The 461,373-nt window shown below is 41.3% G+C and carries 397 protein-coding genes, 15 tRNA genes, 3 rRNA genes, 1 other RNA gene and 4 pseudogenes (2 of these 420 cut by a window edge); 264 read left to right on the top strand and 156 right to left on the bottom strand.

What is annotated here, in order from left to right; genetic code table 11:
- The 8 genes from ACH784_RS14900 to ACH784_RS14865 form a co-directional block, all read left to right on the top strand.
- On the top strand, positions 1-328 hold the end of the coding sequence (locus ACH784_RS14900) for a DUF294 nucleotidyltransferase-like domain-containing protein (protein ID WP_404391501.1). 1,511 nt of this gene lie to the left of the window's left edge; 328 of the gene's 1,839 nt are visible here — the last part of the coding sequence; the start codon falls outside the window, past its left edge; the stop codon is at positions 326-328.
- Positions 329-949 (top strand): exonuclease domain-containing protein, encoded by a 621-nt coding sequence (locus tag ACH784_RS14895; RefSeq protein WP_404391499.1) that lies wholly within the window; start codon positions 329-331, stop codon positions 947-949.
- A gap of 109 nt (positions 950-1,058) precedes the next feature.
- Positions 1,059-2,072 (top strand): erythrose-4-phosphate dehydrogenase, encoded by a 1,014-nt coding sequence (gene epd / locus ACH784_RS14890; RefSeq protein ID WP_404391497.1) that lies wholly within the window; start codon positions 1,059-1,061, stop codon positions 2,070-2,072.
- 43 nt (positions 2,073-2,115) lie between these two features.
- The gene (locus ACH784_RS14885) at positions 2,116-3,294 is read left to right on the top strand and encodes a phosphoglycerate kinase (RefSeq protein WP_404391495.1); all 1,179 of its coding nucleotides are present in this window, start codon (positions 2,116-2,118) and stop codon (positions 3,292-3,294) included.
- Positions 3,295-3,449: 155 nt separating this feature from the next.
- Positions 3,450-4,514, top strand: a complete 1,065-nt coding sequence (gene fba, locus ACH784_RS14880) for a class II fructose-bisphosphate aldolase (protein ID WP_058028826.1) — start codon at positions 3,450-3,452, stop codon at positions 4,512-4,514.
- Positions 4,515-5,067: 553 nt separating this feature from the next.
- Positions 5,068-5,757 (top strand): phosphate regulon transcriptional regulator PhoB, encoded by a 690-nt coding sequence (gene phoB, locus ACH784_RS14875; protein WP_058028827.1) that lies wholly within the window; start codon positions 5,068-5,070, stop codon positions 5,755-5,757.
- Between the two features lie 27 nt (positions 5,758-5,784).
- Positions 5,785-7,092 carry a phosphate regulon sensor histidine kinase PhoR gene (gene phoR, locus ACH784_RS14870; protein ID WP_404391492.1) on the top strand — a complete coding sequence of 436 codons (1,308 nt, stop codon included), beginning with the start codon at positions 5,785-5,787 and terminating at the stop codon, positions 7,090-7,092.
- Between the two features lie 104 nt (positions 7,093-7,196).
- Complete coding sequence (locus ACH784_RS14865) at positions 7,197-8,165, top strand: PstS family phosphate ABC transporter substrate-binding protein (protein ID WP_404391490.1); 969 nt, start codon at positions 7,197-7,199, stop codon at positions 8,163-8,165.
- Positions 8,166-8,258: 93 nt separating this feature from the next.
- Here the strand turns inward: ACH784_RS14865 and ACH784_RS14860 are convergent, their stop codons facing one another.
- The 8 genes from ACH784_RS14860 to sfsA all read right to left on the bottom strand — a co-directional run bounded on the left by ACH784_RS14860 (position 8,259) and on the right by sfsA (position 14,628).
- Positions 8,259-8,483, bottom strand: coding sequence for a hypothetical protein (locus ACH784_RS14860; RefSeq protein ID WP_138479815.1), 225 nt, complete (start codon positions 8,481-8,483; stop codon positions 8,259-8,261).
- 14 nt (positions 8,484-8,497) lie between these two features.
- Positions 8,498-9,346 carry a pantoate--beta-alanine ligase gene (gene panC / locus ACH784_RS14855; RefSeq protein WP_404391488.1) on the bottom strand — a complete coding sequence of 283 codons (849 nt, stop codon included), beginning with the start codon at positions 9,344-9,346 and terminating at the stop codon, positions 8,498-8,500.
- Positions 9,346-10,140: a 3-methyl-2-oxobutanoate hydroxymethyltransferase gene (gene panB / locus ACH784_RS14850; RefSeq protein ID WP_404391486.1), complete on the bottom strand. Its 795-nt coding sequence runs from the start codon at positions 10,138-10,140 to the stop codon at positions 9,346-9,348. Before panB ends, panC begins: the two co-directional genes overlap by 1 nt.
- A gap of 21 nt (positions 10,141-10,161) precedes the next feature.
- The gene (gene folK / locus ACH784_RS14845; RefSeq protein ID WP_404391484.1) at positions 10,162-10,650 is read right to left on the bottom strand and encodes a 2-amino-4-hydroxy-6-hydroxymethyldihydropteridine diphosphokinase; all 489 of its coding nucleotides are present in this window, start codon (positions 10,648-10,650) and stop codon (positions 10,162-10,164) included.
- Entirely contained in the window at positions 10,647-12,014 is a 1,368-nt protein-coding gene (gene pcnB / locus ACH784_RS14840; protein WP_404391482.1) for a polynucleotide adenylyltransferase PcnB, read from the bottom strand. The genes folK (ACH784_RS14845) and pcnB overlap by 4 nt, the downstream gene beginning before the upstream one ends.
- Positions 12,015-12,405: 391 nt before the next feature.
- Complete coding sequence (gene gluQRS, locus ACH784_RS14835; RefSeq protein ID WP_404391480.1) at positions 12,406-13,299, bottom strand: tRNA glutamyl-Q(34) synthetase GluQRS; 894 nt, start codon at positions 13,297-13,299, stop codon at positions 12,406-12,408.
- Positions 13,300-13,307: 8 nt separating this feature from the next.
- Positions 13,308-13,751, bottom strand: a complete 444-nt coding sequence (dksA, locus tag ACH784_RS14830; protein WP_058028836.1) for an RNA polymerase-binding protein DksA — start codon at positions 13,749-13,751, stop codon at positions 13,308-13,310.
- Positions 13,752-13,923: 172 nt separating this feature from the next.
- Positions 13,924-14,628: a DNA/RNA nuclease SfsA gene (gene sfsA, locus ACH784_RS14825; RefSeq protein ID WP_404391478.1), complete on the bottom strand. Its 705-nt coding sequence runs from the start codon at positions 14,626-14,628 to the stop codon at positions 13,924-13,926.
- A gap of 82 nt (positions 14,629-14,710) precedes the next feature.
- Between sfsA and pepB the strand changes: the two genes are divergently transcribed.
- Positions 14,711-16,006, top strand: a complete 1,296-nt coding sequence (pepB, locus tag ACH784_RS14820; RefSeq protein WP_404391476.1) for an aminopeptidase PepB — start codon at positions 14,711-14,713, stop codon at positions 16,004-16,006.
- Positions 16,007-16,089: 83 nt separating this feature from the next.
- Here pepB and ACH784_RS14815 read toward each other — a convergent pair whose 3' ends face one another.
- From ACH784_RS14815 to gpmM, 5 genes are all read right to left on the bottom strand, one after another.
- Positions 16,090-16,509, bottom strand: coding sequence for an HPP family protein (locus tag ACH784_RS14815; protein WP_404391474.1), 420 nt, complete (start codon positions 16,507-16,509; stop codon positions 16,090-16,092).
- Positions 16,510-16,588: 79 nt separating this feature from the next.
- A complete protein-coding gene (locus tag ACH784_RS14810) occupies positions 16,589-17,359 on the bottom strand; it encodes a divergent polysaccharide deacetylase family protein (protein WP_404391472.1) in 771 nt (256 codons plus the stop codon).
- 52 nt (positions 17,360-17,411) lie between these two features.
- The gene (locus ACH784_RS14805) at positions 17,412-18,641 is read right to left on the bottom strand and encodes a S41 family peptidase (RefSeq protein ID WP_404391470.1); all 1,230 of its coding nucleotides are present in this window, start codon (positions 18,639-18,641) and stop codon (positions 17,412-17,414) included.
- Positions 18,642-18,682: 41 nt separating this feature from the next.
- The gene (locus ACH784_RS14800) at positions 18,683-19,816 is read right to left on the bottom strand and encodes a murein hydrolase activator EnvC family protein (RefSeq protein ID WP_404395285.1); all 1,134 of its coding nucleotides are present in this window, start codon (positions 19,814-19,816) and stop codon (positions 18,683-18,685) included.
- Positions 19,816-21,360, bottom strand: coding sequence for a 2,3-bisphosphoglycerate-independent phosphoglycerate mutase (gene gpmM / locus ACH784_RS14795; protein WP_404391468.1), 1,545 nt, complete (start codon positions 21,358-21,360; stop codon positions 19,816-19,818). The genes ACH784_RS14800 and gpmM overlap by 1 nt, the downstream gene beginning before the upstream one ends.
- Before the next feature lie 216 nt (positions 21,361-21,576).
- On the opposite strand from gpmM, the gene ACH784_RS14790 reads away from it, so the two are divergent.
- Genes ACH784_RS14790 through gpsA form a run of 4 tightly spaced genes read left to right on the top strand, consistent with a single transcriptional unit; the run spans position 21,577 to position 23,810 of the window.
- Complete coding sequence (locus ACH784_RS14790; RefSeq protein WP_404391466.1) at positions 21,577-22,008, top strand: rhodanese-like domain-containing protein; 432 nt, start codon at positions 21,577-21,579, stop codon at positions 22,006-22,008.
- Between the two features lie 13 nt (positions 22,009-22,021).
- Positions 22,022-22,279 (top strand): glutaredoxin 3, encoded by a 258-nt coding sequence (grxC, locus tag ACH784_RS14785; RefSeq protein ID WP_404391464.1) that lies wholly within the window; start codon positions 22,022-22,024, stop codon positions 22,277-22,279.
- 36 nt (positions 22,280-22,315) lie between these two features.
- Entirely contained in the window at positions 22,316-22,798 is a 483-nt protein-coding gene (gene secB, locus ACH784_RS14780) for a protein-export chaperone SecB (protein ID WP_138479843.1), read from the top strand.
- Between the two features lie 4 nt (positions 22,799-22,802).
- On the top strand, positions 22,803-23,810 hold the full coding sequence (gpsA, locus tag ACH784_RS14775) for an NAD(P)H-dependent glycerol-3-phosphate dehydrogenase (protein WP_404391462.1): 1,008 nt from the start codon (positions 22,803-22,805) through the stop codon (positions 23,808-23,810).
- 73 nt (positions 23,811-23,883) lie between these two features.
- On the opposite strand, the gene ACH784_RS14770 is transcribed toward gpsA, so the two are convergent.
- Both ACH784_RS14770 and trmL read right to left on the bottom strand, forming a co-directional pair.
- Positions 23,884-27,537 (bottom strand): EAL domain-containing protein, encoded by a 3,654-nt coding sequence (locus ACH784_RS14770; RefSeq protein WP_404391460.1) that lies wholly within the window; start codon positions 27,535-27,537, stop codon positions 23,884-23,886.
- A gap of 89 nt (positions 27,538-27,626) precedes the next feature.
- The gene (gene trmL, locus ACH784_RS14765; protein ID WP_404391458.1) at positions 27,627-28,091 is read right to left on the bottom strand and encodes a tRNA (uridine(34)/cytosine(34)/5-carboxymethylaminomethyluridine(34)-2'-O)-methyltransferase TrmL; all 465 of its coding nucleotides are present in this window, start codon (positions 28,089-28,091) and stop codon (positions 27,627-27,629) included.
- 102 nt (positions 28,092-28,193) lie between these two features.
- On the opposite strand from trmL, the gene ACH784_RS14760 reads away from it, so the two are divergent.
- Complete coding sequence (locus ACH784_RS14760; RefSeq protein ID WP_404391456.1) at positions 28,194-29,093, top strand: cation diffusion facilitator family transporter; 900 nt, start codon at positions 28,194-28,196, stop codon at positions 29,091-29,093.
- Here ACH784_RS14760 and ACH784_RS14755 read toward each other — a convergent pair.
- Genes ACH784_RS14755 through ACH784_RS14745 form a run of 3 tightly spaced genes read right to left on the bottom strand, consistent with a single transcriptional unit; the run spans position 29,045 to position 32,068 of the window.
- A complete protein-coding gene (locus ACH784_RS14755; protein ID WP_404391454.1) occupies positions 29,045-30,010 on the bottom strand; it encodes an alpha/beta fold hydrolase in 966 nt (321 codons plus the stop codon). The two genes, ACH784_RS14760 and ACH784_RS14755, sit on opposite strands and share 49 nt — an antisense overlap.
- A complete protein-coding gene (locus tag ACH784_RS14750) occupies positions 30,007-31,404 on the bottom strand; it encodes an ATP-binding protein (protein WP_404391452.1) in 1,398 nt (465 codons plus the stop codon). The genes ACH784_RS14755 and ACH784_RS14750 overlap by 4 nt, the downstream gene beginning before the upstream one ends.
- Positions 31,385-32,068: a response regulator gene (locus ACH784_RS14745; protein ID WP_404391450.1), complete on the bottom strand. Its 684-nt coding sequence runs from the start codon at positions 32,066-32,068 to the stop codon at positions 31,385-31,387. Before ACH784_RS14745 ends, ACH784_RS14750 begins: the two co-directional genes overlap by 20 nt.
- A gap of 149 nt (positions 32,069-32,217) precedes the next feature.
- On the opposite strand from ACH784_RS14745, the gene ACH784_RS14740 reads away from it, so the two are divergent.
- Complete coding sequence (locus ACH784_RS14740; RefSeq protein WP_404391448.1) at positions 32,218-32,658, top strand: Spy/CpxP family protein refolding chaperone; 441 nt, start codon at positions 32,218-32,220, stop codon at positions 32,656-32,658.
- A 104-nt stretch (positions 32,659-32,762) separates the two neighbouring features.
- Here ACH784_RS14740 and yacG read toward each other — a convergent pair whose 3' ends face one another.
- The 7 genes from yacG to nadC form a co-directional block, all read right to left on the bottom strand.
- Positions 32,763-33,002: a DNA gyrase inhibitor YacG gene (gene yacG / locus ACH784_RS14735; protein ID WP_404395284.1), complete on the bottom strand. Its 240-nt coding sequence runs from the start codon at positions 33,000-33,002 to the stop codon at positions 32,763-32,765.
- 101 nt (positions 33,003-33,103) lie between these two features.
- Positions 33,104-34,786, bottom strand: coding sequence for a type IV-A pilus assembly ATPase PilB (gene pilB / locus ACH784_RS14730; RefSeq protein WP_404391446.1), 1,683 nt, complete (start codon positions 34,784-34,786; stop codon positions 33,104-33,106).
- A gap of 136 nt (positions 34,787-34,922) precedes the next feature.
- Positions 34,923-35,531: a dephospho-CoA kinase gene (gene coaE / locus ACH784_RS14725; protein ID WP_404391444.1), complete on the bottom strand. Its 609-nt coding sequence runs from the start codon at positions 35,529-35,531 to the stop codon at positions 34,923-34,925.
- A gap of 28 nt (positions 35,532-35,559) precedes the next feature.
- The gene (locus tag ACH784_RS14720) at positions 35,560-36,450 is read right to left on the bottom strand and encodes a prepilin peptidase (protein ID WP_404391442.1); all 891 of its coding nucleotides are present in this window, start codon (positions 36,448-36,450) and stop codon (positions 35,560-35,562) included.
- A 36-nt stretch (positions 36,451-36,486) separates the two neighbouring features.
- Complete coding sequence (locus ACH784_RS14715; protein WP_404391440.1) at positions 36,487-37,722, bottom strand: type II secretion system F family protein; 1,236 nt, start codon at positions 37,720-37,722, stop codon at positions 36,487-36,489.
- A 51-nt stretch (positions 37,723-37,773) separates the two neighbouring features.
- On the bottom strand, positions 37,774-38,274 hold the full coding sequence (locus tag ACH784_RS14710; RefSeq protein ID WP_404391438.1) for a pilin: 501 nt from the start codon (positions 38,272-38,274) through the stop codon (positions 37,774-37,776).
- A 570-nt stretch (positions 38,275-38,844) separates the two neighbouring features.
- Entirely contained in the window at positions 38,845-39,711 is an 867-nt protein-coding gene (gene nadC, locus ACH784_RS14705) for a carboxylating nicotinate-nucleotide diphosphorylase (RefSeq protein WP_404391436.1), read from the bottom strand.
- Between the two features lie 140 nt (positions 39,712-39,851).
- Between nadC and ampD the strand changes: the two genes are divergently transcribed.
- Together ampD and ampE are read left to right on the top strand one after the other, a co-directional pair.
- The gene (gene ampD, locus ACH784_RS14700; protein WP_404391434.1) at positions 39,852-40,409 is read left to right on the top strand and encodes a 1,6-anhydro-N-acetylmuramyl-L-alanine amidase AmpD; all 558 of its coding nucleotides are present in this window, start codon (positions 39,852-39,854) and stop codon (positions 40,407-40,409) included.
- Between the two features lie 7 nt (positions 40,410-40,416).
- Positions 40,417-41,268, top strand: a complete 852-nt coding sequence (ampE, locus tag ACH784_RS14695; protein WP_404391432.1) for a beta-lactamase regulator AmpE — start codon at positions 40,417-40,419, stop codon at positions 41,266-41,268.
- 14 nt (positions 41,269-41,282) lie between these two features.
- On the opposite strand, the gene ACH784_RS14690 is transcribed toward ampE, so the two are convergent.
- Positions 41,283-43,793 (bottom strand): PilZ domain-containing protein, encoded by a 2,511-nt coding sequence (locus tag ACH784_RS14690; protein ID WP_404391430.1) that lies wholly within the window; start codon positions 43,791-43,793, stop codon positions 41,283-41,285.
- A gap of 206 nt (positions 43,794-43,999) precedes the next feature.
- On the opposite strand from ACH784_RS14690, the gene radA reads away from it, so the two are divergent.
- A complete protein-coding gene (radA, locus tag ACH784_RS14685) occupies positions 44,000-45,370 on the top strand; it encodes a DNA repair protein RadA (protein WP_404391428.1) in 1,371 nt (456 codons plus the stop codon).
- Positions 45,371-45,385: 15 nt separating this feature from the next.
- Positions 45,386-46,309: a hypothetical protein gene (locus ACH784_RS14680; RefSeq protein ID WP_404391426.1), complete on the top strand. Its 924-nt coding sequence runs from the start codon at positions 45,386-45,388 to the stop codon at positions 46,307-46,309.
- 86 nt (positions 46,310-46,395) lie between these two features.
- Here the strand turns inward: ACH784_RS14680 and ACH784_RS14675 are convergent, their stop codons facing one another.
- Positions 46,396-46,893 (bottom strand): RDD family protein, encoded by a 498-nt coding sequence (locus tag ACH784_RS14675; RefSeq protein ID WP_404391424.1) that lies wholly within the window; start codon positions 46,891-46,893, stop codon positions 46,396-46,398.
- A 251-nt stretch (positions 46,894-47,144) separates the two neighbouring features.
- Here ACH784_RS14675 and ACH784_RS14670 point away from each other — a divergent pair.
- Positions 47,145-47,229: transfer RNA gene (locus tag ACH784_RS14670), tRNA-Leu, on the top strand.
- Between the two features lie 621 nt (positions 47,230-47,850).
- On the opposite strand, the gene fldB is transcribed toward ACH784_RS14670, so the two are convergent.
- Positions 47,851-48,372, bottom strand: a complete 522-nt coding sequence (gene fldB, locus ACH784_RS14665) for a flavodoxin FldB (protein WP_404391422.1) — start codon at positions 48,370-48,372, stop codon at positions 47,851-47,853.
- Positions 48,373-48,481: 109 nt separating this feature from the next.
- Here fldB and xerD point away from each other — a divergent pair, with 109 nt between their 5' ends.
- The 5 genes from xerD to lysS all read left to right on the top strand — a co-directional run bounded on the left by xerD (position 48,482) and on the right by lysS (position 54,866).
- On the top strand, positions 48,482-49,393 hold the full coding sequence (gene xerD / locus ACH784_RS14660) for a site-specific tyrosine recombinase XerD (protein ID WP_404395282.1): 912 nt from the start codon (positions 48,482-48,484) through the stop codon (positions 49,391-49,393).
- 59 nt (positions 49,394-49,452) lie between these two features.
- Positions 49,453-50,190 carry a bifunctional protein-disulfide isomerase/oxidoreductase DsbC gene (gene dsbC / locus ACH784_RS14655; RefSeq protein WP_404391420.1) on the top strand — a complete coding sequence of 246 codons (738 nt, stop codon included), beginning with the start codon at positions 49,453-49,455 and terminating at the stop codon, positions 50,188-50,190.
- Positions 50,191-50,334: 144 nt separating this feature from the next.
- On the top strand, positions 50,335-52,065 hold the full coding sequence (gene recJ, locus ACH784_RS14650) for a single-stranded-DNA-specific exonuclease RecJ (protein ID WP_404391418.1): 1,731 nt from the start codon (positions 50,335-50,337) through the stop codon (positions 52,063-52,065).
- A gap of 133 nt (positions 52,066-52,198) precedes the next feature.
- Positions 52,199-53,297 (top strand): peptide chain release factor 2 gene (gene prfB / locus ACH784_RS14645; protein ID WP_404391416.1). Its coding sequence is split into 2 segments (ribosomal slippage): positions 52,199-52,273 and positions 52,275-53,297, totalling 1,098 coding nucleotides; the frame shifts between segments, so codons are not numbered across the junction.
- A 27-nt stretch (positions 53,298-53,324) separates the two neighbouring features.
- Positions 53,325-54,866 (top strand): lysine--tRNA ligase, encoded by a 1,542-nt coding sequence (lysS, locus tag ACH784_RS14640; RefSeq protein WP_404391414.1) that lies wholly within the window; start codon positions 53,325-53,327, stop codon positions 54,864-54,866.
- 143 nt (positions 54,867-55,009) lie between these two features.
- On the opposite strand, the gene ssrS is transcribed toward lysS, so the two are convergent.
- Positions 55,010-55,192, bottom strand: a non-coding RNA gene (ssrS, locus tag ACH784_RS14635) — 6S RNA.
- A gap of 234 nt (positions 55,193-55,426) precedes the next feature.
- On the opposite strand from ssrS, the gene ACH784_RS14630 reads away from it, so the two are divergent.
- The 4 genes from ACH784_RS14630 to ACH784_RS14615 are packed head-to-tail and all read left to right on the top strand — an operon-like array spanning position 55,427 to position 59,651.
- Positions 55,427-55,984, top strand: coding sequence for a UPF0149 family protein (locus ACH784_RS14630; RefSeq protein ID WP_404391412.1), 558 nt, complete (start codon positions 55,427-55,429; stop codon positions 55,982-55,984).
- On the top strand, positions 55,984-57,294 hold the full coding sequence (gene pepP / locus ACH784_RS14625; RefSeq protein ID WP_404391410.1) for a Xaa-Pro aminopeptidase: 1,311 nt from the start codon (positions 55,984-55,986) through the stop codon (positions 57,292-57,294). The genes ACH784_RS14630 and pepP overlap by 1 nt, the downstream gene beginning before the upstream one ends.
- A gap of 45 nt (positions 57,295-57,339) precedes the next feature.
- Complete coding sequence (gene ubiH, locus ACH784_RS14620; protein ID WP_404395280.1) at positions 57,340-58,485, top strand: 2-octaprenyl-6-methoxyphenyl hydroxylase; 1,146 nt, start codon at positions 57,340-57,342, stop codon at positions 58,483-58,485.
- Positions 58,485-59,651, top strand: a complete 1,167-nt coding sequence (locus tag ACH784_RS14615; protein WP_404391408.1) for an FAD-dependent oxidoreductase — start codon at positions 58,485-58,487, stop codon at positions 59,649-59,651. Before ubiH ends, ACH784_RS14615 begins: the two co-directional genes overlap by 1 nt.
- A gap of 125 nt (positions 59,652-59,776) precedes the next feature.
- Here ACH784_RS14615 and ACH784_RS14610 read toward each other — a convergent pair whose 3' ends face one another.
- Positions 59,777-60,622, bottom strand: a complete 846-nt coding sequence (locus tag ACH784_RS14610) for a LysR family transcriptional regulator (protein ID WP_404391406.1) — start codon at positions 60,620-60,622, stop codon at positions 59,777-59,779.
- 128 nt (positions 60,623-60,750) lie between these two features.
- Here ACH784_RS14610 and ACH784_RS14605 point away from each other — a divergent pair, with 128 nt between their 5' ends.
- The 19 genes and pseudogenes from ACH784_RS14605 (at position 60,751) to ACH784_RS14515 (ending at position 89,134) form a co-directional block, all read left to right on the top strand.
- Entirely contained in the window at positions 60,751-61,323 is a 573-nt protein-coding gene (locus ACH784_RS14605; protein ID WP_404391404.1) for a hypothetical protein, read from the top strand.
- A 154-nt stretch (positions 61,324-61,477) separates the two neighbouring features.
- Complete coding sequence (gene gcvT, locus ACH784_RS14600) at positions 61,478-62,560, top strand: glycine cleavage system aminomethyltransferase GcvT (RefSeq protein ID WP_404391402.1); 1,083 nt, start codon at positions 61,478-61,480, stop codon at positions 62,558-62,560.
- 94 nt (positions 62,561-62,654) lie between these two features.
- The gene (gcvH, locus tag ACH784_RS14595) at positions 62,655-63,044 is read left to right on the top strand and encodes a glycine cleavage system protein GcvH (protein WP_404391400.1); all 390 of its coding nucleotides are present in this window, start codon (positions 62,655-62,657) and stop codon (positions 63,042-63,044) included.
- A 207-nt stretch (positions 63,045-63,251) separates the two neighbouring features.
- Positions 63,252-66,143: an aminomethyl-transferring glycine dehydrogenase gene (gcvP, locus tag ACH784_RS14590; RefSeq protein ID WP_404391398.1), complete on the top strand. Its 2,892-nt coding sequence runs from the start codon at positions 63,252-63,254 to the stop codon at positions 66,141-66,143.
- Positions 66,144-66,339: 196 nt separating this feature from the next.
- Positions 66,340-67,854 carry a sigma-54 interaction domain-containing protein gene (locus tag ACH784_RS14585; RefSeq protein WP_404391396.1) on the top strand — a complete coding sequence of 505 codons (1,515 nt, stop codon included), beginning with the start codon at positions 66,340-66,342 and terminating at the stop codon, positions 67,852-67,854.
- A gap of 46 nt (positions 67,855-67,900) precedes the next feature.
- A complete protein-coding gene (locus tag ACH784_RS14580) occupies positions 67,901-71,317 on the top strand; it encodes a DEAD/DEAH box helicase family protein (RefSeq protein WP_404391394.1) in 3,417 nt (1,138 codons plus the stop codon).
- A gap of 22 nt (positions 71,318-71,339) precedes the next feature.
- Complete coding sequence (locus ACH784_RS14575) at positions 71,340-72,881, top strand: N-6 DNA methylase (protein WP_404391392.1); 1,542 nt, start codon at positions 71,340-71,342, stop codon at positions 72,879-72,881.
- Positions 72,878-74,044, top strand: a complete 1,167-nt coding sequence (locus tag ACH784_RS14570; protein ID WP_404391390.1) for a restriction endonuclease subunit S — start codon at positions 72,878-72,880, stop codon at positions 74,042-74,044. Before ACH784_RS14575 ends, ACH784_RS14570 begins: the two co-directional genes overlap by 4 nt.
- 45 nt (positions 74,045-74,089) lie before the next feature.
- The gene (locus tag ACH784_RS14565) at positions 74,090-75,748 is read left to right on the top strand and encodes an AAA family ATPase (RefSeq protein WP_404391388.1); all 1,659 of its coding nucleotides are present in this window, start codon (positions 74,090-74,092) and stop codon (positions 75,746-75,748) included.
- A 2-nt stretch (positions 75,749-75,750) separates the two neighbouring features.
- Entirely contained in the window at positions 75,751-76,635 is an 885-nt protein-coding gene (locus ACH784_RS14560; RefSeq protein ID WP_404391386.1) for a hypothetical protein, read from the top strand.
- Positions 76,636-76,665: 30 nt separating this feature from the next.
- Positions 76,666-78,489, top strand: a complete 1,824-nt coding sequence (locus ACH784_RS14555) for an McrB family protein (protein WP_404391384.1) — start codon at positions 76,666-76,668, stop codon at positions 78,487-78,489.
- 3 nt (positions 78,490-78,492) lie between these two features.
- Positions 78,493-79,827 carry an McrC family protein gene (locus tag ACH784_RS14550; RefSeq protein WP_404391382.1) on the top strand — a complete coding sequence of 445 codons (1,335 nt, stop codon included), beginning with the start codon at positions 78,493-78,495 and terminating at the stop codon, positions 79,825-79,827.
- A gap of 132 nt (positions 79,828-79,959) precedes the next feature.
- Positions 79,960-81,225, top strand: a pseudogene (locus tag ACH784_RS14545) (DUF2130 domain-containing protein).
- A gap of 358 nt (positions 81,226-81,583) precedes the next feature.
- The gene (locus ACH784_RS14540) at positions 81,584-82,453 is read left to right on the top strand and encodes a TnsA endonuclease N-terminal domain-containing protein (RefSeq protein WP_404391380.1); all 870 of its coding nucleotides are present in this window, start codon (positions 81,584-81,586) and stop codon (positions 82,451-82,453) included.
- On the top strand, positions 82,443-84,632 hold the full coding sequence (locus tag ACH784_RS14535; protein ID WP_404391378.1) for a Mu transposase C-terminal domain-containing protein: 2,190 nt from the start codon (positions 82,443-82,445) through the stop codon (positions 84,630-84,632). Before ACH784_RS14540 ends, ACH784_RS14535 begins: the two co-directional genes overlap by 11 nt.
- 10 nt (positions 84,633-84,642) lie before the next feature.
- Positions 84,643-86,205 (top strand): ATP-binding protein, encoded by a 1,563-nt coding sequence (locus ACH784_RS14530; protein ID WP_404391376.1) that lies wholly within the window; start codon positions 84,643-84,645, stop codon positions 86,203-86,205.
- A complete protein-coding gene (locus ACH784_RS14525; RefSeq protein WP_404391374.1) occupies positions 86,205-87,134 on the top strand; it encodes a TniQ family protein in 930 nt (309 codons plus the stop codon). The genes ACH784_RS14530 and ACH784_RS14525 overlap by 1 nt, the downstream gene beginning before the upstream one ends.
- A gap of 3 nt (positions 87,135-87,137) precedes the next feature.
- Positions 87,138-88,724: a TnsD family Tn7-like transposition protein gene (locus ACH784_RS14520; protein ID WP_404391372.1), complete on the top strand. Its 1,587-nt coding sequence runs from the start codon at positions 87,138-87,140 to the stop codon at positions 88,722-88,724.
- A gap of 179 nt (positions 88,725-88,903) precedes the next feature.
- Positions 88,904-89,134 carry a hypothetical protein gene (locus ACH784_RS14515; protein ID WP_404391370.1) on the top strand — a complete coding sequence of 77 codons (231 nt, stop codon included), beginning with the start codon at positions 88,904-88,906 and terminating at the stop codon, positions 89,132-89,134.
- 92 nt (positions 89,135-89,226) lie between these two features.
- Here ACH784_RS14515 and ACH784_RS14510 read toward each other — a convergent pair whose 3' ends face one another.
- Positions 89,227-89,544, bottom strand: a complete 318-nt coding sequence (locus ACH784_RS14510) for a hypothetical protein (RefSeq protein WP_404391368.1) — start codon at positions 89,542-89,544, stop codon at positions 89,227-89,229.
- A gap of 244 nt (positions 89,545-89,788) precedes the next feature.
- Between ACH784_RS14510 and ACH784_RS14505 the strand changes: the two genes are divergently transcribed.
- The 3 genes from ACH784_RS14505 (at position 89,789) to ACH784_RS14495 (ending at position 93,070) form a co-directional block, all read left to right on the top strand.
- Positions 89,789-89,944: a hypothetical protein gene (locus ACH784_RS14505; RefSeq protein ID WP_404391366.1), complete on the top strand. Its 156-nt coding sequence runs from the start codon at positions 89,789-89,791 to the stop codon at positions 89,942-89,944.
- A 247-nt stretch (positions 89,945-90,191) separates the two neighbouring features.
- The gene (locus tag ACH784_RS14500; RefSeq protein WP_404391364.1) at positions 90,192-92,444 is read left to right on the top strand and encodes an ankyrin repeat domain-containing protein; all 2,253 of its coding nucleotides are present in this window, start codon (positions 90,192-90,194) and stop codon (positions 92,442-92,444) included.
- A 248-nt stretch (positions 92,445-92,692) separates the two neighbouring features.
- Positions 92,693-93,070 (top strand): hypothetical protein, encoded by a 378-nt coding sequence (locus tag ACH784_RS14495; RefSeq protein ID WP_404391362.1) that lies wholly within the window; start codon positions 92,693-92,695, stop codon positions 93,068-93,070.
- Positions 93,071-93,290: 220 nt separating this feature from the next.
- Here the strand turns inward: ACH784_RS14495 and ACH784_RS14490 are convergent, their stop codons facing one another.
- Together ACH784_RS14490 and ACH784_RS14485 are read right to left on the bottom strand one after the other, a co-directional pair.
- A complete protein-coding gene (locus tag ACH784_RS14490) occupies positions 93,291-94,100 on the bottom strand; it encodes an ImmA/IrrE family metallo-endopeptidase (RefSeq protein WP_404391360.1) in 810 nt (269 codons plus the stop codon).
- Positions 94,101-94,110: 10 nt separating this feature from the next.
- A complete protein-coding gene (locus ACH784_RS14485; RefSeq protein ID WP_404391358.1) occupies positions 94,111-94,434 on the bottom strand; it encodes a helix-turn-helix domain-containing protein in 324 nt (107 codons plus the stop codon).
- A gap of 125 nt (positions 94,435-94,559) precedes the next feature.
- Here ACH784_RS14485 and ACH784_RS14480 point away from each other — a divergent pair, with 125 nt between their 5' ends.
- The 5 genes from ACH784_RS14480 to ACH784_RS14460 all read left to right on the top strand — a co-directional run bounded on the left by ACH784_RS14480 (position 94,560) and on the right by ACH784_RS14460 (position 98,176).
- The gene (locus ACH784_RS14480; protein WP_404391356.1) at positions 94,560-94,784 is read left to right on the top strand and encodes a DUF2188 domain-containing protein; all 225 of its coding nucleotides are present in this window, start codon (positions 94,560-94,562) and stop codon (positions 94,782-94,784) included.
- 40 nt (positions 94,785-94,824) lie between these two features.
- Positions 94,825-95,190, top strand: coding sequence for a metal-dependent hydrolase (locus ACH784_RS14475; RefSeq protein ID WP_404391354.1), 366 nt, complete (start codon positions 94,825-94,827; stop codon positions 95,188-95,190).
- 160 nt (positions 95,191-95,350) lie between these two features.
- On the top strand, positions 95,351-96,595 hold the full coding sequence (locus ACH784_RS14470) for a nucleotidyltransferase (protein WP_404391352.1): 1,245 nt from the start codon (positions 95,351-95,353) through the stop codon (positions 96,593-96,595).
- Positions 96,585-97,076, top strand: a complete 492-nt coding sequence (locus tag ACH784_RS14465) for a hypothetical protein (RefSeq protein WP_404391350.1) — start codon at positions 96,585-96,587, stop codon at positions 97,074-97,076. Before ACH784_RS14470 ends, ACH784_RS14465 begins: the two co-directional genes overlap by 11 nt.
- The gene (locus ACH784_RS14460; RefSeq protein WP_404391348.1) at positions 97,073-98,176 is read left to right on the top strand and encodes an SAVED domain-containing protein; all 1,104 of its coding nucleotides are present in this window, start codon (positions 97,073-97,075) and stop codon (positions 98,174-98,176) included. Before ACH784_RS14465 ends, ACH784_RS14460 begins: the two co-directional genes overlap by 4 nt.
- 27 nt (positions 98,177-98,203) lie before the next feature.
- On the opposite strand, the gene ACH784_RS14455 is transcribed toward ACH784_RS14460, so the two are convergent.
- Positions 98,204-98,683: a hypothetical protein gene (locus ACH784_RS14455; RefSeq protein WP_404391346.1), complete on the bottom strand. Its 480-nt coding sequence runs from the start codon at positions 98,681-98,683 to the stop codon at positions 98,204-98,206.
- Positions 98,684-100,040: 1,357 nt separating this feature from the next.
- On the opposite strand from ACH784_RS14455, the gene ACH784_RS14450 reads away from it, so the two are divergent.
- Together ACH784_RS14450 and ACH784_RS14445 are read left to right on the top strand one after the other, a co-directional pair.
- On the top strand, positions 100,041-100,958 hold the full coding sequence (locus tag ACH784_RS14450) for a hypothetical protein (protein ID WP_404391344.1): 918 nt from the start codon (positions 100,041-100,043) through the stop codon (positions 100,956-100,958).
- Positions 100,959-101,656: 698 nt separating this feature from the next.
- The gene (locus tag ACH784_RS14445; RefSeq protein WP_404391342.1) at positions 101,657-102,022 is read left to right on the top strand and encodes a hypothetical protein; all 366 of its coding nucleotides are present in this window, start codon (positions 101,657-101,659) and stop codon (positions 102,020-102,022) included.
- 317 nt (positions 102,023-102,339) lie between these two features.
- Here the strand turns inward: ACH784_RS14445 and upp are convergent, their stop codons facing one another.
- Complete coding sequence (gene upp / locus ACH784_RS14440) at positions 102,340-102,969, bottom strand: uracil phosphoribosyltransferase (RefSeq protein ID WP_404391340.1); 630 nt, start codon at positions 102,967-102,969, stop codon at positions 102,340-102,342.
- Between the two features lie 565 nt (positions 102,970-103,534).
- Between upp and ACH784_RS14435 the strand changes: the two genes are divergently transcribed.
- The 4 genes from ACH784_RS14435 (at position 103,535) to ACH784_RS14420 (ending at position 109,339) form a co-directional block, all read left to right on the top strand.
- On the top strand, positions 103,535-104,806 hold the full coding sequence (locus ACH784_RS14435; RefSeq protein WP_404391338.1) for a S41 family peptidase: 1,272 nt from the start codon (positions 103,535-103,537) through the stop codon (positions 104,804-104,806).
- 364 nt (positions 104,807-105,170) lie between these two features.
- The gene (locus ACH784_RS14430; RefSeq protein WP_404391336.1) at positions 105,171-107,513 is read left to right on the top strand and encodes a ferritin-like domain-containing protein; all 2,343 of its coding nucleotides are present in this window, start codon (positions 105,171-105,173) and stop codon (positions 107,511-107,513) included.
- A gap of 12 nt (positions 107,514-107,525) precedes the next feature.
- Positions 107,526-108,476, top strand: coding sequence for a DUF692 domain-containing protein (locus ACH784_RS14425; protein ID WP_404391334.1), 951 nt, complete (start codon positions 107,526-107,528; stop codon positions 108,474-108,476).
- Complete coding sequence (locus tag ACH784_RS14420) at positions 108,476-109,339, top strand: putative DNA-binding domain-containing protein (protein WP_404391332.1); 864 nt, start codon at positions 108,476-108,478, stop codon at positions 109,337-109,339. The genes ACH784_RS14425 and ACH784_RS14420 overlap by 1 nt, the downstream gene beginning before the upstream one ends.
- A gap of 194 nt (positions 109,340-109,533) precedes the next feature.
- Here the strand turns inward: ACH784_RS14420 and ACH784_RS14415 are convergent, their stop codons facing one another.
- Positions 109,534-110,379, bottom strand: a complete 846-nt coding sequence (locus ACH784_RS14415; RefSeq protein ID WP_404391330.1) for a S1 family peptidase — start codon at positions 110,377-110,379, stop codon at positions 109,534-109,536.
- Positions 110,380-111,275: 896 nt separating this feature from the next.
- On the opposite strand from ACH784_RS14415, the gene ACH784_RS14410 reads away from it, so the two are divergent.
- The gene (locus tag ACH784_RS14410; protein ID WP_404391328.1) at positions 111,276-111,710 is read left to right on the top strand and encodes an acyl-CoA thioesterase; all 435 of its coding nucleotides are present in this window, start codon (positions 111,276-111,278) and stop codon (positions 111,708-111,710) included.
- A 138-nt stretch (positions 111,711-111,848) separates the two neighbouring features.
- Here the strand turns inward: ACH784_RS14410 and ACH784_RS14405 are convergent, their stop codons facing one another.
- Positions 111,849-112,751, bottom strand: coding sequence for a DUF808 domain-containing protein (locus tag ACH784_RS14405; protein ID WP_404391326.1), 903 nt, complete (start codon positions 112,749-112,751; stop codon positions 111,849-111,851).
- 283 nt (positions 112,752-113,034) lie between these two features.
- Here ACH784_RS14405 and ACH784_RS14400 point away from each other — a divergent pair, with 283 nt between their 5' ends.
- Positions 113,035-114,027: a fatty acid desaturase gene (locus ACH784_RS14400; RefSeq protein WP_404391324.1), complete on the top strand. Its 993-nt coding sequence runs from the start codon at positions 113,035-113,037 to the stop codon at positions 114,025-114,027.
- Positions 114,028-114,309: 282 nt separating this feature from the next.
- On the opposite strand, the gene ACH784_RS14395 is transcribed toward ACH784_RS14400, so the two are convergent.
- Positions 114,310-114,624 carry a hypothetical protein gene (locus ACH784_RS14395; protein ID WP_404391322.1) on the bottom strand — a complete coding sequence of 105 codons (315 nt, stop codon included), beginning with the start codon at positions 114,622-114,624 and terminating at the stop codon, positions 114,310-114,312.
- A gap of 659 nt (positions 114,625-115,283) precedes the next feature.
- Here ACH784_RS14395 and ACH784_RS14390 point away from each other — a divergent pair.
- The 3 genes from ACH784_RS14390 to ACH784_RS14380 all read left to right on the top strand — a co-directional run bounded on the left by ACH784_RS14390 (position 115,284) and on the right by ACH784_RS14380 (position 117,254).
- A complete protein-coding gene (locus ACH784_RS14390; protein WP_404391320.1) occupies positions 115,284-115,838 on the top strand; it encodes a hypothetical protein in 555 nt (184 codons plus the stop codon).
- A 90-nt stretch (positions 115,839-115,928) separates the two neighbouring features.
- Positions 115,929-116,207, top strand: coding sequence for a peptidylprolyl isomerase PpiC (ppiC, locus tag ACH784_RS14385; protein WP_404391318.1), 279 nt, complete (start codon positions 115,929-115,931; stop codon positions 116,205-116,207).
- A gap of 276 nt (positions 116,208-116,483) precedes the next feature.
- Entirely contained in the window at positions 116,484-117,254 is a 771-nt protein-coding gene (locus tag ACH784_RS14380; protein WP_404391316.1) for a DUF4097 family beta strand repeat-containing protein, read from the top strand.
- A 442-nt stretch (positions 117,255-117,696) separates the two neighbouring features.
- Here the strand turns inward: ACH784_RS14380 and ACH784_RS14375 are convergent, their stop codons facing one another.
- Both ACH784_RS14375 and ACH784_RS14370 read right to left on the bottom strand, forming a co-directional pair.
- A complete protein-coding gene (locus ACH784_RS14375; protein ID WP_404391314.1) occupies positions 117,697-118,347 on the bottom strand; it encodes a response regulator in 651 nt (216 codons plus the stop codon).
- Positions 118,337-119,476 carry a sensor histidine kinase gene (locus ACH784_RS14370; protein WP_404391312.1) on the bottom strand — a complete coding sequence of 380 codons (1,140 nt, stop codon included), beginning with the start codon at positions 119,474-119,476 and terminating at the stop codon, positions 118,337-118,339. Before ACH784_RS14370 ends, ACH784_RS14375 begins: the two co-directional genes overlap by 11 nt.
- Positions 119,477-119,642: 166 nt before the next feature.
- Between ACH784_RS14370 and ACH784_RS14365 the strand changes: the two genes are divergently transcribed.
- Both ACH784_RS14365 and ACH784_RS14360 read left to right on the top strand, forming a co-directional pair.
- Positions 119,643-120,383, top strand: a complete 741-nt coding sequence (locus tag ACH784_RS14365; protein WP_404391310.1) for a hypothetical protein — start codon at positions 119,643-119,645, stop codon at positions 120,381-120,383.
- Between the two features lie 9 nt (positions 120,384-120,392).
- On the top strand, positions 120,393-121,397 hold the full coding sequence (locus ACH784_RS14360) for a tetratricopeptide repeat protein (RefSeq protein WP_404391308.1): 1,005 nt from the start codon (positions 120,393-120,395) through the stop codon (positions 121,395-121,397).
- Between the two features lie 181 nt (positions 121,398-121,578).
- Here ACH784_RS14360 and ACH784_RS14355 read toward each other — a convergent pair whose 3' ends face one another.
- The 5 genes from ACH784_RS14355 to ACH784_RS14335 all read right to left on the bottom strand — a co-directional run bounded on the left by ACH784_RS14355 (position 121,579) and on the right by ACH784_RS14335 (position 125,833).
- Positions 121,579-122,445 carry a GyrI-like domain-containing protein gene (locus ACH784_RS14355; RefSeq protein ID WP_404391306.1) on the bottom strand — a complete coding sequence of 289 codons (867 nt, stop codon included), beginning with the start codon at positions 122,443-122,445 and terminating at the stop codon, positions 121,579-121,581.
- A 282-nt stretch (positions 122,446-122,727) separates the two neighbouring features.
- Positions 122,728-123,027 carry a DUF6172 family protein gene (locus tag ACH784_RS14350; protein ID WP_404391304.1) on the bottom strand — a complete coding sequence of 100 codons (300 nt, stop codon included), beginning with the start codon at positions 123,025-123,027 and terminating at the stop codon, positions 122,728-122,730.
- A 222-nt stretch (positions 123,028-123,249) separates the two neighbouring features.
- A complete protein-coding gene (locus ACH784_RS14345) occupies positions 123,250-124,038 on the bottom strand; it encodes a hypothetical protein (RefSeq protein WP_404391302.1) in 789 nt (262 codons plus the stop codon).
- Positions 124,039-124,124: 86 nt separating this feature from the next.
- Positions 124,125-124,433: a hypothetical protein gene (locus ACH784_RS14340; RefSeq protein ID WP_058028923.1), complete on the bottom strand. Its 309-nt coding sequence runs from the start codon at positions 124,431-124,433 to the stop codon at positions 124,125-124,127.
- An 89-nt stretch (positions 124,434-124,522) separates the two neighbouring features.
- On the bottom strand, positions 124,523-125,833 hold the full coding sequence (locus ACH784_RS14335) for a pyridoxal phosphate-dependent aminotransferase (RefSeq protein WP_404391299.1): 1,311 nt from the start codon (positions 125,831-125,833) through the stop codon (positions 124,523-124,525).
- A gap of 353 nt (positions 125,834-126,186) precedes the next feature.
- On the opposite strand from ACH784_RS14335, the gene ACH784_RS14330 reads away from it, so the two are divergent.
- Both ACH784_RS14330 and ACH784_RS14325 read left to right on the top strand, forming a co-directional pair.
- The gene (locus tag ACH784_RS14330; protein ID WP_404391297.1) at positions 126,187-127,593 is read left to right on the top strand and encodes an L-cystine transporter; all 1,407 of its coding nucleotides are present in this window, start codon (positions 126,187-126,189) and stop codon (positions 127,591-127,593) included.
- Positions 127,594-127,732: 139 nt separating this feature from the next.
- Positions 127,733-128,455, top strand: a complete 723-nt coding sequence (locus ACH784_RS14325; protein WP_404391295.1) for a hypothetical protein — start codon at positions 127,733-127,735, stop codon at positions 128,453-128,455.
- A gap of 469 nt (positions 128,456-128,924) precedes the next feature.
- On the opposite strand, the gene ACH784_RS14320 is transcribed toward ACH784_RS14325, so the two are convergent.
- A complete protein-coding gene (locus ACH784_RS14320; RefSeq protein ID WP_404391293.1) occupies positions 128,925-130,616 on the bottom strand; it encodes an immunoglobulin-like domain-containing protein in 1,692 nt (563 codons plus the stop codon).
- A gap of 738 nt (positions 130,617-131,354) precedes the next feature.
- Between ACH784_RS14320 and ACH784_RS14315 the strand changes: the two genes are divergently transcribed.
- The 6 genes from ACH784_RS14315 (at position 131,355) to ACH784_RS14290 (ending at position 140,080) form a co-directional block, all read left to right on the top strand.
- Positions 131,355-132,362 carry a Kelch repeat-containing protein gene (locus ACH784_RS14315; RefSeq protein WP_404391291.1) on the top strand — a complete coding sequence of 336 codons (1,008 nt, stop codon included), beginning with the start codon at positions 131,355-131,357 and terminating at the stop codon, positions 132,360-132,362.
- Positions 132,363-132,792: 430 nt separating this feature from the next.
- Positions 132,793-133,977, top strand: a complete 1,185-nt coding sequence (locus ACH784_RS14310; protein WP_404391289.1) for an efflux RND transporter periplasmic adaptor subunit — start codon at positions 132,793-132,795, stop codon at positions 133,975-133,977.
- The gene (locus tag ACH784_RS14305; RefSeq protein ID WP_404391287.1) at positions 133,974-137,030 is read left to right on the top strand and encodes an efflux RND transporter permease subunit; all 3,057 of its coding nucleotides are present in this window, start codon (positions 133,974-133,976) and stop codon (positions 137,028-137,030) included. The genes ACH784_RS14310 and ACH784_RS14305 overlap by 4 nt, the downstream gene beginning before the upstream one ends.
- Positions 137,031-137,064: 34 nt before the next feature.
- Positions 137,065-138,024: an acyltransferase family protein gene (locus ACH784_RS14300; RefSeq protein ID WP_404391285.1), complete on the top strand. Its 960-nt coding sequence runs from the start codon at positions 137,065-137,067 to the stop codon at positions 138,022-138,024.
- Complete coding sequence (locus ACH784_RS14295) at positions 138,021-138,467, top strand: hypothetical protein (protein ID WP_404391283.1); 447 nt, start codon at positions 138,021-138,023, stop codon at positions 138,465-138,467. The genes ACH784_RS14300 and ACH784_RS14295 overlap by 4 nt, the downstream gene beginning before the upstream one ends.
- Positions 138,468-138,478: 11 nt before the next feature.
- A complete protein-coding gene (locus ACH784_RS14290; protein ID WP_404391281.1) occupies positions 138,479-140,080 on the top strand; it encodes a GMC family oxidoreductase in 1,602 nt (533 codons plus the stop codon).
- Positions 140,081-140,148: 68 nt separating this feature from the next.
- On the opposite strand, the gene ACH784_RS14285 is transcribed toward ACH784_RS14290, so the two are convergent.
- On the bottom strand, positions 140,149-140,841 hold the full coding sequence (locus tag ACH784_RS14285; protein ID WP_404391279.1) for a VC0807 family protein: 693 nt from the start codon (positions 140,839-140,841) through the stop codon (positions 140,149-140,151).
- A gap of 206 nt (positions 140,842-141,047) precedes the next feature.
- Between ACH784_RS14285 and ACH784_RS14280 the strand changes: the two genes are divergently transcribed.
- Both ACH784_RS14280 and lanKC read left to right on the top strand, forming a co-directional pair.
- A complete protein-coding gene (locus ACH784_RS14280) occupies positions 141,048-141,224 on the top strand; it encodes a hypothetical protein (RefSeq protein ID WP_404391277.1) in 177 nt (58 codons plus the stop codon).
- A gap of 13 nt (positions 141,225-141,237) precedes the next feature.
- Entirely contained in the window at positions 141,238-143,916 is a 2,679-nt protein-coding gene (gene lanKC / locus ACH784_RS14275) for a class III lanthionine synthetase LanKC (protein ID WP_404395279.1), read from the top strand.
- Between the two features lie 61 nt (positions 143,917-143,977).
- On the opposite strand, the gene ACH784_RS14270 is transcribed toward lanKC, so the two are convergent.
- Positions 143,978-144,226: a hypothetical protein gene (locus ACH784_RS14270; protein WP_404391275.1), complete on the bottom strand. Its 249-nt coding sequence runs from the start codon at positions 144,224-144,226 to the stop codon at positions 143,978-143,980.
- A 248-nt stretch (positions 144,227-144,474) separates the two neighbouring features.
- Between ACH784_RS14270 and ACH784_RS14265 the strand changes: the two genes are divergently transcribed.
- The 4 genes from ACH784_RS14265 to ACH784_RS14250 all read left to right on the top strand — a co-directional run bounded on the left by ACH784_RS14265 (position 144,475) and on the right by ACH784_RS14250 (position 146,542).
- A complete protein-coding gene (locus tag ACH784_RS14265; RefSeq protein WP_404391273.1) occupies positions 144,475-144,657 on the top strand; it encodes a hypothetical protein in 183 nt (60 codons plus the stop codon).
- Between the two features lie 125 nt (positions 144,658-144,782).
- Entirely contained in the window at positions 144,783-145,031 is a 249-nt protein-coding gene (locus tag ACH784_RS14260; protein WP_404395277.1) for a hypothetical protein, read from the top strand.
- Positions 145,032-145,295: 264 nt separating this feature from the next.
- A complete protein-coding gene (locus tag ACH784_RS14255) occupies positions 145,296-146,018 on the top strand; it encodes a cytochrome b/b6 domain-containing protein (protein WP_404391271.1) in 723 nt (240 codons plus the stop codon).
- An 8-nt stretch (positions 146,019-146,026) separates the two neighbouring features.
- Complete coding sequence (locus ACH784_RS14250; RefSeq protein ID WP_404391269.1) at positions 146,027-146,542, top strand: helix-turn-helix transcriptional regulator; 516 nt, start codon at positions 146,027-146,029, stop codon at positions 146,540-146,542.
- On the opposite strand, the gene ACH784_RS14245 is transcribed toward ACH784_RS14250, so the two are convergent.
- The 3 genes from ACH784_RS14245 to ACH784_RS14235 form a co-directional block, all read right to left on the bottom strand.
- A complete protein-coding gene (locus ACH784_RS14245; protein ID WP_404391267.1) occupies positions 146,539-147,723 on the bottom strand; it encodes a VWA domain-containing protein in 1,185 nt (394 codons plus the stop codon). The genes ACH784_RS14250 and ACH784_RS14245 overlap by 4 nt on opposite strands.
- 4 nt (positions 147,724-147,727) lie before the next feature.
- Positions 147,728-148,567, bottom strand: a complete 840-nt coding sequence (locus ACH784_RS14240) for an AAA family ATPase (protein WP_390448986.1) — start codon at positions 148,565-148,567, stop codon at positions 147,728-147,730.
- A gap of 142 nt (positions 148,568-148,709) precedes the next feature.
- On the bottom strand, positions 148,710-150,125 hold the full coding sequence (locus ACH784_RS14235; RefSeq protein ID WP_404391265.1) for a S41 family peptidase: 1,416 nt from the start codon (positions 150,123-150,125) through the stop codon (positions 148,710-148,712).
- Between the two features lie 214 nt (positions 150,126-150,339).
- Here ACH784_RS14235 and nth point away from each other — a divergent pair, with 214 nt between their 5' ends.
- Positions 150,340-151,011, top strand: a complete 672-nt coding sequence (gene nth, locus ACH784_RS14230) for an endonuclease III (RefSeq protein ID WP_404391263.1) — start codon at positions 150,340-150,342, stop codon at positions 151,009-151,011.
- 68 nt (positions 151,012-151,079) lie between these two features.
- Here nth and ACH784_RS14225 read toward each other — a convergent pair whose 3' ends face one another.
- The gene (locus ACH784_RS14225) at positions 151,080-152,408 is read right to left on the bottom strand and encodes a hemolysin family protein (RefSeq protein ID WP_404391261.1); all 1,329 of its coding nucleotides are present in this window, start codon (positions 152,406-152,408) and stop codon (positions 151,080-151,082) included.
- A 279-nt stretch (positions 152,409-152,687) separates the two neighbouring features.
- On the opposite strand from ACH784_RS14225, the gene ACH784_RS14220 reads away from it, so the two are divergent.
- The 3 genes from ACH784_RS14220 (at position 152,688) to ACH784_RS14210 (ending at position 154,977) form a co-directional block, all read left to right on the top strand.
- The gene (locus ACH784_RS14220) at positions 152,688-153,170 is read left to right on the top strand and encodes an MgtC/SapB family protein (protein WP_404395276.1); all 483 of its coding nucleotides are present in this window, start codon (positions 152,688-152,690) and stop codon (positions 153,168-153,170) included.
- Positions 153,171-153,335: 165 nt separating this feature from the next.
- Positions 153,336-154,649 (top strand): MDR family MFS transporter, encoded by a 1,314-nt coding sequence (locus tag ACH784_RS14215; RefSeq protein WP_404391259.1) that lies wholly within the window; start codon positions 153,336-153,338, stop codon positions 154,647-154,649.
- A gap of 79 nt (positions 154,650-154,728) precedes the next feature.
- A complete protein-coding gene (locus ACH784_RS14210; protein WP_058028947.1) occupies positions 154,729-154,977 on the top strand; it encodes a DUF3297 family protein in 249 nt (82 codons plus the stop codon).
- 255 nt (positions 154,978-155,232) lie between these two features.
- Here the strand turns inward: ACH784_RS14210 and ACH784_RS14205 are convergent, their stop codons facing one another.
- Positions 155,233-156,402, bottom strand: a complete 1,170-nt coding sequence (locus ACH784_RS14205) for an acyltransferase family protein (protein WP_404391256.1) — start codon at positions 156,400-156,402, stop codon at positions 155,233-155,235.
- A gap of 259 nt (positions 156,403-156,661) precedes the next feature.
- On the bottom strand, positions 156,662-157,246 hold the full coding sequence (locus ACH784_RS14200; RefSeq protein ID WP_404391254.1) for a CIA30 family protein: 585 nt from the start codon (positions 157,244-157,246) through the stop codon (positions 156,662-156,664).
- 189 nt (positions 157,247-157,435) lie between these two features.
- Between ACH784_RS14200 and ACH784_RS14195 the strand changes: the two genes are divergently transcribed.
- The gene (locus ACH784_RS14195; RefSeq protein ID WP_404391252.1) at positions 157,436-159,052 is read left to right on the top strand and encodes an RNA polymerase sigma factor; all 1,617 of its coding nucleotides are present in this window, start codon (positions 157,436-157,438) and stop codon (positions 159,050-159,052) included.
- Between the two features lie 45 nt (positions 159,053-159,097).
- Here the strand turns inward: ACH784_RS14195 and chrA are convergent, their stop codons facing one another.
- Positions 159,098-160,252, bottom strand: a complete 1,155-nt coding sequence (chrA, locus tag ACH784_RS14190) for a chromate efflux transporter (protein WP_404391250.1) — start codon at positions 160,250-160,252, stop codon at positions 159,098-159,100.
- 138 nt (positions 160,253-160,390) lie between these two features.
- On the opposite strand from chrA, the gene ACH784_RS14185 reads away from it, so the two are divergent.
- Positions 160,391-161,320 (top strand): LysR family transcriptional regulator, encoded by a 930-nt coding sequence (locus tag ACH784_RS14185; protein WP_404391248.1) that lies wholly within the window; start codon positions 160,391-160,393, stop codon positions 161,318-161,320.
- Between the two features lie 40 nt (positions 161,321-161,360).
- Here the strand turns inward: ACH784_RS14185 and ACH784_RS14180 are convergent, their stop codons facing one another.
- Both ACH784_RS14180 and ACH784_RS14175 read right to left on the bottom strand, forming a co-directional pair.
- Positions 161,361-162,080, bottom strand: a complete 720-nt coding sequence (locus ACH784_RS14180) for a tellurite resistance TerB family protein (protein WP_404391246.1) — start codon at positions 162,078-162,080, stop codon at positions 161,361-161,363.
- A 78-nt stretch (positions 162,081-162,158) separates the two neighbouring features.
- Entirely contained in the window at positions 162,159-163,034 is an 876-nt protein-coding gene (locus ACH784_RS14175) for a LysR family transcriptional regulator (RefSeq protein WP_404391244.1), read from the bottom strand.
- 93 nt (positions 163,035-163,127) lie between these two features.
- Between ACH784_RS14175 and ACH784_RS14170 the strand changes: the two genes are divergently transcribed.
- Positions 163,128-163,628, top strand: a complete 501-nt coding sequence (locus tag ACH784_RS14170; protein WP_404391242.1) for a lactoylglutathione lyase family protein — start codon at positions 163,128-163,130, stop codon at positions 163,626-163,628.
- A gap of 81 nt (positions 163,629-163,709) precedes the next feature.
- Here ACH784_RS14170 and dbpA read toward each other — a convergent pair whose 3' ends face one another.
- On the bottom strand, positions 163,710-165,098 hold the full coding sequence (gene dbpA / locus ACH784_RS14165; protein WP_404391240.1) for an ATP-dependent RNA helicase DbpA: 1,389 nt from the start codon (positions 165,096-165,098) through the stop codon (positions 163,710-163,712).
- A gap of 128 nt (positions 165,099-165,226) precedes the next feature.
- Between dbpA and ACH784_RS14160 the strand changes: the two genes are divergently transcribed.
- On the top strand, positions 165,227-166,435 hold the full coding sequence (locus tag ACH784_RS14160) for an iron-containing alcohol dehydrogenase (RefSeq protein WP_404391238.1): 1,209 nt from the start codon (positions 165,227-165,229) through the stop codon (positions 166,433-166,435).
- Positions 166,436-166,492: 57 nt separating this feature from the next.
- Here the strand turns inward: ACH784_RS14160 and ACH784_RS14155 are convergent, their stop codons facing one another.
- From ACH784_RS14155 to ACH784_RS14145, 3 genes are all read right to left on the bottom strand, one after another.
- On the bottom strand, positions 166,493-166,900 hold the full coding sequence (locus ACH784_RS14155) for an ExbD/TolR family protein (RefSeq protein WP_404391236.1): 408 nt from the start codon (positions 166,898-166,900) through the stop codon (positions 166,493-166,495).
- Positions 166,901-167,142: 242 nt separating this feature from the next.
- Positions 167,143-170,028 (bottom strand): insulinase family protein, encoded by a 2,886-nt coding sequence (locus ACH784_RS14150; protein WP_404391234.1) that lies wholly within the window; start codon positions 170,026-170,028, stop codon positions 167,143-167,145.
- A 130-nt stretch (positions 170,029-170,158) separates the two neighbouring features.
- Positions 170,159-171,259, bottom strand: a complete 1,101-nt coding sequence (locus ACH784_RS14145; protein ID WP_404391232.1) for a c-type cytochrome — start codon at positions 171,257-171,259, stop codon at positions 170,159-170,161.
- A gap of 220 nt (positions 171,260-171,479) precedes the next feature.
- Between ACH784_RS14145 and ACH784_RS14140 the strand changes: the two genes are divergently transcribed.
- On the top strand, positions 171,480-171,725 hold the full coding sequence (locus ACH784_RS14140; protein WP_404391230.1) for a hypothetical protein: 246 nt from the start codon (positions 171,480-171,482) through the stop codon (positions 171,723-171,725).
- A 111-nt stretch (positions 171,726-171,836) separates the two neighbouring features.
- Here the strand turns inward: ACH784_RS14140 and ACH784_RS14135 are convergent, their stop codons facing one another.
- Positions 171,837-172,223, bottom strand: a complete 387-nt coding sequence (locus ACH784_RS14135; protein ID WP_404395275.1) for a VOC family protein — start codon at positions 172,221-172,223, stop codon at positions 171,837-171,839.
- A gap of 515 nt (positions 172,224-172,738) precedes the next feature.
- Between ACH784_RS14135 and ACH784_RS14130 the strand changes: the two genes are divergently transcribed.
- The 3 genes from ACH784_RS14130 to ACH784_RS14120 all read left to right on the top strand — a co-directional run bounded on the left by ACH784_RS14130 (position 172,739) and on the right by ACH784_RS14120 (position 177,033).
- Positions 172,739-174,742: a DUF1800 family protein gene (locus tag ACH784_RS14130; protein WP_404391228.1), complete on the top strand. Its 2,004-nt coding sequence runs from the start codon at positions 172,739-172,741 to the stop codon at positions 174,740-174,742.
- Positions 174,743-174,752: 10 nt separating this feature from the next.
- A complete protein-coding gene (locus tag ACH784_RS14125; protein ID WP_404391226.1) occupies positions 174,753-176,081 on the top strand; it encodes a DUF1501 domain-containing protein in 1,329 nt (442 codons plus the stop codon).
- Positions 176,082-176,184: 103 nt separating this feature from the next.
- Positions 176,185-177,033: a carboxylate/amino acid/amine transporter gene (locus tag ACH784_RS14120; protein WP_404391224.1), complete on the top strand. Its 849-nt coding sequence runs from the start codon at positions 176,185-176,187 to the stop codon at positions 177,031-177,033.
- On the opposite strand, the gene ACH784_RS14115 is transcribed toward ACH784_RS14120, so the two are convergent.
- Positions 177,030-178,157, bottom strand: a complete 1,128-nt coding sequence (locus ACH784_RS14115) for a helix-turn-helix domain-containing protein (RefSeq protein ID WP_404391222.1) — start codon at positions 178,155-178,157, stop codon at positions 177,030-177,032. The two genes, ACH784_RS14120 and ACH784_RS14115, sit on opposite strands and share 4 nt — an antisense overlap.
- Positions 178,158-178,431: 274 nt before the next feature.
- Here ACH784_RS14115 and ACH784_RS14110 point away from each other — a divergent pair, with 274 nt between their 5' ends.
- Together ACH784_RS14110 and ACH784_RS14105 are read left to right on the top strand one after the other, a co-directional pair.
- Positions 178,432-179,280, top strand: a complete 849-nt coding sequence (locus ACH784_RS14110; RefSeq protein ID WP_404391220.1) for a DUF2306 domain-containing protein — start codon at positions 178,432-178,434, stop codon at positions 179,278-179,280.
- 315 nt (positions 179,281-179,595) lie between these two features.
- On the top strand, positions 179,596-182,151 hold the full coding sequence (locus ACH784_RS14105) for a DUF5666 domain-containing protein (RefSeq protein ID WP_404391218.1): 2,556 nt from the start codon (positions 179,596-179,598) through the stop codon (positions 182,149-182,151).
- Between the two features lie 158 nt (positions 182,152-182,309).
- On the opposite strand, the gene ACH784_RS14100 is transcribed toward ACH784_RS14105, so the two are convergent.
- Entirely contained in the window at positions 182,310-183,152 is an 843-nt protein-coding gene (locus ACH784_RS14100; RefSeq protein ID WP_404391216.1) for a LysR family transcriptional regulator, read from the bottom strand.
- Positions 183,153-183,284: 132 nt separating this feature from the next.
- Between ACH784_RS14100 and rimK the strand changes: the two genes are divergently transcribed.
- Genes rimK through ACH784_RS14085 form a run of 3 tightly spaced genes read left to right on the top strand, consistent with a single transcriptional unit; the run spans position 183,285 to position 186,397 of the window.
- Entirely contained in the window at positions 183,285-184,190 is a 906-nt protein-coding gene (gene rimK / locus ACH784_RS14095; RefSeq protein ID WP_058028976.1) for a 30S ribosomal protein S6--L-glutamate ligase, read from the top strand.
- A gap of 13 nt (positions 184,191-184,203) precedes the next feature.
- Entirely contained in the window at positions 184,204-185,238 is a 1,035-nt protein-coding gene (locus ACH784_RS14090) for a succinylglutamate desuccinylase/aspartoacylase family protein (RefSeq protein WP_404391214.1), read from the top strand.
- 19 nt (positions 185,239-185,257) lie between these two features.
- On the top strand, positions 185,258-186,397 hold the full coding sequence (locus tag ACH784_RS14085; protein ID WP_404391212.1) for a flavohemoglobin expression-modulating QEGLA motif protein: 1,140 nt from the start codon (positions 185,258-185,260) through the stop codon (positions 186,395-186,397).
- 63 nt (positions 186,398-186,460) lie between these two features.
- On the opposite strand, the gene ygjK is transcribed toward ACH784_RS14085, so the two are convergent.
- The 3 genes from ygjK to ACH784_RS14070 form a co-directional block, all read right to left on the bottom strand.
- Positions 186,461-188,791 (bottom strand): alpha-glucosidase, encoded by a 2,331-nt coding sequence (gene ygjK, locus ACH784_RS14080; RefSeq protein WP_404391210.1) that lies wholly within the window; start codon positions 188,789-188,791, stop codon positions 186,461-186,463.
- 3 nt (positions 188,792-188,794) lie between these two features.
- On the bottom strand, positions 188,795-191,989 hold the full coding sequence (locus tag ACH784_RS14075; protein WP_404391208.1) for a glycoside hydrolase family 2 TIM barrel-domain containing protein: 3,195 nt from the start codon (positions 191,987-191,989) through the stop codon (positions 188,795-188,797).
- 129 nt (positions 191,990-192,118) lie between these two features.
- Positions 192,119-193,171 carry a LacI family DNA-binding transcriptional regulator gene (locus ACH784_RS14070; RefSeq protein ID WP_404391206.1) on the bottom strand — a complete coding sequence of 351 codons (1,053 nt, stop codon included), beginning with the start codon at positions 193,169-193,171 and terminating at the stop codon, positions 192,119-192,121.
- 133 nt (positions 193,172-193,304) lie between these two features.
- On the opposite strand from ACH784_RS14070, the gene ACH784_RS14065 reads away from it, so the two are divergent.
- The 4 genes from ACH784_RS14065 (at position 193,305) to ACH784_RS14050 (ending at position 198,155) form a co-directional block, all read left to right on the top strand.
- On the top strand, positions 193,305-194,345 hold the full coding sequence (locus ACH784_RS14065) for a UDP-glucose--hexose-1-phosphate uridylyltransferase (RefSeq protein WP_404391204.1): 1,041 nt from the start codon (positions 193,305-193,307) through the stop codon (positions 194,343-194,345).
- 2 nt (positions 194,346-194,347) lie between these two features.
- Positions 194,348-195,493 carry a galactokinase gene (galK, locus tag ACH784_RS14060; RefSeq protein ID WP_404391202.1) on the top strand — a complete coding sequence of 382 codons (1,146 nt, stop codon included), beginning with the start codon at positions 194,348-194,350 and terminating at the stop codon, positions 195,491-195,493.
- 44 nt (positions 195,494-195,537) lie between these two features.
- Positions 195,538-197,121: a sodium/sugar symporter gene (locus ACH784_RS14055; protein ID WP_404391200.1), complete on the top strand. Its 1,584-nt coding sequence runs from the start codon at positions 195,538-195,540 to the stop codon at positions 197,119-197,121.
- A 77-nt stretch (positions 197,122-197,198) separates the two neighbouring features.
- Entirely contained in the window at positions 197,199-198,155 is a 957-nt protein-coding gene (locus ACH784_RS14050) for an aldose epimerase family protein (protein ID WP_404391198.1), read from the top strand.
- 57 nt (positions 198,156-198,212) lie between these two features.
- Here ACH784_RS14050 and ACH784_RS14045 read toward each other — a convergent pair whose 3' ends face one another.
- The gene (locus ACH784_RS14045) at positions 198,213-198,764 is read right to left on the bottom strand and encodes a DUF1415 domain-containing protein (RefSeq protein WP_404391196.1); all 552 of its coding nucleotides are present in this window, start codon (positions 198,762-198,764) and stop codon (positions 198,213-198,215) included.
- Positions 198,765-198,782: 18 nt separating this feature from the next.
- Complete coding sequence (gene waaA, locus ACH784_RS14040) at positions 198,783-200,039, bottom strand: lipid IV(A) 3-deoxy-D-manno-octulosonic acid transferase (protein WP_404391194.1); 1,257 nt, start codon at positions 200,037-200,039, stop codon at positions 198,783-198,785.
- 153 nt (positions 200,040-200,192) lie between these two features.
- On the opposite strand from waaA, the gene ACH784_RS14035 reads away from it, so the two are divergent.
- Genes ACH784_RS14035 through hldE form a run of 3 tightly spaced genes read left to right on the top strand, consistent with a single transcriptional unit; the run spans position 200,193 to position 203,742 of the window.
- Positions 200,193-201,644 (top strand): capsule assembly Wzi family protein, encoded by a 1,452-nt coding sequence (locus tag ACH784_RS14035; RefSeq protein ID WP_404391192.1) that lies wholly within the window; start codon positions 200,193-200,195, stop codon positions 201,642-201,644.
- A gap of 53 nt (positions 201,645-201,697) precedes the next feature.
- The gene (locus ACH784_RS14030) at positions 201,698-202,300 is read left to right on the top strand and encodes an SIS domain-containing protein (protein WP_404391190.1); all 603 of its coding nucleotides are present in this window, start codon (positions 201,698-201,700) and stop codon (positions 202,298-202,300) included.
- Positions 202,300-203,742: a bifunctional D-glycero-beta-D-manno-heptose-7-phosphate kinase/D-glycero-beta-D-manno-heptose 1-phosphate adenylyltransferase HldE gene (hldE, locus tag ACH784_RS14025; RefSeq protein WP_404391188.1), complete on the top strand. Its 1,443-nt coding sequence runs from the start codon at positions 202,300-202,302 to the stop codon at positions 203,740-203,742. Before ACH784_RS14030 ends, hldE begins: the two co-directional genes overlap by 1 nt.
- 65 nt (positions 203,743-203,807) lie before the next feature.
- Here hldE and ACH784_RS14020 read toward each other — a convergent pair whose 3' ends face one another.
- Complete coding sequence (locus ACH784_RS14020; protein ID WP_404391186.1) at positions 203,808-204,530, bottom strand: 3-deoxy-D-manno-octulosonic acid kinase; 723 nt, start codon at positions 204,528-204,530, stop codon at positions 203,808-203,810.
- Between the two features lie 145 nt (positions 204,531-204,675).
- On the opposite strand from ACH784_RS14020, the gene ACH784_RS14015 reads away from it, so the two are divergent.
- From ACH784_RS14015 to glpG, 6 genes are all read left to right on the top strand, one after another.
- Positions 204,676-205,728: a glycosyltransferase family 9 protein gene (locus tag ACH784_RS14015; protein WP_404391184.1), complete on the top strand. Its 1,053-nt coding sequence runs from the start codon at positions 204,676-204,678 to the stop codon at positions 205,726-205,728.
- Positions 205,729-205,775: 47 nt separating this feature from the next.
- The gene (gmhB, locus tag ACH784_RS14010; protein WP_404395274.1) at positions 205,776-206,324 is read left to right on the top strand and encodes a D-glycero-beta-D-manno-heptose 1,7-bisphosphate 7-phosphatase; all 549 of its coding nucleotides are present in this window, start codon (positions 205,776-205,778) and stop codon (positions 206,322-206,324) included.
- A 163-nt stretch (positions 206,325-206,487) separates the two neighbouring features.
- Positions 206,488-207,684 (top strand): glycine C-acetyltransferase, encoded by a 1,197-nt coding sequence (locus ACH784_RS14005; RefSeq protein WP_404391182.1) that lies wholly within the window; start codon positions 206,488-206,490, stop codon positions 207,682-207,684.
- 90 nt (positions 207,685-207,774) lie between these two features.
- Positions 207,775-208,800, top strand: a complete 1,026-nt coding sequence (gene tdh, locus ACH784_RS14000) for an L-threonine 3-dehydrogenase (RefSeq protein ID WP_404391180.1) — start codon at positions 207,775-207,777, stop codon at positions 208,798-208,800.
- Positions 208,801-208,861: 61 nt separating this feature from the next.
- Positions 208,862-209,179, top strand: coding sequence for a thiosulfate sulfurtransferase GlpE (gene glpE / locus ACH784_RS13995; protein WP_404391178.1), 318 nt, complete (start codon positions 208,862-208,864; stop codon positions 209,177-209,179).
- On the top strand, positions 209,176-209,997 hold the full coding sequence (gene glpG / locus ACH784_RS13990) for a rhomboid family intramembrane serine protease GlpG (protein ID WP_404391176.1): 822 nt from the start codon (positions 209,176-209,178) through the stop codon (positions 209,995-209,997). The genes glpE and glpG overlap by 4 nt, the downstream gene beginning before the upstream one ends.
- Here glpG and ACH784_RS13985 read toward each other — a convergent pair.
- Positions 209,994-210,389, bottom strand: coding sequence for a flagellar basal body-associated protein FliL (locus ACH784_RS13985; RefSeq protein ID WP_404391174.1), 396 nt, complete (start codon positions 210,387-210,389; stop codon positions 209,994-209,996). The two genes, glpG and ACH784_RS13985, sit on opposite strands and share 4 nt — an antisense overlap.
- Before the next feature lie 248 nt (positions 210,390-210,637).
- On the opposite strand from ACH784_RS13985, the gene ACH784_RS13980 reads away from it, so the two are divergent.
- Together ACH784_RS13980 and ubiA are read left to right on the top strand one after the other, a co-directional pair.
- Entirely contained in the window at positions 210,638-211,162 is a 525-nt protein-coding gene (locus ACH784_RS13980; protein ID WP_404391172.1) for a chorismate--pyruvate lyase family protein, read from the top strand.
- On the top strand, positions 211,152-212,021 hold the full coding sequence (ubiA, locus tag ACH784_RS13975; RefSeq protein WP_404391170.1) for a 4-hydroxybenzoate octaprenyltransferase: 870 nt from the start codon (positions 211,152-211,154) through the stop codon (positions 212,019-212,021). Before ACH784_RS13980 ends, ubiA begins: the two co-directional genes overlap by 11 nt.
- A gap of 80 nt (positions 212,022-212,101) precedes the next feature.
- Here the strand turns inward: ubiA and ACH784_RS13970 are convergent, their stop codons facing one another.
- From ACH784_RS13970 to ACH784_RS13960, 3 genes are all read right to left on the bottom strand, one after another.
- Positions 212,102-212,995, bottom strand: a complete 894-nt coding sequence (locus ACH784_RS13970) for a LysR family transcriptional regulator (RefSeq protein ID WP_404391168.1) — start codon at positions 212,993-212,995, stop codon at positions 212,102-212,104.
- A 109-nt stretch (positions 212,996-213,104) separates the two neighbouring features.
- Positions 213,105-214,634: a DUF3369 domain-containing protein gene (locus tag ACH784_RS13965; protein WP_404391166.1), complete on the bottom strand. Its 1,530-nt coding sequence runs from the start codon at positions 214,632-214,634 to the stop codon at positions 213,105-213,107.
- Positions 214,635-214,695: 61 nt separating this feature from the next.
- On the bottom strand, positions 214,696-215,091 hold the full coding sequence (locus ACH784_RS13960) for a DUF2721 domain-containing protein (protein WP_404391164.1): 396 nt from the start codon (positions 215,089-215,091) through the stop codon (positions 214,696-214,698).
- A 36-nt stretch (positions 215,092-215,127) separates the two neighbouring features.
- On the opposite strand from ACH784_RS13960, the gene ACH784_RS13955 reads away from it, so the two are divergent.
- The 3 genes from ACH784_RS13955 to tsaD are packed head-to-tail and all read left to right on the top strand — an operon-like array spanning position 215,128 to position 217,078.
- Complete coding sequence (locus tag ACH784_RS13955; protein ID WP_404391162.1) at positions 215,128-215,451, top strand: DUF2007 domain-containing protein; 324 nt, start codon at positions 215,128-215,130, stop codon at positions 215,449-215,451.
- A complete protein-coding gene (locus ACH784_RS13950) occupies positions 215,444-216,034 on the top strand; it encodes a YjaG family protein (RefSeq protein WP_404391160.1) in 591 nt (196 codons plus the stop codon). The genes ACH784_RS13955 and ACH784_RS13950 overlap by 8 nt, the downstream gene beginning before the upstream one ends.
- 30 nt (positions 216,035-216,064) lie before the next feature.
- A complete protein-coding gene (tsaD, locus tag ACH784_RS13945; RefSeq protein ID WP_404391158.1) occupies positions 216,065-217,078 on the top strand; it encodes a tRNA (adenosine(37)-N6)-threonylcarbamoyltransferase complex transferase subunit TsaD in 1,014 nt (337 codons plus the stop codon).
- 9 nt (positions 217,079-217,087) lie between these two features.
- Here tsaD and plsY read toward each other — a convergent pair whose 3' ends face one another.
- Positions 217,088-217,675 carry a glycerol-3-phosphate 1-O-acyltransferase PlsY gene (gene plsY / locus ACH784_RS13940; protein WP_404391156.1) on the bottom strand — a complete coding sequence of 196 codons (588 nt, stop codon included), beginning with the start codon at positions 217,673-217,675 and terminating at the stop codon, positions 217,088-217,090.
- Between the two features lie 112 nt (positions 217,676-217,787).
- Here plsY and folB point away from each other — a divergent pair, with 112 nt between their 5' ends.
- Genes folB through ACH784_RS13925 form a run of 3 tightly spaced genes read left to right on the top strand, consistent with a single transcriptional unit; the run spans position 217,788 to position 219,432 of the window.
- Complete coding sequence (gene folB / locus ACH784_RS13935) at positions 217,788-218,144, top strand: dihydroneopterin aldolase (RefSeq protein WP_404391154.1); 357 nt, start codon at positions 217,788-217,790, stop codon at positions 218,142-218,144.
- A gap of 1 nt (position 218,145) precedes the next feature.
- Positions 218,146-218,625 carry a 2-amino-4-hydroxy-6-hydroxymethyldihydropteridine diphosphokinase gene (gene folK, locus ACH784_RS13930; RefSeq protein ID WP_404391152.1) on the top strand — a complete coding sequence of 160 codons (480 nt, stop codon included), beginning with the start codon at positions 218,146-218,148 and terminating at the stop codon, positions 218,623-218,625.
- Between the two features lie 3 nt (positions 218,626-218,628).
- Complete coding sequence (locus tag ACH784_RS13925) at positions 218,629-219,432, top strand: undecaprenyl-diphosphate phosphatase (protein ID WP_404391150.1); 804 nt, start codon at positions 218,629-218,631, stop codon at positions 219,430-219,432.
- 242 nt (positions 219,433-219,674) lie between these two features.
- On the opposite strand, the gene ACH784_RS13920 is transcribed toward ACH784_RS13925, so the two are convergent.
- Complete coding sequence (locus ACH784_RS13920) at positions 219,675-222,587, bottom strand: TonB-dependent receptor domain-containing protein (RefSeq protein ID WP_404391148.1); 2,913 nt, start codon at positions 222,585-222,587, stop codon at positions 219,675-219,677.
- Between the two features lie 449 nt (positions 222,588-223,036).
- Complete coding sequence (locus tag ACH784_RS13915; RefSeq protein ID WP_404391146.1) at positions 223,037-224,155, bottom strand: tRNA nucleotidyltransferase; 1,119 nt, start codon at positions 224,153-224,155, stop codon at positions 223,037-223,039.
- Positions 224,156-224,255: 100 nt separating this feature from the next.
- Between ACH784_RS13915 and ACH784_RS13910 the strand changes: the two genes are divergently transcribed.
- Both ACH784_RS13910 and ACH784_RS13905 read left to right on the top strand, forming a co-directional pair.
- Positions 224,256-225,176 (top strand): ExeA family protein, encoded by a 921-nt coding sequence (locus tag ACH784_RS13910; RefSeq protein WP_404391144.1) that lies wholly within the window; start codon positions 224,256-224,258, stop codon positions 225,174-225,176.
- Positions 225,177-225,187: 11 nt separating this feature from the next.
- A complete protein-coding gene (locus ACH784_RS13905; RefSeq protein WP_404391142.1) occupies positions 225,188-226,396 on the top strand; it encodes a general secretion pathway protein GspB in 1,209 nt (402 codons plus the stop codon).
- A gap of 103 nt (positions 226,397-226,499) precedes the next feature.
- On the opposite strand, the gene ACH784_RS13900 is transcribed toward ACH784_RS13905, so the two are convergent.
- On the bottom strand, positions 226,500-227,708 hold the full coding sequence (locus tag ACH784_RS13900) for an HD-GYP domain-containing protein (RefSeq protein ID WP_404391140.1): 1,209 nt from the start codon (positions 227,706-227,708) through the stop codon (positions 226,500-226,502).
- Between the two features lie 137 nt (positions 227,709-227,845).
- Positions 227,846-231,649, bottom strand: coding sequence for a bifunctional proline dehydrogenase/L-glutamate gamma-semialdehyde dehydrogenase PutA (gene putA, locus ACH784_RS13895; protein WP_404391138.1), 3,804 nt, complete (start codon positions 231,647-231,649; stop codon positions 227,846-227,848).
- 138 nt (positions 231,650-231,787) lie between these two features.
- Here putA and ACH784_RS13890 point away from each other — a divergent pair, with 138 nt between their 5' ends.
- Positions 231,788-232,267 carry a winged helix-turn-helix transcriptional regulator gene (locus tag ACH784_RS13890; protein ID WP_058029014.1) on the top strand — a complete coding sequence of 160 codons (480 nt, stop codon included), beginning with the start codon at positions 231,788-231,790 and terminating at the stop codon, positions 232,265-232,267.
- 124 nt (positions 232,268-232,391) lie between these two features.
- Here the strand turns inward: ACH784_RS13890 and ACH784_RS13885 are convergent, their stop codons facing one another.
- Both ACH784_RS13885 and ACH784_RS13880 read right to left on the bottom strand, forming a co-directional pair.
- Positions 232,392-233,999 carry a hypothetical protein gene (locus tag ACH784_RS13885; RefSeq protein WP_404391136.1) on the bottom strand — a complete coding sequence of 536 codons (1,608 nt, stop codon included), beginning with the start codon at positions 233,997-233,999 and terminating at the stop codon, positions 232,392-232,394.
- Between the two features lie 264 nt (positions 234,000-234,263).
- A complete protein-coding gene (locus ACH784_RS13880; protein WP_404391134.1) occupies positions 234,264-234,917 on the bottom strand; it encodes a Crp/Fnr family transcriptional regulator in 654 nt (217 codons plus the stop codon).
- A gap of 174 nt (positions 234,918-235,091) precedes the next feature.
- On the opposite strand from ACH784_RS13880, the gene ACH784_RS13875 reads away from it, so the two are divergent.
- Positions 235,092-235,313, top strand: a complete 222-nt coding sequence (locus tag ACH784_RS13875; protein ID WP_404391132.1) for a YgjV family protein — start codon at positions 235,092-235,094, stop codon at positions 235,311-235,313.
- An 82-nt stretch (positions 235,314-235,395) separates the two neighbouring features.
- Here ACH784_RS13875 and ACH784_RS13870 read toward each other — a convergent pair whose 3' ends face one another.
- Entirely contained in the window at positions 235,396-237,039 is a 1,644-nt protein-coding gene (locus ACH784_RS13870) for an amidohydrolase (protein WP_404391130.1), read from the bottom strand.
- Between the two features lie 163 nt (positions 237,040-237,202).
- On the opposite strand from ACH784_RS13870, the gene ACH784_RS13865 reads away from it, so the two are divergent.
- Positions 237,203-237,703 carry a DUF1543 domain-containing protein gene (locus ACH784_RS13865; protein ID WP_404391128.1) on the top strand — a complete coding sequence of 167 codons (501 nt, stop codon included), beginning with the start codon at positions 237,203-237,205 and terminating at the stop codon, positions 237,701-237,703.
- A gap of 33 nt (positions 237,704-237,736) precedes the next feature.
- Here the strand turns inward: ACH784_RS13865 and ACH784_RS13860 are convergent, their stop codons facing one another.
- On the bottom strand, positions 237,737-237,955 hold the full coding sequence (locus ACH784_RS13860; protein WP_058029020.1) for a hypothetical protein: 219 nt from the start codon (positions 237,953-237,955) through the stop codon (positions 237,737-237,739).
- Positions 237,956-238,426: 471 nt separating this feature from the next.
- On the opposite strand from ACH784_RS13860, the gene proB reads away from it, so the two are divergent.
- The 7 genes from proB (at position 238,427) to ACH784_RS13825 (ending at position 245,109) form a co-directional block, all read left to right on the top strand.
- Positions 238,427-239,533: a glutamate 5-kinase gene (gene proB, locus ACH784_RS13855; RefSeq protein WP_404391125.1), complete on the top strand. Its 1,107-nt coding sequence runs from the start codon at positions 238,427-238,429 to the stop codon at positions 239,531-239,533.
- Positions 239,534-239,739: 206 nt separating this feature from the next.
- Entirely contained in the window at positions 239,740-240,744 is a 1,005-nt protein-coding gene (locus tag ACH784_RS13850; RefSeq protein WP_404391123.1) for a GGDEF domain-containing protein, read from the top strand.
- A gap of 42 nt (positions 240,745-240,786) precedes the next feature.
- Positions 240,787-241,152: a glutaredoxin family protein gene (locus ACH784_RS13845; RefSeq protein WP_404391121.1), complete on the top strand. Its 366-nt coding sequence runs from the start codon at positions 240,787-240,789 to the stop codon at positions 241,150-241,152.
- A 96-nt stretch (positions 241,153-241,248) separates the two neighbouring features.
- Positions 241,249-242,733, top strand: a complete 1,485-nt coding sequence (gltX, locus tag ACH784_RS13840; RefSeq protein ID WP_404391119.1) for a glutamate--tRNA ligase — start codon at positions 241,249-241,251, stop codon at positions 242,731-242,733.
- Between the two features lie 152 nt (positions 242,734-242,885).
- Entirely contained in the window at positions 242,886-243,578 is a 693-nt protein-coding gene (locus tag ACH784_RS13835; RefSeq protein WP_404391117.1) for a DUF3581 family protein, read from the top strand.
- Positions 243,579-243,670: 92 nt separating this feature from the next.
- Entirely contained in the window at positions 243,671-244,900 is a 1,230-nt protein-coding gene (locus ACH784_RS13830; RefSeq protein ID WP_404391115.1) for a DEAD/DEAH box helicase, read from the top strand.
- Between the two features lie 26 nt (positions 244,901-244,926).
- Entirely contained in the window at positions 244,927-245,109 is a 183-nt protein-coding gene (locus tag ACH784_RS13825; protein WP_404391113.1) for a hypothetical protein, read from the top strand.
- An 80-nt stretch (positions 245,110-245,189) separates the two neighbouring features.
- Here ACH784_RS13825 and ACH784_RS13820 read toward each other — a convergent pair.
- Together ACH784_RS13820 and ACH784_RS13815 are read right to left on the bottom strand one after the other, a co-directional pair.
- A pseudogene (locus tag ACH784_RS13820) lies at positions 245,190-245,417 on the bottom strand (Hpt domain-containing protein); the annotation flags it as partial.
- 1,182 nt (positions 245,418-246,599) lie between these two features.
- Positions 246,600-248,948: pseudogene (locus ACH784_RS13815) on the bottom strand (ATP-binding protein); the annotation flags it as partial.
- 351 nt (positions 248,949-249,299) lie between these two features.
- On the opposite strand from ACH784_RS13815, the gene ACH784_RS13810 reads away from it, so the two are divergent.
- The 9 genes from ACH784_RS13810 to glsB all read left to right on the top strand — a co-directional run bounded on the left by ACH784_RS13810 (position 249,300) and on the right by glsB (position 251,838).
- Positions 249,300-249,375 (top strand) — tRNA-Phe (locus ACH784_RS13810).
- 12 nt (positions 249,376-249,387) lie between these two features.
- Positions 249,388-249,463: transfer RNA gene (locus tag ACH784_RS13805), tRNA-Thr, on the top strand.
- A 39-nt stretch (positions 249,464-249,502) separates the two neighbouring features.
- Positions 249,503-249,578, top strand: a tRNA-Phe gene (locus tag ACH784_RS13800).
- 15 nt (positions 249,579-249,593) lie between these two features.
- Positions 249,594-249,669: transfer RNA gene (locus ACH784_RS13795), tRNA-Thr, on the top strand.
- Positions 249,670-249,780: 111 nt separating this feature from the next.
- A tRNA-Phe gene (locus tag ACH784_RS13790) sits at positions 249,781-249,856 on the top strand.
- Between the two features lie 15 nt (positions 249,857-249,871).
- Positions 249,872-249,947, top strand: a tRNA-Thr gene (locus tag ACH784_RS13785).
- A 113-nt stretch (positions 249,948-250,060) separates the two neighbouring features.
- A tRNA-Phe gene (locus ACH784_RS13780) sits at positions 250,061-250,136 on the top strand.
- Between the two features lie 222 nt (positions 250,137-250,358).
- A complete protein-coding gene (hpf, locus tag ACH784_RS13775) occupies positions 250,359-250,718 on the top strand; it encodes a ribosome hibernation-promoting factor, HPF/YfiA family (protein ID WP_058029027.1) in 360 nt (119 codons plus the stop codon).
- A gap of 211 nt (positions 250,719-250,929) precedes the next feature.
- Positions 250,930-251,838, top strand: a complete 909-nt coding sequence (gene glsB, locus ACH784_RS13770; protein WP_404391111.1) for a glutaminase B — start codon at positions 250,930-250,932, stop codon at positions 251,836-251,838.
- 93 nt (positions 251,839-251,931) lie between these two features.
- On the opposite strand, the gene ACH784_RS13765 is transcribed toward glsB, so the two are convergent.
- Positions 251,932-253,236, bottom strand: a complete 1,305-nt coding sequence (locus ACH784_RS13765) for an inosine/guanosine kinase (RefSeq protein ID WP_138483571.1) — start codon at positions 253,234-253,236, stop codon at positions 251,932-251,934.
- A 315-nt stretch (positions 253,237-253,551) separates the two neighbouring features.
- Between ACH784_RS13765 and tadA the strand changes: the two genes are divergently transcribed.
- Positions 253,552-254,061, top strand: coding sequence for a tRNA adenosine(34) deaminase TadA (tadA, locus tag ACH784_RS13760; RefSeq protein ID WP_404391109.1), 510 nt, complete (start codon positions 253,552-253,554; stop codon positions 254,059-254,061).
- Here tadA and ACH784_RS13755 read toward each other — a convergent pair.
- Positions 254,049-254,228 carry a hypothetical protein gene (locus tag ACH784_RS13755; RefSeq protein ID WP_390447269.1) on the bottom strand — a complete coding sequence of 60 codons (180 nt, stop codon included), beginning with the start codon at positions 254,226-254,228 and terminating at the stop codon, positions 254,049-254,051. The genes tadA and ACH784_RS13755 overlap by 13 nt on opposite strands.
- 153 nt (positions 254,229-254,381) lie before the next feature.
- Positions 254,382-255,758 carry a membrane-bound lytic murein transglycosylase MltF gene (gene mltF / locus ACH784_RS13750; protein ID WP_404391107.1) on the bottom strand — a complete coding sequence of 459 codons (1,377 nt, stop codon included), beginning with the start codon at positions 255,756-255,758 and terminating at the stop codon, positions 254,382-254,384.
- 225 nt (positions 255,759-255,983) lie between these two features.
- On the opposite strand from mltF, the gene purL reads away from it, so the two are divergent.
- The 3 genes from purL to ACH784_RS13735 all read left to right on the top strand — a co-directional run bounded on the left by purL (position 255,984) and on the right by ACH784_RS13735 (position 262,383).
- Positions 255,984-259,868 carry a phosphoribosylformylglycinamidine synthase gene (purL, locus tag ACH784_RS13745; protein ID WP_404391105.1) on the top strand — a complete coding sequence of 1,295 codons (3,885 nt, stop codon included), beginning with the start codon at positions 255,984-255,986 and terminating at the stop codon, positions 259,866-259,868.
- 470 nt (positions 259,869-260,338) lie between these two features.
- Positions 260,339-260,563, top strand: a complete 225-nt coding sequence (locus tag ACH784_RS13740; protein ID WP_404391103.1) for a ferrous iron transport protein A — start codon at positions 260,339-260,341, stop codon at positions 260,561-260,563.
- 14 nt (positions 260,564-260,577) lie between these two features.
- Positions 260,578-262,383: a ferrous iron transporter B gene (locus ACH784_RS13735; RefSeq protein ID WP_404391101.1), complete on the top strand. Its 1,806-nt coding sequence runs from the start codon at positions 260,578-260,580 to the stop codon at positions 262,381-262,383.
- A gap of 79 nt (positions 262,384-262,462) precedes the next feature.
- Here ACH784_RS13735 and ACH784_RS13730 read toward each other — a convergent pair whose 3' ends face one another.
- Entirely contained in the window at positions 262,463-262,891 is a 429-nt protein-coding gene (locus tag ACH784_RS13730) for a hypothetical protein (protein ID WP_404391099.1), read from the bottom strand.
- A gap of 216 nt (positions 262,892-263,107) precedes the next feature.
- Here ACH784_RS13730 and ACH784_RS13725 point away from each other — a divergent pair, with 216 nt between their 5' ends.
- From ACH784_RS13725 to ACH784_RS13710, 4 genes are all read left to right on the top strand, one after another.
- On the top strand, positions 263,108-265,684 hold the full coding sequence (locus tag ACH784_RS13725; RefSeq protein WP_404391097.1) for a YdbH domain-containing protein: 2,577 nt from the start codon (positions 263,108-263,110) through the stop codon (positions 265,682-265,684).
- A gap of 9 nt (positions 265,685-265,693) precedes the next feature.
- Positions 265,694-265,873 (top strand): YnbE family lipoprotein, encoded by a 180-nt coding sequence (locus ACH784_RS13720; protein ID WP_404391095.1) that lies wholly within the window; start codon positions 265,694-265,696, stop codon positions 265,871-265,873.
- A 10-nt stretch (positions 265,874-265,883) separates the two neighbouring features.
- Entirely contained in the window at positions 265,884-266,204 is a 321-nt protein-coding gene (locus ACH784_RS13715; RefSeq protein ID WP_404391093.1) for a YdbL family protein, read from the top strand.
- Positions 266,205-266,367: 163 nt separating this feature from the next.
- Complete coding sequence (locus ACH784_RS13710; protein WP_404391091.1) at positions 266,368-266,913, top strand: hypothetical protein; 546 nt, start codon at positions 266,368-266,370, stop codon at positions 266,911-266,913.
- Between the two features lie 94 nt (positions 266,914-267,007).
- Here the strand turns inward: ACH784_RS13710 and ACH784_RS13705 are convergent, their stop codons facing one another.
- Positions 267,008-268,204 (bottom strand): DUF3103 family protein, encoded by a 1,197-nt coding sequence (locus tag ACH784_RS13705; RefSeq protein ID WP_404391089.1) that lies wholly within the window; start codon positions 268,202-268,204, stop codon positions 267,008-267,010.
- Positions 268,205-268,475: 271 nt separating this feature from the next.
- Between ACH784_RS13705 and ACH784_RS13700 the strand changes: the two genes are divergently transcribed.
- The 3 genes from ACH784_RS13700 (at position 268,476) to ACH784_RS13690 (ending at position 272,711) form a co-directional block, all read left to right on the top strand.
- The gene (locus ACH784_RS13700) at positions 268,476-269,282 is read left to right on the top strand and encodes an NPP1 family protein (protein WP_404391087.1); all 807 of its coding nucleotides are present in this window, start codon (positions 268,476-268,478) and stop codon (positions 269,280-269,282) included.
- Between the two features lie 122 nt (positions 269,283-269,404).
- Positions 269,405-270,361: an ABC transporter substrate-binding protein gene (locus tag ACH784_RS13695; protein WP_404391085.1), complete on the top strand. Its 957-nt coding sequence runs from the start codon at positions 269,405-269,407 to the stop codon at positions 270,359-270,361.
- The gene (locus ACH784_RS13690; RefSeq protein ID WP_404391083.1) at positions 270,351-272,711 is read left to right on the top strand and encodes an EAL domain-containing protein; all 2,361 of its coding nucleotides are present in this window, start codon (positions 270,351-270,353) and stop codon (positions 272,709-272,711) included. The genes ACH784_RS13695 and ACH784_RS13690 overlap by 11 nt, the downstream gene beginning before the upstream one ends.
- Before the next feature lie 80 nt (positions 272,712-272,791).
- On the opposite strand, the gene ACH784_RS13685 is transcribed toward ACH784_RS13690, so the two are convergent.
- The 7 genes from ACH784_RS13685 to ACH784_RS13655 all read right to left on the bottom strand — a co-directional run bounded on the left by ACH784_RS13685 (position 272,792) and on the right by ACH784_RS13655 (position 280,128).
- Positions 272,792-273,001: a hypothetical protein gene (locus ACH784_RS13685; protein ID WP_404391081.1), complete on the bottom strand. Its 210-nt coding sequence runs from the start codon at positions 272,999-273,001 to the stop codon at positions 272,792-272,794.
- 81 nt (positions 273,002-273,082) lie between these two features.
- Positions 273,083-273,607: a hypothetical protein gene (locus tag ACH784_RS13680; RefSeq protein WP_404391079.1), complete on the bottom strand. Its 525-nt coding sequence runs from the start codon at positions 273,605-273,607 to the stop codon at positions 273,083-273,085.
- Positions 273,608-273,619: 12 nt separating this feature from the next.
- Positions 273,620-274,684: a YHYH protein gene (locus ACH784_RS13675; protein ID WP_404391077.1), complete on the bottom strand. Its 1,065-nt coding sequence runs from the start codon at positions 274,682-274,684 to the stop codon at positions 273,620-273,622.
- 123 nt (positions 274,685-274,807) lie between these two features.
- A complete protein-coding gene (locus ACH784_RS13670; RefSeq protein WP_404391075.1) occupies positions 274,808-276,145 on the bottom strand; it encodes an NAD(P)/FAD-dependent oxidoreductase in 1,338 nt (445 codons plus the stop codon).
- A gap of 92 nt (positions 276,146-276,237) precedes the next feature.
- Positions 276,238-277,545 carry a hypothetical protein gene (locus ACH784_RS13665; protein WP_404391073.1) on the bottom strand — a complete coding sequence of 436 codons (1,308 nt, stop codon included), beginning with the start codon at positions 277,543-277,545 and terminating at the stop codon, positions 276,238-276,240.
- Positions 277,546-277,801: 256 nt separating this feature from the next.
- On the bottom strand, positions 277,802-278,764 hold the full coding sequence (locus tag ACH784_RS13660; RefSeq protein ID WP_404391071.1) for a collagenase: 963 nt from the start codon (positions 278,762-278,764) through the stop codon (positions 277,802-277,804).
- A 218-nt stretch (positions 278,765-278,982) separates the two neighbouring features.
- Positions 278,983-280,128 (bottom strand): alpha-hydroxy acid oxidase, encoded by a 1,146-nt coding sequence (locus ACH784_RS13655; protein ID WP_404391069.1) that lies wholly within the window; start codon positions 280,126-280,128, stop codon positions 278,983-278,985.
- A gap of 357 nt (positions 280,129-280,485) precedes the next feature.
- Between ACH784_RS13655 and ACH784_RS13650 the strand changes: the two genes are divergently transcribed.
- A complete protein-coding gene (locus ACH784_RS13650; RefSeq protein WP_404391067.1) occupies positions 280,486-281,613 on the top strand; it encodes a DcaP family trimeric outer membrane transporter in 1,128 nt (375 codons plus the stop codon).
- Positions 281,614-281,670: 57 nt separating this feature from the next.
- On the opposite strand, the gene ACH784_RS13645 is transcribed toward ACH784_RS13650, so the two are convergent.
- A complete protein-coding gene (locus ACH784_RS13645) occupies positions 281,671-282,576 on the bottom strand; it encodes a LysR family transcriptional regulator (protein WP_404391065.1) in 906 nt (301 codons plus the stop codon).
- A 213-nt stretch (positions 282,577-282,789) separates the two neighbouring features.
- On the opposite strand from ACH784_RS13645, the gene ACH784_RS13640 reads away from it, so the two are divergent.
- Both ACH784_RS13640 and dld read left to right on the top strand, forming a co-directional pair.
- Positions 282,790-284,493, top strand: coding sequence for an L-lactate permease (locus tag ACH784_RS13640; RefSeq protein WP_404391063.1), 1,704 nt, complete (start codon positions 282,790-282,792; stop codon positions 284,491-284,493).
- Between the two features lie 13 nt (positions 284,494-284,506).
- Complete coding sequence (gene dld / locus ACH784_RS13635; RefSeq protein WP_404391061.1) at positions 284,507-286,207, top strand: D-lactate dehydrogenase; 1,701 nt, start codon at positions 284,507-284,509, stop codon at positions 286,205-286,207.
- A 107-nt stretch (positions 286,208-286,314) separates the two neighbouring features.
- Here the strand turns inward: dld and ACH784_RS13630 are convergent, their stop codons facing one another.
- A complete protein-coding gene (locus ACH784_RS13630; protein WP_404391059.1) occupies positions 286,315-287,016 on the bottom strand; it encodes a hypothetical protein in 702 nt (233 codons plus the stop codon).
- 128 nt (positions 287,017-287,144) lie between these two features.
- On the opposite strand from ACH784_RS13630, the gene ACH784_RS13625 reads away from it, so the two are divergent.
- Both ACH784_RS13625 and ACH784_RS13620 read left to right on the top strand, forming a co-directional pair.
- A complete protein-coding gene (locus ACH784_RS13625) occupies positions 287,145-287,405 on the top strand; it encodes a DUF3081 domain-containing protein (RefSeq protein WP_404391057.1) in 261 nt (86 codons plus the stop codon).
- Positions 287,406-287,424: 19 nt separating this feature from the next.
- A pseudogene (locus tag ACH784_RS13620) lies at positions 287,425-287,951 on the top strand (hypothetical protein).
- An 84-nt stretch (positions 287,952-288,035) separates the two neighbouring features.
- Here ACH784_RS13620 and ACH784_RS13615 read toward each other — a convergent pair.
- The 3 genes from ACH784_RS13615 to ACH784_RS13605 all read right to left on the bottom strand — a co-directional run bounded on the left by ACH784_RS13615 (position 288,036) and on the right by ACH784_RS13605 (position 293,431).
- The gene (locus ACH784_RS13615) at positions 288,036-289,349 is read right to left on the bottom strand and encodes an NAD(P)/FAD-dependent oxidoreductase (protein ID WP_404391055.1); all 1,314 of its coding nucleotides are present in this window, start codon (positions 289,347-289,349) and stop codon (positions 288,036-288,038) included.
- A gap of 212 nt (positions 289,350-289,561) precedes the next feature.
- A complete protein-coding gene (locus tag ACH784_RS13610; RefSeq protein WP_404391053.1) occupies positions 289,562-292,975 on the bottom strand; it encodes a methyl-accepting chemotaxis protein in 3,414 nt (1,137 codons plus the stop codon).
- A 273-nt stretch (positions 292,976-293,248) separates the two neighbouring features.
- The gene (locus ACH784_RS13605) at positions 293,249-293,431 is read right to left on the bottom strand and encodes a hypothetical protein (RefSeq protein WP_404391051.1); all 183 of its coding nucleotides are present in this window, start codon (positions 293,429-293,431) and stop codon (positions 293,249-293,251) included.
- Between the two features lie 156 nt (positions 293,432-293,587).
- Between ACH784_RS13605 and ACH784_RS13600 the strand changes: the two genes are divergently transcribed.
- The gene (locus ACH784_RS13600) at positions 293,588-294,283 is read left to right on the top strand and encodes a biotin/lipoate A/B protein ligase family protein (protein WP_404391049.1); all 696 of its coding nucleotides are present in this window, start codon (positions 293,588-293,590) and stop codon (positions 294,281-294,283) included.
- A 60-nt stretch (positions 294,284-294,343) separates the two neighbouring features.
- On the opposite strand, the gene ACH784_RS13595 is transcribed toward ACH784_RS13600, so the two are convergent.
- Positions 294,344-296,152, bottom strand: coding sequence for an ATP-binding protein (locus tag ACH784_RS13595; RefSeq protein ID WP_404391047.1), 1,809 nt, complete (start codon positions 296,150-296,152; stop codon positions 294,344-294,346).
- 287 nt (positions 296,153-296,439) lie between these two features.
- Between ACH784_RS13595 and ACH784_RS13590 the strand changes: the two genes are divergently transcribed.
- Both ACH784_RS13590 and ACH784_RS13585 read left to right on the top strand, forming a co-directional pair.
- Positions 296,440-298,083 carry an SUMF1/EgtB/PvdO family nonheme iron enzyme gene (locus tag ACH784_RS13590; protein ID WP_404391045.1) on the top strand — a complete coding sequence of 548 codons (1,644 nt, stop codon included), beginning with the start codon at positions 296,440-296,442 and terminating at the stop codon, positions 298,081-298,083.
- 153 nt (positions 298,084-298,236) lie between these two features.
- On the top strand, positions 298,237-300,228 hold the full coding sequence (locus ACH784_RS13585) for a transcriptional regulator (protein ID WP_404391043.1): 1,992 nt from the start codon (positions 298,237-298,239) through the stop codon (positions 300,226-300,228).
- A 40-nt stretch (positions 300,229-300,268) separates the two neighbouring features.
- On the opposite strand, the gene ACH784_RS13580 is transcribed toward ACH784_RS13585, so the two are convergent.
- The 4 genes from ACH784_RS13580 to ACH784_RS13565 are packed head-to-tail and all read right to left on the bottom strand — an operon-like array spanning position 300,269 to position 303,496.
- Entirely contained in the window at positions 300,269-301,555 is a 1,287-nt protein-coding gene (locus tag ACH784_RS13580; protein ID WP_404391041.1) for an ATP-binding protein, read from the bottom strand.
- Positions 301,555-302,253, bottom strand: coding sequence for a response regulator (locus ACH784_RS13575; RefSeq protein WP_404391039.1), 699 nt, complete (start codon positions 302,251-302,253; stop codon positions 301,555-301,557). Before ACH784_RS13575 ends, ACH784_RS13580 begins: the two co-directional genes overlap by 1 nt.
- A 4-nt stretch (positions 302,254-302,257) precedes the next feature.
- Positions 302,258-302,656, bottom strand: a complete 399-nt coding sequence (locus ACH784_RS13570; protein WP_404391037.1) for a DUF3019 domain-containing protein — start codon at positions 302,654-302,656, stop codon at positions 302,258-302,260.
- Between the two features lie 6 nt (positions 302,657-302,662).
- Positions 302,663-303,496, bottom strand: coding sequence for a MipA/OmpV family protein (locus ACH784_RS13565; RefSeq protein WP_404391035.1), 834 nt, complete (start codon positions 303,494-303,496; stop codon positions 302,663-302,665).
- 235 nt (positions 303,497-303,731) lie between these two features.
- Between ACH784_RS13565 and ACH784_RS13560 the strand changes: the two genes are divergently transcribed.
- Both ACH784_RS13560 and ACH784_RS13555 read left to right on the top strand, forming a co-directional pair.
- Entirely contained in the window at positions 303,732-304,892 is a 1,161-nt protein-coding gene (locus ACH784_RS13560; RefSeq protein WP_404391033.1) for a serine hydrolase domain-containing protein, read from the top strand.
- A gap of 270 nt (positions 304,893-305,162) precedes the next feature.
- Positions 305,163-305,330, top strand: a complete 168-nt coding sequence (locus tag ACH784_RS13555; RefSeq protein ID WP_404391031.1) for a DUF6435 family protein — start codon at positions 305,163-305,165, stop codon at positions 305,328-305,330.
- A gap of 51 nt (positions 305,331-305,381) precedes the next feature.
- Here the strand turns inward: ACH784_RS13555 and ACH784_RS13550 are convergent, their stop codons facing one another.
- On the bottom strand, positions 305,382-307,751 hold the full coding sequence (locus ACH784_RS13550) for a TonB-dependent receptor (protein ID WP_404391029.1): 2,370 nt from the start codon (positions 307,749-307,751) through the stop codon (positions 305,382-305,384).
- 593 nt (positions 307,752-308,344) lie between these two features.
- Here ACH784_RS13550 and ACH784_RS13545 point away from each other — a divergent pair.
- The 6 genes from ACH784_RS13545 to ACH784_RS13520 all read left to right on the top strand — a co-directional run bounded on the left by ACH784_RS13545 (position 308,345) and on the right by ACH784_RS13520 (position 313,658).
- Positions 308,345-309,382: a GGDEF domain-containing protein gene (locus ACH784_RS13545; protein ID WP_404391027.1), complete on the top strand. Its 1,038-nt coding sequence runs from the start codon at positions 308,345-308,347 to the stop codon at positions 309,380-309,382.
- A gap of 109 nt (positions 309,383-309,491) precedes the next feature.
- On the top strand, positions 309,492-310,157 hold the full coding sequence (locus ACH784_RS13540) for a CsgG/HfaB family protein (protein WP_404391025.1): 666 nt from the start codon (positions 309,492-309,494) through the stop codon (positions 310,155-310,157).
- A gap of 16 nt (positions 310,158-310,173) precedes the next feature.
- Positions 310,174-310,533, top strand: a complete 360-nt coding sequence (locus tag ACH784_RS13535) for a DUF4810 domain-containing protein (RefSeq protein WP_404391023.1) — start codon at positions 310,174-310,176, stop codon at positions 310,531-310,533.
- On the top strand, positions 310,526-311,194 hold the full coding sequence (locus tag ACH784_RS13530) for a DUF799 domain-containing protein (RefSeq protein ID WP_404391021.1): 669 nt from the start codon (positions 310,526-310,528) through the stop codon (positions 311,192-311,194). Before ACH784_RS13535 ends, ACH784_RS13530 begins: the two co-directional genes overlap by 8 nt.
- Positions 311,195-311,340: 146 nt before the next feature.
- Positions 311,341-311,802 carry a DUF3015 family protein gene (locus tag ACH784_RS13525; RefSeq protein WP_404391019.1) on the top strand — a complete coding sequence of 154 codons (462 nt, stop codon included), beginning with the start codon at positions 311,341-311,343 and terminating at the stop codon, positions 311,800-311,802.
- 35 nt (positions 311,803-311,837) lie between these two features.
- Positions 311,838-313,658 (top strand): DUF4105 domain-containing protein, encoded by a 1,821-nt coding sequence (locus ACH784_RS13520; protein WP_404391017.1) that lies wholly within the window; start codon positions 311,838-311,840, stop codon positions 313,656-313,658.
- Positions 313,659-313,718: 60 nt separating this feature from the next.
- Here the strand turns inward: ACH784_RS13520 and ACH784_RS13515 are convergent, their stop codons facing one another.
- From ACH784_RS13515 to ACH784_RS13505, 3 genes are all read right to left on the bottom strand, one after another.
- Entirely contained in the window at positions 313,719-313,892 is a 174-nt protein-coding gene (locus ACH784_RS13515; protein WP_404391015.1) for a hypothetical protein, read from the bottom strand.
- An 80-nt stretch (positions 313,893-313,972) separates the two neighbouring features.
- Positions 313,973-315,301, bottom strand: coding sequence for a DUF5690 family protein (locus ACH784_RS13510; RefSeq protein WP_404391013.1), 1,329 nt, complete (start codon positions 315,299-315,301; stop codon positions 313,973-313,975).
- Positions 315,302-315,442: 141 nt separating this feature from the next.
- Entirely contained in the window at positions 315,443-316,156 is a 714-nt protein-coding gene (locus ACH784_RS13505) for a UTRA domain-containing protein (protein WP_404391011.1), read from the bottom strand.
- Positions 316,157-316,363: 207 nt separating this feature from the next.
- On the opposite strand from ACH784_RS13505, the gene ACH784_RS13500 reads away from it, so the two are divergent.
- The 5 genes from ACH784_RS13500 (at position 316,364) to ACH784_RS13480 (ending at position 323,673) form a co-directional block, all read left to right on the top strand.
- On the top strand, positions 316,364-318,718 hold the full coding sequence (locus ACH784_RS13500; protein WP_404391009.1) for a TonB-dependent receptor: 2,355 nt from the start codon (positions 316,364-316,366) through the stop codon (positions 318,716-318,718).
- Between the two features lie 180 nt (positions 318,719-318,898).
- Positions 318,899-320,020, top strand: a complete 1,122-nt coding sequence (locus ACH784_RS13495) for a phosphoglyceromutase (RefSeq protein WP_404391007.1) — start codon at positions 318,899-318,901, stop codon at positions 320,018-320,020.
- Positions 320,017-321,072, top strand: a complete 1,056-nt coding sequence (locus ACH784_RS13490) for an alkaline phosphatase D family protein (RefSeq protein ID WP_404391005.1) — start codon at positions 320,017-320,019, stop codon at positions 321,070-321,072. The genes ACH784_RS13495 and ACH784_RS13490 overlap by 4 nt, the downstream gene beginning before the upstream one ends.
- A 19-nt stretch (positions 321,073-321,091) precedes the next feature.
- Positions 321,092-322,714, top strand: a complete 1,623-nt coding sequence (locus ACH784_RS13485) for an alkaline phosphatase (RefSeq protein ID WP_404391003.1) — start codon at positions 321,092-321,094, stop codon at positions 322,712-322,714.
- Between the two features lie 266 nt (positions 322,715-322,980).
- Positions 322,981-323,673, top strand: a complete 693-nt coding sequence (locus ACH784_RS13480; protein ID WP_390447116.1) for a diguanylate cyclase domain-containing protein — start codon at positions 322,981-322,983, stop codon at positions 323,671-323,673.
- Positions 323,674-323,751: 78 nt separating this feature from the next.
- Here the strand turns inward: ACH784_RS13480 and ACH784_RS13475 are convergent, their stop codons facing one another.
- Entirely contained in the window at positions 323,752-324,837 is a 1,086-nt protein-coding gene (locus ACH784_RS13475; RefSeq protein ID WP_404391001.1) for an MBL fold metallo-hydrolase, read from the bottom strand.
- Positions 324,838-325,050: 213 nt separating this feature from the next.
- On the opposite strand from ACH784_RS13475, the gene ACH784_RS13470 reads away from it, so the two are divergent.
- Positions 325,051-325,551, top strand: coding sequence for a CIA30 family protein (locus ACH784_RS13470; protein WP_404390999.1), 501 nt, complete (start codon positions 325,051-325,053; stop codon positions 325,549-325,551).
- 5 nt (positions 325,552-325,556) lie between these two features.
- On the opposite strand, the gene ACH784_RS13465 is transcribed toward ACH784_RS13470, so the two are convergent.
- The 5 genes from ACH784_RS13465 to ACH784_RS13445 all read right to left on the bottom strand — a co-directional run bounded on the left by ACH784_RS13465 (position 325,557) and on the right by ACH784_RS13445 (position 331,888).
- Positions 325,557-326,093: a GrpB family protein gene (locus ACH784_RS13465; RefSeq protein WP_404390997.1), complete on the bottom strand. Its 537-nt coding sequence runs from the start codon at positions 326,091-326,093 to the stop codon at positions 325,557-325,559.
- Between the two features lie 18 nt (positions 326,094-326,111).
- On the bottom strand, positions 326,112-327,107 hold the full coding sequence (locus tag ACH784_RS13460; RefSeq protein ID WP_404390995.1) for a hypothetical protein: 996 nt from the start codon (positions 327,105-327,107) through the stop codon (positions 326,112-326,114).
- A gap of 78 nt (positions 327,108-327,185) precedes the next feature.
- The gene (locus ACH784_RS13455; protein WP_404390993.1) at positions 327,186-329,918 is read right to left on the bottom strand and encodes an ATP-binding protein; all 2,733 of its coding nucleotides are present in this window, start codon (positions 329,916-329,918) and stop codon (positions 327,186-327,188) included.
- A 3-nt stretch (positions 329,919-329,921) separates the two neighbouring features.
- On the bottom strand, positions 329,922-330,758 hold the full coding sequence (locus ACH784_RS13450) for an ABC transporter substrate-binding protein (protein ID WP_404390991.1): 837 nt from the start codon (positions 330,756-330,758) through the stop codon (positions 329,922-329,924).
- Positions 330,759-331,000: 242 nt separating this feature from the next.
- Positions 331,001-331,888, bottom strand: a complete 888-nt coding sequence (locus tag ACH784_RS13445; protein ID WP_404390989.1) for a LysR family transcriptional regulator — start codon at positions 331,886-331,888, stop codon at positions 331,001-331,003.
- A 114-nt stretch (positions 331,889-332,002) separates the two neighbouring features.
- On the opposite strand from ACH784_RS13445, the gene ACH784_RS13440 reads away from it, so the two are divergent.
- Both ACH784_RS13440 and ACH784_RS13435 read left to right on the top strand, forming a co-directional pair.
- Positions 332,003-332,611 carry a glutathione S-transferase family protein gene (locus tag ACH784_RS13440; RefSeq protein ID WP_404390987.1) on the top strand — a complete coding sequence of 203 codons (609 nt, stop codon included), beginning with the start codon at positions 332,003-332,005 and terminating at the stop codon, positions 332,609-332,611.
- A gap of 151 nt (positions 332,612-332,762) precedes the next feature.
- Positions 332,763-333,890, top strand: a complete 1,128-nt coding sequence (locus tag ACH784_RS13435) for an RNA polymerase sigma factor (RefSeq protein WP_404390985.1) — start codon at positions 332,763-332,765, stop codon at positions 333,888-333,890.
- Positions 333,891-333,990: 100 nt separating this feature from the next.
- Here ACH784_RS13435 and ACH784_RS13430 read toward each other — a convergent pair whose 3' ends face one another.
- Both ACH784_RS13430 and ACH784_RS13425 read right to left on the bottom strand, forming a co-directional pair.
- Positions 333,991-335,112: a DUF4405 domain-containing protein gene (locus ACH784_RS13430; RefSeq protein WP_404390983.1), complete on the bottom strand. Its 1,122-nt coding sequence runs from the start codon at positions 335,110-335,112 to the stop codon at positions 333,991-333,993.
- A 94-nt stretch (positions 335,113-335,206) separates the two neighbouring features.
- Entirely contained in the window at positions 335,207-336,682 is a 1,476-nt protein-coding gene (locus ACH784_RS13425; protein WP_404390981.1) for a winged helix-turn-helix domain-containing protein, read from the bottom strand.
- 139 nt (positions 336,683-336,821) lie between these two features.
- Between ACH784_RS13425 and ACH784_RS13420 the strand changes: the two genes are divergently transcribed.
- Positions 336,822-338,741 carry a prolyl oligopeptidase family serine peptidase gene (locus ACH784_RS13420; protein ID WP_404390979.1) on the top strand — a complete coding sequence of 640 codons (1,920 nt, stop codon included), beginning with the start codon at positions 336,822-336,824 and terminating at the stop codon, positions 338,739-338,741.
- A 68-nt stretch (positions 338,742-338,809) separates the two neighbouring features.
- Here ACH784_RS13420 and ACH784_RS13415 read toward each other — a convergent pair whose 3' ends face one another.
- On the bottom strand, positions 338,810-339,193 hold the full coding sequence (locus ACH784_RS13415) for an MmcQ/YjbR family DNA-binding protein (protein WP_404390977.1): 384 nt from the start codon (positions 339,191-339,193) through the stop codon (positions 338,810-338,812).
- A gap of 174 nt (positions 339,194-339,367) precedes the next feature.
- On the opposite strand from ACH784_RS13415, the gene ACH784_RS13410 reads away from it, so the two are divergent.
- The 3 genes from ACH784_RS13410 to ACH784_RS13400 all read left to right on the top strand — a co-directional run bounded on the left by ACH784_RS13410 (position 339,368) and on the right by ACH784_RS13400 (position 344,896).
- Positions 339,368-340,447 carry an efflux RND transporter periplasmic adaptor subunit gene (locus ACH784_RS13410; RefSeq protein ID WP_404390975.1) on the top strand — a complete coding sequence of 360 codons (1,080 nt, stop codon included), beginning with the start codon at positions 339,368-339,370 and terminating at the stop codon, positions 340,445-340,447.
- Complete coding sequence (locus ACH784_RS13405) at positions 340,444-343,590, top strand: efflux RND transporter permease subunit (protein ID WP_404390973.1); 3,147 nt, start codon at positions 340,444-340,446, stop codon at positions 343,588-343,590. The genes ACH784_RS13410 and ACH784_RS13405 overlap by 4 nt, the downstream gene beginning before the upstream one ends.
- 151 nt (positions 343,591-343,741) lie before the next feature.
- Positions 343,742-344,896 (top strand): DUF418 domain-containing protein, encoded by a 1,155-nt coding sequence (locus ACH784_RS13400; protein WP_404390971.1) that lies wholly within the window; start codon positions 343,742-343,744, stop codon positions 344,894-344,896.
- Between the two features lie 90 nt (positions 344,897-344,986).
- Here the strand turns inward: ACH784_RS13400 and ACH784_RS13395 are convergent, their stop codons facing one another.
- Positions 344,987-345,412: a GNAT family N-acetyltransferase gene (locus tag ACH784_RS13395; RefSeq protein WP_404390969.1), complete on the bottom strand. Its 426-nt coding sequence runs from the start codon at positions 345,410-345,412 to the stop codon at positions 344,987-344,989.
- 12 nt (positions 345,413-345,424) lie between these two features.
- Positions 345,425-346,036, bottom strand: coding sequence for a LysE family translocator (locus tag ACH784_RS13390; RefSeq protein ID WP_404390967.1), 612 nt, complete (start codon positions 346,034-346,036; stop codon positions 345,425-345,427).
- A gap of 99 nt (positions 346,037-346,135) precedes the next feature.
- Here ACH784_RS13390 and ACH784_RS13385 point away from each other — a divergent pair, with 99 nt between their 5' ends.
- Positions 346,136-347,527 (top strand): PLP-dependent aminotransferase family protein, encoded by a 1,392-nt coding sequence (locus tag ACH784_RS13385; RefSeq protein ID WP_404390965.1) that lies wholly within the window; start codon positions 346,136-346,138, stop codon positions 347,525-347,527.
- A 255-nt stretch (positions 347,528-347,782) separates the two neighbouring features.
- On the opposite strand, the gene ACH784_RS13380 is transcribed toward ACH784_RS13385, so the two are convergent.
- Together ACH784_RS13380 and ACH784_RS13375 are read right to left on the bottom strand one after the other, a co-directional pair.
- Positions 347,783-348,139, bottom strand: a complete 357-nt coding sequence (locus tag ACH784_RS13380; protein WP_058029098.1) for a RidA family protein — start codon at positions 348,137-348,139, stop codon at positions 347,783-347,785.
- A gap of 83 nt (positions 348,140-348,222) precedes the next feature.
- Positions 348,223-349,296 (bottom strand): type 1 glutamine amidotransferase domain-containing protein, encoded by a 1,074-nt coding sequence (locus tag ACH784_RS13375; protein WP_404390962.1) that lies wholly within the window; start codon positions 349,294-349,296, stop codon positions 348,223-348,225.
- A gap of 146 nt (positions 349,297-349,442) precedes the next feature.
- On the opposite strand from ACH784_RS13375, the gene ACH784_RS13370 reads away from it, so the two are divergent.
- The 6 genes from ACH784_RS13370 (at position 349,443) to ACH784_RS13345 (ending at position 355,903) form a co-directional block, all read left to right on the top strand.
- Positions 349,443-350,129 (top strand): response regulator transcription factor, encoded by a 687-nt coding sequence (locus ACH784_RS13370; protein ID WP_404390960.1) that lies wholly within the window; start codon positions 349,443-349,445, stop codon positions 350,127-350,129.
- Complete coding sequence (locus tag ACH784_RS13365; RefSeq protein WP_404390958.1) at positions 350,129-351,373, top strand: sensor histidine kinase; 1,245 nt, start codon at positions 350,129-350,131, stop codon at positions 351,371-351,373. The genes ACH784_RS13370 and ACH784_RS13365 overlap by 1 nt, the downstream gene beginning before the upstream one ends.
- Positions 351,374-351,512: 139 nt before the next feature.
- Complete coding sequence (locus ACH784_RS13360; protein ID WP_404390956.1) at positions 351,513-352,436, top strand: tetratricopeptide repeat protein; 924 nt, start codon at positions 351,513-351,515, stop codon at positions 352,434-352,436.
- A 96-nt stretch (positions 352,437-352,532) separates the two neighbouring features.
- Positions 352,533-353,567: an NAD(P)-binding domain-containing protein gene (locus ACH784_RS13355; RefSeq protein ID WP_404390954.1), complete on the top strand. Its 1,035-nt coding sequence runs from the start codon at positions 352,533-352,535 to the stop codon at positions 353,565-353,567.
- An 88-nt stretch (positions 353,568-353,655) separates the two neighbouring features.
- The gene (locus ACH784_RS13350; protein ID WP_404390952.1) at positions 353,656-354,396 is read left to right on the top strand and encodes a hypothetical protein; all 741 of its coding nucleotides are present in this window, start codon (positions 353,656-353,658) and stop codon (positions 354,394-354,396) included.
- 175 nt (positions 354,397-354,571) lie between these two features.
- Complete coding sequence (locus ACH784_RS13345; RefSeq protein ID WP_404389461.1) at positions 354,572-355,903, top strand: IS4 family transposase; 1,332 nt, start codon at positions 354,572-354,574, stop codon at positions 355,901-355,903.
- A gap of 43 nt (positions 355,904-355,946) precedes the next feature.
- Here the strand turns inward: ACH784_RS13345 and ACH784_RS13340 are convergent, their stop codons facing one another.
- From ACH784_RS13340 to ACH784_RS13315, 6 genes are all read right to left on the bottom strand, one after another.
- The gene (locus ACH784_RS13340; RefSeq protein WP_404390950.1) at positions 355,947-357,794 is read right to left on the bottom strand and encodes a DEAD/DEAH box helicase; all 1,848 of its coding nucleotides are present in this window, start codon (positions 357,792-357,794) and stop codon (positions 355,947-355,949) included.
- Between the two features lie 192 nt (positions 357,795-357,986).
- A complete protein-coding gene (locus tag ACH784_RS13335; RefSeq protein WP_404390948.1) occupies positions 357,987-358,253 on the bottom strand; it encodes a GrxA family glutaredoxin in 267 nt (88 codons plus the stop codon).
- Between the two features lie 153 nt (positions 358,254-358,406).
- Positions 358,407-358,685 (bottom strand): peptidylprolyl isomerase, encoded by a 279-nt coding sequence (locus tag ACH784_RS13330; protein ID WP_404390946.1) that lies wholly within the window; start codon positions 358,683-358,685, stop codon positions 358,407-358,409.
- Between the two features lie 100 nt (positions 358,686-358,785).
- On the bottom strand, positions 358,786-360,876 hold the full coding sequence (locus tag ACH784_RS13325) for a TonB-dependent receptor plug domain-containing protein (RefSeq protein ID WP_404390944.1): 2,091 nt from the start codon (positions 360,874-360,876) through the stop codon (positions 358,786-358,788).
- Positions 360,877-361,029: 153 nt separating this feature from the next.
- On the bottom strand, positions 361,030-361,515 hold the full coding sequence (locus tag ACH784_RS13320; protein WP_404390942.1) for a TlpA family protein disulfide reductase: 486 nt from the start codon (positions 361,513-361,515) through the stop codon (positions 361,030-361,032).
- A 132-nt stretch (positions 361,516-361,647) separates the two neighbouring features.
- The gene (locus ACH784_RS13315; RefSeq protein WP_404390940.1) at positions 361,648-363,357 is read right to left on the bottom strand and encodes a lysophospholipid acyltransferase family protein; all 1,710 of its coding nucleotides are present in this window, start codon (positions 363,355-363,357) and stop codon (positions 361,648-361,650) included.
- 180 nt (positions 363,358-363,537) lie between these two features.
- On the opposite strand from ACH784_RS13315, the gene ACH784_RS13310 reads away from it, so the two are divergent.
- Positions 363,538-364,458 carry a 2-hydroxyacid dehydrogenase gene (locus ACH784_RS13310; RefSeq protein WP_404390938.1) on the top strand — a complete coding sequence of 307 codons (921 nt, stop codon included), beginning with the start codon at positions 363,538-363,540 and terminating at the stop codon, positions 364,456-364,458.
- A 139-nt stretch (positions 364,459-364,597) separates the two neighbouring features.
- Positions 364,598-364,744 (top strand): hypothetical protein, encoded by a 147-nt coding sequence (locus tag ACH784_RS13305; RefSeq protein WP_171041687.1) that lies wholly within the window; start codon positions 364,598-364,600, stop codon positions 364,742-364,744.
- Here ACH784_RS13305 and smrA read toward each other — a convergent pair.
- The 3 genes from smrA to ACH784_RS13290 all read right to left on the bottom strand — a co-directional run bounded on the left by smrA (position 364,734) and on the right by ACH784_RS13290 (position 366,219).
- Entirely contained in the window at positions 364,734-365,315 is a 582-nt protein-coding gene (gene smrA / locus ACH784_RS13300) for a DNA endonuclease SmrA (RefSeq protein ID WP_404390936.1), read from the bottom strand. The genes ACH784_RS13305 and smrA overlap by 11 nt on opposite strands.
- Before the next feature lie 99 nt (positions 365,316-365,414).
- On the bottom strand, positions 365,415-365,663 hold the full coding sequence (locus ACH784_RS13295) for a hypothetical protein (RefSeq protein ID WP_058029111.1): 249 nt from the start codon (positions 365,661-365,663) through the stop codon (positions 365,415-365,417).
- 100 nt (positions 365,664-365,763) lie between these two features.
- Entirely contained in the window at positions 365,764-366,219 is a 456-nt protein-coding gene (locus ACH784_RS13290; protein ID WP_404390934.1) for a hypothetical protein, read from the bottom strand.
- Positions 366,220-366,312: 93 nt separating this feature from the next.
- On the opposite strand from ACH784_RS13290, the gene ACH784_RS13285 reads away from it, so the two are divergent.
- Complete coding sequence (locus ACH784_RS13285) at positions 366,313-366,696, top strand: response regulator (protein WP_058029113.1); 384 nt, start codon at positions 366,313-366,315, stop codon at positions 366,694-366,696.
- 76 nt (positions 366,697-366,772) lie between these two features.
- On the opposite strand, the gene rpsT is transcribed toward ACH784_RS13285, so the two are convergent.
- Entirely contained in the window at positions 366,773-367,033 is a 261-nt protein-coding gene (gene rpsT, locus ACH784_RS13280; protein WP_058029114.1) for a 30S ribosomal protein S20, read from the bottom strand.
- Positions 367,034-367,387: 354 nt separating this feature from the next.
- Here rpsT and murJ point away from each other — a divergent pair, with 354 nt between their 5' ends.
- From murJ to ACH784_RS13215, 13 genes are all read left to right on the top strand, one after another.
- On the top strand, positions 367,388-368,956 hold the full coding sequence (murJ, locus tag ACH784_RS13275; RefSeq protein WP_404390931.1) for a murein biosynthesis integral membrane protein MurJ: 1,569 nt from the start codon (positions 367,388-367,390) through the stop codon (positions 368,954-368,956).
- A 118-nt stretch (positions 368,957-369,074) separates the two neighbouring features.
- Entirely contained in the window at positions 369,075-370,001 is a 927-nt protein-coding gene (ribF, locus tag ACH784_RS13270; protein ID WP_404390929.1) for a bifunctional riboflavin kinase/FAD synthetase, read from the top strand.
- Between the two features lie 21 nt (positions 370,002-370,022).
- Positions 370,023-372,848, top strand: a complete 2,826-nt coding sequence (gene ileS / locus ACH784_RS13265) for an isoleucine--tRNA ligase (RefSeq protein ID WP_404390927.1) — start codon at positions 370,023-370,025, stop codon at positions 372,846-372,848.
- Positions 372,849-372,857: 9 nt separating this feature from the next.
- Positions 372,858-373,367 (top strand): signal peptidase II, encoded by a 510-nt coding sequence (lspA, locus tag ACH784_RS13260; protein ID WP_404390925.1) that lies wholly within the window; start codon positions 372,858-372,860, stop codon positions 373,365-373,367.
- Positions 373,364-373,804 carry an FKBP-type peptidyl-prolyl cis-trans isomerase gene (fkpB, locus tag ACH784_RS13255; protein ID WP_138483742.1) on the top strand — a complete coding sequence of 147 codons (441 nt, stop codon included), beginning with the start codon at positions 373,364-373,366 and terminating at the stop codon, positions 373,802-373,804. Before lspA ends, fkpB begins: the two co-directional genes overlap by 4 nt.
- The gene (gene ispH / locus ACH784_RS13250; protein ID WP_349287522.1) at positions 373,804-374,733 is read left to right on the top strand and encodes a 4-hydroxy-3-methylbut-2-enyl diphosphate reductase; all 930 of its coding nucleotides are present in this window, start codon (positions 373,804-373,806) and stop codon (positions 374,731-374,733) included. The genes fkpB and ispH overlap by 1 nt, the downstream gene beginning before the upstream one ends.
- A gap of 4 nt (positions 374,734-374,737) precedes the next feature.
- Positions 374,738-375,763: a sensor histidine kinase gene (locus tag ACH784_RS13245; protein ID WP_404390922.1), complete on the top strand. Its 1,026-nt coding sequence runs from the start codon at positions 374,738-374,740 to the stop codon at positions 375,761-375,763.
- Complete coding sequence (locus tag ACH784_RS13240; RefSeq protein ID WP_404390920.1) at positions 375,760-376,425, top strand: LytR/AlgR family response regulator transcription factor; 666 nt, start codon at positions 375,760-375,762, stop codon at positions 376,423-376,425. The genes ACH784_RS13245 and ACH784_RS13240 overlap by 4 nt, the downstream gene beginning before the upstream one ends.
- A 99-nt stretch (positions 376,426-376,524) precedes the next feature.
- Entirely contained in the window at positions 376,525-377,082 is a 558-nt protein-coding gene (gene pilV, locus ACH784_RS13235) for a type IV pilus modification protein PilV (RefSeq protein WP_404390918.1), read from the top strand.
- Between the two features lies 1 nt (position 377,083).
- Positions 377,084-378,079: a PilW family protein gene (locus tag ACH784_RS13230; RefSeq protein ID WP_404390916.1), complete on the top strand. Its 996-nt coding sequence runs from the start codon at positions 377,084-377,086 to the stop codon at positions 378,077-378,079.
- Complete coding sequence (locus tag ACH784_RS13225; protein WP_404390914.1) at positions 378,067-378,546, top strand: pilus assembly protein PilX; 480 nt, start codon at positions 378,067-378,069, stop codon at positions 378,544-378,546. The genes ACH784_RS13230 and ACH784_RS13225 overlap by 13 nt, the downstream gene beginning before the upstream one ends.
- Before the next feature lies 1 nt (position 378,547).
- On the top strand, positions 378,548-381,640 hold the full coding sequence (locus ACH784_RS13220) for a PilC/PilY family type IV pilus protein (protein WP_404390912.1): 3,093 nt from the start codon (positions 378,548-378,550) through the stop codon (positions 381,638-381,640).
- Positions 381,630-382,046: a type IV pilin protein gene (locus ACH784_RS13215; RefSeq protein ID WP_404395272.1), complete on the top strand. Its 417-nt coding sequence runs from the start codon at positions 381,630-381,632 to the stop codon at positions 382,044-382,046. The genes ACH784_RS13220 and ACH784_RS13215 overlap by 11 nt, the downstream gene beginning before the upstream one ends.
- Here the strand turns inward: ACH784_RS13215 and ACH784_RS13210 are convergent.
- Both ACH784_RS13210 and ACH784_RS13205 read right to left on the bottom strand, forming a co-directional pair.
- Positions 382,043-382,582, bottom strand: a complete 540-nt coding sequence (locus tag ACH784_RS13210) for a GspH/FimT family pseudopilin (RefSeq protein WP_404390910.1) — start codon at positions 382,580-382,582, stop codon at positions 382,043-382,045. The genes ACH784_RS13215 and ACH784_RS13210 overlap by 4 nt on opposite strands.
- Before the next feature lie 69 nt (positions 382,583-382,651).
- Positions 382,652-383,194 (bottom strand): GspH/FimT family pseudopilin, encoded by a 543-nt coding sequence (locus tag ACH784_RS13205; RefSeq protein WP_404390908.1) that lies wholly within the window; start codon positions 383,192-383,194, stop codon positions 382,652-382,654.
- 140 nt (positions 383,195-383,334) lie between these two features.
- Here ACH784_RS13205 and glnB point away from each other — a divergent pair, with 140 nt between their 5' ends.
- Positions 383,335-383,673 (top strand): nitrogen regulatory protein P-II, encoded by a 339-nt coding sequence (gene glnB, locus ACH784_RS13200; protein ID WP_404390906.1) that lies wholly within the window; start codon positions 383,335-383,337, stop codon positions 383,671-383,673.
- A 55-nt stretch (positions 383,674-383,728) separates the two neighbouring features.
- Here the strand turns inward: glnB and ACH784_RS13195 are convergent, their stop codons facing one another.
- On the bottom strand, positions 383,729-384,502 hold the full coding sequence (locus ACH784_RS13195; protein ID WP_404390904.1) for an outer membrane protein assembly factor BamD: 774 nt from the start codon (positions 384,500-384,502) through the stop codon (positions 383,729-383,731).
- Between the two features lie 123 nt (positions 384,503-384,625).
- On the opposite strand from ACH784_RS13195, the gene rluD reads away from it, so the two are divergent.
- From rluD to rrf, 6 genes are all read left to right on the top strand, one after another.
- The gene (rluD, locus tag ACH784_RS13190; RefSeq protein ID WP_404390902.1) at positions 384,626-385,603 is read left to right on the top strand and encodes a 23S rRNA pseudouridine(1911/1915/1917) synthase RluD; all 978 of its coding nucleotides are present in this window, start codon (positions 384,626-384,628) and stop codon (positions 385,601-385,603) included.
- A 1-nt stretch (position 385,604) separates the two neighbouring features.
- Entirely contained in the window at positions 385,605-386,339 is a 735-nt protein-coding gene (gene pgeF, locus ACH784_RS13185) for a peptidoglycan editing factor PgeF (protein ID WP_404390900.1), read from the top strand.
- Between the two features lie 89 nt (positions 386,340-386,428).
- On the top strand, positions 386,429-389,002 hold the full coding sequence (gene clpB / locus ACH784_RS13180) for an ATP-dependent chaperone ClpB (RefSeq protein WP_404390898.1): 2,574 nt from the start codon (positions 386,429-386,431) through the stop codon (positions 389,000-389,002).
- A 644-nt stretch (positions 389,003-389,646) separates the two neighbouring features.
- A 16S ribosomal RNA gene (locus ACH784_RS13175) occupies positions 389,647-391,179 on the top strand.
- Between the two features lie 256 nt (positions 391,180-391,435).
- Positions 391,436-394,319: ribosomal RNA gene (locus tag ACH784_RS13170) — 23S ribosomal RNA — on the top strand.
- Positions 394,320-394,411: 92 nt separating this feature from the next.
- A 5S ribosomal RNA gene (gene rrf / locus ACH784_RS13165) occupies positions 394,412-394,525 on the top strand.
- The 16S, 23S and 5S rRNA genes sit together here, the layout of an rRNA operon.
- Positions 394,526-394,754: 229 nt before the next feature.
- On the opposite strand, the gene ACH784_RS13160 is transcribed toward rrf, so the two are convergent.
- Positions 394,755-395,775, bottom strand: a protein-coding gene (locus ACH784_RS13160) for an IS630 family transposase (protein WP_404395270.1) whose coding sequence is annotated in 2 segments (ribosomal slippage) — positions 394,755-395,321 and positions 395,323-395,775 — 1,020 coding nt in all. Because the reading frame shifts where the segments join, the coding sequence is not laid out codon by codon here.
- A gap of 526 nt (positions 395,776-396,301) precedes the next feature.
- On the opposite strand from ACH784_RS13160, the gene ACH784_RS13155 reads away from it, so the two are divergent.
- Positions 396,302-397,198, top strand: a complete 897-nt coding sequence (locus ACH784_RS13155) for a DMT family transporter (protein ID WP_404390896.1) — start codon at positions 396,302-396,304, stop codon at positions 397,196-397,198.
- Positions 397,199-397,204: 6 nt separating this feature from the next.
- Here ACH784_RS13155 and ACH784_RS13150 read toward each other — a convergent pair whose 3' ends face one another.
- Positions 397,205-397,906 carry a hypothetical protein gene (locus tag ACH784_RS13150; RefSeq protein WP_404390894.1) on the bottom strand — a complete coding sequence of 234 codons (702 nt, stop codon included), beginning with the start codon at positions 397,904-397,906 and terminating at the stop codon, positions 397,205-397,207.
- A gap of 141 nt (positions 397,907-398,047) precedes the next feature.
- On the opposite strand from ACH784_RS13150, the gene ACH784_RS13145 reads away from it, so the two are divergent.
- On the top strand, positions 398,048-399,505 hold the full coding sequence (locus ACH784_RS13145; protein ID WP_404390892.1) for an ATP-binding protein: 1,458 nt from the start codon (positions 398,048-398,050) through the stop codon (positions 399,503-399,505).
- On the top strand, positions 399,506-400,192 hold the full coding sequence (locus ACH784_RS13140) for a response regulator (RefSeq protein WP_404390890.1): 687 nt from the start codon (positions 399,506-399,508) through the stop codon (positions 400,190-400,192).
- Positions 400,193-400,221: 29 nt separating this feature from the next.
- Here ACH784_RS13140 and ACH784_RS13135 read toward each other — a convergent pair whose 3' ends face one another.
- Together ACH784_RS13135 and gloB are read right to left on the bottom strand one after the other, a co-directional pair.
- On the bottom strand, positions 400,222-401,805 hold the full coding sequence (locus ACH784_RS13135) for a LysM peptidoglycan-binding domain-containing protein (RefSeq protein WP_404390888.1): 1,584 nt from the start codon (positions 401,803-401,805) through the stop codon (positions 400,222-400,224).
- A gap of 79 nt (positions 401,806-401,884) precedes the next feature.
- Positions 401,885-402,646 (bottom strand): hydroxyacylglutathione hydrolase, encoded by a 762-nt coding sequence (gene gloB, locus ACH784_RS13130; protein WP_404390886.1) that lies wholly within the window; start codon positions 402,644-402,646, stop codon positions 401,885-401,887.
- 51 nt (positions 402,647-402,697) lie between these two features.
- Here gloB and ACH784_RS13125 point away from each other — a divergent pair, with 51 nt between their 5' ends.
- Positions 402,698-403,450: a class I SAM-dependent methyltransferase gene (locus tag ACH784_RS13125; protein WP_404390884.1), complete on the top strand. Its 753-nt coding sequence runs from the start codon at positions 402,698-402,700 to the stop codon at positions 403,448-403,450.
- A gap of 9 nt (positions 403,451-403,459) precedes the next feature.
- Here the strand turns inward: ACH784_RS13125 and rnhA are convergent, their stop codons facing one another.
- Positions 403,460-403,927 (bottom strand): ribonuclease HI, encoded by a 468-nt coding sequence (gene rnhA / locus ACH784_RS13120; protein WP_404390882.1) that lies wholly within the window; start codon positions 403,925-403,927, stop codon positions 403,460-403,462.
- A gap of 70 nt (positions 403,928-403,997) precedes the next feature.
- On the opposite strand from rnhA, the gene dnaQ reads away from it, so the two are divergent.
- The 9 genes from dnaQ to ACH784_RS13075 all read left to right on the top strand — a co-directional run bounded on the left by dnaQ (position 403,998) and on the right by ACH784_RS13075 (position 406,916).
- Entirely contained in the window at positions 403,998-404,708 is a 711-nt protein-coding gene (gene dnaQ, locus ACH784_RS13115) for a DNA polymerase III subunit epsilon (protein ID WP_404390880.1), read from the top strand.
- A gap of 11 nt (positions 404,709-404,719) precedes the next feature.
- On the top strand, positions 404,720-406,084 hold the full coding sequence (locus ACH784_RS13110) for a TIGR03503 family protein (protein ID WP_404390878.1): 1,365 nt from the start codon (positions 404,720-404,722) through the stop codon (positions 406,082-406,084).
- A gap of 98 nt (positions 406,085-406,182) precedes the next feature.
- Positions 406,183-406,259, top strand: a tRNA-Asp gene (locus ACH784_RS13105).
- 27 nt (positions 406,260-406,286) lie between these two features.
- Positions 406,287-406,363: transfer RNA gene (locus ACH784_RS13100), tRNA-Asp, on the top strand.
- Between the two features lie 38 nt (positions 406,364-406,401).
- Positions 406,402-406,478 (top strand) — tRNA-Asp (locus ACH784_RS13095).
- A 24-nt stretch (positions 406,479-406,502) separates the two neighbouring features.
- A tRNA-Asp gene (locus ACH784_RS13090) sits at positions 406,503-406,579 on the top strand.
- A gap of 27 nt (positions 406,580-406,606) precedes the next feature.
- A tRNA-Asp gene (locus ACH784_RS13085) sits at positions 406,607-406,683 on the top strand.
- Positions 406,684-406,712: 29 nt separating this feature from the next.
- Positions 406,713-406,789 (top strand) — tRNA-Asp (locus tag ACH784_RS13080).
- Positions 406,790-406,839: 50 nt separating this feature from the next.
- A tRNA-Asp gene (locus ACH784_RS13075) sits at positions 406,840-406,916 on the top strand.
- 93 nt (positions 406,917-407,009) lie between these two features.
- Here ACH784_RS13075 and ACH784_RS13070 read toward each other — a convergent pair.
- On the bottom strand, positions 407,010-407,735 hold the full coding sequence (locus tag ACH784_RS13070; RefSeq protein WP_404390876.1) for a glutathione peroxidase: 726 nt from the start codon (positions 407,733-407,735) through the stop codon (positions 407,010-407,012).
- A gap of 130 nt (positions 407,736-407,865) precedes the next feature.
- Positions 407,866-409,053 carry a flagellar assembly protein T N-terminal domain-containing protein gene (locus ACH784_RS13065; RefSeq protein ID WP_404390874.1) on the bottom strand — a complete coding sequence of 396 codons (1,188 nt, stop codon included), beginning with the start codon at positions 409,051-409,053 and terminating at the stop codon, positions 407,866-407,868.
- 107 nt (positions 409,054-409,160) lie between these two features.
- Between ACH784_RS13065 and ACH784_RS13060 the strand changes: the two genes are divergently transcribed.
- Positions 409,161-409,628: an LPP20 family lipoprotein gene (locus tag ACH784_RS13060; RefSeq protein WP_404390872.1), complete on the top strand. Its 468-nt coding sequence runs from the start codon at positions 409,161-409,163 to the stop codon at positions 409,626-409,628.
- Positions 409,629-409,660: 32 nt separating this feature from the next.
- Here ACH784_RS13060 and flgN read toward each other — a convergent pair whose 3' ends face one another.
- The 3 genes from flgN to flgA all read right to left on the bottom strand — a co-directional run bounded on the left by flgN (position 409,661) and on the right by flgA (position 411,132).
- The gene (gene flgN, locus ACH784_RS13055; RefSeq protein ID WP_404390870.1) at positions 409,661-410,089 is read right to left on the bottom strand and encodes a flagellar export chaperone FlgN; all 429 of its coding nucleotides are present in this window, start codon (positions 410,087-410,089) and stop codon (positions 409,661-409,663) included.
- Positions 410,082-410,402, bottom strand: coding sequence for a flagellar biosynthesis anti-sigma factor FlgM (flgM, locus tag ACH784_RS13050; protein ID WP_404390868.1), 321 nt, complete (start codon positions 410,400-410,402; stop codon positions 410,082-410,084). Before flgM ends, flgN begins: the two co-directional genes overlap by 8 nt.
- 67 nt (positions 410,403-410,469) lie before the next feature.
- Positions 410,470-411,132: a flagellar basal body P-ring formation chaperone FlgA gene (gene flgA, locus ACH784_RS13045; protein WP_404390866.1), complete on the bottom strand. Its 663-nt coding sequence runs from the start codon at positions 411,130-411,132 to the stop codon at positions 410,470-410,472.
- Positions 411,133-411,317: 185 nt separating this feature from the next.
- Between flgA and ACH784_RS13040 the strand changes: the two genes are divergently transcribed.
- From ACH784_RS13040 to ACH784_RS12890, 31 genes are all read left to right on the top strand, one after another.
- A complete protein-coding gene (locus ACH784_RS13040) occupies positions 411,318-412,250 on the top strand; it encodes a chemotaxis protein CheV (RefSeq protein ID WP_404390864.1) in 933 nt (310 codons plus the stop codon).
- A 17-nt stretch (positions 412,251-412,267) separates the two neighbouring features.
- Positions 412,268-413,101 carry a CheR family methyltransferase gene (locus ACH784_RS13035; RefSeq protein ID WP_404390862.1) on the top strand — a complete coding sequence of 278 codons (834 nt, stop codon included), beginning with the start codon at positions 412,268-412,270 and terminating at the stop codon, positions 413,099-413,101.
- A gap of 164 nt (positions 413,102-413,265) precedes the next feature.
- A complete protein-coding gene (gene flgB, locus ACH784_RS13030) occupies positions 413,266-413,676 on the top strand; it encodes a flagellar basal body rod protein FlgB (RefSeq protein WP_404390860.1) in 411 nt (136 codons plus the stop codon).
- Positions 413,677-413,678: 2 nt separating this feature from the next.
- A complete protein-coding gene (flgC, locus tag ACH784_RS13025) occupies positions 413,679-414,113 on the top strand; it encodes a flagellar basal body rod protein FlgC (protein ID WP_404390858.1) in 435 nt (144 codons plus the stop codon).
- A 14-nt stretch (positions 414,114-414,127) separates the two neighbouring features.
- Positions 414,128-414,811: a flagellar hook assembly protein FlgD gene (locus ACH784_RS13020; RefSeq protein ID WP_404390856.1), complete on the top strand. Its 684-nt coding sequence runs from the start codon at positions 414,128-414,130 to the stop codon at positions 414,809-414,811.
- A 42-nt stretch (positions 414,812-414,853) separates the two neighbouring features.
- Positions 414,854-416,197, top strand: a complete 1,344-nt coding sequence (flgE, locus tag ACH784_RS13015; protein WP_404390854.1) for a flagellar hook protein FlgE — start codon at positions 414,854-414,856, stop codon at positions 416,195-416,197.
- 122 nt (positions 416,198-416,319) lie between these two features.
- On the top strand, positions 416,320-417,084 hold the full coding sequence (locus ACH784_RS13010; protein WP_404390852.1) for a flagellar basal body rod protein FlgF: 765 nt from the start codon (positions 416,320-416,322) through the stop codon (positions 417,082-417,084).
- Between the two features lie 17 nt (positions 417,085-417,101).
- Positions 417,102-417,890 carry a flagellar basal-body rod protein FlgG gene (gene flgG, locus ACH784_RS13005; RefSeq protein ID WP_138483442.1) on the top strand — a complete coding sequence of 263 codons (789 nt, stop codon included), beginning with the start codon at positions 417,102-417,104 and terminating at the stop codon, positions 417,888-417,890.
- Positions 417,891-417,904: 14 nt separating this feature from the next.
- Entirely contained in the window at positions 417,905-418,588 is a 684-nt protein-coding gene (flgH, locus tag ACH784_RS13000) for a flagellar basal body L-ring protein FlgH (protein WP_404390850.1), read from the top strand.
- A 9-nt stretch (positions 418,589-418,597) separates the two neighbouring features.
- Positions 418,598-419,692, top strand: coding sequence for a flagellar basal body P-ring protein FlgI (locus ACH784_RS12995; RefSeq protein ID WP_404390848.1), 1,095 nt, complete (start codon positions 418,598-418,600; stop codon positions 419,690-419,692).
- A gap of 103 nt (positions 419,693-419,795) precedes the next feature.
- Complete coding sequence (gene flgJ / locus ACH784_RS12990) at positions 419,796-420,767, top strand: flagellar assembly peptidoglycan hydrolase FlgJ (protein WP_404390846.1); 972 nt, start codon at positions 419,796-419,798, stop codon at positions 420,765-420,767.
- Position 420,768: 1 nt separating this feature from the next.
- Positions 420,769-422,775, top strand: coding sequence for a flagellar hook-associated protein FlgK (flgK, locus tag ACH784_RS12985; RefSeq protein ID WP_404390844.1), 2,007 nt, complete (start codon positions 420,769-420,771; stop codon positions 422,773-422,775).
- Between the two features lie 6 nt (positions 422,776-422,781).
- The gene (flgL, locus tag ACH784_RS12980) at positions 422,782-423,999 is read left to right on the top strand and encodes a flagellar hook-associated protein FlgL (protein ID WP_404390842.1); all 1,218 of its coding nucleotides are present in this window, start codon (positions 422,782-422,784) and stop codon (positions 423,997-423,999) included.
- Positions 424,000-424,323: 324 nt separating this feature from the next.
- The gene (locus tag ACH784_RS12975) at positions 424,324-425,238 is read left to right on the top strand and encodes a flagellin (RefSeq protein WP_404390836.1); all 915 of its coding nucleotides are present in this window, start codon (positions 424,324-424,326) and stop codon (positions 425,236-425,238) included.
- A 277-nt stretch (positions 425,239-425,515) separates the two neighbouring features.
- A complete protein-coding gene (locus ACH784_RS12970; protein ID WP_404390840.1) occupies positions 425,516-426,427 on the top strand; it encodes a flagellin in 912 nt (303 codons plus the stop codon).
- Positions 426,428-426,847: 420 nt separating this feature from the next.
- Positions 426,848-427,762 (top strand): flagellin, encoded by a 915-nt coding sequence (locus ACH784_RS12965; RefSeq protein ID WP_404390836.1) that lies wholly within the window; start codon positions 426,848-426,850, stop codon positions 427,760-427,762.
- Between the two features lie 277 nt (positions 427,763-428,039).
- Positions 428,040-428,951 carry a flagellin gene (locus tag ACH784_RS12960; RefSeq protein ID WP_404390838.1) on the top strand — a complete coding sequence of 304 codons (912 nt, stop codon included), beginning with the start codon at positions 428,040-428,042 and terminating at the stop codon, positions 428,949-428,951.
- 420 nt (positions 428,952-429,371) lie between these two features.
- Complete coding sequence (locus ACH784_RS12955) at positions 429,372-430,286, top strand: flagellin (RefSeq protein WP_404390836.1); 915 nt, start codon at positions 429,372-429,374, stop codon at positions 430,284-430,286.
- Between the two features lie 277 nt (positions 430,287-430,563).
- The gene (locus ACH784_RS12950; protein WP_404390834.1) at positions 430,564-431,475 is read left to right on the top strand and encodes a flagellin; all 912 of its coding nucleotides are present in this window, start codon (positions 430,564-430,566) and stop codon (positions 431,473-431,475) included.
- Between the two features lie 484 nt (positions 431,476-431,959).
- Positions 431,960-432,871 carry a flagellin gene (locus ACH784_RS12945; RefSeq protein ID WP_404390832.1) on the top strand — a complete coding sequence of 304 codons (912 nt, stop codon included), beginning with the start codon at positions 431,960-431,962 and terminating at the stop codon, positions 432,869-432,871.
- A gap of 92 nt (positions 432,872-432,963) precedes the next feature.
- A complete protein-coding gene (locus ACH784_RS12940) occupies positions 432,964-433,413 on the top strand; it encodes a flagellar protein FlaG (protein WP_404390830.1) in 450 nt (149 codons plus the stop codon).
- A gap of 29 nt (positions 433,414-433,442) precedes the next feature.
- The gene (fliD, locus tag ACH784_RS12935) at positions 433,443-434,855 is read left to right on the top strand and encodes a flagellar filament capping protein FliD (RefSeq protein WP_404390828.1); all 1,413 of its coding nucleotides are present in this window, start codon (positions 433,443-433,445) and stop codon (positions 434,853-434,855) included.
- Positions 434,856-434,868: 13 nt separating this feature from the next.
- The gene (gene fliS, locus ACH784_RS12930) at positions 434,869-435,288 is read left to right on the top strand and encodes a flagellar export chaperone FliS (RefSeq protein ID WP_404390826.1); all 420 of its coding nucleotides are present in this window, start codon (positions 434,869-434,871) and stop codon (positions 435,286-435,288) included.
- A gap of 3 nt (positions 435,289-435,291) precedes the next feature.
- Entirely contained in the window at positions 435,292-435,645 is a 354-nt protein-coding gene (locus ACH784_RS12925) for a hypothetical protein (protein ID WP_404390824.1), read from the top strand.
- Between the two features lie 20 nt (positions 435,646-435,665).
- Entirely contained in the window at positions 435,666-437,771 is a 2,106-nt protein-coding gene (locus ACH784_RS12920) for a 6-hydroxymethylpterin diphosphokinase MptE-like protein (RefSeq protein ID WP_404390822.1), read from the top strand.
- A gap of 35 nt (positions 437,772-437,806) precedes the next feature.
- The gene (locus ACH784_RS12915) at positions 437,807-438,544 is read left to right on the top strand and encodes a class I SAM-dependent methyltransferase (protein ID WP_404390820.1); all 738 of its coding nucleotides are present in this window, start codon (positions 437,807-437,809) and stop codon (positions 438,542-438,544) included.
- A complete protein-coding gene (locus ACH784_RS12910) occupies positions 438,541-439,581 on the top strand; it encodes a hypothetical protein (protein ID WP_404390818.1) in 1,041 nt (346 codons plus the stop codon). The genes ACH784_RS12915 and ACH784_RS12910 overlap by 4 nt, the downstream gene beginning before the upstream one ends.
- A 9-nt stretch (positions 439,582-439,590) precedes the next feature.
- Positions 439,591-440,943 (top strand): FAD-dependent oxidoreductase, encoded by a 1,353-nt coding sequence (locus tag ACH784_RS12905; RefSeq protein ID WP_404390816.1) that lies wholly within the window; start codon positions 439,591-439,593, stop codon positions 440,941-440,943.
- 23 nt (positions 440,944-440,966) lie between these two features.
- The gene (locus ACH784_RS12900) at positions 440,967-441,641 is read left to right on the top strand and encodes a class I SAM-dependent methyltransferase (protein WP_404390814.1); all 675 of its coding nucleotides are present in this window, start codon (positions 440,967-440,969) and stop codon (positions 441,639-441,641) included.
- A 17-nt stretch (positions 441,642-441,658) separates the two neighbouring features.
- A complete protein-coding gene (locus ACH784_RS12895; protein ID WP_404390812.1) occupies positions 441,659-442,612 on the top strand; it encodes a GNAT family N-acetyltransferase in 954 nt (317 codons plus the stop codon).
- A gap of 45 nt (positions 442,613-442,657) precedes the next feature.
- Positions 442,658-444,364 carry a class I SAM-dependent methyltransferase gene (locus ACH784_RS12890; RefSeq protein ID WP_404390810.1) on the top strand — a complete coding sequence of 569 codons (1,707 nt, stop codon included), beginning with the start codon at positions 442,658-442,660 and terminating at the stop codon, positions 444,362-444,364.
- 49 nt (positions 444,365-444,413) lie between these two features.
- Here the strand turns inward: ACH784_RS12890 and ACH784_RS12885 are convergent, their stop codons facing one another.
- Together ACH784_RS12885 and pseI are read right to left on the bottom strand one after the other, a co-directional pair.
- Positions 444,414-445,706, bottom strand: a complete 1,293-nt coding sequence (locus tag ACH784_RS12885; protein ID WP_404390808.1) for a DUF4910 domain-containing protein — start codon at positions 445,704-445,706, stop codon at positions 444,414-444,416.
- Between the two features lie 7 nt (positions 445,707-445,713).
- Positions 445,714-446,784, bottom strand: a complete 1,071-nt coding sequence (pseI, locus tag ACH784_RS12880) for a pseudaminic acid synthase (protein WP_404390806.1) — start codon at positions 446,782-446,784, stop codon at positions 445,714-445,716.
- Between the two features lie 281 nt (positions 446,785-447,065).
- On the opposite strand from pseI, the gene ACH784_RS12875 reads away from it, so the two are divergent.
- A complete protein-coding gene (locus tag ACH784_RS12875; RefSeq protein WP_404390804.1) occupies positions 447,066-447,476 on the top strand; it encodes a hypothetical protein in 411 nt (136 codons plus the stop codon).
- Here ACH784_RS12875 and pseG read toward each other — a convergent pair.
- The 6 genes from pseG to pseB are packed head-to-tail and all read right to left on the bottom strand — an operon-like array spanning position 447,473 to position 454,070.
- Positions 447,473-448,993: a UDP-2,4-diacetamido-2,4,6-trideoxy-beta-L-altropyranose hydrolase gene (gene pseG, locus ACH784_RS12870; protein WP_404390802.1), complete on the bottom strand. Its 1,521-nt coding sequence runs from the start codon at positions 448,991-448,993 to the stop codon at positions 447,473-447,475. The genes ACH784_RS12875 and pseG overlap by 4 nt on opposite strands.
- Positions 448,993-450,276, bottom strand: a complete 1,284-nt coding sequence (locus ACH784_RS12865; protein ID WP_404390799.1) for an aminotransferase class III-fold pyridoxal phosphate-dependent enzyme — start codon at positions 450,274-450,276, stop codon at positions 448,993-448,995. Before ACH784_RS12865 ends, pseG begins: the two co-directional genes overlap by 1 nt.
- Before the next feature lie 17 nt (positions 450,277-450,293).
- On the bottom strand, positions 450,294-451,028 hold the full coding sequence (locus tag ACH784_RS12860) for a cytidylyltransferase domain-containing protein (protein ID WP_404390797.1): 735 nt from the start codon (positions 451,026-451,028) through the stop codon (positions 450,294-450,296).
- Positions 451,029-451,051: 23 nt separating this feature from the next.
- On the bottom strand, positions 451,052-451,930 hold the full coding sequence (locus ACH784_RS12855; RefSeq protein ID WP_404390795.1) for an aldo/keto reductase: 879 nt from the start codon (positions 451,928-451,930) through the stop codon (positions 451,052-451,054).
- Positions 451,927-453,072, bottom strand: coding sequence for a UDP-4-amino-4,6-dideoxy-N-acetyl-beta-L-altrosamine transaminase (gene pseC / locus ACH784_RS12850; protein ID WP_404390793.1), 1,146 nt, complete (start codon positions 453,070-453,072; stop codon positions 451,927-451,929). Before pseC ends, ACH784_RS12855 begins: the two co-directional genes overlap by 4 nt.
- Entirely contained in the window at positions 453,069-454,070 is a 1,002-nt protein-coding gene (gene pseB, locus ACH784_RS12845; RefSeq protein ID WP_404390791.1) for a UDP-N-acetylglucosamine 4,6-dehydratase (inverting), read from the bottom strand. Before pseB ends, pseC begins: the two co-directional genes overlap by 4 nt.
- 250 nt (positions 454,071-454,320) lie before the next feature.
- Here pseB and ACH784_RS12840 point away from each other — a divergent pair, with 250 nt between their 5' ends.
- From ACH784_RS12840 to ACH784_RS12820, 5 genes are all read left to right on the top strand, one after another.
- Positions 454,321-455,106: a flagellin gene (locus ACH784_RS12840; protein WP_404390789.1), complete on the top strand. Its 786-nt coding sequence runs from the start codon at positions 454,321-454,323 to the stop codon at positions 455,104-455,106.
- 163 nt (positions 455,107-455,269) lie between these two features.
- On the top strand, positions 455,270-456,712 hold the full coding sequence (locus tag ACH784_RS12835; protein ID WP_404390787.1) for a sigma-54 dependent transcriptional regulator: 1,443 nt from the start codon (positions 455,270-455,272) through the stop codon (positions 456,710-456,712).
- A gap of 3 nt (positions 456,713-456,715) precedes the next feature.
- Complete coding sequence (locus tag ACH784_RS12830; protein ID WP_404390785.1) at positions 456,716-457,549, top strand: alpha/beta hydrolase; 834 nt, start codon at positions 456,716-456,718, stop codon at positions 457,547-457,549.
- A gap of 65 nt (positions 457,550-457,614) precedes the next feature.
- Positions 457,615-458,139: an RNA polymerase sigma factor gene (locus ACH784_RS12825; RefSeq protein ID WP_404390783.1), complete on the top strand. Its 525-nt coding sequence runs from the start codon at positions 457,615-457,617 to the stop codon at positions 458,137-458,139.
- A gap of 2 nt (positions 458,140-458,141) precedes the next feature.
- Positions 458,142-458,513 carry a DUF6768 family protein gene (locus ACH784_RS12820; protein ID WP_404390781.1) on the top strand — a complete coding sequence of 124 codons (372 nt, stop codon included), beginning with the start codon at positions 458,142-458,144 and terminating at the stop codon, positions 458,511-458,513.
- Between the two features lie 92 nt (positions 458,514-458,605).
- Here the strand turns inward: ACH784_RS12820 and ACH784_RS12815 are convergent, their stop codons facing one another.
- Positions 458,606-459,199 carry a DNA-3-methyladenine glycosylase I gene (locus ACH784_RS12815; protein WP_404390779.1) on the bottom strand — a complete coding sequence of 198 codons (594 nt, stop codon included), beginning with the start codon at positions 459,197-459,199 and terminating at the stop codon, positions 458,606-458,608.
- A gap of 231 nt (positions 459,200-459,430) precedes the next feature.
- Between ACH784_RS12815 and ACH784_RS12810 the strand changes: the two genes are divergently transcribed.
- Positions 459,431-460,567: a sensor histidine kinase gene (locus tag ACH784_RS12810; RefSeq protein ID WP_404390777.1), complete on the top strand. Its 1,137-nt coding sequence runs from the start codon at positions 459,431-459,433 to the stop codon at positions 460,565-460,567.
- Positions 460,564-461,373, top strand: the 5' portion of a protein-coding gene (locus tag ACH784_RS12805) for a sigma-54-dependent transcriptional regulator (RefSeq protein ID WP_404390775.1). It continues 600 nt past the right edge of the window; 810 of the gene's 1,410 nt are visible here — the first part of the coding sequence; the start codon lies at positions 460,564-460,566; its stop codon lies beyond the right edge, outside the window. The genes ACH784_RS12810 and ACH784_RS12805 overlap by 4 nt, the downstream gene beginning before the upstream one ends.

The following is a 461,373-nucleotide window of genomic DNA, read 5'->3' as shown; positions in this document are numbered from 1 at the left end:
AAAGCGCGGTGTTGTGATCATCAATGATATTGCCAGGCTCTACGCATTAAAGGCAGGCGTTAGGCGCGCTAATACCCTTGAGCGTCTCGATGCACTGACTAAGTTTAATTTGATCAGCAAAAAAGATGTTTACAATCTAAAAGATTGTTGGCGTTATCTGACGCAATTGCGACTCAAAACACAGTTAAACAAAGAGGGGTTACCGGGCAATTGTATCGACCCGGAAATGTTAACTTCTCTTGAGAAGCACCAATTAAAAGAAGCGTTTTATTTAATCAAGCAAGCGCAACAAGCCTGTGCGTTTAAGTTTGCCAGAGGCAGTTTGTAAATGCAGAAGTTAGTACAAAAAGCACTTCGATATTTAAAAGCCAAAGGCAAATCACTCGATGAAGTGGAGTTTGTGGTTTTAGATCTGGAGCTCACAGGGCTTGATCCTAAACTGCATGAAATTGTATCGGTGGCTTGGGTCACAATGCGCAGTGACAGAATTCAATTAAAAAATGCAACACATATTATCAATAGTGACGTGAAGCAGTTAGAGCAGAGCCCAGTTTTTCACGGTATTGATGAGCAAACGCTTAATCAAGGGGTATCATTTGAGACCTTGATGACTCAGCTGTGTGAAGCAGTACGAGGGAAAGTATTAGTGTGTCATAACGCCTACTTAGACTGGGGGTTTATTCGATTAAATAGTAAATCGTTAGGGCTCGATGCTCAGCCGTTGGCAATTATAGATACGATGCAAATCGAAAAAAAACGTCAGTTAAAACAAAATACCGAGCTACAACAAGATTGTCTTACATTGGCTAATTGCCGAAATCGTTATCAACTTCCTGAGTATGAAGTGCACAACGCACTGACTGATGCATTGGCAACAGCTGAGCTCCTACTGGTGCAGATCCATAAAATTGGTGCTGGAAAAACACTGAAATTGGCTGAATTGATGTAGGATTTTTTTTCGCTCAAGTGTATACATAATTTGCCTATGTCGATTACAATAGCGCCATCTTTTAGGAAGTTATTTTCCTGTCTCTGCATTTAGCTAGGTCCACAACTTAATGGCAATAAAACTGGCAATAAATGGGTTTGGTCGTATTGGACGCAATGTTGTGCGTGCATTATACGAGTCAGGCCGCCGTCAAGATATTGAAATCGTGGCTATTAACGAATTAGCCGATCCCAAAGCCGTTGCGCATTTACTTAAATATGATACCTCTCACGGTCGTTTTGCTTACTCGGTTTCGCATGATGCGCCTTTCTTAGAAGTGAATGGCGATAAGATCCAATTGTTTAGTGAGTCAGATCCGGCTCATTTACCTTGGCAGGCTCTAGAAGTTGATGTGGTACTTGAGTGTACGGGTGTGTTTCACAGCCGTTTAGATGCTCAAAAACACCTAAATGCAGGTGCTAAAAAAGTTTTATTCTCTCAACCTGCTGATGCAGATGTTGATGCAACCATTGTCTATGGCATTAACGAAGAAGAGCTTAAAGCCGAGCACACAATTGTTTCTAATGGTTCTTGTACAACCAATTGTATTGTGCCTGTGATCAAAGTCCTTGATGATGCCTTTGGTATCGAATCGGGTGCAATTACCACGATCCATGCGTCGATGCACGACCAACAAGTGATCGATGCGTATCACAGTGATTTACGCCGTACCCGCGCAGCGAGTCAGTCAATTATTCCAGTCGACACTAAATTAGCTCGTGGTATTGAGCGTATCTTGCCTAAATTTGAAGGCCGCTTTGAAGCCATCGCTGTGCGTGTTCCAACGATAAATGTGACGGCTATGGATTTAAGTGTTACGCTAAACCAAGACGTTGATTTAGATAAAATAAATCAGGCAATAAAGGCTAATGCACAAGGCCGATTAGAAAATATTTTAAGTTATACCGAAGAGCCTTTGGTGTCGGTAGATTTTAACCATGATGCACATTCTTGTATCATTGACGGCACGCAAACCCGTGTGAGTCATAAAAGGTTAGTAAAACTTTTAGTATGGTGTGATAACGAGTGGGGGTTTGCGAACCGTATGCTCGACACCGCAGAGGCCATGATGGTCGCTAAATAACAGCAACAGCTATTACCCAGTATCGTTCTTAAAGGAGACATCAATGTCAGTCATCAAAATGGCGGATCTAGATTTATCAGGCAAGCGTGTTTTAATTCGTGAAGATTTAAACGTGCCAGTAAAAGACGGCAAAGTAACGTCTGATGCGCGTATTCGCGCTTCACTTCCGACTATTAAACTTGCACTTGAAAAAGGTGCAAAAGTGATGGTGATGTCTCACCTTGGTCGCCCTACAGAAGGCGAATATAATGAAGAATTCTCACTTCAACCTGTAGTTGATTATCTAAACGAAGCGTTAGAGCAAAACGTACGTTTAGAAAAAGATTACCTAAACGGTGTTGAAGTTGCCGACAATGAAGTGGTTGTATTTGAAAACGTACGCTTCAATGTAGGTGAAAAGAAAGACGACGAAGCACTTGCTAAACAGCTTGCTGCATTATGTGACGTATACGTGATGGATGCATTCGGTACTGCTCACCGTGCTCAAGCGTCTACGCATGGCGTTGGCTTATTTGCAGAAGTTGCTTGTGCGGGCCCGCTTTTAGCGGCTGAGCTAGATGCACTAGGTAAAGCGCTTGATAACCCAGCACGTCCACTTGTGGCGATTGTAGGTGGTTCTAAAGTATCGACTAAACTGACCGTACTAGATTCTCTATCAACTGTGGTTGATCAGCTAGTCGCTGGTGGCGGTATCGCCAACACCTTCGTTGCAGCAGCGGGTCACCCTGTTGGTAAGTCACTTTACGAGGCAGACTTAATTGACGAAGCAAACAAATTAACTGCAGCAGCGCGTGCAAACGATGGTGACATTCCAGTACCAACAGATGTGGTTGTAGGCACTGAGTTCTCTGAGTCAGCAGTCGCGACAATTAAAGATGTGACTGAAGTATCTGATGAAGACATGATCTTCGATATCGGTCCAGATACAGCACAAACTCTAGCTAAAATCATTGAAAATGCAGGCACGGTTGTGTGGAATGGCCCAGTTGGTGTTTTCGAATTTGACCAGTTTGGTAATGGCACAGAAGCGATTGCTAATGCAATTGCAAAGTCTAATGCCTTCTCAATTGCTGGTGGCGGCGACACGCTAGCAGCAATCGACAAATATGGCGTTGCAGATGAAATTTCTTACATTTCAACGGGCGGTGGTGCTTTCTTAGAATTCCTAGAAGGGAAAAAACTACCAGCTGTTGCTATGCTTGAGAAAAGAGCAAACGCGTAACAGTTTTTCAGGCCAGCTTTTGCTGGCCTTTTTATCTTAATCACTCTCACTCAGATTAAGGTAAATAAAAAATCAGTAGCAACAAGCGAAAGGCTACTTTCGATATATCCGTTCAAACTAGATAGCAAAGGCTATCGACTATTGGAGAAAGCAAAATGGCTTTAATCAGTATGCGTCAACTTCTTGATCATGCAGCAGAGCATGGTTACGGCGTTCCAGCGTTCAACGTTAACAACCAAGAGCAGATGCGTGCCATCATGGAAGCGGCTGATAAAACAAACAGCCCAGTGATCGTTCAAGGCTCTGCAGGCGCACGTGCTTATGCAGGTGCACCTTTCATTCGTCATATGATTTTAGCGGCTGTTGAAGAATGGCCACATATCCCAGTTGTTATGCACCAAGACCATGGTACATCTCCAGGTGTATGTCAGCGTTCTATCCAATTAGGTTTCTCATCAGTGATGATGGATGGTTCATTAATGGAAGATGGTAAAACACCTTCTTCATATGAATACAACGTAGACGTAACACGTCGTACAGTTGAAATGGCGCATGCATGTGGTGTGTCTGTTGAGGGTGAGCTAGGTGTACTTGGTTCACTAGAAACCGGTGAAGCTGGCGAAGAAGATGGCATTGGTGCTGAAGGTAAGCTAACAGAAGATCAACTACTAACTGATCCTGAAGAAGCTGCTGACTTCGTTAAGAAAACAGGCGTAGATGCACTAGCAATCGCGTGTGGTACATCACACGGTGCTTATAAGTTCACACGTCCACCAACAGGTGACATCTTAGCAATCAACCGCATCAAAGAGATCCACGCACGTATCCCAGATACACACTTAGTTATGCACGGTTCTTCTTCTGTACCACAAGAGTGGTTAGCGGTTATCAATGAGTTTGGTGGTGAGATCCCAGAAACTTACGGTGTACCAGTTGATCAAATCGTAGAAGGCATCAAGTACGGTGTGCGTAAAGTAAACATCGATACAGACTTACGTTTAGCATCAACAGGTGCTATTCGTCGTCACCTTGCGCATAACCCGTCTAACTTTGACCCGCGTAAATTCTTAGCTGAAGCGACTAAAGCGATGACTGAGATCTGTGTGGCGCGTTATGAAGCGTTTGGCACTGCGGGTAATGCAGCGAAGATCAAACCAATTTCACTAGACGACATGCACCTGAAATATTTATCAGGTGAGCTTGATCCACAGATCAAGTAATAACCAAGTCTAGCTGATTTTATATTAAGCCCCAGTATTGGGGCTTTTTTGGATCAGTATTTTACTAATTCTTACCTAGTCAGATCTGAATTCCCGATATTGAGGATCAAGATCTTACCAACCTAAGCGATCTGGGATCGATTTCTTACTAACTTTCCGAATAACTTTTACTCAAAAAAGGCTCAAAACAGCGTATTGAGATCGAAATTTAGATCCTCAATCAAGACTTACTTGGTATAAAACTGATCTCTCAGTGCACTACTTAGTCAAAAGTTGATCTCTATTTAATCAGTGCGTATTTGCGTGATCCGATCAATTAAACTTGGATTTAGTAAACAGATGTAAAAATAGATCTGATTTAAGTACTTTTTAAATAGCAGCTTAAATAACAGGGGAATTTCTATAAATTATTGTTCTTTATGGAATAATGTATTTTGTCATTTATATGACCAGATAAATATTTCTTTTTAAGATCTGATTATTTTTTCATAAAACTGTCATACTAAGTCATAATAATGAAACCAACTTGGGTAAATCGAAGAGAACTGTGGGAATGTCACGTAAAGTACTTGTAGTTGATGATGAAGCACCAATCAGAGAAATGTTGGTTTTCGTATTGGAGCAAAATGGATTTCAGGCAATAGAGGCTGAAGATTATGATTCAGCCATGGCTGCAATGGTAGAGCCATACCCTGATATGGTTTTATTAGACTGGATGCTTCCGGGCGGCAGCGGTATTCAAATTGCTAAAAAGTTTAAGCAGAGCGAATTCACGCGTCAGATCCCAATCATCATGTTAACTGCACGCGGTGAAGAAGAAGATAAAGTAAAAGGACTTGAGGTAGGTGCAGACGACTATGTGACTAAACCTTTCTCTCCTAAAGAATTAATGGCACGTATCAAGGCGGTTATTCGTCGTGTTTCTCCAACCTCGCTTGAAGAAGCCATTGAAGTGCACGGCCTGCGTTTAGATCCTATTTCACACCGAGTTACATCGGCGGGTAATGAGTTAGACATGGGTCCAACAGAGTTCCGTTTATTACACTTCTTTATGACGCACCCTGAACGTGTTTACAGCCGTGAGCAATTATTGGATCATGTTTGGGGCACTAACGTGTATGTTGAAGATCGCACTGTTGATGTGCATATTCGACGTTTGCGTAAGGCAATTGCACCATTAGGTCACGATAGACTAGTGCAAACTGTTCGCGGTGCTGGTTACCGTTTTTCAAGTAAAATGTAAGCACTCAGCTTTGGATACACTGTATTTATGTATCGAGTAATAAATAAACAGGCGTTAGTTAAACGCCTGTTTTTGTATTTTATACCACTGGCTTTAGTGGGCGTTTTAATTGGCGCACCTTTCATCTTGCTGTTTTTAGGCGCGCTCGCGCTGTTACTTTGGCATTATCATCAACTCTACCGACTCAGTGATTGGTTGCTCAATCAGCGCAGTTTTAATCCGCCGGAAGGTGAGGGTGCGTGGGAGCAGATCTTCGAAGGGATCTATCACCTCCAACATCGTAATCGTAAAAAGCGTAATGAATTGGCTGAGTTGATCCGTCGTTTTCGTGAAGGTGCAGAAGCGGTGCCTGATGCGGTTGTGGTATTACAAACAGACTTAAGCATTATTTGGTGTAATCAGCTTGCATTGAAAGTATTAGGACTACAATGGCCAACCGATCATGGCCAACGTCTTGATAATTTGGTGCGCGATCCAAAATTTGCAAAATACATGCACAAACAAAAGTTCGATGAGCCATTAGAACTAGAGGTATCGCATAATCAAGAGCAAACCCTTGAGTTTAGGGTAATGCCTTATGCGGGCCAGCTTATGATGGTGGTACGCGACATCTCTCGGCTGAAGCAGCTAGAGCAGATGCGTAAAGACTTTGTCGCCAATGTATCCCATGAGCTTCGTACGCCGCTAACGGTGGTGACTGGCTACTTAGAAATGATGGACGAGGATAACCTGCCACCGCCATCCATGTGGGCAAAAGCACATCAGACTATGATTGAGCAATGTCATCGTATGGATAGCTTGGTCAACCAATTACTATCTCTTTCACGTATAGAAGGGGCACGCAAATACGACAATGACAAGCCAGTCAGAGTACCAGACATGTTGTCGCTCATTGCGACCGAAGCGAATTCTCTTAATAAAGATAAAGGCCATGAGATCTGTTTCGATGTTGATCCTGATCTTGATATTGTCGGTGCGCCGGATGAGTTGCGCAGTGCGTTTTCTAATTTGGTGTTTAATGCAGTGCACTACACCAAAGCAAACGGCAGCATTCATGTGCAATGGCAAATGAAAGACGACCAAGCGCACTTTTCTGTGACTGATAATGGTGATGGTATAGCCCCTGAGCATATCAATCGACTGACTGAGCGCTTTTATCGAGTTGATAAGGCAAGAAGCCGTAAAACTGGTGGATCAGGTTTAGGTTTAGCGATCACTAAACATGTTTTAACGCGTCACGATTCACATTTAGATATCAGCAGTGAAGTAGGTAAAGGTTCTTGTTTTTCTTTTGCTTTTCCAAAAACACGTATTGCTGATTATGACAGTAAATAAAACAGTGGTCATAAAATTGTCATTTTTAAGTAATTTAACTGTCATTTAATCGCTGCAAAATGAACCTCGTTAACTAATTGGGACGAACAACTGGAGAAACCCAAATGAAATTTAAAAGTTTAGTAGCTGCAATGGGTGTAGCGGTAACAACTCTTTTATCAACACCAGCATCAGCTGTAGATGAAAAATTACCTATGTATAACAAAACAAGTGGTATCTCAGGTAACTTCTCATCTGTAGGTTCTGATACGCTTGCAAACATGATGACTTTTTGGGCTGAAGAATATAAGCGTATTTACCCTAACGTAAATATCCAAATTCAAGCAGCGGGTTCTTCAACTGCGCCACCGGCATTAACTGAAGCAACTGCAAACTTCGGTCCTATGAGCCGTAAGATGAAATCTAAAGAAATCGAAGCGTTCGAAAAGCGCTACGGTTATAAGCCTACAGAAGTGCGTGTAGCAATTGATGCATTAGCAGTATTTGTACACAAAGATAACCCAATCAAAGGTCTACGTATTGACCAAGTTGATGCAATCTTCTCTTCAACACGTAAGTGTGGTGCTGACGGTGAAATCAACCGTTGGGGTGATGTGGGTCTAAACGGTGACTGGGCAGGTAAAGACGTGCAACTTTACGGTCGTAACTCAGTATCAGGTACTTATGGTTACTTCAAGAAGAAAGCACTGTGTAAAGGTGACTTCCGCAATAACGTAAACGAGCAACCAGGTTCTGCGTCAGTAGTACAGTCAATCTCTTCTTCAATCAATGCAATTGGTTACTCTGGTATTGGTTATAAGACTTCAGGTGTTCGTACTGTACCACTAGCGAAAAAAGGTGATAAGTTCGTAGATGCAACTTTAGATAATGTTTCTAAGGGCAAATACCCACTATCACGTTTCCTATACGTTTACGTGAACAAGCACCCTAACAAGCCGCTTTCACCAATCGAAGCTGAATTTATCAAGATGGTACTTTCTAAAGAAGGTCAGCAAATCGTAGAGAAAGACGGTTATGTACCACTTCCTAGCAAAGTTGCTGCTGCTGAAATGAAGAAGTTAGGTCTTCTGTAATCGAATAGATTAAAAAATAAAAAACCGCTGAAGTTCAGCGGTTTTTTTGTGTCTGATTAATACCAATTATCTTAATTAAGAATTGGTATAATATTAATTTAACGGCTTATTAAGTAAAGCTTCGGTCTCGGCCTTACAGCTGTTGTAGTCGTCAATGCACTCATTGCTACAGATCTGATGCCCTAAGGTGTTTTCTGTATGACGCTGAGCACAGTTACTTTCACACTGATAGTTTTGCTGTGCACATTGATTGAGTTCACTGCTGGTTGCCCCACAGCCTACTAACAATACAGAGACGACAATAAGCAAAGCTTTCATTTTTAATTATCCTTCTACGCAGAAACTTGTAAGTTATCGATCAGTCTCACTTTGCCTAAGAAAGCGGCCGCAAGAATAACAAACTCTTTTGTTTCAAGTGTAGCAGGTTTTAAATTGTCTTTTTCAGCAATAGCAAAGTAATCAGGTTTCAAACCTGCCTGTTCAAGTGCTTGTTTTGCTTCTAGTTCAATGGCTTCGAACGCTTTATTACCTTGCTCAAGCGATTGACCCGCATTTAACAGGGTTTGATAAAGCACTTTGGCCGTGTCTTTCTCTTGCTCAGATAAGTAACCATTTCGAGAGCTCATCGCAAGCCCTGAAATTTCACGCTGTGTTGGTACACCAATGATTTCAATTGGCATAGATAGATCTCGAACCATAGCGCGAATAACTTGCAACTGTTGAAAGTCTTTCTCACCAAAGCAAGCAAAGTCTGGCTGTACCATGTTGAACAGTTTTGTGACGACGGTTGCTACGCCTTTGAAATGACCAGGGCGCGCACCGCCGCAATAACCCATAGAAATATCAGGTACGTCTACATAGCTTTGTGCAGCCAGGCCATTTGGATACATAACATCAACGGTCGGCGTAAACACGAGCGCAGTACCAATTTCAGCAAGGCCTTGTTTGTCGGCGTCTAGTGTTCTTGGGTAGCTGTTTAAATCTTCGTTGGCACCAAATTGCATTGGATTGACGAAAATACTCACAACTACTTTATCCGCGAGCGTTTTCGCTTTTTCAACAAGTGAGAAGTGACCTTGATGCAGATTGCCCATGGTTGGCACAAATGCAATGCTTAAGCCTTGTTGACGCCAAGCCTTAATTTGGCTGCGAAGCGATTTTATTTCACTGACTGACTGCATTAGTTAAACTCGTGCTCACTACTTGGGAAGGCACCTGACTTGACGTCATCACAGTATTTTTTAACTGCATCGTGCATGTTGCCTGTTTCTGCTAAGAAGTTTTTCGAAAACTTAGGAATGTAACCTGCTGAAATACCCACAAGGTCATGCATCACTAAGATTTGGCCATCAGTGTCTTTGCCTGCACCAATACCAATCACAGGAATGTTTACAGACTCAGTGATGCGTTTAGCCAACGCCGAAGGAATGCACTCAATAACAAGTAGTTGTGCACCAGCGGCTTCTAGCGCTTGCGCGTCTGCAACCATTTTATCTGCTTGTTCAGACTCACGGCCCTGAATTTTAAAACCACCGAATACGTGAACAGATTGCGGTGTTAGACCTAAATGACCACAAACAGGTATGCCTTGCTGAGTAAGCGCACTTATGCTGTCGTGTAACCACTCACCACCTTCCAACTTCACCATGTTTGCACCCGCACGCATCAGCTGTGCAGCATTGTTGCACGCTTGCTCTACGTTGGCATAGCTCATAAATGGCATATCAGCGATCACAAACAGCTCTTTTGAACCTGCGCGAACGCACTTGGTGTGATAGGCAATATCATCAGTCGTCACAGCAAGCGTGTCATCACCGCCTTGCAAAACCATACCTAGTGAATCACCAACCAAAACAACATCAACACCTTGGTTGTGAAAAAGCTGAGAGAAACTCGCATCATAAGCCGTTAATGCGGTAATTTTTTGTTTTTCTTGTTTCATTTTAGCCAGTGTAGAGACGGTCACTTTAGCCATGTTGTTCCTCTTGGGGTTAATTTAATTCAACTCTAATGGCGATAAACCATTGAGAGGCACTTGCTGAGCAATGTCAGCCAGTGTGTTGCCATTCGGGAGCTTTAGCTCAGGTGAGACTTCTAATAGTGGATATACCACAAACTCACGTTCACATAGACCATAGTGCGGCACGGTTAAGCGCTCGGTGCTTATGGTTTGCTCGCCAAATAGCAAAATATCTAAATCTAGGGTTCTTGGGCCCCAGCGTTCATCTTTACGCTGACGACCTTGTTCAAGTTCAATACGTTGTAATTCATCAAGCAAGGCTTCTGGTGCAAGCGAGGTATTGAGTAATGCGACGGCATTAACATAATCAGGCTGGTCTTGCGGCCCCATAGGCTTAGATGAATAAAACTGTGAGACTTGTTCAAGCTCACAGTCAGCAAGTGTACTTAGGGCTTTAACTGCGTTGTGAAGTTGTGCAACAGGTGCCTCAAGGTTGGCGCCTAAACCAATATAAACCGGGATCATGCATCACCTGTTTTTTTCTTTGGCTTTCTGCGGTAACGGCGACGCGGCTTTTTGCCATCAGATTGACCTAAGTTTTTAACAAGCTCTTTTTGACCGGTGACATCTGATTTTAAGTATTCAGTCCACCAATCAGCTAACGCTTGCTGAGCGTCTTCACCACTTTCTACACGCAGTAGTAAGAAATCATAAGCGGCTTTGAAGCGAGGTTGTAGGCTTAAACGATAAGCGCGTTGGCCTGAGCGTTTGTCTAAACGCATTTGAATATGCCAGATATCACGGGCACCTAACGTAAAGCGCTTTGGTACAGACACATGCTGGGCGTTTTGACTTAAAACTTGGTTCATCGCTTGATTGAAGGCGTCAAATTCTGACATGCCTTGTTGCTCGATGATCTGCTGAGTACGTTGTTGCAGCGGGAACCAAAGTAGCGCGGCATAGACAAACGCCGGCGTGACTTTTTTATCTTGATTAATGCGCGTATCGGTATTGGCAAACATTTGCTCAATGAAGCGCGCTTCAAAACCAGTCTCACTTTGCTCTAAGATTTCATCTAGTGCAGGGAATAGCTGTTTGAATAAGCCAAACTCGCGAAGCTGAAGATAGTTTTCAACGGCTTTGCCATTTAAAAATAGTTTTAGTGTTTCTTCGAACAAGCGGGCAGGTGGAATATTGCCCAGTAAATCTGCAAGCTCATAAATAGGCTTTTTCGTGCCTGGTGCAATTTCCATGTCGAGCTTGGTTGCAAAGCGTACCGCGCGTAACATGCGCACCGGATCTTCACGGTAACGAGTTTCTGGGTCGCCAATCAATTCTATTTTACGTGCTTTGATGGCTTCTACGCCGCGAGCAAAATCGTGAATGCTAAAATCATTAATCGAGTAGTACAGAGCGTTTATAGAGAAGTCGCGACGCTGAGCGTCTTCTTCAATGGTGCCATATACATTGTCACGGAGCAGTTGACCATGTTCGCTTGATTGGCTGGTCGCATTTTTACGCTCATCGGCTTCATGATGGCCGCGCATGGTGGCGACTTCAATGATTTCACGACCAAAAACGATGTGTGCTAAGCGGAACCTGCGGCCGATCAGGCGACAATTTCTAAATAATTTTTTGATTTCTTCTGGCGTCGCATTGGTAACAACGTCGAAATCTTTTGGCTGGATCCCCATTAAAATATCACGAATACAACCACCAACGAGGTAAGCGTCATAGCCACCATCTTTCAAGCGATACAAAACTTTGATGGCATTCGGGCTAAATTGTTTGCGCGAGATACCATGCTCGGCACGAGTGATTAAAGCGGGTGTTGCCGAGGTTGTATGGTGTGCATCTGCAGAGTCTGGCTTGACCCACTTTTTGCACATGTTAATTAGCTTGGAAATAATGACCCGTCTCCTAAAACGCTCTGTTGGTAACCTATTAAATAACCTGAGCTCTGGATAATAAATCTATCTCCAGCGGTTACTTTTAACGCTAACTACGTTGAATTTACTTGCAATAGGCCAGCTATTGACGCGTAAATTCGCCTTGTTATCCCTAAAAGTTTCCGGCTGCAGACTTGAAAAAACGTTTACAAATTCAATATCTATAAATTAGTAAATCTCTTAACCACAGCTCAGCTTATATAGGTAAAATCAAAGTGGCTAATAATATACTAGCGTCACTAAAAAATTAAGCTAGGAGTAGAAATAAACTGATCTAAAAGTGGCTTTAGTGTGTCGTTATCTGGTGTAAATGTGCTTGAATTGCGACCAGTTATAGTGCGATGGTCTTTTCTAGCACTTGAGGAATAGCGGTAAGAGAAAACTGTGTGCCTGCCCACGTTAGCACTTCTTCTACATTACTGAGTTTCATATCATCAGTAACATCAAGCCCTAAAAAGCTTAATGCACGTAATAACTCCGGGATCGGATCATCGATATTGATGGCGGGGGCATGATTTTGTTTAGAGAGTTTAAAGCCAGGCTCTGTGACAGCTAAAGGTACATGGGCATACTCAGGTACTGTGTGACCGAGCTGTTTAAACAAACTAATTTGTCTTGCAGTGGGTTCTAATAAATCGGCACCGCGTACAACGCGACTGATCTTTTGCTCGATATCATCAACCACGACCACTAACTGATAGGCAAATAAGCCATCGCGGCGTTTTACAATATAGTCTTCGTCGGCCAAATCGTGAGGTACATTTACCCGACCTTGTAGTAAATCAGTAAATTGATAAACCGGATGCGTTTGCGTTAAACGAACAGCATGATCATTAAAATCAAGTGCCAGTGATTTACAATGACCTTGATACAGTCCACCCGCTTGTTTGATCATTTTACGCGTGCAGTTACAGGCGTAAAGATCGGGTTTAAGCTGTGCTAGGGTGTCTTGATACAGCGTGTGACGCTGACTTTGGTATTCGACTTGTTCGTCCCAATGCAACCCAAACTTTTCAAGCGCAGTTAAAATGGCACTATCGGCACCTTCTACAACACGTGGTGTATCAATGTCTTCCATACGCACCAGCCAAGCGCCGTGGTGTGATTTTGCGTCTAGGTAACTTGCGAGAGCGGCAACGAGAGAGCCAAAGTGTAGGGGGCCAGAAGGCGAAGGGGCAAATCGGCCTCGATAGCCCCTTGAATTGGACAATGCTTCTTTATGCATATGCCGTATTAAGCGCGGCCGATCTGTTTTTCTTTGATCTCAGCCAGCGTTTTACAGTCTACGCATAGGTCGGCAGTTGGGCGAGCTTCAAGACGGCGAATACCAATCTCAATGCCGCACGATTCACAGTAACCGAAGTCATCTTCTTCGATTAAAGTTAGTGTCTTCTCGATTTTTTTGATTAGTTTTCTTTCTCTGTCACGAGTACGTAACTCTAAAGAAAACTCTTCTTCTTGTGCCGCACGGTCAACCGGATCAGGGAAGTTTGCTGCTTCATCCTGCATATGGTTCATTGTTCGGTCTACTTCATTGCGTAGGTCTGAACGCCATGCTTCTAAAATCTTTTTGAAATGCGCACGTTGTGCGTCATTCATGTATTCTTCGCCCGGTTGTTCTTGATATGGTTCTAAACCGGCTTGAGCCAATAACCCTAATTTTTTTTGGTCTGGCATAGCATTCTCCTAAATCCTTAATATAACGGCGGCTGACGCCGGCGGCTATAAATAGCAAAATATGCTCCCCTAAGCAAACACTTTTTTGCTGTGGATTGGCTAAAATACAGCAGGTGCCAAATTAAGAGAACAACTTAATATTGGCAGCGTTATAAGGGCATGATTGATTAATTCAATAGCTGAGTACAGGAATTTTTTTATTTATTGTGATTTGCTGTGGGCTTATTTTACAGTTATAAGCGATGACTTCGACTCCCGCGTCAATGGCTTCTTTGAGTAATTTTGCATATTTATCATCTAGATGGGCCGCAGCTTTAACGGATCCTATCCCTGTGTGCATCACCATGAATAACAATACCGCTCGATGTCCTTGTTGGGTAATGTCTATTAATTCTCTTAGGTGTTTTTGACCGCGTACAGTTTGAGTATCGGGGAAGTAACCTTGTCCGTCTTCTAATAAAGTGACTGATTTTACTTCAACATAACAAAGTGGCTTGAGTTCATCTTTAAGCAAAACATCAATACGGCTATTTTCTTGCCCATATTTAACTTCGGGTTGTAATTGCGCATAGCCTTGTAATTCAGAAATAACACCTTGCTCTATGCCTTCAATCGCCAATTTGTTTGCTATAGCTGTGTTCACGCAAATAAGGTCGCCAGCAAGATTTTGGGTTAATTCTAATGAGTGGGCATATTTACGCTTAGGGTTATCACTGGTTGAATAGAAAGCCTTAAAACCCGGATCAGCGCAACCCGTCATTTTACCTGTATTGGCGCAATGAACAGTAAACTGTTTATTAGGCGTTTCTAGATCGACTAAAAAGCGTTTATAGCGTTTTATTAAAGTGGCTTGTTCGAGCTTTGGCGTGAACTTCATTGTTTAATCGCAATAGGTTGGGTGATACTCGGTGCTAGTGTACACTTAATGCCACTAATAAGCGTATAAGAGAACACAATCTATGTCTGATAAATTCATTGTTCGTATCAGTGAACAAGCACCGACAGCGCCGTGGAGTGCTGATGCATTGCTATCGTTTGATCAACTTGGTGCCATTGTTCACCTGCAGCAAAACGAAACACTTAAGTTAGTACAAAAAGCTGCGCGTAGCCTTTCTCAACAAGGTGTTAAGCAAGTGGTATTACAAGGCGACGCTTGGTGCACTGAGTCACAGTGGGCGTTCTATCAAGGTTTTGTCACAGCGAAGCAACTTGATGGTGTTGAGTTTGTTGACAATGAACAGTCAGATTTAGCTGAACTTGCAGCATTAAAAAATGCGGCAACTTGGACGCGCCAGATGATCAACGGCACGGCTGAAGATGTTTACCCTGAGAGCCTAGCTAGCAAAGCGGCTGAGTTTATCCAATCTCTAGCACCTGAACATGTGAGCTACAACATCATCAAGGGTAACGCTCTTCTAGAGCAACAGTGGATTGGTATCCACGAAGTAGGTCGTGGTAGTGAGCGCCCACCGGTATTACTTGAGCTTGATTACAACCCAACAGGTGACGAAGATGCGCCTGTAAGCGCTGCACTTGTAGGTAAGGGTATTACTTTTGATTCAGGTGGTTACTCAATCAAACCTAGCGAAGGCATGTTATCAATGAAGTGTGACATGGGTGGTGCGGCGACAGTGACTGCGGGTCTAGCGATTGCCATTCAGCGCGGCATCGATAAGCGCATCAAATTATTCTTATGCTGTGCAGAGAACTTAATCTCAGGCCATGCTTATAAGCTAGGTGATATCCTAACTTATAAAAATGGCACAACGGTTGAGATCGTAAATACGGACGCTGAAGGTCGTTTAGTTCTGGCTGATGGTTTAATGGCCGCTGGAGAAACAGGTGCGCCATTAATTATTGATGCGGCAACGCTAACGGGCGCAGCCCTGGTTGCAGTAGGGCAAGAGTACAATGCATTATTTGGTCTAGATAAAGCATTGGTGTCTGAAGTTCAGCAGTTCGCAGAAGAAGAGTTCGAAGCGGCTTGGCCACTACCACTTGAAAAGTGGCACCAAAACAACTGTCCTTCACCTTACGCTGACACTGCTAACAGCCGTGCACAAAAAGGTGGTGGTTACGGTGGCGCATCGAATGCTGCGGGTTTCTTATCGCGCTTTGTACCAAATGAAGGTCAAGGTTGGGTACACATCGATCTAGCCGCTTCATTCCAAAACAGCGCTGGTAGCTTATGGTCTGCTGGTGCGACAACATTAGGTATGCGTACTGTAGCAAGAACATTACAAGCAAAAGCGTAATCGCTATCAGCTTGAGATTCATTTAAAAAGGAGGCTTAGCCTCCTTTTTTGTGTTTATAAAATTAGTTATTTAATAGTAAGTCTTAAGACAAAAGGGCCGCTGCAAGTCTGACAAAATCAGATGAGGTTAAAATTCCCAATAACTTACCCTCTTCGTTTACGACGGGCATACAACCATGGCGGTTTTCGACAAAAAACTGCGCTACTTCACTGAGAGACTGTTCTGGTCGAATACTGGCAAAATCGGTTGCCATAATATCTTGGGCAATGCTTTGCTTTTCCTTTCTTTCAATCGCATTTGGGCCATAGGTTGCCATGATTTTCATCACTTGTGCGACCATGATCTTTTGTGTCAGCATGCCTTTTAGAATACCTTGATCATCGATCACAGGAATATGGCGAATGTTTTTTTCACGCATCAAGTCGTGTACTTCTTTAACGGTCGATTGGTGATGCACTGCAAATGGATCGGCAGTCATGAGATCAGAAACAATATGAAGCATATTAAACAGTCCTAGTTTGGATCAATATATAAACTTATAACCTATTTTATTCGAGCTTGCTTAAACCGAGATCAAAGTTTTACTTTTCAGCACTTCTAGGGAAAGGTGTATCAGCATTTTTCGCTAATTGAATATAGCGAGTATTAACGAGCTGCGAGAGGGGAACAAGTTCATAGCCTTGTTTTAAAAGCTGTGGGATCTGCTCATGCAAAAAGGTAACTGTTTCTGGATAAGGGTGAGCGATGAGTACGGTTTGGCCATTTCGCAGTGATAGGCTTTTAGCTTCTTCAAGTTGCTGTATTAAATAGGTGTCTTGTTTTTCGTTATCTAGAAATACTTGTCTAGCAATATTAGCGACGCCATATAAGTCGGCTACGGTTTGTGCTTGAGATTCATTTGTAGTTCGACTGTCGAGAAAATATAGGCCTCGTTTACGAAGCACTTCCATGGTCCATTTCATCGGATCGCTGTATTGAGTCAGTGCAGAGCCCATATGGTTATTCACCCCTGTAACTTGGGGCAAGCTTGCTAATGCATGACCCAATGTCATTTGTAAGGTTTTTTTATCCATATCTAATGTCAGTGCACCTGGGCCTAGTGCTTTGTCTTCAATCGCTTGCATGGGCACGTGTAGCAATAACTCTTTGCTCTGTTGGCTGGCCAAATAAGCAAACTTTTGCGAATAGGGGGTATGTGGCAAGATAGCAAAAGTGAGCTCACCGGGTAGAGATAGCAAATTGAGATCGCGTTGGTGGTTTCCCACATCGTCGATCACAATGGCAATTTGTTTAGCATGTAAAGGTATTGCAAAGTAAACAACACTTAGCAATAACCAAAATAATGAGCGCACAGTGTATTCTTCTATTTATAAGCCTGTAGCTTGAGAGTGAGTACTCTCTTATTTAATTTTTATCTTTATAATATCCTTTCGCATCAACTAAGTGCTTGTCAAGCAAGGCTAATTTAGCCATGTTGTTCGAAAGTTCACCAGCCATTATAGCGCGTTTATTTAAATGTGAAAGCCCTTGTTCAGCAAGAGGAATATCGGGTTGAATACCAACGCCATCGATTGAGCGACCAGAGGGGGTGAAGTATTTTGCTGTTGTAAGTTTCAGTGCTGTGGTGCCATCGCCAATGGGGATTAATGACTGTACCGACCCTTTACCATAAGACTTACTACCAACAACGATTGCGCGTTTATTGTCCTGCAATGCGCCAGCTAAGATCTCAGCAGCAGAAGCGGATTGCTCATTAATTAACACCACAATCGGTGCGCCATTTAAAATATCACCATGCTGGGCGACAAATTGCTGGTTAGCATCGAAAAAGCGTCCTTTGGTGGTAACTATGGTGCCCGCTTGTAAGAATAAGTCTGAAATCGCAACGGCACTACTTAGAGTACCACCAGGGTTGTCGCGTAGATCAATGATCAGTCCTGCAAGTGGTCCACCATTATTTGAAGTCAGCTTATTGATGTGACGCGCAACGTCGTGATAACTGTGGTTATTAAAGCTTTGTAAAGAAAGGTACGCGTTTTGATTCGTTAAAAGCTGACTAAATACGCTTTCAACATTGATTTCTTCACGCCTTAAAGCCAAAGTAAGTTCGCTTTTAGCACGCTCGACGGTGATATAAATGGTTTTTAGCGCCGCTTCTTTGAGTAACTTCGACACGTGGGCGATATCTCTTTTTGTGACATCTTCAGAGTTTATCGCCACCAGTTTATCGCCGCCTTCAATGCCAGCTTGCTCAGCGGGTGAGCCGGGTAAGGTGCCTAAAATGACAATGCGATTGTCGACTTCTTCTACCTCAATACCAATGCCTGTATAACGGCCATTGGCGGCACTGAATAAGCTTTCAAGTTCGCTGGCACTGAGATATTTTGAGTAAGGATCAAGTTGTTCAAAGACATCAGTTAAGTTGCTTTTGTGATACTGGCTCAGTGGTACATCATCCACATAATAGGTGTGAATGTGGTAAAGAATTTCGTTGGTTTGTTGCTGAGTAAATTGTGTCGCGGATGCAATTGACGTAAAGCTGATATAAAAACTCAGCATCGTAAACACGCATAAAAAAATAAGTTTAGATTTTAGGCAATCTAACGGTTTTGAATTGATTAAGAATGAATTCATATGCTGCTCCTAGTCAGGTGCAGCAAGGTTATTCTCTTAACTTATTTGCACCACTTTACTGGATCGACAGCGCTTCCTTTATGCCGTAACTCAAAGTATAGACCAGGATCTGCTTGTCCGCCGCTCTGACCTACTAATGCAATACTTTCACCGCTACGAACTTGATCACCAACATCTTTTAAAAGTGTTTGCGCATGCCCATATAAACTCATATAGCCTAAACCATGATCAACCACAATCACCCAACCAAAGCCGTTTAACCAATCAGCGAAAACCACTTGGCCTTGCTGAACTGCTTTAACGTTATCCCCTGTTTTTGCAGCAATAAACACGCCTTTCCAATTCATGCCTGCATGCTTACGTTGGCCAAAACGGTGTTTTAGGCGGCCTTTACTTGGCCAAGGTAACTTACCTTTTTTATTGCGCAGGCCTACTAATTCTACTGGTACTAAAGATTCAGTCTGTTGCTCGTTTAATTGAGCGAGGGTTGTTATTAAGGTTTGCTCATTTTCTTTTAAATAAGCAATGGCGCTTTGGGTTTGTTTTAATGCGTTATTTAGTTGTGAAAGGCTATTCTGACGTTGCGCTTTAGTGGCTTTAAGTGCCGCTAAACGCTCTGATTGTTGCGTAAATAAATCGTTTAGCTGCTGCTGTTTCTTTTCAAGAGCTTGTTGGTTTTCAGCAAGTTGGATCAGTACTTCTTTAAGATCTTCAATTTGTGCTATTCGGGCTTTGTTGAAGTAATCATAGTAACTCAATGTACGTTCTAAAGTCGCACTGCGCTCCTGATTTAACAGCATTTTTGAATAGTCATGACTGCCTGTCATATAGGCACTTTTTAATTGTCCTGCGAGCAATTTTTGTAGTTTGTTTTTTTTCAGCTCTAAGCTTTTATTTTCATTTTCGAGGGTATATTGCTGTTGACGGTTTTCATTGATCCCTTGCTCGGTTAATGACAAGGCTTTGGCATGTCGCGCAATTTGTAATTCAAAGTCACGTAATTTGCGCTTCAGGCTATTGAATCTTTCGCTTTGCTGTTGATAGCTTTTTTGGCTTCTTTCAAGCTCTTTTTGTACGGCGTCTAAGTCTTGCTTAGTGCGAGACTCGTTGGCATTGGCAAAAGCCAATACCAACAAAGTCGTTATGCCAAAAATAATGCGTAAGCTTGTGCGCATCACTTAATGGTCATAATAGGTGAACCTGTCATTTCTACAGGTTGTTCCATACCAAGTAAATGCAGCATCGTCGGTGCTACATCACTTAAAGTTTTGCCCGCTTGAGGCTGTGCATCACGGCCAACATAAATAAATGGCACAGGTTCGCTAGTGTGTGCTGTATGTGCTTGACCTGTTTTTGCATTGGTCATTTGCTCAGCATTACCGTGATCAGCTGTGATCAGTGCTTCACCACCGACTTTTTCTAGTGCTTCAACAACACGACCAATACATGCATCAACGGCTTCACAGGCTTTTACTGCGGCTTCAAATACGCCAGAGTGACCAACCATGTCGCCATTCGGATAGTTACAGATGATCACATCGTGTTCGCCGCTCTCAATAGCTTCAACCAGCTTGTCAGTCAGCATTGCTGAGTTCATCTCTGGTTGTAGGTCATAAGTGGCAACTTGTGGAGAAGGGATCAACTCACGCTTTTCACCAGCAAATAACTCTTCACGACCGCCACTGAAGAAGAAAGTCACATGTGCGTATTTTTCTGTTTCAGAAATACGCAATTGAGTTTTGTTGTGTTTCGCTAACCATTCACCGAGTACGTTATTTAGTTTTTCAGGTGCAAAGGCGATCGGTGCGTTAATGTCTGCAGCGTATTCAGTCATCATCACAAAGGCGCTTAATTCAGGTGCTTGTTTCTTTTCGAAACCAGCGAAATCAGCGTCAACAAATGCGCGCGTCATTTGACGTGCACGGTCAGCGCGGAAGTTCATGAAAATAACCGTGTCGCCATCATTAATGGTTGAAGTCGGTGCTGCATCAGGCTGAATAAGTGATGCTGCAACAAACTCATCATTTTCATCACGGTCGTAAGCAGCTAACAACGCTTCAACGCCATTGTTGTAAGTGTGTTGGCCTTCGGCGCACACCATTAAGTTGTAAGCAGATTCAACGCGTTCCCAACGGTTATCGCGGTCCATTGCATAGTAACGGCCCACAATGGATGCAAGACGGCCACAATTTAACTCTGCGAATAGCGCTTCGATTTTTTCGATTGAAGCTTGCGCACTGCGAGGTGGCGTATCGCGACCATCTAAGAAGGCATGGAAGTAAACAGCTTTTGCGCCACGTTTTGCAGCAAGCTTAATGGCTGCAATAATATGATCTTCATGACTGTGAACACCACCAGGGCTTAGTAGACCCATTAAGTGAACGGCTTTACCGGCGTTAACAGCTTTGTCGATGTTCTCTACTAACACTGGGTTGTGTTCAAATTCGCCATCGTCGATTGCTTTAGTAATGCGGGTAAAGTCTTGATAAACAATACGGCCGGCACCTAAATTTACGTGACCGACTTCAGAGTTACCCATCTGTCCATCTGGTAGACCCACATCTAAACCCGAACCTGAAATGAGTGTGCGAGGGCGGGTGGCCCATAAGTTATCTAAAACGGGCGTGTTTGCAGCTAAAATAGCGTTGCTTTCGCTTTCTTCTCTGTATCCCCAACCATCTAAAATCATTAGAACAAGTGGTTTTTTCTGTGCAGTCATTTGGGCTCCTAAACTAAGGCACGAACTCTGCGCGTAGCATACCGCGTTTTGTACGAATATTCAGCCCTTTGAAAGGGAATATTCTTCATCTAGCAATCTTGCAAGGGCTGTATTTACAAAAGGGTATACCCAAACAATCGCAAACGGTATACTGCCCAGTCATTGAACATTAAGACCTGATCTAAGCTTTTTAGATCACTGTAAGTTGGAATTTTCATGGAACAATATATCGAATTTATCGGCAATAACGCCGTGTTAAGTCTTATTTGGTTAGCGCTGGTAGCGATGATCGTGATGAGTTGGTTTAAAAGTAAGTTTTCGGCCATTCGTCAAATTAACCCGCAACAGCTAACGCTATTAGTAAATAAAGAAGATGGGCAAGTTGTTGATATTCGCCCTGCAAAAGAATTTAACGCAGGTCGAATTGCGGGTGCTGTTCAGCTTAGCGCAGAAAAAGCCAAACAAAGCGACTTTGCAGGCCTTGAAAAGTTCAAATCTAAGCCCATTATATTGGTATGTACTTCAGGTATGACAGCCAATGGTATTGCTAATAACGTATTAAAAGCGGGCTTCGAACACGTTTACGTATTAAGTGGTGGCATGGGTGCATGGCAAAGTGCTAACCTGCCTGTAACTACAGGTAAATAATCAAGAGGATTTTATGAGCAACGTTGTTATTTATACTAAAGATTACTGCCCTTATTGCCACAGAGCAAAGGCATTACTAGACAGTAAAGGTGTAACATACACTGAATATGATATTGCTGCTCAGCCTGAATTACGCGACGAAATGATTGAAAAAGCCAATGGTGGAACAACGGTTCCGCAAATCTTTATCAATGATACGCATATCGGCGGTTGCGATGATATGATGGCAATCGAAGCGCAGGGTAAATTAGATACCCTACTTAACGCATAATAATTACATTAAGAAATACAAGTTTTAGGAACACTCATGACAGAACAAGCAAATCAAGCTGCAGCTCCGCAGGAAGGCCCACAATTCACAATTCAGCGTATTTATACAAAAGATGTGTCTTTTGAAACGCCTAACTCTCCTGCTATCTTCCAAAAAGAGTGGACGCCTGAAGTAAAATTAGACATGGATACACGTTCTAACAAGTTAGACGAAGGTATCTTTGAAGTTGTACTAGCACTGACTGTAACAGCTTCTATCGGTGAAGAAACAGCATTCCTATGTGAAATTCAGCAAGCGGGTATTTTCCAAATCGCTGAACTTGAAGAACTACAAATGGCACACATGCTAGGTGCATTCTGCCCGAACATTCTGTTCCCATATGCACGTGAAGCAGTAGCAGGTTTAGTGAACAAGGGTACTTTCCCACAACTTAACCTAGCGCCAGTAAACTTTGACGCGCTATTTGCTCAGTACATGCAGCAACGTGCAGCACAAGCAGAGCAACCAGCTGACGCATAATTATATGAAAACAGAACAATCAGTTGTATCTGTACTAGGGGCGGGGTCGTATGGCACCGCCCTTGCTATTAGTTTTGCCCGAAATGGACATGCAGTAACCTTGTGGGGTCGAAACGCCGATGATGTTGAGACGCTAGCAACTGAGCGTAAAAATCAACGTTATCTTCCCGATATTACTTTCCCTGAAACTTTAAAGCTTGAGAGTGATTTAGCAAAAGCAGTTAAGGCTAGTCAGATCATCTTAGTGGTTGTGCCAAGCCATGCTTTTGCAAAAACATTAGAGCAAATTCAACCTATGCTCAATGCGGGTGCTAAAGTGGTGTGGGCGACAAAAGGGTTAGAGCCGAATACCGGGCGCTTACTGCAAGAAGTCGCAGTTGAAAAGCTAGGTGAAACAGTGCCTTTAGCTGTGCTATCTGGCCCGACATTTGCCAAAGAAATGGCGGCAGGCTTACCGACGGCTATTTCGGTGTCTGCAACTGAAACAGAATTTGCCAGTGATTTAGCTAAATTACTGCACTGCGGTCGCTCATTTCGTGTTTACAGCAACGATGACTTTATTGGTATTCAATTAGGTGGTGCGGTTAAAAATGTCATCGCCATTGGTGCCGGTATGTCAGATGGTTTTGGCTTTGGTGCAAACACGCGAACTGCATTAATCACCCGTGGCCTTGCCGAGCTTTGTCGTTTAGGTTGCGCACTCGGTGCAAAATCTGAAACCTTCATGGGTATGGCAGGTCTGGGAGATTTGATCCTTACCTGTACTGACAACCAATCTCGTAACCGTCGTTTCGGTCTTGCCTTAGGCAAAGGGTTAGGTGTTGACGAAGCCATGGAGAGCATTGGTCAGGTTGTAGAAGGTTATCGCAACACCAAAGAAGTGTATCTATTGGCGCAGCGCAGTGGCATCGAAATGCCAATCTGTGAGCAAATCTACCAAGTTCTTTATGAAAATAAAGATGTGAAAGAAGCAGCTATGGCGCTGTTAGGTAGAGAGCAAAAATCTGAATAACACTCAAAAAAGTAATTACAAAAAAACGGCGCTTCAAAGCGCCGTTTTTATATCTTAAGAAAAATTATTAGCTTTATGTGGCTGTTGTTTCAAATTCATTTTCTAACAGTCTAGTGGCTTTATCTACAGGCAAAGGCTTTGAGAAGTAATACCCTTGTAAGATGCCGCAGCCCATTACGTTTAATAGGTAGGCTTGCCTTTCATTTTCAACCCCTTCAGCAACCACAGTAATATTGAGATATTTAGCCAAGCGAATAATGGTGGCGGTGATATTTCTGTCTTGATCTGAGCTTTCAATATCCATGATGAAAGAGCGATCAATTTTCAAAATATCAATAGGAAAGCGTTTTAAATAACCTAATGAAGAGTGGCCTGTGCCAAAGTCGTCGAGTGCAATTGTGACGCCCAAAGCCTTAAGGCGGAGCATAATTTTGAGAGCTTGCTCTGGGTCGGCCATCATCGCGCTTTCAGTGATCTCAAGCTCTAGACAGTGTGCCGGAGTTCGGTGTTTGACTAAACACTCGCGCACTGTGTCAACTAAGAAGTCACTCTCAAAGTGTTTTGCAGAGATATTAATTGCCACATGGTTGCCCGATAACCCCATTGTTCGCCAATGGTTTATTTGCTGACAAGCGATATCAAGTAAGTAATTAGTCATTGGAATAATCGCGCCGCACTCTTCAGCAAATGGGATGAAATTAGCAGGGTTTTCTATCGAGCCATCATCTTGTTGCCATCTTACTAACCCTTCAAAGCCGACCAATTTGCGGTTATCGGCTTGGTATTTAGGTTGGTAGAAAAGCTTGAACTGTTGATCATCTATCGCTCTGAGTAGTGCTGATTCGCGAGACAGAATAGTTGGATCTAATTGGTGACGTTGCTTATCAAAAAATTGATAGCTGTTATTCCCTTTGTGTTTAGCATGATCCAGTGCGGAGTCGGCACAGCGGATCAAATGCTCACTGTCTACAGCATCATCTGGATAAATAGCTAGGCCACATGAGGCACTCACTGAGGTCTCAACACCTTGGTGTGTAAATGGGTGGTTGATACACTTTAAAATGTCATCGGCGAGCTTTTTGGCAAAGAAAATGGTCATACCCGAGAATAGATAGGGTGGGATCAAAACGGCAAATTCATCGCTACTGACTCTGGCTAGGGTGAAGCCCTTATCTAAGTGCTCAGATAGCCTGTTTGCCACTTCTTTCAATAGCGCATCTCCACTATCGTGGCCCATAAGATCGTTTATCTTTCTGAAGTGATCAATATCGATCAGCACCAATAATAAAGATGGGAATGCTTTATTACAGCTGGCAATGGCTTGGTTTAGCGATTCGATAAACAGTGTGCGATTGGCAAGCCCGGTGATCGAGTCTCTGGTCGATAAGTTAAGCAGCGCTTTTTCGTTGGCTTTACGCTCTGAGATATTCGTGAGCACACCTAAATAGAAAACTTCAGAAGGGTGATCTTCATGAGTGAGTTTTGTGACGGTGACATCTAAAGCCAATTTTTGATTATTCGCACCCAAAGTCCAAATTTCGCCGGTCCAATAATCATTTAGCTGACTCTCTGCAACAATATGTTGTTCGAGCGCGCGATCTCTCCCGTTTTCGGTGTAAATTTTAGGTCGATGGCCGACCAAAGTTTCTGCCGAATAACCGGTTATATCTGAATAAGCCTGGTTTACTTTTAAAACATTGAACTGCTCATCGGCAAGCCATATAGCATCTTTAGAGTGCGTCATGAGCATGTCGCTGAAATGTTCAGTCAATTGTGATTTAGAGCTACGAAGTTGGCGCTTAAGCAACCAAAAAACACAACCAGAGGTGAGCGTGATAGCCAGTAGCCAATGCCACCAAATTTTTTCAGGCTGTGCAGATGTAACTCGCAGTGTTTTCGAAATGTCTCGGCTGGATGCTGACACTTCTAATACGTTCATTTCAGCTGGAGTGAGGGTTAACTTATAGTTTTCTAACTCACGCCATGGTGTATTATCAGATAAACGATAACTGAGTTGGCAATTTTCGCAGGTGTTAAACCATAAGCTAAAACGTTTTACATCAGGATCTAGGGTGAGCGGCAATGATGGCGCAAATGACTCTGTGATTTTATCGCGATAATGATACCGCACATGTGATAGGTTGAGCGCAGTGTGCTTGGCTTCTGGTTGCTGGGCAATGAGTGAAAAGCTATCATTTAATAGCATGAGTTTCTGTCGAAAACTCAATACTTGACGCTGCTTTTCGAATGGCGCCACTAACCTTTTAGTTACCGTATCTTGATAATGGGCGATACCTTGTTTATCGAATTGCCAAATCCCTTCTTCGGCTTGGCTTAAGTACTTGCCTGGAAACTGATTTCGCTGAATAAAGCCAGTGATTTGTCTATTGATCAGGGTAAGTTCAAATAACCCCAACTCAGTGCTTAATAGCAAGCTATGAGAACGTTTTGAAAAAAGTACATCATGAAATTCTAAGCTCTTAAATGGCAGTACTAATTTGTGCGCCTGACCATTTTCTAAAAGCCACAAAGCACTTGGAGTAGAGGCAATAAACTGGTTGTTGTCTAGCTGAGTTACACTGTGGATTTGTTCAACGTTATAGTGCTGTAAGCGCTTTTTACTGCTTAAATCGAACTGGCTGAGGCCTTGCGCATCTCTTACCCATAAACTGCCGCCAGTAAAATACAGAGCCTGAGTATTTTGCTTATCTATAAAAGGTAAAAAATCACCTTTGTCGCCACTAAAAATATAAATTTGTTTGGCTGTGGCAACGGCCCAGCGTCCACCATCGATATATCTAACCGCATTCACTGGCTGGCTTTTGGCAAATTGCTGAAATGCGCGCATTCCTTGTTGATAAAGTTTTAACTCTTCTGAATTTTCTATATCTGTTTGCAGGGTTAGATTTGCAGGTTCTAATTTGTGCCACTTGCCAAGTTGTGAGATCCAAATAGCTTGGGTAGATATTTTTAAGTCATCTATCGGTAAGTTATTAACTTGATATTGGTATTGAGTGCCATCTTCTAAGTTATAGCTATTGATAAAGCTACTCTCAAAGCTGAGTAATTTAGAGCCATAAACAAAAAGGTTTTCAGACGCTGAAATAGGAAGGCGTTTAAGCTCACCATCAAAAATATACACCCCGTCATTGGTGCTTTGCAAAATGATTTTATTTTTGTAAAGCAGGATGTTGTCAGTTTCAAATGGCAATTTAATTAAAGTTTGTTTGCCAGTTTGCGTAGTTAACAGCATCAACTCGTTATTTTTAGAAATATATGTGAGTGCGTTAGGCGCTGCTTGCCACAGTTGCGCTTTTAAATCTATGGGTAAGACTGAGAGGGTATTTTGCCTGAGTTGGTATAAACGTTCATTGCTTTGAAAGACAATGCCTTCATTGGTGTTACTAATTTTTGTCACTGATGTTTGCAACCAGGTGCGGGTTTTAGCTGTAACCGTGTTTATTCTGCTTAGGCCTTTTTGGTGACCAACCCAAATATAAGGCGCTTGGCTTAAAATACTCAGAAATGGCGGAGTAAGTTCAGTGGTGAGCTTTTGTGCATCAAATTCATTATGGCCGTCAAACTTGACTAAGTCATCGCTGTATAAAAACCAGTGCTGATTGTTAGTTTGACTCGCTATGGCAGTAGGTGTGGTGTTGAGTTGCGATGCAACTGCTGGAATACACAAAACCCATAGGCAAAACAGCAATGAATGCCACAACTTCATAATTCTTACTAACCTCCTCACTCCTTGTTAGTATTTAATATTAGTGAATAATTCATTGCTGTGCGAGTAAATTGTTAAAAAATAGTCATTTATTTTGAGTTTACGAAGCCTAATTGACGCCATGACTCATATACAAACACGGCAACTGCGTTAGATAAGTTCATGCTGCGGCTGTTTTCTTTCATTGGTATGCGCACTCTTTGCTCTTCAGGCAAAGAAAAAATAATGTCTTCAGGTAACCCTCGGGTTTCTGGACCAAACATTAAGCAATCACCAGCCTGGTATTCAGGTTCATGATGGTAAGTACTGCCCTTCGTGGTGCAAGCAAAAACGCGTTTTGGTTTTTCTGTTTCTAAATAACTTTCAAAAGAAGGGTGACGCTTTACTTCACTGAACTCATGATAATCAAGGCCGGCACGACGGATGCGCTTATCATCCCATGCAAATCCTAGCGGCTCTATTAAATGTAATGTGTAACCAGTATTAGCACATAAGCGAATGATATTTCCCGTATTTGGTGGGATTTCAGGTTGGTATAAAACAATATCTAGCATAATCACCTCTAAAAATATTGAGCTAAGTATACCGAAAAGTATACTGAGCAATAAGTCATTTAGGTGTCTATACCCAATGAGAACCAATTAAGGAGTGAGTTTATGAAGCGTCAGTACGATGTGCTAGTGCGTTTTTCGAGTTTATTTACCATGGCAGTCGTGAGTATCATGATAGCGGCAAAGGCGTGGGCTTGGCTGGCATCAGGCAGTGCAGCTATGCTGGGCTCGCTTACTGACTCCTTGTTAGATATTTCGGCATCTATGATGAGCTTTTTGGTTTTAAGTTATGCATTGAGACCCGCTGATGACGATCACCGCTTTGGCCATGGAAAAGCAGAGGCACTTGCAGGGCTTGGTCAAGCGGCATTTATTTCTGGTTCGGCATGCTTTTTGGCATTTCACGGTGTTGAACGTCTGATCAACCCCGTCCCTTTACCTCATTCAATGTTGGGTGTTTGGGTGAGTGGTTTTGCAATACTGTGCACATTACTGGTGGTTGCAGTTCAACAATATGTCGTTAAGCATACTGAATCAATAGCCGTAAAAGCGGATTCACTTCACTACAAGGGAGACCTATTATTAAATGCTGCGGTGCTAGTGGGTATTTACTTAGCATCAATAGGTTACTTATTTGCAGATTCTGTGTTTGCCATTGGTGTGGCGTTTTACTTGCTGTTTAACTGCTGGGAAATAGCCAAAGAAAGTGCCAATCATTTAATGGATAAAGAACTCCCAGACGAAGAAAAAGTTCGCTTGGTGTCAATTATTTCGAAGCATCCTGACGTGCAAGGCGTTCACGATTTAAGAACGCGTCAGAGCGGTAAGCTGAAGTTTGTGCAGTTTCATATCGAACTCGATAAGCAGCTAAGCTTGCAGCAGGCCCATGGAATATCCGCAGAAGTGTGCGAAAAAATTCGCGCTGTATTTGGCGAGCATATCGATATTATGGTGCATCAAGATCCGGTTGCTTTAAATGAGCGGTGTGCGTCACAAAACTCATAAAACTGTTGCATCAATGGGTGGCGGATCGAGTCAATTTCATTCAGCAGCTCATGTTTCGCCATAGGAAATTCAGAGATACTGATGTGAGATTGCTTTTGCGCCCACTTTTTTGTTGCGAGGTTATCAACAATACTGTCTTGCTCTGCAAGAGCAATATGGATGGGGGTAGGGCTTAAAAGTTCAGGTAACAAAAAAGTCCAATTGAGCGCTGCTTGTAACCACGCAAAACTCACACCGCCTAATTGAAGGTGGGTTTGGTTTGCGTAAAGCGCTCTAAAATGCGTATATCTTTCAGCGCTATTGGTTAACTCGTTTTCAGAAAAGGGCTTTTCTGCATAACTAGCTTGACCAAACGCATAACGCTGTGAAAAACCTAGACGGCATGCTGAGCGCGCTACCCAAAGTGCCACTTTACTTGGGAAAGGTGCAGTGTTTATACCCAGCATAGGCGCACAAATAAAGGCACCTTGTGCGTTTACCGGATATCTCGCCATATAATCACAGCAAATAGCACCGCCCATAGAGTGTGCTAACAAAAAGTAATCGCAGCTCACTTGAGGCTTTACGATACTTTCAATGAAGAGATTTAAGTCATCCGCAAAGTCTTCAAATTGTTCAATAAAACCAAGTTGCTGATCAGCCGCTAGACGTGCCGATTGCCCCTGACCAATATGATCGCAGCAGTATACGGCAATATTGTTCTGATTTAGCTCCCAGATTAACTCTCTGTACTTATGACTTGCTTCAATGCGCCCTGAGATCAGTACCACAGTGAAATCAACACGCTCAGGCTGATGAATAGTGTAAAACAAATTGCCATGCTTGCCTGCAAATTGGCTATGAGTACCCGACTGCCAATGCTGCTCTATGGTGTCGATATTGTCGTTAAGTTGATCTGAATAGCTGTAAAACGTCATAGTGGTAGTGTAATTGTGACCGTTAATCCATGTGGCTGGTGGTTAGCAAAGTGAATATCGCCTTGGTGAGCGAACAATGCCCGTTTGGCAATGGCTAAACCTAAACCAATCCCGCCAGATTGTCGAGCCCGAGCGCTATCGGTACGATAAAACGCATTACCAAGTTCAGTCAATGCGCCTTCATCAACGCCTTGCCCATCGTCTTTAATACGAATAACTAACCGATCAGTTTGCTGTGTGATCTCAAACTCAATAGCAGTGCTTGCGTATTTGATGGCATTTCTGGTGATATTTTCGATTGCAGAGCTTAATAAGATGGCATCACAATTTAGTTCTATATCAGGAATAGTATTATTAGATAGCGTTTTACCATGCTGCTGAGCTTCAAATTTGGCATTTTGAAGTAACTCTTGTAATAAGCTAGAGAGTGCGATGGGTTCAAAATTTAGTTGGTGATCAGCATATTCTAATCTTGAGAGCGTGAGTACATCGGCAAGCATTTTATCTAGGCATTGAGACTCTTTTTCAATACGGGCCAAATAACTTTGCGTGGCGTCATTGGCGGTATCTTGCGCTATGGCATTGGCCAAATTCAAGCGTGTCAGCGGTGTGCGCAATTCATGAGATACATCGGCCAGCAACTGTTTATGTGCTTGAATGCTATGAGTGAGCTTATCGGCCATAAAATTAAAGTCGTGAATAAGCTGGGCAACTTCATCTTTACGATGAGCAGTAGCTGGGACGCGAGCATCTAACTCCCCCTTTGCTAAACGCCTAGCGCTGCGGCTTAAAGTATTCAATGGCGTGATTAAATAAATGGTTAAAAACACGCTCAAAATAACGGAAGGAATAAACACCGCGAGCAATTTCATCCAGACCGGTAACATACGAATGGAGTGAAAGATCATCGGCCTTGGCAGCGGTCTAATTTGATAGAGGCGATATGGCTCTTGGTGCAGGGAAATATCGAGAGGTCCAAAGGCAAAATATCGCTCAGTACGAATTTGGCTTGGGGTATTTTCATTTCCAAGGTCATTAAGTACCGACAAGTTTAAATTTTTCTCGTTATTGCCAGTGACAACGGTTTTATCTATGTTGTCGTGGACTAGTAAAATCATGCTATGACGAGACAATCGCGGGTGGTCAACAGCTTGCTGCAGGGTTTTGTTTTTACTTTCAACCAATCTAACGATATTGCGCTTTAAATGGTTGAGGCTGTCTAAGTGCCTGCTTTGCAAAGGGTCGTTATCTAATAACTCGCCTTGCAGGCGAGTGAATAACACCAGCAATAGAAAGATACAAACTATGGTCAGCCAAAATCCCGCAAAGGCTTTATAAAACAACCGACTGCTAAGAACTTGTTTAAAATTGCTTTTACTGAGCCAAAAAGACATAACCGCTGCCTCGCATGGTCTGAATACAATTCGCATCGCTATGTTGCGCGATTTTTTTGCGTAAGTTACTGACATGCATGTCAATAGAGCGGTCAAATGGTGCCAAGCGACGGCCCAGCACTTCTTGGCTAATCGTTTCTTTGGTGACCACTTTACCGACTTGTGTCATAAGTAGTTGCAAAACTGCAAACTCGGTGCCGGTGAGCGTAAGTTGTACTTTATTAACGTGCACAGTGCGCGCAGCCATATTCAGTGATACGCGATTGTATTCGATGACCTCGGCAATTTCTGCTTGCTTTACAAATTCGACCCGGCGGGTAATGGCATTAATGCGAGCCAATAACTCTCTGTGATTGAAAGGTTTGGAAATATAATCATCGGCGCCCAACTCAAGTCCAAATATGCGATCAAAATCATCGCCTTTGGCGGTCAACATGATCACGGGCGTCAGGTGAGTTTGGCGAAGTTGTTTGAGCACTTCGAAACCATCAAGTTTTGGCAGCATGATATCAAGCAAGATAACATCGAAGTTATCTGCTTTAGCCGCTGCTAAACCCGCTTCTCCATCAAAGGCCTGGCTGACAGTATGATTCTGACTTTGCAAATATTCGCAAAGTAAATTACTTAATTCAATATCGTCTTCTATTAGTAATAAATGGCTCATAATGGACCTGACAGCATGTACTTCATTTCTCTAGTTTACTGATAATCACATTGTATTGCAGAACTTTACACACTCTTTACGTTCGCTTGCGTTACTTTGCATTGCAGCGAGTAATCTTATAAACAAGTTAACCCGAGAGAGAATTTATTATGAAATTATCAACTTTATTAAGTGCCATTGTTTTAACTGGCAGCATTTTAGTATCTGTGACAGCAAACGCTAAAGGTCACTCAGAGCACCGCGGAGATTTTTTACTCTCTAAACGTGCAGTAGCTGCACTTGATTTAACCATCGACCAGCAAGCGCAAATCAAGTCGATTATTACAGAACTTAAAGCGGATAAAAAAGATAGAAAACTAGAGCGTAAAGAAAATCGCGAGGCTTTTCGCGCTTTAGTCGAAGCAGAAAACTTTGATGAAGATAAAGCAAAGGCCTTGATGTCAGACATTAAAGCTGAGCGCTCGGAGAAAATGTTAGCGCATCTAAAAAGCCGTCATCAGATTTGGCAATTGCTGACAGTAGAGCAAAGAGAGAAATTAACTGAGATGCGTGAAAAGCGTAAAAATAAGCAACGTCGTCACCGCGACTAACTAGCACTCACAAAATATCTTCAACATAAAAAGGCGACTATCAATTTAAGTTAGTCGCCTTTTTCACATTCTTTCAAGCTTTTTGAGCGAGTTACAGAAAGAGATTATTGAAAGAAGTCATCGTTTTTAGCCAGCATGGCTTCAATGTCTTCAATCATATCTTGTTTGGCTTGCTCATCGAGTTCTTCGTTTACAGAGATCTTGCTGGATATCTTGTTATTTTCTTCAGACCATTCGCCTAAATCAATTAACTGACAACGCTTTGAACAAAAAGGGCGGTGTGGACTTTGCTCACCCCATACGACATCGGCTTGGCAAGTCGGGCATTTTACAACTGTGGCCATCATTATTCTCTATTGACTTGGTTTGGCCACAGTGTAATTAAAACTAATGCGCTTTGCTACCTGATACTAGATTCTTGTACTTAGATTCAAGGAGCAAGAATTTAGTAACTGGTTACTCGATTTATTTCGGCAAGAGAAGTCACGCCTGCTGCGGCTTTTTTCAGACCTGAAATACGTAAATTCGCAAATCCAGCTTTTGCTGCCATGTCAGCGATTTGAATCGAGTTACCGCCTTCCATAATAACTTGTGCGATTTCAGGCGTGATTTTAACCACTTCATATACACCAACACGGCCTTTGTAGCCTTCAGTACAATGATCGCAGCCATTGGCTTTGTATAGTGTTATGTCGTTGATCCCCGCTTTGACAAAACCTTGGCGATTGAGCTCTTCTTCAGGCAAGGTTTCAGGTGTTTTACATTTAGGGCATAAACGACGCGCTAGACGCTGTGCGATGATCAAGCTGATCGAGCTTGCTACGTTATAAGCTGGTACACCCATATTCAATAGACGGGTTAAGGTTTCTGGTGCTGAGTTGGTGTGAAGTGTACTCATTACCAAGTGACCCGTTTGTGCAGCCTTAATGGAGATCTCAGCGGTTTCTAAGTCACGGATCTCACCAACCATCACCACATCAGGATCTTGACGTAAGAAGGCTTTAAGCGCGTTGGCAAAGGTCATCTCTGCTTTTGGATTGATCTGAACTTGGTTGATCCCTTCAAGGTTAATTTCAACCGGATCTTCCGCAGTGCTGATGTTACGCTCAGGTTTATTAAGAATATTTAAACCCGTATAAAGTGATACTGTTTTACCAGAACCCGTTGGACCGGTTACTAAGATCATGCCTTGTGGCTGCGCCAGTGCATCCATGTAGAGTGCTTTTTGCTCTGGCTCGTAACCCAACACATCAATGCCTAACATGGCGCTTGATGAGTCTAGAATACGCATTACGATTTTCTCACCCCATAACGTGGGTAGGGTACTGACACGAAAATCGATACTTTTACGATCTGAGATCTTTAATTTAATGCGGCCATCTTGCGGTTTACGTTTTTCGGCAATGTCTAAGCGAGACATAACCTTGATACGCGCCGATAAACGCGTTGATAAACTGGTTGGCGGACTGGCCATTTCATGGAGCATGCCATCGATACGAAAACGAATGCGGTATTTATGTTCGTAAGGCTCAAAGTGTAAATCTGACGCGCCTTTTTTAATCGCATCCATTAAAATCTTATTGATGTAGACAATGATAGGGGCATCATCTTTGTCTTTTTCATCGTTGCTGTCTTGCTGCTGTTGAGTGTCTTCAACATCCATGCCTGAGAATTCTTTAAAGTCATCCTCACTCATGGATAGGCCGCCATTGGCATCGAATAGTTGATCTATCTTTTGTTCTAATTGTTTGTAATCAACGACAACGATTTCACATTGCAGGCCTGTGCTAAATTCGAAGTTCTCAAACGCACCATAATCAGTGGGATCTGAGGTGGCGATAAATAGCTTTCGGCCTTTTTTTACAAGGGGGAGCAAATGGTGCTGACGGATCAGTTTTTCTTTAATAAGCTCTTTTGGCAGTTGTTCGACGTCAAAATCGCTTAGGTCAAACATTGGCACTCTGAATAGGTCTAGGCATTGTTCAGCAAGTTCTTGACCTGTCATCCCACTACACAAACAGATCAGCTCTGCCGTTGATTGCGCTTCGGCTTGTTTTAGTTTTAGCTGCTCTGCGGTCACACGACCGAGTGTAATAAATTTCCGTAAAAGGGGAGAGTGATGTTCCATAATGCCTCTATGACGACTTGAACTTTGTTTAGCTTAGCAAAAAATATCAAAGCAAAAAATAGACCTAACTCAAAGTATTACTTTAGTGCTTAATGAATGCACAGTACGAGCTGCCTAATAATAAAGACCAATTAAGCTATTTACTTATTTCAGCTTGTTGTAAAAAAGCGAGGTGTAACTCTTCAACGTCTATAAGAACTGAGTCAATGTCACGATGATTATCAATAATTGAATCGGCCTTTTGTTGCTTATCTTCTCGTGACATTTGTGCAGCAATAATGTTCTTCACTTGCTCAGTGCTGACAGAATCTCTGTTTGCTGTTCGTGCTAGTTGCACCTCGATAGGGACATCAACCAGTAAAGTGTGGTCGCAGAGTGCATCAAGTTTGTTTTCAAATAGGAGTGGCGCACTCAAGACAACATAAGGGCTTGTAGCAGCATCAAGTTGTGCTGTGATATTTTGACGAATAAGTGGATGCATTAAGTTATTCAACCAGCTCTTTTGTTCTGAATCGGCAAAAATAATTTCACGTAACTTTGCTCTATTGAGTGAACCATCGTCTAACAAAATAGTTTTGCCAAAGTGCTGTTCGATGGCATTTAGTCCGTCACTGCCAATAGCAACCACATCTCGAGCAATAACATCGGCATCAACAATTTCTATACCCAAAGCAGCAAGGTGGTTAGAGACGAGGGTTTTGCCTGCGCCAATGCCCCCTGTTAATCCTAAAATCCAGTTGTTCATCTTGTTTACCTGAAAAAGGGCTAAAAAGTTAGCCTAAAAGAGAAAAGTACCAAGTTTGAATATTTGTACCATAGAGCATTACCAGCCAACCGGCGATAGCTAAATAAGGGCCAAATGGAATAGGCGTACTATGCTCTTTACCTTGCACAGCTAATTGAATGCTGCCAATGATGGCGCCAACAACACTCGATAATAAAACTATGGTCAAAATAGCCTGCCAACCTAATAGCGCACCAAAAATGGCTAATAGTTTAAAGTCCCCATAGCCCATGCCCTCTTTACCTGTCAGCAGTTTGAATGCCCAAAATACGGTCCATAAACTCAAGTAACCAACCGCAGCCCCGATAATGGCGTCGCTGGGGGCAATGGTATAACCCATAACACTGGCAACTAATGCCAGCCAAACTAAAGGAAGCGTAAGTTGGTCGGGCAATAGCATGTGGTCGATATCAATAAAAATAAGCGCCACTAACACCCAAGTAATAAAAATATACAGTAACCCAAGCTCAGTTGCGCCAAAGTGCAGTGCAATCCATAGCGAGGTAAGGGCAGTGCCTAGCTCAACTAATGGATAGCGGACAGAGATTTTTGCTGAGCAACTGGTGCATTTGCCTTTTAGCATTAGCCAGCCCAATAACGGAATATTATGCCAAGCTTTGATTGGGGTTTTACAGTGTGGGCAGGTCGAGTTAGGCTTAACTAGGTTGAAAGTGTCGTTGCTCGATGCTGTTTGTTTACTCGAGTTTGCCAACTCATCGGCCAGTGAAATACGGCACTCTTGCTGCCACTGACGCTGCATCATGATAGGTAGGCGATAAATCACCACATTTAGAAAGCTGCCAATACACAGGCTGACTAAGCCAACGGTTAACAGAAAAAACCATTGCTGGCTCTGCATCAAATAAATTACTTCTTGCATTAAAACGTCACTTTTTAAAAGCAATAGAAACTGGGCTTAAACCACAGAGCCCAGCTGGAAGATAGGTAAGTACATGGCAATAATAAGGCCACCTACAAGTACAGCTAACACCGCCATAATTAAAGGTTCTAACAGACTAGATAGACCGTCTACGGCATCATCTACTTCTTGTTCGTAAATATTGGCGACTTTTTCAAGCATGCCGTCGAGTGAACCAGACTCTTCACCAATAGAGACCATTTGGATCACCATATCAGGAAACAGCTTAGAGTTACGCATCGCCCAGTTCATTTGGTTACCAGAGCTTACCTCAGCTTTGATTTCGACAATGGCATTTTTATAGATGACATTGCCTGATGCGCCCGCAGCAGAGTCGAGCGCGTCTACCAGCGGTACACCCGCTGCAAATGTAGTCGACAGTGTACGAGCATAACGTGCTACAGCTGCTTTATGTAAGATCATGCCAACGACAGGGAATTGCAAAACTAAGCGGTCGTTAAAGTGACGCACCGCAGATGATCGAATTAACGCTTCTTTATATGAATAAATACTTATACCTATGACTAATAAGAATATCCACCAAGATTTTTGCATAAACTCTGAGATACCGATTACAAATAAAGTAAATGCGGGTAATTCAGCGCCAAAGCTGCTGAAGATATCTTGGAATTGCGGTACCACGAAAATAAGTAGAATAGAGGTCACAATTAAAGCTACAACGACTACCGCAATAGGGTAAAACATGGCCTTTTTGATTTTTGATTTTAGCGCCTCGGCTTTTTCTTTATAAACGGCAACACGGTCAAAAATTTTATCAAGAGCACCAGACTGTTCCCCTGAGTGGATCAGGTCGCAATAGAGTTCGTCGAAATATCGAGGGTAAGCACGTAGTGATTTTGCCAGTGGTTGGCCGGCTTTAACTTCATCGGCAATGCTGCCAATGAGTTTACTTAAACTTTTGTTTTTTGCCCCAGATGAAATCATTTCTAAAGACTGAATAAGCGGTACGCCCGCAGTCAACATGGTGGCAATTTGTCGAGTGAAAATCGCAATATCTTTGGCGGTAATCTTTTGACCACCTGCACCTATACCAAATAAGGGTTTAGGTTTGCGTTTTACTTTAGAAGGAGTAATGCCTTGTTTACGAAGTTGGGCTTTAACAAGGGCAATGCTGGTACCAGTCATATCGCCTTCGAGCTTTTTGCCTCGAGCGCTTAAACCAGTCCACTGAAAGGTATCGAGTTTATCGGCAGAATCTTTGTCTTTTTTCATAAATAACCAAAAAGGGCTGAATAAACAGCCCTTTAAGTTAGTGCGTTAAAATTAACGACAGCTAGCAGGAAGGTATTTAGCTTCAACACCGTTAGTACCTGCTGATTTACAAACCCAAGCTCTCACAGCTGCTAATTCACCACCAGTGGCTGTGTGAAAGTTTTTTGCAGCTGCAGCAGTACTAGCGTCAGCATTTAGGTATGGAGTTAGAGTAATGTTTACGTTAGCACCTAGCTGAGGAATATTTTGAGCTGCGATAGTGATTACGCCATCAGCTGAAGTTTGAACTGATGCTACATATTGTGAAATACCACCTGTAGGAGCAGCTTCACCACAACCAAAGCCATTTGCTACTGGAGCTGCTCTTAAACCTGTTTGAGAAACCTCTGAGATCGCTGTTTTACAAGTAGTGCCTGCAAGAATTACTTCACTCACTTTAGCGCGAGCAGTGTAATCTTGATAAGCCGGCAATGCGATTGCAGCTAGAATACCGATGATTGCAACTACAATCATTAGTTCGATTAGGGTGAAACCCTTTTGATTTTGCGTCATGATGTGTCTCCTAAAGGAAAAATGCTAACTCACCGTAGTAAGCTAGGTTATTAAATAGTTATAAACTGTATCAACAATGAGTTTAAAGCCATTGTATTGCAAATTTATAGTGCTAACTCATTTAATGGGGCTATCACGGTATGACTTGTTAATTAATGAAATCAATCAAGCCATATTAGTGTCGTTAGCTCGCGTTTCACCATAGATGTTAACAACATAAAGATGGATTAACGCTATACCACCATATCAAATTAAGGCCTAAATATTATATTTATTTGAACTGCATCTAACATCTTATCGGCAGTTAGGTATTCAAATAAACAATAAACTTAATTTAAATGCTACTGTAATTGTTAAACTTGATATTAACAAGAGTAAATAAGAGCTTGTTCGTATTTTTGTCAAAAAAACTACTTACTTACGCTTGTTTTTAATATAGGCCTAGCTTGAAAAACGGGTAAAAATTAATAATTTGTTACCAGTGTCTCGAAAACAGGCTCATTAAATTCTCTTTGAAAACAATTGTCAATATTTAAACGAATATCTTTGATTACAGCTAATTACGGCTAATTACACAGAGGTGTTATTGAAGCGCATAGACAGGTCGATACTCTGCACATTTTTAGTCAATGCGCCGCTCGAAATATAGTCTACGCCTGCCTGCGCGTATTCAGCTAAAATTTCAATGGTCATATTGCCCGATACTTCAAGTTTAGCGCGCTTATTAGTGACTGCCACTGCTTGTTGAATCTGTGCCACAGTAAAGTTATCTAGCATGATGATGTCACTACCTGCTTCGATGGCTTGTTGTAATTCGTCTAGGTTTTCAACTTCAACTTCAACCGGTTTTGCCGGGTGGTTTAATTTTGCTTGTTGAACCGCTGCCGCAATCCCGCCACATGCAGCAATGTGGTTTTCTTTAATTAAGAACGCATCGAATAAACCAATGCGATGGTTTTTGCCGCCGCCGCATGCTACTGCATACTTTTGTAATGCTCTAAGCCCCGGAATGGTTTTGCGTGTATCTAGTAATTGAGTGTTGCTGTTTGTCAATGCTTTTACATAGTGTGCAGTGGTGGTTGCAGTCCCTGATAAAGTTTGTACAAAGTTAAGTGCAGTACGTTCAGCCGTTAAAATTGCACGAGCAGAGCCCGTAGCTGTAAATAGTTGGCTGTTCGCTGCAACAAAGTCACCATCATTGACGAGTACTTCAACTTTTACGCTTGCATCAACTTGCTTGAACACTTCTAAAATCAGTTCTTTACCACAAAAAACACAATCTTCACGGGTGATCACGTACGCATCAGCCTGTTGTGCTTCTGGAATTAACTGAGCCGTGATGTCACCATCATTAGCCGACTGAAAATTAAGATCTTCGTTTAAAGCTTGCGTTACTAATTCGGTAATAAGAGCTGGCGTAAGAAGTTGGTTTTGCATACTAAGCGTCACTTATGTTGTCTAATTGCATTGTGCGAGGACTAAATTTTACTGCTTCCAAGAGTTTAAGACAATCGCGCTAGTGAAATTTAACAAAGCTTGTTAAGGTTAGCTTATTGTTAAAGCAAATGGTTTTTTTCGTGGAACGCACTGCATTTTGCTTACCTGCTGCAAAGCTCAAGGTGACCCAACGGCCTTGTACTTTTTATGATGAAAGGCCTGACGAACAGGATGTTAACCTGTTAGTTATTCATAATATTTCACTGCCTGCGGGCCAATTTGGCACAGAGCATGTCGATGCCCTTTTTACCGGTAATATAGATTGTGCAGCGCACCCTAGCTTCGTTGATTTAGAGGGGCTCAAAGTATCCGCGCATTGTTTTATTAGACGAGATGGGCAAGTGTTGCAATATGTGCCTTTTAACAAACGCGCTTGGCATGCGGGTGTATCTGAGTATGCAGGCAGAGCGCGTTGCAATGACTTTAGCATCGGTATTGAATTAGAAGGTACAGATACAACGCCTTACAGTGATGCACAATATGTCACATTGGTTGAATGTACGCGCTATATCATGGCACTTTACCCAAAAATAACCTCGAGTCAGATCGTAGGTCATTGTGATATTGCGCCGGGTCGAAAGACAGATCCAGGTGAGGCTTTTGATTGGCAAAAATTTTTAACTTTGTTAAATGAATGAGTAAATTATGATTTTAATTTCAATAATTTTAGCGCTGGCCATTGAGCGATTAGGCGCTCGCGATGCACATTGGCAAATAGATCACTACAGCAAACGCTACCTCAAAATGAGTCAGTCATTACTCGACAATAATGCATTGCTGAAATCTCCTTTTGCGTTTGCATTGTGGGCTCTGCTTCCTGCATTAGCCATTTACTTTTTAATGGATTTTGCAGATTTCTTTTTATTTGAATTAGCCCTTAATACAGTCCTTCTTTTAATCTGTTTTGGTTGTGCTAAGCCTCGTGCGCTCTATAAAGGGTATTTAAATGCACTCACTCGTGGCGATAGCGAAGGGGCGACTTTATACGCTTTGCAATTGGGCCAGCATCGCACTGAAGACCAACAAAGTGGCGAATGGGTTGGACAAACATTAGCGTGGGTCAACTTTAGACATTATTGTGCAGTGATTTTTTGGTTTGTTGTGTTTGGTGCACCAGGCGCTGTTATGTATGCCGTGGTCCGCAGTTTATTCGATGAGGCTCAACATAGCGAAGCAAGTGTGCTGACTCGTCGCAACAGCGTATTAGCCGACATGTTGTTCTGGTTGAATTGGCTGCCAGCACGTATTACTAGTTTTGGTTATCTGATTATTGGTAACTTTTCAAAAGGTACTGGTTGTTGGCTCAAATACGCCCTAGATTTTAAAACGCCTAATCGCAAAGTTGTGACAAGTACGGCATTGGCTGCTGAGCAAATTGAGCAGCAATATGCGGGTTGTACTTATGAAGCAACCTGCATGATGCGTTTGGTAAAGCGTAATATTTTGTTTTATTTAGCGCTTATTGCACTACTTACGTTATTTGGTGGGTTGGCTTAAAGCAAGGTTAATAACTAAGGTTTTAAAGAAAGCGATTCAAACCAGAGTCGCTTTTTTTCTGTCATTTTTTCAATGAGGCTTTTTTCTACCTCTAAAGTTGCGATCACTTCGTCTGTAATATCAATCAAATCACAAACACCTGTGACATCCCAAAGTGCTTCTTCTAAATCTTTTGCTTTATGCAGCGCATAATGGCTCACGTACTTGAGTTCATTTGCTAAATAGTCGGTATCTGGGCGACCTGTTTTCGAAATGCATAATTGGAATACAAAAAGCATTTCTTTTCTGAGTGCTTTTTTAATAAACAAGAATAAGCTATCTAAAGAGTCTTCAGGCCTTAAGACTTGGCTTTTAATCGCGTCTTTTAACGTTTTCTTATCTGGGTCAAAGCGTAAGAACAGCGTATATTTGAGCGGCTTATCTTGGCGAGTTCGTTTGCGAAGCGCTTCTGATAATTCATCTTCGATAAATCTAGCAGGGAACACTGGGGCAATCTCAACCGAGTCACTATTATTTTGATTAAAGTGATCAAGAATTTTATGCAATTTGGTTGGGTAAAGGCCTCGTCCAATAGCACCAATATTAAAGTGCGCAGACTCTTTGTGAAGATAAAGCGGGAACTGACAAACACTTTTTGTGATCATGTTGCGTAAAGCCGTTGATAGCCCTGGCACTTTTGGGGTTTCTTCGCAGGCCTGTAACTTACTTTTGTTTTTATCAATTAATTGTGTAAAAAACTCAATGGCAGGGTGTTTGTTTTCAGTCACCTTGTGCACTTTCAAATTGATAATAGTTTTAGATTTACTGACAGCCATCACTTGATAGCGCAGATTATTTAAGTCATGTTTTTTAGTGATCTTTTGCAGATCGGGCAAATCAACATGCACCAAGTCGCCTTTTTTGGCATCGGTCGGTGTGTCTAGTTCGATTTGTAATCCCATAACTGACAAGTCGCGTGTATGGCCTTCAATGACAGTGTGGGCATCGACATGAAAAACCGCACCGGTTTTATACAAGTAGCGTTTGTGCGCTCGAAGATTCACATATTCTAATGCGACCACTTCTAAAGCCGGAGGGGTCGATGACTTACCGTGACCGAAGTGTTTGAGTAAGTTCACTTGCCCTGCATCGTATTGGTGCTTTTTGTAAACCTCAGTGCGACGTGGGTCGGTAATGTCGGTGAGAAGCATCAGGTTTTGAACATCTTGAATAAAGCCCTGAACCCTTGGCGTTGGACGTTTATTAAGCTTCTCTAGTGTCTTTCCTGCACTTGCAGGAAGCGACAGAGGAATGTAAGCGTCTTCATGGTAGCTCGGCATCATTTGAACTTTATAAGCTCTCCAACTGTCTTTTTGTGCCCCAAAACCAAAGAATAATGAGTTAAGGCTGGGCTCTTGCTTTAATTCAAAATCAAATGCGGAGTAATAATAGATTTTTCCGCCATTTGAATGGGTAAAGGTATAAAGTACCGCTTCTTTAACTGCACTATGTAGGCTATTTAAGTAAGCAAGGCGCTTTTGATTGAAAATGCTGTAAAGGCAAGACTTCTTTCTCTCATCTTCGAAATAATAATGGGTGAAAGCGTTATTCTCGTTGGTTAATACCATCGATGGCAGCGTGAGTTTATCGTTGACCTTGCTTAAAAATACAAACAGCGAGCTGACTCGAGGTAAATAATACTGCTCATACCCTTTGCACACCACTGCGTCCATGGTGTTATCTAGGTTAATTTTATAGCGACGTTTGTTACCGTGAATAAAGCTATTTAAAAACTCATCAAAGCCTTGGTTGTTTTCAACAAAGGTGCGCTTTAAACGTACATGCTGATATTCGTGATTTACCGGTTCGACGGCAACCACTTCATATTGAACACCGCTTTTAAGGCCTAATTCAAAATCTTGTTCTAAACCAACCAGTCTAATACTCAGTATTTGACCTTTCTTAAACTCGGCTTTCGGGTGTACTTTTATCTTTGCGCCGCTTAAAGAAATATCAGAAGTGTTAGCCGAAATAATGTTGTTTCTAGCAACTTCAACAGTAATTTTGATCGAGTAATTCATTCGTTCTTCAATACGGCTCTCATATGAAGCGAATTTGATCAGTTTGGCACCTTGACCGACAGTTTGAATTGGCTGCTCAGTCTCACTTTGCTCTCTTTGTTGAGCGCGTTTTTGCATTACTCTGAAGTTGTTGTCGGTATTCATGACGGCTTCGTAGACAGCGAGCGTATATTGGCCATGCTTGGCAATTTCTTGCTCAAAAACCGCAATGGCTAAATCGTCCATAAAGTGTTGCTTGCCATCATGAATATAAGGTTTTACTTCGCCTGAAACTTGACCCCGAAGATCGATGAATCTCGCAATCGGCTGCGACAAGCGAGACATTTCCATTTTAATAAGGAACTGATCTGGTTTAGATAGGTGGGCTGTTTTTTGTGCAAAAAGCTGCTCAAAGCCGGGCGTGCCCAACTGTTGCTTGAGTTCTTCTATCAAAGGTTGATATTGTTGCAGCTTATCTTCAGCCATATAAAACCATTTTACTTACCGTATGTATTGTATTTGTACAAATACAGGCATTATTTTTTCTTTTAGATTTCAGAGTTAATACTATGACAATAATCAGTCATAGTTAACTTATTCTTGAGCAATTAGTCAGTAAAGTGCCAGATTTATATGGCAAAAGTGAATATAATTTTACTCAGCAATTTTTAAAGCAAAAAGTGTGCCTTAGTATGGGAAAGAAAAAAACAGCATTTGTATGTAGTGAGTGTGGTGCCGAATTTGCCAGATGGCAAGGTCAATGCTCAGAGTGTAAGGCTTGGAACACAGTGACCGAATTTAGAGTGCCAAGTGTTAAGTCGCCTCCCCGTAGTTCAGCAATGGCAGGCTATGCGGGTATGGTGGACGCCAAAGTACAAACTCTGGATGAAGTAAATCTTGAGAGCTTACCGCGCTTTTCTACCGGCTTTAAAGAGTTTGATCGTGTGCTTGGTGGCGGTGTGGTACCAGGCAGTGCCATATTAATTGGCGGTTCACCGGGAGCGGGTAAAAGTACGGTTTTACTGCAAACTATGTGCTTGCTCGCAGAATCAATGAACACTTTATACGTCACAGGTGAAGAATCGCTGCAACAAGTTGCCATGCGTGCCCATCGTTTAGGCTTGCCAACCAATAAATTAAAAACCCTTGCTGAAACTAATGTTGAAACAATTTGCCAGTTGGCTTTGCAAGAAAAGCCAAGCATCATGGTTATCGACTCAATTCAAGTTATGCACATGAGTGATGTTCAATCAGCGCCGGGGAGTGTATCTCAGGTTCGTGAAAGCGCCGCTTACTTAACGCGGTTTGCCAAGCAAAATCAAGTGGCCATCATTATGGTAGGCCATGTAACTAAAGATGGTAGCTTGGCCGGCCCTAAAGTATTGGAGCACTGCATTGACTGTTCAATTTTACTAGAAGGCAGCAGTGATAGCCGATTCAGAACTTTACGCGGTAACAAAAACCGTTTTGGGGCTGTCAATGAATTAGGCGTGTTTGCCATGACAGGGCAAGGTTTAAAAGAAGTATCTAACCCTTCAGCTATTTTCTTAAATCGTGGTGAGGAGCAAACCCCAGGCTCTCTTGTTATGGTTATTTGGGAGGGCACACGTCCACTACTGGTTGAAGTACAGGCCTTGGTTGATTATTCGCAATTAGCGAACCCGCGTCGCGTGACTGTCGGGTTAGAGCAAAATCGACTTGCCATGTTACTCGCTGTACTGCATCGCCATGGCGGCTTACAAGTCTCTGATCAAGATGTATTTGTAAACGTGGTGGGTGGCGTAAAGGTGTCTGAAACCAGTGCCGACCTTGCTTTGATCACCGCGCTTGTCTCGAGTTTTAAAAACTTCTCGCTAGACAGACAGTTGGTGGTGTTTGGTGAAGTGGGTTTAGGAGGCGAAATTCGCCCTGTGCCGTCTGGCCAAGAAAGATTACGTGAAGCCGCGAAACATGGTTTTAAACGTGCTATTGTACCCAATGCCAATAAGCCAAAAGAGCTTATTGAAGGGATGGAAGTTATAGGCGTGAACAGTCTAAGCGAAGCCCTGGACGCGTTATTTTAATCAGGAAGTTAAAACATGAAAAAACCGCTTATCGCGATTGCTGTTATTGGCACAATAGCAGCGGGTTACGGTGTAACTCAGTACAAAGCCAACGAAAAACTAAATGATGAGATTGCTAAGCAAATCTCTTTATTTGAAGAAAGCTCGGGCTTTATTGTTGATTACAAAGAAGCAAATTACTCACTTTTGAATAAAGAAGTGAGCTTGCAAGATATTCAGTTTAAAGGCCCAGAAGGCGAAGATTTAGCTACTATCAGCCACATTATTATCGAAGGCTACGAAACTGATAAGATAAGTCCTTACACTGCAATGGATTTAAAAGGCTTACGTTTTGCTCAGCAGCTAATTGATCTTGCAGAACCAACGACTCCTACAGAGTTATTGAATGCCAGCTATGACATTACCTCGAGCTTAAAATATGATGAAGCAACGGGTAAAAGTGATTTTGATATTGGTTTTGTAGCGGGCGAAGTTGCGGCAATGGACATGGCATTTACGCTAGGTAATTCAAAGACATTAATGGATGTCTCTTTAGAGTCACAAAAAATGCAAATGGACAGCCCATTAACTATGGAGCAAGAGCTACAATTGCAAAGCAAAATGATGATGGCGATGCAAGAGCTGCAGCCACAATCATTCAACTTTAGCTTCAATAACAAAGGTCAATTTGAGAGTGTTGTTGAACAGCAGTTATCAGCGGTTCAGTTAGACAAGCTTACTTTTGTGCAACAAGCACAGATGCAAGTCGATATGTTACCACTAGATGAAGCGTCTAAAGTGGAGCTGATGAACTTTGTGAATGGCTTAAATAGCTTAAATATTTCAATGCAACTAGATAACAATAAAGCAGTATCTGAGCTTGCAATGGAAGTATCAGCAGTGGCACAACAGCCTGAAAAATTAGCGCAATTACTTAATTTAAAAATTAAAGGCAGCTAAGTCGTAATTATTAGTACTGTATTTAGTTAAGTATGTAAAAAGGCTTCAGATTATTCTGAAGCCTTTTTGTTGTTTTGAATTTTTTCTTAATCCAAACTGTTATAAACGCGTTTGTTTTCTTCTTTGCTGAGTAATAAGACTTCAGTACCACAGATCAGATCTTGCAATGCACGCTTGTGCTTAAAATCCACAAGTACTAGCAGGTTACCTAGCCCTAATAATGCGAATAAGCTGCGAGCCATGGCTTTTGGCCAAGACAGCAATTGCCCATCAGGGGTTTGTACTTTTAGTCGCCATGCGCGCATGCCGATGGTTTGCCCGCTTTTGGTCCAAAAATAGCTGAAGAAAATCATACTCACAAAGACAAGTAATACACTTCGTAATCCATAAAGTAGGGGAGAGGCTTGAATAAGTGCTGACACGTCTTCGTGATCACCTAATGAAAGTACTCCAACAGAAATAAAACCTTGGATGATGAGTAAGTAAGCCACTGTAGTAAGCATTGCAAAAGCGATCACAACTAAACCATCATACATTAATGAAGCAAGTCGGCGCATTAAACCTGCGCGAGGAAATTCAGACATGTTAGCTAAAACTTAAATAGTCAAAGAGTGTAGCTATTTTACACAAAGCCAATGAAAATGGCGAAATTGACCTTTATAAAAGTTAAACGATTAAATTATCGGCAGTTAAATTAAGCGTTAAAAAAATTACTTGCTCCTCTATAGGGATGTTTGTATAGTGTTTCGCACAGAGATGAGGGCATATAAAAAAAGCCCAAGCTCAAAGTGGTTTTTCTTTATTTTTTCTTTTGAGAAGATGAAAGAAAAATTATGCCAGTGTGATGGAATTGGTAGACATAGGGGATTCAAAATCCCCCGCAGCAATGCGTGGCGGTTCGAGTCCGCCCACTGGTACCACTTTTCTATAACCCTAACCGTTTGGTTAGGGTTTTTTTATGCCTGAAATTTGGTGAACAGCTTGATTCTAAAAACTGCGGTAGCACCGACTTTATGTCGGGTCATTAATATGTTGACTAAACGCGATATGAAATCGCTGCTACCGAATTAGACGATGAAGAGCCAGATTTCAATGCTTTGTTTGAGATTATACTCGGTAGCACCGACTTTATGTCGGGTTATTGGTATGTTGGCTAAACGCGATATGAAATCGCTGCTACCGAAGCAGACGATGAAGAGCCAGATTTCAATGCTTTGTTTGAGATTATACTCGGTAGCACCGACTTTATGTCGGGTCATTGGTATGTTGGCTAAACGCGATATGAAATCGCTGCTACCGAATCAGACAAGGAGGCTCTGTTTTTTGATACTTGGCACAAGCAGAAACTCGGTAGCACCGACTTTATGTCGGGTCATTGATATGCGAACTAAACGCGATATGAAATCGCTGCTACCGAATTAGACAATGAAGCTCTGTTTTTTGTAAACTTTTTCAGCTTTCAGCTTTCAGCTTTCAGCTTTCAGCTTTCAGCTTTCAGCTTTCAGCTTTCAGCTTTCAGCTTTCAGCTTTCAGCTTTCAGCTCACAACGTCTCACTATACTCAGTAAGTACTTGCTCTACCCAAGTGGCAATTCGTTCGTCACTTTTTTCGTACTGGCTGTCTTCGTCTAAAGCTAAGCCAACAAAGTGTGATTTATCTTCAGTGAGCGCTTTTGAGGCTTCAAACTCATATTCATCATTATTTGGCCAGTAGCCTAAAAATGTCACACCTTGTGGTGCGATTTTATCATGCAGCATGCCAAGGGCGTCTTGGAACCATTGGCCGTAACCTTGCTGATCGCCCATACCGAATAGCGCGATGGTTTTGCCTGCTAGGTCAACGTTTTCGATGTCGTCCCAGATTGATTCCCAATCTTCTTGCAGTTCACCAAAGTCCCATGTCGAAATGCCGAAAATTAAAAAGTCGAACTTTTCAGCTTCTTTTAAGTTCACATCTTTAATGTTGAACATTGACAGGGTGTCTTTACCGATGATGTCTTGGATCTTTTCGGCAGCCATTTCTGTATAGCAGGTTGTTGAACCAAAGAATAAGCCAATTTGCATGCAGTTTATCACTTCTTATAAGGCTGATATGATGAGGCAAATTTTACCTGATGACACTTTAAATTGATACAGGCGGCCAGTGAGCGATTTAGCAGATTTTGAAAACGATATAACCGAGCAAGAAGACGGTGGCCAAGAAGATGTGATAGAAGCATTTATTGATGTGCTTTTTCTTGAACATGGCTTGAGTGAGAATACCTTGTCTGCTTATCGCACCGATTTAGAAAAGTGCGATGCCTTTATGAAAGCTGAGCAAGGCAGAGAAAGTCTACTTGAAGTGACCCAGCAAGATGTCGAACAGTACTTGGCACACCGTGTAGATTTGGGTTTAAAGCCTCGTAGCACCGCCAGAGCGATCAGTGCATTAAAGCGTTTTTATTTGCACTGGGTGAAAGCGCAAAAAATCTCAGCGTCACCCATGGTCAATATTGCTCTGCCAAAGACCGGGCAGGCAATCCCTAAAACACTTACCGAGAACGAAGTCGAAGCCTTGCTTGATGCGCCTAATGTTGAAGACCCTATGGGGCTCAGAGACAAAGCCATGTTAGAGCTTTTATATGCAACAGGCTTGCGCGTCACAGAGCTGGTAGGTTTGCGCATGGAGCAAATTAACTTGCGCCAAGCCGTGGTGTTAGTGCGTGGTAAAGGCGGTAAAGAGCGCATGGTGCCGATGGGAGAAGAAGCGCAGCACTGGATAGAGCTATTTATACAGCAAGGTCGCGCCTTAATGATTAAGCATGCCACTGATTTTGTTTTCCCATCAAAACGTGGGATAGGTATGACTCGTCAAACTTTTTGGCATAGAATCAAACACTATGCTATTTTGGCAAACATAACGTCGCCATTATCGCCACATACGTTACGTCATGCCTTTGCAACACATTTGTTGAATCATGGTGCAGACTTACGAGTCGTGCAAATGATGCTGGGCCACAGCGACTTATCGACGACACAAATTTATACTCATGTAGCGAGTGAAAGATTGAAATCGCTGCATCAAGAACATCATCCTCGTGCGTGATGGAATTTTTTTGAATTTATCCGGTCATACTGGGTAGCAACGAAATTTATGAGAACAGAATGAAAAAGTTAATTTTAGCTGCAGCAATGGCGTTATCAACAGGCGCTATGGCTGAGCAAGTGACTGCTCCTTTAGCTGATGCAGTAGAAAAAAAAGTAAGCCCAATTGAAACTCAATTAACTAACTTAGGCTTAACAGTTAAAGCAATTCAAGACAGCCCAGTTGCTGGTTTAAACACCGTTTTAACAGACAAAGGGGTATTTTATGTGAGCCCAGATGGTCGTTACCTTGTTCAAGGTACGATGATCGATGTAGAGAATCGTGAAAACCTAACGGAGTCAGCTTTAAGTGGCGTTCGTAAAGACGGTGTTGCTGAGTACGAAGACTCAATGATCGTTTATAAAGCTGAAAATGAAAAGCATCAAATCACGGTATTCACCGACATTACCTGTGGCTACTGCCGTAAGTTGCACCGTGAATTAGACGATTACCTAAGTGCGGGTATCACGGTTAAGTACTTAGCTTTCCCACGTGGTGGCTTGCGCGGTAAAGGTTACAAAGACTTAATGAATGTATGGTGTGCTGAAGATGCTGCAAAAGCATTAACAGAGGCAAAAGCGGGTGAAGAAGTGGCAGAAGTGAAAAACTGTGCGGCGCCAGTTGCAGAGCACTACCAGTTAGGTCAGAGCTTTGGTATTTCTGGTACGCCAGCAATCATTTTAGAAGATGGTTCGATTATTCCAGGTTACCAACCAGCAGCGGCATTGGCACAAGCGCTAGACGGTAAGAAGTCATAAGCGAGAAAATTCGCTATAATCACCGTATTCTTAAAAAGGCCTAATGGCCTTTTTTTGTTGTCTGTTAAATCTCAGTTTTAACGTTGTAATGCTTGTTCTCTTAATTCAGTATTATCGAGAGTAGGCATAAGGGTAAAAGAATAAATGCAAACCGTGATAGCAACACGTGAGCGCGTGGATGACAGTCATCTTCCTGCGCATCTTCATCCTGTAATTAAACAAATCTATGCAGCTCGTGGTGTTAGCGACCCTGTTGAGCTCGATAATCGTGCTAGCACCTTATTAAATTTCAACTTATTCAAAGATATGGATAAGGCGTGTGCTTTGTTAGTCGAAGCACTACAACAGCAAAATAAAGTTTTAATCGTTGGTGATTTTGATGCCGACGGCGCAACCAGTACCTCGGTATTGATGGAAGGGTTAGCATTATTTGGTTTCCAGCATGTGGATTATCTTGTGCCAGACCGCTTTAGCTTAGGTTATGGTTTAAGTCCTGCACTGGCAGAGCAAATAGTGAATATCGCGCCAGATCTCGTGATCACGGTAGATAACGGTATTTCTTGCATCAGTGGCGTTGAGATTGTCAAAAGTGCCGGTATTAAAGTACTTATTACTGATCACCACTTACAGGGTGAGCAACTGCCCAATGCCGATGCCATCGTCAATCCAAATCAGCATAGCTGTAACTTCCCCTCAAAAAGCATTGCAGGGGTTGGTGTGGCGTTTTACTTGCTGGTGGCACTGCGTCACAGTTTGCGCGAGCTGCAATATTTTACGACTCAACAACAACCAGAGCCGAATTTGGCAGAGTTACTCGATATCGTTGCACTGGGTACGGTTGCTGACGTTGTGGCACTCGATGCCAATAATCGCACATTGGTTTATCAGGGCTTAGCACGTATTCGTAGTGGTAAAACGCGACCGGGGATCACCGCACTGATTGAAGTGGCAAAACGCAATGCTGCGCGTTTATCTGCCAGCGACTTTGGTTTTGCACTCGCGCCGCGCCTGAATGCTGCGGGTCGACTCGATGATATGAGTTTAGGTATCGCCTGTTTGTTATCGAAAGATATCAACCAAGCAAGACGTATTGCGGGCGAACTTGATGCACTTAATCATGAACGCCGTGAAATTGAAGCGGGCATGCAGCAAGAAGCGCAAGCCGTGCTGGAGCGCTTGGTATCGGCACAACAAAGCGTGCCTGATGTTGTCTGTTTATATCAAGACGATTGGCACCAAGGGGTGATTGGTATTTTGGCTGGGCGCTTAAAAGAGCGTTATCACCGTCCGGCAATTATTTTTGCACAAGGTGACGAGGGGGAAATAAAAGGCTCGTGTCGCTCTATCGAAGGCTTGCATATGCGCGACTTACTTGAGCAAATTAACACTCAACACCCAGACCTAATTGCTAAGTTTGGTGGTCACGCTATGGCGGCGGGTTTAACCATTTTAGAGCGTGACTTTGAACGGTTTAAAACGGCGTTTACTGATGCTGCCAGTGCGATTTTGACCGAAGAGCATAAGCAGAGTGTGCTACTGACTGATGGCGAGTTGCCTGCGACCTGTTTCAATCTAGACTTTGCGCAACTGCTTCAGCAAGCAGGGCCTTGGGGTCAGCAATTCCCTGAACCTGTATTTGAAGGCGTATTTGAACTTATTCAACAACGTATCGTCGGTGAAAAACACCTAAAATTGGTGCTAAAACACAGCTCTGGTCAGTTAGTTGATGCCATTGCCTTCAACATTGATGTAAAAGCTTGGCCAAATACAGCTGCACAATATGCCAAATTGGCGTATCAGCTCGATATAAATGAGTTTAGAGGCAGGTTCTCACTGCAATTATTAGTGCGAGAAATTCAAGCACAACCCGCATAAATCCATTTATAGGGCACAGATTGTCTGTTATCATGGCGCGTTTAAAAATCACGCGCCTTTTTTATGGGCTGGAAAAGCATTCAGCTATTTATTATTCGCCGTGTGACACGTTAATTTTTTTGGAGTAGTAAGCATGTTTGAAGTGAATCCTGTGATTAACCAAATCAAGGAAATTCGCGAACGCACTGAGCTGCTTAGGGGGTATCTTTGACTACGCTCTAAAACAAGAGCGCTTAGAAGAAGTAAACGCAGAGTTAGAAGACCCAGCAGTATGGAACGAGCCTGAAAGAGCGCAAGCATTAGGCCGCGAAAAATCGAATCTTGAAGTGATCGTTGAAACCATTGATAACTTAGTATCTGGTGCAGACGATGCAGAAGGTTTAGTAGAGCTTGCAGTTGAAGCCGAAGACGAAGAAACCTTCGAAGAAGCACAAACTGAAGTCGAAGGCCTAGTTGGTCAATTAGAAAAACTAGAGTTCCGTCGTATGTTCTCTGGTGAGCAAGATGCCAACGACGCGTACATTGACTTGCAGTCGGGTTCGGGCGGTACTGAAGCACAAGACTGGTGTAACATGCTATTGCGTATGTACTTACGCTGGGCTGAAGCGAAAGGCTTTAAAGTTGAAATCGTTGAAGCAACCGATGGTGATGTTGCTGGTATTAAAGGTGCAACAGTACGTGTATCTGGTGAATATGCTTACGGTTGGTTACGTACAGAAACAGGCGTACACCGTCTAGTTCGTAAGAGTCCATTCGATTCAACAGGTCGTCGCCATACTTCATTTGCGTCTGCGTTTATTTACCCAGAAATTGACGACAATATCGAAATTGATATTAACCCAGCTGATTTACGTATCGACGTATATCGTGCATCGGGTGCCGGTGGTCAGCACGTTAACCGTACAGAATCTGCGGTACGTATTACTCACTTACCAACGAATACCGTTGTGCAGTGTCAGAATGACCGCTCGCAACATAAAAACAAAGATCAAGCAATGAAGCAGTTAAAAGCGAAATTGTTTGAACTTGAAATGAAAAAACAAAACGCTGAAAAGCAAGCGCAAGAAGACGCTAAATCAGATATCGGTTGGGGTAGTCAGATCCGTTCATACGTATTAGATGACTCACGTATCAAAGATTTACGTACTGGCGTTGAAAACCGCAATACCCAAGCGGTATTAGACGGTGATTTAGACAAATTTATCGAAGCCAGCCTGAAATCAGGCCTTTAATCAACAAGCTAAACTAAGAGCTAAAAAATGACAGATCAAATCCAAGACGAAAATAAACTCATTGCTGAGCGTCGTGCTAAATTGGATGCAATTCGTGAGAATTGTGATGCCAATGGCCACCCGAACACCTTCCGCCGTGAAGACTATACGGCTGATCTACAGGCTAAGTTTGGTGATAAATCGAAGGAAGAGCTTGTTGAGTTAGACCATCAGGTGTCGGTAGCAGGTCGTATCCTTGCTAAACGTGGTCCTTTCCTTGTGTTACAAGACATGAAAGGTCGCATCCAAGCATATGCATCAAAAGACGTGCAAAAAACGCTTAAAGAAAAATATGGTCAACTAGATATCGGTGACATCATCGGTGTATCTGGTCCACTTCATAAGTCAGGTAAAGGCGACCTTTACGTAGACATGGTGCAGTACGAGCTACTGACTAAGTCACTTCGTCCGTTACCAGAGAAGTTCCACGGCCTAACAGACCAAGAAGCTAAGTACCGTCAGCGTTACGTTGACCTGATCACAAACATGGACACGCGTGAAACGTTCCGTATCCGTTCAAAAGTGATCGAAGGTATTCGTCGTTTCTTAGCTGAGCGTGACTTCATGGAAGTTGAAACGCCAATGCTACAGGTTATTCCTGGTGGTGCATCGGCGCGTCCATTCGTGACTCACCACAATGCACTAGATATCGACATGTACCTACGTATCGCACCAGAGCTTTACCTTAAGCGTCTAGTAGTAGGTGGTTTTGACCGCGTATTTGAGATCAACCGTAACTTCCGTAACGAAGGTCTATCAACGCGTCATAACCCAGAATTCACTATGATCGAATTCTACCAAGCGTACGCTGACTACAACGACCTAATGAACTTAACTGAAGACATGTTACGTACTGTTGCACAAGACGTTCTTGGCACAACGACAGTGATTAACACAGTTAAGAACGCAGAAGGCGAGGTAACAGAGACGATTGAATATGACTTCGGTAAGCAGTTCGAGCGTCTATCTATGGCTGATGCCATCATCAAGTATGGTCCTGACGCTGAAGAAATCGCGCACATCTTCAAAGATCCTGAAAACCACTTCGACGAGCTAGTCGCTTACGCGAAGAAAGTACACGTTAAGATCCCAGAGAAATGTGTATGGGGTGCAGGTAAGTTCTTATGTGAGATCTTCGAAGAAACTGCTGAGCACAAGCTAATTCAACCGACTTTCATCACTGAGTACCCGTGGGAAGTATCACCACTTGCACGTCGTAACGATGAAAACCCATTCATCACTGACCGTTTCGAATTCTTCGTAGGTGGTCGTGAGCTTGCAAATGGTTTCTCTGAGCTTAACGATGCACAAGATCAAGCTGAGCGTTTTGCGCGTCAGGTTGAAGAAAAAGATGCCGGTGACGACGAAGCAATGCACTACGATGCAGACTACATTCAAGCGCTTGAGTATGGTTTACCACCAACAGCGGGTGAAGGTATCGGTATCGACCGTCTAGTGATGCTTTTCACTGATTCACCAACAATCAAAGACGTTATCTTGTTCCCGCACATGCGTCCACAAGCTGACTAATCTCGATTGAGTTTATCGATTAAGAGCCTTGGCAAATGCCGGGGCTTTTTTTTGCCTAAAAAAGCTATATTTAACAATTTGATATTTCAAATAGGGGTAAGAAAATTAGAAATATAAAGAAAGAGATTCAGATATAAAGGTAAGACTTCCCCGGCTTCGCGGATGCTGATGTCAGCCCTTGAACCCTAAGGTTCAAGGCGGAGTGTAACAGCTCACCGTAGGCTTCTCGGTACTTGCCAAGCTTGCGCAATAGTAAGCAAACTACACCCCTAGATAAAGTTTATCGGCTCAGGGACTTAATCTGCTGTCCTACGAGCTAGGGAATTAACTTCAGTATATAAGACTCGCAGCAGAGGTAAACCATAAATCAAAAAATATCAGTTCAACTGCTGGCAAATTAAACGCAGCTGCTGATATTAACAACAACTGCTCATAAATGAAGCCCTTTAAAGACAATTGTTTGGAGTTGCTATACTGTGAGTGTTAGCATTGATAACAATTAAATTAAGGCCACTTATAAGTGTGTTCTTATAATGAAGATTCTTTGACGAGCATTAGCAATGACAGAAATGACCGATTACACACAAGCACAACTGCTGCTTGAAAAGCATGATATTTTCGTATCGCCTTCAGAAGCACACGGCACCATCAGTGGTTTGCTGGCTTGTGGCTTAAACATTGATGAAAAAGACTACCTGATCATGTTAAGTGATGTGTTCAACGACGGACAAAGTTTCTCAAACGAATTAAAAGGTCTATTTGGCCAAATGTTCACACATGTTATGTCATGCTTCAACAGCGAAGAGCCAAGCTTTGAGTTGTATTTGCCAAATGAAGACGAAACCCTACTAGATAAAGCCAATGCACTAGTGGCATGGGTGTCGGGCTTTTTATTGGGCTTTGGTTTAAAGCAAAAAGACTATGGCAAGCTGTCAGCTGATGTCAAAGAAGTGATCAACGATTTTAGTGAAATCACTAAACTTGACACTGATTTCGGTGAGGAAGAAGAAGACCAACAAGCTTTCCATGAAATTGTTGAATATATCCGTGTTTCAGCACTGCTATGTTTTGCTGAAATGGGCAGAGAAACTGTTACTCCATCAAAGACGTTACACTAATGATCAGCATTCAAGAATTTGTTCAGCGCAGAAGCAAATTACTTGCGCAACTCGACAACCACAGCGTAGCGATTATTCCTGCTGCGGTTGAAATTACCCGTAGTCGCGATACCGAATTCCCGTTTCGCCAAGACAGTGACTTTTTCTACCTAACCGGCTTTAAAGAGCCTGATGCCGTTTTAGTCTTATCAAAAGACAAGCAAGGTGAAGGCAAAAGCACGTTATTTTGTCGTAACAAAGATAAAACAGCCGAGATTTGGCACGGCCGCCGAGTGGGCTATGAAAGCGCCAAGTCTGACTACTTGTTTGATGAAACTTATCCGTTGAGCGAGTTAGACGATGAGCTTCTGCAACTGGTAAATGGCAATCGCACTTTATTTTACGCGCAAGGCACTTACAGTGCATTTGATGACAAGGTATGGGCATTGTTAAATACCCTGCGCGGTGCACCGAAAAAAGGCTATCGCGCGCCTGAGATCATCAAAGATACACGCCCACTTATTCACGAAATGCGTTTGTTTAAATCAGACGCCGAAATTGCCGTGATGCGCAAAGCGGGTCAAATAAGCGCTGAAGGTCATGTGCGAGCAATGAAGTTTGCTAAGCCTGATGCTACCGAATACCAACTAGAAGCCGAACTTCATCATCATTATGCAATGAATGGCGCACGTTATCCGGCGTATGGCACCATTGTCGGCTCAGGCAATAATGCCAATATTCTGCATTACACAGAAAACAGCGATACCTTAAAAGCAGGCGACTTAGTGTTGATTGACTCAGGGTGTGAGCTTGAAGGCTATGCTGCTGATATTACCCGTACTTTCCCTGTGTCTGGTAAATTCAGTGAGCCACAAAAAACCATTTATGAGCTGGTATTAAAAGCTCAAGCGGCGGCATTTGAGCATGTGAAGCCGGGCGGTACTTTGGTTGCTGCAAATAAAGCGGTGATGACAGTAATGACCCAAGGTTTGATCGAGCTCGGTATTTTATCTGGCGAGTTAGATACACTTGTTGAAAAACAAGCATGCAAAGCGTTCTACATGCATGGTTTAGGTCACTGGTTAGGCCTTGATGTACACGATGTGGGTGAGTACAAGCTCGATGAAGCTGACAGACCATTTGCACCGGGTATGGTGTTGACCATAGAGCCAGGTTTGTACTTCGATGAAGATGCACAAGTGCCAGAGCAATATAAAGGTATCGGCATTCGCATTGAAGACGACCTATTGGTAACTGAAAATGGTCACGAAAATTTGACCCAAGACGTGCCGAAAACCGTAGCAGAAATAGAAGCGTTAATGCAGCAGTAGGAGAATGCGTTGCAGCACTTTGATGTTGTGATTGTAGGCGGCGGTATGGCAGGGGCCACCGCTGCTTTGGCAATCAAAAAGACCAGCCCAACTTTGCAAGTTGCCGTGATTGAGGCATTTGCACCAAAAAGCCAAGCACACCCTAGTTTTGACGACCGCTCAATAGCCTTGGCCGATCAGTCTGTGCAGTATTTAAAGCAATTTAACTTGTTTAATGCCGACTGGCCGTTTGCCGAAGCCATTAAGCAAGTGCACGTGTCTGATAGAGGTCACTTTGGTAAAACCTCATTGCACCACCAAGACTATCAAACGAATGCCCTTGGTTATGTGGTGGAAGTGAATCCATTTGGTGCTTATTTACATCAACAGCTAGCTAAAACTGACATTCAACTATACTGCCCTGCGACTATTAATGAATTAAAGCAAACACAAGACAGTGTTGAGTTGATCTTAAACGACGAAACTCAGTTAAGCGGTAAGTTATTGGTCGTTGCCGATGGCGCACAGTCCCCTACGCGCAAACAGCTAAATATTGGTTTTGATAGTCTGGCCTATGAGCAAGGGGCGCTAATCGCCAATATCGAAGTTGAAGGCGGTCATAGCGGCCAAGCGTTCGAACGCTTTACGGAGCATGGGCCAATGGCACTGCTCCCTATGACACAAAACCGCTACTCGCTGGTTTGGTGTATGCCAAACGCACACCTTGAACATTATAAAACGCTTGAACCTGACGCCTTTATTGCTGAGCTGCAAACAGCCTTTGGTTATCGCGCTGGGGTATTCAAACAGGTTGGTATGCGTGCACAATACCCACTGGTACTAGGTCGGGTAGAGCAGCTCGTTCATCACCGTAGCCTATTAATTGGTAATGCCGCGCATGCGATTCACCCAATAGCTGGGCAAGGTTTTAATTTGGGTTTAAGAGACATTCAAGCCTTGGTTGAGCTGATTGCATCAGAGCAACATGATTTGGGTGAACATGCCTTTACGCAAGCTTATAATCGTGCGCGTGCACAAGACATCAAAACAGTGATGACACTGACCGATGCACTCGTACGACTATTCTCAAACTCTTCTCGTTTAATGGCGCTCGGTCGCAGTTGCGGTCTGCTTGCCATGTCACTGTCTGAAAATTTAAAAGCACCGTTAGCCAAGCAACTAATGGGTCATGTTATTAAAGGAAAAAGCTGATGCAACAAGCGCAAGTATGTATTGTCGGTGGCGGCTGTGTAGGCCTTACTTTGGCGTTAGGTTTGGCGAAAAATAATATTAGCGTACACGTGATTGATGCGGGCAGAGAACCTGCAGCACTTACTGAGCAATTTGCTAATCGCGTGAGTGCCATCAGTCTTGCCAGTCAAACGTTATTTACTGAGCTAGGCGCATGGGGTGATATTTTAGCGCAGCGAACTTGTGCGTATACGCATATGGACGTCAGAGACAAAGACAGTTTTGGTAAAATCGCGTTTAACAGCACCGAGCTAGATTTACCTGAACTTGGGCACATCATTGAAAATGACGCTATTCGTTATGCGCTGTTTCAGCAGTTAAAACAGTATTCATCTGCAACGCTTAGCTTTAATACTCGTTATCAAGCTATTCATCAAACTGACACTGACGTGTTAATCACCTTAGAGTCAGGCATGCCAGTTATGGCGAAGCTATTAGTTGCAGCAGATGGGGCAAATTCGGGCATTCGTACTCAGTTTAAAATGCCCATTACGTTTTGGGACTACGACCACCACGCCATCGTCGCAACGGTTAAGACGCAAGAGACGCACAGCCATACTGCAAGACAAGTATTTTTACCAACAGGTCCTTTGGCGTTTTTACCGCTCAGCGATGAATTTAGTCAATCAATTGTATGGTCAACGTCTCCTGAGCAAGCACAGTATTTAATGTCGCTAGATAACGCTGAGTTCAATAAAGCATTGAATGTCGCCATCGACGGTCAGTGCGGTTTATGTGAAGTACAAGACGACCGAGCGGTGTTCCCGTTGAAAATGCGTTACGCTCAACAGTGGGTAAACGGCAAGATTGCATTAATGGGTGATGCTGCACACACCATCCACCCACTGGCTGGGTTAGGTATGAACCTAGGTCTTAAAGATGCGGCACTATTAATTAAACTACTCACCGACAGCAAGCAAGAATTTGCCAGCACCCGCGTGCTGCGTGAATACGAACGCGCTCGTAAACTCGATGCACAAAAGCACATTGCCATGATGCAAGGTTTAAAAGAGTTGTTTGAAGGCGATAACCCGCTGAAGAAACTGATCCGCGGTGTTGGGTTGAGTATGGTTGATAACCTGGGGCCGATAAAAACCCTGTTTGCTAAAGAAGCAGTGGGTAAGTAGTTAAAACCTTACCCGACATAAAGTCGGTGCTACCGAGAATGTTTTGGAACGGTAGCAGCGATTTTATATCGCGTTCATAATATTATAATGGTTTTGCGGAATGTTTACCCTTTATTTTCATTCGCTTACCCCAGCCTCAACGCAATAAACTCTGCCAACTTATCTACCGCATGCACTGACTCGGGTGAATTTTTTACCAAGCAAATACCGATTTGGCCGAGCTCAGGTAGGTCGGGGGTGTGTGATTGATAATTTAAATCGTTTGGTACGGTGCTTTTGGCTAGCACTGTGACGCCGAGGTCTTCTTTAATGGCGGCGATTAACCCTGTTAAGTCGGCGTTGCTGTATACGATCCGGTATTTTAATCCAGCTTGTTGTAGAGCTTCGATGGCGCGGCGGCGGTAGATACAGCCCTCTGGTGCGGTCACTAGGGTCACGACATCGTTCTTAGCGAGATTTAAATTGCCGACCCACACCAGCTGGTCTTGCATAAACACGGGGAATTGCTCTGAATCGAGTTGTTCGTTTAGGGCCAATACTAAGTCAAATTGATCTTGGCGCGAGACCGACAACAAATGCTTACTTAATCGCGATTTAACCTCGAGGGCTACATCAGGGTATAAAGAAACGAAGTCGCCAATAATCGAAGGTAGAATACGAGCTGCAAACTCACTGGGAATTCCCAAACGTACTTTACCAGTCACACTTTCAGAGGTGAACTGCTGAATAATGGCGTCGTTTTGTTGCAGCATCTGCTTGGCTTGGGTAAGCAATAACTCGCCATATTGATTGATAACCTGTCGTTGGCCTTGTTTTTTAAACAGCTTACAGCCGAGCATATCTTCAAGGCGTTTGATTTGCAGTGACACCGCTGGTTGCGACAATCCGAGTAGTTCTCCGGCTTTGGCAAAACCGCCTAATTCAACCACAGTAACAAAAGTGCGTAAGCCGTCGATAGATAAGTTCTTCATATTTAAAATATCAATTTATAAAACCAAGTTACATAAGTATTATTTATCAATGTATAAATAAATACAATTTGTTGTTGTAAAGTCGCCCTCATATACTGCACAAATTAAAGTTTTATTAAGGTGTGGTTATGACATTTTCAGCCAGTATGTTTGCAAAACATCGTCAAGGCACAGCGCCTGCGCTAAATACATTAGCGTCAGACAGCGCACAGTTGGTCTTAGACTTCAGTGGCTTCGAAACCACACCATTTTTAAACCAAGTGTTAGGTATTAATTTAAATAAACTTTTAGCACCGGGTCTTGGCATTAAAGGTCAATTAGCATCGGGTGCGGCATTTACCGTTTATTATTTTAGCGAAACTGCTTACCGTTTTGTGATTGATGCAGCACACGCCGACGAGCTACAAAACCTGGTTGAAGCGCATCACAGCGATTACGACATTGAGCTGGTGGCACGCAACGATTTAAGTATGAGCACACTGAGCGGCGAACTGGCCTTTGATACTATCATCAAGCAGTTTGCGTTAACGCCGGGCTTACGCTTATCAGACGATCAAGTGTGCTACGGCCGTCAAAGTGGTGATGTATTTGTCACCGCGCTGCTAAACGATGATTTGCAACAGTATCAACTCATCGCGCAAACCGATACCTTAAACAAATGGCATCAGCAGTTGCAAGCACAAGGCTTTAGCCTAAACTAACAATTTTAAATTTTTTGCAAGGGCACTCTATTAGGGTGCCCTTGCAGGTTTACCGTTTAAGCTTATTTAAACTGGTAAGAGCGCATTAACCCCGCCCAAAGAGGCACTCTTGCGACCCATACATCGTAAGAGCAGTAACAAGTGAAGGAATGATATGACTTCTAAAACTGTACTACATGCTAAGCACCTAGAAGCTGGCGCAAAAATGGTTGACTTCCACGGTTGGGAAATGCCAATCAACTATGGTTCACAAATCGAAGAGCACCACGCGGTACGTACTGACGCTGGTATGTTCGACGTGTCTCACATGACGATTGTGGACGTAAAAGGCGCTGATGCGAAAGCATTCTTACGCAAGCTAGTTGCGAACGATGTAGCTAAGCTAGAAGTACCTGGTAAAGCACTTTACACAGGCATGCTAAATGAAGAAGGCGGCGTAATCGACGACCTTATCATCTACTTCTTCTCTGACACTGAATACCGTCTAGTTGTTAACTCAGCAACACGCGAAAAAGACTTAGCGCACATTGGTGCGGTTGCAGCTGATTTTGCTGTAGAAGTTACTGAGCGCCCTGAGTTTGCAATGATCGCAGTACAAGGTCCTAACGCAAAAGAAAAAACAGCTAAAGTACTTGATGACGCGCAAAACGCAGCGGTTGAAGGTATGAAACCATTCTTCGGCGTACAAGCGGGTAACTTATTCATTGCGACAACGGGCTACACAGGTGAAGCTGGCTACGAAATCGTAGTTCACAATGACGACGCAGCTGACCTTTGGCAAAAATTATTAGACGCAGGTGTTGCACCGGCTGGCCTAGGCGCACGTGATACGCTACGTTTAGAAGCGGGCATGAACTTATACGGTTCTGATATGGACGAAACTGTATCGCCACTTGCTGCAAACATGGCGTGGACGATTGCATGGGAACCAGCAGATCGTGACTTCATCGGCCGTAAAGCTATCGAAAAGCAACGCGAAGAAAAAAGCACTGACAAACTTGTTGGTCTAGTACTTGAAAGCAAAGGCGTTCTTCGTGGTGGCTCTAAAGTTATCGTAGAAGGTGGCGAAGGTATCATTACTTCTGGTACATTCTCTCCGACTTTAGGCTTTAGTGTTGCACTGGCGCGTGTTCCTCGTTCAACGGGCGAAACAGCGCAAGTAGAAATGCGTAAAAAGTTAGTTGACGTTAAAGTTGTGAAGCCTAGCTTCGTACGTAACGGCAAGTCAGTTATTTAATATTAATAAGGGCGTTTTAACGCCCAATAGTACAATCGGTTTGCTCGCAAGGGGGCAAACTGATTGGATTAAACCGAACCAAAGGAACAAAAAGATGAGCAACATTCCTAGCGAGTTAAAGTACGCGTCTTCACACGAGTGGGTTCGCGCAGAAGGCGACGGCGTTTACACTGTAGGTATCACAGAGCACGCACAAGAGCTACTAGGTGACATGGTATTCGTAGACCTACCAGACGTTGAAGACGCAGTAGATGCAGGCGAAGACTGTGCAGTAGCAGAATCTGTAAAAGCAGCTTCTGACATCTATGCGCCTATCACAGGTGAAATCGTTGCAATCAACGAAGAACTAGAAGATTCACCTGAGACTGTAAACAACGACCCATACGGCGACGGTTGGTTATTCAAAATCAAAGCTTCTGACGAGTCAGAACTTGATAACCTACTTGACGCTGAAGGTTACGCAAACTCTATCGACGAAGACTAATCTCTACGTCGAATGCAAAAGCCCCACGCGGGGCTTTTGTTGTTTAAAAAAAGGTCCGTACTGAGTTTCGCTTGCGAAGCATCCCATACAGAGTACAGAACTTTTCACCGGCTCAGAAATGAGTTGGTACAGCTGAAGCCAGAGCAGTTTCCGCAACAGCACTCAGCACTAACCCCTAAATTTATTGGATCATAGGAATCTGGACTAATGTCAAACGCTAAATCTCTTGAGCAACTAGAGCAAAAGCAAGATTTTATCCGCCGCCATATTGGCCCTACACCGGCACAAGTGAGCGACATGCTAGCAGCACTTAACGTATCAAGCGTTGAAGAGCTAATCACGCAAACTGTACCTGCAGGTATTCGTTTAGAGCAAGGTCTAACAGTGGGTGAGAGCCGCACAGAAGTTGAAGCATTAAGCTACTTAAAATCTGTTGCAAGCCAAAATAAAATCTTCAAATCTTACATCGGTCAGGGTTACCACCCAACGCACGTACCGAATGTAATTTTACGTAACGTATTAGAAAACCCAGGTTGGTACACAGCATATACGCCTTACCAGCCTGAGATTGCTCAAGGTCGTTTAGAGTCACTATTAAACTTCCAAACTCTAACAATCGACATTACTGGTCTTGATTTAGCCTCAGCATCACTACTTGATGAAGCAACGGCAGCTGCAGAAGCAATGGCGCTATCAAAGCGTGTATCTAAAGCGAAAAAAGCCAATGCCTTCTTCGTAGCAGAAGACGTTCACACACAAACTATCGACGTTGTTAAAACACGTGCAGAGCAGTTTGGTTTTGACGTTATCGTTGGCCCTGCAAGCGATGCAGCTAACCACGACATCTTCGGTGCCTTATTCCAATACCCAACTACATCGGGTGAAGTAGTAGACCTAACAGACCTAATCGCACAAGTACAAGATAAAAAAGCGATTGCCTGTGTGGCAGCTGACATCATGAGCTTAATGCTACTTAAAGCACCAGGTAAACTAGGTGCAGACGTAGTGCTAGGTTCAGCACAGCGTTTCGGTGTTCCTATGGGTTACGGTGGTCCACACGCGGCATTCTTCGCAACACGCGATGCATACAAGCGTTCACTACCTGGTCGTATCATCGGTGTTTCTAAAGACCGTTTAGGTAACGACGCACTACGTATGGCAATGCAAACGCGTGAGCAGCATATCCGTCGTGAAAAAGCGAACTCAAACATCTGTACAGCGCAGGTACTACTTGCAAACATGGCTGCGTTCTACGCGGTTTACCACGGTCCTCAAGGTCTTAAGACGATTGCACAACGCATTAACCGTTTTGCAAGTATTCTTGCGACAGGTCTTAAAGCGAAAGGTGTTAGCCTTAAGCACGACACTTGGTTCGACACAATTACAGTTGTTGCAGACAACAAAGCTGACATCGTTGCACGCGCGCTAGCAGCAGAAACGAACTTTGCAACTAACCACGAAGGTGAGTTCTCTGTTTCTGTAAACGAAACTACTACACGTGCAGACGTAGCAGCACTATTCGACATCATCTTAGGCGAAGGCCACGGTCTTGACGTTGCAGCACTTGACGCACAAGTATCGAGCGACGACATCACAGGTATTCCTGCAAGCCTAGTACGTGACGACGAAATTCTAACGCACCCTAACTTCAACTCGTACCACAGCGAGACTGAAATGCTGCGTTATATCAAGCGTCTTGAAAACAAAGATTTAGCGCTTAACCACTCAATGATCTCGTTAGGTTCATGTACTATGAAACTAAACGCGACAGCTGAGATGATCCCAGTAACTTGGCCTGAGTTCGCAGAGCTTCACCCGTTCTGTCCACTAGACCAAGCGCAAGGCTACCAAACTATGATTGGTGAGCTACACGACTGGTTAGTAAACATCACAGGATACGACGCAGTATCTATGCAGCCTAACTCAGGTGCACAAGGTGAATACGCAGGTCTAATCGCAATTCGTAAATACCACGAATCACGCGGCGAAGGTCACCGTAACATCTGCTTAATCCCAAGCTCTGCGCACGGTACAAACCCTGCAACAGCGCAAATGGCAAGCATGAAAGTTGTGGTTGTTGCATGTGACAAAGAAGGTAACATCGACATGGCTGATCTTCGTGCGAAAGCTGAAGACGTGTCAGAAAACCTTGCTTGTATCATGGTAACTTACCCGTCTACACACGGTGTATACGAAGAGTCAATCCGTGAAGTATGTGACATCATTCACTCACACGGCGGCCAAGTGTACATGGACGGCGCGAACATGAACGCACAGGTTGGTGTAACTAGCCCAGGCTTCATTGGTTCTGACGTATCACACTTAAACCTACACAAAACGTTCTGTATCCCACACGGTGGCGGTGGCCCAGGTGTTGGTCCAATCGGTGTTAAATCGCACCTTGCGCCATTCATGCCTAATCACAGCATCATCAACGTACCGGGCACAACAGAAGGTAACGGTGCCGTATCAGCAGCGCCTTACGGCTCAGCGGCTATCTTACCTATCTCATGGGCATACATCACAATGATGGGCTCAGAAGGTCTGAAGCAAGCGACAGAAATGGCTATCGTGAACGCAAACTACCTAACTGAAAAGTTAAGCGCACACTACCCAATTCTTTACCGTGGTCAAAACAACCGCGTTGCGCACGAGTGTATCGTTGACTTACGTCCACTTAAAGAAGCGTCTGGCATCACTGAGATGGACATTGCTAAGCGTCTTATGGACTACGGCTTCCACGCGCCGACTATGTCGTTCCCAGTAGCGGGCACGTTAATGATCGAGCCAACTGAATCTGAGTCTAAGGTTGAGATCGACCGTTTCATCGAAGCGATGATTTCAATCCGTGAAGAAGTTCGCAAAGTTGAAAATGGCGAGTGGTCTGTTGAAAACAACCCACTAGTATTTGCACCGCACACACAAGCTGACGTACTTGGCAACGAGTGGGACCGTGCATACGACCGTTTCTACGCTGCATTCCCAGTGAAAGCAGTTGCTAAAGATAAGTTCTGGCCAACAGTAACGCGTATCGACGACGTACTAGGTGATCGTAACCTTATCTGTTCTTGCCCTGCAGTTGAGACATATGCAGAGTAATGAATTGTAGTGATCACGACAATTCTAATTGGAAACTGATCAAATGTAGTTGGAAACTGCAAATGTACATGGAAACTAATTAGGCTGTCGAAGGTATATAGAGAAGGTGAGCAAATTAGCTCACCTTTTTTGTATGTAAAAAATTTTAGATAAGGTAAGATTATTTACAATCTAATAAAAATAATAAGTGTGTGTTTTGAAAACTCTTTTTACATGGTTTGGGCAAGCTGATATTGATGGCATGAATGAGGATACTAATTCTCCCATTTCTAACATAGCGTTGAAGCACTCTGAACCATTTGATCAAATCGTTATTATTTCGAATAAATGGGAAGAAGAAAGATATAAATATGTGCCTTGGCTAGAAAGAAAACTAGCAATAGCACAGCGTCCGTGTAAACGGATTGAAGGTCACACTGTTAGAATCCAAAGCCCAATAGATTATGTTTCAATATCCAAACAATCACAGAAGTGGATCAATAAACTTTCCAGTGAGAGCGATAAGCTCTACATAAACCTGACTTCTGGTTCGCCTGCTATGTCTGCCGTGAGCATTATATTGGGCAAAGCTAAACCTAATACATATTTCTATCAGTCAAATCGAAAAAGCGAAATATCTTTAGATGCTATTCCTTTTGATTTTGTTGCAGAACATGATGCATCGGTTGCTAGGGCTATATCCTCTAAAGCAACTAAATTACCTACCAATGACAAAGCTTTTGAAGACATCATTGCAGTCTCACCTCAAATGCTTGAGGTTGTAAATAAAGCAGCGAAATTAGCTCCTCTTGATTTACCTGTCTTGGTGCTGGGCGAAACTGGTACAGGTAAGGAAGTTATTTCTAACGCTATACATAAAGCGAGCAGTCGTGCTTCTCAACCGATAAAAACGGTAAACTGTGGTGCTTTACCTGAAAATCTAGTCGATTCAATCCTTTTTGGTCATGTTAAAGGTGCATTCACAGGGGCATTGAAAGAGCATAAAGGTTTATTCGAGCAAGCTGACGGTGGGACATTATTTCTAGACGAAGTTGGTGAGTTGTCGCTAGATGTTCAAGTTAAGCTCCTAAGGGCATTGCAGCAAGGTGAAATTACTCGTGTTGGTGATGACAAAACGATAACAGTTGATGTCAGAGTAATAGCAGCTACACACAGAAACTTAGTTGCTATGGTAGAAGACGGCGAATTCCGGGAAGATCTATTTTATCGACTAGCTCTAGGTATCGTTGAAATCCCTCCGTTAAGAGATAGAGCTGAAGATATTGAACCATTGGTTCACGCTTTAGCAAGTGAAATAAATGAAAGTGCCAAAAGTTACTCTAATTATAAAAGTAAAAATATTTCCCAAAAAGGAATGAAGTTTATTTTATCTCAACCTTGGCGAGGGAATATTCGCGAACTTTGGAGTACTTTAAATAGAGCGTTATTGCTTTCCGACAAGGATGAAATATCTGATTTAGATATTCAAAATGCGCTTATAAACCGAGAAAATAAACAGAAAGAACATGAAATACATCTAGCCTATGGTGATGTAGTGGATCTTAAACAAATAACTGAAAATATTGAAAAAAAATACATAGAGGCAGCTTTGAAAGCAACTGGTGGTGCTAAAGGAAAGGCGACCGATATGTTAAGTTTAGGCTTGCATCAAAATTTAAGAAATATGATGAAGAGACTGAAAATGATCTCCGAAAATGAGTCTGAAAAGTAGAGTTGGCATTGCAATTGCGATTATAGGAAATAAGGAATAACTAGGAATGAAGCAATCAATGAATTTTGAGTTCTTAAGAAAAGACTGGCCTGAATTAGCCGACTTTGGTGCTTATGCTGAAGAGTACGCTTTTAGCGACCCTCAAAGTGCGCTAATTAAGCTACGTTCATTCGGTGAGTTTATGGTGAACTTTATTTACCGTAAATTGAACTTACCTTGCTTACCAAAAGCTACATTCCACGAAAAGTTAATCGGTGAAGACTTTATACAACTAGCTTCAGCTCCTGTTTTAGATAAATTTCACGCAATTAAAACATTGGGTAATAAGGCTGCTCACGAAAACAAAGGTACTGATAAAGATGCTGTGTTTGGCGTTAAACAGTCTTACCAACTAGGTGCGTGGTTTTATTGCAGTTACCACAATGTCAAAGCTGATACTGTTCCTGAATTTATTGAGTTTAATACCGATATTTCAACGGCGAGCAAATTAAAGAAAAAATTAGAAAAGAGTGACGCTCTTTATCAGCAAGCTATGGCTGAGTTAGAAGAACAGCGCCTAGTAAACGAAAGAATATTAGCGGAATCGAAACAGGCAACTGCTACTCGTGATGAACCTGTTTTTGAAGCCTTTACAACAAACAGCCAATCTATTTCTAAAACGCTGGATTTCAGCGAGGCCGAAACGCGCAAATACCTCATTGATATGGAACTGCGTGAAGTCGGTTGGAATGTTGCAGAAAATGAAGTATCAACCGACGAAGTTGGACAAGAAGTACCAGTTAAGTATCAACCTACTGAGTCAGGTAATGGCTCTGTAGATTATGTGCTTTGGGATGACGATGGATTGCCTTTGGCTGTTGTTGAAGCCAAGAAAACGTCAAAAGATGCTCGCATAGGCAAGAAGCAAGCGAAAGATTATGCCGATGGTTTAGAAAAGGAACATGGGCAGCGACCAGTCATTTTTTACACCAATGGACATGACATCTATATATGGGATGATGTTCAAGGTTATCCGCCGAGAAAGATCTATGGATACTACTCAAAAAGCTCGTTACAACATTTAGTTAAATTCCAGCGAGTGGAAAAGAAAAAGCTATCAGATGTTACTATTGATGCAGGCATTGCAGGTCGTCGCTATCAGTTAGAAACTATTTCTCGCGTACACGATACGTTTGAGAAAAAACGCAGAAAAGCGTTAATCGTGCAAGCAACGGGTACAGGTAAAACTCGTGTCTCAATTGCATTAACTAAATCCCTGCAAGACGCTAAATGGGCAAAGCGTATCTTGTTCTTATGTGACAGAAAAGAATTACGGAAACAGGCTGACCAAGCTTTTGTCGAGTTCTTAGGTGTTAAGCCCTATGTAGTTGGTAAAAGTGACAAAAAATACGAAAGCACAGCGCGTATATTCATAGCCACTTATCCGGGCATGATGGGGATCTATGAAAAGTTTGATGTTGGCTATTTTGATCTGATTGTTGCCGATGAGTCGCACCGTTCAATTTACAACGTATTTGGCAATATCTTTAAATACTTTGATTGTTTACAAGTCGGCTTAACCGCAACGCCAGTAGAAATGGTCTCGCGTTCAACTTGTCAATTGTTTGATTGTGGGTATAAAGACCCAACTGCTAATTACCCGTTGGAAAAAGCAATTGAGCAAGAGCACCTTGTGCCGTATGAGATTGTCTCGATGACCACTAAGTTCATGCGAGATGGCATTAACCAGCGCTCTTTAACCAATGAACAAATAGCTGAATTAGAAGATCAAGGCGAAGATCCTAACGAGTTTGAATTTGACTCAAAAGATATTGATAAGGCTATCTTAAACAAAGATACCAACCGTAAAGTCCTTCGCAACTTAATGGAAAATGGTATCAAGGACAAAGACAATCAATTAATTGGTAAGTCTATTATCTTTGCCAGACGTATAGGTCACGCTCGTTTGCTTAAAGAATTGTTCGATGAAATGTATCCAGAGCTAAGTAACGGCTTTTGTGAAGTTATTCACTCAGATGAGCCTAGAGCTGAAGCATTGATCGATCAGTTTAAAGTGACTGAGGAAGAAAAGGCGAAAGATCCATCGTTACCAGACCCAATAACGCTAGCGATATCAGTAGATATGTTAGATACAGGGATTGATGTTCCAAGTGTGGTAAACCTTGTTTTTGCCAAACCAGTAAAATCGAAAGTTAAGTTCTGGCAAATGATAGGCCGTGGTACACGCTTATGTGAAAACTTATTTGGTAAAGGCAAGGATAAGACACGTTTCTTAATATTCGACCACTGGAACAATTTTGATTATTTCGAATTTGATTACGAAGAAGTCGAGCCAACGAATAGCAAGTCACTAGCGCAAAAGCGTTTTGAGTCAAGAATGTTATTAGCGTCAACAGCGCTAAATAAACTAGAAATCCCTGCGTTTGAAACACTAATTAAGTTAATTCAACAAGATATAGCGGCCTTGGATACCAAGAACATTAATGTACGTGACAATTGGCAAATCGTTGAACAAATGTCAGACACTAAATTGTTAAAGCAGTTTGCTAAGCCAACAGTCGCCTTACTTGAAAGCGAAATTGCGCCATTGATGAACTGGCTTGATATTCGTGGGCAAAGTAAAGCACTACGTTGGGATTGTTTAATTGCCCAAACACAAACTGAATTATTACTCAATCCTCAAGCTATTGGTGAGCTTAAATTTGAAATTAAAGGTGTATTAGAACGCTTACCTAAAAATACAGCTCAAGTACAAGCCAAAGCCGCTGAAATCAAGTTTTTGATGGATGACAATAATTGGAACAGCATCACATTTGATGAGCTAGAGCAGCATCGTATTGAGTTAAGAGAAATCATGTACTTGCTTGAGGGGGAAATCTTGCCGCCAAATCCCGGCCCTAAATATACTGATGTAATCGAGGATGACGCTGAAACTGAATATAAAGCCAGAGCAACGAATATTCATACAGTTGACTACAAAATCTATCAGCAAAAAGTGCAGGAAGCGCTAGAGCCGATTTTTGAAAGTGATCCAGTAATTCAAAAAATCAGAAATGGGCAACCAGTGACTGAAGATGAAATTGTGCAACTCAATGGTGTTATCCATGCCAAATATGCTGATTTAGATATTGAAACGCTTAAAACGTTTTACCCCGATACTACCGAGCCTTTAGACAAGTTGCTCCGCAGTATTGTTGGCATGGATGCTAAATATATTGAGCAGAGTTTCACGGCTTTATTGCAAAACCACCGTATGCCGCCTCAGGCGATGCGTATCATCGATATGTTAATAGGTCACATTGCCAGAAGCGGCGGTATTAAAATGGCAGACTTAGACAAAGCGCCTTACAACAGAATATATGAAGGTGTGCTCGGTAGCGGTGAAGATGACGTATTTTCCTTATTAAAGTCATTAGAGCTACCAACACCGTTAAACAAATTAGATACGTCTTTTAAAGACTAAATAGAATTGAAAAGAGAACATTATGATCACTGGTAAATTGAAAAGCGATATTGATAAGTTATGGGAAGAGTTCTGGACGGGCGGTATCGCTAATCCACTAACCGTAATCGAACAAATCACTTTTTTAATGTATGCCCGTTTGCTCGACTTACACGAGCAGCGCGATGAAAAACGCCAAAAGCTAAGAGGCGGAGACTTCAAGCGCCGTTTCAGTGAAGACCAACAACATATTCGTTGGCACCGTCTTATTCATGAAGATAAAGACAGCATGTTAAGACTAGTGCGTGATGAAGTCTTTCCACACTTTAAAACGACTTCGGCTGAAGGCTCATTGTCAGCCGAATTTATGAAAGACGCGCAGTGCATGATCCAAAAGCCAACGCTAATGGAATCGGCAGTTGAAATGATCAACAAATTAGAGCTAGACAAAGCTGACACTAAGGGCGACTTGTATGAATACCTGCTTAGTAAGTTAACAACAGCAGGTATAAATGGGCAGTTTAGAACACCACGCCATATCATTCGCGCCATGATCGAAATGTTAGATCCAACCCATGAAGATCGCATTGTCGATCCAAGCTGCGGCACCGCAGGGTTCTTAACGGTGGCATATGAGTACTTAATGGAGAAATACACGTCACCAGAAGGTATTCATACGGAAACGGTGGTGAATGAAAAAGGTGAAGAGCAAAAGGTAAAAATCTTTAGTGGTGATTTGCTGGTTGAACATCGCGATCACGTCAATACCGATATGTTTCATGGTTTCGATTTTGACACCACTATGTTACGTATTGCAGCGATGAATCTAGTTATGCATGGCGTGACTGAGCCTGATATTCATTACCAAGACACATTGAGTGGCAGTTTTACAGAGCGTTTTCCAACACAAAGTAAAGACTCCTATACCATGTGTATAGCTAATCCGCCGTTCAAAGGCTCATTAGATGAAGAAGACGTAGACCCAGCAATATTGCGTATGGTGAAAACCAAGAAGACAGAGCTATTATTTGTAGCGCAAATTCTTCGTTTACTTAAAAACGGTGGTAAAGCGGCAATTATCGTTCCTGATGGCGTACTATTTGGTTCATCAAAAGCACACCAACAGTTACGTAAACACATTGTTGAAAATAATGAACTTCAAGGTGTTGTTTCATTACCTTCAGGTGTATTCAAGCCATATGCAGGTGTATCAACAGCTATTCTATTTACTACCAAAGGTTCTCAAACAGATCATGTTTGGTTTTATGACTTACAAGCAGATGGCTTCTCGCTAGATGATAAGCGCACGCCAATAAAAGAAAATGATTTGCCTGATTTAGTCGCCAAGTTTAAAGCCCGTGATAAAGCCATTGCTGAAACTGATGCAAACGACAAAACGCAAAAAGCATTTTGGGTAAGCAAAGAAGACATCATTTTAAATAAATACGACCTGTCAATTAATCGTTATAAAGAAGTTGTTTATCAACAGGAAGAATATGACGATCCAAAAGATATTCTGGCAAATTTAGTTAGCATAGAAAATGAAATATTAGCTGACCTAAAAGAACTGGAGAAAATGCTGTGAGTTGGCCTGTCGTAAAGTTCGGTGAAGTTGCAACTATAGTAACAGGCTCCACTCCTAAAAAGGTTGAAGGGAATTATGATGGTGATATTCCATTTGTTACTCCCGGTGATCTTGGTGCCCACGCTGAAATAAGCTATTCAAATTCAACGGTTACAGAACAGGGAGCCAAATCGGGAAGGTTGCTTCCAAAAGGTGCTGTCTTGGTATGTTGTATTGGGGCAACGATTGGCAAAGTTGGAATTGCAGATTGTGAGCTTATTACCAACCAGCAGATAAATAGCTTAGTTTTCGATGAAAGTAAGGTATTTCCAAAATTTGGTTATTACTTTTGTACTTCAATTAAGCCATTACTTATTGCTAGATCTAGCTCTACAACTATGCCTATAGTGAACAAATCAAATTTTTCAAAATTTGAGATGCCACTCCCACCACTCGACGAGCAAAAGCGCATCGCTGCGATATTAGATAAAGCCGATAGCGTGCGCCGTAAACGCCAACAAGCCATAGACCTCGCCGACGATTTCCTCCGTAGCGTATTCCTAGAGATGTTTGGAGATCCCGTGACTAATCCGAAGGGATGGGAGGTTAAGCCTTTATCTGAATTAATAGATAAGGGAGACAAACTGAACTATGGAGTAGTTCAACCGGGTGATAATGTTGACGATGGTGTGCCATTGATACGCTCTGGAGATTTGGGGGATACAGGAACCGACTTAAATAAAATTAGAAAAGTATCCACCTTGATAGACGAAAAGCATAAGAAGTCACGGCTAAAAGGTAATGAAATCTTAATAGCATGTGTAGGTTCTATTGGTAAAGTTGGCTGGGTAAATGAATCTATGATTGGTTGGAATATAGCTAGAGCTGTTACGAGAATACCTCTTAGCAATGATGTTAACCGCGAATATGTTTATAGATATCTACAAAGTCCCGTTATCCAAGGATATTTTCAAAGGGAAACTAGAGCGGTCGCACAGCCAACTCTTAATGTAGGGTTAATAGGCAAAACACCGATAGCATTGCCACCTTTGGAATTACAAGAAGAGTTCCTTAAAATATTTTCAAATGTTGTAAGCATAAAACGAAAGTATAGTGAAAACGGAACACGTGATTCCGAATTGTTTAATGTAATAAGTCAAAAAGCCTTCGCTGGTGAACTGTAACTAATCAACAAGGAAGTGAGCTATTGGCTCAATAAGAATAATTATATGAGAATAACAAAATTATCATTAACCAACTTTAAATCATTTAAACAAGAGCAAGTCATAGAGTTTGCTCCCGTGACATTATTATTTGGTCCAAACAGTGTAGGTAAAAGCTCTGTAATATTGTCGCTGTTTTATCTACAAGAGGTTCTTTCTAAGGGGCAGGCAAACCCATCAAGGATAAATGCACTAAAATCTAAACAACTAGGTGGCTTTTTATCTCTAGTGCATGGAAAGGATCTTTCCAACGATATTATTATTAAAGTTGAATTGGATAAATTAGGTTTAATTGGCAAAAGTTATTTATCAGAGGCATCAGAGCTAACTCAAGCAATCATTGATGATGATTCTCTATCGTTAGATGAGCCTGCATTCCTTATGTCTTCAGTAGTGGAGAATAGTGAAAAGGTTGAGCTTGAATTTACCATTGCTTGGTCCGCCAACTTAAATAGTGCCAAAGTTAAGTCTTACAAGGTATGGAGTGATGGAAAATTTTTGGGTGAATTATCTTCAGATTTGAATCAAAGCGGTTCTTCAATATCCCGATTGAATTTTACACATCCATTACTACGCCCTGAAAATCATAAAGAATGGCTAAATATTGTAGAAAATACAGATTATCCAATTTCTCCCGAAGCACTCGAACACGACTCAAAGGCTGATAATTTTGTTGTTGAAGCTAATGGCTGTAATTCTTTCTTTCAATTTTACTTAGAAGAGAAATCTGACACTGTAATTCGTCCAAAAAGTTTTGATGAGTTAGATGATGATCAAAAGGAGGAATACCACCCTCTTGATGATTACTCAGTCATGCCAATTTCTGTAAATTGTAGGAAAGTAGGATTACCAGATTTAAATCAAGTAATGGATATAGCTGGTATCTATAAACCTGACATAGGGCTTAATGCGGAATACTTAAATTATTTGCAAATGCAGTCGGTCTTTACCGAAATATTTGTTGCACCATTAGATAACTTACTGGCAATACTTGAGCAAAGTGCCAACATTGGTCCCCTGCGCACCGTGCCCGATCCAAATTTTATTACAAAGTCTGAAACCGAACAAAAGGACTGGTATGACGGTCGAGCTGCATGGGATTTGCTGGCAGCAGACAGAAGCGAACTAAGTACAAATGTCTCCATTTGGCTAAATCGTTTAGGCACAGGTTGTAGAGTTACACATCCAAATGACATGCCATCTGCTGATATAGTAACTCAAGCACCTTTCTTATTTGATGAAAATTCCAATTTACCTGTGTGGCCTTCTGAGCTGGGTGTTGGCATTTCTCAAGTAATTCCTTTGGTTGTAGCAGCTAATACAGTAAGAAAAGGAATTGTAGCAATAGAGCAACCTGAACTTCATATTCACCCTCGAATTCAAACTGAGCTTGGAGACTTGTTAACTCAAGTTAACTCTAAAGCAAGTTTTCTAATAGAGACACATAGTGAACACCTAATTCTGAGATTACTGCGTCGGATCAGGGAAACTCATTTTGGCGAAAATACACAAGAGAAAAAGATTGGACCTAAAGATGTTTCGGTAGTTTACCTAAACCCATCAGATGATGGCGTTAAGGTAATTCACTATGAGGTCACAGAAGATGGTGATTTTACCAAGGATTGGCCGGATGGTTTCTTTGAAGAGCGCTACGAGGAGCAGTAAGGATGCTGAGAGAATATGCGATAGACCCAGATGCTATTTATCGAAATCTAGATTCACTTCAACGGTTTTTAACGGACTTCCATGCTGAGAATGGCAGGGTTGTTGCGGCTGTGCCCCGCAACTGGTTTGATGAACAAAAGAAAAAGGTTGTGGAACTAGGCTTACCCACAATGGCAAAGCGAAATGTATTAGATAAATTGACCAAAATAAAGAATGCGTCTCTTATCAGTGGATATACGATTCCTAGAGCAATTGAACCTTGGTTGGAACAAGCGCTACACATCAAAGCGCAAACTGAACTAAATGGAATAATGTCTTCTAGTTATTGCGCCGAAAATCAGATATTTGACTACAGTAATTTATTAATGAATTTTCCTAACAACTGGGAAATTGACAGTTCGATATCGGTTCCTCGAACAGCCGTTGATTTATCAGGGGCAATTGAGCGGTCATTAATTTTAGCTAGCGCAGTACTCTATGTAGATCCCTATTTTACAGCAGCCGATAATCGTTTTGTTAGTCCACTTATGGCTTTTATCAGGAAAATGGAACAAGGGCGTTGCAAATCGATAACTATTCATACAACGGACAGAGGTGCTGATAGAGCATCCCATGTTTTAAACCTTCAACAAGTAATTAAGCCATTATTATCAACAGGGTTTACCGTTAAGTTATTTCTGTGGCAGCGACCGCAAATGCATGACCGATTTATTCTGACTAAAAATGTAGGGTACTCATTTGGTCATGGCTTAGATGAGGCTGAATATGCTACAGCGCTGGCGGTTAACATTGACCGTTTATCTGAATCTGCACGAGTTGAACATTTTAGATATTTTTCATCTAAAGACGATATCAATGACAATGTTATTAGTGTTACAGGCGAGTAATTTAAATAAGAATAAAATAAAAGGAATGCTATGAAGTTTTGGAAAGTGTCTCACGGAAAAGACAGTTTTAATGATGTCCAGTTTGATTGGCTGTTAAAAAACAAATTGTTGGCGATACATCGTGATACAGGTCGAAATCAAGCAAACTTGTTCCTAAATGAATTGAATGAAGGTGATATCGTTTGTTTAAGTAAAAGTAACAAAGTTAAAGCATTAGTAAAAGTTGAAAGCTCTGATATTAGAAGTGTAGATACTTATGAACAGTGTCCTTTAGGTGAACAATGGCTACTGAAGCCGTATTCAGTAATTAAAGAATTACCCAAGTTTAAAATTTATGATGGGGTACAAAGGGGCTGGAGTCCTAATTATAACAGTACTTGCTTTTCCGTTCCTGACAAAGAATTATCACTATTCGAAAAGGTTCTTTTAGAGCCATTTTTCCAAACTAAGTTAAATGAATCTGTTATTTTATCGACAGGTGCTAAAATAACGCCAGAAACAGAGGACGTTGCAATGAATTTAAATACGATATTATATGGTCCTCCCGGTACTGGAAAAACATACCATACTATTGAGGCTGCTGTTGAAGCTGCGGAACCTAGTTTCAAAGCTAGTTCAAGAAAAGAGCTGAAGGAAAAGTATGACTCGTTAGTAGAAGAAAAACGAGTTCGATTTGTTACGTTTCATCAAAGTTATGGTTACGAAGAATTTGTTGAGGGCTTGAAAGCAAATTCAAATAACGGGGAAATTTCTTATGATGTTGAACCCGGTATATTTAAGCAAATTTGTGAAGATGCTCGCCAAGGGGTTGAGCCAGATAATGATCCTCTAGAACAAGCAATAGAGCTTTTTAAAGCCGAATTAGAAGAAACCTCTACCATTACGCTAAAGACACTTCGTGGAAATGATTTTGATGTGCAATATCATGGCAACACTACGTTTAGAGTATTCCCTGAAGCAACTTCACACGAAGATTTAGGAAGGGGATACCCTGTTTCAATTGATAACATACGAAAGTTATATCGCGGGTTAAGCGTTAAGAAAATTTATAATTCATCGTATGTTAAATCGATCCTTAACCATATTAAAAAAACATATAACGTAAATGATTTTGAAGCGCCGAAACAAGGTGAAGCTAAAAACTTTGTGCTTGTGATCGATGAAATAAATAGGGGTAACATTTCAAAAATATTTGGTGAATTGATTACCCTAATAGAAGAATCGAAAAGGTCTGGAGAGGAGCAAGACGAAGCGTTAGAAGTTGTTTTGCCAAATTCAGGTGAACCGTTTAGTGTTCCTGAAAATTTGTATCTAATTGGAACTATGAATACGGCGGATCGCTCATTAGCAATGATGGACACAGCGCTTCGTCGCCGTTTTGATTTTGTCGAAATGATGCCTAGACCTGAGTTGTTTCATGAGGTGTTAATTAACGGTATAGATTTGGAAGCGCTACTTAGCAAAATGAATCAGCGCATTGAAGTACTTTACGATAGAGAGCATACACTTGGTCATGCTTTTTTCATCCCAGCTAAAGATTTAGTAGGCAAACAGGACCTAGCATTTGAAACCCTAAAGTCAGTATTTAAAAACAAAATAATTCCATTGCTAGAAGAGTACTTTTTTGAGGACTGGAATAAAATAAGATTAGTACTTGGTGATAACCAAAAAGTCGAAGAGCTGCAATTTGTAAGAGAAGAAAAACAATCGTTTGATAGCTTGTTTGGCAATAACCACGGTTTGAATAACTACCAACAAGAAGAAAAAAACTATACGCTTTTGCCTTTTGATAATGATGTGTGGAATAAGCCGGAAGCATACATAGGCATTTATAAAGCAAAAAAAGAAGATTAAGTAGTGAAAAGGATTCAAGCTGCAATAACAGTATTTGAATTTGGCTATTTAGGTGTTGGCGAAAAAGCAGAGCATTCGAAACGCATAAGTAGAATCAGTCAATCATCATTCGCTTACTTGAAGCAACTTTGCCTATGTGACGAATCTGAAAGCCGATTTTTGAGTTTAAAGAGTATAGAGAATACCGAGGTACTCCAACTCCAGAACTATGCTGGGGTGCTGTTTACACCAGATGGCACTCAAATTGAAGTCTTGCCTAAAATCGGTCGAAAGCTAGATAGCGAAGACGGTCAAGCTAGAGCGCGTAATTCATTGCTAAATATGTTGGCAACACTAGGCATCTTCCGCCACATTCGCACTAAGAGCGCCAATTTGTCTAAGTCTAGAATGCCACTACTTGAAGTATTTATCGGTCAATTTCTTGATTCTGTGAACGTACTGATTAAAAAGGGGCTACGAAGTGATTATATTGGATGTGAAAACAACCTCTCTTTTTTGAAGGGAAAATTGTTAATTAGTAAGCAGTTGAAAAAGAACTCAATTAATAAACATAAATTTTATGTTGCGCATGATGAGTTTGTACTTGATAGACCTATTAATAGGTTAATTCACTTAGCATTAACTAAAGTCTCCACTTATTCTTCTAGTGCTTTAAATCAAAAATTAGCTAAAGAACTTTTATTTGCTTTTACAGGTATCCCTTTAAGCACAAATGTTAAAAATGATTTGTCTGCCGTTAAGTTAGAGCGGGGGATGAATTATTATAAAGAACCCTTTGACTGGGCTAAGTTAATTCTCGAAGGATTTTCTCCCTTGACGATGACGGGCAGCAGCTATGCGTCATCGTTATTATTTCCACTAGAAACTGTTTTCGAAAGCTATGTAGCTTCAATTTTAGCAACGCAGATACCTAAAAATATGACTCTTGAGACTCAAGCAAAAGCTGAATCGCTAGTGTCATTCAATAAACGAAAATTTTTTCGTTTACAACCAGACCTCCTCATTACAGAAAGTAGAAAGAGAATTGTAGTATTAGATACAAAATGGAAATTAATCGACAGTAGAAAAGACAATGGCACTGATAAATTTGGGTTGTCACAGAGCGATTTGTATCAAATGTTTGCCTACGGGCACAAATACTTATCTGGTTATGGAGAACTGTTCTTGATCTATCCCAGTCATGATGACTTCATTGAACCTATTGAATTCCCATTCGCATACAGTAATGAATTAAAACTATGGATAATTCCTTTTGATGCTTCAGATAATGTTGATGACAACAAAAGGCTTATATTTCCCTCCAATAGCACTTTTCAAACACCAACAAAAGGTAAGTAAATTTACCAATATGTAACTGTTGTTACATATTGTTTTGTTTGATTTTAATAAAGTTCATATAAAACAATGAGATAACTTTTGGCATCAAGATTGTAATAGTTGGCATGTGTTTAACTATTGTGAGATTTTGCCATGAACTCAAAAATCATTCTTAACGCCGAAGACCAAATTGCTTGTCCTCATTGCAACAGTGAATTCCCAATCAGGGAGGCTGTTGCGAAACACCTGATTGAAAAACACGAAGATGAATATCAGCAACTGCTCAGTAAAGAGCTGGTTTGCCTTCAAGAGCAAGCTGCAAAAGATGCTGAAAAGTCTATTGCGAAAACGTTTAAGAAGCAGATTGAAACGCTTCAAGAGCAACTTGCTGAAAGTCAAGACAGTGCTAAATCATTGCAAGCAAGAATTGCCGAAGAAAAGAAAAAGGCGGAAGACAAGATCCGGGAGTCGGTCAAACTTGAGCATGATGCTTTGGAAGAGTCTTTGAAATCCAAAGAAGAGCAATTGGCAAAATTCCGTGAGCAAGAACTTGCATTGCGAAAAGCTAAAACTGAGCTTGAAGATAAGCAAAAGGATATGGAGCTTGAGTTAGCTCGTCGTGTTGAAAGTGAAAAGGAGTCGCTACGTGCATCCATTGGTGATGAGTTCAAGCTTAAAGAAGCTGAACTTAGGAAGAAAATCGACGATGCGTCAAAGGCTAATGAAGATCTAAAGCGCAAATTGGAACAGGGATCACAGCAACTTCAGGGCGAAGTACTAGAGCTTGAACTAGAGCATGAACTAGCCCAAGCGTATCCGTTAGACGATATCGACCCTGTTGGAAAAGGGACTCGCGGTGCTGATGTTATTCAAACGGTTCGATTAAGAACAGGCACAGTTTGCGGAAAGATAGTTTGGGAGACCAAACGTGCTGAGAACTGGTCAAATAACTGGATTACCAAACTTAAAGCTGACACGCAGGAAGTGGGTGGTGATATCGCAGTATTGGTTTCTACAGCATTCCCGGCGGGAATTGAAGAACCAATGGTTATGAAAGACGGTGTTTGGTTAGTTAAGCCTGCGCTAGCTAAGGGGCTATCATAAGCGCTTAGGACAGTATTAACCGAAGCTCAGCGCCAAAAAGCGGTGAGTGTCGGCAAAAATGAGCAAATGGAAGCGCTCTATGACTACATCTGTAGTACGCAGTTTGTGCAGCGTATTAAGGCGGTAGTCGATCACCAAGAGCAAATGCGCTTGGAGCTGGATAAGGAAAAATCAGCGATGCAGCGGATCTGGAAGAAACGCGAAGGGCAAATCGGTGGCATTACTAATCAAATGATGGCGATTTGCGGGGAATTACAAGGATTGTCGCACGGAAGCATGACTTTATTAGATGATATCGCCCTGTTAGGCGATTAAATAAGGTAATTGGGGAGATCTCCAACAACGTTGGAGGTCTCATTTTGTAGCTCAAAACACAGTTAGAAATTAATAAATTTCCAGAAAACTTTATTTTTTATAACTATCTGAAAAGTATAAAGATGTAAGTTTTTAAGTGGTTTGTTAAATATTTTCGATAAGTTGTACATATTTGAATAATAAGTGCGCTTATTTTGTTGAAATTTAACAAATTGTTTTTCAATAAACTCCTTGGGAAGGAGGTATGATAATTAATAAACAATAAAATAACTTATTGAATTACAAGGTTATTGTAATTTGCTGTTTAAAAAGTGAGCTGCTATGAATTTATAGTATATGTAATTTATAGGAGTTAATCATGAAAACTATAAAACAACCTGAAATCACTCAAAAAGAGTTGAATAGAATCATTGCATATCACGATGATGTCGAAAAGTATGGGTACAAACCTTGGAATACAATTCGACAATCTCACACTTATGGGCAAGGTCAAGAAATCCTAAATCGTTTTAATGACCGAACTATCCATTTATACAGCCGAGGTGAAAGACAGTTATTTGTTCTACTTGAGGCTATGCCTAATGTTATCGACATCAAAGAGCAGTTTCCATTGCCGCTCAATGAAACACTAGACTTGGCATCAGAGCTTAATATTAAGCATCCCGGTGCATACAAAGAGCGTTTTGAACATGATGGTATTATCCCAGCTAAAACCATGACATCTGATTTGGTGGTAACGTTTCGCTTACCAAACAATGAAGAAAAAGTTGTTGTTTATTCGTTTAAGTATCAACAATCTCTAGATTATTTAGCTAACCCCAGAACCGCAAAACGAACTTGGGAAAAGTTAAAACTAGAAAGAGAGTACTGGAAAAGAGAAAAGATTGATTGGGTGTTAATGACGGAGCAGTGTTATTCACCGACTTACATCTACAACTTGGAATACTTAAGAGAATGTTTTGAAAACCCAGAACTACTTGATGTCACTGACGATTTTTATCAATTATTCATTAAATCGTTTCGCCAATATGAGGATAAGTACGCGATTTATACGCTGCGACAAATTCTGGAAAAGGTATCTGATGAGCTGAATTTGGAGCTGTTTCACGCTCAAGCCTTATTTCAAAAAGCTACTTACTTTAAAGATTTGAAAATTGATCTGTTTCAGGAAATTGAATTATTCCGACCTCTAATCGCTAACCCAGTGGAGGTGAAATATGCAGCTTAATCAGAAACTGATAAGTACGAATAAAAATCCAGCAGAGTTCTTGATTGTTGACGTAAACCCAGACCGTGAACAAGTCGCTGTTGTAGATATGTTATGCGATCCACCTAAACGTCCTAAAGCGCAATCATTTGCATGGGTTCAGGAAAAGTTGGCCTCTAAAGAGTTAAAACTGGAAGAGCATGATCACTCAGATCTATTGATGGCTGATGATTCAGAACTTAAGCCTAGTTGGATTAGAAGACGCAACGAAGCATATGAAATGGTTTCTGGCTTGGTGGATGATCCAATTCAATTGGATCAATACCTTTATGGAGATTCAAGCGGGATATTAGCTCGCTTAATTAAAGAATCAGGACGCAGTAGAAAGTGGGTTCAAGCGTCAATTAATCGATATTTTAGATATGGTAGTGTGCCAAATGCGTTGTTACCTCACTATGAAGAGTTAGGTAAAAAATACGTTGGTCCTGCTAAGCCGATTTATAATGAAGATGGCAGTACTTGCCTAAAGTCTAAGCCCGGTCCAAACACAAAATATGGCAACGCCTATCGATATATAACAGGTGAAGACAAAAGTAATATTTTTAAGTTTTCAAAGAAATTAAAGGATCTGCAAGAAGTAAATTTGCAGGATTTGTATGAGGATTATTGTAAAGAATATTGTGTTGTTGTTGTCAGACCTGAGGGGGTTCAAGATGATGATGTTGCTGAAGAGTTTTATGCTCTATTGCCGCGAGTCCGTTTAATAAGTCCGCGAGCTTTTAAACGCTATCTAAAAAAATGCATTGGTACGTTGGAGTTTATCCGAAGACGCACCGGAAGTATTTTGTATGAAAAAGACTATGCCGGAAAACCGGGATTAGCTGCTCATGGACTACGAGGTCCACGAAGCCGCTATGAAATAGATAGCACTACTGCTGATGTGTATATACGTTACGAATACTCAAATGATGAGCAACTGAGTATTGGAAGACCAACAATTTACTTTGTAATTGATGTTGTTAGTTCAATGATTGTTGGCGTTCATGTTTGCTTTCATGGACCTGATTGGCACGCTGAATCGCAAGCGCTCTTCAATGCGTTTACTGACAAAGTTGAATTTTGCAGACAATTTGGGATTGAAATAACTCACGAAGATTGGCCGTGTTCAGATGTTTGTAACCAATTAACGTTAGATAGAGGTACAGAAAACAGTCACAACGCGATTACTTCACTGCTTAAAGGCAAAATTGGTATCAAAGCTGCCAATTTTAATGCGTACCACCGTGGTGATTGTAAAGGAACCGTCGAAAAAGCCTTCGATATTATTCAAGGAAAATCGATACCCCAACATGAGGGGAAAGTTTATAAAGCCCCCAAAAAGGAAGACGCCCACCCATCTAGAGGTGCGATGTATACCTATAAGCAGTTCATGCAACGTTTGATTCGAGAAATAATCCATCACAATAACACCGCAGCGAAAGTTGATAACCACAATTTCGAAATGTGTCGTGACGAAGTTGGTTTAACACCTCGTGATATTTGGAACTGGGGAATTAAACAGTCGATATTTCCGCCTATCAAAAAGTCTAAGGCCGCACTTTTATTTGCATTGATGAAAAAGGAATACGCTACCGTCACTGATAAAGGCGTTAAGTTCAGAGGCGTTTACTATAACAGTCCTGACGTGATAGAGCTTAAATGGCTCGATACCGCGAAAAATGATGGTCGATTTAAAGTTGAGATACGATACACCGACGTTAATTCTAGTCATATCTGGTGTCGTCACCCTGATGACAAAAACAAAGTGATGCAAATGGAGATCACTGAAAGAAGCTGCCAATACAAAAATCGTTTATGGGCGCAGGTTTTAGCCCACCAAGAAAAAGTGAAGGAGATTTTGGCTCAACTTGATGAGGAGCGTTTTAGTCAACGTGTTCTCCTCAATATGTCGTTAGAAGAAATGGACAATGCTATTAAGGATGAGCTTCGCAAGCTTAAAAAGTCTCAAGCAACCAGCCCAGATACAAATGTAAGGGAACGAAAACAGGAACAAGGTGATTGTGAAAAACAAGTTCAATACCAAGAGGTGTTGATCGCAATGGAAGAAGCTTCAAGCTTCACCAATAGTCCTGACCCACATGTTATCGGAGAAGATGACCTAAAGGACCCTACATATAAACGTAACAATGTCGCAGCATAGGAGAATTCAAATGACAAATATTACTTACATTTCGCACCCAAACCCTACCTGCAAAGGCAACCCGTTAATTGAAGGGCTAGGATACCCGATGTTGCAAGATGAAGTTGAAAAAGCATGTGATAACGAGGTCACGAAAATGGGGTCGTTAAACGATATTCCTGTGCAATATCATAGTTATTATGCTCGAAGCGCAATAGATAATTTGGCTGATTGTTATATCACTCGTGATGAAGCTTATGCTTTATACGAAAAGATACGCCGAATGATTGAGGCTGGATACAAAAATAGGAACCCCGTAAAGCCAGTAATTAAAAACCAAATGTTCACTGCTATTCACCAAGATGGCAAGGAGCAGCAGGAAGCTTTTCATCTCAAAGCTATCACGGGTCAAGATATCGACTCTATGTTAACCGCCAATGGCAGCTTTTTATTAGCAGGTCTCAGCGGGGCCGGAAAAACTTCCATGATGCTCCGTATATTGAAACTTATACCAAGAGAGTTATACCATACAACTTATCTCTCCTCTGATGGCGAAGAAGTTAAGATAGAGCAGCTTCAGATTCCCTATATTTATGTGCAAATTCATAATCGTAAGGGGCAAAAAGCCTTCTTAAAAGGAGTTATCGAAGCTATTCAAGTAGCGACTAAAATTCCTTACCTCACACGAGATGTCAAAAATGGTGACTCGGTTGATGATTTAATTCGCCTAGTTCGTAAATTAATGCTGAAACACAACGTTGGTATATTGGTCATTGATGAGGCACAGAACATTGCTCCTGATGTCGCAGCAGACAAGGATAAAAAAGTTCTCGGAGGAAATGAAAAAACATCGATTAGTTTTATTGAGGAAATTTTCAACCGAATTGGTGTGCCGTTATTTTTTATCGGCACGTTATCGACCCTAAAGTTATTCGGCAAAGAAGTCACTATTTGCCGCCGTACTATAAAAGATGGGAGTCTCATGCTTCTTGGTGCAGAGGTAGATGATGACTTTTGGAACAGATTCTTCAACCAAATAAATCTAAGTCAATTGTTGGATGGGAAACATGATTCAGAAGATCACTTAAAGCGTCACCTGCATACCCTGACACAAGGTATCCCTGCTATCGCGATTAGTTTAATGCGAGCCACATTGAGTCATATGTCTAAATTTGGTAAAGGCGAACAAGGAATGACAATAAAAGCTTTATCCCATGTGTTCCGCCAGCAGTTTTCTGAGCTTCAAAAGCCTTTAAAGGCTCTTAAAAATGAAAAGTATCACATGTATGAAGACTTAGCGCCTTTAGCCGACTTAGTTGAGATTAATAAAGAGATATCAGAGCAGTTGGCGGAATCAGAGTCTGAACTCAAAAGTCGGGATGAGAAAAAGGAAAAGTTATCGATTCCAGATACGGACAAGGCAGCGGATGCAAAAGTTGAAAATGAGCTAGAAAAAGTGCGTAAGGTAAAAGTTAAATCTAAACGGTCTAAAGTACCAGTGATGGATGCTAAGACTGCCCAAAAAATAGGTGTTAAAGGATTGTTGAAGTCTAATTCTGGTCCAAAATCAAATGTTATTAGGGAGAACTCTTAATGGAGCAGTTGCAAAAACTACTGCCCGGCGAAGATTTATTTGGATTGCTTGGTCGCTCATATGTCATGAGTAGCTTCAGAGGCTTCGGCGCTATGCGCAGTGAGTGGCACTTAACACATTATCGTCATCTTCCGGGTGTATTCATTAGCCGTGATTTTAAAAAGCTGATAGAAGCGTTAAAAGTGGCACCTATTGATTTTCACGCGAAGCATACATGCTTCAATATGCTCAATTCATCTATATCGCAAGATGAGCTTGAACATCACTGCAATTATTCTAAAAACGTTACTTTTAACGTCAGTATCAGTGAATTTGAGCAGCCTTGGCGATGGTGTTCAGATTGTGTTCAGGCGGATATTGAAGAATATGGTATTTCGTATTATCACCGTGATCATCAAATACCCGGTGTTAATCGATGTCTAAAGCACAATTGTACTTTGATTACTCAGTGTCATTATTGTGGGTATAAAGTTACCCAAATAAAGAAGCTCCCAATCCCTCCTGTTGATGGAAGGTGCCCTGATTGCGGTTGTGAGTTTGAAAGCCATTTGTCTGTTTTCACCTCTAGAATGGCCGGGGTGGAAGCTCTATGTATAGAGATGGCTTATGGGCGACTTAAAATTTCACAGCAAGAGCTTACTCGCAGAGTTCAGTATTATTTAGGAATACAACAAGATGATATAGATCTAGATGTCGCAAGAGGTTCAATCAGAGCTTTCTACCGAGATGTCATCGACTTCTACGGTACAGGTGATTTGCGAGTTTTCTTGCCTACTGTCAAAGAGTTCAAACAAGGGTTAAATTGCCCTGCTCTTAAGGGAGGGAGAGTATATGACCAACATTCGACAGGTTTGCCGCTGCATCCTGTAGCAATAGCCGTAATTTGGCACTTTTTAAATGAAGTGCTTACTAAATCAAATGCAGCTTAAGTTATGCCCGGTTTCAGTTATTCGCAATATTTGGAAGGTGAGTCAATTTATGGATTGCTCACTAATTACCATGTTGCTAGTGGTAATCGGAGCTGGAAACAGACGAATTTAGATATATTTGGCCGCACACACGTGCGGCTTCATTCGGTGTTGCCTAATAATATCAACGCGATAGCACAATTCTTCAACGTAGATCCAGTATACTTGCTTACTCATGCGACTGGTTATCCTCTCTACGCGTTTTCATTGTCAAACCAAGCTTCTAAGTTAAAGAAAGTACTCTTATCACCGAAAGGGCAATTGATTGCGAGTTATTCACGGCAAGCGCCGTCATCTCTAGCGTTAGCCAAGCAACATCGCTACTGTCCTAAGTGTATCGGAGAGTCTTTTGATAAGCTGGGTAAATTGTCTTGGCGAATCGAACATCAACTATACGGTGTAAGCCACTGCCCAGAGCATGACGAACCGCTATTTTATTTAAGCTCAGGAGAAGGAGGTATAAACAGGCAATATTATTTGCCAGCAGGTGGCGAACCAATATTGATTGGCAAGAATGATAAGGCAGCCTATTTATCTGGCTTTGTCGCAAAATTATACCACGAACTTCAGAGTGATATTCGATTTCACAATACCGCTAATCTTTACTCCGAGTGGTTAATGACTAAAGGTTTTTTAACCAAATGTGGGAATATTAGAATGCGTTTTTTGGTGGACGAGTTAGTTAACTATTGGAAAGAGCTGTTTGAAGCTACTGAAAACCTTATACCTCTTGAGCTGAGTAATTTTAGTTATGTGGCGGATATTATCCATGATCGCCGCCCGGTCCACTATTTAAAACATGTTTTGTTAATGGCTTACCTCGCTAAGTCGCCTCATGAATTTTTTGCTTTGAGTAAAACACCAAAGCCAGTCTCTGAACCTTTAAGTCAGGAAAACTCAGATTTAGAAAGTAATGTATTTAAGCTTCTTGATAATGCCAGCAGCTTGAGGACGGTCAGTGCTAATTTAGGGGTATCAGTGGGCTACGTAAAACAACTAGCTCTTCGAAATAACTACAAAGTTGATAGACGTCGATGGAAGTTAACTGATGAAATAGAACGAGATGTTTGGAGAAAAGCCTTTGTTGGGTGGCATAGAGTCGATATTGCAAAACATCATGGTTTATCGGTTGGTACGATTGAACAACTAATTCAAAGCCACCAAGGTTTATCTAATTGGCGTCATCATATGGTCATGGCTAAACGAAAAGCGGAAAACCGTAGCGACCTAATTCAGGCCATTGAGAAGAACCCTCAAATTACACGAAACGAATTAAAGCGCACATTTAGTTGTTACATGTGGCTTTACAAGAATGACCGAGAATGGCTGTATCAAAATTTGCCATCACCTCAATCCAAAAAATATTACCCTTCAGTCGATTGGGCTGCTAGAGATAAATTTCTAGCTATCAAAGTTAAGTTTTTACAGGGAGAATTTAAATCGTTGTCGGAATTGGACAGAGCATTAGGCGGACATGGTTGGTTACTTCACGATGCTAAAAATCTTCCGTTAACGATGGAGGTTGCACTCCTGAGGGTAGATAGCAAATGAAATATAGATTCAACTACTGGCTAATAATCCTAAAGCTAAAATTAACCAGCATGATGTTTGTTTTAATTTTATTCTGACTATTAGTGTCCTAGTATGGATTTACAGTTCACTTTATTGCAGGATCATAGAAGGAATTCATCATTATGGAGAATAGAAAAATATTATAAAAAGGCAATAAAATGAATAAATTACGAGAGAAAGATTTAGCAAGTGGTTGTGATTCAGTCGCAAAACAAAATATTGTAGAAAAACAAGAAGAAGCTGTCACTAGAGATTATCACCCAACAAATGGTGTCATCACCATTAAGGCTGTTAATCAAGAAGAAGCGTTTGAAAAGGTGCTAGCTGCATTAAACGCACACCCCGATATTGATTGTGATTGGATCGACGGTGTTGCCACTGATTCTTAAGTTATTTCTGTTAGAAGTAAACCTATCTGAAGTAAAAATGAATTATTTAACCAGATAGGTTCTTTTTATTATACAGTGATTCAATATCAATATTAGTGTTGATTTTTGCCCGTAACCGAGTTCAAGAAATGTATTTGGCTTGGGCTAAATCCATTTCGAAGGAGTTCGAAATCTTTCATTTGCACTTGCGCGTTTTGGCCTTCCCCAATGACCTGATAAATGCTGCCGTTAGCAGTTTTGATTAATTGATTGTGAGTTGAGATTTCGACTATTTTTGATGTGCTAATGTAATCGTCGGTTTTGAATCGGAAAGTCATGTCATCAACACAGATTCCCCATAGAATTTTCCCAATCAGCTCTTCATCGTCAAAAATAGAAACAATGTGCCAGTCTTTTACTATTGTATTCATTTAAAACTCACATGGCTTTGAATTGATGGGGTAATGATAGCTGAACAAAATTTAAAACTTTGGCAATACCGTGGAGGTAATCCTAGTTTTTATATTATTTAATCCCAAAGGTTTATAACTAGTTGTTTTTGTTTGAGTTGTAAAAAATTAAATTTTTCCGCCACATGGATTGCCGCGAACATCTGAGTTGTTATTTAAAGTTAAGACCGTCCAATGTCGGACGGAAAACAAAAGGTAATTAACAATGTCATTAGTAACAGCATCAAATAACTCAAATCAAAGTTCGGGTAATGGTCGTGGCCCTTCTTCACATCCGGGACCGGGTGGAAACTGGCCCAGCACAACAGGCGGTAAGTCTGGTGGTGGTCGCGGTAATGCGCCAGCAAAAGGTGGCAAATAAGAAGGAAGCTAGGGCGTCTTCGACGCCCTCTATTTGTTTATGAAAAAATACAGCAGCGATAAAGATATAAATAAATTGGTTAGCAGAATGTGTAAAATAGGCTGGCGATTTATCAATAGAAAAAAGCATGGGGCTTTGATAACCCCAAATGGAAAGAAAATAACAGTACCTTCATCACCGAGTGATAGAAGAGCATTTAAAAATTTCTCCAACGATATTCGAACCATTATTTGCAGGGAGCGCAACTATGTCTGATTTTCCATATCCAACTCATATAGAAACTTTGAGAACCTTTGCAAAGGTACTAGGTGTAAAAGCTGGCAATAAACATCTTGATGATAAAGCCAAAGATAAAACCGCTGATTATCGTTTGATAAATGAATTTTCCAAGGAGGTTTTCGATTATTTATCTAAAACATTTGGTAATGAAATTAGTGCAATATTCAAACAAGAATTTCATGCATATTTAACGGAATACATGACTCATGTATCAAATATATATGCTGACGGTCTATCTCGAACAGAAATAGGAATTGCTCTTTGTAAGACGTTACTAAGCAAACATGTCGTAAATACAATCGAGAGTGCGTTGAGTTTAGTTTCATGCAAAAAACCATTAAACGTAGCCTTCTTTTCATTTCAAGAAACCTGTACATCACAAATACTTGCTTGGTTAGATGAAAATGAGGGTGGTTGGCAACACTATTACAATTCACTAGAAAAAGAAAACAAAGCAAAAGTTAAAGCTTGGAAAGATGGTGAACATAAACCAGATATTCAATCATTACTCGTCCTACAAACATGGTCACAAGGTCCTTGGCCTGAACAAATTGACTGGCAAAAAGTGAAAGTACTGCTTTTTATTGCGTCAATTATTGATCGTATAGCTAGGGAAGACGGCAACTCTTTGTTGTTCGAGGAGTGTCGAGTGTTGTCTTTGGGAGCAAAGCCTACCTATGAATTTAGTCCACTAATTCAATCTCATCAACAAGCCTATAAGGATAGGATTAGTTATTTGCTGCCATTGGTCGGAGAAATTCAACAGGGGGTGAAGCGAACTACTGTTAAAAACGAAGGGCAATTTGAATATTTTAAAGCCGCAATAGATAAACTTGAGCAACAACTATCTGGCAAAGAGCATAAATCTCACTTTGCATATTGGGTACAGTGGCACAAAGCTAGGATGTATGTCTTGAATGGTCAGCTTGAAGAAGCTAATGCGCTTTATAAGTTTGGGTTTGATGAGTGTTTATACAGGGCTGGTATTAATCAAAAATATATTATTGAAGAGGCAATAGTTGTCGCGGCAAGCCAAGAAAAGCCGGATAAAGTCTTTTTAAAACACTTAAAAAATGCATTGCTGGTGTTTAACTATGATATTCCTTCAGTTCAAAGTTGTGAATCATCGAATAAGTTTTCAGACATTATTGAAGATTGGGAAGTACAAAACTGGAGATCTTCGTTTTATAAAGTTTTCCCAAAAGCCGGTATGTTTCCCGAAGCGAATACTCCAGAAATTGCGGCTAATATTGGAATCAATGTTGTTACAGATATTGATGAGATAAAACCAGATTATCGAAACCCGAATAGAAAGCTGAAAATTGGAGAAATTTGGAAGAAAACATATCCTCAAATAGTTTGGTTTGCTGAAATGGAAAAACGTGATGTAGTTAAAAAGCTCCTAAAGCAAGGTGCCAATGTTAATCTGACTAGTAGCTCAGGGGATACCGCAATTTTAATGGCGTTAGAGGCTTTAAACTTAAGGGAAGTGCCGTTTAGGTCTTTAAACGACTCTCTATTCTTTCTATTGTCAGGATACCCTCACAGCGTAGAAACTATGAATCGTTGCACTGACAAAAAGCGACTATTACCTCTTATATCGGCAGTTCAATCTGGAAGACCCGATATCGTTGAAAAGGTTTTGGAAATGGGAGCAAATGTTAATCAAAGAGGTTTAACGGACAATCAAACCGCTTTGAATGCCTGTATAAAGATGATTGGTATAGCTAAGGACCCAAAGCGTTATGGGGACAGTATTCTTCAAATGGAGTTAACTCCTGAAGTGTTAGATTCGATTAGAAGGGCGAACTCAGGCATGACGGGTTTCACTCTGGAAGATCAGCTACAGTTTCTGTTAGCTCAAAACTCAGATCCTAGGTTTCGACAAATATCACGCTCGTTAACTCACTTAATGTCATGGGAGCTAGACAATAGAATCGATATTGAAAAAATGAGATTAATTGCGAGTCAGTTAATTGAAGCTGGTGCAGATGTTAACGCTGAACATGCTGCTCCGGTCAAAGGCTATACCCCATTGATGCTGGCGGCAGAATTAGATGAAGTTGAACTATTCAACAAAATGTTGTGTAAGGACGGAGAACCACGGAAAACGTATTTTTGTCAAAATACAACAGAGAATGTTAATTGTTGGCGAATAGCTGAATACTTTAAATCTTTTAAAGTGTTGTCTACCTTAAAAGATATTGAACGTTTTTTCTAAAACCCAAATGCTTGAACGGTATTATTTTATAATCTTGGTTAACCAACTTATAGCGGTAAAGTCATATTCAATTTTTGATAGTCGATCCTGATATTAACTATCTTGAATGCATACCCTTCGCAAAAAAAAACTTTTATTAAATAACCTTTTATTACAGTGGGTTATGTTTTTTATACGTTTTTGAATAATGACTTATTCAGTTTTTCTACCTTCACTTATAAAGTCCAATTAAAAGTAAGGTAATCTTTATGAGCATTTTCACAAATACAGAAATCCATCCAGCGTTCAAAGATCATCAGATTGAAAGAGTTAAAACTTATCTCCGCTCTACAACCGTAGTTTCAGTCATAGCGAATGTCGACGAGCGGGAGATTGAAATAGCTCAAATCCTTCATGGTTTTGTAGCTGGAGATGAAACCGGACGATATAGTCATGAAAATGTTGTGATCAGTTCTCCTATTCAATATACAAAAGACTGCAACACGCGATTTTTTACTAAAACGGGGTCATATTATGTGAGTGTTGAAGAGGTCAACTATGTCACTTTAACCCTGCCGGAGTGGCTAACAATGTGTAATACGTTAATGACCCCGCAGGAAATTATCTGCTACCGATATTTGCCGTAGTTTCATCTATAAAAATGACGAGCCAATTAGCTCGTCTGTTTACAAGTGAGTTATTTTATTTCATGTAAGGAGATATACAAATTAATAAAAGCAAGTAATTGGAAAGTGCATACGGTTTTTAACCGCTTGGGTTTCTCACGAATTATGGGGTAGTCAGCTAATGGTGAGGTTTCTAAACGAAACTCTGAGCTGAAATTCTTACGTAAATTTTGTTATTTCTTTAGATTTCTTCTATCTGTTCAATCCAAAGTAACGTAGCGGCCCATCCATTTTCCTGCACTAATGTTTCTTCAATTATTGTTTCTGGGTACTTAAGCCTGTTTGAAGGCGAAAACCAAGTGCCAATATCAACTTCACTGCTCGTAACAGTGTTTACTTTGGTTAAATCGACAGATGCTGTATGGCTATGAATAGGTATTATGCTTCCTTTATTAGCATTTAACCATAGCGGGTTATTGTTGCAATTTAGGCCATATGAAATCTTTTTATCTTTTGAAATAATGATCGCTAAATGATCGCCATGCAAATTAATATAATTGTTTGCACAGGCTTGAAGACTTACGTCACAAAGTGATTTAAGGTTTAAGATATTTTCGAAGCTTGGAACCTTATCAATGAACCCTCGTTGCGTGATTAGTTTGGCAGGCATCAGCAGTTTTGAGGAAAATAAATTAGCTTCTGACTCTATATCCAAGATCTTCGAATTTCTATTTGGTCTTGCTTTTAAATCCTTTGGTGAGCATTGCATATTGTGTCCATGCCTAGGAATTAAAAAATGTCCAAGTTCATGACCTACAGTGAATCGTTGTTTTGTAGGAATGGTATTTTGATTTACAACAATTATTCCCTGACTTTTTTCTTCGTTTGCAACTAACGCTCCTTCTAAACTTTCTAAAGCTGTGTAGCGGATATCTCTGATACCAACTACTTCTGCAATTGTTTCTAAAGGTATTGGGAACGAAATATTCGGGTTTTGTTTTAAAATTTCGTCAACTATGTCTGAAGGCCGAGTAAGATCGGCTAGTTCCATTAGCTCAATGTTAATTCCCATTACTATTTTTTTTCTCTAATTCCTTGGCTAAATTCTCTAAAATAAACAAATCAGACTCAGATAAGTTTTTATCTGCGATGCTTCTAGCAAAAGCTTGAATGGCATCATTCTCTTCTGATGCGCCAGTGAGATAATCGATAGTAACAGAATAGTATTTTGCTAGATTATTGACTAGCTCAAGAGAAGGGTTTTTGGAAGTTCCCCTCTCTAATTCCCATATATGGGGCTTTGAAGCTCCTACACTATCGGCTACTTCTTGAAGAGATTTACCTTTATTTAAACGAAGTTCTTTAAGTTTTGACCCTAGCGACATTTTTAAATGCATCCATAGCGAAAATAACTGTTAGATAAATCTAACACAAATATATAGATTTGTCTTGATCTAATTAAGTCGTTAGATTAATCTAACGATAATGTTAATTATATTGGGAATAAAAAATGAGCGGAAAAAATCAACATGTAGTGCCACATGAGTCAGGTTGGGCAGTTAAAGGTGCTGGGAACTCTAAAGCGACATCTGTTCACTCTACTCAAGCTGAGGCCATTGAACATGCAAGAAACATTGCTCAAAACCAACGCTCAGAAATGTTGGTTCATGGACAAAATGGAAGGATTCGTGAAAAAAACAGCTACGGTGACGACCCTTTTCCACCAAAAGGTTAGAAACTAGTAAAAATAATTTTATCAAGATAAAGGAGAGTTTATGCCAAATGGCAAAACACATATGTTAGTTGGGGCTGGAGTTGGACTTGGAGTTGCTCTTATCGATCAAGATAAGCATTCCATAAGTCATAATCCTGCATTTGGGACTGTTATTGGTGCTATATCAGGTAAGCTGCCAGATATGATTGAGCCAGCACTGAACCCTCATCATCGCCAATTTTTCCACAGCTATTTGTTTATGACTGTGTCCGCTGCTGCGATGTTTAAAGTATATAAATGGTCACCAGATACACCGTTTGAAAAATTGATGCGAGGTATTGCTTTGATAGGTGGGTGTGCCTATTTGAGCCACTTGATTTGTGATTCAACTACACCAAAAGGGTTACCTCTCGTTGGAAAGTTATAGAGGTAATAAAAATAACCATATGGTAATTAAAGTTACCTAATTTGTGGTTGGGATATTTTTAACCAATTGAAAATTAATGAAATTCCTGTTGGCGTGATAATTGTTATTAACCTTACAAAAGGCACGTTTAAGTTAAAGTTTATGTTTCCTAGGAGGTTATATGCCAGCATTATTCAAAAATGCAAGAATTTTGAGCAGACAACAGAAAGTGATGCTCGCAAATGTTCTCGATCAAGTTTTTTCTGGATTGGAGTTAACAGATACTCAGCGAGAGCGGATTGAAACAGCCTACAATGCAGTGGGAAATTACTTAGCTAATTGTGAAGAACCATTATTGAAGGATGCCAAAATTTATGCTCAAGGTTCAATTAGATTAAGGACTGCGGTCAAGCCATTAGAGCGAGAAGAGTTTGATGTCGATCTTATTTTATTTTTGCCAAATGCAAGAAATGCTAGCCGTGATCAAATTGTTAGTGCCGTAAAAACACACTTACTAAAGCATAAGGTTTATGGTGAGTTGCTAGAGGAATTGCCAAGAGGCTTTCGCATTAATTATAAAGGGGATTATCATTTAGATATTACTCCGGCTATTGAATATGATTCGGCCCCTTTAACCGGGCATCCTCTTTGGGTTGTTGATAAGCGAAATGAATTTAAAGAATCAAACCCTGAAGGTATGGCTTCTGCTTTCGATAAGAGTTGCCTACTAAAGCCAAAATTCTTGGCTCAAAAATCATTATATGCTGCTTTGAATTCAAGGTCTGTTGAGGAGTTGCCCGACCAAAGTATTAAGCATTTATTGAATCGGATAATTCAAATTTTGAAACGCCATCGAGATATATGGGCGCAAGATACAAGTAATACTCATAGTCAATTCAAGCCAATCTCTGTACTTTTAACAACATTAGCTACTAAAGCATATGTCGAAGTCGTTGATGCAGGTAAAGAATACGATAACGAATTTGATTTAATTTTGGATGTTATTGAATTAATGCCTCACCACATTGAAAATGAACTTGGTCAAATATTAGTTGCAAATCCCTCTATGCGAGCGGAAAACTATGCTGAGAAATGGAATCGAGTCAAAGACAATGAAGGCTATAAGCTTCAGCAAGCTTTCTTTGCTTGGCATAAAGCAGCCGTGAATTCGTTTGAATATATGATAACTGATGAAGTAAGTGGTTTAGATAATATGTTTGCATCGCTTTCAAGCTCCTTTGGCGACAAAGCAATTGCTATGACGCGAGAGAAGTTTATTGCTGAAGTTAACCTAGCGAGAGAGAAGGACAAACTCAGTGTTGTTTTAGGTAGCGGAGCGCTGACTGTAGCTCAATCAAAAGCCGCTAACGCTAATGTTACCAAAGTAGTAACACCTGTTCGTAGGAATAATTTCTATGGCAGCTAAGTCAAATATTGTGACTCAATTAGAGAACCCTGTTATTGGTATTGCTGAGCAATACATAGCCTTTAAATCATGTTGTAAGGGTGAAGTTGTAATAAGGGACAATGATAAGACAGTTGAGTGGGTTGGTTATATACAGCCTACGTCACTTTCAAGACGTTATAAGGTAGTAATTAGGTACACGATAAATAAATTGCCTTTTTGTATTGTTACTGAGCCAGATTTAACTGTGTTAGCTTCTGACAAGGCTATACCACATACCTATCCAAATAGTACAAACGTTAAAGGGGTTCAGCTTTGCTTGTTTCTGCCCAAAGTTAAGAAGCTGAATAAAGTCAGTGAGTGGCAGCCAACGATGTTTGTCGCAGATACTTTTATTCCTTGGGCTTCTACTTGGTTATTTTATTTTGAATGCTGGCTTTCAACTGGCACTTGGCATGGTGGTGGTGTCGAGCATGATGAATCACAAGAGGTGCTTGAATGACAGCTTCTATTAACTATTTTATTAAAAAAGCTACAGACTGGCTTTTTAGAAAAAAATCCCCTGCGTTGTATGCTGCTAGGTCTGGATTTTTTTTGATGACAGTTTCTTTAGCTGGAAGTTGGGCAATGTTCGTAACTTATTATGATAGCGAGCATTTTTTCGAAATTAACTATCATTCTTCTCATGTAGGTGCTTTCATTGCGCTTATAGGGTTTCTTGTAGGTTGTGCCGCATTTGTTGGAGGGCTGCTCTGGGAGTTTAAACGATATATCGATGAAACTAAGTTAAGGGCTAGGAATAAAACAATAGTTATTGAGCAAAGAGGGCTTGTTGATACTACTGACTCGCCACTAGAAGACTATATAACTTCTAAGTCAAATATAAACACTGAATCTGTAATAAACGATATTCGTGAACGGATTGTTGATAACGTTATTACTCGGCCTGATTTGGCTTTGTTAAAACTTCAACATTTGGGTAGGGATATTCAAGTGCGCAAAGATAGGTTGAATTCAAGCGATGTCTCAGTTGCTTATGGGGGCATTATGCCAGTTCCTTTTGCCTTTTATACAGGATATCTTCTGGACGATGAAACAATTGTCTCATTATACGATTGGTTTCGCGACGAATCTTGTTGGAGAGAAGTAGATGAAGAAGATGACTTCGAAGAGTTCGATATCTCCAGTAGCAATGTAGGCGCTTCAGAGGCTGTTATCGCAATCTCATTCTCCTATTTGGTGGATAAGGTAGCTATAGAATCCGAATTCGCTGGGAAGTCAATTCACTATTTAACTCTACCTAAAAGAAATAGAAACAATCATTGGTCCAAAACGAAGCAAAATCGACTTGCTGGTGATTTCTTAGAGTTTTGTAAGTTATTGCAGGAAAATGGGGTTGAGAAGATTCACTTAATATTAGCTTCGCAAAATAGCGTGTCTTTTAGGTTTGGGCAAGCATACGACAAACGTAATTTACCTCGATTAGCTATTTATCAATATGAAAAGCACTTTTCCACAAAATATGCATGGGCATTAGTTGTTCCACATAGCTCTGATGCATATCCGTCAATCGTTTCAGCGGAAACCATAAGAGCTGCATAGGATAGCGATCGCATACTTAATTGGTAATTAACAAGCCCATATTTCTTGTTTTTGTTCATAACAATCTGTGTATGAATTTAAATTTTTAGCAAAATAATGAAGTAAAATAAAAGAGGTAACATTGAAACGAATATTAGACAACATTTCTCCATTCTTGATGCTAGGTGCTGTATCGGGGTATCTAGCTGTCTTTAAGGATGCGTTATTGTCATCAACTTGGCTGCAATGGATAGAGGAGTTCATGAAGATCAAGTTTAACTGGGAAAAAATTTCTCTAGACTTGTTTGCTGAACACGCCGCACCGACAACGTTAACCGTGATAATTGTAAGTCTTACATTTTTCACGATATGCCACAGGATAATATATGGTGAGGTTCGGGAGTTGTCGTCAGTTTTGGGTGTCAAAGTGATATTACCCTTGGAAAACTTTGGTGCTTTACTATCTATTTCAATTCTGGGGCCAACTCTAGGGTTATCTTTTTCAGCGCTGACAACATGCCATTTCAAGTACTCCTTAGCTTTTTTGTTGGCTAGTACTTTCCCAGCTCTAGCGTACTTTTTGATTCAATGGACGTTAAATCTTTGTATAAATCCAAACTTGGAATTTGAGTGGCGAGAGGAACAAAATAACTATAAAACAAAATCGAAGTTACATGGCCTACTAATTCTCCTAATAATGTTAGCTGTAATGATAGGGCACTACTATATTTTTTGGGGGATGACTGTTGTTAGAGATTCGATACTCTCGTGGATTTAAATGTTTATCTGTTACTTTAAAGTGAGTACATAGAATAGTATTTAATACTAAGAGAAAAATCGTAGAGTCTATGTAATTAAAGACCTCTAGAGCAGTTTCCAATTACTTTTGCATTAAGGGTTTGTTTTTCGAAGTCAAAATGGTGCAAAGTTTCCAACTAGGTTTGTAACAAGCCTTGTGGTAAGTTATTGAAAAATATAGGGGCTGAGTTTCCGACTAGATCTGTCGTGATCATGTAGGTCGTGCTTTAGCGCGACAATGATTTTAAAAACCGCCTTAAGTAATTAAGGCGGTTTTTTTGTGGATGGGGTTTGGGGTTGTCATTCTGAACTTGTTTCAGCATCTAGGTGTTTTCACGCACGATGTTAGTCTTGGTAGCAGCGATTTCATATCGCGTCTTGTGATGGTGTGTGGGTCAGTCTGTGGTGCGACAGGTTAACAACATTGTCGCCGTGAACGACGAACTACAAGGGAATAAAACACCTCGGTAGCACCGATTTCATGCCGCAATTTGTTATCGCCTGTAGGTCGTGCTTTAGCGCGGCAGGTTTAAAACCAGCCTTCAATTTAACCTTTTGTCGCGTTGGCGACGGCAACTAAAGGGCGGTAAGCATTTCAATTTAATAACGTGCAGAAATTCATCCATGAAGTTTCTGCCTGTCGGCATCCATACCTCCACTTCCTCACGCTGCGAAACTTTGTTTCGGTCACTCGTCACCCCACGGCGCTCCTCCATCACGCTAAATCTTCAAATAATGCGATTGATGAAGGTGCAAAATATACGTTGCGAAGCAAGGTTACTTTTGCGCAAGGTGAAAGGAGTGGTTTTAACTATTGCTGAGCCTCTCACTTTCCGATCCATTAACTAAATCAGCCTTGCAGCGCATCCATGCGCTGACATTACTTATCAATTACTTATTTTCAGGCGTGATAAAAGGGGGAAGGGGGTTGTCTGTGGGTTTTGTATTTAGGGTTGCACAATGCAAGACCTGACCCTGTGAATTTATAATAATATAACTGGTACCTATTGATAACTATTGAAATACTGTTGTACAGTTATTCACCATTAAAATGTTTTAAAGAAAGTAAACAGCAAAGGTTTTTAAAATGATTAAGTCGCCCACTTTTTTGGCTTTTATTATACTTTTCAAGTTAGTATCTTTTAAATTACTTGCTCAAAATGAGAGAACATCAGAAACATTAAAACTAGCAGGTGTTGAGGTTGGTTTGCACAGTGATATAAATGAAAACTTTGAGTTTAAGGGTGATCAATATCATAAACTTTCAGCCTTAATTGACAAAGTCACTATTTTTCACCCTAACAAAACTGGTGGCTGGAGGGTAGGCTTTGGAAATAGAGAAAACTGGGATTATAGTAACTGCTCTATTGATAGAGGCCATATCCGAACTCTTAAAAAAGTCATGTATTTTCAAATTTTAGAAGAAATGAGTAACAAAATAGACTCTGATATAAATGAAATAAAAAAGTTTTATAAACATGACAACCTAATAGATGACTTATTGCTCAGAACAAATTTAACACTACATATTAAATGCACAGGGTTTACACCATTCTCAAGTGAGTTGAGTAATAAACATAAAAAAGACCTAAGGCTTGATATCTCTTACTATTATTTAGACGGTGTTATAACATATGCCAAAGTTAGTCAAGAGGTAGGAAAGTTAACTTTTTCTGAATTTAGTGATATCTCAGATAAAAAGGTTGAGGATTTCAAACGTCAGCCAAAGTTAAAACAAAAAGGAAATTCTTATTTAGCTAAATATGGGAAGAGTTTTGGAAGGAAAAAAACAGATTATTACTGCTCTATTGTTTATAAATCAATGAGTTTAGTACAACTTTGTGACATAAATATCACTGAGTCATTTTTAAACCAAAGGCTAAAAAGCTATTTAAAAAGCATACAAGGAAAGCTTTTGAAAGAAAAAATTATCAATAGGCTGTCGTTAGTATTAAAAGAAGAAAAAATACGGAACAATAAAAATAAAGGCAACGTTGTTTTATAATCAACAGGACATATATGGGCGCTCAACCACTGTCAAGTAGTAGCAATTCAACAAGGTTGTTTTAGCAGCCTTGTTGTTTCGTTAATTTATCCCATATTTGCTATTTATATTTAAATAAACGGTCATTTCTAGTCACCTTAAGAGGATAAAACTAAAGAATAATAGGGTCAGGTCTTGCATTGTGCATTTTGACCCTATGAGTTCAAAGACAGCCTAATCCTTAACTTAATCCCATAACTTACAGACAGCACCCTTTCCCTTTTATCACACCCTGAAAAGAATAAATTGATGAGTAATGCGCTCGCATGGCGGGATTTATGTTCCCGACAAATCCCAAGTACCTAAATCCATTTAGGCAATGCGAGCCAAGCCATGCTTGTACATGGACGTACCTTCATGGCGTGTACGTTCACATCAATTTATTGTTTGAAGGATCTAGGGTGATGAAGGGCGCCGAGGGGTTCCAAGGGGAGACCGGCGGCAGCCTCCCCTTGGTTGTAGTCGCCAACGCGACAAATGCTAAATTGAAAGCAGGAAGTGAGTAACAAAATCAATGGGGTCAGAGCCGTTGATTTTCGCTTGTAATTTCCTGTAACTAGTTGTAATTGGCTGTAATAGCTATAGCTCCTTTTGGAAACTACAGTTGAATTGCTACATGTGTAGCTAATCAGCGATTAACATTTAAAAGGATAGTTATTATGAGCCATACTATGAAAATGTATGTTTATAACAATAGCGGGCACACACTTGAAGGTTACAATGTGGATCACGCATGGAATGACAAGACACAAACTGCTCACGGTGAAAACTTACCGTATCAGAAACTCAGTCCACCAACGGAGTGCATCACTGGATATGGGCCAGAAAAAGATTGGTATACAATATCAGTAAATATTGACAGTATTGGTCATAAATCTACTGATTTTTACTGCAATAGTTCTCATGACCATAAATGTGTAGAAATATCTGTTCACGATGAGTATGTTAACTGTAACTATTACAAAGAAGATACACCTGAAGGCCATTCTCCAGATACTTCCTGTAAACATAAACACTACCGTTAACAGAGAGTAGATTCGGCAGGGGGTATACTCTGCTTTGAGAACTTCTCAAAAGGTTAACTAAAGCTAGTTAACCTTTTTGTTATAGGCTTTGTAATGAGCTGAGGACTATGATTTCAGCTTGCAAAATCAACAGGGCCTGGTCTTGCATTGTGCATTAATAGCACTCAGGGAGGTGAAAGCAGGGCATGAAAACACATAGATTCTGAAACAAGTTCAGAATGACAAAATTTGAGAATTTTTTGCATTAAACAGTAGCGTCATAAAGCCGCTACTACAGGTTAAGGTTGTTTATTTCACAGTGCCTTACTTATAACCCTCTATTGCTTAGTCCCAAAAATCTTATCACCCGCATCACCAAGTCCCGGTAAAATATAACCTTGCTCATTGAGCTTTTCATCTACACTGGCAGTATAAAGCGTGACATCTGGGTGTGCCTCTTCAAGTGCTTGAATACCCTCTGGGGCTGCTACTAAAACCATGGCTTTTATGTCTTTTACCCCATGCTTTTTTAATAAATCTATGGTCGCTACCATAGAGCCTCCCGTTGCTAGCATTGGATCTACGACCAAGGCGACACGTTTATCTAAATCAGAAGTGAGTTTTTCAAAGTAAGGCACTGGCTCTAGGGTTTCTTCATCGCGATAAAGACCAACCACTGAGACTCTTGCACACGGAATGATTGATAGCACACCTTCATTTAAACCCAGCCCAGCTCTTAAGATAGGAACCAAGGTTAGTTTTTTACCAGCCAATTGTTGTGTGCTGATATCACCTTGCCAAGAAGTTGTGGTGGAGTTTTCTAGCGGTAGATCTCGTGTTGCTTCAAAGGTTAACAAACTGCCAATTTCTGATACTAATTCACGAAATGCTTTAACGCTTATATCGTGTGTTCGTAATAGTCCCATCTTGTGAGAAATTAATGGGTGCTTAACTTCAACTACGTTCATGTTGTGGCCTAAACAAGTTTTTATAATTTAGTTAAGTAACAAGAGTGAGAATAATCAATAAAATTTATTATAGGATTAATAAGTAGCAGTCTTCAGAGCAAATTAATTCGTGCCCTTTACGTGTTAAATTGAAAGCTTTTTTTTAAACCTGTCGCGCTAAAGCTCGACCTGCAACATCAAGCCGCTGCTACAGTTGTTGCTACCAACGAGTGTGGAAACACATAGATTCTGAAACAAGTTCAGAATGACAAGATTTGAGAGCTCTTTACATAAGATGGTCGCGGTATAAAGCCGCTGCTACAGTTTTTGCTACCAACGAGAATGAAAACACATAGATTCTGAAACAAGTTCAGAATGACAAGATTTGAGGGTTCTTTACATGAGGCGGTCGCGGCATAAAGCCGCTGCTACAGTTTTTGCTACCAAAGAGTGTGAAAACACATAGATTCTGAAACAAGTTCAGAATGACGAACTTTGCACTTATTACATAAAACGGTCGCGGCATTTATTTTATTCACCCTATGTGTAATTATCAGTTCAAAGGATCTATGCAGGTAAAATAATAATGAAAAACAGAATCTTAAATGGAGTTTTTGCAGGGCTTTTAGGCATGGGTTTTGGTGTTTACTTGCAAGCTAATGCGCAAAACTCACAGCAAGAATTTAATGCCAGTGCGGCATGGTTAGAGCTTAAAAATACCCTTGAGCAACAATATGCATACCTCGATAGAGAAGGGGTGAATAAGAATGAGTTGTTTGATTTATTTGCAGCAAAGCTGAGCGCTTCATCATCTAAACAGGCATTTTCCGATACTGCGCAGCAGTTACTACGTAACTTCTACGACCCGCATTTAAACCTTGGGCCATACAATGAGTTTGATTTTAGTGTGTATCCCACAGGATCTGATATTTATGTGAATTATCAAAACCAGCAGTTTATTGTGGTTGATGTTAAGGCTGGCTCTTCGGCAGATTTAGCGGGGATCAGGCCCAACATGAAAGTCACTGCTGTGAATGGTGTATCAATGGAGCAGGCGGTAAAGCAAGTACTTGGTCGTGAATTGTCGCAGTTATTGCCTGAGCAAGTTAACTATGCCGCAAACGTGAGTTTAGGTGGGTTTAGAAATACGGCGCGGACGATGACCATCAATGATGGAACGGGTGACAAGCAGTATAGGCTAGCAGCCAGCTATGCGGCGATCAATGCGTTTCGAGATGGTCCTGCAGTCAGTTTTAAACAAATAGATGATGTGGGTTATATCGCATTCAATAATGCACTTGGCAATATGGCAACCGTTGCTGAGTTTAAACAGGCTTTAAGTGAACTGACAAAAACCAAAGCCTTGATCATTGATTTACGTAACACCCCAAGTGGCGGTAATACGGGAGTTGCCGAACCAGTTTTGGGCCATTTTGTAACGCAAAAAACGGCTTATCAGCGTTATCGAGTTCAACAAGCTGGCGTACCTTATGAGCGTGCGCAAATGGAAACCGCTTATGTTACCCCAACTTTGCCTCACTATAACAAGCCGTTCGTTGTGTTAGCGGGCCACTGGACCGGTAGTATGGGCGAAGGTATGACCATTGGGTTTGATGCCATTGGCGCCAATACGGTCATCGGTGCGCCTATGGCTGATTTACTGGGTGGCATTAAAACGGTGCAACTTGAGCACAGCGACACTTGGTTAGAGTTGGGCTTTGAGCGTCTATATCATGTTGACGGCAGCTTTAGAGAAGATTTTGTGCCGCATGTTTATATGAATACGGCAGACAGAGACAGCAATGGTAATGATCCTGCATTAGCCAAAGCACTGTTACTGCTGAGTGAATTAAACTAATTATTCAACTTAGTTAAGCTATATAAAACCGTGGTTATGGCCTTGTATTGGTTAAGCACCTTGCAAGGCCTGAATCGCTTTATCCTGTTACTTCAAAAACATATCAAACTGATTATTTAATTATCGATATTACCTTATTGCTCTCGTTGCATGTGGCATTCTTGCGCACTGGAAATGTTAACACTTTGTAATGCTGTGTAATCGGTTTTAGCGGTGTTTTCGACTAATGTGTATAACGAGCGGTCATCGCTCACCTGTACTAGCTAACTAAAATTTGTGAGTTACAGCTGGATAAAACACCCAGCCACATTTTTATGTAGGCCAGCAATATTGCACAACGTTCACCGTCACAAAGGAGCAAATTATGAATGTGCAGAACAAAATGGGCCCGTCGGTAGAAATAGACAAAGAAATTAATCCTGAACTCCTCCTCAGTGCTACGCAAAAGCAGCAAATAAAAGCGCGTGATAGCAAATACAAAGAGGCCGACTTATCTTGTTTACGGGCAATTGCGCAAGCAGCAATTAACGTTGAGTTATTCACAATTCCACTTTATATGACCAGCCTTTACTCGATTCAGGGTACACACCAAATTGCTGATTCGTCGAATCTCTACCCTGGTCGTCATTGGCCAGGACTTGGCCCTTCTGCTGGTTATATTCCTGAAGCTAGACGCAATGAGTACGATGTTAATTTAGAGCCGCTTTTTAATATTGATTGCTTGGCCGGAGAGTCAGGTAAGGTAAACAAGCAAGCCGAAAAATATGCTCTGTCTGTGAATCAGCAGGTGTTCAATGGCGTATATAGTGTCTTTATTGAAGAAATGTTGCACTTACAACTAGCTTCAAACATGGCGAGTAAATTGGGCCTAACACCGAGTTTTACTAGTCAGGCATTGATCAATGAACAATATGGTTGGAAGTGTTACAACAACCAAAGTGGCATTCCGCATATTCTCGACTTTGCCGACTGCACTAAAGACTTATCGAAACTGAGCCCTGAGGTGCAAACTTACTTCAAACAAATCTTCCCTGGCAAAACTTTACAAGACTTACGCGTTAACGCCACTGAGCTCAATAAAGAACAAACATTGCTCTTTATGTTGATTGAAGAAACTGAAGAGAACGCGAAGAAAATTATCCAACCTGAATATCTAAAGCCAAACGAAGAAACAAATCGACCTAAGTATTTTGAACAAGCCCCGTATGATTGGTGGCAGCCAAACAATAAAGAAAGTGATTTGCCATTATTTGGCTCCATTGGGCACATGTATCTTAGTTATTGGAATTATATTCAGATCCAATACGACGATGGCACTAGCTTGTTAGATTACGCAACGATTCAACGTGACTACTTTAATGAACGCTCTGGCGAAAAAGGTTATCAAGCACAGTTCCCGGGTATCAATGGTTCGCTCAACGTTAAGGCAGATCATACGGCTTTAAAAGAGGCCTTAATGAATAATGTGAATGCCATTACAGATCAAGGCGAAGGTGGCGGTGTGGCTGAAATGCTGAGTAAATGCTGGGCTGAAGAACAATGGGCACAGAACCTTCTTGCAGCTCTGGCAGCGTCATCAGAAGAGGAGCATCCAAGTAAAGTTCAAGAAAAGTTTCAACCTAGTGCCGAAGCATTAAAAGCGGATTACCCAGCAAGCGGCGATGAAGGGCCAATTTCTGGCTCTGCGTGCGCGCGGATCACAAATAAGTACAAAGATCATTTTCAAATATTCTCAGACACATTGCAGCTGATCGTTGATTTTGAAAAACCTAACGCTAGCTCTAGTGAGCGCTATATGACTTGGCCAACTTGGTTTGCTGAGGGTAATGCTTGGAGCTCAGCGTTGTTAGACCCAAATGGTGGCGATAAGGCTTATGAAACTAACCCGCAACTGCCGCAGGTAGAGAGCGTGGTACAAGCACTTAATAATTTGAAGCTAACAGCAAATATTGGTGATACCCATAAGCTATTTAGCCAATCTGCAGTTGGCACAATTAAAGGGCTAACGACAGCGCTTGACCGTTATTGGTCTGGTCAAACTAATGAGTTTCCAGGTCCTGCAATGGGTGGCTCTGGCGATAGGGTGTCGATTTGTTGGGCCACCACAGGCATTGCACCAGATCTGGTGACAGGTATTGAACCTCAAAACCCTCAAACCCTGTACCATGCCTGCCAAGGAATGAGTTATACCAATATTGGCTCTGATGATTTACCACCTCCAGAGGTGTATCACAGTTGTAAAGGCAGCAACGATTGTAAAGCACAAGGGGGATGCGGATTTGTGCATAGTACAACTGCTGGTGGCAGCTGTGGTGGCTCAGTCGCTAAAGGGCCGAAAAGTGCACCTGCAGATAACAAGTGTAATAATTTAGGGGGGTGTGCAGTGCCTATTTCGGCTTCTCAGTTATTCCCTGAACTTGCTGACGGTGAGTATAAAATGCAGCTGTTTAAGTTTGATCTGAAGAATAAAAATAGTTTCTCAGCCATTGATTACACTTATCCAAAAAGTGCCGATCCGTGCAAAGGTAAGCAAGCCCCAGAAAAGCAAGATGAACACGTACTAATGCCTTACGAAAAAGGTGATGGAGTGTATAACATTGCTTGGCAAGCTTATTGTAATGCCAATGGTCTGTTGGATGCGGATGGTAACCCGAAAGAACAGCCAACACCTTCAGATATTCGTCTCGCACTTCCTCCTTCAACTTGATGGGAAGCTAGCATGATAAAACGAACTCAGACGCAGCAGTTTGCTGCGCCTGCTATCAGCAAACTAGGCAATTTAGGGTTTGGTGTTGGACTGCGAAGTCAGCATTACCCCTATATTATGTCTCATCTAGATCAAGGTACGCCACTTGGTGTGGATTGGTTTGAAATCATCAGTGAAAACTATATTGATAATCATGGTTACGGACGGTATGTGCTCGATAAGTTAAAGGAGCAATATCCATTGGTAATGCATGGTGTATCAATGAATATTGGTAGTAGCGATCCACTTAATTTTGAATACCTGAGTAAGTTAAAAACTTTGGGTGAGTTTGTGAAGCCGCAACTTATTTCAGATCATTTATGTTGGACAGGTCTTGCGGGATTAAATAGCCACGATTTGCTGCCTATGCCGTTAACTGACGAAAGTTTGCAGCACGTTATTCGCCGTATTGATCAAGTCCAAGACTTTTTAGAGCGACCTTTAGTACTCGAAAACCCTTCAACTTACCTTGAGTTTCAGCATTCAACATTGACCGAAAGTGAGTTTTTTTGCGAGCTGCTTAAAGCAACCGGTTGTGGCATGTTGTTGGATGTAAATAATGTTTTTGTGAGCAGTTTTAATCATGGTTTTAATGCCGAGCAATTTATACATGAGTTACCTCACGAACACATTGTGCAGATCCACCTCGCGGGCCCTAGTGACTGCGGTGACTGCTTGATTGATACGCATGACCAACCCGTTCCAGAAAAAGTTTGGCAGTTATATCAATTAGCACAAAGCTTAACTGGTGGGGCGTCGACGTTACTTGAATGGGATGCCAATATTCCAAGCTTCCCTGAGCTTGTTGAAGAACTAAATAAAGCGAAGTTAGTACTTACAGGGCACATTCCTCAGCAAGATACAGTATCAAAGACAAATGCCATTTCGACCCCGATTGTTAACGAGCGAGCAGAGTTATTGTAATGAAAGTGCCCGACTTAACACAAACTCAGCAATGGCTTAGCACTGTCTTAATGGTACGGGGCGACCTGCCTCAAAAGCTGAATAAAGCAGCTGCCAATGGCTTAACTTTGCATGAGTGCGTCAAAAGTAGCGAATCACTCAGCGCTATGAGAAGAGTCGATATTTATGCTGCGGGCTATGTGATGCGCTTGGTTGAATGTCTTCGAGGGGAGTTTGCGTTGTTGTGCCGATTTATGGGAGATGAAGTATTCGATACGTTTGCTAAAGCATTTATTGTTACCTTGCCTTCAGAATCTTGGACGCTTCATCAGCTTGGTGCGCGTTTTTCTGATTTTTTAGCCCACACTAAGCCAACAGGTGATTTTAATGCTCATCAACAAGCGATGTTCAGTTTGCCTTCAGAGCTGGCTAAGTTTGAAAGAGCAAAAGCATTAACGCTGTTAAAGCCCGGGCCTGAAACTGAGTATCAAAGTGAGGCAATCAGTGAGCTTGAGTTACTTTGTGGTATTGCAGAAGAGCGCATTTTAGCTGTACCTGAGTCTGTTCAGCTTATTCATACTGAGTATTCTATATTGCCGCTTGTCTCGCAGCTTGAGCAAGCAGAGCCGTGGACCTTACCTGCAGAAGAGTCGATGAATATAGCGATATCACGGTGGCAATATCGACTAAAAGTCACAACCTTAAACGACTGGCAAACAGACTTATTACTGCATTTGCAAGCGCAGCCGTTATGTTACCGTGATGCGGTAACGCATTGTGCTGAGCGAATGAATATAGCGCCACAAACTTTGAAGTCTCAGTTGGCTATTTGGCTGCCAAGTGCCGTTAATATCGGGCTATTCTCGTTCCAAAATAACCGTTAAGAATTTGCTCTAACTCGCTATTAAACCTGTTATTTTTGTGACAGGTTTGACTCAGCGTTTGTAGTTATTAAAAGGCTAGAAGAATTGAGTGCAGCAACAAAAATCGCCTAATTTTAAACTCGAAGTCATAGCGCTGAGTCTACGACTTCTAATTAATGACACTTAAGCACGATAGATAAGAGGTTTTACACCTTCTAATTTTTCGTAATGCTCAAAGCCATGGTTTCAGCTATCCAAGCAGTCATCGCATTGATATTAATATAGTATTCCTGCCAACCATATTTTCCTTCTCTTTTATGAGTTTGCACACCCGGGTAATCTCCTCCTGAGCTGATCCCCGCAACGAAATAGCCATTTGGAAGCTTAATAAGGGCAGGGCTGCCGCTATCTCCGGGGCCATTAATGCCTTCAAGCGGTAATGCGTTTTTGCTATCTGGCGCATCAAAATTAAAAATCAGATAATTGCCGTTGATGGCGTCTATTTTATTGTGTGCAACACGCAGTTGTCTGTCGTTCACTCTCTCTTTGCGAGAGACGCCCTCCAAACCGTTACCAAAGTCACCCCAGCCCATCACTTCTATGGTTTGGTTCACTTTGACTTTTTGCTCAAGCAAAGGGAAGGTTTGAACGCCTTTGAGAGGATGTGAAAGTCTTAATAAAGCGATATCAAATGATGCGTCTTTAACCTTGTCTTCAATATCAATGATTTTACCTTGCTCATTCTTTATCGCTTTCATATAGCCATATTCAGGTGGCAAATGAATCGAGTGAACTTCAGCTTTGTTACCTGCTATTTCTAGCTGACTGCCAGACTCTAATAAAATAGTGCAATGCGCAGCGGTAATAGCCCATTGCGGCGTTAGCAAAGTACCCACACAGTTTTTAGTTTTGCCATCATCTTTCAAAGGAAAAATAGCGGGGTAATCGGTTGCTTGTTGAATGTATTTACCGTCACTTACATCATGTCGAATTATCATGGCATTAGCGTGCAGGCTTGTTGTGATTAAACCACCTAGAATTAACTTGCTTATTAAGTTCATGCTTATTCCTTACTCTTCATGTTTAGAGTAATGAAGTAGCAAGGTGCATTCCTGAATTTAAGTTTATGATATTTATTGGTTTTGTTTTTTCATAGCGATTTTTAGCGGTGTTCATTTACGGTTTCGTTAAGGCTTTTTTGATTTCGAGAAAAAGGTTGGCGCCTACAGGGGGCAGAGGTTGGGTTTGTAGGCGCGGTTTACCCCGCGTAAGGGTAAAGAATACTGAGAAACAGCGATTGATTTCAGGCTTTTTGTCGTCACCCTGAATTTATTTCAGGGTCTATGTTTGCTTGATGGATCCTGACCTTCGTCAGGATGACAAGTTGTGCATAGGCAAGAAAGCGCGACATAAAGTCGGCGTCTATAGGGAGCTGAGGTTAGGTTTGTAGGCGCGGGTTTACCCCGCGCAAGGGTAAAGAGTGCTGAGAAATGGCGATTGAATTCAGGCTTTTTGTCGTCACCCTGAATTTATTTCAGGGTCTATGTTTGCTTGATGGATCCTGACCTTCGTCAGGATGACAGGTTTTGTATTTGTGCATTGTGAATGAAAAGTTTTATAGCTGTGTTGCGATACATCCATGTAGCTACGCCCATCGGGTATCCATACCCTCACCTCCTCGCGCTGCGAAACTTCGTTTCTACCTTAATTAAGTTCGGTGAGTATATTACATCCATGTAGCTTGGGCCCGGTTCGGCCGTCCAAGGCCTCACGCTCAACGCTAGTCTTGCTGCGCGCACTCGCAAGCCTCAAGACGCGTATCGCCCTTGCGCAAAGAGAATGTGCTCGCTTCGCTCGCAGTCATAAACCCTTTGCACCTTCAACGTGTATTTTGCACTTTACACTGGTACGATGAGTTTTTACTCTGAAAACAAATAACCATAACAAAGGCAACATCATGCAGGAATTTTTTGAGAAGTTTGCAATCACCACTAAGGTAAACGTGGTCTGGGGTGAAATGGATGCGTTGGGGCATGTGAACAATGTGTCGTATTTCCGCTATTTCGAAACCGCGCGGATCGACTTTTTACAACAAACTGGGTTGTTATCTGTTTTATCGGAGCCGACCCATAGCCCAGTGTTACGCGACACTTATGCGCAATATAAACGCCCTGTGACTTTTCCCGATACCTTGCACATTGGCTCGTATATTACTGACATTAAAGAAGATCGCTTTACTATGCGTTATGAAGCGTTTAGCGAGTCGCAGCAGGCAATCTGTACAACGGGTTATGCGAATGTGGTGATGTTTAATATGAAAACCGGCCAAAAGTCGCCAATTCCTGAGAATATGCTAGCCATACTTAAGCAATACGAAATGGAGTGTCAGTAATTTTAGGTTTGGTTACGTAAGCTGCAATTTGAAAGAAAAAAATAGGTATTGCTTGTGTTGTTACTCTGAACGCATAAGCAATACCTTTGCCTTTAGTTTTTGTGCTAGCAGCACTCGCTAAAGGGCGAGTGATGATCGTTAAGCTTTTTTGAATAAGCTTTGCAATTGGCTCAACACGGCTGCGATTGCGACGCCAAGCACTGCACCTAAGCCAAGTTTGGCGATGATGTTAAGTAGCCAGCTTATAGCAGGTAAAAGTTGTTCAACGGTATGGACAATGCTTTCTAATAAATGAAATTGGTGGGCGAGAATATCAACGCCGACTAACAACATGGCTAGCACACCCGCGACAGATAAAAACTTCATGAGTCCATTGGCAAAATGTAGCAAGCCTTTACCAACCCCGCGTTTAATTGCTGCGAATGTGGTTTTGTTGGCATCTTTGAGCATAGCTAGGCCGATGTCATCTAATTTTACAATTAAGGCGACAATGCCATAAACACCTATGGTGAGGGCGAGTCCAATTAATGACAGGACGATAGCTTGCTTTTCAAAGGGCTGATCTGCAATCGCGCCAAGAGCAATGATGATAATTTCTGCCGACAAAACAAAGTCGGTCACAATGGCACCCTTGATTTTATCTTTTTCAAATTCAACCAAGTCGACATTTTCATCTTCTAGTGCTTTAACAAATTCAGCGGTTTCTTGCTGTTGTTGCTGGCGGTGAAACAGGCCGTGAAGAATTTTTTCTCCACCCTCAAATAGTAAATACAGCGCCCCTAAAATCAACATGATGGGGATCATAAATGGCGCGAAATAACTAAAAGCCAAAGCGACGGGCACTAAAATAAACTTGTTTAGCATCGAACCTTTAAAAACTTTCCAGACAACCGCGAGCTCTCTGTCTGGCTTTATGCCGCCAGATAATTGTTCGGCGTTAACGGCAAGGTCGTCTCCGAGTACCGGCGCGGTTTTGGTAGCGGCTAATTTAGTTAGCGCAGCGACATCATCGAGCAATGCGAGTAGGTTTGCTGATGGCATAAACTTTCCTTTCGTTTGGTTTTATTGAGTGCGTTTACATGGCAAGCGTGTTGCGCAGCATCTCGCTCTTTTATTATTAGTAGCTTTGTATTACAAACAGGCTAGCTCTCAAAATACACCAAGTGCTGATTGTTTTTTGCATGGTTAATGATGATATTGCAGTGATGACAGTGTGAAAACAACCTAAATGTTGATTTAATTTTGTGATTTTTTACCGCATTTTTTCGAGTAGCTAATCGGTTTTCGGTATGCTTTGAGCATCAAGAAGTCAGTTATATTTTCAATGTCAGAATTAACCGCGAAGCAGAACATTAAAACTATCGTGTCTGCGATTAAGACCGAGGAGCAATCTCTTCGAGCCCGTTTTCCTATTCTTAACCAGCAAAACCTCATCGCAATGGTTATCTTGTTGTTGTCGCTCTTTTTACTTATTGGCGTTGCGACGCTGTATTATTTTGCGCTTATTCCTGCGTGGTTATGCATTATTTTAGCAGCGCTCATTACGTCTATTTCTCATGAATTAGAGCATGACCTTATTCATAAACAGTACTTTAGTAATCAACCAGTTATTCATAACTTTATGATGTTGACGGTATGGCTGATGCGACCGAATACGGTAAACCCTTGGTATCGCAGGCAAATACACCTACACCATCACAAAGTGTCTGGTACTGAGCAAGATTTAGAAGAGCGTTTAGTCGGTAATGGCATTAAATCGCCATTTTTAAGAGCGGTGGTGATTGTCGATGGCTTGCTCGGTTTGTTGATTAATGCAAAACGTTTTAGCAAAGAGATCAAAGGCTTTAAGTTTCTTAAGGTGTTTAATGCTGGTTTCCCGATCACCTCGGCTTACTTTGCAATTTTATATAGCGTGATTGCATATCATGCAGTGCAATTTATTCAGCCATTTGAACTACCAGTTTGGGGCGCCGACCTACTTGCAGTGGCTGAGTTTTTAATGGTGGTGCTAATAGTGCCTAATATGATCCGTTCAACGTCACTGAATTTTGTGACTTCTTCAATGCACTATTATGGTGGTGTGACCAATTTGCTAGAGCAAACACATGTGATCACCAGTCGTTGGTTTTTACCTTTCCAGCTGTTCTGTTTTGATTTTGGCCGAACGCATACCATTCATCATTTCGTGCCCAATCAACCTTTTTATATTCGTCAGTTAATCAGCAAGAAAATACAGCCAATAATGGCTCAATACGGTGTGCGCTTTAATGATTTGCAGAGCTTGAAGTACGCGAATAGGTATGTGGAGAAAGGGTAGGGTTTGTTTGTAAGCGCGGGATGACACTGGGCAGAAGTAAAGCGCGACGTAAAGTCGGTGCCTACAGGGAGTTGAGGTTTGGCTTGTTGGCGTGGGTTTACCCTCGCAGAATTAAAGCGCGACATAAAGTCGGCGCCTACAGGAGCTGAGGTTGGGGGTGTAGGCGCGGGTTTACCCCGCGCAAAATAACCTTGCTTCGATGGAGTGCATTTCAGCGGCTGCTAAACTTTCTTACTTCACCTTGCGCAAAATAACCTTGCTCCGCAACGTGTATTTTGCACTCTAATGCACAGTGATTGGGTGATCATTGACCACTAAAGATTTGCCATTTTGTTTGGCGCGAATAAAGCTAGAGACTAGAACGTCATTCGACAAGGTGTTGATGTCTGCAACCTCTTCAACCATGCAAAACGAAATAGAATCCCAGCCTAAACCATGAATAAACTTTTCAAGTTGCTCGATGTTGTCTTGGTAATTTTTATCGGTTGTTAATAAGCCAATAGAGTGTTTATTTCCCACTTTGTACTTATCGTTGGCTGGTGTGGCACATTTTGCATAGCCGCTTAGTACATACACTGTATTTTCGTTTTTATTCATTCTGATTACATGCCTAAGTAAGTTTGAGTATCTTCCATATGCATTTTTCAAACCAAATTAATAAATGGATATGTATGAGGTATTTAAACGCTTTTTAATAGCTGAAGTGAGTTAATTCGAGATGTCATAGGCCGCTTATGCTCAAAGTGTCAATTTTTTGAAAAGTAAAGAATCTCTTTATTGTTACTTCTTTCTTGCTTTCCAAGTGCCTCCGTATTGATAGGTTTCAGCATGCAAATTTTTGATTTTTACTAAACAGGGGCCGCACAGAAATTGCCATTTAATACTCATATCGAAACGGCATCGGTACATTACAGGTTTGCTTTGCAGGCATTGTGAACAAAGTTTATGGCGTAAGCGCATATTTTGGCTCTAGAGTTTATTGCTTGATACGAGGCATACAAGGGTTCGATCAATTGGTGGCATTAATATACGAAGAAAAGAGCATAAAAATTTTTACCGTATGAGAGTGAATATCAAGTTCTAAACAAATGTTGGACCTAAAAAAGTTAAATTGTTATATTTCTCCGCGCGAAAAAAATCGCTACTTATTTGTTTTATAAGAACTTAAGTAAGCTGTTTTAAACGAGCACACATAGGGTCGCAATTTAAGTGTGGCCATATTTTTTGCTTTTTCTACAAATACAAACGTAAAGACGATGGAACGCATGAAAAAACTTCTTTTTGTGATTAGCCTATTTTTATTTTCAACGACTTCTTATGCTGAATATGATCGGTACTGGTTAGAGTTAAGCGCTGGGTTTGCACACGGTGAAACGTTAAAACTAAAAGCAAGAGATGGTGAAATGGGGTGGGCGCTTATTCATTCAAAATATGATGAAAGCAAATTTTTAGGGCCTGCGAATTATAATAGAGAGACTTTAGAAAAGCTTGAGACTGAATATAAAGTATATGGCTTATCTAAGTTTGTATCTTTTCCTTTTAATTGGGGTTATGCAGAAGCCGGTCTTGGTTTAGGTTATGGCAATGGGTCATGGTCTGAAAACTGTTCTGATTATGAAAATAGTTTATTTGGCACTTCCCAAAGATGTGATTTAAAAGAAGGTGGAACCTTTGGTGTGCCTTTTCATGCATCAGCTACATTTGGGAGGTACATCGGTATTGGTGTGAATATGGATGTATTTTTAACGTTAGATCGAGGCACAATCTCTCAAGTTGGTATCGTTATTCCGTTCGGGTTGTTTACCAAGTAAGTAATAACTTGCACCTTAGCGTCGCAATGATTTTTAGTTATAATTCTCTCTATTCAATACGTAAACACTCAAATAGTGAGTAAAGCTAATATGGCCAGTACAGCACATGCATTGCATATTTTGGTAAAGCATAAAGAGCAAGCCGAAGACATTCTTAAGCAATTAAAAAAAGGTGCTAAGTTTCAAACTTTAGCAAAAAAATATTCTAATTGTCCGTCGGGTAAAAAGGGCGGAGATTTAGGTGAATTTCGACGCGGTGCTATGGTGCCACAATTTGATAAAGTCTGTTTTTCTTGTGAAGTACTGACACCACAACTGGTTAAAACCAAGTTCGGTTGGCATGTGATTAAAGTACTTTATCGTACTTAGAGTTTTCATGAGTGATAAAGCATCTGCTTTATCACTCATATTTTTTGAATGGGCCTCAATGGACCAAATCCGCTAAAACTCGTCAGGTAAGTTTATTTCTATTTTTAACTTTTCATCCAAGTCTTAAGTCGCTTTTGATTGTTTTTAGCAATTACATCCCTGTAGCTAAATGCAGTTTCAGCAGTTTTGAAATTGCTCATTTCACGATATTTAAACCTTTCTAAAATTCGTTGCGTCTTATTGGGTAAGACAGGTAATTATAAGAAAGGAAATACGATGACTTTACTAAAACATGCTTTCACATTTGCAATGTGTGCTTTAACAACAGTGAGTGCTGTTGCGCATGATGATATGCAATACAAAGAAAAAGTAGTAAAAGCGTTTTCGGTTAATGAAAACACGCAATTACAAATTGAAAATACCAATGGCAAGGTTGAAATTGAAGCTTGGGATAAAGACGAAGTGGTTATCGTTGCAACAATTTTTGCCGATAACAAAGAAGGGCGAGAGCGCATCGAACTCGACTTTTCACAAAGTGGCGACACCATAGATATAGATACACACTTTAAAAAGCAATGGGGTTGGAATAACTACAACCACGCTAAAGTGGATTATTTTATTAACGTACCTAAATACATTGAACTTGATAAAGTGGATTTAAACAATGGTTCGCTTTCAATCAAGGGAGTGACAGGGGAAGTTAATGCAACTTTAAACAACGGCAAAATGGTCGCTATAGGGTTGGCTGGCAATACTTATGTTGATAGCAATAATGGTTCGGTACAGTTGTCTTATATTGATGTTTTAACAGATCTGACAAGCATAGATGTTGAATCTCAAAATGGTTCTATCACGCTCAACTTACCAGAATCAATCGATGCAAAGATCAGAGCTAAATCGAACAATGGCTCTATTAGTAATAGCTTTGGTTTAGATGTGGATAAAAGCCGCTCTAATCGCAAAACGTTATCGGGTGAGATTGGGTCAGGAAAAGCAAGTGTGAGCCTGTCGAGTAACAATGGCTCAATTAGAATCAAAAGCCTGTAGTTAGTGAGTGCAAATAAAGTGAATTAGCAAGCGCCATAATGGCTCTTGCTTTTTATATTGTCGGCTTTGAAGAAATGAGTTCGTCTCAGGTTAAGATAGCTTTACTAACAGCGTTGTTTATATCTATGTAGTTAGGTGTAGTGTCAGCAATTTTTAGAATTGCTCACTTCACCTTGCGCAAAAGTAACCTTGCTCCGCAACGTGTATTTTGCACTTAGGCCTTGCGCTGCGCGTAATGTAAATGAAAAGTTTAAGAGCGGTGTTGCTGTACATCCATGTAGCTACGCCCATCGGGTATCCATACCCTCACCTCCTCGCGCTGCGAAACTTCGTTTCGGTCACTCGTCGCCCTTGCTTCGCAGAAGTGCAACTCTGCGGCGGATAAACTGGCTCATTTCACCTTGCGCAAAATAACCTTGCTTCGCAACGTGTATTTTGCACCTTATATTAACCCTTTTTCTATGGCGAGTAGGACGGCGCGGGTGCGGTCACGAACTCCGAGTTTAGAGAGAATATTTGATACATGGTTTTTAATTGTACCTTCGGATTTATAAAGGGCGAGGGCGATTTCTTTATTAGAGCAGCCACTGGCCATGAGGCGTAATATTTCTTGCTCTTTTTCGGTGAGGGCCTCTGTTTTACTGTGTGCTGTAGTTGAGGTGTTTTGATTGCTCATAGAGCTTAAAAGTCGCTCGGTAATGGCGGGTTGAATATGGGATTGACCGTTATTTACTGACTCAATGGCTTCAACCAAAGTATCGAGTGATACATCTTTAAGTAAAAAACCTTTAGCGCCTTCTTGTATACTTTGTAGTACCCATTCGTGATCATCAAAAGTAGTCAATACGATGACAGGAATGTTGATAGCTTCGGCTTTCATCCATTTTAACGTGTCTATGCCATTCATTATTGGCATCGATAAGTCGAGCAAAATGACATCGGGTGAGGAGTGGCTAATACAGTCAGCTAACTCACTCCCGTCACTGCATTCGGCGATCACGGCAACTTTGTTTGATAAATTGAGTAAAGATTTGATGCCTTCTCTGATCAGCATTTGGTCATCAACGAGGCAAACGTTTATTTTATTGTCCATGTGCAACTCCATTCTTTGGCAGCACGATATCATAAGCCAGTACTTTTGCGCTGGTGGAAAGAGAAAGCTGCCCGTTTAATCGTTCAACGCGCTCTTTCATACCTTTGAGACCGTTACCCATGTTTATATTTGACGGTGCGGAGCCATTATCTTGTATGGCTAAGTGATAGCTATTGTCATCGACAGTTAAGGTAATAAAAATTGTGCTTGCGTTGCTATGTCTTAACGTATTAGTTATGGCTTCTTGGCAGCATCGTAAAATGGTTTCTGCTATTTGTAAGTCTTCGACGCTTATTGGGTCTTGGATGTTAAGCGCAATGTCTAAGCCCGGTGCATGTAAGGTTTTTAATGCGGTCAATAAATCTAGCTGTTGGTTATCTCGTAGTGTTGAAACAGCTTCTCTTACATCGCTTAATAACAATTTTGAAAGTTGATGGCATTGCAGCACTTTGTCTTTTGCTTCGCCTTCAGTAAGGTGGCTCGCCACTTGTAAGTTGATAGTTAGCGCGGTTAAGTGATGGCCAAGTAAGTCATGTAAATCGCGGGCAATTCGGGTGCGCTCGGATTGCTTATTTGCCTCTGCTAATAAGTGTTGTGTGGCAAGTAGTTCGGCATTTTTATTTTCGAGTGCGTCTTTAGCACGTGTGGCCTGAATAGTTTGGTGGTGGGCTAAAAGAGCAAAAAGATGAAATGTGCCAAATAATAACCCCGTAAACAGCGTGTTTTCTTGGTTGATATATGCGTCTGCTGAAAACCATGTAATGACGACCGCGATAATGATAGCCAGCGATGTTTTAAAACGAAAGAAAGCGGGCAGCACAGCAGCCCAAATAATAGAGAGAATAGGCAAGTAATCCGCGGGCAATAAAATCATTAAAGCAAAAGCGGAAGCAATTTGACCAAATAAAAACAAATAACGCGCAGCCAGAGGTATGGTATAAGTCGATGATTTGCGAGTCGCGGCTAAATAACAGACTAAATAACTAATAAATAAAGCAATATAGCCCCATAAATAGTGCGAAACCCAGTCTGCTTCATAAGGCAATAGATAAAAAGTGACGCCGGCAACCATCGCCCATGTGCCGACTGCTGCGGTATCTGCAGCATCAATATGGTTAATAAATTTCACTGTTATTCTTATTTTTTAATTGGGTACAAATATCAACTTAAGGTATGGCAATAATCGGTTGATAGCAATAGGCCAAAAGTCACGAAATAAAATCGTGACTTTTTACACGCGCGCAGCAAAGGACTAAATAGCTAAGATTCTCCCAGTCAACAACAGGAGAAATACCATGGCTTTTATTCATCAAATTTTACTTTATATACATATCTTAGTTGGGGCTGCTGCGCTGGTGTTATTTTGGATCCCAATGGCTGCGAAAAAAGGTTCACCAAGTCATAAGAAACTGGGGAATTTATACGCGTATGCCATGTATGTGGTGTCTATCAGTGGCATTATTATGTGTATTATGGTGCTTATAGCGCCACTGACCATTAAATCAAAACTGGCCGTTTTAGATGCTGAGCAACTCAGCGGGGCGCTATTGCAGGCTAGATTATTTGCCACTTTCTTACTGGCTTTATCTTTATTGGTATTTGTGAGCATTAAGCACGGTTTGTTGGTGCTAGTTGCAAAGCAAAATCGCGCTTTATTAAAAACGCCTTTTCATTTGTTTTCAGTTGCAAGCTTAACGCTGACTGGGGTTGTGGTCTTGTATTTCGGCTTAATGCAAAGTCATACGCTTTATATGATTTTCGGTGTGCTATGTAGCGTCACTGGCGTGAGTATTTATCATTATATCTTTAAAGCTCAGATCAAAGAGCGTCAGTGGATCATTGAGCATTTAAGTGCTTTTGTTGGCTCTGGAATTGCTGTTTATACCGCTTTTTTCGCAGTAGGTGGCAGACACCTTCTTAGTGAGTTATTGCCGGGGCAATGGCAGGTTTTACCTTGGGTGTTACCGGGTGTGATTGGCGGCGTGATGATTTCTCGTTACAAAAAACGTTCTATTCAGCAATTTAAAGTGCAATAAGAGTGTGTGATGAAGAGTCAAAAATACGCTGTTATATTCATTGCTCTGCAATTAATAAAGCCAGTTTCTGCTAGTACCACTAGCTTTGAAATCGCTGTAAAAAACTTTGAAGCTAATCAGTTAGAAAGCGCATCAGGGCAATTTACAGCGCTCCAATCTGAGCCTCAATGGCAAATGGCGAGTCAGTTTTATTTAGCGCGTATCGCTCTAAAACAACAGCAATTTGATAGTGCACTTGCGCTTCTAGAAGCGACTAAACTAAAAGATGAAGATGCTGTTAAACCTGCGCAATATCATTATTGGTTAGGGGTGACCAATGCAAAATTGGCCTCTAATAGTAGTTGGTTTAAAGCGCCAGGCTATGCCAGCACAGCAAAATCACACTTTGAGCAAGCAGTAAAATTAGCCCCTGAATTTATGCTTGCTCGAAAAGGCTTATTTAGATACTACCTTAGGGCGCCTGGAATATCGGGCGGCTCTATTAAAAAAGCGAAACAACAAATTGACGCTGTTCGTGCATTTTCAGAACTTGATGCTGCGCTGCTGCAGTTAGAGCTTGCACAGCATGAAGACGATAAAGCATTTATACTTGATTCAGCAGAGCAGCTATTTGAATTTAAAGATAGTCCAGAAGCTTTATATCAAGCGGGGTTGGCTTTTCAACAGACTCAAAATTATGAAAAGGCATTTCTGGCATTTAGGTTAGCTTATAGCTTTCTTCCTTCAGGGCATTTATCAGCGACTTCACATTACACACAATTGGCTGCATACCAATTTAGTAAAACAGCGGTATTGGCAGAGCAACACTTACCTGAGGCAATTAAAGCCATGCAGGCTTATTTAACTATGCCAATTGAAGAAGGGATGCCTGAAAAAAGTTGGGCTCAATTTAGATTAGGGCAGTTGTATTGGTTAAGCGGTGATAAAGCACAGGCAAAAAGACTTTTTGATGAAATAAAACACGCACAACAAGAGCAGCAGTTGGTAAAGGCGCTCAAACAGTTTTTAAAATAAATTGGCGTCAACTCATAATGAAGTTAAGTGTATAAAGTGGAGTGGCTTAAATTAGAGTGCATGTAGGTGATGAATAATTGTTGGCTTAAAGTTGTGTTTAATGCTCAGCTGTTGGCATTAAATGAGAAAAAGATGCGGAAGTAACTTCAGCATCTTTTTCTTTGTTTTGAACCAGACACGATTAATCGACTAAACAATAAATTCGAGTAAGTAAATTTTGCGGGGTAACTTCGCGAAGATCATTTAAATATTCTTCAAAAGGCGGAAAGTCTTTTAATTGAAAATCACTGTTAGGTAAATATTCGCCAAATAGCCATTCATAAGGCTTTTCAAGTTCAGGATAATCTCCCTTAAATAATAACGACACTGAGTTAGAGGCAGGAATATTCATTACTTCAAATTCATGCTGCTCTGGCAGGGTATTCAGATCAACCGTGATACAAGCTTTTGATGTTAATTTCTCAGTTTCAACCGTTTTAGGGTCATCATAGTAAACACCAAAGTAGCGAGTTTTATCATTGATTAAATCAAGTTTACCGGCCATGAGTGATAGCTTTTCAAAAGCTTGGCCAATTTGCATATAGTCGCCTTTGTGTTCGAGTGCGATTAAAGAAAGCTGTGGTGTGTTTTGCTGTTCGACTTGGTACATAGTGGTGTATTCCTTATTAGATTTGGGATAAAGCACAGTAACTTGCTTAACGGCTCTCGCTGCACGGTATTGGTTTGGGGTTTCTTTATAGTGCTTTGTGAAAGCTCGGTTAAAAGCTTCAACACTGCCATAGCCCACATGCTTTGCTATTTGCTGTTGAGTAAGTTCACTGCGAACTAAATATGCCGCTGCCTTTAATAACCGCATTCTTCTCACCGTGATATTAATGGTCTCTCCTGCAAATTCACGATAGATACGGTGAAAATGATAGCTAGACATACAGGCCACATCAGCAAGTGCGTTCACATCTAACTCTCCATCCACATGCTCATAGATGTAGTCGATAACACCCAGAAGGCGTTGCTCATACTGATTTTTGGTAACAAGTTTATGGGTCATGGTTTCACTCAAAATCTAAGATAAGGTGATTGTTCAGCGACCTTGATAAGGTAATGCAAAGCCGTTTGATAATGTTTGCTAACTTTCTGTGTTTATTATGGGTAACACAAATTCACGGAGTTTTATACTTGAGATGCGTTTAAGTGGTGTTTACTTAATTTGCAGAGGGAAGGAGTAAGAATAAAAATGCAAAGGAAAAATAAACTGAACTGATATTTATATCACAGCCATGATAAATCAGTTCAGTAGGCGCGTTGTCAGCTAAGAAACTAGTCTAGCTATTTACTCGTCGTCGTAATCTGCTGATTCTCTAAAACCAGGCTTTGCTAAGATCTCAACATAAAATGACGTTAAGTTCTCTTCTTGTGTTTTATCAATCAGCTTATTGATTTGTGATAAATGCACTGTTTCGGCTTCAGCTTCAGTGTTGCCGAATTTACAATCAAAGTCCCAGTAATCAACGCCCGCAGGAAGCTTTTTATTGCGCTCGCGTTTAACGTACTTTTTCAGCTCGTGCTTAACGGCGTCAACACGGCGTGCTTGTTTGATTTTTGGGTGAGTTAGTTCAAATGTTTTTTTCATAATGCCTTCAAGCAAAAAAGACTCAATCAGCACTTGGCTTGATGAGTGAGGTGCGTATTGGCTTTGCCTGTTAGCCAAGCTTGCTCAATACAAAAATATGATGACTAAGTTTACGCGATATTTGTGTAACTGGCGAGTTAGAGAAGTGAAAGAGACACAATAAAATTTAGATTTTATTGTGTCTTAAAGCTCAAAGATGCTGAAGCGAGTTCTGCATCTTTTTTAGTTTAGCTTTTGCTGTTGTGTAGGGGCTGCGGTCAGCTTTGTTTGTAAATTTTCTAGCTGTTCCACAAGCGCGGTTTGAGTCATTTCAAGTTGCGCAATGCTACTACCAATCTCAAGTTGCTTTTTATCACGGCCCTGAGATTGAGATTTAAGTTTATCTAGGTCCGCACTCAACTCTGACACCTGTTTTTTAATTCTTTCAGCGGCTTGCAGTTGGTCTTGTAATAACGTGAGCTTTAAGCTTGTTTCAGCTTGGTTATCTGAGAGCGCTTTTACATTTGCAGCCACTTTAGATTGTTGCTGTGTTTGCTGAGATTGGGTATCCGCTAACTTATTGGTTTGTTGCTGAAGGGCTTTGATCTCTGATTGGTTACGACGCCAAGCTGAAGCCCAAAGTTTATCCATCTGCGTCCAAAGTTCATCAGTACGCTCTGCTAAGGCTGTTAATTTAGCCCGCATTGCGCCTGCCGATTCACCCATTTCTTCTCCCGTTGCAGAGAGCGCACGTTCAAGGTCAGCAATTCGCTGCTCAGCGGCAACTAACTTAGTTTGAGTCTCTAAGTTTTGTTGATGCAAAGTATAACCACCTACAGCTAAGCCAATGAGCGAAACAACACCTAAGATTAGTGCAACAGGACTATTGTTTGCTGGTGCCTGACTGGAGGGGGCGCTTTTCTCTACCGTAGAGGTTTTATTGCTTGGTGGTATTTGAGACTGCCTAAAGTCTTTAACCTGGTCTAAGTCGGGCATAATACTTGGCAACTCAGGCTCAATTCTTTTACTCAATGGGATACCTTTGGTTTTGGGTTAGAGACGAATTTTAGCAGCTTACTGTAAAACGTGTTTTGATGGCAATAATGCAAGGCTTGCAACTAGTCTTCTGGGCCTAACAGCGTAAAAGTTAAATGCTTGCGCATATCTTTTAAGATCACGCCTTTCTTTAGCATGGCTGCGCTTAAGCGTTTCTGCCATTTTAATAAATCAGGTTTTGCCGCTTCAAGCGATTGCTCATCTTCAAACTGAAAACACAATAAAAGCGAGCCTGGAAATAAATGATATTCCACATCGAACCAGCATTGCAGCATACCTGGAATTTCTTCACGACCTTGCGCTTCGATCATATCTGCGATTTGTAAAACCAAGGCTTGTTGCTTTTGTTGTACTTTTGAAAGCTTTTTCATAAATCTGAAATTGACACGTTGCGAGTAAGAAAAGTGAAGTATAGCGAATCCCTGCTATGGTCTGCATCCACTTTAAATCAATTTGCTAGTTAGCCGATTAAATCCTGACGAATTTGGCGTAGTACTTTTTGCATGTTTTCTAACTCTGCTTCATGTTCGAACGAACAAGTAATGCGTAATAAACCAGAATTTAACTTAGCACCAAAATAATGCATCGGCATTAATGCAAGCTTGTACTTGAACAATATATACATGGCTAAGTCGATATTATTCTCGATAACACGTTTGCTCTTAGAGTCGTAAATTGCGAGCAAATCTTCAGGTAATGCCTTGCCAAATAAGTCGCTGAAGTCGGCAATGACATAAAATGTGGCAGTACGGCTTTGGTAGGCATCATGTTTTACTGCAAAGTCAGTTTCTTTCAATAATGCTTCAACACTTCTTACCATTGGTTTATAAAAAGAAGCGAGTCGAAGTTGCTCATCACCATTGAATTGTTCCATCGCGCAAGTGTAAGCGTGCTGAGCACTTTTTGGTGAATGCACTAGGTTTGATGCATGATATTCAACAATCTTATTGATGAAGCTTTGATTGCGAGAGACTAAAATTGCCATTCTTTCACCAGATGCAGAGAAGCCTTTGGTGCCAGAGCGCAATAATATAATGCGCTCACGTAACTGCTCAGTTGCGAGTGAAAACAGAGATTGGTGAAGCTCATCGAATACCATTTCAGCGTATGCTTCATCGAGTAAAATAATGCTATTTTCATATTGTTCCAAAATAGGAATGATTTTTAGCCATTCTTCTTTTCCGACAATATTGCCCATTGGGTTATTGGGGTCACAGAATACGAAAGCACCTATATTGTCTTTATCTATGCCATCAAGGGTTGCTCTCAAATTGTCACTGGTGACTGATGACATCTCTTTTTCAACGTCAATCAACAGCAAGTTATGTTGATCATCACTTGAATAAGAAATACCTGTGTGATCAGGGTAGAAGAGGTTGGTGGTAACAACGTATTTATTCGCACATAGTGAGCGGATAAGGTAAGACGCAGCTTGAATAGCAATTCGTCCTCCTGATGTAAAAACCACATCGTCTTTCTCAACCAGTGTTTGGTATTGACGAGAAAGCGCTTTTGCCATTCTTGCTCTGTATTCATCTTCACCTTGTAATTCGCCATATACAATAGGTGAAGAGTTATCAAGTTGCTGCCAATAGGTCTTTTGTGCATCTATGATTGGTTGATAAACCGGAGCTGAGGGCTTACCGAAAATAGCAAACTGTACAGGTTCTTTCTTATTTAAATCTTTAGCGATTAAATAAAGCTTTTCTAGTTTGTTGAGCTTTTCGATTTGACCGTTAGGCAGGTGCACGCGATCGATGAAGTTTTTCATGCTTGGTAACTCTTAAAATAGGGACGTAAATTTGACCGCGGCATGCTACCACTATGTGATATTGTTGTTAACTTTTAACTGTGTTTAATTTTTATTTTCGCAATAAACTTGGGTTTTCTAATAGCGTTGAAACGAGTCTGGTTTGCTAAACATAACTCGAAAATATATCTCATTCCGATTCAATCTTTCTCTTAGTGCAATAATTTATTACTGTGCCGCGCTGAGTAAAAGCTTTAAAAATTATCTTCTAATTTGAGTTTTCCTTCGTATAAGAAGTTTTCGTTTTAACCGATGAATTAATTCAGTCGGTTTTCTGGTCTGTAAGTTAGTAACAGTATTAATAGGTTAACACTATGTCTTTCATTGCTATGGTGAGTTTGGCTGTCTTTGCAGCAATTCTCTGGGGGCTATTTAAAATACAACAAAAAGAGGCGCCGCTCTCTCGGTTGGTATTAATTGGTTTATCTCTTGGTAGTGTGTTTGGGTTGGCACTACAGTTTTTCTTAGGTGAAGGACACGCTGCGATTCAAGAAACCTTAGCTTGGACCAATGTGGTCGGCAGTGGCTATGTTGGTTTACTTAAAATGATCATCATGCCACTGGTGTTGGTGTCGATGATAGCCGCGGTGGTGAAGCTAGATAAGTCAGGGGCACTTGGCAAAATCAGTGGTATCTCCATTTCAATTCTTTTGCTTACTACTATGATTGCTGCACTGATTGGTATCACCATTACGCAGCTTTTTGGTCTCACCGCAGAGGGGCTGACTGAAGGTGCACGCGAAACCACTCGACTTGCTGACTTAGAAACGCGAATGGAAAAAGTCAGTGACTTATCTATTCCTGAAATGCTGGTGAGCTTTATTCCAACGAATATTTTCCAAGATCTCGCATGGGACCGTTCAACGTCGATTATCGCTGTGGTGATCTTTGGTATTTTAACGGGCGTTGCCGCACGCAAAGTGATGCAAGAGCGTGAAGAGTTAGAAGCACCTATTCGTACTTTTGTAGAAACATTACAAGCCGTGGTCATGCGACTGGTAAAAATGGTGATTTCACTGACTCCTTATGGAGTGGCGGCTTTGATGGCGAAAGTGGTCGCGACGTCTAGCCTAACTGACATTCTGAATTTACTTGGTTTTATCGTTGCGTCTTATGTCGCTATTTTATTAATGTTTGTGGTGCATGGCCTGCTGGTGGGCTTGTTTGGTGTAAATCCTAAGCAGTACTTTCAAAAGATTTGGCCTGTGTTGACCTTTGCTTTCACCTCGCGAAGCAGTGCTGCAACGATACCGCTTAATGTTGAAACACAAATCAACAAGTTAAATGTGCCACCTGCTATAGCCAACTTATCTGCGTCATTTGGCGCGACGATTGGTCAAAATGGTTGTGCGGGTATTTACCCTGCGATGTTAGCGGTGATGGTTGCTCCGACTGTCGGCGTTGACCCAATGAGCTTCTCTTTTATTGTGTCATTGGTTGCGATGATCACCATTAGCTCGTTCGGTATTGCTGGCGTTGGTGGGGGCGCAACTTTCGCAGCCTTGATTGTATTGCCTGCCATGGGGTTACCTGTGACGATAGCAGCTTTACTTATTTCTATAGAGCCGTTGATTGATATGGCGCGTACTGCGTTGAATGTATCAGGTTCTATGACTGCGGGTACCATCACCCATCATATTTTGGGCGATGCAGCCAATGCAGAAGTCGAATCGCATGACGTTTCAGCAACACAATCTAACGAGCAGCTTGCAAAAGCTTAATTGCTCAAAGTGGTTTTAACCCTCCTCTTTTTAGGTTGGGAGTCTTAAGTGCTCCCAAATTGAATATCTAGCGCACATTTACTACAGTTTCCCCTTCAGGTATAAGTATTAAGTACTCACTCTTTAAACGGACTTTAATATGACTTCAATGGCAAGACATGCACTAGATATCGACTTGGACGACAAAACGTGGTTTCGATATGCGGCTTTTGATGGAAAATCTTCATTGCGAGGAAGCTCTGTCACTAAGTTAGATTCGCTTCCTGCATTGGCATTGCTATCTAGTAGCGCAGAAACCTTCTTTGCTTTTCTAATGTTTGCCATCTGGATATTTAGTTATTACTTACAAGCGAATGTAGCGCCTCTGTTGGCGTTTATGATTGTTCTTGGTAGTGCTTTATTTGTATTTATTGCAAAGCGTATCGCAATTTACCGAAAGTACGGTTTTGGTTCTCAATGGGTGATGACTGTTAGTAAAGAAAAGCTTGAAGTGGCCAAACTTGCGCAGAAAAATAAAAAAGCTAAAACTCTAACTATCAAGAAAAGTGATATTGCCGAGATTGTCTTTAACTATACGATGGATAAAAAGTACAAGCACCAGATAGGAGGAGGCACAGTTAAAAACTCGGCGAGAGTGCATGCCTGTGAAATACATTTAAAAAATGGTGAATTGATTGATATAGATGGTATGCGAGTAGGCTTGTTTAACTTGCTTTATTTACTCGTCTTTCATGAATACCCCTTGGTTTACCGATACTGTTTATCTGGTGGGGCAGGAGGCGCGATGATCCTGGTGTTGCGCTTACTCTCTTTATCAGCGGTAGCGAGTGCTGTCGCTATGCTGTTCTTTAACTTAAAGTAGCGGCTTATTTGCTGTAGTTATACCAATCCTCAATAATACTTAATCATTCTGAGGGACTAAAACTGCCGCTTGCTTCGTTAAAAATTTCTTATTTAGAACAACTAAATAGCAAAATTTTTGCCTTGCTATCGACAAGTTTTCCTCGCCTCAAAATTGATCACTTAGTTTAGAGAATTGGTATTACTTTTAAAAAAGCTGAAAAGAATTGAAGCGAACACAATGCCACAAGACACTGAAACTGCAGTAGAGAGTGAGTATGGGTGTTCAGTAAAAATCGTAGTGAGCCAGTAAACTAAGTTGAAACTGGTTAGGCTTATTAGAAGTTTTATGTAGATATTTGAAGTCATTGATTTTGCGTTTTAAAAAAGGCTAATTGTTTGTACCTAAATTAGCTGTTTAATACAAGCCATCCATAGTAAAACTTAGCACTATGAATGGCGGCCAATTATCCTTAACTTTGGTTATTTAGTTATAGCTGGCAAGCGTTATTCGCTAACTGCCAAACACCCCATTGACCTGTTGTGCCTGGCTCTTCGCCTTTCGTCCACCAACCCGCTTTATAAATGTCGCCTTTGTGGCTGACAAGTTGATTGGCTAAATACACTGTATTACGATCCCATAGCTGTGCGCATGAGGCATCAGACACGGTAATTGTGCGAACGACTGTCGTTGTTTGCTGCGCACTATCAGACACACTATAAGTCAGTTGATATTGGCCTGCTGTATTTGTATCAACGCTGCCTGTAACCGTGATATTCGCTGTTAAATCACCGTCTTCTTCATCAATTGCCGTGACACCTGAAAGTGCATCAAAGCTTGAACCGACCGCCAGCTGCACATCGCTAACACCACTAAACACAGGCTTGTTGCTATACACGTCAATGGTTCTAGTAGCCTTGGTTTCGTTGCCTGCAGAGTCACTTACACTATATACCAATACGTATTGGCCTGTTGTTGAAGTATCGACATTGCCTAAAACGATAATGTTATTGGTTAAGTTGCCATCTTCTTTGTCGGTAGCACTGACACCTGCGAGTACATCGAACACCTCACCTTGGCGAACACGCGTATTGCTCACCCCGCTGAATACTGGCGCATTTTTAGGTGGATCAATTATTTGACCATGAATAAACGGGCCGTAGCTTTTAATAAAGCTTTGGTTGTAGGCTGTACCAGCCGCGTTGGTACCCATATCCCAGTTAACCGACCAGGTCATCACCCCTTTAAGTGGCTGGCCTTGCTGTTTTAGCTGATTAAATGCGTTGTACAGGTTATTCGGGTTTTGAATATAACCCGATGCCGCAGCGTCGTTATTGGTTGGAATACCAAATACTAGTTTGTCGTGTGGGATTTGATAGAAGCCACGGGTGCCGTTGGCAAGTGAGTCAGACATATAGTAAATAAACTCTTGCTTGAGCGATTCGTTGGTTTGCGCAATCCAACCCACACCATCAACATACACGCCGTCTCCACCTTGGTTATAAAACTGTGGGTTGATCCAATCGTAATAACCATTCAATGCGGTGATGTAAGGAATGTACTTACCCGCCTGTGTTAAGTAGGGGAACTCTGGCGCCATGGTCACCAAAAAGTTTTTGCCTTGTGCAGCATAATGATCTTTTACCAGGCGCAGTGCAGCAGGGATCACGGTTTGGTTATCGTCTGCAGTCACTGCTGTTTGCTCAAGGTCGATGTCTAAACCATCAAAGCCAAACTTATCAGTCAAGCGGATGATCTCATCGGCGAATGCTTGTTCGTCACCTGTTTTTAGGCCAATTAATGCGTCAGCGCCACCTAGGGCAAGTAACACACTACGGCCTTGGCTATTCAGTTTCGCAATTTGAGCAATGAAGTCTTGATCAGACAGCCCAATTTTTGGGTCAAGTTTAAAAGTCGGAATACGCCCTTCTGCAAGGTCATAGACCTTCATAAACGAGACGTTCACGACGTTATACTGGCTGTTTACTTGCTCTAGCGTCACACAAGGTGCATTACCGCCTTTGTATCCTGCGCCATCACACCAGTTATGCCAATAACCGACAACGACCCCATTGGGTTGGTTAACCATAAGATCACCACTGTTCGCTAACGCACTGCCTGAAGCGAGTGATGAAAGGCCTATTGCAACTGCTGCAACTAGGCTATTTGATGTTTTCAACATGTTATTAATTCCTTTTGATGTTCTTATTTATGCCGAACTAAATATGTTAGGCGATAGAGTGAATGAAACGACTTAGTCAAAATCAAGGTTAAATTAATGTAAATTGACTGTTGTAAAAATTACCTTCAATGTGGGTTTTATAAAAGTGAAAAATTTCTTATTTGGGTACTTGTTTTAAAGCTTCATTAGGCAAGGTTTTAAATAAAATGTGTGTACCAGAAATTATCCTTGAAATTAATTTATGATGATGGGATTTAAATTTTGAATAAGGCGAATATTGTTATTGTTTGTTTATTTTCAATAATCTGTTTTGGTATTTTATTTTTAACTATATTTTTCAGTAGGTTTTAATTCGATAATTTACTATTCTTAATTTTTGTTCAGCAAGTTGCATTAATAAGTTTGGTGGTGAGTGTTTTTTTGATTTTTTCGCATTATTTTTCCTTTATTGATAGCGTGTTTCACTGTTCTGTTTTTTTTAGTAATTGTCGTCGCTTTTGTTCTTGAACTGGAAATTTCCTACCATTTTTAAACATGTATTTTCTTCATTTTATTTCATGTTTTTTATAAAACGCTTAATTCACAGGACTGAAATTAGCGGCTTAGCGCCATATACTTTATAGGTAAAGCTAACTTAGTCAGAAAAGCTCCCCTATATATTTTGCAAAACTTTACGCCGTTCATGTAGGCTGAATGTGCTTATATCAATTTAGTTTTCATTGTTTATAAAGGATTTATATGCGTCGACTTTTTATGATTAATTCACTTGCTTCCTCCTTGCTATTCTACTGCTCAGTGACATCTGCTGAGCCCGCTGAACTACCAGACACACTTTTGTTACCAGAAGCTATTCAAGAGATTTATCCAACAGTTATTGGCAGTGAAGTCTGGATAGCCGGGGGCATTTCATCAGAGTTACCCGATCAACAGGGTAATATGACTGCAAAAGTACATTACTGGTCTCAAAAGAATAAAAGCTGGATGGAAGCGCCTAAATTACCAGAAGGGCGACATCATACTTATTTACAAGCTGTGGGCGAGAAGATTTTTGCTTTTGGTGGTTTTGTGCAAACTCACCATGGGCAGTGGCATAATTCCAATGATGTGCTGATGCTTGATGAAAAGCGCACGCATTGGCGTCGAGTCGCAGCACTCCCTATGCCGATAAGTGAAACAGTGGGGGCAGTGATTGGCAATAAGATACATTTGGTGGGTGGACGAAGTCCCAAAGGCAAACTCAATGGTCAATGGCAGCATAGCACTGATACTGATGTACATTTGGTGTTTGATCCGCTGACTTTTGAATTTACTCGCAAAGCTTCATTACCTGTTGCTAGAAATAGTGCCGCAACGGCTCAACTAGGCGAACGTTGGTTTGTTATTGGTGGGCGACAGATAAATGGTAAGCTATTTAATGAACTACTCGAGTATCTGCCTCATGAAGACAAATGGCTTGCACTCGCCGAAATGCCAGAAGCTCGAGCTGGACATGCTGCTGCCATATTACATGACAAGCTTTATGTATTTGGTGGTGAAAATAGGCAAGGTGTAAATAAAGATGTTCTTGCGTTTGATTTTAAAACCAGTCAATGGCAACGCATAGCAGGCCAAGAAGTCGCGAGACATGGTCTAGGAGCCGTTACGGTAAATGACCATATCTTGCTTATCGGCGGCGCAAAGCAAGTGGGATTAAAGCAAACTCTAAAGACCACTCAGCGCTTCACCCCTCAGAAAAACGTATTTTAGCTCCTAAAATAACGATTCAGCCTTTTGCACTTTAGCGTACTACTGGTGCTACGCTAAAGTGCATTTCACGGGCATTACACAGGCATTTCAAAAATACCTGTTATCAGTTGTGTTTGTCATTAAGTTGTATTTTATTTGTTGAAAAAACATGCAAAGTTAAATCTTAGCCGTCTTTTGAGTAAATCCACTCAGAAATTTTTCATTACATAGTAGTTACATATTTACCTAATTTGCTATTTATTTATATGTTTTAGATAAAAGTAAATTTTAATTTAATTTAATAAAACCTTTTATATTCTTGTTTTTGTTGCTTATATTTTTAATTTTGTTTTTTGGGAAAGAGTGAGAGCGTTTTTTTAAAGTATTTTGATTTGTTGCAAAATTGAAAACGGGAAAATAATATAGCGCCTTATTTTGGAGTGAGGCGTCTATGAAAGGAAAGTCGACATGGCTCATGTTGTCAGTGAGTGCCTTAATATTTGCCGTGGGCGGATATTTTTGGTTGTCACCGACACAAACTGAAGCTGTAAAAAAAGCAATGCCAGTTTTAAATTTGGCTGTGCAACCTGTGCAAAAAGAATTTCACTATTTTGAGATCGAATCGCAAAGTTTGGTGCAACCTACTGTCATTTCTCATTTAGCTGTTGAGGTAGCAGGGAGTGTGCAGCAAGTGTCTTTACGAGAAGGTGATTTTGTTCGTGCAGGTGAGGTGTTGCTAGAAATTAATCCACTTGTCTACCAAGCAAAATTAGCCGCAGCTAAGGCGAATTTAGCCGCTAAGCGGTTGGCATTTTTAGAAGCGAAAGCGACTCATGAAGCAGCCATTGAAGAGCACAAACATAGTCATGAAAAAGCAACGCCTCTGGGATTAAAGTTACCTCACTTTGAACTAGCTCAGGCGCAATTGCATGCGGCTGAAAAGACGTTAACTCATGCAAAGTATGAGCTAAAAGCTACTAAAGTGATCGCGCCTTTTGATGGGTTGATCATGAAACGCGCAGTGGATCAGAGTGAGTTTGTTGAGGCCGGAGAGGTTTTGTTTGAGCTTGCTTCGCTTGAAAATGCACAAGTCAGACTACCAGTCACGCAAAAAGAGCTAGCGCTGTTAAAAATAGGTCATGGTACTTTAGTTGAGCCACTTCAAGCTCGGCTACAATGGCAAAACGGCAGTGTAGTTAGTACGCTTCCAGCCAGCGTTAAAAAGACACTTTCTGCAGTCAGTGAAGATACACAGCAAACGTATTTAGTTATTGATATTCCAACCCCTTATTTATTTCAACAAAATGACAGCGTTGTCAGTGGTGTGCCGTTCGGTCAATTTGTGAATGCGACTGTGCGGGCTAATGAGCCTTATGAAGTGGTGAAGCTACCCGCAAAGTTATTAAAGCGAAATCAATCGGTGGTTACAGTTGCTAAGAACCGATTACAAATTACTGATGTAACTGTGCTACACAAAGATGCTGAGACCGTGTTTATAAGTGACGGTTTGGCTTCTGAGCAATGGGTGTCTTCTGTCAGAGTGGCGAACCCTGTACCTGGTACTGAAGTTAATTTAACAAATTTAGCCGAAGTACAAAGTGCAAATGCGAAGTCGAGTAGGAGACAGGCGCTATGAACCGCGGGATCATCGCTTGGTTTATTGCGAACCCAATCGCAGCAAATTTTCTAATGGCATTGTTGATTATCTCGGGTGTGGTCTCTGTTTTTAACATTGCAAAACAATATGAGCCTGAAAAACAACAAGACAAAATATTAGTCTCTGCAGTTTATCCAGGAGCAGTGCCACAAGAGGTTGAAGAGTCGATTGTAGTGAAGATCGAGGAGCGGACCAAGTTCATAGAAGGCATTGAAAAGTTTGAAAGCACCAGCCAGTTTTCTGCGGGCAGTGTGCTATTTCACTTAGCTGACGGTGATGATATGGCGCGCGTACTGCGTGAGATCCGCTCAGAGGTAAATGCTATTTCGACCTTTCCGGTTGGTATGGAAAGTTTGGTGGTTCAAGAGGTAAAAAATTGGCGTAGACTGATGTTTGTGCAGCTCTACGGTGAAGCCGATCCGCAAACTATCAAAGAGATCACCAAAGATATTCGAGATGACATCGCACAACTCGAAGGAGTCTCAAAAGCCCATATTCCGTGGATCGAAAAGTACGAAATTGCCATTGAAGTGTCACCCGAAAAAATCTTGCAGTACCAACTTTCGCTAGATGAGATAGCGAGCAAAATTCGCCTTATTTCCCAGAATATTGGCGGTGGTGTGTTGCGCAGCCAGTCAGGCGATATCAAGGTGTATTCGAACAATAAGGCGCGGCATGTACATGAGTTTGAAAACTTAGTCATAGTTCAGCGTGCTGGTCGCTCAATTAAACTCAAAGACATAGCGACAGTTACCGACACCTTTGAAGAAAAAGGCAGCTTTTTTGGTTTTAACGGTCACGGCGGGGAAGCCATCGCGATTGATTCGATTGGTAATCAAAATGATTTAGCGGTTTCTGAGCGCGTATATGCTTACTTAGAGCAAAAGCGTGCGACCTTGCCCGATGGTATCAAACTTGAAGTTTGGTCAGATAACTCCTACTACCTCGCAGGTCGTTTGATGTTATTGGTTGAGAATATACTGGTTGGTTCGGTACTCATCTTTATTTTCATTGGTTTGTTCTTAAATCTACAGCTCGCCTTCTGGGTGGTACTGGGTGTGTTCACGACTATCTCTGGGGTAGTTGCGCTGATGCCACTTGACGCCTTGGGGAGCATTTCTATCAATATGTTTAGCTTGTTCGCCTTTATTTTGGTGCTTGGAATAGTGGTCGATGATGCGGTGATCATCGGTGAAGGTGCTTATCAAGAATGTGAACATGCCGGTAACGCCAATGCTGAGACAATTTACAAAGGGGTGAAGAAAGTCTCTACTCCTGCCATCTTTGGGGTGCTCACAACCATACTCGCATTTGTGCCCTTGGTGATGTTGCAAAGTGAGTCATCATCACTGTGGAATACCATAGGCATTGTGGCTATTTTGTGTTTATTAGTGTCTTTAGTTGAAAGTAAATTAATTTTACCAAGCCACCTTGTCGGTATGCGATTACAGCGTAAACAAGACAGTAAATTGAGTCGTCAGCTACAGCAGTTGGCAACCCATCATTATCCGCGCTTTTTAAGTAACTGTTTAGATAATCGAGGTATGGTACTGCTGTTATTCTGCGCGGTATTTTTCAGTCTGTATGCCTATTACAAGTCAGGTCATATTAAAACTGTGCTGTGGCCTGAACTCCCAAGTGACTACATAAATGTGGTGATCAAAGGCAATGAAGGGCTACCGAATCGTGATGCGCATTTAATTGTACAAGATGCCATTGCTGCATTAGATGAAGTTGAACAGTCGTTGTTTGACGCTCACGGTGTTGAGGTTGTGAAACACCATTTATATTGGCGCCAAGGTGATTCTGACTCCGGGATTTTTGTGGAGTTGATCAAGGCTGAAGATCGTCCCGTTTCAACAGATGACATTATCGTTCTATGGCGAGAAAAAATTGGTATGCCAGCTGGAGTGAAAAGTATTTCAATCGATCAAGCCAGTAGCTCAGCGGGGCCAAATTTTGCGTTGTCGATCACTTCTCAATCTCCTAGTCAATTGCTCAATGCAGCAGCAGATATTAAACAGTATTTAATTAATACCAAAGGGGTAATGGAGGCGTTTGACTCAAGTCATGGAGGCACTGAGCAACTCAAACTTGCCATCCTGCCACAAGGGGAATTTTTGGGGTTAACTGTGTCAGACATCGCTTTGCAAGTTAGGCAAAGTGTATATGGCATTGAAGTACATCGTTTGATCAAGGGATCTGAAGATACCAAAGTCATGCTGCGTTATCCCAAAGCATTACGCATTGAAGCATCTGATATTGATGACGTGTTGATCAAAACGCCCGCAGGTCACTTTGTGCCTTTGCAGCAAGTTGCCACTTATCACTATGAGAGTGCCGTTTCTCAAATTCAGCGTGTTAATGGTGTCAATGCCATTCATGTTAGTGCATATGTAAACGATACCTTAGTCAGCCCAGAACAAGTTCAGCAAGCGGTGATGACATTTTTTGATACGCAAATTAAAACTCAATATCCACAGGTTGCGGTCAAACTTTCTGGCAATGCCCTAGAAGCACAGAAAACCATGCTGCAAATGTATGGCTTATTTTTTGTCGTCACTGTGCTGATTTATGGTGCATTAGCTATTCCGCTTAGATCTTACTTCAAGCCGTTAATCATTTTATTGGTCATTCCGTTGTCGTTCTTCGGCGCGTTAGTTGGCCATATTGTGTTGGATATCAATGTCTCACTACTGTCTTTTATGGGGTGTATGGCATTGTCCGGGGTGGTCGTCAATGACTCTTTGGTGTTGATGCACCAAATTTATCAAACCCCAAATCCAACCCGAGCAGAAATCATTCGTGCGTGTGCCTCACGCTTTAGACCCATTTTCATTAACTCGTTTACCACTTTTTTAGGTCTGGTGCCGCTGTTAATTGAGAGTAATCCGCAGTCGCTATTTATCGTACCGATGGCGGTGTCGTTGAGTTTTGGCGTGTTGTTATCGTCGATGATAACCCTGGTGTTGATACCGCTTTTAGTATCAATGAAGTTTAACTTTAAGTTTAATTTGTATCGGACTGCCTAATTAAAGCGGTCGGTCTTGTTCTCAAGGAGTGAACATGCGTGACGTTGGTTTAGATTACTTAAAACTGATTATGTCGATTATGGTGGTGGGCATTCATGTTGGATTTTTGTCTTATCATGACCATTTACTAAGTTCTGTGTTTGCACAGGGTCTGTTTAGGATAGCGGTGCCTGTGTTCTTTATTATCAATGGCTTTTATTTGTATGAGACCTTTGTGAACAACAAAGAAAGCAAGGTGTTCTCTTACTTATTAGGGTTATTTTTAATTTGGCAATTTGTCTATTCTTACTTTTACATTGGTTTAGCCGCTGAGAATTTTGGCAGTTTCTTGCTGACGTTCTTAATGGGTTACAACCACCTTTGGTATATCTCAGCGTTGATCGTCGGCGTAGTATTTGTTCGCTTTGTGAGTGGCTTCTCAACTCGAAGACTCACAACCATCGCATTATGCCTTTTTGTGGTTGGGTGTTTCATGCAGTACGGTGATGTATATGGATTTATTCCATTCGAGTCGGGGTATCTGTATTACCGCAATGCGTTATTTATGGCGTTTCCATTTTTGATTATTGGCTTTTTGTTCCGTCGTTTTGAAAAGCAGGGCGGGCAATTGTTTCAGGTCACTTGGTTACACTTGATTGTGGCATGTGCTTTGATCATGCTCGAAAGTGTGCTGAATTTTCAATATCACGGTGAAATCAAAGGTTACGATATTCCGTTTTGTTTGATAGTTACTGCACCGATTGTGTTCTTATTTTTCTATCAAAAATTCCCAAAACGCCAAAGTACACTGAGTAAAGATATCGCCACGTATTCGACAGGGATCTACTTAATCCATCCATGGTTTAACTACTTTATTCACACTCAAAATATGCCCCATGGCACGCTCACTAAGTTCTTACTTTCTAGCTGTTTATCGGCCTTAACCGTGTACTTATTTCTACTTTGTCAGAAAACCATTCGCAGTTTTGCAAATACTCAGGAGGTGGCTAAATGAGTGGTCGTCGCGCATTTATAAAGGGCGTTGTGTCGCTGTCGGTCGCCTCGGCATTTTGGAATGGCTATGCCCGTGCAGAAGTTTCAAACCTAGTTAATGAGTTCAAGGGGCTAGGCGACAAGCTTGGGGCTATTTTTGCTGTTGATAGCGGTTATCTAAATGACATAGTGCCGCAAATAGTGGTGCAACTGAACGAGCAGGAGCGCGGTCATTTAAAAGCGCTCATGCAAGCAAGCAATGTTAACAGTGCTTATGGCAAGAGCGATCAAGCCACTAAATTGGTGGTACAGAAAATTATGAAGGGCATTTATACGGGCAAATACATCAATCACTTTGATGCTCGTTATGATTTTTCGGGGGGATACAGCCGTAAGCTTCTGCCAGAAGTCTATAAACCTCGTATCGTGTGTAGTGGCGCGACCAATTATTGGGCGTCGATTTAAGGGGTAAAACAATGAGTAAACATTATCAAGCCGTCGTTGTAGGGACTGGGGTTGCTGGTGTGATGGCCGCAAAGAAATTAGTAGAAGCTGGTGTGAAAACCTTGATCCTCGAAGCGGGTAAGCGCTTAAACCGAGAAGAGCTGGTTAAGATTAGTCGCGCTACAGCTCGCTGGGATTCAATGGCTCCTTATCCTGCGGCACCCCATGCTCGCCACGCTGATCCTATCGGTGATCCTGACTATATCACTTCAACAAAAAAGTCTTACGATACCAGTTATGTGCGTCATGCCGGCGGTACGACCTGGCATTGGGGATCGGTTTCTTGGCGTTTTATTGCTAAAGACTTTAAATTAAAAAGCCATTATGGCATCGGTCGAGACTGGCCAATTGGTTATGATGACTTAGAGCGATTCTACAGTGAGGCTGAATATGAGATGGGGGTGTCGGGCACTGAAATCCCTCATATTGATTCGCCAAGAAGCCAGCCATTTCCTATGGCGCCATTACAGTTTACCTATATGGATAAAGTGTTAGAGAAGCCACTTGAGTCTTTGGGCATGAAGTTATATCAAGAGCCTGTTTCTCGTAACAGCCGTGCTTATGATAATCGCCCATCTTGTTGTGGTAACAATAACTGTATTCCTATCTGCCCGATAGGTGCGCAATACTGCGCCGATATGACACTTGAAAAAGTGCTTAAAATGGGTGCGGATATTCGTTACAACGCCGTGGTTAATCGTTTAGAAGATGATGAGCAAGGCAATATCACTGGGCTGTTTTATTTAGAGCCAGATGGACGAGAATATAAGGTTACAGCCGATCATTATATTTTGTCGGCCAACGCCATTGAGACAGTAAAAATTCTGCTTAACTCAAAAACCAAACACAGCCCAACTGGCATTGCGAATCAAAATGACTTAGTGGGTCGAAACTTGATGGATCATCCGCATATTTACGCCACTTTTGATTGTGATTTTCCTGTTTACGCAGGTCGAGGTCCTGTGGGGATCACTGGCATAACGCAATTTATGGATGGAGAATTTAGAAAATCGATGGCGGCAAAGAAGTTCTCGATCCTCAACGGTAATCATCTTGAATCGGTTGCTGAGCAACTTATTGATAAAGGTTATATTGGCGAAGCACTTAATAAAGAAATCGCACGCGTCGCAACCCATAGATTTAGCTCATATGTACAACACGAGCAGTTACCTGATCCAAACAATCGAATTTATTTAAGCGATAAAAAAGACTTTCTTGGACTGCCGATGCCCGTGGTTGAATGGTCAGTCGAAGATTATGTAGTAAAAAGCGCCGAACATAGCCGTGATTTATATCATCAAATTGCTGAGAAAATTGGTGCGAAAGTGCATGTAGAAATGCACATGGGTTCTGACGCTCACACTTTAGGGACTACCATCATGGGGAATAATGAACATGATTCGGTGGTTGATAAAAACTGCGCGGCGCATGCTCATAAAAACCTGTTTTTAAATGGGGGTACTGTATTTAGCAGTGCTTCAAGCGTTAACCCAACTTTGACGATTGGTGCGTTAGGGTTGAGAGTGGGAGAGCATGTTGCGCAATTATTAAAACATAATAAGCAAGCCGCCTAATTAACCTGAGTTATTATTAATACCTTAGGCCTAAGCAAAAAACTAGCCCCGCATTTGCGGGGCTATTTTTATTCAGGAAACATTTCTTCAAGGGTTAACCCTGATAACTTTTTGATGGTGTTTAATAGGTAATAAAGTGCCACAAAAAACAAAATCATGCTTGGTATCGCAATCACCGGGTAACTTAACGCCGTCATTCTGCCAAGTTCATTATTGAACGCTTCGGTGCCTGTGGGACTCACGACAATCATTTTTGCCAAGATATAGTTCATCGCAGAAGAGAACACAAACGAAGCCCCTAAAATATTCGAAGCCACAGTTTGTACTTTCGGCAGTTTATCGAGATTCCCTTTTTCTTCGAGCGCTTTTTCAATACGTGCCACGTCTAACGTATTTTGGTTAAACAGCATGGTCTTTAGGAGTGGGTATTTCGTGTGTTGGCTTACAAAAATCGCGATTGCGATTAGACCGGGTACCAGAGCTTCTTTAATGGCGATGTATTTTACATCAAGTTCTAATAAGCTGATCCCACCGGTTAAGAGTACAGAAACAATGCCTAGAATAGAGATAAAACTAAATTTGCCAGTTTTCTTTAATTCCCATAACCCAAAACCTAAAGGAAATGCGAGGGCAACCGCCACGCCTATACTTGGCCCCAAATGTTCTGCGCCTGAAAAACGAGTAAGAATAATAACGGGAATAATAATATTGAATAGCAGCTGGCTGAAAAAGCCGCTCGGTTTGTTTTCTTGCTGTGTCACTGAAACCTCTATGAGTCACTGAGCATTTGTCAGAGTGTATGACACCTTCTTGTCTAACTGCAATCTCTTTCAGGTGAATATAAAACGGTAGAGAGGTTTGTTAATTTATTTTTAACTGTTTACATATTGATCACATTTCAATGCTGTGCAATAGTAGATTTGCTCTTAAAGAGCGAGAATTTATTAAATACATAAGGAATATACAAATGAATAATTTAGAAAAACAAAGAGTTTTAGAACTACAAGAACTAGAGCAAATTGCAGGCGGTCGTTTTGAAGTACAAGACTGGAGTACTGCAAGTGAAGGTTGTGGCGGCGTTGATGATGACGAATGGAGCACATGGAGCAACGACTGCCGTAGCAACAAGAAAGTATTGAAGTAATTACTTTGAGGTAATTTCTAGTTCAAAAGGGAGCTTAGCTCCCTTTGTTGGAGTTTATAATGATAAAAAAAAACTAAATAGTCTTCGAAATATTCATTTACCTCGTCATAGTAAAGAGCCAGCTACTGATTACAGCGATAGAGTTAAATCTCAGCTTCCTAATGGTTGGCGTTTAAGTCGAGGTTTCTTCTGGACCCAAGTTCTCGCACCAAAAAAAAATTATCCCAATCAAGGTTGGAAAATTCACATCAGTTGCCATCACGATAGTGATATCTGGACTTTAGAGACGGCGCTAAAAATTTGTTTAGCCCACAATACTGAATTTAAATTTGCCAGCGATCCCGCCACGCTGTCGCAATTACTCAGTAAAAACTGCACTCGCTCTGCCTCGGGAAAGTTTATTACAATTTACCCTGAACCCAGCAAGTTCGATGCACTTATCGAAGCCCTCTATATTGCTTTCAAAGATTGCAAAGGGCCCTATATTCTCTCAGATAAACCTTATAAAGACTCTGAAGTTGTTTTTTATCGGTATGGTGGATTCAAACGGATAGAACAGATAGATATTTTTGGTGAGCGAACATCTCAGATCTTAAACAATGATTTTTTTGAAGTCGAAGATATTCGAAGCCCTAAGTACATCACACCAGCGTTTATTACCGATAAAGACTATGAGTTTTCGAGTCAGCAAGTTGAGCAAAACACAACTGGCGATAGTAGTTCTGAATTGTTCGATAAGTTTAAATTTATTAGTTGTATCAAGCATTCGAATGCTGGCGGTGTGTATGTAGGAAAAGAAAAAGCCACTGATAATACAGTGCTTATAAAAGAAGCTCGGCCATATGTTGGTATGAATAGTGGTGATTTAAGTGTCATTAAGTTGCTAACAAAAGAACTTAGGTTGATGCAAGTGCTTGCCCAAGATGACATAGCGCCAGCCCCTTATGGAATGTATTCAGCGTGGACTCATCATTTCATGGTTCAAGAGTTTTTAACGGGCTCAACGCTGAAGAATTTTTCGGTCAATATTAGCCAATTTATTCACGCAAATTGTACCTCCTCTGAACTTAATAATTGGTTAGCTAAATTTAAAACCTTAAGCCTAAACATTGTTGAAATGGTCGAAAAGCTGCATAAGAAACAGATTGTTTTTGGTGATCTCTCATTCAACAACATTATGGTTGATAGTGAGACCCTTAAAACTAAACTTATTGATTTTGAAGGTGCCTTTCAAAAGCAGATTGATCCTGAAGTCAATCTTTACACTCCTGGTTTTTACACGGCAGACCGTCCAGATAAATCTCTGCCAGATTTTGGTGATGATATTTATGCGTTAGGTTGTGTATTGCTCTCAGTTTTGATGCCTACGACTTATATGCTGTCGTACGATGAAGATTTTGCGAAAACCTTAACAGCTCACCTTGAGCGCGACTTTTTATTACCAAGTGAAATTAGCAGAGCGATTGACTTGCTGCTTAAAGGTGACCGCGATGCTTTGCATCAAAGTAAAGCATTGCTTGAGCAAATTGAATTAGGAAGGATGGAAAAGTGTCAATATCAAGAATTTGACTACGCAAGGTTAGAGCTATTTCCGAAACGCATTTTTGAATTTTGTGAAGCTCATTTAGCATCGCAAAGAATGGAATATGCACTGCCTCTAGATAACAAACGAGAGTTTGCTCTGGCGATGAATCATGGTGAGTTAGGCGTGGCATATGCTTGGAAAATCACGCAAGGAGAAATACCTGATGCGCTCGCACAGTGGTTAACAAACCAAACCTATCATGAGTTATCTGACTTGCCTCCGGGGTTAATGAATGGGTGTGCAGGGGCTGCTTGGGGGTTAATAGAGCTAAACCTAGAACAAGAGGCAAGGAAGGCGTTTAATGTAAGCCGTTTACATCGCAAACTGTATGACTCTTGTTCATTAGGGTATGGACTAGCAGGAACGGGGCTTTGTGCATTGAAATTATATCTTCAATTTGATGATGACTATTACTTAGACCTTGCTAAGGGCTACGCTGATTATATTCTTGAACAGAAGATTAAAGATCAAAATGGTCATTATCATTGGCCTCAAGTTGGTACTGAAAAAACGCCGGTTGGTTTAATTGAAGGTGGCGCAGGAATAGCCTTATTTCTACTTAAACTTTTTGCTGTAACAAAAGAGTCTCGGTATTTAGAGGTGGGAAAATCTGCGCTTAAATATGACTTATCTTTTAAACAAGAAAAGTATGGCTCTATTGGTTTTCCTGCTGACAGCGGCGGAGGTATTTTTTATCCATATGTACAATGTGGCTCAGCAGGCATAGCGATGGTATTACTGCGTTACTACAAGGTCACTCAAGAGCAGTACTTCTTGGATGAAATAAATCAACTAAGGGCAAGCTTAAGTGCCAAATATTCAGTCTCGAGTGGATACTTTTCAGGCTTGGCGGGTATAGGTTCATTTTTATTAGATGCTCATCAAATTTTAAATGATAAAAGTTATTTTGAAGATGCCTGTAAAGTCGCTGATGGGATCAATATTTATAGTGTGCAATACCCTGAAGGGTTAGCTTATCCGGGGGCGATGCGTCAAAAACTAAGTAGTGATTTAGGCGCAGGCTCAGCGGGTGTTGCACTTTTTTATCACCGTCTTTTAAATCAACAGCCTAATAAAATATTTATGCTGGATGAGTTGTTAGATTAATTTGCTAAATAGAGTAACCACATACCTTGTGATTACTCTATATTTTTCCGACTTAACTTGTCTATCGTCGACCAATACTCAAGCTGCCAACCCCACCCATAAATTCACAGGTGCTTAAATCAATTTGCGCTTCGTCATAGCTATCCCAAATGTATCTTGAGATCAGTCTATGTGTATTTGCATCATGACATAGCACTTCGTAGAAGGTTTGACCTTGTACTTGTTGTGTTGAAGCCGCTACAGCCTGTTGAGCCGAAGCTGTGGTAATAATAAATGTCGCAGCAGCGATAATTAATGTCTTACATTTCATAATTAATTTCCTTTTATTAAATATAGCTGAACCTAAATTTGATACAGCAGAAATTAATCTATCTTTAAACAAAAAAATATCAAGCGGCACGGAGCGATTTCAGGTGACGGTGCTTTGTAAAGCTTGGCGGTACTGGTTTGCTAGCCGATGCTTAATTTGTAACTTGATGTGAAGTTCTATTGACGACTATAGAGTCTTTACTTAATTTGGTTAAACCCACTAAGGGTAAAAACTTTTAAGGAAAAAACATGAAATTAAAATTACAAAAGAAACCACTTAAATCATTATCAAAAGATTCGGCTTTACATCTACAAGCAACTCCTCAAATTGCAGGTGGTGTAAAAATCACAGAGTGGTGTAGTCGTGATAAAAAATGTGTGGTAACAGAAACCTGCTATGTGACTGACCAAAAAGACTGTACGGTGATGTAAACGGTATTTCATTCAAACAGAGCCTGCAGCTAACAGGCTCTTATCCATACTCAAAACACCTGCTAATTTATACTTTTGCAAACACCTGATATCCTATGCTCATTCAGTATTTAGAGCATGAAAACATGATTAAAGAAAACGACATCATTGAAACACTTGAAGAGCTTGAAGCTTTTTTATTATTGGTTGAAAACGGTGGTTTAGGATTAACCAATGTTGAAGGGATTGCTTTAGCAACCAATAACAGTAATGGTCGCCCATTTGTTGCGGTATTAGATGATAAACACCAGCTTTTACTTGGTCGCTGGGTATCACAAGACGTTTACGAAAACGGCAAAGACATGGTGCGCTACGGGGTTAAAAAACGCCACTAATTAACACCCTGCCACCAGCTAATGAGAAGTGATTTTGTTTGCCCATAATGAGTCTTACAAAGTGGCTTCTCACATTGATGCGGCTTATTATTACCGCAACCCGCAACCCGCAACCCGCAACCCGCAACCCGCTAACTATATAAAAATACTCGTTAATTTTTATAGGTCATTTGCCCAATAGGCCAGTCTAAGACATTTGCTCCATGTAATTTTAGATTTTGATGTTTATCTTCAATATCGATTTTTACTGTTGGAGCGACCACGATGATCCGCGTTTATGATTTACCCACACGAGTGTTTCACTGGCTTTTTGCCTTTGGTTTTTTAACCGCTTTTACCCTTGCTAATACCATAGACGATGAGCAAGCCACTTTTTCGTATCACATGATCGCAGGCGCAACCATGTGCATGGCGCTTATCTGGCGTGTTATTTGGGGTTTTGTAGGAACTAAACACGCCAAGTTTACTGATTTTAATTTAAACCTGTCCGCGTTAATGCACTACTTGAAAGGAGCACTGAGTGGCAGCAATTCGCACTCTGTGGGGCATAACCCTGCTTCGAGCTGGGCGGCAATCACTATGATGATATTAGCGGCCTGTTTAGGTGTAACAGGCTTTTTGATGACCAATGGACCATTTAATGAGGTGATTGAAGAGGTGCACGAGTTATGCGCCAATGCGTTTATGCTGGTGGTGGTATTGCATATATGTGGCATTGCACTGCACACCATTAAATATCGAGATCCCATTGGTAAAAGTATGCTAAGCGGTGAAAAGTCGGTATCAGATGACACTAAACCTGTGGCCACATTTACCATTTTGGGCGTGCTGTGCTTAGTGGCTACTTTGCTATTTACCACGACTTTGATAGCACAATTTGATCCACACACGCGTACAACTTCAATTTTTGGGGTAACTTGGCAGTTATCAGAGTTTGAAACTGACGAGCACAAAGCGCATGATGAACATTATGATGAGCATGAATAGAGAAGCTTATGACTCGTAAAGACCGTCTGATTTTACTGTCTACCTTGTTAATAATTACGGTATTAATCGCGGTAGATCTCTCGACCGATTTAAAAGAAGGTGTGGCACTGTGGCATCTTGTTATTGAGGGAGCAGCGGGGGTTATGGCGCTCATTGGTATTGCGTATATTTTTAAAGACATTGTTCAGCTTAAACAAGACTTACAGTCAGAGCGGGCGCTGGCGAAAGGTTATCGAGCAGAGGCCGAATTGTGGCGCGAGAAATCTAAAACCTATTTAGATGGTTTATCGATTTTAATCGATGAGCAATTAACCCTTTGGCAATTGACTCCCGCAGAGCGAGAAGTGGCGTTTTTATTGTTAAAAGGCATGAGTTTAAAAGAACTTGCTGAGCTTAGAGGCACGAGCGAAAAAACCGCCCGTGCCCAGTCTATGTCTATCTATGCAAAAGCAGGCCTCAGTGGTCGTTCAGAACTCTCGGCGTTCTTTTTAGAAGACTTGTTGCCAGCAAGGGATCTAGACTAACCCAGCGCCTTAATTGCCCGCCCAATACCATCTAAAGTTAACGGATACATGCGTTTATCCATTAGCTCATAAATGATGTCGATTGAATGATAGTAACGCCAATAATCCACAGGTTGTGGGTTTAGCCAAACTACATTATCAAAATGATTGGTGATGCGTTTTAACCAGGCGCTGCCGGGCTCTTCATTCCAATGTTCAACGCTACCGCCGGGGTAGTTGATTTCATAAGGGCCCATGGTGGCATCCCCGACAAAAATCACTTTGTAATCTGAGCCGAAGCGGTTGATCACTGTCATGGTGTCGAGCACATTTTGAAAGCGGCGTTCATTGTCTTGCCAAACATGTTCATAAAGACAGTTATGAAAGTAGAAAAATTCTAAGTGCTTAAATTCGCTGTGTGCGGCACTGAATAACTTTTCACAAGTATGAATGTAATCGTCCATCGAGCCGCCGATGTCAAAAAACATCAGCACTTTAACGGCATTATGACGCTGCGGCTGCATTCTTACGTCGAGCATACCGCCTTGTTTTGCAGTGGCTTCGATGGTGTGGTTTAAATCGAGTTCGTCACTCTCACCACTGCGGGCGAATTTGCGCAGTTTTTTAAGCGCCAGCTTCATGGTACGCGAGCTGATATCGGCATCTTGGTCGAGGTTTTTAAACTGACGTTTGTCCCAAACTTTCACAGCGCGTCGATGGCGGTTGCCATCCTGGCCTATGCGAATACCTTCGGGGTTATAACCGTAGGCACCAAACGGTGAAGTGCCGCCTGTGCCAATCCATTTGTTACCGCCAGCATGTCGCTTTTGTTGCTCTTTCAAACGCTCGGCAAGGGTTTCCATGAGTTTGTCTAAGCCACCGAGAGATTTAAGCTGTGCTTTTTCTTCTTCACTGAGCTGTTTTTCAAACTCCTTTCTTAGCCAATCGCTGGGCAAGTTATGCTGTTGTAACTGACTAAAAATATCGATGCTTTCAACGCCTTCAAAATACTCGGCAAAAGCGCGGTCGAATTTGTCGAATTGGGTTTCGTCTTTCACCAAGCACAATTTGGCTAGCTCATAAAAGCCGTCGATGTCGGCAAATACTACTTGTTGCTTTAAGGCGTTAATTAAATCGAGTAATTCGCGCAAGCTGGCCTTTACGCGATACTTTTTTAGGGTGAAGAAAAAATCGATAAGCATGGGGTTAACCGCGCTTGGCCATAAATGCTAACTTTTCTAACAGGCTGACATCTTGCTCGTTTTTAAGCAGCGCGCCAAATAATGGCATTAACCCACCTTTGTGGGTTTTATCGTGCAGTGTTTTAGCATCAATGTCTTCGGCTAGTAATAATTTCAGCCAATCGATTAATTCACTGGTCGATGGCTTTTTACGTAAGCCATTTACTTCGCGTAAGTTGAAGAACACGCCCAGTGCCGTTTGCACTAACTCTTGTTTGATATTTGGGTGGTGCACATCAATGATGCTGGCCATTTCTTCAGGTGTTGGGAAGTTGATATAGTGGAAGAAACATCGGCGAAGGAATGCGTCCGGCAACTCTTTTTCATTGTTCGAAGTAATAATCACAATCGGGCGTTGTTTTGCTTTAACAACTTCTTGTGTTTCATATACATAGAACTCCATTTTATCGAGCTCTAAAAGCAGGTCATTGGGGAATTCAATGTCTGCTTTGTCAATTTCATCGATAAGTAAAATAGGGCGCTTTTCAGCGGTAAATGCCTGCCAAAGTTTACCTTTTACAATGTAGTTGCTGATGTCGTGAACGCGATCATCGCCAAGCTGGCTATCACGTAAACGTGATACAGCATCGTATTCATAAAGGCCTTGCTGTGCCTTGGTGGTTGATTTGATGTGCCACTGGATCAGCTCGGTATCGAGTGCTTTTGCCAACTCTTCGGCAAGCATGGTTTTACCTGTACCCGGCTCACCTTTGATTAATAATGGTTTTTCTAGCGTGATTGCCGCATTCACAGCAAGCTTAAGAGAGTCAGATGCGATGTAGTTTTCAGTACCGGTAAATTGCACGACGTTGCCTATTTTTTCTAAGAGATCTGACCTGTAAGTCTGCCATAAGCATCTCTGAGATCAAGCATTGTGTATACAGGTTGAAAATAAGGGGGAGAGATTAGTAGAGTCTAATTCTACTAATCTCTCGTTTGTTGCGAATTTACAACTTACTGCTGTGCGACAAGGCGTCAGCTAGGGTTTGCGCTTTGTTAAGTGGGTTAATCGTTAATTCAATGTCTGGTTGCACAGGCGTCATTTGTTGATTGCCACTCGGCCTTGCCAAAATAAAGCGAGGTACAACGGCTCTAATTTGTGTATTGCTGAGTGTCAAAAATTGGATCCCGCCGCTCTGTGTACTGCGGCCGCCAGTTGGTGTGCCGATTAAAGTAGCAAATTGGTGGTCCTGAATGGTATTGGCAAAGAGCACTGCCGACGAGTAGGTTAGGGGCCCTGTTAGCACACTGACTTGCCCTTTAAATAGCTTACTTTTGTCGGTTTCTGGTTTAATCATTCTCGACAGTGAACCATTCACAACAGTGCCGACAACTTCACCTGGATCGCGATATTTAGCCAAAATTTTTGCACTGTAACCTGAGCCTTGTTTATACGGTTTTTGAGCTATGTAGCGTAGGATCCCTGCCATCCAGTATTCGTCATCGCCACCGGTATTTTCTGAAATGTCGATTAATAGGTGTTCGACCTGATTGGCGTTTAATTGTTGAAACGCTTCGGCCATGAAATCAAAGTACTTTTTAGGTTCATCCCAGCCAAATGTTTTTACGGTTAAGATTGCTTGTTTATTGTCGAGCATTTGTAAGTTGAAGTAGTGTTCAAAAGGCTTGCTCTGAATACTCTCTGGCTGTTGATTTAGCGCGTTTAGTATGACGGTTGAATCTTCGTCTTTAAACTTGAGATTAAAATTCTCTTTTGTGCCATATACCAAGCGATAAGTCATGGCGAATCGTCGCGAAAGTAATGCTTGGCGAAAGGCTAAATTATCACCTTCAATGCGCTGTAATAACTCTTCAGTCACAGTGCTGGCAGGTATGCCGTTAATCTGAGAAATTTGCTTACCTTGATATGTATTAGCATCGCCGCCCAAAGTACTTTTGACAAATAAGCCTTGGTTGTTCACCACCACTTCGAGTGGAAAGAGCTGAACGCCATCTTTTATCCATGCTCGCCACTGGGCGTTTTTGCCATCATCAAAACTTAAATGTCCGTCAGCCATAGTGGCATTGAGTTTGGCAAGTTCGCGCCATAAAGCTTGGCCTGTCATTGGGGTTTTGATTGAACTTCTTAAGCTATCTAGTTGCGTGTAAAAGTCATCTATGTTTTCAACGCTGTGAGCCAAGTTTGGATGCGTGCTATGTAGAAAATTTTCCCATTGGCTGATATCGGCCAGAATTTGCTGAGGCGTGTAAGTTTGTGAGAAGTGACCTAAAGATTCATCGGCATAAATTGTTTGGCTCGTTGTAAGTAATAGCAATGAGCTTGCTAAGGTTGTTTTAAATTTAGTGAACCAAGTTTGTTGTGAGTGGGTGTTTGTAACTTGTTCTGACATCGTTGTAAGCATTGTCCGTCCTTAAAAAATAAACGCGATTGAAGGTATATAAATCAATGAGTGTGCCAAAATTTAAAGTACTATTTTTCAATGGGTTAGGGTTTTTATTCTGTTTGCTGTTCGGACACTGGACGCATATCGGACGGACAGCGGACAGCTTGATTTTACTTGATGCAGTAGGCTGAACTTTTATAATGCCCTCACGTTGTGCCAACTAAAAGAGCAAATGGTGGAAGTAAAAAACTTATTAAAACAAGAACGTGTTGATTATATTTTGGCTGAGCTGCAAAAGCGTTACCCAAATCCGCCAATTCCTTTAGATCATAAAGACCCGTACACCTTGCTGGTGGCGGTGTTGTTGTCGGCGCAATGTACTGATGAACGGGTAAATCAAGTAACGCCTGCATTGTGGGAGTTAGCAGATAACCCGTTCGATATGGCGCTTCAAAGTGTCGAAGACATTCAAGCCATTATTCGCCCTTGTGGTCTCTCTCCACAAAAATCGAAAGCAATTAAACGCTTGTCTGAGATATTAGTTGAGCAACATGCCGGTGTGGTACCAGAAGACATGGCTATTTTAGAAACTCTGCCGGGCGTGGGTCATAAGACCGCTGGGGTGGTGATGGCACAGGCATTCGGTGTACCGTCGTTTCCGGTCGATACCCATATTCATCGTTTAGCGCAGCGTTGGGGTTTAACGAATGGTCGCAGTGTTGAGCAAACCGAAAAAGACTTAAAGCGTTTATTTCCTAAAGAGACTTGGAACGACTTACATTTGCAGATCATCTACTATGCCCGAGAGCATTGCCAAGCAAGAAGTTGTCATGGTTTAGTTTGCCCGATTTGCACTACTTGTTACCCGAATCGTAAACACCCGAAGAAAATTAAAAAGCCTTAATAACCTTATGCTTTAGACATAAGATAAGTACTCCCAACAAGGTTGCTTTGTTGGGAGTAAGCAGAAAGTTATTTATCTGTGTTTATAGGGCGCTCTTCAGAGTTAGTTTGAACTGGGCGCTCAACAAGTCGAGAAATCAGCAACTGTTCGACACGCACACCTTCAACATCGATGGCCTCAAATTTAAAGCCTTCGTGAATAAAGCTATCGGTACGCTTCGGAATACGTTTCATCACATAAATCAAAAAGCCCGCAATGGTTTCATACTGATCCATATCTGGGAAATGATTGATATTTAGTTGTTTTATCACATCAATTACGGGTGTATTACCTGCAACTAACCAAGAATTAGCGTCTCTTTGAATAATTTGCTCTTCATAGTTATAGCTGACTAAGTCGCCCATAAAACTGCTGATCAAGTCTTTCATAGTGACAAGGCCAACCACTAACGCATACTCATTGACCACCACGGCAAACGTCTGATTTGCACTTTTAAAGGCGTTTAAAGCCTCTGATAGCGTGAGTGTATCAGGCAAATAAAGTATGTCTTTTTTTACGATTTCTTCGCTTAATTGAACACTCTCGCCATTGAGCAACTGACGCAAAATATCTTTCGATTCAACATAGCCTTTGAGCTTATCTAAGCTACCATCACAAATTAAAAACTGGTTATGCGGATGAGCCTGAATTGCGGCACTGATCACTGTGTTATCGTCGCTTAAATCAAAGCTAATAATGGCCTCGCGAGTGGTCATCACACTTGGCAGAGTGAGGCTGTCTAGTTCAAACACGCTGCCAATGAGATGGTATTCTTGTTGCTGCAAAGTACCATCTTGGGCGCCTGCTTCCATGACCGCCACGATATCCTCGGTGGTGACAATTTCTTCTCGCTCAGTGGGGAGTTTAAAAATACGCAAGACTAGGTTACTTAAACCATTAAACATGAGTACGAATGGCGTCAGGCCGAGTGTCACCATATTCATTAAATTCACTACACGAATGGCAACCGCTTCGGGCATGATCATGGCTATACGTTTTGGTAATAAATCGGCGAATAAGATGAACAGTGACGTAATGATAAAAAACGACAGCAAAAAACTTATCTGCCCAAGTAAAGGCCCAGAATAAAACACTGACACTAACTCTGATGTGTAGGGAGCCAGCGCTTGCTCACCAATAATACCGCCCAAAATAGCAATGGCATTCAGTGCGATTTGGATCATCGCAAAGAATCGCCCTGGTTGCTCTTGTAAAGCCAATACTGTTTCGGCATTTTTGCTGCCTTCATCGACCATGACGCGTAATTTTATTTTACGCGCAGCAGCAATCGATATCTCAGACATAGCAAATAAAGCACCAAAGAAAATTAAGATGCTGATAGCGAGTAAGTCGCTCATTGAGTTCCTAAAAAGTAAGTACCCGAGTTTAATGTATCACAGCGGGTTTAAACAAAAAGTGAGCAATTATTAAGGATAAACTAGGCCTGTGCAATGATTATTTTAAATTATTTTAATGTGTTTTAAATCAGTGGTTTACTGTGTTTTTGTGCTGTTTTTCAAGTTATTTTTTTTATTTTTGCTAGCACGCTTTATTTTTGTAGGTGATGAGTGAAAATTAGGCTAGCATAGCGGCGTTAATTTACACTTATTTCTGTTAGGATTTTTAAAGCATTGAACATCACACTTGCCGAGTTATTCTCGATTGACCCTTTTACTTGGACTGAATTAGGCACCGCCATTTTATGTGGCTTTATTGTTGGTTTAGAGCGTCAGTTACGAGGCAAACCCGTTGGTATTCGTACCTCTTCTTTAATCGTGCTTGGTACTTACTTGTTTATCGCTGCGTCGAACTCACTGAATAATGATGTAACCGATACATCGCGGATCATAGGCCAAGTCGTGACGGGCGTGGGCTTTTTAGGTGCCGGTGTAATGCTTGCCAAAGATGGCATTGTGGTCGGTGTGACTTCAGCAGCGACGATTTGGGTACTTGCAGGGATTGGTGTCGCTATCAGTGTGGCGGGAGAACTCGCTGCAATTAAGCTTTCGATATTGGTAGTTGGTATTCTATATGGTGTTGATGTGCTTGAAGATTACTCTGCATCACTGACACGGGGTGTACACAGTAGATTTAATAACTGGAAGAACAAGCAGCGCTGATCACAGTTAAACTATCTTAATTTGTAACAATATAATTCAAAGCCAATTTTCATCGTGACAGCTGAATAAATAAGCGTCATGATGAAAATTCAGGGCATCCCAACACCCACTTCCATTTTTATTAATTTCAGCGTCAAGCTAACTATTATTTGCGAACAATTAATTATGAGCAGTGAACTCTCGTTCTCACGGGTGAAGGATTTCCCTTTGCTGATGTGGATATTACTTTTTGGCTCCTTTATTACTCGGGGGAGCTTCTTTATGGTGTGGCCGTTTTTGGCGGTCATTTTGTACGATAAATTTGCCTTAAGCGCGACTGAGGTCGGGCTAATTCTATCGACGGCGGCCGTGGTGGCGGTTTTTGTCAGCTTTATTGGCAGTACACTCTCTGACAAGCTAGGTCGACAAACGGTTATGTATGCCACGGGTGTCCTTTATATCGTATCTTTTTCTCTATTGGCTGAGGCCGATACCGTCACAATGTTTGCCATCGTGATCACCCTGTGCTCGATTGCCACAGCGCTTTGGCGACCTCTAGCTTCGGCGCTGATTGGTGACATTATTGATGACAGTAAAACACGAGAACTGGCGATGCAGAGCATGTATTTCATCGTGAACGTGGGTTGTGCTGTGGGTCCAATTGCGGGTGTGTGGTTGGGTTTAACAGGCCAGCAGTCGAGTTTTTATATCACAACCGTGGCCTTTGCATTTTTGCTAGGGCTGCTAGTGTGGGGTTTTTCCCATCATAAAAGGTCTCATCATAAAAAGACGCAGCATGAAAAGTCTCTGCAAAGTACAGAGAACCAAAGTACTAGTTCGACAGAATTAGAGAATAATGAACCTGTAAAAGAAAGTATCGGCATGAAGCAAACCTTGGCTATTTTAGCCAAAGATCGCTTACTTCAGTGTTTGATATTAGCCAATGTCATCTGTTTATTTATTTACGGGCAAATGGATAGTTCATTAATACAATATCTGACTCGCGAGAATGTCCCGCAATTACTTGAGCTAGTTTCGTCACTGATATTTACCAATGCCATGGTGATCATCACCTGCCAGTTTTTGTTATTACGGATCATGGCTAAGGTTGAATTGGTGCATCGTATTCAAATTGGCTTAGTTTTGTTGATGTGCTCACAAGTGTTTATGGCACTCAATGTGCCGAGTTTCTTCTGGGGCTGGATAGGTGCAGTGGTGGTCTTGAGCTTGGCTGAGGCGATTTTATTCCCGACCATGAACGTACATATAGACCGTATTGCGCCGGATAATCTAAGGGGCGCTTATTTTGGCGCGTCAGCGTTTTACGATTTTGGTTTTGCCTTTGCGCCCCTTGGCGGTGGCATTATTTTAGATCTATTTGGCGGTTTCTGGTTGTTTGTGACTTGCTCAGTCATGTGTGTTGTGGTGATGGGGTTGTACTACGTATTAGAAAAGCTTCCTCGACCAGACTTTGCTTCGCCACAAGCCGAACTGCGTTAAAATTCGTTGTTGCCTATTGAGCGGTTAAACACTATTACCTACAATAGGCGCGTTTTTACACTGTATTTAAGAAAAGATTATGACTGATAAAACAGATTTACCAGCAATTCCTGATCACCTTTCAATTAATCCTCGTAGCAAGTTCTACAACGAAGAGATTTTACAGCACGATATCGGCGTGCGTTTCAAAGGTAAAGAGCGTAACGATGTAGAAGAATACTGCATCAGCGAAGGCTGGATCAAAACAGCAGCACCTAAGGCGCTAGACCGTTTCGGTCAACCTATGCTGATCAAATCAAAAGGTGAAGTTGAAGTATTCTTCCGCTAATCACTGTGAGGAGTAAGCGCCTGCTTACTCCTTTGTATATTACCCATCAATTATTTAAGTAACCTGAGCTCTGGATAATAAATCTATCTCCAGCGGCTACTTTCAACGTTAACTGCGTTGAATTTACTTGCAATAGGCTAGCTATTGTCGCGTAAATTCGCCTGGTTATCGCTAAAAGTCTCCGGCTGCAGAGTTGAAAAAGTGCTTATCAATTAAATATCAATACGTTAGTAAATCTCTTAACCAAAGCTCAGGTTAAGTACTCTGCATACGCTTTATACTTAGCTTTCTTAAGATGGCTTTTCTTGGCATTACCAACCAAGCTACAGCAAGAGTTGTTACACAGATCACACATAGTTTCAATAAAATTGGCCAGTTGAGCTCTGCCACAGCCACTTGCAGCCAAACAACAATAGGCAGGTGCACTAAGTACAGCCAGTAAGAGTGGTTGGCAAGTTTTTGTGTGAAGGTACTTGGTTTGTTTGCAAATTCTTTGAATAAACCAATAAACAGCATGCAAGAGGTCCACATCATTACGGCATAACTCATTACAAAGGCGACTTTGATCTGTAGATAGTACTCATGCATATATTGCATTTGATAACGAGAGAGCAAGACTGCGGCGATACAGCTACATAACCAAGCACCTAGTTTAAAAGCGCTCAGCTTCGTAAAATCTGCAAGTGCATTTTGGTGATTGAATAATACCCAGCCAAACAAAAAGAAACCGCTATATAAACATAGCACTGGCCATTGTGGTGTTAGGCTTTTATCTGGGGTATCGACTCCCCAGTGCTGCATATACCAAAGGCAACAAGCAGACAGAGGAATAACAAGTAAGTACAAGCCTTTTCTGGTAAGCGTATGCACAAGAATAAAGTGCATTCTGCCAGCTAATTTAGGCGTAAATTGAGAAAGCTTGGTATGGAGTAAGTAGAGTAATAATGTCAGAAAAGTAGCCAGAGTGAGGTAGTACAAGAACCACAAATGTGTGCCGACAAATAAACTCATAGATAAGCCTTTAAAATCGCTAAAGCTTGTCACTAAAGCCGCGATTATATTCGCGTCACCTTGCATACTTTCAGCACCCATTATCCAGCCTGACACCAGTAGTGGCCTAAGCAATATCCAGCCTAGTAAAAACGGCAGCACAATCCGTGTAAATCGCGATGTTAAAAACCGCGTTATACCGACTTTTTGTAGCGTCATACAAGAGAAAAAGCCGGCAATTAAAAAGAAAACCTCTAGACGAAACGCGTGGCTAATGAACACAAACACCGACACCCAGTCACTGGTTGAGATATCCATCACCGCCCAGCCGATGAAGATAGGTAAAAACGATAGACTGGCATGATAGACAATGCCCAGTAATAAAGCGTACGCACGAACTGCGTCTAAATAGTGCAATCGGGTTGTGGTTGTCATTGTTATGTCTCTCAAAGTGAAGGGAGAGGCCTGCATTCAGGCCTTACTAATTGCGGTATTAATAAACCTGAGCTATGGATAATAAATCTATCTCCAGCGGCTACTTTCAACACTAACTGCGTTGAATTCACTTGCAATAGGCCAGCTATTGACGCGTAAATTCGCCTTGTTATCGCTAAAAGTCTCCGGCTGCAGACGTTAAAAATGACTTACTTTCTCAATATCAATACGTTAGTAAATTTCTTAACCAAAACTCAGGTTAATAAAAGCCAATCTCATCAATTTGATAATCGAATTTGGCTTGTTGCAGGCTAAACGCAACAATGCTTAAGCTATTGAGAGTTTTAGGATCTAGTGGTGTTTGTGCCGACCATGCGCGTTTCATGTCTTTAAAAGGCAATTTGACGGTATGGAATTGTCCATCCGCTTTGATCATGACAGGAAGTGCATGATAGTCGTAGTTATCAATCGCACTGCTATTGGCTGACACCGACAGCATGCCTTGGTTGATTTTAACTTTTATAACAATGCCCTGATATTGGCTGGCATCGAGCTGTTTGCCAAATTCGTTAAGTGGCAACACCGAACTTGCCCAACCAGGCTGACCCCGAGGCGGTACAATATCGCCCTTGGCTGAAAGTAGGCCATTACTTACGCTTATCTGGGTTGTGGTTTTACCGCCGGCGCTGGTGTCGTCAATAAAAAGTCTTTCAAAGCCCATATTGTTTTGTGAGGTCGAATTAAAATCATCGACCAGTGTTTGCGACTCTCCCGCCCAAGTGGCATGTGAAAAGCTAAATAGCAGGGTAAGTTTTACGACTTCTATAAAGTGTTTAAATGTCATGTTAGTGTGCTCTATGTTGATTTTCGACTGCAAAAAGCCTGCGGCGTTTTTGCTTGGTTTAATCAATAAGTGTCGGGTGGTTCGAAAAGGTGACAAAATAAATCACAAAAAATTTTTTTAATTTTTGTTGTCACCTTTTTTGCAGAGTAGGCACTTATAAAAAGAAGAAGATAAAAACAGGCTTGAGGCATGTTCAATACAGCAAAACAACATAAAACACTTGATGATGCGGCTTTGGTGATGCGCGCGCTTGGCGGCAATAAAAGTGCTTTTTGCGAAATAGTAGAGCGCTACCAAACACTACTTTGTTCATTGGCTTATTCAGCCGTGGGCGATATCAAATACAGTGAAGACTTAGCTCAAGATGCATTTGTTGAGGCGTGGAGAAAGCTCGATACTTTGCACGACCCAAATAAACTCAAGGCTTGGTTGTGTGGCATTCTTAAATTTAAGATAAGTCATCATTATCGCAAGCACGCCTCAAGTGCAGAAAAGCACAGTGAACAGCTAGAAAGCGCAGAGCATATTGGTGCTGAAAACGCAGAACTTGAGGCCAACGCAATTTCAGCGCAGCAACAAGCGTTGATGTGGCAAGTGCTTGAGCAACTCGATGATACTTACCGTGCACCGCTGATTTTATTTTACCGAGAGCAGCAATCCGTTGAGCGTGTCGCCAGTGAACTGGATTTATCGGTCGACACCGTAAAGCAGCGCTTGTCGCGAGGTCGGAAGATGATGAAAGAGGCGGTTACTGAGCTTGTTGAAGTTTCGCTTAAACATTCAAAACCGGGTCTGGCCTTTACTTCTGCGGTCATGTCTGCAATCAGCGACATTGCACCACCGGCTAAAGCGGCAGCAGGTTTAGGTGCTTTTAAAGCAGGTGCAGGGTTTAACTTTGCTAGCATCATGGCTGTGTTGGGCTCAGCATCTGGGGTTGTGAGTGCGTATTTTGGTTTGAGAGCCAGTCTGGATCAATCTCGTACAGAGCGAGAAAAAAGCTTAGTGAAAAAAAGCGTATTCTTATTTATGTTCGTTGCCGCGCTGTTTGTTGGGGTTTTGTTATTACTCAAACCACTTGCTTATGCACAGCAAAATTATGTCGATGAAATTACCTTAGTTGCGCACCTTAGCGTATTCATCTTCGTTGCGGCTTATATCTGGTTAGTAAAACACGCATTCAATGCTATGAAGCAATTAAGGGCGCAAGAGCGGCTTTTTAACCCTGAAGCCTTTAGTGCAGAGCAAGATAAACCCAATGCCAAGCAAAGGGAGTACATCAGTCCTATTCGTTTATTCGGTGTGCCACTGATCCATATGCAATTTGCCATGCCAGAAAAAACAGACAACCCCGCCGTTGGTTGGATAGCAGGTGGAAGTAAAGCGTATGGGTTGCTGTTTGCATGGGGCGGGATTGCTATCGCGCCTATTAGTGTGGGTATTATTTCTTTCGGCATTTTAAGTGTAGGGGCAGTAGGCATTGGATTACTGGCCGCAGGCACGGTGGCCATAGGTGGTTTGGCATTTGGCGCCTCAGCCATTGGCTATCAGGCATTTTCGTCTTTGTCTTCATTGGCATGGGAGGGAGCTGTGAGTGGTGGCTTTGCAGTTGCCGTAAACGGTGCCATTGGCGCAATTGCGTATGCTGAGCAAGCAAATAACGAACTCGCCGCGCAATTGACGAATTTATCTTTCATTAACCAGTATTATGCTTGGGTGCTTGGACTCATTGCGGTATTTGTGATTGTGCCAGCGGCGTGGCATTCGAATAAAGTCAGCGCCAGAATGAGAAAAAACGCGCTGAAGTGATCAGCGCGTTTTCTAAGTTAAAACTCGTTATTTCTCAGCTTTTTCTCAAATAAAGCCAGTGGCAAAGCCTGCCAACATAAAGAAAGCAACCATCCAGATAATAGGCAGTTTAAGCTGTTTCATTAAGTAAAAACCCACTAATATTAAGGCAATATCAAGTGGCTGTAGTACTGCACTAATAAATACAGGTTGATATAGCGCCGCAGCAAGTAGACCTACGACGGCAGCGTTAACGCCTGTTAAAGCGCCCGCAACCTTTGGTTTTTGCGCCAGCTGTTGCCAGTTCTTTAATACCGCTAATAATAATAAAAAGCCCGGAAGGAACACCGCCGCTGTGGCAATGAGCGCGCCTGCAATTGGGTTGTTTGGTAGTAGCTCATAGCCAATGTAAGTCGCAAAGGTGAACATAGGTCCTGGTACAGCTTGTGCAGCTGCATAGCCCGTTAAAAACGCATCTTGGCTGAGCTGATCTCCGACGATATTTTGCAGTAGCGGTAGTACCACATGGCCGCCACCAAATACCAAGCTGCCCGCCTGATAAAAGTCATTAAACAAACCAAGCTCTGGCGCGATGTGCGCAGTAAATGGTAACCCTAGCAATAAGCCGATAAATAAGATTAGCGGGACGAGATTCGGCTTGAAAGGAGCTGATTTTTCATTAGCTAAGCTGCTTTGCTCTGATTGTAAAAACAGTGTGCCCACGATAGCTGCAAAAACTAATAAGGCGATTTGCATTATGATGCTTGGCATGACTAATAGCGCGATTGCCGTGAGCAAGCACAAGCTTACCGATAGCGTGTTCTTACAGAAGTTTTTATACATACCCCAAGCAGCATCGGCAACCACTACCACGGCCAGTAGCTTCAAGCCATGCACTACATTTTGAAAAGCACTGGTATCCATGACTTGGCTTGAAAGTAAGGCTAAACCTATCATGATCAGAATGGATGGTAGAGTAAAACCTAAAAATGCCGTACAGGCTCCTAACAGGCCGCCGCGTTTATAACCCAGTGCAAAGCCGACTTGGCTAGAGCCCGGGCCTGGTAAAAACTGACTGAGCGCAACGATTTGTGCATATTCATTATCATCAAGCCACTTCATCTTCTCGACAAAGGTTTTTCTAAAGTAGCCGATGTGAGCGGCTGGCCCGCCAAAGCTTATCCAGCCAAGCCAGAAAAAAGTTTTAAAAATAGAAAGCATACGCAAGACGCAAAATGCGAGGTTGTTATAAGTATGCCCATAGTGTAAAAATTCACTTAGCATGATTCAAATTAATAGTATTTATGCTAACTATGAATAATTTAGGATTTACTGGGCTAGAGTGAGCTAGAGAAACAAATGGGTAAAGAAGAATTGCAGTGGCGACATATTGATTTAAATCTGCTGGTGGCATTTTCGTATCTGTATCGCCATTGTAGCGTCAGTATTGCTGCAGAGCATGCTTGTGTGAGCCAATCGGCAATGAGTCATAGTCTTGCTCGATTAAGGCAGCTTTTAGGTGATGTATTATTCGAAAGAAAAGGGCATCAAATGTGCCCAACCGAACGTGCACATCAGATATCGCCTAAAATCAGCGTGTTGCTCGATACCGTTTCTGGACAGATTTTGCAAAGTGAGCCTTTTTCTCCCAGCCATTATCAAGGTGTGTGTCGAATAGGGTTAACTGACTACGCCGAACTGATATTTGCGCCAGCGATTTATGATGCTATTCGAGCGCAAGCTCCCAATACTCAGATCAGCTTGATAAATGTGAATCGCAGTAACTATGAGCAAATCTGTGAGCAAGAAAAGCTCGACATCATTATCGGTAGTATGCCGCTTTTGGCTGATGGTTTTAGCAGTCAGCATCTATACACTGAACAGCATGTGTGTTTGGCTGATTTATCGGCTTTAGATTCATCTATTTTCTCAGCCGATGGTCAATTAAGTTTGCAGTCATTTGCAAAGCTTGAGCATGCTTTAGTGAGCCCAGATGGTAAGTTGGCAACTCAAATTGATAAAACTTTGGCAGAGCATGGTTTATCGCGTCAAGTTACCGTAGCAAGTCGTAACTTTTTAACTGTTCAAACTTTGCTTAAAGGGCGCGCCTTGATAGCGATTGTGCCGAGGAAAATGGCAGCTTTGGCCACCGAGCAAGCAGGGTTGTCTATGTTGGAGCCGCCGATAGCAGTTGCTGATTTTGATATTGCAATGATCTGGCCTGAGGTGAAAACTCAAGATGACAAAAGCCGTTGGTTACGTAGTGTGTTAGAAAAAGTTCTAGTCTAGTGCGAGAGGTTAAAAGCGAGCGAACTCGCTTTTATTTAAACTAGTACACAGTTAACTGATGATGGATAGATTGCACCAGCTCTCTAGGCAGGCAAAGTTGATTGGCAAGCGCTTCAAGGTATTGCTTTGAGATCGGTTGGTTTAAATCAATGGCGCTGACACTCGCGGCATAAACCTCAATGCCTGTTTGTGCGTCAGGCACTGATTGCACTAACTCAGAGAGCGTCATAGGTTTTCTTAACTCATCAAATAACATGGCTTTTTCGTTAACGGTCAGCTCCATTGTTTCAACTTGCGCAAAGATTTTTTGGCGCTCAGTTTCATCAATATGACCATCAGCATAAGCCGCGGCTATCATGGCGCGCATAATAATTAATTGGCCTGAGCCCGACTCGTCCTCAACCACTTGTTCAAAGCTTTGCTCCGGCATATAAGCAGGTGTGAAGTCAAAAGTACGACCTTGGGAAGCATGCTCTTGATGTGCTTGGTTGTGACTGCGTTTATTCATGGCGCTGTCATAAGCGCGACTATCAGCTTGCTGCTGTGCAGCTTTATTTTGCTCTGAATATTCTTTGTAGGCTTTCCAAGCAAGACCGCCTACCGCAGCAAGAGCACCATATTTAACGGCTTTTTTTCCGGTTTTTTTACTTTTCTTACCGCTGACTAAGCTAGTCAAACCGCCGCCAGCGACGCCTCCTAAAAAGCCACTTAGGGCACCTGATTTATTAAGACTGCCGACTAACTTTTGTAAGTCTTTCATTGTTGTCTCCTTCTCTTTATGTACCCAGATTAAGAGAAGCAACCTAAAATTAAAAGCCCATATTTGTTACAAAGCACGTCAGTTTTGCAGTAATGCTTTAATTTTGTTGTGCACGAATAAAAGCCGTTTGGCGGTGCGCTTTTTGTTTTGCGTGACGAGGCAAACAGGTTCCATACTTGGCTGTTCGAGTTCATGAATATGAATTTTTTCAGGTTCTGCAAAGCTAGCCACTGCGCTTTGAGGCAGAACCGTAAAGCCAAGCCCTAAGCTCACTGGGGTTAAGATCAAGCCAATTTGGTTTGAAAAGCCACTCTCTTTTATGTCCTTAATATGCGTGAATTCAGTAAAGTTCGCTTTGAGCAGTTGATTGGCATGGTGATGCCCGTCAGGGTGGTTAATAAAACCAAGTTGTTTTAAGGAGTCGAGAGAGAGATTATCAATCGGTGATGGTAGCACAAGCAGTAGTGGCTCTTGAGCTACTTCTTCGAAGTTCAGTAGGCTTGAGTTTGCGTGTTCTGTGACTAAGCCAATATCAATGTCACCTTGTTGTAATGCCTTAATAATGCTGCTATTTGGCGCAAACTGATAGTGAATGATAAGTTCAGGAAACTGTATTTGCAGCGCTAATAGTTGTGGATATAGGCGCAAACCTATGCTGCCTGGTGACATAACCTTTACCACACCAACATGCTCAGAGTCTGTGGTTACTTTTTCTTTGAAGCCTTGTAAGGTGGCAACGATTTGTTTGGCTTCTTGATAGGTTTGTTCACCGGTTGGTGTTAGTACAAAGCCTTTTTCTGTTTTTTGAATAAGCCGTTCACCCAATAGGTCTTCAAGTTTTTTTAAATGCTGACTGACCGCGGACTGAGTAATAAACATCTGTTCAGCGGTTTTAGTGAAATGCTTGGTTTCGACGAGTGTGCAAAAGGTACGCAAGAAGACTGGATTAATCATTAGTAAATGTACTTAAAAATATAAGAATTTATAATTTCAAATAATGATAGCCGATTGCGTAGACTATTTCCTGTACTTTATAGGAGCGCATATATGAACACAGTTTACCCAAGAACCTTTTCACATATTGGTATTTCTGTTCCAGATCTGGAGCAAGCCGTTAAGTTTTACACTGAGGTGTTAGGTTGGTATTTGATTATGGAACCAACCGAAATCACAGAAGATAACAGTGCCATTGGCGAAATGTGTACTGACGTATTTGGTGCTGGATGGGAGCGTTTTCGCATCGCGCATTTGTCTACAGGTGATCGCATTGGTGTGGAGCTTTTTGAGTTTAAAAACCAACAAAACCCTGAAGATAATTTTGAATATTGGAAGACTGGGATTTTCCACTTCTGTGTGCAAGATCCTAACGTTGAAGAGCTAGCTGAAAAAATCGTGGCTGCGGGTGGTAAAAAGCGTATGGAAAAACCGCGTTTCTATTATCCGGGCGAAAAGCCTTATCGCATGATTTATATGGAAGACCCGTTTGGCAATATTTTAGAAATTTATAGCCATAGCTATGAGTTAATCTACAGTGCGGGTGCTTATTAAGTTAGCATTTAGAGGAATGTGCTCACGCATGTGAGCACATTTTTAAAACACGCTTAAGCTTACTTTTCAGTAGTTTGCAAATTAGCGATTGATTTTACGCACTCTGAAGTTACGACCTTTCATTTTACCTTCACCAATCACGTTTAAGGCCTTGCCTGCAACTTTTCGTTCAACAGCAACAAAAGAGGCCATGGCAGTCACTTTAATTTTACCGATTTGGCTGCCTTTAAGCGCATTATTCGCCGTTAAAGCACCTAAAATATCACCCGGACGTAGCTTGGCTTTTTTGCCGCCATCAATTTGTAGTGTCACCATAGGTGCACGGGTAATTGGATTGTTAAATACGGCATCACTTGGCAGGTCACTCGGCTCAATGGTGATATCTAAATAATCTTCTAAGGCATTTACTTTATGAGACTCTTTGTAGCTCATCAGTGAACATGCAATACCCGTATTACCAGCACGACCAGTACGGCCTACTCGGTGCACGTGTACTTCAGGGTCGTGGGCAATATGGTAATTTATCACCATTTCAACATGGTCAACGTCAATACCGCGAGCTGCAACATCGGTGGCTACTAAAATGGTTAAGCTCTTGTTAGCAAAGCGCACTAAAGTACGGTCACGGTCTTTTTGTTCTAGGTCGCCATGAAGGGCGGCACTATCAAACCCAAGTTGTTGTAATTCATCACATACCGCTTGGCACTCAGCTTTGGTGTTAGCGAATATCACCGCTGACTTTGGTTGAAATTCAAGTAATAGCTTTTGTACGGCATCTAAGCGCACATCGTTGTTGTCTACTTCATAGAAATATTGGGTGATGTTGCTGTGTTCGTGGCTTGCTTCGACAGTCACTTTTTCAGGTGCAGTCATTACATGCTTAGCCAGTTGCTCAATTTTTGGTGGGAAAGTCGCACTGAAGAGTAAGTTCTGACGTTGTGCAGGACAGTGCTCAATAATGCATTCAATGGCGTCTTCAAAGCCCATTTCTAGCATGCGGTCAGCTTCATCTAGCACAAAGGTATTTACTTCGCTTAAGTCTAAACGACCTTTGCGTAAATGCTCCTCAATTCGACCTGGTGTGCCAACAACAATATGGGCGCCATGCTCAAGCGAACCAATTTGTGGGCCCATCGGCGCACCGCCGCATAAAGTAAGTACTTTGATATTGTGAATAGCGCGAGCAAGCTTGCGAATTTCTACCGCAACTTGGTCGGCTAATTCGCGCGTTGGACATACGACCAGCGACTGCACACGAAAACGTTTTACATTGAGGTTATGCAATAAACCTAAAGAAAACGCGGCCGTTTTACCTGAGCCTGTTTTACCCTGACCAATCACATCTTTGCCTGCTAAAATTAATGGCAGTGTTTGCGCTTGAATGTCAGTCATGTGCTGATAACCCAATGATTCTAGGTTGTCTAACAAATCGCGAGAAAGTGATGTTTGAGAAAATAGCTGTTGCGTCAAGGTCAGGCTCTTTGAGTTACAAAAATTGATTGGCGAGAGTATAGCATGGCTTGAGACTCAGGCTTAGCTAGTTTATTGTTGAGTAATTATACTATTTGATGTCATATTTTTAACAGGGGAGTTTGACTATGCGCGCTGCAATTAATAAATGGGGCATTAAGTTTTTAGCAAGTGCCTTTCCTGCTAACAAACCCACTTTGATAACGGGCAGTGGCGCGATGCTGAAATTGGCGAAGTTGATGGTGAGCAGTGGTGTACAGCGCCCATTGATCATCGCCGATGGCTTTATGACGCAAAGCGGTAAACTGTCTGCTTTAACGCAGCTTTTAACTGATGCCAATTGTCAGTTTACCGTCTTTGATGAAGTTGTGCCGAATCCGACCATGCTAGAAGTCGAAAACAGTGTGACTCTGGCTCAGAGTATTCAGGCTGATGGTATATTTGTTGTAGGCGGGGGCTCTGCGATTGATATTGCCAAAGTGGTTGCGGCGACGCTTACGAATGGCAATAAACCTAAAAAACTCATTGGCATGATGCGGGTAAGAAACAAGCCACTCCCTTTGTTTGCGGTGCCAACTACGTCTGGTACCGGCTCTGAAGTAACGGTTGCAGCGGTGATCTCCGATCCTGTATCACATCAAAAAGCGTTTTTCTTAGACCCTGATTTTGTGCCACTCGCGGCAGGACTCGATACCGATTTACTTGCCTCATTACCGGCTGCGATCACCGCTTATACCGGCATGGATGCACTGACTCATGCCATTGAAGCCTATCTTGCACGGGTGCACTTTAATGATGCACAGAGTGATGCCTTAACTGCAATTCGTATATTACTCGAGTATTTACCTCGTGCTTATAAAAATGGTGCAGATTTAGAAGCACGCGAAATGGTCGCGCTGGCCTCGTTTATGGCGGGCTATGCGTTTAGTAAACAAGGCTTGGGCTATGTGCATGCCATCTCTCATCAGCTCAGTGCCCATTACAATACCCCCCATGGCTTAGCCAATGCGGTGGTGTTACCTAGAGTATTAAGATTCAATAAACCGCATTGTTTAAATCAACTTGCCGAAATAGAAAGCGCAATTTTAGGCTATGACTCAGAGCAGCCCGAACAGCAGTTGGCACATAATTTTATTAAACGAATCGATCAGTTGTCTGATGAACTACAAATAGAAAAGTCTCTAGATAGTCTTTTAGAAAAAGACTTTTTCAAGATAGCGAAACAAGCATTGCGAGAGGCTAATGACTCTTACTCTGTGCCCAAAGCGATGAAGCTTAATCAAGTAATTCGAATTTTAGATGCGGTAAAAGCGGGAGAGCGAGAAGTCGCGTTTTAGAAAAGCATTGAGTTAGGAGGCAGTATAGCCCCCATGTTCTAATTATGAATATTTTTACTAGTTCGCTAACACTTCACCCAGTGCAACAGGTGCAGAGGTTTGTTCTTTAATCGCATTTAAAACAGCAACCAGCGTATTGTGTTGGCTGTTTTCATGGGCTCTAACACTGATTGCGGTAATGTCTGCATTGGCTGCCAGTTTGGCGATGTTGACGTTTATTGCGTCAATTTCAACTTGGCGATTATTTAAATACACCTTGTTGCTGGCATCTATGGTGAACTGTGGGGTCACTTTTGGTGTGACAGACAATGTCGGTGAGTTGTTCCGTTCTATGTCTAATACAGCTTCTTTATTGAAACTGGCGGTAACAATAAAAAAGATTAATAAGATGAAAACAATGTCTAGCATTGGATTCATGTCTACGCTGAGGTTTTCTTGCATGTGTGCTTTAGCTGTTTTTATCATTTTATTATCTCCATGTTGTTTCAATATTCAGCCTAGACCAGGTTTGTAACCTCACCTTTAACCTGGTGTTAATATTTACAATTCTTCACAATAAACCGAAGCCTGTATCAAATTTAGATAAAAAAAGGGTTAACCGTTAGGTTAACCCTTGGGGGCATATGAGTAGGAGCAAGCCCTGATGGGCTTACATTTATACCAATCCTCAAAATAGATCACTTAATTAAGAGGATTGGTATTACTCTTTAAAGTTGGTAACTGACTTTGCCAGCAAGCTCGGCGATGTCAGTGATCTTAGTTTGACCTTTAATTTCGGCAAACGGTTTGTCTTGATAGTTTGCACCGCGAAGCTGCACGTTAATGCGAGATGCTTTAGGATTCGCTAACGTTTCATCGTAGAACTGTTTGATATCAGCCAATTTTACGTTCTGAACTTCAGTGATCATCTGTTGCTTAGAATCGTAATTCCAGTTCTCTTTATACCAATCCGAGAAGATAGGAGACACTTCATCGTACATATTCTTTGGTGCTTCAGTGAGGCTCACTAATACACCTTGTTTAATAGCTGCAAATTGCTCAGGTGTCAGTGCGTCTAGCTTGGCTTTGTACTCAACCTTGAAGTCATCAAAGCGTTTTTGCGCTTGTACTAGGTCCATAACCGGTGATTGGATGTAAAGGCCAATACTTGCATAGTCATCAACAGGGTAGTAGAACGCGCCTACAGCGTAGCCCAATTGCTCCTCAGTTCTTAATTGGTTAAACGCTTCGTGGCTGAAATGCTTAGCCAATACATTAGCAATGGCTTTTTGTTTGAAGCCTGCTTTACGGTGAACATGAATATCTAACAGGCCGTTATCGGCAGCTGCAGTGTCTTTTTGATAACTTAAAACCTGCTGTGGTAGTGGTGCGATGGTTTTTGTTTTCGCAAAGCTCGTTTGCTTGTGATCGCGACCAAGAGTCTTACTGATAACCTTAGCAACATTTTCAAGGTCGTCTTGGTTGTAGTTACCAAACGCAAATACACGTGGTTGGTTTGCTTTAAGTAGTGTTTCTAAATGTGCTTTGAAGCTTACAACATCAAGTTTTTGTGCTGCAGCTATAAACGCATCATCTTCAAAGTTATTGGCTTCTGTTAAGTTTCTTAGAGCTGGGAATAACTGGCGAACGGTGAACTGTTTTTGTGAGTTCTTGATACCGCGAATTAAACGGTCTTTCGCTTGTGCAAAGTTAGTGTCATTCACTTCAGGAATAAGCGTTGCAAGCATTTCTGACAGTAAGCGATCTTGCTTATCAGTAAAGCCGTTTAGTAACAGGCTCATGCCATTGCTGGTGGTTGCACGTGTACTAATTCCGGCAACATCAGCCTCGGCTTGAAGCAGACTTTGCTGAAGATTGTAAAGATCAGACCAAAGCGCAAGTGACACTTGGGTGTTAATATCGGCGTTCGCTTCACCCACATTTAGATCAATCTTTAAAATGCCTTTAGGTTGCTCTGCAAAAAGTTGGCTCGGGTAGTGCCATACTTTTACGCCGTCTTTTTCAACTTTTAATTCAGCCGTTGCTTGCTTCATACCTGCAGTTTTAAGGTCGAAGTTTTCAGGCAATAAACGGTTTACTTTTGGTAGTGCTAACGCCACTTGAGTTGGTTTTTTCCAAGTTGCAATTTCGCTCTGCGCAATACCTTCGATGCGGTATTCGCCAGCATAGAAATGCTGCTTCTGATCGACTTTTTCGTTTTTGCTGGTATACCAAATACGCAGTGTGTCAGGGGTTAATTGTGACAGCACGTCATCAACCGCTTTGGCATTGAACTGACCAAAATAGTAAGGCGCATTTATGCTGTAGTTCAGCGGGTAATCTTGCATGCTATTTACTAACTGAGCGGCATAGCTGAACTCGTCGATTTTTTGTAAGAATCTAAACTCGTTATCAAGCGAAGTTTTGATTTCTTTGTAGTACTTTTCGTCAACGCCTTTTTCTTTAACAAGGTCAATGTACTGCATGATGATGGCAACGATTTCGTCGCGGTTTTGCATACCTAAATCAGTTAGATTTAGGGTAATAGACATTTCACCATAGTTACCATAGTGGTTTGGCGACCCGCCTGCATTAAGCGAGCTTATCCACCCTAGTGCTTTTAATTGCTGAGCGGGTGTGCCCGGCATTTCAGAGCCCAGTAGGTAAGACACGAACGCATTAGGCTTGAACTTAAATTGGTCTTGATTATTACGAACGGTGAAGTCGAGTTTGAGTTGTTTTAAGTCTTGATTCGGCTTGTAGTAAATCTTTTTACCACCTAACTCAGCAAAGTTAATTTCTTCCTTAACCTGTGGTTTCTCGATGCCCTTATCTTTAATTGATGAAAAGTGTTTCTTCGCTAACTTTTCCATCTCATCCAGTGTTGCGTTACTAATTAACGCTACTTTCATGATGTTTGCTGAGTAGTATTTGTTATAAAACTCAACGGTTTCTTTATGTAGGTTACTGTTTTCTTTGTCGCCTAACGTTTCTAAGTTACCGATTAAGAAGCGGTTAGCTGGGTGTTCGCCCATCATATCGCGCGATAATTTAAATTGACCAAAAAAGTCCATTTCGCGGCGCATTGACCATTCAGCGTTAACGGCATTGATTTCTTTTTCTGTGTACTCAGGATAAAGCTTAGGAGACTTGAAGAAGTCAGAGAAGCGATCAAGGGCTTGGTCATAGGCGTCGTTATTCACTTTAAACATATAGTTTGTGTAAGTTAACCAAGTTGATGCGTTTGATACGCCGCCGTTTTGAGTTAAGAACTCTTGATATTCATTGGTGTCTGGATACTTTTCAGTGCCTAAGAACAGTAAATGCTCAAGGTAGTGCGCCATACCTTGTTGGGTCATTGGATCTTGTAATAAACCGACGCCAACGTTCAACGCCGCCGCTGATTTCTCAGTAGTTGGATCTGACACCAAAATAACTTCAATGTTGTTTTCTAATTTTAACGTTCTATACCCGCGCTGATCGTTCGGGCTAACCGCAAGCTTATTGAGTGGCGCAAGTGTGTTGCTTGCCGTTGTTTGTGTGTTGTTATCCGAAGTGTTTGAACAAGCAGCAAGTGCTAAAGCCAGTGCACTAATCGTAAATGCTTTTTTCATCAGGTGTCGTCCTCTGATTTTTCCAGTTTTGAATTTTTAGTTTACGACTTTGGAATTTTTTAATCACTTCATTCCAAAGGCATTTTGTAAAGCGATGTAAAGTCTAATAATTAGCCTGAGTTTTAGTTATCTAATCATTTACGCCAGCAATATCGCCACGCCTTACCGGGTAGCCTAAATGCATCCAACCAAAAATGCCTTCCCATAACACCGCGGTACGCGTGTACCCTCGGGCTCGGAGTTTATTAATGGTGTGATCGGCTGCGGCGCGGGGGCAGGAGCAATAAGCGACAATTTGTACATCTTTAGGAATACCTGCCACGGTTTCGTCTAAATCGGCGTAATAAGGGAAAGGGATCGCGCCCTCAATATGGGCGGTTTGCCATACCGAGGTAACCCGAGTATCGAGTAAAACCATGCGCTTTTTGGCGCTAAGTGCTTCATTGAGATCTTTCGACATAACGTACATGCCATCTTTTAAAGCAAAATTAGGGTCTTCGCCGTTTTTATTGATGATGTAATCTTTTGGCTCAGGGAGCGCTTTTAGTACGGGTGTTTCGTCAGTCCAGCCCAGAGATTTACTGCGTAAAAAAGCGGTAATGTTGTCTATGTCGGCTTTTGAAAGTTTGTTTTTAAAAGCTTGCATGGGCGTGCCTTGGCGGCCTTCTTGAATGGCATAGCGGATAAACTCATCAGTGTTATGGGCAAGGGCTGATTGGTTCATCAAAGCAGGAGCGGTGATACCTTCACCTTTACTGCCATGACAGCTTGAGCATTGTTTTTGATAAACCACTTCACCGCGCTTTATATCACCATGTACAGGGTTCGTTGAGAACTTAAGGCGATCATAACCAGCTTGTTCAAACAACCAATAAGTTAAATCCCAAGTTTCGTCGAGTGTCATAGGGCCGCCTACTTCATCTAGATAACCGCCCATAGCTGTGCCTTCTCGGCCATATTGCATTGGTCTTAAAACTTGGTGAGCAATACCCGATTCCATGAGACTTTTGCTACGTAGTGATGGAGCGTGATCGTTTTTATGTCCTTCTCTGTTTTCACCATGGCAAAGAGCACAATATTTTTGGTAATTATTGGCGGCGACTCGGGCTTGCTCAGTCGTTAATTTTCGGGGAGGAGAGCGTCGCTCTCGTTCTTGTGAGTAAGCAAAACTTGCGGTGATGAGTAACGCTATTAGCGAGCTTGCGATTAGTCCAAAAGAGATTTTAAACATAACCAACCTAGGGTAACAATGACGGTATTTTGAGCATAATTGTAGCGCTTTGCGATTACTAGCCAAATACAAATCTCGTAACAATTTTGCCTGTTTATAGCTCAAAAATAATTGCTAAATCGGTTAGTTATTTTTGTGGTTTGATAAAAATATGCGCTTTTTTAAGCGAGTATGCAGAAGCTGTCTATACTCTTGGTAGTCAAAAGATAAGGTAAATGCCATGAAGCAATTTAAAGCGTTATTATTAATTTTTGTATGTGGTTTAGTTTTAAATGCCTGCTCACAAGCTGAAATGGTATCGGTGAATGAGTGCGATAAAGTTGTCGCCCATGCCAAGTCGGTTTTAAAAGAAAATGCCCCAAGTCAGGCTGACATGTTGAAACAGTGCAAAGCGGCATCGGATGAAGCGAGAGGCTGCGTGATGGCTGCAGACAAACCCATGAAATTATTGAAGTGTGACTTTTAAAGCCATAATCTATCTGCCCAGAACCACCTTGCCAGTAGTCTCGCAAGGTGGTTTTTTCTTTGAGGGGACTTTGAGAGTTAAAGACATTCTTACTTTAGAAATAATCAAGGCTTAATGATAAGCCTCTGAGCGTTCAATCACTTCGATTTCATAGCCATCAGGATCGGCAATAAAAAAGAATTTAGCGACGAGCTCATCGTCATTATAAAAAGACTTAATGGGACGAGGCTGATAACCCAGCTGTACAGCTTTTTCATGCAGCGCTTCTATATTTTGCGCGCTAAATGCCAGATGCCCATAGCCATCCCCTAGAATGTAAGGCTTGGTTTTATCATGATTAACGGTAAGTTCAAGCTCAAAATCACTTTCATGATTACCTAAATAATGTAGGTCAAAACCGTTAAAGTTTAAGGTACGCTTTACCTCTAAGTTGAGTATATCTTGGTAAAATTGCGTCGACTTTTTTACATCCAAAACTCGGATCATACTGTGGATCATTTTTGCCACGTTTAAGGTACCTATCTAATATGTGAACTCTATTCTTCAGTGCCGCAAGGTTTATTCAAAACAACAAAACGCTCAGTGCGTATTCAAGAAGGTGTTACTAAAATTCAGGCTTGTCAGTAATTAGAGCGTATAGCGAATGATGAAGACCGACCGGTTACCGAATTTATTTCAACCAATTACTAAGCGATGGTTAAACCCTATGGTAGTGAGAAAAAACTTGCATCAATTTTGAGAGTTACTTGTTTAAATGATGCGTTGAATAATAAATAAAGTTGGGTCACATAGGGTAGTAACCAAATACTACATACAAATTAAATTTATTTGTCAGGGCTAATTAACCTGTTGTTCAGGTTAAAGTCCCTATTTTTATAGTGGAAATAAAAAGCACTTACTGACTTGTTCAGGTATGACCAGAAACTTGAATAAAAGTCATACAAAATAATTGCGTAAAACTAAATTTCTAATGCTAAAGTTTTGCTGTTTTTAATCAGTACTAAGGCATAAAGATGAGTAAGCGCATAGCAATCGCTATCCTTACTAGCTGTTTCTTAGTTGCATGCGGCGGTGGCAATGAAGCAAACACGAGTAAGGATACACCCGTATCAGAGAGCCCTACAACAACACCGATCAATGGAGGTACGGATGGGTCAGGTAATAATGGAAATAATAGTGGCAGTGATGACGACGACAATTCCGCGTCAGAGAATAACCCTCCTGTTATAAATTTAACTTCTCCAACAGAAGTTAACCATGGTCAGCAAGTCGAGATAAAAGCCAATGCCAGTGATGCAGACGGTGATACGGTTAGCTATAAATGGCAACAATTGGCAGGACAGGCTGTGACATTATCAGCCCAAGCCGAGATCTCTTTCGAAATTCCTCAACCTATTAACGGCTTTGACGAAACGTATCGTTTTTTATTAACGGTGACCGATGAGCATAGTGCACAGGCAAGTCAAGAATTTGCATTTACGGCTAAAACAGTTATGGGTAGAGAGCAAGCTGCTCGTTTGCTGCATCAGGCTGGAGTTGGGCCAAGATATGAAGAAATCTTAGCCGCGGAGGGCATGAGTGCTCAGCAGTGGATTGAAGCACAAATGCAGTTGCCAATAACCTACCATGTTGATTATTTGGAAAACTATCCAAACCGCGATTATCCAATTCAAATTAATCGCATTGATGCTTGGTGGAAGGGCAGTATCAATGCACCCGATCAGCTAAGGCAGCGTGTAACTTATGCGATGAGTCAAATTTTTGTGGTGTCTGACTACAATAATGCGCTGGCCAATCAGCCTAAAGGTATGGTGAGTTATTATGATATGTTGCAAACGCATGCTTTTGGTAACTTTAGAGATTTGCTTGAAGCGATCACTTTGTCTCCGATTATGGGGATTTATCTAGATCACCTTAACAATGAAAAAGCCGATGAAGAGCGCAACATTCGCCCTGACGAAAACTACGCCCGTGAGCTACTACAGTTATTTAGTTTGGGCTTGAACGAACTAGAACTTAATGGCATAGCAAAAAAAGATGAAAATGATTTGCCGATCCCGGCTTATACCCAAGAGCATATAGAAGGGTTTGCGAAGGTATTTACGGGTTGGACATTTGGCGCCAGTGAGTTTTGGAACCGCCCAAGTAACAACCACTCAATACCCATGAGCCCATTCGAAGAATATCATTCGACTGCAGCAAAGCATTTGCTCAATGGCGTGGTGATCCCTGAGAATACAGGGCCAGAGGAATCGTTAAAAATCGCCCTTGATACCATTTTTGAACACCCAAATGTTGCGCCTTATATTAGTAAACAGCTGATCTTAAAATTAATCACATCAAATCCAAGTCCAGGTTATGTTGAGCGTGTCGCAAAAGTGTTTAACGACAACGGTGAAGGCGTAAAGGGTGACTTAGCAGCAGTCGTAAAAGCCATTTATTTAGATGCCGAAGCAAGGCAATTTGGTGCGCCACTTGAGTACTTTGGCAAAGTGAAAGAGCCGCTATTAAAACAAGTACATTTGTGGCGAGTATTCGATGCGAAAGCACTTAATAATTTTTATTTTACGGGCAATTTACCCTTGATGTTTGGTCAAGGACCGCTGCAATCAACATCGGTATTCAACTTTTATCAACCGGATCACCAACCGCAAGAGCTGTCGGGATCAGAGTTGCTCGCACCTGAGTTACAGATTGCCAATGACGCGTATGTCATCAATACCTTGAATAGTCATTTTGATGAATTTAGTAGCCGCGTCGCTGAGCGTTATGACAGCTTGTATGAAAACCGCGTCTACTTATATATGTCAGAAGACATGGCGTTATTGGCAAACTATGGTTTGAGTGCGGTGATAGATAAATACGACACCTTGTTTTTTGCAGGCTCAATGTCAGAAGAAATGCGCCAAGCCATTTACGATATGGACGCCTATTTCTCTTCGAGTGAAAGTCACCTAAGGCTTTCTTACATTATCTTTTTAATTACCGTCTCAGCTGAATACAGCTTGCAACAATAGGAGCAACCTCATGGATAGAAGAAAGTTTTTAGGCATGTGTTTAAAAGGTGGGGTATCAATGGCCGCCTTAACACAGCTGCAACTGCAAGCATTTCAAGGTTCAACAGCGATTGATGACGGTGATTACAAAGCGCTGGTTTGTGTATTTTTATCGGGGGGAAATGACTCGCTAAATATGTTGGTGCCGCTGGAAGGTGAAGCGCGTAGTTTATATGAATCAAGCCGACAAAATTTAGCGATTGCTAATCCGCTGGCTTTAGCGCCAGAGACTTCGCAAGAGGGTGGCGTAGGTTTGCATAACTCTCTGGCTCCATTACAAAACTTATTTGCTGAAAAACAATTGGCTTTTGTAACTGGTGTAGGGAGCCTTATTACACCGACGACGCAGCAAGATGTGATCAATAAATCAGTACCTTTACCTTTGCATTTATTCTCACATAACAAACAGCAAGCGACCTGGATGTACGGCAAAGAGCAGAGCTCAATTAATACCGGATGGGGCGCGCGATTATTAGAGCGCCTTGAACAAGCTGATAGGTTTGGTGGCAATATTTCGCTTTCAGGTATGAATCACTGGCAAACCAGCGTAAATAGTATGCCATTTAGTTTGAGCACCAATGGCATTAGCCAAATCAACGCCTTAAGTGGTCGTCAGGAGCGCAATGAGCATGTCAGCAGTTTATTTAATCGAGTTTTAACTGGGCAGAAGAATCCGCTTGGTCAAGCTTATGGCACTAGGGTGAAGGCCTCGATAGACAAAACCTCAGCGATGAACTTGGCGTTACAAGAGTCCGATCCCATTGATGGGGTATTTTCAGGCAGTGTGCTGTCGAGAAGATTACGCACTATCGCGCGCACCATTTCGATCCAATCTCAACTAGGTTGTAAGCGCCAAGTATTTTATGTCTCTATGGGGGGCTTTGACACCCATGGCGATCAAAGCCGTAGTCATGCGTCGTTGCTTGGTCAATTATCTCAGTCACTGTCTGAGTTTAATCAAGCCATGACTTATCTGGGTCAGCAAAATAATGTCACTACGTTTACCATGAGTGAATTTGGTCGAACCTTAACGTCAAATGGTAATGGTACCGATCACGGTTGGGCTGGAAACCATATTGTGATGGGGGGCGCGGTGAATGGCGGCGATTTGTATGGCAAGTTGTTGACTCAGCATCTTAATGGACCGAGAGATACGCGCGGTGGTCGACTTATTCCCGAAGTTGCCAATGAGCAGTATTTTTCAACCTTAGCAAGGTGGTTTGGCGTGCCTGACTCTGAGCTGGTAGATATCTTCCCGAACTTGGCTAACTTCAATCAGCATACACTCGGGTTTTTGTAATTTCTTTTATAGCTAAATTTCAAAGCCACAATCGAGATGAGTGTGGCTTTTTGTTTTTGGGTATTCATGGTTTACTAAGCGAAAATAATAATGTGGTTTTCTGATGTCTTATTTAGCCTTTGTAACCTGTTTATGGGCGTTTTCTTTTAGCTTAATTGGCGTGTATTTGGCAGGGCAAGTCGATGCTTGGTTTAGCGCTTTTAGTCGAGTGGCACTCGCAACTTGCGTGTTTATCCCTTTTTTAATCCGCTCACGTATTCCTAAAGATCTCATTCTTAAATTAATGGCCATCGGTGGTGTGCAACTCGGTTTAATGTACGGGTTTTACTATCACTCGTTTTTGTTTTTGAGTGTGCCCGAGGTATTGCTGTTTACTGTGATGACGCCGGTTTATATCACTTTACTCAATGATCTGCTAGATAGGCAATTTAACGGCAAATATCTACTGGTTGCGGTGATAGCCGTTATAGGTGCGGTTGCCATTCGTTATGAAAATCTAGACGGTGAGTTTTTATTTGGTTTGTTGCTGGTACAAGGCGCTAACTTTTGTTTCGCAACAGGGCAAGTGACGTATAAGCGTTTAATGCAAGACAGTGAACTTGATCATAAAACCGTGTTTGGCTGGTTTTTTGTCGGTGCATTAGTCGTGTCTTTGCTGTTCTTTTTGTTGTTCGGCAATATAGACAAGCTACCAACGACCAGCACTCAGTGGGGCATATTAATTTACCTTGGATTGGTGGCCTCTGGCTTTGGTTATTTTGCGTGGAATAAGGGCGCAACCTTAGTGGATGTAGGCGCACTTGCGGTGATGAATAATGTACTTATTCCCGCGGGTATACTGGTTAATTTGGTTATTTGGAACAGGGATGCCGATTTAATCAGGCTTACCATTGGGGGCGGTATTATTTTGCTGGCTCTGTGGGTTAACCAAAAACTTGCTACAGGTCGCTAAGCGACCTGAGCTTTATTAAGGCTAAATTGCTGTCGGTACTGGTTGGGCGTAGAGCCTGTAAATTGCTTGAAAGCGCGAGTAAATGGCCCGACCGACGCAAAGCCGCTTTCAAGACCGATTACTAACACGGGCCAATGCGATTTATCCGACTCAGAGAGAAGTTGTTTAGCGTGCTCGACCCGAAGTTGATTTATGTAATGGTTAAAGTTTCGAGCACCGAACCCCTCTTTTAGTACTCGGCTGACCTTATACTCAGGTAAATCGAGTTGCTTGGCTAAATCACCTACTTTCAGATTTGCTTGTAGATATAGTTTTTGGTCTATCAATAATTGTTGAATGGTGTCTTTCAGTTCAATGTCTTGTGACTCTTCGGTTTGCATTACCAAAGAGCTAATTTTTATTTGCGTGTCACTTATGTTGGGTTTGAGAGCACTTACTATCGTTGTGTTTTTTGATTTTTTTGGATTATGACTAGAGCTAGATTTAAAACGCCAAAACATCAGTATTTGTGTAACAAGCAGCATAAAAATAGTGATACAGGCGATGATGGCTTCTTTAATATGTGGCGTGTCTACAAAGTAGCCTTTGGCGACCTTGCTAATGAGTACCGCAGAGATGATGGCACACAAATAAAACACACGCTGTTTCTGTTGGGTCTTAGAGGCTTGTTTAAACCCTCTAAATGCTTCCCATATAGATAAAACAATAATTGCAGAAGACAGCAAAATAGTGATTTCGGTGAGCGTATATTTAGCAAAACTCAAACGGCTTGATTCTATCTGCCACAGTTCAGTGACAAACAAATAGCCTTTGCTCATCATGATTAACACAGCAATGCCAATGGCAAGTGCAATATGCTGCACACCGATGGCATTATTCCCTCTAAAATAACTACGCACAAACAACCAATAGCAGTTACAAGTAGCGCAAGCTCCTAGCCCGACTAGGTATTGGTAAGCCCCCAAGCTGTCAGCAGATAATTTTTGTATTACGCCCATGGCAACCGAGCCACAAAATACCGCAAATAAAATATGCGTCGTATGCTTGTTTTTTACCCACAATTGAGCGAATAAGCAGGTTAATGCCACGATAAGCTGAATGGAATAAATGTTTGATAAGGTCATCAGGGGCGCTCCAAAGTAACACCTCAGAGTTTATCTAATCGTTTGTTCTGTCTCAATTACGCGTTTGTAAGAAAGCGTGTTGTATTTTATTAGATAATGAGGTGAGTAAAAAAGTTAGCTTTATTTTCATGGCTTTATGCGGAGTTTGAGTGTTCACTCGCTAAATCTATAAGAGCTATAATTACTAAAACATAGGCCGATTTTAAAATTCGGTGCGATCCTATTTCGCATCAATGCCAAGCTGCTTACATCAAATTAGAGTAAGGAGCGTGTTATGGAACAGCTAACCGTTAATCAAAAAAATATCTGGGGAATGTCAGCCGATTCTGCACTTAAAAAGGCCGTGACTAGTTGGGTCAGTATTGTATTAGTCGGGCAATGGGCGTTTGCCGTTTATATTCTCAGTTTGTATGCCATCCCTTTATTAATAGGGGCCGTGCATCAGGCAGATGAAATCTCTCCTGCAAGAGGGTTTGATACCAGTGCGGGTTTTGATTCCATCATGTTTTTTAGCCATATTTTGCCAGCGGCGATTATGGCAACCACTGGCCTTGCGCAAATAATTCCAAAAATACGCAAAACCTATCCTAAGTTTCACCGTTGGAATGGCCGCCTATTTTTTGCTTTAGGCCTGTCTGGTGCGGTTACGGGATTGTACTTAACTTGGGGCGCAGGTATTCGCTTTAGTGACATAGGTGCGTTAGGTGTCACATTAAACGGCATGCTTATATTAGTTGCCATATTCTTTGCTTGGAAAACCGCTGTTAAAAAGCAATTTTCTCAGCATCAGCGCTGGGCAGTGCATGCCTTCATTTTAGTGAATGGGGTTTGGACTTTTCGTTTATTTTTAATGGGCTGGTACTTAGTTAACCAAGGCCCAAATGGCAATAATGGTAACCTAGATGGTCCAATGGACCTGACCTTATCTTTTGCTTGTTACTTGTTGCCTATGTTGTTTGCTGAACTTATCTTTTGGGCAAAGCGCAGTAAAACTGAAAACATAAAATGGCTTGCTGCTATGACTACCTCTGTCGCGGCCGTGATCACGTTAATCGGTGTTATTGCTGCAGCCATGATGATGTGGGGGCCAAGAGTCTCTATGGTGATAGAGTCTATTTTTTAAACTTCAGAGTCTGTTATAAGGCTTAAATTTAAAAATAAAATATTGGTTATAAAGGGTGGTTTTTTCTAGTTGGTTTCATTCTTTAGGATGTTTTCTTTATTTGCATTAAGAAAGCATTCAGACAAACTATGTCATCTTCATGCTCACTATTTAGCAAGTCAGACAAAAAGCTAAAGCTAATTGCCTAGCGTCTAGTGACTAGCTTCTAGTCACTAGTGCTTATGTCTGATTTTATCTGTCTTTTAGTTTCTAAAGGCAGAATTAATCTATAGTCATTAAGACACGTTCCTAGCAATGGAATAAAGGTGAGTAATTATGAATAAGTTTGTAGCAGGTACCGCGTTATCACTCTTAACCCTCTCAATCATGGGGTGTGGTGGTGGTAGTAGCGATGACTCAGAGCAAAATCCGCCAACACAGCAACAGCCTCAGGCAACCGTTGGTAGCGCAAAAATTAATATTTCAGGTCTACCAAGTGACTCAAGCGCGAACATTACTGTCTCTGGGCCAAATGGTTATAGCCAAACACTGACAAGCGAAGAAGAGCTAAAAAATCTTGTTGTTGGTGACTACACAGTTGCGGTCACAGCCGTCACAGTTAATGGCGTAACCTATTCTGCGAGTAATTCTGAGCAAACTATTACTATTTCTGAAAACCAAGTGACGACACTAGATGTCACATACCAAGCGCCGATAGTGAGCAGTGGTGTGATCACAGGCTTTGGCAGTGTGTATATTAATGGTGTGCGATTCAATACCGACAATGCCGCTTTCTCAACCGATGACAAAGACAACGACTCTGAAGATGCGCTAGAAGTGGGCATGGTTGTCACCTTAGAAGGTGCAATGGGTGCCAATGGCGAAACGCCAACTGCGAGCAAAATTAAATATAACGCTTCAGCGGAAGGCCCAGTTTCAGAGATCAACTTGGCTGAGCAATCATTCACTGTTTTAGGCCAAGTTTATTATGTGGACGAATTCACTGAATTTGATGATGAGCTTACCTTTGAGGCCTTATTAGTCGGTGATTATGTCGAAGTTAGTGCCAAGCAAAATGCGCAAGAGCAGTGGCTTGCAACCCGCATTGAAAAGTCATCGGATTCAGAAGATATTAAGTTAAAAGGCACAGTTGCTGAGCTTAATACGGAAAGTAAACAATTCAACATCGGTACTTTAGTTGTTGATTACAGCTCTGCAGACGTAGATGGCGAGCTTGCGAATGAGGTCATGGTTAAAATCAAAGCCTCAAGTGAGCCTGTCGATAATGTTCTAACCGCCGATGAAGTTGAAGTTAAAACAATGCCATTTGCTGCAGGACAAAAAGTGTTTGTGGAAGGTGAAATTGATGATTTCGAGTCAGCATCCTTGTTTGAAGTGAACGACCAAATAGTGATCACTAACGAGCAAACCGTATTTGCAGTGGGCAAGCTTGAAGATCTACAAGAGGGTATTCAAGTGGTTGTCAGTGGTGCGTTAAACGAAGAAAACCAGCTGGTGGCGCACTTAATTCGCTTTAAGCAAGTAACTAAACTCAAGTTAGAAGGTTTAGTGTCTGAGGTAAATGAAGACGACAACGAATTAGAGCTAATGGGCACAACGGTGACCATTAATGAGTTCACGCAATTTATTGATGTTTCAAAAGCCAAAGTACGTCGCTTTAGATTGGATGATATTAATGAAGGCGACAAGCTAGTGGTGAAAGCGGCAAAAGTTGCAGACGACGTTGTTGCCAGACAAGTGAAGCGTTTCAAGGTTGCCGCTGATGTGAATGCCAATGAGTTTGTGAATAAGCTTGAAGGTGAAGCGAGTGCGATTTCTGAGATGGGCTTTACCGTAGAAGGTATTCGCATTGAAACCTCAGAGCTGACTAAGTTCGAAGCAGATAATGGCGATTCACTTTTACAAGCTGAGTTCTTCGAGTTATTAGCCGAAGGGGATGAAGTGGAAGTAAAAGCTGTGCAGCAAGAAGATGGCACCTTCTTAGCGGTTAAAGTTGAGATTGATAACGACAATGACGCCGATGAGGCGCGCTATGTCGACCTTGAAGGTGTGATTGACTCGTTTACCTCTTTAACTGAGTTTAGCGTAAACGGCCATGCAGTCACGACACAGCTTAATACCCGTTATGCGGGTTTCAACCCTGAGCAACTATCTGTTGGTGTGGCCGTTGAAGTTAAAGGTGAGTTAAACGCAGAAAGCGTGATTGTAGCGCGTAAAATTGAGCTCGACTCAGAAGATGGTAGCGATGAGCGCGAAGCTGAAATTGAAGGTAAGATCGGTGAATTTACTTCTGTGCAGTTATTCAAAATTGGCGAGCAAGTAATTGTAACTAATGACCAAACTGAGTTTAAACACGGTACAGCGTCAGACTTAGCCCTTGATGTCGAGGTTGAAGTTGAAGGTGAGATCAACAACGACGGTGCCCTTGTTGCTAAAAAGGTCGAATTTGCAGAGCAAGATGAATTCGAAGTTGAAGGTAAAGTAACAGAATTTGTCTCATCTACTGACTTTGCTATTGGCGAGCAGAAAATCACCACCACAACTGACACTGAGTTTAAAAATGGCTCGGCGGCGATGTTGCAGCTTGGTGTGGAGCTTGAAGTTGAAGGCACACTTAATGAAGAGCAAGTGCTAGTCGCCAAAAAAGTCGAGTTTGAAGAAGTCGACGAAGTTGAAGTAGAAGGCGAAGTTACTCAGTTTACTTCATTAACTGACTTTGTTGTCGATGGTAAAACCATAACCACGAATGCAAACACGCGCTTTGTTAAAGGTAAAGCGACGGATCTTAAGCAAGGTGTAAAAGTCGAAGTGAAAGGCTTTTATAATGAGAACCAAGTGTTAGTGGCCACGAAAGTGAAGTTTGAAGATTAATTTAAATACGCCACAAAGATATTGATGTGTTAAGCAACCAAGCCGTACTTTTTAAGTGCGGCTTTTTTGATTTTTATGAAATTAAATTTAGTTCGTTTTTTAGTGTGATAGTTTTAATTTATCAATAGTCTATATTTGATAGATTTTTTATTTAAAACTCAGCCTCTGATAAAAGGAAACAGCTGCAAGGCATCTTCAATGATTTGCTTCTTATGGTTTTTCTCTAAGAAAATGGCATAAACATCGCGGTAATAAGTGGGCGCTTCAGGCACCAAATGCAGTTTTTGTTTTCTGAGCTCTGTAAAGCACATTTGATTAGGCAAATAGGCTGCACCACCGGCTTCAAGTATAAAATTCATAGCAATACGCGGTTGGTTCATATGATGGCGGGTATTCAGTGCATCACCAAAGTCTTTTATTACCTGGTTATTAATAGATTCGCCGTAGTCTACCATAACCCAGTTTTCTAGCTCTTCAATGCTGTTAACAGCCTGAGTGGATACCAGTTTAAGGGGAATTGTAGCCACTTTTTTGGCTTCGATGTCATCAATAAAAGGCGGTTCAAATAAGAAAGCAATATCAACCATGCGATTTTGTACTTGTTTACGCAGCTCAAGCGGTGAATAGGTTTGCGTGAATAGATTAACGTCGTCTAGATTACGATGAATTTTTTGTAGCCAGTCGTGTAAAACCATATCCCAAATCGACATCATGGCACCGACAAACAATTGAGTTGAACTGGCATCGCCAACCCCGACATCTTGCTTGACCTTTTGCCACATAGTGAGAATTTCGTTGGCGTGCTTAACCAGCTTGTGACCTTCGGCAGTTAGCTTTAAGCGTTTGTTTGCTCTATCAAAAAGCAGTACACCAAGATCTTCTTCTAACAGTTTAATGCGTGCACTGACTGCAGCTTGAGTCACAAATAAATTTTCAGCAGCCACTCTAAAGTGCAATGTTCGGCTCACTTCTAAAAACGTCATTAGCAGTTCAGTACGCATGGTTTCTCTCGGATTTATTGATAAAAAATTTTATTCAACAAGGTTATTTTATTTAGTTTTTCTTTTCAAATTGTTTGCCCTACATTTGCTCCCGTATTCACACACTAACATTTAATTTTTTTGGAAAAGAACATGAAAATTGCCATTCTTTCTTGTGGACCTGAACTTTACTCTACTAAGCGTTTATTAGAGTCGGGACTTGCACGTGGGCATGAGGTCGATGTTATCGACACATTACATTGCTACATGGATATCACCAGTAGCCGCCCAACTGTGCGTTACCACGGTGAAGAATTACCTAAATACGATGCGATTATTCCGCGTATTGGTTCATCAATTACGTTTTACGGCACAGCAGTTGCGCGCCAGTTTGAAATGATGGGCACATTTAACGTGAACGAGTCGGTGGCAATTAGCCGCTCGAGAGACAAGTTACGTTCATTACAATTATTATCGCGTCGTGGTATTGGCTTACCGCGTACCGGCTTTGCAAGTAAGCCTGACAATATTAAAGACTTAATCAAAAACGTCGGTGGTGCGCCTCTGGTCATTAAATTACTTGAAGGTACGCAAGGCATTGGCGTAGTGTTAGCTGATACGTCAAAGGCAGCAGAAAGCATCATCGAAGCTTTTATGGGGCTTAAAGCAAACATTTTAGTTCAAGAGTATATTAAAGAAGCGGGCGGTGCAGATATTCGTTGCTTAGTGGTTGGCGGCAAAGTCGTTGCGGCAATGAAGCGTCAGGCAGCAGAAGGTGAGTTTCGTTCAAACTTACATCGCGGCGGCTGTGCAGAAATTGTAAAGCTTAGCAAAGAAGAGCGTGAAACCGCAGTACGTGCCGCGAAAGTGATGGGCTTGAACTTCTGTGGCGTTGACTTACTTCGCTCGCACAATGGTCCTATGGTGATGGAGGTAAATTCATCGCCTGGTCTTGAAGGCATTGAAAAAGCAACGGGTTTAGATGTAGCAGCTAAACTCTATGAGTTTATTGAGAAAAAGAATGACGTGTCACCGCCAAGAAAATTAGCGGTGGGGTGAGGAGTCTAAATTAATGGCATTACCTGAAGACATTGTAATTGGTGAGCACCGTATCAAAGCGGGGCAGAGTGCAAAAGTCATGTTACCTGTAGCCAAGCTGTATACCGATGCGGAAGTTTCTCTTCCTGTTTTTATCAGTCGCTCGAAAAAAGCGGGACCGACCGTATTAATTTGCGCAGCGGTACATGGCGATGAACTGAATGGTATTGAAATTATTCATCGCTTAATTCGCGATAAAAAGCTTAAGCCATCGTGCGGAACTGTGATAGCAGTACCCATGGTAAACGTGTACGGCGTAATAAACCAAAGCCGTTATTTGCCCGATAGACGCGATTTAAATCGCAGCTTTCCGGGGTCGGCAAAAGGCTCATTGGCATCACGCTTGGCGAATATTTTCTTAAATCAATGTGTGTTGCATTGTGACTATGGCATCGACTTGCACACTGGTGCAATTCATCGTTCTAATTTGCCACAGATCAGAGCCAATTTAGACGAGGCAGATTTAAGTGGCTTAGCCAATGCGTTTGGTGCACCTGTGGTGATCAATACCACCAACCCGAAAGGCTCTTTGCGAGAAGCTGCGGCAAAGTCAGGCACAAAAATTATGGTGTATGAGGCGGGGGAGGCGCTGCGCACCGATGAGTTTTCTGTGCATATTGGCTATCGCGGGGTGCTAAATGTGCTGCGGGCTTTAAACATGTTGCCAAAATCGCGTAAAAAGAAAAGTAGCACCTTACCGTTTATTGCACATAGTTCTGATTGGATCAGAGCGACAGCCAGCGGCTTTGTATCGCATAAGCTTGAACTGGGTGAGCAGGTTGAGAAAGGCACAGTTCTGGCCGATGTGGTTGACCCGTTTGGTGAAGTCTTGGCGCAAGTAAAAGCGCCTCGTAAAGGCATTATCATCGGTAAGCAAAATATCCCTCTGGTGCAAGAGGGTGAGGCTATGTACCACATAGGCTATTTTACGGCTGATGAAGCTGAAATTTCTCAACATATCGACAATGAAGAAAATGCCATTGTCGACGGTGAAAGTGAGGCGCACTAGTGCGCCTTTGGAGTTAAGTATGTTAACTGTTGAACAAAATGCGAAGTTGCAAAGCTTAGATCAGGCGTTGCATGCCATGGTACAAGGAATTGATATACTTGATTCCGTTGCACCGATTAACTACCAAGAAGAAAGAGCAAGATTTTTTGCAAGTAATGCGACCGAGAATCCGAATTTCTTATACAAAGAAAATCAGTTCAATGTGTTTGCTAAAAAACGAGAGCTTTACCAGTTACCGGTGGAAACCTTAGGGGATGATGACTTAACGCAGCTTTACAGCGAAGTGATAGAGTCTTATGCCGATAAGCTTGATCAGTTTCGCTCGGTAGGCAGTGAGCAATTTATGTATGATTCGCTGCGTTATTACGGTGAGCCATCAGATAAAGACATTCGCAACGCTCAGTTTGTGCTGCATGTACCTGATTCTCTCTCGAAATCGTCAGGGAACTTGCTCAATGCAGATGCGATAGTTGCGCAAATGCATGAGTTTGCACAGACCCATGGCTATCGCTATGAGTTAGTAGTTGATGGCTCGATGATCGCCAATGCTTTGGTATCTGGCACTAAAGTTAAGATTAATGCGGCGGCCAGTTTAGGCGAAAAAGAAGTTGCAGCGCTTGCACACCATGAATTAGGTGTACATTTAGTGACAACCCTGAATGCCCAGACTCAGCCTTTAAAAGTGCTCTCTTTGGGGAGCCCGGTGAATACCACAAGCCAAGAAGGTATCGCTATTTTATGTGAATTTTTATCGGGTAACTTAACGGTATCGCGCTTAAAAATATTGGCATTGAGAGTACTTGCGGTGAAATCTATGTTAGATGAGCGCGACTTTAAACGTACTTATCAGTTTTTACTTGAGCAATATAATGTCAGTGAACAGTTAGCGTTCACGATTACAGCACGTGTTTATCGAGGCGGTGGTTTTACCAAAGATTATTTATATCTAAAAGGCTTCCACCAAATTCTGCACGCTTATGAAACCCGTGATGACTTTGTAAATTTACTCAGTGGTAAAGTGTCGCTAGAGCAGCTGGATGTGGTGACGAGTTTAATTAATAAATCGATTTTAAAAGCGCCGAGTTACATTAGCCCTGCCATTGAAAAACCGCAAAAGCTAGGTGAAATCGAACGTTTCTTATCGTTATCGATTAAATAGTTTGTGACATAAACAATGAGTTGAAAAAGGCGATGATTTTAATAGGTCATCGCCTTTTTAGTATTATTGCTTCACAAACCCCTCATTCAGCAGCATGAATATATGCGCGGCACTCCAAGAGAAGTTAGGTGCGCCTTGCTGCTCACCAGTTTCTGGGTTGTAGTTTTCACGAATGGGGGCGCTCTCCATCAAGCCATCGGCATTAGTTAAAAAGCGCTTCACCAGTTGTTTTGCTTCTTGCTCATAGCCGTAATGTTGTAACCCTTTTACACCAAAGTAAAATTGGTCGACCCATACACGGCCTCGCCAGTAGATGTTCGGGCCATAAGCTGGATTATTTTTGGCAGCCGTACCGAGCGGTACTTTGCTGTAAAAGGTCTTTGGGTTCATCATCACATCGCGAACTTGTTTCGCTTGTGCGGCTGTTGCCACTTGATTGAATAGCGGAGACCATCCTTCAGGGCCCATACCGCGCTCGATGATAGGCTTGCCAGCACAGCCATTTTTAAGCGGTGTGTTGTTAATGCGAATATCGTAATAAAAGCCCGTATTGGCATCGAACATGCACAGATTAATGTAGTTTTTTACTTGTTTTGCGTCGGCTTCAAACTGTTTGGCTTCGTTAGGTAAGTTGAGGATGTTGGCGATTTTCGCCAAATACAGGGTATCGGTATAAAAGTAACTGGCTTGGTCTACTGACTCTTGCAGTAAAGAATAGCCAAGTAGCTTACCTGTTGTATCACGGTTTTGGGCAAAATCTACTTGCCAATCAGCGGCATCACCGCCTTGCTTTACATAATCTGCAAGTTGGTTTTTGCTGATAAAGCCAAAGGTGGCCGCATCATCTCGGCCTGATTCCCAAGAGGCTGCGGTTTGTGCTGGGGCAAAAACTTGCTCACCCTGTGCTAAGAGTTTGCGGTAGTGAGCAAGCCCGTATTTGGTGGTTTTAGTCTTACCCTGCTGGTGAACAAATAACAATTCACCTTGCTCGTTGTTGTGGGCTTTATCTAGGGTTGCACCATACTCAGGAATACCATTTTGGTTGTGATCACGATTGCGCAGCCACCATGCACGATATGCTTTGAGTTTTGGATAAAGGGTTGCCAACCATACTTTATCTTGGTCGCTCTCATAGGCTTTCAATACCGCCCAAGCTGCAAGACTAGGCTTGGTATTGCGCTCATTCCAATTGCCACTGTCACCGCCGCGCTCTGGGCTTAGGTTGTAGCCGATTAGGTCGGGCAAAAAGCCTTCATCTTGCGGCCTGACTGTATCGCCAGTTTGAATTTGTTGATTGAATACCGTATCGATATTGGCTTTCGCTAATTGAGGGTGAAAGTCGCTGAGCGCATAGGCTTGCTTCCACGTATCCCAAGGCCAAGTTAAGTTACCCGAGAACCAACGCGCGGTGACCGATGGACTAACTGTGTCGGTGGTGATAGCACCTGCCGGACTGCGCCAATTACCTATTAAGGTCTCAATAGACTTAGCCATCAAGCGCTGCTGAGCAGGATGCTCTAGTTGCTGTAAAGGCTCAAGGTATTGCTGCCAGCGTACCTTACTTGCCTGCATAAATTGTTTTGGCGCTTTAAGCATTGCTTGATGACGCTCTTTAACCTCGGTGTGCTCTTTTGCGTTCAGAACATGGCTGAATAGGGTATAAAACGTCGTTGTGCCCTTGATATCAACTTGGCTGGTGTAGCTTTGTCCTTGAATGCGTGTGGTGGTTGCTAAAGATTTACTCATCACATAAGCCGAGCTGCCCGAGGTAAGTACACTATAAGGCGAACGCATTTGATTAAAATGCACGGTGATCCCTTGTGGCGTTGCTTTTAGGCTGGGTTGCAGTTGTGGGTGAGCTTGTTCAAGCGTGTGCTTTTTATCAAATTGCGCGAGTAGCTCGCCGTCAAACTTTAAAGTTAGCGGGAAGTCGCTCTCAATTTTAGTTTCAACCAGTGAAGTACGCGGGCCAACAAACATCAAAGTAAGGGTGACGGTTACGTCTTCGGCTTTAAGATGCTGAATAAGCTTGCCCGGCTCGCTCAACACCTTACCTGTAAGTGTCAGCTTTTTGCCATGTTTAAACACCTGTAAGCGGTCAAACCGTTTGGCGAGATACGTTAAATACTCTTCTTGAATGAGTGCATGACCGGTAAAACCGCCCAGCTCATCGGCTGAACTTGGCAACAAATGCCCGTGCCAAGCGCCAGCATCAAACAATGGGTTAAACGGGCTGTGACCAAATTTATCGGCGGGCTTCATCATATTTGGCTCGCCAATTCGGGTTAGGGTGTTTTGCAAATGCTCATTACTCGCTTGGCCTTGTGTGCAAAAGAGTGCGCTAAGCAAACCTATAAGCAGTGTATTTGCAGTTATCATAAAAGGGTTCTTCATGGTTTATTCACCGTAACTTACTTTAATTTCACGGGCTAATGCAGCGGCATTTTTATCACCAGAAAGCGGCGCTAGCGTAAAGCGATATTGCTGACTTTCGGCGGGAATGCGGTATTGCTTGTGAACAAGGCGACCCCATGAGGTATCACCGCCCACGCCCATTTGCTTATGATCAATATTTAGGGTGACAAGGTTGCGTACCGGCACATCAATGGCGTGCTTGGTGGTCACAGGCACAAGCCCTGATGCCGATGCACTGGCATCGCCCGAGTTAAAGTCGATATCGGCTTGCAGATAAGGCCAAGCACTGGCATTTAATACCTTGTCGCCTACCGCAAGCAGCCCTTCGCCTTGCGCGTTTTGCAATGCCATCCAGCGCACCTCGGTACGATTTGAATTCTCTTGCGGGCGAATGTAGTAATGGTGTTGCTCGGTCACAGGTGTGTTGAACACTGAAATTCGCGTTGAGGTTTTTCTGTCGGCGTAACTTTCGTGTGGACCTCGACCTAACCAAGACATATTTTTATATTCACCAAAGGTACTTAACTGCATGCCAACACGCGGAATGTCGGGCAAGGTTTGGTTATCATCCAGATTGAGTTGGTAATCAACCTGCACCAAGCCTTGCGCTGTGATCTGATAATTCAGCACTAAACTCCCTGCAAAATCTGGTGATTGATAGCGCGCAGTTACGCCCGATGTTTTGGCTTGTAAGGCGATGAGTTTGAGTCTATCAGTGGCACTTTGCCACATGGCCGCACGTACTTGCAGGTTATTACCTAAGTCATTGTCGGTTGGTGCACGCCAGAAATTTGGCTTAAGTGGTCGGGTTAACATGGCTTGTTTGTTAAAAGTAAGCTGTTGTAACCAACCCGTGCGTTTATCAAAGCTAAGCTGAGTGCCTGCGGCGTCAGCGATCAGCATGCCTTTTTGATGTGAATAGCTAGGTTTGCTTGGTTTGTTAGCGCTTTTTGCAGTTGATTTTAATTGCGATACTGGCAGTTTGAATTGCTCAAAAGCAATTTCATGACCAAGCGGCAGTAGCGGCTCTTGTGCTCTGGCATGCATGCTAAGGGTAACAAAGTATTCTTTGTCGCTGTAAGCTGGAAGGCCTTGAATATCAAAATTCAGTATGGCGGTTTTGCTCGGTTGCACGCTTGGCATGGCGCTATGGCCTTGTCTAACGGTTTCTCCGTCCGCTTCGATCTTCCAGCGCAGGTCATACTTTTTTAAGTCCGTGAATAAGAATTTATTTTGTACAGTCACTTGTCCTTTAAGTAGGTTATGTGCAGTAAATTTAACTGGTTGATAAACCTTTTTTACCTCAAAAGCGTGTGGATGAGGCTTACGATTTGGGTTCATCAGACCGTTATTTAAAAAGTTGCCGTCGGTTGGCAGAGTCGGGTGGAAGTCTTTGCCATAAGCAAAGTACGTTTCACCAAATTCATTGCGATATTCTTGTGATTGGTCCACCCAGTCCCAAATAAAGCCTCCTTGCAGCACTTCGTATTTTTCAATGGCATCCCAATAGTCTTGCAAGTTACCTACAGAATTGCCCATAGCATGGGCGTATTCAATCATAATAGCGGGTCTATCTGGGTTATTGCTGGCGTAGTTAACCAGTTTTTCGATTGACGGATACATAGGCGCAAAGATATCTGTGTAATGCTCAAGCTCGGCAGGTTCGTATTGCACTACGCGCAGATCATCATTGTCTTTTAACCATTGGTAGGTGTTGGCAAACACCTCGCCATGTCCGGCTTCGTTGCCCAATGACCAAATGATGATAGAAGGGTGATTTTTATCACGCTCAAACATACGTTGGGTGCGGTCAAGGTGTGCAGGCAACCAACTCATTTCATTGCCAAGTTGGGTTTTCTCGTCAATGGCCAGCGGGTGTGATTCTATGTTGGCTTCATCGATGACGTATAAGCCATATTTGTCGGTTAAGTCATACCAGTAAGGATGATTTGGGTAGTGGCTAGAGCGTACCGCGTTGATATTAAACTGCTTCATCAGTTTGATATCTTGCTCCATTGATGCTTTATCGACCACATGACCGCGGGTTGGTGAAGTTTCATGGCGGTCAACGCCGCGAATAACAATCGGCTTACCATTGATAGTCAGTTGTTTATTTACAATCTCAATATGCCTAAAGCCAATTTCATCACGCAACACTTCGAGTAATTCACCTTGTTGGTTATAGAGGCTCATCACTAGGGTATATAGACTTGGCGTTTCTGCTGACCAAAGCCGTGGGTTAGCTATTTGCTCTGAAAAGCTGATTTGTTGTGTGCCTTGGGCTTTTGCCGTGAATTTTTTTGTGGCTTTGGCGACAACAGTATGGTTTGCTTTGGGGTCGAGTAACTCAAATTTTGCGGTAAGCTGAGCGTTATTTTTTTGATAGTTTTTAACGTCTAACTCAAGTTCTAATGTGCCTTTATCAAAGCGTTTGTTTAAACGAGGTTTGGCATGAAAATCAAAAATACGCTGTTTTGGCGTGGCGTATAAATAGACGTCGCGCTCAATGCCTGAAATTCTCAGCATATCTTGGCTTTCTAGATAACTGGCGTCACTCCAACGGCGTAACCTGAGCGCGAGTAAGTTGTCGCCTTGTTGTACAAACTCGGTAATATCAAACTCAGCAGGAGTTTTAGCGCCTTGGCTAAAGCCGACCTTTTCACCATTTAGCCATACATCGAGCGACGATTTTGCAGCGCCTACATGTAAAAACACTTGTTTATTTTGCCACGACTCAGGCAAGGTGAAAGGCTTTCGATACGAGCCTGTTGGGTTGTATTCAAGTGGAACATCAGGCCATTTTGTAGTAAACGGAAAGCGCTCATCTAAGTAAATTGGGTAGCCATAGCCCTCAACCTCCCAGTTGCCCGGCACGGGTATTTGCCCCCAGCTAGAATCATCAAAACTCGGCTGTTCAAACCCTTTAGGTGGATTAATCGCAGAGCGTTGCCAGTGAAATTGCCACATGCCATTAAGCAGCAAATAGTTATCGCTTTGAGCTGGGTCATCTTGCATAGCGCCCGCTAAGCTTTGATAGCTAAACCCAGAGGCACGCGGGGCTTGTTTATTGATGGCAAATACTTGGTGGTCTTGCCATGGTGCTTTGGCGAAAACGCTCTGACATAGCAGAGTAGTGAGTATGCTCAGGCTAAATATTACAAAAGGTTTATTTTTCATTGTTGTCATCTTAGCTGTGTTGTTTATTTTTAAAATTGCGCTTTAAATACAATATACAATTGTTTTTTGTAGTTCTTTCCTAAGGTTTTATGTTGCTCTGCTTTTGCTAGCTAGCCTTAAGTTTAAAGTTTAATTTTGTCGTTCAACTTGGTTTTCATTTAGGCTCTGTTTTGGAGCTGTTGTTGGCGTAAATGCCGTTGATTGTCGCTCGATTAATGCTGGCTGATAGCGATGCGAATGTGCTGTTTTATCTAACTGAGTGTGTTTATTAATAGCTAACAGCGCTGCGTGTTTTGCAATGGCTTCGACAGGGTAGTGCAAGGTGGTGAGCTTAGGTCTGCTGTAATGAGCAAGGTAAATATCATCAAAGCCAATCACCGAAATATCGTCAGGCACTTTAAAGCCCGCTTCTTCTAGGGCCGAAATTGCACCAATTGCCATGGCATCGTTGTAGGCGAAAAGTGCCGTAAATACTTGCTGATTTTTGAGTAAGGTATTGACTGCCTGCTCGCCACCGAGTTGATCAGGCGCGCCGTAAGTAACTTGCTCTTCACTTAATGTAAGTGTTTGCTTATCTAAAGCCGCTTTGAACCCTGACAGCCTGTGTTTGGGATCTTGAATTGGCAACTCACTCATAATGCTTGCAAAACGGCTGTGGCCTAAGGCGAGTAGGTGCTCAGCGGCCAACTGGCCTCCGAGTTCATCGTCGAGGTAAATGCAGTTTTCGGCTATTTCAGGAATATTTCGCGCCACCACGACCACGTTAGAATAGCGCTGTACGATATCGATCAATGCGCTATCGGCTAAATGCGTACAGTACAAAATTATGCCATCACAACGGCGTTGCAATAATGAATCAATGGCTTGTTGTTCTGAGTCACTACTGTTTTGGGCGGTACACAGTAGTACTTGGCTTTGATGCTGACGGGCTATGCTATCGACGCCTTTTGCTAAGCAAGCAAAAAATGGATCGCTGATGTCGGGCACCACTAATCCGAGTGTGGCGGTCTTTTGAGTGGAGAGTGCGCGCGCATTGACGTTTACCTGATAACCTAAGGTTTTCATCACAGCCAGTACATGCTCGCGGGTTTTGTCTCTTACTTTGTCATCTTGGTTTATCACGCGAGAAACGGTGGCAATAGATACCTTGGCTTCTCGGGCAACGTCTTTAATGGTGGCCATATTTGCTCTATTTGAACGCTTAGAAAAGGTGTAATTCTGAGCGATGGTAGCAGAGTGATTTTTTTATGTAAATTTACTTGCTAAAAAAAATGTAACCGTTTACATTTTTTTGTATACATTATCCTTTTGTGATTTGAGCATGACATTTGATGCAACAGAGCACCCCCATAGGCGGTTAAACCCGCTCATCAATGAGTGGGTGTTGGTATCGCCTCATAGAGCCAAACGGCCATGGCAGGGGCAAACAGAAAAACAGCCAGTATTAGCAACTACATCGTACGATGAAAGTTGTTATTTGTGTGCTGGTAATACACGTATTAACGGTGAGCAAAACCCTAATTACAGCCATACCTTTGTGTTTAACAATGATTTCGCGGCACTACAAAGTGAGCTACCAGTTCATCACTGCGACGACCCTTTATTTTCTATGCAGTCTGAACAAGGTGAAAGCCGTGTTATTTGTTTTTCACCGGATCACAGCAAGACATTGGCGCAGCTTTCGGTTGAACAAATTTATAAAGTGGTGCAAAGCTGGCAGGCGCAATATAGCGAACTTGGTGAAACCTATCAGTGGGTACAGGTGTTTGAAAACAAAGGCGCGATGATGGGGTGTTCTAATCCGCACCCTCATGGACAAGTTTGGGCGCAGCAGTCTTTACCTACCTTGGTTGAAAAAAAGCAGCAAGCGCAAGTTCAGTATTTTACAGAGCGAGGCGGGAATTTACTCGCAGATTATGTGGCCAGAGAAGTTCAACAACAAACACGGATTGTCGCTATTAATGATGATTGGCTGGTGGTGGTGCCATTTTGGGCGGCATGGCCGTTTGAAACCCTATTGTTACCGCGCTTTTCGGTTCAGCGTATGACGCAACTTACTGAGTCGCAAGGGCTCAGTTTAGCGGCTATTTTGTCTGAGTTGACCATTAAATATGACAATTTGTTTGAATGCGCGTTTGCTTACTCAATGGGCTGGCACGGTGCACCATTTGATGGACAAGCTCACCCAGAGTGGACACTGCATGCGAGCTTTTTTCCGCCTTTGCTTCGCTCAGCCAGTGTTCGTAAATTTATGGTGGGCTATGAAATGTTAGCAGAGCCGCAGCGCGACTTAACCCCAGAGCAAGCCGCCGAACGATTACGCGCTCAGTCTTTAACGCATTACAGCGAGAAATAATAATGTACCGTACTGAAATGATTAAACTCATCTTTGCTAAGCAGTTTGGCTATCAAGCTGAGCAAGTAAGCCAAGCGCCTGGGAGAGTAAACTTAATAGGTGACCACACTGATTACAATTTAGGGTTTGTGCTGCCCGCAGCAATTAACTTTGGCACTGATGTGGCCATCGCAAAGCGTGATGACAACACAATACGGGTATTAGCCCATGATCTTGATAATCAAATATGCGAGTTCGAGTTAACTGAACTTTTGTTTAACCCCGATTTGATGTGGGTAAATTATGTTGCTGGGGTGGTGTGTGTTATGCAAAAAGCAGGTATTGCACTACAAGGTACTGACATTGTCATCTCAGGTAACGTGCCGCAAGGTGCGGGGTTGAGTTCGTCGGCCAGTTTGCAAGTCGCTTTGATCAAAGCGTTTTCGGATTTATTTGAGTTGCAGATAGACGGTTTTACAGCGGCTAAGCTCGCGCAACAAGCCGAGAATGAATTTGTTGGCTGCAACTGCGGGATTATGGATCAGAGCATTTCGGCAATGGGCGCGAGCAATCATGCCATGTTACTCGATTGCCAAGATTTAACCTTTCAAGACGCCCCCATTCCAGACAACTTAGCCATTGTGATTGTTAATTCAAACGTCAAACGCGGCCTCGTCGAGAGTGAATATAACCAAAGACGCGAGCAATGCGAGCGAGTGGCCAAACACTTTAATGCACCAGCACTAAGAGCGGTGACTTTGGCTGAATTAGAGTCAGAGCAGGCAAACTTGAGTGAGTTGGACTATAAAAGAGCAAGGCATGTGATCACCGAAAACCAGCGAACCTTAGACGCATTAGATGCACTTAAAGCCAATGATATAAGCCAATTAGGGCGTTTGATGAATGCATCACATAGCTCATTGAAAGATGATTTTGCTACCAGCACAACTGAAATGGACTGCTTGGTCGCGCTGATACAATCACAAATTGCTGAGCAAGGTGGCGCGAGAATGACAGGCGGCGGCTTTGGTGGTTGCGTGGTGGCCGTGATGCCAAAAGCTTTGGTCAAAACTGTCACTGAGACCGTCAAAGCCGATTACCAAAAACAGACCGGGTTAAGAGCCGACGTGTATGTGTGCGCAGCCGTGCAGGGGGCTTTTAGAGCTTAGTCAATATAACTCAAGAAATTAGAAAAATAATAACGAGGAACATCATGAATATCAGTTTACACAGCACAGATATTGCTGTTTTTAGTGTCTATGTGCTCGGCTTATTAGCGATTGCGCTATGGATCTCTCGCAGCGAGAAAAAAGAGGGGGCTAATACCGAAGATTACTTTTTAGCTTCTAAGGCATTACCTTGGTGGGCGATAGGTGCATCACTGATTGCGTCAAATATTTCGGCCGAGCAGATCATAGGTATGTCGGGATCTGGGTATGCCATGGGGTTGGCGATTGCATCTTATGAATGGATGGCGGCGATCACGCTAATTTTAGTCGGTAAATATATGCTGCCGATTTTCTTAAAACAGCAAATTTACACCATGCCGCAGTATTTAGCGCAACGTTACGATGACCGTGTAAAAACCACAATGGCGGTGTTTTGGTTGGCCGTCTACGTGTTTGTGAATTTAACTGCTGTGCTATGGCTCGGTGGTCTTGCGATTGAAACTGTCGCGGGGGTTGATGCCTTATATGGCATGATGTTTTTAGTGGTGTTTTCGGTGGCGTATTCGCTTTATGGCGGTTTAAAAGCTGTGGCCTTTACCGATATTCTGCAAGTCACCCTACTGGTATTTGGCGGCTTATTCTTAAGTTATTTAGCGCTGGATGCGGTATCTGACGGACAAGGTGTGTTAGCTGGTTTTGGTGTGTTAACCGAACAAGTGCCAACGCACTTTGACATGATCTTGTCATCTGATAACGCACATTATATGAGTTTACCTGGGCTGTCGGTATTAATTGGTGGTATGTGGGTTATGAACTTTAGTTATTGGGGTTTTAATCAATACATTATTCAGCGCGCATTGGCGGCGAAAGATTTAAACGAAGCACAAAAAGGCATTGCCTTTGCGGCGTATTTAAAATTACTGATGCCATTGATTGTGGTACTGCCGGGCATTGCTGCTGTGGTGTTATATCCTGATTTAACCGCACCAGATAAAGCTTATCCGTCAATGATGTCGCTTATGCCTGTGGGAATAAAAGGCTTGGTATTTGCCGCGTTAGTGGCTGCGATTGTGTCGTCTTTAGCGTCGATGACTAACAGTATTTCGACTATTTTCACCATGGATATTTATAAAAAACTCCATGCTGAAAAAAGCCAATCTCATTATGTGAATGTTGGGCGCGTCACGGCTTTATTGGCTTTGGTCGTTGCACTTTTGGTTGCAAAGCCTTTATTAGGCCAATTTGAGCAGGCATTTCAGTACATTCAAGAATTCACAGGGTTCTTTACTCCGGGTATTGTGGTGATCTTTGTGATGGGCATGTTCTACAAAGGCACTACCGCCAATGGTGCACTGGCTGCGGCGTTTGGCTCTGCGCTGTTCTCATTAAGTTTGAAGTTTGCTATGCCAAGCTTACCTTTTATGGACCGTGTGGGTTTAGTATTTGTGCTGTGTTTACTGCTGTGTTTTGTGGTCTCAAAGCTGTTTAAAGCACATGAGCGTGACTCTCAAGGTACATCAGAGTGCGTGCAACTGAGTGATGTCAGTTTTGTAACTAAAACGGGATTCAATGTGGCCGCTTTGGGTGTGGTGGTGATCTTAATCGCTCTCTACGCTACTTGGTGGTAATCGTCATTTCTTTTTTAAACAGTAGGTATTTCACTTTTAAGTGAAGTACCTACTGTTTTCTTTATACACGTTAATTCATGAAACAAACTTTAATTACCCTCAAAAATAACAATGGCATGCAGGTTGTGGTATCTGACTTTGGTGCGCGTTTGTGTTCTATTATTTTCCCGACATGTCATGGGTCAAAAGAAATGCTCATGCGCTATCAAGATGAAAGTCAGTTTGTTGATGACCCATTTTATGTCGGTGCTATTTGCGGGCGAGTTGCAAACCGAATTGGTCGAGGCCGTTTTAGTTATGATGGGCACACTTATCAATATTCTCAAAATGATGGCGAGCATTGTTTGCATGGCGGAGCGCAGAGCATTGATAAGCGGTTTTGGCATATTGCGGAACAGTCGCAATCATCAGTGACGCTTAAACTTGCATCACCTGATGGCGATAATGGCTTTGCCGGCAATGTGAATATTCAAGTTACCTATAGCCTTTCTGAAGATAACAAGCTCGAAATTGAGATTTGTGCGGATACAGATAAAACCACACCGCTTAATTTAACCAATCATGCTTACTTTAACCTGGCGGAGCACTCAGCTTTAGATCTAGAGCTGTGTATTGATGCTGAATCAGTGTTAGAAAAAGATGCGGGTAATATTCCAACCGGAAAATTGATTAAAGTCGATGAAAGCAAACTAGCGGCCTCAAAATTTGATTTTCGCGAGCCCAAATCGTTGCAGCAGGCTGGCGACCTAGATCATTATTTTGTGTTTCACAAAGCGCCTCAAGGCATGAGATTAGTGGCACAACTGGTATCAAAAAATAATGGCGTACGACTGAGTGTTTTTAGCGACCAAAATGGCCTGCAATGCTATATTGGGGGATTTCTATCAGCCCCATTTTCGCCGTACTCTGGCGTGTGTTTAGAGCTACATAATTACCCTGATGCATTAAATCATGAGCAGTTCGACAGCATTCTAGTTCAGCCAGAACAGCAATATAAAAACACTATGATATTGAGTTTTACTGAGCTTGATTGACTTTGATACTTTTTAAAAGCCAATCAATAGTAATATTCTGAAGCTAATATATGCAGTTTAAGACTTATGGCAGTTAGCCAAAAGTTGCTGCCAGAATGCTTCGCCTTTGCGTCGAGCTAAACGGATATTATTTTCAGGAATGCTTTCTGGGTCGTCGTAATTTGCCAGTGCTTCGGCCATGCTTTCCTCACGAATAAGGTGCAGTGTTGGGTAAGGCGCACGATTGGTGTAATTGGCAGCATCGCCCGGTTCGCTGTCGGCAAACTCATAGTCTGGGTGGAAGTGAGCGATTTGATATTTACCTTCATAGCCTTGTGCAGCTAGAAGTGCGTTAGCAAGGTCGACTAAGTCTAAGTAACTATCAAAATCTTTAAACCCTTCAGCAAAAATAAGCAGGGTAGTTTCTACTTCTGGATGCGCGTCTAAATGTGCCAGTTGTTCAAGCATGGTCATCACCGCGTCTTCGTGTTTTTCGTCGTCTGAGACAATATAGGTGATGGTATTTGCTTCGACTTCTTTGCGAGCAAACGGACAAAAGTTGAATTTTACAATGACGCTTTTAACCCAATTTTGCATGGCTTGGGTAATTAAGGTGTGTTCAGTTGTCATAAAATATTGCTCGATAATTTAAGAAAGATGTGTGCTGATTAAGTTAACGGTTTTGGCTATCGCGCCCTGATTTTTTTGCAAGCAGGCAAGGGCGTTCGTTCCGAGTTCTGCACAATCACTTGGGTTGTTGAAAAGTCTATTTATTTGGTCCGCCAATTCGTTACTAGAATTTACGGTAATACAGCCTTGGTGCGCCCCTAAATCAGGGTAAATATGGGCAAAATTATAGACATGAGGGCCTACCAAAGTGCCTACTGAAAATGCTGCAGCCTCTAATGGGTTGTGACCGCCGCGTTCAATTAAACTGCCGCCAATGTAGGCAATGTTAGCACTGCCAAACAAGTATTTAAGTTCGCCTAAAGTATCAGCCAATAGAGCTTGGCTATTCGGGTTAAACTCTCCTGAGCGCTTAGAAAACGACAAGTTCGAGTCTTTGAGAAGCTCTGCAACTTTGGCAAATTGCTCCGGGTGTCTTGGTGCAATAATCAGTAGTGCATCAGGATGAGTTTCAAGCACTTGTTGGTGGGCTGCGAGAACTTGTTCATGTTCACCGGGGTGGGTTGAACCGGCAACCCAGATTTTGCTGCGATTGAAGCACTGTTTTAATTCAGCGACAGTCGCTTTGGCCTCTTCATCGACTTTAATATCAAATTTAATTGAGCCTGTTATTGTGACTTTATCTTTATTGAGCCCTAGCTGTAAGAAGCGCTTAGCATCTTCTTCGTTGTGACTCGCTAAATTAGTTATATGGTTCATGATGTCTTTAGCAAGGGGGAGTACTTTTTGATAGCCCTGAAGTGACTTCTCTGACAGGCGAGCATTAACAACATTGACTGCAATCTTTTTCGCATGAGCTGCGGCAAATAAATTTGGCCAAAGCTCCGTTTCTAGTACCACAAGTTGCACAGGCGTTAATGTATTTATAAAGCGTTTACTGGCACCCCAAAAGTCGATAGGCAAATAGCAATGGGGCGTATCAGGTAAGCTATTTTGAATTTGTGCGCGACCTGTAGGCGTATTGCAAGTAACGATAATCGCTTGGTTTGGGTTTTCAGCTTTGAACGCTTTTATAAGCGGTGCTGCAGCTAAAACCTCGCCGACAGAAGCACAGTGAAACACAATCGCTTTCTTAGGTAATTTTTTTAAACCCAAAGCAAATCGCTCGGTAAAAAAATCACGGTAGCCCGCATTTTTTTTGCCACGTATTACATAAAGGTAAAACACAATGAGAGGGCTGAGTGCGTATAAAAACAATGAATATAAAAAGCGCGCCATAACCAACCGTTATTATTGAAGTAAGTAAACAACCGCCATTTTAACCCGCTCAACCTCTGATGAAAACGAATTAACAAATTTAAACAGTTTAGGGTCGTGCTCCTGTTTATTGAATTTGTTACTATGGCAAGTTCATTAGAGAAGAATTGAATTATGAAGTTAAAGCTATTTTCAACCTTATTTGCTGCAGCTTTGGGTATCGCAGGTCAAGCGATGGCTGCGCCTACCGCGTATTTACCATTAGGTAAGCACCCAGTGCTAGAGCATCAAATCGACAGAATGTTTGCCATCTCAACAGGCACGCCAATGGCGAAGCCTTACCGTATTTATGATGTGCAAATTGCTCTCAGACAAATTAAACAATCAAATCCAGACCTTCACGCGCAGATTTTATCAGGTATTCAACCTTATATGAGTCGTGATGCCGTCACACGTATGGGCGTAAAACTTAGAGCGGATTCTGGCGCTGAAGTAAAGCTGGCTAATGATCGCAGTAACAGCTCAAGTGAGTATGCAGAAGTGTCTTTTGATGGTATTTGGCGCGGTGGTGAGCATAGTTTAATGCAACTCGGCGCAGAGTATCGTGTGGAGCAAGGTAAGCTTGTAGCTTATAACAGCTTCTATGCGTTAGGTGGTGATAATTTACAGCTGAATTTAGGTTACAAAGAGCATTGGTTCTCGCCGTTTAAAACATTTGCGCAAGTTTACTCTAACAATGCTCAAGCCCCTTTATCTGTTTCACTGGGGTTAAACGCGCCGTTAAAGAATTGGTGGAATTTCGATTTTGAGCTTTTCTATTCAAAATTAGAGCATGTTGAAAATGGCATTTTGTATCAAGGTACTTTGCACAGTGGTACGCCAAAACTTGCTGGTACGCATTTATCGATTGAGCCTATTGATGGTTGGAAAATTGGCGTGAACCGCATGATGCAATTCGGTGGTGGGCCAAGAAAGGTATCAATGAAAGATGTTTTTAAAGCGTATTTTGATCCCGCGGGGAATGATAACTCTGGCTTAACAGGCAGCCGAGATACTGAGTTAGGCGATCAATGGGCTACATTAACCAGTACCTACAGAAGTCATTGGCTTACACCGATTGAATGGTCTTTTGAATATGGTGGTGAAGATACTAAAAATCATAAGAACTACCAGGTAGGTAATACAGCTGCCAGTTTTGGTGTATTTGTTCCTTCGCTGTTAGAAAATGCAACCTTTCGCTATGAATATACCAATATGCATAGTTTATGGTACGTAAATGAAATTTACGAAACCAAAGGAAATACCATCAATGGTGCTGTAGTGGGTCACTTTGCTTCGGATAGAAGCAACTTTGATGATGGTGCACCGTCACAAATTCATACATTAGAGACGACTTACTTTTCAAGCCCATCAGAACTATGGTCTTTAAAGTTTTCGATGATAGATAATACCAGTGAATATTTAAATGAGTTAGGCGAGCTAGGTGGTAAGTATGAAACTTCACATGAACTACAGATAATTAATAACCGAGCCTATGACGAAAAGCGCCTGGAAACCACACTCACCTTAGGTAAAGATGTATTTGGTGAAAACTATACTTGGTTAGCGGTCAATGTATACTGGTAGACCAGTAGCAAGACAATCGATTTTTGACAACAGCGGGAAAAGTAGGAACGCACATGTCGCAAGATATTAAAAAAGATAACATGCTTGAAAATAGTTTTTTAGCAAGCCTTGAGCGCCACAGAGCGCTGTTTGCAACAGTAGATAAATACCAAAGTGAAGCGATGCAGCTTTTAGTCGCTTGTCAAAAAGCGCTAAAGTCTGGTGGTAAAGTAATTTGGTGTGGTAATGGCGGTAGCGCTGCTGATGCACAGCATTTAGCGGCTGAATTTGTTGTACGTTATAAATTAGAGCGTGGTCCTTTAGCGTCGATTGCGTTAACAACAGATACCTCTATTTTAACCGCGCACTCAAACGACTATCACTTCGACACGGTTTTTGAGCGCCAGATCCAAGCATTATGTAAACCTGAAGATGTGGTGATCGGTTTAACAACTTCGGGTACAAGTCCAAACATTAACTTAGCGCTGCAAGCTGCAAATGAGATTGGCGCATACACGGTAGCGCTAACAGGCCGTGAAGGTGGCTTAGTAAAAGATATTGCTAACCTACCAATTATCATTGCCAATGATGAAACGGCTCGTATACAAGAAGCACATATGTTTATTGGTCACTGGTTATGTGAAGCCATTGATCTAGCGATTGAGAAAGGCGAATAATGGATTTAAGTTATTTTCAAAAGTTATCACAAGCTAAAATTCTGGTCGTTGGTGATGTGATGCTCGACAGATACTGGCATGGTGATACTGGCCGTATTTCACCAGAAGCGCCAGTGCCCGTTGTTAAAGTTAGCAAACTCGAAGATAAAGCCGGTGGTGCAGCCAACGTTGCCAAAAACATCGCGTACTTAGATGGTCAAGTTAGCCTATTGGGTATTATTGGTAATGATGATAACGGCAGCTCACTGCAAACGTTACTAAAAAACGAGAAAATTAACTCTCAGCTTATTACTCAGGATGATGCGCCAACTATCGCTAAAATGCGTGTGATTAGCCGTCATCAGCAAGTTGTGCGTCTTGATTTAGAAGAAACCTTCCTCGAGGCACATTCTGAGTTATTGTTGCAAAAACTCACTGAGATTGTCGATGACTTCGATGTGGTAGTTTTCTCTGACTACAACAAGGGGTCATTAGCTAAAATCGGCGAGATGATTAAAGTGGCAAAAGCGGCTGGCAAAACCGTTTTAGTCGACCCTAAATCTAAACAGCTTGCCGATTACCGTGGTGCAGATTTTATTACTCCGAATCTTAATGAGTACACCGCAGCAGGTGGCATTAAAGGCGACGAGCAAGTACTTGCTGATTGTTCGCGTAAAATTATTGCCGATTGCGGCATTGGTGCCATGTTACTGACTCGCTCTGAGCAGGGCATGTCGTTGATCACACCTAGTGAGAAACATGATTTTGCGGCGCAAGTATTAGAAGTCTCGGATGTTACTGGTGCAGGCGATACGGTTATTGCAACGTTAGCTGTGATGCTTGGTACAGGCATGCCAGCCAAACAAGCGGTTGAAATTGCCAATGTGGCGGCGGGGTTAGTGGTTGCGAAATTGGGTGCTGCGACAGTGTCACCTGAAGAGCTATCTGCAAAGCTGACGCAATACCTACGTGAAAGTGGTGAGCAATACCAAGCACCGACGCAAGAAATCTTGCATCATATTGAGCTTGCTCGTCAGCGCGGCGAGAAAATTGTCTTCACGAATGGCTGTTTTGATATTTTACACGCGGGTCACGTACGTTATTTGGCGCAGGCTAAAGCGCGAGGTGACAAGCTGGTTGTTGGTTTAAATAACGATGCTTCAATCAGTCGTTTAAAAGGCCCTGAGCGGCCAATTAATCCTTTAGATGAACGTGCTACCGTAATTGGTGCACTTGCGTCAGTTGATTGGGTGATCTCATTTGGTGCGGTAGAAGAAAACGACACACCAGCTAAGCTTATTGAGCAAGTAAAACCTGATGTATTAGTCAAAGGCGGTGATTACAAAGTTGAAGAAATCGCAGGTGCTGATTTTGTCCTAGCAAATGGCGGTACTGTTGAAGTGCTTGAATTTGTAAATGGCTGCTCAACTTCGAATGTGATTAAGAAAATTCAAAGTAATTAATTTATTGAGAGTTTTTTAGAAGAAGCCCAAGCTTGCGCTTGGGTTTTTTCGTTTTAAAACTTACTTCAGATTTTCAGAAATGAACGATATAACGCATAAAACTCATCCCACTCGCTTTCTCGCCAATAAAACTCAGTATTTCGGTTTAATTCTTTTATAAAAGAACGTTTAAGACGCGCCATATTATTTTCAACCGTTTGTTGAGAGGGCTTGCGGATTTCGCCTCTATCAAAGTCGATTAGAAAAACCTTGCCTTGCTCGTCAAACAAGATGTTATTGATATTTAAGTCAGCGTGAAACACACCGGTGTTGTGAAAGCGCGCTAAGGTTTCTGCGGTTGCTTGCCACTCACTTTCAGTCAGTGGGGCTTGTTTTAGTTTGTCGAGCACACTTTGTGCGCCAGTAACGGCTTCTGTGATCAGATCGCCACGGTAAATAAGCCCGCTGCGCTGCACTTTTGCGGCAATCGGTTTGGATACCGGCAAGCCTAATTCTTCTAGTTGTGTTAGAAGTTGAAACTCTTGATAGGTACGGGTGCTTTCTAATCGGCTAAATAGATATTGATCTGATAAAACCTTACCCACTAAGCCGCCACGCCAATAGTGGCGCAACACACCGATTTGCTCACCTAGGTTCAAAAAGTAGGTTTTAGCACGGCCTTTTTTTTCACCCACGACTTTGTTTTGTTGTTGCCAATAGCTAGGCTCGAACCAGTTTTCTTCAACGGGTAAAGGTGAGTTATCGGGCAATAGGATACTGGTGTTGGCAGAGGAATGAATGACGCGCATAAAGTTCTAAATCAGTTTTTTGCTAAGTATATACTTAAAAGGGATCGGGATTCGAGATGTGAGGGCGTTTGCTTTAACAAGTTGGGCTAGATAATAAATTAAGTTAAACTGCTGCCAACTATTTTTACAAGCATAAGAGACTGTTGTGGTTTTATCTTCAACTCCTAAAGATATTTGTATTTTACGTTTGTCGGCGATTGGTGATGTGTGTCATGCCGTGTCGGCCGTACAGGCTATTCAGCGTCATTACCCAGAGGCGAAAATCACTTGGGTGGTGGGCAAAATCGAAGCCATGTTATTACAAGATATGCCAGGAGTTGAGTTTGTTATTTTCGATAAAAAACAAGGTAAAGCGGCATTTAAACAGTTAAAAGAGACCTTTAAAGGTCGTCAGTTTGATGTGCTACTGCACATGCAAGTGGCGCTTCGCGCAAACTTTGCGGCTCGTTGCATTCCTGCCAAAGTCAAAGTGGGCTTTGATTGGCACCGTGCGAAAGAAGGGCACTTCTTATTTACTAATAAGCGTATTGCTGCTGAAAAATCAGCGCACGTACTCGAGGGTTTTAGGGGGTTTGCTAAAGCCATTGGTGTGCCGCATTACGAGCCAACCTGGCAAATGCCAGTAAGTGATGACGATAAGAATGTTGCCGCTGAGTTACTATCTGGGCTTGAAAATGTCTTCGTTATCTCCCCCGCTGCAAGTAAAGCGGAGCGAAACTGGTTGCCAGAGCGTTATGCCGAAATTGCCAAATATGCAAAACAAAAAGGGTTTAATGTGGTGATCACTGGTGGTCCTACAGATATGGAGCGCCAACTTGCAGCAGACATTATCTCTTATTTAGATTTTGAAGTGTTGAACCTAGTTGGCAAAACCACTTTGAAGCAACTTGTGTGTGTTTTAGAGCAAGCTAAATTGGTCATAGCACCAGACACTGGTCCTGCGCACATGGCGGTTACTATGGGTACGCCTGTAATTGGTTTATATGCTCATTCAAATCCTGCTCGCACAGGCCCATATCTTTATCAAGATTATGTGGTTGAGGTATATCATAAAAACCTTCAAGCACAGTTTAAGAAAAGTGCCGAGCAGTTACCTTGGGGGACGCGTGTTAAAGGCAAAACCTTGATGTCGCAAATTAGCGTGGCAGATGTACAAGCTATGTTTGACCTAGTTTGCAAAGAGCAACACCTTATTTAACAGCCTTTTATTTTTTAAAACTAAACGAATTAGCAATCATCATGACAATGAAACAAAAAGCCGTTTTTCTCGATAGAGATGGGGTGATCAATCACGATCACGCTTATGTGCATAAAATTGAAGATTTTGAATTTATCGATGGGGTATTCGACGCTTGTCGTGATTTTATCGCTAAAGGTTATATTTTAATTGTGGTGACCAATCAATCGGGCATTGGCCGCGGTTATTATGATGAAGCACAATTTATGCGGCTGACCGAATGGATGAAAGCACAATTTGCGCAGCAGCAATGCCCAGTATCTGCGGTGTATTTTTGTCCGCATCACCCTAAAAATGCGTTACCTGAATATCTGCGAGACTGTGATTGTCGTAAGCCACACCCCGGCATGTTGCAGCAAGGTATTGATGCATTTGATATTGATGTGTCACAAAGCGTGATGATCGGCGATAAAGTATCAGATGTGCAAGCAGCTCGTGCTGCGGGTATTAAAACGGCTATTTTAGTCAACTCAGGGCAAGCTTTTTCAGAGCAAGATGCAGCAGAAGCTGATCAAGTCTGTGTTTCTATTAAAGAAACGGTTGCATTTGTCTCATAAACATTTACATTCGCCTCAATTTTTGAACAATGGCTCCGTGCATTTATAGTGCGTAGCCCTTACAATACGCCTGTTTAAAATTATTGCGATAGTTAGGCGCAATGAACAGACAACAAAAACTGTGTGAAAACAGGCACACCGTGCAATTTATTGGAGACTCTACATGAGAGCATCGGCATTTTATAGTCAACTACAAGAGCAGCTTGAGCAAGTAAAAGCAGAAGGCTTATACAAAAGCGAGCGTATTATCACGTCTTCTCAGCAGGCTGAAATTGCAGTAGCAAGTGGTGACTCAGTAATTAACTTCTGTGCAAATAACTACCTAGGTTTAGCGAATCACCCAAGCTTAATTGAAGCCGCTAAGTCAGGCTTAGATGCCCATGGCTTTGGTGTAGCGTCAGTACGTTTTATTTGTGGTACACAAGATATCCATAAAACGCTTGAAGCAAAAATCAGCGAGTTTTTACAAACTGAAGATACTATTCTTTATTCTTCTTGTTTTGATGCCAACGCGGGTTTATTCGAAACAATTTTAGGCCCAGAAGATGCAATTATCTCTGACTCATTAAACCACGCGTCAATCATTGATGGTGTGCGCTTATGTAAAGCGAAGCGTTTCCGCTACGCAAACAACGACATGGCTGCACTTGAAGAGCAGCTCATTGCTGCAACTGAAGCGGGCGCGAAAACAAAACTAATCGCAACTGATGGCGTGTTCTCAATGGACGGCGTTATCTGTAACTTAGAAGCTGTATGTGATTTAGCTGATAAGTACGATGCACTTGTGATGGTTGATGACTCTCACGCTGTTGGCTTTGTGGGTGAAAATGGTCGTGGTACACACGAATACTGCAATGTAATTGACCGTGTTGATATCATCACAGGTACTTTAGGTAAAGCACTAGGTGGTGCGTCAGGTGGTTACACTTCTGGTAAGAAAGAAGTGATTGATTGGCTACGTCAGCGCTCACGTCCTTATTTATTCTCAAACTCTTTAGCGCCTTCAATCGTAACTGCATCAATTGCAGTACTTGATATGCTTAAAGATGGTAAAGCATTGCGAGATCAACTTTGGGAAAATGCAGCTTACTTCCGTGAGAACATGGAAGCTGCAGGTTTCACTTGTGCAGGTAAAGATCACGCAATTATCCCTGTAATGCTTGGTGATGCCAAAGTGGCTGCAGCGATGGCTGACAAGTTATTAGCTGAAGGTATTTATGTAACAGGCTTCTCATTCCCTGTTGTACCAAAAGGCCAAGCTCGTATTCGTACGCAAATTTCAGCGGCGCATACAAGAGCGCAGCTAGATAAAGCAATTGATGCCTTTACCCGTATTGGTAAAGAGCTAGGTATCATCTAAATTTATTAAATAGCATTACGCTTATTAATACTGAAATTCGCCAAATCATAAGTATGATCTGGCGAATTGTTTTTTGCTTGGGACGTAACAATGAAAGCATTATCGAAATTAAAAGCTGAACCTGGGATTTGGATGACAGATGCACCAAAACCAGAGGTTGGGCACAATGACTTACTAATCAAAATTCGTAAAACCGCGATTTGTGGCACAGACGTACACATCTATAAGTGGGATGAGTGGGCGCAAAACACCATTCCTACCCCTATGGTTGTGGGTCATGAATATGTGGGTGAAGTGGTTGGTATGGGCCAAGAGGTACGTGGTTTTGAGCTTGGCGACCGTGTATCTGGTGAAGGCCATATTACTTGCGGCCATTGTCGTAACTGTCGTGCAGGCCGCGTACATTTATGTCGTAACACCATTGGTGTGGGTGTCAACCGCGAAGGTTCATTTGCTGAGTACCTAGTTATTCCTGCTTACAATGCATTTAAGATCCCAGATAACATTTCTGACGAACTGGCTTCAATCTTTGACCCATTTGGTAATGCGGTACACACAGCGCTGTCATTCGATCTTGTGGGTGAAGATGTGTTGATCACAGGTGCGGGCCCGATTGGTATTATGGCTGCAGCTGTGGCGAAGCACGTAGGTGCACGTCATGTAGTAATTACTGATGTGAACGAATACCGCCTAGAGCTTGCACGTAAAATGGGCGCAACACGTGCCGTTAACGTGGCAGAAGAAAAGCTTGAAGACGTTATGAAAGAGCTTGGTATGACAGAAGGCTTTGACATCGGTCTTGAAATGTCAGGTGTGCCAGTGGCGTTTAACTCAATGTTAAACAACATGAACCACGGCGGTAAGATTGCCATGTTAGGTATTCCACCATCGGATATGGCGGTTGATTGGAATCAAGTTATTTTCAAAGGCTTAGTGATCAAAGGTATTTATGGTCGTGAGATGTTTGAAACTTGGTACAAGATGGCAAGCCTTATCCAGTCTGGTTTAAATCTTGACCCTATCATCACACACCAGTTCCATATTGATGAGTTCCAAACTGGTTTCGATACCATGATCTCTGGTCAATCAGGTAAAGTGATCTTAAACTGGGACTAATGAAGTTCCATTTGTTTTAAAGGCGGCAAATGTCGCCTTTTTGTTTTTTGAGAAGTAATTTATGCCGTTTAAACATATTTCAGTTGCACAAACTAAAGAGCTTATGCAGCGCGATGATGTCGTTATTGCCGATATTCGTGATCCAAATGCCTTCGCTGCTGGCCACATGCCCGGCGCCATTCATTTATCAAATGCAAACATCGGCCAATTTATGGTTGAAAAAGACTATGAGCAACCAATCGTTGTGGTTTGCTATCATGGTGTGAGTTCGCAAGGCGCTGCTAATTATCTTATCGAGCAAGGTTTTGAAGACGTGTATAGCATGGACGGCGGGTTTACGCAGTGGGCGCTTGAGCAACCAGAGTCTGTGAGCCAATGATTTTATTAGGTCAACACTCAGAGCCTAGAGCCTTGCAAGGCGCAGCTGACTATTTTAAGAGTCAGGGTATTAAGGTTAAGTTGACCTATTTAGACAACCGCACTGCACAAGTGTGGGTGTCAGAGCACGATGCAGAACGTGCAACGCTTCTGTGGCAAGAGTTTTTAAGTAACCCTTACCATGAGCGCTATTTAGCGGCGTCATGGCAAACAGGTGATACCCAAGTAAAGTTTAACTACATGGGTAAAGATTTAAATCTTGCGAAGCGGTTTGTCGGGTTGCACTGGTTTTTAAAACTCACCTTTATTGTTTGTATCTCGGTTTTTGCCAGTTTCTTCTTGGTACAAAACCCACAATCTTGGTTAGATAAATTACTGTTTAATCCAGCCGAGCCTTTATCTTGGTTGACGCCAGCCATAATTCATTTTGGTGCATTACATCTTATTTTTAACCTGAGCTGGTGGTTGTATTTAGGCAATAAAATCGTCAAGCAAGCAGGCAGTTCGAGCTTATTCTTGCTGTTTTTTGTTTCTGCATTAGTGAGTAATTGGGCGCAGTATTTATTAGTCGATAACCGCTTTGGTGGCTTAAGTGGGGTGGTCTATGCCTTACTTGGTTTTGCGTGGATTTACAGCACTAAACTGCCCGAAGAAAAGCAGTTAATTACTAAACCAATCGTCGGTTTTATGCTGGTGTGGATGATATTAGGGTTTGCTGATGTATTGTTTATTAGTATGGCGAACTGGGCGCATTTATTTGGATTATTATGCGGAATGGCAATTGCTGCATTACAACTGCCAAAGGCAAATAACAGTTAGTGATAAAGATATTTAGTAAATAATACTTCACGGATAATTTCTTCGCCGGTTTCATCCTTAAGTAGCTTCTTTAATTTTTCAGCGCAGCGCTGGCGAATTTCTTCACGGCCAGTCAGTGATTTTATTGTCTCTTCAGGCTCTTTACTTAAGATCTGCACAATGGCATCTCGAAGCAGTGGCGTGTGATGCTCTACAATGGCGATGTTTTTTACGTCCGTCAGCATTAAATCCACGGTGACACGAATATAGCCCAACTTCTTGTTAGACTGACCTATGTAGTTGGTGATGATGTCTGGCTCAAAACCAAAGTAACCTACATTACCTTCCGCGCGCACTGAAGTGCTACTTAATGTAAGTAGAAGTAAAGCGAATAAGCCTGAGATCATCTTCATAGTGAGCGAAGTTCCTGTTATTAAAACTGTCTTTTAAAGCGATTGTAACTGTATTTTTTGCAAATATATACTCTGTTTCATTGTTTTAACAAGTATAGAAAACCTCCTATAAATACCAATCTGTATTGCTGATATTTTGTAATTAAACATAACTTAAAATCCAGCAATGTAAAAAGGGTCTCCTGAACTTTGTTGCCGAACTGAGCAATGTTATGATGTGTCGGTTGTAATCTGGGTAAGATATTATTTTGTTAAAGCATCCTCTTTCAATCGATTTTTCATGGCAAAGTTCACTCTCTGAACTTGATGTGCCTGCTGCTCTGAGACCTGTTTTAAGTGATACAGGGTCTCTTACAGCGCGTTTAAAACAAAAAAGCACTGACTTCAAGGTCGTGGTGCTGAATGAACAACCAATCAAAGCTAAATTATGTGATGGCAATGTGCATGATTACATTTGCCGAGAAGTCTTATTATATTGTGATGATGTTGTGCAAGTGTATGCTCAAAGCTGGATTTCCATCCCTGCCTGTGAGAAAGGTGTTGAGCAGTTGGGAGAGACACCGTTAGGCGAGGTGTTATTTCAAAATGAACTTTGGCAGCGCTCAGATTTAGAAATGGCAGAAGTAGAATCTCGAGAGGAATTGGCTCAACTCTTAAATCGGAATGACATTACTCGCATGCCCATTTTTGCCAGAAGACGTATTTTTTCTCAATCAGATGCCCATGTGATGGTGTGTGAAGTATTTTTACCTGAGGTATTAGATGCAGCTTGAAGCCTTAAAGTGGCAAAATATTGATGCTTATAAGCAATTAATGCGCACTGACAAACCAATTGGTACCTTGCTTTTATTGTGGCCTACATACTGGGCCTTATGGTTAGCCAATGATGGTCTACCAAGCTGGGACTTGTTAATTATATTTTCACTGGGTGTGTTTGTGATGCGCAGTGCAGGGTGTGTTATTAATGACTTTGCGGATAGAAAAATAGATGGAGCTGTTAAACGCACTTCAGGTCGCCCTTTGGCTGTGGGGAAAGTGTCGGCAGGTGAAGCGTTAAGTTTGTTTACGTTATTAATTGTTATTGCATTTCTATTGGTGCTGGCCTTGAATTGGCAGACTATCATTTTGTCGTTTGGTGCACTTGCATTGGCTGCTTGCTATCCGTTTATGAAGCGTTATACGCATTTACCACAAGTGGTGTTAGGTGCTGCATTTAGTTGGGCTATTCCTATGGCATTTATGGCCTCTCAGCAACACGTGCCCGCGATTGCTTGGTGGTTGTTTGCTGCTAACTTAATTTGGACTGTGGCTTATGACACCATGTATGCCATGGTAGATAGAGATGATGACTTAAAGCTAGGTGTAAAATCTACTGCAGTCTTACTCGGAGAGTTGGATAGACTGATAATCGCGTTATTGAATGTGACGTTCGTGATAATAATGGCTTTAATTTTTAGTGCACAAAATGTCACTTTATACGCTTTTATTGGACTTGCTTTAGCCTCTTGCTTACTGGTTTATCAACAAAAGCTTATTCAATTAAGAAGGCGAGAAGAGTGCTTCAAAGCATTTTTAAATAATCACTATGTGGGCATGTTGATATTTTTAGGTTTGGCTCTGTCCACGGTATGAATTGATTGAGTATGATTTTCAAGGGACAAAAAAACCTGCTAAGCGCAGGTTTTTTTTAACTTTATTAAATGATTGAACGTTTAAGCACTAATGCTTTGTTTGTATTCAAACTTTTCAATAAGATTAACTAATTCTTTAATATTGGCATCTTCGCTGAGCGTATGGTTAGTCCTTACTAAAACCTGCTCTGTTGGAAGATCTTTATTAGTTTTAATCATAACAACATCAGAGTCTTGAGCGACCAGCTTTGAATGTTCAATACCTGCAATAGCAAAAAGATCGCTATTTTTGATGTTACTAAGCACCTCATTTATATTGCCTACTCGCATAGAGGTTGCTTTATTGAAACTGTCAGCGGTTTCATTCACCATGTGTTGAACTTGTCTTGATTGAGAAAGACAGCCAAACATAGGGTATTTAACCAAATCTTGTTTAGTAACAGAATCGTTCATTAATAAAGGATGTGTCTTTGCAACAAACATGATTAGCTGATCAGGAATATAAATATCTGAACTTGCCAGTTCAGCTGAGTGCATACACACACTGATGTCGATCTCACCTAATTGAAGCTTATTCATCAGATCAGATTCATCAAGCATCTGCATCTCAACTTTAACACTTGAGTGGTGAGCTAAAAACTGGCCGCAGACGACTGGCACAACGCTGCTCATTTGCTGTGTATAGCCAATAACTAACTTTTCTTGGTCATTACCAAACAGGCTTTGTTTGATGCTCTTTTTGGCATTCTCAAGTTCATTAAGGGTGGTTTTGCAGTAAGATAAAAAAAGCTCGCCTTGTTCGGTTAAACGGACAGAGCGTGTAGAGCGCTTAACTAGCTCACAACCTATTTCTTCTTCAAGGGTTTGAATGCTACGGGTCAGGGCTGAAGTGCTAATATTAGTCTTTTCAGCTGCTTGGCGAAAATGTCTTAAATTGCCTAGAGCAACAAATTGCTCGAGTTGTTCAAATCTCATTTGAAATTCCTTTTAATTTCAACGGTTCGTATAGAACAGTGTATTTACCCAATACTAATACAAAACGCAATATGGGTGAAATACTTTTTTACATTAAAATTACAAATAACTAGTCGGGATAATTATCTCTGATACTGATGAATTGATCCAAGTTATTTATAAATAAATCAACAAGTTTTGGTTCGAAGTGTTTACCTTTCTCTGATTGTATCAGTGAAATAACTTTTTCTAAAGGCCAAGCTGGCTTATAGCATCTATCACTTCCTAGTGCATCAAACACATCAGCCAATGCGGTAATACGGCCTACAATATCTATGCATTCGCCTTTTAAGCCTTGCGGGTAACCACTACCATCCCACTTTTCGTGATGATGGTAAGCGATTGTTGCTCCACATTTGAGAATTTCATTACTTGAATTATGGAGAATTTCGTACCCGACTTGTGCATGAGTCTGCATCACAGCCCATTCATCTTGATCTAACTTTCCTGGCTTATTTAATATTCTGTCCGGAATACTAATCTTACCTATGTCATGTAAAGGAGAGGCGAGTTTGATTATTTCGGATTGGTAGTCGCTTAACCCGTAAAGCTTAGCGAGCAGTTGGCTGTAATTTGCTACACGCTTTACATGCGAGCCAGTTTCTTTAGAGCGCTTTTCAACGGCTTCACCTAAAATGTATGAAAGTTCTTTTTGTGACTCTCTAACCGTTTCTCGCAGTTTTATGTTGTCGTAGGCCAGCGCTATATTATTGGCGAAAAATGCCAGTAATTGACAGTCTGTTTGCTGCAGAGCTGAGTCTTTACTGACGTACAACATGGTCTCGCCGCCACCTTGAGAAGGAAAGTAACCGATGTACTCAAACTCGGTTTGTAGCGAGTGTTTTTTATTGTGCGTTTCCATAAAAAGCTGTTTAACATTTTGTGGAATAGCATCTGTGGTTGGCTCTACTCCTTCTCCGGAAGCCGCGAGTAACTGAAAATGCTCGGCTTGAGAGCTTTGATTGTTTACGGCTGCGGCGCAATAAATATCACTGGATGATAATCCCATCACATCAGACACGTGAGCAAGAATAGTTGATGCAAACTCCCTGACACTGTTACAGCTTAAAAAGGAGCCTGATGCATCGATGATGCGTTCGAGCCCAGCTTTATGTTTGGCGATGGTTTGTATGTCTCTGTGAGAGCGTAGCGCTGAATAAAGCAAAGTTTTTAGTTTTACGGCAGTTAATTCGGTTTTATTTTTATAGTCGTTAATGTCGTAATCACGGATAACAGCTTCTTCTGGTGCTTCTCCTGGCTGCCCAGTCCTTAAAATCAGACGAATATCATGATTGCCTATATCTTGGCGTATATATTTTATAAGGTCTAAACCTGCATGGTTACTCTCCATAACCACATCAATTAAACCAACTGAAATATTTTCTTCTTTGTGGAGAATGCCCATGGCTTCTTTAGCCGAGTAAGCATGGTGAAAGCGAAGAGACTTATTCTCGAATTCAAAACCTGATAGAACCAACTTTGTTACTTGATGAATATCTTCTTCGTCATCAACAACTAAAACATCCCAATAATCTTCGCTATTGGCGACAGATTCTAAGTCTTGATTTAAGTTTTCGTCAGAAAATAGAAAATTATTCACGCTTAGCCCTAACCTAACCTATTCAAAATGAGTATAGACAGGAAAGGGCTAGCTTGCTTAATTAGGCAGTGGGCTTTTTTTCAATATTTTGCAATTCTATTTCAATTGCATCACAAGAAATGTGTATTTCATACAGCGAGATAATTAGAGATAAAGTTAAACAGCACAAACTCACACCAAACAAAATAATGCCTGGCAATTGTTGTTCAATGAATAAGCTAAACATTGAGAGTGTGCAAAGCAAAAAAGAAAATACGCCCCATACCTGCATGGCACGGATTAATTTAATTCGCTTTTTTAGATTATCGATTTGAGCTAAAACAACAGGACGATTAGTACTACCTTCTCTTGCGTTTAGCTCTCTAATCAATTGTGCTAGCACTAAAAATCGGTTGGTATATGCTAATAACAATAACGAAATGGCAGGAAATAACAGTGCAGGTGTTGTAAGTGTCATAACAGTCTTAATTTTTAGGTCTTTTTAAAGTTCATTATGACAGATAAATCTTGGCAATGGTGTGAAGTTTTTAACACGGATAATGTAATAGAAGCACATTTAGTAAAAGGCTTATTAGAGCAGGCCAAAATTAGTGTTTTACTTAAAGGTGAAGCATTGCAAGGTGCACTTGGAGAAATACCGCTAGATCAGGCGAAGGTTTCTGTGTGGGTTTATCAGATAAAGTTACGCCAAGCGCAGCAAATATTGTTAAACTACCAACAACAAGAAAAAGACACTGAATGGCGTTGCCCTGAGTGTAGTGAATTTAATGGGCCAGCTTTTCAATCGTGCTGGCAATGTGGAAAAGATTATGAGTAAAGCGAATAACTTTCAGCGAATTAGAGAGTTAAATTATTTACAAAAAGCAGTGCTGGCTGCAGCAGTATTAGAACGTATGTTGCCGAACTACGAATTGTTCAGCGAAGCCACAGAGTTCGGTGATGCCAGTACGTTGCGCAGTGCGCTCAATGTTTGCTGGGAAAAAATCTTATTACCGAAAAGTAAAATCAGTTTAGAAAAGCAAGTTGAGAAAATTGAACCGAATGTGCCAGAGCTGAACGATTACCCAATGTTTGGAACGTATCCAGCGATTGATGCTGCAACTGCTTTACTTGGTTTAATTCATGGTCTGATGGCGAAAGATGAGCATGAATTTGTGAGCGTTGCGAAAATTTCGCAAGCAACCGTTGCGCGTTATGTCGAGTTATTGATCGAAAGCGAAGGTTTAGAACCGGAAAACAAACTGGTTCGTGAGCACCCCTATATGCAGTATGAAATTGAAGTGTTAGGCGAGTTAATTGAATTCGTAGAGAATATGGGCCGTATCAGCAGTGACAGTGTGAAAGCGCTTAAACAACAAGCTATCGCTGATGGTCAAACTAATATCGGCATTGCAATTTAACGTAAAGATTAAGAGATTGGAGAATTATTAGTGCGCATTTTAGGCATTGAATCATCTTGTGACGAAACGGGAATTGCAATTTACGATGATGGGCTAGGGTTATTGGCTCATAAGCTTTACAGCCAAGTAAAAGTGCATGCTGACTACGGCGGTGTAGTACCCGAGCTGGCTTCTCGAGACCATGTTCGCAAAACCATACCACTGATTGATGAAGCATTTAAAGAAGCAGGTTGTGGCCCAGAAGACATCGATGGTGTTGCTTATACTGCGGGACCTGGTTTAGTTGGCGCTTTGTTAGTCGGTACTTCAATTGGTCGCTCTTTGGCGTTTGCTTGGGATAAGCCTGCTGTAGCAGTGCACCATATGGAGGGTCATTTATTAGCGCCTATGCTTGAAGACGAGCAACCAGAATTCCCGTTTGTGGCGCTACTAGTTTCTGGCGGCCATACCATGATGGTGAAAGTGGCAGGTATCGGTGAATATGAAGTGCTAGGTGAGTCAGTTGATGATGCCGCAGGTGAAGCATTTGATAAAACAGCTAAATTATTAGGTTTAGACTATCCAGGCGGCCCGTTACTGGCAAAAATGGCCGAACAGGGGACACCTGGCCGCTTTACTTTTCCGCGCCCTATGACAGATAAACCTGGCTTAGATTTTAGTTTTAGTGGCTTAAAAACGGCGGCAGCTAACACCATTCGTAGCGAAGGTGATGACGAGCAAACCAAAGCTGATATTGCCCATGCATTCCAAACTGCTGTAATCGATACACTGGCGATTAAGTGCAAACGAGCCCTAAAACAAACAGGTATCAAGCGTTTAGTTATTGCTGGTGGTGTGAGTGCAAACACTGAGCTGCGTCAAAAGCTTGAGCGCATGATGCAAGGTATGAAAGGGCAAGTGTTTTATCCTCGTACTGAGTTTTGTACTGATAATGGCGCTATGATTGCGTTTGCGGGTATGCAGAGATTAAAAGCCAAGCAATATGCCCCACTTGATATGAAAACTCAGCCACGTTGGCCGATTGAAAGCTTACCGCCACTGTAGACTTTATAACTAAGACTTCTTTTTACCTATTTTAGGCTCTTTCCCTTGAAGGAGCCTTTTTATATTGGCGCGATGGCGAAAGATAATCAGCACAGTTAAAAAGCTGACCGGCACAGTATAAAGCGGTTTAATCAACCACGTATAAAGCGGAGCGAGAGCTACAGTCACAATCGCGCCTAGCGATGAATATCGAGTAAGCCAAACCACAATGGCCCACGTTGCAATCAACAGCCCACCTAAACTTAGCCCAATAGGTAATAAAGCGCCAAATGCCGTCGCAACGGCTTTTCCCCCATTAAAATGAAAAAACACGGGGTAAATGTGTCCAAGACAAGCGGCAACCGCAATCGCGCCTAACCAATTTGGCTCAACCCCTAAAAAATAAGCCCCCCAAACGGGAATGGTGCCTTTTAAAATATCGAAAGCTAAGACTAATGCTGCGGGAAGTTTTCCTCCTAATCGAAGCACATTGGTTGCGCCTGGATTGTTAGAGCCAGAAAAGCGAGGATCGGGTAACTTGAATAACTGACACACGAGCACTGCAGACGATACAGAACCAATTAAATAGGCACATATGCAGATTAACGTAATTAACACAGTTTTCCTTATTTTGTCTTCAGCGTATTTCGGCTATTATTTCCCGATTCGAATGTAACTATATAAGTTACCAATCTATTTGTCACAGACAAAATACCAAAGTGGGGCGTGAATGGATAAGGTCTATATTTCTCAGCTACATGTTGAAACCATTATTGGCGTGTACGATTTCGAGAAAGAGAGTAAACAAAGTTTATACTTTGATGTGGAAATGCTGACCGATATTCGAGCCGCGGCACAAAGTGATGACATCAATTTGGCCGTAGATTATGCCAAAGTCAGCGAAGATATCATTGCGCTCACGACAGCAAAACCTGTTGAATTATTAGAGACTCTCGTTGAACAGCTTGCTGCGCTTATCTTAGCAAAATACAACGTCAGCCAAGTGACGATTAAGGTAAGTAAACCTGCGGCTGTGCCGGCAGCACAAACGGTTGGTGTTGAGATCACTCGAGCGAAAGCAGCTTAACATGGCACAGATTTTTATAAGTTTGGGCTCAAACGTCGACAGAGAAAAACATCTTCGTGCCGGTTTAAATACCTTAATTGCACACTTTCCTGAGTATCAGCACTCAAATGTCTATGAAAGCGAAGCCGTAGGGTTTAACGGAAATAACTTTTACAACTCTGTCTTGGCTGCAAAAACACATATGCCGCTTGATGAGGTATGTGCTTTACTCAAGCAAATCGAAAGAGACAATGGTCGAACGCCCGCGGATAAAAAATTTAGCCCCCGTACCCTCGATCTGGATTTGTTGTTCTACGATGATGTTGTGTGCGACACACCTGCGCAATTACCACGCGATGAAATTACCAAAAATGCGTTCGTATTACAGCCACTGGCTGAATTAGCACCGCATTTTTATCACCCAGTAGCTAAGCAAACCATCGGTGAACTTTGGCAAAATTATCACAACTCAAACCAAAAGCTATGGAAAGTGGAGTTCTAACCTATGAGCATTATTGAAATTATCGTGTTGGCCTTAGTACAAGGTCTAACAGAGTTTTTACCTATTTCGAGTTCGGCGCACTTAATTCTGCCGTCGCAAGTATTGGGTTGGCAAGACCAAGGCACAGCCTTTGACGTGGCTGTTCACGTCGGTACGTTGTTAGCGGTGATTATTTATTTCAGAAAAGAAGTCGCAGATATTTTAACGGCTTGGTTTAAGTCATTTGGTGCACAAGGTAAAACCGATGATAGCCAGCTTGGCTGGTGGATTATTTTGGCAACTTTACCGTCATTGATTATAGGTTATTTATTGAAAGATTTTGTAGAAGTATATTCGCGTAATGCATGGATCATAGCTACAACGACCATCGTATTTGGCTTATTGCTTTGGTATGCCGATGCGAAGGCCAAACAAATCAAAACCATTTACCAAATTAACTGGGTAATGGCGTTAATGATTGGTTTATCGCAGGTGGTGGCCATGTTATTCCCGGGCACATCACGTTCAGGTATCACCATGACAACGGGCTTATTACTTGGCTTAAATAAGCAAAGCGCAGCACGTTTCTCTTTCTTAATGTCTATTCCGGTTATCGCTGCAGCGGGCTCATACTATATCTATAAGCTATCGACAGGCGAAGAACTGATTGATTGGAACGCAATTATTTTAGGGGCGGTGTTATCGTTTATTGCAGCTTATGCGTGTATCTACTTCTTCTTAAAAGTGATTGAGAAGATGGGCATGTTCCCGTTTGTCGTTTACCGTTTATTGTTAGGCCTTGGCCTATTTGCTTTTTTAATGTGGTAAACGTTATTTAAATTTTTAAGCATAGTTATTAGACAGCGCTTCGGCGCTGTTTTTTTATGTCTAAAAAAAAATAAGAAATAACCTTTTGAGAGACGAGAGACGAGAGACGAGAGATGAGGTAAGGCCTGTTTTATAAACACGAGTAATAACTTGGCTTAAGCAATACAACGACTAGGTGTCAGTCAGTTTGAGGCAAAAAACGCCTCCGAAGAGGCGTTTTTAAATACTAACTTCTAATTAGATTAGAAAGTGTACTTAGCACCGATTGATAGACGGCGACCTTTTACGTCGAAGAATTCACCTTCATCGTAAGTGAACGGGTTACGTGGTGGCTCGCGGTCTAGTAGGTTATTAACACCTACACGTAGCTGTAACTCATCCATTAGGTACGTCTTGTACATGAAATCAAATGTCGTGTAAGACGGGATATCGTTATAGTTGTTGTCTTCAGCAGTCCAGTCATTGTCATTTACGGTTGCATGACGGTAGTTTGCAGTTAACACGTAAGATGAATTATCTTGTGAGTAAACAGCGCTAAAACGACCTTTCCAACGAGGAGATGCAGTTTCACCAACATAGTTACGGAAGTCTTCTTCACGACCGGTCGAGTTCTGGTTGTCTTCAATCAGGTAAGTTGCAGTTAACTTAAGTGATAGGCTACCGTTGAATACATCAGTACGGTAAGCTGACTCGAAGTCCATACCTTTCTTAGTGATCTGTGCAGCGTTAATAGGACGTGTGTAGAAGTTTACGATTTCACCCGTTTTTTCATCACGCTTAAAGTTGCCACAGAATAAGTTATCTAATGATGAAGACTCATAACAAAGCTCAACACTGTCACGACCAAAGTACTCAATAGCACCGTCAACTTCGAATGACCAGTAGTCAACAGTGAAGTCTAAACCGTCTACGAATGAAGGCGTATAAATCACACCAATCGTGTAGTCGTTTGATACTTCGTTTTCTAAGCTTTGGTTACCTTGAACATAACCTGGTAAGCTACCACCAGCTAACCAATCTGTAGAAGGCATCCAGCCTGCAGCTAGGCCATCAGCTTGACAGTTCTTGATTACGTTGTCTTTGTATTTGCTACCAGAGCTTTCAATTGAGTCAGCACGACAAACATCCGCACGACCACGGCTAAACGTTTTAGAGTTTGGTGTGAATAGGTCACCTAGGTTTGGCGCACGTACTGATTTAGAGCGGTTTAAACGAACACGTAAGTCATCAGTTACACCCCAATTTAGCGCTAGTTTCCAAGCGTTGTCAGAACCAGTTACAGAGTAATCCATGTAACGGAATGCAGTTTCTAGTGTTAGATCTGTCGCTAGGAAAGCATCTTCAAGAAGTGGGATTGAAATTTCAGCAGATAGTTCATCAACTTCAATTTCACCATTCATTGGTAAGCTTGAGTTACCGAAGATTAAACCTTTCTCCATGTTCTCTGATGGAGACGTTGTTGCAGATTCACGGCGGTGCTCTGCAGTGAATGCAGCTGCTACAAAACCAGCTGGTAGTTCATATAAAGAACCATCAACAGTGAAAGCAAATACAACTTGGTCATGTTTTGCAAAACGTGTTGCTGTTGTGCCAATGTAATCTTGCTGTGCAGCGGTTGCAGATGTTGCACCCATAGTGTTGAATGGCGTACAACCTTCAATTGCACCAACAACATTGCCTTCAGCATCGCGCTTAGCACATACGATTTGACCATTGTATTCAACAGCATCAATCGCATTTGCAAGATTCTGAGTTAAAACTTCACCAGTCCAAAGCGTATCTTGCTCGATACGGCCGAATTGAACGTAAGTGCTGTAACCCCAATCATCAGATAAGAAACCTTCAGCGCCAAATGACGTACGGAATACTTCACGCTCTTGGTTATACATACGATCACCCCAAAGGTGTTCGTTTGCTTGACGAAGCGTTACAGAAGTTAGTTCATTATCGTCCATTAGCTTCGCCATATCATCTTTGATGAATGCGTTATCGCGGCGAATCGTGTGACGGAAGAAAGCTGGTGAGCTTTCAGTCGTTGAGTCTGTATTTGAGTAAGTAAAGTCGAACGTTAGGGCATGTTCATCATTAAGCTGGTAAGTACCATATGCTGATGCGATAACACGCTCTAATGGTGTTTGGAAGTAAGACTTGTAACCATCACTAAAGATGCCGTCACCCATGTTATTAGCATCAGTGAAGTAACGGTTTGCATCTGTACCTACACCAGGGTTAGGTACCATACCTAGACCATTATCGAATGCTTTAATATTTCCATTCTCATCAAATGTGTAATGGTGGTTAACAAAGTGGTCAGTCGTAAAACCGTTTGGTGCCGCTTTAGAGAAGAAATCACCGCCTTCAGAGTAATAAGCTAGTGTTGTCGGTTTACCAAGAATAACTCTGCCTGGGATACCATCTTTACCGCTAGTATTTGCTGGGTTACCGTATGAGTTTACAGGGTTAGCAAAAAAGTCACGGCTAAGTTTCGTGTAGCTCTCGTTTTCTGTGTAGTTTAAAGACGCAATGAAAGAAAGCTTGTCAGCTTCCATACCACCTGTGATCGAGAAGTAGTTAGATTCACCACCGCTTTGTTCTGGGCGAACTGTTGAAACGTCAACTTCGATACCGTCCATAGATTTTTTAGTAATGATGTTTACAACACCAGCTACCGCGTCAGCGCCGTATACAGCTGCAGCACCACCTGTTGCAATTTCAATACGCTCAATCATTGACGTAGGGATGTTGTTTAAGTCAACCGCAGTATCACCTACAGAGCCAGGTACGAAACGACGACCGTTAACAAGTACTAATGTACGCTCTGAACCTAAACCACGTAAATCAGTCGTGTTAAGGCCAGAAGCATAAATGTAGTTAGTTGTCGTTTCAGGTGAAAGACCAACAGTTGCTTGAGGCATTTCTTCAAGAAGGTCATTTACGTTCGTAATACCTTGGTTTTCTAACTCAACGCCACCGATCACTGTAACCGGAGTTGGTGATGTTAGGTTGAAACGCTTGATTTTCGAACCTGTTACCTGAATACGTTCAACTTTTGTGTCTTCAGAATCTGTGTTTGCTACAGCAACAGAACCTGCAGCTGTACCAGCCAGTAATGCAGCTTGGATGCTTACTGTTAATAGGTTTAACTTCTTCAACATATAACCTTTTCTCTATTTGTTTTGAATCTCACATGTTTTACATGTGCCATAGGTCAGGTTCTGTTTTTAGCATAAGTAATTGTTACATATCGCAAAGTGTTATTTGTGTTAGTTGTTCCTTTTTTGTGAAGTGTGTTTTTATTTTGGGGTTTTTATGTTTTTTCTCTTTACTTTCAGTATTTTACTGGTGGTTTTTGTGTATTGATTTGTTGACGGTGTCGGGTTTTGTATCGTGCTGGTAACTTTTGGATTAACTAAAAGTTAGTGTGCGCAAACTTTCATTAAACTTATAGTGTTTTTATTGATCTGAAATGTAATCTATATGTTGAGAGGGTTGTTAAAAGGGGCGCGTTTTTTTTGTGCAGTCAGAAAAATATTTTAAAAAAGCAGTGAACTTTTGGGATGTTGGTAAAAAAACACCCCAAGATTCAAAGAAAAATAATGGGTTGTTAATTCAGTGTATGGTCTATTGCTTCAATTCTAGCAGTCTGTAATGCAAGTTTAATTTCTGCCCCCTTAAAGCCTAAAGCAATGACTTGTTGCGCAGTAACAGCCTGTGCTGAAATGGCACAGTTTTGCAGCTTTTGTGCAATATCATTATGACTTTGTGAATAATTTAGTATATCTAGTAACAAGTTAAAACGTTCAGGGCGACGCCAGAGATCTATATGATTAAAAAAGTTAAGAATATCTTCAGAAGAGAGTCGCTTAGGCTTTAACAGGGTTAATAGTGCTTTATAGTCTCTGAGACTATTGGCGAATAAGCTAGGGATTTTTAATGTCTGTTCGATGGCTTTCAAATCTTCGGTAATGCTTGGTTCTAAACAAAGGCAGAATTGGCAAAGTTGTAGCGTGTTGAGTTCAAGGTCGACTTTAGATGAAGAAGCTAAGTTGTTTGCTGTTGCTACTTTGTCGCTTCGTTCTAGTGTCCAGTTCGGCAGGATTGGCAGCACATCTGGCAAAGCACCAATATCATTTATTACATCTAGGAATAAATGAAAAGTATGGGTCTTAAGGCATTTTTCAATTTCTAACCAGATCCGCTCTTTAGTGAGGGTTTTAAGCTCATCACTGGCAACCATATTTTTCATAAGTGAAAGCGTTTCAGGGGCGATAGTAAAACCTAAGTGATGATAACGCGCAGCAAATCGAGCTACGCGTAAAACACGGAGCGGATCTTCACTGAAAGCAGGGCCGACATGTCTGAGTACGCGGTTTTTAATATCAGCCTGACCCTGGTAAGGGTCTACCAGTTGCCCATTTTCATCTTGTGCAATGGCATTGATGGTTAAATCGCGACGATATAAGTCTTCTTCTAAAGTGACTGTCGGGTCAAAGTCACATACAAAGCCGGTGTAGCCTTGTCCGCATTTACGCTCTTTACGGGCTAGGGCATATTCGTCTTTACTTTCAGGGTGTAAAAATACGGGAAAGTCCTTGCCTACTTGTGTATAGCCTAAAGACAGCATTTCTTCAGGTGTACTGCCAACGACGACATAATCGTGTTCTACAACCGGATAATTAATAAGCGCATCGCGGACAGCGCCACCAACTAAATAAACTTTCATGTGTGATCCAATGTTTCAACCGATGCGCTAAGCTTCGAGGTTTTATCTTGCGCACTTTTTTGCCATTATAGGGCCTATCATAACAATAAAGAGTTTTATCGTGTATTTAAGCTATTTTGGGTTGAAAGAGAAGCCGTTCTCAATTGCGCCTAATCCTGAGTATTTATATATGAGTGAGCGCCATAAAGAGGCGCTGTTACACTTAAATTATGGACTGGGTGATACAGGGGGGTTTGTATTACTGACGGGTGAAGTTGGAACAGGCAAAACCACCATAACGCGATCAATGCTGAAATCATTGCCTGAAAACACCGAAGTGGCTTTTGTATTAAACCCTGCGCTTTCTGAACTAGAACTACTAGCAAGTATCTGTGATGAGTTAACAATATCTTATGATCCAGAAACCGCGACACTTAAAAGCTTAACAGACGCCTTAAAAGCACGATTCACAGAGAATTATAAAGCAGGTGGTCACACTTTACTTGTGATTGATGAAGCACAACATTTATCACCGAGCGTGCTAGAGCAACTGCGTTTATTAACCAACCTCGAAACAGACGATAAAAAGTTAGTGCAAATTGCGCTGATAGGTCAGCCTGAACTACAAACTCTATTACAGCGCAATGAGCTTAGACAATTAGCGCAACGTATTACTTCTCGATATCACTTATTGGCACTGACAGAGTCTCAAGTGTTTGCCTATATTCAGCACCGCTTGCAAACCGCAGGTTGTGAGGCTGCTTTATTTAGTCATGAGGCTGTTGCGCATATTTATAAACGTACTCAAGGGATCCCGCGCTTAATTAACCTGCTGGCAGACCGATGTTTGCTTGGTGCTTTTTCTGCACAGAAACAGGTGATAGATAAAGCCGTAGTTGAGCAGGCAGCAAAAGAAGCCTTACCTATGGTCAGTGTGAATAGCGAGCCTGCTTCACAAAGCAAGCTGAAGCAGTTTGCGCCAGTTTTATCTCTTATTGTAGCAAGCTATGTTGTTGGCTTTGCTGCGGCTTATATTTTTTAAGAAGTTCAACTATGTCTATTATTGATGCAGCATTTAAACAATCACAAACCGCAAACAATACTGAGCAAGCGCATTTAGCCTATCAACAAACTAAGCAATTGGCCTTTTATAGAAAATTATCGATTGGTTTAGCGGGAGTAGGCCTGAGTGTCACTTTTGCACTGGCAGGTTTTTACAGTGGTCAATACATCCAGAGTCAGTCTCAATCTGCTTCTGTTCAAGCTAAGCGAGATCAGGCTGAAGAAATACCTCAAGCATCCACAAAGCAAGAAGCCAAACACCAAGGCGGTACTGAGTTATCTAAGGTACTTGAAGAAAGTCCAATTGCTATGACTCAAAATAAACAAGACGGGCTTCAAACCCAAGAACAGTATCAGTGGATGTCAGTGCAAGTTGGTATTGACGAAAAAGGTACGCCTATTTTTAAACAGCAACTCGTGCCTCTTTCTGCTGTGGCCAATGTCAATGCTAACGTCAATAATACGCCTGCCGCATCCTCAGTCGTTAGTAACTCTGAATTACCTGAAAAACCGAAGGAAGATTTAAGCCAATATCGAGTATTGGGCAAACCTTTAGTTGATGATGCTACGCTAAATAATCAAGCTATAACTGCCTCACAAATAACTAGTTCACAAGATGACTTAAGTCAGTACCGAGTGTTGGGCAAGCCTTTAGACGATGCTACGCAAAGAAACCAAGCTAGAACCGCTTCACAAATAACTAGATCGCAAGACGATTTAAGTCAGTACCGAGTGCTGGGTAAATCATTAACGTCTGAGCCTGAAGCGCAAACCGAAACTTTAGACACCGCAGCCACAGTAAGTAACACAGATAACCAAACGTCTGAAAATAACAACGACGCATTAACGGATGAGGCTGCTGCAAGGTTAAAAGCTGCCTTTGAACTGGCAGTTGCAGAAACAGCCGATAAAGACTTTTCACAACAAGAGACAGTCGAAGCGGCGCCAGAAAAAGAGCGTCTATCTATCGAGTTTTTACCTGAAAAAACACAGGCCACTATTGGTAAATTGACGTATCAAGCTCATATTTATGCCACGTCAGAGCACAAACGTTGGATAAAAATTAACGGAGTTGAACTTTACGAGGGAGACAAGATTAATGGTATGCGTTTGCTAGAAATCGCCCCTGAGGCCAGTATTTTTAGATTCCAAGGATATGACTTTGCGGTGAAAGCCATGCAAGATTGGCAGCCATACTAGTTTTTAATTCGAAACTATGCGGAGCCTAAATGACTTTTATCGTTTAGGCTTTTTTATAGCTGCTGTTATGACAATATTCTATGAACGTTTCTTACAAAGCACCTTATGGTAAAACGGAGTGCTTGAAAAACTTAATCAGATCTAAGCCAAACTCTTCGGGCTTTATCGCCGCTTCTAACTCATCCGTACAGCGCTTTTCTGCTAAATCTATGTCTTCGACGGCGATGTGATACATGGTTTTGGCACTGTAAAACACTTTAACAATGGGTTTTAAGGGTTGCTCTGGGTTTGAGCTGGCTACCATGCCTACTTTTTGAGACTTTAACTTCACCAGTGAGCCAACAGGGTAAATACCAATACACTTTATAAACTCATTGAGTAACCTTTCATCGAAGTGGCGTGGACTATCTTCCCTCAAGATTTTAAAGGCTTGAATTGGAGTAAGGGCTTTTTTGTAAACTCGCTCAGCCGTTAAAGCATCAAATACATCCACAATTGAAGCCATTCTGACAAAGTCAGATATTTCACCATTACTTAAACCTTTAGGATACCCTGAACCATCTAAACGCTCATGATGAAAACCTGCTACTTGGCAGCTAATTTCAGATAATCCCGCTTCAGAGACAATATCAAAACTATATTGCGCATGCTGTTTCATTTGCTCAAATTCACTGTCACTGAGTTTACCTGGTTTGTTTAAAACTTGGTCATCAACTTTTATTTTACCGATATCATGTAATAAAGCCCCAGTGGCTATTTCTTCAATAACTTCTCTGTCTAAGCGTAAATGCTTGGCAAAAATAGTAATGAGTGTGGCTACATTGATAGAATGCTCGAGTAAATAAGCGTCTTTCTCTTTAATCATAGCAATACAAGACAGTGCATCTTGATTGCGGAAGATAGAGTCAATAAAGCCCGTTGCGACTTCTTTAAATGCTTCTACATCAATTGGATTACCGGCTTTTAAATCAGCAAAAGTTTTTTGTTGCAAAGCTTTAGCTTCAGCAACTAGTTTTATAGCTTGGTTAATCTCGGCACTCATAGAAGTAGACTTATGCCATGGGCTTTTGACTACGGGGGCTTCATCTTGTAAAGGTGTATCTGGAGCTGTGATGCCATGTTGGTTATTACTTAAGTCGAGCATTTTATCTGGGTCTACTTCAACTCTTAAGATACCCGCAGAGGCAAGTCTATCGATACTAGTTTGTGTTTTGACCCAGCCTTGTGTTTTGACTTGTACACTGCCTGTTTGCTCTAAGACGCTTACAACAAACATGCCGGGTTGTAACTCTTCAATGCTTATACTCTTCACAGTACTTTCTTTTTTAGTGCCAGTCATTTAAGCCTAGCAAAAGATAGTTAAAAAGACAGCAGGGTAAGATTATGAAAATAAAAAAGCCTGTACTTAATTAAAAGTACAGGCTTTTTAAAGCTAACGAAAAATATTTATTATTCGTCGTCTTCAATCAAGGTCATTAGTGACGTATTACCACCAGATGCGGTTGTATCGATACTAATGGTTTTTTCTGTCACTAGACGGTTAAGTAGCGTGTCGTAGTACTCAGCACTGATCACCGGCAGGATAGCACCCTTACGTGCTGCTAGTTGCGTACTGAAATAGCCTTTACGAGCACAACCACTACCAACCACTGCTGCAGCAAGATGATCATGAGCAAGAACCGCAGGAAGTTGACTAAGCTTAGCAACCTGCATAACACCTTCTGCTACGCCACAGCTGATTAACTTATCTCTGAACGCTAACGCTTCTTCGTGGAATAAGTCAGAAACCACAGTGATCACTGTATTACCAGCAGCGAGTGAAGTAATGATAGACATTACCCAGAAGTTGAATGAGGTGTCTTTATCAGCAAAACACACAACACAACCACGCGGCTCGTAACGAATCGTATTTGACTCACCTGTAGGACCAGGCAACTGTACAACCTTGCTTAGGCGCTTTTCAACACGAATGATCTGCTCACGTGCATCAGCTAAAGTGTGCGCTAGGTCATCCGCAAGCTGATCCATAATCTCAACATTAGCAAGTTTTGCTAATAGCTGACGTACCACAGATACGCGGTTGTTGAGCGGCATTGCACGCCAAACTTTTTCATCACGCATTGAGTTTTGCATTAGCTGGCTAACTTGCTCTTGTGCACCTTGGAACGCCTGAAGCGCTTCAGTGTCAACCGCAACGTTAGTAGATTGACGGTTATCAGGCGTCTTGTTTTCTTTCACTAGACGGAATAGGTAGTTAGGGCCACCTGCTTTAGGGCCAGTACCAGAAAGACCACGACCACCGAACGGCTGAACACCTACTACCGCACCGATCATGTTACGGTTGATGTAGATGTTACCTGCACGTGATTGCTTAGCTAGATAGTTTGCACGCTCTTCAATACGCGAGTGAATACCCATAGTTAAGCCAAAGCCTGTGCTATTTACTTGGTCGATTACTTTATCGATTTCAGTGCCTTTGAAGCGGATCACGTGTACACACGGACCGAATACTTCTTTCTTCAGAACAGATAGGTCTTTGATCTCATATAAACGAGGCGCAAAGAAGAAATGACCTGTGTCACCCATATCAGGTAATGGACATTCAAAATGCAGTGTTGCATTGCCTTTTAAGTACTCTACGTGCTCAGTAAGAGCGCTATGGGCTTTTTGGTCGATTACCGGGCCAACATCTGTTGAAAGGTAAGCAGGATCACCAACATGTAGCTCTTTCATTGCACCTTTGATCATGCTGATCACTTTGTCTGCAATTTCTTCTTGTACAAAAAGAACACGAAGTGCAGAACAACGTTGACCCGCTGACTGGAAACCAGAAGAGATCACATCGTCAACAACTTGCTCAGGTAGCGCCGTTGAGTCAACAATCATACAGTTTTGACCACCAGTTTCTGCAATTAGAGGTACTTGGTCGCCACCACGCTCAGCAAGCGTTTGTGAAATACGTGTACCAGTCTCAGTTGAACCTGTGAACATCACGGCTTGAATGCGTTCGTCAGGTACGATCACTTGACCAACTTTGCTACCGCGTGCGATAACAGGCTGAACCACGTTTTCAGGTAAACCAATTTGCTTCATTAGGTCGATAGTACGAAGTGCAACCAGTGATGTTTGCTCAGCTGGTTTTGCAATTACCGTGTTACCTGTCACGATTGCCGCTGCCACTTGGCCTAAGAAAATCGCCAGTGGGAAGTTCCAAGGGCTGATACATAAAATCACACCACGTGGAGAGAAACGCTCATCCAGCGCAAGTTCTTCTGCTTTTGCAGCGTAGTAACGACAGAAATCAACCGCTTCACGTACTTCGTCGATACCATCTTGGGCAACTTTACCTGCTTCTTTAATACACAGTGCGATTAGCTCATCACGGTGATCTTCTAAGATATCACCTGTGCGACGAAGAATGTCAGCGCGTTCGTTGATTGGCACTTTTGACCAAGCTTCGAATGCTTGTTCAGCGTTCGTAACTAGCTGCTTCATTTCAGCTTCGTCTTGGTGACGAATTGAACCCAGTACTTCATTGTGGTTTGCAGGGTTTATTACCGCTTCATGACCTTCAGGTACATCGTTGTGCGTAATTAAGTTTTTCTCTACCCAAGCATTTAAGTTTTCACGCATTGGCGTGATGTGGTTAATGTTGGTTAAGTCTAAACCTTTAGAGTTGTTACGCTCTGCACCGAACATGTCGATAGGCATGGTAATTTGCGTATTGCGCTTGTTGCGTAGACGCTGAATTTTTTCTACCGGATCTTCCAATAGGCTTTCAACAGGCTTGCTCTCATCAACAATCGCATTAACGAATGAAGAGTTTGCACCGTTTTCTAATAGACGACGAACTAGGTAAGCAAGAAGGTCTTCGTGCTGACCAACTGGCGCGTATACACGACACTGAACTTTGTCTTCAGTTACAACTTGGTTGTATAACGAGTCACCCATGCCATGTAGACACTGGAATTCGAAGTTGTTGTATTCGCCGTTTGCTAGCTCAAGGATTGTCGCTGCAGAGTATGCGTTGTGTGTTGCGAACTGAGGGAAGATCACATCACGCGCGTTCATTAGCTTAATCGCACAGGCTTTGTAAGATACGTCAGTGCTAGCTTTACGTGTGAATACCGGGAAGCCTTCAAGGCCATCAGCTTGAGTTAGTTTTACTTCAGTATCCCAGTAAGCGCCTTTAACAAGACGAACCATCATCTTACGGCCAACGCGACGACATAGCGCTTCTAACCAGTCAACAACCCAGATAGCACGTTTTTGGTATGCTTGCATTGCAAGACCAAAACCGTTCCAGTCACCTAATGCTTCATCAGAGAATACTGCTTCGATGATATCTAGAGAAATGTCTAAACGGTCAGCTTCTTCTGCATCCACAGTGAAGTTGATGTCATATTGTTTAGCTGCAAGTGCAAGTTCTTTTAGTTTAGGAACTAGTTCTTCCATCACACGCTCACGGTGTGTGAATTCATAACGAGGGTGGATCGCAGAAAGCTTAACCGAAATACCAGGACTCTTGATTGGACCACGGCCATTAGCTGCTTTACCAATGACATGAATTGCTGTCATGTAGCTGTTGAAGTAGCGCTCAGCGTCGGCCATGGTGCGCGCACCTTCACCTAGCATGTCGTAAGAGTAGGCGTAGCCTTGTGCTTCTTTTTCTTTTGCGCGTTCAAGGGCTGCTTCAATGGTGGTGCCCATTACGAACTGCTGACCCATGATCTTCATCGCATATTGCACTGATTTACGGATAGCTGGCTCGCCAATACGGCCCATAGTGCGTTTTAGTAGACCAAATTGTTCTTCTTTTGATTTGTCTGCATAGTCAACCATCTTGCCAGTCAGTAATAACCCCCAGCTTGATGCATTAACAAATAGAGAGTCACTGTTACCTAAGTGAGAGCTCCAGTCACCCTTACTTAGTTTATCGCGAATTAATTCGTCTTGTGTTTCTTTGTCTGGCACGCGAAGTAACGCTTCAGCTAAACACATTAACACTATGCCTTCTTCAGAAGATAAAGAATATTCTTCTAAAAGCGCATCAACGCCGCCTTTACCTTTTTGGTCTTTACGAATGTTTAATACCATTTGACGCGCGCGCTCCCAAGCACGGCTTCGAGCAGAAACACCAACTTCTGCTAAAGGCAAAATATGATCGATGACTTGCTCTTCATCGATACGGTAATAGTCACGGATCTTTTGACGGATCGGACATTGGGTCGTTAAGTCGCCTTTAAATAGCATAATGTGAACCCTCTAAAATTGTAAGGTGATAGAAATTTCGTGCATTGTATACAAATCGCAGCAGAATATGCTGGTTTAATTTGGCGATTTACGATAATTTACGGCTCAAATTTAAAATAATTCAGCATAAAGTTCTGTATGACAACTTCAATCAAAACACGTGTCTTAGATCGTATAGATTTAGCAATTTTAGACGCTCTGCACAAAAATGGCAGAATTTCGAATGTGAACCTCGCAAAGGCAGTAAACTTAAGCCCTAGCCCATGTTTAGATAGAGTGAAAAAGCTTGAAAGTGAAGGTTATATAGAGGGCTACAGTGCCAGATTAAACCCCGAAAAATTAGGGCAGCATTTAGTAGCTCACGTAGAGATACGACTAAAAAGTTCTACAGAATCGGTATTTGAAACCTTCAAACAGCATATTATTCGGATCCCCCATGTAGTGAGTTGTGACATGGTGGCCGGTGGATTTGATTATTTAGTGAAAATACGTGTTCCAGATATGACGGTTTATCGTGAAGTACTAGGGCAAATTGTAGAAATTCCTGGCGTTGGTACAAACCATACTTACATGGTGATTGAGCATGTGAAACCCGACTTAGGGGTAGGAGTGCTTTAAGGCAAAGAGTATGTATTAGATTTAAGAAAAACTTATAATAGAGTTTAGTAAATTTAGGCTGTTACTTACTAACTTTAAAAAAGCCGTGCATTACACGGCTTTAAGTACAGTTTACTTTTATCTTTTATGAACTAGAACCAGTACCGGTTACTTCTTTATCTTCAACGGTACAGTTGTCGCGAACAAAGTTCTGAGCTTCAGTAGATCCAGCTGTGATAGTGAATGTTTCAACTGCAAAACCTTCAATACGAGTGTCTACAGTTACATTGTATTCCTCACCACTAACTAAACTGTTCAGAGCGTATGTGCCGTTAGCAGATTCACGTGCAACTAGTGGGATCTTACCAGTTTGTGAATAAGTTACTACCGCACCACCTAGAGGTAATTGGTCATCAACTTCAGCATTTGAGCAAGAGAATGTCATCGGAAGCGTGTCATCAACTAGTGTTGTAGCTGGAGCTGTAGCTGCGATTTCAATTTCGCCACAAAGCTTAGTGCTCGCTACATTACCAAACTCGAAGTCGTTAACGTCGAACAATACAGCTTCAACAGTTGCATCTTTAGATACACCAAAGCGTTTTAGGTCAGCTTGAGTAACTAATGTACCTGATAATTTATTGATCTTGCTTACTTTGAAGAAAGAGTTTGAAGCTAGAACCATAAATAAACCTGAACTAGGAATGTCAGAACCTGTCACAGTGTAAGTAACAGGCTTATCACATACTTGTTTAGTTCTGCTTAATAAAAAACCTGTTAAGTGATCTGTTGTGAAGTTTGCAGGGAAAGAAACTCCATTGCCTGCACCTAAAACTGCTTCACCATCTTCTTTTTTCCAAAGACCTGTCTCTTCATCAAATGAAGTGATTGCGAATTTGTCACCTTCTGTGAAGTCGCCTTTTACAGTTGTTGATATTGAGATTGCTTTGTCAAAGCTCTTAATCTTAGTATCACCCGAAAACATATTCACTTCAACGTAACCTGAAGGCTCAACTACTAAAGTTGCATCATCATTAGCAACAGCGCTAAAGCCTTGTGGAATTACGTCAATTGCAGCTGCTTTACCTTTCTCTGCATCAAAAGGAGCTGTAACTACACTAATTGTAATTTCATCACCTGTAACGGCGTTATCTTCAGCATCACGTAGCTCTACATCAGATGTAATAGCAACAGTAGCAGATTCATCATCAGTTTTAGTAGTTAAGTCTGCAGTTAGTTTACCACCTGTAGCTGCAGCTTTTGCTTCTTTAACAACTAGAGAATCTTTCTTAGCTAAAGTGATTAAACTCTCAATAACTTCACCTTTATCACCAAAATCAATAACAGTAGTTTTGTTTAAATAACCATCAGATGAAAGGATTAAAGTTATTTCATTGATATCAGAGTCTTCGTTTACGTTGAACGTAAATGAGCCAGTTGTGGTCGTTAATTCACTGATGGTGTTACCGTTAACATCAGTAATATTTTCTGATAAAACGCCGTTTTCCAAGAATTTTACTGTCGTATTTGGAACAACTGTTAGGTTATCAGCAGTAGCATCAACAACTGATGCTGTTACGTAGAAAGATAGTGCTTCTTTTGTATCTGAAACTGGAACTTTTACTGTGTCTGTTGGAACCTTAACTGGTGGTTTGATTTCAACGTTGTTGTCATTGTCACTGAAACAGCCTGAAAGACTTAGAGTAACACCCATTGCTAGGGCAAGTTTGGTTAAATTAAACTTTTTGTTTCCCATGATTTTTACCTTTTCCTTTAATTTCAAGTAAACTGAGAGTGCACTAATTATGTTGCAGATATAAGATTACCTTGCCCCGCAATGCAAATTAGTAGTAAGAGAATAATAGCTCATTATTTATTCGTCAAGTGACAGAATGATACTTTATTAAAAGTTCATATACAAATATTGAAGTTGAATTTTTTTATTAAAATCAGTTCCTTTTTCAGGGGAACGCAATGATTGTGTATCAAAAAATTAACAAAGGTATGTTATGCGCATTTACTAGCATGCGAAGCTATCAACAAAGTCGTCTAAAGCATCTATGTCTACAGGCTTTAATCCATCAGGAGTTCTGACTATGAGACCTTTATCTACTAATTCGGTGACAACACGACGATAAGCACGCTCTGTGGTAGCGAATCGTTCTGCTTCCGCGTTTACTGTGCTATACGCCCTTAGAAGGGTTGGGTTGCTGTTTTCTGCGCGCATTAAGCAGTCTTTAGCAATGTTGTAGCTAAGCGGAAGTAACAGCTTATCTAAGTTCACTTTTTGGTTTTCAATGAACTTTGCCGCGATGGTTTGTGCGGTGTATAAGCTAAGCTCTGGTTGGTCGAGCAATAGTTGTCGCCAATGCTTAAGCTCAATGAGGTTGTACTGAACTTCATTTAAACAGGTAACCGTGTATGTGCAAGGGTGATTGTTGAGCGCTTCAATTTCACCAATTAAGGTGTTATTACAGTCAAGCTGACCGAGTAATAATCGTCTACCATTACCTACATCGTAACTAAAAGAGACGGTGCCGCTTCTGACCAGAATTAATTTGCTTAAAGGTTCATCTTGGTGAATCAGTACATCTTTCTTTGTATGTACAAAAGTATTACCCGCAAATTGCAGTAATTGTTCAACGAGATTGGCAGAAAAGTGGTATTGGAACATCTAAAAGGCTCTTAGGACAATTGTCCTAGTTAATCACATGTTGCGAAGATAGCATGACTTATGCCTTATGCTAAGTGGTTATTGAGTTTTTACCTTAATTTTTGCAGCCGAGGCATTTCAATAAAATTTGATGTGGCACTTTTTGATTAAGAAAGAAATTTGTTGGAGTGAACGATGAGTTGGGAATATTTAGGGTATTTGGCGTCAGTTTTTTTAGTTTTATCTTTAATGATGACTAACGTAACTAAATTACGTTGGTTAAATCTAACTGGGTGTATTTGCTTCACCATTTATGGCGTGATGATCCAAGCTTGGCCTGTGGCGTTTACCAATGCTTTATTAGCGATAGTGAATATTTATCACTTAATTAAGTTAGTAAAAGAGAGTAAGCAATAACCCCTATTGCAATACGGAGAAGCCTTAGCATAAATAAAGCATGCTAAGGCTATTAGTAAGATTATTAAAATACAGCCGCTAATTATTTTTTCTCAAAACGCTTTTCACCAGCTATCCAAGTCTGCTCTACACCAATTTTGAAAATTTCATTTTCAGGCACCGTAAAATAATCTCTGTCGATTAAAATAAAATCCGCCCATTTGCCTTTTTCTAAACTGCCAAGCTTATATTCTTGAAATGCAGCATAAGCAGCATCCAGCGTGAACGAAGTTAATGCTTGCTCTCGTGAGAGTTTTTCATCTTTACGCCAGCCATTTTCAGGTGTTTGTTGCTTCGACATACGTGTTACAGCTGAATAAAGTCCGTCGAATGGATTAGCCAGTTCAACCGGGAAGTCAGAACCAGACGCTATTTTACTACCTTGTTTTAGAAAAGTTTGCCACGCGTATGCACCTTGTAATTGCTCGTCGCTCAGACGCTTTTCTGCCATATGCATATCAGAGGTGGCATGCACCGGTTGCATTGATGGAATAATATCGAGTTGCTTAAAGCGGGGGATATCATCCGGGTGTACAATTTGCGCATGTTCAATACGGTTACGCAGTAACTTGCCGCCGACAGTTTTAAACTGGCTTTCATAACTGTCTAAAACGATGCGGTTTGCTCTGTCACCAATGGCATGGGTGTGCGCGCTATAGCCCTGTTTAAAGGTTTTGCTCATTAAGGCTTCTAGTGCAGGTTTATTTTCAAGCATAAGGCCTTTGTGGTTTTTTCTGTCTTTATAGTCTTTGATGAGTGCAGCACCGCGACTACCGAGAGCGCCATCGGCATAAATTTTTACACTGCGAATACTTAAAAAATCATTTTGCTTTTTAATCACGCCCGCATCTAGCATGTCATCAAGTTTTGGGCTGCTTGCCGAAAGCATGGCATAAATGCGAAATGGCAGTTTGTTTTGCTCTGCTAAATTTTGATACAAGCGCCAAGTGTCGTAATCAATACCTGCATCGTGTGCAGAGGTAATACCTAAACTAAGTAGATGCTTTGATGCGGCAAATAAGGCGCGCTGTTTTTGTTCGATTGATTGTTTTGGAATATGTTTTAAAACTAAGTTTTCTGCTTTATCGATGAAAATACCTGAAGGCTTGCCCGCGACTTGAATTATTTCACCGCCATCAGGTGATTGCGTTGCTTGGGTAATGCCCGCTAGCTGCATGGCTTTACTGTTGACCCAAATAGCATGGCCGTCAACGCGAGTGAGTACAACCGGTCTGTCGCTTACGAACTTATCTAAATCGGCAGCAGTTGGAAAGGTTTTGTTATCCCACAAGGTTTGATCCCAGCCTCGGCCAACTAACCACTTATCTGGATTGCTTTTAGCATAGGTTTGCAGCTTTTTTCCTGCAGCTTCTGCAGAAGGAATACCTCTTAAATCGAGCCTTTGAAGATTGTTACCCAGACCTATTATGTGTCCATGAGCGTCAATCAATCCTGGCAGTAAGGTTTTACCTTCTCCATCAATAGCCTTAGCTTGAGGAAATTGTTTGATTGTATCTTTGTCACCATATTTAACGACTTTACCATCTTTAAATACGAGGGTAGAAAAGCGTTCAATTTTACCATCAAGTGTCGGTGTGTAGCCGTTAACGTTATGAATTAAGGTTGTGTGTGCTGTGCTGACAGCACTAAAGCACATACCTATGATGAGCGTGAGAGGTTTTATCATTATCTTTCTTCTTATATGTTGATTTCAGTTTTTGAGTAATAGCGAAGAATATTTAATTCCATCGTGTTCGTTATATCAAGCGTATTAAAGTCTTACGTCATTATTGCGGTGAGCGGTTTCTCTTGTCACTATAATTATATATACATAGTTTTTAAGGAACGTAATGCATCTATTTATGGTTTATTTGGGGGGCCGAATAGCGGGCTGTCATATTGAAATGCACGATATACGCTTTGTGATAGGTGAAAATATAGAAGCGTGTTTTGATAAGTTAAAAGCGCAGTGGGTGGGTGACAAAAGCAAAGTGCATATGGACAGTTATGTGGCAGTAAAGTATGTCGATGGCTATGAAATTACCCTCAGTGAAACGCCTTCATTACAAAGAGAAAAGTTATTCTTTGTGAATATGGGCGCGTATCGAGCAGATAGTTTAGCCGAGCAACATGAGTTTATGCTGTGTGTGGCTGTAAGTCCTGAAGAGGCAAAACAAAAAGCGAAATCTAAACTATTACAGGGCATGTCGCACCGACATAAAGATGACTTGTATGATGTGGATGATTGTTTTGCAGTTGACTTATTCGATACTGGTTACAATATTCATCTTACCCCAAGCGAGAAAACCCAACAGCTCTCACCTGATTGGTTTGGTTATCACGTTTTATAGCTCATATTCTATAGATAACGAAATAAGAGCAAGTTAATCATCTTGCTCTTTTTCTTCTGCTTTAAAAGCCATTTTGATGGCAATGATCACAACCGCAAACATCACAAAGGGCAGTGCCGCTAAACTGTATTCAATGATGTGGCTATCTTGATAGTTGGGTTGCAAAATAAAATGACCGCCAACACAAAGCAAAATGCTGATAAAAAGCAGTGGCAGCATCATTAGTTCTTTTTTCTTTGAATGTTTCTTCATATTTACTCTTTAGTTCGTATTCTATCGCTTTGCGCTGTTTGGCTATTGTGCAAGTACATAAAAAAGCCGCTTTGATCTTAAACATAAAAGTTAAATAACCTGAGCTCTGGATAATAAATCTATTTCCAGCGGCTACTTTCAACGTTAACCACGTTGAATTTACTTGCAATAGGCCAGCTATTGACGTGTAAATTTGCCTTGCCTATATGGATGTAGGTACCTTGGCTATAGCAGGGCGCGTGAGCGGTGTTATCGCTAAAAGTCTACGGCTGCAGATTTAAAAAATCACCTATCATTGCAATATCAATGCGTTAGTAAATCTCTTAACCAAAGCTCAGGTTAAATAAAAAACGGTAACTACCAGCATTATTTAAGCTGTGCGCATATTAGCATTGACTATGAAATGAATAAATTTAACTTGTGCAAAAAACTGGCTCTGATATAACCAAAGAGGTATTCATTGGGGGAGTTATGAACAAAAAATTGGTTGTGGTAAAGCTGGGAACAAGTGTGTTAACAGCAGGCAAGTTGCATCTAAATAAACCAAGAATGGTTGATATTGTGCGACAGTGTGTTGAGCTAAGAGAAAACGGCTATAAAGTGGTTATCGTATCGAGCGGTGCCGTTGCTGCTGGGCGCAGCCAACTTCCCACACCCATAGGTAACTCAGTGAGTGAAAAGCAAATGCTCGCTGCAATTGGTCAAGGTCAACTTATTCATCAATGGCAATCGCTGTTTGGCCTTTATGATGTGCCCGTTGCGCAAATGCTGTTGACCCGTGCCGATGTAGAACACAGAGAACGATACCTGACCGCGAAAGATACTTTAACCCAAATTTTAAAGCATGATGTCGTTCCTATTTTTAATGAGAACGATGCGGTGGCAACGGCAGAAATTAAAGTCGGCGATAACGATAATCTATCTGCGCTGGTGGCGATATTAGCCAATGCCGATAAGCTCATTTTACTCACAGACCAAGTTGGGTTGTTTACCGCAGATCCACGCTCTAATCCAGATGCTGAGTTGATAACACAAATCAGTGAAATTGACGATAGCGTAAAATCTTTAGCGGGTGATTCAGGTACATCGCTCGGCACCGGCGGTATGGCGACCAAATTACAAGCCGCGCAAATTGCTCAGCGTGCAGGTATTGAAACCATTATTGCAAAAGGCTCTGAGCCGAATATTTTAGTCGATGTACTAAATGGTGAAGCGCCAAGCACGCGAGTATTAAAGTTTGATGCACCACTTGAAGGTCGCAAAAAATGGCTACTCAGTGGTCCAAAATCCACAGGTACGATTATTTGTGATTTAGGGGCGGTAGAGGCTTTGACTTGCCAAGGGGCGAGTTTATTAGCAAAAGGAATTGTCGGGGTAAATGGTGTGTTTACCCGTGGTGATTTAGTTTCTTTGAGTGATAACCAAGGCAAGGTGTTTGCAAAAGGCTTAAGTGCGTTTGAAAACCAAGAGCTGGAGCAAATTAAAGGGTTGCACAGTCAAGATATAGCCAAACAGCTTGGCTTTGGGCTTTCTAACGTCGTTATTCATCGTGATGATTTAGTGCTACTCACTTCTTAATCTAGCGTGTTTTATTGAGTCACCACTTAGCAGACTTAATTAATAGAGTTGGTACTAAAGCAAAGCTGTCTTATTTGTTTGTTGAGCTTGTTAACTTCTTATCAAGCTCTTTTTCAATAAGTACATTTACTAGGCTATCTTGAAAGTTTGGGCATTTGGTGTGATGCCATCTACACTGTAATAAAGTCAATTTAGTCCAAGTATCTATGCAAACATCAAACTGTGGTTATGGGTTAGTTAAACAGCTGGTTTCTCAAAAAAAAGAGAATGACCTTAAACAGTGCTTTAGTTTAATTTTACAAGACCTATTGAGTGACCGCTTTGATGCTTATTTCTTCAGTAAAAAATGCTGCCACATAAAAGCGCAAATAGAGTTTCAATTTACCGTCCATGCTTCAGGGGTCATGCACCAAGAAGAATATGATGCATATTTAAAACTGTTTAAAAATGCCATTCATGAACTACCTGAACATATTAAGTTATTAAAACAATCTACCCGCACGCTTTTTTTTGCAAAAACAGATATCCACCCTTTGGGCGGTTTAATCATCACCAATAAAGCACATAAAGAGGGTAAAGTACTACTGACTGACAAAGAAGAAGGGCTTATTTTACATTTGCTTGATGTCTATTTCTTACAGATGCAGTTACTGCACAATAGCTCCATTGATCCCCTATCTCAACTTTTGAATAGACAGAGCTTTGAGCAAAAACTTACAGAAATAATGCATAGTGAGGGTCGTTTTCAGCAAAAAAATTTAGACCAAGAACAGCATTGGTTTTTGGCCATTCTTGATATTGACCACTTTAAGCAAGTCAATGATACCTTTGGTCATGTAATCGGCGATGAAGTGATAGTGCTCGTATCACAACTTTTGAAATCACATTTTCGATTTGATGACTTATTGTTCCGTTATGGCGGTGAAGAGTTTGCTATCTTATTTATGACAGATAATGCGGAACAAGCCTGGAAAGTTTTAGATAGGGCGAGAGAGTTAGTGGCGAATACGCGTTTTCCACAAGTAGCAAATGTGACTATGAGTATTGGTTTTATTCAAGTGGGTGATGACTATCAATTGTCTGAATTAGTGAATAAAGCCGATATGGCACTGTACCATTCAAAAGATAATGGCCGTAATCAAGTGACTGATTATCAGCAGCTTAACATAGTGCAACATGCCGTGTCGGGCAGTGATATAGAATTGTTTTAATTTGTGATACACTCCGCGGGATTTTTAAGCGTTGGAGTTATTATGAAATTTGTTCGTTGGTTTTTAGGCCGTATCATTCTTCTTTTAAACTTTATTTTCACGCCTAGAAGTAAAAAACGTGGAGCACAAGCGCAGCAACAGCTTGATGCAAAAACGCAGAACTTTAAGCTTTATCAATTTGAGGCATGTCCTTTCTGCGTAAAAGTACGTCGTGCCATTAAGCGTGAAGGCTTAAAAGTAGAAACGCGCGATGCAAAAAATAACGAAGCTTATCGGCAAGAGCTTGCTGAGCAAGGTGGTAAAGTTAAAGTGCCATGTTTGCGTATTGAAGAGCAGGGCAAGGTGACTTGGATGTATGAATCAAGTGACATAGTTGCGTTTTTGCAAGGCTTAGATAAAGCAGCTTAAAAAACTCAAAATACTAGGTAATTTTTTGTCGAATAATGGCGGGTGTGCTAGCATACCCGCCATTATTTTATTGTCTGATCAATTAAGAGAAATCACATGACTATCCGTACTCGTGTAGCTCCATCACCAACAGGTGATCCGCACTTAGGCACAGCTTATATTGCCCTTTTCAATTACTGTTTTGCTAAGCAACAAGGCGGTGAGTTTGTTCTTCGTATTGAAGATACAGACCAAGTGCGTAGCACGCCTGAATCAGAGCAAGCGATCATGGATAGCCTGCGTTGGTTAGGCCTTAACTGGGATCATGGCCCAGATGTGGGCGGTGAGTTCGGTCCATACCGCCAGTCAGAGCGCAGCGATTTATACAAGCAATTTGCACAGCAACTTGTTGATGAAGGTAAAGCGTTTTATTGTTTCGCGACTGCTGAAGAGCTAGACGAAATGCGCGAACAGCAAATGGCAGAAGGTCTTCGTCCTAAGTACGACGGTCGTGGTCTGTTGTTAAGCGAAGATGAAATCAAAGCAAACCTTGAAGCGGGTAAACCTTACGTTATTCGTATGAAGATCCCAACTGAAGGTAGCTTCAAGTTTAATGATTACCTACGTGGTGAAATTGAGATCCCGTGGGAAAACGTAGACATGCAAGTGCTTTTAAAAGCAGATGGCTTCCCAACGTATTTCTTAGCGAACGTTGTAGATGATCACCACATGCAGATCAGTCACATTTTCCGTGGTGAAGAGTGGATCAACTCAGCACCTAAGCTATTAAAGCTTTATGAAGATTTTGGTTGGGAAGCGCCTGTACTAGGTCACCTACCACTGCTTCGTAACCCAGATAAATCTAAGCTGTCTAAGCGTAAGAACCCGACGTCGATTAACTACTACAAAGAAATGGGCTTCTTACCAGAAGCACTGCTTAACTATTTAGGTCGTATGGGTTGGTCAATGCCTGATGAACGTGAAAAGTTCACCCTTGCTGAAATGATCGAAAACTTCGATATGAAGCGTGTATCGCTTGGCGGTCCAATTTTCGATATCGACAAACTAAACTGGTTAAACGGTCTTTGGATCCGCGAAAACCTATCTGATGAAGAACTTATTCAGCGCTTTGTTGATTGGAAGTTCAACGGTGAGACGTTATCTCGCATTTTACCTCAAGCTAAAACGCGTATTAACAAGCTGTCAGACTTAGTCGACCTAGCAGGTCACTTTGTTGGTGGTATTCCAGAATATGATCCTGCGCTACTAACTTCGGGTAAAGCTGATGAAGAAGTTGTACGTCAGGCACTTCAATTCTTTATTTGGGAATTAGAAACGCTACGTAGCTGGGCAAAAGATGAGATCTTCGCAATTGCAAAAGCGGTTGCTACTCACCACGAATTAAAAATCAAAGATTTCTTAGAGCCAATCTTTGTTGCTATCACAGGCAAAACGTCTTCAACATCGGTTGTAGATGCAATGGAAATTTTAGGTTCAGATCTGTCTCGTGCACGTTTACGAGTGGCACTTGAGCACATTGGTGTGTCTAAAAAGCAAGCTAAGAAGTTAGAAAAAGCATATCGCGACTATCCAAAAGCGTAAGCTAATAAATTGATTTATAAAAATTTAAAAGCCACTTTATCTTAAAGTGGCTTTTTTATTGGTGCATTTTTGTCAATTTCACAACAGATACGACCTCTCTAACATTTTATTCTGCTACTATAGCCCGTCCTTAAAGTTGTGGAACTAGATGTATGTTAACGCCTTACTACCAACAAAATGCTGAATTTGTCACGATTACACGTGAGCAGGGTAGCCAATTTGCTAAAAAAGTAGCTGATGACTTTAATCCATTACATGATGTTGATGCGAAGAAGTTTTGTGTGCCGGGTGACTTGTTATTTTCGCTGGTACTATCGCGTTATGGTGTAAGTGAAAACATGTACTTCAAATTTGAAGGCATGGTTGACGAAACGTCACAACTTCAATTCCCTGAAGCGGCTGATGAGTTTGCTGTAACATCAAACGATAAAGTGATGCTATCGGTGAAGCGAGATGGTGAAACAAGCCAATGCCCAACTTTAATTGAAAGTTTAACGAAAAATTACGTGGCTTTCTCAGGCACAACTTTCCCGCATATGATAGTGCCTGTGATGGGTGAAAAAGAGGTGATGATCAATCCAGCTCGCCCTATGGTAATTTACGAGTCAATGGCGATCCATTTTGATGATATCAATGTAAAGTCAGTTGAATTAGAAACGGATACGCCAGAGTTCGAATACGAAGGCAAGCGTGGCAAAATCATTCTTAAATTTAACTTCATCAGTGAAGGTAAAAAAGTCGGTCGTGGTGAAAAGCACATGCTAGTATCTGGCATTAAGGCCTATGACCAACAGGCTATCGACGATTTGATTGCTTATTATAATGAGCGTAAAGCAACGCTTTAAAGTAATAATATAATAAACAATATCAGCACAAAGCGCGCCTCAGGCGCGTTTTTGTTATACTGCGTTCAATTTAATTTATTGCAGCGTTTTCTATGTCGTTCTCTTCTTTTTCTTTGGCATCGGCCATTCATTCAGCTCTTGAAACACTCGGGTTCGAAAAACCAACGGATATTCAATCGCAGACTATTCCTCTTGCACTTACAGGCAAAGACATCATCGCGACTGCGCAGACTGGTACGGGTAAAACGGCGGCGTTTATGTTGCCGATCCTGAATAACCTATTAAGTGATGAAACAAAACAAGGCCAAGTTAGGGCGCTAGTACTTGCACCAACGCGAGAACTAGCGCAACAAGTTGCTGAGAATACTCAGCAATATGCAGCTAATACTGAATTGAAAGTGGTGTGTCTGTATGGTGGTGCAAATATTGGCCCTCAAGAGAAGCGTTTGAAGGCAGGCGTTGATATTGTCATCGCAACGCCAGGGCGTTTACTCGATCATTTAATTAAAGGCACTTTGTCACTCAGTCAACTTGAACATTTGGTTTTTGATGAAGCCGATAGAATGTTAGATATGGGCTTTATTGGTGAGATAAAACGCATTATGCGTCATGTGCCAGACTCACGACAAACCATGCTGTTTTCTGCAACTTTAGATGAAAGTGTAGAGAAGCTGGCTAGCCGTTGGTTGTCAGATCCTAAGCGTGTAGGCATAGAGCAGAAAAACACCACCGTTGAGGCGATTGAGCAAACTTTTTATGCCATTGATGAAGAGAAGAAAGCTGCTGTCATTGCCTATTTAATTGGTAAGAATAATTGGCAGCAAGTGTTGGTGTTTACTCGCACTAAAGCGCAAGCTGATAGCCTTGTTAAAGAACTAATCAAAGATGGTTTGCCGAGCAGTGCAATTCATGGCGATAAATCACAAGGCGCTCGAGATAAAGGGTTAACTCAGTTTAAAGAGGGTAAGGTACGTGTGCTTGTGGCCACTGATGTTGCAGCGCGTGGTATAGACATCAGCACATTAGATTACGTGATTAACGCTCAGCTACCTTATGTGGCAGAAGATTATATTCACCGAATTGGTCGTACAGGTCGAGCAGGGCGCTCGGGTAAGGCTATTAGCTTAGTCAGCCAAGATGAGCAGTGGCTACTTGAAGAACTTGAAGTGTTATTAGATGAGCGATTAACCCCACAATGGCTAAGTGGTTTTGAACCTGACTTGACCCGAGAGGTCAAAGATAACCGTAAGAATACCAATAAAGCACGCAAAGACAGAGATAAAAAACGAGTGCTTGGTCAGCGCCAACGTAGAAGAAGGTAGCCTAACGAAGTAAAACAGGAGTTTTTATGAATGTACTGATTATAATTGGCAGTTTAATTGTCAGCTTATTGATTTTGATCCCACTGCTAGAGCGTTATCAAGAGAGCTTAGGGCTACACAAGATGCAAAAGTATAGTAAATATATTTTGCCTTTAGTGATGGTGTCTTTGGTGATTAAACTGATTTATATGCTATGGCATGGTAATTAACCTGTTAAAAATAATCACAATAAAACAGCCACAAAAAAGCCCGCAGTTTAAAACTAGCGGGCTTTTTTATATCTGATGACTTACTCTGAGCGTTGCTTGATGAAGTCTTGCATGAACATCATCGCATCGGTGTAGTAATCGTCTAATCTATCTCTGAAACTAATAAGCTCATCAATATTTAATTCGCGGTCTTTACATGCCTGTTCGAATTGAATCGCGATTTCAGCCACTTGCATTGCACCTACGGTCTTTGAAATCGATTTGAGCTGGTGGCAGTCTGAGATGATCTTGTCTTGTTCGCGAGTCATGACATTGGCAAAAATATCACGGATCAACTCACTACTTTGTTCAAGGTACATTCTAAAGAAGCGCAGCTTTTTCGCTTCATCATGATTGACGTATTTATCAAACATATCAATATCGACTACAGCGAGTGTTGATATATCGACTTGCGGCTCTTCAATACTTTCTTCAGCAGGTAAATCACCTTCGGTAGTAGCCTCAACATCTGGCTCAACTTCGCTAGATTCAGGCTCTATAGCTTTTACTTCATTAGGAGTATCAACTTCAACAGGATCTTCAACCAGTACTTTAATTTCAGGCGCTTTAGTTACTTGATCGCTTGTTGGGTTAAGTGCATCTTGCGAAGTCCCTTCCGGTGCTAAACCAAAGCTTGGTGTTGGAATATTATTATCAGAAGCCTGGGTTGCAGGTGTAGCTTCCCAAGTTGATTCTAATGAAATGCTACTTAAAGAGCCGGTTAAAGCGCTAGCTTGAGTAGGTGCTGATGTATCTTCTTTAGCCTCTTCAATCACAGGCGTTTCAGTTTGGGCGTCCGAAGAAACTGAAGCGATTTCATCAATGTCATTGAGGTTTTGCCAATCGATATTGTCATGGCTGTCTACTTCAATATTATCGATATTGATCTCATGTTCTAATTCAGCTTGAGGTAAATCTTGAGTTTCTTCATGCCATTCTAAACTCGTATCATCAGCATTCATATGGCTAAGATCTAATTCATCCTCTTCTTGATGAGAAGCGTGAACTTGTTTGTTCTCATCTTGCCACTGTAGGTCAATAGAATCATCCGTATTTAAGCTTAAATCAAGGTCGTAATGCTCTTCTTGACTTATAGGGGCTGCATCTATTTCTGAGGGCTGGCTATCTGGCCACTCAAGGTCTGTATCGCTTTGTTGAGTCAGCGCATCAATATCAATTGTTTGCTCATCATCTGCTGATTGAGTCTCTGATGGTACAGATGGTTCTTCAGGCCAACTTAAATCTGAATTTAAGTCATTGTGATTAAGATCTTCCTCAATAGAAGGTACTTCTATTGGCGCTTCTGTTAATTTACTTTTCGTTAAAGGAACTTCTCTTAACTCTGATTCTTTTTCAGCTACAGTATTAGGCTGTTCTTCATTGTGTTCAGAATCATCAATAATTGCTTGTTCTTGGCTAGCATCAGTCTGTGTAGCAGTCATTTTAATGTGCTTTTCAGGCTGCCATTTTGCAAGTGTCGCCTCTAATACATTTAATTCAATCGGCTTGGTAATATAGTCATTCATACCCGTTGCAATACAACGCTCTTTCTCACCTTTCAAAGCGTTGGCAGTTACCGCAATAATATATGGTTGAGCTTTAATATCATGGCTCTTTTCTGCTTCATCACGAATGGCTTTAACCATGTCATAACCTGACATCTTCGGCATATGTAAATCGGTCAGAATGATCGGATAGTGGTTTTTCTTCCACATCGCTAACCCTTCTTCGCCATTTTCTGCAACTTCAACGCCATATCCAAGTAAATGAAGTTGGTCTGTGAGTACCTGTTGGTTCAGCACATTATCTTCGGCCAATAGAACGAGTCTATTTTCAGCTCGCGCCTTATCAACATTTAAAAAGTTATTTAATGAGGTTGCTTGTTTAAGTTGTTTAGGTTTGTGTAAGCCTGCGGCAACCATGACTGATGTCATGAAGCTACTTTTGCAAAGTGGTGCAGCATTTAGATAGAAAATATTGGCATGGTTAAGTGCAGACTCATCCATGGTGCTTAATACGATGACTTGCTGATTGTTTTGCTCTAAAGAGTATAAAAGAGAGCGCAATTGATCATTCACAGGCGCCATACCATCTAAGCCATCAAGCACCCAAATTAAATTAGGGGTATGCTGGAATTCTTCGGCTTCATCAATAGAGTCGATAGCATAAGTATTGGCACCCATAAAGGATAAGTAGCGGCATAAAATGGCTTTTCGTGCCGAACTATTGGTAAGAACGACAACAGGTTTTTGCGCCATTACTGCCTTGTTTGAATACTCAACTTTACCCTGAGTACTAAAAGGCAATTCAACAACAAACTCACTACCCATGCCTAAGTCACTGGTGACATTGATTGAACCAAGCATAAGCTCGATAAGGCTTTTACAAATTGAAAGGCCTAAGCCCGTGCCACCATATTCACGGGTAATAGAATTTTCAGCTTGAATAAATGGGTTAAAGATCTCACGCAACTGAAGCTGCGTCATACCTTTACCGTTATCAGTTACAGAGAATCGCAATGTATAGTGTTCAGAAGTGTTTTGTGCAACTTCTACTGCAACCTTGACAAAACCTTGTCGGTTTTCATCTGTGGTTGTGAACTTTATGGCATTACTACATAAGTTATATAAAACCTGACGCACACGAATATTGTCGCCAATTAGGTTTTTAGGAATATCTGGTGCAATTGAAAGCTGCAGATCAAGCTTTCGCTTTTTAGCCACAGAAGACAAAACTCGCGCCACTTCTTCAATGGTATCAGTCACTGAGAATGCAGTATTGTCGATTTGTAGCTTACCAGCTTCAATTTTAGAGAAGTCTAGAATATCGTCCAAAATGCCTAGCAAAGAGAAAGCTGAATCACGAATGATGGTACTTAGGCGGTGCTGCGCACCATCTAAGTCTGTTTGGCGTAACAAGTCAATTGTACCAATAACACCGTTCATGGGAGTTCTGATCTCATGACTCATGGTGGCTAAGAAGGTCGTTTTGGCTTCATTGGCACGTTCGGCATTCATAGTCGCTTTTTCAAGTGCTAGTGTACGCGCTTGTACTTCTGTTTCTAAGCTAGTTTGCAGTTGCTTTAGCTCTTTTTCAGAAGTTTGATTGTTATCTAGTGACGTTTGCACCTGTTGTAGTACATCATTTATGGACTGCGCTACTTCATCAAAACCAAAGCCTAAATTACTGTCGATGAATTTTTTAAAATCTTGTTCTTGTGAGATCTTTTTTAATTCTAGTTTTAACTTTTGCTTATCAGTTGCCAGCTGTTGAGCAAGGCGGCGTTGTGCGAAAAGAGCAAAGCCAATAGCAAGTAAGGCTGCTAATCCAAATAAGCCATATGCAATATTACTCGTATCACTGCTAGCTTTAACTTGGTGCTTAATTACAAGTTCACCTACATATTGTCCATCAAGTTTTAACGGTTGATGCACCGTTAAGGTATTGCCGACTTTGAATTGTTTCACTTGTGAAATTGGTGCAATCGCAGTCTCATCACTTTGGAAGATGAGAGCTGGCTCTGCCATACCCGTCATACTATATAAATAATATTGGGTATTAGGATCAGCCTCTGAAATACCAGCCAGTAACTTTTTAACCTGACTGAACCCTTGCTTCATCATAGTATTTGCAAGTGGTTCAGAAAGCTGTTGTGCTTGATTGGCAAAATCAATTTGTGGTGCTTGTTGTGATTTAGGAAGAAAGTACGCGGCTGCAGCACAAATAGCGCCAACAGTTAATATACTAGTTAGCACCAGGGGTAAAAAGCCTGATAGTTTTATATTCTCAGAGTTTGGCATTGATAAGGTCCGATTTAACTGCTCTAGAATTTGATTATTATTGGTTTATTAAGTACCCAATCGTAACATTGTCTTGTTATTAAAGCTCGCCGTTTTTAAGCATTTTCCATTCAACCTTTAGGCATAGTTATCTCTTTTTAGTGACGTACTTTTGAGCAATTAAGACACTGTTTGTACAAACTTTGCTATTGATGGTTGAAAACTAAGCAAGCAAACGTTGCTTTTAAAAAAAGGGTTGACTTGAAGGGGCAAAACTCGTTTAATACGCCGCACGCCCAGATAGCTCATTAGGTAGAGCTTTCGGGGGGAGTATTGAAAATCCATTAAGGTTTTTAATACAAGACAAAATTTGCCCAGATAGCTCAGTCGGTAGAGCAGAGGATTGAAAATCCTCGTGTCGGTGGTTCGATTCCGCCTCTGGGCACCATTTTTCGGTGTTGCCGACTTAGCTCAGTTGGTAGAGCAACTGACTTGTAATCAGTAGGTCATCCGTTCGACTCGGATAGTCGGCACCATTTTCTCGCTAAGAAATAAAACTAGCAACTCTTAGGTTTGCCCAGATAGCTCAGTCGGTAGAGCAGAGGATTGAAAATCCTCGTGTCGGTGGTTCGATTCCGCCTCTGGGCACCACTTATTTTCGGTGTTGCCGACTTAGCTCAGTTGGTAGAGCAACTGACTTGTAATCAGTAGGTCATCCGTTCGACTCGGATAGTCGGCACCATTTCTTATGCTAGGAATTAAAACTAAGCAAATTTCCCAGATAGCTCATTCGGTAGAGCTTACGGGAATAGTATTGAGAATCCATTAGAGTTTTTAGTACAAAACAAAATTTGCCCAGATAGCTCAGTCGGTAGAGCAGAGGATTGAAAATCCTCGTGTCGGTGGTTCGATTCCGCCTCTGGGCACCACTTATTTTCGGTGTTGCCGACTTAGCTCAGTTGGTAGAGCAACTGACTTGTAATCAGTAGGTCATCCGTTCGACTCGGATAGTCGGCACCATTTTCTCGCTAAGAAGTAAAACTAGCAAATATTTAGCCCAGATAGCTCATTCGGTAGAGCTTTCGGGAATAGTATTGAAAATCTCATAAAATTTTTAATACAAAACAAGATTTGCCCAGATAGCTCAGTCGGTAGAGCAGAGGATTGAAAATCCTCGTGTCGGTGGTTCGATTCCGCCTCTGGGCACCATCGTTGAGAAGCCTCGCAATAGCGAGGCTTTTTCATTTCTAGCAAAATAAACCTCAGTCAACTCAAAACCATAGAAAGGTGTTTTCTTTTTAGGCACTTGCAATGTGGCGCTGATCTGAATCAAATGACATTCTCATTAAAATAAAATTTCTATTTTTTTGCTTGTGAAATCCAATTTTGCCCTCAATACTGTAGTTGAGGTAAACAAAAAAAGGATACCCTATGAAAATAAATCTTTCTGGTCATCACGTAGATGTAACCGACGCAGTAAAACAGCATGTCCAAGAAAAGTTTGCCAAAATCGCAACGCATTTTCCTTCATTGATAGCCTTAGACATCATCATTAGCAAAGAGCACAACCAGTTTTATACTGAAATTAGCACTAACTATGAAGGCGCACGTGTAGCGGTAAAAGGAGAAGGTGAAGTTATGTATCCGGCAATTGCAAATGCCGCGAAAAAACTAGATGCAGCCCTAAAGCATAGAAAAGGTCAATTAAAAGCAGATAGGCATGAAAAACCAGTGAGTACCACACCACCTATCGCCCACGAAATTATTCAAGAGATGAACTTAAGCCAATAAGTTTATTGCAAATACAACGAAACAAGCCCGATTTATCGGGCTTGTTTCGTTTATAATTAATACCTTTTCTCAAAATAGATCACTTAATCAAGAAAGCTGGTAGAAAAATCAGTTTTTTGTATTTGAATAATATTGTTAGTTACGAATATCGACTGGTGTTTTGGTGGTTTAACATCGGCTATATTGTGAAAAAAATTTTGGTCTTTATTTAGTGCTTGATTATCAAACTTTATTAGAAAAAACATGCCAGCATGTTGAGCCTTTCTCTCACCAGGGGGAAGTCGCGACCTATATTCCTGCGTTGGCCGAGCAGAAGAAAGGTCAGTTTGCTATTGCGCTGCAAACCACTGATGGCAAAGTATATTCGGCAGGCGATGTCAGTCATAAATTTACAGTGCAATCAGTGTCAAAGGCACTCACCTTAACCATGGCATTACAGCGCTATGGCGACGATTTGTGGCAACGTGTTGGTAAAGAGCCATCTGGAACTGCTTTTAACTCACTAACTCAGCTAGAGTTCGAGCAAGGTAAACCAAGAAATCCTTTTATTAATGCCGGTGCTATCGTTACAGCAGACGCACTTTACTCTCGTTTGAGCGCGCCTATTCATGCTGTGCTAGAGAAGTTTAGGGCTCAGTCAGGCAATAGTAATGTTGTGATCAATCGCACTGTGGCGAACTCTGAATATCAGCATAGGTATCGCAATGCTGCTATGGCTTATTTAATGAAGTCTTTTGGAAACTTTGATAATGACGTCGAGAAAGTGCTTTGGAGTTACTTTAATTACTGTGCAATAGAAGTGAATGTGGTTGAGCTTGCTAAGGCATTTTCTTATTTAAGCAACAAGGGGCTTTGCTTGCAAAGTGGTGAGCAGGTGTTATCCGCAAAGCAAACGAAACAACTCAACTCGTTATTATTTACCAGTGGCCTTTATGACGCAGCCGGTGACTTTGCTTATCGTGTTGGTATGCCGGGGAAGTCAGGTGTGTCAGGTACTATTATCGCAGTGTTGCCGGGGCAGTTTACTGTTGCTGTATGGTCTCCTGGCCTAGACAGTTTTGGTAATTCGGTCGCAGGTATTGCAGCATTAGAATATCTTGCTGAGCATATTAACCATTAAAACTTGTTCGAGCATAAATACGCAATCCTAAATACAATAAAGCCGACTGATTAGTCGGCTTTATAAGTTTAATTTGTTTTAGCAGAAATCTGCTTATTGTTCCCAATACGCTTGTTCTAATGAATCTTCACGTTCAGGTAACCCTCTCGATAAACGAGGAGAGTGCTGTACTAACACTTCATAGCTTGCACGATTTGCGTACTTACTGATCTGAGCTAATGATGAGTAAGTAATCGCTGTGTGTTCGTGCTTTGCTGAATTTGGCACATTCATTTTATGGTATTCGTTGGCTGATAAGTCATGTAATACCGCAGCTAACGCACAATCGCCCGCGCCATTGGTATTTTTAATTGAATCAGGACCACCCATATAAGGCGCTGTATGTGCATAAACTTTAATTGGGTTAACACATGCGTCTTTGCGCATAGATCGCGAAAATTCATATTGATTGAATTCAGCAATGGCACCAGGCAATAGCGGGTATTCAGTTTCACGTTTGAATTCATCATCAACGTAACCTGCCATGACGAGGCCTTTCGGGCCGGCGGTACAGATAACAAGATCAACCCAATCAAGCGCTTTGTCAGCAGCCAATAGCGGATCGCTGAAGCCCGTGATTGCCTCACCTTCTTCTTCGTTCATAGCTAAGATGTCGACATGTTTTTCAACAAACTCAGCCCACCACTTAGGATCTTGCTCGATTAAAAATTTGGTACCGAGAGATAAAACAACCGGAACGTTGGCTTCATTGGCGTATTTTACTGCTTGAAGTGTTGCCTCTGTCATCGTCTCATCACCAGATGTGCGCATTAGGTAGGCGCTAATCACCAGTGCTGAAGCATTTGCAATAAGTTGCTCTGGAATTGACTCAGGCTTTAAGTGATTCATTAAGCCAGGGCTGATCGCGAATGTACGCTCCCCTGTATCGTCAATTAATGTGAAGCAGCGACCAATAGGGCCGTCAACTGGTTGCAAATAATCCAGATCGACTCGGCTAGAGGTATTACATAAAAACTTGTATGCGTAGCTACCAATCTTTATGTTTTCACTCATTACACCAAGTAGTACTGAGCGATCGTCGGCTAACACCGAGTAATTGTGCATGGTATTACCTATGGTGCCACCTGCAAATTCATAATCGATCATATTTTCGCGTTTAAGACGGTCATATAACGCGTTTGTCACCTCACTTTCGATGACTTGTGACATACCTCGTTGCAGGCCAAACTCATCAAGAAATGCTTGATCAACTTTGGCTTCGATATCGACAACGATTTGGTCTATGCCGCAAATATAACTGCGCTTAAGCCCATCTTCACTACTGATCTGGTCTAGTAGTGGGTCTTTATCTTCCACCGGAAAATAATGTTTATGCCTGCGGCGTCCCGGAAATTTCATGTGTTACCCGTGTGTGTGTATACCCAAACTAACTCAATCTCGCTTACATAGCGCGTCTTCAGTCCCATTTCTTCGTCAAAGAACTTGGAAAGGACCAGTCATTACGCTGCGTCCTTTTCCTTGAACTGAAACAGAACGCCACGCTCTGAGTCATTTATCTTGAGATTGTTCGGGTATAATAGCTCAAGAAATAAAAAAAGCGGCGAATTATAGCCTAAATGCGGGAGCTTGAGCCATGCCAAATCGACAAATATTGCAATTAAATGTGGTATATTTGCGCTTAAACTTCCTAAATAGTAGCAGTAATAGACACTAATGACAGAAATCGAGCAAGATCAATACTGGATGCAAAAGGCCCTAGAATATGCTGATAAAGCTGAGCAACAGAATGAAATTCCTGTTGGGGCTGTGTTAGTGAAAGATGGTGAGCTCGTTGCCGCAGGTTGGAATCAGTCAATTTGTAACCATGATCCATCAGCCCATGCTGAGATGATGGCTGTGCGAGAAGCCGGTAAGAAAATCGAGAATTATCGCCTGATTGATTGCACTTTATATGTCACCCTTGAGCCTTGTCCTATGTGTGCTGGTTTACTTGTTCATAGTCGTATTAAGCGCTTAGTGTATGGTGCCGCTGATGCAAAAACGGGTTCTGCGGGTTCCATTATGAATATAGTCAGAGAGCCTAAATTAAATCATCAGTTAGAAGTGACTTCAGGCGTGATGGCAGAGCAGTGTGCAGAAAAATTATCGGCGTTTTTTCGTCGCCGCAGAAAAGAAATTAAAGAAGCTAAAAGGTTGGCAAAACAAGCAGCTCAAGAAGGCTGAGCTGCTGCTTCATTTTTTTCTGCCATTTCATCCATTTGCATGATGGCAAACGCTTTTCTTCGATTAAGCACCTTCTTGTGCGAATTTTTGGTCAAAACACGTCTACGATTTGGTGATGTATGAGAAGTGTTTCGTTTAAATTGGTGAGTACGACGTCTGTTAAGCATCGACACCTCCTAATTGTGAGAGATTAAACCATACCAATGTCTTTGGTACTTATATCAATCAAGATAACTCGTTACTTAAGAAAATTGATTGATACTACGATTGGCAGAATTACAGGGAATGATTGCAAATATGTGACAACGCGACCGAAAGCGTCACTTTTGTCCGTTTTCTGAATTGAGCGCCCCGTTTTCGTCTAGCCAAACTAGCGCATCATAATATCGGCGGATGTTATCAACGTATTGAACTGCCACATCCCCACGTGCATATCCATATCGTGTTTTTCGATAGTAGCGCTTTTTAACCAACAGTGGTAGTCGTTTTTTCACATCGGCCCAGCGGCTTGGATCGCCACCTTGTTGCTCTGTAATTTTACGTGCGTCATTCACATGTCCCCAGCCCACATTGTAAGACGCCATCGCAAACCAAACATTGTCCGGGTATTGTACGGACTTAGGAACGCGTTTGATCAGTTTACTTAAGTAAATAGCTCCCCCTCTAATATTTTGCTCAGGTTTAAGACGGTTTTTTACACCGACTTGTTTTGCTGTTGGCTGCGTGAGCATCATGATGCCACGCACCCCTGTGGGAGATTTTGCTCGCGGTTTCCACATGGACTCCTGATAGCTTAATGCGGCTAATAATCGCCAGTCTAATTTGTTTTGCTCTGAGTATTTTTCAAACCATGCTTGGTACTTGGGGAGTACTTCTTTCGTGGCCTCTACAAAGGCGAGGGTGTTTACATAGTTAAATGTTTCCACATGACCAAAGTACTTTTCTTCAAGCTCTGCTAATTTCCCATTTTGATTTACTTTGTCAAAAAAAGGCATCAGTAGTGCGTAAAGAGAATCATCGGGGTCTTTACGCATTATCCAACTGATCGAATCTTGTTTTGTGACCGAAAAAGCAATACTGACCTCTGGGTGGTAACGGCGAAAAAGAGCAAGAGAGTGTGAATCAGCAATCGTGTAGCTAATTTTTTCGTCAATGATGTTTTGTAGTAGTTCTTCTTCATCTACATCTTCAACAAGGTGTATTTCTATATTGGGATATGTTTTTTTCGCTTCTTGTAAACTAATTAAGTGATTTGAGCCTGCTAACACAGTAATAGGGGCGTCGACTTCTTCAAAGCTTCTTGGTCGTCTTGGTCCTTGTTTGTAAACTAACTTTTGGCTAATGGCTCGGTAACTTGGGCCAAAGCGATAATGCTCGCCACGTTGTGGGTGGTAACTGAGTCCGGCGGCAATAAAATCTAAATCACCATTGTCCAAACGTTGGAAAAGCTCAGGTAGGCTGTAAAACGGCACGATATTAAGTTTGACGTTAAGTGACTTTGCAAACGCTTGTGTTAACTCATATTCAAAGCCTTGTTCGCCTTGCTGCGCTTGATAAAAATTAGCAGGTCCCGCCAGCGTGCCCACCTTTAATTCGCGCTTTTGTTGCACGCGCTCAAGCTGCGTCATAGGCGGCTTATCACATCCGACTAAAACCCATATAAAAATGATGAGTGCGAGCAATGGTTTTAACTGCATGAAGACAAAGCGTGAGATTATTAATAAAACTAAACTATCAAAGTTCTGAGTAGATGCAAAATGAGAAATCTAACACTATGAAGTAAAAGTGTTTTTTAGCTCTATTAAAGAACCTTCTACGATTTTTGGCAGTTTTATAATTTTACAGTTAAAACTAGCCATGAATTCGACTATAATAGCGGCCCTAAATATCGTTCAATCCTTAACCCCCGGATGAAATAACCTATGTTGATTTTACGTGGTGCGCCAGCACTTTCTGATTTCAAAGTTCAAAAAATCCTTAAAACCTGCTCTGACGCGAATTTACCAGTGACTGGTATTTATGCTGAGTTTATGCATTTTGCAGACTTAACTGCAGAGCTGAGCGAATCGGAATTAGACAAGCTAAATAAACTACTTAAGTACGGCCCAACTATCGCCGAACACGAGCCTCAAGGTGCACTTATTCTAGTAACACCACGTATTGGTACCATTTCTCCGTGGGCATCAAAAGCAACTGACATCGCTAACAACTGTGGCCTAGATAAGGTTCACCGTGTTGAGCGAGGTATTGCTTACTATGTTGAGGGTGAGCTAAGCGCAGAGCAACTAAATGAAGTTGCTAAGCTTGTCCATGACCGTATGACAGAGTCTGTTCACAACAGTCTTGAAGATGCAGGTCAGTTATTCCGCGTAGAAGAGCCGCGCCCAATGTCATCAGTAGACATTCTTGGTGGTGGCCGTGAGGCACTTGCAACAGCAAACGTTGAGCAAGGTTTTGCACTAGCGGATGACGAAATTGACTACTTAGTAGAAAACTTTACTAAGCTAGGTCGTAACCCGAACGACATCGAGCTATTCATGTTCGCACAGGCGAACTCTGAGCACTGTCGTCACAAGATTTTCAACGCTGATTGGACAATCGACGGCGTAGAACAGCCTAAGTCGCTGTTCAAAATGATCAAGAATACTTACGAGACGCACCCAGAAAACGTACTGTCTGCTTATAAAGATAACGCAGCAGTAATGAAGGGTTCTAAAGCGGGTCGTTTCTTCCCAAATAAAGAAGGCGAGTACAGCTTCAATCAAGAGAATATTGAAATCTTGATGAAGGTTGAAACGCACAATCACCCAACTGCGATTGCACCATTCTCTGGCGCATCAACGGGTTCTGGTGGTGAAATTCGTGACGAAGGTGCAACAGGTCGTGGTTCTAAGCCAAAAGCAGGCCTAGTTGGTTTTACTGTATCTAACCTTCGCATTCCAGGTTTTGAACAACCGTGGGAAACTAACTTCGGCAAGCCTGGTCGTATCGTTGATGCACTAGACATCATGATTGACGGCCCGCTAGGTGGCGCGGCGTTCAACAACGAATTTGGTCGTCCTAACCTACTTGGTTATTTCCGTACTTACGAAGAAAAAGTTAACAGCCATAACGGCGAAGAAGTACGTGGTTACCACAAGCCAATTATGCTTGCAGGTGGTCTTGGTAACATTCGTACTGAGCACGTACAAAAAGGTGAAATCCCTGTAGGCGCTAAGCTAATCGCCCTTGGTGGCCCTGCGATGAACATCGGTCTTGGTGGTGGTGCTGCATCATCTATGGCATCTGGTCAGTCAAACGAAGACCTAGATTTTGCTTCTGTACAGCGTGAAAACCCAGAAATGGAACGTCGTTGTCAGGAAGTTATCGATAAATGTTGGCAGCTAGGTGACGAAAACCCAATCGCGTTTATCCACGATGTGGGCGCGGGTGGTCTTTCAAACGCATTCCCTGAGCTAGTAGACGACGGTGGCCGTGGTGGTAAATTCCAACTACGTAATATCCCGAACGATGAGCCGGGCATGGCGCCACACGAGATCTGGTGTAACGAATCACAAGAGCGTTACGTACTTGCAGTAGCGGCTGAAGACTTCGCACGATTTGAAGAAATCTGTAAGCGTGAGCGCGCACAGTACGCGGTAATTGGTGAAGCGACAGAAGAGCGTCACTTAACTGTTGCGGATAGCCACTTTGATAACAACCCAGTAGACCTTCCACTTGAAGTACTACTTGGTAAAGCGCCTAAGATGCACCGTGACGTTGAATCAAAGCAAGTTGAAGGCCAAGCACTTAACACTGACAGCATCGACGTAGAGGAAGCGGCGAAGCGTTTACTTCGTCTACCGACTATTGCTGAGAAAACATTCCTTATCACAATCGGCGACCGTACGGTAACTGGTTTAGTTGCACGTGACCAAATGGTTGGCCCTTGGCAGGTACCAGTAGCAAACTGTGCAGTAACAGCTGCAGCGTTTGACACTTACCACGGTGAAGCAATGTCAATGGGTGAGCGTACACCTGCAGCACTTCTAAACTACGGTGCATCAGCACGTTTAGCAGTAGCAGAAGCGTTAACGAACATTGCTGGCGCAAACATTGGTGGTCTTGAGAACATCAAGCTATCTGCAAACTGGATGGCTGCAGCAGGTCACCCAGGTGAAGACGCAGGTCTTTATGAAGCAGTTAAAGCTGTGGGTGAAGAGTTATGTCCAGCACTTGGACTAACCATCCCAGTTGGTAAAGACTCAATGTCGATGAAAACGACATGGCAAGACGATGGTGAAGATAAAGCGGTTACAGCACCTCTTTCTCTAGTAATCACTGCATTTGGCCGTGTAGAAGACATTCGTAAAACAGTAACGCCTCAGCTTCGCACTGATAAAGGTGACTCAAGCCTAATCCTAGTTGATTTAGGTGCCGGTCAAAACCGCATGGGTGCATCAAGCCTTGCACAGGTTTACAAGCAACTTGGTGATAAGACACCAGACGTTGATAGCCCAGAGCTATTAAAAGGTTTCTACAACGCGATGCAAGCACTTGTAGCTGATGAGAAGCTACTTGCTTACCACGATCGTTCAGACGGTGGTTTATTCACAACTGTCGCTGAAATGGCATTTGCTGGTCGCACTGGTGTGACTGTAAACCTTGATAGCCTAACAGGCTCTGACATCGAAGCACTTTATAACGAAGAGCTAGGTGCGGTAATTCAGGTTCGCAACGACGACCTTGCAGCAGTTGAAGCTGTGTTAGCAGATAACGGCCTTGCGGCAATCAGCCATACTATCGGTGCACTAAATACTGAAGACAAAGTAATCTTCAACCGTGGTGGCGAAGCAGTACTTGCAAATACACGTACTGAACTACGCACTATTTGGGCTGAAACAACTTATAAGATGCAAGCACTTCGTGATAACCCTGAGTGTGCTAAGCAAGAATTTGATGCTAAGTTTGACGAAAAAGATCCTGGTCTTAACGTTAAACTAAGCTTCGACCTAAACGAAGACGTAGCAGCACCTTATATTGCAACAGGTGCTAAGCCTAAGATGGCAATCCTTCGTGAGCAAGGTGTTAACTCACACGTTGAAATGGCAGCCGCGTTTAACCGTGCAGGTTTTGCAGCAGTAGACGTACATATGAGCGACATCCTTGAAGGTCGCCTAACGCTAGAAGAGTTCAAAGGCCTTGTAGCATGTGGTGGTTTCTCTTACGGTGACGTACTAGGTGCGGGTGAAGGTTGGGCTAAATCAATCCTATTTAATGACATGGCACGCGATCAGTTCCAAACATTCTTTGAGCGTCAAGACACGTTCAGCTTAGGTGTGTGTAACGGCTGTCAGATGCTATCAACTCTGAAAGAGCTTATCCCAGGCACTGAGCACTGGCCACGTTTTGTAACCAATAAGTCAGAGCGTTTTGAAGCACGCTTTAGCCTTGTTGAAGTACAAGAAAGCCCGTCAGTATTCTTCCAAGGTATGGCTGGTTCTCGTATGCCTATCGCAGTATCTCACGGTGAAGGTCACGCTGAGTTTGCAAACGACGCAGCAGTGAAAGCAGCACTTGAGTCTGGCACTGTTGCAGTTCAGTACATTGATAACTTTGGTAAGCCAACAACGCAATACCCGAACAACCCGAATGGTTCACCAGAAGGTATCACAGGTATTACATCGCTTGACGGCCGCGCAACAGTTATGATGCCACACCCAGAGCGTGTATTCCGTGCAGTTGCTAACTCTTGGCACCCAGATGAGTGGAAAGAGGACAGCCCATGGATGCGTATGTTCCGTAACGCACGTAAGAACGTGGGTTAATTGAGTGAATATGTAGTTCATTAGAAAAGGTCGCGTAAGCGGCCTTTTTTATTGTTTTAAGAAAGCTAACTCTTGGGAGCGATACCCAAAAGAAGAGTGGAAAGAAGATAGCCCATGGATGCGCATGTTCCGCAACGCTAGAAAGAACATCGGCTAATCGTTTAGTTAGATGAAAAAAGGTCACTAAGGTGGCCTTTTTTGTATCTGTAAGTTGAGCAGCGTGTTTTACGTAAGTCTACGATGACGATTACTGCGTAACGCACCGGGCCGCAGCTTCAGGACGAATTAGTCTGCACTGCCTCAACTTGATTTAATTGAAAGGTCACTTCGGTGACTTTTCTATTAACAAACAGTGCTGGAATTAAATATCTCTAGCATTCAACAAAATAAAAATTAATTCGTCGATCAAATTGAGCTTTAATGTAAAAAAGCGCATACTGGGTGCTCTTTTGTAACTGCGAATAGTTATCGTGACGATTTGTGATATTCCCGTAAAACAACAAGCAACTATTTCTGGTTTGTGTCCAGAGTTAGATATTGCAGTGGCGAACCGATTAGAAGAAATGGGGTTTTCAGCGCACACCCTAGTTACTTGTATTCGCCGTACTCCTTTTAATGGTCCTATAGTCTACCAAGTTGGTGATTGTGTTTACTCGTTAGAGCCAGCAATCGCCAAACGCATTTTTATCTCATAATTACAAGAATATAAATGAAACGAATTTTATTAGTTGGTAAACCTAACTGTGGTAAAAGTTTGCTGTTTAATCAGTTGACTGGATTAAAGCAAAAAGTAGCAAATTTTCCCGGTGTTACTGTTGAGCTGAAAAGTGGTCAGTTTAATGAATTTGAGGTAGTTGATTTCCCTGGTACTTACTCACTTAATACGCTTTCTAAAGATGAGCAAATAGCCGTTGAAAAGCTCAGCGAAGCCATAGATCAAGATGACACTGAGATAGTTGTCAATGTACTCGATGCCACACGTTTAGAGCGCAGTTTAGTATTTGCATTGCAAGTGCAAAATCTGGCAAGACAGCACAATAAAAAAGTGGTGTTTGTGCTTAATTTGATTGATGAGCTGCAACGCTTCAATCACCATATCGATGTAGAGGCTTTGTCAAAAGACTTAGGTGCTCCAGTGTTTGCGCTTTCGGCAAAAACCCTAATTGGTGTATCAGAGTTTCAAACTGGTTTGCTTGATATTGCCAGAGAAGATTTAGTAGATACTCACATATCTATAGCAGAAGTTGGTTTAGCTAGAGCAAAAAAGCTCGCGAAAAAATATGCTATTTCGAGTGACATCGTGCTTAAAAAGCAAAATGTCATTGATAGTTTTTTGCTGAATAATGTCAGTGGTGCCTTTGCCTTTTTGGGCATTATGTTTTTACTTTTCCAAAGTATTTTTACTTGGGCTGCACCTTTAATGGACGGCGTTGAAGCCATAATTGGCGATACCGCTACCATGGTGACAGGTTTACTGCCTCATGGCATTGTCAAAGACTTTATCTCCGATGCGCTGTTTGGTGGTTTGGGATCTTTTTTGGTATTTGTGCCGCAAATTATGGTGCTGACGTTTATCATAGGTCTGCTCGAAGACAGTGGTTATTTGGCTCGAGCAGCTTTGATATGCCATAAACCGCTGAGCTTTTTTGGTCTATCTGGTCGTAGTTTTATTCCTTACTTATCTGCACATGCCTGCGCGATACCTGCCATTATGGCTGCCAGAACCATAGAGTCACCGCGCAAACGTTTAATCACTATGATGACGATCCCCTTGATGTCGTGTTCGGCGAGGTTGCCAGTTTATGCATTACTGGTCGCAGTGTTTATTCCATCTGATCAGAATGTGTTAGGTATATTTAATTTACAGGGGCTAGTTTTCTTTGCGCTGTATCTGTTTGGTATTTGTATGGCACTTATAGTTAGCGCTTTGCTGAGCAAGTCTAAAATGACAGAACAAACACAGTCTGAGATGCCGTTTATTTTAGAGCTGCCAACTTATCGTATGCCGCATTGGAAGCCATTAATGCACCGAGTCTTAAACAGTGGGCTTTATTTTATTAAGCGTGCCGCGCCAGTTATTTTTATGGTCTCTGTGGTTATTTGGGTGCTTGGTTACTTTCCGCTAAATGCAGGGCTAGAACATTCTTGGTTAGGTCAGTTAGGGCAATTTATCGGCCCCGTTGTTGAACCTCTTGGTTTGGATTGGCGCTACGGTGTTGCGATTATTATGTCTTTCTTGGCTAGGGAAGTATTCGTGGGGGCATTGGGTACTTTATATGGCATGGAAGGGGCGGATGAAAACATTGCTGGGCTTGCTTCGCAAATAATGGCCGATGGCCTAACATTAGGCACAGGTATTGGCTTAATGTTGTTTTACGTGGTGGCACTGCAATGTGTCGCAACAGTTGCAACCATAAAAGCCGAAATGGGTAACTCAAGGTTGGCATGGGGATTGTTTGTTGTTTATGGTTTGTTGGCTTATAGCCTAGCTGTTGCAGCAAGCAAGCTAATTTAGAGGGATTTTATGGGTCAGTTTGTTTGAAGCTGACCCACAATGTATTTAACCTGAACTTTGGTTCTTTGGAGGCTATTAATTAAAACTGATAGCCTAAGTTAAATGAGAGTTGACCTGTGGTATCGGTTTTACCATAATCTCCCCACCAGCCACCTTGGTCTTGGCGAGTAATGCCAATACCGCCACCTAAACGCCAACCCGCATTACTTCTGCCTTGAAAATAATGGTTGTACTCAAGCATAACGAAGCCTTTTTCACTGACGATCTGCTCTGAGCCGACAGCAAAACTGATAGCGTTTTGTTCGCTAAGTGCATATTCATAGCCAATAGCTGCACCCACTAAACCGATAGATGCAAAAACACGGCTGCTTTCGCCTGTATTCATCGCGTATTTCACACCAGCAACACCGCCATACTGAAAACCAATACCTGCAGAAACCTTGTTTTCATCAGCGTTTGCTAAGCCAGATACAAGGAGTGTCGAAAGTAAAAGTGCTTTCTTAAGCATGTTATTAAATCCTTTGTTCATTATTATTTAAATCAAACCTTTAAAAATCGTAAATGAAATTCATTTCTATGTATAGAACCTGAACGAGGTAAAACTGTTAACAAATGTAAAGTCTGTATTTATTTGTATCAGCTACAACTCATTACATTTTTGCTGATGCAAATGCGTTTAAAACAAGTAAAATAGCGACGTATTATTAATAAAATTTAGGGTGATATGTTTAAGAAGGGATTGCTTTGGGTAACGGTATTCTTACTGGTTGCCTTTGTTTGTATCTATAGCTTTAGGAATGCGCTGGTTGTAAATATTGCTGGCCCTAAGTTGAAAGATGCAGATATTAAACTCTCTTGTCTTGATTGGTCACTTTCGAGTGTTGATACAATTAAGTTAAACAAAGCTTGTATTGAGCACCCCGCAGCCACAATTCAATTGATTGATGCCCACCTATCTTTCACTGATGTTGTTATTAAACAGGTAAAAGTTACATTAAAAGAATCTACCCAAGCACCGTCAGAGCCAACATTTCAAAAGTTACAACTGCCATTACCTGCAGAGCGGCCATTGCTGGCAATTAAGCAATTGGTTGTTGCGGGTAAACTTTTAGGCGTACCTATTTCGATAAGTCTCAAAGAGACTGATTTGGATCGTTTTTCGATTTCGGGAGATTTAACCGCTCAGTTATCTGTATTTAAAGACAAAATAAAAATCGATGAGTTTGCTTTAGATAACAAGTTAATTAAGGTTTTTAAACCACAGCAGATAACGTCTTTAAGTGGGGCTGTAAATGCTGATTTTGATGGCACTCAACTGAGATTTAACAGCAAACTTGCTTTATCAGCTCAGAGCGTTCAGAACGACTGTGCCGTGACAGCAAACATAAATGGTACATTGTCAGGTGAACTTGATTTAATTCAGCAATCGGCTGAAGTTGATTTGAGTGGACTGGAAAATAATCTTAATGCAAAAACGTGTAATGCGATTGTGCAATCTTACTTGCCAAAAAGTCTGCATGCAGAAGACTTGGTTGCTGAGACCTTATCGTTGCATTTGCCTAATAAGCTTTATTTTAAAAATGGCCAGATCTCCACAAAACACGTCAAAGTAGTTAATGGGCATTTTAATCGTTTAGAGCTAATAGATCTCAACCTAGGTATTAGTGCTCAAGCAATTCAGTCGCAATTACAGTTTATCCATCATAGTAAGGGACTTGGAGAGTGGGATGTTTCTGGCGCGTTTGAACTTAAGCAAAAGCAATTTAACACGAACCTAACACTAGATGCTCAGCACGCAAGTTTACCCGATCTATTGGCTAGCCAATTTACAGATCAGCAAACACCATTGCCGATTGAATTTGGTAAAGCCCGTTTTAATTCGACGCTGTCAGCTGCGGGTACAATTAACCAAGCAATTGAGTTTGAAGTAAATAGCCAACTCGAGCTTTTAGAAATCACAGGAAAAGGTGTCAGTTTGCCACTGTTAACAATGCGTGCTGACATGACAGGTGAGTTTTCAGAGCATTTAAAAGTCTCAGGTAAAGGGGCACTTTCATTTGATTCTTTAAAGTATCCAATGAACCAATCGCCATTACAAGGCAAAGGTTTTACGGCACACTGGCAATCAGACTTCGTAGAAAATGATCTTCAATTAGATTTAGATTGGCAGTTGAAAGGCTTAAAACACGCAGACAATCAAATTCAAGGCCTGCAGCAAACACTTCAGCTTAATGGCAAGCTTAACGAGCTAATGAGTAGCGCCATTTTAAAGGCAAAAACACATTTAGATGCGGCTGCAAATTCGACATTATTAATTGAAGATATCAACATTGAGTCTCAAGGTGATTTTAAACAGGCAATGAATTTTGAGCACGATATTAACTTGCTTGATATGAACCTGTCGTTTCGTCATGAAGTGTCTGACACTAAGATGCCATTTGAGTTAGTCATGATTGAACAAGACTTAACGGGCTTACAGCCTATACTTGAGCAACTAGCCCCAAAATTAAAAATTGAAACGGGTAGCAGTAGTGTTATTGCAAGTGGCGATTTAAAAACACAAAACATTGATTTTGATGTGCAGTTTGATGCTTCTGCATTATTTGATACCCACTACATTAGTGATGCAGCAGGAAAAGTGTCGGGCCAAGTCAGTTCAGGTTTGATTAATATACCTAAAACTAAAGTCACTATTGGAGAGTTTCGTTCAGGTGCGGTTTTGACGAATATTGAAGCCAATTTACAAGCTCAAAATGGCACCGCTTGGTTAAGTGATATTACCGCAGAGGCCTTTGATGGTGTGCTTAAAGCAGATAAAGTAATGCTGACAGCAGAACCACAACGTATTGAAGCAAAAGCTGAAAACTTAGACTTAGCGATTTTGGCCAAAGCAGGCCGAGAAGCGGGAGTAGAGCTTACAGGGCGAGTTTCTGGTGAATTACCGGTTGAAGTGTATGATGGCAAAGTAAGCATTACTGACGGTAAGCTGTATAACTTAGGTTCGGGCATGTTGAGTGTGTCTGAGAATGCGTCGGTCAACGCACTCAAAGAACAACAACCACAACTTAAAACAGTGATTGGTTTACTAGATAATTTAGACATAGATACGCTGCGCAGTGATGTGGCGTTAACGCAAGATGGCTGGTTAACGCTGGGTGTAAATATTAAAGGCGAAAACAAAAGCCAAGCACAGCCAGTGAATTTTAATTACACACATCATGAAAATATATACACCTTATTTAAGGCGTTACGATTGAATGATGAGATCAGTCAGCAAGTAGAAAAAGCTTTAACTAAATAGGGGAAGACCATGAAGTGGATTGCAGCTTTATTCAGTGCCTTAGTGCTAATGGGATGTACGCATAAGGTGCAAGTTGAAACTAAAGAGCCAATTACCATCAATTTGAACGTAAAAGTGGATCATGAAATCCGCGTTAAAGTAGACAAAGAGCTAGATAACTTATTTAGCGATGATAGCGAGTTATTCTAAGGAGATAGTTATGAAAAAGAGTGTATTTTTATTGCCAGTTTTAGCCTTAAGTTTTGCTTTTTCTGCTTTCGCGTTAGATTTAGGTTCGGCAAAATCTCAGGGCTTAGTTGGTGAGACTGCTTCTGGTTATTTAGGCGCTGTAAATAATAGCGCAGAAGTTCAGGCGCTGATTGAAGATATTAATGCTAAACGCAAAGCCAAATATAAGCAGTTAGCCGAGAAGCACGGCATCACGCTTGCTCAGGTTGAGCAACAAGCTGGTAAAAAAGCCTTGCAGAAAACAGAAAAAGGCCACTTCGTACAAGTAAATGGCAAATGGGTTAAGAAGTAATAATTTGCAAAGCTAGAAGCTAAAAGATATAAGTACAGTGAGCTTTTTAAGCGCTGTGCTTTTTTATTTCTATCATTTTTTATTTATTCAAACTATTTTCCAAAGCGCTGCGACTAACTTGTTAAATATTGAATTTGATATCTCAACAGGAAAGGTTATCGCTATGAAAATTAAAGCCCTCATTACCGTGTTAGCGAGTGCAGTGTTAACTGCATGTGTTGCAGCCAATGCCTCACCAGAACAAAACAAGGATTCTGATTACCGCATTCAAGTGTTTAAAGAATGTGAGAAAATTAAAGACATTGCTATGTCACCGGATCAGATTACTGCATATCAGGCATTACAAAATATCGAAGATAAGATGACACAATTAGAAGCGCCAATGCGTGATATGGATGAAGAGCTTGAGATCTATCAAGATCAACTTGATGAGCTCGCTGATGCGGTCACTTATGAAGACGACAATGTCCTTAAAATCGATAAGCAGAAATTGCGAGAACAAAAACAGCTGGCCCGAAAAATTGAGCAAATTGTAAGACATCATGAAGCAGATATTCGAGCGATTGAAAGTGAAGCAAGAAGAATAGAAGCTGCATCGATGCGTTTTGAGCGCGCCATTAAGCCTAGTTTAGATGGATTAGATCACGACCAAGTTCAGATTATCAATCGTAAAACGGCTAAGCCATTTAAGTGTTATCAGATGAGCTAGTCTGTCTAACGCTTATTAAAATTTATATCTCCCTTAAAAAAGGCCAGACATTCCAAATGCTGGCCTTTACGCGTTTTGGTATTACAGGGGAAACTTATCTATCTGTGTTTGGCTCAACACTTCTAGGGTTAATAGTGAGTGGCGACAGCGTAATTTTTGCATTGTTGCTCGCACCCATGTGATTGGTGTATTTTTGCCCTTCAAATAAGGTATAGAACACATCTAGGTAATCATCATCGTTACTAAACCAATGGCTTGGCATGGCTTTAATTAACTGGTTGGTTAATTGTGGAATAATCGCATAGCCTTGTACATTTGGATCAGGAATAGCGCGCATTACTTGCGTGACAATGTCTAGAAATGTGGTCGCTAACTCTTGGTAGTTAGTATTGTCATCTTGCTCCATTAGTAATACATCGGCTGCCTGCCAGCGATAGCGCTCCCAATGAATGAGGATCTGGTTTGGCGTATAGTCAGTACCATCATGATCAAGGTATGGCATATCGACAATATCTAACACGGGCTCATCACGAGATGGGCTCACGCCTGTCACAACAGCATAAACTTCGGCTTTGCCCGATACCCAAGGCTCTTCGTCATCATTCAAACGAATTCTATCAAGCTTAGAGGTTGAAATGGCAGTATCCTGAACGCTTTGTTGTTGCAGCATCACAGAAGGAGATTGGCTTCGAGCCTGCTCAAAAATAGACTGCATAACAGCAAGGCCTTCTTTTTTAACTTGCTGGCTGTCGAGCTCTAAAATCAGTACTGGTTGTGAGGGTAAAATACGCGCATCGAGTAAGTGTAAATTACCTTGTGCATCAAATGCCTCGACATATAGCCAGTCTTTGTCATCGCCTTTTGGTGCGAAGGCAATAAGCGGTTGCTGACCATTCTGCCATTGCATAAGCATATCTTTTGAAGCGAGTCTAAGTTGATATAAGTTAGCGTTAGCTTGCTCTAAGCCTTTTAACGAGCGGGTACGTGCATTGGCTTGTTGCATCAATTGTTGATTATTTTGCGTTAAACTCAGCGCGCTAAGTTTGGCGATATGGGTGTTGCTAAGTTGGTGTAACCAGCTTTTTTCTTGTGTCGCTAAATCCTTAGCAACATGGTTTGCCAGTACGCGCTTAATGTCAGTGACTTGCATCGCGTTATGGTTAAATTGATCAACTGCGTCAAGCGCTGGATGAGTGTTAAGTTTGCTCGACAATGCAATGTGCTCTGCAGCAAAACTTGATGAACTTACAAGCATTGAGCCCATAAGCGCGGTTTTAATTAAGTGATTCATAAGATTTCCTTGAAATAATCCGTGTTTATGTTTTTCACAACACCAGACTAGGTGTTAGGGATAAAATAGAGTAACTGCTTTATATCGTCAATTTATTTATAACAATATTTTTACATTGTGGGTTTTTAGTTATATGGATAAAGTATGCTTTTTGCTCTGATGAGCATTAAATAAAGCAACTTATGTTTTTTGAAGACAGAGTTTAAAAAATTTAAATGTAATGAAAATAGTTTATTTTTTGTTACTAAAATTCACTTTAAGGAAAATCATTATGACAACCCATAGCAAACCTTCGACCCTCTCATGGTTAATTTCATTATCATGTATGGCCAGCTCGGCTTGTATATATGCAAATGACTTCACCGCGCTTGATCAAGCTCTGCCTGCGACTTATATCATTAACGGGACCGAACCCGTATTTGATTTTGACGGCGACGGATGCTTGCCGAGTGCAGGCATAAGCAGAACAGGGATGCAAAATTCAGGGCTTAAAACATCAGGAAGTTTAGGTGGTAATTGTCGAGATAGCTGGTTTTTAAATACTTCTAATACGGTGCACCGCTATGCATGTAAAGAGACCAGTCATGGACAATATTGCGCGCACTTTTATGCATTATATTTCAAGAAAGATCAGGTGTTTGCTTATTTTGGCGGTGGTCATCGCCACGACTGGGAATATGCGGCAGTGTGGACCAAAGATGGTTTAGTCACGCATGGTAGTTACAGCGCCCATGGTGACTTATTCACAAAACCGGCCTCAGACCTACCGATGGAAAATGGCCATTTAAAAATTGTTTATCATAAAGATGGCATTCTGACTCATGCTCTTCGCTTTGCCAAAACGAATGAAATGGCAGAAAGCGCATATAATCGTTTTGTCACCCCCCCAATTATTAGTTGGTACGAAATGCAAGGTGACGGTATTGATAACCAAGGTTTACGTGACAAGCTGAATCAGTATGATTATGGCTCAGCAACTTTACCGGTTAAAGACAGTCGTTTTGTTTATAACATAAACCGTTTTAAGCCAGCAGGTTATCCTGAGTTTACCGAGCAAGATGCTTTAAATTCACAGTAAAAAACTGACCGCGAGGAGGTCCGCCTTCTCGCTCAAAATACTAATCGGTTCATAAGATTCTCATCACTTTTTAAAATTAGCATCTACACTTAAATACATCTATTTAGTTTTAGCATGAATCTATGTATTTCAGAGTCTTACTTATCACTATTTGCTTACTTTTAATAAGTTGTACAGAGCACACACAAGCTCCATTAAGAATAGGCACAAATACTTGGCCAGGCTATGAGCCTCTATATGTAACTCAAAAGAAGTCCTCTGAGTTTTTAAATAAAATTAAATTTATTGAATACCGAAATGCCTCTCAGGTCTTGAATGGCATTATTAATAATTCGATTGATGTTGCAGCAGTGACGCTAGACGAAGCGGTCAAAATAAAGGCGTTGGGTTACGATATCCAAGTGATTTGGGTGATTGATGAGTCCTATGGTGCAGACGCGCTTATATCCATGAACTCAGAAACCATTGAGGCGCTTAAAGGTAAAAAAATAGGTGTCGAAACATCTGCCTTAGGGGCATATTTCTTAAGGCGATTTCTTGAAAACAAACAACTTGAAAAAAATGATTTTCAGATAGTAAACCTTGAGGTAAATAGGCATTTAGATGCAATAAAACAGGGAACGGTCGATGCCGTATTAACGTTTGATCCAGTTAAAAGTAAGCTTTTAGAGTCCGGGGCCACTAACTTATTTGACAGTACGCAAATACCGGGTGAAATTATTGATGTACTTATTGTGAATCGCGCAAATTTTAGTACTCAGCAACAAGTCACTTTAAGCCAATTCTTAAAAGCGCATGCCAGAACCGTAATCGCGATAAACAGCAATATAAAACCTTACTACCACTCTTTAAATAATCGCTTAAATTTGTCTGAGACTCAATTTTTCGATTCTTACAGCCAAATTAAGCTTTTTGAATTAGGGCGAGTTGAGCAATGGCTCACTCAAGCTGATCAGCAACAGCAATTAATTAAGCGTTATTCAGATGTTTTATTAGAAGAACAAATCATTACTCAAGCATGTGATTGTGAGCATCTCGTTTCGACAAATATTTTAGAATTGGTAAAAAATGAAAAATAGATTCGTTTTATCTGTAGTGCTTATTTTACTGTCAGTCATGACATGCATTTTGCTTGTTTACCAGTTGGTTATTAAAGAAAAGCTGATAGATAGTATTGCGCAAGAGACTAACGAAAGGTTGAGTTTTAGTGCTGAGGTATTGGCTTATAATTTTAGTCATGATGACTTAGAGCAAACAAGGAATTGGTTAACTCTAAAAAGTGAGTTAACTGACGTTGATAGGGTGTTACTCGTTACTTCTGACAAAGTGGTTGTTGCTTCAAATCATATTGCTGATGAGGAGCGTCCTCTTCTAGAAGTCGATGCCAATATTTTTAATTTTATAACTGCAGCAGAATCACTCAATGTAACGGGCAATAAACTGAGGCTTGTGCAGCCCATTTTACAGTTGGGCTCAAATACACCAACACACTATTTGTATTTACAACGAGATATTACCGACAAACTACAGCAACTCAAGGCACAGGTATTTTATCTGTCGATTATGCTTATCGGGTTGTTTTCATTTTTCTTCTTCTTGTATTTGAGAGTAAAAAAACAAGAAGTAAAGCATGACATAACAGAAATTCAAAAAGCCATTACATTATTTAATGATGGTGCACATTCATCTAGGTTAACCGAAAATAAGCAGAGTGATTTTTTCCCGTTGCAATGCACTTTAAATGATTCATTTGCTTTAAATGAATATTTGCAAAGCTATTTGAAAGCGCAAGCTCAGTTTTCTGATTTAGTTAATGGGCTAGTGACAGATGCGATAGTGGAAACCAATGCACATGGTGAGATAACGCATGTAAATAAAACGGCTGTCTCGATGTTTGGTTATGACTCAGAAGATGAGTTGATAGGTAGCAATGTCATTGTGCTTATACCTACTAAATATCAGCGTAAACATAGTCAAAGCATGATGAATTACTCAGGCAAGCAACATGTCGATCAGGTATTAAACACCATTCGTAATGTTGCCGCAGTTAAAAAAAGTGGTGAGGCATTTCCTGTTGAAATTGTTATTTCGCAATATAAAATTCAAGAAAAACAGAGGTATATTGCATTTATTCGCGACTTTAGTGAAGTTGCCAGATATGAAAACTCAATTAAGAAACTGGCTTATTTTGACGCCCTTACTGGGTTACAAAACCTGAATGGGGTAATACACCAATTGAAAGCCCTTAAGTTACCACTTCAAGTTTCAGTTATCGAATTAGAAGGCCTACAAGATATTAATGATGTATATGGCCCAAAAGTAGGTGATAAATACCTTTGCTCATTTGCTCAAGCGTTGTCTCAATTACCTTTACAAGGGGTGATTGCTGCTCGGGTTCGTTCAAGTCGTTTTCTTGTGCTTCATCAAAGTTCTTTAAAAGATGAGAGTAAGCAATTTCATAAGCTCAATAAAAAAGAAATAGAGATTGATGACTTTACGGTTAAATTGAAGTTTGTGCGTTGCACCGCAAAGTTGTTGAGCAGTGAAAGTTTAGGTGAACTTCTTGGGCAGTGTGATTTAGCGTTAAGAGATCAAGAAAATAGAGGAGTAGGCTCAGTTGTTAAAATAGACATCGACTTTTTAGAAGAGCTGAAATACCAAGCATGGCTTAAACAAGCATTAGAAAAAGCAATAGAAAGTAAACAGTTATATTTTGACTATCAACCAAAGTTTGACACAAAGACTTTAAAGCCTTGTGCAGCAGAAGCTTTGATCCGTTGGAATTGTGATGGTGAAATGATCTCACCTAGTGTCTTTATTACGATGGCAGAAAAAAAAGGCATGATGCCTTTGCTCGACAGATATGTGATCAGAACTGTTTGTAGTCAAATTCGCCAGTGGTTAGATATGAACCTAGAAGTTTTACCCATTTCAATAAATTTATCGGCTAGGCATTTATTTGAACAAGACACCATAGCGGTTATTTTTGAGCATGTTGGGGAGTTTGATATTCCGCCGCATATGCTGGAAGTTGAAGTAACTGAATATGGCTTAATTAAAGATTATAAAAAAACAGCCATTAATATGATGCGCCTTGAGAAAGCAGGGATTTCAGTGGCCATTGATGACTATGGTACTGGGCATGCTAACTTAGAAACCGTCTTATCATTACCTATTAAGCATTTAAAAATAGATCAAAGCTTTATTCGTTTAGGCATGAAATCGGTAAAAGGGCAGGCCATTCTAGAAAACATTATTTCATTGGCGAAATCATTGAAGGTGGTTACAACTGCAGAAGGTGTGGAAACACAAGAGCAATTAGATTATTTAAAAAATGCGCAATGCGATGCAATTCAGGGCTATTTGTTATCAAAACCTATGAAGTTAAAAGATTTTGAAGATTTGATGAATAGAAGGAATGATCAATAAAGGAAGCAAAATGCTTCCTTAAATATTAGGGTATATTGGAAGTATTTGAATTAAATTTATACTTCAAACATAAATATATCCTAGTAATCAGGCATACAGATTTCGTTTCTTGCCGAATAACAGTTTTGTCCAGTTGGACAACCCAAGAAAACAGCTGTGTCACAACCAAACGAGTAGCAAGCACCTTGAGTTGCTGTACCGCCTGCAACGTGAGGGGTTTGGTTGTTCGCGATTGTTTTTACATCTTTGCTTAACTGTTTTATGGTTTTCTTTTGTAGCTTAATTTTCATCTTAATCTCCTTGTTTGAATCAAGCCTGTTTACTATGGCACTCAAGTAGAAGAGTGTAAACAAAAAGTTATAAATTCAATTTTACTCTCCGAGTGCATAAGTCGTATAGGTACTCTTTAGTGAAAATATTTGTTTCGAGTTTGTACCTTTTTCTGTCATGGTAATGGTTAACTTTTCATTAGGCTTTAAGCTGTTAAGCAATGATACATGTATAGACATAACATCACGTAAAGGGAGTAAAAACTTACCGATAATAACAATATGCTCAATTTGACTGTTATTAACATCATGATTTTTCTGAGGGGCTAACATGGTGCCACTTAAGAAAGTTGTTTGCTCCTCACTTTTTAAATACAAAGACTCTGTAACGTACTCAATCATCTCTTTTTGCTGAGATTTAATCTCCTGAATAGTGAGTATTTTATCTTTGTCCTTATCAAATCCCATTAGAGTTGAAACAGGTAAAGACAAAACTAAATACCCACCAGATTGATCGAAATTTAACGTGCCTTTGTTAGGTGCCATCAAATGAGCTTGAGTGTTATGGCTAAAAACGCTCAGTAAAATTCCAATGAGTGCAGAGCACAATTTGAGTTTCATCGTCATATTTAGCCTCTTTTATAACTCGCCTTTTACGCAGCGCTGAAAATACGGGTAGGAATCTGTGGCGTAGTAATGATAAATACCTTCAGGGAATTCAGGCGTTACACCAAAGCGGCCATTACATTCGTCTAGGTCTCCAGATCCAGCTACATATTCCCAATCTTCGGCAAAGGTGCCCAGTGGATATACTTCAACAGATGGGCGGCTGGTGCTGATATTTTCAATCAACTTATAGCTGCCTGTGATTACTTTTATTGGCGAACTTGCATTTTCAGCTTCGCTAAAGCCATATCTTGCGTAAATAGGAAAGCCGTCAGCCGCCCAGCCAATTAAAGTCATAGTTGAATTATTGCCACCTCTGAGCGCTATAAATCCTTCCGGCATACCATGATAGTGATAGGCTCCACCAGGTTGCACATGGGCGTTATTGTCGTCGGTGCCGAAGTTAAAACTGGTTTGTCCCAGCGCTTCAATATGCCAACTCCCTTCATTGCCAATTAGGCTACAGTTATTACCAGAATCATCACAGGTGCCAGCGGTATTAGCGTCAATCTTGACGCCATTTAAAACATATCCGGTAGCACCACGAGGGCCACCTAAAGTATTGGCCGATGTGCTTTCTTGAGGTGAAAGTGTGTAAGCGATTGAGACGTTTTGCTCGCTGATTTCATTGGGATTATTGGCATTGGGGAATTGCCCGGTAGCATGATCCGGTAGGCCATTGGCCGTTAAGGTTCGATTACTGCCATCACATGACCACTGAGCGTTGCTGGTGGCTTGGACAGAAGCTGAACCATTGTATTCATTGTAATAATAATCACATAGCACGCCGTCGGTATAACCGGTTATAGACGCAGTTCCATTGTTTGTGTCGTTATTGGAAGAAGTACTGTTGTCAGAGCCTGTAGAGCTATTAGAGTCACCTTGAGTAGAGTTATTACTTGTGTCGTCACTAGCTGATGAGGTATCAGCTATGATTTCATTATTATTGTTATCAGAACTACCGCAACCAAAGAGTGTGAAAGTAGCCGCGAATAGAGCGAGATATGTCGGTGTAATGAGGTTTATAAGTTTCATCATAATCACTCCTATAGGTAAAGCTTCAATTGGATTATGAATTAACTGTAGGTTTTAATTGTGCAGTAAATGTGCACAAAGTGTCAGCCTTTTGCAAAGCCATAGACTGACACAAGAATTTATATGCTAACCAAGCTTATCTTTTAATTGAGCGTATTGATAATATCCCCATTGCCCAAAGCGTCTGAGGCTTGGAAAGGGTAAATAAGGCAGTGGTGTTCGATACAAAGGCAAGTTTGGCACTGTGACTCCCGCGATTTGTTGCGCCAGTCTATACGCGGCCTGCGCACTAAAAGAGACGCCAGCACCACAATATCCTAAGGTATAGCCAATATTGCCTTGCACAGTGACGTGAGGCATATCGTCGAGCGCAGCCGCAATATAACCATGCCAATAATAGTCATGACTGATGTTGCTTAGAGTCGGGAAGCAATCAGCCAAGCCTTTCTTTAGATTATTTAAATAGGTTGGCTTATTTTGATCTTTGGCAAAAATTGCACCACGGCCGCCAAATAACAAGCGATTATCAGGCAATAAACGGTAATAGTATTTTAAGGTGCGCGTATCCATCGTCACTTGGTGGGTTTTTAGCCCAGAGCTTTGCAGTTGCGCTTGGGTGAGCGGTTTTGTCACCATTATGCTACTGAGGATAGGTAGATAGCGGTTATTAATAAGTGGCGAAGTCATCTTACTGTTATAGGCGTTTCCTGAAATCACCAACTTATTGGCCTTGATATTAAAGCCGTTGGCTTTTAGGGTCACATGATTACCAGCGTCGTTAATATCGCTTGCAAGTGTGTGCTCAAATATTTTTACGCCAGCCTCCATGGCCATTTTTTTATAACCCAACACAAGCTTAAGTGGATGAATACCAAAGCCATCGGGTAAATGCATCGCACCATAGGCTTGTTGGTTGTGCATATAGTTCGCTTTTAATTCATCTGTAGATAAAAATTCAGCATCACTTGAAAGGTGTGTTTGTAAGAACTCTGCTTGCGCTTTAAGGCCTGCAAAGGCTTGCTGGTTATGTGCTATTTTTAGGTAGCCTTTTGGTTGCGGGTCACACTCGATCTGTTGGCTTTTAATCAGATCTTCTACCCGTTGCACCGCTTCTGTAAATTCACCATAAATCCCTTGGCAAACATCCATGCCCCATTTATTTGCCATTTGCGGGTAGCTCAAACGTCCAGAGCCTTTCAGCACAAACCCTGCATTTCGCGCACTGGCACCAAAACCGACTTGATTTGCTTCAAGCACAATACATTCTTGCTGATGCTCAGTTGCTAAATAATAGGCAGTGAGCAAACCACTAAAACCGCCGCCAATGATGACGACATCGCAATTTGTGTCAGACGTGATAGCTGGCTGTAAGTCAGGCAATGCTTGGGTACTGGCCCAATAGCTAGGTGCAAAGGCTTGGTTTTGGCAGTGCTGCGCACTAATAGGGTCGTAATATTTGCTCATGATTTATTGTTATTTGAAGAATAAAAGCACTGAGCAGTGTATTACTTGAAAGGGGAGAAGTAAAAGGCCACGAATGTGGCCTTTGTAATTTTTTAGTTTAAAGAAGCGCTTAAATTAATGTACAAATAATTGCTAAACTTTTCTTTTGTGAGGTGCTTACCTTGTGCTATTTCTTCAATTAACCCATCTACACTCTTCTTGTCTGTTGGGTTGCCTGCATAACCATATAAAAAGATATCCAACTGTTCAAGTGTGGCATTTCCAACTGGTTCTGGGAAAACATCGCCAAACGATAGATCTGGCACTTGACCTTGAATATAACCTTGAATACTCATATCAAAACGCGTTTCGGCAGCATCATCCACTAAAAAACTGAAGTCGATATATACACTTGTCAGTCTGCTATCAGCTGAGCTGAAGTCATAGCTTAAATCACTTGCGGTTGCGAATGCGATTAAGTCTTCACTCAGACTTGTCGGGGGGGTCGGTAATTCATTTAAAACATATGAACCATCACTGTTAACTCTACTTCTAGCATGCGTATTAATCCTAACATTTACGTCTCCAACATTGTTAGAATCACCAAATGATTGGCGATAAAAGCTGTGATCTGTAAGTGAAGGGAAAACATATAGAGGGCTTAAGTCATTCGCAAAAGTGTATTGCCAGAATCTATAGCTATGAGTTTTCTCAAAGTAACCGACAGTTGTTATAAAATTTGCGTTCGAACTGATCTGATGAGTAACTTCAACTCCCTGATGTGAAAAGTCTTCGTCTGTTAGCTTTATGACATTCGAATCGTTTGGTACCTTGATAATAGTTGCTTTTGCTTCACTTTTATCTCCGGCAACGACAGAAAAGTAGGTTTCTTCTTGTGAGCATACTTGGATCGAGTCACTGACCGTTGTTGTATAGCCATTATACAAAGAATATCCAGACTGTAAGAAAGACAGTTCTGAGGTATCTAGGGTATAAGTATCACAACCACAATCACTTTGGTCACGATAAAAAGTAAACTTACCCAAATTCGTTCTGTTCTCTGTATCTAAAAGTGTATGTATTTTTTTATAAGTACCATCATCAGCATCAACTTCATCACCTAATACTGAAACGTGTTTAGTGTCTTTTGGTACTTCACCTGAAAACACGCCTTCAGCATTGGTTTTGGCTGTGCCTACAGGTTTACCTGCTTCGTCATGAAAAACGATGTCGGTTGCATATGGAGTTTCTGTTTGGCAAGAATATGTGTAGGCCTCCAGTGATATTTTTTGTAGTGGTGCAGTAACGCCACCACCAGTACCAGGACCTTTTTCAGGAGTGTTTGTACCAGATGAACCGCCGCCACACGCCGTTAAAGTAAGTGTTAATGCTGCAAGAGGAGTGAGTAAATGTTTTTTCATTATTTGTCTTTTATCTTGTTTTTATTGAATAAATTATCTCACTTTCGGATGTTTGGTGAAAGAATGTAGAGAGTTTGGAATGTGATGAAATGTAAACAAAGAATGAAAAGGTTTGGTGTTGTGGAGGCTGATGTGGATTAGGAAAATAAGGTGCAGAGTATAGACCTAGGCATACTGCACCTTATTGGATTAACACTCAAAAGTGTTACTTGGGTTAATAGGCGTTAACCAAGCTTAAGCAGGTAACTGCGTTAGCTTATTTGGTTGAGACCGTATCTAACCAAGCATGAAAGTCAGCGTCCATGCTGGTACCCCAATTTTTTACGATTTTTTGATAGCGCGGGTAATCGCCGCGACGCACATGAAATAGCATCTCTTCGACTTTATCGCGTTGTTTTTCCATCATGTAGCGCACTGCTAAGTAGCCCCAGCGATAGATACGGTCGGTATTCCAGTTTGCGCTGTTGTTATAAAACAATTCGCTCAATTGATAGGTTTTTTTGCCAGCCAACGCAAGTGCACGCGGGTTATTGTTCATATGGGCAACATATTCACCTAGTCCTTCGCCCCACCAAATTAAATAAGGCGGCTCAGCAGCGGGCTCTGGACAATATTCTGGACCATAGTGATTATCATGAGGCGGCGCGCAGTAATCACCATAAGTATTAAAACGACCATCTAAATAGTGCACAAACTCATGGTTTAAGTTCCATACGGTGCCCTTTTTCAAATAGGCCACATACTCGGCACTGTTGTCTTCTAAATGTGGTAAACCTTCGAGGTACATGCCACCATTGTTAGACGGTACGTCAAAATGATCGGTGACATACTTTACGTAGTCTTCACGGCTGGCGTAAATATTGGCGCGCAACACATCATTGTTGTCGTGTAATAGTGGCTTACCACGCGTATTGAATAGAGTGTGAAAACGCTTTTCTGTTTCTAGCAGTAATTTACAAGAATCTTCGATATTTTGCTGCGACATGGCTTGGAAGCGTAAGACCAAGTTATCAGCGCAGTAATGCTGATTTGCAAGCACTTGGTTGATCTTCGCTTCATTGCGTTTCCAAGCTGGAATATAGACTTCACCTTCTTTAACGACATTGCCATATGCCAGCTTTACTTTACTGTAATCTACGACATCGGCTGGTTGCTCAGTGGTTTGACAGCCAGCAAGCACGGCAAGCGATAGAACCGCGGTTATTATTTTTGCTTTCATTGCTTCAAGTATCCAAATGCTCAATATGAATTTTGTATACATTATACTTATTTTGATTTTGAATACAGCAAAGAAAGTCGATTATTTAGTTTTTTGTACTAATTCACTAAATGAATAGCGTTATTTCGAGGTCTATTTAAAGGCACAAAAAAGCCAACCTAAAAGGTTGGCTTGAGTTTCATAATGCAAGTATGACAACGTGTTATGAATTTTTGAAACTACCTAAATCTTAAATTTTCTCGAGAAAGCTCTGAGATGGACTTACACCCCATTAGGCGCATATCTCTAATGAGCTCTTGTTGCATAAGCCCAAGTGCACGCTCAACACCAGGTTGACCTGCAGCGGCAAGGGGGTATAAATACATACGGCCAATGCCCACGGCTTTTGCACCTAGTGAAAGCGCTTTTAAAACATGGGTGCCACGTTGAATGCCGCTGTCGAAAAGCACATCAATTTTATCGCCGACGGCATCGACGATTTCAGCTAACTGATCGAATGAACTGCGAGCGCCATCGAGTTGACGACCGCCATGGTTGGAGATCACAATACCCGTACAGCCAATATCAACTGCGCGTTTGGCATCTTCAACGGTCATAATGCCTTTCAGGCAAAACTGGCCATCCCAAAACTTCACCATTTCGGCCACGTCATCCCAGTTCATGGTGGGGTCGAGCATATTGGTGAAGTAGTCACCAATAGAGCTGGTGCTGCTCCCCATGTTTATGTGTGCGTCAAGCTGCGGCAGACTGAATTTCTCGTGGAATACGTAGTTCAGCCCCCACATTGGTTTAATAGCAAACTGGAGCAAGCCTGCCAGTGTTAAACGAAACGGAATCGAAAACCCAGTGCGCAAATCGCGTTCACGGTTGCCACCTGTGATTGAATCAACAGTTAGCATCATCACTTCGACTCCTGCCGCTTTAGCACGCTCCATCATGGCACGGTTTAACCCTCGGTCTTTGTGAAAATAGAATTGATATACCTGTGGCGTCGAGGTTTGCTGAGCAATCTCTTCTAAACTGACGGTGCCAAGTGAAGACACACCAAACATGGTGCCGTATTTTTCAGCGGCTCCCGCAGTTGCGCGCTCACCTTGATGATGAAACAGTCTTTGCAATGCGGTAGGCGAGCAATACACTGGCATGTCGAGCTTTTGGCCCATGACAGTAACAGATAAATCAATATCTTCGACTCCCGTCAGTACGCTCGGTAGTAAATCACAACCTTCGAACGCCTCTGTATTGCGACGATAAGTAGTCTCATCGTCAGCGCCACCATCGATGTAGTTAAAGATTGGGCCGGGCAAACGTTGCTTTGCCAGTTTTCTAAAGTCTTGAAAGTTGTAGCATTGATTAAGGCGCATAACAGGTGTCCTAAGTGTTATCAGAAGTATGAGCACTGCTGTGTTTTGCGAAGTGTATGGCTGAAAACCACCAAGCGTTAATAGCAATAATAGAAAAGCATTTTTGCCAAATTGGCAACCTAACCATGTTAAATGGTTTAACACACAGCTGAATAGATCGCGCGACGCTTGCTTAATCTCCGATAAAGACTCGGTTTAATGTTAATGACTTGCTAAATCAGCTCATCAGGAGATTTCTACATTCTGTACTTTTTGGAAAAAGTCTTTGGCTTTATGTCCATTTATCGAAAGGTTAGCTGCCCGTAAATTTTCTCCCGACAACACATATAACAATAAACCTAAACTGAGGAGTGCGTGGTGAAACAGCTATCAAATAAAGTCGTTTTAGGGTTAGGTGCATGTGCACTGAGCCTTGCATCACAAGCGCAAGCTGTAGAAATACTGAACGTTAAACAGGGTGAAAAACAAACTAAGGTGGCAATTGGCGGTTACGGTAAGGTCGATATTCGTCATGTCTCTGGTGATGTGGCTTATCAAGATTATTGGCTAGCAAATTTTCCAGGAGGTGCAGCACAAGATACCTCGCATACGGCATTTAATGTTAAAGAGTCTCGGGTGAATTTAACCGTGCAGCATGGCGACATTAAAGGTTTTGTTGAGATGGATTTCTATGGCGGCGGCGGTAACGAAGTAGTCAGTAATTCATCAAACCCGCGCCTAAGACATTTATATATTCAGTATAAGAACTGGATGGCGGGTCAAAACTGGACCACCTTTATGCCACTACATGCACTGCCAGAGTCACTTGATTTCGGTGGCCCACACGCCGGTGAGGTCTTTATTCGTCAAACTCAACTGAGATACACCCATGGTGCGTGGCAGTTTGCCATTGAAAACCCAGAGACTAATGGTGACGGAGATGTCGGCAGCAGTGTCAGTGGCGTGGGTGTTACTGGTGCTCAGGCAGATAACGATGAATCGCTACCAGATTTTATTGCCCGTTATAACCATAAAGCGGATTGGGGCATGGTATCTGTCGCTGGCCTGTTACGCAAAGTTGACCAAGGCGGCCTAGATAAAACGGCGACTGCATTTAACATCGCGGCAAAAATTAACACCGTTGGTAAAGATGATCTACGTTTTCAGGTAACCAGCGGAGATGCTGGGCGCTACGTTGCAGCGGGCATTACTCCTGACATAGTTACCGCAGAGGGCAAGCAAACAGCCGAAGTCGAAAGTACGGTGGCCTATGCGATAGCATATAGACACTTTTGGACGCCAAAGTTACGTTCATCGGTGTTTTACGGCAGTGCCTCAACAGATGTACTTGAGCGCAAGCGCAGTCATTTTGGCGTGAACTTGATCACCAGCTACAACGAATACTTAGATTTAGGGGTTGAGCTAGGTAACTTTAGTGTTGACGACGAACGCATGCAGAACATTGATTCAAATTACTTACAATTCAGTGCCAAACTAAAGTTTTAACTAAAGGTTTTAATTAAAAGTTCTATAACTTTGTTTTAGTAAAAAGAGTATCTTCATTTAATAAAGATACTCTTTTTTTGCTAAATACGCGTCACGTAAATGCTCAACGAGCAAGTTAAGCTTTTTGTCTGGCTGGCGCGATTTTGGATAGACCGCATATACTCCAAGCTCTTTTGCTGTGTAATCAGCTAGCAAAGACACTAATCTGCCTGACATTAAATCATCATGAACCAGTGCGCGAGGCAAATACGCAATGCCGAAGTTGGTTGCGGCAGCATCGCGGATCGCCGCAAGACTATTGGTATAAAAACGCCCTTGCACCTGTACGTTTGCCTCTACACCATCTTGTTGGAATAGCCAGTTATCAGGGCCAACGCCTTCATATTTGTAAATTAGACATTCATGTTTAAGCAAGTCATTGGGTTTATGAGGAATACCATGCTGATTTAAGTAGCTAGGGCTGGCACATACAATCCACTGGGAATTAATAAGCCTTCTTGCGACCAAAGAAGAGTCTTCAAGAAAAGCGGTTCTGATGGCTAAATCAAAGCCTTCATCAAGAATATTGACCAATCGATTGCTGACATGAAGTTCAACCTCAACATCAGGGTAGAGTTGGCAAAATTCAGCAATGGCTTTACTGAGTAATAGATTCGCTGAAACTGATGGCACAGTCACGCGAATTTTACCGCGCACGGCATCACCATAGCCTGTCACTGTGTCTTGTGCATCTTGCAGTGCTTGCTTGGCTAAGCGCGCCTTACCGTAAAGGGCTTGTCCTGCATCGGTTAAGCTGAGTTTGCGGGTAGTGCGATACAATAATTGTACATTTAAGGCTTTTTCTAAACGGCTGATCCGTTTGCTCACCACAGAATTTGTCATTTCAAGTTTTTCAGCGAGTTTAGAAAACGAGCCTTCATCAACGACTTGAACAAACAAGAAAATATCATCAGATTTAACCATAAATACACCTAACAGCCTCTTTCAACGATATTGATTATGTCAAAAAAGGAAAAAAACATTCTCTTTAATGAATATATATTAATAGTTAACAGAGTTGTACATTTCTATAAATTTTGTTTACTCGATGCTTATGTATCAATAATTAAATAAATCACAAATAAGCACGTTGTGGGTAAGTAAAACAATAAAAACTGGACAACAAGAGAAAGTAATATGAACGAATTAACACTAGGTGCATTGGCTTTATTGCCAATAGCATTAGCAGCTCTGCTGCTGGTGGGCCTGAGTTGGCCTGCGAAAAAAGCCATGCCTGTGGTGCTAGCAACGACTGCCGCACTGGCGCTCTTTGTATGGGATATGTCGACCAATCGCGTGTTAGCGTCAATTCTACAAGGTTTGGGGATCACCTTCTCTATCTTGTGGATAGTTTTTGGCGCAATTTTTTTATTGAATATGCTAAAGCATACGGGGGCCATAGGTGTCATCCGTGAAGGATTTATGCATGTCTCGCCCGATAGACGTGTTCAAGCCATTGTGATTGCATGGTGCTTTGGCACGTTTATAGAAGGCGCCTCTGGCTTTGGTACGCCTGCGGCAATCGCAGCGCCATTATTGGTTGCAATCGGCTTTCCAGCTTTAGCAGCAGTGTTAATGGGCATGATGATCCAAAGTACGCCAGTCTCTTTTGGTGCTGTGGGCACACCTATTATCATCGGTGTAAATAAAGGGTTAGATACCACGGCAATTTCAGCTCAGCTTGCGACCCAAGGCTGGACGTGGGAGCAATATCTGCAGCTTATCACCACCAATGTTTCAATTATTCATGCCATTGTAGGTACTGTGATGCCGTTGTTTATGGTGATGATGCTGACACGTTTTTTTGGACAAAACAAAAGCTGGAAAGAAGGCCTTGAAGTGTTAACGTTTGCTATTTTTGCTGGCTTAGCCTTCACCATTCCTTACGCATTAACTGGGATTTTTCTTGGCCCTGAATTTCCATCGCTCCTTGGCGGTTTAGTGAGTATTGCCATTGTTGTTACCGCCGCTAAAAAAGGGTTTTTAGTGCCTAAAACCCAGTGGGATTTTGCCAATAAAGAGACTTGGCCTAAACAGTGGTTGGGCAACCTAGAGATTAAAGCTGAAAACATCAGCGGTAGCCGCTCAATGTCTATTGTTGTGGCTTGGGTGCCTTACCTAATTGTTGCGGCTTTATTGGTTTTTTCTCGTGTATTTGCAGAATTTAAAGGGTTACTAACTGGTTTTAGTATCAGTTTCAGTAATATTCTCGGTGAAACTGGGGTGAGCGCTTCTTTTGCCCCTTTATATTTGCCAGGTGGATTAATGGTGATTGCTGCTTTGGTGGCGCTTATTTTACAAGGTCAACCGGGTCAAAAAGGTCAAATCGTGCGAAGTGCATTTGGTGAATCGATCAAAACCGTGATCAGTGCAGGCTTTGTTTTAATGTTTACCGTGCCTATGGTTCGCCTATTTATTAATTCAGGTGTGAACCTATCCGATTTACCTAGTATGCCAATGGCCAGTGCCCAGATGTTTGCCACTTGGTTTGGTGAGGCTTTTCCCCTTGTAAGCCCAACCATTGGTGCACTAGGTGCCTTTATTGCAGGGTCTAATACCGTATCAAATATGATGTTTAGTCAATTTCAGTTTGAAGCGGCAATGAGTTTAGGGTTATCGCCAGCATTGATCATCGCAGCACAAGCAGTGGGAGCTGCAGCAGGTAACATGATTGCGATTCATAATGTGGTCGCGGCAAGTGCAACAGTTGGCTTATTGGGTCAAGAAGGGGCCACACTCAGACGCACAATTGTGCCAACCTTATATTATGTTTTGGCGTCAGGCGCCTTAGTGATGACAGCCTTATATGTTTTGAATATTGCAGGACCGTTAAGTCATTAAAATGGAGAAGAATATGAACAACCAGCAGTTATTGGCCGCTTTAAGCAAAGTGTTAGGCAGTGAGAATGTGCAAACTCAAGCCAATAAAACTGAGCACTATAGAACGGGCTGGCGCTCGGGAGGCGGCAGTGCGCTGGCTGTTCTATTTCCGCAAAATTTATTGGCATTTTGGCATGCGTTAGAGCTCTGTGTTGAAGCTGACTGCATTATGATCATGCAAGCGGCGAATACCGGCTTAACCGAAGGCTCAACGCCTTCGAGTGATGGCTATGATAGAGACATAGTGATCTTTAACACTTTGGCGATGGACGACTTAGTGGTTCTAGAGCAGGGCAAGCAAGTGTTAAGCTTTCCCGGTACTACGCTACATAAGTTAGAAAAAACCTTAAAGCCGTTATCAAGAGCACCACACTCTGTGATTGGTTCTTCTTGTTTAGGCGCATCGATTGTTGGCGGAGTGGCAAACAACTCAGGTGGGGCATTGGTAAAGCGTGGACCAGCGTACACTGAGTTGTCACTCTTTGCCCGCGTTGATGAAAAAGGCCAATTGCATTTAGTGAACCACTTAGGCATTGAATTGGGTGAAACCCCTGAAGAGATCTTAAAAAACCTGATGTCGGGTAATTTTGCTCATAACAACCTGGTTACCGATAAAAAAGCCAGTGCGACAGACTATGAAGGTTTATTGCGCGATGTAAATGCTGATACGCCCAGTCGTTTTAATGCCGATACCTCAAAGCTTTATGAGGCCAGTGGCTGTGCAGGTAAAATAGCTGTGTTTGCTGTGCGCCTTGATACCTTTGCAGTACCGAGCCAAGAGCAGACATTTTATGTGGGCACCAATGACCCTAAGACCTTAAGTGATTTACGTCGTCACATATTATCTGAATTCAAAAACTTGCCCGAAGTGGGAGAGTATCTGCACCGCGAAATCTTCGATATCGCAGAAAAATATGGCAAAGATACCTTCTTAAGTATTCAGCATTTAGGCACGGATAGACTACCTAAGTTGTTTGCCTTAAAAGGGCGATTAGATGCGACTTTTAAGAAGTGGCAGTTTATGCCGCGCAACTTCACCGACAAGGTAATGCAATGGGCAAGCTACTTATTCCCACAGCATTTACCTAAGCGCATGCTGGAATTTAGAGATAAATACGAGCATCACTTAATTTTAAAAATGAGTGATGGCGGTATTGCCGAAGCCAAACAGTTTCTAAAGTCGTATTTTGCTCAAAACCCACAAGCGGGCGGGTATTTTGAGTGTACACCCGATGAAGCCAGTAAGGCGTATTTACAACGTTTTGCAGCAGCAGGTGCCGCTATTCGCTATCAAGCATTACATGAAGATAAAGTGGGAGACATTTTAGCGCTCGATATTGCCCTACGTAGAAATGACTTTGATTGGGTTGAAGAGTTACCAGAAGACATTGCCAGTCAGGTCGATAAGCGCCTTTATTATGGGCATTTCTTCTGCCATGTATTTCATCAAGACTATGTGCTGAAAAAAGGCGCTGATGCTAAGAAAGTGAAAGCGCAAATGTTGGCTCTACTAGATTCTCGTGGCGCTAAGTACCCGGCTGAACACAATGTCGGTCATCTTTATGAAGCCGAAGAAGATGTAAAAGCATTTTATCGCTCATTAGACCCGACCAACCGCTTCAACCCAGGGGTAGGCAAGATGGAAAAACATAAACGTAATTGCTCATGTTGCTGATCTATTGAAGCGCATTATTGGCATATAAATTTTACCCGTTGTTCTCACCAAAGGCAGTCTAGTGCACTAGGCTGCTTTTTTATTATTTAGCCTAAAACTTGGTTTTATCATTCAAGACGTTGATAGTTAGTGTAGCTATCTTTCGAGGTTTCATTGAGCTCCATAAAGCCGGCGAAGGTGCCGCGCATCGTCATTTCAGCACTTAGAGGCAGAACTTGTTCTAACACTTCTGTGAAGGTTAACAGCATCTTAAATTGCTCTATGTTTGTCATCGCCATTGGGCTGAATTCAGCTAAATTCGTGATGGTGATTTGCTTAAGTAGCTGGTTTTTAGGCGAGACGACTAATGTGCCTTTTAGCTTACCAATGGCGTCATCACCGAGTTTTGGGATATTGACATCAAAACTTGCCGTAATCGCTTCGTTTACAGAATCGAGTAACAGTAATGAATCTATAGAAATGAGCTGCTCAAGTTTAATACTGAAGGTTTTCTTGTCTTTATTGCGTTGTTTTATAAAAGCGCGCTTTTGCTTGTCGGTCGCAGGCTTTTTGTCTTTAGTGAGCAGTTGCCACTTTTGTCCGTCGGGAAGCGCACCGTTAAATGCTGCAGTATAGTCTGTGATTTCTCCTTCTTCGTTCTCAAAGCTGTGTAGCTCAAACGCCCACTTTGTTTTGTCGACGTCTTTAATTCGCTGGATGGCATTCTGAACGACAGATTTTAAGTGTGACGCTTCAAATTGTGCTGCAATGGTGTGATTACTTAAAAATAACAACCAAAGAAGTAATAAAAGTTGAAAGATAGTTCGCATGGCTTTGCTCCTTAATTTTACTTGATGGTCGCAGGTCAGGTGTGAAATCAATGTGAAAGCAAAATAAGACTAAACTTAATGGCTGTGTAAGACGTAAAAATGAGTGATGAATGCAATAAGGTCGGCATATGAAGAATAATTTAGAGTCAAAACATATTTTGCGTGTATATGAGTATATTCAACAACACGGTGAACCATATGAGCAGGGCAAGCATTTAGAAGGGATCACGGCGTTCTCTGACATTGATGGTTACACCATCTATTTACAGGGCAATGGTGTATTACTCAGGTTTGGGTTTCACAATAAATATGATCTTGAATATGAACACGATAAATTAAAAGAAGAATTTTTGAAAAAACTGGATGTGATTGTTAAGCAATTTCAGTAAAGCCAAAAAGGAAATTAAATTGATGAAACAACTTTTACTTAGCTTTGTATTAATTTTAATGACGGGCTGTGTGGCCCAGTACCCAAACCAAAATGTCACTGGTAAAGCTTTTCCTAGTATCTCTGGTGGAAGTCTAGAAAAGCAGCGTATTAACTTACCTGATTTTGTTAAAGGTGAAGTTGCGCTATTTTTGGTTGGCTACAAGCAGGACAGTCAGTTCGACATTGACCGTTGGTTGATTGGCCTTGATATGAAAGGCGCAGATATAAAGCGTATGAATTACCTACCATTGCTGGCATGTTGCCGAGAATGTTTAGCATACAAATCGATGAAGGCATGCGCCGGGGTATTCCTAAAGAGCTATGGGGTGGGGTGATCACCATTTATGACGATGGCGAAAAAATCCAAGCGTTTACAGGTAATGAAAACCCAAATAACGCCAGAGTGATGCTGCTTGATAAAAACGGCAAAATTATCTACTTCTACGACAGAGGATTTTCTGTCTCGGCATTGAATGAAGTGCTAGCATTGGCTGAAGCCCAATAAAAAGCCCAATAAAAAAGTACAAAAAGAAGTACAAAAAATTGCAGCCTGAACTTTACTATATGTTCAGGCTGCTTGTAGTTATATTTAATGCAATTTCATCTTAGGGCGCACAATGCGCAGTAACTTTTCTGATAACCACAAAGCCGCGGTTTTGATCGGGCCGTGAATGGCATTTTGGTGCATACGATAAAGCGATAAATACATCACTCGCGCTAGATTACCTTCGATAAACATGGTGTTGTTAGTCAGGTTGCCCATTAAGCTACCTACCGCGCTAAAGCGAGAAAGGTTTACCAGTGAACCATGATCTTTATAAACAAAAGGTCTTGGCGCTTTACCGCTGAATTTGGCTAAAATATTGTGGGCGACATTACTCGCCATCTGATGCGCAGCTTGCGCGCGAGGCGGCACAAAGGAGCCATCCTCTTGCTCACAGGCGCAGGCATCACCTAATACATGAATATGAGAAGCGCCTTTTGCTTGTAAAAATTCATCTACTTTAATTTGATTGTTGCGAGTGAATTCAAAGCAGTCGAGGTTTTTAATAAAGTCGGCAACTTTCACACCAGCCGCCCAAAGCATTAAATCAGCTTGGATCAAGGTATTGTCATCGGTGATAAAGCCCTCAGAAGTTGCTTTGCTGACTTTAGTACCTTCTAAGATATTTACACCTAAATGACGCAACTCGTCTCGCGCAGAGTTACTTATTCTGCTGGGTAGGGCGGGTAGTATAGTTGGCCCGGCTTCGATTAAATGAATGGTGAGCTTGGTGCTGGTAAACGCACTCATACCATAGTGCTTTAGAAGTTGAGCGACATGAACCAGTTCGGCGCTGAGCTCAACACCGGTTGCCCCACCACCGACAATGGCGATTGAAAGACGGTTTTGTTCTTCAGGTAATTGGCTTGCAGCTTGGTGTACACGTGTAAAGCAGTTAAGTAGCGCATGTTGAAAGCGCTCGGCTTGCTGGTGAGAGTCTAAGAAATAACAATGTTTGCTAACACCAGGCGTATTAAAATCATTGCTGACACTCCCAATGGCGATGATTAACTCATCATAGTGAACGGTACGTTGTGGCAAGATCAACTCACCGTCTGAATCGTATTGCTCTTTAAGGTATATTGCTTGTTTTTCAGCATCCAAATTAATGAATTCGCCAAGAATAAATTGAAAGCCATGACTGGCTGCGTGGGCTGAATAAACGACACCGTCTAAACTGGTGTCGAGCGAGCCTGTCGCCACTTCATGTAGAAGCGGTTTCCAAATATGGGTGCGGTTTTTATCAATTAAAGTAATATTTGCGCGACGAGACTTCCCGAGTTTGTTCCCTAATTTACTTGCCAGTTCTAGGCCGCCTGCGCCGCCGATAATGACAATATTGGGATGCGTGTTAATCATAGTTGTGCCCTTTAAAAAGTTATAAAGAGCTGAGCACAATCCTTTGTAAATATCAGATTTAATTACATGATGTTCAGGTCGTTATAACCTTGCACAACTTGAGGTTATTGTACGCCTAAAGGTTTGTTAGCAATATGGGAAAAGTATTTCTAAATGTTTCTGTACAACTAAAAAAGGGCTGTTACTAACAGCCCTTGGGGGTGAGTCGAGTATTACGCCAAACTTGGCAAATAACGCTCATCGGGTAGAAAGGTTTGCTCTAAAGCTGGAGATGAAGTTCTACTCTCGGTTAATGAGAAAAATTCGACAGTTTGGTTCATCATTTGCGCTTGCTCAGCCATGGCCTCACCTGCGGCGGCTGCTTCCTCAACCAGTGCTGCATTTTGCTGGGTCATCTGATCCATCTGATTGATAGCAGTATTAATCTGCATAATGCTTTCTGATTGGTGTCTTGCTGATTGGGCAATCTCAGCCATCATGACGCGTACCTTGCTGGTGGCTTCAACGATTTCACTTAAGGTTTCACCAGAGCGGTTTACTAAGTCGGTGCCTTCTTCAACTTTAGATTGGCTGTCTCTGATCAAGTCTTTGATTTCTCGGGCTGCATTAGAAGAGCGCTGCGCAAGGCTTCTTACTTCACCCGCGACAACGGCAAACCCTCTACCTTGTTCACCTGCACGGGCAGCTTCTACCGCAGCATTAAGCGCCAATAAATTAGTTTGAAAAGCGATTTCGTCAATCACACTGATGATCTCGGTGATCTGTTTACTCGACTGATTGATTTCTCTCATGGCATCAACGGCCAGTTTTACCACCTCACCACCTTGGGTGGCTTTGTCTTCGGCGGTCATTGATAAAGTATTGGCATTTTCAGCACGTTCAGAACTTTGACGAACAATCTCGGTGACTTCATCCATACTAGCCGAGGTTTCCTCTAGGCTACTGGCTTGCTCTTCGGTACGTTGGCTTAAATCCGCATTACCTTGTGCAATTTCATTCGCCCCTTGAGAAATACTGCCAGAGGCATGGGTGATGTTTTCAATGACTTCGGTGAGCTTATCGGCCGTGCTGTTGGTATCTTGTTTTAGTTGACCAAAAGAGCCTTCATAATCGTTGGTGATACGTTTACTTAAATCGCCCTGAGCCAATGCACTCAGCACTTTTGTAACGTCATCAAGTGCAACTTCTACTGTAGACACTAGGTCATTTAAACCTGTACTGAGTTTTTCAAAGAAGCCTGTTTTCCCTTGTAAAGATAGCTTCTGGCTTAAGTCACCTTGTGCGGCAGATTGCACTAAGTTGTCTATTTCTTTTTCAATATTTACTTCTGCGGTTCTGTCGGTCCACTCGAGTACCGTGCCAATACGCTCGTTGTTTACGAAGATAGGGTTAGAGGTCACAGAGAAGACACGCTCACCAATGTATTCAGTACTGTTGTGGGCATGAGACAAGTTATTAAACAAGACACGTTGTTGTTCTGGTTCTAAATAGAATTGATCAACAGGGAAGCCAATGAGACTGCTGGCATCGAACTGGCCTATATGGGCTTGAATATCGCGTTCAGCACTTTCTATGGTGCTCTTTAGGGCTTGGTTGGCATAGATGATATTCAAATTTTTGTCTGCAATCATGACGTTGCCCGAGACGCTATCAAGGGCATATCTGACTCTGGCATTTTCGGCTGCAATACGTGTTTTTTCACGTTCTTGAGCTAACCAGTCTGTTCTATCTTGCCACTCTAATACCGTACCAACACGTTCACCCTCTACACTGACCGGGCTCACGATTACAGTAAAGGTTCTACCAGAAATCACAAACTCAGTTTCAATGCTTGCTGTTTGAGTTTTGAAGTCTTCTACTTTATCGCTGAAATGTTCAAAAAACGCATCAACTCGATTACCAATAATGGCTTCGTGATTAAAGTGTGGAATGGCTTGCTTAATATCTTGGCTGGCAACTTTAAACATGTCATGAATGGCGTTATTCATGTAAATCACATTTAGGTCTTTGTCAGCAATCATCACCTGACCAGACGAACCATCTAAAGCATATTTTACACGTGCGTTTTCAGAGGCTATACGTGCTTTCTCTTCTGCTGCGGCAAGCTCTTCGGTTCTATCTTGCCACTCGAATACGGTACCAACACGTTGTGATTCAACAATGACTGGGCTTGCAACCAGTTTGAAGGTTCTACCTGCAATAACAAATTGCTCTTCAAGGCTGGTGGTTAGACTTTCAATCTGTGCTAGGTGTTGTTCAAAGTAAGGCATTAAACCATTGATTTGCGCATTTAGAATATGATGAGCACTAAAGTTAGGCAACTCAGCCTGTAGCTGTGTTTCAACCCCTTCAAACATGTGTTGAATTGAACTATTTAGATAAATGACTTGATGATCAGTATTGGTGATCATGACATTAGAATTGGCGTTATCTAATGCACTTTTAATACGGGCATTTACCCTTGCCACACGACGCTCTTGTTCTTCTTTTTCACGGATGAGTTTTAAGCTCTCTCGCATTTCTAGCATAGATTTGAAGACGCCTTGCGGTGCTCGTTCATCATATTCTTGGTCTAAGTTGCCTTCAGATATGGCGGTTGCAATATTGTCTAGCTCACTTGGATCTTTACCAAGTTGTTTCATCACCATTCTAAGTAAGAAAAATATAATAGCTGCACTAATTATAAGCGCTGTCATAAACATAATAAAAATTTGTGATACGGCTTGTTCATTGGATGCTTTTAGCTTTGGTCCAAGGGTATCTTGATCTGCTTTTACAGAGAGGCTTAACTCTTTTACAAGTTTCGCAAAATGTGGGCCTACAACATCAAGTACATTTGAGACTAGGTTATTTCGGTCTTGAATAATGGTTTGTACATCATTAAATGCTGTTAGATATTGAGTTTTTTGACGAGTTAACTTTTCAATAGTTTGCTGGTTTGTGGCATTCAAGTTCAGAGCGTTAATTATAATGAGCTGATCTTCTAGTAATGCAAATTCAGTTTTAACTCTGTCGAATGCTTCAATATCATTGCTTTCAAGATACTTAATGACATAAAGACGACCTAAAAGAAGATGTCGTAGCGCTTCACCAGAATCAAAAGCAAGTTGGCTATTATTTGCTTTAGCAGCATCTTGCATAACTTGAGTAAGCGAACGTTCTAACTGCGGGCCTATGACGTCAAGTTGGTTGAATACGAGATCGTCACGCTGCACGCGATAGCTTTTTATTATTTCGAAAGAGGCGTTGTATTGCTGAATTTCTTCTATTAGCTGGGTAACAATTCTAGCTCGCTCGGGCTTATTTATTTCATCTTTAGCTGTATTAAGAAGTCGTTCAACTTCATTAAAATACTGACCGTACTCTTGTATATCTTGGTTGCTACCAGTTAGTAAGAAATCTTTTACATTCATTCTCACCATTAACATATTTGATTGTAATGTGCTGGCAAGATTCGAGTCTCTTGCAAGTTCTCGATAGCTGTTGAATCCTTCATCAGCTGACTTTAATGCCCAATAGGCGGTCAAGCCAATTGCTGCAAGAATAATGAGCATTACCGTAAAAGCTGAAATAAGTTTGGCTTTAAGTGTTTTAAAAATACCAGAGGAGTGAGTTGCAGTGTCCATGCCGAGCTTCCTAAATGTACCAATAAGAGATGCAATACTAAGTGATAGCCTAGTATTTAGACAAAATCAAAGTAAAAAATACGTTTGATATAACCAAAATACACAGGTTGTTCCGGTTTTGGAAATGATTTTCATTTAATTTTGAGGTGAATCAAGTTTTAAGGTGTTTCGACGTTGAGAGAATGCGGATTAAACAGTGGTGGCATCGGCAGAAAAGTTTACTCTAAATAGCCAGCTTTCGCTGGCTAAGCAAGGTGATGTATTCGAGCTGTATTAACCCCAGCAACCATCTGTAAAGCAGAAAGTATTTCTATCGCCGTTACAGAATTCAGTGCCGCACCATGAATCTGATGCAGGAGGCTTACCGCCTGCGATTTTATGAGTTGCGTCTGAAGGTAAAAGTGACTTGTCGTTTGAAAGTGTTTTTAGTTTTTTACTATTTAATTTTAGCTTCATTTTTAGATTTCCTTATTGTTAATTGCTCAAATTGAGCACAACAAACTATAGAATAAGTGTGAATTTATTGTTAATTAAGTTTGTAAGATAATATGTCTATAAGAATTCAACTCCAGCTTGAAAGGCGTTAAACTCAAATCAAATAATTGAAAAGTTGTGATAATTTTGAAACCAAAACTGCTTTTTTACCCATCAATCAATGTGGCCAATGTGTTTGCAAAAGAAACGGATGTGCTGACTCAATTGCAACAGGGAAAGCTCAATGAAGCCTTGATTTTATGGCAGCCTGATGAGCCTACGCTAGTCTTGCCTTCAGGTAACAAGTGGCAAGCTTCTGAAGCACTTAATGAACAGCTTATGGCGCAAGGTTGGCAATTATATAGTCGTAAGACAGGAGGTGCGCCAGTACCGCAAGTACCTGGAGTAATCAATGTGTCTCACATGTATGTGTGGGATGAGAAAGAGCCTTATTCTATTCCTCAGGCCTATCAGTCATTTTGTAATAAACTAGCTGACTTTTTTGCTTTTTATGATGTCCAAGTTGACATACATGCCACTGAATTTTCTTACTGTGACGGTGATTACAATCTCAATATTTTAGGCAAAAAAGTAGTTGGCACCGCGCAGCGAGTCGTACTTAAAAATGGTGGTGGCAAGGTGGTATTAGCGCAAGCATGTATATTAATCAATGCCGATATTGAAGCGATAATTAAGCCTGTGAATACTTGCTATAAATACCATCAACAAGATCAGAGTGTCCGTGCAGAAGTTCATACTTGTTTGGCTGAGCATATTGAACAACAAGCTAGTATTGAGGAATATTTCCAAAAATTAGTTAAAGCTTTTTCTTAGGGTGTGCAGACTTTTATTGTGAACTTTTACTGCTGTGAGAGTTAATTTTCTTGAAGGCGGTTACTCGAAGTTTTGTCTAAATGGGATATCATTAAAGTGCATATAAATACAGATGCCTTTTCCTTCGATACTTTGCAGTTCTATTTGTCCACCAAGGCGCTGGGTAACAAGGTTATAGACTATACTTAGTCCTAAACCAGTGCCTCCTTCTCCCCGTTTAGTCGTGACAAAAGGCTCAAAGACTTTATCGAGTAGCTCTTCTTTTATGCCAGCGCCATCGTCACTAAATCTAAAATGAATGGCACCACTGACAAATTTGCATGAAATATCTATGTTGAGTGTTCTTCCCTCAACTTGGCCGTGGCGTAGACTATTGACGATAAAAATAGTAAATATTTGCCCAAAAGCACCTAGGTAACTCTTTAAGATCATGCCATTAGGAATATCGAGAGAAATGGTTGCATCGTGTTTATCAATTTCATGTCTTAGACTTGCCAAAAGGTTATCTAAAAATTCGTGAATATCGAACTCGACTAATTCATCGTACTCTTGGTGTGAAGCCACTTGTTTAAAGCTTGTGATAAGTTCTGCGGAGCGGGTTAAGTTACTTTCGATCAGATTTAAAGAGTCATCAAACTCCTGCAGTAATATTTGTAAGTTGTTTTTTGAAATTTTACCCTGTTTAAAGTCTTCTTTTAATATTTCAACTTTTTCTCTTAGAAATGATTCACTCGTAATAGCCACACCTAAAGGCGTATTCAATTCGTGTGCAAAGCCTTTGACTAAACCACCTAAACTCGCCATTTTGGCATCTTCTATGAGCCTTTTTTGAGCTAGAGAGAGTCTTTCTATTAGGGTTTCAACATGGCTTAATAATGCCCCAAGGTCATCGCTAAATTGGGAGAGTTCATCATTCCCCCCAAGCTGTAAACGTTCACTAAAATTATCACTATGAGAGAGTTTTTTAATAAATGCCGTCACGGCAATCAACGAGAAAGTCATACGGCGATTGATGATAAATGACACTAACAGACTAATAAGGGTTGCTGCTAAAATCAGAAAAAATATCTTTTTTAAGTAACTTTGAGCGACGACAGCTTGTTTATCAATGATATGTTTATACAAGGTGTTGAATCGCTCGTTGAGCTCCCTAGAAAGCGTGTTATTTTTGCCTTTTAGCCCCTGCGCAGCATGCTGACCTTGAGTTTCAAGGTGATAAATATATTGGTTAAACCCTTGTATGTATTCATTGAGTTTAGCCAGGAGTTCACTGCTTGTTGTTGCATATCGAGTGTTAATCAATTTTTGTGTTTGTTTTGTAATTTGAATGTGCAAATTAAGATATTTTGGGTCCCATCTCAGTAAATAATCTTTCTCTCTGCGTCTGAGCTCTAAGATTAAAATCTCAAATTCAGGATCATTTAGCGCTTCGGTGGTAGCTTGTAGTTCATGAACCGCCTTGCGGAAAAAACCTCTTAGTCCTCTGTCTTCATTAAACCCGAGACGCCTTTGAAGTTTTATTTGTTCTTGAAGGTTTTTTTCAAACTCTGAGACTCCGACTTGAATCTGGTTTAGAAGGAGCATGGCAACATCGTCAATTTCAATATGTTGCTTGAGTGACATAGAAGCTAACGTGTAGTCGTTTTTATTTTTTTTTAATTCACGCTCAATATCTTTAGAGCGATAAAGACTAAATGCAGATTGTAAGTAAAGAAATTCATCAAACGCATTTTTGTATATTAGTAATTGTTGGCTCGTTAGTTTGTCCGATTGAGATTGTTGATAAAGAAAAATACCACCAACAAGGGAGACGATTAAACTGATGATGATACAGGCTTGGGATATTATGAATCCGGTCTTTAATCTCATGGCACCCTTAAACTGACTTATCAATACATGGTTACATTCAAGTATTTACTAAGTGTAGAACATCAGAGGCATTGTGCGAAAAACCGCTCACGTAATTATGGTTATTTATTATAAAGGCCTTGTTAATAGCTCATTTTAGATAAATCATGGGTATATTAAAGATCTAAAGTTGCTGAATATTAAGGTTAATTTTTTTAAGAAGAATATTTTAGAAAATTGATAAGATTAAAAATTTCGCTACCACTATTGTTTGCTCAACAACAAAACAGGTGTATTTGGAGCACACAATGGTTAAAAAAATCTTTTCAATCTTTGTTGCAATAAGCTGTTCTCAGGCTTTTGCAAGCACACAGTCAACCACATATTTTGAGCCGCCAACAGCCAGTATTCCTGCAGGCAGCTTCATGGCAAAAGATCATAAAAATGGTGACTTATATAAAGTAGGTGTATTGCCATTTCAAATGGCAAAGTACGAACTTACCGTCGCTGAGTTTAGAAAATTTGTAGAAGATACTGGCTATCAAGCACCTACAAATTGTTTGCATGAAATAGGTCCCGGATGGTTTGGGGCAGGTGAAAAAGACGGTTCATGGAATAACAATTTCTTCAATCTCTCCGAATATCACCCCGTGGTTTGTATCGGTACAAAGGGCGCAGAGGAGTATGCCAAATGGCTTTCCGAAAAATCAGGAAAGCAATACAGACTCATGTCTGAAGCACAATGGCTATATGTGATCCGTACTGGTGGTTACGAGCAGTATCTTTCTGAGAATGGTAAAAAGCGTGGGCAAGTATGCGAAATAGCGAACCTCGCTGATCGGCATGCCAATGCTATGACCAATAAAATGTATCAAGCACAGTATAGTGCTGTATATACCATTGAAGACTGTAATGATAGAGAAGTATTGTCATCAACTGTAGGGCTTTATAAAGCGGATAAATATGGCGTACATGATTTAATTGGTAATATTCAAGAAGTCGTCGCAGATTGTTATGTCGATGGTAAGCAGCGCTTTCCTCAAGGTGGAGGGCCGGTGATAAGCGATAATTGCTCTTCTCGGATCGCAAAAGGAAGTAGCTGGCATTGGGAGGTACCTGAAATTGATCGTCGTGGTGAAATGCCCGATGACTTTGTGGCAGCGATAGAAGGCTTTCGTTTGGTGCTTGATACGAATGGCGAAACTCGCCCAGCAGAAACTGGCTCGCCCGAGTTTGTTGAAGGGGTAGCAAAAGCGCAGCAGCAGGCTAAACTGGTTCATAGCCAAATTGCTGATTACCCAAATAAAGTTGCTGATTTAAAGCTTGAAGACAAAGGCAACAAAGTTCATTTAAGTTGGCAACATGAAGACATTCATCAAGGGGCAACTTACCAAGTTATTCGTAGAGATTTGGTGAATAATAACGAACAAGTTATTGCCAAAGGTATCATGACAACGTCATTTACGGACCAAAACCCAAGCAAAAATAAAGCGCGTTATAAAGTATTTGCGCATTATGGGGAGCGAGCAGGGTTGGCTTCAAATACCGTTGATTCAAACGTGCAATATGTTCATGCCTTGCCTATACGAATTCAGGCTGAAGCGTTCAGTCAAGGTGCGGATGTAACTGTAAGTAATTCTACGCAAGAGCCAAAACATGACTTGGTTTTTGCAAATATGCGAAATACCAGTGCTGATTATGCAATTGAAGTTGCTAAAGCAGGTAAGTACACGCTTCAGCCAAGGGTCTTTCACAGCGGTGAGAAGCAATCTTTCGTTGTACTTTTGAATGGTAAATTACTGAAAGAGATTATGACGACTGGGGCTGAAGGATGGCAAACTGCAAATGCGGTGCCTGTAACTTTACCTAAAGGGTCGCACATACTGACAATAAAGCCTATTGGCGAGCGTGCGCGCCTTTCTATTAATTGGCTAGATGTGAAAAAACTATAGATTCACTTTAATCTGTTTTTGATACCAATCAGCTTCAAGAGGCATTATTGAGTATTGAAACACCTAAGATTGAATTCGGCCCTAGTTATCGTACACTGAGTTGGGCCGTTTTCTTCCACACCGACAATAATAAAAGCAAAGGTTGCACGCAGTATGATCCAGTTTCTAGATTTTGAGTTTGATGAACTTCAGTCAGTCTTATTTAAAGCTGGAGAGATCATCCCGCTGAACAGCACGCAATCTAATTTATTGGCTTTATTTATTTCAAACCCAAAAAAGATATTCAGTAAGGAAGATATTTTAACCGAGGTTTGGCAGTCGAAGGTGGTCTCTGAGCAAGTAGTTTTTCAAAATATCAGTCAACTGCGCGCTATTTTAGGCGACGAAGCTATTAAAACCTTTCCGAAAAAAGGGTATCAATGGCAGCTTGAATTGATAGTGACAGAACATTCAACAGAACCTAATAACACATCCATAAGCTCAGAAACGTTAAATCATACAAGATCGCAAACCGAACAAGATCCAATTGAATTCAATATGAGTCAGAATAAGGTTACTGAGCAAAAAAGGCCAAATAAAGCCATTTCTAACAGTAGCATAATCATCTGTTTGGCGGTTTTTTTAAGTTTAATTGGTGCTTATTATCTTCAAGCTAATGATATGTTACTGAATAAGTTTGTTAGCACAAATGCGAAAAATGCGGTTTCTAAAACTAATGCCCAAGTTGTACATGGCGACTTACAATTTATTCCCTTTACAGCCGACAGTCCTAGGCACTTTAAACCAGAATTAAATGCGCTGCAGTCAAGGCTCGATTTTGCTATCGAAAATAAAGCCGCTGATACTAGAGAATTTATTAACTCGCCATTTATGCAGTATCAAAAGTTGAATGCCAGTAATGCTTTGGTATTTACTGGGATCTTAAAAGGTAACGGAGATTCAGCGACCCGAGAGCAGCTCCCATATTTGCTTGAACTGCTGGTGCAAGGCCCAGAACGAAGCTGGACAAGTTACTTGTATGGTAGCTCGATGGCCGATCTCGCAGAGCAAACTGAGGTGTTAATAAATGAGTTGGCGAACAGTGACTATTTTGTTTTAAAGAGTGAGTCATTACTATCGGCTGAGCTTACATTAATGAATGAGAACATGAGTCAGTCTTTACATGCTTTGCCTTTACTCGCTTATCAACTGATTGAAGCCGATAAGTTTGACTCGGCTAGCGGCTATGTTGAATTACTATTGGCTGAAAGTGAGCTTAAACATCCGCTTTATTATGCCTATGGTAAATGGTTAAAAGGCCAGTTATACCAAGGCAAACGAGACGCAATCAGTGCGCAAACCTTTTACGAACAAGCTGAGCTATTACTCTCTGATGCGCATATTTACGATTTGCAGGCAGAAGTGAATAAATCGATGGCTGAACTTGCGCACTCAATTGCGCATACGAAAGAAGATTATGATGCGATACATCGCTATTTATACAAGGCTGCAAGCTTAGCTAGGTTAGGTAAAAAACCTGTGGCTGAGATCCGTGCTTACACTTTGCTCTCTATTAAAGCTAGTAAGTTTGGTATGAAGAAAGAACGCATGGATTACCTTATTCAAGCGAAAACCTTATTAGCTGAATATCAATTAGATGGCTCTCACTATATGTTGCCTATGTATCATTTTGCCTTGTTTGCCCAAACCACACAGGAGCGTATTAGGTTTTATCATGAGGTACTTGATAAGCCGGTAACACCTGAAAACTATTGGGTGTTTTTCTCTTCGGCAGATCAATTGTCTAAATTATATTTAAAAGAGAATAAGCCAGAAGAGGCACTTGAAGTCATTGAAAAAATTACAGAGCCCGCGCGTTCAGCTTTATTACACGCCCAGTACTATCGCGCCCTTGATGATCTTGATAGTGCCATTAATTATGCAAAACGTTCGTTTAATATTGGTCGAGGCCAGCATATTAACTGGCTAAGCTTAAATAGCGCGTTGATGCTTTTAGAATTAAAACAAAGCCAAGGTGAAAATCATGAGCTTGCAGAGTACCGAGAATTTATCGCTAATCATGCAACTCATTGGTGGCTAAGTTGGCGAAAAGACCGATTAGCTAAAGTGGGCATTGATGCCGAATCTCAAATGGCGGGTTTGTAGGTAAACAGCCTGGAAAAGTAATGTTATTTTTTTAGGTTATCTACCTTCTTGGAATTTTAATCGTAAAACAGGCGCCGCCCAACTGCTTGGCGGTTTTTATGGTGATTTGGCCGCCAAGCCAACTGACAATGCGATCTACTAATGCCAAGCCCACGCCGTAGCCACTAGTATCGTCATTTGCTTGATTGGCTAATCTTACAAAGGGTTTAAATACCTTTTCTTTGTCTGCATCAGGAATACCTTCGCCGTCATCGCTCACTGTGATGGTTGTGAAGTCTTTGTCTTGGGTGCTTTGAATTTCAATGTGTTGTCGGGCATGTTTTAAGGCATTATTGAGCAAGTTACTCATTAATAAATTGAGATAGTGCTTATCTCCTTGGATAAAGCATGCGCTTTGCTCCGTGATTAATTGACTGCGGGGATCATGGGCTTTTTCAACTTGTTGCTTTAATACTAAATTTAGATCAATTTCAGTTTTAGCAGTGTTATCAAGCGTGTTTTGCAATCTGGCAAAGTGCAGTAGGGCATGAATAAGTGCTTCCATATCATCTAAATTTTGATTAATACGGGTTTCGAACTTGGCTTTTTGCTCTGGGTTATCGGTTTCACAAAGTGTATCTAAGCCCATTCTTACACGAGCAAGGGGGGTTCTTAGTTCATGAGATAATCCGCCAGATAACAATTTTATGTCTTGCATTAAGCGGGCAAGCTTTTCGGCCATTTGATTAAATGCCATTTCAATATCTTTCAAATACCATAAAGAGCCGACCTTGAGCCGTTTATCTAATTGACCGTTGCCAATGGCGATGGCTGCAGTGCGTAACTTATATAAACGAAGTAAAAAGGGGGCCAAAAATAGTAAGAGTAAAACCAGCAGAGTGGAGTAAAAAATCAGTGTGAATAGCCAAGCAGTTTGTAGATCTTCAGGTTCAATATTGGTTTGAGTTACCAGCAATACTTGCCCTTGTGTGAGAATCGAATAAGCCGTTAAGCCTTCGTTTGATTCTAAAAATACCGCACCATCAACTAGTATTTTTTCGAGTAAACTGCTGGGCAGCGGGTAGTCTTTTAATGATTGTAATTTGTAGCTAAACCCTTCATTTTTAGAGTTAAGTTCAAGCCATTGATTGAGCGCGTGTGCTTTCACCCCTGAATCGAATGCAGAGCGAATAAGCTTTACTTGCGCAAGTAAGCTTTGTTGCTCTTGACTAAACTGACGCGTTTTACGTTGAGTTTGATTTTGTTCAAGTAAGGTATTAAATACCTGGCCCAAAATGATGTTACCTGCAAGTACCACCATGATCAGTGCAATTGCAAAGCGCCACATTATTGCCATACCTCAGCGGCAAGTAAGTAGCCTTTGCCCCAAATCGTTTTTACTTTGTACGGTTCGCTGGCATCGTCTAAGAGCTTTTTTCTAAGTCTGGAAATACGTAAATCGATAGTGCGGTCGAAACCATCGTATTCAAAGCCTCGAAGCTGTTGGCTAAGCGATTCACGGCTGACGACTTGACCTGCTTGTTTGGCTAAAATCCACAACACATCAAATTCATTACTTGAGAGTTTAAGTGCCGCCCCCTTGAGTGTGACTGCGCGAGTTGGTTTGCAGATCATCAAATTGCCTAAGGTAATGGTGTCTTGTTCAACTGTAGCTGCCGTTTTGGGCGTTGCTCGACGTAACAAAGATTTAATGCGGGTTTCTAGGAGGCGTCCTCGCACAGGTTTTGTGAGGTAGTCATCAGCGCCCATTTCAAGCCCTAAAATCTCATCAATTTCTTCATCGCGTGCGGTGAGCATAATAATGGGCACATCTGATTTTAATCGCAGTAATTTACACACTTCTAAGCCATCCATTGAGGGCAGCATGCCATCTAAAATAATCAAATCAGGTGTTTTTACTGAGAGTGTTTGGTATGCGGTCAGGCCATCGTGATAGACCTCAACCGCATAATGTTTAGCGCTCAAGTAATCGCTGATCCACTGTGCCAGTTCTTTATCATCTTCAACAAGTGCGATTGAAATCATAAATTTAAAACATGCGCCAACGCATGGCCTTACTGTTATTCTTTTTATGCACCCAAGCATAGCGGATTGTTTGTGTGTGCAATACTTGTTTGTTCACGGTTTGTAGAGTGAGCACTAAATCGTTTTGCATGGTGATTTGCTTTTTTAACTCACCTTGCTTTTTGTTGTGCCAACATTGCAGCTTGTTTGCATTGGCAAATAAGCAGGTACTTTTCTCAGTACTGGTTCGCCATGCGACTTCTAGGTCGAGATAACAGGTTTCACCTTGTTTTAGTGTGGTGCATTGCTTTGGAGAGACAGTTAAAGCCTCGTGTTGAACGTCATCACTTTGCTCAGCCAAAGTCACTTTTGAACAAATTATTGCAGGTAGCAGTAGAGAAGCGCGAAGTATCAAGTTCATCATCTTCTCCTAAAACACGTAATGTAAAGACACGCTAATTCGACTGCCTTTATCACTTCGCCCATCATTGAATTTCAGAATATTTTGTGAATAAGGGCTATCGACAATGCTATCAGCGTAATCGGTGTAACTTAAAAAACCTTCGAATAGCCAATTTTCGGTAATGGGTTTTTTAACTCCCATTTTATATATAAAGTTGAAGCCACCATCAGCGTTAAAGGTTGGGTGGTATTTGGCTGACTCTGGAACGCCATAATAGTAATTAAGGATTTCGTCATTACGGTATTGTAGTCCCACTGAGCTGAAAAAATGCCAGTTTTGTACATTCCAACTTTTAGCAAGCCAAGCAGCCGCGTAATGCCCCCCGCTGTAATCTTTTTTATTGGTGTTAATACCAAACAAGAATAAGGCATCTAACCCAGCAATGGTGCCCATGGCTCTTAAACCTATATATGGCGTACTGTTTTTGTTAAAGCTGTCTTCTCGGTTATAGTAATTGAGCTCGCCGTGGGCTGTAGAGAAGACGGTATCAAATTCCCAGTCGCCAACATTAGCGAGGTTATAACCTGCGGCAAAGTTGCTCTCGAATTTATCTGAAAATCCCGGTAACTCAAGAAAAAAGCCATTTTCGAAATAGTAGGCACCCCGCAGACTGATCCTGCTTTCAAAGCCTTCTGATTTATAAAGTCCTTTTTGGTATGCGAGTACAAGGCCTGTAGAAAAATACCCGCCCGCATCGCGTTTATTGCTAAATGCATCTCCCCAGTTGGTAGGGTTGGTTTGGCTATTGGCAAAGCTTAAAGTACTACACAGTAGTAAAGGTGTGACTATTAGGGTTTTCATTGCAATTTCTTATGTTTGTTAATTTGCAGTTAGGTTAAAGCACGATAGCGCAATAATCCGTATCAGCTTATCCCAAAATGTATCAATGTGTATCAAAAAAAGAGAATAGCTAGCAAAGACTTAGGTTTTTTATGGTCGTTGATACATTTTGCTACAAACAGCTTAATGTCGTTACAACTCGCACGTTTTTGTTTGGTTAGTCTAACTGCAATCTTAATTTAGACAGGATAAAACAATGAAAACCAAACCGTATATTTTTAACTTAACTTGCGTGGCTGCGGCGCTTCTATTAACCGCATGTGGTTCAAGTAATAAAGCTGCTGAAAGTAATGTTCAATCAACACAACCTGTAGAGCAACAGTTTGATTATCAAGCTTTACTCGAAAGCACAGTTAAAGGGGAGATACCAGGGGTAGTACTTTATATTGATTCTCCCGAGCTTCAGTTTCATGGTGCTGCCGGCGTTGCAAATATAGATAATCAAACGCCAATGCAACTTGATGCACGTATTCCCAATGGCAGTGCAGGTAAGAAATTAACCGCATTATTGGCGTCCATGTTAGTTAACGACCAATTACTCGATCTAGACAAACCTATCACCACGTACCTACCGAACGATGTCACCTCACGCGTTGCCAATGCAGAAGCAATCACCACTAGGCAAATGCTGCAACATACCGCGGGGCTATTTGATTATTTAAATGAATCTGATGGTGCATTTTATGATGCCGTATTGAAAGACCCTGACACCTTAAAAACCGATGCATTCGCTATGAATTTTGCCTATGGGCAAGGTGCAAATTTTGCTGCTGGCACCGATTGGTCATACTCAAATACGGGTTATATATTAACGGGGCTTATTTTAGATGAGTTACTGGCAGAGCATCATTCTAAAGCTATGCGACAGCAAATTTTCGAACCATTTGGTCTTAATAGCATGAGTTATGGTGGGGTGGAAAAAGAGTATGCAAGCATCAACTCAGGATACTTTCTATATGATGGTGAGCTAATAGATACTAAACCTTATTATGAAAATATTGGTGTGGCAGATGCGCCCGTTGTTGGAACTGCAAAAGATATGGCAGACCTACTGAGCATAACTGTGAATGGTGAACATTTAAATTCAGCATCTTATGATTTGCTGCTGGCAGAAAGCAGTTTCATAAATACCAATATAGATGGTTTGCAGTACAGTTATGGCCTATTTAAAGAAATGATTAATGGTAAAGAAGTCATCCACCATCATGGCTCAGAGTTGGGCTATGCCACGTATAACTTTTATATTAAAGAGTCAGATACGACAGCCGCTTTTATCGTTAACTGTAATGGCTATACTGCCTGTGATAACGCGCATAAAAGTCTGTATAACCAAGTGATTGAAGAGTTAACTCAATAATTTTTTAAAAAATGGGTGGATCATAGAAGTAATCCACCCATTGACTCGCTAATAAAAGCTTCCCTGTCTACATTCTCATAAGAAAGGAAGGGAGATGAGAAACCCTGCTAGCAATACGTTTATGAACAAAAAAAGTTCATTCCTCGGAAATTGTTTCTTCAAATAGGCAATCTAAGCTTGGCTTATTTTCTTAAAAAGGCATCACAAAGGTGTAAAGCTGATCTCAATATTTTCTATCACGTATCTAAGGTTTTATTTAGGAGATTATTGATGTTTGGCCTGTTTAAAAAAAAAACAAAAAAGAAAATGCGCAAAGAATATGATGCGTTACTCGAAAAGGCGATGCATGCTCAACGAAATGGCGATATTAGAACTTATTCAATGCTAACAGCAGACGCTGAAGCTCTATGGAAAAAAATTGAGAATACTTCGGATTAAAAAAAGCCTGTGAAACAGGCTTTTCGGGGAAATAAAAGCTTTAGTGTACGCTTAGAAGAAAACGTAATCTAAACGAACTGCAAGCGTGCGCTCAGGTAAGAATTCAATATACTTTTGCGCAACGGTACTGTCAGAGCGACTACGGTCACTTCTATACAGTTCTGTTTCTTTATTGAATACATTATCTAGGTGCAGACTTAGCTTCACATTTTCATTCACTTCGTAACGTGCTGATAAGTTAAATACCGAATAAGCAGGTACTTGGTCGCCTTCTTTGGTGTTGAAATGCGTTTTGTACTTACCATATGCGCTCATATCTGCACGAACAAACATAGGCTTGCCATTTAGCTCAAACTCTTTATCTAAAGCAATGTAAGCATTGTATTTAGGAACCATGGTCATTTCGTCGCCTTTTTTACCACTGATAGCGACATTGTCTTTAGTCAGCTCAGACTTAGTATATGAAGCGTTGAATACTAACTGTAATGTGTCTGTTAGTGTTGCCGTTGACTCGAACTCTAAACCGCGTGACTGGGCTTCACCAGCGTTCGCCGTGTAGCGGAAGCCACATGTATCCATATAAATGGTTGTTCTAATGTCAGTCCAATCTATGTGATACGCAGCTGAAGTGAAGTTAAAACGGCCATCAAACAATGATGCTTTAAAACCTACTTCATAGTTATCGATAGAATCAGAGGTGTAGCGATCTTTTCTGTTACCAGCTTTAGGGTCAGCCTGACAAGCGGCGGCAAGTGGGCCATTGTTACCACCTGGTCTGTAGCCTTCTGAATATAAGCCATAAATAGAGTAGTTATCTTCAGGACGCCATGAAAGGCTGAACTTGAAACGGTTGCCGTCTTCTTCACCGCCTATACTAGTGACGCCTTCAGACCAAACACCTTCAGTTTCGTAGTGACTGAAATCTTCTAGGTCGAAACGTCTAACACCAGCATTAACCTCTACCTCACCCATATCATCTGTTTTAAAGGTATAGCTTGCATCAGCAAATAGGGCCATTTCTTTATCCCATTCGCTGTAGTTTCGAAGGTTCCAGATTTTGCTGCCATCTCCGAACTTATCAAAGGCCATTTGGCGAATGTCTTCAATACCAGTCCAAGACCACCAGTAATTGGCTGCGGCAGACACTTGATCACCACTTTCTAGGTATTGCCATTGAGCATCAGGGTTGCTAGGAGAACTGGTTTTGTCATAAAACATACCCACAGTCCAAGAAAGCGGACTGTTTATGTCATAGTTTTGAAAACGTAACTCATGCGTAGTACGCTCTCCCTTGCCTTTGTTGACGATCCAAGTTTTGAATAAATCATCAGCATCTAAACGTGACCAATCATCTAATGAGTTTGATTCATACTCACGATAAGACCCCGCATAGGTGAATGACGCGATTTCAGCGATGTTATCTAGATTCACATTTAAAGTGAATAAGTCTGTTTCGTCTTGAGAATAGAGATCAAAGGTGCTGTAAATTGCATACTTATCTACTGCGCCTTTTACAAAGTCGCCACCTTGAACACAGCGAACTCGACCCCATTCAGGATCACACTCATTCCATTTGTGTTCAACGTCATAGCCATATTTGGCATCTGGGTTATCAATGTAACGCAGGCTGTAATAACCACCCGGTTTAGATGTATCACCAAGTGTTGTACCTTGCGACGAATATTCGGTACGTACATAGCCGAACGTCACTGAAGTGTTGTCATCTACTTGCCACAGCAACTGTGAACGAATAAAGTTTTCTTGGCTCTCGCTTTGGTTGCCAGTTGCAACATTGTACATTGGGCGTTGGTTATTCTGGATGTTACCGTTTACACGTAGTGCGAGAGTTTGCTCAACAAGAGGCACATTAATACCAAGCGAAGTACTTGTATCGTAGCCATCTACATTCTTTTCCATTTTGCCAATCATAGAACCGAATAACTCAAATTCATCGAGTACCGGCTTTTTCGTAATGACTCGAACTGTGCCACCAATTGCACTTGAGCCATATAATGTGCCTTGAGGGCCACGCAGCACTTCTACACGCTCAACATCTGCAAGGTTAGTAAATGCGAACGGGATGTCATCTGTAAAAGTTGCGGTTGTATTTGGAGTTGTTGTGTTACCGCCACTTAAACCACGAAGAATAAGCTGGCCACGAGGAGCAGCAGCACCAGCAAGTGTTCTGAATAAATCTGAGGCATCAATATAGTTTCTATTTGCCAATTCTACTTCTGAAACGGCTGAAACACTCATAGGTATTTCTACAATAGTTTCGACTTTTTTACGTGATGTAACTGTGATGACTTCGAGTTCTTCTTTGGCTGCTTCTTCTGCAGATGCAATCATTGGCGCTGCGTATAGTGAGCTTGCAACAGCAACACTCAATAAGCTGCGTGAGAGTAATGTTTTAGACTTCATGTTTTATCCCTATAATTTTGGCGCGAAAATAGATACGCTCAAGTAACATAAATCCATTATGAGAATTATTAAAATACCTTTTTGGTATTGAGTGGGTATTTTTTATTCCTTAATGTTATTTAAATATCTGCTTAATAAGGGTTTTTTGTTTTTTTGTTTGATGCGTTTTTTGCAATTTGATGTGTTTTTTTGTATTAGTTTTTTTTGGTTTTTGGGTGTGTGTTTTTTAAATTTTATATGGTTTTTATAAGAATTGTTTTATTTAAACTTTAAATTTTTTAAGGTTGAGCCTGTTTGTTAAGTAGTTTTAGTTACCTCTTTAGTCGTAAACATCTATTGTTTAACTTTCATTAATTCTTATGCGGTAAGTTGTAGTTTATCTGTACAACTCTTTGTTCATATGGGCTTTCCAGAATCTAGTGCACTCTGAGCCTATAAATTTATCTCGTTATGAACCTCTATAAAATGTTGTACTGTTTTTTGGTTTGAAGCAGTTTGAATGAGCAAGAGTCGTTAAATTTTTCTCTTTTATTGAAAAAAACAAAATAAATTTTTCTATACTCATTATTAAAGTTCATTAACTAGATAAAGCAGTGCGTATTCAAAATCACGATTTCTTTTCTATAGAGCAAAAAAAAACCGCCATATTGAGCACGGTCGCTTGGTACTGTTTGTATTTACATGTCGGATTGCTGTTCTTTTTTGCTTATATAGGCGCTTACTGGTTATCTGGTCTAAATATTTTAAGCATAGCTTGTTGGGCTGTATCACTTAACTGTTTTTCAAGCGGTAGGTTATCCTGTGCGCTGCAGTTGGTGTGTTTTGAAGTGTTGGTACATTCTGTCGCTGTATGTCTTACATTTGGTATAGAGTTGGGGTTTCATTACTATTTATGGGCGGTTGCCTGTATTTTACTTGTCGAGCAGTCGATCCCTCTTTTACGTTCAATTACCTTTGCTGTTACTATGATGCTTGTGTTCGGTGTTTTAGTGACGATTAAATTTCCTTTATTAGATACCTTTCCCTACCCAAATTTTGTTCCCTATATACATTTTTCTAACGTCATGATCAGTGGCTTACCCATGATTTATGCGTTGGCCTCTTTACGTGAAATGAGTATCCAGTCTAGAGAAGAGTTGACTCTATTAGCGAGTAAAGATGCTTTGACAGGCTTACATAATCGTCGGTTTGCACAAAAACATCTAAATTCTAGTAATTGGTTAGAAAGCAGCGAAAGGGAGTTTGTATTTGTGATTATGGCGGACATAGATCATTTTAAGAAGATAAATGACAGCTATGGTCACGAAAGGGGTGATGATGTGCTTAGAATTGTCTCAAGCATTTTCATAGACTGTTTTGAGCACCCCAATTTAGTTATCAGATGGGGAGGCGAGGAGTTTTTATTTATTGTTCATGAAGAAGATAAACATACAGTTCAACGTTTCATCGATTTAATTACTACTTTACTGGGGCAGCACAAAGTAAGTAGGGAGAGGCTAAAAGTTACATTGAGTTTTGGTGTAACAAAATGGCAAAAAGATATGAATTTCGAAGAAGCGGTTTCTCAAGCCGATCAGGCTTTGTATGAAAGTAAACGCGCTGGCCGTGATCGAGTGACTTATTTTGATTAAAAAAACGTTTAGACACTTTCTAACATTTCAAAACATCTCTCTCACAGAATGAAATGGCACTCGATGTCATAGTTGCACGTAGTTAAATCAGGGGACGGAGCAACAAGGTATGAAAACACGCACACAATTAATCGCTATTTCTTCATTAGCTATGGCAGTTTTATCTGGCTGTACAGCCACAGAGTCATCGCGAGTGATTGAACCTGTACAAGTAAATCAATTATTAGAGCAATATCAGGGCGAAAAAGTAAAGGTATCACTTGGTGATATTCAAAATCGTTCAACCTACCACAATGGTATTTTTTCATCAGGTGAAGATCGCTTAGGGTCGCAAGCAAAAACGATCTTAAAAACACATTTGCAGCAGTCTCAACGCTTTAGTGTATTAGACAGAAGTAACTTATCGGCTTTAAGCCAAGAAGCGCAGTTTGCTGATGCAAAGCAAAATATTAAAGGAGCACGCTATGTGCTTACAGGTGGCGTTACTGAGTTTGGTAGAAAGCAAGAAGGGGACCGCCAGTTATTTGGTATTTTGGGTAAAGGAAAGTCACAAATCGCTTATGCAAAAGTGAGTTTAAATGTTGTTGATGTAAATACTTCTGAAGTTGTCTACTCGGTGCAAGGAGCCGGTGAATATAGCTTGTCTAACCGCGAGGTAATTGGATTTGGTAGTACCGCCAGTTATGACGCGACCCTCAATGGTAAGGTGTTAGATTTAGCACTGAGAGAAGCTGTTAATAATTTAATTACAGGTTTGGGTAAAGGTCACTTTTAGTCATTGAGGGTAACCCATGAAACAGTACTTGTTACTCATCTTTATCAGTAGTCTTGTTATTCTTACTGGGTGCGAAACAACTCAACCTCTTTATTACCACGGTGATTATAACCAAGTCTTATATAGTTATTTTAAAGGTGAAGGTCAGTCATTATCTGAGCAAATTTCTAAATTAAATACCCTAATTGATAGGGCGAAAGCAAAATCAAAGCCAGTGGCACCAGGTGTTTATGCGCATTTGGGGTATTTGCATATGCAAGCTGGTAATAAAAATGAAGGCTTAAAGAATTTCGAGTTAGAAAAGGCCTATTTTCCAGAGTCTGAAGGCTACATTAATTTTTTGATGGCTAATATGAGAGGTAATAAAAATGAATAGCTTAAAGTTAGTCATGTTATTGCTGTTACTCACTTTGGCCCAAGGGTGTTCGACACAAAAAGCGAGTCATGATTATGTCGCTTTTAAACAGAGTGATCCTCTATCAATCTTGGTACTGCCTCCGGTAAATCATTCTTATGAACTAATTGCAGCAGCCTCAATAAAAGCCAATGTAACACGACCTTTGGCTGAAGCTGGTTATTATGTATTTCCAATGGTTTTGGTTGAAGAGACCTTTAAACAAAATGGTTACACCATTGCAGAAGAAATTCACCAACTGGCACCGAGCAAACTACAAGAAGTTTTTGCGGCAGATGCGGCCTTGTTTATTGAGATACATAATTACGGCACGTCTTATTCAGTGTTAGCCAGTGATACTGTTGTGAGGCTATCGGCTCGGTTAGTTGATTTAAAAACAGGAGAATTACTGTGGCAAGGTCAAGCTAAAGCTTCATCAAGTGAGGAAAGGGCACAGAACAATGATGGTTTGGCTGGAATGCTATTTTCAGCACTTGTAAATCAAGTTCTAGATAATGCTTTCGATGTTGGTTTTGATATGTCAAAAAAAGCAACAAATAGGCTGTTGTCGACAAATAAACATGATGGGTTGTTACCTGGCCCAAAGTCACCCGAATACCATAAAAAGCCACGAGCTCAATAGGTGTATGTCATAAAATGTCATTACCAAAAATCTAAAGTTTAAGTTTAAGCACTTTAGATCATAAATTAAATGATTGTTAATTTTTTTTTTACACTATAAAATTTGACTCCCTTTTGGGAAATAAAATTTAAAATAAGGATTTCACAATGTTAAAAGCAACTCTTTCTGCAGCTATCCTAGCTGGCGCATTCCTAGCTGCTCCAGCACAAGCTAACATCAACCCTTGGCAACAATGTGGTCTAGGTGCAATGGTTTTCCCTGATAATGGCACTGCAGCTGCTATCTCTAATGTAATCTGGGACCTTGGTACTACAGCTGTTTCTTCGAATGCTTCATCACAAGAAAACTGTAAGGGTGCAAACGTTAAGACTGCTCAGTTCATTCAGCAAACTTTCCCTGTACTTGAGCAAGAAATTGCACAAGGTGAAGGTGAGTACGTAGCTGCAATGTTAAATGTACGTGGCTGTGAAGCGACTGCACACGCTGACATCGTTTCTGCAATCCGTAACGATTATGCAGATAAGCCAGCTGCTGATGCTCAAGCACTTTACAACATCGTAGAAAGCAAAGTAACTAGCCAGTTCGCTGCTAGCTGTTCTGCAATCTAATCGATTGAGTGGGCAGTAATGCCCACTTTCACTCTATGTTACGACGTATCTCATCTTTTCTTATTTGCTCTGCTCTGGCGTTTAATACTTATTCTGCAACTGATATTGAGCAACTCGCACAACACCCAACATGGTTAAAACTAGGTCACTATAAATCACCGCAAGACCTTGAAAGTTATATCATTAGTGATGATTTTTTTTTGTCACCTACAGGTAAAGACGATCCTTATCTTGAACTTCAAGCGACTATTAACGCCTTTAATACACAGCCTGAAAAGCAATGTCGGTACCCTGCTAGATATCAATGGCTGCAGCAACAAGGTTTAAAATTTGAACAGCTAAACAGTGCTTGCGACGAGTTAACTCAGTGGCGAGAGAGCCAGCCCATTCACTCGGTTAGTTTGGTTTTTGCGTCAGGCTATATGAGTAACCCCGCATCGCTTTATGGTCATATGTTATTGAAACTAAATAGGGCGACTGAATCTCATAACAAGTTACTTGATTACAGCATCAATTATGGTGCCATTGTGCCTGAGAACGAAAATGGTCTTGTGTATATCAGTAAAGGGTTGTTTGGTGGCTATATTGCAGGGTTTTCTGATCAATTATTTTATCGCCATCAGCATAATTATGGTGAAGTAGAGCTCAGAGATTTATGGGAATATGAACTCAATCTAACGGCTGATGAAGTGCGTTTAATTAGCAATCATATTTGGGAGTTGATGGGTGCAAAATACACCTATTATTTTGCCGATGAAAACTGTGCGTTTCACATTGCCAAAGTGACTGAGTTGGTGGCAGGCGATAAACTAACAAATGAACTGTCACCTTGGGTGATCCCCGGGACTATTTTTTCCAAGTTAGCGGTGGCTGAGCATAATGACCAGCCTTTGGTACGAGATATCAAATTCACGCCATCGCGAAACAGTGCTTTTTATCAGTATCAACAACATTTAAATGACCAAGAAAATGCGCTCGCAAAGCGTATTTTTAATAATGCAGAATTATTAAAAAGTGCAGACTTCACATCACTTAATGTGCGTGCTCAGAAAAAAATCATCGAAGTGCTATTTGAATTTGTTCAGCTTCAGCAATTAAAACAGTATGAGCCAGATCATGTTAAAGCACTGAAAAAAGCTTTGGTCAGAGCAAGGTTGAAATTGCCGATAGGTAATGAGATAAAAGTCGATAATTATCTTCAAAGTGCGCCTCATAAAGCGCAAAAGCCATCAAATTATTCAGTTTCAGCATTAGATGTGGGCTCTAAAGTTCAGTCTAATCTGGGTTTTCGCTTAAGTTACTTTGATTCACTCGCATCTGATATTGCGCGAGTACCTTATTCGAATTTAGAGATGCTAGATGCTGAAATCGCAGTTCGTGATTCGAATATGTATGTGGAGAAAATCCACATTCTCGATTTAGAATCTTTCAATCCAGCGTATACAGACTGGGTAAATGAAGGCGGCTGGTCTTGGCAGCTAAATTTAGGATTTGAACGTGACAGAACAAGTTGCCAAGGCTGCAAAAGCACCTTTGCAATGGGTGGCGCTGGTAAATCTATGCTATTTAATGACGATCGTAGTTTAGTTTATGGCATGGTAAACGGATATTTTGGTGAGCTAGCAAGTACTGAACAAGTGATTGATGCATCTATTGAAGTCGGTGTGATCAGTGATATTTACCAAGATATTAAAATGCGTGCTGCCGTTGAACGTTTCTATCATAAGCAAACAGCTGAATTGAGTAAAAATGTTGAGCTTGTTGTGCCCATAAATCAAGATGCTGATCTCCGATTGATATATAAATCATCAGAACAAACACTTTGGCAGTTGAAGTTAAATTACTATTGGAATTAATTTGGGGCTGTTTAATGAAGTAGGTTACCAATAAAATGGTAACCTAAAACTTGTAATTAATTAGCAGTATTTTGTCATACCACAGTAGCGGCAAGAATACGCATCGTCACATGTAAAGTCACTCATACATGCTACGTAACTCGCACCGCCAACTTGCGGTGTAACTTCAGCAGGTAAAGTTGCTTTATCTTTTGTTAATGATTTTACTTTTTTCTTATTTAATTTTAGTTTCATTACTATTTCCTTATTAATTATGCCGTTAGGCATAAAATAAATTATCGCTTGAAAAATGCGCTGTCAATGAATTTTTTATTCTAGAAATTACTACTTTTTAATTTCAGGTGAAATTCAGAATCTTTATATGTAGTTATATTTTCCTTATAAACAAAATACCCAAGCGATGCGGCGCTTAACAATGCCCCTAAAGCGCCAGTGATAATACTCAATTCTCGCAAAAAGTGATTCCAATCCACCTGGGCAATCACAAGGCTTTGATACACCATCACGCCGACTGTGCCTAAATAGCCAAATGAGTCCGCTAGATAAGTTAAAAAGCCAACATTAGCAGGGCGGTTAAATGTTGCAATTAAGCGTTCAAATAGCGTAGTTGAGAAGGGCACATAGGCGAGGTAGAGGCCAATGCCATTTAACACCATCCAATGAATAGGGCTCAACATTCCCTGTTGATAGGCGAGTGAGCTTAATAAGGTGATTGTGAATCCGGCAAAAATGAGTAAATGATTAATCACCATTGCAAGGTGGTTGTCTTTAATCAGTTTGAGTAGTGCCACAATGACTAGCACTACCAGTGCAATCGGTAATTCGGTAAGCGTAAACAGTGCTGGAGCGCCATCAAGGCCGGTTGCCAGCCAGACATCGGAGGCGAAACTATCGCGTAAATCTCTCAGCACGGTGAGCAGCACATATCCTATGATCAATAATGTGAGGCCAAAACCAAGTAACTGAAGTAACTCTTTGCGACTTTCTTTGGTCATGGGAATACGGGCGCAGCGCTGGGCGATATCAGCTTGATTAGGAGGAGGGAGTTGATCAAGCATCCACACAGATAATGCTAATAGGGGCAAAAACAAACTGGCTGTAGCAAATGGCATCCATAACTCAGTCACACCGTAGTCCATCATTAAGTAACTACCTACGGTTTTTACCAACCCAGAGGCAACAATAAAGCTTGTACATAGCCCTGCCGCTAATATTTCAGTGACTCTTCGCCCTTCTAAATAACTAAATACGATACCCCAAACCATGCCGAGCGGTAGGCCATTTAATAACATAAAAGCAGCATTATAAGGCTGTGGGATAAGTGCAAATCCAAGCAGTGCAAGCCAAGCGATAATCACTAAAGTGAGGATGGCTTTGGCTCTACCGTTGCTTTGTAATTCAGAAATGACTTTAATGCCAATGAATTTAGAGAGCGCATAACCAAAAATTTGTGCCGTTAAATACAGGGTTTTAAGTGATATTCCTAACAGTGAGGTGTCGGCATATAAACCAACAGCGACAGGTTTACGAAAGCCATACATAAACGCATAGGTGCTACAGGCTGCAATAATGGCGTAGATGCAAAACAGTAGGGCATTACTGCTGAGTTTATGTTTTATCTTGCCGCTAAGCTCACTGAGCATATGACACACCTTCTAAAAATGCGCCAGTTTGGTACGAACCAAACTCGCTAGAGTAGATGCTCAGTGTAGAGGCTTTATATTGCAGTAGTTTTACAGTCTTTTTGTTAAGGAGAGTTATTCGAGTGGACTAACCCAAGGTAATTAAAATTGAAGTTTGGCTTTGTTTTCAATCATTAAGGCATCATGACGCCAAAATTCTCGGTCGAACTCAAAGGCCGTCCCTTGTTGATCTCTAACGATACGAGTGACTTTTAAGCCAAGAGCACCGTCGTAGGTGTCTAAGTGCTGTGCAATAGGATTAAACAAGCAGCACGATTCCACCGAGATATCGTAAAGTACCTTGTGATGTTGGTAGGTGTTTTTAAGTAACATACTGATAGACAGTGATAAATCATGCTTGTCTATGTCAGGTAAATGCTTGTTACTAAAGTTTAGGTCTTCGACAACCACAGCGCGACCATCCACGGAGCGGACACGTAAAATGCTAGTTAGGCTGGCTCTACCATCGAGTTCAAGTGCGGTGGCGATCTCTTTACAGGGCTTTTGTTTTTTCTGCTCAAGTAGCACGGTACTAGGCTGAAACCCTTGCGCCGTGGTGTATTGTAAGAATGAGGCATGCTGCATAGGATCGTATTTTAATTTTCTTGGGCAAACATACCAACCACTGCGGTTTTTACGGTAAATGAGGCCCATATTTTCTAATTGCCCGAGTGCCTGTCTAAGTGTTGAACGGGCAATATCAAACGTTGCACAGAGTTCTCTTTCTGAGGGTAAGCTGCCTGTTAATTGCTGCTCTGTTATTTGCTTGGTTAGTGCTTCACGCACTTGGGCGTAGGCAAAACTTTGGGTACTCATTTAGGGTTTTAATTCGCAAATTCACTTGGTTTATTTATTGGTATCACATCAGTCAAAGCTGAACAAGCGCTTACCTAAAAATAGATTTTTTGGTCCATACCAATTTTTTAAATAATACATATTTCTGTCAAGTCCCTGTAATAAAACACAGATAGTATTTTCGCCGTTCGTTACTTTGGTATGTACCAATTACTTTCGGGAATCATAATGAAAACTTTATACTCTACTGGCTTCACAAAACCATCTTTACTGGCTCTGGCCGTTGCAAGCGCGTTATCTGCACCTGTTTACGCAGAAGATGACAAAGCAAAAAAAGACCAAGAAATTGAAGAAATCACGGTTGTTGGCAAAAGCGTGTCATACGCTAACAACGCGACATCAGACGAAATGTTCAAACAGCAATCGGCTATGACCAGTGCGATGGCAATGATTGATAACCTTCCGGGTGTTTTAATCAACGAAGGTGATACATTTGGCTCTGATGATTGGTCAACAACAGTCTCAATTCGTGGCTTCCAGTTAAGTTTAGATGAGCAGCAAGTAGGTATTACCATTGACGGTATTGCCAACGGTAACTCTAACTATGGCGGTGGTGCTAAAGCAAACCGTTATATTGATACTGAAAATTTAATGGCTGTAGAAGTATCTCAAGGTACTGCTGACGTAGCATCTCGCTCAAATGAAGCACTGGGCGGTACGCTTAACTTCACCACCATTGACCCTGGCACAGAAAAGGCGGTCATTGCGAGCTTGTCATTAGGTAACTTCGATGCGCAAAAGTATTACATGCGTCTTGAAACTGGCGAAGTATTAGATGACACATATGGCTGGTTTAGCTACTCAAACTCAAGCAACAGTGACTGGATCACAGGCACCGCAGAAAACAAACGTGACCACTTTGCCGCTAAGTTTGTAAAAGGCATGGACAGCAATCTAGAAATTACCGCTTACCTTTCTTACGACGATGTTCACGAAGATAACTATCAGCGTGTTTCACTAGAGAGCTTTAAACAAAACCCAGAATCAGATGGCTTATTAGGTGAATGGACGGGTGTCCCTTACATTGACCAAGTGTATCGTCAAGGTTGGTCAACACTTCGTGAAAACCTATTTGGTTATATCGAGGTTGATACCATGATCGGTGAAGTTGAAGTAACGGCAAACGCTTACTTCCATAAAAACGAAGGCCGTGGTGACTGGGTACCGCCTTATCTTGTTGATGTTACAAATGATGGCTCTAAAGGTCACAGTGAACTGGTTTCGGGCAATACGGCACAAGGTGGTAGCTCGCTAGGTAAAATCTACTTTGTTGATGCAGATGGTAAGTCACTGACGCCTATTGCAGGCTGTGAAAGCTCAATCGGTTTCCCTTACGGTGGTGCGGGTGCAGAATACGATCCTAACTGTTATGAAGACGGCGCACGTCCTGTGGGGTCTTACCGCAATACACACTATCAAAAAGATAGATTCGGTATTAACGCAGATCTGACGTGGGAAAAGCAAATCGGCGATAACACCAATGTGGTTCGTGCAGGTATTTGGTATGAAGACTATGAGCGCTCAGAATACCGTGATTGGCACAAAATCATTGACTCTAAGAGCAGCTATGAGTTTGACCATACACCTTATTGGATCCAGTACGACCGCACTTACCCTGTAGAAACCACCATGCTTTATCTTGAAGATTCATTCGAGATGGAAAGTGTGACAGTACGTGCAGGTCTTAAAAAGTACCTTGTTGATTTAGATAGTAAAGACACTTACACAGGCACTACAAAAGCAGTGAACTCAGATTCAGATGTTTTATTGTCAGCAGGTGCGGTGTGGTACACCCCAGTTGATGGTTTAGAAGTATTCGCAGGTTATGCTGAAAACTTTGCGGCGATTAAAGACCAAGTGTTAGAAGCAGATGCATCAGCACTAGATAACGTTGAAGCTGAAACGGCTGAAAACATGGACTTTGGTGTGCGTTACGACAATCAAGACTTCAACGCCAGCATTACTTTGTACAGCATCGACTTCCAAAACCGCTTAACCTTCATTGCGCCGGGCTCTGACTCTGGCAATGACTACCTGGTTGGCACAAACGGCAGCTATATCAATACCGGTGGTATCGAGTCATCGGGTGTAGAAGCCTCATTAACTTACTACCCAAGCCAAGAGCTATCTGTGTATATGTCATATACCAGCAACAGCTCAGAATATACCGATGGTACAGTAGGTATTGCAGCGGGTAATACAGTATTCGGTTCAGTAGAAGACATGGCTGTGTTATCGCTTGATTGGCAATCAGAAGCTTACTCAGCGGGTATTTCGACAAAATGGCTAGGTGAGCGCTGGATGGATTCAGCCAATACTCAGCGCATCGATGCTTACGCGGTGAGTGACTTATATATAGGTGTTGATTTAGAAAACTTCGGCAGTGCCCTAAAAGGTGCATCAATCCGCTTTACGGTCAATAACCTATTCGATAAGAGCTACATGGGTGGCGTAGCCGGTGGTTGGGGTGGCTGGATCGGCGCACCACGTACAGCAGCGCTGAACTTCCAAACACGCTTTTAATCTCCAAATTGAGTAGTACAGGACGTGCTACTCAGTTTTTTAAGAACCTGAACTTTGGTTAAGGGATCTACTATCTATCAAGATTAAATACCAAATGTTTGAGTTAATTAGTTAACACAGAGCCTTATTTCATTTTGAATGCGATAAAGGCTCTTTTTGCTTAAACCATGCGAGTAGACAATGAAAAAACTGATTTTAGCCGCGGCAACGCTGTGTTCATCTGTAACCTATGCGGTCAGTAATGTGGTGGTCGTCACGATTGATGGGCTACGTTGGCAAGAAGTGTTTTCGGGCGCGGATAGCAAGTTGATTGAGCATAAAGACTTTGTAAAAAATCCGGAGCAATTAAAGCAGACCTTTTGGGATGATAATGCGCAAACTCGCCGCGAAAAACTGATGCCGTTTTTATGGCAAACCATTGCCAAACAAGGCGTTGTTGTGGGTAACCGAGAATTGGGTTCTAAAATGTCGGTTGCCAATGATTGGTACTTTTCATATCCGGGGTATAACGAAATACTCACAGGTCAGGCTGATCCAGAAATTGATAGCAATGCCCTTGAGAACAATAAAAATGTGACCTTTTTGGAGTGGCTAAATAACAAGCCAGCATACGCTCATAAACTTGCGGCGTTTGGCAGTTGGGATGCATTTCCGTATATTTTCAATGAGCAACGCAGTGGCTTATATGTCAACGCCACATTCGATAGTTATCATATTCAACCGCAATCAGCTGAGATGGCACTGTTAAACGAACTTCAGGCGCAAACGCCAAGCCCTTGGCAAAACGTCAGAACAGATAGCTTCACTTATCGCTTCGCTAAGGACTATTTAACCCATATTCAGCCAAAAGCCATGGTGATTTCGTTGGGAGAAACCGATGACTTTGCCCATGAAGGCCATTACGACAGGTATTTACACGCCACCAAACGAACCGATGCCTATCTTGAAGATTTATGGCACACCATTCAGTCGACACCGGGCTATAGAAACAACACCACTTTACTGATAGTGACAGATCATGGCCGTGGCTATAACGCCGATGATTGGCAACATCATGCTTCTAAAAAAGCGGTGTCGGGCTATATGAAAAAGCTCAGTCATTTTCAGCAAGGTATTATTGGCGCTGATGAAATTTGGATGGCAGCGATAGGGCCCGACATCAAACCACTTGGCGAGTTAAAAGCACATAAAGAATTCAAACAAGATCAAATTGCGGCAACGGCATTGACCATCTTGGGAGAAAACCCACAACAGTTTAATCCGCAAGCAGGCAAAGCAATTAAAGAGATCATCAAGCTATGAATTTAAAACAAACACTAGCAACCGCCTTAGTGGCATTGAGCGGCTTTTCGGCTAATGTGATGGCTAATTCACAGGTCGATAAAATCTTATTTGGCTCTTGCAGCCACCAAGATAAAGATATTCCGATCTTCGATGCCATCAACAAAGAGCAAGCTGACTTATTCGTGTTTTTAGGCGACAACGTTTACGGTGATACTGAAAACATGACGGTGCTTAAATCAAAGTACCATAAGTTGGGTATTAAACCGGGGTTTGCTCAGCTACGCGCAAATACGCCTGTGATTGCCATGTGGGATGACCATGATTACGGTGAAAACGATGCGGGTAAAGAGTATCCGTTTAAAGAAGCGTCTCGAAAAATCATGCTAGATTTTTGGCAAGAGCCGAAAGACAGCCCGCGCCGAACCAGAGACTCAGGTATTTATACGTCGTATATGTATGGTGAAGAATCACAGCGTGTACAGGTGATCATGCCAGACCTGCGCTGGAATCGTCCTGCACTCAGTTCAATTGGCGAATTTCGTTATTGGTTAAATAGCTTCTTTAACAATGTCGGGCCGTATCGTCCTGCTGATGATAACACTTCTATGCTGGGCGAAGAACAGTGGCAATGGCTTGAGCAAGAGTTATTAAAGCCTGCGAAAGTGAAAGTGATTGCTTCAAGCCTTCAGCTTATTCCTGACTTTACGGGCTGGGAAAGTTGGGCGAATTTTCCGGCAGACAGACAGCGACTATTCGACTTTATTGAAAAGCATAAAATTGGTGGGGTGATCATGATAAGTGGCGATACTCACTGGGGGGAGTTGTCAAAGTACCAAGCTAAACAAAACTATCCACTATGGGAAGTAACCAGCTCGGGGCTTACACAAAAATGGAAAGATGTGAGCCCCAATAAGCACAGAGTGGGCGAGTCAACGTCGGATGTGAATTATGGTTTTATTGAAATTGATTGGCAGCAAGCTGATCCAAATATTGAGTTTGGGTTAAAAGATATCAACGGCGATGTGACTCACAAACAAAGCATGCCGCTGTCAGCGTTACAGTTTAAATAACACCAAGGAAAACGGTGATATGTTAGTTAGAAAACCAGTTTGGGCACTGAGCTGTGCCTTTATATTCATCTCGAGTTTATCTGCATGCTCGATACTAAAAATCTCAGAAAATACAGCTCAGCAAGAAATAAATACTCCGTCAAAAATTAAAAATATTATCTTGATGATTGGCGATGGTATGGGTCCGCAACAAGTGGGGTTGTTAGAAGAGTATGCGACTCGTGCACCGAACTCTATTTACCAAGGTGACAATAGCGCCATTGCTAAGTTGGCAAACCTAGGCGTCACTGGGCTGTCACTGCATGGGCCAGCAGATAAACTGGTGGTTGATTCTGCTTGCTCAGCCACCCAGTTGGCAACAGGCGTTGCTGCGGGCAGTGAAATGATAGGCCTAAATCGTGCGGGTCATAAAGTGCCAACGATTTTAGAAAAAGCCAAAGGACTGGGTAAATCGACAGGGCTGGTATCTGATACCCGTTTAACCCATGCAACTCCTGCAGCATTCGCGGCACACCTTATTCACCGTTCAATGGAAAATGAGATTGCCGAGCAGATGATCCAATCTGGGGTCGTTGATGTCATGTTATCAGGCGGCTTACGTCATTTTGTGCCAAAAGATTATGCCATGCCTGAACACCCCAAGGGCTTTGAAGCAAATTTAAAAGCCAGTACGGTTTCGCTGAAATCAAAACGTCGAGACGATAAAAACTTATTGGCTGAAGCAAGCAGTAAAGGCTATGAACTTGTGTTTAATAAATCGCAATTACAGCAAGCGCAAGGCACAAGACAGCTGGGGCTATTTGCCAATAGTGCGATGGCCAATGGTGTGGATACCTCTTATGGTGGCGTAAGCAATCAACCAAGTTTGAGTGATATGACACAAACCGCCATCAATACTTTGTCGAAAAACGACAAAGGGTTTTTCTTAATGGTTGAAGGTGGTCAGATTGATTGGGCTGGGCATAATAATGATGCGGGCACGTTATTGCACGAAATGATCAAATTCGATAATGCCGTCAATGCTGTATTGGAGTGGGCAAAAGACCGAGACGACACTTTAGTCATCGTCACCGCAGATCACGAAACGGGTGGCTTTGGTTTTAGTTATAGCGGTGCAGACTTACCAAAAGCCGAGCAGCTAAATAATCATAAAAAGGATGTTTATAAGCCAAACTTTAATTTCGGCGAGTTGAGTATTTTAGATAAGTTATATGCTCAGCAAAAAAGCTATGGCGATATTTGGTATGAAGCCAAAGGCAACGCGTTTAAACCTACTCCAGAAAAACTTGTAAAAACGGTTAATAAATACCTCGAGTTTGCGATCAACCTTGATGATGCAAAGCAAATTTTAGCTGAGCAAAAGAACGCATTTTACCAGCGAGGACATAAGTCGCTGGGCTTGAAAACAGCCAGTAAAATAAATGACTTTGCACCGTTTTATGTCTATTTGACTGAGCGCCCACTCAACTTAATTGGCAGGGCATTGTCGAGTAAACAAAATATCGTCTGGTCAACGGGCACACACACGCATACGCCAGTAGGTGTGTTTGTTCTAGGGCCTGAAGCTTTGACTAAGCAGTTTAATGGTTTGCATACGCATGTTGAGCTTGGCAAAAAAATGCAGCGTCTTTTAATGCATTAGTAGGCTAAGAACTTAAATTTGAATGAAAAAGTGCACTTTTAAACAAAGCGAGATTATTTAGGGTGCTAAATTATTTCGCTTCTTATCTTCTAAATGCATCTATCTACTCAAGTTTTTACTAAACAAAATTGCATAATTAGTTTCGAAAATATGAGTTTCATTATTTAGTTTAAATCTATAGTGATTAGATTATTTTTGACTAAAAGAAAAAAATCACTCTATGTTACAATTTCTTGTAGTTAAAGTAGGTAAAAAGAATACAAGTATTGTTGAGTGAATTAAAAGCAAACCTGCGCCGTAGGGCTAAATTTGATGTTGTTGTAGTACTCATAGTGGTATTGCTTGGTTTTATCATTTCCCACCAGTTTGATTTTTTGGAGTGGATTTACCAGTATTCAAGGCAATACGAGCACTATGAACTAGATGAGATAGTCCCTACTTTGCTTTTTGGGGTATTGGCCTTTGCCTATTTCAGTTATCGTCGTTGGCATGATATAAAACTTTTAAGTAAGTATCTTGAAGAGCAGTCTTTGACTGAGCCCGTTACACATATCGCTAACCGTCGAGCCCTTTTTGCGGTGCTTGAGCAGATTGCGCAGGAAGATAAACCACAACATGGTTTTATTCTAATATCGGTATTTGGGCTTGATGAAATTCGCAATAAACTGGGCTTTATCACAGTAGAGCATATCGTAATTGAATTACTGTACCTATTGAATCAAGAACTTGAAGATGATCAGTTGATTATTGCTTGGCATACCGGGCAGTTTATTGTGCACGCACCAAATTATAACCAAGCCAAAGCCCATTTATTGGCTGAGCGTTTAGAGCAAGCAAATAAGACTGCGACACAAGCGATTTTACGCAAGTTACATATTCAATCGGCAAGCACCATTGTGACTCGTAAAACCAGTGAGGCTGAATTACTAGAGCGTTTAGAAGACAACTTACTTGATTAGTTTGACTCGCAGAGCGTTTGCATAAAAGAATGTAAGAAAATAGAAAGCCCAAGCTAATTTACTTGGGCTTTTCTTGTTTTATAACTTAACTGACTCACCTTCATTCAACACATGCAGCGGGATATTTGAATTCATCTTGTTATACATGTGCATTAGACGAAATAGTGCCGAGTGCGATGTTTTATCACCCATTTGCCATGAAGAATTACCATAGCCCCATGGGATCATCACTTTACAATTTAAGTCGGCTGCCGCGATAAGCGCATCTTCTGGTGTGGTGTGCACTTTTCGATACCATTTAGGGTGCTCTTCACTATGGTAAGAGGCAATAGGAATTAAGCACACGTCCATATCCCCATATTTATTGGCAATGTCTTTGAAGTGCGGTGAGTAACCAGTATCTCCGGCAAAAAATAACTTCTTACCTTGGTGCTCTAACACCCAACCGCCCCAGAGTGTGGCATCGTGATCTTCATGAATAAAAGGTACCATGATACGACTACTGAAATGATTAGCCGGAACAAAGTGAATATTCACTTCACCCACTTGTTTACTCGAATACCAAGCCATTTCAGTGATTTTATAACCGTCATTCGGAAAGTGATCTGCAAAACCTAGCGGCGTTAAAAATTCACTATTTTGACCTATGTGTGAGAGGTCGTCTTTTTTAAAATGATCATAATGAATATGCGAATACATGATGGCGTCAGTTTCATTTAGTTCACTTTGAGTGAGTGTTGCATTGGGTGTGCGATTGATATCAGAAACTAGGCTAAACGCCCAATTGACGGGCCAGTCAAAGTCATCAGAAACCGGATCGAACAAAAACTGCTGACCATTTGATGTGTTAATTTTGAAGCTGGCATGACCGAGCCACTGTACTGAGAAGCCAGCATTAATAGCTATTGTGGGATTGCTGCCAGTGAAAGCGCAATTTTGCATCTCAGCACTGCATTCAATCACTGGGCTCGGCGGGTAGCAATTTTCAGAACAAGTGACAGGATACTCTTTAAAGTCATCGTAAATATTCTTGAAACGGTCGGTATAGCCTTCTGTGGTCTTGTTTTTGACTACTGCGTTTTCTGGAATGAGGGTTTCAACCTGGTTGCTGACAGAGCAGCCTGCTAATGTCGCTAAAGAGAGGAGTAATGCTAACTTCTTCATTAGATTTCCTTATTATCTTTTTTGCGAGATTTTAGCAGGTTTAGCAAAACACTCTATGGTTTTAATGTAAGCAAACATAACGGGTTAGGGGGGAGTCTGTGTGTTTGATATGTAAATGCAATCTGAATGCTTACTTAGGTCGTACTGAAATTTATATTCAATAAAGTGCGAATTGTTATGTGTTTTAGACCTGTGTTGTTTGGAGTAATTTTAATGGCGTCGTCTTCAGTATTGGCAGAAACTAAATTGACTTTACTTGATTGGTTTGTAGTTAATGACACCGTCATGGGTGGCCTTTCTGAAAGTCGTTTAGTTGTTGGAGCACACTCTGTAGAATTTAAAGGCGATGTGTCTTTGCGCAATAATGGCGGTTTTGCTTCTGTTCGTGCGCCATTTAATTTAGAAAATAAGAACGCTGAACAGTTAAGTGTTGTTGTAAAAGGCGATGGAAAGCAGTACCAGCTTAGGCTAAGAGTTGACCAATACCTTGACGGCCCAGCCTTTGTTTATAAATTTCAAACCTCAGTAAATAAAACACAAACACTTGTTGTCACAGAAGATGACTTTACGCTCATGTACCGTGGTCGTATTTTTCATTCTAACTATCAACTCAACTTTGATGATGTCAGATCTCTTGGCTTTATGATCAGTGAAAAGCAAGTCGGTGAGTTTTCCTTAGAGGTGAAGACGATAGCTCTGCTAGGAAAAGTTTAAGGTATTTATACTGGTTTTGTTATCTCCTTCAAAACACCTTTTACAAAAGGGGATTTTGCCTTGCCGTAGTCATCTTGTACAGTTTGCCCTTCGGCAATAACCTGTTGTTTAGTTGCTTCGTATTTGGCACGAGCATCGGGGTTATTAAGCATGTGCGTTTTAAAATTAATCTGCTTTAAATGCTCTTCGCTGCCTAATTCAATGACATGTGCATGAACTTGAAAGGTTTCTCCTTTAAATCTCACAGCAATGTCTTTGCGAGGGCGACTTTCAGGAAACGGCTTATTACTGTGTTGGTCGCTAAATCCAGTATTTTTTAAATGCTCAACCGCTTCAGTCAGTTCACCTGATTTGTATAAGATAGAGATATCAATAATGCCTTTGCCCGCAACTTTGAAAGAGCTAGACCCAAAGTGTAAAAACTCAAAATCAGGGTGAGCTAATTCTGCAATAACCGCTTGTGCAACGTCTAAAAATATTTCTCGCCAAGGGTTAAAGCTGGCAGGAACTAGTTGATAGGGAATAAATTTAATTTTTGGCATATTTGTCTCTGGTTGATTTTAATTTTTGTTATTGGTGCCTTTGCAAAGGCTGTTTAACAGCATTGATGGACTATCTACCCCTAGATAAATCTTAGATTTTCCACCAATTGGGCTTCTTAGCTTTATCTCGATATTGGGCACGCCTGAGAAATTATACCGGTTAACTTCGTTGCTTCTTGGAACAAATTCATGATGTGGCGATACGCTTTGAATATTGTCTAGCACAATATAAAGCGGATTATATAAACCGTATCTAACGATCAAGTGCGTGTGCGTGAGTGAAATTGGACGGCGTGACATAGCGCGATACTCGCCAATAAACAGTACCAATCCAAAAATTGATAATAAAGAGATAACATTGGCAGCCAAGGGTGACCAAGCAAAATGCAGAACCAAGTGTGCAATGGGGATCTCGAATACCATCAAAAAGATAAACCCAAGTGCATTGCCTTTCGCGTCATCTTTGTTGGCATACCAAAAGTGTTGATCGCCAATATAGTTTTCACTTTTTATTTTATGGGCGAATAAGCAAAACACCCACATTCGCATATCAAATTGCATTAAATTCAATACAGGTCCTGACTTTAACCAGCGTTTTAAAGGGGTTATCAGGCTCTCATCAGGGTCAGCGTGAGTATTTAAATTCGTTTTAATTGCAGCTATCACAGATGCAATCACAATAAGTTCAACGAAGAGGACTAAGGCTAATACCAGATAACGCGCTTGCTCTAAATAATGCCAAATAAATTTTTGCTGAGCGGGTATGAAGTAAGCGCCAAATAAAATGATCAATGCGCAGTAGGCTATTGCTTTAATTGAAGCTTGCTTTTTGTCTTTTATACTTAAATAGCAAACGAGTGGAATGGTAATGAGTGCATCAACCAGCAATGGCCACTCAGGCTGATAAGTACCGTATTCATTTAAAAAAGTAGGTGATGTATAAAACCAAATGTAGCAGGCAATGGTTAAAAATAAGAGCAGAAAAGGCAAGCGGGTAAACGTCATGTTTAGCAAAAGTACATCCTAGTTGTCTGAAGCAACTTAAAATAGAGCTCTATAGTAACCAGTATAAAGTGTCATCACAATAAAAGGCTAGCTTGAAAAACGCTCTAAAACTTCAAGTAATTTATCTTTAATCAAGGGTTTGCTTATATAGTCATCCATACCTGCTTCTAAACACTTTTCTTTATCACCATTCATGGCATTGGCTGTCATAGCAATGATTGGAATATGTTGAATGTGTTCACCAGCTTCTCGTTTTCTGATCCTCCTTGTGGCTTCATACCCATCCATAACAGGCATTTGGCAATCCATTAATATTAATTGGTAATATTCTGGCGGTTGGGCTTGCAGCTTATTCAGTGCCTGTAGGCCATTATCTGCAAATTCGATTTCTTTAATAACGTCTTTTAGCATTTGCGTAACGACAATTTGGTTGATTGGCATATCTTCAACGATTAAGACTCTTTCAAGTAAAATGGTCGCTTTGCTGATTTCGCCCAGTTCAATTTTAGGTTGTAGTGCTTTATCTTGATGATTAAGCGCTGCAAACACTTCAGATAAGGTTGCTGGTTTTTTACAAAATTTAGGTTTGTCATCAATGCTATGAAATGCGTCTTCAATCGAAACATTAAATGGCAATAACACAACACACTGAGTTGCATGTTGCGCGATAAAAGATTTTTGCTGAGCGATATTTTGCTTTTGCCAATCAAAAATAAAGTAATGTGCTTGGTTAGCTAAGCTAATGTCATCAATATACCTTTGCAAGGCATCAAATTCTTTGTGACTGTGCACAGCAACGTCTAGTTTTTCGAGTTGCTCCTTACTGGCGGCCACAAAGCGAGGGTGGCAATTAATAAAATGAAAGTGACTACCGGTAAAATGTGCAAAGTTGTCACTCAATTTTTGGAGCCCTTTTTCTGATGCGATTGAGATGGGTAAAGTGACCGTGAATTTACTACCAAACTCAGGCTGGCTTTCAACATTAATAGTTCCGCCCAGTAATTCACACAGTTTTTTGACAATACTTAAACCTAAGCCTGTACCACCGAACTGACGAGTTGTAGAGGTGTCAGCTTGAGAAAAGTGTTCAAATATGAGCTCTTTTTTTTCTGCAGAAATTCCAATGCCAGTATCGATGACTTGAATTTTAAGTAAGGTTGAGGCGTGCTCGTCAGAAAACGTATATTCAGCATGTACAGTGACAGACCCACTTTGTGTGAACTTAACGGCATTGCCAATTAAGTTTGTCAGTATTTGTTTTATTCGCACAGAGTCAGAATGCACATAAGGAGAAGAAAGTGTGTTGATATCTAAGATTAATTCTATGTTTTTATCACAGGCAAGTTTACTGAAAGATGTGGTTGTTTCCTGAATGAGTTTTGCTAAGTTAAACTCGTTGATATCAATTTCTAATTTTCCCGATTCGATTTTAGAGAAGTCGAGTATATCATTGATAATACGCATTAATGACTGTGCGCTACGGTTGGCAATTTCGACTTGCTGATATTGCTCAGTGTTTAAGTTTGTCTGTTGAAGCGCATCAAGCATACCGAGTACCCCATTCATCGGGGTGCGAATTTCATGGCTCATAGTTGCTAAGAAATCGGCTTTGGCTTTAGAAGCGTTTTCAGCTTGCTCTTTAGCTTCTTCTAACGCCCAATTGTTAAACTCCATATCAGAGGCATACTTGGCTATTTGCTCTTCGGATTGCTTGAGTTTGGTTACATCTTCAATACAGGCAAAAACACCAGCAACACTTCCGTCATCAGTCAGATCTGGCGTGTATGTTGTGATCAGGTATTTTCTTTGCTTTTGTAACTCAAGGTCAATTTCAAACACCACCATTTCACCATTAAGTGCCTGATGAAGGTGGCTTTGAATTTTGTTATAAATTTCAACAGGCAGTACAGATTTAATTGTTTTCCCAACTATTTCTTGCTCAGTTAAGTTAAATAATTGGCAGTATAGTCGGTTAGCAAATCGATATTTTTTCTGGTCATCGACATAGGTAAGTAGCACAGGTACATGTTGTGTAATGCCGTCAATATAATGTCTTGTTTTTTTTAGCTGATCAGCGCGCTCGCTGGCTTGTAAGATGGCCTTATTGTATGAACTGGCTAACTTTGAAATTACATCACCAGATTGCCGATTAATTAAATCTTGAGATATAGGGAGCCCTTCGCGAATTGTTTGCCCCATTAAGGATAATGGTTTGATCACAAAGTAATTAAGCAACCAAAATGAAAAAGCGGCAATGGCTGTAATGACGACTAAAAATTGTAGTGTAAACCTTAAAAGCTGGTTAGCGAGCTGTTGCTCATATTTGGTCGTGTCTATATGCACCCATAAATAGTAGGCCCTAAGTCGTTTTAATTTAGGGTCAACTAGGTATAGCCATGAAATTGCATACCAGTTTCCATCGTGCTCGTATAAATGTTTAACTTTTTCACTGAGTTGTTGCTTGGCATTTAGAAGTGCATTGAGTTCTTTTTTTTGTATTGAATCAAAAGCATTTTTTTCTTTAATAAAGAGCTTTTTAGAGGCAACCACCTCTAGTGTTTCGGGGGTAATAATGAGCACGTTTTTAATAGCATTATTGCTTGAAAGGGCTGCTAGGATCCGTTGCAAGTTTTCTCTAGAAGCATCCACTTCGGCTGCAAGGCTCAAGCTGGTAATAACATTATCGACTAAAGAAACGGTAAAGTTTTCATGTTGTACCTTGTATTCATTAGCGATAAAGCGAGTAAATAGCAGTAGAGAGCTCAACCCAAGCAATACTAAGGGGATAGTTGATTTGAAATATAGTGACCGTTTAAGCATTAATTATTTGCTCACGTAAAACATTTGAGAGACAAAATCACAGGGTTTATCTATCGAGTTAATTTGCAATAGAGTGTTACAGATTTGCTTAGCAACAGAGCGTAAAAATGGATCCTCAATAGTATTTGATTGCTGTTCACCCGACATTAGTTGAAGCGAAGACAGAGTTTCTGAAAACTCCTCATTACTTAAGCCTAATTGCTCAGCCATTATCGCCTTCGCGTCATCAGGGTTTTGCTCTAGGTATAAATATGCTTTTTGCCAAGCCTGCCATAGTTTTGTTTGTGTCGCAGGGTACTGGTTTAAGTAAGTGTCTGAAATACTAATCACATCGACAATTTCTTTTGGTATTTGCGCACTGTCAAAAATAATATGGTGATTTGGGTTCTTGAGAAGCTCAACAGAAACGGGCGGGTAGGTGACAAAAGCAGAGACTCTTTGATTGTTCATTTCTTTAACGCCCGATGTCTGCTCGACATTAATGACTTTGATATCCTCTAAACTTAGCGAAGCACTCTGTAATCCTCGTTGTAGCACATAGATCCCCAAGGACGAGACTGGGGCACCAACATTTTTGCCCTTTAAGTCTGCAACGCTTTTGATTGTTTTATTGGCGATAATGACATCGCCTCCCAGAGAAAAATCAGTAACTAGAACTACTTTGAGTGGCTTAATTGAAAAAGCTTGGATTTGAATTGCTTCAATTAATGTGCTCGTTAATCCATCTACCCTACCATTAAGATAAGCTCTTTGTGTATCAGCTAAAGAAGATACTCTGACAAGTTCGACATCTAGTCCTACCTGCTCAAAAAAACCTTTTTGCTTTGCGAGGAAAAGCATTTCATACCCGGGCCAAGGGTTCAAAGCTATTCTTAATGGCTGTGTTGGTTCTGATTGGCAACCAGAAAGGGAGAGTAAGGACAGCAATATACTAAGAATTATTTTAAATGCTTGATTCATCTTCTGAACTTGTCAGCACAAAGGTAAGTATAAGTATTGCCTAAATTTTGGCTCTGGCAAGAAAGTGCTTGATTAGTTTTGTGTATATTCAAATAAAGCTCGTTTTGATAAGCCAATCTTTTTTAAAAATATTGGCTTGTTTGCCCAGAAAATCGCGTTTCTAATGGTTTTAAATGTTCAAGTAAAAATGTTTTTACGGCATTAATTTTAGCTGTATTTTTTAGGTCAAAATGATAGAGCAGCCATAATGACCAAATAGAGGGGGCTAATGGAATATCTAAACGCCTAATTGAACTCAAATGGGGTTGGTCGACTAAACCACATGGTAGTTTAGCGATACCAACACCGACTTTAACTGCATTGATAAGCGCTGCAAGGTTATCAAATTTTGCAATAACTTGGGTTTTAGCAAAAACGTCTTGATACCAGTTTTTATCTGACTCTAAATGCCATAGTAACAGTTTTTGTGTAGTTATATTTTTGTTGTGTTGCCAATATTGTTCTGACGCATAAACTCCCCAATTGGATGCAAATAGCCTTTTACCAATTAAATTTGCTTGAGTTGGTTCTGGTGTAAATCGTAGTGCAATATCTGCCTCTCTAGCATATAGATCTTTATGATTTATGCTCATCATGAGGTTTAATTGTAGGTTGGGAAATTGCTTATAAAACGCTGGAAGTATTGGCACAACATAGTCGTTCGCGAGCTCTGGCGTTAATGCCAAATTGATTTCGCCCGTTAAACTTTGATCGTGACCCACTAAACGACGTTCGATATGCAACTGAAGATTTTTTAGGTTCTCAATATCAGGCAAGATACTGTGACCTACTTGGGTTAATTGAAAACCTTTAGATACACGTTCGAATAATCTCACACTATATCGAGTTTCAAATGCTTGAATTCTTCTGGCAACCGTTGTGTGCGTCACATTGAGCTGTTTAGCCGCGGCCGACAAGCTGCCATGAGTAGCCAGTGCAAGAATATATTGATAATCATCATCTAAGTTCATCTGTGCATTTTTGCACAAAAGATATGCAAGAAGTAGTAATTTTTTTCCTCAAAAAAAGTCGTAAATTAATCCTAAATTAACCTAAAGCTAAGCGACTTATTAAAAGGAAGAATTATGTATACCCTTTATCATTGTCCAATTACGTGTTCTACAGCCGTGTTAATTACTTTAGAAATTATTGGTGTAGAGCATAATGTTGAAATTATCGACCTGTTTCAGAATGAACAATTTAGTGAACAGTTTTTAGCAGTGAATCCACTTGGTAAAGTGCCAGTGTTAAAAACCGATGAGCACATTTTAACCCAAGGTGAAGCCATCTTAATTCATCTATCGCAAAAGCATCCTGAGGCTAATTTGATGCCAGACTTAGCAACGACTGAGGGCGCTAACGCGCTAAAATGGTTAAACTTTGTTGCATCAACGGTACATGGGCATTTTTCTCGTGTATTCCAGCCAGAGCGTTTTGCCAATGAGCATGAGGTGGTAAAAGCCAATGCCGAAGAGGAATTAGTAAAATTATTCGAGTTGATTGAGCAGCAGCTTCAGAAACAACCATTTTTAGCGGGCAGCTTACCAACGCTGGCTGATTATTATCTCGCGGTGATATTAGGGTGGGATAGAATGTTGAGCTTCGACTTAGCTGAGCGTTTTCCTGAATTAAAAGATTACAAACAACGCTTACAGCAAACGCAGACCAATTCACCCACATTATTATCACTCTAGCCCTGTTATAGCCAAGCCATCTTTTAGATTTAGTGGCTTGGCGACTTCTTAGTTCAACAAAACCTTTTCTTCGAAAAAAAAATTCCCATAAGCTGTAATAAATTCCATCAGATATCTACTAACTAGAAAAATACAAAATGGAACGAGGTGAATGGGAAGCGATTTTTATCAGCAATCAATACTGCCTTATGCGGGGATCATTATCAAAATTTGTCGGGCATATACCCATAGCCAAGAAGATTTTGAAGATTACTACCAAGAGGTGTGCCTGCAAATTTGGCGAAGTAGAGACAATTTTAATGCTGAGTCTAAATGGTCAACATGGATTTATAAGGTGGCTTTAAATGTTTGTTTGACCCATTTAAAAAAGCGCAAAAAAGGTCAGCAGTTTGTGTCTGATGCTTTACCAGATGAAGTTCATGACGATGCCAAGGCATTTTGCTCTGATGAAATTAACCTGCTTTATAACGCAATTAAGCATTTGTCAGAGATAGATAGAGCAGTGATCTTGCTTTATTTAGAAGAGAAATCTTACGTTGAGATTGGCGAAATTATTGGTGCAAATACAAACAGTATTGGCGTACGCATTACGCGTATTAAAGAAAGATTAAACAAGCGCAGGAGTGAACACATGAGTAAGTCTATTGAAGCAATGTGGAAACAAGGTTTTGTGAGTGAAGGTGAGCTATCAGCACCAAAAGTGAACGACTTATACAATAGAAAGTCGCAAAATATCGTAGATAAACTGCAAAAGATGTTTGCAGTGAATATTAAAGCCATTGTGATTGGTGCTTTAGTCATGCTGGTGGTAATGAGTTTAATTGGCGCGCCTTGGTTAGGCGTGTATATCTGTGTATTGCTAGCACCGCTTGTGCTGATAGCGAGAAAAGAGCTCACTAAGTCACATAACTTATCGAAAGGGCAGAGCAGCCTAGAGTATTTAGAAAGCTTTGATACTTGGCTTAAAAACTCAATGGATACATATTCGAAATACTACCGATTTTTTTATCCGTTATTTTATATCGGTATGGTGACACAAGGGCTAGCGAGTAATGCGGGTGGTAAAGTGATGGCTTTGCTTTTGAAGCATTATCCGACAGAGTATGTATTGTTAGATATTCCAGGTTATGTTTGGGCGGTTATCACAGCACTGTTTTTGGTGATTGTGAGGTATTCAGAAGCTTTGTATCGTTTAGACTTAGACATCATTTACGGCAGACAATTTAAAAAGCTCGATGAATTGATTACTGATATGCGCGCTTTAAAAGCACAGCAGTAATTTTTTTAGGAACAAGTTACTTAGCGCTTATTTGATGGGCGCTTCAATTAATCAAGCTTCATTTAAAACGAAAGCGCAGCCAGTTGGCTGCGCTTTTCTGTTATAGGGAATGAGTGACTAAGATCCTGTCAACTAGCTCTAGTGCGGTGGTGAAGTTACTGAGATCAGTACGAACATCGCCATCTTTGCCTGAATGGTGACCGTGACCGATAAGCTGCATTTGCTGTAGTTTACTTGGCTGCTCAAAATCGACGATAGCTTGATATATAAGTGAAGGTTGAGCGGTATAGCCGTCGCCTGAGTAGACGGGATCGTCAGGGAATCGGTCACTACTGTAGTAAGTGTTGTAATCAAATGAATGGTTTATCTCAAAACGAATACGGTATTGGCCAGTAAGAGTAGTCGGTAGCTGAATTGAGTAGATAAAATTGTCTGTCATGGTTGCGCCACTAAAACCGTCTACAACCAGTTTATTATCGGTTGGTAGGTAGAAGCCATTACTGGCTTGCACACCTAGTTGATGTAAAAAAACTGGCAGAGATTCAGGGCGCATACGGGTATCTTTTGAGTCGCTATCTTCACCTCCTGTTAATGCCTCTCTACCTATTGCATTTTCGCCGATCAGTAAATGCGCATCGAATACTTGGTCAGGGTTTACTTTAGAGACTTTATTGGTGAAATTATTGGTAGCGATTTTTTCTGTGACATAAAGCGGCTGAACAAACTCACCGTCTAAGGTTTCTAACCAAAACGCATATTGTGGCCACATAAAGTAAGGGCCTTTTTTCAACTCTAAGGTAATTGTTTGTCCGCTGGCTTCTGCTGGAGTAATAACACGCTCGACATATTTTAGCTCTTTATCTTGGTCTGCTTTATCTGCGGCTTTTAGGGTTTGGCCCCAAGTGTAAACTTGCATTGCAGGTGGCAAAGCGAAAAATGGTGACGCTAATAGGTAACCAATTAATATAACAGCTAGAGGCATAGCTAAGCTGACTTTGCCCATATGCTTCTTCAATGGATTTAAATAGGCGAAGAGGGGTTTTGAATTTTTAAATAAGTGCCATACGACGACCAAAATCATGGCTGCACCTATTAAAGTATGAATAAGCGCAACAATTGCACTGTGCTGTTGGCTGTACAGTAATACAGAGGTAACCAACATAACAATGAAGGCTAAAAATAGTAGGGTGCCGATAAATACTCGGGCATTAAAAAATGACATAGTGACTCCTTTTGAATTACCTCTTTATCACTTAAGGGAGGCAATAAAAGCCACTAAAGCTTTCTAAAATTATCTAAGGTTATTGATTTTATTATTAATAATTTAGAGTGTTTAAATATTTAAGCTGCTTTGTCAGCGCTCGATTCTTAGCTATTTGCTTGGCTTTGTTTAATGCAATGTTGAACTCTTCAACCTTGTTTTGTTTTTTTGCGAGTAATGCCAAACTTGCCCAAACGCTACTTTCTCCTACAGGGCATTTTAGGACTTGATGATGCGCTTTTGCTTCAAGGTAAAGCTGTTTAGCTCTCTCATAATCCCCTTGTTTTTGAGCCATACGGGCCTGTAAGTCTTTCGAATAGGCCATAAATAGCCAGTCATTATTGTTACTAGCAATATCAAGAGCTTGATTTATTTGCTGTTCAGCTAGGCGGTTATCACCTTTTAACAGATATGATATCGCCCTAAGATAATAAAGTCTGGTCAGCTCTGACTTGTCGTTTAAATTTTCTGCAATCGGGATGACAAGCGCGAGCCTCTCGTTTACTGCATCTAAATCATTTTCTTCATATAACACATTTATTAATAAACGCTGCGCAGTGAGATTGTCTGGATCAGTAATTACAATGCTTTCTAGTAAAGGCTTAGCTGCTTGATATTGGCCTTCTAGTTTTAAATCTATCGCAACGCCAAGCATTTCATTATTAAAATCAGCATGGTAATTACGGGAGGCAAGTACCTTTTCAGTGCCAATATGTTCGCCAACCAGCTCGCTGAATTGATCTATGATGGTTTGAATATCTCTGCCAAATAGGGCGCCTTTTTGTTCTGTATTCTTAAAATGTAAAACATAACTTAGTTGATAATCATGGGGGGTACCAGAGAGCTTTGAAGAAACAATAATCTCTGCGCCAGACACAATAAATAATTGTTTTATGTGGGGTGCTTGGACACCACTTAACGATGCGCCCGCTCTATCAAGCACTTCAAGCACATAGTCAGTTTGCAGTACGCCATGCTCTTGATTATTTGGCAAACGTTGTATTACTTGGTCCATCATTCCAAGGCGGACCCAGTTGTGGTCATTTCCTTCAATGGTATTTTGAACAGGAAGAATAATGACTGAACCTGAAACTGTCTTGGTATGCTGCATTGAAGTGGCAGAGCTATTTGATGCGAAGTTAAAGATGTATGCCGAAAGCGCTGCACAGCATGCAAAAATGACAATGAGCCATAACAAATTATAACTATGTGCTTTTTTTGCTGTTGGCTTATCTATGGTGACTGTAGGGAGCCAAACATAGCCTTGTTTAGGGATGGTTTTGATAACGGCTTCGTTTTCAAACAGCTGGCGTAATTCATTAATAGACTGAAAAACTACCTGTTCAGCAACCACTGAATTACTCCAAACCTTCTCTAGAATTGTTTGCTTACTAACAGGACTTCCTGCATTTTTGAGTAATAAGATTAACAGCTGGCAAGTTTTTGGGCGTATAGAGATGCTGTCACCGCTGTGTGCTTTGATCGTTAAAGCTTGTGGATCGATCTTGTAATTTAAGGTGTTATACAGCACGTAAAGTAGTTTCCATAAAAATACAGTGTTATTTATTCAATAAAAATCAACTGGCTAAGTCTTTTAAATTGAGGGGGCGATGACTATACGTTAATATTGCATACTCTAACAATTCCCATAACAATAATTAAGGATGATTATGCTAAAGCATTTTTTGTTCCTTTTGCTTTTTAGCTGTTTCACAGTTCAAGCAAAACAAACTCTGAAAAGTAGTTTGCCAGTTGAGGCTCATGCTTCACTGCCAAATGCCTCACAAATGAACTTATCACCTGATGGTAACAAAATTGCTTTTGTACAAAATGCCAAGGGCACATTATTTTTAGTTGTTTTTGATTTAAAAACAGGTGAAAAACGGTACGTCACGAGAACGGATAATTTAAATGCTACATTAAACTGGTTTGATTGGGTTAACAATGACTTACTGGTAATGGGAGTATCATCAACACTTGTTCAAAAAGGTGTTCGCTATACTTCTTCAGCGCTTCGCCGTTTTGACTTAACAGAAAAAGATGCAGAGATAAGAAATGTGCTGCGTATGAGTCGAGGCGTACATAATGCACAATTTCAGGATAACGTGATTAGCATGCTACCAGATGATCCTGAGCATATTTTGTTATCTATCGACCTTGATATTCCAAATAAGCCGAGTGTATTCAAGGTTAATGTTAGAACAGGTAAGCGTAACCGTATTGAGCGACCTAAAAAGAACATTAATAGTTGGATAGCAGACCAACAAGGTAACGTACGGATTATGCGTCAAATTGACGACACGACGATTACTTACAGCCTGAAAGATAAAAAGTCAGGAGATTGGAACAAGCTCTTTGAATACGAGGTTTTTTCTGTTGATGAAGTGACTATTTTAGGATTTGATAACGACCCAAACATTTTGTATTTCAAGGCTAATTATCAAGATACCTCAGCTTTATTCAAAATGGATTTATCATCAGAAAAGCGTGAACGAGAATTGGTCTATCACGACAAAGATTATGATGTTGATGGCAGCTTAGTCTATTCCGAAAAAACGCAAGCAGTGGTTGGCTTCTCGCACTCACAGTTTGATGATTTTATTTCTTATTGGGATGAAGACCTAGCAAATTTACAAAAGGCGATTGGTAAAGCTATTCCTGACTCAACTAATATCATCATGGACACAGATAAAAGCGGCGACAAATATATCTTATATACGGCAGCCGATGATCATGCGGGTGCATATTTGTATGGTGATAGAGCAAATAACACGCTTGATTACATCATTTCTAGATATCCACAAATAGAAGGTGAACTGTATAACGGCAAGAATAATGTGAAGTACATTGCGCGTGATAAAACCGAAATTGAGGGATATATCACTTACCCTGCCGACTATGAGCAAGGAAAATCTTACCCCGCAATTGTTTTACCGCATGGTGGTCCAATGGCCAGAGATTACGCAGGCTTTGATTATTGGTCAGAGTTTTTCGCTCATCATGGTTATCTTGTTTTCCAACCCAATTTCAGAGGTTCTTCAGGTTACGGCTTTAGCTTTGAAAATGCCGCTGTAGGTGGCTGGGGACAAGCGATGCAAGACGATTTGCAAGATGCAGCAAATTGGTTAGTTGAACAAGGTTACACAACGAAAAATAAAATGTGTATTGCCGGTGGTAGCTACGGTGGTTATGCAGCTTTAATGGCGTTAGTTAAACACCCTGATACTTTCCAATGTGCGGCTAGTTTCGCAGGTGTATCAGATCTTGATGCTATTTATTCAAGTGCACGATATTTTACAAATAAAGACATTGTTAGAAAGCAAATAGGCACCGACAGAGATAAGCTAGAGCAAGTATCTCCTATTAATTTTGCCGACAAAATGACAAAGCCGGTATTGTTAATTCATGGTTCTGAAGACAGTGTCGTTTCTGTCAAGCATAGTCGTTTGATGGCTGAAGAATTAGAAGATGCTGAAAAAGAAGTTAAATACATAGAATTAAAAGATGGTAGCCATCATCTTAAATATCAGCCATATCGAGTTAGAACATTGCAAGAAATGTTGGCTTTCTTTGATAAGCATTTGATGTAATCAAGCTTATTTAGGACTTAAAAACCAGTATTGCGGTGGTTGTAATACTGGTTTTTTATTATATAAATCTAGAGTTTTAGTAAAATCGATGTCTGTGTTTTCTTTGGCATTTTCTCGACCACTAACATAAACGAGTTGTCTATCATGCGTTCTATTTCCCCTTGTGGAATTGAGCCGTCGAGTATGATGGTGTTCCAAAGTCGTTTATTCATATGATACCCGGGGATCACAGCATCGAAAATGTCCCTTAATATATGAGCTTCGTCGGGGTTACACTTAAGATTCATCCACCAGTGTGGGGGTTCTTCAGTGCCTTTGCCCATTTTTCCTAGCGATAAAGTCGCGAACATTTTTCCTTTTACTTTATAAACATCGACTCCCTCACCAAAAGGTTGGCTAACAGTAGTCTCGGGCTTAGAGATTAAATATTCATGTGCTTGGAGGTGATTCATCGTCTAGTGTTTACCCTTTAATAGTATTAAATCAAAACTCAGTTCGTTTAGACATTAATTTGACATAACTGGTTGTAGGTTAATAGATAATAATTAGAGTCTTATCGCAAAATTGCTGAGTATTGGATAAGAATCAATTAAATTACTGCTAATAATTATCATTTGAGGTTTGCTATGCGTTGTGTGCAGTTGTCGGTGCTTTGGTTTGTAACCATGGTGGCAGTCGGTTTTTATAGTGATTCGGTAAAAGCTGAGTCTATTGAAGTAGATGTGGTTTATCCCGAGCGAGCAGTCGATGCTGGGTTAACATTAACAGGGTCGGTCAGTGCAGTACATAATGCACAATTGGCGAGTCAGCAATCCGGTGTTGTGGCTAACATTCATGTTGAAGCGGGTGATGTGGTTACACAAGGTCAACTGCTACTTTCTTTAGATGATACTTTGGCGCAGTTGCAATTTGAGCAAGCCAGTGCCGAGCTCAATATTGCTGAGGTCGCTTTACAAGAAGCACAGCGTTTACATAAAGAATTAAAAGCACTGTCAAAGCGACAACTCGTTGCACAAACTTTACTGGCTGAACGACAAGCCAATATCAGTAAAGCAGACGCCGAGCTAAAAAATGCCAAAGCCAAGCTCGCACTTCAACAAGAGCTGTTAACTCGTCACCATATTAAAGCGCCATTTGCGGGCGTGGTGACAGATCGTATGGTAGATGTGGGTGAATGGATTGGCACGCAAGATAAAGTATTTAGCCTTATCTCAAATGATAAATTACGTATCGAGCTTGCTGCGCCACAGCAATATTTTGCTCAGTTATCGCAAGCAAACGCAATCCAAGCAAATATCCACAATCAGCATAATAAAAACGCAGTGATAAATAGCCAAGTTGAGCGTGTTATTGCCTCTGTGAATAAAACAAATCGTACTTTCAAGGTATTTGTGACGGTACCTGAAAATAGTGTTCTTGTGATGGGCAGCTCGGCACAAGTGACTATTCAATTGCCAGCTACTGACAATACGCAGGTGTGGTTACCTAAGTCAGCGTTGAAGCGTCACCCCGATGGCGGCTATAGTATTTTTGCTGTTAATAACGATACTGCTGAGCGCGTATTTGTTGAAGTGACACAGCAGCAAGCTGAACGAGTGGCAGTAAAAGGGGCATCAGCTTCGCAGCAATACATCAAAGCCGGTGTTGAGTTATTGCAAAGCGGCGCAAAAGTATCTGTCAAAAGCGTTGCAGGTAACGCCCTATGATTGAAGGTGCAGTCAAACGCGGTGTGCTTGTCACCGTAGTTGTATTAATCAGTTGTATTCTGGGGCTGGTTGGCGCGTTAAATATTCCCGTGCAGATGATCCCTGATTTAGAAGTACGCACCATCACTGTGCAAACGGGTTGGGCGGGCGCAACCCCTCAAGATGTTGAAAAAGAAATCTTAATTGAACAAGAGCGTTATTTAAGAAGCCTACCAAATTTAAAACGTATGGTGTCTTATGCGCGAATGGGCAGTGCGGAAATTGAGTTGGAATTTCCGTTTGGGGTCGATGCCAATGATGCACTTATTCGGGTAAATAATGCCTTAAGTCAGGTGCCGAGTTACCCCGAGAACGTTGACCAGCCAAGGCTATTTTCGAGTTCTTTCTCGGGCAATGCGTTTATGTATTTTGTGCTTAAACCACTGCCGGGTAACCCGCTTAACCTGGATGTCGACTTATTAAGAGACTTTGCCGAAGACTTTATTCGACCGCGTATGGAAAGCGTTTCTGGTGTTTCAGAAGTGAGAGTAGGCGGTGGTGCGCAAAGACAAATTCAAATAAAGGTCGATGCTGAGCAACTTGCTCAACGTGGTATCAGCTTAAGTGAACTTCGAAATGCCATTCGTAATCGTAACCGGGATGCCTCAGCAGGTGATATTGAAAGTGGCACTAGCCGATATTTATTGCGCGTAGTTGGCCGCTTTGAGCAGCTTACAGAGCTCGAAAACCTGATTATTCGCAGTGAAAACAACGCCAATATTTACCTCAAAGATGTGGCAACGGTGACTTTAGATCACTTTGAAACACGCAGCCTGTCTTACAATGTGGGTGAGCGTACACTGAGTTTGTCGGTGCGTCGCGAAAGTGGCTCAAATGTTTTGGCGATTAAAGACGATATGCTGCCGATTGTTGAAGAATTAAATCAGCAGCTACTAAAACAAAATGGCTTAAGCTTGACGCTAATGAGTGATGATGTTCAATACGTAAGAAGCTCTCTCGAAAATGTATGGTTTAACTTGATCCTCGGTGGCTTGCTCGCAACTTTGGTGATGTATTTTTTCTTACGTTCAGGACGCGCTACTTTAATTGGCGTATTGGGTATTCCTATCTGTACCATCGCCGCGTTTTTAGCCTTAATGAGTTTCGGTCGCACTATTAATGTGATCTCTTTGGCGGGTGTGGCCTTTGCCATTGGTATGACGGTTGATAACACCATCGTAGTGCTAGAGTCGATTTTTCAAGCCAAAAAACAGGGCAAAGGAAAGCGCCAAGCTGCCATTAGCGGTGTAAAAGAAGTTTGGCCTGCTGTACTGGCTTCTACTGCGACAACCGTACTGGTATTTGCGCCAATCTTGTTTGTGCAACAAGAAGCTGGGCAGTTGTATTCAGATATTGCCATTGCGATTTGCGGCGCAATTATCGCCTCTATGCTGGTGGCCATTTTTGTGGTCCCTGTCGCCTTGGCGCGTTTAGATAAGCAAGAAGTTACCAGCGAAAACACCAAGCACAGCAAGGTCTTCGGCCAAGTCTGGCTGAAATGCGCGAGATTCTTTACTCAATCAAAACAGCGAGCGCGTATTGCCTCTGCGTCATTTATTGTGGTGATTTTAGGTGCTGCATATACCCTGATGCCAGCAGCCGAATATCTGCCAGAAGGGGAAGAGCCAAAAGCCTTCTCTATGATGATTGCACCACCTAATTACAACCTATCTGAAATGGAACGCATTGGTAGAGAGCTAAGAACCTATTTTGCTGATTACGTAAAAGCGGATGGTGAAGCTTTTGCCAATGGTGAAACAGATATGCCACCACTTGCTTACTATTCAATGTCAGTATCAATTGGTCGTATTTGGTTTTTAAGTGCGCCAGTCGATCCCGCTCATATCAATGAGATGATGGATGCCATCACTACCAAGTTTAGAAGTTATGAAGGTATGCGGGCGTTCTCGGCGCGCGGTTCAATTATTTCTAGTAATGATGGTGGTACGCGTGCAGTTGCGGTAGACATTGCAGGTAATGACATTGAAGACTTGTATCGCGCAGCTGAGGTCGTATACGAGCAAGCAAATCAAGTGTTTGATAATCCGCAGATCAACTCTAACCCAGGCTCGTTAACCCTTGATCAACCTTTGATAGAAATACAGCCACGTTGGCATCGTTTGGCGGAGCTTGGGATCAGTAGCCGAGATTTCGGTTATGCCGTCGCAGCAATGAGTGATGGTGCGTTTGTGGATGAGTTTATTCTAGACGACGACAAAGTAGATATTTTCTTATTCAGTGGCGCAGGTGCTAAACAAACCTTAGAGCAGCTTGAAAGTATGCCGATTGTTACACCACAAGATGAAGTCTTACCGCTTAATGCTCTGGCTGATTTGGTTGAGAGCAAAAACAGTAACTCAGTAAGGCGTGTTGATGGTAACCGAACGGTAACGGTTTATATTATTCCGCCTAGAAATGTGGCATTAGAAGTTGCAGAAGAGAAAGTGCGCACCGAGCTACTGCCAACACTTTGGCAGCAGGGCAAAATAGCTCAAGGCATTAAAGTGAGTATTAGCGGTGCAGCCGATCAGCTCGAAGCAACTAAAGCATCTTTATCGGGCAACTTTATGATTGCATTGGTGCTGAGCTACTTACTGTTAGTGGCTATATTCACCCATTGGCGTTATCCGTTATTTATTTTAGCGACTGTGCCGCTAGGTATGGCGGGAGGCTTACTGGGTCTTGTGATAGTGAATGGCTTAAACTCAGGGCTTGCGAGTTTAGGTATGCAAACCTTCCATCAACCGTTTGATATGATCACCATGTTAGGCTTTTTAATCTTGCTTGGAACCGTGGTGAACAACCCGATTTTAATTGTTGACCAAACCCGTCGTTTTATTATCGATAATGGTTTACCTGTGGTTGAAGCAGTTAGAAAAGCCGTTGAGAAGCGGATTAAACCTATTTTAATGTCTACGGCGACCACTATCTTTGGCTTAGCGCCTTTGGTGTTGATCCCGGGTGAAGGTACTGAGCTATATCGTGGTGTGGGTATCATAGTATTAAGCGGTATTTTGGTGTCGACCCTACTTAGCATTAGCTTTTTACCGGCATTTTTGGTCGCTATTCTTGATAATAAAAGCGAAGGAAAAAATAAAGTTTAAAGGTATAAATAGAAGCTTAAAAACGCCCGAATCGCTGAAGTTCTGGCGTTTTTTTGTACTGTGATTTTGACAATTCTTTACAACTTAAACCTGCCGTTTTTGACGTAAGCCGATATGATGAAGCTTGATATTTCTATATGTAAGGGAAAGCATGCGAATTCAATCAATTGACGTGTTACGGGGCATTGCCATATTAGGCATTTTGCTTATGAATATATACTTTCATGGCATTATGAGTTTGGGCTATGTGCCTTTCGACATCACACCTCAAAGTGACATTTTGGTCGATACCTTCAATGCTATTTTTGCTGATGGGCGCTTTAGAACGCTGTTCTGTATCTTATTTGGTGCTGGTTTAGCTATTCAAGTGAAAAGCTGCGAAAAGAAAGGGTTTAATTATCAAGATTTCTTAAAATCTCGTCTGAATTGGTTGATGATTTTCGGTATCTTTCACGGCGTATTTATTTTTGGCGGTGACATTTTATTTCTGTATGCAGTGTGTGCATTGGTTATCATTAAAAAGCTCACATTACCGACCCGAGAGTTGTTTAGCAAAGCTAAGAAATGGCTAATTATTGGCACTGTTTTAAATATTCTATTCAGTGGACTAGCTGCTTTTGCTGCAGGCTTAGAGCCTGAGATGGTGCGTGGTTCTGACGCGTTCTTGGAAGAATATAACAGCTGGATGGGTAATTATGGTTATCAAGTGACAATACAAGCCATATTTGCAGCATTCTTAGTGATTAGCTCTCCATTATGGGTGTTTTGGCAAGTTGCAGGTTTAATGCTTTTGGGTGTTTATTTCTATCGCACTGGCTTTTTCAAGCGAGGTTTAACAGCAAGCCAATTTAAAACCTTTGCATTGGCTGCTGCAGCTTTAACCGGTTTAGATATTTTTATGCGTTTGAGCTACTTTGGTGTAGGTAGTGAAATGAGCTCTTTGCTGGCGAGCATCTCAGCTATTTTTATGTCGATTCTATATATTCATGGTGTGATCTATTTACTTAAAAACAACCACCGTTGGATAGAAATCTTCAAAGCACCGGGACGCATGGCATTCACGCTTTATATTATGCAATCGGTCGTTTTAGCGGTTCTACTTCGTTGGGTTTTCCCCGAGGTTCACTTAACTGCGACGATGATTAATTATTTTGCTATGGCTTTGGGCTTTATTCTTTTCCAGCTTGCTTTTGCCAATTGGTATCTTCGCCAATTCAAGCAAGGACCGCTTGAAGCCTTGTGGCGAAAAGCCTATTTGGCAAGCTTCGCAAAGAAGCAGGCTAAGGTGCAGCAAAAAGAAAGCTAATTATGCTTAAATGGGCTAGCTTGGCAAAGGCTGGCCCAGTATTTTGTTTCATTTAAGCTTTGGGTAATACCAAACTTCAAAATAGATCATTTAATTGAGAGAGTTGCTATAAATATCTGTTACATACTTCTCCATGGCAATCTCTGGGTTAGCTAATTCACTGAATCCGAATTGCTGATACAAACTATGGGCGTCTTTGGTGGCCAACGTAAAACGTCTTAAACCTTGCAGCTCAGGGTGAGTCATCACCGAATCTATCAGCTTCTTACCTAATCCTTGACCGCGGTAGGGCTCAAGTACAAACACATCCAACAAATTGGCAAAGGTAGCGTGATCTGTGACTACACGGCAAAAAGCCAGTAGTTGTTTGCCATCAACGAGTGCAAAACACAAAGAATGATCGAGCGCCTTTTTTAGCCGCGTTTCGTCTATGCCTTTACTCCAATAACTACGCTCTGACAAAAAACTAAATACTTCTTTAAATTGTACTGGGGTCAATTGGTGAGTTAATCGCATTTTTGACATGTCCTATGAAAGAAAAATAAGAGGTAAGCAGCCTAGTAATAAAACCGCCATGATCAGGTTAAAGCGTTTTAAACTCTGAGGTGATTGTAAGTACTTGCTAATGTATTTCCCTGTTGTCACCCAAAATAACGCGCAGCAGATCCCGACAATATTAAAAATGATTAGGCCCATAATGGCAGAGTGCCAATACAAGTCGCCGGGTAAGGTCAGTGCACTACAGACTGAGATGATCATGGTCAGTGATTTTGGATTAACGATTTGAAACAGTGCCGCTTGTTTAATACTCATCGGCTCAGCAAGTAGTGAGTCTTGTTTTTTAAGCGTGCTGGTGCGAGCAATTTTTATCGCAAGATAAACGATATACAAAGACGCCACTACTTGCAAAGTTGAATGAAGCACAGGTAAGGCTAAGAACAAACTCCCTAGACCAAACAGCATAATGATGTGGATTGCGGTCATGCCGACGCGAATACCAATGACATGATTAAGTGAGCGCTTAACACCAAAGTTAGCACCAGAATAAGTCAGTAGAATATTGTTAGGTCCCGGTGTAAAAGCTGCGGCGAAACAAAATAAAATAAGGGCTGGTATTAAAGTAAGCAGTTCGGCACTCATGGTAAAACACTCCTGAAAATTGTATTGATACAATTAATTGTTTTGTACTTACCTTATTAATTGTCATAATGGTTAAAAAGCAGCAATGATTTTATTGTTATGAATACAATTTGGCAGCCAGATTTAGATAGGTTTAATACACTTTCACAAACTCACCCAAAGTACCGCGCTTTGGCAGAGTTAATTGAGCAGGCGATTGCTGAAGAAGCATTGGTCTTTGGTGAGAAATTACCGCCACAACGACAGCTCGCAGATTTTCTGTCGATCACCCATGGGACGGTGACACGGGCCTATGCTTTGTTGGAGCAAAGGGCGGTGGTGACTGCTAGACTTGGGGCAGGTACTTTTGTCGCGGTCAAAGAGCAAGTCAGTGAGTTTGCCGCTACAACAGATTTTGCTTCCAGCATGCAGCCCATGATGGGGCAGCAGCAAGTGCTGGCTAAAGCCATGCAATCTCTTGCTAATGAGCCAGTAGAGTTAGAGCAGCAAATGACTTACAAGCTTAATGGTTTGCCACATCATCAACGCTTCTTTAAGAACTGGTTACAGCAAAAAGGACTTGAGTGTGCGCAACATGAGGTGATTTTTTGCCAAGGGGCTCAGCAGGGAATTTACTCAAGTTTAGCTGCTGTATGTCAGCCCAATGATTATGTTGTGCATGAAAGCCTTTGCTATCCCGGTTTTTATCATGCCTGTGACGCGCTTAATTTAAATACCTTAGGTATTACTGTGCAGCAGGATGGCTTAGATCTAGATGCACTCGAGCAAGCGTGTAAAACTTATTCGGTGAAAGCCATTTACATTACCCCAAACTGCCAAAATCCGACGAATGTGCGTTATAGCGATGAGAAGTTGCAGCAACTGTTAGCATTGAGTCGCCGTTATAATTTCTTTATTCTTGAAGATGATGTTAATTACTGCTTGCCTGGCAATTGGCGTTTACCGCTTTGGCAGCAAGCACCTGATAGAGTGTTTTATATTGCGAGCTTTTCTAAGTACTTTGCAGGCGGCTTGCGAGCCGGCTATGTGCTTGCGCCGGTACTTTGGCAGCAAACCTTATTAAAACAAATTCACAGCCAGTGTTGGGCGGTGTCTATGATGAACTTCGAGCTTTTGATGCGCTCGCTAAAAAGCAAAGAGTTTGTTTATAATCAAGATAAACTGGCCGAAGAAATTCGCTATCGTATCGCTACACTCAAAGCGGTTTTCGAAAAACATCAAATAACGGCGGTATTTGCAGGGCTAAATGTATTTATTCCGCTAGCAAGTGAATTGAATATGCATGCTTTGGCGGGGCAATTAAAAGCCAATAAAGTCGAAGTGCGTACATTAGACGTGTTTGAAAACCCTAAACAGCCGCCTGATTATACTTTAAATGGTTTACGCTTTACTATTGGTGGGCCAAGTAGTCGTGCAGAATTTGATTTAGGTGTAAAACGTGTTGATGACGTGTTTGAACAACTGAAGCGTCCAGCAAATATTGTGATTTAAGTGAATTAACCTGAGCTTTGGATAATAAATCTATCTCCAGCGGCTACTTTCAGCGCTCACAGCGTTGAATTTACTTACAATAGGCCAGCTATTGATGCGTAAATTCGCCTTGTTATCGCTAAAAGTCTCCGGCTGCAGACTTGAAAAAGTACTTATCATTTTCAATATCAATACTTTAGTAAATCTCTTAACCAAAGCTCAGGTTAAATTAAATGAGCAAAACAGTGGGTTTTGCTCGTTTGGATGATTGCTAGATTAAGCGTTTTTAACCGCAGCAACCACAGATACTTCAACAAGTAACTCAGGGCGCGCCATCGCAGCTTCAACACATGCACGAGCAGGGGCGTGGCCTTCAGGTACCCATGCATCCCACACTTCATTCATCTCGGCGAAATATTGCATGTCTTTGATGTACACTGTAGCACTTAACATATGTTCGCGATCAGAGCCCGCTTCTAGAAGTAGGGCATCAACCTTGTCTAGCATGGTTTGCGTTTGCTCTTTAATACCTTGCGTGGCATCTGCACACACTTGGCCGCAAAGATAAACAGTATTGTTGTGAACCACAATACGGCTCATTCGTTGTTTTGTGTGCTTGCGCTCAATTGTCATGACGATTCTCTTTTAACGATTATTTTGATGCTGCAAGTGTACAAACTATTGCATTAAAAAGCAGTCTATACGGCCAAAAAAGTTTAAGTTAAATTTTTCAACTGCTGTACGAAGACTAATAAGCTAACTCCTTCAATCACATCAAACTGCATAAATGCCATGAGCGAATGTATAAACACTAGGTTACGCATGTACGGCTGTTGTTTTTCTAGTAAAGACTTTGCAACGGCAAGGGCTTGCTCAGCGCCTTGCTGATGATAAGTATTCATTATGGTGACGGCGTGTTCTTCTGCGGTGATCTCACGTGCTTTTGGCGTGTATCCTAACTGCTTAATCGTGGCTTCTGCCATGGTCCAGACAGACCAAGGGTTTTGCCCAGTAATTAAGTTGCCATCGACTTCAACATTATCAAGGTACATGGCGCCTTCACTGAAATTTGCGCCTTGCTCGGTCAGTGTGTCTTGTAGCAATTGACCAAAAACTTCTGGCGCATTTGGAATAAGCAATAGCTCTTCATCGTTGGTAAAAGCGGTGATGGCTTTATTGGCAACAATATAATCGCCTTGAGCGTTCTTAGCACCGATCAGGGCTGCAGGTCCATGACAAACTGCGGCAATGGCCTTGTTATTATTGTAAAAATGCTCAACAAGACGAGTGATATCAGGGTTATCAACAAAGTCGAACATGGTGCCTTTACCGCCGACAAAATACACTGCTTGATAGTCATCTGGGTTTACTTCACTTAGCTTAAAGGTTTGCTCAAGCTTTTTGCTTGCCGCTGCATCGTTTAAAAACGCATAGTCGTATTGGTTCATATCGTCGCCATCAAGCACTTGTGGTGGCTTGCCACCTTGTGGGCTGGCGATATCGACACTAAAGCCGTTGGCTTCAAATACATAGTATGCACGCGACAACTCAGTCAATTCATAGCCAACGGTTTTACCTGTATTACCAAGTTCACTGTGGCTGGTAACCACCGCTAATATTTTGCCTCTGTGCTCAGGGATATTTTCTGTAATGTAAGGTAGATCTGCCTTTTGAGTATTTTTGAAATCATGCTTAAAAGCGTCTATGTCTATTAGGTTGTACGCCCAGTATCCGGCAGCTACAAGAACTAAAACCACAGCCAATAAACTTAAAAGTATTTTCTTAACCATATCAATTGCTCCTTTAATGAGATGCAATGAGCTTAAAGGCTTAGGTGTGAAAACGATGTGAAAGTGAATTTCACATTACCTTCACGGTGTGACATGGCATACTCGAGGTATCGCATTAGGTTGAAAAGAATAAGAATGGATTGGGTATGACATCTGCATTATCAATTTTAGTGGTCGAAGATGAAACTGATATTGCTGCCAACATAGGGGATTACTTGATGGCACAAGGTCATGAAGTTGATTTTGCTTATAGTGGCACGCAAGGGCTCGAACTGGCGCTGAATAGCTATTTTGATGTCATCGTGTTAGATGTCATGTTACCCGGTCTTGACGGCTTACAGGTTTGTCAGCAGTTAAGGACCCAAAGTACCCGTCATATTCCCATTATTATGCTGACCGCACGTGACACGCTAGATGATAAGCTCAGCGGTTTTAAGCAAGGAGTTGATGATTATCTGACAAAACCCTTCGCGCTGGCAGAGCTCTTGGTGCGCATTGAAGCGTTATCAATACGCCATCGGGTTGCGACAAATCATGTACTCGAAATTGGCGAGTTGAAAATAAACCGTCAGACTCAAACCGTAGAACGTGCGCAAAATGTAATCCCCTTATCGAACTTACATTATCAAATCTTATTGGCTATTGCTGAGTCTCATCCAAAACCTTTAAGTCGCAGCGATCTGATGACAAAGGTATGGGGGGCAGAGCCGCCAGAGTCAGATGCGCTTCGCTCGCATATTTATCAAATTCGAAAGCAACTCGATAAACCGTTTACCTATGATATGTTGGCGACTTTGCACGGTGTTGGCTTTGCTTTTAAGGAAGAAAGTTAATGTTTCGCACTATAAAAAGCCGTTTTGTTGCCTATTTTGGGCTATTTACCCTCATCAACTCAGGCCTATTTGTCGGTATGAGTTTTATTTTTATGTTCACGGTAGAAGATGTATTTATTCACCGTGAAGTTATGGAAGAGCGACAACGCCTAGAGCAAAGCTACGAGGCAACAGGGCAGTATAGTTCACCCAGCAAAAGCTATTTTAGGGTTTATAACAACCGACAAGCATTGCCCGAAAAAATCCAACGCTCTCTTGAGCTGTATCCCAAAGAGAAAGAGATCTTTGGTGATAATGGGCTGCACTATCATATTGAACGATTAAAGTTTGATGATGCGCTGTTGGTGTCAGAAGTGAGTCAGTTATTGGTTGTCAGGGGCTTTACGCAGCCTGCGCTTATTGTGTTAGGCGTCATGGCGGCAATCATGCTGCTATTTAGTGCTTTATTGGCTTATTTCTTTTCTAAACGCGCTTTAAAACCACTTACTGAGCTTAGCGAATTACTTAATTCATGCGACCCTGAGCACCTTCCAAAAGGCTTTGCAGCACCATTTGCAAATAACGAACTCGGAGCGTTTGCCAATAGTTTAGAAAATGCCCTCAATGAAGTGTCTGAGTTTGTCGAGCGAGAACTGCAGTTTACCCGAGATGCTAGTCATGAGCTGAGAACCCCGATCACCAGTATTTTAGGAGCATGTGAGCTGCTACAGGCAGACAAGCAACTAACAACCCAACAGCGGGGCGTATTTATGCGTATTCACCATGCTGCTGAGAATATGCAAAAGACAGTAGAGAGCCTATTACTCGTTGCGCGGGGCGAAACTCAGCTCACTAAACAGCCCGTACTTGTTGAGCCGCTCATTGAGCAAAGTATTTTAAACTACGCTGAGCAAATCAGTATTAAGCAACTCGAAATTGAATGTGAGATAGAGCCTGGTTCAACATTAAATGCAGACTCACAAAGCTTGCAGATCATCATCGAAAACTTAGTGCAAAATGCGGTGCGTTATACCGAGCAAGGCGGGATAAAAGTTCACGCCCGAAACGGTGTGTTTGAAATTAAAGACACTGGTTGTGGGTTTGATTTTCAACACGCCAAGCAGCAAGGTGTAAAAGCGAAGAACAGCAGCGGCTTTGGTATTGGTTTGTCTTTGGTTGAGCGCTTATGTGGTGTAAATGGTTTGAGCTTGACGGTTGAATCTTCAAATCTGGGTACTAGTATTAAGTTAAAAAGTACCAGTTAAAATTCAACTGCTAGTTATTTGTGCTTAATGTTTTGTAATGCAGTGTAAATGAGCGCTAAATTTAATAGTTTTTTCTTATCATTGTTCTTACTTGGTTAGACTAGACTAGCCATGTTGTGCTGTTTAATAAGCTAAAATTATGGCTTTTGTTTTTATTATTCTATTTTTATTTTCTACTTTTTCAGCTTTTGCTTCTGAGCATTTTAGCGATCATGAAACATATTGTTTAAAAAATGAAGAACAGGCCTGTTTAGTATTATTAAATCAGCAAATTAATGTCACACCTCTATACTCCAGAGCTTGGTTCAAATTAGTCTCATATAAGCTTGATTATTACTATGACAAGCGAGAATTTATAAAGCTAGAACTTACTGCAAAACCTCTTTTTGACATTGAAAATAAGCCTGATGTCTTCGACATGCAGCTTAATTATTATTATTCAAAGACATTGGCGTATTTTGGGAAGAAAGAGCAAGCGAGGCAATATGCGCAAAAGGCAATTTCTAAACTAGAAAAAATTTACCATATTTTTGAAGATCCGATGCGGATGGTCGAAATTGCTAATTTAGAATATGTGTTTGGCGATAGACAAAAAGCCTACCAGTTACTTTTATTGGCTGAAAACAAATTTGGCAAACGTGGCGATCCTATATTCCATCTTGAATTGCATACAAATAAAGGCCATATCTTTTTTACTTGGCAAAACTACGAGCGTGCCGCTAAATTTTACAAACTTGCACTCGATTGGATTAAAGACACAGAGCATGACGCTAAAAAAGTGATTGCTTACTCTAACCTAGCCAGAACCTACCAATTAATGAATAAACATGAGTTGGCGCTTGAACATTATAGACATACCGAAGAACTATTATTAGAACAAAAAAATCCTCGGCTTCTAGCTGTGATACTTATTCGCACAGCTGAAGTATATGAGCAGCTTAATGAGCCTGAGAAAGTGGCGCAGTTTATTGAAAGAATAAACTATGCTGACCTTTCTAGCGGTTATCAAGAAACGTTTAAAAGACTTTCTGGTTTCACCTCCTCAAAATTAAAAAATCTATAACTTAGCCTTTTCTCAGGCCAATTAAGTTTAGCTAGTTTGTTCAATTCTTAACGTCATAAACCTCTTACGATAAACACTTCTTATCTTGGAGTGGTTATGAATTTAAAAACGAATGTGTTAATTATCGGTGCAGGCCATATGGGCTTAGCACTAGGAAGCCGCTTATCAGCCTTAAATATTGATTATTTAATCCTTGATAAACATGAGCACGTTGGTGACCAATGGAGGAAACGTTATCAGGGCTTAACCCTATTTACCCCGAATAAACTAAATCGGTTGCCTGGCTTTTATATCCCACACTCTCAAGGTGATTACCTTACTAAAGATGAATTTGCTGATTATTTATCAGAGTTTGCTTTGATCAATAAGCTCGATATTAAAACAAATTGTCATGTTTTAAAGGTAACTTATGATGGAATGAATAAGTTTTCTGTTTTTAGCGAGCATGGGGAGATTAAAGCGAAGCAAATTGTTTTAGCTACCGGCGCCTTTAATGTGCCTGTAAAACTATTTAATGGAGATACTCAGTTCTTACAGCTAGGTTTAGAGCAATTACAGAGAATGGACTTCAAAAATCAGCAAATCTTAGTTGTGGGCGATGGTGCTTCTGGTCGGCAAATTGCGAAAAAGCTCAGTGATAAAAACAAGGTTTACTTGGCACAAGGCAAAGAACGTAATCTATTTCCTGAGCATATTCTAGGAATTAAAACATTTTCATTGCTGAAATGGTTTGGTCTTTTAAGGCTTCCTAAAAACTGCAATATCGCTCAGTTTTTAAAAAATAGAGACCCTTTCCCAGATACGAATATCAATAACGAAGCACTTATAGCTTTGGGAGTTGATTTAAAACCCAGAGTTGATTCAGTTAATGGCGCTCATGTCACTTTTGATAATGGAGAAAAGCTCACGCCAGATATCATGATTAACGCGATTGGCTATAAAGACGACTTTAGCTTTATTCATATTCCTCAGTTATATAAAGGCAATAATGAGTTCGATACAAGCGCAGCTGAAACCTTGGGAGTCTTTAAAATAGGGCAGCCTTGGCAACATAATCGAGCCAGTGGTTTGATCTGTGGTGCTGAGTTTGAAGTAGAAAGATTGCTAGAAAAGCTGAATGCTCTCAAGTGAATTTGCTTTAAAACTGGTCTTTTTATCAGCTTTCCATATGGTAATATCCATGTTTCTTATTTAGGAAAATTCAATTAAGGAAGTGTGGGTGTTAAAGAAAATGGGAGTTTTGGTCGCTGTTGTAGGCATAACAGGGTGTGAGTCAACGCCAACGGTTGAGCCAGGTTTATCAAGATTCGACAGTCCTGAAGTTCATTCTGAAGCATTTAAGATGCGCGCAAGTTTAGGGCTCGAAGGCAAGAACATTGTTTCTGAAGATGGTTTAAGTGAAAGTAATAATCATCCATTAAGAGCCGATGTTGCCGTCACGCTAGGCAATGGTGTTGAGGTTTCTTACCTTTATTCTACAGATACTAAGGTTGCATTAAAGTATCAATTTTATGGCGCACCGAAAGAGCAATTAAAAGTAGGTAATGTCTCTCAAGCTATTTCTATTGGGTATGTGAAGTCACCAGAGCAGTCAGGTAGCAAAAAAGATCGCAGGTGGTCACAGCGCTATGATTATTTAGATTTAGCTTGGGTCACAGGATATCGCGTTGCGGCAGATAAACTTATTTATGGTGGGGTATTTTATCAGCGCGGTGAGGCGACAGGCGAAAAGTATAACTTTAACTTTGATATAGATTGTGACTGGGATAATAATTCACAACGCTGTTTTTTAAATGATTTTCAGACAGATGGCACAAACTATGGTGTGAATGTTGGGTTTGAATATCAATTCAGCAGCTGGTCATCGGTGATGTTAGAGTTTGTTCATGGTAATGCTAAGTGGTACGGCAACAACCATGCAGAGAGTGCATTAGGTGCTAATTTTTCATTCCACTTTTAAGAAACTAGCCTATTTCCAATTCTCAAAATAGTTCGCTAAATTTAGGGGGTAGGTTTAAGAAATAAAAAACCCGCAACATGTGCAATGCTGATCAGTTAAGAAACAAATAGATCAGTTGACCGATCTTTTAAAGGGTTCAGAATCCGATATTAGGAAACTAATATCGGATTTTTTTATGCCTCTTTCTAATCACTGTGACGACCTAACTTCGTTTTTAGATGATGTACACACCCTGGATAAACTAAAGAATGTCCTTGATGCCGATATACTTGAACAGGCGTTCGAATATGCTGGAGTTGCAACCGTGCGTCGAAGAAGGTTGCCGTTAGAAGCTATAATGTGGTCAGTCATTGGTATGAGCCTATTTCGTAACGAAACAGTATGGGATATCGCAAGCCGATTAGATATTACGCTGCCGGGGAAAAATAAACTGGTTGCGCCCAGCGCTTTGGTTCAAGGCCGTCAACGTTTAGGGGTTGATGCAGTGTGTCACTCGTTTCGATTGTTGGCCCAAAGAGCATTTTACAAGCATGCCTTTGAGCAGTGGTGTGGACTGAATTTGTTAGCTGTTGATGGAGTGAGCTTTAGAACTCAAGATAACGAAGAAAATCGTATTGCGTTTGGTAGTGACAGTAATCAATTTGGTGAAGGCAGTTATCCTCAAATCAGGATGTGTAGTTTGATGGAGGTATCAAGCCATCTATTACTGGATAGTAGCTTTGATGCACGCCATGTAGGGGAAATGACACTTGCCAAAAGACTTTTATCGTCTGTCCCAGATGACTCTTTAACGCTATTTGACCGTGGCTATTACTCTTTAGGCCTTTTATATCAGTGGCAAAGACAAGGTAAAAATACACATTGGATGTTACCAGCTCGCAAGGATTTACAATACCAAGTTGAACGTCATATCAGCGATGAAGATAAAATAATCTCTTTACATACTAGCCCTCAAGCTAAAAGTAAATTTAAAGATTTACCAGAGCAAATAACCGCCCGACTCACTACGTATAAAGTTGATGGGAAAAGCTACCGTGTACTGAGTTCATTAATCGATCCCATGCGTTATCCATATGATGAATTAACAGAAGTCTATACTCAGCGTTGGGAAATAGAGTTGGGCTTTAGAGAAATGAAACAAGGGTTGCATCAGTCTAAACATGCATTACGAAGTAAAAAGCCAGATATGGTACGTCAAGAGTTATGGGGACTACTGTTAGCTTACAACTTAATCCGCATTGCAATGATTGATGCAACGAAAGCGGAAGAAATCCTGATACCCAGACAACTTAGTTTTAGTTTATGTATGCGCCATATCATCGCATTTTTTATGCTCACTCCTATCCACAGTGCGAGTAAGTTGCCAGTACATTATGAAGAGCTGCTGACAACACTAAGATTGTTTGTATTACCAGACCGGCTTCCTGATAGGAGATACCCAAGAGAGGTTAGAAAGAAACCAAGGAAATATCCGTATAAAAGAAAATGCCAGTCAATTCTTAACTGACTGGCATTACGCAACATGTGCGGGTTTTTTTATAGCTGTGCGATTAAGCTGTGAAGCTTACTGGGCGACGCTCTTTGCGTTCACCACGCTCGCCGTCACGACGAGGCTTACGGTCACCGCCACGGTTATCACGGAAGCTACGCTTACCTTCACCACGGTTTCCACGATCGTTACGCTCACCACGGAAGCCACGCTCTTGACCACCACCTGCTTGATCAGCTGGGTGTGTACTCTTAGTCATGTTCATAGGACGCTTACAGATAAATACGTTCTTGAAATGACCTAGTACGTCAGCTGGCATATCTTTCGGAAGCTGAACGGTACTGTGCTCGTTGAATAAACGAATGTCACCGATGAACTTGCTTGAGATATCAGCTTCATTCGCAATTGCACCAACGATGTTCTTAACTTGTACACCGTGATCACGACCAACATCGATACGGTATGTATCCATAGGTGTTTGGCTGCTGTTGCGATTGCCACGGTCACCGCGCTCACGACCACGACGCTCACCACCACGCTCATTACGCTGACCATCACGGCCACGGCGATCATCACGTTCACGACGTTCGCGCTTAATTTCTTCAACTTTTAACGGTGAAGATTCTTGTGCAAGTGCTAGTAACGCGCCCGCTAAGTCTTCAGGGCTTAGTTCAAGCTTTTGAGCAAGATCTACAGCAACTTCATTAAAGAAAGTAATGTCTTTGTGCTCTAGTGCATTAGTAAGCTTAGCTTGTAATGCTGCGATACGTTTTTGCTCAACTGTTTTCGCATCTGGTAATTCAACTTCTGCAATCTCAGACTTCGTGTGACGCATGATGTTACGTAGTAAGTAACGCTCATTGCCTTTCACGAATAGGATTGCTTTACCAGTACGACCAGCACGGCCAGTACGACCAATACGGTGAACGTATGCTTCGCTGTCTTGCGGGATATCGTAGTTGATAACTAAGCTTAAACGCTCAACGTCAAGACCACGTGCTGCAACGTCAGTTGCAATTACGATGTCTACTAAGCCGCTTTTTAAACGATCAACTGTACGTTCACGTGCCTGTTGGTTCATGTCACCATTTAATGGCGCCGCAGAGAAACCTTCACGCTCAAGTAGCTCTGCAAGTTGAACAGTATCGTTACGTGTACGTACGAATACGATTGCGCCATCGTAATCTTCAGCTTCTAAGAAGCGAACGATTGCTTTGTTCTTATGAACAGTAGAGCGCCAGAAAACTTGTTCAACTGTTGATACAGTTGAGTTACGTGCTGCGATTCGAACTTGCTCTGCGTTGTCTAAGTACTTAGTACAAATAGACTGAATTTGCTTAGGCATAGTTGCTGAGAACAAACAAGTTTGCTTGTCTTCAGGTGTTTGCTCCATGATGTTTTCAACATCTTCAATGAAGCCCATGCGAAGCATTTCGTCAGCTTCATCAAGAACAAGTGCATCAAGCTGCGATAGATCAATCGTTTTACGGTTGATGTGGTCGATAAGACGACCTGGAGTCGCAACAATAATTTGTGCACCACGGCGTAAAGCACTTAGCTGGATGCCGTAGCTTTGACCACCGTAAAGCGCGAGTACTTCAACGCCTTTAGTGTATTTAGCATATTGTTCAAATGCTTCTGCTACCTGAATAGCAAGTTCGCGTGTTGGTGTTAACACCAAAATTTGTGGCTGCTTAGTAGCCGGGTCTATATTGTTTAATAGTGGTAATGCAAATGCTGCTGTTTTACCTGTACCCGTCTGCGCTAGTCCCAGTACGTCCTTTCTTTCTAGCAATAACGGTATACATTGAGCTTGGATCTCAGATGGTGTCTTATATCCTTGCTCTTCGACTGCTTTTAAAATTGCAGGTGAAAGATCTAAAGATTCAAACGTGACTGGTTCTGACATTAATGCGCCTCAACGAATTTAAAGAGGCGCGCATTGTATAGGAAAAGCCCAGCAATTGCTTGTATAAATTAGAACTAATTTATATGTGACTGATGTTGTGCGAAATTTAATCAGTGTGTTTTGTGCAAGTTTACAGCAAAGTAACAATTTCAAGGCTTTTAGGGCTTTTACTTTTCTGCAAAGAAGCCTTGACTAATTACTGTACAAACCTAAATTTGCTTTTGCATAGGCTTCAAAGTCGGTGAATCCACCAATGTGAGATTGATCTAAGAAAATCTGTGGCACAGTCGGACAAGGTTTGCCTGCTGACTTTTCTAAATCTGCTTTACTCACACCTTCTTTGATGATGTCTACGTAGCGATAGTTAAAATCGTCACGCTCTGTTTTTAAACGCTCGGCAAGTTCTTTTGCACGAACACAGAAAGGACACCCTTCACGACCAAAAATAACTGTAAACATATTGAATTCCTCGTTGATGATTTTGTTTAACTACAACTAAGTTTAGAGGAATTTATAAGAAGTAAAAGTTGATTAATTGAATCGAAATCATCAATAAAAGTGATGGTAACGAAGCAGCAAGCTTCGTCTCATTCATTGAGGGCTTATTAAGTGTTAGGTTCTGTAAACGGTTTTGATGAGGTGATAGCCAAACTTAGTTTTCACAGGACCATGCACCCCAAACAATGGCTTTTTAAACACCACATCGTCAAATGCCTTAACCATATCGCCTTTGTTAAACTCACCCAGATCACCGCCACGCTTTTTAGAAGGGCAGGTAGAGTGCTGCTTGGCAAGCTTATTAAAATCTCCACCTTTTGCTAATTTAGCTTTTATGGCTAAACACTCTTTCTCGGTTTTGACTAGTATGTGGTATGCGCAGGCTTTTGGCATGATAAAAGTTCTCTGGTGTCGTTTTGTTTGCGCGGATCATGCAGGGCTTACCAAGATATGGCAAGCCCTAGGAGGGTCGAAAACTAATTTAAAAGTGATATTAGAAAGTCACGCTAAACCCAATAGAAGGGCGCATCTCAAAGTCATCGGTTTCTTCTTCTATATATAAGTCATTTACTGACTTCACCTTTTTGTAATCAAGGTCGATGCTGCTGACATTGTCTTGGCCGTATGCGTTCATTAGTTCCAGAATAAGTTTACCATCTAGGCCAAATACGCGTGTTTTACGTTCAAAACGTATGTCGAGTCTGTGATACAGATCGTGACGCTCTGAGAATGGCTCGCCATAGACAGGTAAAAAGCGATTATCGAAGTCTGGGTTTTCTCTCACGCCAACAATCGGTGTATATGCTTGACCACTTCGTGCTGTAAAGTTAAAGCCACCTTGCCAGAGTTCATTGATTTCGTAGTTAAATACCGCATTAAACACAAAAGGGGTATCGGCATAGTAGTCACGCGTGACATTATTTCTTAAATCAGTACGCTCACTTTTGGCATAACTAAAAGCCAACCATCCATACCAGTTATCGGTTTTGTTTTTATTGATCAGAAAGTCTACCCCATAGGCTCGGCCTTCAACATCATTGGCATAAAGGTTTTGCGCATCAGGTGCGTCATCCGCAATGGCAAGTGGTAAGTCGTCCATGGTTTTGTAATAAGCTTCAACAGACCAAGACCATTCATTTTCAAGCTCTTGTGCGAACCCTAGCGTTGTATGATTTGCCGATTGTGATTTTAAATTCGGATTGCCGACTTCAGGCAAAATATAATCAATGTCTTGCTGACGATTATATTGTCCAAACTTGGCTGTGATGGTACTTGAATCTGACAAATAGTAATTTAAAGCAAGGCGAGGCTGCACAAAGTTTTCATCGGTGAGTTTGTTATGTTGGAATTGTACGCCGGCTTCCGTTTGTAGCATGTCGTTGATTTGCCAAATATGGGTGACACCTACAAAACCACTATCAGCGCCAGCAGTTTGCTTACCTGAAATACGCTCCCCTTTTTTCAGGTCGCAATCAGGGTCAAGCTCAGTACATAAGTATTGGAAGGAATCATATTTATAAGTGGTTTCGTTGTCGTAAAAGCCAACGTCGGTCACGAGTCTGTGTTGGTTATTTAAACGGTAATTCAACTGCGCTTTTAGGGTGGTTTGCTTTTCTGACTCTTCTTCAAAGTAGCCATTCGTTAAAGTTGCACGCTTGCCATATTCAAGTCGACCAGAATGGTCAAGCACACCTAATCCTACTCTAAAGTGATAATTTTTGTTGTAGTGATCCCATAAGATATTTTGGCTGGTGAACTCACGGATAAATCGTGCATCGCCCTGAAATTCAGGTGTCTTTTGTGCAAGTTCAGCACGTTCATTAAAGCCAGCTGCGGCTGAGTCTTGCGCGCCAGTAAAGTTAAACGTTAGAGTATTATTGGCATTGATATCCCAAAGCCATTTCCCTTGATAATCGTGATCGTCCGGTGCATCGTTTATGATCACCCCTGTTAATTCGCCATCATCATCTTCAAGCTCTTCTCCTTCCGAGAAAAATAGCGGCAAAGTGCTTTTACGGGCTGAAAAGTAAAATGCGGTATTCTCTGTGGCCTGTCCTTCAACAAATACACCGGCATTAAACATCGAAAAATCTAGGGTAGTGCTTATAGGCTGATACTTAGGGTTGCGTAATGTTACGTCAAACACTGCGCCAGTGGCGTTGCTGTAACCTGCGCCATAGCCCGCTGAATAAAGCTGGAAATCTTGAATAATATGACGATTGAAAATAGAGCTGCCAAAGTCATGGAATATATAGCCCGCAGGCATAAAGTCTACTTCGAAAATATTATCACTGGGTGATGAACCACGTACAGCTGGCTCGCTCATTGAGCCGCCTGCTGCGACTACGCCTGGGAGTGCATAAACGGCTCTTAGCGGATCACCAAGGGCACCGGGCATTTCAATCAACTTTTCAGTGTCTTCGGTTATTTCACTGGTAATACTGCTGCGTTTATAAAGTACTTCAATGTGCTCCATTTCTTTGTTCTGTGGCTTTTGCTCATCAGCATGAACAGACAGTGAAATGGCTAAAAATAGCGGTGAAAACTTAAATAGGGTTGTTGAAAATGCGCCGAGCTTGTTCATTTGGAGTCCTTGTTGCAAGCTGAGTTTGTATATGTTGGCGACTAGTTTAAGGAGATAAGTTGTAAGTGTGTTGCGGGTTTAGGTAATAAAGTGTAGTGGTACTTCTACACTTTATTACAAAAGTTGCTTTTAAAGGCATTAAGGTAAGGAAACTTATAAGCGGGCTCTTAAACCAAGTTCAGTAGAATACCCAACTGAACGCTCAGTTATTTTAAGATTCTCATCAATCACATAATAAGTGGGGTAGGCTTTGACTTTAAAATTGGCAGCAATTTGATGATTTCCCATAAGTACTGGCATGCTCAGGTCTAAATCTTGTGTGAAAGCTTCAACCGCTTCTTTTGAGTCATAATCTAGGGCAATGGCAACGGCATTGAGTTTTTGTTGTTCATGAAGCTTATCTAAATTTGGCATGCTGAACTTACAAATACTGCACCAAGGCGCAAAGAAGTACACAACGGTTTGCTGCCCAGCGAGTTCACTTAAACTAATCTGTTTGTGCTCATTTTCGAGTGTGGGTAATGAGAAGTATGGTGCGGGTTGCTCACCATTATCAGCTAACATACCGAGCTCTTGGTATGCAGTGACGGCAATAAATATTACGGCAAAAATGGCTAATTGAAGTACTTTTTTGATCATCTTTGAAACGTATTGGGTCCTTTATATTTTAATAGACCCGACGTTAACACCGAAAATTACAGATAGAAACTAAAAACATGTTTCTATCTGTTTCAATGGTTAAGATCCCGCATATTTCATTTTTACAGAATGCTACTCACCTAAATAACGTTTGGCTTTTTGAGGTTTTATTTTCTCTAAATCAACCAACACGAGCCCGTCAATACAATTACTAAAGTCGGGGTCGACGCTAAAACACAGGAAGTTCACGCCGCCGTCTTCGCACAATTCGGTATATTGTTTAAATAACGTCGGTACTTGGGCATTCATATTGGCGAGGATGTGCTTAAGCTCGCTGAAATCTTCTTTGATATTATTACCTAAAAATAGCTTTTTATAATTTTCTTGCTGAGCGCTATCTAAGCGATATTTGTGTTTGGCAATAGCATGTTCAGGTAAATGACCAAAATAGTGCTGGTAGTGATACACCAACATGGCTTTGGCTTCTTCAGGCAAGGCGTTCGATAGGCTCACAGCACCAAATAAATAACGGTGCTCAGGGTAACGTTTTACAAATGCACCTATGCCATACCAAAGGTAATCTAGGCTTTTACGTCCCCAGTATTTAGGTTGCACAAAGCTGCGGCCAAGCTCTAATCCGTGCTCAAAGTATGGCTGCATTTTGTCACTATAATCGACTAAGGTGTCGGTGTATAAACCTTCACGACCTTGTTGTTCAAGTACCTTTTTAGCACTGGCAAGCCGATAGGCACCGACTAGCTCAAGTTGATTTGGGTCCCATAGAATAAGGTGGGTGTAATGCATGTCATATTTATCTATGTCTCTGCGTTTGCCGGTGCCTTCACCGACAGCTCTAAATGCATGTTCACGTAATCGACCTAACTCTCTAAAAATGACCGAGCTACCCGTGTAATGATAAAGATAAATTTGCATACCATCTTGCGTTTCGCCAATCCGCTCACAGGCTTCAAGGGCACTCTTCAAGGCTTTTTTACACTCTGGAGGTGCAACTGGTGTTTGTGTGGTGAGTGGCAGCGACTTTTTAGTACCAATGCGATATAGCTGTTTACGAATGAGCGCCACCATCTCTTTGTCTTTGACATTATTGTGCAGATAAGACTCAGGCGGTATGCATGCACCGATTTCGAACTCTAAAAACTTTTGACGCTGCTTAAACATTTCTTTTACCAATAGCAGGCTGGCTAGAGGCTTGTAGATCATGGAAGTACCATAAAATAAAGGGCTATTTTTGGCTTTGATGTGAATAGGCAAAATAGGGCAGTTAGCACGTTTTGCCATTCTTAAAAAGCCAGTATTCCACTTACAATCTTTCACACCTGTAGGGCTTAATCGAGAGACTTCACCAGCAGGAAAGATCAGTAAAGCGCCACCTTGTTTGAGGTGTTTATGAATGTTGCTAAGCTCTTGTTTGCGGCTTGTACCAGATAAATTATCAACAGGGAGCAATAGAGAATGCATCGGTGTTAGCGACATTAGCATTCGATTCGCAACCACTTTTAAATCGCCTCTTACCTTGCTGATAAGTTTTACTAGTGCGAGTGCATCTAAAGAGCCGATAGGGTGATTTGCGACTATCACAACTGAGCCTTCGCTGGGTATATGCTCAAGCTGCTTGGTGGTATAACGGGCATCAAACTCCAGTTCGTCTAATACTTGCTCGACAAACTCTAATCCTTGTAAGTGCGGGTAGGTATCAGCAAATGCCACAAATTCCTGCTCATGAAGTAAATAACCCAAGCCTTTTTTTACTAGTCCTTTTACTTTTGGGGACTTTTCTAGTTGGGGTAAATTTGCCTCGATAACCTTATCGACACTGATCATAGTAAATCTCAACTCTAAGTGTTTTTTGTAGATTAAAAACACTGTGTGACAAGGCTGTTGCAGATTTACGGTGCTTTTATGACAGCCGACATTGTTTTATGGTTTAAATGAAACCCTCGCTTGAGTCTTAATTACATGACCAATATGATTATCAACAAGTTGCTTTATTAGGAATACCAAATGTCAGTTTTAGTCTATGTCACAGGTCGTAATAACGACAAACTCATCGCTGAACTCAGCGCACAGTTACCCAATATTAAAATATATGAGTGGCCCCACTGCGAAAACTTAGCAGAAATCGAATTTGTATTGGCTTGGAAAGCACCTGAAACGCTTTGGGCACAACTCCCTAATTTGCAAGTGGTACAGAGTTATGGTGCGGGGGTGGATGCAATTGACTTAAGTCTTATTCCTGAACATGTTCAAGTCACTCGGATTGTAGATACACAACTGGCAGAAGACATGGCTGAGTATGTCTTAGCGCATACGTTGGCGCACAAGCTCCGTATTAAAGAGTACCTAATAAAACAGCAACAAGGGCATTGGAAGCCAAAACGAGCACATGCGACTCAGCATATAGGCATTTTAGGTATGGGAGAGCTAGGGGTAAGTGTTGCAAACAAGCTGGTTAACAATAACTTTAAAGTCAGCGGTTGGTCTCGCTCTGAAAAGCAATTAGCGCATATTACCCACTTTCACGGTGACGCTCAGCTACCTGATTTTCTTAAAGAACTTGATGTATTGGTGTGTTTATTACCTCTAACGCCACAGACAGAAGAGATTTTGAACTTAGATATGTTTAAGCAGTTACCAGATCATTGCTTGCTAATTAATGTTGCAAGAGGCAAACATTTAAATGAATCAGATTTATTAACAGCGCTTGATCAAGACGAACTTGCAGCAGCAGTATTAGATGTATTTATCAAAGAGCCACTACCTAAATCACATGCATTTTGGTCTCACCCTAAAATAACCATAACACCACATTGTGCGGCTTTGACTCAGCTCAAAACGGTTTGTGAACAAATTGCGGATAATGTAAAAGCACAACAAGCAAACACACAATTAAGTAATTTGGTGTGCAAACAAAAAGGGTATTAAAGGTAGGAAATAAGTATTGGAAAGTATTGAGCTGATTTATTGTCTCATGCCTTTCACTTACTGTATAAAAAAACACCTTGTGTGAATTTTATACTTTCAGTAGTTTAGATAAAAAAATAATAATAAACAGGGTAATACAATGCGTGACAGCCAAGGTGGAGTAAAATTTTCTTTCGTTTTTATCTCAGTTATTCTTTTGGCAATTTCGGCATGGTTTACTCAGGCGAAGGCGACAGAGCTACCAGAGTATGGTAACTGTGTCGCTCATGAAGAGATCAACGCTTAGCGTGTTGCTCTCGATTCTCCAGCTTTTTCTCATCACTTTTAGTTAACAGCACATAGGTTGAGCCAGAACCTCCATGGCATTTCAGAGCGCTGTGAAACGCTAAAACGATCGGCATTTCTTGTAACCACTTATTAGCATAGCTTTTTAAAATGGCTGGGTGCGGTTTGCTATTTAAGCCAATGCCATGTCTTATCAGCAAGACACGGATACTTCTTTGCTGACAATCAGTAATAAAATCAAAGAGTGTTTTTCTGGCTTCACGAAATGTTTTGCCATGTAAGTCTAATGTGGCGTCGATTTGATATTTGCCTAAGCGTAGATTTTTAAACACACCATGTTGCACACCACTTTTCTTAAAGCTTAATAAATCATGTGGAACAAGTAAGTCTACATACTCGGTGGAGAGGTAATTTGCATCAAACTCTAATTCTTGTTCAGCGGCTTTGCGCTTTTCAAGTTGACTTAGAGTTGGGGCGTTTTTTTTCTTTTGAAGCTCTATTTGATTGTTTTTAGCAAGTGGGGTGACATCACCCATTGAAGCCATAAACAATTCTTCATCTGTCATCGCCATACGTCACCTCAGCTGTAGCATTGAAGATATGGCGATGATTCTAGCCTAGCCTTAAAGAGTTGGCTACAAAGAGAGTTAAAAGACTAGGTTAAAAATATGTTAGTCGGTATGACTTAATTTAAGTTGTCCGAATGTATACACTTTAAATAGATAAAATGTATTAATCATAATTAGACTTAAATTAGACACCACACTGGTACTCATCAGATCAAAACTAAACGATAAAAATAACAAGCTACAAGCGGCCAATGCGGCAACGCGTAAAGTAGTTAAGTGGTTGATAAAAAAGGCTCCAGCACCTAAAAGTAGAAGCACAATGTTTAACAACAAGTCGAGCTCGTTTGGCATGGTCTGTTTGGGTTCCTGTGGTTGGTTAAAGGAGCGCCATTATGGTGTTAGTTTGACCATGCTTCAAACGAGTATTTTTGTAATTTTCAGATTAGTTTTTTTAATTCGAAATAAGCGCCTTTAGGGCACTAAAGAAACCTTCTTTTTTAATTATTTGATACTTCTGGCAGGTGTCTGGGTCGAGCTTATTAATACATAAATAGAGAGTATTCTTATCTAATGCAGGTCTTGGGTGAAGAGCTGAATCAAAAATTACAGGTTCAAGGCCAGGCAGAGCTGACCAATAGACACTGGTAGCTACAACCCCTAGTTTTTCATAGGTAATTAATTGTGGCTTAGGAAAGATGATAAATAGTAATGCAACTATACCTAATACAACCCAGCGTTTGATGCCTTTTTGTTTAGGGGAATCTTTTACTTGGGTGGGCTGCGTTTGTGCTAGTGCGGCTCTTTGTTGTTGTGGAGAAAGGCGGTTTTTCTTTTGATTACTTTGTCGCTTTTTTTGTTGTGGTTTTGCTTGACCTAGTAAAGATTGCTTTTTTGATTGATTAGACATTCGTTTTGTAGCCTTTTATTTGCATGTCTCTATAATGATTCTATGATTTAATCATAGCCTAAATTTATTCGGCAGCATATGGAAAGGATGATTATGGATCAACAGATCTCAATACTAATAGTGGACGACGTGGGTACAGTTCGTAGTTTCTTACATCAAACATTGATGCACTTGGGCATAGACCATGTGAGAGAAGCCTCTACTGCGACACAATGTATTACCGCATGCGAAGAGCAACATTTCGATATTGTGTTTTTAGATATCGAATTACCTGACGGTGACGGCAAAGAGCTGATCGCTGAGATTAATAAAATTAACGAAAATATTAATGTTGTGATGGTATCTGCTCATTCAACTGTTGATAACGTTAAAGATGCGATTGAAAGAGGGGCAAAAGGGTTTGTGGTTAAACCGTTTTCACCTAAGAAGATTGCAGCGATGTTGAAAAAGTTTTATCCAGAATTGGAGCTTTATTAAGAAAAGCTTCTTTTCTTCCTTTCTTAAAGGCAAAAAAAAACCGACTTAACAGTCGGTTTTTTCATTCAAAAACAAATTATAGTGCTTTGATTTTAGCAGCTAAACGGCTCTTATGACGAGCAGCTTTGTTTTTGTGGATAAGACCTTTAGTTGCGTAACGGTCTAAAACTGGAGTTACAGCAGCGAAAGCTACAGTTGCAGCTTCTTTGTCGCCAGCTTCAATAGCAGCTACAGTTTTCTTGAATAGAGTACGCATCATAGAACGACGACTTGCGTTGTGCTTACGACGCTTTTCGCTAGTAATAGCGCGTTTTTTTGCAGACTTGATGTTAGCCAAGGTTTGCTCCTAACAATCTTAAAATAAGCTTAATTTAAAGGCCGAGGAATATGCCTGTTTTATTCTCAAAAGTCAATAAAAAATGACCACCCAGCCTTTTCCATTTGGGTCATATTGGCCTGAATGTACTAAAACCATGGTTTTAAGTTGCATAGCGCTAGTTGCAACAGGCTCAGAATCAACAAAACCATAACACCTCATGGTTTTGTGATTGTTGCGAGCGATTGTATCAAATCTATATCTCGACACCTAGTATTAAACGAAAGATATTTACAAATAGTCGTAGGTTGGCGTTCAAGGACAGTATAAGTCTGTGGCATAATCTGCCAGTTATATGTTCATGGGAGTAAATTTGTGGCAAAAGGGTTATTTAAATCAGGCATGATAGTCAGTGCCATGACGATGATTTCACGCGTGATGGGACTAGTTAGGGATGCTGTTGTTGCAAATTTACTTGGTGCGGGGCTTGCTGCTGATGTGTTTTTATTTGCGAACCGCATTCCAAACTTTTTAAGACGATTATTTGCTGAAGGTGCATTTGCTCAAGCATTTGTGCCTGTGTTATCAGAAATAAAAGAAAAACATGGTGACGACAAAGTCAGATTGTTTGTTGCCCAAGCCGCGGGCACCTTGGGAACCATTTTACTGATAGTTACTATCCTCGGTGTGATTGGCTCACCCGTCATTGCAGCGTTATTTGGTACAGGCTGGTTTATTGACTGGTGGCAAGGAGGCGAAAATGCAGGAAAGTTTGAATTAGCCAGTGGTTTATTAAAATTTACTTTTCCATATTTATTTTTTGTCAGCTTGGTTGCACTGAGCGGTGCTGTGCTAAATGTTTACAATCGTTTTGCGGCAGCGGCTTTTACGCCTGTTTTATTAAACATCTCTATAATTAGCTGCGCGATTTTATTACATGATGCCTTCGATGTAAGTGCTTATGCATTGGCTATTGGGGTATTTGTTGGTGGCGTAGCACAGCTCTTATTTCAAATACCTTTTCTTTTGCGTATCGGTATGGTGAATAGGCCAGTGTTTGCTTGGCGCTCTCCTGAGGTTACAAAAGTACGCAAGTTAATGTTACCCGCGATGTTCGGTGTTTCTATTTCGCAAATTAATTTACTGTTAGATACCATCATAGCTTCGCTGTTAGTGACGGGCTCTATTGCTTGGCTGTATTACTCAGACAGGCTGATTGAGTTCCCATTAGGTTTGTTTGGTATTGGTATTGCTACAGTTATTTTACCGGCACTGTCAAAACTACATGCCACCGAAAAGTCAGAAGATTTTCAGAGTACATTAGACTGGGGCGTACGTTTTGTTTTGTTTTTAGGTTTTCCGGCTATGGCGGGGTTGATGGTAATTAGCCCACTTATTATCTCTGTGTTATTTGATCATGGAGCTTTCTCCGAAGGTGAAGTCGATCACGTTAAAGCAGTGAGCATGGGCGTTGCCGCCTATTCGGTTGGCTTAGTCAGTTTCATGTTGATTAAAGTATTAGCACCAGGTTTTTATGCCCGACAAGATACTAAAACGCCGGTCAAGATCGGTATTATCACGCTTGTTTTGAACATGGTGTTTAACATCATGCTTGCCCCATTCATTGGCTATTTGGGGTTAGCTTTAGCAACTTCTTTATCTGCAAGTTGTAATGCGTTTTTACTTTATAGAAAGCTAAACCAGCAAGGTGTGTATCAGTTCTCTTCTTTTAGCCTATGGTTTGCATTGAAATGTATTATGAGCGCAACACTGATGGCTGTGCTGGTTTATTTTATTGCTCTGCAATACACATGGCAAAGCTGGAGCTTGATTGAGCAAATCACATTACTTTGCGCTTTATTGGCGGTGGCTATGATAAGTTACTTCGGTGCCCTTTTTGCGTTTGGGGTACGATTGAAGACCATTAAAGAAGCCTCGGCTTAATACTTAACCTAAGGCATAGTGAGAGCCTCAGGTTAAGGCTATCTGATTATTCGCATTTTCAAGCAACTTGGGTATAATCTGGCACTTTGAATAAATTGGTGGTGAAGGCTTTTATTTCATGCAATTAATTAGAGGCATCCATAATATTAGAGCAGAACACGCAGGATGTGTGCTGACGATAGGTAATTTTGATGGTGTGCATCTAGGTCATGTTGCTGTTTTAAAAGGCTTAATGCAGGATGCTGAACAGTATGGATTACCCAGTACCGTGATGCTGTTTGAGCCGCAACCGCAAGAGTTTTTTGCCAAAGACAAAGCGCCGGCACGCTTAACACGCCTAAGAGATAAACTTGCTCTACTAGATAAACTCGGCATCGACAGAGTGATCTGCGTAAAGTTTGATAAAGAGTTTGCTGCAATGGATGCCGAACAGTTTGTTCGAAACGTGTTAATCAAAAAGCTAGGCGTAAAAGCACTCACAGTGGGTGATGACTTTAAGTTTGGCAAAAACCGCCAAGGTGATTTTAACATGCTGAGCGCAATTGGCGCTGAATTAAATATGCATGTTAAAAGCACTGCTAGCTTACGCCGTGATGATTGCCGTGTAAGTAGTACTTTAATCAGAGCGGCACTTGCGCAAGGCGATTTAGACTCTGCGCATCAGATGCTAGGTCATACTTATGCGATTTCAGGTCGTGTGATCCATGGCTGGAAAAAAGGCCGAGAGCTTGGCTTTAGAACCGCGAATATTGCACTAAAACGCCAAGTGATCCCTGTACAAGGTGTGTTTGCTGTTAAAGTCTATTTAGATAACCGCGTATTGAGCGGGGTGGCAAACATAGGCACAAAGCCAACGTTAAATGGCACGAAAGCACTATTAGAAGTGCATATATTTGATTTTGATGAAAATGTTTACGGACGTTTTCTGAAAGTGGAGCTGGTTAAAAAGCTCCGAGATGAAAAAAAATTCGAGACATTGGCCCAGTTGACTGAGCAAATAGCAAGTGATGTGGCTGACGCACAACAATGTTTTACTATTAAGTAGCCGATACGGAAACTAGGATAAATGAGCGACTACAAACATACTTTGAACCTACCGGAAACTGAGTTTCCAATGCGCGGTAATCTTGCGCAACGCGAACCAAAAATGCTGAAAGCTTGGTACGAAGCTGACCTTTACGGCCAAATTCGTAACGCGAAAAAAGGTAAGAAGCCATTTATTTTGCATGATGGTCCTCCATACGCAAATGGCGATATTCACTTAGGTCACTCAGTTAATAAGATTTTAAAAGACATTATTATTAAGTCTAAAACGCTTTCTGATTTTGATGCGCCTTATGTACCTGGTTGGGACTGTCACGGTCTACCTATCGAGCTACAAGTAGAGAAAAAAGTAGGTAAGCCAGGTGTTAAAGTCTCAGCGGCAGAGTTCAGAGAGAAATGCCGTGCATACGCTAAAAAGCAAGTAGAAGGTCAAAAGGCTGACTTCAAACGCTTAGGTGTATTTGGTGACTGGGACAAGCCTTACCTAACAATGAACTTCGACTTCGAAGCAAACGCTATCCGTGTTTTAGGTCGCATCATTAAAAATGGTCACTTACACAAAGGTGCTAAGCCTGTTCACTGGTGTACAGACTGTGGTTCGGCACTAGCTGAAGCGGAAGTTGAATACCAAGACAAGCAATCACCGGCGATTGATGTACGTTTTGACTTTGTTGACCAACAAGCGGTTGTGGCAGCATTTGGCTTAGCAGAAGGTCATGAAGGTAATGGCACAGTCGGTACAGTTATCTGGACTACAACGCCTTGGACATTACCTGCAAACCGTGCGGTTGCTGTTCACGAAAACCTAGAATACGCCCTTGTTCAAGTTGAAGACGAAGGTAAAGTACAGCGTTTAATCCTTGGCTCTGAGCTTGTTAAAGATTGTATGGACCGTTTCGGTTTCAATCACTTCCATGTATTAGGTTATGTGAAAGGTGCTGCGTTAGATAATCTGCGTGTTGCGCACCCATTCTATGACTTTGACGTACCAGTAATTTTAGGTGAGCACGTTACAACTGACTCAGGTACGGGTATTGTTCACACCGCACCTGGTCACGGTCAAGAAGACTTCGTGGCAGGCCAGGCATACGGTCTAGAAGTCGCAAACCCAGTTGGCGCAAACGGTGTTTATCTGCCTGATACTGAATTATTTGCAGGTCAGCACGTATTTAAAGCCAATGCGAGCGTGATTGAAGTGCTAACAGAAAAAGGCGCGTTAATGCATCACCATGCGCTTCAGCACAGCTACCCACATTGCTGGCGCCACAAAACGCCAATCATCTTCCGTGCGACGCCACAATGGTTTGTGAGCATGGAACAAGCTGACTTACGTAAAGATTCACTAAGTGAAATCGAAAAAACGCAGTGGTTACCTGAGTGGGGCGAGAGCCGTATTGCAAACATGGTAGAAGGTCGCCCAGACTGGTGTATTTCACGTCAGCGTACTTGGGGTGTGCCAATTTCTTTGTTCGTTGATAAAGACACAGGTGCATTACATCCAAATACTGAAAACCTAATCGAAGACGTTGCAAAACTGGTTGAAGAAAAAGGCATTCAAGCTTGGTATGACTTAGATGCAGCTGATTTAATCGGTGCTGATGCCGAGCAGTATGTAAAAGTGCAAGATACGCTAGACGTATGGTTCGACTCAGGTGTAACACACGCTTGTGTAGTAGATGCGCGTGAAGAGTTAACCGGTCCTGCAGATTTATACCTTGAAGGTTCTGACCAACACCGTGGTTGGTTCATGTCTTCTATGATGACTTCGGTAGCGATTAACGGTCATGCTCCTTATAAGCAAGTACTAACTCATGGTTTCACTGTAGATGAAAACGGCCGCAAGATGTCAAAGTCTTTAGGTAACGTTATTTCTCCACAGAATGTTATGAATAAGTTAGGTGCTGACATTTTACGTCTATGGGTTGCATCAACAGATTACACGGCAGAAATGACAGTATCGGATGAAATCTTTAAGCGTTCAGCTGATCGTTACCGTCGTATTCGTAACACTAGCCGTTACTTACTTGCAAACTTAAGCGGTTTCAACCCAGCAACTGACTTAGTTGCCGTTGAAGATATGGTAGAGCTAGATCGATGGATTGTGGCACGTGCCGCTGAGTTACAAAAAGAAATCATCAGTGCTTACGACAACTACCAAATGCTTGTTGTAACGCAAAAGCTAATGAACTTCTGTACAGGTGAGCTAGGTTCATTCTACCTTGATGTAATTAAAGACCGTCAATACACAGCTAAAGCTGACAGTCATGCTCGTCGTTCTTGTCAATCTGCGCTTTACCACATTGCAGAAGCAATGACGCGTTGGATGGCACCAATCATGAGCTTCACAGCACAAGAAATCTGGGATGTGTTACCAGGTGAACGTGGCGACTTTGTATTTACTGATGTGTGGTACGAAGGCTTAGCTAATGTGACTGAAGGTCAACTTGATAATACTTACTGGCAGCAAGTGCTTGAAGTACGTGATGCAGTTAACAAGGTATTAGAAGCAGCACGTAAAGACGAAGTTATTGGTGCAACGCTTCAAGCTGAAGTGACGCTTTACACTGGTGGTGACTTAGCTGAGACGCTGAATAAGATCGGTGATGAGTTACGCTTCGTACTATTGACGTCAAAAGCAAATGTTGAAGTAGTCAGTGCGAAACCTGAAGGTGCAGAGTCTTCAGACATTGACGGCTTATTCATTAAAGTCGCTTCAACGGACGCGAAGAAATGTGACCGCTGTTGGCACTATTGTGAAGATGTAGGTACACACGAAGGCCATGAAGAGATCTGTGGTCGTTGTGTGAGCAACGTTGACGGTGACGGCGAACAGCGTCAGTTTGCGTAGGAGCAACGAGTGACCGAAGTTAAACAAAAATCGGGTTTAATTTGGTTAGTACTGAGTCTACTGCTTTTTGCAGTAGACTACATAACCAAAGCTGTAGTCGTGGCAAATATGAAGCTCTATGAATCGATAGAGATTTTGCCAATTTTTAACTTCACTTACATGCACAATTATGGCGCTGCATTTAGCTTTTTAAGCGATGCAGGGGGCTGGCAACGCTGGTTTTTCAGCAGCATTGCGGTGGTGATCAGTTTATTACTGACTTATTGGCTGAAAAAGCTGCCTGCGAAAAACTGGGTGTTATGTGGCGCTTACGCAATGGTTATCGGTGGTGCGATTGGCAACCTAGTTGACCGTTTAGTGCATGGTTATGTTGTAGATTTTCTACATTTTTATTATCAAGATTGGCACTACCCTGCATTCAATGTGGCTGATATCGCAATTGTATGTGGTGCGGGTCTACTTCTTTTAGATGCCTTCACAGGTGAAGGTGCAGATGGTTCTCAGGAGAAAAAAGCATGAGCGAACACGTCATTGGCGAAAAATCAGAAGTTCTTTTTCATTTTTCGATCAAGCTAGAAGACGGATCGGCAGCTGATTCAACAAAAGTACATAACAAACCTGCAAAGTTGTTCATGGGCGATGGTAGCCTGACTGAAAACTTTGAAAAATGCCTTTTAGGCTTAAAAGCAGGTGAGAGTAAATCTTTTGATTTAGAACCTGAAGATGCATTTGGTCAGCCAAATCCAGACAACATCTATTATGTTGAGCGCAGTAAGTTTGGTCCTGATGCACCAGCTGAAGTGGGCAGTATTATCGCTTTCACTCAGCCAGATGGCACTGAGCTACCAGGCCTTGTTCGTGAAGTGGCTGGTGATTCTGTGACTATCGATTTTAACCATCCTCTAGCTGGTCAAAAAGTGACGTTTGAAGTTGATATTCTAGAGGTAACTGGCTAATGGATATTTTGTTAGCTAACCCTCGTGGTTTTTGTGCGGGTGTTGATCGCGCTATCTCAATTGTAGAGCGTGCATTAGATATTTTTAACCCACCTATCTATGTGCGTCATGAAGTCGTACATAACAAGTATGTGGTTAATGGCTTAAAAGATCGCGGTGCTGTTTTTGTTGAAGAGCTACACCAAGTACCTGATGACAGCATTGTTATTTTCAGTGCGCACGGTGTATCACAAGCTGTACGAGCTGAAGCAAAACGTCGTGAATTAAAAGTATTTGATGCTACTTGTCCTCTAGTTACTAAAGTGCATATGGAAGTAACACGCGCAAGCCGCCGTGGTACTGAATGTGTTTTGATTGGTCACCAAGGTCATCCTGAAGTGGAAGGCACAATGGGTCAATACGACAACCCAGAAGGTGGTATTTACTTAGTAGAAACGCCTGAGGATGTTGCAGCACTTGAAGTGAAAGATCCAAGTAACTTATTCTACTGCAGCCAAACAACTTTATCAGTTGACGACACTGCAGATGTGATTGATGCGTTACGAGCTAAATTCCCTGAGATTGACGGCCCACGTAAAGACGACATTTGTTATGCAACACAAAACCGTCAAGATGCCGTGAGAGATCTTGCTGATAAAGCTGATGTACTATTGGTAGTGGGAGCTAAAAACAGCTCAAACTCGAATCGTTTACGTGAGCTTGCTGAGAAGATGGGCACAACTGCTTACTTAATTGACGATGCAAGCTGTGTTGATGCTAGCTGGTTTGAAAATATCAACTCAGTCGGTGTTACTGCAGGTGCATCAGCCCCTGAAGTGCTTGTTCAACAAGTTATCACACGCTTGAAAGAGTTAGGTGGTAAAACTGTGGTCGAAAACCCAGGTATCGAAGAAAGCATTGTATTTGCGGTGCCAGCCGAGTTGAGATAACTTTATGGCAGCAAGGTTTAAATCGCCCGATTTAACATCTGCATTGCTGCCAATCATGGTCACTGAGCGTGGCGTACTTGCCATGCTCGTTATCGCACAATTACTAGCAACCTTGCTAGCGTTTGCCCCGATGAGTGTTGGTTCTGCGTGGGAGCGCCTAGGTTTAATTAGTCTATTCATTCACCTTGTCAGTACGACGAGCTTGGCTGTTGTTTACGGCTTAAAAACGCAGCTATCAAAACTCAGTTCTCATTCAGAAATCCTTATAATTTTAGCTATTTTTCAGACAAACACCTTAATTCTAAGTTTATTGTCACAGCATTATATTGCAGGGCAAATTGATTGGACTATTGCAACTCAGCACTGTGTGCTGGGGCTAGGGATGCAGCTGTTTTTCATTTACTTGATGAGCATTTATGCTGAGCGAGTAGAGACGATTAAAACGCTCTCAAAGGTGGAGCTAGATGCATTGCATGCTCGTATAAGACCGCATTTTTTAAATAACAGCCTTAATACGATTGCAGAGTTAACTCATGTTGACCCTCAAGCCGCGGAACAAGCGACGTTAAATCTTGCGCGTTTATCGCAAGCCGCCATGCGCACTCAACAGTTAACCACCCTAGAAGATGAGATAAACCTATCAAAGCAATACTTGGCGATTGAAGCATGGCGCTTTGGTGATAAGTTTGAAGTTATTTGGCAGATTGATTCTTACAACTTGGCAAGCCAAGTGCCGGTTTTATCGATTCAGCCTTTGCTCGAAAATGCAGTGAATTATGGTGTTGAACCGAGTGGCAATAAAAGCCAAATTAAAGTGTTTATTTTGGATTCTGCTGAGCAAATAGTTATTAAGATAACTAATCCAATCAATCATCATGACTGTAGTAGTCATTCAGGGCAGGGGATCGCACTGTCGAATATTAAAGCTCGAATTGAGCTTCATTTTGGAAATAGTGCAAGTTTGCAAACGACAATTGAGCAGGATAAGTTCGTGGCAGAGTTACGTATTCCCACTGGAGCTAAAGCATGAAGTACATCATCGCTGATGACGAGCCTTTAGCAAGAGCGAGAATTATTCGTTTACTATCAGCTTGGCCACATTATGAGTGTGTTGCACAAGTTAGTTCTGGTGATGAGGTTGAGCCGGCTATAAATGAGCACTCAGTTCAATTATTGTTTCTTGATATCAATATGCCAGGGCTTGATGGCCTTAAAACTGCTGAGTTGCTCAATCAGAAATATCGAGATTTAAAAATTATCTTCGTTACCGCCCATAGTGAATTTGCTCTTCAAGCCTTTAATGTGTTTGCTGCTGGTTTTTTGGTTAAGCCTGTGAATCAATCGGATTTGTTTTCACTTTTAGAGCGTTTGTTTAAGCCTCGTATTCAGTATCAAGTGGGAAATCAAACCCGTTGGGTCGATATTGATGATGTGATAGTGGCTAAAGCGGAAGATAAGCTAACGCAGATCTACTTTCAGGGTGGTGATGCGACAATTGATTTAAGCCTTAAAAAGCTACTCAATCTTTACCCTGAACATTTTGTACAAATTCACCGAAACACATTAGTGAAAGCAAAATCCATAAAGCAACTCGAACATACACAATCAGGAACTCTGGTTAGTTTAGAAGATTTTTCTGAAAAGTTAGTGGTAAGCCGTCGTGCTTATTCTGCAATAAAAAATCATTTATAGACCGTTTGTCAGAAATAAAAACCGCTTATCCTTTCAAAAATTGCTTCTAGTATTTAAATCTTAAACAATGCACAAATCATAAATCTATTTTGACTGTGTATGCCAACCTTAAATCGAACACAATCTGGGTTTACTCTCCTTGAAGTGCTTATTGCTTTTATGGTGCTCAGTTTCGGCCTTTTAGGTGCCGTAGCATTACAGGCGCAAGCTAAAAAAGCCAGTTTTGACTCTATGCAACGTGCAGCTGCAATCTCACTGGGTGAAGATATTATGCAGCGGATAAGAGCGAATGATACCGAAGATATCGTTGCGCTTTATAAGCAAACTTTCAGTAGCACCACCGATCTCAAACCAAAAGACGATTGTTATTCAGATGCATGTACAGCACAGAATATTGCACTCACTGACCTTGAAAACTGGAAAGCGGCGATTAGAGCTAGAGAAAATACAGGCTCTTTAGATGAAGCAACCGTATGTATTAATATTTCACCTGTCGCAAATACAGCAGGGATGGGCTTTGATGTTAGTGTGATAGTGACTTGGCGCGGCCGGCAAGACTTTAAAGCATCTGATGCAACAAAAGCAATTCAATGTGGCGATGTGGACGACAGACGCCGCTTAGTTAAATTAGATAGTTACTTATTGATCAGAGGATAAAATGAAGCAGAAAGGTTTCACAATTTTAGAGTTTCTGATTTCTATGTTCATCGGAATGCTGATTTTAGGTGGAGTTATTGTCACTTATGTCAGTATGAAAGCAACAACCCGAGATACTATGGCAATTGGTGAATTACAAGAAACGGGTCGTCTAACATTATCAATCTTACGAAGAGACATTGAGCAGATTGGTTTTTGGGGAACATTTTACGAAGCTGAGTTTTCTAGAGATAACACCACGAGTGTTGCAAACCCTGATCCTGATTGTTTTGGTGGATTAAATAACGGTAGCTTCCCTGATACTACCCCGACCAACTTCAGACCTGTTTATGCTGAAGTGTCCGATGGTAACAAAATGCTGGGTTGTATTGATGGCTCAAAAGAAAACACGGATGTAATCCAAGTTAAATTTTTAGAGGGGCGACAAATCATCCCAACCCCGGCAAATAAACCAAACACTAATCGCTATTATTTTATTGCAGAGCAAGAGAAAGCGCAGTTTATTTCGGGGGAAGATGCAGGTAATCCACTTCCTACTGTGAACGCTACTTTGTGGCCATATAGCCACCATGTTTACTATATAAATGAGCAAGAGCTTACCATAAATAACCGTCGCATAACTGTTCCTGTATTGATGAGAAAACGCCTTACGGTTGAAGGTGGATTGACTACAGAACCAATTATGGAAGGGATTGAAGACTTGCGTATGGTGTTCGGTATAGATAGTGATGCAGATAACAAAGTTGACACATATCGTAGTACCGAAGACATGACAGCAGCGCTTTGGGAAAATACGGATGGGATTTTGACTGTGCAGGTGTTTTTACTTGTAAGGTCACTTGAGGCCGATGCTGATTTAGAACTCACAAGTCAAACTTACACCTTAGGTTTAGATGAAGATAAGAGAGTGCGTACTTTCACTGATAACTTTAGACGCACGGTTTTCACAACAACGATTCGACTGAATAATGTGGGGTCTACAGCATGGCGAATGTAAATAAACAAAAAGGCGTAGTACTCATTACAGCGATGATCATGATAGTGGCTGTCACAGCAGTAGCTGTAAGTTTAATGAGTAGCAGTAGTATCGATTTAAAGATCACCAATGCAGCACAAGAGCGTGCAGAGGCAGAAACCGAACTTATTGGTGAGATCCATAAACTCATAGTTGCAGAAGGGACCAGTGCCAACAATCGATTTACACTCAAGCGTCAACAAATGCCTGATGATGGTATGGATATGAGTTCGCCCTCAACCCCTTCACATATGACGAATACACTTAAAAACTTAAATAACGGTGAAATGGAATTACACTGCCCAAGACAGTTCGCTTATACAGATGGCTTAACATGTAATCTAACGGAAATGGAGTCAACCATAACCTATGGGTCAAAGAATAAACATACAATTACAGTGGTCATAGGGATTGGTCAAGAAATCATTAGTCACAATGAGGGCAGCTAAGATGAAATATAGTGTATTTTTTGGTCTTGTATCTTTAATGCTCGCATCAACTGCAAAATCTGAAGATATCGAACTTTTTGTTAAACATAAAATCAATATTGAAGAAAAGCCTCGGGTAATGATTGTATTTGATACCTCAGGCAGTATGGCATTTTCGAGTGAGTATGGTACCAGCTGTGGCTATGATTCTTATCGTAGAAGATGGATACTTTGCCCGGATAATCGTTTAGGTGTTGCAAAAGATACCATAACAGACCTGATTGAAGATAAAGCGAATGAGAATGTAGATTTTGGCTTGATGCGATTTAACAGCGACAATGAAGGAGGGTATGTACTTTCTGGGATAGGTTCTAGCAAATCGGATATAAAAAATAAAATTAATACCCTAGAGGCCAATGGGGGGACTCCTTTGAGCGAAACTCTTTGGGAGGCTTATTTGTACTTAATCGGTGAAGACAGAGATTATGCTGATTACTACTCTATTGGAAGAGACCGAAATATTGAATCAGGGAGTAAATACATCTCTCCTTTTACCCCAAAAGCTGGAGAGCAAAGGTGTAATAGCGCTGTGAATGTAATTTTAATGACTGATGGTGATCCCTCTGTTGATACGAGTTCGAATTCAGATATCTCTAAACTCTATAAAAATACATTCAAACAAGATACGCCTGTTATAGAGAAAAGTTATATGCCGGCTTTGGCAGCAGCTATGCATGGCAGAGGTGGTAAAGATCCTGTCGAAGTCGATCTTTACCCGAATACATCTGATTTAAAAGACACAGCTTATGTATACACCATTGGTTTTGGTGAGGGAATGAGTGGTGCTGGTGAGAAAATTTTAAGAAAAACCGCCGAACTAGGCGGTGGTAAATACTATCAAGCGGATACTGCAGAAAAATTAAAAGAAGACTTTAATAAAATTTTGGTTGCCATAAACCAACGAAACTCAAGTTTTGTGTCTCCTTCGGTATCAATGAATAGCTCAGATCAAACACAAAGTGGTAACTCTCTTTACTACACCATGTTTTTGCCTGAGAAACACACTCGCTGGAAAGGTAACCTAAAAAAACTACAGGTTAAAGATGGTGAAATCATTGACATGTCGAATAAGCCAGCACTTGATGCGCAAGATGGCATCATCAGTAAAGATGCGACAACGTTTTGGTCTAAGCCTGGTTCGAATGACGGTAATAATATTGAGCAAGGCGGTGTGAATTACCAATTATCTAAGCAAACCTCTCGAAAACTATTTTCTGATTTCGGGGAAGGAGCCCTGATAGATTTCAAATGGAATAAAGCGAAAAATAAAGTCGGGGCAAAAAGATTAAGAGAGCTATTTCGTGCAAAGAATAACACTGAAGCCAAGCAAATAATGAATTGGGCTTCAGGTAAAGATGTATTAAATGAAAACAGTGACTCAAATATAAGAAAAGACATCTTTGGTGATCCGCTTCATTCAAAACCAGTCACCATGGATTATGGTAACAATGATATTAGAGTCTTTGTTGGCACTAATTCAGGTGTTTTGCATGCCTTCAAAGATAATGGCAATACAGTAAATGAAAGTTGGGCGTTTTTACCAGGTCAGTTGCTTGACATTCATAAGCCTCTAATGAATAAGCAGGATGGGACCAAGCTTTATGGTGTTGATGGTCCAATAACGGTATTCCATAAAGATATTAACCGAGATAATATTGTTAATGGTACAGATAAAGTATGGCTGTTTTTTGGGCTTAGAAGAGGGGGTACAGCTTACTATGCGTTAGATATAACGAGTCCTGATAAACCTAAAATGTTATGGAATAAACCAATAACACCAGAAAAAACAGGGTTTGAAGAATTAGCTCAGTCATGGTCAAAGCCCTTAGTTACTTATATTCGTTCGCAAGAAGAAAAGCCTGTGGTGATTTTTGGTGCAGGTTACGATACCAATAAAGACAATATTTCGAAGACGAAAGATAGCAGGGGCCGAGGTTTATTCATTGTAGACGCTGAGAGTGGCAATCTAGTTTGGTCGTTGACACCGGGTGGACCGAGTATCAATACTGAAAAAGCAAGTAAATTTAAAGGCCTTCATAGTATTGCGGCAGATGTTTCACTCATGGATTCTGATTATGATGGCTTTACAGATAGGATCTATGCTGCAGATACCGGTGGCAACATTTGGCGGGTTGATATGCCTAGAGATAAAGCAAATGACACTGATAACCCATGGACCCACTTTAAATTTGCAGAGTTAGCAGGTTCAAAAGACAGAGATGATAGACGCTTCTTTTATCAACCATTAGTCGCTCGTACTTTCTTTAGTAAAGTCACCAAGACAATAACTAGCAACGGATCGTATACAACGCGAAGAGAAGTGCCCTATGAAGCGATTATTATTGGCAGCGGTAATAGAGCAAGTCCTCTTGAGAAAATAGTGAATAACCAGCTCTATGTGATACGTGATGAAAACACGGTAACACGCTCATACCAAGGTGATGAGATACCAGATACGATTTACCATAGCCAGCTTATGCAAGTAAAAGATGAACCTTTCTACCAAGCAACGTCTAAACAAGCTTTTTACGAAAAAGAAGCGGAACTAGGTGCGCTTAAAGGGTGGAAATATCAACTTAGGTCTGGAGAAAAATCGTTAGCAAAAGCAACTGTCGTAGGTGGTATTGCTTACTTTACTTCATTCACACCACACTTAGATACTACGATAGACCAATGTTCGGTAGGCAGTGGCGGTGGTTCTTTATATGCTTTACATTTGCATTATGGTGCGCGCGTGTTCCAGAAGATCAGGTATGACACCGAGAGAGAAGTCCCCAGTACACCTGTGATCCTTTACCATAAAGAATCAGAAACAGAAGGGGGATACAAACGCAGCACAGGCCGTTTAAATATTGAATTAAAGAGTACTGACTCTGCAGGAGGGAAAGGTCCTGACGGTAGTAAACCGAGTGAGCCATTTTTAAGTGCAAAAGTAGCGGGCCCCTTACCAAAACTTAATAGCGCGGGGCAGCCAACATTTTTGAGTAATGAAGTGCATGGTATTACGACAAAGCAAATGTATATTTACAAACGAGAGGATCATGATGAAAAGTAATCATATAAAGGGTTTTACCTTGCTCGAAATGCTGATTGTTGTTGCGATAGCGGGCATCCTAGCCTCTGTCGCTTATCCTCAGTATACGGAATACGTCAAGAGAGCCGCGCGATCAGATGCAATGGTATTACTTTTAGATGCTGCCAATAAACAAGAGCAGTACTATGCTGATAATAGAAGCTATGCAGATGATTTGAGCTTAATTAATGTGCCTACAACAAGTGAAAATGGATATTTCACGATTTCTGTTGATGTGCCGAATACAGGCACCTCGTTCACGATAACTGCGACAGCCGCTGCTGGTGCTGTCGCGGGAGATACAGCGTGTACGACTTTCACAATAACCGATACGGGAATGAAAGGGTCAACAGGCACAAGTGATACGGATGATTGTTGGGAGCGCTAAATGCGCTCTTTGCATTTTCTGGTATCCCTCATCCTTGCACGACCCGCATTATTAATACTCATTTCAAGCCCAGTTGGTTTTCCTTCCAGATCAAAAGCACAATAAACAAATGTGCCATTAGCTAGACCCTTTAAACTACCATCGGGTTTGAAAGTAATGGCATGCCTTGGATAAGAGAGCTCATCTTGTATGTTGATTCGGTCGATAACATATAATACTTCCTCATCGCCATCTAACACATGGTTTCTATTAGTATCGACAAAGCTGGTTAGTGATTCATGCCACAGATCTTTATGGCACTTATTTTGAACTAAGCCACAAAAACTAATGTATTTATCATGGGTTATTGCATAGCCTCGCGAGAGAAATATTTGTCGCTTTATCTGTTTTAGCGCTACTTCAGGCCTATTTTTATGTAATACATTATTGAAAGAGGGAACTGCCAAAAGTGTAAGAATAATAATTAAAGAAAGTGTCACGAGTAACTCAATGAGTGTCAAACCACGTGAATATTGAAATGTTGTTTGAGCTGCCATCCTTGCAACCTTAAAGAGATTAAATTGTAAATATAAATATAGAATAAAGTATTAGTTTGTCAAAAGGTTTTATAAGCAGTTATCAGCATCCTCTGCATCACCGTTATAACGAGTTGTTCCTCCAACGGTCAATGTCATAACTTTGGCATGTTCAGTTTTATTAAGTGGGCAGTAGATGAATTTACCACCATTACTATTTACAATTCGACCACTGCTATCAAATCTTACACGTGTATCAGGTGCTTTTAGGTTATCGTTTGCAGCGAGTTTCTCCATTACTCGTAGTAAGTCATCATTACCTACTTCATAAATACCGTTATTATTTTTATCAATGAAAGAGATAACTTGATTGTTCCGCCAATTATTTATACAAGTCAGATTTTCATTTGCAGCTAATTTGGTCGAGTCAACAGGGCATAAAATAACGATTTCATCGCTGGTGGTGGCTTTTGCGCGAGCAAATGTAATATGCCTTTTTAATTCAAGCATATAAGATTCTGCACGAGTTTTTTCGTTTAAGTCTGTATTACCTGAAAAAGATAAGGTCACAAGAATGGCTAAGATAGCAATGGTAATAAGCAGTTCTAATAATGTGAAGCCGCGATGTTTCATATTAAAGCCTAAAGAAGAGCAATTATTCAATTGTAGCACACTGCATTATGAAGCTTTTTCTTCAATGTTTGCAACGAGTTTGTTTGCTATGAATTGTGGGATTGTCTAAAATCGACCCACTCGCTAAGGAAATAAACGCCATGAAAAAAATAGAAGCAATAATAAAACCTTTTAAACTCGATGATGTTCGTGAAGCTTTGTCTGAAATAGGCATTACCGGTATGACCGTGTGTGAAGTAAAAGGCTTTGGTCGTCAAAAAGGCCATACTGAGCTATACAGGGGTGCTGAGTACATGGTCGATTTTTTACCAAAGGTAAAACTTGATATCGTGTTAGCAGATGAAGATGTTGACAGGGCTATCGATGTGATTTTAAAAACGGCGCAGACTGGAAAAATCGGTGATGGTAAGATTTTCGTAACAGAAGTTGAGCGCGTGGTGCGTATTCGTACAGGTGAAGAAGACGAAGAAGCTATTTAAATATATGAAACAAAAACGGCGCTCGATGAGCGCCGTTTTTGTATGTACATATAAATTAATTCACTTGTCGCTGTTGTTCGTTTAGTAAACGAGTTTGTTGCGCATGTTTACTAAGTTCATCCAGACCAAGCTCTGCATAGCTTTTTTCCATGATCTCAAGTGCAGTAATTAAATAGCTACTTTGTGAAAAGTGCTCTACCACATATTTACCACGGTTTGCTGCTGCTAAAAACGCTTCACGTTCAAAATAATATTCAGCTACCTTGATTTCGTAACGGGCCATTTTATTTAATAACCAAACAAGGCGTTTTTTTGCTTCAGGTACATATGGACTGTCTGGGTAGCTATCTACTAATGTAGAAAGATCTTGGAAAGCAACGCGTGTACGGCTTGCATCTCGGTCGGCTCTATCGATGCCGAAGTATTCTTGGAAGGCATTTTTATCAGCCTGAATATTGACTAAACCACGCATAAAATACATGTAATCTAAGTTTTTATGGTTTGGATTTAAACGAATAAAGCGGTCAATTGTTGCGAGTGCTTGGTCAGTATTGCCTGTTTTGTAGTGTGCGAATACAAGGTCCATTTGTACTTGTTGTGCATGTGGACCAAACGGATAACGAGAGTTAAGCGCGCTCAACAGTTCAATCGAACGAGCATAAAGGCCAGAGTCTAATGTTGACTTAGCATCTTCATAAAGTGCTTGCGCTGATTTATTTGGTACACGTTCAATATCTTCTTGCTCTGGTGCTGAAGAACAGGCCGCAAGACCTAGGAAAGAAGTACTTACTAGGATGGCAAAGGCGCGTTTCCCTAATTTAGTTATCATTTTATTTTACTACCTTTGGTGTCTTCGGCTAGGCCAAGATGGCAAAACCGAGTAAACTATGCATTTATGCGATTCTAACCCAGTCGAGCTAAGCTTGCACTGGTAATTTAGGTAAACTAACAGATGTCTGAGCAAATTTCTCTACAAGCCGAAGTGCCAACTGAATTAGGCGGTAAACGTCTAGACCAGATTTTGGCGAAAATGTTCCCTGATTTTTCACGTTCAAGAATAAAAACTTGGATTTTAGATGAAAAAGTCACCGTCGATGGTGAGGTATTAGCGACACCAAGAGAAAAGCTATTAGGTGGAGAGTTAATTTCCATCGAGACACAAATAGAAGCACCGCGCGAGTACGAAGCTCAGGATATAGACCTAAATATTGTTTACGAAGATGATGACATTATCGTGATCAATAAACCTATGGGGTTAGTTGTTCACCCAGGAGCAGGTAACCCAGATGGTACCGTTTTAAATGCTTTGTTACATCATCATCCAGACATTATTAACGTGCCTCGAGCGGGTATTGTTCATCGTCTAGATAAAGATACAACGGGTTTAATGGTTGTTGCGAAAACGATTCAAGCGCAAACACATCTAGTTAAAGCGCTGCAAAAACGTACCAATTTCACCCGTGAGTATGAAGCGATTTGTAATGGCACTATGACTGCGGGCGGTATGGTTGAAAAGCCAATTGGCCGTCATGCTACAAAACGTACACATATGGCCATTCACGAAATGGGTAAACCGGCGGTAACACATTACCGTGTTGCTGAGAAGTTTAGAGCACATACGCGTTTACGCTTAAGACTAGAGACAGGTCGTACTCACCAAATTCGTGTGCATATGGCTTATTTAACGCATCCGCTTGTAGGTGATCAATTATATGGTGGTCGTCCTCGCCCGCCTCGTAATGCTACACCGGAATTATTCGCTCAACTGCGCGACTTTAAACGTCAGGCACTCCACGCTGTTAAACTAAGCATTGCGCATCCAATCACAGGGGAGCAAATGACGTGGGAAGCGCCAATTCCTGAGGATATGCAAATTTTAACTCAGGCATTACGTGATGACACCAAAGTTAATCCTGATTTAGTCTATTAAAATGCAATTAGTAGATTGGCCGTTACATCAGCTTGTAGGCACAATTCAAACTACACGTTTAGGTGGTAAATCAATATCACCTTATTCAAGTTTGAATTTAGGTTTTCATGTCGGTGATAACCATGAAACCGTTCTGGCCAATCATCAAATATTGAATGAGTTTTTACCAGCTCCAGCATTTTGGTTAGACCAAGTACACAGCAGTGAAATCACTGAAGTGACTCATAGAGTGAATGAGTTATCATTGCAAAACAGACCAAAAGCCGATGCGCTTTTTACTCGCTTGAGAAATCAACCACTTGCAATTATGACGGCGGATTGCTTACCTATTTTATTGGCAAGCAAAGATGGGCAAGAGGTTGCGGCTATCCATGGCGGCTGGCGTCCTTTAGCTGGTGGCATCATTGCTAAAACAGTTGCAAAGTTTTCTACTCCAAAAAGCAACTTAGTTGCTTGGCTTGGGCCTGCAATTGGACCATCGGCATTTGAAGTGGGTCAAGATGTAGTTGATGCTTTTATCTCTGTTAACCTATCTCACAAAGATGATTTCATAAAGCACGAAAATAAAAAGTATTTAGCGAATATTTTCTCAATTGCCAAACGTCAGTTATCTGATTTAGGTATTAAAGAAATATATAGTGAATATGAGTGTACTTACTTACAACCAGAAAAGTACTTTTCTTATCGTAGAGATGTTCAAACTGGGCGTCTAGCGACCTTGATTTGGCGCAAATAAATATAATTAAAATTTAACTCGAGCCTTGATCAATACCTGACTTATACCCATAAAGTAACTAAGTTATTTTTTAGAAAGAGTTAGGCATCATGCGTTTAGATAGATTTACAAGTAAATTCCAAGCCGCACTTTCTGATGCGCAATCACTGGCTTTAGGCCGTGACCATCAATTTATTATGCCAGTGCATTTAATGTATGCGTTGCTACAACAAAATGGCTCAAGTGTAAGAGCTTTACTCGCTCAAGCTGGGATCAGTGCCGACGAGCTAAATAATAAGCTAACCAAATCAATCGATAAAATCTTTAAGGTTTCAGGCATTGGTGGAGACGTTCAACTTCACAACGAACTTATTTCTCTTATTAATTTATGTGATAAATATGCGCAAAAACGCAAAGATGAATATATTTCGAGTGAGCTATTTGTTTTTGCAGCGTGTGAAGATAAAGGTGAGCTTGGGCAAATCTTAAGAGAACTTCAGCTGACGCAGAAAAAAGTTGAGCAGGCTATTAAAGCCATTCGCGGTGGTCAAAAAGTTGATAGCCCAAATGCTGAGGACACACGTCAATCACTTGAAAAATTCACCATTGATCTTACAGAGCGCGCAGAGCAGGGCAAACTTGATCCTGTGATTGGCCGTGATGAAGAAATAAGGCGCACAATCCAGGTACTTCAAAGACGTACCAAGAATAACCCAGTGCTTATTGGTGAGCCGGGCGTTGGTAAAACGGCTATTGTTGAAGGATTGGCTCAGCGCATCATTAATGGCGAAGTACCTGAAGGTCTTAAAAACAAACGCGTACTCTCTCTTGATTTGGGCGCACTGGTTGCAGGTGCAAAATACCGTGGCGAATTTGAAGAGCGCCTAAAATCGGTTCTAAATGAACTGGCAAAAGAAGAAGGGCAAGTGATCTTATTTATTGATGAAATTCACACTATGGTCGGTGCGGGTAAAACCGACGGTGCGATGGATGCGGGTAATATGTTAAAACCTGCTCTTGCTCGTGGTGAGTTGCATTGTGTTGGTGCGACGACACTTGATGAATATCGACAATACATTGAAAAAGATGCGGCCTTAGAAAGACGTTTCCAAAAAGTATTTGTAAGCGAGCCAAGTGTTTCAGACACAATTGCAATTTTACGTGGTTTAAAAGAGCGCTACGAACTTCATCACTCAGTTGATATTACGGATCCTGCAATTGTTGCAGCAGCGAATCTTTCACATCGTTATATTTCAGATAGACAACTTCCCGATAAGGCCATTGACTTAATTGATGAAGCTGGAAGTTCTATTCGTCTACAAATTGATTCTAAACCAGAGCAACTTGATAGATTAGAAAGAAAAATCATTCAGCTAAAACTTGAAGACAATGCACTGGCGAAAGAAAAAGACGAAGCAAGTCAAAAGCGTCGTACTGAAATGCAGAGTCTAATTTCAGAATTAGAGAGTGAATATAAAGAGCTTGATGAAGTGTGGAATGCTGAAAAAGCATCTTTACAGGGCACGCAAGTAATAAAAGGTGAGCTAGAGCAAGCGAGATTAGATCTTGAAGTTGCGCGTCGAGCAAGCGACTTGCAAAGAATGTCAGAGCTTCAATATGGTCGAATTCCTGAGCTAGAAAGAAAGCTAGATCTTGCATCTCAAGCTGAAATGCAAGAAATGAGTTTGTTAAAGAACCAGGTCGGTGAAGACGAAATTGCAGAAATACTATCACGCTGGACAGGTATTCCAGTAGCTAAGATGCTGCAAGGTGAGCGTGAAAAGCTCCTACAGATGGAAGATGAGCTACACAACAAAGTGATAGGGCAAGACGAAGCGGTAAATGCGGTATCAAATGCTATTCGCCGTTCAAGGGCCGGCCTTGCAGATCCAAATCGTCCGATTGGTTCATTCCTATTCTTAGGCCCAACAGGTGTCGGTAAGACAGAACTAACAAAAGCGCTTGCAAACTTTATGTTTGATACTGAAGAAGCCATGGTTCGAATTGATATGTCCGAATTTATGGAAAAGCATTCAGTTGCACGGTTAGTTGGTGCACCTCCTGGATATGTCGGTTATGAAGAAGGTGGCTATTTAACCGAAGCGGTTAGACGTCGTCCTTATTCTGTTGTGTTATTAGATGAAGTAGAAAAAGCACACCCTGATGTGTTCAATATATTGCTACAAGTTTTAGATGATGGCCGTTTAACTGATGGTCAAGGCCGTACTGTTGATTTTAAAAACACAGTGATCATTATGACGTCAAACTTAGGGTCTGACATCATCCAAGAGCAAGCTGGTCAAAACGACTATACATCATTAAAAGAAAAGGTGATGGGCGTTCTTGCTACTCAGTTTAGGCCTGAGTTTATAAACCGCATCGATGAAACCGTCGTGTTCCATCCTTTAATAGATGAACATATTAAAGAGATCGCGAATATACAACTAGATAAATTGACGGCCAGACTTTTCGAGAAAGGTTATCAGTTCGAATTATTACCTGAAGCGTTAGATAAGATTGCAGCGCATGGTTTTGATCCTGTGTTTGGTGCAAGACCTCTTAAAAGGGCAATACAGCAATATGTCGAAAACCCATTAGCGCAGAAACTATTGGCAGGCGAATTTATCCCAGGTGATAAAATTAGAGTAACGGTAGATAACGACGCTATTACATTTACAAAGTAATAAGCAGACTAATCATTGGGCATTCATTTTTATGTCTGCCCAAATTTATTTCCTTTCTTCCTTGCATTATCTTTCTTCTCGACAATACTTAAGTTCCCCCGAATGATTAGGGGGGGGTTATATGACTTAAATATTGTAGTTTTACTTCATTTTGATTTCTTTTTGTACAGAAAATATCGAAAAATAGGCGTTTCGTTCAAAATACACGCGAACAGTCAGTTTTTTGCATTTTTCTTTAAAAAAGGGCTTGCGTAATTTTCTGCTCTCCCTATAATGCGACCCCACTGACACGGGGCGAGACGCTGAAAAGCAAATCAAAACGATGTCGAGTCAAATAAAACTTAATCTTAAATAACTTTTTAAAATTAAGTGTTGACATAAAAAGTGAAGTCGTTATTATGGCGCTCCACTTCGCAGCAAGGCTGCGGTAACTAACCAAAGTTAGTTACAACGTTCTTTAAAAATATGAAGCAATCATCTGTGTGGGCACTCGTGCAGGTTGAGTTCTAACAGCTCTTGATTCAGGAGCAAAAAAATTAGAGTCTCAAATGTAACTGGGTGACTTCATAGTCAATTCGATTCGAAAGAATCAAAATCAGAATTCATTGAGCATGGTTTGAAGTTTACTTCAAACAAAAAACTTTTAATTGAAGAGTTTGATCATGGCTCAGATTGAACGCTGGCGGCAGGCCTAACACATGCAAGTCGAGCGGTAACATTTCTAGCTTGCTAGAAGATGACGAGCGGCGGACGGGTGAGTAATGCTTGGGAATATGCCTTAGGGTGGGGGACAACAGTTGGAAACGACTGCTAATACCGCATAACGTCTACGGACCAAAGGGGGCTTCGGCTCTCGCCCTTAGATTAGCCCAAGTGGGATTAGCTAGTTGGTGAGGTAATGGCTCACCAAGGCGACGATCCCTAGCTGGTTTGAGAGGATGATCAGCCACACTGGAACTGAGACACGGTCCAGACTCCTACGGGAGGCAGCAGTGGGGAATATTGCACAATGGGCGCAAGCCTGATGCAGCCATGCCGCGTGTGTGAAGAAGGCCTTAGGGTTGTAAAGCACTTTCAGTAAGGAGGAAAGGTTAGTAGTTAATACCTGCTAGCTGTGACGTTACTTACAGAAGAAGCACCGGCTAACTCCGTGCCAGCAGCCGCGGTAATACGGAGGGTGCGAGCGTTAATCGGAATTACTGGGCGTAAAGCGTACGCAGGCGGTTTGTTAAGCGAGATGTGAAAGCCCCGGGCTCAACCTGGGAACTGCATTTCGAACTGGCAAACTAGAGTATGATAGAGGGTGGTAGAATTTCAGGTGTAGCGGTGAAATGCGTAGAGATCTGAAGGAATACCGATGGCGAAGGCAGCCACCTGGGTCAATACTGACGCTCATGTACGAAAGCGTGGGGAGCAAACGGGATTAGATACCCCGGTAGTCCACGCCGTAAACGATGTCTACTAGGAGCTGGGGTCTTCGGACAACTTTTCCAAAGCTAACGCATTAAGTAGACCGCCTGGGGAGTACGGCCGCAAGGTTAAAACTCAAATGAATTGACGGGGGCCCGCACAAGCGGTGGAGCATGTGGTTTAATTCGATGCAACGCGAAGAACCTTACCTACACTTGACATACAGAGAACTTACCAGAGATGGTTTGGTGCCTTCGGGAACTCTGATACAGGTGCTGCATGGCTGTCGTCAGCTCGTGTTGTGAGATGTTGGGTTAAGTCCCGCAACGAGCGCAACCCCTATCCTTAGTTGCCAGCGATTCGGTCGGGAACTCTAAGGAGACTGCCGGTGATAAACCGGAGGAAGGTGGGGACGACGTCAAGTCATCATGGCCCTTACGTGTAGGGCTACACACGTGCTACAATGGCGTATACAGAGTGCTGCGAACTTGCGAGAGTAAGCGAATCACTTAAAGTACGTCGTAGTCCGGATTGGAGTCTGCAACTCGACTCCATGAAGTCGGAATCGCTAGTAATCGCGGATCAGAATGCCGCGGTGAATACGTTCCCGGGCCTTGTACACACCGCCCGTCACACCATGGGAGTGGGTTGCTCCAGAAGTAGGTAGCTTAACCTTAGGGAGGGCGCTTACCACGGAGTGATTCATGACTGGGGTGAAGTCGTAACAAGGTAGCCCTAGGGGAACCTGGGGCTGGATCACCTCCTTAACGATTTAGAACAGATTTGTTCGTAGTGTCCACACAGATGATTGTTAGTTAGCTCTATAGCTAATTAATATTGCTCTTTAAAAATTTGGAAAAGCTGATAATTAATTCTTTTAGAAGAAATTCTAAAAAGAGTTTTCAAAAGTAAAACAATGCCGATAAACATTAAGTTGTTTATTAGCGTCTACTTTAGTATTCAATATTAACTTCTGGCGAAGTTAAAACTGTCTTTGACGATACAAACCATTTTGGGTTGTATGGTTAAGTGACTAAGCGTACACGGTGGATGCCTTGGCAGTTGGAGGCGATGAAGGACGTACTAACTTGCGATAAGCCTAGTCAAGCCAGTAAGAGGCGCTTGAGACTAGGATTTCCGAATGGGGAAACCCACCTGCTTGCAGGTATCGTTAACTGAATACATAGGTTAACGAGGCGAACGCGGAGAACTGAAACATCTAAGTACCCGTAGGAAAAGAAATCAACCGAGATTCCGAAAGTAGCGGCGAGCGAAATCGGACTAGCCCTTAAGCTTTAGTGTAGTTAGTGGAACATTCTGGAAAGTTTGACGATACAGGGTGACAGTCCCGTACACAAAAACTTATCTAAAGTGAAATCGAGTAGGTCGGAGCACGTGAAACTTTGACTGAATATAGGTGGACCATCATCTAAGGCTAAATACTCCCAACTGACCGATAGTGAACCAGTACCGTTAGGGAAAGGCGAAAAGAACCCCTGTGAGGGGAGTGAAATAGAACCTGAAACCGTGTACGTACAAGCAGTAGGAGCCCTTCGAGGGTGACTGCGTACCTTTTGTATAATGGGTCAGCGACTTATATTTTGTAGCGAGGTTAACCGTTTAGGGTAGCCGTAGCGAAAGCGAGTCTTAACTGGGCGTTGAGTTGCAAGGTATAGACCCGAAACCCGGTGATCTAGCCATGGGCAGGTTGAAGGTTGAGTAACATCAACTGGAGGACCGAACCCACTAACGTTGAAAAGTTAGGGGATGACCTGTGGCTTGGAGTGAAAGGCTAATCAAACCGGGAGATAGCTGGTTCTCCCCGAAATCTATTTAGGTAGAGCCTCGGACGAATACTTACGGGGGTAGAGCACTGTTAAGGCTAGGGGGTCATCCCGACTTACCAACCCTTTGCAAACTCCGAATACCGTAAAGTAATATCCGGGAGACACACGGTGGGTGCTAACGTCCATCGTGGAGAGGGAAACAACCCAGACCGTCAGCTAAGGTCCCAAAGTGTATGTTAAGTGGGAAACGATGTGGGAAGGCTAAAACAGCTAGGAGGTTGGCTTAGAAGCAGCCATCCTTTAAAGAAAGCGTAATAGCTCACTAGTCGAGTCGGCCTGCGCGGAAGATGTAACGGGGCTAAACATACCACCGAAGCTACGGCTGCATACATTAGTATGCGGGGTAGGGGAGCGTTCTGTAAGCGGCTGAAGCTCAATTGTAAAGTTGGGTGGACGTATCAGAAGTGCGAATGCTGACATGAGTAACGATAATGCGGGTGAAAAACCCGCACGCCGGAAGACCAAGGGTTCCTATCCCATGTTAATCAGGGTAGGGTAAGTCGACCCCTAAGGCGAGGCTGAAGAGCGTAGTCGATGGGAAACGGGTTAATATTCCCGTACTTGGAATAATTGCGATGGGGGGACGGAGCAGGCTAATCAAGCATGGCGTTGGTTGTCCATGTGAAAGGCTGTAGGCTGGTGACTTAGGAAAATCCGGGTCGCTAAGGCTGAGAGTCGAGACGAGCCACTACGGTGGTGAAGTTGATGATGCCCTACTTCCAGGAAAAGCCTCTAAGCTTCAGATTATTTCGAATCGTACCCCAAACCGACACAGGTGGTCAGGTAGAGAATACTAAGGCGCTTGAGAGAACTCGGGTGAAGGAACTAGGCAAAATTGTACCGTAACTTCGGGAGAAGGTACGCTGTTGTTGGTGATGAGACTTGCTCTTTAAGCTGACGACAGCCGCAGTGACCAGGTGGCTGGGACTGTTTATTAAAAACACAGCACTGTGCAAAATCGTAAGATGACGTATACGGTGTGACACCTGCCCGGTGCCGGAAGGTTAATTGATGGGGTTAGTCTTCGGACGAAGCTCTTGATCGAAGCCCCGGTAAACGGCGGCCGTAACTATAACGGTCCTAAGGTAGCGAAATTCCTTGTCGGGTAAGTTCCGACCTGCACGAATGGTGTAACCATGGCCACGCTGTCTCCACCCGAGACTCAGTGAAATTGAAATCGCAGTGAAGATGCTGTGTACCCGCGGCTAGACGGAAAGACCCCGTGAACCTTTACTACAGCTTGGCACTGAACATTGAGCCTACATGTGTAGGATAGGTGGGAGGCTTTGAAGTGGCGACGCCAGTTGTCATGGAGCCATCCTTGAAATACCACCCTTGTATGTTTGATGTTCTAACATAGGTCCCTAATCGGGATTGTGGACAGTGCCTGGTGGGTAGTTTGACTGGGGCGGTCTCCTCCCAAAGAGTAACGGAGGAGCACGAAGGTTGGCTAAGTACGGTCGGACATCGTACGGTTAGTGTAATGGTAGAAGCCAGCTTAACTGCGAGACAGACACGTCGAGCAGGTACGAAAGTAGGTCATAGTGATCCGGTGGTTCTGAATGGAAGGGCCATCGCTCAACGGATAAAAGGTACTCCGGGGATAACAGGCTGATACCGCCCAAGAGTTCATATCGACGGCGGTGTTTGGCACCTCGATGTCGGCTCATCACATCCTGGGGCTGAAGTCGGTCCCAAGGGTATGGCTGTTCGCCATTTAAAGTGGTACGCGAGCTGGGTTTAGAACGTCGTGAGACAGTTCGGTCCCTATCTGCCGTGGGCGTTTGAGAATTGAGAGGGGCTGCTCCTAGTACGAGAGGACCGGAGTGGACGAACCGCTGGTGTTCGGGTTGTGATGCCAATTGCATTGCCCGGTAGCTACGTTCGGAATCGATAACCGCTGAAAGCATCTAAGCGGGAAGCGAGCCTCGAGATGAGTTCTCACTTTAACTTTAAGTTAACTGAAGGGCCGTTGGAGACTACAACGTTGATAGGCTGGGTGTGGAAGTGTAGTGATACATTAAGCTAACCAGTACTAATTACCCGTGAGGCTTAACCATACAACGCCAAAGTGGTTTTAGCTCAGAAGCTAATATGAACTAGAGTAGAAGTTTTATAATTATCAGATTTTTTCCAGATTTTAACAAATTTGCTTGGTGACCATAGCGTTTTGGAACCACCTGATTCCATGCCGAACTCAGAAGTGAAACGAAACAGCGTCGATGATAGTGTGGGTCTCCCATGTGAAAGTAGAACATTGCCAAGCACCTATTTAGAGAAAGCCCGATTCGAAAGAGTCGGGCTTTTTTGCTTTTATGGTGCTAAATCGTCCTGCACAGTGATGAGGTAATGCTCGGTGATAAAAAGACGAATTAGCGCAAGGTGAATTGATACCAACCCTCAATAATACTCAATCATTTTGAGGGACTAAAACTGACGCTAACTTCGTTGAAAATTTCTTATTTAGAATAAACTAATACCATTCCGCATAAAGATTAAGTCAGCTTTATCCATTCTCGGCTGCACATCTTCTTCACTCGATCCGGTAGTGAAATAAATTGATTCCATGCTTTTGAAACTTCATCAACTATGCCGTCATAGCCAGAAAACACTCTATTGGATAAACAATGTTGTCGTATCCAGCTCCATACTTGTTCTATTGGATTTAGCTCTGGTGAATAAGGAGGAAGTTTTATGAGCGTTAAGTTGCTGAATTCTGCCGCAGTATCATCTGTATGCCAGCCTGCGCCGTCTATAATCACAACTGCATGCCTGCCAACTGGTGTAGCTTGTGATATTTGACGCATATGCTGCCTCATCGCTTCTTTATTTACGAATGGACTTACTAACGCTTCAGTTTGGCCTGTGGCAGGACATACTGCACCAAATAAGTACCCGTATTCAAACTGTTGTTGTTTCACAATCCTTGGCCGTGTTCCTGTTTCAGCCCAAATGCGTGTAGTCGGGTTCTGCTGACCTAATCGAGCTTCATCCTGAAACCAGACATCGATACGGTCAAGAGGAAGGTGGCCTGGAGTGTGAAGGATCGTTTCCAGTAGAAAGTTTTTTAAAAGCTTCTTGCCTCTGCTGTGATTGCTTAGGATGCTTCGAGCGACTTGTGATCCAGCTAAAGCCAAGCTGTTTTAGTATTTTATAGACATGATTTAAGTGGTAATGAACGCCAAACTCGGTGCTAATGTAATGCACAATGTCCTCACCGGTTAGACGGCCACTTTGAAGGTCTGAGTTTGCGCGCTTTATAAACTCAGACAGGTGCTCAAGCTGTGGTTGTTGGAGTCTAGATGGACGCCCTTGAATAGGCTTATTGTCTAAGCCATCGAGGCCATGCTCTAGGTAACTAGAGACCCATTTATTAACACTACTTCGTGCAGTATTAAGGCGTTTTGCAATGTCGGCTCTACTATTGCCCTCATAAAATAATGACACGGCAAGCAATCGAATGCGCTTTCGTGCGTTGGGTTCTTTTCGGGAAAGCGATAAAAGCTGTTCAGATATGTTTGTGTTCAACGTTATTGAGTTGGTGATTTTATATGACTTCTATTAGATCAGATATTTAAGCGGAATGGTATAAATAGCAAAATTTCCGCCTCGTTATCGACTAGTTTTTCTTGCCTCAAAATAGACCGCTTAATTAAGAGGATTGGTATAAATGACTCGAAATATACATTGGTAAGTCTTGTAACTAGTTACAAAAATCATTTTCACGAAATACAATATGTAAACTCCGACATGCGCTAGTAATGCAGTTTTGGACTTATTCATAAGTCGGCTATTAATATAGCTAGGAAAGCTGTTAGACAGTTTTAAAAGTAAAATTGCAAATAGTGATGTAATGACAAAAAACTATGCGTATAAAGTATCTACCAGAACAAAACTTTCGTTCAGTAAGGTTTTATCTAATCAAATTATTCATCACTCGTTACATATAACTTCATATAAGACCTATGTACCGATAACACTCTGTTTTGAATATCAGTATAATTTTGGTTTGCTTTAATCTTCTTAGCTCTAGGATAATACTATGCCCGTTCAAGGGTCTTATTTATTTGTAATTTTGGTGTGGTCAACGACACCATTAGGGATTGTGTGGAGTGCAGCAAGCATGCCGCCAACTTTGAGTGTGTTTTTAAGAATGTTCTTAGCACTCATTCTTGCTGTTGTAACTGTTTTTACATTGAAAATCCACGTACCTAAAACCAAGCAAGCCTGCTTGTTGTACTTTTATTCAGGGGCCGGTATTGTCGTTGGAATGCTCTTAAGCTACTTGGCTGCGCAAACAGTACCATCAGGTGTTATTTCATTGGTTTTTGGCTTGGCACCAATTATTTCAGGCCTTTTTGCACAAAAAATTCTGGCTGAAAAAGCTTTTTCTTTTTTAAAAATAGTGGCTTTATTGTTTTCAATGGCTGGTTTGTTCTTGGTCTGCAAAACACAGATACAACAGTTAGATGTTCCAATTCAGGGAATTGCCTATGTACTTCTTGCTGTCACAAGCTTTAGCTTGAGTGGTGTAATGATAAAAACAGTACCTATCTCAATTCACCCTATGGCGACAACAGTCGGAGCGCTGATGTTAGTGACGCCAGTTTTCGCAATTATTTGGTTAATCTCAGGTGGAGAAGTTAATTATCAGCAGTGGCAAGCACAGTCAATTTGGGCAACCTTTTACTTGGCAATTTTCGGTTCATTATTGGGGTTTTTAGCTTACTTTCATGTATTGCAACGCCTGCCTGCTAGCACTGTCGCTTTAACAACTTTAATTACTCCTATTTTTGCTATTAGCCTAGGCACATTATTAAATAATGAAGTATTAACAGCACCTCTTGTAATCGGAGGCGGAATGATTTTACTAAGTCTATTTCTATATCAATTTGGTGATAAGTATTTATTAAAGAATAAGCAGCTTTTATCGAGATAAAGTAACTTATATGCGAAGTAGCTTACAAACAACTTTAATATCAGTTTGAAAGCTACTGGCGATAAGCATTACTCTTTGATGACTGGGGCGAAGTTGTTTATTAACTTCATTCTTAATTAAGAATTGGCAAATAGCGCTCAATAAACCTGGCGGTAAAACTTGAGAAGTCTTGGTTTGTACTTCAATTAAAGTAAACAAAGCGGATAATTCATGATCAGGGAGGTTTTTTAGATCATGGTTAAACGCTAGATAACAATCAATTGGTCTCATCGATTGATGGTTCATAGTTGCTAGACCCTGCGCTATAGACTCATTTCTTTCAAAAAGTACGAGCGACCTTAAATAGTTGAAGGGCAGTTCACTCTGAGCAGTATTTGAGCAAAGAGCATGTAGTAGAGTGTTACCTTGTTTATTTGTTTGTGAGTAACCCTGTACTTCACTGAATGCAGGTGTGAAGAAACTTAATCTCTCAAGTGTATTGATCCCGCTAATAAAAAGCTCCGGTAGCTTTGTATGTGCTTTTATTAATTGCACACTCAGATCTTGAAAGAATGGATAAGCCTCAACACTTTTTGTCCCTTGTTCAAAACAAAACTTTAGCACTAATACTTTGTCAGATTCATCTAAGGATAAATAGAATTCAGGTAGCTTAGATAATTGCTGTTGCTTTATTAGTGAAATGAAAGATGTGAGTACGGAATTGGACACAGGCTCTGTTTCTTAATGGCTTTTATTTAGTTTATAGTAGCAGATTGCAGAAAGAGAAAAAGTTTAATCTCTAATGCGACTTTCACATTGTTTACACATTAATGGCAGAACATGATTTTGAGTCAATTTTTTGAAGAAAAGATGAAAACCCTCAGGCTACCAATCCGTGTAAAGCTATTAATTATGATGCTACTCGCAAATACAGCGTTAGTCTTGGCTATTTTTTTGGCTAACCAGTTTGCATTTGAAAAGAGTTTTTCCCAATACATTAATAGTGCCGCTAAAGCACGTTTGGCTCCAGTGATTAGTGTATTTCAACAAACTATGGATGAACAACAAGATAGCGACTGGATAGACAGGCGCTCAGCGCATTGGAAAAATTTGATGCGAACCTATCACCAAGTCAGTCGAAGTGATTTGAAAGACTCTTCTATGCGTCGTGAGCAACAGTTTGCTGATGAGCGACCGCCTAGGCCACCAAGAGGTGAGCGAAGAGGCCGCCCTGCTTCCGAAAAGCTTTTTTTCAAGTCTATTTCTGGTGAGTTGTTAGTTGGCCGCCCTGTAATGGTTCAAAATGCCTTATGGGTACCTGTAGAGTGGCCTGAAAAAGGAGGCCGTGTAGTGGGTTACATAGGCGTTGAAAATGGCAGTTTAGTAAAAGGGAAGTTTGAAACCTTATTTGCTGAGCAACAGCGTCAGCAGTTTGCATTTATAGCCGTTATCGCTTTAGTTGTGACTTTTCTTTTATCTGTACCCTTTAGTAAATATTTAGTGAAGCCAATCCTCACATTGAGACAAAGAACTAAATCACTCACAGGGGGAGATTTCTCAGTATCAATAACAGCGAGTCGCAGAGACGAATTAGGCCAGCTTGAAAGCGATATGAATTTATTAGCTAAAACTTTAGCCGATAACTTAACCGCTAGGCAGCGCTGGATCGCAGATATTTCTCATGAATTGAGAACACCAATAGCTGTTATAAAAGCCGAAATTGAAGGCATGATAGATGGAGTTATAGCTACTGATGATGCTCAGTTACACTCTTTACATGAAGAGATTGTGCGCTTAACCAAGTTGGTTAATGACTTGCATCAGCTCTCAATGTCCGACAGAGGCTCTCTTGCTTACGAGAAAGAAAAGCATAATTTACCTGATGTAATTGAGAGAAGCTTGGCAAAACGTCAACTTGAGTTAAATAACTTCGTTGTTTCTTTCAACTCTTCAGAGAATTGTAATTTGTTTTGCGATCAACACCGTATGTCACAGCTCTTCGATAACCTGTTGCAAAATACATTACGCTACACAGATGCGAAAAAGGATGAAAAAGGCAAGCTCAGTATTGATGTTTGGCGAACTAAAGATGGGGTTGAAGTAGTATGGCAAGACAGCAGCCCAAGTGTAGCCTCTGAGCAACTACCTCAGTTATTTGATAGGCTTTATCGCACCGATGATGCTAGAAACCGTAAAACAGGTGGCTCCGGGTTGGGGTTAGCAATTTGCCAGAATATTATTACAGCACATAATGGTACTGTGAGTGCTGAGCTCAGTGAGCTAGGTGGGCTGAAATTAGTAATAGATTTTAAATATAAGGAAAATTAAATGCTTTCTTCTCAGGGCATACTCATCGTAGAAGATGAAGAAAAGTTAGCTGTAATTTTAGAAAAATACTTATCAGCGGCAGGTTATCAGTGCCACATCATTGTTGATGGTGCTGAAGTAATAGATGCATTTCAACGAATAAACCCTTGTTTAGTATTACTTGATTTAATGTTGCCCAATGTTGACGGCATTACCCTGTGTAAACAAATAAGACTGAAGAGCCAAGTGCCAATCGTTATGACAACAGCTAAAGTTGAAGAAATCGATAGACTAATTGGACTAGAAGTCGGTGCTGACGATTACGTATGTAAGCCTTATAGCCCACGAGAAGTTGTGGCAAGAGTGAAAGCAATTATGCGACGCGTAAATTTATTAACTCAGCAAGAGCCGGACATTGCACATGCTCTAGATGTTGATGAACAAACATTTATGGCACGTTTCAACAGTCAAAGTATTGCACTAACCCATGTAGAATTCTTATTATTAAAGGCAATGTATACCCATCCCGGCCGTATTTTTAGCCGTGATAAACTCATGGATCACATCTATTCGGATGATCGTATTGTCAGTGATAGAACGGTTGATAGCCACATTAAGAAATTGAGGAAAAAGCTGCAGAGCATAGCACCAGAAATGAGCTTTATTCATTCAATTTACGGGGCAGGATATAAATTTGAGCCCGCTTAATGAAAAAAGCACCATTAGGTGCTTTTCTTTTAGGATGTTCGTTTCACATCAACTTTGAGTTTTAATTTTTGACCTGGTTGCAAATACTTCTGACCAGCTAGATTATTCCACTCAACAATCTCTTTTACTGTTAAATTAAACTTAGAAGCTATTCTAGCAAGAGAGTCTCCACGCCTAACCTTATATGTAATTGTTCGAGTAGTAGAAATCAATCCTGTTGACTTGTCGGTTTGGTTAGTTTGGTAAACCGTTAACTTTTGTCCAAGCTTCAATACGCTGTTGGTTTTTAGTTTGTTCCAGTCAGCAAGTTGCTTCACGGTTACGTCATATTCTCGGCTGATATCCCACAGGGTATCACCTGACTTTACTGTATGTGTTTTTTTAGAGCGGGCAGATTTATTTGCGGCAACTCTAACAGACTTTGGTAAGTGTTGACTATTAATTTTACCATCACTGAGCGGTACGAGTAGTTTTTGATTCACTCGGATAATATGTGTATCTAACTTATTAAGTGATTGAATGGTTTTACTGCTGGTCGAGAATTTTTTAGCTATAACAGATAAAGTATCACCACTTTTAACTGTGTAGTATTGCCAGCGTAGTCTGTCTTTTACAGGTGTTTGCGCTAGCTTCTCTTTGAATAAATCTGATTTGTCGCTAGGAATAAGCAACTGATGCGGGCCATCTGGCGCTGTCGCCCAGCGGTTAAATCCCGGGTTTAAACGGTAAAGTTCTGTAAGACTTAAATCTGCCATATCAGCGGCTAGGGCTAAATCTATCTGCGAGCCAACATCAACAATTTCAACAACCTGAGCATTAATTATAGGTTGCCAAGTGACTTTAAACTCTTCTTGGCGTTTTAATAAATCAGAGAGCGCCAATAACTTTGGCACGTAAGCCGTCGTTTCTCTTGGTAAATCAAGCGACCAAAAGTCCGTCGGCAAATGTTTTTTACGGTTTTTGCGAATCGCTTTTAGAACTCGCCCTTCACCTGAGTTATAAGCTGCTATGGCATTCAACCAATCACCCTCAAGGGTTTTGTGTAAATAGCTGAGATAATCTAATGCTGCGCGAGTTGACTGCACTATGTCACGACGGCCGTCATACCACCAATTTTGGTGTAAATTAAATCGTTCACCTGTTTGTGGCATAAATTGCCAAATACCTGAGGCACTGCGGTGAGAATACCCGAAAGGATCGAACGCACTCTCAACAATGGGAAGTAAAGCTATCTCGATTGGGATTTGGCGTTTTTCTACTTCTTCAACAATAAAATATAAATATGGCTCAGCACGCTTTGATATACGGTCTAAATATTTTTGATGACGTTGATAGTAGTTCCTTTCAGCCACAACAGGACGGTTTTGAGGCACTGGGATTGAGAGTTGGTAACGGATGCGCTCCCAAACATCATCGAATACAGGAGCCGGTTCGTCTGCTTCTTCGGGCTCTGTTATTGAGTTTGCTAGCGCTTCACTGATATCAAGTGGGCTCGCTAATTCTTCATTGCTAATGGTATTGGTGGACTCAGTTTGTTCATTAGGGTTATCTAAAATGCTTTGACACCCAGTCAACAAAGAGAGTAATAAAACTAAACTTACAGATTTTTTCATAGCTATTTATATTCGAGCAAAAACCCGTCAATTTTACCGATTCCATGCAATGAATTAAAGACCTGAGCGCGTAACTTGTCTAAAATTCATCTTTCCATGCCCTTAAAGCTGCAAATTTTTGCCAATTATTGCTCTGTTCTTGGATTAAATGCTTTGGTAAGTGTTTTAGAGTATTTGGCAGAGAAGTTCTTAAAAATGGGTTAATAGCACGTTCTAAAGCAAAGTTAGTAGGCAGGCTTGGAATGTTTTGGGCAACAAGAGTTTGAACTTCTTCTAAGTGTTTTTTTAGAATTTTGTTCTCAGGTTCAACTGTTTTAGCGAAATTTAGATTAGCAACGGTGTATTCGTGTGTGCAGTAAATTTTGGTTTCATCACTATAAGAAGAAAACTTTTCTAAAGAGTGCCACATCATCTCTGGATCTCCTTCAAATAAGCGACCACATCCAGCGCTAAATAAAGTATCGCCGGTAAAGCAAAAAGCATCGTTCATATAGCAAATATGATCTAAAGTGTGACCTGGCGTAGAGATGATTTTAAACTTTGTATCAGCAACGGTTATTTCATCACTTTCATTTAATTTGTGTGAGATACCTTCAAAAGGAGAGTTTTCAGGGCCGTAAACAGGAATGTTTTTGAACGTCTGAAGCAAAGCTTCAACGCCGTTGGTATGATCCCAGTGGTGGTGAGTAATAAGAATCCCAGCCAGAGTTGTGGCTGTTTGTTCTAAATAGTCAAATACCGGTTCTGCTTGTCCCGGGTCAACAACCCAGACTTTGTCTTCTTTTTTCAACGCCCATATATAGTTATCAGAAAAAGCTTTAATTGGATCAACTTGCACCATAAGTATTTGCTCTATAAAGTGTAGATGGGTTTAGTATAACGAGCATCAATAATGAAACCAGCATTAAGTTTTCGGTCTGGACCAAAACCATTAACTTGGTCTGACTTCCCACATGGTGATTATATAAAAGTCGGCTTAGAGCGAAGAATGAAAGCTTGGTTACCGAGGATGTTTGGATATCACTTACTTAAACTAGGCTCATTAAGTGGTCAACTTGATACATCCAAATGTGTGATCCCTCATCAAGTAAATGTATCTCCCAACCAATGTAAGAAAACCAGTGTGGTTGCAGAGATAGATGAGCTCCCATTCTCAGAGCACAGTGTCGATGTGTGTGTGCTTACTCACAGCTTGGAATATGAAAGTGATCCGCATCATATTCTACGTGAAGCACACCGAACTCTAATACCTGGTGGCTACTTGATTATTTCGGGTTTTAACCCGTTTAGCTTATGTGGACTAGCGAATTTACTGCCTTTTAGTTCGCAAAAATTGCCATGGTCAGGACGTTTTTTTACCCCTGCAAGGGTAAAAGATTGGTTAGACTTGTTGGGGTTTGAGATTATTAGTGACGAGCGTTTTGTTTACGCATCCTTAGCCCGTGGCAGCCGTTTATCGCGCTTTGCACCGTGGCGACGTTTTTGTCGTCACTACTTAAAACCCATGGGCAGCTGTTATATGTTGGTGGCGCGAAAGCGAGTCGCGCCTTTGACACCAATTAAACCTAAATGGCATGCGAGACCAAAATGGGCACCAGCGGTTAAAAATGCAGGGCTTAGGCAAACTCGAGGTAAGTCGAATTAGCAACAAAACTTAAGCTGCTTGATATCCTTCATCTTCAAGCAGGTTTGAACTGCCAGCTGCTTCTCTAGCTAAGTCATCTACTATTTCATTGTATTTGTTGCCACTGTGGCCTTTGACCCAGCGCCATTCGATTTCATGACGTTGGCAAGCTTCGTCTAGACGTTTCCACAAATCAACGTTTTTCACTGGCTTTTTAGCTGAAGTGAGCCAATTACGTTTTTTCCAACCTTCAACCCAAGACTCTATACCTTGCTTTACATATTGGCTATCGGTATGCAGGATCACTTGGCAAGGACGTTTGAGTGTTTCAAGTGCAACAATGGCTGCAAGCATTTCCATTCTATTATTCGTTGTTAATGTGTAACCCTGAGAGAGTGTTTTTTCATGGCCCTGATAATTAAGATAAATGCCATAGCCACCAGGACCTGGATTGCCTAAACATGAGCCATCGGTGTAAATCTCTACGGTTTTTTGCACGAGTTCGCCTGTTTTTATGTAGAATAAAGTGATTGGTTGCTAACAATAGCAAAGTTAACAGGCAGACGATATGTTAAAAAGACAAATAGTCCTAGATACTGAAACAACCGGCATTGATCCAAAAGCAGGTCACAGGATCATCGAAATAGGGTGTGTTGAACTCATTAATCGCCGTTTAACCGGCAATAATTTTCACGTGTATATCAATCCGCAACGTGATATTGAAGATGAGGCAATTGATGTTCACGGTATCACCAATGAATTTTTAAGAGATAAGCCGCTTTATCATCAAATAGCACAAGAGTTTTTTGATTATATAAAAGGGGCTGAGCTCATTATTCATAATGCACCGTTCGACGTCGGCTTTATGGATAACGAATTTGCGCTGTTACAGCAAGGCTACCCTAACACTCACGAGTATTGCAAAGTGTTAGATACCCTTGTGATGGCAAGAAATTTACACCCTGGCCAGAAAAATAACCTAGATGCATTATGCCGCCGTTATGACATAGATAACGCCAAGCGTACGCTTCACGGCGCATTACTGGATTCAGAGATCCTGGCTGACGTTTATCTAGCAATGACGGGTGGTCAAGTAAAAATGAACTTGGCAAATAATACCGAAGACACATCGCAAACTGATAACACCAGTATTCGACGTTTGGCTGATAACCGTCCGGCACTTAAAGTTGTCAAAGCTTCTGCCGATGAAATAGTAGCGCATGAAGAAAGGCTAAAAGTCGTCAATAAAAATGGCGAGACACTTTGGCAACAAAATTAAGGTAAGTTTATATGAAGCGATTATTGTTAGTGCTGTTCTTGTTTTTCATGAATGAATGTATTGCACTCACAACAACCCCGTCAATTACATTGTTGAAGAATAATCGCAAAGTAAATGAAGTGCCGCTTCTAGATAATCGATTTCGAATAGACCACAAAGTTGAAAAAATAACTTTGCTGTTCTTTCGTAAACCAGGCTCCCCAGCGGTTATTTTGGTTAAGCCTGATGGTAGCAAGTATTATTCGCACCATGCTATGAAAGATGAGTTACTAGAATGGTACGACGAACCTAGTTATGACCTTATTATTATCGATAAACCAACTCCTGGACCTTGGCAAGTAATTGGTAGAGTTCAACCTGATAGTCGAATTATGGTTTTGGGAGATATCGAGTTAGAAGTGGAGCCTTTGCCTGCACTGATGTTTAGGGGAGAAACCCTGAAAGTCACAGGGCAAGTTACCAATGATGGCAAGCCTATTGATGTTGGCTATTTTCGTGATGTGGTGAGTTTAATTGTTGAATTTGTCAGTACTAACAATGACGAATATGACAACTTTGGCGCAGGTACAAAAAGTGTTACTGAGTTCAAAGATGATGGGCGAGAGTTTGATGAGCGGCCGATGGACGGTATTTTTACTGGTGAGTTTAAACTTACTTTCCCTGCGGGTGAGTGGCAGCCTGAGTTTTATATTGAGACGCCCATTTTAAAACGTCGTGTAGTGCAAGCGCCTATAGTGATTGCTGAACCGCCATTTGAATTTGATTTAACTTTGGCCAGTAATAACTCTTTGAATCATGAGTTACTTATTAATTTAGATCAAAGCATTGTGAAGCCTGAAACCGTGATCTTCCAAGGCAAAATCTTTTACCCAAATGGTGAAGAGCAAATATTTACCATTAATCCAGAAGATCGCCTTTATCGTAAGTTAGCTATTAGCAATTATGATTGGGGGCGTTACCAAGTTGAGATTTCAGTTTTTGGTGAGAATATCAATGGGCGAGAGTTCATGGCCAAATTGCCAATGTATAACTTTGAGATTGAACGACCCATTGAGAAGGTACCTGAGCTACAAGCGCCAAAAGTGAACCCATTACTTGCAAAGCTTCCTCCTCCAGAGCCCGAGCCCGCTTTAAGTACAGGTGCACTGATCGCGATTATTGCCGCTGGTAATGTTTTTGTGATGTTAGTCGGCTGGCTAGTTATCAGAATTTTTGTTCATAAGAAGCCGATTAAACTAAAAATTAAACTGCCTTCATTTAAGAAAAAGCAATTAGCTGAAGGCGAACAAGATGATGAAGTTCAAGGAAATGAAGCAAACGGCTCAAAAAATAACAAATCAGGTGATATTTTGAACCTTTCTATGGATGGAGACTAAAAAAGACAGTTTTTTTAAAAAAAACAGTTGACTCTAAACAGGTCGATTCGTATTATTCACGCCGCTGTCAGGGAGCAACCTGGCAACAAGAATAAAGCGGAGTGGTAGTTCAGTTGGTTAGAATACCGGCCTGTCACGCCGGGGGTCGCGGGTTCGAGTCCCGTCCACTCCGCCAATTATTCTAAAATTTGTAAGTCGCGCTGGAGTGGTAGTTCAGTTGGTTAGAATACCGGCCTGTCACGCCGGGGGTCGCGGGTTCGAGTCCCGTCCACTCCGCCAATCTTACAAAATGCCTATAGGCACCCTTTCCTAAGTGTGGAGTGGTAGTTCAGTTGGTTAGAATACCGGCCTGTCACGCCGGGGGTCGCGGGTTCGAGTCCCGTCCACTCCGCCAATTAGGAAAAGATTAAAACTCAGTGGAGTGGTAGTTCAGTTGGTTAGAATACCGGCCTGTCACGCCGGGGGTCGCGGGTTCGAGTCCCGTCCACTCCGCCAACGTTTTAATCGAAATTATTTGCTCGTGGAGTGGTAGTTCAGTTGGTTAGAATACCGGCCTGTCACGCCGGGGGTCGCGGGTTCGAGTCCCGTCCACTCCGCCAATGCAAATAACACAAAAAGATATCTCTGCGGAGTGGTAGTTCAGTTGGTTAGAATACCGGCCTGTCACGCCGGGGGTCGCGGGTTCGAGTCCCGTCCACTCCGCCATTAGATATCAAGAGTCAATTAGAACAGGCTCTATAAATACCCACCACTGCGGAGTGGTAGTTCAGTTGGTTAGAATACCGGCCTGTCACGCCGGGGGTCGCGGGTTCGAGTCCCGTCCACTCCGCCATTTTACTCCTTATGAAACTTTCTTACACAAAATCCAAATTTCTATTTTAAATAAAATAACTTCCTTGTTATTTAACTCTTTTAATTCATTTCATCAGAAATACGACAGTATTGCCTCTGAGTCACCAATATATTTACCAGCGATAAATGCTTGTGGCACTGTATCTTGCCCTGAAATCGCTTTTAAGCTTGTTAAGCTGGCATCTCGTCCTAAAACAATTTCTTCAAATTGAATCCCTTTACTCGAAAGGTGAGCTTTAGCGCGCTCACAATAGCCACAGCCTGGTTTTGTAAATAAGCTAATAGGTTGAGGCTTAACACATTCTGGGTTGATGTAATCAAGCATAGTGTCGGCATCAGACACCTCAAAAGGGTCCCCTGGTACATCAGGTTCAATAAACATCTTTTCAATGACGCCATCTTTCACAAGCATAGAGTAGCGCCAACTTCGTTTGCCAAACCCTAAATCGGCTTTATCAACTAGCATACCCATACCAGCTGAGAACTCACCATTTCCGTCGGGGATCAAAGTGATGTTGTCAGCTTCTTGATCTTTAGCCCATGCATTCATTACGAATGTATCGTTAACCGATAAACAAATAATGTCATCAACGCCGTTTTTCTTAAATTCATTGGCTAGTTCGTTATATCGCGGTAAATGTGTTGATGAACAAGTTGGAGTGAATGCACCTGGCAATGAAAATACAACGACTGTTTTACCTTTAAATAGTTGCTCTGTGGTTACTGTGTGCCAATCATTACCAATTCTTACAGGGAATGATACAGAGGGGATAGTTTGTCCTTCACGGTTTTCTAGCATAAAAATTTCCTCATGTTTTGATATCTTTATTATCTATAACATTAACTTAGATTAAAGTAAGTAAAATAAATAAGGGCAATCTAAAAACTAGATTACCCTTAAATAAAAGTTAATTATTAATCGTAAATCATTAGTCTAAAGTGAATGATTCGGGCTCTTTAACAATAACCTTTACAATATCGTTAATTTGAATATTGCTTAACGGTCTTGCGCTAATATTTCTAGCGATAGAGTTTTGCCCATTCACTTGTTCAATAATGACCTGCTCAATGGTTTGGATATGATGAGCGAATTGCATGCCGTTAGACGCTGTGAGATTGCTTCTATGAAGCAGAGATAGCACTTGCCCAACTTCGAGGCCGTGACTTTGACCCAAGTTGATCACGAGTCTATCAGAGTCTACCATCAATATTTTCCCTGTTGTTTTAAGGCAGCTTACTGCGGTGTTTAGATCTTGGCTGACCTTATTGAAGATGGTCTGAATTTTTTGTCCATAGTCAGTGCGCCAAAACTCTTCGCTATTCACATTTACAATCTTTGTTTTTTCATGAGGCCATATCCCTTGAGTATTGTAATGTTGAGACCAAACTTGATCACTGGTTTGAGAATCGTATAAAGCAAAGTCTATTTTAAAATTACGCATATACGCATCTTTTTCCCAAAAGGCATAATCATTGTTCATTTTTCTGCCTTGAGAAATGTCTGTAATTTGGCTGAGTAACACATACTGACTATTGCTATTTCTGCTTAAAGTCTCAATTAAATTCGCGTTGTACTCAAATTGCTGGGCAAAAAAGGCTCTGACATCTAGTTTTTTATCTATATATGGGATCATCTTCACACCCATATTTCGTTCATTTAATGTATTGAATAATCGTTGTGAACTCGATTTGGTAATGTCAAAAATTTGACCAAGTCTGGCTTGTTCTGGCTGTGTTAATTGGCTCTGTGTCACTGTGATCTGTTTATTAAATTGAGACTCGCTACACTGTGCTTGTTGAGGAATAATATCGAGGTGTAGCGTGACAGTGTATTGCTCTCCTTGCTGTTGCTCATTAATTAAATTCACATGTTGTATTTGGCCATGAGTTTTAATCTTTAACTCATCTTGCTCTAATACGCCGTCAGCAACTGTTTGAACACTAGACACGGTTGCTCCAGAAAAAATGAGAGCTTGCGTTATAGCATCTTTAACGGCCATTTGCCTTGCTGAAGAAGTGTCACCATCAACTATGCCACCATAGCCAACCACTTCAAACCATTCAGCCTTGGTACTAAAACTAAATATGAAGAGCATAATTATCAGAAAATGTTTCATCTTAAATATTCCGAATAGAATTCTATTTTAGTAAAAGCAATAGATGTACCACCTTTCTTGGCGCGAAAAATGCATTAAAAAATTAAGGTTTGATTAGGTATTTTATTATGAAAGCAAAGAACATTTTTTATTCATCTATTGTAGCAAGTACTGTCTTGCTTACTGGTTGTAGTTCGGTATTTGATAAACATATAGAGTACACCTATGAAGAACCCGATTATTACCCTGTGTTAAGGGCAGTGGGTTATGCGCCATTAAGTAGCCAACCAGGTGAAACGCAAGCGCAGAAAATGCTTATGGCGATCAAGGTATCTAAGCTTGAAGCCTACAGAGAACTAGCAGAGCAAGTACATGGTCAAAAATTAACATCGACAATGACTGTTAAAGGCGCAATTGCACAAACTGATGGATTGTCTAGCAAGGTAGGGGGCTTAATCAAAGGAGCTAAAATAATAAAAACCTACTCGGTAGGTGATACTTATGCGACTGAATTAGAGCTAGACATGAAAAAGGTGCATGAGTTGTATATAAGTGCTGTTAAACCAAGAAAAGTTAAACGTGTTATATATTATTAGCCTAAACCACTGCTATGAGTGCTTAAGGCACATTAAGCTTTAAGGTTTTTAACCAATTCAGAATTGGCACTCACAACACCGCCATCCTGCCCATAGGTAATAGAAGTGGGTGCACCAATAATGATGTCTTTCAATTCTTTAACAGCCATGTGAGCTTGGTGCGCGGCTTGCGCATTAACATCATTTTGCTTTTTACATTGAAGCAGTAAAGCATTCACCGATTTAGTGAGTGGTTTAATGGGATCACTTTCGAATATTTCTTGATTAAAGCCTGAAATTTCTTTATCGAGTTTTTGAATTGTATTAAGAAGTGTGAGCTTTTCTCTGGCAATATCTTTCAGGCCGTCGCCTTTTTTACTGGCAAGGCACTCTAATTCAGCATCTAACAGCTGGGTCAAAGCGTTTAGATGCTGGAGCTGGTTTTCTAGTTTATGATGACAAAGGTTTATTTGATCATCCATATACGTCGAACTCGAATGCCGCTATATTTTTTGCTAATTTCTCAGCGTCAACTTGATACTTCCCTTCACTGATAGCTTTTTTAAGCTCTTCAACTTTCTTACTATCGAATGCAGGTTGCTGCTGCGCTTTTTCTTGCAAACTTTTAAGCTGCTGAGCCTGCGGAGTTAGGCTTACAGAATCTGTCGCTGCTTTTTGAGGTGCTTTAGCCGCGGCAGCTTGATTAGCATCTGATTTTTGTAAATCAGCTTTTTGTTGCTTAATATTATTAAGCACGCTGTTTGACTGGGATTGCCCTTTTACATTATTAACCATGATAATTGACCCGAAAATTACTCATGCCTTTATATCGGCGCTTTAGTCTATAACTTTAGCAAAAAAATTAAAGATTGACCTCTACTGATTCTACATCTTTTACACGTGCTGAGATAGTTTTTCCAGACTTTTGATTTTTAACTCTTATTTGTTCACCTATGTTGCCATCTTGAAGCGCAACCCCAGTAACTTTTATCGTCAAAGTACGTGTTCTTGCGTAAATAGTCACATTATCTCCTTTACATACCATGCAAATTTGATGAAGGCCTATGGCGGTATCTTCTCTTATCACTCGTTTACTGCGACTACCGATTAGAAGCTCTTTATTATGCAGGTTGCTCGCTCTGATAAAGTGCTTAGGTTTGAAATCAACTGTTATTGTATCGGCTGTAATTAACTCCCCTTTATTGATTATTTGTGTTGATACGATGACAGGGTAAAGTTCTTCAATTCTGACGTGAACATATTGAGTCCAGCCTGCAATATCTTCGCACTTTACTTGTACCGTTACTTGCCTGTTGAAAGGGGGAGTTGCATTTGTCGAATAACTTAATGGTGTATCACAGTTTCGTTCAGATAATCTTGAGTCAAGAGGGAGCGCTTTGATATCGGTTTTAATATCTGGATCTAGTTCAATTTGCTTAACGATAAAAGCTTTGGCTTCATCTTCTAAGTTGGTATTCGTATAAATCTGTGCTTGACTCATATAGCTGGCTAGAAAACAAGCCATTGAACAAAAAATCCCATATGATTTGGTTTTTTTTAACAAACTCATGATGTTTCGACTATGCTTATCTGGAGAAACAAGGTATAAAGATTGTGCGTGAAATAGCATACTGCTTCAAGGCGATTCTTTAATAAAACCGCTTAAAAGCGTATGATGTTGCCAAGATGACCGATATGTAGGAGATTGAAATGGCAGGTGTTTTAGACTCTGTAAACCAACGAACCCAGTTGGTTGGGCAAAACCGCCTAGAGTTGCTACTTTTTCGACTGAGAGGTCGTCAAAGATTTGGCATTAACGTATTTAAAGTAAGAGAAGTACTCCAGTGCCCACCTCTCACTAGTATGCCAAAGTCAAATCCATACATACGTGGTGTTGCTCATATTCGTGGACAAACTATATCCGTGATTGATATGTCATTGGCTGTAGGTGGTCCACCGATCGAAAATATAAAAGACTGTTTTATTATTATTGCTGAATACAACCGTTCTGTTCAGGGGTTCTTAGTTGGTGCAGTTGAACGCATCGTGAATATGAACTGGGAAAAAATTATGCCGCCACCAGATGGTGCAGGCCGATATTCTTATCTAACAGCAGTCACTGAGATTGAAAACGAGCTTGTTGAGATCCTCGATGTTGAAAAGATTCTTAACGAGATCTGTCCTGTCAACACTGAAGTGAGTGAAGAAATTGTCTCTGACGGTGAAATGCAAAAAGACTTGGGTGAGCGAATCGTGTTTATTGCCGATGACTCAGCCGTTGCAAGAAACCAGGTCAAAAGGGCATTGGAACCTCTAGGCGTACAGACTGAACTTGCGAAAAACGGTAAAGAGGCTCTACTCAGATTGAAAGAAATTGCAGAAGTGGATTGTCAGAATGATATTACCGAAAGAGTAGGTTTACTTATATCTGATGTAGAAATGCCTGAAATGGATGGCTATACCCTGACAGCTGAAATTAAAGCTGATCCTAAGTTAGCACCTTTACATGTCATACTGCATACTTCACTCAGTGGCGTGTTTAATCAGGCTATGATTGAGAAAGTTGGTGCAGATGATTTTATTGCAAAATTTAACCCTGATGAACTCGCTACAGCGGTTAAAAAGTGGGTTCATTGTGATTAGGTAACGGCGGTAGTATCTTGGAAAACAAACATCTACAACAAGGCGAATATGACCAGTTTAGGACTTTCTTAGAGCAGCAATGCGGTATTGTTCTCGGCGATAATAAACTGTACTTGGTCAAAAGTCGTTTAGCCCCTTTAATGGCGCGCTTTGGTGTTGACACTCTATCAGCACTTGTTGCAAAGACTTTAAGCCCGCATGAACGTCAGCTCAGAGCAGCTGTTGTTGATGCAATGACAACCAATGAAACGCTTTGGTTTAGAGACACATATCCTTTTGAGTTACTAAAAACTAAAATTTTTCCTGAGCTTAAAGACACGCGCAGGGGAATTAAAATTTGGTCTGCGGCTAGCTCGTCTGGCCAAGAGCCGTACTCAATTGCCATGGCAACGCAAGAATACCAAAACCAAAACCCTGGTGCATTGAAAATGGGAGTTCAGATCGTAGGTACAGATATTTCTAATACGATGCTGGATATGTGTAAGAATGCAGAATATGACTCATTGGCTTTAGCGAGAGGGTTATCTGTAGAACGTCGCCAAAAATTCTTTCAAGATAGTGGCAACGGCATGGCAAGAGTGGTTGATCCAATTAAGAGAATGGTCAGTTTTAGACATCTAAACTTACTCGATTCGTACTCATTAATGGGTAAATTTGATGTTATTTTTTGTCGTAATGTTCTGATCTACTTCTCTCCAGAGGTTAAAGCTAAAATTATTGCTCAGTTCGCTCAAGCTCTTAATCCAAGAGGGTATTTGTTTTTAGGGGCGTCCGAGTCTATGGCAGGGCTCAGTGATGAGTTCGAAATGATCCGGTGTAATCCGGGGATTATTTACCGTAAAAAAACATAATAAATACTAAGCGGCAACCTATTTGCCGCTTTTTTATATCTTAAGAATGCCACCTCAAATCTTTCTATCTATATATTTTCTATCTACTCCATTGAAATAAAAGATTTTTATTTTGGCCCGCTTATTGCTTTAACTCCGTAGAGTCAAATTTTTGGAGTCGTGTCATGGCAATTAGTTTTGATAAAGCACTTGGGGTTCATCAGCATACTATGTTGATACGTTCACAACGTGCAGAGATGTTAGCAAGTAATATTGCGAACGCAGACACACCAGGATACAAAGCAAAAGATATCGACTTTGCGCAGGCATTGAAAGCGGCAAAGTCTTCTCAGCAACGTGGCAACATGATGCAAAGAACAGACAGCAAACATTTACATGGCGGCAGCCAGTTAAATAGTAGTGTTGAGCTATTTCGTAATCCAAATCAAGCAGATACCGGTGATGGTAACTCAGTTGATATACAAGTGGAACGAAACTTGTATGTACAAAATGCATTAGAGTATCAGGCAAGTTTGCAATTTCTAACTGGCAAGTTTAAAGGCTTGAAAAAAGCCCTAGGTAGTCAAGGAGCATAATCATGAGCTTATATAATGTTTTCGATATAGCTGGCTCAGGAATGAGCGCTCAGAATATTCGACTGAATACCACTGCGAGTAATATTTCAAATGCCAATAGTATCAGTTCAAGCCAAGATAAAGTTTATCGTGCTCGACATCCTGTATTTGCAGCTGAACTGACTAAAGCGTCTGCAGCACATGACCCTAACCAGCCTAATGCATCGGTTGGGGTTAAGGTGCTAGGCATCGTAGAGAGTGATAAACCATTACAGGTTGAGTACAACCCAAATCACCCTAGTGCTGACAAAGACGGGTACATCTATAAACCAAATGTGAATGTAGTAGAAGAAATGGCAAACATGATCTCTGCTTCACGTTCGTACCAAACCAATGTCCAAGTTGCTGACGCAGCCAAGCAAATGCTCAGCAAAACTTTATTACTTGGTCAGCGCTAGTGGGAGTATAGCCGATGAGTAACGATATTAATGCCGCATCTTCATATATGGATTCGTTACGTTGGTCAGAGCAAAACAAAACAACGCAGAGCGATAAGAAAAATGATGCGCTGACGCAAGAAGATTTCTTTTCGCTTTTAACTCAGCAGTTATCTTACCAAGATCCAAGTAAGCCTGCTGACAATGACCAAATGATTTCGCAGATGACGAACTTTACCATGGCAGAAGGTATTTCTGGACTAAATGAAAAGTTCGATATGTTATCGGCATCGATGACATCAAATTCAGCATTACAGGCATCTACACTGGTCGGCAAAAAAGCGCTATTAGAGTCGGACACCATAGATTTTGGTGATGACCAACTCGCTAAAGGTTCAATTATTGCTCAAAGCCCAGTAGAAAAGTTAACCGTCAGTATATTTGACGATAAAGGCCAACTTGTTCGACAAATGGACATGGGGGCGCAAAAAGCTGGCGCGATTAGATTTGAGTGGGATGGTAAAAACGGTGACGGAGAAACCATGCCTGCAGGTAATTACAAAATCAAGGCCGAGGGTAGCTTAAATGGTGAATTTACCAGTCTACCTATGGCCACATTCAAAAACATTGACAGTGTTAACGTAAACGGTGCTAACGGCATCATTGTTAATACGAGCTCTGGCGCAGTGAAGTTATCTGACGTTGCAGAGATTGCATAGATTTTAAGTACTTAAGTAAATTTAAGTGAAAGAGGTGAAAACATGAGTTTCAATATCGCATTAACTGGATTAGCTGCGGCACAGAAAGACCTAGATGTCACAGCAAACAACATTGCTAACGTTAACACGACAGGTTTTAAAGAGTCTCGAGCAGAGTTTGCGGATGTTTATGCATCTTCTGTATTCAGCTCTGGTAAAACTAAAAATGGTGACGGTGCACAAACGACCATGGTTGCTCAGCAGTTCCACCAAGGGTCACTTAAATTTACTCAAAACTCGTTAGACTTAGCGATCACGGGTGAAGGCTACTTTGCAATGAGTGAAGATATTGCTTCACAAGACTATACCTATACGCGTGCAGGTGCGTTTAAGCTTAATAAAGATAACTTCGTAACAGATGCCGCAGGTAATTACTTACAAGGCTTTCCGGTTGACCCAGGTACGGGTAATACAACATCACTGAGCCTGAGTACCGCTTCTCCAATTCAAATTCCTGACGCATCTGGTTCGCCTCGTCACACGTCAAACATTTATAGTTCGATGAACTTAGATTCACGTGCTGGCGCGCCATCGACTACAACATTTGATCCTGGCGATAGCACAAGTTATAACTCGTCTACTTCTACGACAATTTATGATTCATTGGGTGAACCACACGTAGTACAGTTTTTCTTTGTGAAACAAGATCCTGCGGTTGCTAATAACTCTTGGCAGGTATTCGCGACGATGGATGAGATCCCCATCGATATCAATGGTAACCAGACTGCTACAGGTGCACATACACCAATTGATACGTTGCAATTCACGGCAGCAGGCCTACCAGATGTAACAGCGCCAGAGACCACTTTTCCTGATATTAATATTTTATCTACAGGTACAACTGGTTTATCTCAGCGTTTGACAAATGGTGCGCAGTTCCCAAATAACATTACAGTAAACTGGAGTGATGAAGGGAATACAGCAAACAAGCTGCCTACACAATATGCTAGCCGATTTGAGGTTAAAGCGTTAGAGCAAGATGGCGCAACAGTTGGTCGCTTAGCAGGTATTGATATTGGTGCAGACGGTAAAGTGGTTGCATCTTACTCAAATGGTGATACTGCTTTCTTAGGTCAAGTTGCCATGGTCCGTTTCTCGAATTCTCAAGGTTTATCTCAGGTAGGTGGCACAGCTTGGAAGAAGAGTTTAACGTCTGGTGAGCCAATAGCAGGTGAGCCAGGTTCAGGTACTTTAGGAACAATTAACTCTTCTGCATTAGAGCAATCAAATGTGAATCTAACAAATGAGCTGGTGGATTTGATCAGTGCGCAGCGTAACTTCCAGGCTAACTCACGTGCGCTAGAAGTTAACTCTACATTACAGCAGAATATTCTTCAGATCCGATAATCACTTCTTACCTCTTTCATTAAGGCCGCTCTTGCGGCCTTTCTTTTCTTTTTTAAACGTCAAAATTAGGTTGGCACTTTTATTGCTTTATTAGGTTTAAGATTAATTTTTAGGCCAATGTAATGGATAAAATGCTGTATATCGCAATGTCTGGCGCCAAACAAAGTTTGCGTGGCGTGGCATTAAAAGCGAATAACCTAGCCAATGCCAATACCACAGGCTTTAAAGCTGACTTTGCCCAGGCTCGCTCAATGCAAGCGTTTGGTGAAGGTTTACCAACACGTGTTTTTGCAATGCAAGAACGTCCAGGTACAAATATGGTGAGCGGTGCGGTTGTTGAGACTGGTAGAGATCTCGATATCGCCGTTGATCAGAAGTCTTGGATAAGTGTGTTAGATGCCTCTGGAGAAGAGGCGTATACCAAAGTGGGTACGTTCAATATTACAACTGATGGTGCTTTGATCACCAGTCACGGCCGTCAAGTTATTGGCGAAGGGGGACCGATTATTTTACCGGTTCCAGTCGATAAAGTTGTGTTTAGTGATGACGGTTCAATTCAGGTACGTCCACAAGGGGCACCAGCAAACTTTTTAGAAGTTGTGGATAGACTGAAAATCATTGAAGCGGATAACAGTAAGCTGCAAAAAGGCGGAGATGGTTTATTTAGACCGAAAGAAGATGCGCTAGAAGACGGCTTCTGTGGTTTTTGTGAGATTTCGCCAACAGCTCGTGTCATGAGTGGCATGCTTGAAATGTCAAACGTAAATCCGGTGCATGAAATGACCGACTTGATCAACCATCAGCGTCAGTTCGAAATGCAAATGAAACTAATGAAATCGGCAGAAGAGATGGACGAGAAACAAGTTCAGCTTCTGCGTATTGTTTAATGAGTGAGGTATAAGTTATGAACCCAGCATTATGGATCAGTAAAACGGGCTTAGATGCCCAGCAAACTGATATTTCGGTTATCTCGAATAACCTCGCCAACGCCAGTACCGTTGGCTACAAAAAAAGCCGCGCGATTTTTGAAGATTTGCTTTATCAGAACATTAATCAGCCAGGTGGTCGCTCTTCGCAAGATACAGAACTTCCATCAGGTTTGATGTTAGGTGCAGGTTCAAAGGTCGTTGCTAACCAAAAGAATTTCTCACAAGGTAATATGCAAAGCACCGAAAATTCACTGGATTGGATGATCCAAGGTCCGGGCTTTTTTGAAATCCAAATGCCAGACGGTACGGTTGCATATTCACGTAATGGTCAGTTCACCACAGATGAAAATGGTCGAGTGGTTACATCAGGTGCAGGTTTCCCTGTGCAGCCAGAAATGAACGTGCCTGATGACGCTAAATCAATCAGTATTTCTCAAGATGGTGAAGTGTCGGTAACCATTGCAGGACAAGCAGAAAACGTAGTTATTGGTCAGTTGGTTATCAGTGACTTCATCAACCCATCAGGTTTAGAGCCAATTGGTCAAAACCTTTATACAGAAACTGCTGTAAGTGGTGCGCCTGTTCAAGGTAACCCAAGTGTCGATGGATTAGGCTCTATTGTGCAAGGGGCACTTGAAACATCGAATGTAAATGTAACTGAAGAACTAGTTAACCTTATTGAGACTCAGCGAGTTTATGAAATGAACTCTAAAGTCATCTCAAAAGTAGACGAGATGCTGAGTTATATTAATCAGCAATTATAATTCTGGAGGCTGATATGCGTATTGTAAGTTTAATCATCTTAGGCTCATTGCTTTTAACTGGGTGTGTATCTACACAGAACAAGAATGTTGTTAAAGACGACCCTTATTATGCGCCTATCTATCCAGATCAAGAGGCTGAGCAGATTGTAGCAACAGGTTCGCTGTTTAATCCTAATTTATCAAATGACTTATATGGAGATAAAAAAGCCCTACGAGTCGGCGATATTTTGACTGTGGTATTACGCGAAACAACGTCTGCGACAAAAGCTGCGAATACAACGACAGGTAAGGCAACGTCTGCATCTCTCGATCCCGTTGTTGGACTTGGTGGCGATAACATTAATCTGGGTGGTCAAAGTTTGCAGTTTGGTTTGAATTCGAATAATTCATTTTCGGGTGACAGCCAAGCCAACCAATCAAATAGTTTATTTGGCAACATCTCGGTCAATGTAATGCGCGTACTGCCAAATGGTAATTTGGTGGTACGAGGAGAAAAGTGGCTAACACTGAATACCGGTGAAGAGTTTATGCGTATTGAAGGGCTAGTGCGGGCTGCGGATGTTAAATCAGACAATACCGTTGAATCAAATCGCATTGCTAATGCCCGCATACAATATTCAGGTAAAGGGCAGGGGCAAGAAGCACAAAGTGCAGGTTGGCTTGCAAAATTCTTCTTAAGCACGTTAATGCCATTTTAAGGGATCCCCATGAAGATGTTTAAAGTAATTATTGCAACTTGCGCGCTTGTACTAAGCTATGGTGCGTATGCAGAGCGTGTTAAAGACGTGAGTATGGTTGAAGGCGTTCGCTCTAACCAATTAGTGGGTTATGGTTTAGTTGTGGGTCTTCCGGGCACTGGTGAGCAATCAAGATTCACAGAACAAAGTTTTAAAGCTATGTTGAACGGATTTGGCATTACTTTACCCGCAAACCTAAAACCAAAAATTAAAAATGTCGCGGCCGTTGCCGTACATGCAGAGCTCCCTCCTTTTGTGAAGCCGGGTCAAAATATCGACATTACTGTGTCATCAATTGGCAGTGCGGGTAGCCTAAGAGGCGGTACGTTATTGCAAACCTTTTTAAAAGGGGTTGATGGAAATGTCTATGCGATTGCACAAGGCAGCTTAATTGTTGGTGGTTTAGGTGCTGAAGGGTTAGATGGCAGCCGAGTTGTGATTAACACTCCTACAGTCGGAAGAGTCCCTAATGGTGCGACGGTTGAGCGTGCGGTAGCCAGTCCCTTTACTCAAGGCGACTTTATTACTTTTAACTTAAACCGTCCTGATTTTACAACTGCAAAGCGCTTAGCTGATACCATTAATGATTTAGTAGGCCCTAACAGTGCTAAACCTATGGATGCAGCATCAGTTCGAGTTATTGCACCTCGTGATCCGTCACAACGCGTTGCTTATTTATCTACGCTAGAAAACCTAGAGTTCAAGCCTGCCGACACATCAGCTAAAATCATCGTTAACTCCAGAACGGGTACTATCGTGATTGGTAAAAACGTGAAGCTTCAGCCCGCAGCTATCACTCACGGTGGATTAACAGTGACCATAGCTGAAGATCAGGTGGTATCGCAGCCCCAACCATTAGCGAATGGTGAAACCGCAGTGACCCGTCAGAGTATTGTTGATGTGGACCAAGATGACTCAAGAGCATTTGTATTTAACCCAGGTGTAAGTCTTGATGATTTAGTTAGAGCCATCAATGAAGTTGGCGCTGCGCCAGGTGATTTAATGGCTATATTAGAGGCACTTAAAGAAGCGGGTGCAATAAATGGTCAATTAGTCGTCATTTAATGTCTTATTTATAATCAATTAGTTAGCCTCGCTTTTGCGGGGCTTTTTTTTGGCTCGATAATTGCTTTATTAGAGTATGACTAATTTAGTGTAAATGATGAGCATGAATACCAATCCGTTAGAAAAACAAAACTTCTTTGATTTAGGTGATCTGAATGCACTTAGACAAGATGCGTTGAAAAGCGGTGGCGATCAACAAGCATCGAATGAAGCACTAAAAAAAGCTGCTGAGCAGTTTGAATCTATTTTTACGCAAATGCTGATGAAAAGTATGCGTAAAGCCAACGAAGCGATGGAAGATAAAAACAGTCCATTTAACTCAAGTGGCGTAAAGTTTTTCCAAGAAATGCATGATCAACAGCTTTCCTTAGAGCTATCAAAAAAGGGCAGCTTAGGGCTAGCAGACCTTATTGTTAAACAACTTTCACCAAATGTTGATGGTTATAAGCCTTCATCGATTTTACGTAATGACGCCCAGTTACCGATGCAAAAACCGACACCTGAGCAGCTCCCTGAGTTTATTCGTCGTCAGCCAGAGCCTGTTGCACAAGCTGAAAAATTAAATGAAAAGCCTAATTTTGATAGCCCTGAATCATTCATCAGTGCTATGTGGGATCACGCTAAGTCTGCAGCACAGAAAATAGGTTTAAATCCAGCAGTGATGATAGCACAAGCTGCACTTGAGACTGGTTGGGGTAAACATGTAATTGCCAAACAAGATGGTGGCAGTAGCTTCAATTTATTCAACATTAAAGCGGATAGAGCATGGCAGGGCGAGCACGCCAAAAAAATGACATTAGAGTTTGAGAAAGGTTTGCCAGTGCAAAAGCAAGCCAGCTTTAGAGCTTATGAATCGATTAAAGACAGTATTAATGATTATGTCGACTTTCTACAAAGTAACCCTCGCTATAGCCAAGCATTAAACAATGCAGATAAACCAGAGCAATATTTAGAAGAGCTACAACAAGCGGGCTATGCCACCGATCCTAATTACGCAGAAAAAATAAAAAATGTCTTACAGCGAGGAGAATTTAAACAAATGTTAACGTCGCTAGTACGTCAAGGAGTTAACTAAGATGTCTTTCAATTTAATGAATATTGGTACTGCGGGGATCAGAGCAAATACTGAATTGCTGCAAACTACCAGTAAGAACATCTCGAACCTTAATACTAAGGGCTATATTCGTGAAAGAACCGAACATAGCACTATGGTCGGTAACCAAGTTGGCCGCGGCGAAACAGTTCGTTTGATTAATGAGTTTGCTCAGAAGCAATTAAATCGCGATATATCTAATAAGAGTTTTTACGAGCAGTTTGTCAGTGAGTCTACTCGTGTAGATACGCTTTTTGGCGAAGAATCAAATAGTTTAAATAACAGTATTAATTCGCTCTATAACAACCTTGAAGAAGCAATGAACCTTCCTTCTTCAACCGTAACTCGCTCACTCTTTTTATCTGATGCACAGAACTTAGTGGATCAAATGGGTCGTTTGTCAGGGATTGTTTTTGATCAAAACAGCATTGTTAATGAACAACTGAGTATTATGGCTGATGAAGCCAATAACCTGATTCAAAAAATTAGTGATTTAAATGACAAAGTCGCTGCGGTTGAAATGCAAACAGGCATTACAAGCGGTAATTCTGTAATTAATGAACGCGATCAAGCGATTAAAGAGTTAGCAGAGCTGGTGGACATAGAGACTTTAGATGGACCAAATGGCGAGAAGCTCGTTTTCCTTGGCTCAGGCCAGTCGTTAGTGATGCAAAACGGGACTTTTAATACTTTTGCTATGGACGGAGTTCCTGATCCTAATATCAAAGAGTTGAAATTAGACTCTCCGGACGGCAAAGCAGTTCAGTTAGATGTAAATGTTAGTACGCTCAAAGGTAAAATGGGCGGCTTGTTGGCATTTCGCGATGAGATCCTCCATCCAGCTCAAAACCAGCTTGGACAGATCGGTATAGCACTGGCTGACGCATTTAACGAGCAAAACAAAAAAGGCATGGACCTAGATGGAAATCTGGGTGGAGATATTTTTAATATTCCAGCAGTGAATGGGTTCGCTTATGCGAATAATACCGGTTCGGCAACGGTTAGTGCGACAATTGAAGCTGGCAAAGGTAATGAAATTCCAGCAACAGATTTTAGAGTTACCTTTACCAGTGCCACGACCGTTGAAATTGCTGCGGTAGATAGCAAGGGGAATGTAATTGGTACGCCATCAACGGCTAATGTCACAGCTGGGGTCATTGATTCAAGCACTATTACAGGTGGAGAGTCATTTGGTCTAGAAATGAATGTGTCTGGTGCGGCTAATACCGGAGACAGTTTTCTTGTGAAAATGAATTCTACAGCCGCTGCGACAATAGAGCTGGCAACGCAAAGACCAGAAAGTTTAGCACTTGCCTCTCCAATAAGAACAATGACAGAAGCGGGTAATACAAGTGATGCAAAAATCTCTGTTGGTTCAGTTAGTAATACTGGCACTGGGAGTAACTTTACTGCTGCGCCACCTAGTTTGACTCAAGGGGATATAACTCTGACAAAAACAGGTAATGCCAATGAATATCAAATTCAAGATGGCAATGGTACAACGACTTTTACAATCACACCGCCAGCAGACAACATTCTAGCTCAGGCTGGAGCACCGTATGATGCCTATGGCTTTGACTTTAATATTGAAGGAAACGCTGCAGTTGGTGATGTATTTACTGTTGAGTTCAATACCGGTGGTTTTGATGATAACCGTAATGGCCTCGAGCTTTCAAAGTTACCTTCACAGGAGCTGGTGCGTCAAAATGTCGTGACTACAGCCTCTGCTGATAATCATAAAACGTTTAACGAGGCATATGCGGGTTTAGTAACTGAAATCGGTGTAATTGCCAATCAAGCGAAAACGAACGGCGCCGCATTTGATGCTTTAGCAGCTCAGTCTGAAGCTTGGTTTGAATCATTATCAGGCGTTAATCTAGATGAAGAAGCTGCGAGTTTGTTACGTTTTCAACAGGCTTATTCGGCATCAGCTCAAATTATTTCAACAGCTCGAACTGTGTTCGATACTCTTTTAAGTGCAGCGAGGTAATAAATCATGCGTTTATCTCATAATATGATTTTCAAAAATAACCTGAGTTCGATTTTAAATAATCAGCAAGAGGTTAATAAAGCACAAGAGCAAATTACAACACAGAAAAGAGTGCTTAGTGCTTCTGATGACCCATCAGCAATGGCTAGGGCGATGCTTTATGGCGACAAAATAAAAGTAAATGAGCAGTATAGTAAAAATACAACGATGCTAAATAGTCGTCTAGAAACACAAGAGTCAGTCCTTGAAAATATCAAGGACTCATTATTCAGAGCGAATCAATTAGCCATTAAGGCGGGTAATGGTTCTCAATCTTTCTCTGATAGGCAGTCTATTGCAGAAGAGATTGACACGATCACCAGTGCTGTATTTTCTTGGATGAATAGTAAATCTGAAGATGGCAGATATATTTTTTCTGGTTATCAAGACAATACTCAAACGTATTCATACGATAACACCCAAGGTAAGTATGTTTATAATGGTGACCAAGGCCAGCATAAGATAAAAGTTGCTGAAGATGTTGAAATTCCATCAAGTGATAATGGTTTTGAAGTCTTTGAAAAGGTCGACAAAAGATTAAATATTGATCGCGGCACAATTACTCCAGCAACCGCGTCGGTTTATGTTAATGAACAAAGTGTTTTTGATGATTTTCACAACACAAATTACAATGCAGATCCAACGGCACCGGCAACTGCTAATACCATAACTATTAATGTGACATCAGCTACAACGTTTGATGTGGTGCAAGGTGGAGCAACGATCCAAAGTGGTACATTTTCTGGTAACGAAATCAGTGTCGCGGGGATGGATATTACGTTTACAGGAGCAGCACCGACTTCACTTAGCTTTGACCTGGCGGCCCCAGAAGATGATAATGTGCTTAACACACTGGAAGCGTTATCCGCTGCATTAAATGATGAGACATTATCAAATGCAGACTTTCAACAAGTGCTTTCTGATGCGGTCGTTGGTTTACAAAACGCAACGAATGTTGTGTCCCAAACCCAAGCGAGACTGGGTGGAAGGTACAACACGATTCAAAGAGTGATCTCTGCGAATGAAGCTTTAGACATCAATAATAAGCTTAATAAAGCAGAGTTAATCGAAATTGATATGGCTGAAGCAATTACAGAGCTAACAAAGCACGAAACTGCGCTTCAGGCTTCTCAGGCCACATTTGGTCGCTTATCAAATTTATCTTTATTGGAATACATAAGATAAATCTATCTATCCAAAGATGAGAAGCCCTGGCTATGATTTGGTTGGGGCTTTTTCTTAATAACCATCGTTGGGTTGCATGGATATTAAATATTATAAATTAATTTTTTGGCAAAACATTTCCTCAATAGGTAAAAACAAGCGGCAAATAATGGCTTTTTATGAGTTCGTACATTATTTGACCTTATTTGCTGTGACAATTCCCTTCTAAATTGAGTCATTATTAACATTCAACTCACTGATCTTCATTATTTAAAATAACTTGGTTTGGTTTTTGCTTTGTAAGTTCATACACAGATTATGTAGAACTTAGAACAGGGGTAAGATATGTCCTTATTTGTGAATACCAATGTATCGAGCTTAAATGCGCAACGACAATTAATGAACTCTGGTAATGAACTAGATACGGCATTTCAACGCCTTTCGTCGGGTTTAAGAATAAACAGTGCAAGAGATGATGCTGCAGGTCTACAGATAGCAGACCGATTGACGAGTCAAATAAATGGCTTAACGCAAGGTAACCGAAACGCCAACGATGGCATTTCTTTGGCGCAAACCGCAGAAGGCGCGTTAGATGAAATGACGGGAATGTTCCAGCGTATCAGAACCTTAGCGGCGCAAGCGGCAAATGGTTCAAATACAGATGCAGACCGTGCAGCCCTACAACTTGAGCTAAGACAGCTAGGCACAGAAATCAACCGTATCGCAGATGACACCACATTCGGTGGTCGAAACCTACTAGATGGGTCATTTAACGCCGAATTCCAAGTGGGTGCAGATGCTAACCAAACCATCAGTATGACGATGACCTCGATTGCAGCGGCAACAGGCGGCACAGTGTCAATTGCTAACTTCACAGTCAGTGGTTTAGCTGCAGCAGCCAGTAATGTATCGGGTGCATCAGCAGGGGCAGATACCGCATTTGCGAATGCCAGTGGACTGTCATTTACTTCAGTGGGTGAAGCACAGGACATTCTAGCAGCAGTAGATGCAATGATAGGGGCAATAGATGCCAAGCGCGCACAACTGGGTGCGATACAAAACCGCTTCTCTTCAACGATTAGAAACCAAACCAATATCATTGAAAATGTATCAGCGGCACGCTCGCGTATTAAAGATGCAGACTTTGCAGCAGAAACCGCGGCACTAACGAAAGCGCAAATCTTGCAGCAAGCAAGTAGTACGATTTTAGGTCAGGCGAATCAACGACCACAAGCGGCCCTTTCTTTACTGCAAGGTTAAACGTCACACAATACATAATCTAACAAACCCAGCTGGTACGCATGTATTAGCTGGGTTTTTTTGTGTTTGTCGCTGCTAAGATAGAGAGATAAAAAAGCGTAACTTTAAGTTTAAAATTGATTTAAAAATAGAGGCTTATAAAAAAGTTAAAATAAATTACTAAAGAATCTACATGGCTTTCCGATAACTAAAGTATGAACGCTGGAGAGATAAACATCTTCGTAAGGCGATAGAACAAAGTTTAGCGTAAACAAAGGTTTGCGGTAGGAGGATCACCATGGGACTTTATGTAAATACAAACGTATCGAGCTTAAATGCTCAAAGACAATTGATGAACTCAGGTAATACCTTAGATACAGCTTTTCAGCGTTTATCGTCAGGTTTACGTATTAACAGCGCAAAAGATGATGCAGCGGGTCTACAAATCTCAGACCGTTTAACCAGTCAGATTAACGGTTTAACACAAGGTAACCGAAACGCGAATGATGGTATTTCATTAGCGCAAACCGCAGAAGGTGCGTTAGATGAAATGACAGGTATGTTCCAACGTATTCGTACCTTAGCAGGTCAAGCGGCAAACGGTTCAAATACAGATGCAGACCGTGCAGCACTGCAACTAGAAATGCGTCAGCTAGGTGAAGAAATTAACCGTATCTCGGCAGACACTACATTCGGTGGTACAAACTTACTAGATGGTTCATACAGTGCAGAATTCCAAGTAGGTGCAGATGCAAACCAAACCATCAGTATGACGATGACTGCGATTGCAGCAGCAACGGGTGGAACAGTATCAGTAGCAAGCTTCACAGTAAGTGGTTTAGCGGCAGCAGCGAGTAATGTTTCGGGTGTATCAGCGGGTGCAGATACCGCATTTGCCAACGCAAGTGGTCTATCATTTACGTCGGTGGGTGAAGCGCAAGATGTATTAGCAGCGGTTGATGCGATGATAGGTGCGATAGATGCGAAGCGTGCACAATTAGGTGCGGTACAAAACCGTTTCTCATCAACCATTCGTAACCAAACGAATATCATAGAGAATGTATCGGCAGCACGTTCACGTATTAAAGATGCAGACTTCGCGGTAGAGACAGCGACGCTAACGAAAGCGCAGATCTTACAACAGGCAAGTAGTACGATTTTATCGCAGGCGAACCAGCGTCCACAATCAGCACTATCGTTACTAGGTTAATTAAAAAGCCCTGGTTAGTATCTAACCAGGGCTTTTTTGAAGTTGAATACACTAAGTGAGCGCATGACAGGAGGCTTTACTTAGTTAAATCTAGATACTGGATAAGTTTCGGGCCAATCTGGTATCTATTCAACACAGATTATAAAGCAATCCTTATGCCAATAAATTTTGGCGAATAATCCTTCTCAGCGTTTCAGATCAAGGCAAAACATTTCCTCAATAGGAAAAAGTAAGCGGCAAACAGTGGCTTCTTCTTGGTGTCGTACACTATTTAACCTTATTTGCTGTGACAATTCCCTTCTAAATTGAGTCATTATTAACATTCAACTCACTGATCTTCATTATTAAAAATAACTTGGTTTGGTTTTTGCTTTGTAAGTTCATACACAGATTATGTAGAACTTAGAACAGGGGTAAGATATGTCCTTATTTGTGAATACCAATGTATCGAGCTTAAATGCGCAACGACAATTAATGAACTCTGGTAATGAACTAGATACGGCATTTCAACGCCTTTCGTCGGGTTTAAGAATAAACAGTGCAAGAGATGATGCTGCAGGTCTACAGATAGCAGACCGATTGACGAGTCAAATAAATGGCTTAACGCAAGGTAACCGAAACGCCAACGATGGCATTTCTTTGGCGCAAACCGCAGAAGGCGCGTTAGATGAAATGACGGGAATGTTCCAGCGTATCAGAACCTTAGCGGCGCAAGCGGCAAATGGTTCAAATACAGATGCAGACCGTGCAGCCCTACAACTTGAGCTAAGACAGCTAGGCACAGAAATCAACCGTATCGCAGATGACACCACATTCGGTGGTCGAAACCTACTAGATGGGTCATTTAACGCCGAATTCCAAGTGGGTGCAGATGCTAACCAAACCATCAGTATGACGATGACCTCGATTGCAGCGGCAACAGGCGGCACAGTGTCAATTGCTAACTTCACAGTCAGTGGTTTAGCTGCAGCAGCCAGTAATGTATCGGGTGCATCAGCAGGGGCAGATACCGCATTTGCGAATGCCAGTGGACTGTCATTTACTTCAGTGGGTGAAGCACAGGACATTCTAGCAGCAGTAGATGCAATGATAGGGGCAATAGATGCCAAGCGCGCACAACTGGGTGCGATACAAAACCGCTTCTCTTCAACGATTAGAAACCAAACCAATATCATTGAAAATGTATCAGCGGCACGCTCGCGTATTAAAGATGCAGACTTTGCAGCAGAAACCGCGGCACTAACGAAAGCGCAAATCTTGCAGCAAGCAAGTAGTACGATTTTAGGTCAGGCGAATCAACGACCACAAGCGGCCCTTTCTTTACTGCAAGGTTAAACGTCACACAATACATAATCTAACAAACCCAGCTGGTACGCATGTATTAGCTGGGTTTTTTTGTGTTTGTCGCTGCTAAGATAGAGAGATAAAAAAGCGCAACTTTAAGCTTAAAATTGATTTAAAAATAGAGGCTTATAAAAAAGTTAAAATAAATTACTAAAGAATCTACATGGCTTTCCGATAACTAAAGTATGAACGCTGGAGAGATAAACATCTTCGTAAGGCGATAGAACAAAGTTTAGCGTAAACAAAGGTTTGCGGTAGGAGGATCACCATGGGACTTTATGTAAATACAAACGTATCGAGCTTAAATGCTCAAAGACAATTGATGAACTCAGGTAATACCTTAGATACAGCTTTTCAGCGTTTATCGTCAGGTTTACGTATTAACAGCGCAAAAGATGATGCAGCGGGTCTACAAATCTCAGACCGCTTAACCAGTCAGATTAACGGTTTAACACAAGGTAACCGAAACGCGAATGATGGTATTTCATTAGCGCAAACCGCAGAAGGTGCGTTAGATGAAATGACAGGTATGTTCCAACGTATTCGTACCTTAGCAGGTCAAGCGGCAAACGGTTCAAATACAGATGCAGACCGTGCAGCACTGCAACTAGAAATGCGTCAGCTAGGTGAAGAAATTAACCGTATCTCGGCAGACACTACATTCGGTGGAACAAACTTACTAGATGGTTCATACAGTGCAGAATTCCAAGTAGGTGCAGATGCGAACCAAACCATCAGTATGACGATGACTTCGATTGCAGCAGCAACGGGTGGAACAGTATCGGTAGCAAGCTTCACAGTAAGTGGTTTAGCGGCAGCAGCGAGTAATGTTTCGGGTGTATCAGCGGGTGCAGATACCGCATTTGCCAACGCAAGTGGTCTATCATTTACGTCGGTGGGTGAAGCGCAAGATGTATTAGCAGCGGTTGATGCGATGATAGGTGCGATAGATGCGAAGCGTGCACAATTAGGTGCGGTACAAAACCGTTTCTCATCAACCATTCGTAACCAAACGAATATCATAGAGAATGTATCGGCAGCACGTTCACGTATTAAAGATGCAGACTTCGCGGTAGAGACAGCGACGCTAACGAAAGCGCAGATCTTACAACAGGCAAGTAGTACGATTTTATCGCAGGCGAACCAGCGTCCACAATCAGCACTATCGTTACTAGGTTAATTAAAAAGCCCTGGTTAGTATCTAACCAGGGCTTTTTTGAAGTTGAATACACTAAGTGAGCGCATGACAGGAGGCTTTACTTAGTTAAATCTAGATACTGGATAAGTTTCGGGCCAATCTGGTATCTATTCAACACAGATTATAAAGCAATCCTTATGCCAATAAATTTTGGCGAATAATCCTTCTCAGCGTTTCAGATCAAGGCAAAACATTTCCTCAATAGGAAAAAGTAAGCGGCAAACAGTGGCTTCTTCTTGGTGTCGTACACTATTTAACCTTATTTGCTGTGACAATTCCCTTCTAAATTGAGTCATTATTAACATTCAACTCACTGATCTTCATTATTAAAAATAACTTGGTTTGGTTTTTGCTTTGTAAGTTCATACACAGATTATGTAGAACTTAGAACAGGGGTAAGATATGTCCTTATTTGTGAATACCAATGTATCGAGCTTAAATGCGCAACGACAATTAATGAACTCTGGTAATGAACTAGATACGGCATTTCAACGCCTTTCGTCGGGTTTAAGAATAAACAGTGCAAGAGATGATGCAGCAGGTCTACAGATAGCAGACCGATTGACGAGTCAAATAAATGGCTTAACGCAAGGTAATCGAAACGCCAACGATGGCATTTCTTTGGCGCAAACCGCAGAAGGCGCGTTAGATGAAATGACGGGAATGTTCCAGCGTATCAGAACCTTAGCGGCGCAAGCGGCAAATGGTTCAAATACAGATGCAGACCGTGCAGCCCTACAACTTGAGCTAAGACAGCTAGGCACAGAAATCAACCGTATCGCAGATGACACCACATTCGGTGGTCGAAACCTACTAGATGGGTCATTTAACGCCGAATTCCAAGTGGGCGCAGATGCTAACCAAACCATCAGTATGACGATGACCTCGATTGCAGCGGCAACAGGCGGCACAGTGTCAATTGCTAACTTCACAGTCAGTGGTTTGGCTGCAGCAGCCAGTAATGTATCGGGTGCATCAGCAGGGGCAGATACCGCATTTGCGAATGCCAGTGGACTGTCATTTACTTCAGTGGGTGAAGCACAGGATATTCTAGCAGCAGTAGATGCAATGATAGGGGCAATAGATGCCAAGCGCGCACAACTGGGTGCGATACAAAACCGCTTCTCTTCAACGATTAGAAACCAAACCAATATCATTGAAAATGTATCAGCGGCACGCTCGCGTATTAAAGATGCAGACTTTGCAGCAGAAACCGCGGCACTAACGAAAGCGCAAATCTTGCAGCAAGCAAGTAGTACGATTTTAGGTCAGGCGAATCAACGACCACAAGCGGCCCTTTCTTTACTGCAAGGTTAAACGTCACACAATACATAATCTAACAAACCCAGCTGGTACGCATGTATTAGCTGGGTTTTTTTGTGTTTGTCGCTGCTAAGATAGAGAGATAAAAAAGCGTAACTTTAAGTTTAAAATTGATTTAAAAATAGAGGCTTATAAAAAAGTTAAAATAAATTACTAAAGAATCTACATGGCTTTCCGATAACTAAAGTATGAACGCTGGAGAGATAAACATCTTCGTAAGGCGATAGAACAAAGTTTAGCGTAAACAAAGGTTTGCGGTAGGAGGATCACCATGGGACTTTATGTAAATACAAACGTATCGAGCTTAAATGCTCAAAGACAATTGATGAACTCAGGTAATACCTTAGATACAGCTTTTCAGCGTTTATCGTCAGGTTTACGTATTAACAGCGCAAAAGATGATGCAGCGGGTCTACAAATCTCAGACCGTTTAACCAGTCAGATTAACGGTTTAACACAAGGTAACCGAAACGCGAATGATGGTATTTCATTAGCGCAAACCGCAGAAGGTGCGTTAGATGAAATGACAGGTATGTTCCAACGTATTCGTACCTTAGCAGGTCAAGCGGCAAACGGTTCAAATACAGATGCAGACCGTGCAGCACTGCAACTAGAAATGCGTCAGCTAGGTGAAGAAATTAACCGTATCTCGGCAGACACTACATTCGGTGGTACAAACTTACTAGATGGTTCATACAGTGCAGAATTCCAAGTAGGTGCAGATGCAAACCAAACCATCAGTATGACGATGACTGCGATTGCAGCAGCAACGGGTGGAACAGTATCAGTAGCAAGCTTCACAGTAAGTGGTTTAGCGGCAGCAGCGAGTAATGTTTCGGGTGTATCAGCGGGTGCAGATACCGCATTTGCCAACGCAAGTGGTCTATCATTTACGTCGGTGGGTGAAGCGCAAGATATATTAGCAGCGGTTGATGCGATGATAGGTGCAATAGATGCGAAGCGTGCACAATTAGGTGCGGTACAAAACCGTTTCTCATCAACCATTCGTAACCAAACGAACATCATTGAGAATGTATCGGCAGCACGTTCACGTATTAAAGATGCAGACTTCGCGGTAGAGACAGCGACGCTAACGAAAGCGCAGATCTTACAACAGGCAAGTAGTACGATTTTATCGCAGGCGAACCAGCGTCCACAGTCAGCACTATCGCTACTAGGTTAATTAATCATACCTCTGGCAACCCTATCAGGGTTGCCTTAACTCTTTTGCTCTTCACCAAAAATCACCTCTCAGAACAATTCAACGTCTATTCAAATCAAAAAACTTCTCTGTAAGTATTAAAAGTTCTCTCTTTTTATTTATTACTCACTTCGAACTTTTATTAAGATTCCTTATGAAGAAATGTCGATATTTGAGTTAAGAAAAACAAAATTTTAAAATTTATTAATACACCAATCATCCTGTTAACAGTTTGTTTTACAAGTTATTTTGCTTTATTTTAAATACAGGACGTTTCTATTTATCAAACTTTTTTTCAGATTTTTTCTAAAGAAATATTTTAGCCTGCCGATTTTTAATATGAGGCAATCTTTTTGCTATCAGAAATGTAATGACTATTTTGTTTTACTCAGCATTCATTCGGGCGTTTGCTAGTAAATATACGCAAAGTAACGTTTATTACTTATTGAAATGACAGGAGGCTATTATGTCTATCTATGTAAATACAAATGTCTCGAGCTTAAATGCGCAAAGACAGCTTTCGAAATCAGGTAATACGCTTGATGAAGCTTTCCAAAGGTTATCTTCTGGTTTGCGTATTAACAGTGCGAAAGACGATGCTGCAGGTATGCAGATCTCAAGTCGTTTAACTGGTCAAATTAACGGTTTAACGCAAGGTAACAGAAACGCCAACGATGGTATTTCATTAGCACAAACAGCAGAAGGTGCGTTAGATGAAATGACAGGCATGTATCAACGTATTAGAACCCTTGCTGGTCAAGCTGCAAATGGTTCTAATACAGATGCTGACAGAGCTGCACTTCAATTAGAGGCGAGACAATTAGGTGAAGAAATGAACCGAATTGCTCAAGATACGACCTTCGGTGGAACTAACTTGCTAGATGGTACCTTTAGTTCATCTTTCCAAGTGGGCGCAGATGCTAACCAAGTTATTAGTATGACTATGACAGCAATTGAAGCGGCAACAGGTGGCTCAATTTCAGTGAATAGTTTTGCTGTTAGTGATCTGGCGGCAGCTGCAAGTAGTGTTTCTGGTGCATCAGCGGGTGCTGACACAGCATTTGCCAACGCAAGTGGCCTGTCATTTACGTCGGTAGGTGAAGCACAAGATGTTCTAGCCGCTGTTGATGCAATGATCGGTGCTATCAATGCTAAAAGAGCTGAGCTAGGTGCTGTACAGAACCGTTTCTCTTCAACGATTAGAAACCAGACTAACGTTATTGAAAATGTATCAGCAGCACGTTCACGTATTCAAGATGCAGACTTTGCGACTGAGACCGCTAAATTAACCAAAGCGCAAATTCTGCAACAGGCTAGTTCTTCAATTCTGAGCCAGGCTAATCAGAGACCGCAAACAGCACTGTCTTTACTTGGGTAGGTAACCACAGTTAAGCATGCTATTATGTTAGAGAAAGTAGTGCTTTTAGTTCAACACTGCTTTCTCCTATCTGTTTGATGTAGGAGGTAAATATGTCTTCTAATATTCGCTCTACAGAAATGAGCTTTTTTGACTCTCAAAAAGACAATTTTGAGACGAATAAAGTTAAAGCTGATTTGCAAAAAAGTGAAGAAAGTTCAAATAACCTTAATAAAATTGAGGTAGTTGCCGATAAATCATTAGTAGATGATGCAAATGTTGACAACGGAAAAAATAAATCAGAACAGGAACTATCTTTGCAAGAAAGTTTTAATAAACTTTTTGGTGAAGAAAGTACGATTTCACTACTGCAATCTCGTTCTTTAGAGTTTTCTGTTGGAGATTATAAAGGTAACACAGTAGTAAAAGTTATCGATAAAGAAAGTAAAGACGTTATTAGACAAATTCCGTCTGAAGAGTTCATTAAGATGGCTCAAAGAATTGATTATCTTTCTGATGAAATGCAAAAAGCGAGTGGCGTTTTATTAGATAAGCAAGTTTAAAAGTATTAAGTTGAATTTAGGAGGTTATCATGCCATCTATCACATCTGCAGGCGTTGGGTCTGGTCTTGATTTAGAGGCGATCATTAGTGTAACGCTTGATGCTGAGAATGCACCAAAAGTTGCAAGATTCGATAAAAAAGAATCTACTCTTAAAGTTCAACTAACAGCGCTTGGTCAAATCAAATCTGACCTAAGTGCTTTTGAGTCGTCTCTGGATATTTTAAAAGATATTTCAAACTTCAACAAAAGAAAAACAACGGTAACTCAACCAGAAGGCGGAGATATTCTATCAGTCACATCTCAGAGTACAGCAACCGCGGGTAATTTCAATATAGCCGTCAAACAATTGTCACAAGGCAGTAGGGCGGTTCAAGCTGATGCAGCTGCATATACATCAACCACTGATGTGGTAACAGCCTCGGGCGGCACGCTTACCTTTGATGCTGGGGGCAAAACTTTTGATGTTACATTAGCTGCTGGTGCAACTCTTGCTGATTTGAGAACAGCCATTAATGAAAAAGAAGATAATTTTGGGGTGTCTGCCAACATTATAAATACAGGTGGTTCTTCAAAGCTTGTTTTTTCATCTTCTGTAACTGGTGATGGTAATGACTTGTCGGTGACAAATAACATAGCAGAGTTAGATAGGGTTTCTACTGTCGCAAATGCCGGTGGTGCCGGTGGCATGGTCATCGACCCCACCAATGATGCAGCCAGAGATGCGATTATTGAAATCGATGGCATCGAAGTGAAAAGTAGTACGAACACTTTTGAAAATGCTATTCAAGACTCAACTATTAAAGTAACAAAAGAAAGTCCTACAGACCCTAACGACCCAACAAAATTATTAACTGCGAAGTTAAACATTGATACAGATAAAGAGTATGTAAGAGAAACTCTTGAGAAGTTTGTCGAGAGTTACAATAAGTTAATGACGACTCTTGATACTATGATTACAGCTAAAACCGTTGATGCGACAGCGCGAGGTTTAAGAGACACTATAGTGAACCAGCTTAGTTCTGTTGTGACAGGGGCAGGGGGATTAGAAACTATCTACGATGCTGGCTTTAGCTTAGAGAAAGATCGCAAGTTAGAAATTAAAAACTCAGGTGTAAATGCCCTCGATGACGTTTTAAATGAATCTTACGATGATATTGGCAAGCTTTTTGCTGGTGATGGTAATATCGCTGATACATTAAGTGAAACCGTAGATTCTTATCTAAGAGCAGGTGGTTTGATATCAAGTCAGACAAATGCGCTTGAAACTGAAAAGCGCTCTCTCGTTGATGATAGAGAGCGACATTCTTATAGAATGGAGCAATATGAAGCTAGGCTTAGAGAGAAATACGCTTCATTAGATGTATTAGTTGCTGGCTTAAGAAGCCAAGGAAATGCAATATCAGCTTCCTTGAGCAGCTTGCCAGGTTTTGTTAGAGAATAATTAAGGTTGTAATATGGCTAATTCATTTACTAAAGCGTATCAAAAAGAAAGTGTTAAATCTCGATTAGCGGGTGCAGATTCATACACCATCATTACTATGCTGATGCAAGGCGCACTTGAGAGGTTAGCTAGGGGCAAAGGGTGTATTGAAAGAAATGACCTTGCAGGTAAGGCTGAGCACCTATCAAGAGCTTCCTCTATTATTTTGGCATTAATGGAGTCATTAGATCATTCTGTAGGTGGAGAGGTTACTCAAAACCTAAGTAGTCTATATGAGTACATGAATATGAGAATCACAGATGCTTCTATTGAGAAATCTGTGGACCCTTTAGTTGAAGTCATGACTTTGATGAATGAAATCAAAGGCGCTTGGGATGCTATTCCAAGAGATGAAGTTGAAAATGCGTTAATGTTGCAACAGCAAAGAGGTTAAAACTTGGATCCTTCAACGTTGCTTGAGCATTTAGAGCAAAGTACTTCAGCCTTACAAGAATTGTTGGTAAAAGTTCCAAGTGATGTAAAATTTAATGATGATGGTTCAGAGGAAGAACTACTTCAGTTAACTCTCATACTTGAACAAAGAGGTCAATTAGTGACTTCTCTAATAGAACTGTTGAATACAACCGAAGGTGAGATGCATTCGAAAATTGCCCATGCACTTTATGACACCACTTTGAATGATCAAAAATTAATTGAATTGGCTTTGACAAAGAAAGAATCTGTCCGCAAAGTTATAGTTAAAATGAATAAAGCTCCCAAAAGCATCTCCCAGTATACCAAGCATAAATAAAATTAATTGGTAAATAGACCATGAATCTAGAACAAGAATTTGAAGAATTAATTGAACATGCCGAGCAGCAAGTTCAGTTAGCCGCACAGCATCACCAGCTAGAAAAATCGCTTATTAAATCTATGCCTAAACAGTTTGAAAAGAATATTCAGGCATTTATTAAATACTTACCCGATATAGCTGAGGAATTTAGACACTACAAGCCAAAAAACTTGAATCTTTTTTGCTCAAAAAGTGGCGAGTTAAATATCATTGATAATGCGACTAAGAGCCCCTTATATGGCCATGAGCCATCAAAACAATGTGAGAAACAAGTAGAGAAAGTTCTAAAAAAACCACAGTTTAGTAGTTTAGAGTTTGGCATGAATGAAGGGTTAGATGATGAATTTATTCACACTACTTACGTTCGACAAATGTATCAGGTATACCTAGATGCTAAACAAAAGTACGAAAAATTAACAGAGGCGCCTGACCACATAGGTTCCTCAATCATTTTTGGTATTGGCTTGGGCTATCATTTAAAGCCATTATTGGATGCGGTTACTATAGATCATATTTACCTATGTGAACCAGACCGTGATTTATTTTTTGCAAGTTTATATTCATGTGATTGGGCATCAATCTTAGAAATAATAGATGAACGAGACGGCAATATTGTTTTGAACATCGGTGTTACGTATGAAAAGTTTACGGTCGACTTTATAAATGAAATGAAGCACCGTGGCGCCTTTAACTCGGTCGCGACTTTACTTTACCAACATTACCCCTCAGAAGCGTTAACACAGTTAATAAAGCAGTTTCACAAAGATTTTCATATGGTTGCAATTGGCTGGGGCTTTTATGATGATGGAGTGATAAGTATTGCCCATGATTATAACAATGCGAAGCAACGTCTGCCGACCTTGCGCAAAGATGCAAAATTAGCAACTAAATGGCGCTCTATGCCTGTCTTTATAGTTGGTAATGGTCCTTCGCTTGATGAGACTATGCCTTCTATTTTGGAGTATAGAGATAAAGCAGTTATTATCAGTTGTGGTTCGGCACTATTACCTTTATTGAAACATAATATCATTCCAGACTTTCATGTCGCATTAGAGCGCACCCGATTTACATTCGATTATTATAATGAATTCATTGACCACGAAATTCTACAGCAAATCAATTTTTTGACGGTCAATGTTATGCACCCAGAGTGTGCCAGTCTATTTAAATGGACGGGAATGGCATTCAAAGCTGCTGAGCCTGGTACAACAATTTCTTGTGAATTTATTGATGGCTATAAGCAATTTAGGCCAATGAAATATTGTAACCCTGTTGTAGCAAACACTGCGCTCGCATTTGCTTGTAACATGGGATGTGAAGAAATTTATCTAATGGGTGTGGATGGGGGATATAAAGATCCAAAATATCATCACTCAAAGAGCAGTTCTTACTTTAACGATGATGGTAGTGACAAAGAGGATCTTTCTAAGCTTATTCGCGCAGGCGAAATGCAAACAGAAGGTAACTTCACTGACGTTGTTTATACCACAGCTTTTTTTAGCGTTGGTAATGACCAATTAGGTACTTTACTTAGAGATTTCCCTCAGGTGAATTGTTTCAACTGTTCAGACGGGGCTAAAATTAAAAATTCGACGCCTTTAAGACATGATGACATTTTACTTTCATCGCATTTAGCGGATAAAAACGAATTTATAGAAGTCTTAAAGAATGAGCAGTTTATCCAAAGAGAGTTTGATGAGAACGAATATCAAAATTGGGTAGCAATAGATAAATTTTCTCAAGTCTGTGATGATTTAATTAAATTTGTAGATAGAGACTTTGAAAGCCGTTCAGAGATCGCAATTGCATTAAAGCTACAAGTCCGCTACCTGTATTCTTATGGTAATACTAGATACAGGCATTTATATTTCTTGTTAGATGGTTCAATCACTTATATTCACTCTATTTTTAGAATGATTCAGTATAGCTTCGCAAAGGATGAAGATGTGTTGAAAATAATGAGTGAAGCGTTTGAGATATTCATTGAGTATATGACTGAAGCCAAAAAGAAATACCGAGGTGTTTTGACGGCTAATGACTCTCAAAGAAGCTACTTGATGAACATGTTAGATAGTAAGAAGTAATAACGGTCTAATAGCGCACCTAGTAGGAGAATGTGATGTCTAATTATAAATCGTCCGCGACATACAGTGAGAAAACCGAGCGTTGGTATGACGAATCTTATGAAAATGAAGGCTTCAAAGCCCAACGCCTATACCCTAATGAAGAACTTCTTCGTTTTTTAGGTCGAAAGTTTTTCAATAGTACACATAGAGAAGAAAGAAAGTCGATTCGAGTTTTGGAGCTTGGTTGTGGTTCAGGCGCAAATCTATGGATGATTGCGAAAGAAGGCTTTGATACCTATGGGATTGATATTTCGAAGCAAGCTATTGATTTAGCTGAATCAATGTTAAATCATTGGGATGCCAATGCCACTTTGATCAAGGGGAGCTTTGAAGAGTTACCTTTTGAAGACAATTACTTTGATGTAATTGTCGATGTGTTTTCTACGAATTGTTTAACTCAAGCAGCGTTTGAAAATTGTTTGCAACAGGTTGCACGTTGTTTGAAGCCCTCAGGTGCTTTTTTTTCTTATACGCCTTCCACTGCAAGTGACGCATTTAAGAATCACCATCCGGCAAAGTTGATAGATTCTTGGACTCTAAATGGGGTGTATAGAGAAACCTCTCCATTTTGTGGGCAAGCTTATCCATTTCGATTTACGACCCCAGAGCATTACTCTAAATTATTAGCAGAAAAAGAAATTAACGTTGATTATATCGAAACTGTTGGTCGAACGTACAACAACTTAACTGAGTATTTTGAATTTGTTGTTGTCTCAGGAACTAAGGCATGACTTTTGATCTCATAAAATGGGTTGAACAATATGCTTTAAATGCAAAAATGGATGTTCGAATAAATGATGAGGCTGCACTGAGAGAATTTATTGATTGCAGTGGTTGCAGCATCATAGATCATTACTCTTGGATGATTGCCTATCACCAAGAGTATTTAGCAAGCCAATATAGCCAAGTTTCAAGTGCCTCTATTTTGCTTCAATCAAATGGCAAAGCTGCCGGGGTGTTTACCATAAACGTTCGTAAAAGTGCTCAAGGATATGAAATTGGTAGCAGCTCCTCAGAAATATTACCTCCTTTCATAGAGCAAACCTTGTCGAGAAAAGTTAAGCATAAATTATACAAGCAATGCTTCAATTTGATCCTGTCTTTGGGTGAAGAGCTTAAAACCCCTAAATTAGCTTCTAGCTTTGATTATATAAATGGTGTTTATGAGCCTTGGTATAATTTATTTGCAAGCCAAGGGGCGCAAATAAAGGTTAGCCAGAACCTATTTTGTGACCTTTCATTTTCTGAATCTGAATACGCCAATATGATCCGAGAGCGTTATAAAAATCACATTAAACGTGCGGAAAAACTCTGGCACGTCGTTGTAAAAACAGAGGTTTCATGGCAAGAGTTTTTAGCTTTTCAACAGCTACATTTAGATGTTGTAGGTTTTAAAACTCGAAGCGACCTGTCGTGGGAAATGCTGTTTAATGCTGTTAACCGACAAGAAGCATTTATCGTGTTTGCTATGGATCAAAGTAATGAGCTTATTGGTGCGGCATTATTTACTGTATCGAATAAAGTAGCTACTTACTCGGTAGGTGTATATGACAGAACTTTATTTGCAAGCCCGGTTAGTCATTTAGTTCATTATTATGCAATAAATAAAATGAAAGAAATGGGCTTAAATACTTACTTTCTTGGCGCTAAAAATGCATTGTATGAATGGCATGAGCCTTCAGTAAAAGAGTCAAAAATTGGTGAGTTTAAAGATGGTTTTGCTACTTATTCGTTACTTAAAACTTATTGTTCGATTGATTTAAAGTAAGGTGTGATTATGGCAGGTTGTGTAGTTGTCGGAGGAGGGATTGCGGGCCTGTTCTCAGCAATATTGGCTAGTAAGTATTTTGACAAGGTGACCCTTATAGAGAGTGCTGAGAAATGTGGCGGGCTGTTGTGCTCTTGGCAAGATGAAGATGGAAATTACTTTGATCTTGGAACGCACATATTGTCAGAAACCGGTGATCCAAACGTTGATGATATTTTATTTCGTGATGTTCATAAAAATAAGCAAGATTGGCATCATTTTGAAATAATGAAAGTATCAAGTAGCTTTAATGGTCAACATTACAATACAGGTCAATTTGTTCCTTTAAACTTTCTTGCGGAACAAGATTACGAAAAGGCACTTGTACAGTTGCTAAGTGCGAAAGGCTTGTCTATAGATGAAGCGGATAATTTAGAAGAATTTGCACTGAATAACTATGGTGAGGTTATTACAGACAAAATCTTTAGGCCTATTATGCACAAACTGCAAAGTGCAGAGCTTAAAGATTTGCATCCATCAGTGCATTATATTTTTGGATTAAGTCGATTTATTCCAGGTTCAGCAGAACTCGCTAGGGAATTAAAACAATCCCCAAAATATGATAAAAAGTTGGCATTTGCTTCCTATTATGAAGGCGTTAGTGATATTCCAAAGTACTATCCAAAACGGGGCGGAGTTGAGCTATGGGTTGATTATTTGGTTGAGCAGGCTATCGAGCTAGGTGTAGAAATTTGTACCTCTGAAAGCGTCACTGGGCTAAGGTATGAAAATAACAGTATCGCAGAAGTGACGACTCAAAGTGGCAAAAAACTGCAGTGTGACCATGTAATATGGACAATACCACCTGTATTTGCATTAAAACTACTCGACTTGCCATTAGCAAATGTTCCTGTTCGATTTTGTCCTACATCACTACATCATTTTGTTTTAGATCGACCTTTTTTAGACAAGAACTTTTATACGAATGTTTATGACACGGAAAGTGCTGCATTTCGTGTCACTTTTTATCCCAATATTAATCATGAACCTACAGAAGGCCCAAACACCTGTACAGTAGAAGTTATTGGTGAGTTTAATTTAGAAGAACAGGCGCTTAACGACAGGATCATATCTGAGCTTAAATCTCTTGGCTATATTGAGCCATTAGCTCAAGTGCTCAGCGTTTCAACCACTAAACTGGCTATGGGCTTTCCGCAGCTAAGTACAGCTTTTGTGAATGAGAAAATTCGACAGGTTGAAGCCCTTGAATCTAAAGTGGAAAATATCACTTTACTTGGTAAGGCAAGTAAATCAGAGTTTTTTGTATATAGTATTTTACAAGAAGCTTTTGGACAGTTAACAGGCAAGTTTGGTGGTCATTAAAGATCCCAAAAATAGAGAAAAATATGAGTAAGTTTAATTGGCAGGCCATTTATGAAGCTGGTGAACAGCTCAATCAGTACCCTTATGATTTTGTTGTCTCTCACTTTTTTAATTTAAGAAGTGCAAGAAAAGATAATAAACTCAAAGTACTTGATTTAGGTTGTGGTGCTGGAAATCATGCAATTTTTTGTGCAGAACAAGGCGCACAAGTTGTCGCGTGTGATTTTTCTGTTGCTGCGCTTGAAGTATTAAAGCAGCGTGCTGCGGACAAAGGTTTAGCCGATAAAATTACGACACATCAAGTCGATTTTGATGACTTTGAACTCCCTTATTCTGGTTTCGATATTGTGATCGACAGACTGGCTGTCACAAACGTGTCTCAGCAGAGTGCTCAATCAGTATACGATAGTGTTTATGATGCAATGGCGAAAGACGGTGCTGTGATAGCTAACTTTTTTACAGATTCACACTCACATAAAGAGTTTGGCCAATTTTGTGACAAAGAACAGGTGTGGAAGCATTTTTCTGATGGTATTTTTAAACCACTGATAAGTGCAAACTTTTATACTCAGAAGCAGATTGAAAAACTATTTGAAAAGTATGAGTTCGAAGCCCTAAATCGTGAAACTGATGAATCTGTATTGAAAGGTAATCCCTCATGTTTATCTACATGGAAAGTCATTGCTAGAAAGCTTTAATTTTTAAGGGCATAACATTGAGTGATTTTGAATTAGTAAAGTGTACAGATCTTGTTAAGTGGACTGCGTTTGTCAGTAGTTCTATTCACGGCAATAAATATGCTTTAGCTGAAGTCATAAGTGCACTTGGATGCTCCGCCGATTACTGGTTCATTAATAGAAAAGGCAACCCGGTGGCTGCTATTCCTATTATTACACATAACTCGGTTGGACAGGGGTTACCTATTCATTCGTACTATGTTGGTATTATGCTCCATCCAGAGGTGACTTCAAGTAAAGATAATAGGCGAACAGAATGTGAGATTGCAATAACGCAGTTTGCAATGGAAGCCCTGTCACTAATTTATGACCAGTTTGAATTAAGTTTGCACCCTACGATGAAAGATATTCGAGGGTTTGATTGGTTTAACTATCACACACCACAAAATGGAAGAGCGGTTATTTCGCCGCAATACACGGCTATATCAAATTTACAACCTATAACTAATATCCGTGATGCTGCTAGAGGATCTAGGCGAAGAGAAGAGAAGTATGCTTTTCAAAGAGAATCACTTCTGTTCAGTTATGATGGTACAGTAGATGAATTGCTCTCTCTTTATAAATTTACTTTTGCTCGTCAGGAAATTGAGTTGACGAATGAAACACTGAAGGCAACGCGACAGTTTGCAGAGTATTTAATAGAGAGCCAGCAAGGAGATATTGCGGTTGTAAGAGATAAGGAAGGAAAGGCTGTTGCGGCTGGGTTAGTAATGTATGATTTCCATAAAGTTGCACATATACCAGTAGTTGGAACTGGCGAGAGTCGCTATGGTGGTACTTTACTGTATTTCCAAATGATGGAACATGCTGCCAAAAAAGGTTATCAGTATATGGATTTTAATGGGGCTAATTCGCCAAACCGTGGCTACTTTAAACACAGTATCGGCGCTAAGGCGCAGTTGTTCTTTCATGTACGCTGGGTACGCCCATAAATTGTGTTGAGATAGTTAAATTAGGCCACGACATATGGATAATGTATGAAGAATGCGAATGTTAGGCATGCTAAGAGTTTGATCGCGGCAAAACAATACCTTCAAGCTTCTACTGTATTAGAAACCTTATTGCAAAGTGACCATAAAAACGTCGAGCTTTTAACTTGTTTGTCTCTGTGTCAAAGCCACCTGGGAAATAAACTTGAAGCGATAGCCGCAGCTATTGATGCAGTTAGGTTTAGTGGGTTTGAGCACGCTTGCTATGTCTCTTTATTTAGTACCTTAGATTCGAACGATTATCCTCACTACCTTAGGCCGTTAGAGCTGGTTTTGCTTGAAGCCTTAAATGATAAATACCTTGAAGGCCAAGCCATTGAGTTTCTAAGAATTCAGTTTTTTGCTAAATACAGAAAAGTCTTTGCGAAGCCGATAGAGAGTTTAACTGAAGAATTAGAATTGATGATCGCGGATCCTTTGCTTATTGCGATTGTTTCTCGTGGTATTACCCCGCATCATCAACTCGAAAAAATTATTTTGTTAGCAAGAAAAGAGCTATTGTACTGTATTGCGAATAATTTAGATGCCAGAGCTTATCAACCGACAATTAATGCGATTGCATGTCAGAATTTGTTGAATGATGGGGTGTATTTTCAAACTGACGAAGAGCTAGCGCTAATTTCAGCTTTAGCACATTGTGATAAACAGTTTGCTTATGCAGCCGTCGCCCTAAAAATTTGCTATGCAAACTTTGAACAGGCTCTGAGTATTTGGGCGGAAAATAAAACGTTATTTGAGCATGTTAGTTTGAAGCTCTTAGGAGATGATCTCGCTTTTTACGCCTCTGTAGCATCGTCCCCAAGCTCTGAAGAATATGAAGTAGCTGATGCGACTTCCCTCAGTGTACAGTCATTTTATGCCGAAAATCCTTACCCAAAGTATAAAGTGGTAAAACTCAGTGCGCTGAATGTATCACAGTGTATGGCAAGACTTGGGTTAGAGCAGGTCGAAAGGCCCAATATTTTAATTGCTGGGTGTGGGACAGGGTTACAAGCAATAGAATTAGCATATGCAAATAAAGATGGTCATGTGACCGCAATCGATATTAGCCCTACAAGTCTTAATTATGCTAAAAAAATGGCATCAAAATACCAGCTAGAGAATATAGAGTTTAAGCTCCATGATATTCTTAATATTAGCAGTCTAGGGCAAAAGTTTGATTATATTGTTTCAACAGGTGTACTTCATCATATGTCCAGTCCGCAAGCAGGACTAAACGCACTGGCGAAACAGTTAAAAAATAACCGTTTAATGGTACTTGGCTTTTATAGCAAACAAGGGCGCAGACAGCTTAGTGAAATTAGGGATAACTTAATACGCCATTTTAATGCTAACGGTGTTCAAGATATAACGAAATCATCTTTGCCTGAATGGCGACATAGTTGGAGTGAAGAGCAAAAACGAGCGCTTTGGTTTTGCAGTAATGACTTTTTTAACACACATGGTTTAATGGATGCCATTTTGCATCCTCAAGAAACTTACTATGATACTTCTGAGCTAAAAGATATGCTTGATGAAGCGGGCCTTAGTTTTAAGTCAATGGCTTTAAATTCAGTTCAGCGAAGTTATTATCAGCAAAAAATCAATCAAGTTAATCCAATGACCTTCGGTGAAAGCTTAGAGCGCTGGGGGCAGTTTGAATCCTTGCACCCTGACTTTTTCTACTCAATGTACAACTTTTTCGTTTATAAATAATAAAGTAAACAGCAACTGATCAAAATGAGAGCAGTTGCTGTGACTGCTTTTAAAAGTGTGGATTATTATCGACAACCTCAAGAAGCTTAGCAGCTTTTAGGTTTTCGATAATCTCGTAGAGCTCCCACATTGGCACTTGTATTTTTTGTGCTATTTCTAATGTTGACAATGTACCGTCGCAATAACTGATAAAGTTCATCATATTACTTACCATCGCATTGCTTTGTTTTGTACTGAGGTTAGGGTAAAGGCCGCGTTTACCTAATTGAGGTTCGCAAAGCACTGTGAGCTTAAGCACCTCATTTTTCTCTATCACTTCTAGACACCTTTGCAGTGCTAAATACCCGCCATTAAGCCCTTCAGGTGTCACCAAATTTAGATCATCGAGCGAAGTGTGGTACTCGGGATAATGGTTATATTTAGTACGCATTATACAGGCAACTGGTAAATCTACGCCTGGTGCACAGTAACGGCGTTCGTCACTACCGCTTTCATAAAAAGGATAAGTTTTATAGGCTTGGTCGGTATGATGAAGTACATGCTGAGCGACAGTGTCTGAAAGTGTATTTTCTGCTCTTGAAGGAATATAAGAATAATCTCTATTATCGCCAATACAAGTAATGTTATAGCCGGCGATAACTTTTTCTTTCATTTCATCAAGATGGCGACTTAAATAGGTAAGCGACCCAATAGTTTCTGGGATAAGAATAATACGATAGCTGTATTTTAATTTTTCTTGTTGTAATAACCATTTAGCTAGAAATGTTGTGACAGTCGGTCCGGATAGCTCATTGTTTGCAAGAGACGGGTGGCAAACATAGCTTGAAAGAAACACTTCTTGCTCTGATTCACCTGGGATAAGAAGCTCGGCATAAGTTAAATGGCCATCCTTCAACTCAGAGTCAATTACAACCTGATAGTTACCTTCCTCGAGTTGTTCATATTGAATTTGTGATAAACAAAATCCCCAGTGTGGTGAGTAATAAGACGTAATATAGGGAATTGCATCTGGTTGCTCAGGTAACGTATATAGATGTGCTTTTAATTCATCCAACGACAGCGTTTTATTGACTGGTATAGAGTACCCAATAACATGCAAATTACTCTTTTTAAAGTCAATAATTTTTTTACCTTGCGGGTCTAAAATATAAGCGTCATTGATATTCCACTCTTTGGGAACCGTCCAATCAAAGCATTTTGTGCCACTAGGGACTTCGTACATTTTGAGGTCAGGAATGTGTTTTTGAATAATTTTCAAAGACTGGCGTACACCATTACCTGTGATGCTTCGACAGATCGGCCACAGCTCTTGAGCAAGTTGGTGGATTTCTTTTCCTATCATGATAGTCCTAGTCCTCTGTTTGACGTGGTTTGTTAACAAGCTCCCATTGCATAGGCGTACCTTTGGCGATATCTTGTTCGGCAATTGCTCCGATTAGTGATCCATAATGTTTAGGAGCTAAACCAAATCCAGGACGAATTCTACGAATGTTACGCTCATTAAAGGCTTCGCCTTTTTTAATATCTTCTACGACATAGATTGAGCGTCTAAACTGCAAGTTCGCGGATTCTGCTTTTTTTAGTTCATAATTTGCTCGACCTAAAGATAGCCAAGCATCTTTGGTTGTATCACACAGTTGCTGCAACTCGTTTGGTTCTAGAGAAAAAGCCGCATCAGGACCGCCATCTGCACGCTTTAAAGTAAAATGCTTTTCTATTACTGTTGCGCCGAGTGCTGTTGCTGCTACTGCGGCGGTTGTACCCAGAGTATGATCTGACAGCCCCACTTGTACACTAAAGTCTTGTTTAAGTTTAGTGATAGTGCTTAGGTTTGATTCAGCGATTGGAGTAGGGTAGCCGCTAATACAATGCAGTACGATAAGTTCTTCATTACCATTATCTTTTGCAACTTGGATAGCTTCTGCAATCTCGTCATAAGTTGCCATGCCAGTCGATAAAATCATTGGTTTTTTGGTTTTGGCAACTTTGGCAATTAAAGGGTGATCGACTAATTCAAAAGACGCGATCTTATATGCAGGGGCATTGAGTGATTCAAGAAAATCAACAGCAGTTTCATCAAATGGCGAGCTAAATAAGGTTATGCCTAGGCTATTAGCATAAGAAAATAGCGCTTGATGCCAATCCCAAGGAGTATGAGCCCACTCATATAGCTGGTATAAATTTTTACCATCCCAAAGGCCACCCTCGATCTGAAAGTCAGCCTTATCGCAATCAATAGTCATAGTATCTGCGGTATAGGTTTGCATTTTTACCGCACTGGCACCGGCTTGTTTGGCTTGTTTTATTAACTCTTTAGCTCGGTTGATGTCTCCATTGTGGTTACCAGACATTTCAGCAATGATGTAGGGGCTAAAACCTTCGCCTATATAGGTGTTATCTATTTTAATTGGATTGCGCATAACGAACAGGAATGTAATTTTGTTTACGTTAGAGTGTATCTTACTTTTTGATTAGATTCATTTTTGGCGTGAAAATCAGGTTATTAAATTTGGTGAATAGTGATATTACATACTCATTAGTAGGGCAAGTTTGCCTGACAAAGTAAAACCCGATATGCTAACCGTATAAGCCATTATTTATAAGGCAATTTTCATCGTTGTTTTGTAAATAATGTAAAGCGAACATTTAGCGTGCTCTGCAAAACGTGGTGGCTCGTCAATATATACAAAAGTTGGATACAATGAGTGAATTAAAACAGCTTAACCAGTTGATGTTGGACTCTGCTGAAGATGCTATCAAATATGTTAAACATATTAGCGATAAAGACATAAAATTAGACTACGCGGGTCTTGGAGAGCTTGATCTCGTTCTTGATGAGCTTGCAAAAGAAAATGCCATGACGCCGCTTGAAGATAAAGTGCTTTTTACAGTAAGTACCATGTTTGGGGCTTTTATCGGTGAGCTTTTCAAGATAGAGGCTGGCGGTGAGTGGTTTATGGATGAAAGTGACCCTAAAGCTCCGTTTATCGTTTTAAATTATGCAGGACGCGCTTACCCATTTGCCTCGGTGTGTTTTGAGAAAATCGTAAATAACTCAGAAATTAGTGCATGCCGATATTTTGAGTTAGCACTAAGTAACCTCGAAGCTTAATGTACCTGATTAAGAATAAATAAATCATCAGCAACTCGTTGGAAACCCGCTTTAGAGAATAGGGCCTGAGAGGGCAGATTATCAGGGTGAACAGTAGCCGTTATAGTAAGCGATTTAAACTTATCAGGAATTGCATAGAGGGCAAGTTCTGCTAGTCCTCTACCGTGTTGTTTAGGGTCAATTAAAATTGAAACTTCATATGATTTGTCGTGTTGATCGAGTCTAAGCATCCCAACAGCCACTTCACTTTGGTCAGCCCAGCGCTCTGTGATGATAAATAGATGACGTGACGGGTCTTTTAATACTTGCTCATACCATTGACAGTGCTCTTCATAACTTATTTCATGATTGGTTCTAGAATATTTCCTGACTATTTTTTGCGATTGCCAATGAAAAAGCGTTTGTTTGTCTTGTTCAGTTGCAGCTCTTAAATAAACATTTGATAGATTTAAAGCTTTGAGTGCTCGTTTTGCGCCCCGTCCATCGCAACAAGCAGCAGCCTTTTGCACCATAGAATGATACAGAGTTTGTGAGTCTATTAAGTTGGAAATCGCATCTTTCACTTTATTTACTGTAAGCTGCGAGGACTTCCCTAAGTTGATAATCGCACCCTTGCTCGAAAGTTTGTCTAAAACCAGAGCTTGGTTATCGGCCAGTTCGACAGCTAAAGTGGGTAAACCAAGACAGCACCTTTCCCAAGCCGAAGAGCCACTGGCTCCGATAGCAATATCTGCCTGATACATTAACTCAGTCATGTTGTTTACGTCGGTGAGTACTTTAAGCCAAGGGCAGTTTGTACTTATTGACTGAAAATAGCTTAGAGATTTACTCTTACTCGGAATAACCAATGTGACCTTTAGTGAGGACTCTAAAAACAGATTTACTTGGCGGACCGCTTCGACAACCAGCTTATTTATTTCTTCAGCATCAGAGCCGCCCATATTGATTAGGAGCTCTTTTACTGTGGTCATACTTTTACGTCTTAACATGGCTTTTTCTCGCCACTTTACAAAGTCATGCCTTAAAAGCATATAAGACTTGCCCGTTAATAACCGACAGTCTTCGGGGACTAACCCCGTGTATCGTTCTCCATCTGTATCTAAGGTTTGATCAAGCAAGAAATCACAGCGATGAGTACGATTTGCTAAATCGTCGATGACAAGGATTCTCTCACAATAGGCTTTTATTTCCTCGTGGTACCAAGGTGTTTGTATGGCATAGCTATCCACAATTAGCAGGTGTTGTTGCCCTAGTTGCGCGATTACCTTTTGCGTGGATTTAGCGTCTTGCTCTAGTGTAGATAGTGAGCTAGAGGGCATTCTGACTAGATTAAACTCGTTTCTCAGTAGCTCAGATTCACAGAAGGGGGTTGTTTGAGCACTTATAAAGGTCGCAGTGAGTTTTATATTTTGTTCCGACAGTTGTAGGCTTAACTCCTCAACCAGCGCTAGGCATCTCATAAAGTGGCCAGCACCGATAGTTGAGCTGGCATCTGTACGCACTGCGACTTTTAACATTATCTAACCTTGAACACGTTTTCTAAGGGGGTGCCGGTAAAGTACTTATCAAGGCATTGTTGTTCAACTGCGTTTACCAGTATAGGTAGTACTTCATCGTAAGCTGTTAATAAGGAGTCAATGTGATGCGCTTTATGCGAAAAAGACAAATTGTGGCTGCTGTTAATTAGAATGCCACGTTTGGCCATTTCTTGAATAAATAACGAACGAAGCTGAAGTGCACTGTAGTTACCTTGAGGAGCAATATTGAAAAATGACCAGCTAGGGTGTCCAGAAACAGACATCCATGATTGCGTATTATGTGTCTCTATTAGATGCTGCAACCCTTTGCTTAATGTGTCTCCTAATGTTGTGACATGATTGATGACGTCATCTCTTTGCATTTTTTCAATAGTTGCAAGCGCGGCGGCAAGAGAGAGTGTTTCACCTGCAAAAGTACCTGAGAAGAATATGTCATTCATTAGTGCCATAATATCTGCTCGGCCGCAAATAACAGAAATAGGGTACCCGTTAGCAATGCCTTTACCAAAGGTTGCCATATCGGGGGTTACTCCAAATAAGGATTGGGCACCGCCAATATCGAATCTAAAGCCAGTAATGGTTTCATCAAAAATTAAAACTGCACCAAATTGCTCGCAAAGTTCTTTCACACCTTGCAAAAAGCCTGCTTCTGGGAAAGCGACATTCATTGGCTCCATGATCACGGCAGCAATCTCATTCGCCTCTAAAATAGCCCGAAGAGACTCTAAATTATTGTATTGAAAAGTATGGGTGAGTGATTGTACTGCTTTTGGAACACCGAGGTTTCTAGAAGTACTGCCAATATACCAATCTTGCCAACCATGGTAACCACATACGGCAACATGCTCTCTGTTTGTAAAAGCGCGAGCAAGGCGAATGGCTGCAGATGTTGCATCACTACCATTTTTAGCAAATCGAACTTGTTCAGCGCAAGGAATGAGTTCGCAGATTTTCTTTGCCACAGAGGTTTCAATCGGGTGTGATAGAGAGAATGACACGCCAGATTGCATTTGTTGCATTACACTTTGGTCAACATCTGGATCGCAATAGCCCAAAGAAATAGCAAGCAGGCCGTTCACAAAGTCAATATATTCATTTCCATCAACATCACTCACCATACAGCCTTTGCCGTGGCTAAGAAAAAGCGGTGCAGCATTTTTTGGAAAAGCCATTTGGCTTTTACTGAAGGTTTGGGCTCCCAGAGGAATATAATTCAGAGCACTTTCAAGGTGTTGGTTTGACTTATTATATTGACTCATCATGTAAATTCTCTAATTAGTTAAACTTGTTTGGCTTCATTTCTTGAAAACTGTTTATTGTCATCGAGCCAAGTCGGGTTTTCAGCCAATAGATTGAGGGTTTTCTGCAAATTAAAGTTTGTGTCTAGAGGGTATAAGGCTGAATAGATTTTCTTGATTAGCGTTAAATCTTCAGGGTGATCAACCGTTAAGCGAAGCAAAGGCAATTCTGTGGGGGCATCATAGTTTACGCATAAAAACTGTTCCTGATGTGTAAATAAAAAGGGCGTAACATGCTCTCTTTGATGCGCAGTATCTGCCTGTGATTGTGCACTATGCAGTGCGCTCGCTTTCATTACTTCTACATCTAACCCATCAGGATACATTGCTGGATGACAGTTACTGGTAAAATCGGCCTTTGCAGCTAGATGTTTTGCGACGATATTATCAACAAGTTCACTGTCAACTAGTGGGCAGTCTGCAGTTATCCTAACGATATGATCAGCCGGGTACATTTGACTCGCCATATAAAAGCGATTTAACACATCATTAAGTGAGCCTCTAAAACACGCGATATGATGACTATCACAGAATGTAGATATGGCATCATCTGAGTGTTCATTACTAGTCAATACAACGACTTCATTGAGCATTTTTGCATTTTTTAACCGCTCAACGATATGTTGTAACATCGGTTTGTCGATAATATTGGTTAATACTTTGCCAGGTAATCGACTTGATGACATTCTGGCTTGAATGAACGCATTTACTTTCATGATTATAACGGACTCTAACTTGATTAAGCTTTTATCGGCCAAGTAGCAGGATTTATGAGGGCTAAGTTATGACATTTAAGCATTTCAAAATCGATTGCATTTGAGTTAGCTAGCTCTAATGCTTCATTATGATGATTAAGTATGTCTGATAGTTGAGATTGAGCACATACTCCGATAACCGCTCGGTTGATAAAATCAAACTTATATATAATTGCAAGCGCAAGGCTGATTGGTGCGCAATTAAGCTGCTGACATACTGAGGAAAATCGCGCAAACTCAGCTGAAAATGGCCTGAAATGTTCAGGCAATGTTTCAAAATCTGCTAATAATGCTCCCTGTAAGAATAGTGAGCGAGCATGAACTTCGATATTGAGATTATCATAAAGTGCTAAACAATTAGCTGCAGAAAAGCGTTGATCAAAACAATTAAAAGGGACTTGTACAATTTCAATAGGAAACAGTTCGCATATGCGAACTAACTGCTCTGGTGAATAGACAGAAACGCCAATCTTGGCTATTTTTCCCTGTTCTTTTAGTGAAACAGCCTGTGCAAAATTATGGCTCGCATGGCTATTTAATAAATCATCAGCATCGTGAAACAAAACAGCATCTAAAAAGGGTCTTTTTAAAATGTGTATGCTGTTGGTGACTATTTGAGAAATACTACTTTGGCTAGCTCTCAGGCTGGGGATTTTAGTTATAACATCAAACCTTGAAAGCGCTGAGATACTTCCCAGCACAGTTTCACTATCACCGTAAGCCGGTGCGGTATCTAAAGTGCATATACCTTGCTCAGATGCATAATTTAAAATCTTACACGCTTCAAGCTTTGACACTTTTCCAGCATTATTGGTGACACCATAGTTTAGGCCAAATTGCGCTGTGCCGAGTGCTATTTTCATAAACAATTACGAAGTAACTTAACGACTTGATCTTGCTCCTGAACAGTAAGGTCAGGAAAGAGAGGCAAGGTAATTATTGAATTGTAAAATGATTCTGCGTTAGGGCAATAGCCTTTACTAAACCCTTTTTCTCTATAAAAAGGTTGCCAGTAAATAGGAATGTAGTGGACATTAACGCCAACGCCATGGGATTTCAATGTATCAAATGTTTTCCTACGTATTGAACGATTTTCTAAACGAATAATAAAGAGGTGGTAACTACTATAGTTATCTTCTTGTATTTCTATAGGGGATACAGGCAATTCACTTAGTAATTCATGGTAGCGCGAAGCGAGTAAGTTTCTTTTACTGACAAACTCATCTAAACGAGTTAATTGACTCGCGCCTAGAGCAGCTTGTAAATCTGTTAATCTGTAGTTGAACCCTAATTCACGTTGCTCGTAATACCAAGCGCCTTCTTCTTCAGAACTTAATGCTGATGGATCCCTAACAACACCATGACTTCTTAGTTGTCTAAGCTTTTGTGCGATCTCATTGTTGTTGGTTGTCGCAATACCACCTTCACCAGTTGTAATAATTTTAACAGGGTGAAAACTAAACACACAAATATCACTATATTTGCAACTGCCAACAGGCGATGCTTTGTATGCTGAACCAATAGCATGCGATGCGTCTTCGATAACCTTGAAGTTAAATGTCTCGGCTAATTTTGAAATTCTGGCCATATCACAAGACTGACCTGTTAAGTGGACAGGAATAACAACTTTAGGGAGTCGGTTTTCTTCAGCGGCTTGTTTTAATTTGTTTTCAAGCGCTGTAACTGACATTAAGCCCGTATTTATTTCTACATCTACAAAATCTACTTCTGCACCACAGTACAAAGCACAATTACTTGATGCCACAAAAGAGATAGGGCTAGTCCAAACTATATCCCCTTTACCAACGCCCAGAGCTAAACATGCAAGGTGCAAACTCGCTGTGGCATTACTGGTTGCAACAGCGAATTTTGCCTCGCAGTACTGAGCTATTTTGTTCTCAAAATTAGGTACTTGAGGGCCTTGAGTTAAAAAGTCCGAACGTAATGTTTCAATAACCGCGTTTATGTCGGCATCGGAAATGTTTTGTCGTCCGTAGGGGATCATTTTAAAGCCAACTCATTAAAATCTTTGATTTCTTCAACACTTAAAAAGTGTTCGTTGTCTCTTGAGTTATATTCGAAATTAGGGGTAACAGCACTGCCTTTTTCACCAAGAGCGTTGGTTGTAAAATCATTACTGCGGCTACTGAATTTAATCCCAGGTGCAATAACATAATGATCATTATATTCATAAGTATCATAGCTTAGATCCGCTGGGCACATTATTTCATGCAGCTTTTCTCCAGGTCTAATTCCGATCACTTTAACAGGTAAATCTGGCGCCATAGATTCGGCTAAGTCAACGATCCGAATTGAAGGTATTTTAGGAACGAATATTTCGCCACCAAGCATGCGCTCAAAATTTTTCAGTACAAAATCAACGCCTTGTTGCAGGGTGATCCAAAAGCGAGTCATTTCAGCATGAGTGATAGGAATGAAATCTTTTCCTTCATCAATAAACTTTTGGAAAACAGGAACAACAGAGCCTCTTGAGCACACAACATTGCCATATCTTACGACAGAGAAAATAGTACTATGACCGCCAGAAATGTTATTGGCTGCAATAAACAACTTATCAGAAGCAAGCTTAGTTGCACCATATAAGTTGATAGGGTTTGCTGCTTTGTCAGTTGATAGCGCTATCACTTTTTTAACTTCGTTATTAAGCGCTGCATCAATGACATTCTCAGCACCTGTAATATTGGTCTTGATACACTCCATAGGGTTGTATTCAGCCGCAGGTACTTGTTTTAATGCTGCAGCATGAATGACATAATCAACACCACGCATCGCCCTATTTAGGCGATCTTTGTCGCGCACATCTCCAATAAAGTAGCGCATACAGTCGTCGTCGAACTCTTGTTGCATTTCAAACTGTTTCAGTTCATCTCTAGAGAAAATGATGATTTTTTTAGGGTTATATTTGGCTAGGAGTGTTTTGGTGTATTTTTTACCAAATGAGCCTGTGCCCCCAGTAATAAGAATAGTTTTATTATTAAACATAAAGTCACCTATCTCTCTGCATTGATATGTTTACAGTTCATACAGAGTGCGAATATTAACCAAGTCTTCAGTTAATCATAAATAATATAATTGTCAGTACTTTATAATACTTGAAAATACTTTGCAGTAATTATACCTATCTCAGTTACGTAAATGTGTTCAAAGGAGATATTTTTAGCATTATAGGCTAAAATTTATCCATAAAGTGTGCCGAAGATTTAATTCATAGTGCAGTTGGAATGGAGGACTTATGAAAATTTCATCTACTAACTTAAATAGTTCAATCAGTAATGCCGATTTGACGGATAAAATCAGCAAACAACTTGCTTCTGGTAAACGAATTAATAGTGCTGCCGATGACGCTGCGGCACTGCAAATAATCGATAGACTTAATTCTCAACTATCCGGTACTCAGCAATCAATTCGCAATGCCTATGATGGTATTTCTCTTTCTCAAACCGCTGACTCTGCACTGTCGGGTGTTGGGGATGCTGTATCTCGTATTAGGGAGTTGTCAATTCAAGCGGGAAGTGGTGCGCTCACGGATTCAGATAGACAAGCGCTTCAGCAAGAAGTCAGTCAGCTACAAACACAAATAACAGAGACGTTTGAGAATACCAGCTTTGGCGGTAAAGCAGTATTTGATGGTGAAGATACTAGCTTTCAAGTAGGGCCTAATGCAAACACAACGCAAGTATTGAGTGGTACAGATGGCAGTTTTAGTAGTGCAATTTTAAGTGTAGATATTTCAACGCAAGCAGGAGCGCAAGCAGCTTCAACAGTTGCAGATGATGTGAGTGAAGCGATCAATGAACAACGAGCACAATACGGTGCATTTGAAAATTCTTTATCAAGCACCATAAGAAATTTAGGAAGCCAAGAAATTAATGTGGCACAAAGCCAAAGTCGTATTCAAGATACAGACTATGCACAGGCTGTTTCGCAACAAGTTGCGAATGATATTTTGTCGCAAGCCTCTATCGCGATCCGTGGGCAAGCAAACCAATCGGCATCTTCAGTTTTAGGTCTTCTCTAACTCTTTGATGTATATATCAATACAAAAGTATTGATATAACTCATACTAAGTGGCATTTTTTTGGCGATAGAGTCAAAAACTTGCCACTTAGGTATTGCATCCCTGACACACTCCCTTACAATCTTTTATTAAGTCACATTGATAGAAGCATTGGACTCCTTAAATGGTTTTAATCTTAGATAACAATAATAATCGCGCGAATGGCTTATCAGCCGCTCTCAACTTTGTGGGGCAACCTGCGCAAATGGTTTCTGAAAGTGATTTTCAGAAAGAGATGTCTAAGACTAAAGATGCCATAGTCGTCCTCGGTGCGCTTGCTGAGCTTGATCACGAACAAGTCATTAAAGCCTCTCCTGCGACTCCTTTTTTGTTAATAGGCGAAACGCTCAAACCACTTTTAGACCTCGCTAACGTTATTGGCTTAATCTCAGAGCCGTTTATTCATGATGTAACCATGCAATTGTTGCATGATGCTCAGCAATACCTTCGAATGCTACCTAACAAAGCTGATGCAACAGCGGGCAAGAGTTTCGATGGTTTAGTGGGTGAAACTGAGGCGGTTAAGCAAGTTCGCTTTTTAATTTCACAAGTGGCGAAAACTGATGCCAATGTATTGATTTTAGGTGAATCAGGCACTGGTAAAGAAGTCGTTGCACGCAATGTTCATCTGTTATCCAAAAGAAACTCTGGGCCATTTGTGCCAGTTAACTGCGGTGCGATTCCAGGTGACTTATTAGAGAGCGAATTATTTGGTCATGAGAAAGGTGCATTTACTGGCGCAATTTCAGCACGAAAAGGTCGCTTTGAACTCGCTCAAGGTGGTACCTTATTTCTAGACGAAATTGGTGATATGCCATTGCAAATGCAGGTAAAATTGCTTCGAGTGTTGCAAGAGCGCAGTTATGAGCGAGTGGGCGGTACAAAAGCAATTCAGGCTGATGTTCGAATCATTGCTGCGACTCACAGAAATTTAGAGACCATGATAGAAGACGGTAAGTTTCGTGAAGACTTATTTTACCGTTTAAATGTTTTCCCAATTGAAAACCCATCTTTGCATGAGCGCGCAGATGATATTCCACTGCTATTAAATGAGCTTATGCGCCGCGTGCATGAGCAAAGTGGTAGCACAGCTAAGTTTACAGAGCGTGCAATTGAGAGTCTCAAAGCCCACCCTTGGCCTGGTAATATTCGAGAGTTGGCTAACCTTGTTGAGCGTATGGTGATTATGTTCCCTGAAAAGGTAGTTGATGTTACTGATTTGCCGACTAAGTATCGCCATATTGAAGTTGAAGCATTTGAGCCTGAGTATCCTGAAGAACTACTTGAAAAAGATGCGTTTAACGAGCTATTTAGTAGTGGCTTTAGCGACTATGATGAAGAGTCGGTTGAGTTTGACTCTGGGTTCAATGACTCTGCAAATCAGTTTGGGCTATTGCCAGATGAAGGTATTGAATTAAAAGAGTACTTGGCTGAATTAGAAGTGAGTTTAATTACTCAAGCGCTAGAAAGAAATGACTACGTGGTGGCCCGTGCAGCTGAAATCCTTGGGGTACGTCGTACCACGCTCGTAGAAAAAATGAAAAAGTATAATTTGAATAAAGACTAAAAAATGAAAATTAGAGCAGGGTTTAAATTTATATGCGTCTTGCTCTTTATTATTACTGCAATAGCAACTTTATTTTTGATGGTGCTTAGATTCAATTTAGACGCACTTATTCAACCCCCAATTGATTTCCTTAAACCAACGCAAAGTGTTTTTTATCGTTATAAGTCAGCAGAATTAGATGAGTTGACACTGCGCCGATATGGTGAAGATAAACAATCTTGTGTGATTTTCTTTCCGGGTCGCTCAGGGGCAGTTGCAAGCTATGAAAAATCTCTTTTCCCCTTATTTACAGAATCCGGACTACAAGTTTTTGCTCTTTCTTATCCAGGTCAGGATGGAAATTTAGGCAAATTAAAATTAGCTGTTTTATTAGAGCAAGTTGAGTATGCATTAGAGCATATTAGTCATTTTTGCTCGAAGAATACGACGGTGTTTGTTGGTCGATCTTTGGGGGCTACAGTGGATGTTTTAGCTGCACAAAAGTGGCAACCCAAAGGCGTTTTGCTTGAAGGCGTTTCAGTAGATTTAGCTTCAGTGATTAGTGCAAAAGTAACAGTGCATAAGACCTTTCAAAACTTAATTTATTCATTTATAAAATACATCTTGCAGAATAACTTTGAAATTAACCGACCTCTACTGGGCTATCTTAGCAAAGGTGGGAAAGGGAGCATCTTTCATGGTGAGCTGGATAGTGTGACACCTTTCTCTTCTTTGAAAAGCAGATTAATTCAGCACCCGAACTTAAAACTGTTCGTTGTAGAAGGTGCAAACCACAGTAATGCTTATTTAAAAGCAAAACCTCATTACATAGAAATTTTAAAACAGTCAGTAAATTAATTATTTTTTACGCAACCTTTTACACGTGAGCTGCGTCTTGTAATAAACACAGATTTTGAGATGTGATGAATTCAACAGAATTAACTTTAAAAGTCTTGGATGCTCAAAGCGGGTGTAAAAAGTCGTTTGCTTACATTTGTGAAAATTATTACAAACCAAGCTTTCGTTTTGCAATGAAGCTCAGTAAGCACCCAGATCTTGCGAAAGACATTACACAAGAAGCTTGGACGACGGTCGCGAAAGATATTAAGTCTTTAAAAGAACCGAGTGTATTTAAGGCATGGCTGTTTAGGATTATTTATCGCCGTTTTATTGATACGCAGCGCAAACATAAGCTTCAATCACTCGAAGACAGTGCAGTCCCAGAGCCTTATCAAGAAGAGGAAAGTGAAGAGTTAGATATCAGCAGGTATATCAACCAATTGCCTGAGAATGAAAGATATACCGTGTACTTATTCTATTTTGAGCAAATGAGTTTAAGTGAGATAGCTGTAGTCAGTAATGTGGCAGTAGGAACGGTTAAGTCTCGTCTATTTAGAGCGCGCGCACAGCTGTCGAATTGGTTAAATGAAGACGAGGTGAGGAAATAGAGATGAAATTAGATGATAAAATTAAAGCAAGTTTAAATGCTGAACAGCAGCAGTTAGACAAAGTGATCAGCACAGATGATAGACTATTTGAGCGTATTACAGGAGTTTATCAGGGCAGCATGCGTTGGTGGGTGATGTTAAGTTCTGTAATAGCGCTGTTTTTAACGGCTGGATTTATTTATGCGGGTTTCCAATTCTACATAGCTGACAATGTCTCAGATCAGGTATTTTGGGCAGTCTGGTTTGTTGTTGGATTGATGATACAGGTTGCAATTAAACTCTGGATCTTTATGGAAATGAATCGAGTTGCCCAACTAAAAGAGCTTAAGCGGACGGAGCTGGTAATTTTACAAGCGATTAAAAGGAGTGCCTAAGCTTAATATTAATCCTCTTAATCAATCTTCAAATAAAGCGCTTGATTAAGAGGGGGATATAATTGGCCTTTTCAAGTTGAGTTTGAATTTGCTTAATCAAACTCAATTAGTTTATAAGAATCAATAACTTCTTGCTTTCGAAAGCAGGCGTTATCGTGATCGTTCACCATACCACATGCCTGCATATGGGCATAAACGGTGGTTGGGCCTAAAAACTTAAATCCGCGTTTTTTTAAGTCTTTGGCAAACTTTTCACTGATCTCGCTGGTGGCTGGGTAATCTTCTTTGCTATGTATTTGATTCACGATCGGTTTATTGTTAACAAACTGCCATTGGTATTTCGCGAAGCTACCAAACTCTTGCTGTATCTTTATAAATGCCTTGGCATTATTGATTGTTGCTGCAATTTTTAATTTATTGCGAACAATGCTTGGCTCAGTCATTAAACGTTCGATATCTTCATCTGTCATGGCTGCAACTTTATTGACATCGAAATTTTTGAAAGCAGCTCTGTAGCCGTCGCGCTTTTTCAAAATAGTGTACCAACTCAGTCCTGCTTGTGCAGATTCCAAGGTGATAAACTCGAATAGCTTTTGGTCGTCAAATACTGGGACACCCCATTCTTCATCGTGATAAGCAACGTAATCTGGTTTTTTCTCGTCTAGCCAAAGGCAGCGTGTGCACATTTTTTGTATCCCTGGTGATTGATACCAATCCTCAAAATAGATCACTTAATTAAGAGGATTGGTACGAGTATAAAAAGAGTATATATAAAGCTGTATAAAAAAACAGTGTCAAAAATGTAACACTTAATAAATTGAGTTTAAATGTCAGGTTAATCATTGAAAATTAAGGGTTTTTAATTTTGGCATATAACCTGCTTTATTCGGTTAGTTTAAAGTTTTGAGATTAACGTTATGGCACTAGCACAATTAGCCCAGACATCACATTTATCTCCAGTAACGCCTTTAAGTCGTCGACCTGATTTAGAGTTTAACCCATGTTTACTGCAGGAGGCTTATGTGGGGGAATTAAGCGACTTACGTCAACAAGCAAGTTGGTTAAGTCACCTAGTTGATACTATGCCTGCTGGTGTTGTGGTACTCGATGGTCAAGGCATGATTGCCAAAGCAAATCAAATTGCCATTGATATGTTGGGTGAGCCGCTAGAAGGTGAAAAGTGGTTTAATATCATTCAGCGCTCTTTTAGCCCACAACAAGACGATGGACACGAAGTGTCATTGCGAGACGGTCGTCTGATCAAGCTTGATATTACTGCACTTGCACCAGAGCCGGGTCAATTAATTTTAATGACCGACTTAACAGAAACCCGTCGTTTACAGAAACGTATGGCACACATGCAGCGTTTGAGCTCTCTAGGTAAAATGGTTGCATCGTTAGCGCACCAAGTTAGAACGCCACTTTCGGCAGCTATGCTGTATGCAGCTAATTTAGGTAGTAATAAAGTGCCTGAAGCATCTCGTTCACGCTTTCATGAAAAACTGATGTCTAGATTGAAAGATCTCGAATCGCAAGTAAACGATATGTTGTTGTTTGCAAAAAGCGGTGAGCAGCAAGTGATCGAAAAAGTGTCTATGCAGCAATTGCTTAGTGAAGTGAAAGCGGGTGCAGATGCCATGGTGGCGATGAATAGCAGTGAGCTTGAAGTAAATTTACCAGAACCAGACATTGAGATTTTAGGTAATAAAACAGCGCTCGCCAGTGCCATTCAAAACTTAATTCACAACAGTATTCAAGTGATTGGCAAAAATGCGCACATCACATTAAGCGCAGCGCGTGATGAAGAGTCAGACAGGGTCAGAATTTCAGTGTCTGACAATGGCCCAGGTGTCGATTTAGCGCTGTCAGAAAAAATATTTGAACCCTTCTTTACCACAAAAAGCCAAGGTACAGGCCTAGGTTTAGCGGTTGTTAGCTCAGTGGCTAACTCACACAAAGGTAAAGTAGAAGTTACCAATAATGAGCAAGGCGGAGCGTGTTTTAGTTTACTACTGCCAATTTCATTTAGCACAGAGCAATTGGAGGTTGTATGAGTCATTCAATTTTAGTTGTTGAAGATGATGCAGGATTAAGAGAAGCATTAATCGATACACTTCAACTTTCAGGTTTTGATACGGTTGAGGCGAGCTCTGCCGAAGAAGCGGTGATGCTTTTGAAAAAGCAAACTTTCTCTATTGTGGTCAGTGATGTACAAATGGGTGCAATGAGCGGTTTGGATTTACTCAAAACCATCAAGCTTAACTACCCAGATTTACCTGTGCTGATGATGACGGCTTACGCAACCATTGATGATGCAGTAGAGGCCATGCGTTTAGGTGCCATTGATTACATGGCAAAACCGTTTGCGCCTGAAGTGCTGCTAAATATGGTTAGTCGTTACATGCCGGCAAAAGAAAAAGAAACAGAAGGCCCCGTGGTTGCTGATCCCCAAAGTCTGCAATTACTTGAACTTGCCAATAGAGTCGCGAAATCTGATGCTAGCGTTATGGTGCTAGGGCCGAGCGGTTCAGGAAAAGAAGTGTTGGCTCGATTCATTCATGATAAATCTGAGCGTAAAGACGAAGCCTTTGTTGCCATCAACTGTGCGGCTATTCCTGAAAATATGCTTGAAGCTACTTTGTTTGGATATGAAAAAGGTGCGTTTACAGGTGCAATTCAAGCGTGTCCGGGTAAATTCGAACAAGCACAAAAAGGCACCATTTTGTTAGATGAAATTACTGAGATGGATTTAGGTTTGCAAGCCAAACTCCTTCGCGTGTTACAAGAGCGAGAAGTAGAGCGTTTGGGTGGTAGAAAAACTATCGACTTAGACGTCAGAGTTTTGGCAACCAGTAACCGT

This window comes from Pseudoalteromonas phenolica, from assembly GCF_044788725.1.
Lineage (GTDB): Bacteria > Pseudomonadota > Gammaproteobacteria > Enterobacterales > Alteromonadaceae > Pseudoalteromonas > Pseudoalteromonas phenolica_C.
Note: the sequence above shows the minus strand (reverse complement) of the source record. Positions and strands in the feature narration are given on the sequence as shown.

Bases quoted from the DNA above. Each gene is read 5' to 3' on its own strand.
- ACH784_RS13870 (WP_404391130.1), bottom strand. From the start codon at position 237,039: ATGATAAAACCTCTCACGCTCATCATAGGTATGTGCTTTAGTGCTGTC.
- rimK (WP_058028976.1), top strand. From the start codon at position 183,285: ATGAAAATTGCCATTCTTTCTTGTGGACCTGAACTTTACTCTACTAAG.
- ACH784_RS13310 (WP_404390938.1), top strand. From the start codon at position 363,538: ATGTCAGTTTTAGTCTATGTCACAGGTCGTAATAACGACAAACTCATC.
- ACH784_RS14580 (WP_404391394.1), top strand. From the start codon at position 67,901: ATGAAGCAATCAATGAATTTTGAGTTCTTAAGAAAAGACTGGCCTGAA.
- ACH784_RS14170 (WP_404391242.1), top strand. From the start codon at position 163,128: ATGAACACAGTTTACCCAAGAACCTTTTCACATATTGGTATTTCTGTT.
- yacG (WP_404395284.1), bottom strand. From the start codon at position 33,002: ATGGCCACAGTTGTAAAATGCCCGACTTGCCAAGCCGATGTCGTATGG.
- ACH784_RS14120 (WP_404391224.1), top strand. From the start codon at position 176,185: ATGTCTTATTTAGCCTTTGTAACCTGTTTATGGGCGTTTTCTTTTAGC.
- ispH (WP_349287522.1), top strand. From the start codon at position 373,804: ATGGATATTTTGTTAGCTAACCCTCGTGGTTTTTGTGCGGGTGTTGAT.
- waaA (WP_404391194.1), bottom strand. From the start codon at position 200,039: ATGGCGCGCTTTTTATATTCATTGTTTTTATACGCACTCAGCCCTCTC.
- rluD (WP_404390902.1), top strand. From the start codon at position 384,626: ATGTCTGAGCAAATTTCTCTACAAGCCGAAGTGCCAACTGAATTAGGC.
- ACH784_RS13605 (WP_404391051.1), bottom strand. From the start codon at position 293,431: ATGAAGCTAAAATTAAATAGTAAAAAACTAAAAACACTTTCAAACGAC.
- ACH784_RS14410 (WP_404391328.1), top strand. From the start codon at position 111,276: ATGCAGGAATTTTTTGAGAAGTTTGCAATCACCACTAAGGTAAACGTG.
- purL (WP_404391105.1), top strand. From the start codon at position 255,984: ATGTTGATTTTACGTGGTGCGCCAGCACTTTCTGATTTCAAAGTTCAA.
- ACH784_RS14315 (WP_404391291.1), top strand. From the start codon at position 131,355: ATGCGTCGACTTTTTATGATTAATTCACTTGCTTCCTCCTTGCTATTC.
- ACH784_RS12950 (WP_404390834.1), top strand. From the start codon at position 430,564: ATGGGACTTTATGTAAATACAAACGTATCGAGCTTAAATGCTCAAAGA.
- gltX (WP_404391119.1), top strand. From the start codon at position 241,249: ATGACTATCCGTACTCGTGTAGCTCCATCACCAACAGGTGATCCGCAC.
- dnaQ (WP_404390880.1), top strand. From the start codon at position 403,998: ATGTTAAAAAGACAAATAGTCCTAGATACTGAAACAACCGGCATTGAT.
- ACH784_RS13725 (WP_404391097.1), top strand. From the start codon at position 263,108: ATGTTTAAGAAGGGATTGCTTTGGGTAACGGTATTCTTACTGGTTGCC.
- ACH784_RS12920 (WP_404390822.1), top strand. From the start codon at position 435,666: ATGAATCTAGAACAAGAATTTGAAGAATTAATTGAACATGCCGAGCAG.
- ACH784_RS13570 (WP_404391037.1), bottom strand. From the start codon at position 302,656: ATGATGAACTTGATACTTCGCGCTTCTCTACTGCTACCTGCAATAATT.
- ACH784_RS13410 (WP_404390975.1), top strand. From the start codon at position 339,368: ATGCGTTGTGTGCAGTTGTCGGTGCTTTGGTTTGTAACCATGGTGGCA.
- ACH784_RS12960 (WP_404390838.1), top strand. From the start codon at position 428,040: ATGGGACTTTATGTAAATACAAACGTATCGAGCTTAAATGCTCAAAGA.
- flgE (WP_404390854.1), top strand. From the start codon at position 414,854: ATGAGTTTCAATATCGCATTAACTGGATTAGCTGCGGCACAGAAAGAC.
- ACH784_RS13415 (WP_404390977.1), bottom strand. From the start codon at position 339,193: ATGAATCACCTCCAAGCACATGAATATTTAATCTCTAAGCCCGAGACT.
- ACH784_RS13660 (WP_404391071.1), bottom strand. From the start codon at position 278,764: ATGAAAGCAAAAATAATAACCGCGGTTCTATCGCTTGCCGTGCTTGCT.
- ACH784_RS14185 (WP_404391248.1), top strand. From the start codon at position 160,391: ATGGGTAAAGAAGAATTGCAGTGGCGACATATTGATTTAAATCTGCTG.
- ACH784_RS13445 (WP_404390989.1), bottom strand. From the start codon at position 331,888: ATGAACTTAGATGATGATTATCAATATATTCTTGCACTGGCTACTCAT.
- ACH784_RS14355 (WP_404391306.1), bottom strand. From the start codon at position 122,445: ATGACCCATAAACTTGTTACCAAAAATCAGTATGAGCAACGCCTTCTG.
- ACH784_RS13665 (WP_404391073.1), bottom strand. From the start codon at position 277,545: ATGAAAAAACATTTACTCACTCCTCTTGCAGCATTAACACTTACTTTA.
- ACH784_RS14425 (WP_404391334.1), top strand. From the start codon at position 107,526: ATGATAAAACGAACTCAGACGCAGCAGTTTGCTGCGCCTGCTATCAGC.
- ACH784_RS14085 (WP_404391212.1), top strand. From the start codon at position 185,258: ATGTTAACTGTTGAACAAAATGCGAAGTTGCAAAGCTTAGATCAGGCG.
- ACH784_RS14565 (WP_404391388.1), top strand. From the start codon at position 74,090: ATGAGAATAACAAAATTATCATTAACCAACTTTAAATCATTTAAACAA.
- ACH784_RS13695 (WP_404391085.1), top strand. From the start codon at position 269,405: ATGTATTTCAGAGTCTTACTTATCACTATTTGCTTACTTTTAATAAGT.
- ACH784_RS14035 (WP_404391192.1), top strand. From the start codon at position 200,193: ATGAAGTTAAAGCTATTTTCAACCTTATTTGCTGCAGCTTTGGGTATC.
- gcvH (WP_404391400.1), top strand. From the start codon at position 62,655: ATGAGCAACATTCCTAGCGAGTTAAAGTACGCGTCTTCACACGAGTGG.
- ACH784_RS14895 (WP_404391499.1), top strand. From the start codon at position 329: ATGCAGAAGTTAGTACAAAAAGCACTTCGATATTTAAAAGCCAAAGGC.
- ACH784_RS14690 (WP_404391430.1), bottom strand. From the start codon at position 43,793: ATGGCTGAAGATAAGCTGCAACAATATCAACCTTTGATAGAAGAACTC.
- tdh (WP_404391180.1), top strand. From the start codon at position 207,775: ATGAAAGCATTATCGAAATTAAAAGCTGAACCTGGGATTTGGATGACA.
- ACH784_RS14235 (WP_404391265.1), bottom strand. From the start codon at position 150,125: ATGCTTACAACGATGTCAGAACAAGTTACAAACACCCACTCACAACAA.
- ACH784_RS14495 (WP_404391362.1), top strand. From the start codon at position 92,693: ATGAGCATTTTCACAAATACAGAAATCCATCCAGCGTTCAAAGATCAT.
- ACH784_RS14215 (WP_404391259.1), top strand. From the start codon at position 153,336: ATGAGCAGTGAACTCTCGTTCTCACGGGTGAAGGATTTCCCTTTGCTG.
- ACH784_RS13390 (WP_404390967.1), bottom strand. From the start codon at position 346,036: ATGAGTGCCGAACTGCTTACTTTAATACCAGCCCTTATTTTATTTTGT.
- gmhB (WP_404395274.1), top strand. From the start codon at position 205,776: ATGAAACAAAAAGCCGTTTTTCTCGATAGAGATGGGGTGATCAATCAC.
- pseG (WP_404390802.1), bottom strand. From the start codon at position 448,993: ATGTTAAAAGTCGCAGTGCGTACAGATGCCAGCTCAACTATCGGTGCT.
- ACH784_RS13475 (WP_404391001.1), bottom strand. From the start codon at position 324,837: ATGAAGAAGTTAGCATTACTCCTCTCTTTAGCGACATTAGCAGGCTGC.
- ampE (WP_404391432.1), top strand. From the start codon at position 40,417: ATGATTTTAATTTCAATAATTTTAGCGCTGGCCATTGAGCGATTAGGC.
- ACH784_RS13615 (WP_404391055.1), bottom strand. From the start codon at position 289,349: ATGATTAACACGCATCCCAATATTGTCATTATCGGCGGCGCAGGCGGC.
- ACH784_RS14160 (WP_404391238.1), top strand. From the start codon at position 165,227: ATGCGCGCTGCAATTAATAAATGGGGCATTAAGTTTTTAGCAAGTGCC.
- ACH784_RS14090 (WP_404391214.1), top strand. From the start codon at position 184,204: ATGGCATTACCTGAAGACATTGTAATTGGTGAGCACCGTATCAAAGCG.
- fba (WP_058028826.1), top strand. From the start codon at position 3,450: ATGGCTTTAATCAGTATGCGTCAACTTCTTGATCATGCAGCAGAGCAT.
- ACH784_RS14710 (WP_404391438.1), bottom strand. From the start codon at position 38,274: ATGACGCAAAATCAAAAGGGTTTCACCCTAATCGAACTAATGATTGTA.
- ACH784_RS14460 (WP_404391348.1), top strand. From the start codon at position 97,073: ATGACAGCTTCTATTAACTATTTTATTAAAAAAGCTACAGACTGGCTT.
- ACH784_RS14615 (WP_404391408.1), top strand. From the start codon at position 58,485: ATGCAACAAGCGCAAGTATGTATTGTCGGTGGCGGCTGTGTAGGCCTT.
- ACH784_RS14720 (WP_404391442.1), bottom strand. From the start codon at position 36,450: ATGCAAGAAGTAATTTATTTGATGCAGAGCCAGCAATGGTTTTTTCTG.
- ACH784_RS13925 (WP_404391150.1), top strand. From the start codon at position 218,629: ATGAGCATTATTGAAATTATCGTGTTGGCCTTAGTACAAGGTCTAACA.
- ACH784_RS13515 (WP_404391015.1), bottom strand. From the start codon at position 313,892: ATGAAACTAAAATTAAATAAGAAAAAAGTAAAATCATTAACAAAAGAT.
- ACH784_RS12835 (WP_404390787.1), top strand. From the start codon at position 455,270: ATGGTTTTAATCTTAGATAACAATAATAATCGCGCGAATGGCTTATCA.
- ACH784_RS14485 (WP_404391358.1), bottom strand. From the start codon at position 94,434: ATGTCGCTAGGGTCAAAACTTAAAGAACTTCGTTTAAATAAAGGTAAA.
- ACH784_RS12860 (WP_404390797.1), bottom strand. From the start codon at position 451,028: ATGAAAGTAAATGCGTTCATTCAAGCCAGAATGTCATCAAGTCGATTA.
- fkpB (WP_138483742.1), top strand. From the start codon at position 373,364: ATGAGCGAACACGTCATTGGCGAAAAATCAGAAGTTCTTTTTCATTTT.
- ACH784_RS13400 (WP_404390971.1), top strand. From the start codon at position 343,742: ATGCGAATTCAATCAATTGACGTGTTACGGGGCATTGCCATATTAGGC.
- ACH784_RS12970 (WP_404390840.1), top strand. From the start codon at position 425,516: ATGGGACTTTATGTAAATACAAACGTATCGAGCTTAAATGCTCAAAGA.
- ACH784_RS13565 (WP_404391035.1), bottom strand. From the start codon at position 303,496: ATGAAAACCCTAATAGTCACACCTTTACTACTGTGTAGTACTTTAAGC.
- ACH784_RS13960 (WP_404391164.1), bottom strand. From the start codon at position 215,091: ATGACACTTACAACACCTGCACTGTTATTTCCTGCCATTTCGTTATTG.
- ACH784_RS12875 (WP_404390804.1), top strand. From the start codon at position 447,066: ATGAGTGAATTAAAACAGCTTAACCAGTTGATGTTGGACTCTGCTGAA.
- ACH784_RS13370 (WP_404390960.1), top strand. From the start codon at position 349,443: ATGACATCTGCATTATCAATTTTAGTGGTCGAAGATGAAACTGATATT.
- ACH784_RS13470 (WP_404390999.1), top strand. From the start codon at position 325,051: ATGGCGTCGTCTTCAGTATTGGCAGAAACTAAATTGACTTTACTTGAT.
- ACH784_RS13670 (WP_404391075.1), bottom strand. From the start codon at position 276,145: ATGAGCAAATATTACGACCCTATTAGTGCGCAGCACTGCCAAAACCAA.
- flgB (WP_404390860.1), top strand. From the start codon at position 413,266: ATGGCAATTAGTTTTGATAAAGCACTTGGGGTTCATCAGCATACTATG.
- ACH784_RS12815 (WP_404390779.1), bottom strand. From the start codon at position 459,199: ATGTGCACACGCTGCCTTTGGCTAGACGAGAAAAAACCAGATTACGTT.
- pepB (WP_404391476.1), top strand. From the start codon at position 14,711: ATGTCTGATAAATTCATTGTTCGTATCAGTGAACAAGCACCGACAGCG.
- ACH784_RS13405 (WP_404390973.1), top strand. From the start codon at position 340,444: ATGATTGAAGGTGCAGTCAAACGCGGTGTGCTTGTCACCGTAGTTGTA.
- ACH784_RS12890 (WP_404390810.1), top strand. From the start codon at position 442,658: ATGAAGAATGCGAATGTTAGGCATGCTAAGAGTTTGATCGCGGCAAAA.
- ACH784_RS14805 (WP_404391470.1), bottom strand. From the start codon at position 18,641: ATGAATTCATTCTTAATCAATTCAAAACCGTTAGATTGCCTAAAATCT.
- ACH784_RS14195 (WP_404391252.1), top strand. From the start codon at position 157,436: ATGTTCAATACAGCAAAACAACATAAAACACTTGATGATGCGGCTTTG.
- ACH784_RS14475 (WP_404391354.1), top strand. From the start codon at position 94,825: ATGCCAAATGGCAAAACACATATGTTAGTTGGGGCTGGAGTTGGACTT.
- ACH784_RS12855 (WP_404390795.1), bottom strand. From the start codon at position 451,930: ATGAAAATAGCACTCGGCACAGCGCAATTTGGCCTAAACTATGGTGTC.
- ACH784_RS14330 (WP_404391297.1), top strand. From the start codon at position 126,187: ATGTCTTTCATTGCTATGGTGAGTTTGGCTGTCTTTGCAGCAATTCTC.
- ACH784_RS13560 (WP_404391033.1), top strand. From the start codon at position 303,732: ATGAAAACCAAACCGTATATTTTTAACTTAACTTGCGTGGCTGCGGCG.
- ACH784_RS14340 (WP_058028923.1), bottom strand. From the start codon at position 124,433: ATGAAAAAGCTTTCAAAAGTACAACAAAAGCAACAAGCCTTGGTTTTA.
- ACH784_RS14885 (WP_404391495.1), top strand. From the start codon at position 2,116: ATGTCAGTCATCAAAATGGCGGATCTAGATTTATCAGGCAAGCGTGTT.
- ACH784_RS13710 (WP_404391091.1), top strand. From the start codon at position 266,368: ATGAAAATTAAAGCCCTCATTACCGTGTTAGCGAGTGCAGTGTTAACT.
- ACH784_RS13465 (WP_404390997.1), bottom strand. From the start codon at position 326,093: ATGCCAAAAATTAAATTTATTCCCTATCAACTAGTTCCTGCCAGCTTT.
- ACH784_RS13520 (WP_404391017.1), top strand. From the start codon at position 311,838: ATGTTACGACGTATCTCATCTTTTCTTATTTGCTCTGCTCTGGCGTTT.
- ubiH (WP_404395280.1), top strand. From the start codon at position 57,340: ATGGCAGGGGCCACCGCTGCTTTGGCAATCAAAAAGACCAGCCCAACT.
- ACH784_RS13065 (WP_404390874.1), bottom strand. From the start codon at position 409,053: ATGAAACATTTTCTGATAATTATGCTCTTCATATTTAGTTTTAGTACC.
- ACH784_RS13205 (WP_404390908.1), bottom strand. From the start codon at position 383,194: ATGAAACATCGCGGCTTCACATTATTAGAACTGCTTATTACCATTGCT.
- folK (WP_404391484.1), bottom strand. From the start codon at position 10,650: ATGATCCCGGTTTATATTGGTTTAGGCGCCAACCTTGAGGCACCTGTT.
- ACH784_RS13290 (WP_404390934.1), bottom strand. From the start codon at position 366,219: ATGTCTAATCAATCAAAAAAGCAATCTTTACTAGGTCAAGCAAAACCA.
- ppiC (WP_404391318.1), top strand. From the start codon at position 115,929: ATGGCCAGTACAGCACATGCATTGCATATTTTGGTAAAGCATAAAGAG.
- gcvP (WP_404391398.1), top strand. From the start codon at position 63,252: ATGTCAAACGCTAAATCTCTTGAGCAACTAGAGCAAAAGCAAGATTTT.
- ACH784_RS13340 (WP_404390950.1), bottom strand. From the start codon at position 357,794: ATGTCAGAACCAGTCACGTTTGAATCTTTAGATCTTTCACCTGCAATT.
- ACH784_RS14305 (WP_404391287.1), top strand. From the start codon at position 133,974: ATGAACCGCGGGATCATCGCTTGGTTTATTGCGAACCCAATCGCAGCA.
- ACH784_RS13385 (WP_404390965.1), top strand. From the start codon at position 346,136: ATGAATACAATTTGGCAGCCAGATTTAGATAGGTTTAATACACTTTCA.
- ACH784_RS14380 (WP_404391316.1), top strand. From the start codon at position 116,484: ATGACTTTACTAAAACATGCTTTCACATTTGCAATGTGTGCTTTAACA.
- ACH784_RS13530 (WP_404391021.1), top strand. From the start codon at position 310,526: ATGAATAGCTTAAAGTTAGTCATGTTATTGCTGTTACTCACTTTGGCC.
- ACH784_RS14125 (WP_404391226.1), top strand. From the start codon at position 174,753: ATGGATAGAAGAAAGTTTTTAGGCATGTGTTTAAAAGGTGGGGTATCA.
- ACH784_RS13285 (WP_058029113.1), top strand. From the start codon at position 366,313: ATGGATCAACAGATCTCAATACTAATAGTGGACGACGTGGGTACAGTT.
- ACH784_RS13890 (WP_058029014.1), top strand. From the start codon at position 231,788: ATGACAACTTCAATCAAAACACGTGTCTTAGATCGTATAGATTTAGCA.
- ACH784_RS14435 (WP_404391338.1), top strand. From the start codon at position 103,535: ATGAAAAACAGAATCTTAAATGGAGTTTTTGCAGGGCTTTTAGGCATG.
- gpmM (WP_404391468.1), bottom strand. From the start codon at position 21,360: ATGACTGCACAGAAAAAACCACTTGTTCTAATGATTTTAGATGGTTGG.
- ACH784_RS14055 (WP_404391200.1), top strand. From the start codon at position 195,538: ATGAATATCAGTTTACACAGCACAGATATTGCTGTTTTTAGTGTCTAT.
- ribF (WP_404390929.1), top strand. From the start codon at position 369,075: ATGCAATTAATTAGAGGCATCCATAATATTAGAGCAGAACACGCAGGA.
- ACH784_RS14445 (WP_404391342.1), top strand. From the start codon at position 101,657: ATGAGCCATACTATGAAAATGTATGTTTATAACAATAGCGGGCACACA.
- pepP (WP_404391410.1), top strand. From the start codon at position 55,984: ATGATCAGCATTCAAGAATTTGTTCAGCGCAGAAGCAAATTACTTGCG.
- ACH784_RS14555 (WP_404391384.1), top strand. From the start codon at position 76,666: ATGAAGTTTTGGAAAGTGTCTCACGGAAAAGACAGTTTTAATGATGTC.
- ACH784_RS12820 (WP_404390781.1), top strand. From the start codon at position 458,142: ATGAAATTAGATGATAAAATTAAAGCAAGTTTAAATGCTGAACAGCAG.
- ACH784_RS14335 (WP_404391299.1), bottom strand. From the start codon at position 125,833: ATGAAAAACTTCATCGATCGCGTGCACCTGCCTAACGGTCAAATCGAA.
- ACH784_RS13720 (WP_404391095.1), top strand. From the start codon at position 265,694: ATGAAGTGGATTGCAGCTTTATTCAGTGCCTTAGTGCTAATGGGATGT.
- upp (WP_404391340.1), bottom strand. From the start codon at position 102,969: ATGAACGTAGTTGAAGTTAAGCACCCATTAATTTCTCACAAGATGGGA.
- ACH784_RS14430 (WP_404391336.1), top strand. From the start codon at position 105,171: ATGAATGTGCAGAACAAAATGGGCCCGTCGGTAGAAATAGACAAAGAA.
- ACH784_RS14300 (WP_404391285.1), top strand. From the start codon at position 137,065: ATGCGTGACGTTGGTTTAGATTACTTAAAACTGATTATGTCGATTATG.
- gpsA (WP_404391462.1), top strand. From the start codon at position 22,803: ATGAAAACAGAACAATCAGTTGTATCTGTACTAGGGGCGGGGTCGTAT.
- nadC (WP_404391436.1), bottom strand. From the start codon at position 39,711: ATGCAAAACCAACTTCTTACGCCAGCTCTTATTACCGAATTAGTAACG.
- ACH784_RS13040 (WP_404390864.1), top strand. From the start codon at position 411,318: ATGGCAGGTGTTTTAGACTCTGTAAACCAACGAACCCAGTTGGTTGGG.
- ACH784_RS13830 (WP_404391115.1), top strand. From the start codon at position 243,671: ATGTCGTTCTCTTCTTTTTCTTTGGCATCGGCCATTCATTCAGCTCTT.
- ACH784_RS14350 (WP_404391304.1), bottom strand. From the start codon at position 123,027: ATGAAAAAAACATTTGAACTAACTCACCCAAAAATCAAACAAGCACGC.
- ACH784_RS13705 (WP_404391089.1), bottom strand. From the start codon at position 268,204: ATGAATCACTTAATTAAAACCGCGCTTATGGGCTCAATGCTTGTAAGT.
- ACH784_RS13210 (WP_404390910.1), bottom strand. From the start codon at position 382,582: ATGGCAGCTCAAACAACATTTCAATATTCACGTGGTTTGACACTCATT.
- flgN (WP_404390870.1), bottom strand. From the start codon at position 410,089: ATGGATGATCAAATAAACCTTTGTCATCATAAACTAGAAAACCAGCTC.
- ACH784_RS13640 (WP_404391063.1), top strand. From the start codon at position 282,790: ATGAACGAATTAACACTAGGTGCATTGGCTTTATTGCCAATAGCATTA.
- ACH784_RS13845 (WP_404391121.1), top strand. From the start codon at position 240,787: ATGAAATTTGTTCGTTGGTTTTTAGGCCGTATCATTCTTCTTTTAAAC.
- ACH784_RS13875 (WP_404391132.1), top strand. From the start codon at position 235,092: ATGAGTTGGGAATATTTAGGGTATTTGGCGTCAGTTTTTTTAGTTTTA.
- ACH784_RS14245 (WP_404391267.1), bottom strand. From the start codon at position 147,723: ATGCTTATCGATTTTTTCTTCACCCTAAAAAAGTATCGCGTAAAGGCC.
- galK (WP_404391202.1), top strand. From the start codon at position 194,348: ATGTACCGTACTGAAATGATTAAACTCATCTTTGCTAAGCAGTTTGGC.
- sfsA (WP_404391478.1), bottom strand. From the start codon at position 14,628: ATGAAGTTCACGCCAAAGCTCGAACAAGCCACTTTAATAAAACGCTAT.
- ACH784_RS13655 (WP_404391069.1), bottom strand. From the start codon at position 280,128: ATGCGCCTTAATCAATGCTACAACTTTCAAGACTTTAGAAAACTGGCA.
- ACH784_RS12995 (WP_404390848.1), top strand. From the start codon at position 418,598: ATGAAGATGTTTAAAGTAATTATTGCAACTTGCGCGCTTGTACTAAGC.
- pseI (WP_404390806.1), bottom strand. From the start codon at position 446,784: ATGCGCAATCCAATTAAAATAGATAACACCTATATAGGCGAAGGTTTT.
- ACH784_RS14100 (WP_404391216.1), bottom strand. From the start codon at position 183,152: ATGCGTACTGAACTGCTAATGACGTTTTTAGAAGTGAGCCGAACATTG.
- ACH784_RS14375 (WP_404391314.1), bottom strand. From the start codon at position 118,347: ATGGACAATAAAATAAACGTTTGCCTCGTTGATGACCAAATGCTGATC.
- clpB (WP_404390898.1), top strand. From the start codon at position 386,429: ATGCGTTTAGATAGATTTACAAGTAAATTCCAAGCCGCACTTTCTGAT.
- ACH784_RS14030 (WP_404391190.1), top strand. From the start codon at position 201,698: ATGTCGCAAGATATTAAAAAAGATAACATGCTTGAAAATAGTTTTTTA.
- ACH784_RS13500 (WP_404391009.1), top strand. From the start codon at position 316,364: ATGAAAACTTTATACTCTACTGGCTTCACAAAACCATCTTTACTGGCT.
- flgC (WP_404390858.1), top strand. From the start codon at position 413,679: ATGAGCTTATATAATGTTTTCGATATAGCTGGCTCAGGAATGAGCGCT.
- pseC (WP_404390793.1), bottom strand. From the start codon at position 453,072: ATGATCCCCTACGGACGACAAAACATTTCCGATGCCGACATAAACGCG.
- flgJ (WP_404390846.1), top strand. From the start codon at position 419,796: ATGAATACCAATCCGTTAGAAAAACAAAACTTCTTTGATTTAGGTGAT.
- ACH784_RS13595 (WP_404391047.1), bottom strand. From the start codon at position 296,152: ATGAGATTAAAGACCGGATTCATAATATCCCAAGCCTGTATCATCATC.
- ACH784_RS13355 (WP_404390954.1), top strand. From the start codon at position 352,533: ATGAATTTAAAAACGAATGTGTTAATTATCGGTGCAGGCCATATGGGC.
- ACH784_RS14610 (WP_404391406.1), bottom strand. From the start codon at position 60,622: ATGAAGAACTTATCTATCGACGGCTTACGCACTTTTGTTACTGTGGTT.
- ACH784_RS14110 (WP_404391220.1), top strand. From the start codon at position 178,432: ATGGAACAGCTAACCGTTAATCAAAAAAATATCTGGGGAATGTCAGCC.
- ACH784_RS13645 (WP_404391065.1), bottom strand. From the start codon at position 282,576: ATGGTTAAATCTGATGATATTTTCTTGTTTGTTCAAGTCGTTGATGAA.
- ACH784_RS12865 (WP_404390799.1), bottom strand. From the start codon at position 450,276: ATGATGAGTCAATATAATAAGTCAAACCAACACCTTGAAAGTGCTCTG.
- ACH784_RS13625 (WP_404391057.1), top strand. From the start codon at position 287,145: ATGAAGAATAATTTAGAGTCAAAACATATTTTGCGTGTATATGAGTAT.
- epd (WP_404391497.1), top strand. From the start codon at position 1,059: ATGGCAATAAAACTGGCAATAAATGGGTTTGGTCGTATTGGACGCAAT.
- ACH784_RS13440 (WP_404390987.1), top strand. From the start codon at position 332,003: ATGTATACCCTTTATCATTGTCCAATTACGTGTTCTACAGCCGTGTTA.
- ACH784_RS13230 (WP_404390916.1), top strand. From the start codon at position 377,084: ATGAAGCAGAAAGGTTTCACAATTTTAGAGTTTCTGATTTCTATGTTC.
- ACH784_RS13220 (WP_404390912.1), top strand. From the start codon at position 378,548: ATGAAATATAGTGTATTTTTTGGTCTTGTATCTTTAATGCTCGCATCA.
- ACH784_RS14155 (WP_404391236.1), bottom strand. From the start codon at position 166,900: ATGATAAAAACAGCTAAAGCACACATGCAAGAAAACCTCAGCGTAGAC.
- ACH784_RS13675 (WP_404391077.1), bottom strand. From the start codon at position 274,684: ATGATGAAACTTATAAACCTCATTACACCGACATATCTCGCTCTATTC.
- phoB (WP_058028827.1), top strand. From the start codon at position 5,068: ATGTCACGTAAAGTACTTGTAGTTGATGATGAAGCACCAATCAGAGAA.
- ACH784_RS14540 (WP_404391380.1), top strand. From the start codon at position 81,584: ATGAAAACTATAAAACAACCTGAAATCACTCAAAAAGAGTTGAATAGA.
- ACH784_RS13325 (WP_404390944.1), bottom strand. From the start codon at position 360,876: ATGAACAAGCTCGGCGCATTTTCAACAACCCTATTTAAGTTTTCACCG.
- ACH784_RS14860 (WP_138479815.1), bottom strand. From the start codon at position 8,483: ATGAAAGCTTTGCTTATTGTCGTCTCTGTATTGTTAGTAGGCTGTGGG.
- ACH784_RS14260 (WP_404395277.1), top strand. From the start codon at position 144,783: ATGATTAAAGAAAACGACATCATTGAAACACTTGAAGAGCTTGAAGCT.
- ACH784_RS13430 (WP_404390983.1), bottom strand. From the start codon at position 335,112: ATGTCATTTTTTAATGCCCGAGTATTTATCGGCACCCTACTATTTTTA.
- ACH784_RS14175 (WP_404391244.1), bottom strand. From the start codon at position 163,034: ATGATTAATCCAGTCTTCTTGCGTACCTTTTGCACACTCGTCGAAACC.
- ACH784_RS14390 (WP_404391320.1), top strand. From the start codon at position 115,284: ATGGAACGCATGAAAAAACTTCTTTTTGTGATTAGCCTATTTTTATTT.
- ACH784_RS14450 (WP_404391344.1), top strand. From the start codon at position 100,041: ATGATTAAGTCGCCCACTTTTTTGGCTTTTATTATACTTTTCAAGTTA.
- ACH784_RS14800 (WP_404395285.1), bottom strand. From the start codon at position 19,816: ATGCGCACAAGCTTACGCATTATTTTTGGCATAACGACTTTGTTGGTA.
- ACH784_RS13865 (WP_404391128.1), top strand. From the start codon at position 237,203: ATGCATCTATTTATGGTTTATTTGGGGGGCCGAATAGCGGGCTGTCAT.
- ACH784_RS12940 (WP_404390830.1), top strand. From the start codon at position 432,964: ATGTCTTCTAATATTCGCTCTACAGAAATGAGCTTTTTTGACTCTCAA.
- ACH784_RS12900 (WP_404390814.1), top strand. From the start codon at position 440,967: ATGAGTAAGTTTAATTGGCAGGCCATTTATGAAGCTGGTGAACAGCTC.
- ACH784_RS13885 (WP_404391136.1), bottom strand. From the start codon at position 233,999: ATGGGAAACAAAAAGTTTAATTTAACCAAACTTGCCCTAGCAATGGGT.
- ACH784_RS13485 (WP_404391003.1), top strand. From the start codon at position 321,092: ATGTTAGTTAGAAAACCAGTTTGGGCACTGAGCTGTGCCTTTATATTC.
- ACH784_RS12810 (WP_404390777.1), top strand. From the start codon at position 459,431: ATGGCACTAGCACAATTAGCCCAGACATCACATTTATCTCCAGTAACG.
- ACH784_RS14790 (WP_404391466.1), top strand. From the start codon at position 21,577: ATGGAACAATATATCGAATTTATCGGCAATAACGCCGTGTTAAGTCTT.
- ACH784_RS13495 (WP_404391007.1), top strand. From the start codon at position 318,899: ATGAAAAAACTGATTTTAGCCGCGGCAACGCTGTGTTCATCTGTAACC.
- ubiA (WP_404391170.1), top strand. From the start codon at position 211,152: ATGCAGCTTGAAGCCTTAAAGTGGCAAAATATTGATGCTTATAAGCAA.
- ACH784_RS13765 (WP_138483571.1), bottom strand. From the start codon at position 253,236: ATGAAATTTCCGGGACGCCGCAGGCATAAACATTATTTTCCGGTGGAA.
- trmL (WP_404391458.1), bottom strand. From the start codon at position 28,091: ATGCTAGATATTGTTTTATACCAACCTGAAATCCCACCAAATACGGGA.
- ACH784_RS14205 (WP_404391256.1), bottom strand. From the start codon at position 156,402: ATGACAACCACAACCCGATTGCACTATTTAGACGCAGTTCGTGCGTAC.
- ACH784_RS13195 (WP_404390904.1), bottom strand. From the start codon at position 384,502: ATGATAACTAAATTAGGGAAACGCGCCTTTGCCATCCTAGTAAGTACT.
- hldE (WP_404391188.1), top strand. From the start codon at position 202,300: ATGGATTTAAGTTATTTTCAAAAGTTATCACAAGCTAAAATTCTGGTC.
- ACH784_RS13860 (WP_058029020.1), bottom strand. From the start codon at position 237,955: ATGAAGAAACATTCAAAGAAAAAAGAACTAATGATGCTGCCACTGCTT.
- ACH784_RS13550 (WP_404391029.1), bottom strand. From the start codon at position 307,751: ATGAAGTCTAAAACATTACTCTCACGCAGCTTATTGAGTGTTGCTGTT.
- fliD (WP_404390828.1), top strand. From the start codon at position 433,443: ATGCCATCTATCACATCTGCAGGCGTTGGGTCTGGTCTTGATTTAGAG.
- ACH784_RS13320 (WP_404390942.1), bottom strand. From the start codon at position 361,515: ATGATCAAAAAAGTACTTCAATTAGCCATTTTTGCCGTAATATTTATT.
- recJ (WP_404391418.1), top strand. From the start codon at position 50,335: ATGCAAACCGTGATAGCAACACGTGAGCGCGTGGATGACAGTCATCTT.
- ACH784_RS13020 (WP_404390856.1), top strand. From the start codon at position 414,128: ATGAGTAACGATATTAATGCCGCATCTTCATATATGGATTCGTTACGT.
- ACH784_RS12945 (WP_404390832.1), top strand. From the start codon at position 431,960: ATGTCTATCTATGTAAATACAAATGTCTCGAGCTTAAATGCGCAAAGA.
- ACH784_RS13505 (WP_404391011.1), bottom strand. From the start codon at position 316,156: ATGAGTACCCAAAGTTTTGCCTACGCCCAAGTGCGTGAAGCACTAACC.
- ACH784_RS14480 (WP_404391356.1), top strand. From the start codon at position 94,560: ATGAGCGGAAAAAATCAACATGTAGTGCCACATGAGTCAGGTTGGGCA.
- ACH784_RS13690 (WP_404391083.1), top strand. From the start codon at position 270,351: ATGAAAAATAGATTCGTTTTATCTGTAGTGCTTATTTTACTGTCAGTC.
- smrA (WP_404390936.1), bottom strand. From the start codon at position 365,315: ATGGCGATGACAGATGAAGAATTGTTTATGGCTTCAATGGGTGATGTC.
- hpf (WP_058029027.1), top strand. From the start codon at position 250,359: ATGAAAATAAATCTTTCTGGTCATCACGTAGATGTAACCGACGCAGTA.
- pcnB (WP_404391482.1), bottom strand. From the start codon at position 12,014: ATGTGCAAAAAGTGGGTCAAGCCAGACTCTGCAGATGCACACCATACA.
- ACH784_RS14750 (WP_404391452.1), bottom strand. From the start codon at position 31,404: ATGTCTTTTTGGCTCAGTAAAAGCAATTTTAAACAAGTTCTTAGCAGT.
- ACH784_RS13920 (WP_404391148.1), bottom strand. From the start codon at position 222,587: ATGTTGAAGAAGTTAAACCTATTAACAGTAAGCATCCAAGCTGCATTA.
- ACH784_RS14675 (WP_404391424.1), bottom strand. From the start codon at position 46,893: ATGTCTGAATTTCCTCGCGCAGGTTTAATGCGCCGACTTGCTTCATTA.
- ACH784_RS14420 (WP_404391332.1), top strand. From the start codon at position 108,476: ATGAAAGTGCCCGACTTAACACAAACTCAGCAATGGCTTAGCACTGTC.
- ACH784_RS14005 (WP_404391182.1), top strand. From the start codon at position 206,488: ATGAGAGCATCGGCATTTTATAGTCAACTACAAGAGCAGCTTGAGCAA.
- ACH784_RS14605 (WP_404391404.1), top strand. From the start codon at position 60,751: ATGACATTTTCAGCCAGTATGTTTGCAAAACATCGTCAAGGCACAGCG.
- ACH784_RS13455 (WP_404390993.1), bottom strand. From the start codon at position 329,918: ATGCTTAAACGGTCACTATATTTCAAATCAACTATCCCCTTAGTATTG.
- ACH784_RS14560 (WP_404391386.1), top strand. From the start codon at position 75,751: ATGCTGAGAGAATATGCGATAGACCCAGATGCTATTTATCGAAATCTA.
- ACH784_RS14490 (WP_404391360.1), bottom strand. From the start codon at position 94,100: ATGGAACTAGCCGATCTTACTCGGCCTTCAGACATAGTTGACGAAATT.
- folK (WP_404391152.1), top strand. From the start codon at position 218,146: ATGGCACAGATTTTTATAAGTTTGGGCTCAAACGTCGACAGAGAAAAA.
- ACH784_RS13575 (WP_404391039.1), bottom strand. From the start codon at position 302,253: ATGATTTCAATCGCACTTGTTGAAGATGATAAAGAACTGGCACAGTGG.
- ACH784_RS13240 (WP_404390920.1), top strand. From the start codon at position 375,760: ATGAAGTACATCATCGCTGATGACGAGCCTTTAGCAAGAGCGAGAATT.
- ACH784_RS14280 (WP_404391277.1), top strand. From the start codon at position 141,048: ATGAATAATTTAGAAAAACAAAGAGTTTTAGAACTACAAGAACTAGAG.
- ACH784_RS14500 (WP_404391364.1), top strand. From the start codon at position 90,192: ATGTCTGATTTTCCATATCCAACTCATATAGAAACTTTGAGAACCTTT.
- ACH784_RS14575 (WP_404391392.1), top strand. From the start codon at position 71,340: ATGATCACTGGTAAATTGAAAAGCGATATTGATAAGTTATGGGAAGAG.
- ACH784_RS14745 (WP_404391450.1), bottom strand. From the start codon at position 32,068: ATGAGCCATTTATTACTAATAGAAGACGATATTGAATTAAGTAATTTA.
- proB (WP_404391125.1), top strand. From the start codon at position 238,427: ATGAACAAAAAATTGGTTGTGGTAAAGCTGGGAACAAGTGTGTTAACA.
- ACH784_RS14250 (WP_404391269.1), top strand. From the start codon at position 146,027: ATGACTCGTAAAGACCGTCTGATTTTACTGTCTACCTTGTTAATAATT.
- ACH784_RS14225 (WP_404391261.1), bottom strand. From the start codon at position 152,408: ATGAGCGACTTACTCGCTATCAGCATCTTAATTTTCTTTGGTGCTTTA.
- ACH784_RS14505 (WP_404391366.1), top strand. From the start codon at position 89,789: ATGTCATTAGTAACAGCATCAAATAACTCAAATCAAAGTTCGGGTAAT.
- ACH784_RS13145 (WP_404390892.1), top strand. From the start codon at position 398,048: ATGAAAACCCTCAGGCTACCAATCCGTGTAAAGCTATTAATTATGATG.
- ACH784_RS14415 (WP_404391330.1), bottom strand. From the start codon at position 110,379: ATGAACTTAATAAGCAAGTTAATTCTAGGTGGTTTAATCACAACAAGC.
- putA (WP_404391138.1), bottom strand. From the start codon at position 231,649: ATGCTATTTAAAGGCGACTTAACGACCCAATGTCCGATCCGTCAAAAG.
- ACH784_RS14130 (WP_404391228.1), top strand. From the start codon at position 172,739: ATGAGTAAGCGCATAGCAATCGCTATCCTTACTAGCTGTTTCTTAGTT.
- ACH784_RS13315 (WP_404390940.1), bottom strand. From the start codon at position 363,357: ATGATCAGTGTCGATAAGGTTATCGAGGCAAATTTACCCCAACTAGAA.
- ACH784_RS13420 (WP_404390979.1), top strand. From the start codon at position 336,822: ATGCTAAAGCATTTTTTGTTCCTTTTGCTTTTTAGCTGTTTCACAGTT.
- ACH784_RS13555 (WP_404391031.1), top strand. From the start codon at position 305,163: ATGTTTGGCCTGTTTAAAAAAAAAACAAAAAAGAAAATGCGCAAAGAA.
- ACH784_RS13295 (WP_058029111.1), bottom strand. From the start codon at position 365,663: ATGCCAAACGAGCTCGACTTGTTGTTAAACATTGTGCTTCTACTTTTA.
- ACH784_RS14360 (WP_404391308.1), top strand. From the start codon at position 120,393: ATGAAGAGTCAAAAATACGCTGTTATATTCATTGCTCTGCAATTAATA.
- ACH784_RS14515 (WP_404391370.1), top strand. From the start codon at position 88,904: ATGAATAAATTACGAGAGAAAGATTTAGCAAGTGGTTGTGATTCAGTC.
- ACH784_RS12825 (WP_404390783.1), top strand. From the start codon at position 457,615: ATGAATTCAACAGAATTAACTTTAAAAGTCTTGGATGCTCAAAGCGGG.
- ACH784_RS14310 (WP_404391289.1), top strand. From the start codon at position 132,793: ATGAAAGGAAAGTCGACATGGCTCATGTTGTCAGTGAGTGCCTTAATA.
- ACH784_RS14770 (WP_404391460.1), bottom strand. From the start codon at position 27,537: ATGAAGTTGTGGCATTCATTGCTGTTTTGCCTATGGGTTTTGTGTATT.
- ACH784_RS13140 (WP_404390890.1), top strand. From the start codon at position 399,506: ATGCTTTCTTCTCAGGGCATACTCATCGTAGAAGATGAAGAAAAGTTA.
- ACH784_RS13060 (WP_404390872.1), top strand. From the start codon at position 409,161: ATGAAAGCAAAGAACATTTTTTATTCATCTATTGTAGCAAGTACTGTC.
- ACH784_RS14520 (WP_404391372.1), top strand. From the start codon at position 87,138: ATGCCCGGTTTCAGTTATTCGCAATATTTGGAAGGTGAGTCAATTTAT.
- ACH784_RS14045 (WP_404391196.1), bottom strand. From the start codon at position 198,764: ATGACAACTGAACACACCTTAATTACCCAAGCCATGCAAAATTGGGTT.
- glnB (WP_404390906.1), top strand. From the start codon at position 383,335: ATGAAAAAAATAGAAGCAATAATAAAACCTTTTAAACTCGATGATGTT.
- folB (WP_404391154.1), top strand. From the start codon at position 217,788: ATGGATAAGGTCTATATTTCTCAGCTACATGTTGAAACCATTATTGGC.
- ACH784_RS13610 (WP_404391053.1), bottom strand. From the start codon at position 292,975: ATGGACACTGCAACTCACTCCTCTGGTATTTTTAAAACACTTAAAGCC.
- ACH784_RS13580 (WP_404391041.1), bottom strand. From the start codon at position 301,555: ATGTGGCGCTTTGCAATTGCACTGATCATGGTGGTACTTGCAGGTAAC.
- ACH784_RS14715 (WP_404391440.1), bottom strand. From the start codon at position 37,722: ATGAAAAAAGACAAAGATTCTGCCGATAAACTCGATACCTTTCAGTGG.
- ACH784_RS13535 (WP_404391023.1), top strand. From the start codon at position 310,174: ATGAAACAGTACTTGTTACTCATCTTTATCAGTAGTCTTGTTATTCTT.
- ACH784_RS13825 (WP_404391113.1), top strand. From the start codon at position 244,927: ATGAATGTACTGATTATAATTGGCAGTTTAATTGTCAGCTTATTGATT.
- ACH784_RS13685 (WP_404391081.1), bottom strand. From the start codon at position 273,001: ATGAAAATTAAGCTACAAAAGAAAACCATAAAACAGTTAAGCAAAGAT.
- ACH784_RS13375 (WP_404390962.1), bottom strand. From the start codon at position 349,296: ATGGTTAAGAAAATACTTTTAAGTTTATTGGCTGTGGTTTTAGTTCTT.
- ACH784_RS14365 (WP_404391310.1), top strand. From the start codon at position 119,643: ATGGCTTTTATTCATCAAATTTTACTTTATATACATATCTTAGTTGGG.
- ACH784_RS13335 (WP_404390948.1), bottom strand. From the start codon at position 358,253: ATGTTTACAGTTATTTTTGGTCGTGAAGGGTGTCCTTTCTGTGTTCGT.
- ACH784_RS14630 (WP_404391412.1), top strand. From the start codon at position 55,427: ATGACAGAAATGACCGATTACACACAAGCACAACTGCTGCTTGAAAAG.
- ACH784_RS14020 (WP_404391186.1), bottom strand. From the start codon at position 204,530: ATGCGCGTCATTCATTCCTCTGCCAACACCAGTATCCTATTGCCCGAT.
- ACH784_RS13510 (WP_404391013.1), bottom strand. From the start codon at position 315,301: ATGCTCAGTGAGCTTAGCGGCAAGATAAAACATAAACTCAGCAGTAAT.
- ACH784_RS14180 (WP_404391246.1), bottom strand. From the start codon at position 162,080: ATGAAAGACTTACAAAAGTTAGTCGGCAGTCTTAATAAATCAGGTGCC.
- flgH (WP_404390850.1), top strand. From the start codon at position 417,905: ATGCGTATTGTAAGTTTAATCATCTTAGGCTCATTGCTTTTAACTGGG.
- tadA (WP_404391109.1), top strand. From the start codon at position 253,552: ATGACAGAAATCGAGCAAGATCAATACTGGATGCAAAAGGCCCTAGAA.
- ACH784_RS13985 (WP_404391174.1), bottom strand. From the start codon at position 210,389: ATGAAGATGATCTCAGGCTTATTCGCTTTACTTCTACTTACATTAAGT.
- secB (WP_138479843.1), top strand. From the start codon at position 22,316: ATGACAGAACAAGCAAATCAAGCTGCAGCTCCGCAGGAAGGCCCACAA.
- ACH784_RS13110 (WP_404390878.1), top strand. From the start codon at position 404,720: ATGAAGCGATTATTGTTAGTGCTGTTCTTGTTTTTCATGAATGAATGT.
- ACH784_RS13880 (WP_404391134.1), bottom strand. From the start codon at position 234,917: ATGTTCCAATACCACTTTTCTGCCAATCTCGTTGAACAATTACTGCAA.
- ACH784_RS13395 (WP_404390969.1), bottom strand. From the start codon at position 345,412: ATGCGATTAACTCACCAATTGACCCCAGTACAATTTAAAGAAGTATTT.
- ACH784_RS14115 (WP_404391222.1), bottom strand. From the start codon at position 178,157: ATGACCTTATCAAACATTTATTCCATTCAGCTTATCGTGGCATTAACC.
- ACH784_RS14270 (WP_404391275.1), bottom strand. From the start codon at position 144,226: ATGAAATGTAAGACATTAATTATCGCTGCTGCGACATTTATTATTACC.
- ACH784_RS12910 (WP_404390818.1), top strand. From the start codon at position 438,541: ATGACTTTTGATCTCATAAAATGGGTTGAACAATATGCTTTAAATGCA.
- ACH784_RS13590 (WP_404391045.1), top strand. From the start codon at position 296,440: ATGGTTAAAAAAATCTTTTCAATCTTTGTTGCAATAAGCTGTTCTCAG.
- ACH784_RS14535 (WP_404391378.1), top strand. From the start codon at position 82,443: ATGCAGCTTAATCAGAAACTGATAAGTACGAATAAAAATCCAGCAGAG.
- ACH784_RS14740 (WP_404391448.1), top strand. From the start codon at position 32,218: ATGAAATTATCAACTTTATTAAGTGCCATTGTTTTAACTGGCAGCATT.
- flgG (WP_138483442.1), top strand. From the start codon at position 417,102: ATGAACCCAGCATTATGGATCAGTAAAACGGGCTTAGATGCCCAGCAA.
- gcvT (WP_404391402.1), top strand. From the start codon at position 61,478: ATGACTTCTAAAACTGTACTACATGCTAAGCACCTAGAAGCTGGCGCA.
- nth (WP_404391263.1), top strand. From the start codon at position 150,340: ATGGTGGAAGTAAAAAACTTATTAAAACAAGAACGTGTTGATTATATT.
- ACH784_RS13360 (WP_404390956.1), top strand. From the start codon at position 351,513: ATGGCTTTTGTTTTTATTATTCTATTTTTATTTTCTACTTTTTCAGCT.
- ACH784_RS14815 (WP_404391474.1), bottom strand. From the start codon at position 16,509: ATGCTTCATATTGTTTCTGATCTCATGACTGCCGATCCATTTGCAGTG.
- pilV (WP_404390918.1), top strand. From the start codon at position 376,525: ATGCCAACCTTAAATCGAACACAATCTGGGTTTACTCTCCTTGAAGTG.
- dld (WP_404391061.1), top strand. From the start codon at position 284,507: ATGAACAACCAGCAGTTATTGGCCGCTTTAAGCAAAGTGTTAGGCAGT.
- flgK (WP_404390844.1), top strand. From the start codon at position 420,769: ATGTCTTTCAATTTAATGAATATTGGTACTGCGGGGATCAGAGCAAAT.
- ACH784_RS13950 (WP_404391160.1), top strand. From the start codon at position 215,444: ATGAGTAAAGCGAATAACTTTCAGCGAATTAGAGAGTTAAATTATTTA.
- ACH784_RS13245 (WP_404390922.1), top strand. From the start codon at position 374,738: ATGGCAGCAAGGTTTAAATCGCCCGATTTAACATCTGCATTGCTGCCA.
- ACH784_RS12905 (WP_404390816.1), top strand. From the start codon at position 439,591: ATGGCAGGTTGTGTAGTTGTCGGAGGAGGGATTGCGGGCCTGTTCTCA.
- fliS (WP_404390826.1), top strand. From the start codon at position 434,869: ATGGCTAATTCATTTACTAAAGCGTATCAAAAAGAAAGTGTTAAATCT.
- flgM (WP_404390868.1), bottom strand. From the start codon at position 410,402: ATGGTTAATAATGTAAAAGGGCAATCCCAGTCAAACAGCGTGCTTAAT.
- ACH784_RS13135 (WP_404390888.1), bottom strand. From the start codon at position 401,805: ATGAAAAAATCTGTAAGTTTAGTTTTATTACTCTCTTTGTTGACTGGG.
- panC (WP_404391488.1), bottom strand. From the start codon at position 9,346: ATGCAGTCAGTCAGTGAAATAAAATCGCTTCGCAGCCAAATTAAGGCT.
- ACH784_RS14295 (WP_404391283.1), top strand. From the start codon at position 138,021: ATGAGTGGTCGTCGCGCATTTATAAAGGGCGTTGTGTCGCTGTCGGTC.
- chrA (WP_404391250.1), bottom strand. From the start codon at position 160,252: ATGCTTTCTATTTTTAAAACTTTTTTCTGGCTTGGCTGGATAAGCTTT.
- ACH784_RS13010 (WP_404390852.1), top strand. From the start codon at position 416,320: ATGGATAAAATGCTGTATATCGCAATGTCTGGCGCCAAACAAAGTTTG.
- ACH784_RS14200 (WP_404391254.1), bottom strand. From the start codon at position 157,246: ATGACATTTAAACACTTTATAGAAGTCGTAAAACTTACCCTGCTATTT.
- ACH784_RS14150 (WP_404391234.1), bottom strand. From the start codon at position 170,028: ATGAAAAAAGCATTTACGATTAGTGCACTGGCTTTAGCACTTGCTGCT.
- ACH784_RS12885 (WP_404390808.1), bottom strand. From the start codon at position 445,706: ATGATAGGAAAAGAAATCCACCAACTTGCTCAAGAGCTGTGGCCGATC.
- ACH784_RS13450 (WP_404390991.1), bottom strand. From the start codon at position 330,758: ATGCTTTTCCTCGCAAAGCAAAAAGGTTTTTTTGAGCAGGTAGGACTA.
- dsbC (WP_404391420.1), top strand. From the start codon at position 49,453: ATGAAAAAGTTAATTTTAGCTGCAGCAATGGCGTTATCAACAGGCGCT.
- ACH784_RS14265 (WP_404391273.1), top strand. From the start codon at position 144,475: ATGAAATTAAAATTACAAAAGAAACCACTTAAATCATTATCAAAAGAT.
- mltF (WP_404391107.1), bottom strand. From the start codon at position 255,758: ATGCAGTTAAAACCATTGCTCGCACTCATCATTTTTATATGGGTTTTA.
- ACH784_RS13525 (WP_404391019.1), top strand. From the start codon at position 311,341: ATGTTAAAAGCAACTCTTTCTGCAGCTATCCTAGCTGGCGCATTCCTA.
- ACH784_RS14525 (WP_404391374.1), top strand. From the start codon at position 86,205: ATGGAGCAGTTGCAAAAACTACTGCCCGGCGAAGATTTATTTGGATTG.
- ACH784_RS13630 (WP_404391059.1), bottom strand. From the start codon at position 287,016: ATGCGAACTATCTTTCAACTTTTATTACTTCTTTGGTTGTTATTTTTA.
- ACH784_RS14210 (WP_058028947.1), top strand. From the start codon at position 154,729: ATGACTGATAAAACAGATTTACCAGCAATTCCTGATCACCTTTCAATT.
- ACH784_RS13730 (WP_404391099.1), bottom strand. From the start codon at position 262,891: ATGCTTAAGAAAGCACTTTTACTTTCGACACTCCTTGTATCTGGCTTA.
- ACH784_RS13835 (WP_404391117.1), top strand. From the start codon at position 242,886: ATGTTAACGCCTTACTACCAACAAAATGCTGAATTTGTCACGATTACA.
- ACH784_RS13735 (WP_404391101.1), top strand. From the start codon at position 260,578: ATGAAACGAATTTTATTAGTTGGTAAACCTAACTGTGGTAAAAGTTTG.
- ACH784_RS13715 (WP_404391093.1), top strand. From the start codon at position 265,884: ATGAAAAAGAGTGTATTTTTATTGCCAGTTTTAGCCTTAAGTTTTGCT.
- ACH784_RS13380 (WP_058029098.1), bottom strand. From the start codon at position 348,139: ATGACAATTGAGCGCAAGCACACAAAACAACGAATGAGCCGTATTGTG.
- ACH784_RS14680 (WP_404391426.1), top strand. From the start codon at position 45,386: ATGAAAAAACCGCTTATCGCGATTGCTGTTATTGGCACAATAGCAGCG.
- ACH784_RS13125 (WP_404390884.1), top strand. From the start codon at position 402,698: ATGAAACCAGCATTAAGTTTTCGGTCTGGACCAAAACCATTAACTTGG.
- flgL (WP_404390842.1), top strand. From the start codon at position 422,782: ATGCGTTTATCTCATAATATGATTTTCAAAAATAACCTGAGTTCGATT.
- ACH784_RS14325 (WP_404391295.1), top strand. From the start codon at position 127,733: ATGACTTCAATGGCAAGACATGCACTAGATATCGACTTGGACGACAAA.
- ACH784_RS14050 (WP_404391198.1), top strand. From the start codon at position 197,199: ATGAAACAAACTTTAATTACCCTCAAAAATAACAATGGCATGCAGGTT.
- ACH784_RS14865 (WP_404391490.1), top strand. From the start codon at position 7,197: ATGAAATTTAAAAGTTTAGTAGCTGCAATGGGTGTAGCGGTAACAACT.
- glpE (WP_404391178.1), top strand. From the start codon at position 208,862: ATGCCGTTTAAACATATTTCAGTTGCACAAACTAAAGAGCTTATGCAG.
- gluQRS (WP_404391480.1), bottom strand. From the start codon at position 13,299: ATGCATAAAGAAGCATTGTCCAATTCAAGGGGCTATCGAGGCCGATTT.
- dksA (WP_058028836.1), bottom strand. From the start codon at position 13,751: ATGCCAGACCAAAAAAAATTAGGGTTATTGGCTCAAGCCGGTTTAGAA.
- pilB (WP_404391446.1), bottom strand. From the start codon at position 34,786: ATGGAACATCACTCTCCCCTTTTACGGAAATTTATTACACTCGGTCGT.
- ACH784_RS13305 (WP_171041687.1), top strand. From the start codon at position 364,598: ATGCGTGACAGCCAAGGTGGAGTAAAATTTTCTTTCGTTTTTATCTCA.
- grxC (WP_404391464.1), top strand. From the start codon at position 22,022: ATGAGCAACGTTGTTATTTATACTAAAGATTACTGCCCTTATTGCCAC.
- ygjK (WP_404391210.1), bottom strand. From the start codon at position 188,791: ATGAAGAACCCTTTTATGATAACTGCAAATACACTGCTTATAGGTTTG.
- ACH784_RS13850 (WP_404391123.1), top strand. From the start codon at position 239,740: ATGCAAACATCAAACTGTGGTTATGGGTTAGTTAAACAGCTGGTTTCT.
- radA (WP_404391428.1), top strand. From the start codon at position 44,000: ATGGGAAAGAAAAAAACAGCATTTGTATGTAGTGAGTGTGGTGCCGAA.
- ACH784_RS14755 (WP_404391454.1), bottom strand. From the start codon at position 30,010: ATGACGTTTTACAGCTATTCAGATCAACTTAACGACAATATCGACACC.
- pseB (WP_404390791.1), bottom strand. From the start codon at position 454,070: ATGTTTAATAATAAAACTATTCTTATTACTGGGGGCACAGGCTCATTT.
- ACH784_RS13490 (WP_404391005.1), top strand. From the start codon at position 320,017: ATGAATTTAAAACAAACACTAGCAACCGCCTTAGTGGCATTGAGCGGC.
- ACH784_RS14405 (WP_404391326.1), bottom strand. From the start codon at position 112,751: ATGCCATCAGCAAACCTACTCGCATTGCTCGATGATGTCGCTGCGCTA.
- ACH784_RS14400 (WP_404391324.1), top strand. From the start codon at position 113,035: ATGTCAGAATTAACCGCGAAGCAGAACATTAAAACTATCGTGTCTGCG.
- phoR (WP_404391492.1), top strand. From the start codon at position 5,785: ATGTATCGAGTAATAAATAAACAGGCGTTAGTTAAACGCCTGTTTTTG.
- ACH784_RS14465 (WP_404391350.1), top strand. From the start codon at position 96,585: ATGGCAGCTAAGTCAAATATTGTGACTCAATTAGAGAACCCTGTTATT.
- ACH784_RS13915 (WP_404391146.1), bottom strand. From the start codon at position 224,155: ATGAAAGTTTATTTAGTTGGTGGCGCTGTCCGCGATGCGCTTATTAAT.
- ACH784_RS12955 (WP_404390836.1), top strand. From the start codon at position 429,372: ATGTCCTTATTTGTGAATACCAATGTATCGAGCTTAAATGCGCAACGA.
- ACH784_RS12975 (WP_404390836.1), top strand. From the start codon at position 424,324: ATGTCCTTATTTGTGAATACCAATGTATCGAGCTTAAATGCGCAACGA.
- coaE (WP_404391444.1), bottom strand. From the start codon at position 35,531: ATGAACAACTGGATTTTAGGATTAACAGGGGGCATTGGCGCAGGCAAA.
- ileS (WP_404390927.1), top strand. From the start codon at position 370,023: ATGAGCGACTACAAACATACTTTGAACCTACCGGAAACTGAGTTTCCA.
- ACH784_RS14255 (WP_404391271.1), top strand. From the start codon at position 145,296: ATGATCCGCGTTTATGATTTACCCACACGAGTGTTTCACTGGCTTTTT.
- ACH784_RS13345 (WP_404389461.1), top strand. From the start codon at position 354,572: ATGCCTCTTTCTAATCACTGTGACGACCTAACTTCGTTTTTAGATGAT.
- ACH784_RS12840 (WP_404390789.1), top strand. From the start codon at position 454,321: ATGAAAATTTCATCTACTAACTTAAATAGTTCAATCAGTAATGCCGAT.
- ACH784_RS14470 (WP_404391352.1), top strand. From the start codon at position 95,351: ATGCCAGCATTATTCAAAAATGCAAGAATTTTGAGCAGACAACAGAAA.
- ACH784_RS13540 (WP_404391025.1), top strand. From the start codon at position 309,492: ATGAAAACACGCACACAATTAATCGCTATTTCTTCATTAGCTATGGCA.
- ACH784_RS14145 (WP_404391232.1), bottom strand. From the start codon at position 171,259: ATGTTTAAAATCTCTTTTGGACTAATCGCAAGCTCGCTAATAGCGTTA.
- ACH784_RS13680 (WP_404391079.1), bottom strand. From the start codon at position 273,607: ATGACGATGAAACTCAAATTGTGCTCTGCACTCATTGGAATTTTACTG.
- ACH784_RS14075 (WP_404391208.1), bottom strand. From the start codon at position 191,989: ATGAAAAATAAACCTTTTGTAATATTTAGCCTGAGCATACTCACTACT.
- ACH784_RS13330 (WP_404390946.1), bottom strand. From the start codon at position 358,685: ATGCCAAAAGCCTGCGCATACCACATACTAGTCAAAACCGAGAAAGAG.
- ACH784_RS13755 (WP_390447269.1), bottom strand. From the start codon at position 254,228: ATGCTTAACAGACGTCGTACTCACCAATTTAAACGAAACACTTCTCAT.
- ACH784_RS13155 (WP_404390896.1), top strand. From the start codon at position 396,302: ATGCCCGTTCAAGGGTCTTATTTATTTGTAATTTTGGTGTGGTCAACG.
- panB (WP_404391486.1), bottom strand. From the start codon at position 10,140: ATGGCTAAAGTGACCGTCTCTACACTGGCTAAAATGAAACAAGAAAAA.
- glpG (WP_404391176.1), top strand. From the start codon at position 209,176: ATGATTTTATTAGGTCAACACTCAGAGCCTAGAGCCTTGCAAGGCGCA.
- ACH784_RS14105 (WP_404391218.1), top strand. From the start codon at position 179,596: ATGAATAAGTTTGTAGCAGGTACCGCGTTATCACTCTTAACCCTCTCA.
- ACH784_RS14135 (WP_404395275.1), bottom strand. From the start codon at position 172,223: ATGATCCACAGTATGATCCGAGTTTTGGATGTAAAAAAGTCGACGCAA.
- ACH784_RS14320 (WP_404391293.1), bottom strand. From the start codon at position 130,616: ATGTTGAAAACATCAAATAGCCTAGTTGCAGCAGTTGCAATAGGCCTT.
- ACH784_RS13215 (WP_404395272.1), top strand. From the start codon at position 381,630: ATGAAAAGTAATCATATAAAGGGTTTTACCTTGCTCGAAATGCTGATT.
- lysS (WP_404391414.1), top strand. From the start codon at position 53,325: ATGACAGATCAAATCCAAGACGAAAATAAACTCATTGCTGAGCGTCGT.
- gloB (WP_404390886.1), bottom strand. From the start codon at position 402,646: ATGGTGCAAGTTGATCCAATTAAAGCTTTTTCTGATAACTATATATGG.
- ACH784_RS13905 (WP_404391142.1), top strand. From the start codon at position 225,188: ATGTCTATTATTGATGCAGCATTTAAACAATCACAAACCGCAAACAAT.
- ACH784_RS14140 (WP_404391230.1), top strand. From the start codon at position 171,480: ATGAAGCAATTTAAAGCGTTATTATTAATTTTTGTATGTGGTTTAGTT.
- flgA (WP_404390866.1), bottom strand. From the start codon at position 411,132: ATGGCTTGTTTTCTAGCCAGCTATATGAGTCAAGCACAGATTTATACG.
- ACH784_RS13585 (WP_404391043.1), top strand. From the start codon at position 298,237: ATGATCCAGTTTCTAGATTTTGAGTTTGATGAACTTCAGTCAGTCTTA.
- ACH784_RS13435 (WP_404390985.1), top strand. From the start codon at position 332,763: ATGGGAAGCGATTTTTATCAGCAATCAATACTGCCTTATGCGGGGATC.
- pgeF (WP_404390900.1), top strand. From the start codon at position 385,605: ATGCAATTAGTAGATTGGCCGTTACATCAGCTTGTAGGCACAATTCAA.
- ACH784_RS14510 (WP_404391368.1), bottom strand. From the start codon at position 89,544: ATGAATACAATAGTAAAAGACTGGCACATTGTTTCTATTTTTGACGAT.
- ACH784_RS12965 (WP_404390836.1), top strand. From the start codon at position 426,848: ATGTCCTTATTTGTGAATACCAATGTATCGAGCTTAAATGCGCAACGA.
- fldB (WP_404391422.1), bottom strand. From the start codon at position 48,372: ATGCAAATTGGCTTATTCTTTGGTTCAACAACCTGCTATACAGAAATG.
- ACH784_RS12915 (WP_404390820.1), top strand. From the start codon at position 437,807: ATGTCTAATTATAAATCGTCCGCGACATACAGTGAGAAAACCGAGCGT.
- ACH784_RS14760 (WP_404391456.1), top strand. From the start codon at position 28,194: ATGAAGCGTCAGTACGATGTGCTAGTGCGTTTTTCGAGTTTATTTACC.
- ACH784_RS12830 (WP_404390785.1), top strand. From the start codon at position 456,716: ATGAAAATTAGAGCAGGGTTTAAATTTATATGCGTCTTGCTCTTTATT.
- ACH784_RS14070 (WP_404391206.1), bottom strand. From the start codon at position 193,171: ATGGCCACCATTAAAGACGTTGCCCGAGAAGCCAAGGTATCTATTGCC.
- ACH784_RS13955 (WP_404391162.1), top strand. From the start codon at position 215,128: ATGACAGATAAATCTTGGCAATGGTGTGAAGTTTTTAACACGGATAAT.
- ACH784_RS13970 (WP_404391168.1), bottom strand. From the start codon at position 212,995: ATGAGATTTGAACAACTCGAGCAATTTGTTGCTCTAGGCAATTTAAGA.
- ACH784_RS13365 (WP_404390958.1), top strand. From the start codon at position 350,129: ATGTTTCGCACTATAAAAAGCCGTTTTGTTGCCTATTTTGGGCTATTT.
- ACH784_RS14395 (WP_404391322.1), bottom strand. From the start codon at position 114,624: ATGAATAAAAACGAAAATACAGTGTATGTACTAAGCGGCTATGCAAAA.
- ACH784_RS14530 (WP_404391376.1), top strand. From the start codon at position 84,643: ATGACAAATATTACTTACATTTCGCACCCAAACCCTACCTGCAAAGGC.
- ACH784_RS13070 (WP_404390876.1), bottom strand. From the start codon at position 407,735: ATGCTAGAAAACCGTGAAGGACAAACTATCCCCTCTGTATCATTCCCT.
- ACH784_RS14290 (WP_404391281.1), top strand. From the start codon at position 138,479: ATGAGTAAACATTATCAAGCCGTCGTTGTAGGGACTGGGGTTGCTGGT.
- ACH784_RS13700 (WP_404391087.1), top strand. From the start codon at position 268,476: ATGACAACCCATAGCAAACCTTCGACCCTCTCATGGTTAATTTCATTA.
- ACH784_RS13225 (WP_404390914.1), top strand. From the start codon at position 378,067: ATGGCGAATGTAAATAAACAAAAAGGCGTAGTACTCATTACAGCGATG.